Source organism: Sphingomonas desiccabilis (assembly GCF_004135605.1).
In the GTDB taxonomy this organism is placed as follows: Bacteria; Pseudomonadota; Alphaproteobacteria; order Sphingomonadales; family Sphingomonadaceae; genus Sphingomonas; species Sphingomonas desiccabilis.
Window position 1 is genome coordinate 55,350 of sequence record NZ_SDPT01000002.1, and the last position, 451,417, is coordinate 506,766.

A 451,417-nucleotide genomic window follows, 5' to 3' on the forward strand; every position below is an offset into this window, starting at 1 on the left:
CGAAGTTCCGCGTGATGAACCCCGGGAGATCGATCCGGCGCTGAGCGCGCTGGTCGGAGGGCCCGTGACCGAGGCGGGCGTGCCGGCCGGGATCGCCAATCCGGGGCTCGCCGACTATGCGGGCACCGCCGGCGTCCTCAACGTCACCGACACCACGCCCTTCCGCACGCTCCAGCCGTCGAGCGACCGGGTGGCGGCGAATGCGGTCTACAGCACCAGCATCTTCGGCAATGTCGCGGCGACCGGAACGGTGCGGCTGGAGCGGAGCGAAAGCCATGCGCTGTCGGGACTGCCGGGAGTCACGCTGAACCTGCCGGCCGGAAGCCCCTTCTCGCCCTTCGCGAACGACACCACCCTCTATCGCTATGCGGACGTGGATCCGCTGGAGCGCAGCAACCGCAGCTGGTCGGGCAACGCCACCGCCGCCTTCAACGGCGACATCGGGCGGTGGCGCTGGTCGCTCAACACCAGCTACCAGCGCGACGAGTCCCGCACCTTCACCGAGCGCGGGCTGGACACGACCGATCTTCAGGATGCGATCGATGCGGGCGATCCGACCGCGAGCCCGTTCGGGCCGCTCGACCTCTATGCCCGCACCGTCGACCGGGCGAAGTCGGTCAATCAGGTGGCGGCGATCGACGCGCTGGCGGCCGGCACCTTGTTCGAGATGCCGGCCGGCCCGGCGGCGGCGAGCTTCCGCGTGATCGGCAACACCACCGACCTTCAGAGCGATTCGCTGCGCGCCGGCATCGCCCAGTCCGTCGACATAGGCCGCGACAGCGGAACCGCGCGCGGCAACATCGACCTGCCGATCGCGAGCCGATCGCGCGACGTGCTGGCGTTCCTGGGCAACCTGTCGCTGAACGGCAATGCCGAGGTGGAGCAGCTGTCCGACTTCGGGTCGCAGACGACGCTGGGCTATGGCCTCAACTGGCAGCCGGCCGAGCCCGTGCGCTTGCTGGTGTCGGTGACGCACGAGGAAGGCGCGCCGACGCCGCAGCAGCTGGGCAATCCGGTGCTGGTGACGCCGAACGTGCGCATCTTCGACTATGTGCGCGGCGAGACGGTGGACGTGACCCAGCTGGAGGGCGGCAACCCGAACCTGGAGGGCGACAGCCGGCGCGTGTTCAAGGCCGGGCTGAACCTGCGCCCGATCCGCGACACCGACCTGACGCTGACCGCGGATTACGTGTCGAGCCGGATCAAGAACCCGGTGTCGAGCTTCCCGGCGGCGACGGCCGAGATCGAGGCGGCGTTCCCGGACCGCTTCGAGCGGGGCGAGGACGGCACGCTGCTGCGCGTCGATACGCGGCCGGTGAACTTCGCCCGTTCCAAGCGCAGCCAGCTGCGCTGGGGCTTCAACTTCTCCAAGCCGATCGTGACCGAGCGGCAGCGGCAGGAAGAGGCGGCGCGCGAGGCGCGGCGTGCCGAGCGCGAGGCGGCGGAGGCGGCGGGCACCGCGCCGCCGCGCGGGCCGCGCGGCGAAGGCGGCCCGGGTGCGGGTCGCGGGCCGGGCGGCGGCGGCTGGGGCGGTCGCGGGGGCGGCCGTGGCGGCGGCGGCGCGGGCGGACGCCTGCAGTTCGCGGCCTATCACACCTGGCAGTTCGAGAACTCGATCCTGATCCGCGAGGGGCTGCCCGAGCTGGACCTGCTGAACGGCTCTGCCTCCGGCAGCCGCGGCGGGCAGGCACGCCACCAGATCCAGCTGCAGGGCGGCTATGTCGTCAACGGGCTGGGGGCGCGCGTCAGCGCGAACTGGCAGAGCGCCACCGAGGTCAACGGCGGGGCGACCGGCAACGACCGGCTGCGCTTCGGCTCGCTCGCGACCGCCAACCTGCGGCTGTTCGCGAACCTGGGCCAGCAGCCTGCACTGGTGCGCGATCACCCGTGGCTGCGCGGCACGCGGGTGACGCTGTCGGTCGACAACATCTTCGACCAGCGCCAGGAAGTGCGCGATGCGCAGGGCGTGATCCCGCTGAGCTACCAGGGCGGGTTCCTCGACCCGCTGGGCCGGACGGTGCGGATCAGCGTGCGCAAGCTGTTCTTCTGAGCGCGGGCGCCGGCCGGCGTCAGCGGCCGGTGGCGCCCATCCGGGCGGCGCGCGGGAGCCTGAGGACGATCGCGCGATTGGCGAAATCGATGTCGACCGCGCGGAACAGGCGCAGCGCGTCCATGCCGAGCAGCAGCGCCGGCCGGTCGGTGAGGCCGAAGCGGTGGAAGGGGGCGACGTCGGCGATCACGACGGGGACGCCCTCGAAGGTGACGCCGCCGATCTCGACCCGGTCGAGCCGGTAGCTGTTGGCGGGAATGGCCGCGCCGGTGACCGCGATCATCGTCACCTGGCCGAGCAGGGGCGGGGGCCGGCGGCCGAGCGCCAGCAGTGCCGGATTGCCGACCGTGAGCGACGAGCCGGTGTCGAGCACCACCGCGATCCGGCGCCCGCGCCAGTGCGCGTCGGTGACGATCAACTGGCCGTAGAGCGACTTGGCGACCACGACGATCTCGTCCGGCTGCGGCCGCGGGGGACGGCGCCGGCGTGAGGGGAGGAGCGTCATCGTCTCCCGGTCGAAATCGATCTCGACCTTGTGTCCCTGCAGCGCGTCGATGCCGAGCATGCCCACCGCGCCGAGGTTCGCCCGCAGGAACACCGGCGCCTCGATGCCCTTGATCGCGAGCGTGCCGACGCGCAGCTCGGGCACCAGCGCGGTCGACGCCGGGGCGGTGCCTGCCATCGTCGTCACGCGGCGCACCGGTCCCGGCGCGAGCGCGAGACGCCGGGCGAGCTCTGCGGCGATCACGGTGCGTTCGGAGCCGGTGTCGATGACAAAGGGCCAGGGCGTGCTTCCCGCGACCGACACGGGAACGGTCATGCGCAGATCCGCCTCGGTGATCGCGAGTTCGTCGACCACCTCCTCGGGCGCGATCACCCCGGTCGGGCCGGGGGCGACCTGCTGCGCGAGCGCAGGGGCGGCTACCAGCGCCGCAACGGCCAGCATCCTCCTCCACATGGCAGCGAGGCTGCGCCCGTTCGGGACGGATCGCAAGCGATCGCTAGGGGGGCGGGTTCAGCGGCGGGCCGGCGCCTCGTCGGTGCGCAGCGTCAGCACCTCGACGCCGGTGCGCGTCACCGCGACCGTATGCTCGAACTGGGCGGAGAGCCGGCCGTCCTGGGTGACGACGGTCCAGCCGTCCTCGGCGGTGGCGACGCGGCGGCTGCCCTGGTTGAGCATCGGCTCGACGGTGAAGGTCATGCCTTCGCGCAGCTTGGGGCCGGTGCCGGGGCGACCGTGGTTGAGGACGGAGGGTTCCTCGTGCATCTCGCGGCCGATGCCGTGGCCGCAATATTCGCGCACGACCGAATAGCCGTTCTTCTTGGCATGGCGCTCAATCGCGGCGCCGATGTCGCCCAGGTTTCCGCCGGGGCGGACCTGGCGGATCCCCTCCCACATCGCCTCCTGCGCGACGCGCACCAGCCGGCGGGCGGCCGGATTGACGGTACCGACCATGTAGGTCTTGCTGGAATCGGCGATGAAGCCGTTCTTCTCCAGCGTGATGTCGAGGTTGATGATGTCGCCGTCGCGGATAATGTCCTGCGCGCTCGGCACGCCGTGGCAGACCACCTCGTTAATCGAGCAGTTGAGGACGTACTGGAAGCCGTACTGGCCCTTGCTGGCCGGGCGTGCGGCGCAGTCGTCGGTGATGAAGCGTTCGACCAGGTCGTTGACCTGGAGGGTCGACATGCCGGCGAGGTCCTGGCGGTCGAGCATCTCGAACACCGAGGCGAGCAGCCTGCCCGCAATGCGCATCAGCGCGAGTTCTTCGGGCGTCTTCACCATCTCAGGCGGCCGCGGCGTGGGTGGGCGGCAGGGCGGCGGCGGCGGCAAGCTCCGCCTTGACGATGTCGCTGAAGGAGAGGGTGGGATTGGCCTCGGCGAGCATGCCGATCTTCATCCAGAACTCGGCCTGGGCGTTGATCGAGCGGCACATCACGGTGCTGGCGCGGCGCACCTCCGCATGGAGGTGGTCGTCGATCTTCACGATGCCCATCGGGGGTCCTTGTGCAGGCGGGGAGTAAGCGAAGCGTATATGGACCGTATATCCTCGAGTCAACCGCAGGGCAGTCGCGTGCGCTGGCATGCGCTGCGGCTTTGCGGTAGCGCCGGGACCATGAAGCAGCCGCACATCGTCGCCATCGGCGGAACGCTCCGCGCCAGCTCGGGCACCGCCCGCGCGCTGGAGATCGCGCTCGCCCAGGCCGAGAGCCATGGCGCGCGCACCACCTTGCTGACCGGGGCCGCGATCGACTTTCCCAACTACGAGCCGGAGAGCGCGCTGGAGAATCCCGTGATCGCGGCGTTCCTGGCGACGCTGCGCGACGCGGACGGGATCGTGATCGGATCGCCGGGATACCACGGCACGCTGTCGGGGCTGGTCAAGAACGCCCTCGACCATGTCGAGCTGATGCGCGGCGACGAGCGCGTCTATTTCGACGGTCTGCCGGTGGGGATCATCGCGACGGCGGCGGGCTGGCAGGCGGCGGTGGCGACGCTGGGCACGCTGCGCACGGTGGCGCACGCGCTGCGCGGCTGGCCGACGCCGATGGGGGTTGCGATCAACACGCTGGCGAGCGCTAATGCGATCCTGGAGGCCGAGCCGCAGATCGCGACCATGGTGCGGCAGATCATGGGCTTCGTGGGGCGCGGCTGAGGCAGCGCCCGGCGGCACCGGAACGACATTCGCAAGGCAGGACGTACCGACACAGCAGTTCCCGACAAGGAGACAGGCGATGGTGGAAAGCGTGGTGACGCGAAGAGGGTTGCTCCAGGCCGGGGGAGGCGTGGCCGCTGCCTCGCTGGTCGCGGCCGCCGGTCCGGCGACCACGCTGGTCCAGGGCGGCGGCGGCGCACGGCTGGCGGGACAGCCGCTGCCGGACGGGGCGAAGCTCCCCGCCACGCCGCCGGCGCGCAGGGCCGCCGACAGCGTCGGCTTCGCGATCGTGGGGCTGGGCGGCTATGCGCTCAACCAGATGATGCCGCGCTTTCCCCAGGCGAAGCGGGCGCATGTCGCGGCGATCGTCTCGGGCAACCCGGAGAAGCTGCGCCAGGTGGGCGACGCCTATGGCGTGCCCGCCGACGCGCGCCATTCCTACGAAACCTTCGACAGGATCGCTGCCGACAAGCGGATCGAGGCGGTCTATGTCGTGCTGCCGACCGGGCTGCATGCGGAATGGGTGATCCGCGCCTTTGCCGCGGGCAAGCATGTGCTGTGCGAGAAGCCGATGGCGCTTTCGAGCGCCGACTGCGAGCGGATGATCGCGGCGGGCAAGCGCGCCGGCCGCAAGCTCATGATCGCCTATCGATCGCATTTCGAGCCGTACAACGTCGAGGCGATGCGGCTGATGCGGCAAAAGGCGGTGGGCACCATCCGGCTGCTGCGCACCGAGCAATCCTATCGCATGGGGCCGACGCGCCCGAGCGAGAACTGGCGGACGAGCCGGGCGCTGGCGGGCGGCGGGCCGCTGGAGGATTACGGCATCTACGGCCTCCAGTCGGCGCTCTACCTGACCGGCGAGATGCCGGAGAGCATCAGCGCCACCACCTTCCGCCCCGCAGGCGACCCGCGCTTTGCCGAGATCCTGGCGCATGTGTCGTCGCAATGGCGCTTCCCGTCGGGGGCGGTGGCGCAGCTGGTGACCTCCTACGACTCAGCGGGCATCAACTTCGCCGAGGTGCGCGGCACCGAGGGCGTGCTGAAGATGGACCCGGCGACCAGCTATTCGGGCCAGAAGATGTGGACCGAGGGGCGCGACGCGCGCGCATTCTCGCCGGGCGATCCGGAGGTGCAGTTCGCAGGGCAGCTCGACCATTTCACCGACGCGATCCGCACCGGCTCGCCGATCCGGACGCCGGGGGAAATGGGGCTGCGGGACCTCCGCCTGATGGAGGCGATCTACGCCTCGGCCGAGCGCGGCCAGACGGTGAGGCTGGCGCCGGACGGACGCATGCGGGGCTGACCGGACGGCCGGGCCGCCGAGTTCTGCCGGCGGCCCGGTGCCGCGCCGGGATCAGCTGTCGGACCGTCGCGGGGGCAGCCGGTCCAGCTCGGCATGGAGGACGGGCCGGTCCTCGCCCGCTGCTAGCGCGAGGTGGCGGCCGGTGTCGCCCATCCGTGCGGCGACGTCGCGCGCGATCGCGTCGCGATTGGTGCTGCACCAGCCCGGGCGGCTGCCGCTCGCCACGTCGTTGCGGACGAAGCTGCGCGAGAAGGAGGCGTCCTGCCCCCGCGTGGCGGCGCGATCGACCGAAAGGTGCGCGGCCCAGGCGCAGCGCAGCGTCGAGGGGCGCCCGCCCGGGGCGACGGTGCCCAGCTGGCGGTGCTCGACCCGAACCGTGCCGCGATAGTCGGCGTGGACGGGGCCGGAGGGGTGCTGGACGGTGACCTGATGCGCGCCCCCCGGGGTGGCGGTGGCGGCGGCGGCTAGGAGCATCGCTCCGAACGCTGTAGACATGATGAGACTTCCCGATCGTCTGAAAGGAGGGCCGGGGGGCGGGCGCTGGCGGATGCCGTCGCCCGCGGGCCGCCGGCCGGGAGGGTGCGGCGGGCCCGATCAGGCGGGCTGCGGCCGGCGGCTCATGGCGTGCAGCCGATCCTTCACGCGCAGGCGCAGCCGTTTCAGCCGCAGCAGGTTCAGCGTGTCGGGGGCGCGCCGCTTCGTTTCGGCGCGGATCTGCTCGTCGAGCCGCTGGTGCAGCTGGGTCAGTCTGTAGACGAAGGTGTTCAAAGCCTCTCTCCAATCCGAGATTGAAAGATCGGATGATCGGCGATGGGAGGGGGCGGGACGCCAGGCCAACATCGAGATCACCCGATGCGGTCCGACATCACGTTCTTCCCGAAGGAGGAGCGCCAGAGGGGCCCGGCCCGCACCCTCAAGCTAGGGCGCGGTGCGCCGCGGTCAAGCCAGGTTTGTGTAACAAAGTCGGTCTGGTTGACAAAGCCGGTCGACGGCATCACCCTTCGCCCATGTCCGCCCACGCGACATATCAGCGCTTCCGCGACCACGCCGGCCAACTCGCCGCGCGCGCGTAGCCCGGGTTCGGCGGCGTGCCGCCCGGGCCCGGGACTTATTCGATCCGATCTACGGGACGCGCCCTGCGCGCCCGGTTCTCGAGTAAGCGGAACCCCTGTCATGACCCGAGCAGTTTCGATGGCACCGGCGCGCCGGCCGGTGGCCGACGCGTCGCAGATCCACGCCGAGCCCGCACCGCGCGAGCTGGTGATGCGGCCGGAGCATTTCTTTTCCAACACCTTCCACCTGGAGATGGAGGATCCCGACGCGGGGCGCCAGGAAGCGCTGGCGTCGTACCGCGCCGCCCCTGTGCGCGAGGAGCCGGGCGAGCTGAGCCTGGTGCTGATGATCCTGCTGATCGGGGTGCCGGTGCTCCTGGCGCTGGCGCTGTTCCCGGCGGCATAGCCCCGCGTCCGTCGTGCGAGGATCGCCGGTGCCGCTGAAGGCGATGCTGCTGTTCCTCGCAAGCGCGCTCTGCTGGCTGGTCGCGTGCCGGCTGGCGGGCGTGCGCGAGCCCTGGGACGCGGAGGCCTATTGGCGATGGTGGGTTCCCGCGTCGCTTGCGCTGTCGGCGGTTGCCGGATGGTTCTGGCGGAAGCGGGGGTGGCTGGCGGGCGTGCTGGTCACCTTCGCCCAGCTGCCGGTGGTGTGGATCGGCAATGGGGAGGGCAGCGGGCTATGGGCCGCCGGGGTGCTGATCCTGGCTGTGCTGGCGCTGCCGGCGGCGGCAGTTTCGGCGCTGGCGGCTCAGCTTGGGCGCGGAACGCGGCGCTAGGCCGATCCTGCTTGCGCCGGGCGGGGTTTCCGATCAGCTTTGCCGAGAAGGCGTTGCTGCGCCATGCGCAGGAACGCCGCGCTTTGAGGGAGGCGGCCGAATGCACGTCAGCATCGCAAAGGCAGGTGAGTCGGCGGAACGGGGAGGGGTGCTGTGATCGCGGCCGTGATCGCCGCGCTGCTGCTGGGGCAGACCCAAGTCCCACAGGGGAGCGACCCGGTGTTTGCATCGGCATCACCGACCCGGCCGGGCGAGTCGGGACGGGCGGCGCGGGATCGGACCGCGAGCGACCCTGCCTCGCTGGTGGAGATGCAAGCGTTCGGGCGCTGTGCGGCGCGCCGCGTGCCCGCCAAGGCGGCGGCGCTGCTGCAGATGGACTATACCACGCCGCAATATCAGCAGGCGCTTAAGAAGATCGCGCTGTCCAACACCAGCTGCGTGCCCGGCAAGCACGGCCGGTTCGCGCCGGTGCTGTTCGCGGGCGCGCTTGCCGAAGGGCTGCTGTCGCATACCGACGACCTGGCCGAGGCGCTTGCCTATGATCCGAGCAAGACGGCGGTGAAGGCGGTGGGCGAGACCGACCTGATCGCGCATTGCGTGGCGCGCACGGCCCCGCGCGAGGTCGCGGCGCTGTTCGCGACGCCGGCCGCGAGCGACGCGGAAGCGACGGCGATCCGCACCCTCGCGCCGACGGTGGAGGCGTGCGTGGCGAAGGGCCAGACGGCGCGCTTCAACCGTGCCGGGCTGCGGGCGATCCTGGCGACGGCATCCTATCGCATCGTCGAGGCGAACCGGGCACCGGCAGGCGCGGGCTAAGGACGGCTGCGCCCTAGCGGTTGAGCCAGTGGCGGTGGACGAACCAGCCGGTGATGGCGACGGCGAGCAGGATGCACACGCCGATGACGCCGGCAAACGCCCAAGGGGCGTGGGCAAAGGGAATGCCCTCGACGTTCATGCCGAGCAGGCCGGTGAGAAAGGTTAGCGGCAGGAACACCATCGCGACGATCGCGATCTGGAGCGAGCGCTGGTCGATCTGTTCGGCGCGAAGATCGGTCAGCGTCTCGTGGATCAGCGCGGCCCGCTCGCGGATCGCCTCCAGCTCTTCCGCCATGCGCGCGGCCTGGTCGGCGGCGGCGGCGAGGTGGAGGCGATCGTCGGCGCCCAGCCAGTCGCCGGGCAGCGCCGAGAGCTTTTCGAGCGCGGCGCGCTGGGGCGCCAGGAAACGGCGGTAGCCGATCGCCTGGATGCGGGTGCGGCTGACGACGCGGCGCAGCTCGAACACGCGGTCGGCGCTCAATCCTTCCTCGCAGTCGTCCAGGGTATCGCCCAACTCGGCGACGAGCGGGTCGAGCTCGCCGGTGATCTCCTCGGCAAAGGCGACGATGAGGTCGCCGGGATCGGCGACATGGGCCTGCTCGACCTCTTCGCGCACCGCGGGCATGGCGGTGAGGCGGTGGCGGGTGACCGAAAAGACGCGGCCGGCGGCGGCATAGAGGCGCACCGAGGCGAGCGGATCGGAGGTGGCGAGCTCGTCGGGCGATAGGCCGCGCAGGTTGACGAAGGCGCCGTTCTCCAACGCGGTGCAGCGTGGGCGGGTCTCGACCGCCACCAGCGGGTCGACGACATAGGCGGGGAGGCCGGCGACGCCCTCCAGCCAGGGGCGCAGCGCCGATTCCTCGCCATGGAGGTGGATCCACACCAGCGCGCCGTCTGCGGTGAGGGCGTCCTCCAGCGGCACCGCCCGGGCGGCGCCGTCCTTCACCTGCATCGCAAAGCCGTTCACCGCAGCATCTCCAGCAGGATCGTGAGGCCCGGAGCGTCGGGCGGGGGCGTGTCGCCGAGGATGCGATCGGCATCGGCGCGGGCGCGGTCGAGGATCGCGGCGGGCACGTCGGGGGCGTGGACCAGCCGGTCGGCACGCGCCAGCAGGCGGGCCTCGCGCAGGGTGAGCTCGTCGGGGTCGGGCGAGCGCAGGGCGATGCGGACGGTTTCGGACGGCGGCGCGTCGGCGGTGTCGAGCCAGCGGGCGACGGCATCGTCGTCGTGGGCGAGCAGCGGGTCGAGCGCGCCCCCTGCGGAAAGCGCCGTGCCGAGCGCGCGGCGGCGGGCGTCGCCGTCGGGAAAGCGCTGGCGCAGGGCCGACCGGGCCGCGTGGAGCTGCTCGGCGAGGCGGCCGAGGCCGGCGGGAAGCAGCGTCTCCAGCCGCTGGCGGACGGCGGCGGCGAGGCCGGCGGAGATGCCGCCGGTGGCGACGGCGACCAGCAGCGGATCGCGGTCGACGATCGCCGGCAGGGTGAAGTCGCAGAGCTCGGGCCGGTCGACGGCGTTGACCAGGATGCCGCGGGCGCGCAGCGCGGCGATGGCGGCATGCGCCTCGGCCTCGTCGGCGAGGGCGACGACGGCGAGGCGCGCGTCGGGATGATCCTCGATCACCTGCGCCCCGGCGCGTTCGAGCAGGCGGCGCTTGGCCTCGGCGGCGGGGCCGGTGCCCTTCAGGATCACCGGCCTGCCGGCGAGCCGCAGCAGGACCGGCAGGCCGATCATGTCAGGCGAGCCAGTCCGGCAGCACGTCCGCCTCTACCATCGAGCGGATCGACGGGCGCTCGCGGACCACGGCGAAGCGATCGCCGGAGACCAGCACCTCGGGCGTGAGCGCGCGCGAGTTGTAGGTGCTCGACATGGACGCGGCATAGGCGCCGGCGGTTCGGAAGGCGACGAGGTCGCCGGCCGCGACCTGGTCCATGGTGCGGGCGGTGGCGAAGGTGTCGCCAGTCTCGCACACCGGGCCGACGACGTTGACGGTCTCGCGCCGGCCGGTCGGCTCGACCGCCTCGATCGCGTGATAGGCGTCGTAGAGGCTGGGGCGCAGCAGGTCGTTCATGGCCGCATCGACGATCACGAACGGCGCGTTGGCGCCCTGCTTCACGCGGATCACGCGCGACACCAGCACGCCCGCATTGGCGACGATCAGGCGGCCGGGCTCGAAGATCAGGCGCGCGTCCCATCCGGCGGTGGCGCGGCGGACCATCTCGCCATAGGCGGCGGGCGAAGGGGGCGCGGGCTTGGCCGGGTCGTAGGGGACGCCGAGGCCGCCGCCGAGATCGGCGGTGGCGATGCGGTGGCCGGCGGCGCGCAGTTCGGCGATCAGCGCGCCGACGCGGCCGAAGGCGGCCTCCAACGGGCCGAGGTCGGTCAGCTGGCTGCCGATGTGGACGGCGACGCCGCGCACCTCCAGCCCCGGCAGCGCCGCGACATGGGCGAAGGCGGCGAGTGCGCGGTCATAGGGGATGCCGAACTTGTTGTCGGCGCCGCCGGTCGAGATCTTCGAATGGGTGCCGGCGAGCACGTCCGGGTTGACGCGGATCGCGACCGGGGCGGTGACGCCGCGTGCCGTCGCGACGGCGGAGAGCATGTCGAGCTCGGGTTCGGACTCGACGTTGAACTGGCCGATGCCGGCGTCGAGCGCCTGCGCCATTTCCTCCGCCGTCTTGCCGACGCCGGAGAAGACGATGTCCTGCGGGCGTACGCCGGCGTGGAGCGCGCGTGCGAGCTCGCCGCCCGAGACGACGTCGGCGCCGAGGCCGGCGCGGGCGAGGGTCGCGAGCACCGCGCCATTGGGATTTGCCTTGACCGCGAACGCGATCAGCGGATCGTCGAGGCCGGCAAGCGCCTCGCGGAACACGGCGACGTGGCGGGCGAGGGTCGCGGTCGAATAGACGTAGACGGGGGTGCCCACCGCGTCGGCGATCGCTGCCAGCGGCACGTCCTCGGCATGGAGCGCGCCGTCGCGCAGCTGGAAATTGTCCATGGGTTCAGGGGCTCAGTTGCGGGGCGGGATGTCGAACGGATCGTCCTGGCGTTCCGTCGACTCGCGCAGCAGCTCGTCGCTGCGGGTGGGGCGCTGCTGGGTGGTTGGCGTCAGCAGGTCGCCGGGCGTGGGGGTCGCGGTGGCGCCATAGGGCGGCGGCGGCAGCGCCTCGCCCTCGGCAGGCCGCAGGTCGCGCCGCGCGCCGCAGCCGGCGAGCGCGAGGCCAAGGGCGGCGAGCAGCAGCGGACGACGGGTCATGCGACTTCCTTTGCACGGGCGGCGCGGGCCGCGGCGACGGCGGCGCGCACGCGATCGGGCGCGGTGCCGCCGAAGCTGGTGCGGCTGCGCACCGACGCGTCGACGGTCAGCACATCATAGACGCTTTCAGTGATGCGCGGGTCGATCGCCTGGAGATCGGCGAGCGGCAGCGCGTCGAGCGCGATGCCGCGCTCCTCGGCGAGCTTCACCGTGCGGCCGGTGACGTGGTGCGCCTCGCGGAACGGCAGCCCGGCTTCGCGCACCAGCCAGTCGGCGAGGTCGGTCGCGGTCGGGAAGCCGGCCTCCAAAGCGGCGCGCATGCGGGCGGGGCGGAAGGTCGCGCTCTCGACCATGCCGGTCATCGCCGCGATCGACAGGGCGAGCAGGTCGGTCGCCTCGAACACGGGCGGCTTGTCGTCCTGCATGTCCTTCGAATAGGCGAGCGGCAGGCCCTTCATGGTGACCATCAGCGCGGTCATGCAGCCCAGGATGCGCCCCGAATGGCCGCGCACCAGCTCGGCGGCGTCGGGATTGCGCTTCTGCGGCATGATCGACGAGCCGGTCGACCAGGCGTCGGACAGGGAGACGAAGCCGAACGGCTGCGACGCCCACAGCACGAATTCCTCGGCCATGCGCGAGAGGTGCAGGGACGCCTGCACGGCGGCGGTGAGATACTCGATCGCGAAGTCGCGGTCGGACACCGAGTCGAGCGAATTGTCGGTGGGGCCGTCGAAGCCGAGCGCGCGGGCGGTTGTCTCGCGATCGATCGGGAAGCCGGTGCCGGCGAGTGCTGCGGCGCCGAGCGGGCAGCGGTTGAGCCGCGCGCGGGCATCGGCGAAGCGGCCGCGGTCGCGCGCGACCATCGCATGATAGGCCATCAGGTGATGGCCTAGCGTCACCGGCTGGGCGACCTGGAGATGGGTGAATCCCGGCATCACCGTATCGGCATGCTCGTCGGCGCGCGCGATCAGCGCGTCCTGGAGCTGGCCCAGGGCGGCATCGACCGAGTCGATCGCGTCGCGCACCCACAGGCGGAAGTCGGTCGCGACCTGGTCGTTGCGGGAGCGCGCGGTGTGGAGGCGGCCGGCGGCGGGGCCGATCGCCTCGGCCAGCCGCGCCTCGGTCTGCATGTGGATGTCCTCGAGCGCGAGGTCCTCCGCCACGCCGTCGCGGGCATAAAGCTCAGCAACGCCGTCCAGGCCGCTGCGGATCGCGGCGGCGTCCTCCGCCGTCAGGATGCCCTGCGCGGCGAGCATCGCGGCGTGGGCCTGCGATCCGGCGATGTCCTGCTGCCACATTCGCTTGTCGAATGGGATGGAGGCATTTATCTCCCGCATCACAGCCGAGGGACCCTCGGCGAAGCGCCCGCCCCACATCGAATTGGAGCCTGCCTTGCGCTCGGTAATCGCGCTTCTCCTTGCCACAACGCTGCTGCTGACCGGCGCTTGCGATAGGCGACACGACCCGGCCCGGCAAGACGAAGCGGGCACCGTTCCCGACGTTGCCGCGCCCGGCGGCGGCGGGGCGCCTGCGCCGGCCGGTACGGTGGACCGCAGCCACAAGGGCGAGGCGGCGCCGGAGGTGACGTTCGAGGGTCCGGACGCCAAGCCCACCAGTCTTGCGGCGTTCCGCGGCAAGCCGGTGCTGGTGAACCTGTGGGCGACCTGGTGCGCGCCCTGCATCCAGGAGATGCCGACGCTCGACGCGCTGGCGGGCGAGGGTACGCTGAAGGTGGTGGCGGTGAGCCAGGACCTGGAGGGCGGCAAGGCAGCGGCGCCGTTCCTGGCCAAGCACGGCTGGAAGAACCTGGCCGCCTATGCCGATCCCAAGCTGGGGCTGTCGACGGGGCTGAACGCGAACCTGCCGACGACGGTCCTGTACGATGCCGCGGGCAAGGAGCTGTGGCGGGTGCAGGGCGCGATGGAGTGGACCGGCGCCGATGCGCGGGCGTTGCTGGGCGAAGCGGGAGCCTGATTTCAGGTTCAGTCGCGCTTCGCCAGCAATCCTTGAGCCATGAGCCGGAAGGCGGCAACCGCCTTGGGCAGGGTGACCTGAGGGTTTTCGCTCGCGGCCACCCATAGCGCGGCGTTGAAGGCCGCGCCGCTCAACAGGCGGGACGCGGCTTCGACATCGACCGGCTGCATGACGCCCTCAGCAATCAGCCTCGCTACGGCCTCCATGGTGATACTCAGGCACGCATTCTGGCTCGGCCATGTCGCAGGGTCGCCCAGGAAGGCCGGTCCGTCGAGCAGGACGATCCGCCGCACCTCCGGATCGAGCGCCATTTCAATATAGGCGGCGCCTTCGGCGAGCAGCCCTTCCCACTCGTTGGCCGCGGCAGCTCCGGCGCGCTGCGCGCGCGCAGCCATCTCGCCATCGACCTGCGCGACCACAGCGGCGAGCAACCCCTTCTTGTCGCCGAAGCCATGGTAGAGGGCACCGCGGGTCAGGCCGACCTCTGCGGTGAGCTCGTCCATCGACGCCCCGGCGAACCCGGATGCCGCAAACGCCCGTCGCGCCGCGCCGATCAGCTTGGCGCGATTTTCCTCCATGGTTTCGGCACGGCGCTTTGCGGCCAAGACACTATTCCTTTCACATACGTGACGTATCTGAGTTGACATGCGCCGCGTGCGTGTTCACATACGCTGCGTATGCAGATGATCCTGCAAGCTCCCAATGTCCAGTACGCGGATCACACGGGCGTGCCGGCACGACGAAGGAGATGATGACATGGCCAAGCGTGACGCAGTCTTTCCTCCCAACCGGCACGCGCTGTACGAGGCGCACGGCTATTCGGCGGCGATCCGCTCCGACGACCTCCTGTTCGTGTCGGGTCAGGTTGGCAGCCGCGACGACGGCTCGCCCGATCCGGATTTCGAGGCGCAGGTGCGGCGGGCGTTCGCCAATCTGGAAGCGACACTGCGCGCGGGTGGGTGCGGGTTCGACGACGTAATCGACATCATGACCTTCCACACCGATCCAGAGCAGCAGTTCGAGACGATCATGGCGGTGAAGAGCGAGATTTTCGGGGCCGCGCCCTATCCGACCTGGACGGCGATCGGCGTCACCTGGCTCGCGGGCTTCGACTTCGAGATCAAGGTGGTCGCCCGAATCCCCAAGAACAGCTGATTAGCGAGGCGGGGCGTCAGCCTAGCCGCAAAAGAACCCCGGTCCGGCGGGAAGCCGGACCGGGGGTTTGGTTATTCCGCAGCGACCATCGCTTCTTGCGATGCCTCGGCCGGCGTATCCGACAGCGGCTGCGCCAGGCGGGTGAGCATTTCCTTGGGCACCACCTGCCAGAAGCGGGTGCGGCTGCGATCCCAGTCTTCCAGGATCTCGCCGGACCAGCGGCTGTCGGTGGCGCGGTGGTGCTGCTCGACCAGGTCGCGCAGCATGCCCTCCCAATGCGCGGAGTCGAGGCGCTGCCAGACGATGCTCTCCGGATTGGCGTGGCGGGGGAAGCGGTCCTCGGCGTCGTAGACGAAGGCCATGCCGCCGGTCATGCCCGCGCCGAAGTTGGTGCCGGTGTCGCCCAGCACCACCGCGACGCCGCCGGTCATGTACTCGCAGCCGTTGGCGCCGCAGCCCTCGACCACCACCGTGGCACCCGAGTTGCGCACCGCGAAGCGCTCGCCCGCCTGGCCGGCGGCGAACAGCCGGCCCGAGGTCGCGCCATAGAGCACGGTGTTGCCGACGATGGTGTTGTGCTGGCTGACCAGCCGCGAGCTCACCATCGGGCGCACGACGATGACGCCGCCCGACAGGCCCTTGCCGACATAGTCGTTGGCGTCGCCGAACACTTCCAGGGTGATCCCCTTGCACAGGAAGGCGCCGAGCGACTGGCCGGCGGTGCCGCGCAGGCGGATGGTGACGTGGCCGTCAGATAGCTTGGACATGCCGAAGGTGCGGGTGATCTCGCTCGACAGGCGCGTGCCGACCGCGCGGTGCGTGTTCCGCACCGAATAGGTCAGCTGCATCTTTTCGCCGCGCGAGAAGACGGCAGCCGCGTCCTTGATCATCTGCGCGTCGAGGCTGTCGGGCACCTCGTTGCGGAAGGTGTTGAGCGAGAAGCGGCGCTCCGCATCGGTCGCATCGACCTTGGCCAGCACGGGGTTCAGGTCGAGGTCGTCGAGATGCTCGGCACCGCGGCTGACCTGGCGGAGCAGCTCGGTGCGGCCGATCACTTCGTCGAGGCTGGAGACGCCGAGGCGGGCCAGGATCTCACGCACTTCCTCGGCGATGAAGGTCATCAGGTTGATGACCTTTTCGGGCGAGCCGGTGAACTTGGCGCGCAGCTTCTCGTCCTGGACGCACACGCCGACGGGGCAGGTGTTCGAATGGCACTGGCGCACCATGATGCAGCCCATCGCCACCAGCGAAAGCGTGCCGATGCCGAACTCCTCGGCGCCCAGGATCGCGGCGATGACGATGTCGCGCCCGGTCTTGAGGCCGCCGTCGGTGCGCAGCGTGACGCGCCCGCGCAGGCCATTGAGGGTGAGCGTCTGGTTCACCTCCGACAGGCCCATTTCCCAAGGCGTGCCGGCGTACTTGATCGACGTCTGCGGGGAGGCGCCGGTGCCGCCGACATGGCCGGAGACCAGGATGACGTCGGCGTGCGCCTTAGCCACGCCGGCCGCGACCGTGCCGATGCCTGCCGAGGAGACGAGCTTCACGCAGACGCGGGCGCGCGGGTTGATCTGCTTGCAGTCGTAGATGAGCTGCGCGAGATCCTCGATCGAATAGATGTCGTGGTGCGGGGGCGGCGAGATCAGCGTGACGCCCGGCGTCGCGTGGCGCAGCTTGGCGATGAACTCGGTCACCTTGAAGCCGGGCAGCTGGCCGCCCTCGCCGGGCTTGGCGCCCTGGGCCACCTTGATCTCGATCTCGTCGCAGGCGTTGAGATATTCGGCCGTCACGCCGAAGCGGCCCGACGCGATCTGCTTGATGGTCGAGTTGGCGTTGTCGCCATTCTCATACGGCTGGTAGCGCGCCTTGTCCTCGCCACCCTCGCCCGACACCGCCTTGGCGCCGATGCGGTTCATCGCGATCGCCAGCGTCTCGTGCGCCTCGGGGCTCAGCGCGCCGAGCGACATGCCGGGGGTGACGAAGCGCTTGCGGATCTCGGTGATCGCCTCGACCCGCTCGATCGCGATCCCCTCGTCGGGATAGTTGAACTCGAGCAGGTCGCGCAGATAGACCGGCGGCAGGTCGCGCACACCGCGCGAGAACTGCATGTAGGTCGAGAAGCTGTCGCGGGCGACGGCCGACTGCAGCAGGTGCATCAGCTGGGCGGAATAGGCGTGGGTCTCGCCGCCGTCGCGCTGGCGGTAGAAGCCGCCGATCGGCAGCGTGGCGACGCCGCGGTCGAACGCCGCCTGGTGCTTGAGCATCGCGCTGTAGTGGAGCGAGTGATAGCCCTCGCCGGAGATCTTTGCCGGCATGCCCGGGAAGAGATCGTTGACCAGCGCGCGCGAAAGGCCGACCGCCTCGAAGTTATAGCCGCCGCGATAGCTGGAGATCACCGCGATTCCCATCTTCGACAGGATCTTGAGCAGGCCCTCGTTCACCGCATGGCGGTGTTGGCCCAGGCACTGGTCGAGAGTCATGTCGCCGAACAGGCCGCGGGCGTGGCGGTCGGCAATCGCGGCTTCGGCCAGATAGGCGTTCACCGTGGTCGCGCCGACGCCGACCAGCACCGCATAATAATGGGTGTCGAGGCACTCGGCGGTGCGGACGTTGACCGATGCATAGGCGCGCAGGCCGCGGCGGACGAGATGGGTGTGGACCGCGGCGGCCGCGAGCACGCCGGGGATGGCGACGCGATCGGGGCCGACGTTCTCGTCGGTCAGGAACAGCTCGCTGCGGCCTTCGCGCACGGCCTGCTCGGCCTCCTGGCGGATGCGCTGGATGGCGGCGCGCAGCACTTCATGGTCGTCGCCGGCCTCGAAGGTGCAGTCGATCTCCGCCGACTGGGCGCCGAAATAGCGCTTGAGCCGCAGCCAGTCCTCGCTGGTGAGGACCGGGCTTTCGAGCACCAGCACCGCGTTGGGGCGGCCGCGGGTGTCGAGGATGTTGGAGAAATTGCCGAACCGCGTGCGCAGCGACATGACGTGGCGCTCGCGCAAGGGGTCGATCGGCGGGTTGGTCACCTGGCTGAAGTTCTGGCGGAAGAACTGGCTGACCAGGCGCGGCTTGTCCGAGATGACGGCAAGCGGCGTGTCGTCGCCCATCGAGCCGATCGCTTCCTTGCCGCCCTCGACCATCGGCGACAGGATCAGCTCCATGTCCTCCAGCGTCTGGCCGGCGGCGACCTGGCGGCGCGCGAGCTCGGCGCGGTCGTAGCGGGGCAGCTGCTCGCCGGCGACGGGGGCGAGGTCGTCGATGGTCAGGAAGTTCTGGATCATGGCCGCATAATCGGCCTCGCCCGCGAGCTGGTCCTTGATCGTGCGATCGTCGAAGACGCGGCCTTCGTGCAGGTCGACGGCGATCATCTGCCCCGGGCCCAGCCGACCCTTGGCGAGCACCGTCGCCTCCGGCACCACGACCATGCCGGCTTCGGAGCCGACGATCAGCAGGCCGTCGTTGGTCTGGGTGTAGCGCAGGGGGCGGAGCGCATTGCGGTCCATGCCCGCGACCGCCCAGCGGCCGTCGGTCATCGCCAGCGCCGCCGGCCCGTCCCACGGCTCCATCACCGAGGCGAGATATTCGTACATGGCGAGGTGAGGGGCAGGCAGGTCCTCATTCTCCTGCCACGCCTCGGGCACCAGCATCAGCTTGGCGGTGGGCGCGTCGCGGCCGGAGCGGCAGATCGCCTCGAACACGGCGTCCAGCGCGGCGGTGTCGGAGGCGCCGGCCGGGATCACCGGCTTGATGTCCTCCGAGCGTTCGCCGAACGCCAGGCTCGCCATCTTGATCTCGTGGCTGAGCATCCAGTTCTTGTTGCCGCGGATCGTGTTGACCTCGCCGTTGTGGGCGAGGCAGCGGAACGGCTGGGCAAGCCACCATTGCGGGAAGGTGTTGGTGGAATAGCGCTGGTGGAAGATCGCGACGCGGCTCTCGAACCGGTCGTCCTTCAGGTCCGGGTAGAAGTCGGACAGCGATTCCGCGAGGAACAGCCCCTTGTAGATGATCGAGCGGCACGACAGCGAGCAGATGTAGAAGCCGCTGATCTGGGCTGCGATCACGCGCTTCTCGATCCGGCGGCGCACCAGATAGAGGTTCTTCTCGAACTCGGCCGCATCGACCGCATCGGGCATCGGCCCGGCGATCATGATCTGCTCGATCTCGGGGCGGGTAGCCTGGGCCTTCAGGCCGATGACGGACACGTCGACCGGCACCTGGCGCCAGCCGTAGATGGTGTAGCCGGCGTCGATGATCTCGCTCTCGACGATCGTGCGGCAGGTCTCCTGCGCGCCGAGATCGGTACGCGGCAGGAAGATCATGCCGACCGCCAGCCGGTTCGGGCGCATGCGGTGGCCCGCGACCGCGACCGCATCCTCGAAGAAGCGAGTGGGGAGATCGACGTGCAGGCCGGCGCCGTCGCCGGTCTTGCCGTCGGCGTCGACCGCGCCGCGGTGCCACACCGCGCGCAGGGCATCGATCGCCGACTGGACGACGCGGCGCGAGCTGGTGCCGTCGGTGGCGGCGACCAGGCCGACGCCGCACGCGTCGCTCTCGAACTCGGGGCGGTACATGCCTTCGCGGGCGAGGCGTTCGCGCTCCGACTGCAGGGTGGGGGTGGCGGACATCGGGAAATCCTCTTCGATCATGCCGCGACCATCGTCGCCTGGCGCTCCGGCACGGGGACGGCGCCGGCCTTTGCGGCCTTGGCCTTGTCGCGGAGGTAGCGGTGCATGTGTTCGGACGCGTCGCGGCCGTCGCGGATCGCCCAGACGACCAGCGAGGCCCCGCGGACGATGTCGCCGGCGGCGAACACGCCGTCCAGGCTGGTCATCATCGACTTGCCGTCGACGCGCAGCGTGCCCCAGCGGGTGACGCCGAGGTCGGGGCTGCCGAACAGGGTGGGCAGGTCCTCGGCATCGAAGCCCAGCGCCTTGATGACCAGATCGGCCTCCAGCACGAACTCGCTGCCGGGGTCGACCTCGGGCGCGCGGCGGCCGGTGGCGTCGGGGGCGCCCAGGCGCATGGCCGTCGCGCGGACGGCGGTCACCTTGCCCTCGCCCTCGAACGACGCGGGGGCGGAGAGCCAGACGAACTCGGCGCCTTCCTCCTCGGCATTGGCGACCTCGCGCTGCGAGCCTGGCATGTTGGCGCGGTCGCGGCGGTAGAGGCACTTCACCGAGGTGGCACCCTGGCGGATCGCGGTGCGGACACAGTCCATCGCGGTATCGCCGCCGCCGATCACGACGACCTTCTTGCCTTCGGCATTGAGCGCGCCGCCGTCGAAGGCGGGCACCGCGTCGCCGAAGCTCTTGCGGTTGGAGGCGGTCAGATAGTCGAGCGCGTCGACCACGCCGTCCGTCGCCACGCCCGGCGCCTTGATGGCGCGCGGCTTGTAGACGCCGGTCGCGACCAGCAGCGCGTCGTGGCGCTGGCGCAGCTCGTCCATGGTCGCGTCGCGGCCGACCTCGAAGCCTTCGTGGAAGACGATGCCGGCGTCCTTCAGCCGCTGCACGCGGCGGGTGACGACGTGCTTCTCCAGCTTGAAGCCCGGGATGCCATAGGTGAGCAGCCCGCCGGCGCGGTCGTGGCGGTCGTAGACATGGACCTCATAGCCCGCGGTGCGCAGCCAGTCGGCCGCGGAGAGGCCGGCCGGGCCCGCGCCGATGATGCCGACGGACTGGCCGCGCTCCGGGCCGACCGCGACCGGCTCGACCCAGCCCTCGTCCCAGGCCTTGTCGGTGATGAACTTCTCCACCGAGCCGATGGTGACGGCGCCGTGGCCGGAGAATTCGATGACGCAATTGCCCTCGCACAGCCGGTCCTGCGGGCAGATGCGGCCGCAGATCTCGGGCATCGCCGAGGTGGCATTGGAGAGCTCATAGGCTTCGCGCAGGCGCCCCTCGGCAGTCAGGCGCAGCCAGTCGGGGATGTGGTTGTGAAGCGGGCAGTGGACCGAGCAATAGGGCACGCCGCACTGCGAGCAGCGGCCGGCCTGCGCCTCTGCCGTGGGCGTCGCATAGCGGTCCGCGATCTCGCGGAAGTCCTCCGCGCGCAACTCCGGCTCCCGCTTGGCCGGATAGGCCTGTGGGCGCGCAACGAACTTGAGCATCTGGTCAGCAGCCATGACTTCCTCCGGCGTGTGCGAAAAGCACAGCCGAAGGCCCAAGTCACGCAATATTCTGTCGTTAGGTCAGCAATGCTGACCTTGTTCTTTGCAAAAGCGACCGGCGTTGCGAGGCACTTGCATCATCCGGGAAGATGATGTGGCCGTTTCGGACCTACAGCTGCGACAGCCAGACGATGGCGACGCCGCCGGCGACGATTCGATACCAGGCGAAGGGCGTGAAGCCGTGGCGGGTGACGATGCCGAGGAACCAGCGGATCACCAGCAGCGCGACGACGAACGAGACGACGAAGCCGATCGCGATTGCGAGCCAGCCGTCGCTGCCGATCGACTCCGCATTCTTGTAGAGATCATAGGCGGAGGCGGCGAGCATGGTGGGGACGGCGAGAAAGAAGCTGAACTCCGCCGCGGTCTTGCGATCGACTCCCAGCCCCAGCGCGCCCATGATGGTGGCGCCCGAGCGGCTGACGCCGGGGACCATCGCCAGGCACTGGATGATGCCGATGCCGAGCGCCACCTTCCAGCTCATCTGCTCGACGTTGGTCACCTTGGGCGCCCGGACCAGCCGTTCGATCACCAGGATGGCGATGCCGCCGACGACCAGCGCCACCGCGACCGTCATCGGGCTTTCCAGCATCGCCTTGACCATCTTGTAGACGATCAGGCCGATGACGGCGGAGGGCAGGAAGGCGAGCGCCACGTTGCGGGTAAAGGCGATCGCGCGCGGATCACGCCGGCCGAGCCCCACGAACACGTCCCAGAATCGCCGCCAGTAGAGGACGATCACCGACAGGATCGCGCCCAGCTGGATCACGATCTCGAAGGTGCCCGATGCCTCGTCCTTGAAGCCCAGCAGGGCCCCGGCGAGGATCAGGTGGCCGGTCGAGGAGACGGGCAGGAACTCGGTGACCCCCTCGACGATGCCGAGGAGGATGATGGTCAGGAGATCGGTCATGAGCGTCCCGTCAAAGGCCCTCAGGCCGTGTGCGCGTGGCGCGAGAAACGGCCGTAGCGGCGGAACTGGACCAGCCACTGCGGCGCCACCGCTTCGAACGGGGTCGGCGTAACGCCCAGTTCGGCGAGCCCTTCCGCGCCCGGCGACACCAGATTGTCGTGGCCGAGCATGCGCAGCTGGTCGCGGGTGATAGGCGTGCCCGGAAGCGCCGCGACCAGCCCGGCGGTGCCGGTGCCGAGCTCGACGGTGCGGATCTTGCGATCGAGCAGGGATGCGATTTGCCGGATCAGTTCCGCCATCGACAGCACGTCCGGGCCGCCGAGTTCGAAGGTGCGGCCGCCGAAGCGCTCCGGATCCTCGAGCGCCGCGACCGCGGCGGCGGCGACGTCGACGACATAGACCGGCTGGAAGCGCGTCCTGGGCGCGATGACCGGTACCACCGGCAGCTTCTCGATCATGCGGGCGAAGCGGTTGGCGAACTGGTCCTCCCGGCCGAAGATCAGCGACGGGCGCAGGATGGTGGCGTTGGGGAAGTGCTGGCGCACCGCCGCCTCGCCCTCGCCCTTGGAGCGGGCATAGGGGGTCTCGCCCCCGGCATCGGCACCGATCGCCGAGACATGGATCAGCGCCTCGACGCCGGCGGCGCGGGCGGCCTCCGCGACGGCGGCGGCGCCCTTGGCCTGGACGGCGTCCGCGTCGCCGCCGAGCGTGCCGGCGAGGTTCACCACCGCATCGGCGCCCATCATCGCGCGGGCGATCGTGTCGGGGCGGCGGACGTCGGCCGCGATGAACTGGGTCTGCCCCAGCGCGCTCTGGGTGCGCAGGAAATAGGCCTGGCGCGGATCGCGTTGCGCGATGCGCACTCGCGCGCCGCGGCGCAGCAGGGCCTGTGCGACATAGCGGCCGACGAACCCGCCGCCGCCGATCAGCGTGATCACCTTGTTCTTCATCGTGCTTGCCTTGGTCCGCCCAGGTTTTTTCGCAAGTCCAGCCCATGCCGCGCTCAGCCCCGAAGGGCAAGGGAGCGCGGACCGGCGCGAAAAAACGCAGTGCTCCGGAAAAAGTCGTACCGGGGCTGTTGACACCCCCGGCAGGGACCCGTAGAGGCGCCGGCCTACCCCGTGCCCAGATGGCGGAATTGGTAGACGCACCAGCTTCAGGTGCTGGCGATCGCAAGGTCGTGGAGGTTCGAGTCCTCTTCTGGGCACCACTCCCCCTCTAAGGGGTTGAGACCCTGAGACGCCGCGGGAAACCGCGGTTTGTCCGCCTTCCTCCGGTACCGAGACGGGGCAGCGACCTGGATGGGCGAGCGCGTTTTGCACGTCCCGGCGGGCCGTGCGACGGGGCGCCTGCTTCATCGTCGGGCCTTGCCTTCCGCCGGCAATCCGCGCCGGGAGTGCCGGGCGCCTGTCTGCCGGCCGATCGTCCCGCCCTCCGCCATGCGATCTTCACGGGGGAGAAGGAGAGGCAGGGGGCCTCGGCAGCATGTCGAAGGCATGTGCTTCCACCCAACGGTCCAGCGTGAGGACGATGGGGCTGAGCGAGCGGCCCCGTTCGGTGAGGGTGTATTCCACCCTTGGCGGGACTTCGCGGAAATCGTGCCGCGCGATCAGGCCCACGGCTTCCAGCCGCCGCAAGGTCTGGATCAGCATCTTCTCGGAGATACCGCCGATCTGCCGCCTGAGCGCACCGGTGCGCTTGGGCCCGTCGCTGAGCGCCTCGATCACCAGCAGCACCCATTTCTCGGCGAGGAGCGCCAGCGCGGCCCGGGCACGGCATTCCGACCGCATGACGTCGCCGGCGACGGAAGTGGGTTTCGGGAACTCGTCCATACTTACTGGGAGGTGCGTACTTGAGAGATGGTACGTAGGCAATCAACTGTGGCCAAACAGTCGAAACCATCGAGGTGAATCCGTGGCCACCCTTCACTACCGGCAACAGCAGGTCGGCGACGTCGAGGTGTTCTACAGGGAGGCGGGGCCGGGGGACGCGCCCGTTCTCCTGCTTCTCCATGGCTTTCCCACCGCCAGCCACATGTTCCGGGACCTGATCCCGCTGCTCGCGGATCGCTACCGCGTGATCGCGCCCGATCTTCCCGGCTTCGGGCAGACCAAGGCGCCTCCGCGCGAGCGCTTCCCCTATAGCTTCGATGCGCTGGCGGAGGTGATCGGCGGCTTCGTCGATGCGATCGGCCTAGAGCGGTATGCGCTGTACATCTTCGACTATGGGGCACCGACCGGCTTGCGCCTGGCGATGAAGCACCCCGAGCGCGTCACCGCGATCATCTCCCAAAACGGCAATGCCTATGTCGAGGGGTTCAGCGACCAGTGGGGCGCCTGGGAAGCCTATTGGCGGGACCCGAGCGAGGCGAACCGGGAGGCGTGCCGCGCTTCGCTCTCGCCGGACGCGATCCGCGACTGGCAGTATGGCACCGGATCGGACCGCGCCCTGTTGTCCCCCGATGGATATGAACTGGATATCGCCTACATGGCGCGCCCGGGAGCCGAGGAGATCCAGCTGGACCTGATCCTCGACTACCGCAGCAACCTGGCCTTGTACCCGGCATTCCAGGCCTATTTCCGCGCGCATCAGCCACCGCTTCTTGCGGCGTGGGGAAGGCATGATCCGGCATTCGTCCCGGCCGGCGCCTTCGCGTACACGCGCGACTTGCCGGAGGCCGAAGTCCATCTGCTCGATGCGGGTCATTTCGCGCTGGAGACCCACCACGAGAAGATCGCGGCGCTGGTGCGCGACTTCCTGGGTCGAACCCTCGCCAACCCGGGCAGCGATGCCCGAAGCGCGGGGGCGCGTCCTGCTACCGTTCCTGGCCAACGAACCGGAGTCCGCTGCATGCCCCAGCCCATGTCCACGAGCCCCTTTGCCGAGCCGCTGATCCGGATCGGCGAGACGGCGATCGCCCGGCAAGACGATGCGGCGCTCGACGCATATTTCGCCCCGAACTTCCTCTTCCATGGCCCCGGAGGCGATCTCACCTACCCCGAGCTGAAGGCCTATTTCGCCTCGCTGCGGGCTGCCTTGTCCGGGATGACGGTGGAGCGCGCGGCCATCATCGGCGAGGGTAGCTACCTTGCTGCCCGCACCATCTTCTCCGGTACGTTCGATGCCGTGTTCACGGCAGCACCGGGCGGCCCCTTGCAGCCGAACGGCAGGCAGATCCGCTGGGAGGTCATGAACCACTTTCGATACGACGAGGACGGGCGCCTCGCCGAGGAATGGGTTCAATATGACGTGCGGGCGCTGAACGAGCAGCTGCGGGTGCCTGCGCGCAACCAGGCTGACCCGCAGGGCGAATGAACCTGCCCAGCGCCTTCCGGGAGCGGCTGCCGCGGAACGATGGATGATCCGCGCGGGGGCCGCAGGCGCACGAGCGGATCGGCACGCCTGCGGCAGGCCGCGATGCCCCTCGGCCGATGGCGGGAGCGACGCGCGGGATCGACACCGGGCGACATGCCGCTCGGGGCGGTGATGCGCCGGGGCGGCCGGCGGCTCAGTTCTTGAGCCGCCAGCCGCTCTTGAAGATCCAGGCGACGACGGCGAGGCAGGCGACCAGGAACCCCAGCGTCACGGCCAGGCTGACCGCGATGTCCACGTCGCCCTTGCCGAAGAAGCTCCAGCGGAAGCCGCTCACCAGGTACACGACCGGGTTGAACAGGCTGATCGTCCGCCACGGCTGCGGCAGCATATCGATGGAATAGAAGCTGCCACCCAGGAAGGTGAGCGGCGTGATCAGCAGCATGGGCACGAAGTTCAGCTGCTCGAAGCTCTTGGCCCAGATGCCCAGGATGAAGCCGAACAGGCTGAACGCGACCGAGGTGAGCAGCAGGAAGGCGATCATCGCCGCCGGGTGCATCACGGTGAGCGGCACGAAGAAGGCCGAGGTCGCAAGGATGATGGCGCCGATCACGACCGACTTGGTCGCGGCCGCGCCGACATAGCCCAGCACCATCTCCATCGCCGAGATGGGGGCGGACAGGAGCTCGAAGATCGTGCCCGTGAACTTGGGGAAATAGATGCCGATCGACGCATTCCCCACGCTTTGCGTCAGCAGCGAGAGCATGATGAGGCCGGGCACGATGAAGCTGCCATAGCCGACCCCCTCCACGCTCTGCATCCGGCTGCCGATCGCGCCGCCGAAGACAATGAAGTAGAGGCTGGTGGTCAGCACCGGGCCGACGAGGCTCTGCCACAGGGTGCGCAGCGACCGGGCCATTTCGAAGCGATAGATCGCCCAGATTCCGTGCAGGTTCATGCCCGTTCCCCCACCAGATCGACGAAGATGTCCTCAAGGCTCGACTTGGAGGTCTCCAGGTCCTTGAACGCGATGTGCCGGTCCGCGAGCGCGCGCAGCAGCGACGGGATGCCGGTGTCCTCGCGGGTCGAATCGAACACGTAGCGCAGCGTGGTGCCGTCGTTCACCAGGCTGAGCTGCCAGGCTTCGAGGCCGGCGGGCACCGCATCGAGCGGCTCGACCAGCGTCAGGTCGAACTCGCGCTTGCCCAGCTTCTGCATCAGCGCGGTCTTGTCGTCGACCAGCAGCAGCCTGCCCTTGTTGATGACGCCGACGCGGTCGGCCATTTCCTCGGCTTCCTCGATGTAATGGGTCGTCAGGATGATCGTCGTGCCGCGTTCGCGCAGGCGGTGGACCAGCTTCCACATGTCGCGGCGAAGCGCCACGTCGACGCCGGCGGTGGGCTCGTCGAGGAACAGCACCTCCGGCTCATGGGCGAGCGCCTTGGCGATCAGCACGCGGCGCTTCATGCCGCCCGACAGCTCCATGATCCGGGCGTCGCGCTTGTCCCACAGGGACAGGTCGCGCAGCACCTGCTCGATATAGGCGCTGTGGCCGGAGCGCCCGAACAGCCGCCGCGAGAAGGTGACAGTGGCGAGCACGGTTTCGAACATGTCGACCGACAGCTCCTGGGGCACGAGGCCGATCAGGCGGCGCGCGGCCTTGTAGTCGGCGAGCGCGTCGTGGCCGCCGACCCGGATCGTGCCGCTGGACGGGGTCACGATGCCGCAGATGATGCTGATCAGCGTGGTCTTGCCGGCGCCGTTGGGGCCGAGAAGGGCGAAGATCTCGCCCTTGTTGATGGTGAGGTCGACGCTGTGGAGGGCGGTGAAGCCGCCCTTGTAGGTCTTGGACACGCCGGCGACGGCGAGGATCGGTTCTGGCATGGGTCCCCCTTTGCCGCGCGTAGATAGGAGGGGGCAGGGGTGCATTAAAGCCGTTTCCTGGCGCCCTGGGGACCAAGGCCCGGGTGGGGCGGATCGCGGGCGGAGCCGGCGGCAGGAACCTTCGCGGAAGCGTGCGGTTTCAGTCGGACCAGCTGGAGGACAAAGCCGTGGCGCAAAAGACCCTGGACACCCTGTTCTACGACACGCTCAAGGACATCTACTACGCCGAGCGCAAGATCCTGCGATCGCTGCCCAAAATGGCCCGCGCCGCGCAGTCGGAGGCGCTGAAGGCCGCGTTCGAGAAGCACAAGGAGCAGACCGAGGGACAGATCGAGCGCCTGCAGCAGGTGTTCGAGATCATCGGCAAGGCGCCGCGCGGCAAGACCTGCGAGGCGATCGACGGCATCGTCGCCGAGGGCGAGGAGATCATGGAGGAGTATAAGGATACTCCGGCGCTGGACGCGGGGCTGCTGGCGGCGGCCCAGGCCGTCGAGCATTACGAGATCACCCGCTATGGCACACTCAAGCGCTGGGCCGGCGTGCTCGGCCTCGACGAGGCGGTGACGCTGCTCGACGAGACGCTGCAGGAAGAGTCGCAGACCGACGAGGACCTGACCGCGATCGCCGACGCCGAGATCAACCAGGAGGCGCTGCAGGGCGACTGACCTGGGTTGTTGCACGGCGCGGAAGCGCGGGCGTAGCGCCCGCCGCATTGCGTGCCGCGGAACGGGCGGCGCGATGCGGAGACACGAGTGACCACGATCCTGATCAATGGCGAGGCCCGCGAGGTCGACGTGCCGCCCGACATGCCGCTGCTGTGGGTGCTGCGCGACGTGGTCGGCCTGACGGGGACCAAGTTCGGCTGCGGCATCGCCCAGTGCGGCGCCTGCACCGTGCATGTCGACGGCAAGCCGGCGCGCAGCTGCGTGCTGCCGGTCTCCGCCGTCGGCAACCGCGCCGTCACCACCGTCGAGGCGGTGGGCGAGACCGAGATCGGCCGCAGGGTGCAGGAGGCGTGGCTGGGCGTCGAGGTCGTCCAGTGCGGTTATTGCCAATCCGGCCAGATCATGTCGGCAGCGGCCCTGCTGGGGCGCAACCCGGCGCCGGACGATGCCGCGATCGACGCGGCCATGTCGGGCAACATCTGTCGCTGCGCCACTTATCCCCGCATCCGCGCCGCCATCAAGCGCGCGGCGGGCCTGCCGGCGGAGACGGTCTGATGCACGGCCCCATCGGCCGGCCCGCCTATGGCGTGCTGGAGCCCGAGGACCTGAGCGTCGCCTCGCGCCGCCGGTTCCTGAAGGCGGGCACGTTCATGTTCGGGTTCGCCGTGCTGGCGCGCGCGGGAAAGGCGGCGGCGCAGAGCCAGGGCGAGGAGCCGTCGCTGCGCGCGATCACGCCGGGCGGGCCGGAAAGCGGCGCCGCCTTCGACGGCTTTGCGCCGGGCGGCTTCATCCGCATCCCGTCCCAGGGCAAGATCACCTTCATCATCCCGTCGACCGAGATGGGGCAGGGCATCTACACCGGCGAGGCGATGCTGCTGGCCGAGGAGCTGGAAGTCACGCTCGATCAGGTCGAGGTGGTGCCCGCGCCGCCCAACGAGCTGCTTTACAGCCAGCCGATCCTGAAGAGCCAGGCGACGGGCGGATCGACCTCCACCCGCGGTGCCTGGGGTCCGCTGCGCCAGGCGGGTGCTGCCGCGCGCACCATGTTGATCGCGGCCGCCGCCCAGCGCTGGAACGTCGCGACCGACACCTGCTTTGCCGACCAGGGCCGGGTCTATTGCCGCGCCAACGGCCAGTCGCTGCCCTATGGCGCGCTGGTGCAGGCGGTGCGCGCCCAGCCGGTGCCCAGGAACGTGCCGCTCAAGCAGCCGGGCCAGTTCAAGCTGATCGGGCGATCGCTGCAGCGGGTGGACACGCCGTCCAAGGTCAACGGCACCGCGGTGTTCGGCATCGACGTCAAGGTGCCGGACATGAAGGTGGCGGTGATGGAGATCTGCCCCGCGCAGGGCGGGCGGCTCCGGTCGATGGAGGATCGCGGCGCGCGCACCGTGCCGGGCGTCGTCGACGTGCTGCGCATCGACAATGCGGTGGCGGTGGTCGCCGACCATTTCTGGGCGGCCAAGAAGGGGCTGGAGCAGCTGGAGCTGCGCTGGGACTTCGCGGGCCACGAAAAGGTGTCGAGCGAGCGGATCCTCGCCGACCTGAAGCACGCGTCCGAGAACGGCAAGCCGATCCTGGGCCGTGTGCTGGGCGATGCCGACAAGGCGATGGACGACGCCGACAGCCGGGTGGAGGCGGTGTACGAGCTGCCGTTCCTGGCGCACGCCACCATGGAGCCGATGAACACCACGGTGCATGTCCGCCCCGACGGCTGCGACATCTGGGTCGGCACCCAGGCGCCGACCGCGGTGCAGGGTGCTGCCGCCAAGGTGCTGGGCATCCCGCCCGAGCGGGTGATGGTGCACAATCACCTGATCGGCGGCGGCTTCGGCCGGCGGCTGGTGGCCGAAAGCGTCACCCAGGCGGTGCAGTTCGCGCGCCAGGTGCCCTATCCGCTCAAGGTGGTGCAGACGCGCGAGCAGGACATCCGCCACGACCTGTTCCGCCCGGCCTATTACGACCGCATCGCCGCGGGGCTGGGCCCCGACGGGCTGGTGAAGGTGATGACCGACCGGATCACCGGCGGATCGGTGCTGGGCAGCTACCTTCCGACCGGACTTCCCGACGGGACGCTCGACAGCGACGCGGTCGAGGGCGCGGATCGGACGCCCTATTCGATCCCCAACGTGCGGGTGGACTGGATCCGGCGCGACCCGCCGATCAAGGTCAACTGGTGGCGCGGCGTGGGCCCGGCGCACAACGTCCATGTGGTCGAAAGCTTCATCGACGAATGCGCGCATTCGGTCGGTCGCGATCCCGTCGAGTACCGGCTGGCGATGCTGAAGGACAATCCGCGCTCCTACCGGGTGCTGGAGATGGCGGCGCGCCGGTCCGGCTGGGGCAAGCCGCTGCCGCCGCGCACCGGGCGCGGCGTGTCGCTGCACGACAGCTTCGGCAGCCATCTGGCGCTGGTGTGCGAGGCGCATGTGACCCCGGCGGGCGAGGTGCGGCTGCGCCGGCTGGTGGCGGTGATCGACTGCGGCCAGACGGTGAACCCCAACAGCGTCCAGGCGCAGATCGAGGGCGGCGTGCTGTTTGGCATTTCGGCGGCGCTCTACAATGCGATCACCATCCAGGAAGGCCAGGTCGAGCAGAGCAACTTCAACGACTATCGCCAGTTGCGCATCAACGAGACGCCGCCGATCGAGGTGCACATCGTCCAGAGCACCGACGATCCCGGCGGCGTGGGCGAGGCGGGCACCGTGTCGGCGGCGCCCGCGCTCGCCAATGCGATCTTCGCGGCGACCGGCGTGCGGCTGCGGCGCCTGCCGATCGACCGCGCGGCGCTGATGGAAAAGGGCGCTGGCAAGCGCGTGATCGCGCCGCCGGCGGTGGCGCTGGGGCTGGGCGCGGCAGCACTCGCCTGGGGTAGCGACACGGGAGGCGCGGCATGAAGGGCTCCCGGCTCAGGCGCTTCGGCCTGATCGCGCTGGTCGTCGCGGGCCTGCTGCTGGTGGCGGCGATCGCGTTCTTTGCCTGGCCCGCCAAGCTGGAGGCGGTGGCGCCGAGCCCCGCTCAGCCAACCGGCCGGGCGCTGGTGGAGAAGGGGCGCTATCTCGCCACCGCCGCCGACTGCGTCGCCTGCCACTCGACGCCCAATGGCGAGCCCTATGCGGGTGGCCTGGCGTTCAAGCTGCCGTTCGGGACGATCTACTCGTCGAACATCACGCCCGATCGGAAGAACGGCATCGGCGCGTGGAGCGATGCCGAGTTCGTGCGCGCGGTAAGGCACGGCGTGCGCAGCGACGGGCAGCAACTGTATCCGGCGTTTCCCTACACCGCCTATACCCACATGAGCACCGACGACGTGCTCGCCATCCGCGCGTACCTCAACACGCTGCGGCCGGTGAACCAGGCGGTGGCGGTCAACCAGCTCTCCTTCCCGTTCAACCAGCGCTATCTGATGCGCGCGTGGAAGCTGCTGTTCATGCCCAGGCAGCCACTCCAGCCGGACCCGAACCAGTCGGCCGAATGGAACCGCGGCGCCTATCTGGTGGAGGGGGCTGGCCACTGTGCCGAGTGCCACACGCCGCGCAACCTGCTGTTCGGGCTGAAGAGCGGGCAGAAGTTCGCGGGCGCGACGACGCAGGGGTGGAAGGCCTACAACCTCACCAGCGATCCCGAGACGGGGATCGGCGACTGGTCGGTGGACGAGATCACGCGGTATCTGGCGACCGGGCACACGCCGGGCCGCGGGGCTGCGGCCGGATCGATGGGAGAGGCGGTGAGCCTGAGTCTCAGCCGGCTGACGCCGCAGGACCTGCGGGCGATGGCGGTGTATCTGAAGACCATCCCGCCCAAGCCCGGAACGCCGGGGTCCAAAGTCAACCCGAACCCGCCGCTGATGGCCGCCTCCACCCCGTTCGCGCCAGCGCGGGCGGAAGTGGGGTCGGATGCGGTCGGCCTGCGGATCTTTGAGGGCGCTTGCGCCAGCTGCCACGGCTGGGACGGTTCGGGGACGCACAGCCCCTATGGCGAACTGCGCGGGGCGCAGACGGTGAACGATCCGGAGGCGACGAACCTGGTCCAGGTGATCCTGCACGGTTCGGAGATCCGCACCCCGCAGGGCGGCGCCTCGATGCCGTCGTTCGGCCGCGCCTATAACGATGCCGAGATCGCGGCAGTGGCGAACTATGTGCTGCGCCACTTCGGCGGCAAGGCCGCGACCGTGACGCCCGAGCGCGTGGCCAAGGCACGGCGCGAAGGAGAGTAACGACGCCGGCGCACGGAGTCGGAGGGGGCGCCTGCGCTGGGCGCAGGCGGGGCGCGCAAGCGGAGAGAGGAACCTCGGCCTTCGCCGGAAGCCGTGCTTCTGTACGGATCGGCGGCGCTAGGCCATAGATCGAGGGATCGGCGTGCGGATGGGGGAAGACGGTGCAGCGCTTGCTTCGACGATCGGATCGGGAATCGGCGGATGACGTCCGCAATGAACGGCCGGCCGAGGTGTCGCCCGATCTGGCCTATGAGCTGCAATCCAAATTGCTGGATCAGCTCGCGACCGTGAGCGTGGCCGGAGCAGGGCTGGCGATCACGCTGATCGGAAGCCTGCTCCAAGGGGCGCCGGGGTCGGTGTGGATCTCCGTGATCTTCTTCGGCCTGGCGGCATTGACCGCGGTCGGAGGGAATGTCCGGCTGATCGACGGGATCTTCAACCGCAAGGCCGTTTTGCGCCGCAGCAGGCTGGACGTTCAGCTCGCGATGGCGATGATCGGCGCCGCTGCCGGGTTTCTCAGCATGGAAATATACTCGCAGTCGGACCGGTCCTCGCAACATCCTCCGGCCGTGCAGGAAGGCAAGGCGCCGGTGGCGTCTCGACAGGTCGCGGATCCGCGGCTCTAGCCCGTTTTCCAGCGCCGGCTGAACGGTCGCGCATGAAGAAAGGGCCAGCGCGTCCGGGAGGAAGCGCTGGCCCGAGGGGTTCGGCGGGGGCCGAAGAGGTTAGCTGCCCGGCAGGCTGCGCAGCTGGTCGATGTGGCGCTGGACGATCGGCACTGCCGTGCCGGCGACCTGGCGCAGCTGCGGGGTGTCGCCGTCCGTCGCGTAGTTCTGGTGCAGGGCGAGCGCCATGCGATGGGCGACGCGCTGTTGCTGGAGGTACATGCGCTCGAACGCGGCGTCGTTAAGCGGCTGGAGCTTGTCCACCATTGCCCGGTGCGGCGGGAGAAGGGTGGGCGGGGGCGGGGTCAGCCCCGCGGCCTGCGCGGCCTGGGTTACCTGCTGCGTTGTCATCGTGTGATGATCGATCATCATCTGCGCGAACTGCTTGACCGCGGGGCTCGGTGCGCGCTGGATCGCGAGGCGAGAGGACTCGATCTCGTACAGATCGCTCGAACCCGCCATCGCCACATAGGGCAGCGCCGCCGTCGGCGTCGCATCGGCGGGCATCTGGGCGGCGGTATCGGTGCCCATCGGGGTGCAGCCAGCGGCCAGCGTGAGCAGGCCTGCGCAAATCAGCCAGCGCTTCATGAGTTCTTCCTCCCTGTTGTTCCAAGGCAAACAGGAGGCAGCCGGCGGGGTTCCCCGACACTTGCACAGGTTAGGAAGTTTCTGTGGCCTTGCCGCTTTTCACGAACGGCTTCGAAGAAAGCGCCTTCCCATCGTGTCGCGAAAGCGGCGACCCTGCGGCGGAGGCGATCAGGCGATCCGATCGGGATCGTCCTCCGGCGCCTCGGGCGGCAGGTTGCGCGCGTCCGTCTCGGGCGTACCCGCCTTCGACGCGTGCGGAGCGCGCTGGCCGGTGCCGCGAGCCTCGGCGAAGCTGGTGCCGGAGTTTTCCTCGACCACGATGGTGCCGTCCTCGGTCGCCACGGTGCGGCGCTGTTCCGGATGCTCGGCCGAGGGATCGCCGCCGCGCTCTCCCCGAAAGCCCGAGACGCCTTGCGCCTGCTGGTCCGAATTGCCCTCGCGATCCAGGGGGATGCCGGTTCTCTTGTCGGTCACGGATGTGCGCTCCACTTCGATCGTCCGGCAGACCAACCACGCGGCGGCGGCGCTGTTCCCCCGCAGCCGGACGAAATGCGTTCAGCCGCGCCAGTCGCGCACGGCACGGTCGTAGCGATCGCGTTCCTGGTCCCGTGCTCGTTCGAGCCGTGCCTGCTCGGCGGCCTGACGCTTTTCCAGGGTGCGGCGTTCGCGCGCGAGCTCGGCTTCGCGCCGGGCAAGGGCGTCCTGCTCCTCGGCGTGGCGCGCCTCAGCGTCGGCGAGTGCCTGTTCCGCCTCGCGCAGCGGCGTGCGATCCGGCTTCGGCTTCGGCGTGGCTTTGCGGGCGCGGGCGGGCTTCTGCGCCTCCGGCGCCGCTCGCGCCCGGCGGGGCGGGTCCTTGGGCAGGGCGGCGATCTGCTCCGCGGTGGTGCCGCGCAGGCGGCGGATCACGGTGCCGGGGTTCGCCAGCGGCTCGCGGGTGAGCTCGGGATCCTCAACCCGCTCGGCGACGCCGCGCGCGAACAGGTCGTGGTCGCTGCCCCAGGCCTCCAGCGCCGCCTTCTGGCTGGGCGCGGCGACATAGGCGTCGTGGAAGCCGATCGGCGTGCGGAACACCTTCAGCCGGGCGCTGCGGGCCATGGGCGCGCCGCGGTCAGTCGGCGGAGCCCGGCTCGGAGAGGCCGCGGTGGGCCTGCGCGGCCGCCCGGTCCGGCAGCGCGTCGGCGATCGCGCCCAGCACCTTGTTCTTGAGCGTCGGCAGCACCTTGTCCTTGCCCGCCATCAGCGCATCGAACCCCGCCTTGGCGACGACGGCAGGATCGTCCTTGTTCGCCTGACCGGCGCGGGTGTCGTCCATGTCGGCGCGGTGGAAGAAGTTGGTTTCCGTCATGCTCGGCATCAGCACGGTGACGGTGATGCCGGTATCCTTCAGCTCGTTGCGCAGCGCCTCGCCGAACCAGCGCAGGAACACCTTGGTGCCGCCGTACACCGCCTCGAACGGATCTGGCATGGTCGCGGAGATCGACGAGGTGAAGAGCAGCTTGCCGCTGTCGCGCGCGACCATGTCCTTGAGCACGAGCTTGGTGAGCTGCACCGCGCCGCGGACGTTGAGGTCGATCATCTGGAGCTCGGTCCGGAGGTCGGTCTCCACGAACGGGCCGCCGAGACCAATGCCGGCGTTGACGCACAGCACGTCGACCGGACGGCCGGTGGCGACGATGGCACGGTGGAGGGCGTCGACCGCCTGTTCCTGGCCGAGATCGCCGGCGTGGATGTCGACGCGGGCGCCGGTCCTTGCGAGCTCGGCCGCGGCGGCGCGCAGATGGGCCTCGTCTTCGGCGGCGATCAGCAGGTCGTAGCCGTTCTCGCCGAATTGGCGGGCGAGCTCCAGGCCGATGCCGTTGGAGCCGCCGGTCACGACGGCGAAGGGGCGGGGGGCGGTGTCTGTCATCGGTCGGCGTCCTTGATGCGGGGGCGCATCCAGGAACGGGCGAGGGGGCGAAAGGCTGCGCACCCGGCCGGCCAGTGCTAGCGGCGGCGGCCGATCTTCACCAGCGCATAGCCCATGACGCCGCTGATCGCGATCGCCACGACCAACCCCGCGACGGCTCCCCAGGTCGCGCCATCCGGCCCCGCGACGAGGCCGCCGAGCACCAGCCCGAGCAGCGGCAGCACGACGAGCGACAGGCATCCGACCGCGATCATGCGCCGGGGATAGCCGGGGGAAAGAGCGCGGCCAAGAAGGGCGGCGGCGCGGGGAGGTCCGGGAATGCGCCCGATCGACGCATGGTGGGCGCTGACGGGCTCGAACCGCCGACCCTCTCGGTGTAAACGAGATGCTCTACCAACTGAGCTAAGCGCCCTCTCTCGAGAGACCCGCGGAATAGCGCCATTTCCGGCAGCCGCAATAGGGCATTTCGCGGACCTGCGCGGAACGGAGGGGAAACGCGCGGACCTGAGAGTCCCGACCTATTCCCGACGTGCTGCGAGATCGATCCGCGGTGCTGCCGGGGTCGAGCGCGCGGGCAGGCGGCGGTGCAGCCGGTGCTCCCGAGGTGCCGAGGTCGAGGAAAGTTCGAGAGAGATTGTAGGCACGGACGTCATCGGGCAAACGGTCGCTGATGATTGCAACCGCCAGCTGCGGGCTTGCCAAGCCCGCGTCGATGCCCGCCCCCCGTCCCGGCGGGCGAGACGCACATATTGACGGGCTGAAGGGGCTCCTGATCCTGCTGGTGGTGGTGGGGCACGTGTTCGTCGAACGCGTGGATCAGAACGCCTTGAAGTGGGTGCTCTACGGCTTCCACATGCCGGTATTCCTGGGACTCTCGGGCTATCTGCTGAACGTGGAGAAGCTCCACCGCCAGACCGTGCGGCAAGTGGTTGCGGGATACATGCGGATCATCGTGCCCTGGGCGCTGGCGTCGCTGGTCTACGCCGTGGCGACCCACCGGATTCATGGGCCGCTCGATATGATCGGGCTGATCGTCACACCCTATTTTCACCTTTGGTACGTGCCGGCGGTGCTGGTGATGATCGGGCTCGTCTATGTCATCCGGATACCGCCCTCCTGGTGGGGTGGGTTGGCCGTGCCGATGATCCTGGCAGGCGGGATCCTCGCCGGCGTCGGCCACCAGCAGCCCCTGCTCGAACTCACGCCGCTTCATGATCTGCTGCGGGCGGCTCTCCTCCAGAAGCTGCTTTCGCTCGGCGGCTTCTTCTTTCTTGGGGTAGGCGTCCGCGCGCGGCCGCGCGAGGCAAGCGCGTGGCACGGCGGGGCGGCCCTGGCGCTGGGGGCAGTCGGCCTGTGCGGATGGGCCATCTTCTATGCCGTGCCCAATCCGGTCGCGGAGGTCATCCTGTTTACGGCCTTCAACGCCGGACTGGTGATCGCGCTTCCCGCTGCCCGGCGAGCAAGCCTGCTGGCTCTGCCCCTGCTCGCGTTCGTCGGACGGTACTCGCTCTATTTCTACCTCTGGCACCCGCTCGTCATCCGGGCGGCAAGGGGCCGGTTGGCGGGATTCCTGCCCGAAGCCGCGGCACTCCTGGGCGCGTTCGTCCTCACCTTCGTGCTGCTGGTGCCGCTTCTGCTGCTCGCGCGGAAGAGTCGCCGGGCGTCGCTGCTGCTCGGTGTGTGACGGGACCCGGCGCGTTCAAGCTCAGCCGCGGGCGTTCAGGCGCTGCATCGCTTCTGCGGCGATGCGGGTGCTGCGGCGGCGGTCGGCGGGATCGTACATGGCGCCGGTGATCATCACCTCGTCCACCCGGGTCCGCTCGAGGAAGGCGGCGAGGCCGCGCTCGACGGTCTCGGGGCCGCCGATCGCCGAGCATTCGAGCACCTGGTCGAGGATCGCCGAGCCTTGCGGGCCGATCGAGTCGCGGTAGCCCGCGACCGGCGGGGGCATCTGGATGGCGTGGCCGGTGCGGATGGCGACGAACGACTGCTCGGTCGAACTGGCGAGGAAGCGGGCTTCCTCGTCGGTGTCGGCGGCGAGCACGTTGAAGGCCGCCATCGCATAGGGCTTGTCGAGCTGCGCCGAGGGACGGAAGTCGCGGCGGTAGATGGCGAGCGCCTGGTCGAGGGCCGCCGGCGCGAAGTGCGAGGCAAAGGCATAGGGCAAGCCGAGCGCGGCGGCGAGCTGCGCCCCGAACAGGCTGGAGCCCAGGATCCAGAGCGGCACGTTCGCGCCGCCGCCGGGAACCGCCTCGATGCCCGTACGACCGTCGGCCGCGAAATAGCTCTGCAGCTCCATGACGTCCTGCGGGAAGGCGTTTGGATCGCTGTCGAGCGTACGGCGCAGCGCGCGGGCGACGCGCTGGTCGGAGCCGGGCGCGCGGCCGAGGCCGAGATCGATCCGGCCGGGGAACAGCGCGTCGAGGGTGCCGAACTGCTCGGCGATGGTGAGCGGTGCGTGGTTGGGGAGCATGATGCCGCCTGCGCCCACGCGGATGGTGCGGGTGGCGGCGGCGACATGGCCGATCACGACGGCGGTGGCGGCACTGGCGATGCCGGGCATGCCATGGTGTTCGGCGACCCAGTAGCGCTTGTAGCCGAGTCCCTCGGCATGGGCGGCGAGATCGGCGGCGTTGGCGAGGGCGGTGCCCGCGTCGCCCCCGGCGACGATCGGAACCAGGTCGAGCAGCGAATAATCGGTCATGGACAAGAGATGGGGACGCGGGCGCCGCGCGCCAACCAGGCGGCCGACGCAGCGGCTTGCCCGCCGGAGGACCGCTGCCTAAACGGGCGCCACCCATGATCCCCGCGCTCGCCCCCATCCGCACCTGGATCTTCGATCTGGACAACACGCTCTATCCGGCGAGCGTGAGCCTGTTTCCGGCGATCGACGCGCGGATGACGGCCTATATCGCCGAGCATCTGGGGCTGGAGCCGGCGGCGGCGCGCACGCTGCAGAAGCAGTATTACCACGCCCATGGCATGACGCTGGCCGGGCTGATGGCCGAGCATGGCACCGACCCGCACCATTTCCTCGACTATGTCCACGACGTGGAGATGGACGTGCTGGAGGATTTGGGTCTGGCCGCGCGGATCGGGGCGCTGCCGGGCCGCAAGCTGGTCTTCACCAACGGCGACGCGACCTATGCGGCGCGGGTGCTGGACCGGATCGGCCTGGCCGAGACGTTCGAGGCGGTGCACGACGTGCATGCGACCCAGTACCGGCCCAAGCCAGACCCGGCCGCCTATCAGGGGCTGTGCGAGGCCTATGCGATCGACCCGACTACGGCGCTGTTCGTCGAGGATCTCGCGCGCAATCTCAAGCCCGCCAAGGCGATCGGCATGACCACCGTGTGGATCGACAACGGCTCCGAACAGGGGCCGGGCGCCGACCGCAGCTTCATCGACTATACCGTCGCCGACCTGGGCGACTGGCTCGACACCATCCTGGAGACCCCCGCGTGACCGACCTCATGACCACCATCGACGCCGCCTGGGACGATCGCGCGAACCTGGGCCTGTCGACCACCGGCGCGGTGCGCGAGGCGGTGACCGAGGCGCTGGCGCAGCTGGACGCCGGCACCGCGCGCGTGGCCGAGCCGGACGGCCAGGGCGGCTGGCGCGTCAACCAGTGGCTGAAGAAGGCGGTGCTGCTGTCGTTCCGGCTGAACGACAATGCGGTGATGGAGGGGCCGGGCGGCGCGACCTGGTTCGACAAGGTGCCGTCGAAGTTCCAGGGCTGGGACGAGGCACGCTTCCGCGACGCCGGCTTCCGCGCGGTGCCGGGCAGCGTCGTGCGCCAGGGTGCGTTCGTCGGCAAGGGCGCGATCCTGATGCCGAGCTTCGTCAACATCGGCGCCTATGTCGGCGAGGGCACGATGGTCGACACCTGGGCGACCGTCGGCAGCTGCGCGCAGATCGGCAAGAACGTGCACCTGTCGGGCGGCGCAGGCATCGGCGGCGTGCTGGAGCCGCTGCAGGCGGACCCGGTCATCATCGGCGACGGCGCCTTCATCGGTGCGCGCGCGGAAGTGGCCGAGGGCGTGCGCGTGGGCGAGGGCGCGGTGCTGTCGATGGGCGTGTATCTGGGCAAGTCGACCAAGATCGTCGATCGCGCGACCGGCGAAGTGACGATGGGCGAAGTGCCGCCGTATGCGGTGGTGGTGCCGGGCTCGCTGGGCGGGGGCGAGGGCAAGCCGGCGCTCTACTGCGCGGTGATCATCAAGCGCGTGGACGAAAGCACCCGCGCGAAGACGGGGATCAACGAGCTGCTGCGGGATTGAGGAACTCGTGCTCCTGCCTGCGCAGGAGCACGGTTGCATTATTGTGCCCCGGCGAAGGCCGGGGTCCAGGTGCGGGCGGCTCGTTGGATGCGGTTAAGTCCCCCAAACTGGGCCCCGGCCTTCGCCGGGGTGCAAGAAGAGGGAAGCTCAGGCGACGCGCGGGATGCCTAGCCTGGGGATTTCTATGGCCGGGCAGGCGTTCATCACCACCTGAAGTCCGGCGGCCTCGGCGCGGGCGGCGGCGGCTTCGTTAACCACCCCCAGCTGCATCCACACCGCCTTGGCGCCCACCGCGATCGCCTCGTCCACCGCGTCGCCGGCGGCGTTCGAGTTGCGGAAGATGTCGACGATGTCGATTGGCTCGCCGATCTGGGCGAGCTCGCGGAAGACGAACTCGCCGTGGACGTGCTCGCCGGTGATCTGCGGGTTGACCGGGATCACGCGATAGCCGTGGCCCTGGAGATAGGCCATGACGCCATAGGACGGCCGGCTGGGGCGATCGGAGGCGCCGACCAGCGCGATGGTGCGGGCGTTTTCCAGAAGCGTCCGGATGTCCTCGTCGCGGGTCAACGGCATGCGGGTTATCCCTCCTTGCGGTCCAGCCATTCGCCGACCTGGCCGGCAATCTGGTGGAACGCCGTCGCCTCCGGCCCGTTCCCGGCGGCCGGCGGCGTGCCCGCGTCCGACGCCTGACGCACCGCCATCGCCAGCGGGATGCGGCCGAGGAAGGGGATGCCGAGCTTCGCGGCCGCGGCCTCTGCACCGCCCTGCCCGAACGGCTCCGACGCCTCGCCGCAATGCGGGCAGACATAGCCGGACATGTTCTCGACCAGGCCGATCACCGGCACCTCGGCCTTGGCGAACAGGTCGATCGCGCGGGTGGCGTCGATCAGCGCCAGGTCCTGCGGCGTCGACACGATCACCGCGCCCGCCGGCTTGTGCTTCTGGATCATCGTGAGCTGCACGTCGCCGGTGCCGGGCGGCAGGTCGACCACCAGCGTGTCGTGGAGGCCCCAGTCGGCCTCCGCCAGCTGGGTGAGCGCGCCGCCGGCCATCGGCCCGCGCCACGCGATCGCCTGGCCGGCGGGGACGAGCTGGCCCATCGACAGCAGCGGCACGCCATAGGGCGTCTCGACCGGCAGCAGCTGCTTCTCGCGGGCCTCGGGCCGGGTGCCCTCGACCGCCATCAGCTTGGGCTGCGAGGGGCCGTAGATGTCGGCGTCGATCAGGCCGACCCGGCGGCCGGCGCGGGCGAGCGCAATGGCGAGGTTGGCGGCGACCGTGGACTTGCCGACGCCGCCCTTGCCGCTGGCGACCGCGATCAGCCGGCGGCCGACGCGTTCGCTGGTCTGGGCGACGCGCACGTCGGCGATGCCGGGCGTGGCGAGGGCGGCGGCGCGGACGTCGGCCTCCAGCGCGTCGCGCGCGGCGGTGGGAAGCCCGGTCACGTCGAGGACGATGCTGGCGCGGGAGCCCTCGACCCGCACCGTGGCGCGGCCGGCGGCGATGGGGGCGAGGGCGGCTTGCAGGGCAGAACGGTCGGTCATCGCGTCGCAGATAGGCGCGCAGCAATGTCTTGCCACTGTAAATTGCGCGCCGCCCTCCTATAAAGAAGGGATGCGAAGCTTTTCCGGCTGGTTCGCACGCGCCGGCGTGCTCAGGAACGACAACATCAAGGGTCCCTGGGGCGGGCGCGGCGGTTCCGAAGGCGGATCCGGCGGCGGCGACGGCCCGAGCGGCCCGCGCAACCCGTGGAACCTGCCCCCCGACGGCCGGCGCACGCGCCCGGCGACGGCGACCTCGCTCGAGGATTTCCTGCGCCGCGCCCGCGGCGGCGGCGGCGGTGGCAGTGGCGGCCGCGGCGGGCCGGGCCTGCCGACCAGCGCCGGCAAGCTGTGGCTGATCGGCCTGATCGTGCTGATCGGGCTTTGGCTGATCACCTGCGTCCATGTGGTGGGCCCGCAGGAACGCGGCGTCGCCACCAGCTTCGGCCGCTATACCGGCACGCTGGATCCGGGCTTCAAGCTGACGCTGCCGACGCCGTTCGCCTCCGTCCAGATGGTGGACGTAAAGGAAGTGCGGACGGAGAATTTCCCGGCGGGCAACCAGCCCAACCTGATGCTGACGGGCGACCAGAACATCGTCGACCTGGGGTATTCCGTGCGCTGGGACATCAAGACGCCGGAGAACTACGTCTTCGAGATCGCCGACCCGCGGGAGACGGTGCGCGCGGTGGCGGAAAGCGCGATGCGCGCCGAGATCGCCAACGTCGAGCTGGACCAGGCGATCGGCGCAGGCCGCATCGGCATCCAGGGCGACGTGCAGCAGCGCATGCAGGCGCTGCTCGACGAGTATAAGTCGGGCATCCGCATCCTGGGCGTGGCGATCAAGCAGGCGGCGGCGCCGGCCGCGGTCGACGACGCGTTCAAGGCGGTGACGGCAGCGCAGCAGCAGGCGCAGTCGAACCTGAACGACGCGCGCGCCTATGCCCAGCAGGTGATCGAGCGGGCGCAGGGCGATGCCGCGCAGTTCGACCGCATCTACGAACAATATCGCGCCGCCCCCGAGGTGACTCGCCGCCGGCTCTATTACGAGACCATGGAGCAGGTGCTGCGCGGCGCCGACAAGACGATCGTCGAGCCGGGCGTGCAGACCTATCTGCCGCTGCCCGAGGTGCGCCGCCGCGCCGCCCCCCAGACGACGCCCGAACCGCCCACGCCCGAGGCGATGGAGACCGCACGATGAGCCGCAGCCTGTTCCGCAATCCCGTGGCGATCGGGATCGCGCTGCTGGTGCTCGCGATCCTGGCGGCGAGCTCCATCGCGATCGTGCCGGAGGCCAAGCAGGCGGTGATCCTGCGCGTCCAGCAGCCGATCGGCATCGTCAACCGCTATGAGCCGGGCCAGCCGTTCGGCCGCAGCGGTGCTGGCATCGTGCTGCGCATTCCGTTCCTGGACCGGCTGGTGTGGGTGGAAAAGCGCGTGCTGGCCGTCGAGCTCGACAACCAGCAGGTGCTCTCCAGCGACCAGCAGCGGCTGGAAGTGGACGCGTTCGCGCGCTTCCGCATCGTCAACCCGGTGCAGATGGTGGTGACGGCCGGGTCCGAGCAGAGCGTGGCCGACCAGCTGCAGCCGATCCTTGGCTCGACGCTGCGCGGCGAGCTTGGCAAGCGGCCGTTCGCGGCGCTGCTGAGCCCGGAGCGCAGCCAGGTGATGGAGAACATCCAGACCGCCCTCCAGCGCACCGCTGCGCAATATGGCGCCGAGATCGTCGACGTGCGGATCAAGCATGCCGACCTGCCCGAGGGCAGCCCGCTCACCAGCGCGCTCAACCGCATGCGCTCGGCCCGCACGCAGGAGGCCGTGACGATCCAGGCGCGCGGCCAGAAGCAGGCGCAGATCATCCGCGCCGACGCCGAGGCGCAGGCGGCCCAGATCTATGCGCAGAGCTTTGGCAAGGACGCCGATTTCTATGCGTTCTGGCGCGCGATGGAGTCGTATCGCACGACCTTTGCCAAGGGCGAGGGCAACGGCGATACCTCGATCGTGCTGTCGCCGAACAATGGCTATCTTCGGGAGTTTCAGGGGCGGGAGCGCTGAGGAGGCCGTGCCGGGGGGCATTCAAATCAAGTTCAGCATCAAGCACCTAGCCTGGGATCGAACGATCCCTGTCGTTTAGAGAGGACCAATCCTAGTGCGTTACGCCTACGCCCTTACCTCTGCGCTGCTGCTCGGCGGCACCGCGGCAGCCTTCAGCTTCCAGCCCCCCGCCGGCGCCCAGACGGCGCAGAACGAACCCGGCGCGATCGCCAGCACCGCGCCGCGCGCCGGCGCGCCGATGAGCTTCGCCGACCTGGTCGCGCGGCTCCAGCCGGCGGTCGTCAACATCTCCACCACCCAGCGCGTGACGGTGCAGCAGAGCAACCCGTTCGCGGGCACGCCGTTCGAGCAGTTCTTCGGCAGCCCGCGCGGCGGCGCCGGCCCCCGCACCCAGGAAGCGCAGTCGCTGGGATCGGGCTTCCTGATCTCGGCCGACGGCTATGTCGTCACCAACAACCACGTCGTCTCGGCCGGCACCGCCTCTGCGGTGGTCGAGACGATCACCGTCACCCTGTCCGACCGGCGCGAGTTCAAGGCGCGGCTGGTCGGCCGCGACGCGGCGTCGGACCTGGCCGTGCTCAAGATCGAGGGCGCGACCTTCCCGTTCGTGCGCTTCGGCGATTCGCGCCAGGCGCGCGTCGGCGACTGGGTCGTCGCGATCGGCAACCCGTTCGGCCTGAGCGGGTCGGTGACCGCGGGCATCGTCTCCGCCATCAACCGCGTGACCGGCGGCGGCACCTATGACCGCTTCATCCAGACCGATGCCGCGATCAACCGCGGCAACTCGGGCGGCCCGATGTTCGACCTGCAGGGCAATGTCATCGGCATCAACTCGCAGATCCTGTCGCCGACCGGCGGCAACATCGGCATCGGCCTCGCGATCCCGGCCGAGCAGGCCAAGCCGATCGTCGACAAGCTGATGCGCGGCCAGGCGATCGAGCGCGGCTATCTGGGCGTCGGCATCCAGCCGATCGACGAGAACATCGGCGCGGCGCTGGGCCTGCCGAAGGACCGCGGCGAGCTGATCTCGCGTATCGAGCCGGGCGAGGCGGCGGCCAAGGCCGGCATCCGCCAGGGCGACGTGGTGGTGGCCGTCAACGGCAAGGAAGTGACGCCGGAGCAGACGCTCAGCTACCTGGTCGCGAACACCGCGCCGGGCACCCGCATCCCGGTCGAGCTGCTGCGCGACGGCAAGCGCCAGACGGTGACGGTGACGGTCGGCAAGCGCCCGCCGGAGGAGCAGTTGGCGCAGTTCAACCCGGAAGACGACAGCGGCATGCCGCAGGCCGAAGCGCCGCAGGACACGTCGTCGGCGTCGCTGGGCATCGGCGTGACGCCGCTGACCCCGTCCATCGCGCGCAGCATCGGCGTCGACCCGGCGGTGAAGGGCGTGGTGGTGACCGGCACCGATCCGTCGAGCGATGCGGCCGGCAAGGGCATCCGCCGCGGCGACGTGATCGTCTCGGTCAACCGGACCCCGGTGGCCAACGCCGCCGATGTCGCCCGCCAGGTGACCCAGGCCAAGGCGGCCGGCCGCGACCAGGTGCTGCTGTTCGTCCAGCGTCGCGGCCAGGGCATCTACATGCCGGTGCGCATCGGCGGCTGAGGCGGCCTTTCCGCAGTGCATTGCGGCCCGTCGCTCGAAGGAGCGGCGGGCCGCTTGCGTTTGGGGCGCGCTCCTTCGTGCTCCCGCGCAGGCGGGAGCCCAGGGTTCCGCGGTGAAGGTTGTGCTGTTTGGCCCCGTATCCCCGCCTGCGCGGGGATAGGGGATTTGAGAGGGGGTTGCCCGGAGGTGCGGGCCTACCCCGGGGGAGGCGGGGTCCGGTCGGGGTGTTGCTCGCGTGCGTCTTGGCGACCCGAGGCGGAGTTGGAGACCTTCGCCGCCCTCTCCCAACTGGGCCCCAGCCTTCGCCGGGGTACGAAGAGGGCGAAGGAGAGGAGGACCTCCCGGGGCTTACATCACCGAGAGCAGCGACTGGATGTCGACAAAGGCGAAGGCGACCGAGCTGTCGGCGACGCCATAGGGGATGAAGAGCTTGTCGCCGTGGCGCAGCGCGCCGCAGGAATAGACGACGTTGGGGACATAGCCCTCGCGGTCCTCGTTGGCGGCGGCGAGGATCGGCTCACGGGTGCGGCCGATCACCTTGGACGGATCTTGCTTGTCGAGCAGCACCGCGCCGATCGAATATTTGCGCATCGCGCCTACGCCGTGGGTCAGCACCAGCCAGCCCTCGTCCAGCTCGATGGGCGGGCCGCAATTGCCGATCTGCACCAGCTCCCAGGGATATTCCGGGGTGAGCAGCAGCGCACCTTCGTCCCAATGGGTGAGGGTGTCGGATTCGATCAGGAACAGGTTCTCGCCGTCCTGACGGCCGATCATCATGTACTTGCCGTTCACCTTGCGCGGGAACAGGCCCATGCCCTTGTTGCGGGCAGCGCTGCCGGTCATCGGCACGAGGTCGAACGCGCGGAAGTCGCGGGTGCGCAGCAGCTCCGACTGGATCTGCGAGCCGTTATAGGCGGTGTAGGTGCCCAGCCACTCCTGCTGCCCGTCGTCGTGGGTGAAGTGGACGAGGCGCATGTCCTCCAGCCCCTTGGACTGGGCCTGGGTGATCGGGAAGATCACCGTACCCGACAGCGTCGAATCGCGGTGGCGGTAGACGGTGACGGGGCCGGCGGGCGCCGTCTCCTCGTCGCCGATCGCGTCGGCCGCGGTCGCGAACGGCGGCTCGGGCGCGAGGCGCATCTCGTTCTGGTCGGTGATGATGCCTTCGCGGAAGGCGACAGAGGAGATGTGGCCCTCACCCACCGAGCGCATCGACATCAGGATGCGCAGGCTTCCCGGCTGCATGCCCGACTGGTCGAAGTGCGGCACCGCGCTGGGGTTCATGAGCGCCGCGGCGGCATAGCTGTATTCGTGGCAGAAATAGGCGCCGATCAGCTGGCGCTTCTCGTCGCCGATCTGGCTGCCGTCGAGCCCGAGCTGCGCCTCGATCTCGTCATAGCGGGTCATGAAGACGCGCCGCGTCTGCCAGTGGCGTGCCTCGAAGTCCTTGAGCACCACCTCGAGCTGGTGGCGCGTCTCTTCGGGCGACATCGCCAGCACCGCCGTCACCATCCGCTCGGTGCGGCTGGGCGTGGTGCCGTTCGACTGCCAGGCGATATGGAAGGGTCGAACCACCACCCGCGAGGGATCGGCGTGCAGCCGCAGCGGGTGCGTGACCAGATTCAGCATGCGAAACCTCTGGGAAGCCTTCGAATTGCGCGTTCGCCCGTTCAGGCGACGGCGCGGCCCTCTGCCACGACCGGGGGGCGCTTTGAAAGCCGGGAAATCGCACAGGAGGCGAGTTGCAGAGCGAGGATCGACTCCGCGCCCTGATTCTGGTTGAGCCCGTGCGGCATCAGGCCGTCGAAGCAGCCGCCATCCGCGCCGGAAGCGAGCGGCAGGTCGAGGTCGTTGACCCCGAGGTACCAGCGATAGGCCTTCATCGCTTCGACCGCCCAGCGCTCGTCGTCGGTGACTTCATGCGCAGCGATGCAGGCGTCGATGGTGGCCTGCGCCTCCAGCGGCTGCTGATCGAAGGGGAGCGGGTCCGCATAGGGGCGGTGGAAGCTCTCGGTACCGACCGCGCGGAAACGCCCCTCCGGCGAGGTCTGGCGCGCGACGATCCAGTCGAGCGTCTCCAGCCCGACCTGGAGAAGGTCGGGACGCTCCAGCGTCTGGCCGGCGCGGATCATCGCTTCGGGCAGGCGCGCGTTGTCATAGGCCAGCACGATCTCGAACCACTGCCACTCGGGGCGGCGGGTCTCGTGGAGCAGCTCCACAAGCTCGCCGCCGAAGCGGGTGAGGATGTCGCGCGCGAGCGGGTGGCCCGGATAGACGTCGAGCATCGCGGCGGCGCCGAGCATTGCAAAGGCGCGCGCCCGCGGGCTGCCGAGTTCCAGCGCGATGCCGGCGGTGGCGTCGAACAGCGCGATCGCCCAGTCGCGATGCTTGCGCGCCCGCGCCTCGCGCGCGGTGACGCCCAGCGCCCAAAGCGCGCGGCCGTTCGAATCCTCCGAACCCTCGTCCTCGCACCAGCTGCGGTCGAAGTTCATGAAGTTGCGGAAGCGCCGCGCGTCCGGGTTCCAGGCGTGCTGGAGGAAGGCGGCGTAGACGCTGGTCCACTTGTCGCGCGTCGCCTCGTTGAGCTCGTCGATGCGGTGCATCAGGATCAGCGCGCGGGCATTGTCGTCGATGCAATAGCCGTGGCGTCGATCGGGGATCGAGAAGATCGAATGCTGGAGCATCCCCGTGGCGTCGCTCATCCGCTCGACCGCGGCGATGGTGGGCTTGAGCGGGGCGAGCTCGTTGGTGCGCGGGATGCGGTGGGGGAGGGCCGCGACCGCATCGGCGACCTCCGCCATCGCGCGCTCCGCCAGGCGCGGCCACAGCATCGTGCGGCCATGCGCATAGGCGCGCTCGGCGAGCGCATGGCGGGCCGTCGCGTTGCCGAGCAGGCGGTTGATCTCGCGCCCAAAGGCGCCGCTGTCGCCGAACGGCACCAGCACGCCATGGTCGTCGGCAAGGATCTCGCTGGCATGCACGTACGGCGTCGAGATCACGACCTTGCCCATGCCCACGGCATAGGAAAGCGTGCCCGAGGTGATCTGGGCCGGATTGCTGTAGGGGGTGACGTAGAGGTCGGCCGCCTGAAGATAGTCGAGCAGTTCCTCGTGCTCGACAAAGGCGTCGACGAAGACGACGTTGTCGGCGACGCCACGCTCGGCGGCGAGCGCCTTCAGCCGATCCCGATAGGCCTCGCCCTCATGCTCGACGAGGTGCGGGTGGGTGGCGCCGAGCACCACGTAGAGCGCGCGCGGGTGCGCGCCGACGACCGCCGGAAGCGCCTCGATCATGGTCTCGATGCCCTTGTTGGGCGCGAGCAGGCCGAAGGTCAGGATCACGTCGCGATCGGCCCAGCCGAACCGGCCCTTCATGGACGCGGGCTCGACATAGGCGCGGTTGGGAACGCCGTGCGGGATCATCACGAGCTTGCGCGGATCGACGCCGTGGACGCGGGTCAGGATCTCGCGACCCTTGTCGGCCATGACGATCACGCGCGCGGCACGGCGGAGCAGCGCGTCCATCACCCGGCGCTCGTCGGCGCTGGGCTTCTCCAGGATGGTGTGGAGGGTGACGATGACGGGAACGGTGACCCGGTCGAGCAGCGCCAGCAGATAGTCGCCGGCCGCACCGCCGTAGATGCCGTATTCGTGCTGGACCCACAGCGCCTTCGCCCCGCTCTCCGCGATTCGGCGCGCAGCCTCGCTATAGGCGGCGCGGTCGTTCTGCGGGATGCTGTGCGTAACCGCGGGCGGATAGGCGTGCAGGCCCGGCCGGTCGTCCATCGCATAGACGTCGACCTTGAGGTCCGGGAAGCGCTGCTTGAGCGCGTTGTAGGTGTCGGTGGTGAAGGTCGCCAGGCCGCACTTGCGCGGCAAGAAGTTGCCGATCAGGGCGATGTGATCCATGCCACCCGGTGCGGCGATACTCGGCGCCATCCACGTCCCTCACGCTGGAAAGGCCGGCGAAACACTCGCCGGCTACAACAGGCAAATGCGTGAGACGGAAGTTAGTTTCACCGATGGTGCAGTGCAATATCGGAAAACCGACGCAGCAGGGTAAAAAGCGCTTCTATCCTGCTGCGCCGCGTCAGGAACTTCAGCCGCGCCCGCGGTAGCCGGGGACGTCCTGCGACGGAATCCAGACGCCCGCGGGCGGCTCGCCCGACTGCCAGAACACGTCGATCGGAATGCCGCCGCGCGGATACCAATAGCCGCCGATGCGCAGCCACAGCGGCTTCATCTCGGCGAACAGCCGCTCGCCGATGCCGACCGTGCAATCCTCGTGAAAGGCCGCGTGGTTGCGGAACGATCCCAGGAACAGCTTCAGGGACTTGGATTCGACGATGGTGGCGTCGGGCACATAGTCGAGCACCAGATGCGCGAAATCCGGCTGGCCGGTGACCGGGCACAGCGAGGTGAATTCGGGCACGGTGAAGCGCACGCAGTAGCGCGAGCCTTCCCGCGGGTTGGGGACATAGTCGAGTTCGGCCTGTTCCGGCGATGCGGGAAGCCCGCTGCTCTGGCCCAGATGCTTTGGAGTCATGCGCGCGCATGTAGGATGCCGGCCCCCGAAAGGGAACGGGGCGATCCGCCTTTCCGATGCCTCGACGGGACCGGCGGCGATGCGTAGAGCACGAGGCGACGCAGCGAAGGAGACGGCATGGACGCGCTGGTGACCACACACGAACTGGCGGCGCAGCTGGGGAGCCCCGGGCTTCACCTGCTGGATGCGACCTGGTTCGGAACGCTGGGCGCCGAGGGGCGCGATGCGGCCGCGGAGTTCGCGGCCGGGCATATTCCCGGAGCCGCCTTTCTCGACCTCGGCCATCTCTCCCAGGCGGCGGCCGAAGGTGCGACCGCCGGCGTCGCCCGGTTGCTGGGTGCGCTGGGGATCGACGACGGCGCGACGATCGTCCTCTATGACGACTCGCCCTATCGAAGCGCGGCGCGCGCCTGGTGGCTGCTCAAGCGCTATGGGGTGGCGGCGAGCCTGCTCGATGGCGGGATCACGAAATGGCGCGCGGAGGGACGGCCGCTCCAGACCGGTCATGGCGCGCCCCACACGGTGACGCGCCACCTGCACTTCGATCCCAGCCGGATGCGGAGCAAGGCCGATGTGCGCGCGAACCTGGACAGCGGTGGCGAGCAGCTGCTCGACGCCCGTTCGGCGGCGCGCTTCAGCGGCGCCGAACTCGACCCGCGCGGGCTGCCGACCGGGCACATCCCCGGCTCCTTCAACCTGCCCTATGGCAAGCTCTTCGCCCAGGACGGCACGTGGAAGCGCGGCGAGGCGCTGCGCGCGGCGTTCGAGGACTCCGGCGTCGATCTCGATCGGCCGATCGTCACCACCTGCGGTTCGGGGGTGACGGCGGCGGTGCTGGCATTCGGGCTCCACCTGCTCGGCCGCGACGCCGCGCTCTACGACGGCAGCTGGACAGACTGGGCGTCGGACCCGACCACGCCCAAGGCGACGGTGACGCTGTGAGCGAAGCGGGCGAGGGCAAGGGTGCGGGCACGCGCGTCGTCGGCGCGGGGCGGCGGCCGGAATGGACCCAGCGCATCGTCAACCCGCCGGTGTGGCGGGCGTCGACCATCCTCTACGACACGGTCGAGGAGCTGCGCGCGACTGCGGGCCGGGATACCCACCACACGCTGTTCTACGGCAGGCGCGGCACGCCGACGCAATGGTCGCTGGCCGATGCGCTCACCCAGCTGGAGCCGGGCGCCGAGGCGACTTTGCTCTACCCATCGGGCGTGGCGGCGATCTCGACCGCGCTGCTGGCGGTGCTGTCGCCGGGCGACGAGCTGCTGCTGGTCGACAGCGCCTATGACCCGACGCGCCACCTGGCCGACGGGCTGCTCAAGCGCTTCGGCATCACCACGCGCTATTACGACCCGATGGTGGGCGCGGGCATCGCCGAGATGATCGGGCCGAACACGCGCGCGATCTTCATGGAAAGCCCGGGGAGCCTGACCTTCGAGGTGCAGGACGTGCCGGCGATCGTCGCGGCTGCCAAGGCGCGCGGGGTCACCACGCTGCTCGACAACACCTGGGCGACGCCGCTGCTGTTTCCGGCGATCGAACTGGGCGTCGACTATACGATCATGGCCTGCACCAAATATGTCGTCGGCCATTCGGACGCGATGCTGGGATCGGTGACGGCGGCACAGGGTAAGTTCGCGGCGCTGCGCAACGCCAGCTACCAGCTGGGCCAGCATGTCTCGCCCGACGACGCCTATCTGGGCTCGCGCGGGCTGCGCACCATGGCGGTGCGGCTCGACCGGCACGGCGAGAGTGCGCTCGCGATCGCGCGCTGGCTGGCCGGGCAGCCGGGGGTGGCGCGCGTGCTGCATCCGGCCCTGCCGGGGACGCCGGGTCACGACGTCTTCACGCGCGACTTCCGCGGGTCTTCGGGGCTGTTCTCCTTCGTGCTCGCGGGCGGCGACGAGGCGGCGCGGACGGCGCTGATCGACGGGCTGGAGCTGTTCGGGATCGGCTATAGCTGGGGCGGGTTCGAGAGCCTGGCGGTGCCGATCGACCCGCAGCGCTATCGCAGCGCCACCCCTTGGGAAGCGGAGGGGCCGATGGTGCGGCTGCAGATCGGGCTGGAGGACGTGGACGACCTGATCGCCGACCTGGACGCCGGGCTCGCCCGGTTCCGCGCGGCGCGGGGGTGACGGCGTGGTGAGCCGGCTCGCCGAATTCGGCATCACCATTCCCGGCACGCCGGCGCTGATCGAGGCGCTGTTCGCGGCGGCGCTGGTGTTGCTGGCGCTGACGCTCGGATGGCTCGCGGGCCGAAGGCTCGGCCCCGCGCTCGCCGGCTTCTGGCGCAACCACTTCGACGGGCAGGGGGAGGGGATCGCCCCCCGCCTCTGCCAGATCGTGCGCCATGCGGTCGCAGCCGCGCTGCTGGCGATCGTCGCCGGCAGCTATGGCTGGCACCCGCTGTCGGCGTTCGGCATCGGCCTGGTGCTCGGCTGGACGACCGCGCGGCTCGCGATCGACGTGCTGCGCGGGCTGCACCTGCCGCGCTGGGCGGCGTGGACGATCGGCGCGGTGATCTTCGTGGCCGTGCTGAGCAATGCGCTCGGCGGGTTCGACAATGTGACCGGTGCGCTGGAGCGGGTCGGCTTCGACGTCGGGCGGCGGCGGCTGTCGCTGCTGTCGCTGGTGTCGGTCGCGGTGGTGGCGGTCGGCCTCTACGCGCTGGTGCGGCTCGCGAACCGGCTGGTCAGCCATTCGATCGGACGCGCCAAGAGCCTGGATGCGACGCAGAAGCTGCTCGCGCAGAAGCTGGCGGCGATCGGCGCGGTGGTGGTCGCCTTCTTCTTCGGCATCGACCTGCTGGGGATCGACCTCACCACGTTTGCGGTGTTTTCGGGCGGGCTTGGTTTGGCGATCGGCTTTGGTCTCCAGAAGACCGTCGGCAACCTGATCGCGGGCATCATCCTGCTGATGGACCGGTCGATCAAGCCGGGCGACGTGATCGTGGTGGGGGAGAGCTTCGGCTGGGTGAACAAGATCGGCGTGCGCGCCGTCTCCGTCATCACCCGCGATGGCAAGGAGCATCTGATCCCCAACGAGAATCTGATGACGCAGGAGGTGGAGAACTGGTCCTTCACCGACCGCAACGTGCGCGTGCGCATCCCCGTGAAGGTCGGCTATGAAAGCGACCTGAAGCTCGCCCAGGCGCTGATGCTGCGCGCGGCGAGCGAGAGCCCGCGGGTGTTGAAGAGCCCCAAGCCCAATGTGTGGCTCACCAGCTATGGCGACTATGCCGCCGAGCACGACATCCTGGTGTGGATCAGCGATCCCGAGAGCGGCGTCGGCAACGTGCGTTCGGACGTGCTCAACCGGCTGTGGCTGTTGTTCAAGGAGCACGGCATCGTCATCCCGGTGCCCCGGCGCGAGATGATCCTGCGCGATCCGGCGGGCGGCGCCGCTTTCGCGGCCCCTGGTGCGGCCGATCCGGACGCGGTTCCGCCGCAGCCGTCGGAGGCACCCGCAGGCCCGGACGCCTGAACGTGGCAAAAACGGCGCGGCCGGTGCTTGGAGGGAGCCGGGCGCGTGCCTAGATTGCAGGGGTGAGCACCGCCATCACCGCGCGCATCGCCGAGGGCGTGCTGTCCATCCCCGCCGCCGACTGGGACGCCTGCGCCGGCACGGGCAATCCCTTCCTCACCCACGGCTTCCTGGCCGCGCTGGAGCGGTCCGGCTCGGTCGGCGGGCGAAGCGGCTGGCAGCCGCTGCCGGTGGTGGTGGACGGGCCCGACGGGCGCCCGGCCGCGATCGCCCCCGCCTATGGCAAGGCTCACAGCCAGGGCGAATATGTGTTCGACCATGGCTGGGCCGACGCCTGGGGGCGGGCGGGGGGCGACTATTATCCCAAGCTTCAGGTGGCGGTGCCGTTCACGCCGGTGCCCGGCCCACGGCTGCTGCTGCGCGATCCTGCCCAGGCACCGGCGCTGATCGCCGCGCTGGAGACGCTCACCCGCCAGAACGGCCTGTCCTCCGCGCATGCGACCTTCGTCGATCCGGAGGAACTGCCGCGCTGGCAGGCGGCGGGCTGGCTGATGCGGGCGGGGACCCAGTTCCACTGGGAGAACCAGGGCTATGCCGGGTTCGACGACTTCCTGGGCGCGCTCGCCAGCCGCAAGCGCAAGGCGATCCGCAAGGAGCGCGCGGCCGCGGTCGAGGGGCTTAAGATCCGCCACCTGGCCGGTGCCGAGATCACCGAGGCGCATTGGGACGCGTTCTGGGCGTTCTACCAGGACACCGGCAGCCGGAAGTGGGGGCAGCCGTATCTGACGCGGCCGTTCTTCCCGCTGCTGTCGGAGGCGCTGGGCGACCGGGTGTTGCTGATCCTGGCCTATCGCGGCGACCGGCCGATCGCAGGCGCGCTCAACCTGGTGGGGGCGGACGCGCTGTACGGACGCTATTGGGGAGCGGTGGAGGAAGTGCCGTTCCTGCATTTCGAGCTGTGCTATTACCAGGCGATCGAGGCGGCGATCGCGCGGGGGCTCCGGCGGGTGGAGGCGGGCGCGCAGGGCGAGCACAAGCTCGCGCGCGGTTATGCGCCGGTCACGACCTGGTCGGCGCATTACCTGCCGGACCCCAATTTCCGCCGTGCCGTCGCCGAGTATCTGGAGCGCGAGCGCGAGGCGGTGGTGCACGAGCAGGAGTATCTGGGCGAGCTGACGCCGTTCCGGCGGGGGTAGAGGCGGCTGAGGCGCCAGTCCGGCGTCGCGGACCCTTATCGCCGCCATCCCCACTGGGCGCCGGCCTTCGCCGGGGCACCCTTGCCTCGTGCCCTCAGGACTCGCGCGTCGGGCGGTCGATGCGGCGGCCCACGGGGCCGTAGAGGTCGGTCGGCAGCAGGGTGGCCGCGCGCTGGCGGTGGTCGATGCGGAACACGGCGCTGCTGCCGTTGCGCCACAGCGGGATCAGGCCTTGCTCCAGCCGCCGGTCATATCTGGGCGGGCGGATCATCCAGACATAGTCGAACTTGTCGCGCGGGAAGCGGTGCAGGGCACCGGCGACTGGCCGCCACCATTCGCGCGGGCACTGGACGTCCGTCACGATCTGCGAGGGATCGTGCGAGAAGCCGCGCGCCGGGTAGCGGGTGGTGAGCAGCTGGGCGCCGACCATCGACCATTGGTCGTTGGCGTAGGCGAGACGGCGTTCGAGGGCGATGCCGGGCAGGTGCTGCAGCCGGGTCATCATCCACTCGTTGTGGCACGTCTCGCCGATGAAGGTGATGAGGCGGGCGCCGACCGGCACGTGCGGGAGGCCTGCGAGCTCCCGGTCGTAGTCGCGGTCGTAGAGCCAGTAGCTCGCCGTCGTCGCGCCGATGCGGCCGACGAAGATGGCGAGGCCGATCGCCGCGACCGTCGCGGCATGGCGGATCGACATGCCGGGCTTGGGCCGCAGCGCGATCAGCGCGATGCCGAACAGATAGGGCACCAGCCGCATGTCGGCATAGGCGGAGCCGAACACGATCCGCGGCAGCAGGAGGTAGACGGCGAGCAGGAACAGCGCCGACAGGCCGAGGTTGCGCGAATACTGGATGTTGGGATCGCGCACGCCCTTGAACAGCACCAGGTAGAGCACCGCGAGCGAGGCGATGTCGTAGAGCTGCCAGCGGTCGCGCAGCACCATGGTGACCCACTGCATCTTGAGCCGCCAGTTGAACCAGTCGCCGGTCTGGCCGCTGACATGGCCCGAGCGCCACAGCAGCATCAGCAGCGCAGGCGGGGCGAGCACCAGGCAGTGGAGGCCGGCGTGGAAGATCGCGGCGAACCAGTTGCGGCGGCGGTCGTGCTCGCGGATCAGCTCTGCCGAGGCGGCGAGGACGCCGAGCGTTCCCCAGCCATAGGTGTGGGTGAGCCAGATCAGGGCGCCGAGCGGCAGGAAGAGGATTCCGCGCAGCCGGAGCTTGCCCAGCCGCCCGAGCCGCAGCCACAGCGCAAAGGCGTTGAGCGCGAGCGCCATCGACAGCGCGAAGTTCACGAAGCCGAAGTGGAACGGGTAGCTGTAGACCAGGGGCAGCGCGAACAGTGCCGTCGCCGGGATGCGGCCGTGCACCTCACGCGCGATCCACAACAGGCCGACCGCGGTCAGCACGGGAATCGCCATGACGATCAGCTTGACCGCGAGTTCCAGGCCCAGGAGCGGCTGGAGGGGCACGATCAGGAGATCGACCCCCAGGTTGCCCATCAGGCTCCAGTGAAAGTTGTACCAGTCGGTGAGCCAGGGGGCGGCGCCGGTGCCGATCGTCTGCTGCACGCGGTAGCGGCCCATATGGCCGGGCAGGTCGACGAGCGGGGGGATCTCCGGCCACAGCAGCGGCACGGCCGCCAGCAGCGCCATCGCGACCACGAACCACCGCGTCTGCCACCAGTGTGGCGTTGCCCCATTCCCCTGCATGGCCCCGCTTTTACCCGGCATCTGTCCGGCGGCAAGCGAATGCGCGTCGGCGTGTCGCCCGGCGCGCGACGAGGAGGGGCGCAGGAGCTGCGGCATGGGGAGGGGAACGGGGCCGGCGCGGATGCACCGGCCCCGCGATGCCCTTAGCGGTCGCGGCGGCCGAGCAGGCGCAGGCGCAGCGCGTTCAGCTTGATGAAGCCGGCGGCGTCGCGCTGGTCATAGGCGCCCTGATCGTCCTCGAAGGTCACGACCTTTTCCGAGTAGAGCGAATAGGGCGACTTGCGGCCGATGATGTGGACGCCGCCCTTGTACAGCTTGAGCCGCACGGTGCCGGTGACCTTGGTCTGGCTGTAGTCGATCGCGGCCTGCAGCATCTCGCGCTCCGGCGAGAACCAGAAGCCGTTGTAGAGCAGCTCCGCATAGCGCGGCATCAGCTCGTCCTTGAGGTGGGCGGCGCCGCGGTCGAGCGTGACCTGCTCGATCGCGCGGTGCGCGGCGTGCAGGATGGTGCCGCCCGGCGTCTCGTACATGCCGCGGCTCTTCATGCCGACGAAGCGGTTCTCGACCAGGTCGAGGCGGCCGATGCCGTGGGTGCGGCCGAGGTCGTTGAGCTTGGCGAGCAGGCTGGCGGGCGACAGCCCCTCGCCGTTGATCGCCACCGCGTCGCCGCCTTCGAAGTCGACGGTGATGATCTCCGGCCGGTCGGGCGCGTCCTCCGGGCTGACGGTGCGCGAGAAGACATAGTCCGGCACCTCCTCCCACGGATCCTCGAGCACCTTGCCCTCGGACGAGGTGTGGAGGAGGTTCGCGTCGGTGGAGAAGGGGCTCTCGCCGCGCTTGTCCTTGGGGACGGGGATCTGGTTCTTCTCGGCGAAGTCGATCAGCGCGGTGCGGCTGGTGAGGTCCCATTCGCGCCACGGCGCGATCACCTTGATGTCGGGCTGGAGCGCGTAATAGCCGAGCTCGAAGCGGACCTGGTCGTTGCCCTTGCCGGTGGCGCCGTGGCTGACCGCGTCGGCCCCGACCATCTTGGCGATCTCGATCTGGCGCTTGGCGATCAGCGGCCGCGCGATCGAGGTGCCGAGCAGGTACAGCCCCTCGTAGAGCGCGTTGGCGCGCATCATCGGGAAGACATAGTCCTTGACGAACTCTTCGCGCAGGTCGTCGATGAAGATGTGCTCGGGCTTCACGCCCATCAACTCGGCCTTCTTGCGGGCGGGCTCCAGCTCCTCACCCTGGCCGAGATCGGCGGTGAAGGTCACCACCTCGCACTGATATTCGGTCTGCAGCCATTTCAGGATCACGCTCGTGTCGAGGCCGCCCGAATAGGCGAGCACCACGCGATTGATCTTGTCGGCCATCAGCTCATTCTCCGAAATGCCCTCACCGGGGCCCGCGTGCCGGTGGCAGGGCGGGCCGGCGCTTCTCACGCGGGCAGGTTGCGCGCGCGCTCTATGCCTCGCGCGGCGCTTCCGCAAGCGGCTCGCCGACGGATCGCACCAGCCGCGGGAGCGCGAGGCCGAGGCCGGCGGCGCGGTAGGCGTAGCTGGCGAGCAGCGCGGCCCACATGCCGACCGCGCCCCAGGGCCGCAGCAGCAGGTCGGTAGCGAGGTAGAGCAGGGTGGCGGCGACGGCGGCGTTGCGCAGGCTCCTGCCCGCGGTCGCGCCGATGAACACGCCGTCGAGCAGCCAGGCGGGGGCGCCGACCAGCGGCACCAGCGCGGCGAAGGGGAGCAGCGCGACCGCGTGGGCGCGGACCTCCGGATGGTCGGTCACGGCGGCGATCAGCGGCACGCCGTCGAGATGGATCAGGAGCGCGAAGGCGGCCCCGGCGGCCAGCGTGAACTCGCCCGTGAGCCGGGTCGCGCGGAGCAGCTCGGTGCGGGCGCCGCGGCCGATCGCCTCGCCGATCCGCGACTCGGCGGTGAAGGCGAAGCCGTCGAGCACGAAGGCGGAGACGGAGACGAACTGCATCAGCACGTGGTTGGCCGCGAGCGGGACCTCGCCCAGCCGCGCGCCCGCATTGGCGAACCAGCCGAACAGCACCAGCAGGGCGACGGTGCGGACCATGATGTCGGCGTTGACGGCGAACAACCGGCGCAGCGTGTCGCGATCGAACAGCCGTGCGCTCAGGCCGCCGAGGGCGCCGGGACCGAGGATGCGCAGCGCGAGGAAGATGCCCAGCAGCAGCGCGCTCCATTCGGCGCAGGCGGTGCCGAGGCCGACGCCGCGTGCGCCGAGGCCCAGCCCCCAGACGAACCAGAGGTCGAGCACGGCATTGACCAGGTTCATCGCGATCTGGAGCAGCAGCGCCGCGCGGGTGCGGCCGAGCCCGAGCAGCCAGCCGTTGAGCGCGAACACGCCGAGGCTTGCGGGGGCGCCGAAGAAGCGGCCGCCGACATAGCCGCTGGCCGCCGCATCGAGCGCGCCGCCGCCTGCCAGCAGCGCAAAGGCGAGCGGGACCAGCAGCAGCTGGAGTGCGAACAGCACCACGCCGAGCCCGAAGCCCAGCGCCAGGCCGCGCAGCAGCATGGCCCGCACCTCCTCCGCATCGCCGGCACCCTGCGCCTGGGCGGTCATGCCGGTCATCCCCATGCGCAGGAAGCCGAAGCTCCAGAACAGGAAGTTGACGACGGTGGTGCCGAGCGCGACGCCTGCCAAGGCGGCGGCATCGCCGGTGCGCCCGACGACGATCGTGTCGACCATGCCGACCAGCGGCACGGTGGTCTGGCCGAGCATGATCGGCCATGCCTGCTGAAAGATCGAGGCGCGGGTGAGCGGGGCGGGCGTGGTCATGGGGCTGGGTGGTTCGATACGGGGCTCCGACACGCTCCCTGCTCCGCACGAACGGACGCGGGGTGGTCGTCGGATCAGCCGACGGCCACTTCGTGCAGCCGCCGCTCCTCCTCGAGCATATAGTCGCGGGTCAGCGGCAGGGCGTCGCGCGCGCGGGCGAACTGGAGCTGGTAGTTGACCATGCCCCCATAGTCGAAGCTGACCTGCGAGCCGGCGAGATAGAAGGTCCACATGCGGAAGAAGCGCTCGTCGTAGAGGTCGACGATCGCCTGGCGGGCGGCGACCGCGCGGTCGTACCAATGGGCGAGCGTGAAGCCATAGTGGCGGCGCAGCACTTCCACGTCGGTCAGGAACATCTTGTTCCCCTCGTGCGCGCGGACGATCTCCGACAGCGCCGGGATATAGCCGCCGGGGAAGATGTACTTGGCGGTGAAATGGTCGGTCACCCCCGGCCCACCGGCGCGGCCGATGGTGTGGAGCAGCATCACGCCGTCGGGGGTGAGCAGTTCGCGGCACTTGGCGAAGAAGGTGCGGTATTGCGGCGGGCCGACATGCTCGAACATGCCGACCGAGACGATGCGGTCGAACTGGCCCCGGACCGCGCGATAGTCGATCAGCTCGAAGCGGACCTTGTCGGCGACACCGGCTTCCTGCGCCCGGCGGCGGGCGACCTTGAGCTGCTCCTCCGACAGGGTGATGCCCAGCACCTCGGCCCCGGTCTTGCGGTGGAGGTAGAGCGCCATGCCCCCCCAGCCGCAGCCGATGTCGAGCACGCGCATGCCCGGGCGCAGCGCGAGCTTGGCGGCGATGTGCGCCTTCTTGTCGACCTGCGCCTGTTCCAGGCTGTTGCCGGGATCGGCGAAATAGGCGCAGCTGTACTGGCGGTCGACGTCCAGGAAGAGGTCGTAGAGCCGGTCGGACAGGTCGTAGTGATGGGCGACGTTGCGCTTCGACTGGCGGGCCTGGTTGTAGCGATCGAGTCGGTGGAGCACGGCGTTGGCGACGAGGCGCATGCCGCGGGCCTTGAGCTTGCTCTCGCCGGCCTCCCAGAGGTTGTTCTTCTTGAACAGCACCAGCAGGTCGCGGATGTCACCCTGCTCGATGACCAGCCGGCCGTCCATGAAGGCTTCCGCCGCCCCGAGGCTCGGGTCCCGCACGATCGCGGCGAGGACCTTGCGATCGGTGAAGCGGATCGTGACATCGGGGAAGCCGGGGTCCGGCGTGCCGAAGCGGCCGGTGCTCCCGTTGGCGTTGTGGACGGTCAGCTGGCCCTTCCGAACGGCCCGCGCGAAGAACATATCGATCAGCGCCATGCCGGGGAGGCTAATGGCCTTCGACGGGAAAAGCTACCGTTTGGTTCGATAAGCCGTGCGCCGCTCAGTCGGCGAAGAGCAGCACCGGCGTCTCCAGCAGCCGCTTGAGCGCCTGGACGAAGCTCGCCGCGTCCCAGCCGTCGACCACCCGATGGTCGCACGAGATCGACACGTTCATCAGCTTGGCGCGCCGGATCGCGTCGCCGCCGCGGCCGTCGTCGACAAACACCGGCCGCTCGACGATGCGGTTGGGGCCGAGGATCGCGACTTCGGGGCGGTTGATGACGGGGGTTGTGGCGACCCCGCCCAAGGGGCCGAGCGAGGTGACGGTGATGGTGCCGCCCGACAGCTCTTCCGAGCGCGCCTTGCCGGTGCGCGCCGCCTCGGCCAGGCGCACGATTTCGGCCGCGAGCTGCCAGACGTTCTTGTCCTGCGCGTCGCGGATCACCGGCACCATGAGGCCGGCGTCGGTCTGCGTCGCCATGCCAAGGTGAACGCGGCCGTGGCGGGTGACCACGCCCGCCTCGTCATCATAGCGGGCGTTGAGCATCGGGAAGTCGGGCAGGGTGCGGCACAGCGCGGCGATGAACAGCGGCAGCAGGGTGAGCTTGGGCCGGTCGCCGCGGTTCGCGTTGAGGTCGGCGCGCAGTGCCTCCAGCGCGGTGACCTCCACCTCCTCCACATAGGTGAAGTGGGGGATGTGGCGCTTGGAAGCGGCCATGTTGTCGGCGATGCGGCGGCGCATGCCGATGACCTTCACGGGCTGGTCGTCGCGGGCGCGGCTGGCGTGGGGGGCGTGATAGCCCTGGGACTGGCCGTAGCGCAGGTGGGCGTCGAGGTCGGCGTGGCGGATGCGGTCGCCCTCGGTGCGGACCTGCGCCAAGTCGATGCCGAGGTCACGGGCACGGGCGCGCACGGCGGGGGAGGCGAGGATGGGGTGCTTTGAAGCAGAAGCGGGTGCTTCTTCTTCGTATCCCGGCGAACCCGTGTGCCCCGGCGAAGGCCGGGGCCCAGCATCGGGGGTCGTCGTGATACGCGCTGCGTTCTCCTCGCCGGCGTCCCCCATCTGGGCCCCGGCCTTCGCCGGGGTACGGTCAGAAGAAGAAGGGGGGGAGGATGCTTCCTCCCCTTCCGGCGGGGTGAGGCACGCGGGCGCGGCATCGCCGGCAACCTCCACCCCGGGGTTCTCCGCCACCACCGCGTCGCTCTCGGTCTCTTCCTCCGTCTCGATCACCACCAGCGTGGAGCCGATCGGGATCGAATCGCCGGGCTCGCCGGCGAGCTCGATCACCACCCCGGCGACGGGGCTTTCCATCTCTACGGTCGCCTTGTCGGTCATCATGTCGGCGAGGCGTGCGTCCTCCTCGACGCGGTCACCGATCTTCACGTGCCAGGCGACGATCTCCGCCTCGGAAATGCCTTCGCCGATGTCGGGCAGGCGGAAGCTGAAGCGTGCCATCAGGTCCTCATCACTTTCTTGAGCGCTTCGCCGATGCGGACGGGGCCGGGGAAATAGGCCCATTCCAGGCTGTGCGGATACGGCGTGTCGAAGCCGGTGACGCGTTCGATCGGCGCCTCGAGATGGTAGAAGCAGCGTTCCTGCACCAGCGCCGACAGCTCGGCGCCGAAGCCGGAGGTGCGGGTCGCCTCGTGCACGATCATGCAGCGGCCGGTCTTCTTCACCGACGCCTCGATCGCCTCGATGTCGAGGGGGACGAGCGTGCGCAGGTCCAGGATCTCGGCATCGATTCCGGCCTCCTCGACCACCGACTGGCAGACATGGACCATCGTGCCATAGGCGAGGATGGTGAGCGCCTCGCCCGCACGCGCCACCGCCGCCTTGCCGAGCGGCACGCGGTAGTAGCCAGTGGGGACGGTGGCGGCGGGATGCCCCGCCCAGCTCTTGGCAGGGCGGTCCCAATGGCCGTCGAACGGGCCGTTGTAGATGCGCTTGGGTTCGAAGAAGAGGACGGGGTCGTTGTCCTCGATCGCGGCGATCAGCAGCCCCTTGGCGTCATAGGGGGTGGAGGGGATCACCGTCTTGATGCCCGAGACATGGGTGAAGATGCCCTCGGGGCTCTGGCTGTGCGTCTGCCCGCCGAAGATGCCGCCGCCGAACGGCGAGCGCACCGTGATCGGCGCGGTGAAGTCGCCGTTGGAGCGATAGCGCAGCCGCGCCGCCTCCGACACCAGCTGGTCGAGCGCGGGGTAGATATAGTCGGCGAACTGGATTTCCGGCACCGGGCGCAGGCCATAGGCGCCCATGCCGATCGCGACGCCGACGATGCCGGTCTCGGTGATCGGCGTGTCGAACACGCGGGTCTTGCCGAACTTCTTTTGCAGGCCGGCGGTCGCGCGGAACACGCCGCCGAAATAGCCGACGTCCTCGCCCATCACGATCACGTCCGGGTCGCGCGCCATCATGACTTCGAGCGCGGAGTTGATCGCCTGGATCATGTTCATGGGCGCGGTCTCGCCCGGAGCGGAGGTGCCCGCCATCGCTGCTTCCTCGCTCACTTGCGGGCCCATGGGCGGCCGGAGGCGGCCTCTTCCGCCAGCATCTGCGCCTGCTGCTCGCGCAGGTGCCAGGGCATCTCCTCGAACACGCCGTCGAACAGGCTGTCGAGCGGCTGGTGCAGGCCGTGGCCGAGCACGCCGTTCTTTTCGGCCTCCTTTTGTGCGGCGCGGACTTCCTCCGCGACTTCGCGGTCCATCGCAGCGTGGCGCTCGTCGTCCCATTCGCCGATCGCGACCAGATGCGCCTTCAGCCGCGCGATCGGATCGCCCAGCGGCCAGGCGGTCGCTTCCTCGGCGGAGCGATATTGCGAGGGGTCGTCGGAGGTCGAGTGCCCCTCGGCGCGATAGGTGAAATGCTCGATCAGCGTCGGCCCCTGGTTGGTGCGGGCGCGCTCGGCTGCCCAGCGGGTGGCGGCATAGACCGCGAGCGCGTCGTTGCCGTCGACGCGCAGCCCCGCGATGCCATAGCCGATTGCGCGGGCGGCAAAGGTCGTCGCCTCCGCCCCGGCGAACCCGGAGAAGCTGGAGATCGCCCACTGGTTGTTGACGACGTTGAAGATCACCGGCGCGCGATATACGGCGGCAAAGGTGCAGGCGGAGTGGAAGTCGCCCTCCGCGGTCGACCCTTCCCCGCACCAGGCGGCGGCGATGCGGGTGTCGCCCTTGGCCGCCGACGCCATCGCCCAGCCCACCGCCTGCGGGTACTGCGTGGTGAGGTTGCCGGAGATCGAGAAGAATCCGGTGTCCTTGGACGAATACATGATCGGCAGCTGCTTGCCGTGGAGGGGATCGCCGCGGTTCGAGTAGATCTGGTTCATCATCTCGACCAGCGGATAGTCGCGGGTGAGGAGGATCCCCTGCTGGCGATAGCTGGGGAAGCACATGTCGTCGCGGTCGAGCGCCAGCGTCGCGGCGACGGCCACCGCCTCCTCGCCCGTGCACTTCATGTAGAAGCTGGTCTTGCCCTGGCGCTGGGCGCGGAACATGCGCTCGTCGAACGCGCGGGTGCGGGCCATCGAGCGCAGCATCCGGCGCAGCACTTCGGGTGCGAGGCGCGGGTTCCAGGCGCCGACCGCCTGGTTGTCCTCGTCCAGCACGCGCACCAGCGTATAGGCGAGCTCGTGGAACTCGGCCGGCTGCGCGCTGGTGTCGGGGCGGCGGGCCGCATCGGCGGGGGGGATGACGACCTCTGCGAAATCGACCGGATCGCCGGGGCGGAAGCGGGGCTCCGGCACGTGCAGCGCCAGGGGCGGCAGATTGGGTCGCAGCGACTCTTCGCTCACTCGTCTCTCCTAGGCCTGCCGTCCGGGGCCGGAACCCCGCGCAGACTCGTTTCAAGCGAGTGTTATAAAATTTCAAAGGTTCGGGGAAGCCAGGATCGTCGCTGCGGTGCAGCGGCGCGGTGGGCGGGTGGTTTACGGCGACGGCAGCACGTGCGGCCCTCGCCCCAGGCAGGAGGCACAGCTATGAAAGGGCATGACCTTGCTCTCCAACTCCATTCCGACGCGCGGCCTCGGCCTGGCGCTGATCCTGCTCGCCACTGCCTGCAACGACGGGGGAACGGCAGCGCCCGACAATGCGGCGTCGGAGCCGACTCCCGAAGCGGCGGCGACGGTCGCGCCGGTGCCGGTGCCGACTGCCACCCCATCCCCGGCGACCGCCTCGCCCCAGCCGAGCCCGGTGGCGTTGCCGCAGGAGCGACCGGCACTGGACATCACCCAGGCGGACGTTGAGGCGCAGCTTTCGCCCGCTCTGGAGGCGTGCCTGAACTCGGGCGATGCCGCCAAGGGCGTGTCGGTGGCTATGGGCGCGTGCGTCCGCGACGAGCTGGCGGTGCAGGACGCGCGGCTGAACGCGGCCTATAAATCGGCCATGGACAAGCGCGGGCCGGCCGAGCAGGCGAAGCTGCGGATCGAGGAGCGGGCCTGGATCAAGCGGCGCGACGCCGAGTGCGAGGCGCAGCGGACCGGCGGGACGATCGACATGGTCGAGGTGCCCATGTGCCTGGTGCATGAGACGGTGCGGCGGCGGATCACGCTGCAGCCGATGGCGGGCTGATCGCGGCGGTGCGGGCGCTGTCCAACCTGCTGTTCGTGCTCGCCGCCGGGATCGCGGGCCTGGCGGTCCTCGCCGCTGCCGCGCTCCGCAACACGGCGTGCGGCTATGCACCCAACTCCAGCGGGTGCCGGGCGGCGTGGCCCTGGGAGATGAACGGCGACGACCGGCTGTGGCTGTTCGACGTTCCCGTGCTGCTGGTGCTGGGGATGGTGGCGGGCGCGGTGATCCTACGGCGCAAGTCGCGCTGACCCTCAGCCTTCGGGGAAGGCGGCGCGCAGGGCGTCATACTGCCGGCGGCTGATCGGCAGCATCGATCCGTGGCGGGTGCCGCCCGGCATTTCGTAGCGGTTCCATTCGGGAACGCCGCTATTGCCCGACACCTGATACCACGGCCCCTGCAGCGTCGGCGCCATCGAGAGGCCGTAGCTGGTCCCGGCATATTGCTCGTAATAGAGCAGCCAGTCCTTGTCGCCGGGCGAGCGGACCAGCGTCGGCGCCTCGCGGAAATTGGGGCTGAGCGGCGCGCCGGGCAGCGGATAGGGGCCGAGCAGCTGCGCGGCGCAGCTGATGCGGATCGTCTTGCCGGTGGTCCATTCGTACGACGGGTAGCGCTCGTCCTTGATCACCGCGCAGTATCCGCCGCGGGGATCGGGCTGGACGATGGTGTCGATGGTCGCCATGTCCCAGCTGAACAGGCGGCGAGGCTTGGCGCCAAAGGTCTTGAGGTCCGGCGACTGGACGTAGAGCGTGCGCTGGCTCGCCCAATAGCGTTCCGGATCCTCGCGATTGCCGTCCTCGTTTGGGGTGTGCCAGGTGAGCAGGAACTGGCGAGAGGGCGTGTCGAAATAGAGCTTAGGCGCGCCGATGCGCTGCATGGCGTGCGGGTGGCCCGGGATGTCCTTGAGATCGGGACGGTAGGTGCCGAACGGCGCCCAACGAACGAGATCGTCGGAGACCCAGAAGCGGATCAGCGGGTCCTCGTCGCTGTTGTTGCCGACCAGATAGTAGCGCCCGTCGGGGCCCTGGGCGATCGAGGCGTGGCCGTGGTAGTCGGCGGAGACGGGCTTGCCGCCGTTGAGGCGCGTCCAGTGGAAGCCGTCGAGGCTGACCGAGTAATAGAGGACGCCGTAGCGTTCCTTGGTCATGTGGGCGAAGAGATAGGCCTTGGCCGGATCGACATAGGGCGTGACAGGGCCGCCGGGTGCGACCTGCGCGGTCGCCGGCACGGCTGCGGCAAGGGCGGCTAGCGCCATGGCGACGGCGCGCTTCCAGATGGTCCGCATGGCTCTCTCCCGATGATCTTTTGATCATACAAATAGGAGAGGGGCCAGTTTGTCCAGCGTCGCCCGGTCAGGGCAGCAGCGTCACCGACATGATGGCGCTGCGGCTGGCGCCGGGGGCGACGCGCATCATGCCGGGCTTGTCCCAGATGTCGCCGGAAAAGCCGACCGGGTCGGCGATGCCGTGCCAGGGCTCGACGCAGACGAAGGCCGCGCCGGGCTTGGTCCAGATGCCGAGCATGGGGGTGTCGGGGAAGCCGATCTCCAGCGCCGGGCCCTCGCCGGCGTCGTAGCGCAGCGACTGGCTTTCGAGCTGCTGCCAGACGAGCGCGTCCTCGGTGAAGAGGGCGTCGGAGAGGGGGAGCACGCGGTCCCGGAGCGGGCTCGGGCGTGGGGCGGGCGCGATCAGGCCGTCCTCGATCGACGCGAGGGTTGCGGGCTCATGCTCCGGGAAGGTGATGCGATGCGCCTCGCGCGGGCGGCCGTAAGGGAGCGGCCAGGCGAAGGCGTGGTGGAAGCCGATGCTCGCCGGCAGGTCGCGGGTGTCGCGGTTGGTGACCGTGACAGTAGTGGTGAGGGTCGAGCCTCCGAGCGCGTGGGTGACGTCGAGCGCAAAGGCGCGCGGGTAGACTTCGCGGCTCTCGGCATCGTCCTCCAGCCGGAAGCGGACGTGCGCCGCGCCCTGCTCTGCCAGCGTAAAGGTGCGTCGGCGGGCGAAGCCGTGCTGGGGCAGCGCATAGTCGCCGCCGTCGAGCCGGTAGCGGTCGCCCGCCAGCCGGCCCACGATCGGGAACAGGATCGGCGCATGGCCGGTCCAATAGGCGGGATCGGCATCGGTCATCAGCTCGCGGCCCTGCGCATCGCGCAGCGACACGAGCTCGGCGCCGAGCGGATCGATCGCCGCCCGGAGGATGCCGTTGCCGATCTCCACCCGATCAGCCACGCAGGGATGCTCCCAGCTTGGCGGCGGCGGCGACGACCTTGTCGGCAACGCCCTTGATCTCCGCGTCGGTGAAGCTCTTCTCGCCCGGCTGGAGCGTGACCTCGACGGCCAGCGACTTGCTGCCTTCCTCGACCCCGGCGCCGGTGAAGACGTCGAACAGCCGCGCGTCGACGATCGCCGCCTTGTCCGCACCGCGCACGGCCCGCACCAGCGCGTCGCCGCTGACGGTGGCGGGTACCAGGAAGGCGAAGTCGCGCGTCACCGCCTGCAACGCCGGCGGCGCATAGGCGGGGCGCATGAAGCCGGTGCCGCGCTTGCCGGGAAGCGCGTCGAGGAACAGCTCGACCGCGACCACGGAGCCCGACAGGTCGAACGCCTTGGCGAGGCGCGGATGGAGCGTGCCGAAGGCGGCGAGCACCGTCTTCGGCCCAAGCCGCAGCGTCGCCGACTGACCGGGGTGATAGGCATCGCCCGCGCCGTCCATGACCTGGAGGTTGGCGACCGGCGCACCGGCGGCCTCCAGCAGCGCGAGGGCTTCGGCCTTGGCATCGAACGCGTCGAAGGGCGCAGCCTTGCCCGCTTGCCAGCCGCGGCTGCGCTGCTCGCCGGCGAGGACGACGCCCAGCGTCAGGCGCTCGCCGTCGGCCAGATAGCGGCGGCCGATCTCGAACAGGCGCACGCCGGTGGCGCCGCGCTTGAGGTTGCGGTTCGCGGCCGACAGCAGCCCGGGGAGCAGCGAGGGGCGCATGACCTTCATGTCCTCGCTGATCGGGTTGGCGAGCGTCCAGGCGCCGCCGCCGAAGCTTGCGGCGGCATCCTCGGCGATGAAACTCCAGGTGATCGCCTCGTTGAGCCCGCGCGCAGCGGCCGAACGGCGCAGGCGGCGCTCCAGCTTCTGCTCGGGCGTGGCGGTCGGGCGGGCGACGCCGGCGGGGCGGGGCAGCGGCGTCGAGGGGACCTTGTCGATGCCCTCGATGCGGATCACTTCCTCGACCAGGTCGGCCGGGCCGTCGACGTCGCGGCGCCAGCTCGGCACTACCACGTTCCATTCGAGGTCGACCACGAAGCCGAGGCGTTCGAGGATCTCCTGCTGCCGCTCGGGCGCGACCGCGAGCCCGCCGAGCGTCTCGGAGAGGTTCGGATTGTAGGCGACGAGGCGCGGATCGGCCGGCGGCTCGCCGGCGCGGGTGACTTCGCTCGGGGTGCCGCCGCACAGGGCGAGCACCAGGCGGGTGGCGATCGCCAGCCCTTCGTCGAGGAAGGCGGGATCGACGCCGCGCTCGAACCGCTGGCGCGCGTCGGAGGTGAGCGCGAGCTTCTGGCCGGTGCGGGCGATCGTCTCCGGCGTGAAATAGGCGCATTCGATGAGCACGTCGGTGGTCGTCTCCGACACGCCCGAATGCTCGCCGCCCATGATGCCGCCGATGTCGTGCACGGCCGCATCATCGGCGATCACGGTCTCGCCGCCGTCGAGGGTGTAGGTCTTGCCGTTGAGCGCCAGCACCTGCTCGCCCGCGGTCGCATGCCGAGCGACCAGCCCGCCCTGGAGCTTGGCGCGATCATAGACGTGCAGCGGGCGGCCGAGGCCGAGCATCACATAGTTGGTGATGTCGACCAGCGCCGAGATCGGCTTCTGGCCGACCGCGGTCAGGCGGCGCTGGAGCCAGTCGGGCGAGGGGCCGTTGGTGACGCCCGCGACGGTCTGGGCGAAGAAGGCGGGGCAGCCCTCCGGGTCATGGGTGGCGACGTCCGGGCCGGCGCCTTGCGGCGTGATCTGAGGCAGATCGCCAAGCACCGCCTCGAGCGGGCGCAGCGTGCCCAAGCCAGCGGCGGCAAGGTCGCGGGCGATGCCGCGTACACCCATGCAGTCCTGCCGGTTGGGGGTGATCGCCACGTCGATGACGGGATCGTCGAGGCCGGCATAGTCGGCAAAGGTGGTGCCGACCGGCGCGTCGGCCGGCAGCTCGATGATGCCGTCATGGTCCTCGCCGAGTTCCAACTCACGTGTCGAGCACATCATGCCGTTGGATTCGACGCCGCGGATCGCCGCGACGCGCAGCTCCATGCCGTTGGCGGGGACGACCGCGCCGGGCATGCCGAACACGCCGACCAGCCCAGCACGCGCGTTGGGGGCACCGCAGACGACCTGGAGCGGGCCGTCGCCGGCATCGACCGACAGCACCTGGAGCTTGTCGGCCTGGGGATGGCGCTCGGCGGTGAGGACGCGGGCGACGCGGAAGCCGGTGAGGCGCGCGGCCGGGTTCTCGACGCCTTCGACCTCCAGCCCGATGCGGGTTAGGCCGTCGAGGATCGCGTCGAGCGAAGCGTCGGTGTCGAGGTGCTCGCGCAGCCAAGAAACGGTGAACTTCATGCGCCCACTCCCCCCGACAGCGTGGGCACGTCAAGCGCCGAGAAGCCATAGTGCTTGAGCCAGCGCAGGTCGCCGTCGAAGAAGGCGCGGAGATCATCCATGCCGTATTTCAGCATCGCGAGCCGATCGACGCCGGTGCCGAAGGCGAAGCCCTGGTACTCGTCGGGGTCCAGGCCGCAGGCGGCGATCACCTTGGGGTGGACCATGCCGGAGCCCAGCACTTCCATCCAGCCTTCTGACCCGCCGACCACGCGCTTGCCCTTCTGCATGGTGTAGCCGATGTCGACCTCCGCCGAAGGCTCGGTGAAGGGGAAGTAGCTGGGGCGCAGGCGCAGCACGATGTCCTCGCGCTCGAAGAACGCCTTGAGGAAGGTCTCCAGCGTCCATTTGAGATGGGCAAGGGTGATGCCCTTGTCGATCACCAGCCCTTCGATCTGGTGGAACATCGGCGTGTGGGTGGCGTCGCTGTCCGAGCGATAGACGCGGCCGGGCGCGATGATGCGGATCGGCGGCTTCTGCGACAGCATCGTGCGGATCTGCACGGGGCTGGTGTGGGTGCGCAGCACCATCGGCCGCTCGTGCTCGCCGGCGAGGTAGAACGTATCATGCATCGCGCGTGCCGGATGCGTCTCCGGGATGTTGAGCGCGGTGAAATTGTGCCAGTCGTCCTCGATCTCGGGGCCGGTCGCGACGGCGAAGCCGAGGTCGGCGAAGATCTCGGCGAGCTCGTCCATGACCTGGCTGACCGGGTGGACGCTGCCGGGCGCGGTGCGGTCGACCGGAAGCGTCATGTCGAGCGTCTCGGAAGCGAGCCGCGCGTCGAGCGCGGCCTGCTCCAGCCCCGCCTTGCGCGTCGCGATCGCCTCGGTCACCGACTCGCGCAGCGCGTGGATGCGCGGGCCTTCGACTTGGCGCTGCTCGGGGGTCATGCCACCGAGCGTCTTGAGGAGGCCGGTGACGGCGCCCTGCTTGCCGAGCGCGTGGACGCGCACTGCGTCGAGCGCGTCGAGCCCGGCGGCCGCGTCGATCGCCGCCAAGAGGTCGGCTCGCAATTGTTCGAGATCGGGGGTCATTGGAATTCCGTTCGCAAGATTGGGAGGTCCGAACCTTAGTCGGCGGCTGAGGTCAAGCCGTTCCGGGGTCCGTCACGCACGCGCGGCGAGCAGAAGGCCGCCGAAGCCGATGAACAGCGACCCCGTCGCGCGGTTGAACAGGCGCTGCCGGCGCGGCGGTGCCAGCCAGCGGGCGAGCGAGCGGCCGCCCAGCGCATAGGCGGCGTACCAGCCGCCCTCGATCACCACGAACGTCGCGACCAGGATCGCCAGCTGGAGCCAGAAGGGGCGGCTGGGGTCGAGGAACTGCGGGAACAGTGCGGCGGCGAAGACGATCAGCTTCGGGTTGGAGAGGCCGGTGCCGAGGCCCGCCGCATAGAGCGCGCCGGGACGGCTGCGGGTGAAGCCCTCTGCCCTGGGAGCATCCGAGACCGGGGCCCGCCACGCCTTGATCCCGAGCCAGATCAGATAGGCGGCACCGGCGAAGCGCAACGCACCGTAGAGCCGGGGCGACGCCTGGAGCAGCGCACCAAGTCCCATTGCCGAGGCGAGCAGGCACAGCAGGTTGGCGCTCATAAGCCCCGCCATGGAGAAGACCGCGCGGCGCGGGCCGTGGTGGATGCTCTGCACCATGACGTGCAGCATGTTCGGGCCGGGGGTGCCCGCGATCAGGAACACGGCGGTGACGTAGAGCCACCAGAGGTGCATCGCCATTCGTGCCTCCTCATTTGCCCCCGCCACCCGGGTGGCCAAGGGCGAAAACGAAAAGGGCGCCGGTGTTGCCACCGACGCCCCATGTTCGCTTGACGCTGCAGGTCGCTTAGGCGGCCTGGGGCAGCGCCGCCTTCGCCTGAGCGACGATGGCGGTAAATGCCTCACCTTCGTGCATCGCGATATCCGCCAGGACCTTACGGTCCAGCTGGATGCCGGCGAGCTTCAGGCCGTGCATGAACTGCGAGTAGGTCAGGCCCTCGGCCCGGACGCCTGCGTTGATGCGCTGGATCCAGAGGCCGCGGAAGGTCCGCTTCTTAACCTTGCGGTCGCGATAGGCGTACTGGCCGGCCTTTTCGACGGCCTGACGTGCGATGCGGATCGTGTTCTTGCGACGGCCGTAATAGCCCTTCGCCTGATCCAGAATACGCTTGTGCTTGGTGCGGGTCGTGGTGCCGCGCTTGATGCGTGCCATGTGTCAGTACCTCCTTAGCGCAGACCGTAGGGCGCCCACGCCTTGACGTGTGCGACGTCGGCGTCGGCGAGCACCGAGGTGCCGCGGTTCTGGCGGATGTACTTGGCGTTGTGGCTGATCAGGCGGTGGCGCTTGCCGGCCACACCGTGCTTCACCTTGCCGGTAGCGGTGAACTTGAAGCGCTTCTTCACGCCGCTCTTGGTCTTGAGCTTGGGCATTTTGGTCTCCTTGTGTGACACGACCCAGAAGATCGCCGCGGCAGCCCTTTTGGCCGGGCGATCCCTCGAGACGGGCTCGAAGAGTCGTGGAAAGACGGCGCGCTTAGCGCAATGGCGGTGCGGACGCAACCGCGGGTGGTGGCGCGGAAGCGTGCTTCTCCTGCGCAGGAGCACGGATGGCGCGTGCGGAACTCGTTTCGCTTCCGGCGAGTTTTTGCCGTCATGGCTGATCGCGAAGTGCCCCCTGTCGCGGACGATGTGCCGCCGCCGCCTGCCGCACCCCCGGCGGCGCCGCCGCGACGTGGACGGCCGCGCTGGCTGACGATCCTGCTGCGGGTGGTGCTGGGCATCTTCGTCGCGCTGTTCCTGGTGTGGGCGATCCTGTTCATCACCAAGGGCCGGTTCCTGAAGCCCACGTTCGAGAAGATCGCGTCGAGCTCGGCCGAGCGGCAGGTGCGGGTCGCGGGCGATTTCCAATTCTATTTCAACCCGATCAACCTGAAGTTCCTGGCCGAGGGGCTGACGGTCTCCAACCCGGCCTGGGCGGGCGGCGGCAATTTCCTGGAGGCGAGGAAGTTCGACAGCCAGATCGCGACCTTCACCTTCCTGTTCGGCAAGCGGCGGATCAACTGGCTGGGGCTGGACGGCGCGCGCGTCGACCTGGCCTGGGACGCCGACCACCGCCGCAACACCTGGACCTTCGGCGACCCCAACGCCAAGGGCGAGCCGTTCGACATGCCGGTGATCCGCCAGGCGGCGGTGAGCAATTCGGGGCTGCGCTACAGCGACCCGTCGATGCGGATCCTCGCCAACGTCCGCTTCCGCACCGTGGAGGCGCGCGACAGCAAGGTCGCCAACGCCGTGCGGTTCGACGGCGACGGGCGCGCGCGCGGCATTCCGTTCACGCTGACCGGCGCGCTGCTGTCGCCGAACGCGGCGCTGGCGGGTGGGCGCACCCAGCTCGCTCTGACAGTGCGGGCGGTGGATGCGGTGGGCACCGTGACGGGAACGCTGCCGGAGCCAACGGTGATCGAGGGATCGGACCTGAAGGTCGACCTGCGCGGGCGCAACCTGGCGAACCTGTTCGAGGTGTTCGGGCTGACCGTGCCCGACACGCGCCGCTACCATCTCGCCTCCGCGCTGACCAAGCGGGGCGAGGAGTGGCGCTTCACAGGGCTGCGCGGCACCTTTGGCGAGAGCGATCTGAGCGGCGCGTTCAGCGTGTTCCAGCGCGAGCCGCGCATGTACCTGACCGCCGATCTCGCCACCCGCCGGCTCGACATGATCGATGTCGCGCCGTTCATCGGCTACAATCCCGACCGGCTGGACAAGCAGGGCAAATCCGGCACGGTGACGCGCGTGGGCGGCACGCCGCGGCTGTTGCCGGACACGCCGCTCAACGTCGAGGCGCTCAAGAACTTCGACGCGAAGGTCAACTGGACGGTGCGGCAGGTGCGGTCGGAGAATGTGCCGATCTCCAACATCAAGCTCGGGCTGTCGCTCGAAGACCGGCTGCTGAAACTCTCGCCGCTCAACTTCACCATGGCGCGGGGCACGGTGCTGTCGGACATCAGCATCAATGCGCGCCGGGCGCCGGTCTTCACCGACTATGACATCCGGCTGACGCCGACGCCGATGGGCAAGCTGCTCGCGGGCTTCGGCGTGGCGGAGGCAGGTACCAGCGGCACCATTTCCGCGCGCGTGAAGATGACCGGCAGCGGCAACAGCGTGCATGATTCGCTGGCGAGCTCCAACGGGCGCATCGCCTTCATCATGCCCAAGGGCACGTTCTGGACGCGCAACATCCAGCTGTCCGAGATCGACGTCGGCACCTTCGTGCAGAAGATGTTCGAGGACAAGCTGAAGGAGCCGGTGCAGATCAACTGCGGGCTGATCGGCTTCACCGTGCGCAACGGCGTAGCGGCGGCCGACCCGATCCTGATCGACACGCAGAAGAACGTGATGCTGGGTCGCGGCGGCTTCAGCTTCAAGACCGAGGCGATCGACCTGGCGTTCCGCGCGGACTCTAAGAAGTTCTCGCTGTTCGCGGGCCAGTCGCCGGTCGGGATCAACGGCTATTTCGCGGAGCCGGGCTTCGACGTGATCAGCCCGGAACTGGTCGGCCGCGCCGGCATCGGCTTGGGGCTGGCGGCAGTGGCGACCCCGATCGGCGGGCTGCTGGCGTTCGTCGACGTGGGCGATGCCAAGTCGGCAGCATGCGGGCCGATCCTCGCCGGCGCCACCGCCAAGGCGCAGCGCACCACCAAGGGCAAGCCGCGCGACGATGTCGGGGCGGGTACCACGTCGAAGGACGAGGACGGCAAGGGTTCGCGCGAGGAGAAGAAGACCCAGCGCAAGAAGTTCCTGGGGATCTTCTGAACCTTTGATCCACCGGCGTGGACCAAGTTCTTCCCGAGCTTGGTTGACAGCTGGACTGCACTGCCCCCACACATCGATTTGTGGGGTTCGACTCCCCATTGGGCATTTCTCGAACGCGACACTGAAAGGTGCGGACAGCACAGATGAGAAATGTCCTCGCTGTGGTAGCAAGTGCCTGTGAAGCGCTCCAACTCAAGCTTTCCGGCGCCAGCCCATCGGCAACCGTGTCGCGGCTTTGCGAGCTTCGGGCTCCCGCCGCGTCGCCGTGGTGCCGGAAAGTGAGTGGTTGATGACTCCGCTTCTTCTGGTCGTCCTCGTCATTGCGATTGCGGGGCTTGTCCTGTGGGCGTCCCTTGAGGCGACCATCATCTACCCCCCGATGGTGGGGCTGCTCTATCGGGACGGCCGGTTCCAGCGGGAACTGCTGCCCGGGCGGCACATCCGCTTCGATCCGCTGAAGCGGACCAGGATCGTTCAGGTCCTGGTGGCGGAACGGCCGGTCTCGCTTCCGGAGGTGACGATTCTCTCCAAGGATCAGTTCTCGTTCCGCCTGAGCCTGGCGCCGGTGATGGCGGTGACGGATGCTCGTGCCTATTTCGAAACGCAGCAAAGCCTCGATACCCCGTCGTTCGCTCATTTCGTGGGGGGTAGCGGCGTTCACGCTGCGCTGTACCCGTCGGTGGCGGCGGCGACGCTGGAGGCTGCGGGCGAACGGACGTTGGCGGAAATTCTGGCATCCCCCGGCGTGTTGACGGCGGATGTCCTCGCCCGCATCGAGGGCGCGGTACCTGGAGCGACCGTCTCCCGGCTGCTGCTGACGGCGGTGAACCTGCCGCCCGAGACGCGCAAGATGTTCACCGACGTGGAGCGTGCGAAGATGGAGGCGCAGGGTGCGCTCGAGCGCGCACGCGGCGAGCAGGCTGCGCTTCGCGTGCTCGCCAATGCCGCCCGGCTCGTCAGCGACAATCCGGCGCTTGCCAATCTGCGGCTGCTGCAGGCGATCGAGGCAACCAAGGGATCGACGACCATCATCCTGGGCGAGGGCGCCATTGCGCCGGGTGGGTTCGGCCCAGTCGGCAGCACCGGTCGCAGACGCGATGGCCTCGAAGCGGGAGGATAGTTCATGAAAAGGCTGCAACCGGCGCAGGCTGTGCTGCTGGGTTTCCTGATCGTCGGGCTGGTCGCGTTCCTGTTCGCGTCGGGGTACGGCATCGGCAGGAACATCGCCGCACGGGAGCAGGCGGCCGAGGCGGGCGCCCGCTAAGCCGGCAAGAGGCGCCAGCGGAGGCGATCGCCGGTCGACGCGGTGCAGAGCCTTTGACCTCGCGCACGATCCTGCGCCATCAAGCTGGCATGGCTGCTTCCCCGCTTTCCCTGTCGCGACGGACGCTGGTCGCCGCCGCTGCCGCTGCTGCGGCGTTTCCGACCCGGCTTCTGGCGCAGGAAAGCCGCAGGGTGCTTGCCGGCACCTATGTGCAGGAGGGCGGCGCCGGGTTCGTGCCGCTGGAGGCGGCGCCGGGCGGCGGCTGGAGCGCAGGCCGGGCGCTGCCGGAGATCGCGAACGCCTCCTTCGGCGTGCAAAGCGGCGGCACGGGCGTGCGCTATCTGGTGGATGAGCAGGCCGAGGGGGCGCTCGGCATCTATGGGCGCGACTTCCGGCGCATGGCGCGGGTGTCGACGCTGGGCGCCGATCCCTGCCATGTCGCGCTGAGCCCGGACGGTCGTGCGCTGGCCGTGGCGAATTATTCGAGCGGGAGCGTGGCCCTCTGGAAGCTCGACCCGACGACCGGGCTGCCGATCGACGAGGCGGCGCGGATCGTTCATGGGGGCAGCGGCCCGGACCGGGAGCGGCAGGCCGGCGCACATGCGCATTGGGTCGGCTTTGTGCCGGGGCAGCCCCTGCTGCACGCGGTCGACCTGGGCGCCGACGCGGTCTTTGCCCACCACCTCGACCCGCAATCCGGCGCGCTGGCGAGGACGACGGTCGCCTATCGTGCCGAACCGGGATCGGGACCCCGCCACCTCGCACGGCATCCGCGGCTGCCGGTCGCGTATCTGGTGGCGGAACTCGCCAACACGGTGACGATCCTCGGTGCGGAGGGGGACGGGAGCTTTCGTCGGCGGGGCGTCGTCTCGACGCTGCCGGCGGGGTTCGCCGGGTCTTCGGCGGCGGGACATATCGCGCTCAACCGCAAGGGCGACCGGCTCTATGTCTCCAACCGCGGGCACAACAGCATCGCGGTGTTCGCGGTCGGCACGGACGGCGGGCTGACGCTGCTCCAGCATGTTGCGTGCGGCGGCAACTGGCCGCGGATGTTCCTGCTGCTGGAGGAGCGTGGAGAGATGCTGGTGGCGAACCAGCGATCCGGCACGGTGGCGAGCCTGCGGATCGGGAGCGACGGGATGTTGCGGGCGGCGACGTCACACGGCGTTCCGGTGCCGGGCGTTGCCTATTTGACGGTCTGAGGGACAATCCCGCCGAAGCCTGGAGCCGGAGCGCAGTTGTTCCCGGTGCACGCCTGACCTTCGCGAAGCACGCAGCCACCCCCGAACACTGTCGTATCCCTGCGCAGGCAGGGATGCAGGGCCCAGCAGAGCGACGGCGGTTGGCGCCTGAGACCCTGGGCTCCTGCCTGCGCAGGAGCACGGGAAGGGTTGGGACGAGGGTGCCGGCGAACGCCGGGGCTCAGATGCGGGAGACGCATGGGCGCGCGGCGCCACCGCGATCTGGTGCGACCGCGCCGCGGATGGGGGAGGCGTCGCCGCCTCCCCTCCCAGCCTCAGCCCAGCAGGGCCTCGGCCTGGTCGAGCGTTTCCTTGAAGCTCTGGACCAGCTGGCGATAGGGCGCCGGGCTCGTCATATCGAGGCCGGCGCGCTTGAGGATGTCGATCGGATAGTCCGAACCGCCCGCCTTCAGCACCGTCAGATAGCGGTCGCGCTCCGCCGTGCCGCCGGTGAGCACCGAGCGGGCGAAATACTCGGCCGCGGTGATCGAGGTGGCGTACTGATAGACGTAGAAGTTGGAATAGAAATGGGGGATGTACGCCCACTCAATCGCATAGGCCGGGTCGATCGCGACCTTGGGGCCGTGATAGCGCTTGAGCAGGTCGAGGTAGAGCGCGGTGAAGCGCGCGCCTGAGACGCCCTCGCCCTTTTCGGCCAGCTCGTGTGCCTCCAGCTCGAACTCGGCGAACATCGCCTGGCGGAAGAAGGTGCCGCGGATGCTCTCCATGCGTTGGCCGAGGTAGAAGAGCTTCTCCTCGCGGGTCTTGGCGCGCTTGAGCATATAGTCGACCAGCAGCGCCTCGTTCGCGGTCGAGGCGATCTCCGCCAGAAAGATCGGATAGTCGGCCATGTCATAGGGCTGGGCGCGGTTGGAGAGCAGCGAGTGGATCGCATGGCCCCATTCGTGCGCATAGGTCGACAGCCCCTCGTAATTCTCGCCGAGGTTGAGGAGCAGATACGGGTGCACGTCGTATGCGCCCGGGTTCATGTACGCGCCCGAGCGCTTGCCGGTCCGCGGGAAGGGATCCATCCAGCGGGCTGCGGTGCCTTCGGCGATCAGCTTGGCGTATTCGGGGCCGAGCGGCTTGGTCGCCTCCAGCGTCAGCGTGCGCATCTCCGACAGGGTGAAGCGGCGGTCGAGCGACACCAGCGGCGGATAGATGTCGTAGTACGCCATGTCCGGCAGCTTGAGCATCCGGCGGCGCAGCTCGAAATAGCGGTGGAGCTGCGGCAGGCCGGCGTTGGTCTCCTGCACAAGCGTCCGGTAGACGCCCTCGGGGATGTTGCCACCCGATACCGCTGCGGCCAGCGAGCTCGGGTATTTGCGGGCGCGGGCATTAAAGATGTCGCCCTTGATCTTGGCGACGTACGCGGCGCCCAGCGAGCTTTCGAAGGCGTCGTAGCTCTTCCAGAAGGCGTCGAACACCTGCTTGCGATCGGCGCGGTTGGGCGCATCGCGGTTGAGCGAATAGCCCTGGTCGTCGAGCCGCACCGACTTGCCGGTCGACAGCTGGACGGTCGGGCGCGGCATGTCGGAGGAGCGCAGCTGCTCGGCGGTGTCGCCCGGACCCGACAACGCGGCGCCGGCGCTGGCGAGCAGCGCCTCGCCCTCGGGGCTGAGCGTGTGCTCGGCCTGACGCAGCACGTTCTTGAGCACCATGCCGAAGCGGGTGCGCAGCGTCGCATTCTGGGCGGTGAACGCCTCGATCTTGGGGCGGCCGAGCGCGATCAGTTCGGGGCTGGTCCAGGCGGTCGCCTCGCCGAGTGCCACCCACAGGTCGGTCGCCTGGGCGCGGCGTTCCTGGTTGGCGGCAACGCGCACGTCCTCGTCGGCCTTGAGGCTGATGTAGGTGTAGATGCGCGACACGGTGCGGCCGACATCGGACTGGGCGGAGAGCGCCTGGGCGAGCACGTCGGCGCTTTCGCCGAGCCGCCCCTTCCACTGGGCGAGCGCCTTGGCATCGGCGAGCGCCTTCACGCGGGCGGCGTCCCAGGCTGCATCGGTCGGGTAGAGCTCAGTCAGGTCCCAGGCGGCGGTAGTGGCGCCGGGCGCGGGGGCGGCGGGCTGCTGGGCCCAGGCAGGAGTGGCGGCGGCGAATCCTGCAAGCGCAGAGGTGGCGAGGGCTTCGCGGCGGGTGAGATCGATCATGCGGGTTCCCGTGGATGGATGCGCCGGACGGCGCCTGTGCCGATCATCGGGATTCGCGGGGTGGAAGGAAAGAGGGGGAAAAGAAAAGGGCCGGAAGGTTTCCCCTCCGGCCCGTTTCCTTGGGACGGCACCGGCAAAGCCGGTGCGGACGTCGGACGGACTTCGGCGGGCCGAAGTCCGCCGGCCGATCCGGTGCGAGTCCCGGGCCAGCGCATGCTGGCCCGGGCCGCAATCGGATCAGAAGTCCATGCCGCCCATGCCGCCGCCGGGCATGCCGGCCGGCATCGCGGGCTTGTCCTCGGGCAGCTCGGCCACGGTTGCTTCCGTGGTGATGAGCAGGCCCGCGACCGACGCCGCGTTCTGGAGCGCGGTGCGCACGACCTTGGTCGGGTCGATCACGCCGGCCGCAACCAGGTTCTCATAGGTGTCGGTCGACGCGTTGAAGCCGAACGAGGTGTCGTTCTGGTCGAGCAGCTTGCCCGAGACGACCGCACCGTCGTGGCCGGCGTTCTGCGCGATCTGGCGAACCAGGGCGGTCAGCGAGCGGCGGACGATGTCGATGCCGCGGGTCTGGTCCTCGTTCGCACCGGTGACGCCTTCGAGCGCCTTGGTCGCGTAGAGGAGAGCCGTACCGCCGCCCGGGACGATGCCCTCTTCGACGGCTGCGCGGGTCGCGTGCAGCGCGTCGTCGACGCGGTCCTTGCGCTCCTTCACCTCGACCTCGGTCGCACCGCCGACCTTGATCACGGCCACGCCGCCTGCGAGCTTGGCGAGACGCTCCTGGAGCTTCTCACGGTCATAGTCGCTGGTGGTGACTTCGATCTGCTGGCGGATCGCGTCGGTGCGGCCCTTGATCGCGTCGGCTTCACCCGCACCATCGACGATGGTGGTGTTGTCCTTGTCGATGGTGACGCGCTTGGCGGTGCCGAGCATGCCCAGGGTCACGGACTCGAGCTTGATGCCCAGGTCTTCCGAGATGACTTCGCCCTTGGTCAGGATCGCGATGTCCTCGAGCATCGCCTTGCGGCGATCGCCGAAGCCCGGCGCCTTGACCGCTGCGACCTTCAGGCCGCCGCGCAGCTTGTTCACCACGAGCGTGGCCAGAGCCTCGCCCTCGATGTCCTCTGCGATGATCAGGAGCGGACGACCCGACTGGACGACGGCTTCCAGGATCGGGAGCATCGCCTGCAGGTTCGAGAGCTTCTTCTCGTGGATCAGGATGTACGGGTCGTTGAGCTCGACCGTCATCTTTTCCGGGTTGGTGATGAAGTACGGCGACAGATAGCCGCGGTCGAACTGCATGCCCTCGACGACGTCGAGCTCGAACTCGAGACCCTTCGCCTCTTCGACGGTGATCACGCCTTCCTTGCCGACCTTCTCCATCGCTTCCGCGATCTTTTCGCCGACTTCGCGGTCGCCGTTGGCGGAGATGATGCCGACCTGGGCGACTTCCTGGGTGCCCGCGACGGGCTTGGAGCGCGCCTTCACGTCCTCGACGACCTTGCCGACGGCGAGATCGATGCCGCGCTTCAGGTCCATCGGGTTCATGCCGGCTGCGACCGAGCGCATGCCTTCGCGAACGATCGCCTGGGCGAGGACGGTCGCGGTGGTGGTGCCGTCACCGGCGACGTCGTTGGTCTTCGAGGCCACTTCGCGCACCATCTGGGCGCCCATGTTCTCGAACTTGTCCTTGAGCTCGATTTCCTTGGCGACCGAGACACCGTCCTTGGTGATGCGCGGTGCGCCGAAGGACTTGTCGATCACGACGTTGCGGCCCTTGGGGCCGAGCGTCACCTTGACCGCGTCGGCCAGGATGTCGACGCCCTTGAGGATGCGCTCACGCGCGTCGCGCGAAAACTTTACTTCCTTGGCTGCCATGTTGGCGGTTCCTCTTGCTGGTGCTCCGGCGAAACACCGGAGCGCAGGATCTGGATGGGTGGTTCTGAGCTCCTGCCTTCGCCGGAGCGCCGAACCGGGTCAGGAAATCAGCCGACGATCCCCAGGATGTCGGATTCCTTCATGATGAGCAGGTCTTCGCCATTCACCTTGACCTCGGTGCCCGACCACTTGCCGAACAGGATGCGGTCGCCGGCCTTGACGTCGAGCGGAGTGACCTTGCCGTCCTCGGCCTTGGTGCCGGTGCCGGCGGCGACGACTTCGCCTTCCTGCGGCTTTTCCTTGGCGGTGTCCGGGATGATGATCCCGCCGGCGGTCTTTTCCTCGGCCTCGACGCGGCGAACGAGCACGCGATCGTGCAGCGGACGAAAGTTCATGCGCGCTTTCCTTTCCTGCAAATAAGTTCTTGGCACTCACCCCCAGCGAGTGCCAGCAGCCGGCATATGCGATCGGCCCCGGCCATCGTCAACGGGTCGGCGGGCGGAAAAAATGCAGGGGCGGGCAGGGCGTGCCGGAATCGCGCGGGGGCGCGCCGCCCTGGCGCCCAGGCGCGGCGCAAGCGGTTCGGGACGCGCGGTTTACTCGCCTTTGGCGCTGCTCTAGCACCGCAGAGGCCTGACAAGAGGATATGCGCGTGAGACTGGTTCGGGGTGCCTGGAAAGTGCTGGTCGCGGTCAAGGACGGGCTCGTCCTGCTGGCCATGCTGCTGTTCTTCGGCCTGCTGTTTGCGGCGCTGGCCGCCAAGCCCAATCCGGCGATCAAGCCCGGTGCGCTGCTGGTGGCGCTGGACGGCACGGTCGTCGAGCAGCCGAGCGAGATGGACCCCTTTGCGACGCTGAGCGGTGCGAGCGTGGCGCGCGAACATCGGCTGCGCGACGTGGTGCACGCGCTGGACAAGGCGCGCGACGACAAGCGGGTGACGGCGGTGGTGCTGGACCTGGACCGCTTCGTCGGCGGCTATCCCTCCGTGGTGGCGGAAGTCGCCGCCGCGGTCGGCCGGGTGCGGGCGAGCGGCAAGCCGGTGCTCGCCTATGCGACCGGCTATACCGACAGCAGCTATCTGGTCGCCGCGAACGCCAGCGAGATCTGGGTCAACCCGATGGGCGGCGCGATGTTCACCGGACCGGGCGGGGCGCAGCTCTACTACAAGGGCCTGATCGACAAGCTGGGCATCAACGCCCACGTCTATCGCGTCGGCGAGTTCAAGTCGGCCGTGGAGCCCTATACCCGCGCCGACCAGTCCGATCCCGCGCGCGCCGCCAACCAGGCGCTCTACGGCGCGATCTTCGGACAGTGGCGCGAGGCCGTGGCAAAGGCGCGCCCCAAGGCCAAGGTCGCCGACTTCCTGACCCAGCCGGACCGGCTGGTGGTCGCCGCCGGCGGCGACATCGCCAAGGCGAACCTGGCGGCGGGGCTGGTCGACCGGCTGGGCGACCGGGTCGCGTTCGGCAAGCGCGTGGCCGAGCTGGAGGGCGTCGGCATCGGCGACAAGAAGATCGCCGGCAGCTTCAAGGCGATCCCGCTCCGGAACTGGATCGCGGCCAACCCGCTGCCCAAGACGGGCGATGCCATCGGTATCCTGACCATCGCGGGCGAGATCGTCGACGGCGATTCCGGCACCGGCACCGCCGGCGGCGACACCGTGTCGAAGCTGCTGCTCAAGGGCCTGGCCGACAAGGAGCTGAAGGCGCTGGTGGTGCGCGTCGATTCGCCCGGCGGCTCGGCACTCGCGTCCGAGCAGATGCGCCAGGCGATCCTGCAGGCCAAGGAAAAGGGCCTGCCCGTGGTCGTCTCGATGGGCGGGCTTGCCGCGAGCGGCGGCTATTGGGTGTCGACGCCCGGCGACGTGGTGTTCGCCGAGCCGAACACCATCACCGGCTCGATCGGCATCTTCGGCCTGATCCCGACGTTCGAGAACACCCTCGCCAAGATCGGCGTGACGACCGACGGCGTGCAGACGACGCCGCTGACCGGCCAGCCCAACGTCACGGGCGGCACCAACGCGACGTTCGACGCACTGGTGCAGGCGACCATCGAGAACGGCTATCGCCGGTTCATCGGCCTGGTCTCCCAGTCGCGCAGGATGACGCCGGAGCGGGTCGACCAGATTGGCCAGGGCCGGGTGTGGGACGGCGGCACCGCGCGGCAGCTGGGGCTGGTCGACCGGTTCGGCACGCTCTCCGACGCGGTGGCCGAGGCGGCGCGGCGCGCCAAGCTCGACCCGGCCAAGGTCCATGCGGAGTATCTGGAGAAGGAGCCGGGGGCGCTGGAGCAGTTCCTGGCGGCGATGCGCGCGGGCGAGGAGGACGAGGATCGCGTCGGATCGGCCTCCACCGACCTGGTCTCGCGCCTGGCGGGCGAGCGGCGCGCGTTGCTGGCGCAGGCGCTGGGCGACGCCCGGCGGCTGGTGAAGGGGGGCGCTGCGATGCAGGCGCGCTGCCTGGAGTGCGCCGGGCTGGGGCCGGTGGTGCCGGCGCGCGAGGACGTGCGGCTGATGGACCTGATGCTGGCGCGGTTCGGCCTGTGATCGCAATCCGGGCGGCGACTCCCGACGATGCCGAGGCGATCGCGGAGATCTATGCCGCCTATGTGACCGGCAGCACGATCAGCTTCGAGGAGCAGCCGCCCGATGCGGCAGCCATTGCCGAGCGGATGGCGGCGCATGACGGCTTCTATCCTTGGCTGGTCGCGACCGGCACCGATCCGCTGGGGGAGACCGGGCCGGGTGCGATCCTGGGCTATGCCTATGCTGGGCCGTTCCGGTCGCGCGCCGCCTATCGCTTCTCCGTCGAGACGACGATCTACCTTGCGGGTGGCGCGCGTGGGCAGGGCGCGGGGCGGCTGCTCTACGAGGCGCTGATCGTGACGCTGCGGGCGCAGGGTTTCGCGCAGGCCATGGGGGTGATCGCGCTGCCCAACGGGCCGTCGATCTCGCTGCACGAGGCGGTGGGATTCCGCCGCGCCGGCGTGATCCGCTCGATCGGCTACAAGCAGGGCCAGTGGATCGACATCGGTCTGTGGCAATGCGAGCTGGCGCACACCGGAATGCCGCCGCCCGAGCCGCGGCCGTTCCGAGACGTCGGCGTCGTGCGGGGCTAGGCTTCATTCCAGGAGCAGAGGCTGGTGCCCGCGGCCCTGGGCTCCTGCCTTCGCAGGAGCACGGAGGCGTCAGTGCCGGCCGCGATAGGTCGGCAGGCCGAGCTTCCAGTGGATGGCGGCGGCGCGGAGCAGGAAGCCGGCGGCGGAGGCGCAGAGCGCCGAGGCGAAGCTCGGCATTCCGAGCGAGACCAGCACCACATAGAGGCCGGAGGCGAGGGCCGCGGCGGTGACGTATAGCTCCGGGCGCATCAGGATCGACGGCTCGCCGGCCAGCATGTCGCGCAGGATGCCGCCGGCGCAGGCCGTCACCACGCCCATGATCGCGGCGGGGATCGGCGGCACGCCGAACTCCAGCGCCTTGGCGACGCCATAGACCGCATAGGCGGCGAGCCCTGCCGCATCGAGCCATTCCAGCGCCTGCTGGCGCCACCAGCGCTGCGGGGTGATCCAGATCAGCACCGCCACCGACAGGCAGAGCGCGGCGGTCTGCGCGTCGCGGACCCAGAAGACGGGGGCGCCGATCAGCAGGTCGCGGATCGTCCCCCCGCCGACGCCGGTGATGAGCGCGAAGAAGGTGGCGGTCACCAGCGTCTGCGCGCGCTGCGCCGCCGCGAGCGCGCCGGTGGCGGCGAAGACCGCGATGCCGAGCAGGTTGAGAACCTGCAGCACGGGCCCGAGCGAGAGGGTTTCCATCGGCACGACCTGCGCTCGCTAGCGCTTCGTCGCAGATTGCGGAAGCCCGGGGGTTGGCGATGGCGGACGAAGGAGGGAAAAGGGGCCATGCAACGTCTTCCGCTCTCCGTCCTGCTGGTCGCCGTGCTGCTCGCCGCGCTCGCCGGCTTCGTCGACGCCATCGCCTTCTCGGCCTTCGCCGGTTTCTTCGCCTCCTTCATGAGCGGCAACACGACCCGGCTGGGCGTGGCGATCGCGTCCGGGCTGCAGGCCGAACTGCATACGGCGATCTCGCTGATCCTGGCGTTCGTCTCCGGCGTGATGGGAGGTGCGATCGCGGCACGCGCGGGCGGCGTGCGGGGCCGCGAGGCGGTGATGCTGCTGGTGACGGCGCTGCTGGCGCTGGCGGCGCTGTGCCTGGGGTTCGGGCCGCGGCCGCTGGCGCTGGTGCTGCTGGCGGGCGCGATGGGGGCGGAGAACGCCGTGTTCAGCCGCAACGGCGAGGTGCGGGTGGGGCTCACCTACATGACCGGCACGCTGGTGCGCTTCGGCCAGCGGCTGGCGGACGCGCTGATGGGCGTCGGGCCGCGCGCCGGCTGGTGGCGCGAACTGCTGTTCTGGGGCGGGTTCCTGTTCGGCACGCTGGGCGGCGCGGGCGCGTTCCAGCTGGCAGGCGACGGCGCGGTGTGGATCGCGGCGGTGCTGGCGGGGCTGCTGACGCTGCTGGTCGCGCGGATGCCGGCGGACGAGTGAGGGTGAGTTAGGCTGTTCGGGCGGGGGCAGTGCAGATTCGCTCCGGGCGCCGCTTTCCTTCTTCGTACCCCGGCGGAGGCCGGCGCCCAGTTGCGCTGCCATGGCGATCATCGCGCGTGCTTCAGCCGCTATCCCGACTGGGCCCCGGCCGTCGCCGGGGTACGGGTGGTCTCGGCGGGTGCCCGGCCGGTATGATAGCCCAGGGCGCCGGGCGGGGCGCTTGTTGTCTTGGACTGCTTCCGGCGCCGCGGGCAGGGTCCGGATACGAAAACGGCGCCGGTGGGGTGCCACCGACGCCGTTTCGCTAGACCAGAGACCGGCCGATCACATGTGGATCGGCTTGCCCTGCACGGCCATGGCCGCTTCCTTGATCGCTTCCGAGTGCGTCGGGTGCGCGTGGCAGGTGTAGGCGATGTCTTCGCTGGTGGCGCCGAACTCCATCGCCTGCGCCGCCTGCGCGATCATCGTGCCGGCAACCGAGGTGATGATCCACACGCCCAGCACGCGGTCGCTCTTGGCGTCGGCGATGACCTTCACGAAGCCGGCGGTGTCGTCGATCGCCTTGGCGCGGCTGTTCGCCATCATCGGGAACTTGCCGACCTTGATCTCGCCGCGCTCCTTGGCCTGCTCTTCGGTCAGGCCGACGCCGGCGATCTCCGGGTGGGTGTAGACGACGCCCGGAATAACGTCGTGGTTCACGATGCCCGTGAGGCCGGCGATGTTCTCGGCCACCGCGACGCCCTCGTCCTCGGCCTTGTGAGCGAGCATCGGGCCCGGGATCACGTCGCCGATCGCCCACACGCCGTCGACGGCGGTGCGGAAGTCGTGGTCGGTCTCGATCTGGCCACGCTGATTGAGCTGCAGCCCGATCTTGTCGAGGCCGAGACCTTCGGTGTTGGGGCGACGGCCGATCGCGACCAGCACGGCGTCCGCCTGCAGCGTCTCGGCAGCGCCGCCGGCTGCCGGCTCGACCGTCACGGTCGCGCGGCCGCCGTCGACCGCAACGCCGGTGACCTTGGTCGAGAGCTTCAGGTCCATGCCCTGCTTCTTGAAGATCTTGGCGGCTTCCTTGCGGACTTCGCCGTCCATGCCCGGTAGCAGCTGGTCGAGATATTCGACCACCGTCACCTTGGCGCCTAGGCGCTTCCACACCGAGCCGAGCTCCAGGCCGATCACGCCGCCGCCGATCACGACGAGGTGCTCGGGGACCTTCTCGAGGGTCAGCGCGCCGGTCGAGTCGACGACGACCTTCTGGTCGATGGTCACGCCCGGCAGCGGGGTCACCGACGAGCCGGTGGCGATGACGATGTTCTTGGCGTTGACGGTGCGATCGCCGACCTGGACGGTGTGCGCGTCCTGGAAGGTGGCGAGGCCCTTCAGCCACTCGACCTTGTTCTTCTTGAACAGGAACTCGATGCCGCCGGTGAGACCCGTGACGGCCTTGTCCTTGTCGGCCATCATCGCCGACAGGTCGAGCTCGACGCCCGAGAACTTGACGCCATGCTTGGCGAGGACGCCGGACATCGCCTCGTCGAACTTCTCCGACGCGTTGAGCAGCGCCTTCGAAGGGATGCAGCCGACGTTGAGGCAGGTGCCGCCCAGCGTCTCGCGGCTTTCCGCGCAGGCGGTCTTGAGACCGAGCTGTGCCGCGCGGATCGCGGCGACATAGCCGCCCGGGCCGGCACCGATCACGAGAACGTCGAAGTCGTATTCAGCCATTGTTCTCTTCCTTGTACCCTGGCGCGGGCCAGGGCCCAGTTTCGAGACGTATCTGGGGCGCGTCTCGTGTCGTTACAAACAGCGGCGCAACTGGACCCCGGCCTTCGCCGGGGTACGGTTGCGGGAGCTTACAGGTCGATCAGCAGACGGGTCGGATCCTCGATCGCGTTCTTGAGCGCGGCGAGGAAGGTCACCGCCTCACGACCGTCGATGATGCGATGGTCGTAGCTGAGCGCCAGGTACATCATCGGGCGCACCACGACCTGACCGTTGCGGACGACCGGGCGGTCCTCGATGCGGTGGAGGCCCAGCACCGCCGACTGCGGCGGGTTGATGATCGGGGTCGACATCAGCGAGCCGAACACGCCGCCGTTGGAGATGGTGAAGGTGCCGCCCTTCATCTCGTCCATCTTGAGCGTGCCTTCCTTGGCGCGCTTGCCGAAGTCGCCGATCGTCTTCTCGACCTGCGCCACCGACATCTGGTCGGCCGAGCGGATCACCGGCACGACCAGGCCCTGCGGCGCGGACACCGCGACCGAGATGTCGGCATAGTCGTGATAGACGATCTCGTCGCCCTCGATGTACGCGTTGACCGAGGGGATGTCCTTGAGGGCCATGCACGCGGCCTTCACGAAGAAGCCCATGAAGCCCAGGCGGACGCCGTGCTTCTTTTCGAACAGGTCCTTGTACTTGGTGCGCGCCTCGATGACGGCGGTCATGTCGACGTCGTTGAAGGTGGTGAGGAGCGCGGCGGTGTCCTGCGCTTCCTTCAGGCGACGGGCGATGGTCTGCCGCAGGCGCGTCATCTTGACGCGCTCCTCGCGACGCTCGCCACCGGCAGCGACAGGCGCCGCTGCGGGAGCGGCCGCCGGGGCCGCGGCGGGGGCTGCGGCCGGCTTGTTCGACGCGGCGGCGACGATGTCTTCCTTGGTCAGGCGACCGTCCTTGCCGCTGCCCTTCACGGTCGCCGGATCGACGCCATGCTCCAGGATGGCGCGGCGCACCGACGGCGACAGCGCGGCTGCGTCGACGTTGCCGCCGGCCTCCTGCGGGGCGGCTGCCGGAGCCGGAGCCGCGGCGGTGGTGCTGCCGGCCTCGGGCGCGGCCGTCTTGGCCGGGGCGCCATCGCCCGCGTCGATCGTCGCGATCATCGCGCCGACCGAGACGGTGTCGCCCGGCTGGACGGCGTGGGCGCCCATCACGCCCGCGACGGGCGAGGGGACTTCGACCGAGACCTTGTCGGTCTCAAGGCTGGCGATCGGCTCGTCGGCCTTCACCGGGTCGCCGGGCTGCTTGAGCCATTCGCCAAGCGTGGCTTCGGTGATTGATTCGCCCAGTACGGGAACAAGGACTTCGGTTGCCATGGGTCTTCCTCTTGGTTCCCCGCCAGGGGACGCAGACATTGGGTTCGGATCAGGCGGTGGGCTTGCCGACCACCGGCTCGTCGGACTTGCGCGTGCGGCGGATTTCCTCGCGCACGTTGTGGCCGAGGGCTTCGGCTACCAACGCACCCTGTTCCGCGGTGTGGCGCTTCATGAGGCCGGTCGCAGGCGAGGCGGCAGCGGCACGACCCGCATAGCGCGCCCGCGACACGCGGGTGCCGGCCTTTTCCAGCGCTTCCTCGATCAGCGGCTCGACGAAGAACCAGTAGCCGTTGTTCTTCGGCTCTTCCTGCGCCCAGACCACGTCCTGGAGGTTCGGCATGCGCTTCAGGCGCTCGACCAGCGGCTCGCCCGGGAAGGGATAGAGCTGCTCGACGCGCACGATCGCGGTGTTCTTGTCGCCCGCCGCGTCGCGTGCCTCGATCAGGTCATAGGCGACCTTGCCCGAGCACAGCACCAGGCGCGTGACCTCCGTATCGGCCGGGGCCGAAGGATCGGAGAGCAGGCGGTGGAACTGGCTGTCGCCCAGGAACTCCTCGGTCGTCGACACCGCCATCTTGTGGCGCAGCAGCGACTTCGGCGTCATGAGCACCAGCGGCTTGCGGAAGTTGCGATGCATCTGGCGACGCAGCAGGTGGAAATAGTTCGCCGGCGAGGTGACGTTGGCGACCTGCATATTGTCCTGCGCGCACAGCTGCAGGAAGCGCTCGGGGCGTGCGGAGCTGTGCTCCGGACCCTGGCCTTCATAGCCGTGCGGCAGCAGCATCACGAGGCCGTTGGCGCGCAGCCACTTGGCCTCGCCCGACGCGATGAACTGGTCGATCATGATCTGCGCGCCGTTCACGAAGTCGCCGAACTGCGCCTCCCACAGCACCAGCGTCTTGGGATCGGTCAGCGCATAGCCGTACTCGAAGCCGAGCACGCCATATTCGCTGAGCGGCGAGTCGAGCACCTCGAACCGGCCGTGCTCGACCTGCTGGAGCGGCACATACTTGTGCTCGTCCTTCTGATCGACCCAGACGGCGTGGCGCTGCGAGAAGGTGCCGCGACCCGAGTCCTGGCCCGACAGGCGGACGCCGAAGCCTTCGGAGAGCAGCGAGCCGAACGCCAGCGCTTCCGCCGTCGCCCAGTCGAAGCCCTGGCCGGTCTTGAACATCTGCCGCTTGGCCTCGAGCACGCGGCCGAGCGTCTTGTGGATCTCGATGTCGCCCGGGACCTCGGTCAGCGTGCGGCCGAGCGAGTCGAACAGCTTGGCCTCGATGCCCGTTTCGGCCGTGCGGCGCGCGGTTTCCGGATCGGCCGGCATGTGCAGGCCCGACCAGCGACCGGCGAACCAGTCCGCGCGATTGGCCTTGTAGCTCTTGGCGCTCTCGAACTCGCCTTCCAGCAGGGTCGTGAACTCGTGGGTCTTGCCGTCCACGAACGCCTGGTCGACCACCCCTTCCGCGATCAGGCGCTTGGAGTAGATCTCCGAGACGGGCGGGTGGGTCTTGATCTTGGCGTACATCAGCGGCTGGGTGAACGAAGGCTCGTCGCCCTCGTTGTGGCCGAAGCGGCGATAGCACCACATGTCGATCACGACGTCGCGCTTGAAGGTCTGGCGGAACTCGATCGCGACCTTGCAGGCGAAGGTCACGGCTTCGGGATCGTCGCCATTGACGTGCAGGATCGGCGCCTGGACGCCCTTGGCGACGTCCGACGGGTACGGCGAGGAGCGTGCGAACTGCGGGCTCGTCGTGAAGCCGACCTGGTTGTTGATGACGAAGTGGACGCAGCCGCCGGTGTTGTAGCCGCGGATGCCCGAGAAGCCGAGGCACTCCCAGACGATGCCCTGGCCGGCAAAGGCAGCATCGCCGTGGATGAGGACGGGCAGCACCTGCTCATGATCCGCCAGGTCGTTGCGCACCGTCTGGATCGCGCGCGACTTGCCGAGCACCACCGGGTTCACCGCCTCGAGGTGCGAGGGGTTGGCGACCAGCGACATGTGGACGGTGATGTCGTCGAAGCTGCGGTCGGTGGAGGTGCCGAGGTGGTACTTCACGTCGCCCGAGCCGCCGACGTCCTCCGGGTTGGCCGAGCCGCCCGAGAATTCGTGGAAGATCACGCGGAACGGCTTTGCCATCACGTTGGCGAGCACGTTCAGGCGGCCGCGATGGGCCATGCCGTAGACGATCTCGCGAACGCCCATCTGGCCGCCGTACTTGATGACCGACTCGAGCGCCGGGATCATCGACTCGCCGCCGTCCAGGCCGAAGCGCTTGGTGCCGACATACTTGCGGCCCAGGAACTTCTCCCACTGCTCGGCCTCGATGACCTTGGAGAGGATCGCCTTCTTGCCGTCGACCGTGAACTGGATGGCCTTGTCCTTGCCCTCCATGCGGTCCTGGAGGAAGCGGCGCTCCTCCACGTCGGCGATGTGCATATATTCGAGGCCGACGTTGCCGCAGTAGTTGGCGCGAAGGATCGTCACCAGCTCGCGGATGGTCGCGGTCTCGAGGCCGAGCGTCCCGCCCAGATAGACCGGACGGTCGATCTCGGCATCGCTGAAGCCGTAATACTCGGTGGTGAGATCGGCGGGCAGCTCGCGGTGCGGGGCGAGGCCGAGCGGATCGAGGTTGGCTGCCAGATGGCCACGCACGCGGTAGGTGCGGATCAGCATCTGCGCGCGGATGGCGTCGCCGGCCGCCTTGGCGATGTCAGCGGTGGAGGCCTGCGCGGGGGCCGCGGCCGGTGCCGGCGCGGGCTTGCCGCCGCCCTTGGCGGGCTTGGGCGCGGGCTCCATCTGGGTGGGGTCGAGCGCCGCCGTGAGCGCGTCGGTTTCGGTCAGCGGCCAGCGCTTGCTCTGCCAGCTGGGGCCGGAGACCGCACCCTCAAGCCCGTCGAACCACTGGCGCCAGCCAGCGTCGACGCTGGCGGGATCCGCCTTGTAGCGGGTGTAGAGCGTCTCCACGAACGCCGGGCTGACGCCGGCTGCGATATCGGAGAAATCCTGGCCTTCGTAGCCCATGGTGCGTCCTGTCCGTTCGTCCCGAGAAACCGTCGAGGGACGTGCCGCGCGCTCCGGCGTGTCCTTGGCGAACACGCAAGATGGGAGCGCGCGGCGGTGTCGTTAACCCTTCAGCACTTCCAGCAGCGTCGAGCCGAGCTCGCTGGGCGAAGCCGCGACCTTGATGCCGGCTGCTTCCATCGCCGCGATCTTGTCCTCGGCGCCGCCCTGGCCGCCCGAGACGATCGCGCCGGCGTGACCCATGCGACGGCCCGGAGGCGCCGTGCGGCCGGCGATGAAGCCTGCCATCGGCTTCTTGCGGCCGCGCTTCGCCTCGTCGCGGAGGAACTGCGCCGCTTCTTCCTCGGCCGAGCCGCCGATCTCGCCGATCATGATGATCGATTCGGTCGCGTCGTCGGCCAGGAACAGCTCCAGCACGTCGATGAAGTTGGTGCCGTTGACCGGATCGCCGCCGATGCCGACCGCGGTGGTCTGGCCGAGGCCGGCGTTCGAGGTCTGGAACACCGCCTCATAGGTGAGGGTGCCCGAGCGCGACACGACGCCGACCGAGCCCTTCTTGAAGATCGAGCCCGGCATGATGCCGATCTTGCACTCGCCCGGCGTCAGCACGCCAGGGCAGTTCGGGCCGATCAGGCGCGACTTGGAACCCGACAGCGCCCGCTTGACGCGCACCATGTCGAGCACCGGAATGCCCTCGGTAATGGCGACGATGAGCGGGATCTCCGCGTCGATCGCTTCCAGGATCGAGTCGGCCGCGAAGGGCGGCGGCACGTAGATGACCGACGCGTCGGCGCCGGTCTTGGACTTGGCTTCGGCGACCGTGTTGTAGACCGGCAGGCCGAGGTGCTCGGTGCCGCCCTTGCCCGGCGTCACGCCGCCGACCATCTGCGTGCCGTATTCCAGCGCCGCCTTGGTGTGGAAGCTGCCGGTTTCGCCGGTCATCCCCTGGGTGATGACCTTGGTGTTCTTGTCGACAAGGATGCTCATTTCATTCCCTCGGCAATGGTGACGACCGTGGCCCGCACGCTCGTCTGCTTGGTATCTTTTGCGGCGGCGAGCAGAACGCCCTTGTCGCCGACGATCCACAGGGTCTCGGCCGGATCGTTGCTGGTCGGCCGGACCCCCAGTTCCTTTGTGATCCCGTCGACGGTGGCCGCAAAGCCGGCGGTCGAGGAGAGCGGGGCCACGACGTGGCAGCCCCAGTCCTTGGCGGCGGCGCCCACGCCCGTCAGGAGGATCGGCCCGCGTCCCCGACTGTGGATCCGCAGCGGCATGCTGGCCGCGTCCCCGCCGTTGAAGTCATAGGCCTCCCAGCCACCCGCCTTGAGCGACGCTTCCTCGATGCCGGCGGGGACCGTCGCCTGAAGACAGGCGCGGACCCCGGCAGCGATCGTGTCTCCAGCACCCGCTGCCGCAGCCGGAAGCTGCGGCGCGAGCACCAGGGTCAGCGCAAGGAGGCTACCCGGATCAGGCAAGCGATCCGTCGATGCCCTTGCAGGCGACCAGCAGTTCCTTGACCGCGTCGACCGACACGGTGAGGTTCGCCTGGGCTTCGTCGGAGAGCTTGATCTCGATCACCTTCTCGACGCCGTCCTTGCCGATGATGATCGGCACGCCGACGTAGAGGTTGTCGATGCCATACTGGCCGGTCAGATGGGCCGCGGCCGGCAGGACGCGCTTCTTGTCGAACAGATAGCTCTCGGCCATCGCGATCGCCGAGGTGGCGGGCGCGTAGAAGGCGGAGCCGGTCTTGAGCAGGCCGACGATCTCGCCGCCACCCGAGCGGGTGCGCTGGACGATCGCGTCGATGCGCTCCTTGGTGGAGAAGCCCATCTCGATCAGGTCGGTGACGGGGATGCCCGACACGGTCGAATATTCGAGCACGGGCACCATGGTGTCGCCGTGGCCGCCCAGCACGAAGCTGTTCACGTCCTTGACCGAGACGTTGAACTCCTCGGCGAGGAAGTGGCTGAAGCGCGCCGAGTCGAGCACGCCGGCCATGCCGACGACCTTGTTGTGCGGCAGCCCGGAGAATTCGCGCAGCGCCCACACCATCGCGTCGAGCGGGTTGGTGATGCAGATCACGAATGCGTCGGGGGCGTTGGCCTTTATGCCCTCGCCCACGGCCTTCATGACCTTGAGGTTGATGCCCAGGAGATCATCGCGGCTCATGCCCGGCTTGCGGGCGACGCCGGCGGTAACGATGATCACGTCCGCGCCTGCGATGTCGGCATAGTCGTTCGAGCCGGTGATCTTGGCGTCGAAACCCTCGACCGGGCCGCACTGGCTGAGGTCGAGCGCCTTGCCCTGGGGCACGCCTTCGACCACGTCGAACAGGACGATGTCGCCGAGGTTCTTGAGGGCGGCGAGGTGGGCGAGCGTGCCGCCGATGTTACCGGCGCCGATGAGCGCGATCTTCTTGCGGGCCATGAATCCTCCCGTGTGGATGCCGCGGTTCGGACAGAACCGCAATCGGGCGGGCATTACTCCCTTTGGAGGACCCGAACAACCCGGCAAACCGACTATCTTTGCAGCTGCGAAGCAGTTGCAATAAGGATCAAGCGCCGCGGAAAACCGAAGCTTGCAGCGGGATGAACAACGCGCTTGGCGGCAAACGGTTGCCCCATTCGCGGCACCGCTGGCCGGTCTGCGGAGGCGGTTGAACGCCCCCGATCGCGTCAGGCGCCGTCCGCGTCCGCCTCGCCATGGCCGGCGGCGAGATAGTCTTCCGATCGCATCTCGTTGAGGCGTGACACGGTGCGCTCAAACTCGAAGGCGCCGTCGCCCTGCTCGTAGAGGTGCTCGGGGAGCGCGTCGGCGGCGGCGAGCAGCTTCACCTTGTGCTCGTAGAGCGCGTCGATGAGGGTGACGAACCGCGCCGCCTCGTTGCGGTTCTCCGGCCCCAGCCGCGGAATGCCGACCAGAATGACGGTGTGGTAGTGGCGCGCGATCGCGAGATAGTCGGGCGCGCCGCGTGCCTCGCGGCACAGCCGCTTAAAGCTGAACACGGCGACACCCTTCAGCGACTTGGGCACGTGGAGGGTGCGGCCGCCGTGAACGGGAAGCTCTTCGCTCGGAACATGGTCGCGATCCTCGACCGGATAGTCGGTGAGGCGGAAGAAGGCGTCGGAGAGCTTGGCGGTCGCCTCCGGACCGTTCGGCACCAGCCAGGTGTCCATCACCCCCAGGCGATCGCGGCGATAGTCGACGGGGCCGTTGAGCGGCATCACGTCGAGCCGCTCCTTCAGGAGCGCGACGAAGGGCAGGAAGCTCTGCCGCTGGAGGCCGTTCTTGTAGAGGTCGTCGGGCGGGCGGTTGGAGGTCGCGACCACGGTCAGGCCATGCGTCATCATCTCGCTGAACAGGCGCGAGAGCACCATCGCGTCGGCGGTGTTGTTGATCACCATCTCGTCGAAGGCGAGCAGGCGCAGGCCCTCCGCCATGGCGGCGGCGACGGGCGGCACGGGATTGCCCGCCTCGCGCTTGCGCTCGACGTTCAGGCGGTCGTGCACCTCCAGCATGAACTCGTGGAAGTGGACCCGGCGCTTTTCGGGAATCGCGACGCAGTGGAACAGCAGGTCCATCAGCATCGACTTGCCGCGGCCGACGCCGCCCCAGAGGTAGACACCGCGCGGGGAGGGGGCGTGGCGGCCGGTGAGGCGCGCGAGCAGCCCGCGCGACGGCGGCGACTCGAGCTCGGTGGCGAGGCGGTCGAGGCGGAGGGCGGCGGCGCGCTGGTCGGGATCGGCGCGTAGCTCGCCGGCGGCGATCAGCGAGTCGTAGCGGGCGAGAACCTGGGCCAAGCGGGACACTCCCGCACCGCCGGTTCGCGCAGTCGGCAACGGTGCGTCAGGCGCCGCGGATGCGGCAGTGTCGCGACTGCGACCGACAGGAGAAAGGAACGGGGCCGCCGCAGGACGGACGGCCCCGGGCCGGATCAGAGCGTGCGCTCGAGTTCCAGCTTCTTGACCTCGGCGATCGCCTTGGCCGGGTTCAGGCCCTTGGGGCAGACGTTCGCGCAGTTCATGATGGTGTGGCAGCGATAGAGGCGGAACGGATCCTCGAGCTCGTCGAGGCGCTCGCCGGTCATCTCGTCGCGGCTGTCGGCGAGCCAGCGATAGGCCTGGAGCAGGATCGCCGGACCCAGGAACTTGTCGCTGTTCCACCAGTAGCTGGGGCAGGACGTCGAGCAGCAGGCGCACAGGATGCACTCGTACAGGCCGTCGAGCTTCGCGCGGTCCTCCGGCGACTGCAGCCGCTCCTTGCCCGAGGGGGCCGGGGTGACCGTCTGCAGCCACGGCTTGATCGAGCTGTACTGCGCGTAAAAGTGGGTGAAGTCGGGGACCAGGTCCTTGATCACGTCCATGTGGGGCAGCGGCGTGATCCGCACCTCGCCCTTGATGTCCTCGATCGCGGTCGTGCAGGCGAGGCCGTTGCGGCCGTCGATGTTCATCGCGCACGAGCCGCAGATGCCCTCACGGCACGAGCGGCGGAAGGTGAGCGACGGGTCCTGCTCCGACTTCATCTTGATGAGCGCGTCGAGCACCATCGGGCCGCATTGGTCGAGGTCGATCTCGAACTTGTCGTAGCGCGGGTTCTCGCCGGTGTCGGGGTCGTAGCGGTAGACCTTGAACTTCTTGACGCGCGCGGCGTCCGCAGCGGCCTTGTGCTCGCGGGACTTGCCGGTGATCTTGCTGTTCTTGGGCAGGGAAAATTCGGCCATTGCGCGGATTCCGTCAGCTCTGGATGCGGTGGGGCGACGCAGGCCCCGGGGCGATTTGGGCTTCCGATACATGACCCCTGCCGCTGTCGCAAACGGCAAGCGCGCTTTTCTGGGGGGAGGGCGTTTGCCGCCCCCTCCTTCTGTCATGCTGAACTTGTTCCAGCATCCATCGTGCCACCAGAGTCGGCGTCGCCATCGGAGAGATGGACCCTGAAACGAGTTCAGGGTGACGAAGGGGTGCCCGCGTCAGATGACGTCGAGCACCAAGCGGCGGCGCTTGGCTTCCTCCGCCTCGATGTACCAATTGGAGGGGGCCTTTTCGACCAGCTCCTCGAACGGCACGTCGGAGCCGGCGACGAGATCGCGGAATCCCTCTTCCTCGATCCGGATCGAATGTTCGATCTCGTGGAGCTTGGCCTTGAGCGTGTAGCTGAGCGTCTTGAGCGGCCCGGAGAGCTCGACGGAGCTGGACATGAGTCGCTCGTGCAGCATCAGGCGCGTGCCCTTGGTCAGGAAGCGCGTCTCGACCGGGAAGGCGGCCATAAAGGTGGCGCCGGCCGAATAGACCGCGACCTTGCCGAGGAACAGGATCTCGCGGCCGGAATACTCGCGCAGCAGACGTACATCGTCGCCCATGGCGCGCGCGACCTCCGGATCGCCGCCGAGGGTGGAGATCGAGATCACCAGCGAGCCTTCGGCAGGGGCGTTGGCCATCTGCTGCCGGAAGTTGGCATACATGGAATGGTCGACCGGCCCGGCAAGATGGACATGCGGGGTGGCGAGGAGCGGATATTGGGTGGCGTCAGTCATGGCGCGCCAACCGAGGCGCTACCCGATGGTTCCAAGGAGGCGCGAGACGCGCCCAAAGAAAAAGGGGCAGACGTTGCCGTCCGCCCCTTTGTCGGGTTCGTCGTTCGACGGGATCAGTACACGCGCTTCTTGGGCTTGATGTAGTCGATCTCGTCGGTGAGCGTGTAATCGTGCACCGGACGTGTATCCAGGGTGGTCGAGCCGCCCTTGCCGCCCCAGCCATCGAAGGTCGCGATGGTGTGCTTCATCCAGTTGGCGTCGTCGCGCTCCGGGAAGTCCTCGTGCATGTGGGCGCCGCGGCTTTCCTTGCGGTTGATCGCGCCGCGGATCGTCACCATCGCCTGGCCGATCAGGTTGTCGAGTTCCATGGTCTCGACCAGGTCGGTGTTCCAGATCAGCGAGCGATCGGTGATGCCGATGTCCTGCATGCCCGCATAGATGCTCTCCATCTTGGTGACACCCTCGGCCATCAGCTCGTCGGTGCGGAACACGGCGCAGTGGCGCTGCATCGTCTTCTGCATGTCGAGGCGCAGCTGCGCGGTGGGCGTCGCGCCCTTCGCATTGCGGAAGTGGTCGAGGCGGCCGAGCGCCATCGCTTCCGAATCCTTGGGCAGCGGGTTGTGCGCGGTGCCGGGCTTGACCGTCTCCTTGATGCGCAGGCCGGTGGCGCGGCCGAACACCACGAGGTCGATCAGCGAGTTGGAGCCGAGGCGGTTGGCGCCGTGGACCGACACGCAGGCGGCTTCGCCGACCGCGAACAGGCCGGGGACGACCGCATCCGGGTTGCCGTCGCGCTTGTGCACGACTTCGCCGTGGAAGTTCGTCGGGATGCCGCCCATGTTGTAGTGGACGGTCGGGACGACGGGCAGCGGCTGGCGGGTCAGGTCGACGCCGGCAAAGATCTTGCCGGTCTCGGTGATGCCCGGAAGCCGCTCGGCCAGCACCTTGGGATCGATGTGATCGAGGTGCAGGAAGATGTGGTCGCCTTCCTTGCCGACGCCACGACCCTCGCGGATCTCCATCGCCATCGAGCGGGAAACGACGTCGCGCGACGCCAAGTCCTTGGCCGACGGGGCATAGCGCTCCATGAAGCGCTCACCTGCCGAGTTGGTGAGGTAGCCGCCTTCGCCGCGCGCGCCTTCGGTGATGAGCACGCCCGCACCATAGATGCCGGTCGGGTGGAACTGCACGAACTCCATGTCCTGGAGCGGCAGGCCCGCGCGCAGCACCATGGCGTTGCCGTCACCGGTGCAGGTGTGCGCCGAGGTGGCCGAGAAATAGCAGCGGCCGTAGCCGCCGGTCGCCAGCACCGTCGCATGGCTCCGGAAGCGGTGGATCGAACCGTCCTCCATGCACAGCGCGATCACGCCGCGGCACTGGCCGTTCTCCATGATGAGATCGAGCGCGAAATACTCGATGAAGAAGTCGGCGTCGTACTTCAGGCTCTGCTGATAGAGCGTGTGGAGCATGGCATGGCCGGTACGGTCCGCCGCGGCGCAGGTGCGCTGCGCGGGCGGGCCTTCGCCCATGTTCTGCATCATGCCGCCGAACGGGCGCTGGTAGATCTTGCCTTCCTGCGTGCGGCTGAACGGCACGCCGGCGTGCTCCAGCTCGTACACGGCGGCAGGCGCCTCGCGGCACAGATATTCGATCGCGTCCTGGTCGCCGAGCCAGTCGGAACCCTTGACGGTGTCGTACATGTGCCAGGTCCAGTGGTCCGGACCCATATTGCCGAGCGAGGCGGCGATGCCGCCCTGCGCCGCGACCGTGTGGCTGCGGGTCGGGAACACCTTGGTGATGCAAGCCGTCTTCAGGCCCGACTCGGCGATCCCCATGGTGGCGCGGAGGCCGGAGCCGCCGGCGCCGACCACCACCGCGTCATAGGTGTGGTCGATGATCTTGTAGGCTTGAGACATCAGGCGGGCGTCCCCGTGAAAGCGATGCGCAGGATCGAGAAGATGGCCAGGCCGGCCCCGAGCGCAGTGAGCAGGTTGAGCACGACGAGCAGAACGACTCGCGTCTCGTCTTGCTGATAGTCCTCGATCACGACCTGAAGGCCGAGTCGCGCATGATAGAAGAGGGTGGCGATCAGCAGCGCCATCGGCAGCGCGGCCCAGCCCGAGCTCAGCCACTTCGTGAGGCTGGCGCCGTCGTAGGACGGCAGCATCGCGATCGAGAAGAGGAACCACAGGAGCAGCAGCAGGTTCGACCCCGCCGTCAGCCGCTGGTGCCACCAGTGATGGGTGCCGTGCTTGCCGGATCCCAGGCCGCGGACGCGACCGATGCTCGTACCGTTGCCCATCAGTGCTTCCCCACCAGCAGCCAGGCCCAGAAGGCGATCGTCGCGAGCGGCGAGAAGACCATGGTGGCCATCGCCGTCATCTTGCCCTTGCGCAGCTCATAGCCGGCGCCGATGTCGAGCACGAGGTGGCGGACGCCGCTGGCCATGTGCTGGAACACGGTCAGGGTCAGGCCGATGCCGACCACATAGCCGATCACGTTCAGCCCGCCGCCCGACACCGTGAAGACGTCGACGAAGGTGGCATAGCTGTCTTCGCCGCCGGCGATCGCCGCCAGCCACCAGACCAGCAGGCCGAGGCCCACGGAATTGGCGACGCCGGTGGCGCGGTGGAGAATCGAGACCAGCATGTGCGGGCCCCAGCGCCAGATGCCGAGGTGTGGCGACAGCGGGCGCGCATAGGGTTTGGAAGCCAAGTCAGTTCCTTTCGCGAACCGCGCCTATCTACCCGGGGGGCGGTGTGATGCAAGACGCAAGAGCCCGGGTAGGCCGACGTAAACGGCCCGATGGCGAATATCGTGGTGCGCCAGTTCTGTACGGCAACTTGCGCCGCCGCCAAAGCGCCGATGTGGATCGGCGAACGCGCGGCTCTGGCGTGGCGGCCGGCCAGCCTCTATCGCCGGGGCATGACCCACATCCTCCTTACCGGCAGCTCGCGCGGCATCGGCGCCGCGATCGCGAGCGCGCTCGATGCGCCGGGCGTGCGCGTGGTCGGCCATGGCACCGCGAGCGGCATCCCGGCCGACTTCTCCGATCCTGCGGCGCCCGCACGCCTGTGGGAGCAGGCGCTCGAGGCGCTGGACGGGCGCATCGACGTTCTGGTCAACAACGCCGGCGTGTTCGAGGCGACGCCGCTCGACCTGCCGCACGACGAGTGGGTCGCCGGCTGGGAGCGGACCATGCGCATCAACCTGACGGCGGCGGCCGAGCTCTGCCGGCTGGCGGTGCGTCACTGGCAGGCGCGGGGCGAGGGCGGGCGGATCGTCAACGTCGCCAGCCGCGCCGCCTATCGTGGCGACAGCCCGGCGCACTGGCATTATGCCGCCGCCAAGGCCGGCATGGTGGCAATGACCAAGACCATCGCGCGCGGCTATGCGGCGCAAGGCATCCTGGCATTCGCGATCTGCCCCGGCTTCACCATGACCGGCATGGCCGACGACTATCTGGAGAGCCGCGGCGGCGACAAGCTGCTGGCGGACATTCCGCTTGGCCGAGTCGCCATGCCGGAAGAGGTGGCGACCGCCGCGCGCTTCCTGGCGCTGGAGGCCCCGCCGTCGATGACGGGCGCGGTGCTCGACATCAACGGCGCGAGCTACGTGCGCTGATCCCGGCCGGTACGTCGAATAAAAGGAATTCCCATGCCGAGCTGGAAAGTGACCCTGCCGTGCACCCGCGCCGAGGCCGAGGCGATCGACGCCGCCGAGGACCTGGGGCTCGACTCCGCGCCCGTGCTGATGACCACCGAGGACGTCGAGGACGATGCCGAGCGCTGGCACCTCGACGCCTATTTCGAGGTCGAGCCCAACGACGCGGCAGTGGCCGCGGTGCAGGCGCTGGTGCCCAGCGCGCGGGGGCGTGCGCCTGCGATCGAGCAGCTGGACGACGAGGACTGGGTGACCATGAGCCAGGCCGGGCTCGAGCCGCTCCACGTCGGCCGCTTCTATGTCCACACCGCCGCCCAGGACGCACCGCCGCCGGAGGGGGCCCGCGTGTTCCGGATCGAGGCGGGGCGTGCGTTCGGAACCGGGCATCACGAGACCACCAGCGGATGCCTGGCGATGCTCGACGGGCTGGCGGACGCGCGTTTCACGGACGTGATCGACATCGGCACGGGCACGGGCCTGCTCGCCTTTGCCGCGCGCGAGCTCTGGCCCGAGGCGCGGGTACTCGCGACCGACATCGATCCCGTCGCCGTCGACGTCACGCGCGAGAATGCCGAGGTGAACGCGGTTCCGGGCATCGACCTGGTGGTCGCCGACGGGGCACTTGCCGATGCGATCACCGACCGCGCGCCCTATGACCTGCTGATCGCCAACATCCTGGCCGGGCCGCTGGTATCGATGGCGCCGGAGGTGGCGGCGATCGCCGCTCCGCACGCGACGGTGGTGCTGGCGGGACTGCTCGGCCGGCAGGCGAGCGAGGTGATCGGCGCGTACACGGCATGCGGCTGCACGCTGGAAGCGCGGGATGATCGCGGCGACTGGACGATCCTGCGGCTGCGCGCGGGCGCGGAACGCTATGTCCCCACTGCGCCGATCGATCCGGCCGGGCGCGACGGCTGGGCGCTGGACATCTGACCGCCAGCCGACCCCTGCTCGGCCGCACCGGGCGCGGCCTGCTGCTCCTGCTGGCGTGGCTGGGTGCGCTGGTGGTCGGCTATGGCGTGGCGGGGCTGGTCGGCGGCGCCTTTGCGCTCAACCGCGGCTGGTTGCCGCCGGAGGCGGGCGTGCGCGTCTGGGTCGAGGACAATGGCATCCACACCAGCATCATCGTGCCGATGGCGGCGGAGGGCGTGGACTGGCGCGACCTGGTGCGGCCGGAGGACCTGCGCGACCCGCGCTTCGCCGGGCACAGCCACCTTTCGATCGGCTGGGGGGATCGCGCCTTCTATATCGGTACGCCGACCTGGGGCGAGCTGAGCCCGAAGACGGTGCTGCGCGCGGCAGTCGGCAGCGAGGACACGGTGCTCCACGTCGGCCATCTCGCAGAGCCCGTGGAGGCGGTGAGCGTGCGCTCCGTGCTGCTGCGGCCCGAGGAGTATCGCCGGCTGGCCGGCTTCATTCGCGGGAGCTTTGCCGTGGGCCCGGATGGGCGCGCCGGAAGCGTGCCGGGCTATGGGCGGTCGGACGCCTTCTACGCGGCGCACGGCCGCTATAGCGCGATCCGCACCTGCAACAGCTGGACCGGCGAGGCGCTGCGCCACGCGGGCGTGCGCATGGGCGCCTGGACGCCGTTTTCCGCGACGGTGATGGCGTGGCTGCGGTGAGGCCGCCGCTGGGGCCGCCGCCGCTTCGCCACACGTTCGTCGAATGGCCGCGCGCCGCCTGGGGCGTGGCGCAGCTGGCGATCGAATGGCGGGCACTGGTGACCGGCCCCGCCGGCGACGGCCGGCCGGTGATGGTCTTGCCCGGGCTGTTCAACTCCGACCGATCCAACCTGGTGATGGTCCGCCACCTGACGGCGCTCGGCTATCGGGCGAGCGGCTGGGGGCTGGGGCGCAACCTGGGCCGGCGGACGATCGGCGCGGAGGGCGAGCGGCTGTTCGCGCGCGTGGACGAGCGGGCAGCAGAGGCGGGCGCGCCCGTGACGCTGATCGGCGTCAGCCTGGGCGGGATCATGGCGAGGCTGGCCGCGCATCGCATGCCGGGCCGGGTGCGGGAGGTGATCACCGTCTCCTCGCCCTATGCAGGGCCCGCGCGGGCCACCCGGGTGTGGCGCGCCTACCAGCGGATCACCGGCGACCGGGTCGATGCCGCGGAGACGCTGGCGCTGGCGGCGCTGGTGCGAAGCCCGCTGCCGGTGCCCGCCACCGCGATCTGGAGCCGGAGCGACGGGCTGGTGAACGGGCTCGCCTGCCGGAGCGACGACTGCCGCGCGATCGAGATCCGCAGCAGCCACCTGGGCGTTCAGTTGCGGCCCGACGTGCTCCGGGCGATCGCCGGCATCCTGGCCGAGGGCGCCGCTCAGTAGGGCTGGTCGCGGCGGATGCGCTCGGCGTCCTCGCGGGCGCGCTTTTCCTCCTCGCGCGCGCGCTTCTCTTCCTTGCGGCGCTGGCGTTCTTCCTCGGCCTGCTGCTTGCGCAGCTTGCGTCCGGCGTTGCGGTCGGCCTCGTCCTGGCTCGTCGTGGTCCAGTCGACCACCTGCGAGCCCGCGCGCACCGGCGCGGTGGCGACGTCCCAGGCGGTCTTGGCGACGCAGCCGCCGGCGAGCAGCGGCACCAGGGCCAGGGGAAGGATCAGGCGCGGGGACAAACGCATGGGAACAGCTCCTCGTGGGGCCGCGGCGCGGCGCGGCGATCCTAGCAGCATAACGCGGCGGTGGCAGGTCCGATGCGGCGGACGGATCAGGCGCCCGCACGTGCCTTTGCGACTGCGGCGGAAAGCCCTTCGTAGCCGATCGCGCCGCTCAGCATCTGGTCGCCGACGACCCAGGTGGGCGTGCCGGTGACGCCGAGCTGCCCCGCCTGCTGCATGTTGCGCGTGATCTCCTGCGCGATGGCCGGCGAGCGGATCGCGGCGCGTGCGCGCGCGACGTCGAGCCCGGCCCTGGCCGCGGCGCGCGCGATCGCATCCTCGCCGAGATCCTGCTCCGCATAGAGCGCGACGTGGAAGGGGCGGAACTTGCCCTGTTCGGCGGCGGCGAGCGCCCATTCGGCGGCGGTGCGGCTGCCGGGGCTCAGGATCGGCAGCTCGCGATAGACGATGCGGACCTTGGGATCGTCGGCGAGCAGCTTCTCGATCGCCGGCAGGCTCGCGCGGCAATAGCCGCAGGCATAGTCCATGTAGGCGACCAGCGTGACGTCGCCCTGGGGGTTGCCGGCGAAGGCGCCGGCGAACGGGGTCTCGATGCCGCTGCGGTTGGCAGCCACGGCCTTGCCGACCTCGCGCTCCTGGAGCTTCTGCATGGCTTCCGGCAGGATTTCGGGGTGCGAGAGCACATAGTCGCGGACGATCGCCTCGGTACGGGCGCGGTCGCTGCCGGGAAGGAGCGGCTGCAGCAGCGCAAAGGTGGCAGCGCCCAGCAGCGCGGCGAGCAGCAGCGCACCGAAGGCGAGGATAGGATTACGCGGCATCGGGGTCCTTATTGCGCGCTGAGGCGCCGGCGGCTGGGCTTGCGCTCGTCGAGTTCGTTCTGCGCGATCATCTGGATGTCCTGCGCGCGGAGCCGTTCGGAGCTTCCCTCGGGCAAGCCGGCGACCGCGGCGCGGGCGCTGGCAAGCGCCATCTGCGGCTCACCGATCAGGCTCGCCCGCTCTGCCATGGCAAGCGCGACGCGGGGCTGATCGCCCTTGCGCTCGTAGATGGTGGCAAGCTGGGTCCAGGCGAACGGGTTTGCGCGATCACGGCCGACCGCCTGGCGCAGCACCTGCTCGGCCTCCGCCAGATGGGCGGGATCCTCGGTCGCGATCAGCGCGTGGCCGAAGGTGGCGGCGATCAGCGGTTGCGAATTGGTGCGCTGGGTGGCCTCGCGCAGCGGCGCGAGCGCGTCGGCGGGGCGGCCGGACTCCAGGAGGATCTGTCCCTGGAGTTCCAGGAAATAGGGGTCGTGGGGCTTGGCCTGCACCAGCGCGGCGGTCTCCTGCTGCGCTTGATCGGGATAGCCCGTCAGGTGATAGGCATAGGCGCGGGCGTAATGGGCCGGGATGCTGTTGTCGCTCGCCGGATAGCGGCGCAGCGTTTCCTTGGGATCGTTGACGTAGCCGCGCAGCTTCGCCTGGACGCGCAGGAAACGTTCCTGGAGCGCGGGATCGGTCGGCTTGCCCCAAGCGGGCTGCGCCTGAAGATCCGCCGTCAGCGCGCTGATGCGCTCGCCGCTCAAGGGGTGGGTGCGGTTGTAGCTGTTCTCCTGCGGGATCGCGAGGCGGTACTCCATGTTCTGGAGCTTCTTGAAGAAGGACAGCATGCCCGCGCCATTAACCCCGGCGGCGCCGAGGTAGCGGGCGCCGGCGGCGTCGGCAGAGGTTTCCTGGGTGCGGCTGAAGGCGAGATAGTTGCCGAGCGCGGCCTGCTGGCCGGCGGCAAGGATGCCCGCGCCCGCCTGGCCCGCGCCGGCGGCGACGGCGGCGACGCCGAGCAGCAGGCTGAGGATCGAGATGCTGGTGGCGGGGCCCGCGCCGCGACCGGCCAGCGCGACATGGCCGCCGATGATGTGGCCGACCTCGTGCGCGACGACGCCCTGCACTTCGTTGATGTTGTCGGCTTCGTCGATCAGGCCGGAGTGGAGATAGACCGTCTGCCCGCCGGCGACGAAGGCGTTGACGCTGGGGTCGTTGAGCAGGACGACGGTGAAGTTCTTCGGGTCGAGCCCCGCGGCGACGGCGATGGGCCGGGCCATGTCGGCGAGCAGCGACTCGGTCTCGGCGTCGCGCAGGATCGACTGGGCGGCGGCTGGCTGCGCGCAGAGGAGGAGCGCGGTGGCGAAACCTGCGAGGATGCGCTTCATGCCGGTCCTTATCGGCGATGCCGGCGCGGGGTTCAACGCGGGCGTCTCGCTGCTGCCGGTGTGCGGCTGAACCGCCGGTGAAGCGAACCCCTCCCGCCGCGGGCGGCGGGAGGGGTCGCGTGGCTCATGCGCCGAAGGTGCGCTGCCACCAGCCGCGGCGCGGCGTAGCGCCTTCGGGGGCTTCGGGCGAGGCATCGTCCTGGGCAGCGTCGGCGTCGGTGTCCGCCGGTGCTGCTTCGGGCTGCGCGGCGGGCGGCGCGGGTTCGGCTGCGGGCGCTGCCGCTTCCGCTTCCGGCGCCGCCTCGGCCGCAGGCTCCGCTACCTTGCGGCGACGGGTGCGCTTGGGCTTCGCCGGTGCCTCCTCGGCCGGCGCCGGGGGCGCGGCCTCGACCGGCGCCTCCGCCTCGGCCGCGGGCTCCGCTACCTTGCGGCGGCGGGTGCGCTTGGGCTTGGGCGCTTCCTCGGCGGCGGGAGCCTCGGCCTCGGGGGCCGGAGCCTCGCTCGCCCGGGCGGGAGCCGCCTCCGCCGCTGCTGCCTCGGCCGGACGGGCCGACGGACGGCGACGGGTGCGCTTGGGCTTGGCGGGCGCCTCTTCCGCAACCGGTGCTTGCGCTGCGGGCGCTTCGGCGACCGGCTCGGCCGGGGCTTCGGCCGGAGCCGCTTCCGGCGCGGCCTCTACCGGAGCGCTGGTCTCGGCCGGAGCCTCGTCCTGCGCCGCAGTCTCGGCTTCGCCCGCCGATGCCGGAGCGTCGCTGCGACGACCGCCGCGACGGCCGCGACGGCGACGACGGCGGCCCTCGCCCGCGGCGTCGTTCTCGCCTGCGGGAGCTGCCTCGACTTCGTCGAGCGCCTCGACCTCGACGGCCTCGGCTTCCTCGTCGGTGTCAGCGACGTCCTCGGCCTCATCGGCTTCCGGATTGCCGGACGCGTCCTCGCGGTTGCGACCGCGGCGACCGCGACGGCGACGGCGGCGCTTGCGGCCTTCGCCTTCGTCCTCGTCGCGGCGACGCTGCGGCTGTTCCTCGCGCGCTTCCGTCGCCTCCTCGGCCTCGTCCAGCTCCTCCTCGTCCTCGATCTCGTCGAGGAACTCGTCCTCGGGCAATTCGAGCAGGGGCGCGATCTTGGGCGGATAGGCCGGGGGCGGGCCGGCGGCCTCGACCGTCATGCGCGCACCCTCGAGCGTGCCGTCGGCCGTGACCTCGACGGTCACGCCATAGCGATCCTCGATCTCGGCGATGTCGGCGCGCTTCTTGTTGAGCACGTAGAACGCCGCTTCCTGGCTGCAGCGCAGCAGCAGTTCGGAGCCGCGGCCCCGGGCGGCCTCGTCCTCGATCATGCGCAGCGCCGAGAGACCCGCGGACGACGCGGTGCGGACCAGGCCAGAGCCCTCGCAATGCGGGCAGGTGCGGGTGGACGCCTCGAGCACGCCGGTGCGCAGGCGCTGGCGGCTCATCTCCATCAGGCCGAAGGCGGAGATGCGGCCGACCTGGATGCGCGCACGATCGTTCTTGAGCGCCTCCTTCATCGCCTTCTCGACCTTCCGGACGTTGGACCCGTGGTCCATGTCGATGAAGTCGATGACGACGAGGCCGGCCATGTCGCGCAGGCGCAGCTGGCGGGCGATTTCCTGCGCCGCTTCCAGGTTGGTCGCGGTCGCGGTCTGCTCGATGTTGTGCTCGCGCGTCGAGCGGCCCGAGTTGATGTCGATCGACACCAGCGCCTCGGTCGGGTTGATGACGAGATAGCCGCCCGACTTCAGCTGGACGACCGGGTTGTACATGGCGCCCAGCTGGTCCTCGACGCCGGCGCGTTGGAACAGCGGCACCGCGTCGGCGTACTGCTTCACCTTGCGCGCGTGGCTCGGCATCAGGAGCTTCATGAACTCGCGGGCCTGACGATAGCCGTCCTCGCCCTCGACGATCACTTCCTCGATGTCGCGGTTGTAGATGTCGCGGATCGCGCGCTTCAGGAGGTCGCTGTCGCCATAGACCAGCGCGGGCGCGGTCGAGTGCAGCGTCTGCTCGCGGATGCCGTCCCACACGCGGGCGAGATAGTCGAAGTCGCGCTTGATCTCGGTCTTGGTGCGCTGAAGCCCGGCGGTGCGCACGATGCAGCCCATGCTGGGCGGCAGCTGCAGCTCGGACATGATCGACTTCAGCCGCTTGCGGTCCGACGACGAGCTGATCTTGCGGCTGATGCCGCCGCCGTGCGCGGTGTTGGGCATGAGCACGCAGTAGCGGCCGGCGAGGCTGAGATAGGTGGTGAGGGCCGCGCCCTTGTTGCCGCGCTCTTCCTTGACGACCTGGACCAGCAGCACCTGGCGGCGGCGAATCACGTCCTGGATCTTGTAGCGGCGGCGCAGATTCATGCGGCGCTGGCGCAGCGCGTCGACCGCGGCATCGTCGCCGCCGCCACGGCGCTTGCGCTTGCGGTTGGACGGCGCGGGCGTGCCCTCGTCGTCGCCGGCGTCTTCGCCCGCTTCCTCGTCGTGCTCGTCCTCGTCGTGCTCCAGCACGTCGACGTCGCCGTCCGCGTCCAGCGCGATCGCGTCTTCGTCGTCGTAGCCTTCGTCGTCCTCGTCCTCGTCGTCCTCACGAGCGCGCAGGGCGGCTTCCTCGGCGGCGTGCTCGGCCTCCTCGCGCAGCAGCGCCTCGCGATCCTCCTTGGGGATCTGGTAATAGTCGGGGTGGATTTCGGAAAAGGCTAGGAAGCCGTGGCGGTTGCCGCCGTATTCGACGAACGCGGCCTGGAGCGACGGCTCCACGCGCGTCACCTTGGCGAGATAGATATTGCCCTTGAGCTGCTTGCGCTCAGCGGATTCGAAGTCGAACTCCTCGATCCGGTTCCCTTTGACGACAGCCACTCGGGTTTCCTCCCGGTGGCGTGCGTCGATCAGCATACGCGTGGTCATTGAAAAGTCTCCGGGCGCGGCGGGCGGCCTTGGGCCGGCGCGGCGCGCCATGGGCGGCGCTGCCGGGCGGATCGGGATCCGCGGCGGCGCTGCATGGGTCGATGAATGCCTCTGCCGCACGGGCATGGCCGGACCGGTGGTCCGGGCCAAACGTCACCGACCAGCGTCCGCCTATCGCGGTGCTGCTGGAACGGGACGGAACATGCCTCATGCGAGCGTCAACCTGGTTTCCCCGCTGGTCGGCGCAGATGCGGCGGGCGGGTGTGGGAGCGCCGGCCGTCGATTGGACGACAAACGGCGTATCCGCTGCGTAGCATTGCCGTTGCGATGCGGCAACAGCGCGCTACGGCACCTGCCGGCCGCACGGGGCTTGCATCGGCGAACAGGCTTAGGAAGACTTTAACCCGAAGCTTTCACCATTGCTCGGGCAAGGGGGCGCGCCCCCGACAAGACTGCACGCGGACAACGAGTAGGCTTATGATTTCACGCTGGGCAGGGTTCGGACCCACCCTTCGCACTGCGGGGCTCTGCGCCGCCGCGCTGGCAATGCTGGCCTCGCCACTGGTCGCAACCGCAGCGCCGCCGCCGGGAGGCGATGCGGCCCGGGCGCGGATGACCGTGCCGGCCGCGCGCAAGGCCGGGCGCCTGCCGCGCATCGAGGGTGTGGCCGGGCGGCCGCTGGTGGTGATCGACGCAGGCCATGGCGGGCATGATCCCGGCGCGCTGGCATCCTGGGACGGGGGCCTGCGCGAAAAGGACCTGACGCTGAAGCTAGCGCGCGAAATGCGCGACCGGCTGCTGGCGTCGGGCCGGGTCCGGGTGGCGCTGACCCGCGACCGCGACGAGTTCCTGATCCTGCAGGAGCGATTCGGCATCGCCCGGCGGCTGGGCGCGGACCTCTTCATCTCGGTGCACTGCGACAGTGCGGAGAATCAGGGCGCATCGGGCGCGTCGATCTACACGCTGTCCGAAGTCGCCTCCGATCGCGAGGCGGCCCGCCTGGCGGCGCGCGAGAACAAGGCGGACATCCTGGCGGGCGTCGACCTGGCGGATGCGTCGGCCGACATCTCGTCGATCCTGATCGACCTGACGCAGCGCGAGACCATGAACGCCTCGGCCGGTTTCGCCCGTCTTCTTGGGCGCGAGGCCAAGCCGCTGGTGCCGCTGAAGCCCAACTACCATCGCATGGCGTCGCTGATGGTGCTGAAGGCGCCGGACATGCCGTCGATCCTGTTCGAGACGGGCTACATCTCGAACGAGGGCGACGCCAAGCGGCTCAATTCGGACTCCGGCCGGCGCGCCCTTGCCGAAAGCGTGCGGCGTGCGGTGGAGGTGCATTTCGCACGCCGTCTCGCCGCACGCTGACGCCCGGGCGGGGCGAGTCGACCGGCGCCCCGCGGCCAAGCTGCTGGCACGGCGGTCCAAACCTGCTACATCGCGCGGCCGATGAGTGCCGCTTTCGATCCCGCGACCGCCCGCCCAGAACCCGCGCCCGAGGGCCGGCGCGCCCGTTTCCGCCGCATCCGGCGCCGCTGGTGGTTCCGCCTGCTCGCCTGGGCCGCGCTGCTTGCGGGCCTGGCGATGGTGGTGATCTGGTTCTTCCTGATCCGCACGCTGCCGTCGGTGGAGGCGCTGCGCAGCTACGAGCCGCCGCTGCCCACCAACGTGCGCGGGATCGAGGGAACGCCGATCCACAGCTATGCCCGCGAGCGCCGGGTCGAGCTGTCCTATGCCGAATATCCGCCGCTGCTGGTCAAGGCGTTCCTGGCCGCGGAGGACCGCACCTTCTTCGAGCACCACGGCGTCGACTACCCCGGCATCGCCAGCGCCATCCTGACCAACCTGCGCAACGACGGCCGCCCGATCGGCGCCTCGACCATCACCCAGCAGGTCGCCAAGAACCTGCTGCTGAGCAACGAGGTGAGCTACGTCCGCAAGGCGAAGGAGGCGTTCCTCGCCTATCGCATCGAGGACGTGCTGACCAAGCAGCAGATCCTGGAGCTCTACCTCAACCAGATCGCGCTCGGCCGGAACGCGTTCGGCGTCGAGGCGGCGAGCCACGCGTATTTCGACAAGGACCTGGAGCAGCTGTCGCTCGCGCAGATGGCCTATCTGGCGATCCTGCCCAAGGGGCCGTCCAACTACACGCCCGAGCGCGGCTATGATCGCGCGATCGCACGGCGCAACTGGGTGCTGGGCGAGATGCAGCGCAACGGCTTCATCACCCAGGCGCAGCATGACGGGGCCGTCGCCCAGCCGCTCGGCACCACGCCCCGCCAGACGCCGCGGTTCGAACGCGTCGGCGGCTATTTCATCGAGGAGGTGCGCCGCCAGCTGCTCGGCCGCTTCGGCGAGAACGACAAGGACGGGCCGCACAGCGTCTATGCGGGCGGCCTGTGGGTGCGCACCTCGCTCGACCCGCGGCTGCAGGGCTTTGCCCAGGACGCGCTGCGGCGCGGGCTGATCCGCTACGAATCGGGGCGTGGCTGGTCCGGGCCGGTGCGCCAAGTCGAGATCGACGGCGACCGCTGGCAGCAGGCGCTGCTCAACACCAACATCGGGCTGGACTATAGCGACTGGCGCGCCGGCATCGTCGTGTCGCGCGACAGCGGTTCGGCCGTGATCGGCTTTGCCGACGGCAGCACGGGGACGCTGCCGCGCTCGGCCGCGCAGATGCCGGTGCGGGGCACGGGCGGCGCTGCCTTTGGCGCGCTCAAGGCCGGCGACATCATCGCGGTGGCGCCCGAGGGCGGCCATTTCGCGCTCCGCTCGGTTCCGCGCGTTTCGGGCGGCATGGTGGTCGAGGAGCCGCGTACCGGGCGCATCCTGGCAATGCAGGGCGGGTTCGATTCGCGGCTGCAGGCGTTCAACCGCGCGACCCAGGCCAAGCGCCAGCCGGGATCGACCATCAAGCCGATCGTCTATTCGGCCGCGCTGGAAAAGGGCATGACCCCGGCGACCATCATCGCCGACGCGCCCTATTGCGTGGATCAGGGCGGGCGGCTGGGCACCAAGTGCTTCCGCAACTTCTCCGGCTCCTATGCCGGCCCGCACACCATGCGCTGGGGCATCGAGCAGTCGCGCAACCTGATGACGGTCCGCGCGGCGGCGGCGACGGGCATGAAGAACGTCACCGACCTGATCCAGCGGCTGGGGGTGAGCGAGGGGCGCTATCCGTCCTATCTCTCCTATGCGCTGGGCGCGGGCGAGACGACGGTCGCGCGGATGGTCAACGCCTATTCGATCCTGGTGAACCATGGCCGCGCGCTGAAGCCGAGCGTCATCGACTTCGTCCAGGACCGCCACGGCAAAGTGATCTGGCCGCAGGACTGGCGCGCGTGCGACCGCTGCAACGCGCGCGACTGGGACGGCAAGGCGATGCCGCGGCCGGTGATCCGATCGCGCCAGCTGCTCGACCCGCTCACCGCCTACCAGATGGTCCACATCACCGAGGGCGTCGTCCAGCGCGGCACCGCCGTCACGCTCCGCGACCTCGACCGGCCGATGATGGGCAAGACCGGCACCAACAACGGGCCGACCGACGTGTGGTTCGTGGGCGGCACGCCGCAGATGATCGGCGGCCTCTACATCGGCTATGACACGCCCCGGAACCTGGGCGGCTATGCGCAGGGCGGCACGCTCGCGGCGCCGATCTTCAAGGCGTTCGCGCTCAAGGCGTTCGAGGGCATGGAGAAGCTGCCGTTCACCGCACCCGCGGGCATCCGCATGGTGCGCGTCGACCGGGGGAGCGGCAAGCCGGTCTACGGCGCCTGGCCGACGACGGATCCAAAGGCATCGGTGATCTGGGAAGCCTTCAAGCCGGAGAGCGAACCGCGCCGCCGCGCGCGCCGTTCGCGCGAGGGCGAAGAGGCGGCACCGGTCCAGAAGGCCGCCCCGCGCGCGCAGACGGCCCCGCAGGACAGCGATTTCTTGCAAAGGGAGGGCGGCATTTACTAGGGGCGGGGATGACCATCCTGCCCGAGCCGGCAGTTCCTTTCTGACGATACATTGAAGCGCCGCCCTTGCGGCCCGAGATTCCCGGGTTCATCCGGGGTCTTCGAAGGTGGAGAGAATTTCGATGCGCGCCGAAGCGCAAGCCCATGTCGACAAGATCAACGACGCGCTGGCGCTCTTGCGCCGCTTCCTCGACTGGGACCGCGCGCTGCGCCGCCTCGACGAGCTGAACGCGCGCGTCGAGGACCAGAGCCTGTGGAACGACCCCAAGGCCGCGCAGGAAGTGATGCGCGAGCGCCGCCGGCTGGACGAGGCGATCACCGCGACCCGCGCGATCGAGGCGGAACTGTCCGACACGGTCGAGCTGATCGAGATGGCGGATGCCGAGGGCGACGCCGAGATGGCGGACGAGGGCACGCAGAGCCTGGCCCAGCTGGCGGAACGCGCCGAGCAGGACAAGGTGAAGGCGCTGCTGTCCGGCGAGGCCGACGCCAACGACACCTATATCGAGATCAACTCGGGCGCCGGCGGTACCGAGAGCCAGGACTGGGCGGGCATGCTGCAGCGCATGTACACGCGCTGGGCCGAGCGGCGCGGCATGAAGGTCGAGCTGATCGACTATCATGCCGGCGAGCAGGCGGGCATCAAGTCGGCGACGCTGCTGGTCAAGGGCGAGAACGCCTATGGCTATGCCAAGACCGAGAGCGGCGTGCACCGGCTGGTGCGCATCAGCCCGTACGACAGCGCGGCGCGGCGCCACACGAGCTTTTCGAGCGTGTGGGTCTATCCGGTGATCGACGACAACATCGACATCGAGATCAACGAGAGCGAGCTGCGCATCGACACGTACCGCGCGTCGGGCGCGGGCGGGCAGCACATCAACACGACCGATTCGGCGGTGCGCATCACCCACCTGCCGACCGGGATCGTGGTGCAGTGCCAGAACCAGCGTTCGCAGCACAAGAACAAGGCCGAGGCGTACAACCAGCTGCGCGCGCGTCTGTACGAGCGGGAGCTGGCCGAGCGCGAGGCGGCGGCCAACGCGCAGAACGCCACCAAGACCGACATCGGCTGGGGCCACCAGATCCGCTCCTACGTCCTCCAGCCGTACCAGCTGGTCAAGGACCTGCGCACGGGCGTGACCTCAACCGCGCCGGGCGACGTGCTCGACGGTGCACTCGATCCGTTCATGGCGGCGGCGCTGTCGCAGCGCGTGACCGGCGAGACGGTCGAGGTGGAGGACGTCGACTGAACGTGGGGCGGGTCCTGCCTGGGCTGGATAGGCGCCGCGCGGCGTTGGCCGGGGGGGCGGCGATGGCGGCGTGCGCCCTGTTGCTGGGCGCCTGCGACGCGACCGAGCCCAAGCTGCCCGAGCGCAAGTCCGAGGCGAAGGCATCCGACTTCCCGGCGGCCGACCGGCCGGTCGCGACCATCGTGTCGGCGCGCTGGTCGACCGAGGAAGCGCGCGACCGGCTGAACGAGGCCGAGGAAGTGATGGACGGCGCCGGCATCGCCAAGGGGATGACGGTCGCCGACATCGGCGCGGGCGAGGGCTATTACACGATCCGCCTGGCCCAGCGCGTCGGCCCTGACGGCCGGGTGCTGGCCGAGGACATCGTGCCGGAGGTGCGCGACGCGCTCGCCCAGCGCGTCGCGCGCGAGCGGCTCGACAGCGTCAGCGTACGGCTGGGCAAGGCAGACGACCCGCGGCTGCCCGAGGCGAGCTTCGACCGGGTGCTGATGGTGCACATGTACCATGAGATCGCCGAGCCCTACGCGTTCCTGTGGCACCTGCGGCCGTCGCTGCGGCCGGACGGCCTTGTCGTGGTGGTGGACGCCAACCGTGCGACGCAGAATCACGGCACGCCGCCGGCGCTGTTGCGCTGCGAGTTCGAGGCGGTCGGCTATCGCCAGGTGGCGATGCGGCCGATGCCGTCCGCGGGCGGCTATCTCGCGACCTTCCAGGCGGTGGGGCCGCGGCCTGAGCCCAGCGCGATCCGCCCGTGCCGGCTGAACCCGCAGGCGGGCCCGGCGTCGGCACCCAAGGCTGACTAGCGGCTTCCTCTGCGCGCGCGCAGCCGCTACCCCGGCGGCATGCAGCAATATCTAGACCTGATGCAGCGCGCGCTCGACACGGGCGTGGAGACGATGGACCGCACCGGCGTGGGCACCCGTTCGGTGTTCGGCCACCAGATGCGCTTCGACCTTTCGGCGGGCTTCCCGGTGCTCACCACCAAGAAGCTGCACCTGCGCTCGATCATCGTGGAACTGCTGTGGTTCCTGCGCGGCGACACCAATGTCCGCTGGCTGCAGGAGCGCAAGGTGCGCATCTGGGACGAGTGGGCCGACGAGTCGGGCGACCTCGGCCCCGTCTATGGCAAGCAGTGGCGCGACTGGGAGACGGCCGACGGGCGTCACCTGGACCAGATCGCCGAGCTGATCGCGACGCTGAAAAGTAACCCGGCGTCGCGGCGGATGGTGGTCTCCGCCTGGAACCCCGGGGACCTGCCGGCGATGGCGCTGGCGCCCTGCCACTGCCTGTTCCAGTGCCATGTCGCCAACGGCAAGCTGTCGCTGCAGCTCTACCAGCGCTCGGCCGACATCTTCCTGGGCGTGCCGTTCAACATCGCGAGCTATGCGCTGCTGACGCACATCCTGGCCGAGCAGTGCGGGCTGGAGGTGGGCGAGTTCGTGTGGACGGGCGGGGACTGCCACCTGTACCTCAACCACCTGGACCAGGCGCGCGCGCAGCTGTCGCGCACGCCGACGGCGCTGCCGCGGCTGGAGATCCTGCGCCGGCCGGACGGCATCGACGGCTATGAACTGGAGGACTTCGTGCTCCACGATTACGCCGCGCAGCCGCATATCGCAGCACCGGTGGCGGTATGATCGTCTTCCACCTGGCGCGGGCCGACAATGGCGTGATCGGACGCGACGGGCAGCTTCCCTGGCACCTGCCGGCCGATCTCAAGCGGTTCAAGGCGGGCACCATGGGCAAGCCGATGGTGATGGGCAGGAAGACGTTCGAGAGCTTTCCCAGTCCGCTGCCGGGACGGCGCCACATCGTGCTGACGCGCGACCGCGACTGGTCGGCCGCCGGCGCCGAGGTGGCGCACGATCCGGAGGCGGCGCTGGCGCTTGCCGGCGGCGGCGAGGTGGCGGTGATCGGCGGGGCGGAGGTGTTCGCGCTGTTCCTGCCGCAAGCGGACCGGATCGAGCTGACCGAGGTCCATGCCGCGCCGGAAGGGGATGCGGTGGTGCCGGCGTTCGAAGGCTGGCGCGAGGTGGCGCGGGAAGAATTTCCGGCCGAGGGCGAGCGGCCCGGGTACAGCTTCGTAACACTGGTGCGGTAGCCAGGCCGCGAACGGTAGCGCGGGGTACCCTGGGCTCCTGCCTGCGCAGGAGCACGGCAGCCCCGGAGCGCGGCCTGCGGTGACGCGCATGGTTTGCCTGCGCGCCGGCTTTCCCTATAGCGCGGGGCATGGAGCGGCTGGACGGTAGCTCGGCGGTCGCCGCAGGGTTGCGCGGCGGGATCGTCGCGCTCGGCAATTTCGATGGTTTCCATCTCGGGCACCAGGCGGTGGTGCGCCGGGCTGTGACGCGCGCCCATGCCGAGGGCCGGCCGGCGATCGTCGCCACCTTCGACCCGCACCCGATTCGCCACTTCCGGCCCGACGCCGCGCCGTTCCGGCTGACGACGCTCGACCAGCGCGAGCGGCTGTTCGCCGAAGCCGGCGCCGATGCGATGCTGGTGTTCCGGTTCGATGCCGCGCTCGCGAGCCTTTCGGCCGCAGCGTTCGTCGAGGAGCGGCTGCGGGGGCTGGCGGGGATCGGCGGCGTGGTGACGGGGGCCGACTTCACCTTCGGCAAGGGACGCGACGGCAATGTCGCGGTGCTGGCGGCGCTGGGCGCGGCGCAGGGCTTTTCGGTCGACACGGTGGCGCCGGTCGAGGACGGCGGCGAGCCGGTCTCTTCCAGCCGCATCCGCGCGCTGCTGGAGGGGGGCAAGCCGGCGGAGGCCGCGGCGCTGCTGACCCGCCCGTTCGCGATCCAGGGCGTGGTGGAGCCGGGTGCTCGGCTGGGGCGCGAGCTGGGCTTCCCGACCGCGAACCTGGCGCTCGGCACCTATCTGCGGCCGGCCTATGGCATCTATGCGGTGCGCGGGCGGCTGCCGGAGGGGCGCGTGCTCGACGGCGTCGCCAACCTGGGCATCCGGCCGATGATCGAGCCGCCGCTGGAGCTGCTCGAGCCGCATTTCTTCGACTTCTCCGGAGACTTGTACGGGCAGCGGATCGAGGTCGACCTGATCGGGTATCTGCGGCCGGAGTGGCGGTTCGACGGGCTCGACCCGCTGAAGGCGCAGATCGCGCGCGATTGCGAGGACGCGCGGGCGGTGTTGGCGGGGAAGCTGCGCACCTAGCGCGAGCCGTGCTCCTGCGCAGGCAGGAGCCAAGAGTTATCCGACGTTGCGCTTTGTTGCCCTGGGCTCCTGCCTGCGCAGGAGCACGCAGCCTTCAGGCCGCGCGGCGCATTTCCAGGCGGCCCCAGATCTCGACCAGCGCATCGGTGAGCTCGCGCATCATTGCCTCGTCATGGGCGGGCCCGGGGGTGAAGCGGAGGCGCTCGGTGCCGCGCGGCACGGTCGGGAAGTTGATCGGCTGCACGTAGACGCCGTATTCGGCGAGCAGGATGTCGCTGACCCGCTTGGCCTTGACCGGATCGCCGACCATCAGCGGCACGATATGGGTGGTCGAGTCCATCACCGGCAGGCCGGCGTCGCGGAACATCGCCTTGAGCTGGGCAGCGGCGGCCTGCTGCCCCTCGCGCTCCTCCGAGGAGGCCTTGAGGTGGCGGACGCTGGCAAGCGCGCCTGCGACCAGCACCGGCGACAGCGAGGTGGTGAAGATGAAGCCGGGCGCATAGCTGCGGATCACGTCGATGATCGTGCGATCGGCGGCGATATAGCCGCCCATCACGCCGAACGCCTTGCCCAGCGTGCCCTCGATGATGTTGAGGCGATCGGCGACGCCATCCCGCTCCGAAATGCCGCCGCCGCGTGCGCCGTACATGCCGACGGCATGGACTTCGTCGAGATAGGTCAGCGCGTTGTACTTGTCGGCGAGGTCGCAGATCTCCGCGATCGGTGCGATGTCGGCGTCCATCGAATAGACGCTTTCGAACGCGATCAGCTTGGGCGCCTGCGGATCCGACTCGGCCAGCAGCTCCTCGAGGTGCTCCAGGTCGTTGTGGCGGAAGACGCGCTTCTCGCAGCCCGAGTTGCGGATGCCCGCGATCATCGAAGCGTGGTTGAGCTCGTCCGAAAAGATGATGCAGCCGGGCAGCACCTTGGCCAGCGTCGCCAGCGTCGCCTCGTTGGAGACATAGCCGCTGGTGAACAGCAGCGCGCCTTCCTTGCCGTGGAGGTCGGCGAGCTCGCTTTCGAGATCGATGTGATAATGGGTGTTGCCGCCGATGTTGCGGGTGCCGCCGGAGCCGGCGCCGACGTCGTGCAGCGCCTCTTCCATCGCGGCGATCACCTTGGGGTGCTGCCCCATCGCCAGATAGTCGTTGGAGCACCAGACCGTGATCGGCTTGGGCCCGTTATGCCCGGCGAAGCAGCGCGCGTTGGGGAACATGCCCTTGTTGCGCAGAATGTCGATGAAGACGCGGTAGCGCCCTTCGGCATGGAGCCGATCAATCGCCTGGTTGAAGACGCGGCTGTAATCGACCGCGCGAACGATTTCGTCGCTGGACATGCCGGTCTGCATAGCGGCAGGACCTTTGTCTTTCCACTGTCAAAGCCTCGTTCAGAGCGAATGCCCCGTTCGATTACAGCAATTTGACCTGGGTCAAGCCGAGACGCGCCAGCGCGGGCCGCAGCAAGGCGATGGCGGGATCGGCGCCGGTGAATACTGCCGTGCCTTCACCCGCCACATCGGGCCAGTCGGCGCCGTCGAGCAGATGGGCGACCCGCCGCGCGATGCCCTCGCCGCCGTCGACGAACTGCACCGGGCGCCCGGCGGCCGCCTCCAGCCGGTCCGCGACCAGCGGGAAATGGGTGCAGGCGTTGACGATCACGTCGATCCGCTCGCCGTCGGGCTGGTCGAGCAGGCCCGCGAGCACGGCGCGATAGGCGTCGTCCTCCGCCTCCTCCCCGCGCAGCCGCGCCTCGGCAAGGGCGACCAGCGCGGCCGAGCCGTGGCGCAGGACGCGGCAGTCGGCGGCGAATCGCGTCGCCAGATCGTCGACATAGGGCTGGCGCACCGTCGCCTCGGTCCCGAGCACGCCGATGACGCGCGTGCGGCTCAACTCGGCCGCGGGCTTGATCGCCGGGACGGTGCCGACCACCGGCAGGTCGAGCGCGGCCCGCACGGCCGGCAGCGCGATGGTGGAGGCGGTGTTGCAGGCGATCACGATCAGCCGGGGATGATAGCGCTCCGCCAGCCGCCCGAGCAGCGCGGGCACGCGCCCGGCGATCTCCGCCTCGCTGCGCGTGCCATACGGGTAGCCCGCCGAGTCCGCTGCATAGACGATCGGCGCCTGGGGCAGCAGTCGCTGGGTGGGAGCGAGCACCGAAAGGCCGCCGACGCCGGAGTCGAAGAACAGGATCGGGCGGGAGTCGGGCATGCGGGGCAGATCCTTGCGCGCGGAGAGACGTTCCCGCTTTGATCGAGGTTGTTGCGCCCCGATACCGAAACGCCTAGCGTCGGGGCAACAGGGGTTCGAAATCAGTCTTGCCAACCGACTTCTCATCGGCGCCGGCGCTTTGCGCAATGTTGCTCGGGTATCTGCTGGGCGCGATTCCGTTCGGGCTGCTGCTCGCGCGGTGGTTCGGCGCGGGCGACCTGCGGGCGATCGGATCGGGCAACATCGGCGCGACCAACGTGCTTCGCACCGGGCGCAAGGGGCTGGCCGCGGCGACGCTGCTGCTGGACGCGGCCAAGGGCACGCTTGCGGTGGTGCTGGCGGAATGGCTGTTCCCCGGCCATGGCCCGTTCGCGGCGGCGGCTGCGTTCCTGGGCCATTGCTATCCCGTGTGGCTCGGCTTTCGCGGCGGCAAGGGGGTCGCCACGATGCTGGGCGTGGTGCTGGCGCTCCACTGGCCGAGCGCGCTGGTCTTCGCGGTCGTCTGGCTGGGGCTGCTTGCGCTGCTGCGCATCTCCTCGGTGGCGGGCATGACCGCCTGCATCTCCGCGCCGGTGAGCGCGGCCTGGTTCGGGCAGTTCGACCTGGTCCTGCTGCTGCTGGGAATGGCCGCGGTCGCGTTGTGGAAGCATCGCGAGAACCTGGGGCGGCTGCTCGACGGCACCGAGCCCCGCGTCGGCAGCCGCAAGGGTGGCTGACGCCGACCCGCGGATCGATCGGCTCCGGCTGATCCGTTCCGCGAACGTCGGCCCCATCACGTATCGCCAGCTGGTGTCGCGCTTCGGCAGCGCCACTGCCGCCTTGGATGCCCTGCCGCATCTGGCCGCGCGCGGCGGCGGGCGGGCGCCGGTGATCGCGCCCGAGGACGCCGTGCGGCGGGAGATCGCGCGGGCCGAGCGGCTGGGCGCGCGCTATCTGTTCCTGGACGACGCCGACTATCCGCCGCTGCTGGCAGAGATCGAGAATGCGCCGCCTGCGCTGATCCTGCGCGGCAGCCTGGAGCTGGCGGCACGGCCGTGCGTGGCGATGGTCGGTGCGCGCAATGCGTCCGCTGCCGCCTGCCGTTTCGCGCGCCAGCTGGCGGAGGCGCTGGCAGGCGAGGGGATCACCGTCGTCTCCGGCCTGGCGCGCGGGATCGATACGGCGGCGCATGCGGGCTCGCTCGCCGGTGGGACGGTGGGGGTGATCGCGAGCGGGATCGACATCGCCTTTCCGCCGGAGAATGCCGCGCTGCAGGAGGCGGTGGCGGAGCGGGGCCTGCTGGTGGCGGAGCAGCCGCCGGGGACGGAGCCGCGCGCGCGGCACTTCCCGTATCGCAACCGGATCATCGCGGGACTGGCGCAGGGGACGGTGGTGGTGGAGGCTGCGCCCAAGTCGGGATCGCTAATCACCGCGCGCCTGGCGGCTGAGGCGGGTCGCGAGGTGATGGCGGTGCCCGGCAGCCCGCTCGACCCGCGCGCGCAGGGCTGCAACCTGCTGATCCGGGAAGGCGCGACGCTCATCCAGTCGGCAGCCGACGTGGCGGAGATGCTGCGCCCGATCGATCCGCGCAGCGTCCGCTCGCCCGGCAGCCGGTATGACGCCGGGCCGGTCGCTGCCGACGCCGGCGAGGGAGAACGGCGGCGGGTGACGGATTTGCTCAGCCCCGTGCCGGTGCCGGTGGACGAGCTGGTCCGCCAGTCCACGCTTTCCGCGGCCGTGGTGCAGATCGTGCTGCTGGAGCTGGAGCTTGCCGGGCGGCTGGAGCGGCATGCGGGCGCCCGGGTGAGTTTGGGGGGCTGAAGCCAGGCCGGCGGCGCATGCGCGTGCGCAGGGGTTGGCGATCAGGCGCGAGGGCGGGGAGCGTCCTCGTCAAGAGCCGTGCCGCCGCCGATGCCCATCGCCATGCCGCCGCCGCCCATGCGACCTTCACCGCCGCCGCCACCGCCACCGCCACCGCCGCGTTCACCGCCTTCCCTTCCGCGCCCTCCGGAACCCGCCGGGCGGGTGGGGCCCTGGACCGGCATGGCCAGGTCGGCGGGGATCGGGTCGAGGCCCAGCGCCTCCCGGATGAAGTCGCGCAACGCCACCACCAGGGCATGGGTGTGGACCGGACGGCCGGCGACGAGTTCCTCCACCGCCTGCTGCGCCAGCCGGACGTGGGTCTCGGTGCCGAGCAGGATGATATCGGAAAGCGCGGCTTCGACGGCGTCGCGAATGCGGCGAGTGCGCTCTGAGCCGGCGGCGCGCTCTGCCGTGAGGTCGAGCGCCGCCATCGGTTCGGTGGCGGCACCGGCATCGCTGCGGCGGCGCAGGTCGCGCAGGTGGGAGGGGTCGACGGTCAGGTCCCCCGTGAACGAACCGCCGAGCGTCTTGTAGGCGGCGATCAGCGTGCGGAGCCGCTCGTTGATCTGCCGGTTCATGCGTTCGCGGCGCTGCTGGATCGTCATCATCACGAGCAGCCGGGTGCCGACGCCGATCAGGGTGAAGAGCGCGAGCCCGACCAGCGTGACGAGCACGCTGTGCCAGTTGGTGAAATCCAGATTGCGCACATCCAGCCTCCCGCGACGATCCTTCCGGGGAACGCGCGGGCGGAAGGCTGGTGCCGGTCAGGCAGACAGGACGGCCACGTTGTCGATCAGGCGGGTGTTGCCGATCCGCGCGGCGGCGAGGAGCCGCATCGGCCGGCCAGGTTCCGGCTCCGCCAGCGTCTCGGCATCGACCAGCGCGATATAGTCGGTTTCGAACCCGGCCTGGGCGAGCATGTCGCGCGCCTGGGCGAGCGCCTCGTCGGCAGCCCCGCCCTTTTCCAGGGTGCGCGCGGCGACGCCGAGCGCGCGGGGAAGGGCGACGGCACGCTGGCGCTCGTCGGGATCGAGGTAGAGGTTGCGGGACGAGAGGGCGAGACCGTCGTCGTCGCGCTGGGTCGGAACGCCCACCACCTCGATGCCGAGGTCGAGATCGGCCGCCATGCGGCGGATCACCGCCAGCTGCTGGAAATCCTTCTCGCCGAACAGCGCGACGTCGGGGCGGACCTGTCCGAAGAGCTTGGCGACCACGGTGGCGACCCCGTCGAAGTGGCCGGCACGATGCGCCCCCTCCAGAAGGGCGCTGATGCCCCCGACGGAGACCGCGGTGACGAAGCCGTCGGGGTACATCTCCTCGACGGAGGGCATCCACAGTACATCGGCGCCCGCCTCTGCGAGCATGCGCGAATCCTGCATCTCCCGCCGCGGGTAGCGGGCGAGATCCTCGTTGGGACCGAACTGCTTGGGATTGACGAAGATCGACACCACGACGCGGTTGGCGCGGCGGCGCGCGGCATCGACCAGGGCCATGTGGCCGTCATGAAGCGCGCCCATGGTGGGGACGAGCGCGATGCTCTCCCCTGCGGCGCGGAAGGAAGCCAGCGCGTCGCGAAGCGCGACGAGCTGACGGATGGTTTGCACGGCCCCAATGCCTCCGGTAAGAATGAGAAGGCGGCCTTCTATGGGGGTGCCGCCACGGGATCAACACCATGGCACCAGCACCAGGGTACCAACAGGGGACAGAAGGCACCTTGAGCACGGCCTCAAACGGATTGCACGTCATCGTGTTCGCCAACGAGAAGGGCGGCACGGGCAAGTCGACGACCGCGGTCCACGTCGCGATCGCGCTGGCCGCCAAGGGGGCGCGGGTGGCGGCGTTCGATCTGGACCATCGCCAGCGCACGCTGGGTCGCTATCTGGACAATCGCGCCGAGACCGCGCGGCGGCAGGGCAGCAGCCTGCCGATGCCAATCCATGCGACGCACGACGGCGAGAGCATGGACTTCTTCACCGACACGCTGGAGCGTTTGTCGGAGCATGCCGACTATCTGGTGATCGACACGCCGGGTCGCGACGACCCGTTCGCGCGCATGGCCGTCACCAACGCCGACACGCTGGTCACGCCGATGAACGACAGCTTCGTCGACTTCGACCTGATCGGCCAGGTGCACCCGGAGACGTTCAAGGTCACGCGGCCGAGCTTCTATTCCGAGCTGATCTGGGAGACGCGCAAGCACCGTGCCCGCGCCGACGGATCGACGATCGACTGGGTGGTGCTTCGCAACCGCCTGCAGCACATCGAGGCGCGCAACATGCGGCGCGTGTCGGAAGCGATCGAGCAGCTGTCCAAACGCGTCGGCTTCCGGGTGATCCCGGGGCTGTCGGAGCGCGTGATCTATCGCGAGCTGTTCCCCAAGGGGCTGACGATGCTCGACAGCCGCGAGTTCGGCGCGATGGGGCTGAGCCACGTCGCCGCCCGCCAGGAACTGCGCGAGATGATGGCCGGGCTGGCGCTGCCGGACCCGGTCGTGCCCTCCGCCGCGGCCTGATGCTGAAGATCCTCCTCGTCGCGGCGGTGCTGGTGGGGCTGTGGCTGTACCTGCGCCCGCGCAAGCCTGCGCTGTCGGGAGAGGCCGAGGCGCGGCAGGTGCTGGGCGTCGGCCCGGATGCGGACGAGGCGGCCATTCGCGCCGCCCATCGGCGGCTGGTGGGCGCCGTGCATCCCGACCGCGGCGGATCGGCCGACCTCACGCGTCGGGTGAATGCGGCACGCGACGTGCTGCTCGGCCGGTTGCGACATTGAACTTTCCGCGGCGTCGCGCGATCTGACGCCACCGAATTCCAGGGAGAAAGCCATGAGCCACGTCTTCGACCCCACCTCGCTGCGCGAATATGACATCCGCGGGGTGGTCGGTAAAACGCTGGGCACGGCGGATGCCACCGCGATCGGCCGCGGCTTCGGCACGATCGTGCGCCGCGCCGGCGGTACCCGCGTGGCGGTGGGCCGCGACGGCCGCGTGTCCTCGGTCGAGCTCGAGGCGGCGTTGGTGCAGGGCCTGACCCAGAGCGGGGTCGACGTGGTGCGGGTCGGCCTGGGGCCGACGCCGATGCTCTATTATGCCGAGGCGACGCTGGAGGTCGACGGCGGCATCATGATCACGGGCAGCCACAATCCGGCCGACTACAACGGCTTCAAGATGGTGCTGCAGCACAAGCCCTTCTTCGGCGAGGACATCCAGAAGCTCGGCCGCATGGGCGCCGAGGGCGACTGGGACGAGGGCGAAGGCACCGTCAGCGACTATGACATCGAGGACGCCTATGTCGGGCGGCTGATGGCGGGCTATGCCGGCGGCGCGTACCGGATCGGCTGGGATGCCGGCAACGGTTCGGCCGGCCGGGTGATCGAGAAGCTCACCAAGCTGCTGCCGGGCGAGCACCACCTGCTGTTCACCGACATCGACGGGCGCTTCCCCAACCACCATCCCGACCCGACCGAGGAAAAGAACCTGGCGGCGCTGAAGCAGCTGGTGGCGGACAAGAACCTCGACTTCGGCATCGCCTTCGACGGCGACGGCGACCGCATTGGCGCGATCGATGGCACCGGGCGGGTGATCTGGGGCGACCAGCTGCTGTCGATCCTGGCGGAGCCGGTGCTGAAGGAGCTGCCGGGCGCGACGATCATCGCCGACGTGAAGGCGAGCCAGGCGCTGTACGACCGCATTGCCGAGCTGGGTGGCGAGCCGCTGATGTGGAAGACGGGCCACAGCCTCATCAAGACCAAGATGAAGGAAACCAACTCGCCGCTCGCCGGCGAGATGTCCGGCCACATCTTCTTCGCGCACGACTATTACGGGTTCGACGACGCGCCCTATGCGGCGGTGCGGCTGATCCGGGCGGTGCACATGATCGGCAAGTCGATGACCGAGATCCGCGGTGCGATGCCGAACATGATCAACACGCCGGAAATGCGCTTCCAGGTCGACGAGAGCCGCAAGTTCGCGGTGGTCGACGAGATCCTGGAGCGGCTGGAAGCGGCCGGCGCGGACGTGAACCGCACCGACGGCGCGCGCGTCAACACGCCCGACGGCTGGTGGCTGCTGCGCGCGTCCAACACTCAGGACGTGCTGGTGGCGCGCGCCGAAGCCAAGAGTCAGGAAGGCCTCGACCGGCTGATGGCGCAGATCGACGAGCAGCTGGCGCTGAGCGGGCTGCAGCGCGGGCCGCAGGCGGCGCACTGATCGGGGGCGGGCCGGGCGAGAGTGCCCGGCCCGCCGCCAGCCGCGGCAAGCGGCGACGGTTTTGAACCGGGCGGGCTGGCAATCCGCGCCCGCCTGCCCCATTTCGGGGCCATGGCTTCCCCCCAGATCGTTCGCGTCATCGACCTCGAGACTACCGGCAACGCGCCCCCGGTGCATGGGGTGTGCGAGATCGGGTGGCAGGATGTGGCGCTCGGCAACGACGGGCGCTGGGAACTGGTCGGCGAGGGTGGATCGCAGCTCGTCAACCCGGGCCGGATGATCCCGCCGGTTACCCAGGCCGTGCACCATATCCTGGACGAGCAGGTCGCCGACGCACCCTATTGGCATGACGTCGCGCGGCGCGTGCTGGATCCCTACCCGCGGCGGATCGCGCTGGCGGCGCACCGGGCGGATTTCGAGCAGAAGTTCTGCACGGCGCCGCTGACCCATGGCGCCGACTGGATCTGCACCTGGAAATGCGCGCTGCGGCTGTGGCCGGACTCGCCGGGCTTCTCCAACCAGATGCTGCGCTACTGGCGGCGGCCGCACGGCATCGAGCATGAACGCGGCCTGCCGGCGCATCGCGCCTTCCCGGACGCCTATGTGACCGCATTCCACCTGCGCGACATGCTCAACGAGGCGAGCATCGCGCAGCTGATCGAATGGTCGAACCTGCCCGGGCTGCTGCCGCGCGTGCGCTATGGCCCGGACCGGGGGCGTGAGTGGACGGAGATCGACGACGACTCGCTCGACGGCTTCCTGTCCGACCGCGACGAGGATGTGCGCTATACCGCCGAGCAGGAGCTGGCGCGGCGGCAGAACGGCGGTGCGGTCGGGCGTACCCGCGAGGATTGGCTGCTGCTGTAGAGTACGCAAGGCTTCTGGCCGACCGGAGCGCTAGAGCCGCTAGGTTCCTCAACTGGGCCCCGGCCTTCGCCGGGGTACGATGAAGGGTGAGGGCGAGTGTGCCGCCCGGCGGTCAGCGGCGGCCGGCGATCAGGGTGCGGGTGCCTTCCAGTGCCATGCCGTAGACCAGGTGCGAGGCGAGGCCATAGCCGTGGCTGGCGAGCGATGCCTGCCAGGGGCCGGGCGCAAGGCCAGCGGCAGGAACCGCGGCTTCGTCGACCAGCAGCGAGGTGACGAGGCCATAGGCGCCGCCGAAGCCGCGGCGGGTGGCGGGCTGATATTCCGCGAGCACGCCGTAGATGCCGCCCAGGGCAGCTCCGACCAGATAATGGACCGCCTGACCGGCGGCGGCGCGGTTCGGCTCGGCGACCGGACGGCCGGTGGCGGCCTGGCTGACGCGGTCGGCGGCCTTTACGGTCGCGGGATCCTCGTCGCTGTCGGAGGGCACGAGACGGGCAGCGGCGGCCTGGAAGCCGGCCATGGCCGCGGAGGCGACGACCCCGGCGGCGATGCCGGCGACGAGGCCGAGGAGCGGGCGGGGAGCGGTGTCGGCCATGCGGCGTCCTTTGCTGGAGGCTGTGCCCACAACGAGCGTTCGCGCGAACCGCTCCCTGGGCGGATCAATAGTGGACGCGCTCGGCCTTCAGATGATGGGCGGCGAGCTGCGCCTGGACGCTGTCCTTGCCCGCGAGATGGCCGGCGCCGATCGCCACGAAGACGGTGCCCGGCTTTGCCATGCGGTCCGCGATCCAGCCGGCCCAGCGGACGTTGCGGTCGAGCAGCAGGATCTTGGCGACCTCCGGCGTCGCGTCGAGCCCCTCGTTCATGGTCTCGGCAAGCGCGTCCGGATCGCCCGCCGACCATTGCGCCACCATCTTGCCGACTTCCTTCTCGGCGTCGGGCAGCTGCTTGATGGTGTCGGTGAGAAAGGCGATCTGCGACTTCTCCGACAGGCTGTCGAAATAGCCGAACTGCTGTTCGAGCGTCTCCAGCCCGGTCACGCGCTTGCCCGCCTGCCTGGCGGCGGCGGTGAGCGCCTGTTCGGCGCCGCTGTTGGGATCATAGCCGGCCTTCACCAGCTTGAGCACCGTCAGGTTGGTGGCCGCAAACCACGGATCGAAGCGGTCGAAGCTCGCCGCCGGCACGCCGACGTCGGCGAGCGCGGCGAGATAGGCCTTGCGCGTCTCGGGCGGCAGCCGCTCCTCGAGGCCGGGGCCGGAGGGGTTGATGGCGGTGGCGACCAGCGCCTTCTGCACCGCCTGCGGATCGGGGAGCACGATCTCCTGCACCAGCTCGTCGCTTCGGTCGAAGGCGGTCTTCACCGCCTCGTCGAACCAGCTGAAGCCGGGTTTCAGCAGATGGATGGTGCCGAAGAGGTAGATGGTGGTGTCCGCGTCCTTCACCACCCACAGCGCGGGATCGGCATCGACCGTCTGCGCCGGGGCGGCGGTTGCAGGTGCTGCGGCCTGATGCGCGGCCAGCGGCATCGTCCAGGCGGCAATGGCGAACAGGCCGGCGGCACGCAGCAGGGTCTTGATCATCCGGTTCTCATCCTTGGGCAGCAGCCGTGCGTTGCGCCCGAGCGGGCGGGCTGTGTCAAGCGTCGGCGGGAAGATCCGCCTGCGCATAGCGCCGCGCGATCACCGCGCAGGCGAGCAGCTGGAGCTGGTGAAAGATCATCAGCGGCAGGATCAGGGCACCGATCTGGGCTGCCGGAAACAGCACGCCCGCCATGGGCACCCCCGAAGCGAGACTCTTCTTGGACCCGCAGAAGACGATCGCGATCTCGTCCGCGCGCGAGAAGCCGAGGCGGCGCGCCAGCGTGCGGGTGGCGAACAGCACGACCACGAGCAGCAGGCAGCAGACGATCGTGACCAGCACCAGCTGCCAGGCGGGGACGCGGTGCCAGAGCCCCTCGATCACCGCGGCGCTGAAGGCGGTATAGACGACCAGCAGGATCGAGCCGCGGTCGACCGTGGAGACCAGCGGCTTGTGCCGTTCGATGAAGCCGCCGACGAGCGGGCGCGCGAGATGGCCGACGACGAAGGGGAGCAGCAGCTGGAGCGCGATCTCCTCGATGGCGGCAAGCGAGTCGCCGCCGCTGGCGGAGACGCCCATCAGCAGCGCGACGAGCACGGGGGTGACGAAGATGCCGGCGATGTTGGAGAGCGAGGCGCTGCACACCGCCGCCGGGACGTTGCCGCGGGCGATGGCGGTGAAGGCGATCGAGGATTGGACGGTGGAGGGCAGCAGCGTCAGGAACAGCAGCCCTTGCGCGAGTGCCGGGGAGAGGAACCAGGAGGAACCCCACTCCACGCCCAGTCCCAGAAGCGGGAACATCAGAAAGGTCGCGGCGAACACGACCAGGTGCAGCCGCCACGCGGTGAGGCCGGCGACGATCGCGGCGCGCGACAGCTTGGCGCCGTGGAGAAAGAAGAGCAGCGCGATCGCCGCCTGCGTCAGCAGGGCAAAGCCCTCCGCCGCGCGGCCGCGGCACGGAAGCAGCGTCGCCACCAGCACGGTCGCGATCAGCAGCATGCTGTAGCGGTCGATGCTGGCCGTGAGTCGGCGAAGGAGCGGCGGGCGGGGCGAGGAGTCCATGCGGGCCTCCCTACCGGAGAGTATCCCGGGCGCCGAGCGGATTCCGGATGACGAACCAAACGGGTACAAAGTGCTTGACATCGTCACGCTGATATGGAACAAGACAGGAACGCTGAGGAATTGCGGGCGGGGCTGGAGCCGAAGGGCTGCGGCCCCGTCTTGCGTTCGGGGGAGGGGCGATGGCGCGGCAGACCGAGACGGGATCGCAAGCAGCATCGGGAACGGAGCGCACCCGATCGATTGGGGCCGGGGTGCAGCGCGCGTTCCTGGATCACCTGGCGGCGACCGGCAGCGTCGAGGCCGCCGCCGAGGCGGTCGCCATCGCGCCGCTGCAAGCCTATGCCGCGTGCCGCAGAGACGCGGGGTTCGCCGAGGGCTGGCGCGCCGCGCTCCGCGTCGGATACGACCGGCTGGAAGCGATGCTGATCGAGCGGACGGCGGCGGTGCTGACCGGCGCGTCGAGCGATCCGCTGGAGACGCCGGACGTGCTGTTCGCGCTGCGGCTGATCGAGCGGCAGCGCGAGGCCGAGGCTCCGGCGGTCAAGCGCGCCCGGGCCGGGGCGGGCGCGGCGGACAAGACGGATGCGGCGATCCTCAAGCGGCTGGCGATGCTGAGCAAGCGCCATGCGGCCGAGGAAGCGCGGGCGCGCCGAACCCAGGAGGGGGACGATGCGTGAGCCCGGCGGAGGAACGCGAGGCCGCGATGCAGGCGCTGGCCCGCGCCGATCCGGCCCTGCAGGCGGCGACCCTGGCGATCCTGTCGCCGGAGCAGCGGCGTGAGCTGCTGCATCGGTGGGAACGCTGGGCGCATCCCGGCCAGCTGCCGACCGCGGAGGGATGGCGAATCTGGCTGATCCTGGCGGGCCGCGGCTTTGGCAAGACGCGGGCGGCGTCGGAGTGGGTGTCCGAATTCGCGCGCAGCCACCCCAAGGCACGGATCGCGCTGGTGGGGGCGACGCTGGACGACGTGCACCGGGTGATGGTGGGCGGCGAGGGCGGGTTGCAGGCGAGCGCGCACGACGACGAGCCGACGCTGTGGAAGGGGGGCGTGCTGCACTTCGCATCGGGCGCCAAGGCCTTTGCCTATTCGGCGGAGGCGCCCGAGAAGCTGCGCGGGCCCGAACACCACGCCGGCTGGTGCGACGAGATCGCGAAGTGGCGCCTGGGCGATGCGGCCTGGGACAATCTGATGATGGGCATGCGGTTGGGCGCGCATCCGCAGCTGGTGGTGACCACCACGCCCAAGCCGGGCGCGCTGCTGCGGCGGGTACGCACGCTGCCGGGCGTGCACGAGACGCACGGCCGGACCGTGGACAACCCGCACCTGCCGGCGAGCTTCGTCGAGGCGATGGCGGCGCAGTACGCGGGCACGCGGCTGGGGCGGCAGGAGTTGGACGGGGAGTTGCTGGAGGATGTGCAGGGTGCGCTGTGGACGCGGGGGCTGATCGAGCGGTGCCGGGTCGCGACCACGCCCGAGCTGGTGCGGGTGGTGGTGGGCGTCGATCCGCCCGCGAGTGCGCAAGGGGACGCGTGCGGGATCGTGGCGGCCGGGCTGGGCCAGGACGGGCGCGGCTATGTGCTGGAGGATGCGAGCGCCTCCGGACTGACGCCCGACGGCTGGGCACGGGCGGTGGCGGCCTGTGCGGCGCGCCACGATGCGGATCGGGTGGTGGCCGAGGCGAACCAGGGCGGCGCGATGGTGGAGACGGTGCTGCGCACGGCCGAGTCGGCATTGCCGGTGCGGCTGGTGCATGCGTCGCGCGGGAAGTCGGCACGGGCGGAGCCGATCGCCGCCCTCTATGAACGCGGCCGCATCGCGCATGCCGGCAGCTTTCCGGCACTGGAGGACGAGCTGTGCGGGTTGGTGGCGGGCGGCGGCTACGAGGGTCCCGGCCGCTCCCCCGACCGTGCTGACGCGCTGGTGTGGGCGATGGACGAGCTGATGCTCGGCCGCCGCGGGCCCGCGTCGGTACGGGGGCTGTGAGCCTGGATCAGGTGAAGAGCGACAGGGACAGAAGCACGAAAGCGGCGGCGCAGACGCTGCCGCCGATGGTGAGATGGCGGGTGGCGGAGCGGGCATAGGGCTCACCGCCGGCGGGGCGGACCTGTTGGCGGCGGATGCGCCAACCGGCCCAGACGAACATGCCGCCCAGCCAGAACAGCATCAGCGATGCGGGGAACAGGGCGAAGTGTGCGCTTTGCGGCATTCGACTCTCCTTGGCGGAGGAAGCTATCATGAAATGGTTCGGCAGGAAGAGCCTGGGTGCGCACGGCACGGCGGGCGAGGGACGGCGGCCGGCGCTGTCGCCGGGCGGATCGATCGCGGCGCTGGGCAGCTGGCCGACGAGCTACGAGGCGCAGGTGCGCGCGGGCTATCTGGAGAATGCGATCGCGCAGCGCGCGGTGCGGATGGTGGCGGAGGGCGTGGCGGCCGCCCCGGTGACGGGCGCGGACCCGGAGATGGTGCGGCTGGTGTGCCGGCGCTCGGCGGGCCAGGTGCTGGTGGAGACGATCGCGGCGCAGCTGCTGCTGCACGGCAATGCGTTCGTGCAGCTGCTGGACGATGGGCGTGGCGGGGTGGGCGAACTCTACGCGCTTCGGCCCGAGCGGGTGACGGTGGAGCCGGACGCCAATGGCTGGCCGGTGGCGTTCCGGTACCGGGTGGGGGCGGAGGTGCAGCGGCTGGCGGCGGAGGATCCCCGGGGGCGGGCGGCGGTGGTGCACATCAAGGCGTTCCATCCGCTCGACGATCATTATGGGTTGGGGTGCCTGGGGGCGGCGGCGGGAGCGATCGCGGTCCACAATGCGGCGGCGCGCTGGAACAAGGCGCTGCTCGACAATGCGGCGCGGCCCTCGGGCGCGCTGGTCTATGACCCCGGCGACGGCGGCGTGCTGTCGCGCGACCAGTTCGACCGGTTGCGCGCCGAGATGGAGGCGGGCTTCGCGGGCGCCGCCAACGCCGGGCGGCCGATGCTGCTGGAGGGCGGGCTCAAGTGGCAGGCGATGAGCCTGACGCCCGCCGACATGGATTTCAACGGGCTGAAGGCACAGGCGGCGCGGGAGATCGCGCTGGCGTTCGGGGTGCCGCCGATGCTGCTGGGGCTGCCGGGCGACAACACCTACGCCAATTATCGCGAGGCCAATCGTGCGCTGTGGCGGCTGTCGATCCTGCCGCTCGCCGAGCGGATCCTGGCGGAGCTGAGCCAGGGGCTCGGCGGGCATTTCGCGGATCCGGCGCTGTCGGTGGACCTCGACCGGGTGCCGGCGCTGGCGGAGGACCGCGAGCGGCTGTGGGGCCAAGTGAGCGGGGCGGAGTTCCTGACGCGCGAGGAGAAGCGGGCGATGGTGGGCGTGGGGCCGGTGGTCGGGGCGGGGCTGTAGTTCTTGTGCTCCGGGCTTGCCCTTCCGTTTGCTTCGAGCCTGTCGAGAAGCCGCCACAAACGTTGCGCCACCGCTTCTCGACAAGCTCGAAGCAAACGGAAGGGGTGCGAAGTCCCGCCTGCGCGGGAGCACGGAGGCGGGGTCAGCGCGGGTAAGCTGTTGGCAGGGTGCAGGTGAGGGTGGTGCGCTCGAAGCGGCCGCCGGCGCCTGCGCACTGCTTGCCGCGGACGAAGGGCATCACGAACGCGATCGAGACCAGGGCCGCGAGTGCGGCGAACAGGACGATGCGAAGCCGGCGACGCATGGCCGGGACCTAACAGGCGGAGGCGGCGATGGACAATGCGCAGGTGCTGGCGCAGCTGATGGGCCAGGCGCGGCAGGACGGGGCCGACCTGGCGACGCTGCGCGCGATGGTGGAGGAAGCGGGCGAGGTCGGCGCGACGCGTGCGCTCACCCGGCTGGGGCTGGAGGACGCGGCTGCCCATGGCGACATGAAGGAGCTGCGCGAACTACTGGCCGCCTGGCGCGACGCCAAGCGATCGGCGGCACGGGCGGCGATCGGCTGGGTCGTGCGGATGCTGCTGGCGCTGGTGCTGGTGGGCGTGGCGGTGAAGACCGGTTTCGGCGCGTGGGTGCGATGAGCGTGCGCTTTGCCGGCTATGCCGCGATCTTCGGCGTGCCCGACCGGGGCGGCGACGTAGTGCGTGCGGGCGCCTTTGCCGGCTCCGGACCGGTACCGCTGCTGTGGCAGCACCGGGGAGCGCCGGTAGGGCAGATCGAGCAACTGGCGGAGGACAGCCGGGGCCTGCGCGTCATCGGGCGGGTGGAGCTGCCGGAGCTTGCGAGACTGGTTCGGGACGGTGCGCTGGGCGGGCTGTCGTTCGGATATCGCGTGCAGGCGGCGCGGGCACGGGCGGTGGCGCGAGCTGGAGCGTCTGGACCTGGTCGAGGTGAGCTTGGTCGCGGTGCCGATGCAGCCGCTGGCGCGGGTCCATGCGGTGGCGCCCGGCTGAAGGCGCGCAGCTTTGAAGCGTGGTGCGGGCGTCCCGGTGGGGCGCCCTTCTCTTTTTCGGGAGACGGTGATGATCGAGACCAAGGCAGACGCGCTGGAAGCGAGCTTTGCAGGCGTGGAGGGCGCAGGGGCCCCGGCGGCGCGGCCGATGCTGGCGGGGGCGGCAGCCCGGCCGGGCGGAGCGGCGTTCGAGGGCTTCGTGCGCAGCGGCGCGACCCTGGAGATGAAGGCGTTCACCGGTACGACCGGCGAGAGCGGCGGCTATGCCGTGCCAAGCGAGATCGACCGGCAGATCGAGACGCTGCTCCGGTCGACAAGCCCGATCCGTGCGATCGCGAATGTCGTGAAGGTCGGAAGCGCGGGGTATCGCAAGCTGGTGACGAGCGGCGGCACGCCGTCGGGCTGGGCGTCGGAGACGGCGGCGCGGCCCGAGACGGCGACGCCGACCTTCCATGAGGTGTCGCCGCCGATGGGCGACCTGTACGCCAATCCGGCGGCGAGCCAGGCGATGCTGGACGACGCCGCGTTCGACGTGGAGGAATGGCTGGCGGGCGAGATCGCGGCCGAGTTCGCGGCGGCCGAGGGGCGGGCGTTCGTCGACGGCAGTGGCATCAACCAGCCCAAGGGTTTCCTGCGCGAGCCGGTCTCCACGGCGGGCGATGCGGCGCGGGCGTTCGGCACCCTCCAGTATCTGCCGAGCGGCGAGGCGGGGGATTTCGGCAGCGAGCCGCAGGACCGGCTGATCGACCTGGTGCAGAGCCTGCGCGCGCCCTACCGCCAGGGAGCGGTGTTCGTGATGAACGCGGCGACCTCGACCCGCATCCGCAAGCTCAAGACCGCCGACGGCGCGTTCCTGTGGCAGCCGGGGCTCGTGTCCGGCCAGCCGGACACGCTGCTGGGCTATCCGGTGGTGGAAGCGGAGGAGATGCCGGACATCGCGGCCGGCAGCCTGTCGATCGCGTTCGGCAACTTCCGACTGGGGTACCTCATCGCCGAGCGGCAGGAGACGCAGATTCTGCGCGATCCCTATTCGAACAAGCCGTTCGTGCACTTCTACGCGACCAAGCGCGTGGGCGGGCAGGTGAGCAATTCGGAAGCCATCAAGCTGATGAAGTTCGCCGCGGCCTGAGCGGACACCCTTCCGGCGCGGGGAGAGCCCGCGCCGGACCCCTTTTCCTGCCCAACGACCACGGAGCTGCCCATGGAGACGCCACCCATCCCGGAGGCGGCGATCGCTGCCGCCTGCGCGGCCGCGCTTGCGCACCTGCGCGTGGCGGCGACCCACGAGCAGGCGGTGCTGGAGCAGGCCGCCGCGACCGCCTTTGCCGTGTGCGAGACGTTCACGGGCCATGCGCTGATCGCGCGCGACTGGCAGGCGGTCGTGCCGGCGACGGCATGCTGGACGCCGCTGCCGGTACAGCCGGTGACGGCGATCACCCGGGTCGACGGCCTGCCGGCGGAGGGCAGCGCCTTTCCCCTGCCGGCCGGGAGCTATGCGATCGACCTCACCGCCGATGGCGTCGGTTGGGTGAAGGCGATGCTTCCCGGCAGCGCGGGGCGACTGCGGATCGACTTTCGCGCGGGGCTGGCCGAGGGCTGGGAGACGCTGCCGGCGCCGATTGCGCAAGGCATGGTGCTGCTGATCGCGCATCTGTTCGCAAGCGGCAGCGCGGGCGGGGAGCCGCCGGCCGCGGTGGCGGCGCTGTGGCGGCCGTGGCGGCGGCTGCGGCTGGCGCCGGAGGTGCGGCGATGAGGGCGCGGCTGCTGGCGCGCGGCGAGGCGGCGGGGGCGCAGGCGGTCGCCGCGGCGGTGACGCGGATCGGCGCGGCTGCGCGGGAAGTCGCCGCCGGGCTGCGGGGGATCCGGGTCGAGAGCGACGACCGATCGGTGACGATCGAAGGGCGCGGGCTGTGGCGGCGCCGGATCGAGGATGCGCGGGTGCGCTGGCTGGGGGCGGAGCGATGAGCGCACAGGCGGTGCTGGGCGAGGCGCTGGTGGCGGCGCTGACCGCGCATGCCGGCGTCATGCGGGTGGTGACGGCGGTGTTCGATGCGCCGCCGGTGCGCGCGGCGCGGCCGTATGTGGAGGTGGCGGAGGCGCTGCTGACCGACTGGAGCACCAAGGACATGGCGGGCCGGGAAGGCCGGATCGCGATCGTGCTGCGCGATGCGGGCGAGCGGCCGGTGCGGCTGCGCGCGCTGGCGGGCGAGGTGGATGCGGCCGTCGAGGCACTGCCGCGCGACCTGGGCGAGGGATGGCGGATCGCCAGCCTGGTGCCGGTGCGCAGCCGCATCGTGCGCGAGGGCGAGGGACTGTGGGCCGGCACCAACGAATATCGGGTGCGCATGCTGCGGATGCAGTGACGAGGGAGACGAAGACATGGCGGCGGAAAAGGGAAGCGCGTTCCTGTTGAAGGTGGGCGACGGCCAGGTGCCGCCCGGCTTCACCACGGTGGCGGGGCTGCGTACGACGCAGCTGTCGATCAACGGCGAGGCGGTGGCGATCACGTCCAAGGATTCTGGCGGCTGGCGCGAGCTGCTGTCGGGAGCGGGCGTGCGATCGGTGAGCGTGTCGGGCGCGGGGGTGTTCACCGGATCGGCGGCGGAGGCTCGGCTGAAGGCGAATGCGCTCGCCGGCACGATCGACGACTACCGGCTGAGCTTCGAGACCGGCGAGACGATGACGGGACGGTTCCTGCTGACCCGGCTCGACTATGCGGGCGATTACAACGGCGAGCGCAGCTACACGCTGGCGCTGGAAAGCTCCGGCCCGGTGGTGTCGGCATGAGCGGCGAACCGGCCAATCCGGCGCGCGGCGAGGCGGAGCTGCGGGTGGCGGGCGAGCGGCTGGTGCTGCGGCCGAGCTTTGCCGCGCTGGTCGCGGCGGAGGGCGAGCTGGGGCCGCTGTTCGCGCTGGTCGAGCGGGCGGCGGCGGGGAAGCTGGCGCTCGGCGAACTGGTGGCGCTGTTCTGGCACTGCCTGCGCGAGCGGCCCGAGGCGCTGACCCGCGAAGCGCTGGGCGAGGCGGTGATCGCGGGCGGACTGGCGGCGGCGACGCCGGCGCTGCGCCAGTTGCTGGCGCAGATCCTGGGCGGGCGGTGAGCGAGCGCTTTGCCGAGGCGGCGGTGCGGCTGGCGGGGATTGCGGGGCTGTGGTTCGGCTGGAGTCCCGACGCCTTCTGGCGGGCGACCCCGGCGGAGCTTGCCGCGGTGGCAAAGGCGGCGGGCGGCGACGCGGGCACGGCGCCGCCCGATTCCGGCACGCTCGCGCGGCTGATGGAGGCATTCCCGGATGGATGAGGAAATCGAACGGCTGGTGGTGTCGGTGCGCGCCGACACGGCCGGCTTCGCGCGCGACGTCGCGGCGATGCAGAACAGCCTGGAAGGGCCGTTCGCCAGCGGCGTCGACCGCGCCGGGCGGGCGCTGGAGACGGTGCTCGTGCGGGCGGTGCGCAACGGCTCGATGGGGTTCGAGGACCTGGGGCGGATCGCCAACCAGGTGCTGGGCGAGATCGCCGCGGGCGCGATGCGGAGCGGACTCGACACGCTGCTGGGCGGGGCGGCGAGCGGGGGCGGGCTGCTGGGCTCGTTGCTCGGGCTGGTGTCCGGCGCGCCGGGGCGAGCCACGGGCGGTCCGGTCAGCCCGCAGCGGCCCTATTGGGTGGGCGAGCGCGGGCCGGAGCTGTTCGTGCCCACCAGCAGCGGCAGCATCGCCGCGCCCCAGGCGGGCGGCGGGCGGGACGTGCGGATCGCGATCTCGATCCGGGCGGGATCGGGCGACGCCCCGCGCGCGCTGGCGCAATCGGGCCGGCAGGTCGCGCGTGCGGTGAAGGCCGCGCTGGTGGACCTTGACTGAGCGGGAGGGCTCGATGGGATATTGGCTGGCGCGCGAGCGGACCGTGCAGGTGGAGGATGTGCTCACCCGCTTCGACCCGCGGTTCTGGACGGTGAACTTCCCGCGGCCGATGATGGCCTCGGTCGTGTCGGCGGCGCCCGATGCGCTGCGGGTCGATGCCGTCTTCTACCGCCGGGACGACCTGGCGGGACTGATCTGGGAATCGGAGGACCGGCACGACCACCCGCTGCTCGGCTATGCGACCAAGCGCGACTATCGGCGGTGTCGCCTGCGGTTCCGCTGGCGGTCGGGTGGGGTGCGGCCGCTGGACGCGGTGCATGGGCCCGTGCTGACGATCGAGGGGCGCGACGCTGCGGGCACCCCGCGGGCGTGGTATGTGCGGCTGTGGAACTACGCCTCCGGTACGCCCGAGGACGCGGTGGTGGAGATCGACTTCGCCACTGCGATCGGCGGGTTCGAGCTTCCCACGGACGCGGACCCGGTGTGGGCGGGGGATGTCGACCGCATGTTCGTGTCGCTGGTGGCGCCGGACTATGATGGCGAGGACGCGTTGCTGCCGGGGCCGGCGGAAGGATGGGTCGAGCTTTCGGAGATCGCCTGCGACGGCCCGGACTCGGTGCTGGCGATCGGAGCGCCCGTCCTGCCCGAGCATGGCCTGTCGATCGCGAGCGGCTATGACGACAGCTATCACCTGACGCCAGCCCGGCTGCTGCGCAACGCGCTGCACCTGGGGTATCGCGGCAGCATCGTCCATTATGTCGGGATGAGCCACTATTTCCGGCTCGAGGCGAACGGCGGCGGCCTGTACGCGAGCCTGGCAGGGGGCGTGCTCAACACGCCGTGCGTCGCCTGGCACCGGCATTTCGCCGCGGAGGCGAGGGCGCTCGGCTATGGCGTGATCTGGTCGCTGTCCTACGAGCTGCTCGACCAGCATTGCTGGGGCGATTGGAAGCAGCGCGCGGGGGATGGATCGCCGGCACGGACCGGCTGGGAGCCGCCGTCGGCGCTGCTCTCGCCAGCGCATGGCGGCGCGATGGCCTATCTGCAGCAGGTGGCGCATGCTTTCGTGCAGCTTGCGGTCGCGGCCGGGCTGGCGGTCCGCTTCCAGGTGGGCGAGCCGTGGTGGTGGGTGATGCCGGACGGGCGCCCGTGCCTGTACGACGATGCTGGCCGGGCGCTGCTCGATCCGGTCGAGATCGCGAATGTGCGAGGGTCGCTCGACGATGCGCAGACGGCGACGCTCGACCGGGCCGGTGCGGTGCTGGCGGCATCGACGGCCGCGCTGACGGGCGCGGTAAGGCAGGTGGCGCCGGAGGCGGAGACGCTGTTGCTCGCCTATCTGCCCACCGTGCTCGATGCGGCCGCGCCCGAACTCAAGCGCGCGAATCTGCCGATCGGCTGGGCCTCGCCCGCGTTCGACGTGCTCCAGCTGGAGGATTACGACTGGGCGGCGGTCGGCAATGTCGCGGCGACCGCGCGCGGGATCGCGGCGGCCGAGGCGCGGCTGGGCTATCCGCCTGAGCGCCAGCAGTATTTCGCCGGCTTCGTGCTGCGGCCCGAAGATGCCGGACAGTGGCAGGCGATCGACCGGGCCGCGGAGACTGCGCGGGCGCGCGGCGTGGCGGCGACCTTCCTCTGGGCGCTGCCGCAGGTGATCCGCGACGGCTTTGTGCATTTCGACGAGGGAGAGGATGCGATGCAGGCGTTCGACGACGTGCGCTTCCCGCTGGCGCTGGGGCGAGAGGCCGAGGTGGCGCCGGAGCTGTCGACCGCGATCGTCACCAGCGCGGGCGGCGCCGAGAAGCGGAACGCCGACTGGGCGCAGCCGCGGACCCGCTACGATGTCGGGCCGGGCGTGCGATCCGAGGCGGACATCGCGACACTGCTCGCCTTCTTCCGCGCGCGGTTGGGGCCGGCGCGCGGGTTCCGGCTGACCGACCCCTTCGACAACAGTTCCGGCGTGGATGCCGCGCCCGGGGACCAGCCGATCGGCACCGGGGATGGCATCACCACGCGTTTCCCCCTCCTGAAGCACTATGGCGAGGTGGCGCGGAGGATCACGCGCCCGGTGGCCGGCAGCGTCCGCGTGGCAGTGGACGGGATCGAGACCCACGGCTTCTCGCTCGATTCCGGGGGGATCGTCGCGCTCGACGGCGCCCCGCAGCCCGGGGCGGTGGTGACGGCGGGGTTCCGCTTCGACGTGCCGGTGCGCTTCGCCGAGGACCGGCTGGCGGTGAACCGGGCGACCTTCCTGGCCGGCGCCGCGCCTTCGGTGCCGCTGATCGAGGTGCGCGAGGCATGACCGGCTGGCTCGAGGGTGCCCTCACCACCACCGCGCTGTGCTGGCGGTTGGAGCGCACCGATGGCGTCACGATCGGGCTGACGGCGCATGATCGGGAGCTGATCGTGGAGGGCCTGCGCTATCGCGCCGCGCCCGGGATGACGCCGTCTTCCATCCGGCGCGGCGACCGGATGGATGCGGACGATATGGAGGCGAGCGGCCCCCTCAGCATGGATGCGATCGGCGAGACCGACCTGCTCGCCGGGCGATGGGATGGCGCGCGGATCACCGTGCTCGCGGTCGACTGGACGCGGCCCGCGGAACCGCTGCTGCTGGGCGAGGGGCGGCTGGGAGCCGTCGAGACGGCGGACGGTGCGTTCACCGCCGAGTTGCGTGGCGCCGCGGCCGCGCTGGAGCAGGCCGTGGTGGAGGAAACCTCACCCGGGTGCCGGGCGCACCTGGGTGATCGGCGCTGCCGCGTACCCATGGCCGGCAGGCGGCGGTTCGCGCGCGTGGTCGCATCGGAAGGGCGGCAGCTGACGCTCGACCGGGCGGAGCCGGTCGCCAATGCCTATGGCGCGGGCCGGCTGCGCTGGTTCGGCGGCGCCAACGCCGGACTGGAGTCGGCGGTCGCCGCGTCCGATGGCGCGACCTTGACGCTCGAGCGCGTGCCGCCGCTGCCCGTCGCGGGCGGCGAGCTGCTGGAGCTGGTGGAAGGGTGCGACAAGAGGCTGGAGACCTGTGCCGGGCGCTTCGCCAACGCGATCAACTTCCGCGGCGAACCCTATCTGCCGGGGATCGACCTGCTCACCCGCTATCCCGGTGCATGAGCGGCAATCTGCGGATCGTCGCCGGGGCGCGGCGTGCCGTCGGGAGCCGGTTCCGCCTGCAGGGGCGCGACCCCGCGCTCGGGCTCGACTGCGTCGGCCTGGTGGCCGTGGCGCTGGCAGCGGACGGGCACACGGGGGGCGTCCCTGCTGACTATACGCTTCGCTCGGGCGACATTGCGAAGGCCGAAGCCCTGCTGCGCGCCGCCGGCCTGGTGCCGATCGCGGACGGCGCACCGGTCGACGTGGTGCTGCTCCAGCCGGGTGCGGGCCAGCTGCACCTGGCGATCCTGAGCGAGGACGGCGTGATCCACGCCGACGCGATGCTCCGGCGCGTGGTCGAGCGTCCGGGTGCGCTGCCCTTTCCCGTCGTGGGGACGTGGCGCTGGCAAGAAGGAGAGGGCTGATGGCGACGCTGGTGCTGACGGTGGTTGGCGGAGCGGTGGGCGGGCCGATCGGAGCGGCGCTGGGAGCGACGCTCGGCCGCGCCGTCGACGGCAGCCTGTCGGGAGCGAAGGGGCGGCAAGGCCCGCGGCTTACCGAACTGGCGGTGCAGACCTCATCCTACGCGACCCAGATCCCGCGGGTGTTCGGGACCATGCGGGTGGCCGGATCGGTGATCTGGGCCACCGAACTCGTCGAGACGCGCAGCAGCGACAGCCCGGGCAAAGGGCAGCCGAGCGTCACGCGCTACAGCTATTCGGCGAACTTCGCGGTGCTGTTGTCGGGGCGGCCGATCCAGGGCATCCGGCGGATCTGGGCGGACGGCAAGCTGCTGCGCGGCGCGGCCGGCGACTGGAAGGCGCAGACCGGTTTCCGCCTGCATCGGGGCGACGAGGCGCAGCAGCCGGATCCGCTGATCGCGGCAGTGGAGGGACCCGGCCTGGCCCCTGCACATCGGGGCTGCGCCTATGCGGTGTTCGAGGGGCTGCAGCTCGCCGACTTCGGCAATCGCATTCCGTCGTTGACCTTCGAAGTGGAAGCCGACCTGGCGCCGGTGACCGCGGGCGCCGTGATCCAGGAACTGAGCGACGGCAGCATCGACGCCGGGGAGGGGGCGCTGCCGCTGGTCGGCTATTCGGCACAGGGCGACAGCGTGCGCGCGGCGGTGGAAACGCTGCTGACGCCGGCAGGCTATTGGATCGGCCGAGACGGCGTGCGGGCGGACGCCGGCGGCGCGACCACCATCGGAGACTTGGCCGCCCGCGTGGATGGGGCGGGGCGTGGCCGGGGCGTGCGGACGATTGCGGCCAGCGACAAGGCGCCCGCCGAGGTGACGATCGGCTATTACGAGGCGGCGCGCGACTACCAGACCGGGGTTCAGCGTGCCGTTCGATCCGGTGCAACCGGGCGGGGCGTGCGGATCGAACTGCCGGCCGTGATCGCTCCTGCGCATGCGCGCGGGCTCGCCGAGCGCGCCATCGACGCGCTGGACTTGGCGCGGGAAACGCGGCGGGTGTGCCTCGACTGGAGCCACGCCGGCATCGTCCCGGGGGACCGGGTGCAGATCGAGGGCGAGCCTGTTCAGTGGCGGGTGGCTGGCTGGACGCTCGAACACATGGTGCTGACGCTCGACCTCAAGCGGATCGCGGGCGCAGCGATTCCTGCGCGCGGGGCCTCGGGTGGGCGGGGGACTCTCGCTCCCGATACGTTGCACGGGCCTACGCGCCTGATGGCGTTCGAACTGCCTCCCATCGACGAGCGCACGACGGAGGTGGCGCAGGTCGCAGTGCTCGCTTCGGGAGCGCTTCCGGGCTGGCGTCGCGCGGCCCTGCTGGTGAGCGAGGATGCGGGCCAGAGCTGGGAGGCGGTCGGGGGCACTGCGGCACCCGCCGTTCTGGGGACGGTCGTGGCGGTTCCCGAGGCGGTTCCGGCGACGCTGGAGGATCGCCGCTCGACCCTGGAGGTGGAATTCCCGCACGACGAGATGACGCTGGCCGGGGCCGGTTGCGCGGCGCTCGACCTAGGCGCGAACCTGGCGATGGTGGGCGACGAGCTGCTCCAGTTCGCGGAGGCCGTGCAGGTTGCGCCCGGACGCTGGCGGCTGCGACGACTGTGGCGCGGCCGACGCGGCACCGAGGCGGCGATCGGCAGCCAGAAGGTGGGCGATGGCTTCGCCCTGATCCGCCCGGACGCGCTGCGCACCCTGGAACCGCGACGCAGCGGGGAAGGCGTTCGGCTTCGGTTGCGCGCGGCCGGGATCGGCGATGGCGTCCAGGGCGTACCGGCGGAAGTGACGGTCACTGGCCAGTGGCTCCGTCCGCCGTCGCCCGTGCACTTGATCGTGGGAAAGACCGCCAGCGGCGTGCCGCAGCTCTCGTGGGTTCGACGCAGCAGAGCCGGCTGGCACTGGCCGGACGGGGTGGAAGTGCCGTTGGGCGAGAGTGCCGAAGCCTATGAAGTGCGCGTGCTGCGCATCGACGGCAGCGCGACGACGATCGCTTGTGCGGAGCCCAGGCTGATCCTGCCCACCGAACTCGCAACCGGTGCTCTCCGCATCGAGGTGCGGCAGATCGGCAACCATGGCCTATCCGCCCCCGCCATCCTCTCTCTCTCCTGACGCGAGGTTCCCATGATCGATACCACCGTTCGCCTGGCGCTGCCGATGCTCCATGCCGGACAGGCGCAAAAGGAGCTGACGCACAACGAGGCTCTGCTTGCGCTGGACGTGTTGCTGCACCCCGAGATGGAGGAGGTCGGCCGCAACCAGCCGCCCGCGGCACCCGTCGCCGGGCAATGCTGGATCGTGGGGGAGGCGCCGGTCGACGCCTGGTCCGGTCAGGCCGACAAGGTCGCGGCATGGTCGGAAGCCGGCTGGCGGTTCTTTCGCGCGTGCGAAGGCATGCTGCTCTGGAGCCGGAGCGACGCGCTTCCCGTGCGGCGGCTGGCGGGCGCCTGGATCGTGGGGGAGGTGCATGGCGTCCGCCTCATCCTCGAGGGCAAACAGGTCGTGGGTGCACAGCAGCCCGCGATCCCGAGCGCGACCGGCGGGACGGTCGTGGATGCACAAGCGCGCGCCACGCTGGCGCTCGTGGTCGAGGCACTCCGCACCCATGGATTGGTCGCCGGCAACGCCGAATAGCTGTTGCAGTTCCGCAACAGTGGCGGTTTTTGTTCGCTTGCGCGGAAACGAAGGCCGAAGTAGGGAGTTTGCGCTGTCCGTAGGACAACCATGAAAGGGGAATAGAATGCGGAAGCTTGCCGTCACATTGGCGCTCGCGACCACTGCGCTCTCGACTCCCGCCCTCGCCCGCGACAACGCGTGGTACGTGGGCGTGGAAGGCGGCGCGATGATCGTCGAAGATATCGACTATGACCTCTCGACGCCGGCTGGTGGCACCTCCACCGTCGATCACGACTATGGTTATGACGTCGGTGGCTTCGTCGGTTACGACTTCGGCGCGTTCCGCGTTGAAGCAGAGGTCAGCTATCGTCGGGCCACGCTCGACAGCTACCGTTCCACCACCGCGATCCCGGTCTACGGTCCCGGCGGCGGCCTCGGCTCGGTCACCGCAGGTGACTATGACGCCGGCGGCAGCACCTCGGCCCTGTCGTTCATGGGTAACGCCATGCTCGACTTCGGCGAAGACGACGGCGTGTCGGGCTTCGTCGGCGCCGGTGCGGGTGTCGCACGCGTCAAGGCGAGCGACTATCGCCTCGACGAGCGTGGCTCGTTCCTCGACGACTCCGACACGGTCTTCGCATGGCAGGCGATCGCGGGCATCCGCGCGCCGCTGTCCGAGAACGTGGACGTGTCGCTCAAGTACCGCTTCTTCAACGCTGAGGACGTCAACCTCGTCGACGTGACGGGTCGTGGCTATGACGGTCGTTTCCGGTCGCACAGCATCCTGGGTGGCCTGACCTTCAACTTCGGTGAACCGGCAGCTCCGCCGCCGCCGCCGCCGCCGCCGCCGCCGCCGCCTCCCCCGCCGCCGCCGCCGCCGCCGCCGCCGCAGACGGTGTGCACCCCGGGGCCGTACATCGTGTTCTTCGAGTGGGACAAGTCGGACATCACGCCGGAAGCGGCTGGCATCCTCGACAACGCCATCTCGAACTACCAGTCGTGCGGCAACGCGCAGGTCATGCTGGCCGGTCACGCCGACCGTTCGGGCGCAGCCTCGTACAACGTCGGCCTCTCGCAGCGCCGTGCGGACTCGGTCCGTGCGTACCTCGAGGGTCGCGGTATCCCGGGTGGCGTGATCTCCTCGGAAGCGTTCGGCGAGAGCCGTCCGCGCGTCGAGACCGCCGACGGCGTGCGCGAACTCCAGAACCGTCGCGTGGAAATCACCTACGGTCCGGGTTCGGGCATGTAAGTTCGACCTTCTGGTCGAATGGAAATTGGGGAGGTCGGGCAACCGGCCTCCCTTTTTCTTTGCCCGAAACGGGGGAACACCGGTTTTGAGCGTGCGCGGGCATGTTGCCCGCCGCCTGAGCGTCGCGACGGGGCTGGCTTGCGGCGGGTGGCGGCTTGGTGTCGCGCAGCCCCGACCTCGGGACGATCACGCGTTCCCGATCCTCAACCTGGGGATCAGCCTGCGGGCGCGAGACGTGGCGGCAGATCCCGCCGCTAGGACGCGGCGCTTGCCTGACCGTCGGACGCCAGCGCTTCGCTCAGCCAAGCGGGCATGAGGGCATCGCCGAGCGCGTCGACGCGCCGATGCTCCACCATCAGGGACAAGTCAGGATAGCTCGCACGCGTGCGATCGCCCGCCTCGCCGATCGGGGCGACCACCAGACGGCGGTTCACCTTGGAACGGTGGTGCATCCGCGCGGTGTTTTCCTGCCCGACGTAGCAGCCCTTGGTGAAGCTGACGCCGCCAAGCTCGCGTGCGTTGCACTCGAGCCACAGCGTCTTGTCTTGCCCGAGTTCCGCGACGCCTTCAGTGACGCCGCGTGCGAGCCGATGCGCGAGCCAGCCGTCGGCCGGTGCGGCTGCCGGGGCCAGCCAGCGGCGGCCCAGTTCCGCAAGCCGGGGGTCTGCGAGCCCCTGCGGCCCCTCTGCGCTCCAATGAACGCCGGCCGCGACAGGCTCGACCGTCACCGGCCGCCGCAGCCGGTAGAGCATCAGTCGCCGCGCCAGCGCCTCTGCCTGCGTCGCCTCGCAATCGATCAGCACGGCCTCGCCATCATCCCACAGGATGAAGTCGAAGAGCGCCTTGCCCTGCGGCGTCAGCAGCCCCGACCAGCGCGGCGCCTGCGGCGTCACCGCCCCGACATCCTGCGTCACCAGCCCCTGCAGGAAGGGACGCGCCTCCGCCCCACCGACGCGGAGCAACGCACGGTCGGCAAGCCAAGTGCCAGGTCTGGTTTCCGTCATGTCGGCAAGGTAGGGAGGCGGTGCAGCAGACGAAAGGGCGACCGTGGCAAGCTTTGACCTAAAACTGGCAGGCGGCACCGTTCACCTGCCCGGCGGCCCGGCCGCGCAGGACCTCTGGGTCCGCGACGGCCGTGTGGCGCAGATCGGCGGGCAGGGCGATGCGGGCGCCGTGATCGACTGTACCGGCCTCGATGTTCTGCCCGGCGTGATCGACACCCAAGTGCATTTCCGCGAACCCGGTCTGGTCCACAAGGAGGATCTGGAAACCGGCAGCCGCGCGGCCGTGCTGGGCGGCGTGACCGCGGTGTTCGAGATGCCGAACACCAACCCCAACACCGACAGCGCCGAGGCGATCGCGGACAAGCTCGCGCGTGCCAAGGACCGCATGTGGTGCGACCATGCGTTCTACGTCGGCGCGACGGCAGCAAATGCCGAGCAGCTGGCGGAGCTGGAACGGCTTCCCGGCACGGCGGGAGTGAAGATCTTCATGGGATCTTCGACCGGCAACCTGCTGGTCGACGATGATTCCAATCTGCTCCGCGTCCTGCGTTCCGGCCACCGCCGCGTCGCGATCCACGCGGAGGACGAGGATCGCATGAACGACCGCGCCGGCGAACGGGTGACGGGCGATCCGCGCTCGCATCCGGTGTGGCGGGACGACGAAAGCGCGATGATCGCGACGCGCCGCATCCTGCGACTCGCGCGGGAGGCGGGCCGGCGGATCCACGTGCTGCACGTCACCACTCCTGCAGAGCTCGAGCTGCTGGGGCAGAACAAGGACGTCGCCTCATGCGAGGTGACGCCGCAGCACCTGACGCTGGCGGGTGAGAAGGCCTATCCCCGGCTCGGCACCCAAGCGCAGATGAACCCGCCGATCCGCTCGGGCGCGCATCGCGACGGCCTGTGGTACTGGCTGAACCAGGGCGTCCCCGACGTGATCGGCTCCGACCACGCGCCGCATACCCTGGAGGAAAAGGCCAAGCCCTATCCCGCGAGCCCCAGCGGCATGCCGGGCGTGCAGACCTTGCTTCCGCTGATGCTCGACCATGTGGCGGCCGGCAGGCTCACGCTGCAGCGCCTGATCGACATGACGAGCGCGGGTCCGCAGCGCCTGTTCGGTCTCGTCGGCAAGGGGCGCATCGCAGTCGGCTATGACGCCGACTTCACGGTGGTCGACCTGAAGAAGCGCTGGACCGTCGAGGCGCCCTGGCTGGCATCGCGCGCGGGCTGGTCCCCGTTCACGGGCATGACGCTGACGGGCAGGCCGATCGGGACGATCATCCGCGGCCAGCAGGTGATGTGGGAGGGGCAGCTCGCCTCCCAGGCAAGCGGTGCGCCGCTGCGTTTCGAGGCGGTGGACTTCGGCTGAACGAGTCCGGGCTGAACCAAGCCGGGCTGAACCGAACGGCCGCGGGCGTGCCCCGCGGCCGTCAGGCCCGGAAAGCCCCGATCAGAAGGGCATCCACTTCGATTTCTCGGTGAACTTCATATAGCCGATGTTGGCGCCGAGCCGCCAACCCACGCCGAGCCGCACCGGGATCAGCACCACGTCCCCGCGGCGCAGGTAGCTCGCCGAGAAACCGCCGACGAAATAGGCGCGCCCCTCCGCCTGGGGGAAGCGATTGTAGAGTTCCTGCGAATCGTAGAGGTTGTAGACCAGCACGAAGACCTTGGTCGCATCTCCGCCCACGTCGAACCCGACCGACGGGCCCGTCCAGTAGACCGGCCGCTGCCCCTCCACGCGGTGGCTCATCACGCCGGAGCCGTAGCGTAGCCCCACGACGAATGCGCCGGCCGCCTCGCGGCCCGCGATATAGGCGTTGGGTTCGCCCTGATCCTTGAGGATGTTCTCGAGGATACCGGCGAGTCCTTCCGCGCCCTTGCCGAACACACCTTCGGCGGCGTCGATCAGATCGTCGCGCTTGTAGGTGTCCGCCGATGCCATGGTGGCGCCGGGAGCGGCGGGAGCCGGAGCAGGGGCCGACTGCGGCTGCTGGGTCGAATAGTCGGCCTGCGGCGCGACGGCGGGGTCCGGCTCGGCGGCGGGCGCGGCTTGTTGCGTCCGGGGCGCCGAATCGAGGTCGCTGTCGATCGCCTCATTGGGATCGACGGTGCGCATCTGCGCGGCCGCGGGCGTGGCGACCGCCACCGCAACGCTTCCCAGCATCAGCCAAAACCTACGCATGCCACTCCCCCGGAGAATTCAGTTCCATGTTCTATCCGCGCCTGCCGCTTTCACTGCAATGAATGGCGCGACGACCCGAGTCCTACACGCGCTCGAAAAGCGATGCGACCCCAGTTGATCCCCGCCCGCATGCTGGCTATAGCCGCGCCCTCAAGGCCGGTTCCCGGAGACGTGGGTGAGTGGCTGAAACCAGCGGTTTGCTAAACCGCCGTACCGGGATTACTGGTACCGAGGGTTCGAATCCCTCCGTCTCCGCCAGAACTCTTTGATTTCACGATATTTTTGTGGAATCGGGGAGTCTCTGCCCACTTCCATGCCCACTTTGATTATGGCTTTCGGCGAACGCACGCGAACTCCCGGAGCGGAAGCCTGCTAATCGAGATCGTAGCCGTTCGGCCTCGCGGGTGGCGCGGGCGCACTCATCGAAGCCATCCTTTCTCGATCGATTGAGAGGTCGAACTTAGCCACCGGGGCGCTCGCTTCTACTCACCGCCAGCGAGCGACAGCTGTCGAAAAAGGCCAGGAGTCCAGAGTTCACGGACGACTTAGCTGCGGGAAGGGCGACCGTCGGCTACCAACGCGGTCGCCGGGTGATCAGATGTTGAAGCGGCAGCCCGCTTAGATTGAGCGTTCAGCCACAAAGACCCAGTTGCGGACGTTCGAACCGCCATCTTCGGCTCTCATCATTCATCGCTCTTCGGCGAAAGATGCGCCCCTCAACGACGGTGACAAATCGCGCCCTTTATCGGCAGGCAGGTCATAGATCGGCAGTCGCGGACAGCTATCGCTCCTTCAGACCACAAGACTGGATCAATGCGCGCTGTTCCTCTGCCGAACCTGCACCGACATGCCGCCGCCGCGTCTTACCTCAAACCCACCCGCTTGCTCGATCAGCGTCGTCAGCTTGGCGCAGCCATATGTGCGGGGATCGAACTCTGGGTCCATCGCGAGAAGCCGCGACCCGAGGCCTCCGAGATGAACCCAGCCCTCCTCATCCTCAAGTTGCGCGATCGCGCGTCGGACCATAGCCGTCGCCTGCGCGGGCGAGCGCGGTGCGGGTGGCGGCGTCGCAGCGGCCCCAATCACAATCTTCTGGCCCGGAACTGGTGCGGGAGGCCCAGACCGAGGGAGCAGGTTCTCTGTCAAGACAAAGCGCTTGCAGGCCTGTCGAAAGCTCTTGGGGGTCTTGGCCTCGCCGAAGCCGAACACGTCGAGACCCTGCTCGCGGATACGCGCAGCGAGACGTGTGAAGTCACTGTCCGACGAAACCAGGCAGAATCCTGCAAATCGACCGCTGTGCAGCAGGTCCATCGCGTCGATCACCAGCGCGATGTCGGAGCCATTCTTGCCCGCGGTCAGCGCGAAGTTTTGCTGCGGGATGATTGCGTGGTCAGCGAGGATCTGTGCCCAACCCTTGAGCCGCTCCTCCGAGAAGTCGCCGTAGATGCGGCGCACACTGGCTTCACCGAAGGTTGCGATCTCTTCAAAGAGGCGCTGCGCGATACGGGGCGATATGTTCTCGGCATCAATCAGAACGGCGAGGCGGGGAAGAGGGGCGGCGCGTGACATGGTATATACCTACCGGCCAAGTCCTTGACGTCGCTCTAATGGGTTCTGATGCGAGCAGCTTGGCCCTGCGCTTGATACGCGGCGGCTGGCAGTTTTCCGCAGTAGCGAACGTTCGCTGGAGGATTTGACGATGATCGAAGTTCGCCGATGGCCGCCACGGCTACAAGGGACCCAGGAGCTGCCATGGAATCATCGGCGAACTGAACGACTGGAATTGGGCCGCTTGCGGACAGGCGCCTTTCAGGCGCTTGACGCAGAAAAGCTGTCAGTCTCAGCCGATCACAGCCCAAGGCAGCTTACGACCCAATTTACGCCGTTCCCGTCGCGCAGCACGATGCCTGTAAGCTGCCGTCAATTCAATCGGGCACCGCTCTTCAGAGAGACGCCCGAGGCTGTGAGAAGACCGGCCACTTCGCCCGTTATCCGTCTAGCAAGGGATCATTTGCCGGAAGGGCGCGAGCAGGCCGATCATGTCACCACGCCATGCCGACCCAGGTGATCGAGGAACACCCGAACCCGCTCCGGTAGGGTTTCGGACCGGCCGATATACACGGCGTGGAACGCTTCCGTCGCCAGCGGAAGCGCATCCGGCAGCAACCGGACCAACCGCCCCTCGGCAAGGTCGGCGCGGATCGTAAAGGCGGCAAGCCGCGCCGGCGCAACGCCTGCCAGCGCAAGCTGACGGATCCCTTCGCCGTCGCTCACGCGGACGCGCTCCGGCTCCTGTCGCGCCGGACGAAGCCATGCTCCCTCCGCGCGGGGGTAGGCGAAGCCCAATCGGTCGTGGTCGGCGAGGTTCTCGACCGTCTTCGGCAGCCCGTGGCGTTCCACCCAGTGGGGCGACGCTGCCACGATCAGCTCGGTCGCGCCAAGGGAGCGCGCGACCAGCCCGGAGTCCTCCAGCGGTCCTGCACGAATGGCGACGTCGGTCCGATCCGCGACGAGATCCGCCAGCGCATCGGACTGGACGATATCTAGCGAAATCTGCGGATAGCGGGCGAGGAAGTCCGCGAGCGTCGGCGCCAAAATATGCGTGATGTACGAAGCACTGCTGTTGACCCGTATCCGGCCGACCGGCGCCCGGCTGCCACCCGCTTCCCGCTCGGCCGCTTCGATGTCCGCGAGGATCGCCTGGGCACGCGCGTGGAATGCCTCGCCTTCCGGCGTCAGTGCCAGGCGCCGCGTCGATCGCCGAAACAGCCGCGTGCCGAGCCGGGCCTCCAGCCGCGACACCAGCTTGCTGACCGCCGACGGCGAGAGCCCCAGTGCGCGCGCCGCACCGGAGAAATCCCCCGTTTCCACCACGCGGACAAACACCGTCATTTCTCCGGCACGGTTCGGCTCCTTCGCCACCATCTGTTACTCCGCGGCATAGATCGTATTCCGCGTGAAGATCTAATTCATCGCATCGGCATCGGCCATATCGTTGCGATGACAACACGTACCTCGTCCCTCCCGGTCGCGCTGCTGGCGCTGACTGCGGGTGCCTTTGGCATCGGCGTCACCGAATTCGTCATCATGGGCCTGCTAATCGATATCGGGCGCGCCCTTGGCGTTTCGACGAGCGCGGCTGGCCTGCTCATCTCCGGCTATGCGCTGGGGGTAGTAGTGGGTGCGCCGATCCTGACGGTCGCCACGGCCCGGTGGCCACGCAAGACCGTGCTGATGGCGCTGATGGCGATCTTCATCGCCGGCAACGCTGCCTGCGCGTTGGCGCCCACCTATGGCCTGTTGATGATCGCCCGGGTGGTGACCGCCTTCGCGCACGGCACCTTCTTCGGGGTCGGCTCGGTGGTCGCGACACGGCTGGTGCCGCCCGAACGCCGGGCGTCAGCGATTGCGATCCTGTTCACCGGCCTCACTGTCGCCAACATCCTCGGCGTCCCGGCCGGGACATGGCTGGGGCAGCAGGCCGGCTGGCGCGCGACCTTCTGGGCGGTGGCCGCGATCGGGCTGGTCGCGCTCACCGTGATCGCCAGGGCCGTGCCGGCCGACGGCGCCGCGCCCGAGCCGAGTGACTGGCGAGGCGACCTGCGCGTCCTGGCGCGTCGACCGGTGCTGCTCGGGCTGACGACAACGGTGCTCGGTTATGCGGGCGTGTTCGCCGTATTCACCTATATTGCGCCGCTGCTGACCGAGCGTGCAGGGTTCAGCGCATCTGCCCTTTCGCCGATCCTGCTGCTGTTCGGGGGTGGGCTGGTGCTCGGCAACATCGCCGGTGGCCGCGTTGCCGATCGCCGGCTGATGCCGGCGGTGTTCGGAAGCCTGGCGCTGCTGCTCGCGGTGCTGGTGGCGATGGGCACGCTGCTGACCAGCCAGGCCGGCGCGCTGATCGGCGTCGCCGCGCTCGGCTTCGCCGCCTTCGCAACCGTCGCCCCGCTGCAGCTCTGGGTCATGTCGAACGCCAAGGGGGCCGGCGAGAGCCTCGCCTCGAGCTTCAACATCGCTGCGTTCAACCTCGGCAACGCGATCGGCGCCTGGGCTGGCGGCGCTGCACTCGGAAGTCTCGGCCTCGGCGCGGTTACGTGGACTGCGGCCGTCTTCCCCGCCGCAGCGCTGACCGTCGCGCTCGTGGCAACCCGTTCCACTCAACGCAAGGAAGCGTTCGCATGAAGACTGCCACCATGATCGCCGGTGTCGCCGGGGCTCTGCTGTCGCACGGCGCGCAGGCGAGTGTCGTTCCGGCCTGGACGGCGAGCCAACAGCCAAGCTGGGGCGACTACTTCCTATTTCCGACCAACATTCCGGCCTCGCTGGAGAAGCGGACGCTGCGGCAGGTCGTACGGCTCGCGATCGGCGGGCGCGATGTCCGGATCGTCCTGGCAAATAGCTACGGGTCCAAGCCCATCGTCATCGCAGGCGCTCGCTTCGCCTCTTCCGCAGGCGAGGTGCGCACTGTGCCGGGTAGTGAGCGCGCCGTGACGTTCGGGGGCAAGGCCGTGGCGGTGATCGCACCGGGTGCGACCGTCGTGAGCGATCCGCTCCCGCTCGCCGTAGCCGCGGGGCAGGACGTCGCCGTCTCGCTCTATTTCGCGCATGCGCCGGTGATCGAGAGCTTCCATTGGGACGGCAAGCGCACGGGCTATGTGCTGGAGGGCAATGCGCTGGGCACCCCAACGCCAAAGGTTGCGACAACGACCACTGCGCGCCTGTTGCTCGCCGGCGTGTTGGTCGATGCGCCGGAAGCAAAGGGCACCGTCGTCGTCATGGGCGATTCGATCACCGATGGTGCGGGCGCCACCCTGGAGGCGGAAACCCGCTGGCCGGACTATCTTGCCGCGCGTGCGGCGCCCCGCGGTATCGCCGTGGTCAATGCGGGCATTTCGGGTGCCCGCCTGCTGTCGGACGGCATGGGGCGCAACGCGCTTGCACGGCTCGACCGCGACGTGCTGGCACAGCCGGGCGTTCGGACGCTCATCCTCCTGCTCGGCATCAACGACATCGCCTGGCCGGGGACGCCATTCGATCCGCACGCCCCCATGCCGACACTCGATGCACTGACGGCCGGCTACCGCGCCGTGGTCGCCCGCGCTCATGCAAGCGGCGTGCGCGTGATCGGGGCCACGTTGCCGCCCTTCGCCGACGCACTGCCCGGTACACCGATGGCCGCGACCTACTACAGCCCGGCGAAAGACGCGCTCCGCAATCGGGTGAACGCGTGGATCCGGACGTCGGGCACGTTCGACGCGGTGGTCGATCTTGAGCGGGTCCTCGCTAACCCTGCGGCACCCGCCCATCTCGTCCGGGCGTTCGACAGCGGAGATCACCTGCACCCCGGCGACGCTGGCAACAAGGCGATGGCCGACGCCCTCGACCTCGACACCCTGATCGGAGACTGACCCCATGCACATCGACCTCACCGGCAAGAGCGCCCTCGTTACCGGCTCCACGGAGGGGATCGGCCTCGCCGTCGCCAGGGGATTGGCGGAGGCCGGTGCCGCCGTGATCGTGAACGGCCGCACCGCTGCGAAGGTGGGGGCCGCTGCCGCGTCCCTGGGCAGCAACGTCCGCGGCGTAGCGGCCGACCTGGGCACGCCCGAAGGGCATGCCGCCCTCGTCGATGCCGTTCGGGCGGCGGACATCGTGGTCAGCAACCTCGGCATCTTCCAGCCGGCCGACTTTTTCGACACCGACGACGCGACCTGGGACCGGCACTGGCAGATCAACGTCATGGCGGGCGTCCGGCTCGCACGCGCCTATCTGCCGGCAATGGAGGCGAACGGCTGGGGCCGCTTCCTGCTGCTGAGCTCGGAATCCGCCTTCAACATCCCGGTCGAGATGATCCACTATGGCGTCAGCAAGACCGCCGACGTGGCGCTCGCCCGCGGGCTCGCCAAGCGGATGGCGGGCACTGGCGTCACCGTGAACTCGGTGCTGCCGGGCCCGACGCTGTCCGAAGGAGTGGAAGCGATGCTGGAGGAGGAGCGCGCGCGCAGCGGCTGGCCGATCGCCGAGGTGGCCGCGGACTTCGTCACCACCCACCGGCCCAGCTCGATCCTCCGCCGCGCCGCGACCGTCGAGGAAGTCGCCAGCATGATCGTCTACCTCGCCTCACCGCAAGCCTCGGCCACAACGGGTGCGGCGATCCGCGTCGATGGCGGCGTCATGGAGACGCTGTAACTTCGGAGTCCGTCTCTGCATGGACAGGGCCGCAAGCTGACTTTGGAGGGGCCATCTGAACAAAGGATGGGTCGTTCCGCCGCCCGGCGGCTCACAATGCAGTTCCCGACGTTAAGCCGGACGCAGCGCTCTCCCGAAATCGGCCGTTTGTTTATCTCGCTCCCGGAGGAGACTGTTGGGCAGCGATCGGGATCGAAGCGGATAGCTGTCGCTCAGGCCACCCGTTAGCCCGAAGTCGACCCCGCTTTGGGAAGGCCCGTCACCTCCAATGCGCTTTGACAAACCGGGACACCTCGGCTGCCAGCTCGCGGTCTTCCGGTGTGTTCCCCTGCAACCCTCCGTGCGGCATAGCCTCGAAAACATGCAGTTCGGCATCCACGCTCACTCGGCGCAAGGCGCGGTGCATCCGCACCGCGTTGACAGGAAAAGGTCACGCGTGCCTGATTGCAGGAAGGTCGGCGGGAAGCCGGCAAGGTTTCCGAACAACGGCGACAGGTAGGGGTGCGACAGGTCAGCCCCGCCGGCGTACAGTTCGTTGTTCCGCATCAGCGAGCCGGGCAGCACGACGTCGACCAGCTGGTTGACCTGAAAGCTGTCGCCGGACTCCGTCAGATCGACTTCGGGGGAGAGCAGGACCAGCCCTGCGGGTAGAGGAAGACCTTCGTCCCTCGCGCGCAGGAGCATCGCAGCTGCCAGATTGCCGCCTGCCGATCGGCCGCCGAGGACGATGCGCGAGGGCGCGTGGCGTTCCAGTGCATAGCGATACGCGGCTAGCGCATCGTCCAGCGCCGCAGGATAAGGATGCTCGGGCGGCATCCTGTAATCGACGCCGTAGCAGACCGCCCCGTGCTGATCCGCCTGCATCCGAGCCTGTGCGCGACAAGCCTCTCCGCCGCCGAACACGAATGCGCCACCATGGAAGTCCAGATAAGCGCAGTCCGGCTCGGCCATGGTCTCGGGTGTGGCGACGTGAATGGTGGCGTTGCCGATTCGGATGGTCTCCACGCCTGCTCGCAGCGTGCCGGCAAGTTGCGCCACTGCCTGCGCATAGTGTCCGTCCGCGGCCGCCTTGATCTTCATCCAGCCTGCATGATCATCGGGCAAGGGTATGGTGTAGAGCGCGTTTAGCGGAACGCCGTCGTCGTTCACCAGCCGTGCAAGGCTGGCGCGTGCCTCTGCGCTGATGGACGGCGGAAAGGGGATCAGGCGGCTTCGAACCGCGACGCCACTTTTACTATCGCCCATATCGCTCCCGTGTCCTTCGTTGTTGCCGCGAAACCGAGGTTCAGCCGAGGTCGCGTTTGCGCGCGGTGCGTTAATCCGAAGCTTCCTGTCCAAGCAGCAACCGCATCGAACGGAAATCGAACGTGTAGCTGCCCTTCACCGTCAGGCCCGACTGACCAAGGTTGCCGAGGATCGGGGCCGCCTTGTCTCCTTCCAGCGCGATGGTCACGTCCTGCTCGATCACTGTTGCCGCGCCCGCCTTGACGATCAGTTGCGGCTCGACCGCCACCTCGCCTTCGAAGCTGCCGCCCAAGCCCAGGGACGTGTCCCGCTTCCTCGGCGAAAGGTGGGCGCGACCGACAAGCCGGTCAGCATAGCTCGCGTAGAGCGTGGTTCGGTTCGCCCCTGTGTCGATGCTCAGCAGACCTCTGCGGCCGGCGATCTCCATCTCAGCCACAGGCGTCCACTGGTTCATGTACAGCGTCGCCCCCGACCGCAGCCAAGGCGCGCTCCGATCAATCGCGAGAGTGCCGTCGGGATCGATCCGGAACCGTCCGAGCTGCGCCAGCGCAGGGAAGCCGAGTATCGCCTCGATCTGGTAGTCGCCTCGTGGAGACCGGATGTACAGGGCCGCATCCGGTACAATGAGAGCGACCAGGTTCTGGAGTAGGACTCCGCCAATCGGGAGCGTGTCGATCGCGGCGATCCGCGTCGGAACCGAATGGCCGGTCGATCCGGCCACCTGGTAGCCGGCGTTGCGAACCGTGAGCTTCATGCGTTGTGCAGCGCCTTCGGAAACCACGGAATAATTCGCGCCTGTATCGATCATCCACGGCAGCGTGACACCGCGCACCGTTAGATCGACATTCCGTGTGCCCAGCACATTGAGGTAGCTGCGCACCGTTGCGGTCCGGCTACCCGTCGCCTTTGGCCTGGGCAGATCGCGCAACACCGCGGCCGTTCCCAGTTCGGCGCGCAGGTCGGCGAGCTTGCGCGGGTCCTTGTGGTCAGCATGCGCGCCGAGCCAGCGCGCAATCAGCCGATATTGCTTCGTGTACTCACCGCGACGGCGATAGGTGTCGAGAAGCGTGTCGAACGCTTCAACCGCCCGAGGAGAATTGGTTCGCTCCAGCGCCGCCAGGCACGGCCGGAGCAATCTCGCCGCCGTACCCAGCCGGTTCTCGCGGTTGGCGATCATGCCCTCCACCGCGCAGCGATCGGCGCCTTGGGACATCGTCTGGACAAGGGCACGCGCCTCGGCCATGTCCCACCGCGCAAGAGCGACATCGACGGGCAGCGCGGCTGCCGGCGGCGGGAACGCGGTAAGGGTAGTCAAGGCTGCAACCGCGAGCGCCAGAAAAGTACGCGACGACATCTCATGAACTCCGACGGATCATCGCTGGCGCGCTTGCGCGGACGATGGTGCGGGGAGGCGCACTCCACATCTGGCCGGGTCTGGCCACCGCGTACATCGCGCGTGACATCTCCTTCCATAAAGCGTTTGGATCGCCGTTCTTCGCGTACAGCATCGACATGCTGTGCGTGGCGCCTGGCACGTAGCGAATATCGGCGCGGCCGCCGACCTTGCGAAACGCGGCATCGAGCCGACGCACCGGGTCGTCGAGATAATAGGAATCGGCGGTTCCGACCACGACATGGACCTTGCCGTTCAGGTGTCTGCCCAGCCGCGACCAGTCGGCTTCGATCCGGTGCGCGATGTCGTAGCGCGCGCGCCAATAGGCGGCGACGGCAGGATCGACAGCGCCGGTGTTCCGGTCGAACAGAAAGGCGGGCTCGCCATCACCCCGGCGAGGCGAAAAGACCCATTCGAACGAGCGCAGCTGGCCGCCGCGGTGACCGAGCACGCGCTCGAGCCGGGCGGCTTGCTTGATCGTGCCGAGCACTTTGTCGTGATCGCGTTCAAGCGGGCGGGGTTTGCCGTCAGCGGCACGGTACAGGTTCGAGCCGGGCGCGTAGAGATCGACGCCAAGGAAGTCGTGGAAATCGACCGGGCCGGGGGCCGTTGCCCAGCTGCCGCCGAAGCGTTGCGGGTAGCGGACGATGGCCCACAGTGCGAACCAGCCGCCGGAGCTATGCCCCGTCAGAAAGCGACCGGACGGCTTGGCGTCCATCCTGTACTTGGCTTCAAGGGCGGGGATGACCTCGTCGACCAGCGCCTCGCCCCACGGACCGTTGTTCACGCTGTCGGCGAATTCCGTCGTGCCGGTTGGGGACGAATGGTCAAGCGCGACCCAGATCATCGGCGGCATGGCGCCGGTCTCCATCAGGTGCCACATGCGCGAAAGCTGCTGGCCGGCCAGCTTGTGCCCTGTGCCGAACGCACCGGCCGTGTAGACGGTGGGATAGGTCGCACGCGAACTGGGGTCGTAGCCCGGCGGAGTCAGTACCCATGCGGCCACGGCCTGGCTCGCGCCACGAAAGCGCGTCAGCATTTTGGATGGAATGCGCTCATCGTGAAGGTGCGGGCGGGATGCGGCGATCTGCGCCGCCGCTACGGGCGGCAACCCGGTGATGTCGAACTGGTCCGTCTCCGGCGGCACGGCGTGATCGAGATGGAGGACCGGCGTCGATGAGAGCGGAAATTGCAGGGTGACGACCTTTGAGACGAGGTCACCCGGCCCCCGGCCGGCGAAGTTGTAGTCGCCGTTGCGATCGAGCACCGCCTGCACGCGGTAGGTGCCCGGCGCCAGCGTCGCGAAGCGTTCGGGAAACGCCTCGGTTTGCCCATCGATCGTCACGGATCCACGGGCTCCGAAGCCCGTCACATCGCGTGCCGCGACCGCGACGTTCCCGCCGCGCGCCACGTCGACCGTGTCGTTCGTCATGTTCTCGCCCGTCGCAGGCTCGGCAAACACCAGCAGCCGGCCGCTCGCGTCCATGCCGGCGTCGAATTGCAGCGCAACTGCGATGCGCATGTCGGGCTCCGCAGCGCCGATGAGGAGCAAGGCTAATGCCGAACTCAGAACAAGGCGGGTCGCCTGCGACACCGCCCCGAGGCGCACTGTTTCGCTGCTCACTTTGCGGTCCGCTGCGCTTCATCTCTGCCGGGAAGGTCCGAGAGCGCCTGATCGAGCGCCGCTGCCGCATGGAGCGCGGTGGTGTCGAAGAGTGGCACCGGGCTGTCCTCCTGCCCGACGAGCAGCATGATTTCGGTGCAGCCGAGGATAATCGCCTGCGCACCATCCGCCACGAGACGCCCGATCACCATGCGATAGGCTTCGCGCGACGAGGGCTCGATGCGTCCGGCGACGAGTTCGTCATAGATGATCCGGTGCACGGTCGAGCGGTCCGCCTCGCCCGGAACGATCACTTCCAGGCCGTGGATTCCGGTCAGCCGCCCCTTGTAGAAATCCTGCTCCATCGTGAAGGCGGTGCCGAGCAGGCCGACCTTCCGGAGCCCGGCGGCCGCGATCCGCTCCGCAGTCGGATCGGCGATGTGGATCAGCGGAATGCCGACGGCGCTCTGCACGTCGTCCGCCATCCGGTGCATGGTGTTGGTGCAGATCAGCAGCAGGTCCGCTCCGGCCGCCTCCAACCGCTGTGCGGCGTCCACCATCCGCTCGGCAAGGCGGCTCCAGTCGCCGGCATGTTGCAGCGCTTCGATTTCTGAGAAGTCGAACGACCAGAGCAGACATCGTGCCGAGGCCGTCGGGCCGAGGCGCGCGCGAACCCCTTCGTTGAGGAGGCGGTAATATTCCGCCGAGCTCTCCCAGCTCATGCCCCCAATCAGGCCGATCATGCGCATCACGCCTCTCCGCCCCAGGGTTGAAGATCGAGCAGCAACGTCGGGATCAGCTCGGAGACGGTGGGGTGGATCGGTACCGCCCAGCGAAGCTGCTCGACCGGTTGATCGGCGTTCATCATGTCCAGCACGCCATGGATCGCCTCGTCGCCCCCCGTACCCAGGATCGCGGCGCCCAAGATGCGACGCGTCTTCGCATCGGCGACGACCTTCATGAAGCCCAGTGTCTCGCCCTTTTCGACCGCACGGCCGACCCTCGTCATCGCGCGTTTCGCGTGCAGGAGCGGCCGGCCCGTCGCGAGGGCCTGTGCGTCCGTCATACCGACGCGGCCGAGCGGCGGATCGGTGTAGAGCGCGTAGCCGGGGAGCCGCTGGCTGACGCGCCGGTCTTCCCCGTCGAGCAGGTTGGCGGCAACGATCTCGAAATCATTGTAGGCCGTGTGGGTGAAAGCGCCGCGACCATTGCAGTCGCCGAGCGCCCAGACTCCAGGAGCGCTGGTTTGCAGTCGGTCGTCGACGGTGATGTACCCTCGCGCATCGACCTCAATGCCGGCGGCGTCCAGTCCGAGGTCATCGGTGTTCGGTCGTCGTCCAACCGCCATCAGCACATGGCTGGCCAGAACGGGCTGCGCGTCCTGGGTGCAATCGATGCGCACCTCGACATCGTCCCCGTTGCGCGCGAAGCCGATGCAGTCCGCGTCCGTCCGGACCGAGATGCCCTCCGCCTCAAGGATGTCGCGCATGCCGTGGGACACGTCTTCGTCCTCGCGCGCGATCAGCCGGCTCGCTCGCTCGACCACCGTGACCGCCGCGCCGAAGCGGCGATACATCTGCGCGAACTCCAGTCCGATGTAGCTGCCGCCGATCACGACCAGATGTCGGGGCAGCGTATCGAGCGCCACCATGTCGGTGTTGGTCAGGATCGGAACCTCGTCGATGCCCGGCATGTCCGGCACGACCGCGCGACCGCCGACATTGATGAAGATGCGGGGCGCCGTCAGCCGCTCACCTTCGACAGCGACAACGTTGGGGGCTTCGAAGCGCGCATGACCACGGATCAGCTCCACATTGGCCATGCCGAACAGCCAGTTCTCGTTTCCGGCGCGGCCATCCCGGATGATCTTGGCCGCTCGGGCCGCCACCGCCTTTATGTCCACTGCGATCGCGCCGCCGACGTCGAAGCCGTACTCCACGCCGCGCCGGGCGGTATGGATCGCGTAGGCGCTCGCCACCAGCGTCTTCGTCGGCCTGCAGCCGGTGTTGACGCAGGTGCCGCCAACCAGGTGCCGCTCGAGGATGGCGACGGATTGGCCCGCCTCGCTCAGACGAGCGGCGAGCGCAGGTCCCGCCTGGCCGGCACCGATGATGATCGCGTCGAAGCTGCGCATGGTGAGAATACCTTGATCGTGTTGGCACGAGGCCGTGTGTCGAAGGTGACGGGCCTGCACGGGAGCAGGCCCGACTGAGATCAGATCACGCTGAGGTGCACGTCAATGTTGTCGCGCGTCGCGTTCGAATACGGGCAGGTCTGGTGCGCGGCCTCGGCCAGCCGTTGCGCATCGCCACGATCCAGGCCGGGAAGCGATACGGCAAGCTCGACTTCCAGGCCGAAGCCGCCTTCGGATCGCATGCCGATCCCGACCGTGGCCGTAACCGTCGCATCCGCCGGCACCTGGAGCTTGCGCTGGCCTGCAGCGAACTTCAGCGCACCCAGGAAGCAGGCCGAATATCCTGATGCGAACAGCTGCTCGGGGTTCGTCCCTTCGCCACCGGTCCCACCAAGTTCCTTCGGCGTGGAGAGTTGCAGGTCGAGCTTCCCGTCTTCGGTGTGGGTGCGGCCGTCTCGGCCTCCGGTCGCGGCAGCGGTGGTGCGATACTTGACGTCGACAGACATGGTTCAATCCCTTTGTGAGACACCGCAGGCCCTTGCTGCGGCGGATGGTCGGACCCTTGCTCAGGCTGTCACAGCTTCGGAGCGGCGACGCGCGTCGCTGACCGTCAGCGAGATAGCCGAGACGAGGAAGTAGAAGGCGCCGAACGCCGCATAGGGTGCGATGTCAGCGATGCTGACCGGCGCGGCGCCGGCCGCCTTGCTGAGCATGTGCGTCCCGGCGAGGCCCGACTGGGCACCGCTCAGGATCATCGCCCATTGTGCGCCATAGGACTTCCAGCGCCGCACGCCGGTGATGAGCTGGAAAAGGCCCGACAGCACGGCCCAGACGCCGAAGATCTGAAGAATCGCGTGCATGCCATGCGGAAGGGTCGCTGCGACGGCGACTGCGGTCACCACGCTGACGACGAAGTTCAGCATCTGGCTCTTGTTTTTGGCCAGACCGCCGCTCCGGCTGGCGTCGAGATAGTTCGCCAAGGCGTCCCAGGCTGGATACGCGACGAGCATCACAGCGGCCAGCTGGGGCATGCTTCTTCCGACGGTAAACGCGAGCGCGACCCAGACGGCGGATACCGCGAAGCGCAGATAGTAATAGGACTTGAGCCAGTCCCGGTCGGGAGCCTTCGCTTGCGTGGTGGTCGTCATGGCAGGTTTCCTTCTGTTACGAGGGCGCACGTCTCTCTTCCCGGAATGCGGGTGGGTTGGTGACCGGTTTCGACGAAGCGCGGCGTGAGGTCGGCCGCGCCGGATCAGGCTAGAGGCGGAAGCGTCGCGGCAGGCGCCATCGCGCCGCGCCAGCCACGGCGGCGCAGCCAACGCTGTACCAGACGACCACGTAGAGCGGGTCGTTGAACGGGCAGCAGAACGCGAAGACAAAGGCTCCGCAGGCACCTGCGGCGATCCCCGAGGCGAGTGCGCTGAGCCTGGGCTGGGTCGGCGCAGCCCTCCGCATCAGGGCGCCCAATAGCGCTGCGATCGGCAGCGAGAGCACGAAGATGGACGTCGCGCACTTCACGCCGCTTGCCGGGTCGATGCGATCCAGCAACGCCCGGTCGCTGACGCCTTCGGGCGCGACGAACGCGCTGGCAGCGATGGCCAGCACCGCAACCGCGCAGGCAAGCATCAGTCCCTGCCGAGGCCGCGCCGTAGGCGAGAAGGATCGAACCGCGAGCACGCAGGCGAACACGGCCAGAAGGCCAAGGCTTCCCACCCGCCACATCAGATAGGGCGAGCCGGCCACATGGTTCATGTCCGGTCGCATCACGCCCAGGGAAAGGAACAGCGCGAGTTCCACCGCACACAACGCCAGGACCAGTGCGCCTTCCCGCACCATGCTGCGGCGCCGGACGGGCGCGAGCTCGGAAGACAGGCCGGAGATCAGGGCTTCATTCGACATCGGGGGTCTTCTCAATCAATGCCGTGAGGCGGGCGAGGCCACGGTGGATGTTCATCTTCACGGCCGAGGGGGAGAGGCCGATTTGGCCTGACGCGTCCTCGATGCTGTAGCCCTGCACCTTGACCAGCAGGATGGCCTGGGCCTGTGCCGGGCGGAGTTCCTCAAGAAGGCTGGCAAGCACGGAAGCGCTGATCACCGACGCCTCGTGATCCCCCACCGGAATGTCCTCGGACAGTTCGTCGATCGGGCGCCGCGCCAGGCTGCGCAACTGGTCGACCCACTTGTTCTTGGCGATGGCTGCCAGCCAGGGTCCGAATGGGTAGTGCGGATCGTAGGTATGGCGCCGCCGGTGAATTGCGAGCAGCGTTTCCTGGACGGCATCGTCCACGTCGCCCGGCGGCAGGCGCCGCTCGAAGTAGCGCGTGAGCCATTCCGATGTCTCCCCGAGCAACCGTCGATACGCACCGCCATGACCATTCTGGGCAGCCTCCATCAGGCTGCCCCAGCTGTCTGGCGTCGTTCGCGACGGCCGCTCACGCGGGAGCGGCGTCGCGCCAGACGACGGCCCTGAGATGATTCTCGACAGGAAGTTCGAGCGCATGATCTCTTATTCGCGCGCCGCGCGATGTTGGTCACTCCACGTCGAAGTTTTCTGTCACAGGCTCTACTGCGTCAGGGGAACGCGTGAGGATATGAGATGGAATGGAGCGACGTCCGTATCTTTCTGGCCGTCGTGCGGGCCGGCACGCTGGGCGGCGCCGCGCGTGCGCTGCGTCTCAGCCATCCCACGGTCGGGCGGCGCCTGCGCGCGCTCGAGGAGGCGACGGGACAGACGCTGTTTCAGAGAACCGCCGATGGCTTCATCCTGACGGAGGAGGGAGGCGCCATTGTCGCGCTGGCGGAGCAGATGGAGGAGGGCGCGCTGGCGATGGAGCGGCGGCTTGCCGGGCAGGAGCAGGCCCTGCGTGGCTCGCTGCGCATCTCCTCGGCCGATTGGTTCGGCGCCTATGTCCTGCCCCCGATCCTCCTCGACTACACGAACGCCTATCCGGGCGTCGATGTCGAGATCCTGACGGGAACGCGCCTCTTCAGCCTTGCTCAGCGGGAGTCGGACATCGCGTTCCGGATCGTGCCCTTCGACAACGCCGACATCGTGCAACGGCGGCTCGCCCGCTTGAACTACGGCGTGTACGTCGCCGCCAACGCACCCGAGCCGGTTTTCGGCGACGGGACGGGCTTTCGCCTGATTACCCACGACACTTCGACGGGGCAGTTCCCCGATATCGCCTGGCTTGCCGAGAGCTTTCCAAACGCGGCGCCGGTCCTGCGTTCGAACAACCGGAACGTGCAGGCGCGCATGTGCCGGCAGGGTGTCGGCATTGCCGTCCTGCCCCGCGCCGTCGGCAACAATGTCCCCGGGCTGAGTCTGCTGGACCTTCCGTCAGAGCCGCCCAGTCGCGACATCTGGATGGGCTATCATCGCGACCTGAAGCACCTGCAGCGCCTGCGCGCGTTCGTCGAGGTGGTAGAGGATCACCTGCGGGAGGTGCTGCCCTGACTCAGTCCTCGTCCTGCCACCTGCGCAGGTCGGTCTGGTCATGATAGGCCATGCGGTCCGGCGTGGTGATGAATTCCACGGTCGTGCCCCAGGGCATGCGGCAGTAGCACACCTTGTTTCCAGGTCCCCGCTCGGTCGCATAGGGAATGGCGCGCGGCACGGTGAGGGGAGTGCCTCCCGCCTTTTCGAAGCGCGCGACCGATCCGTCGATGTCGTCCGTGTACAGCGCGAAGTGGGTGATGCCGAAGTCGCTTGCCCGGATCGGCTGGGCCTGTTCGGGGCCGTGCATCTCGAAGAGCTCGATGTCGGGTCCGGTTCCGATCCTGACCATCGCTTGCGCGCGCACGACCGTTCCCGGAAAGGCGCCGACGGCGCGTTCGAATTCGGGTCCCTGCCGCGGCGGATCCTGCGGTCCGAACGACTGGTAGATCAGCTGGGCACCGAAGGCGTTCTCCAGGAATGCCTTTGCGGCTTCGATGTCGGGCACGGTGATACCGATATGATTGACACCGCGGATGACAGGTGCGGTCATGAGAATCCTCCTTCATGTTGGTTGATCGCGAGGTCTCAACTGGCTTTGAGGAAATCGATCAGCGCGGTCGCGACTTCGTCCGGCCGCTCGTCGGCGACATAGTGGCTGCACCGCGCGATCGAGCCGCCCGTCACATTGCTGGCGAACTCCCGGAGCATCGGCACCATCTGTGCGCCGAAGCGCTGGTCGCCGCCGAGGCCAAGCACCGGGATTTCGAGGGAGCGCTTCTTGTACTCAAGCGCAGCCGCATGATCCTCGGCGAGGGTGCGATACCATTCCATGCCCCCGCGCGTTCGGCCAGGAAGCGCCATCGCTTTGGCGTAGATCTCGAGGTTCGCCGGATCGAAGCTGCCGTGGTCGTAGAACCGCTCGGCCATGAACGCCGAGACATAGTCGTATTCACGGCCGTGGATCAGCCGCTCGGGCAGGTCCCGGCTCCCATGGAAGCCGAAGTGCCAGAGCCTTGCGGTCGTCGCCTCCCAACCGCTCCAGCCTGGCAGCGGCACATCGAGGACGGCCAGGTGGGTGATGGCCTCCCGATAGATCACGGCCTGCGGCAGGGCTACCATGCCGCCGATGTCATGGCCGCACACGGCGTAGCGGTCGTGCCCCAGCGCAACCATGACCTCGTGCGCGTCGCGCGCCATGGTCGCCTTGTCGTATCCGCCCTGGGGACAATCGGAAAAGCCCGCGCCGCGCAGATCGATGGCCACCACGCGGAAAAGCCCGGCCAGCAGCGGCATCACATGGTGCCATTCCCACCAGGTTTCCGGCCAGCCGTGCAGCAGCAGGATCGGCAAGCCCGAGCCTCCCGTGACGGTGTTGATCTGGATGCCGTTCACCGGCACCCGTTGCTGGGTAAATCCCTTCAAGGCTGCGATCATGATCGCCCTCCAGTCAGGTGTTGACGTTCAAACGGGGTTCGCGATCACCGTTCAGGGCCGGTCGAAGTCCGTGGCGATCGTGATGTCGCGCCACGCGTCGATATCGCTGCGGAAAGCAGCCAGCTTCCGCTCGGCGATCGCGTGCGCGGCCGGGCCAAGCGGCAGATGAAGTGGGGCGTCTTCGGCATCGACGGCCTTCAGGATCACCGCGACGGCCCTGTCGGGATCGCCTGACTGGTTCCCGTTGTTGCTTTCGCGATAGAGCCTGCGCGAACTCGCGGCGTATTCCGGCATCTCGTTGGCCACCATCGTGATCGAACGGCCGAGGAATTCGGTGCGGAACGGGCCCGGCTCGACGATCAGGACGCGAATGCCGAACGGCTTGAGCTCGCCGGCGAGCGCTTCGGAAATCCCTTCCACGGCAAACTTCGCGGCGTGGTAATAGCCGCCACCGCCGCGGCCCTCGATGCCTGCACCGGACGACATGTTGACGATCGTTCCGCCCGAGCGTCGCAGGACGGGCAGGGCGGCTCTGGTGGTTTCGATCAGTCCGAAGACGTTCACCTCGAACATTGCCCGATACTCTTCGGGCGTGCCTTCTTCGATCGCGCCGAACAGTCCGTAGCCCGCATTGTTCACCAGCACGTCGAACCCGCCGAAGGTTTCGACGGCCTTTGCAACCACCGCCTTGGCCGCTGCCGCATCGGTCACGTCGAGCGGCAAGGTGATCATGCGACCGGCGAATGGTGCGGCCATCTCTTCGATTGTGGTGACATTGCGGGCCGTCGCGATGACCCGATCGCCGCGCTGTGCAGCCGCAAGCGCAAGCCGCTGTCCAAAGCCGCTTGAGCAGCCCGTGATGAGCCAGGTTTTCATCGAACTTCCTCCAGCTGGTTTCCAGGCAATCAGAGTGAAAGCCGCGGGCAGGCCGCGAAGCCGCCGTCGATCGTATGCATGGCGCCCGTGATCCCGCGCGCCTGCGGACCGGCGAAATAGAGCGCCAGGCTCGCGACCTCGTCGGCGGTGCCGTAGCGCTTGATCGCCATCGGCCCGAGCATGCCGGCAGCGCGCGGACCGTCGGCCGGGTTCATGTCGGTGTCGGTAGGGCCGGGCTGGATCACGTTGATCGTGATGTCGCGCGGACCCAGGTCGCGTGCCAGACCGCGTGCCATGCCCTGCATCGCCGCCTTGGTGAGCACATAGGCGGCAAGACCGGGGAACGGCATGCTGTCGGCGGTGTCGGATCCGATGACGAGGATGCGCCCGCCCTCGGGCATCCGGCGCGACGCCTCCACGCTGCCGAAATAGGCACCCCGCACATTGACGTCGATCATGCGGTCGACCGCATCGGCATCGAGCGTCAGCGGATCGCCGAACACCAGCAGACCGGCATTGTAGACGAAGATGTCGATGGGGCCGGCCTCACGGATTGCGTTGATCAGCTCGTCGCGCGCTCCCGCGTCCGCCCGGAGCGCCCGTGCGCCCGTTCCGGTAGCGAGCTTGTCGGCAGCGCCAGCGGAAGCGGCGTATGTGAACGTCACGGTAGCCCCGGCAGCGGCGAAGTGCCGCACGATCGCGGCGCCGATGCCGCGGCTTCCATCAACGACGAATACTTTGCGATCAGAGAATTCCATCGCTTATGTCCTGCGTTTGAAGAGAAGAAGTTGGTCAGCGAGGGCCGTTCGCTCTCGCTTTGCCCGACACGCGATCAGAGTGGAGTGCTCAGCGCCCGAGACACGAAAGCATCGGTGAAGCAGGAAACATCGGCCATCACGGCCGCCGCCTCGGCCGATGCGAGGGCGGCGTGGAGCGCGTCCACGTCGCGGAACCGGTAGATGCCGACGGATACGTCCGTGGCATTGAGATCCCGAGGAAAGTAGGCGGAGGCGCTTTCCAGCCCATGCCGCTGCCAGCAGGCAAGCGCTAAGGGTAGGTGGACATCGACGTAGTGGTCGCGATCGAAGTAGGTGCCGCCGCTGCACGTCACGATCAAGGTTGCCTGTGCCATGAGCGAGCATCTGGGCCGATCAACAATTATCGTAAACTTACAGGTTTGAACCCTATCCGTTCAGTTTTGTTAGAAGAACACCCGGCCCTTCGCCGGCTTTCACCTCTGTGATCGTGAGCGGCGAACGGCGACGCGGCAGCTACGCTCTTTGTGTGCTCTGCCGTCGGCCGAGGCCCTGATTTGCGGGCGAAAGACGCTCATCAAGCAGACTTCTAGCGGTGAGCCTATCGCACGCCCGCTTTTCGGGGCCGGGTGGCACCAACATCATCAACTCATGCGGGAGACGATGCTCAGGAGTGGCGCCTTACGCCAGCTATCCGCACGAAGTCCCTGATAGCTGCGAGTCGGGAACGTCCCCAATATGCGCCGTACGCGACCACGGGATCGCATCTTGAAAGCGGCCGCTTAAAAGCGCGCGGGGGGGATCGCCACGGGCGCATGCGGAAGTCCGATCGCTTGAGCCCAGCCGCGGACAGCGTCGATCGTCCTGCCCAATTCGCCCGCGAGTTCCGCGGTCAGGCGCCCTTCGGCCAGGCCGGCCCGGAGGGCAGCGTCATCCTTCTCTGTCCAGGGTAGTGCAAACTTGGTCTTACTCGTGCCCTCGTCTTCAGGCATGAAGGTGATCGCTTTCGCGGCAAGCCTCGCCCAGACCCTCAATCTGAATTGTCACGTGCTCAATGCCGAAGCGATCTCGAATCATGTTCGCGACGGCCCCGCGCACGACGTCGCCGTCCGCTGCTGCGGCCAACGTCACGTGCATCGTGCAGCTGACGTCGTCGTTCGACATCGACCAGATGCGCAAGTCGTGCAGGCCCGCGACGCCCGGAACGGCGGCGATTGCCGACCGAACGTCCTTAAGCGCGCCCCCCTCGGTACGCCCTCGAGCAGCACGTTCGTCGTGTCGCGCAGCAGGACCCAAGTCCCTGGCAGCACCCACAGGCCGATCGCCACGGCGACGATCGGGTCGATCCACGTCCAGCCGGTGAACTTGATGGCGAGCGCGCCGATGATGACGCCGACCGACCCAATCATGTCCGCCCACACCTCGAGATAGGCGCCCTTTACGTTGAAGCTGCCGTCCTTCCCGCCGGTCAGCAGCCGCATCGAGATCAGGTTCAGACCAGGCCAACCGCCGCGACGATCAGCATGCCCCACGACTGCACCGGCTCGGGATCGGTGAAGCGCTGGATTGCCTCGACAAAGACGTAGATCGCGATGCCGAACAGCAGGATCGCCTTGAACGCGGCGGCCAGGATCTCGAAGCGCCGGTAGCCGAAGGTGCGACGGACGTCCGGCGGGCGCTGCCCGATCCGGATGGCCATGAGCGCGATGACTAGCGCGGCGACGTCGGTGAGCATGTGGGCGTCGTCCGACACAGCGCGAGGCTGTTGAACACGAAGCCCCCCACGACCTCGGCCACCAGGTAGGTGGACGTGAGCGCGAGCGCCCAACCGAGCATCTTCGCGTTCGCCCCCGCGGTATGGTCGTGTGAATGGCCCCCAGGGCCGTGGTCATGCGCCATGCGTCTGCACTCCTTCGATGTCGGTGGTTGCGTCCGTCGCGCTCGCCTCGATCCTTCGCTCGCCGAAGCGGGCGTAGAGCGTCGGCAGCACGAACAGCGTCAGCAGCGTGGCCGAAATCAGCCCGCCGATGACCACCGTCGCCAGCGGCTTCTGCACCTCGGCGCCGGCGCCATGGAAGAGCGCCATGGGCACGAAGCCGAGCGACGCGACGAGCGCAGTCATCGCGACGGGCCGCAGGCGTGCCAGCGCGCCCTCGCGAGCGGCCGCCGCACGGTCGAGGCCCCGCGCCAGCAGGTCCTGGATCGCGGACAGCATCACCAGTCCGTTGAGCACCGCGACGCCAGACAGCGCGATGAATCCGACGGCGGCCGAGATGGAGAACGGCATGCCCCGGAGCAGCAGCGCGAGGATGCCCCCGACCAGGGCCAGCGGCACGCCCGTGAACACGATCAGCGCGTCACGCACCGAGCCGAGCGCCCCGTAGAGCAGCAGCATGATGACCGCGAAGCAGATCGGCACCACGACCATAAGCCGGTCCCGCGCCGACGCCAGGTTCTCGAACTGGCCGCCCCATTCGAGATAGGTGCCGGGCGGCATTGTCACCCGAGCGCCGATTGCCGCCTGCGCGTCCGCTACGACGCCCGCCACGTCCCGGCCGCGCACGTTCGCCTGCACGACGACGCGCCGCTTTCCATTTTCGCGGCTGATCTGGTTCGGGCCATCGACGATCTCGATGTTGGCCACCGTGGAGAGCGGGACGAACCCGCCCTCGGCCGTGGGCACCGGCACCTGCGCGATCGCCGTGAGGTCCGAGCGTGCCGACTCCGGCAGGCGGATCACGACCGGGAAGCGCCGGTCCCCCTCGAAGATCATGCCGGCCTCGTGACCGCCGATCGCGGCGGCGACCGTGTCCTGCACGTCGCCCGCGGTCACCCCGACCCGCGACATTGCGGTGCGGTTCGGCCGGATGTCGAGCATCGGCAGGCCCTCGGTCTGCTCGACGCGGACGTCGGTCGCGCCCTCCGTCCGGCGCAGCACGCCGGCGATCGCCTCGGCGGTCGCGGTCATCTGCGCGAAGTCGTCACCGAACACCTTGACGGCGACGTCCCCGCGCACGCCCGCGATGAGCTCGTTGAAGCGCATCTGGATGGGCTGGGTGATCTCGTAGTTGTTGCCCGGCAGGATCGAGAGGCGCTTCTCCAGCCGGTCGACGAACTCGGCCTTGCCGAGGTTCGGGTCGGGCCACTGGTCCCTGGGCTTCAGGATCACGAAGGTGTCGGTGATGTTCGCCGGCATCGGGTCCGACGCGATCTCCGACGTGCCGGTCCGCGAGAACGCGAACTGGACCTCCGGCTCCTTGGCGATCGCCTTCTCCACCTGCGCCTGCATCGCCTGGCTCTGGTCGACCGACGTGCCGGGGATGCGGATCACCTGGACCAGCACGTTGCCCTCGTCGAGCTGCGGCAGGAACTCCTGGCCCAGCGTCGTGAAGGCGACGGCCGACAGCGCGAGCGCGCCGACCGCGATGCCGAGCGTGGCGTTCGGGCGGCGCAGCGCGGCGTCGAGGCGTGGTTCGTAGCGCCGGCGGAGCGCGGATATGATCGGGCCCTCCTTCTCCTCCACCCGCTTGCTCAACCAGATCGCGATCGCCGCGGGCACGAAGGTCAGCGACAGCACGAACGCGAAGACGAGCGCGATGATCACGGTCAGCGCCATGGGTTCGAACATCTTGCCCTCGACGCCCGTGAAGGTGAGCAGCGGCGCGTAGACGAGGATGATGATCGCCTGGCCGTAGACGGACGGGCGGATCATCTCGCGGGCAGACGCCGCGACGATGGCGAGCCGCTCGTTCAGCGGCAGTGGCTCGTCGCGCCCGTGCTGCGCCTCGGCCAGCCGCCGCAGCGAGTTCTCGACGATGATCACGGCACCATCGACGATCAGGCCGAAGTCGAGCGCCCCCAGGCTCATCAGGTTGGCGGACACGCCGGCCTGCAGCATGCCGATGCTGGTCAGCAGCATGGTGATGGGGATCACCATCGCGGCGATCAGGGCCGCGCGGAAGTTGCCGAGCAGCGCGAACAGCACGACGATGACGAGCAGGGCGCCCTCGGCGAGGTTGCGCGCCACGGTAGCGATGGTCGAGTTGACGAGGTCGGTGCGGTTGAGCACCGGCTTGACCACCACGTCGACGGGCAGCGACGGCCCGATCTCCTCCAGGCGCTTCGACACCCCGGTGGAGACGGTGCGGCTGTTCTCGCCGATCCGCATGACCGCGGTGCCGACGACGACTTCGCGCCCGTTCTCGGACGCGGAGCCCATTCGCAGCCCCTGACCGGTCCTGACCTCCGCCACCTGGCTCAGCACGATCGCCACGCCCTCGCGGGTGGCGATCACCGTCCGGGCGAGCTCGTCGGCGGTGCGGACGCGGCCATCGGCGCGCACCGACAGTCCCTCGCCGTTGCGGTTGACCACGCCCGCGCCGGCGCTGGTGTTGTTGCGCTCAAGCGCCGTGGCGAGGTCCTGCAGCGTGATCTTCATCGCCGCCATGCGCTGGACGTCGGGGACGACGAGGTATTCCTTGGTGTAACCGCCGAGCGAGTCGATGCCGGCAAGGCCGGCCGTGCCCTTGAGCTGCGGCGCGACGATCCAGTCCTGCACGGTGCGCAGGTAGGTCGCCTTGTCCGCCTCGCTGACGAGGTGGCCGCCTTCCGTGCTGATGTAGCTGCCGTCCGGCTGGAGCCCGGGCTCGCCACTCTTGTGATTGACCTTGTCGAGCTCGCGGTATTCGACGGTCCACATGAAGATGTCGCCGAGACCGGTGGCGATCGGGCCCATCTCGGGGTTCACGCCCTCGGGCAGGTCTTCCTCGGCCGTGCGCAGGCGTTCGGACACCTGCTGGCGGGCGAAGTAGATGTCGGTGCCCTCGTCGAACACCGCCGTGATCTGGGCGAACCCGTTGCGGCTGAGCGAGCGGGTGTATTCGAGGCCGGGGATGCCGGCGAGCGCGGTCTCGACGGTGAACGCGACCTGCTTCTCGACCTGATCGGGCGAGAGCGCGGGCGCGACGACGTTGATCTGCACCTGGTTGTTGGTGATGTCGGGGACGGCGTCGATCGGCAGCCGCTGGAGCGCGAGCATGCCGCCGATGGCGGCGACGGCGGTGAGCAGCAGGACGAACCAGCGCCGCTCCACCGAGAAGGTGACGATACGGGCGATCATGGGTCAGTCCTCGTGCTCGGCCTCGCCCTTTCCGAGCTCGGCCTTGAGGGTGAAGGAGTTGGTGGACGCGATGCGTTCGCCACCGTTGAGACCGGCCCTGACCACGACCTGGCCGCCGTTGCGCCGGCCGAGCGTCACCGGGACGGCCTTGAAGCCGGTCGCGGCGCGAACGAAGACGTGCGGTTTGTCCTCGATCATCTGGACGGCCGCCCACGGCACCGCGACGGCCCGGTCGCCGCCTGCCGGCACGATGATCGACGCGTTGACCGTCTCGCCCATGCGCCAGGTGTTGCCGCCGTTGTCGAGGGTCGCGATGACCGGCACCAGTCGCGTCGTCTCGTCGAGGACCGGCGACACGAACGTGACCCTTGCGGCCTGCCGACGCCCGGGACCCGTGACCTCGACCTGGGCACCGGGCTGCACGCGTCCGGCATCCGCCGGCAGCAGCGACATTGCGACCGAGACCTTGGAGAGGTTGGCGATGCGGAACAGCTCCGCGTCGGCGGCCACCGTCTGGCCGAGCGTCGCCGAGCGGGCGATCACCTGCCCCGAGATGGGGGATCGCACGGTGACGCGGTTGAGCGCGCCGCCGCCTCCGCCCGTAGCGGCGAGCTGCTGCTGCGCGAGGCGGAGCGCGATGTTGGCCTCGGTCGCTGCCGTGCGGGCTGCGATCAGGTCCTGCTCCGGCGACACCCGCTCAGCGAACAGGCGCTGCTCGCGGCGGAGATTGGACTGTGCCAGCGCCGCGCGGGCGCGCACCGCCTCGATCTCGCCCTTCAGCGATGCCGCCTCGCGGCTCTCGATCACGGCGAGCACGTCGCCGCGTCCTACCGGCTGACCGAGGTTCCTGGTCAGCGACACGAGCCGCCCGCCGAGCGCGGCGGACGCGACCTGCACGCCCTGGGGATCGCCCTCGATGGCGGCGCTCACCTCGATGGCGCCGGCGACGCCGCCGACCGTCGGCCGGACGACCTCGATGCCCGCTTCGGTGATCTGCTGCTGGGTGAGCGTGACCACGCCTTCCTCGGCGTGGACTTCCTCGGCTGCGTGCTCGTCGGCGGCGTTCTCGGCCGGCGCTTCGGTGCCGCCGCCACAGCCGGCGAGCGTCAGTGCTAGGGTCGCGGGGACCAGCGCCCGCAGGATGGTCTTCTTCATGGCTGGACTTCCGTGTTGGCGTGCGCGCGGGCGGTGAGCCGCTCCAGGCGCGCCTCGGCGTCGTGATAGGCGGCGAGCGCGTCGATGGCGGCCGAGCGGGTCTGCGCGAGCGTGCGTTCCGCATCGAGCAGGTCGAGCTGGCCGAACTTGCCCTCGCGGTAGCCGATGCGGGCGATGCGGGTGGCCTCCTGAGCCGCCGCGAGTGCAGGGCCGTTTACCGCTCGCGCGTTCGCCTCCGCGTGGGCGAGGTCGGTTTCCGCCGTGGCGATCGCCCGCTGCGCGTCGAGCAGCGCGACCCGCCGCAGCGCCTCGGCCTGCTCCCCCTGCGCCCGGGCGGCGTCGATGCCGGCGCGGCCGTTGTTGAACAGCGGAATGGGCAGGCTGACGCCGAACACCGCCGCCACGTCGTTGGTGGCCTCCAGCCGGCGGACACCTGCGCTCAGCGTCAGGTCCGGGACCCGCTGGCTTCGGGCCAGTCGCACCTGGGCGTTGGCCGTCGCGACCTCCGCCTCCGCGGCGGCCAGGGCCAGCGTTCCTTCCGGACCGGCGGGAAGCCGCGGGCGGGCGCCGACCCTGTCGAACCAGCCGAGGTCGAGCCCGGCGGGGTCGCGCCCGATTAGGCGGGCCACGTTGGCGCGCGCGAGCGTCACCGCCCGCTCGGACTGTGCAAGCGCCGTGTCCGCGTTGATGCGCACGACGTCGGCGCGCTGTTCCTCGAGCGGCGACGCCCGGCCGGCGCGGACGCGCACGTTCGCGGCCCTCAGTCCCTCCGTGGCGATGCGCTGCTGGTCGCGCGCGATCAGCAGCCGGCGTTCGGACGCCACCGCCTCGTTGTAGGCCTGGGTGACGCGGAGCCTGAGATCGGCACGGGCCGTTACGGCCGCCAGTCGCGCACGGGCGGTCTGCGTGTCCGCCACTGCGATCCGCGCGGAGCGCTTGCCGCCGAGCTCCAGCGGCAGCGACATGCCGACGGTCGTCTCGGCGCCGCGGATGCCGCTGTAGGCGCCCGTGCCGACAACGTTCTCGACCTCGACGTTGACCGAGGGGTTGGGCCGCTGCCCGGCTACGCGGCGCTGGGCCTCCGCGGCCCTTACCCCGGCGTCGGCCGCCCTGATCCCCGGCGCATTGGCGCCGGCGAGGTCAAGCGCCTGTTCAAGCGTGAGCCCATCCTGCGCGGTCGCCGGTGGACTGGTCTGCGCCTGCGCGGACGATGCGCAGACGGATGCGGCCAGCGAGGCCGCGATGATGCGATGCATGTGTTGCTCCTGACGTGGGATGACGGCCGCCAAGGTCCGGCGGCGCGGCGCACGTCAGGCGATCGGCGGTCTCAGCGTGGAGTCGGGCTGGACCATGGCGAGTTCGGCGCTGTCGTCAGCCACGTGATCGCCGCTGCTCGTCGGCGGGACGGCGTGCGTGACCCGGTCGAGCGGAGCGGCGACATGGTGGCCGTGGCAGCCCCCATGGTGGTGGGGATAGCCCTTCTCGGAGTCGGCGGGCACCTGGTCGGCGTCGCCATCGACGTGACCGGCGACCGCGGTCGCTTCGACACCCGGGATGCACATCTGCTCGTTCGCGTGCGCGGCCACACCCAGACCCATGGAGGCTAGGAGCGCGAGGCCGATCAGGAAGCGCAGCATGCGTGACACGAGGGACGCCTTAGCATCATCTGACCGGCATGCCAGCGACGGAGCGGCGCATCCGCGCGAGGTCGACCGCAAGATCGCTGACCTGCAGGTACTGAGGCGCGAGCTCTCGGCAATCATCGCTAGTACCGGTGGCACCTTCCGCGAGTGCCGCATTTTGGAGGCGTTCGCGGACGGCAGTTAGCGAACTTCCTGCACTTGAAAGCGGACTGGCAGAAAAGTCCCCAATCCGAGCCGTGCCGACGTGCTGGTTGGCCTCGTCCAAACCGTCAATCCGATCAGATGAACGAGCGGCAGGTATCGGGCAGCTGAAAAAGGCGCGTGAATGGCTGGGATTGGGTCCTCCCCTCCGCGTGGGGTCAGGCAGCGTTGGTCAGCCGACCTCCATCCCTTTCCAGAACGCGATGCGGCTTTGGATCTGCTCTGCGTCCGGCTTCGGCACGGGATGATACCAGGCAGCGTCAGTATTGACCGAAACACTGACGCTAAGGTTGTGACAATGAGCTGTGCCCTTCCATGAGCAGATCGTCGTCGTGCTGCTCGGCGTAAGCGCCGTCGCGCTCACAGCACCTGCCGGAAAGTAGTGTTTCCTTCCACCGTGACAGTCTCGTCGCTGCGGACGATCAACGCCTCGTTCCATCGAGCATCCACCATCACGCACCTCCAGCGAGGTCCATAAGGCGCAGCGGCGGTGTCAGCCATCAAGGGTGGCACGCATCGGCCGGTGCAGCGGGCCCACAAACTCGCGGGCCCGTCCGCTTGCTTTAGGCCCCTTGCGACCAGGCGACCGCGTCTGCACCTGCCGGCAGGTGCATCGGCGTGCTCACGTCAGTTACCGCCTGCCAAACCGCGTCCGCGACGTCCCCGGAGGAGGTGGTCGGTCCTGTGTCCTGCTGCCAGCCGGCCATGACCTGCTCGACCAAAGGCTGATACGGTTCGGGAAACCCGCCGGTCATCGCTGCACGGGCGTTCTCTCCAAAGCGCGTTGTCGGCGCGCGGCCCGGTAGCACAACGCGCACGCGCACGTTGAACGGCTCGAGCTCAAGCGCGACGCTGTCGGAGAAGGCGTTCACGGCGGCCTTGCTTGCGGTGTAGACCGACAGCAGCGGCAGCGGCCGATAGGTCACGGACGAGGTGACGTTGACGACAACTCCGTCGCGCCGCTCGCGCATCTGCGGCAGCACCGCCTGCATCATCGCGATGGTACCAAGCGTGTTGGTCTCAAGGATGTGCCGAGCCGCTTCGATCGGCGTGCCCTCCAGCGCGTTGAGAAAGCCGATGCCGGCATTGTTGACGAGCGCGTCGATCGGTCCTGCCGCTTCGACAACCTCGGCGATGCTGTCGGCACTTGTCACATCGAGCGGCAGCACCCGCACACGCTCGGAGGTGGGTAATACGTCCACGCGCGGAGCCCGCATGGTCGCAACCACGTCCCACTCACGGGAAGCGAAATGACGGGCGATTTCCAGCCCGAAGCCCGAGGAACATCCGGTGATCAATATGGTCGGCATACAAGCTCCTGTCGTTAGCACGTCACCAGATGGCTTCCTGTCGGGGACATGCTACGTTTGTTCGTCCGCATCTGTTTAGTGAGCGTCCAGAATTGACTGATCCTCTCGCGCAAATTGTCGGCTTACTTCAGCCCGATCTGTCCTATGCGAAGCTCGTGGAAGGAGCAGGGACATGGCGCATCCGCCGGGTAGAGGACGGTCGAGCCTTCTTCTTCGCGGCGCTCGAAGGGGGCGTGCGCCTGGACATACCAGGGCAAGCGTCGTTCTTGATCGAGAGCGGCGACTTCGTGCTGATCCCGGCCGCCTACGAATTCACCTCGTCGAGCACCACCAGCCCACCTTCGCCCGACCTCGACAGTCTGCCCGTGGAGGTAAGGCCAAACATCTTCCGGCTTGGCGACCAGGTAAACGAGCCCGATGTCCGCATGCTGGTGGGCCACTGCGCATTCGCATCGCCCGACGCTGCGTTGCTCGTGTCGCTACTACCGTCCCTAATCCATGCACGCGGCGAGCCGCGCTTGACCACCTTGATACAGCTGGCGGTCGAGGAGTCCCGGGGCGAACGGGCAGGGCGCGACGTGGTGCTCGCCCGCTTGATGGAAGTGCTATTCATCGAGGCGCTACGCTCGTCCGGTCCGCACTGCCCGTCGGGCATCCTGCGTGGGCTCGGCGACGAGCGGGTCGCGGCGGCCATACGGGCCATCCATGAACGACCGACCGTCGCTTGGGATGTACCCGGCTTGGCCAAGATCGCAGCGATGTCGCGCTCGGTCTTTTTCGAGCGCTTTCGGCGCACCGTCGGCATGGCGCCGATGGAGTACCTCCTGCATTGGCGCATGGTGCTCGCCAAGCGATTGCTCGACGACGGCAAGCTGAGCGTCGCCGTAATTGCCCGGCAGGTCGGCTACAGTTCGGCCAGTACCTTCAGCGTCGCCTTCTCGCGTCATGTCGGCGTTTCGCCGACCATCTACGCGCGACAAAGGCTGTTCTTCGACGTGTCCGCACGCGACACGCTTCTCCAACATGAACCGATGTCCGCTTTCGGGTAGCACTCGAGGGGTGTTAGTCGGCCGCGTTTGGGTCTGACGGAGTACCCTTACTAGGCGGCCCTTCGCGTCGGTAACGGGCAGGCTAGGCTCGCCGATCCGATGAAGTCGGTTAGGCTTGGTTCGGGAATCTCACCTTGATCAGCCAGAAGCTGAATCCCTCCCTCTCCAACGGGCCGTGGAAGGGCGAGGCGGACGCGTGCAAGAGTGACGGGCTGAGGCGGCATAGCAAGCTGGAAATGAACCGCCGACTGCTTGAGCAGCACGACGATTGGACGGACGACCGTATCGCAATTCGGGCCGACGAGTTGTTCACGGAGGCACGCGCGATCTGGCCAGCGTTCGCCGAGCCGGCACGCGTTCCACCGGCGGCTGTCGGATGAGCGTTGTCCTCGCGCGGCGCTTCCGCGGCCGCGAAGGCGCAGTGGCTTCTCGGCGGCCGCGGTTACGACGCGGACTGGTTCAGGGACGCCTTGCAGGCCAAGGGGCATCCCTGCATTCCGGATCACAGACCCGAAACGAGCCGGTCACGTACGACAAGCGCCGCTACCGGCGTCGCAGCCGTTCGGTCGCCTCAGAGACTGGCGCCGCGTGGCGACCCGCTATGACCGCTATCCGGACCGTATTCTTCTCCGCCATTGGCTCGCCGCCACCGTGATCCTCTGGCGATGATCAACGTGTCCTGCCCCTTAGCGCATTTCGCCGCGTGCTGCGGCACCAAGCGCGGTAATGCCCAGCAAGGGCCCCGACAGGAGCATGAGGAAGCCTGCTCGCCGAGGGGGGCATCCGCCGCCCCGGGCCCGTGGCGGCGCAACGTGTCAGCCTCCGAAGATGCGATCCGGAGACGGACACGCCTGCCTTCGGAGCGTTCAGGCCGCCGATAATGCGATGGCGGTCTCGCGATAGTGATGCAGCGGGCGGCCGAGCATCGCGATCAGGCGATCGCGGTCGCCGTCCTGCGGGATCATGCCGTCGCTAACCCAGCGCTCGGCCATCAGCCGCATCTCGTACGCCATCCAGCGCGGCATCGCGACCGCGCTGTTCTGTTCGAACCCGCTGGGATCGTCGCCGCCATAGACGATCGGGCGGCCAAGCACGTCCGACCAGATCGCCGCGACGCTCTCGCCCGTCAGCGTGTCCGGACCGACGAGGTTGATCGTCTCGAGCGGCAGCTTGTCCGGCCCACGCTCGCGCCGGATCAGCTCGATCGCAGCGACCTCAGCAATGTCGCGGGCATCCACCATCGCCAGGCCCTTGCCGCCGATCGGCATCGGGTAGACGCCATGCTGGAGGATGACGTCCTTCACCATCGCTTCGTTGTCGATGAAATAGGCCGGGCGCAGGATCGTCGCGCCGAAATCCATCGCTGCCAGCATGCGCTCGGCACCCGCTTTGACCGCGAAATGCGGCACGTTGACGGCTTCATCCGCCCCGAACACGGAGAGGTAGACGATCCGGTCGACCCCCGCCTCGCGCGCGACGTTGAGGGTGAGGATCGCCTGGGTGAATTCGTCGCCCGTCACGGCGTTCAGAAGGAACAGCGTGCTGACGCCCGCAAAGGCGGCGCGCAGGGCGTCGACGTCGAGCAGGTCGCCCTGCACCACCTCTACCTGCGCGGGGAACGCCGCCCTGGCGGGGTCCCGGGTGAGGACGCGGACATCGGCGTCGCGAGCGACGAGCTGGTCGACGACGAGGCGGCCGACGCGGCCGGTGGCGCCGATCACGAGAATGGTCATGAGGTTTCTCCTTCCGTTGGGTCTTGCTGACCAGAGGAAGATGCGTGATCCGTATCGGTGCAAATAGACGCGCAATCGGGACGCGCCGTCTCAATGGTGGAACGATATGGATCTGCTCGCCCTCGCCGATTTCACGCTGGTCGCGCGCCATGGCGGCTTCGGCAAGGCGGCACGCGCCGCCCGCCGGCCCAAGGCAACGCTGTCCCGCCGCGTGTCCGAACTGGAGGCGGCGCTTGATCTCCGGCTATTCGATCGAGGGCGGCGCGACCTCAAGCTGACCGAGGAAGGGCGCGCGCTGTTCGAGCGGGCGGGAGCCCTGCTGACCGAGCTGGAGGAAACGGCCGTGGCCATCGCGTCGGGCAGCGAGCGGGTGCGGGGGCGCTTGCGGATCAGCGCACCGCACTTGTTCTCGCAAACCGCGATGGGACGGCTGGCGGCCGAATTCGTGCGCCGCCATCCGGAGATCCGGCTGGAGGTCACCAGCGACGATCGCATGGTCGACATGATCGAGGAGGGCTATGACCTGGTGATCCGCGTCGATCCGGCGGCGGACGAGGCGCTGGTCGGTCGGCCTTTCCTCCACGACCGGCTGGTGGTGGTCGCGGGCCCGGACATGCCACTGCCCGCGGGCGGCACCGTTCCCGCCGTAGTGCGGGGCGGCAATCCGGTGCGCGGCTGGACGGTCGGCGCCGCAGATGGCGAACGCACGATCGCGGTCGATCCCGTCCTGCGGCTTTCCTCGCTGATCATGATCCGGGATGCGGTGCGCCGCGGCGCCGGGGCGGCACGGCTGCCGCTCTCGTTGGTCAGCCGCGACATCGCCAGCGGTCGGCTGATATGCTGGGGCAATGTCACGGGGTCAGAGATCAGCTTGTGGGCGCTCTATCCGACGCGCCGCCTGCTGAACGCCAGGGTGTCGGCGTTCCTGGATCTGCTGCGGCAATCCTTCCCGCAGGGTGCACCCGAGGAACTGGCCGCCTTTCTCGACGAACCGGAATGACGAGGAGGGGGCGCAGCGGCGGCGGATCGTTCCGCCTCCTGCCCGCTCGAACGTCAACGGCCCCTCCCACCGCAAGGAGGGGCCGAGCACGCCGCTTACGCCGTCACACCGCCATCGATGTTGAGCGTGGTGCCGGTGATGTAGGTCGCGTCCGGACCGGCGAGGAACGAGACGGCGCCCGCGATCTCCTCGACCGTGCCGTAGCGGCCGAGCGGGATGGATCCGACCAGCTGCCCTGCGAATTCGCTGTCGGCCGGGTTCATGTCGGTGTCGATCGGGCCCGGCTGGACGGTGTTGACGAGAATGTTGCGCGGGGCGAGGTCCTTCGCCCAGCCGCGCGCCAGCGCCGCCACGGCCGCCTTGGTCGCGCTGTAGACCGTGGTCGCGGGGAAGGCCATCTCGCCCGAGATGCTGCCGATGAGGATGATCCTCCCGCCGTCCCGGAGGTGCGGCAGCGCCGCCCGCGTGCCGACGTGCAGGCCCTTCACGTTGACGCCGAACTGACGATCATAGGTCTCGTCGGTATCCTCCGCCAGGGTCGAGAATTCGGCCACACCGGCATTGTGGACCAGGATGTCGATCCCGCCCAATGCTGCGGCGGCCTGCTCCACGCCTGCACGCTGCGATCCAGGATCCGCGGCATCGGCCTGGAAGGCGAAGGCGGTGCCGCCCGCGCCTTCGATCGCGGCCACGGTGGCATCGGCCGCGGCCTTGTTGCCGGCATAGGTGATCGCGACGGTCGCGCCATCGGCCGCCAGTCGCTTCGCGATGGCGGATCCAATGCCGCGCGATCCGCCGGTGACGAGCGCTGTCTTGCCCTGAAGTGACATGTGCATTCTCCAAAAATGTGGCCCGCGATCACGGCGTCGTGCGCTGTCGGCAGAGCGTAAGATGGAGCAATGCTTCCAAAGTTCAACATTCCCGAACTATTAAAACTGCCGTGCAGCCTTATATCTGCCGAATGGCCCGCTTCACTCACCCCAGGCTGGAGGACGTTCCGCTCGATCTGGCGCTGCATGCGCTGGCCGACCCCAACAGGCTGGGGATGGTGGCACGCCTGGCCGCGGCCGAGCGGCTGAGCTGCACCGATGCGGCGCCGTGCGAGTCGATCCCCAAGAGTACGCTGTCGAACCACCTCAAGCTGCTGCGTGCCGCAGGGCTGATCGAGACGACCCAGGCCGGCCGCGAGATGATCAACACGCTGCGGCGATCCGAATTCGAGCGGCGCTTCCCGGGCTTGCTCGATGCCGTGCTTGCCAATCGGCCTGCCTGATCCCTCTCCGGTCGGCGGTCCCCACGCCTTGTCGCTCCGGCAGGATGGCGAGCGCGCGATCAGGCCGCACGCCCGCCGCCTTATCGCCCGATCGCGTCGAGTTCGGTCACGGCGCCCTCGGGCAGGGTCAGCGATGCCGCGGCGAGGTTCTCGTGGAGGTGCGCCACCGATGAGGTACCGGGGATCAGCAGGATGTTGGGGGCCCGCTGGAGCAGCCAGGCGAGCGCCACCTGCATCGGCGTCGCCCCGAGCCGCGTCGCCACGTCGGAGAGGGCCGCGGACTGTAGCGGGCTGAAGCCACCGAGCGGAAAGAAGGGGACATAGGCGACGCCCTGTGCCGCCAGCGCATCGATGAAGGCGTCGTCGTCGCGGTGCGCCAGGTTGTACTGGTTCTGGACGCAGACGATTTCGGCGATGCCGCGCGCTTCCTCGAACTGGGCGGGCGTCACGTTGCTGAGGCCGATGTGGCGGACCAGCCCCTGGCGTTGCAGGTCCGCCACCGCCTGCAGCGGTGCCGCCAGCGATCCTTCCGCCGGGCCGTGAACATCGAACATCAGGCGGAGGTTTACGACGTCCAGCGCCTCCAGCCCGAGGTTCTCCAGATTGTCCTCGACGGCGCGCGCCAGGTCGTCCGGTTCGAGAGCCGGTATCCACGACGCATCCTCGCCGCGTCGTGCCCCGATCTTCGTCACGATCAGTAGGTCGTCGGGGTAGGGCGACAGTGCTTCGCGGATCAGCTGGTTGGTGACATGCGGGCCATAGAAGTCGCTGGTATCGATGTGGTTGACGCCGGCCTCGACGGCGGCGCGAAGGACGGCGAGCGCCTGGTTGCGGTCGCGCGGTGGGCCGAACACGCCGGGTCCGGCGAGTTGCATTGCCCCGTAGCCGAGCCGCTTCACGCTGCGTCCGGCAAAAGCGTAGGTGCCTGCTTGGTCGATCATCGTCGGTCTCCTCTGCTCGCACGGAGATACGGCTTGCGAATAATCGCGATAAGGCGGACTGATCCGCACGGGCTGTACGGAAAACCGAACGATGAAGGCTGATCTTGCGGATCTCAACGCGTTCCTGGCGGTCGCGCAGGCGCGCGGCTTCCGCGACGCGGCCCGTGCCGCCGGATCGAGCGCCTCGACGCTCAGCGAAGCGGTGCGGCGGCTGGAGGCGCGGCTGGGTGTCCGCCTGCTTCATCGGACCACACGCAGCGTCACGCCGACCGAGGCGGGGACACGGCTGATCGAGCGGCTGGCGCCGGCGCTTGGCGAGGTGGAGGCCGCGCTGGACGTCGTGAACCGGTTTCGCGACCGGCCGGCGGGTACGCTGCGGCTCAACGTACCGGTCAGCGCGGCCCGGCTGGTGCTTCCGGCGATCCTGCCCGGCTTCCTCGCCGCCTATCCCGATATCCAGGTCGAGATCATTGCCGAGGACGGCTTTGTCGACATGCTGGCGTCGGGTTGCGACGCGGGCATTCGCTACGACGAGCGGCTGGAGCAGGACATGATCGCGGTGCCGATCGGTCCGCGCGTCCAGCGCTTCGCGACGGCCGCGGCACCGGCCTATCTCGACGCGCGCGGCCGGCCGGCACACCCGCGCGACCTGCTGGAGCACGCGTGCCTGCGCGGCCGCTTCACCAGCGGCGCGTTGACCAGCCCATGGGAGTTCGAACGGGAGGGCAAGATCGTGCGGATCGAGCCGCAGGGGCCGCTGATCGCCAGCGTGGCGGGGGCGGCCGACCTGCTGGTCGATGTGGCGGCCGCGGGCGGCGGGATCATCCACCTATTCGAGAACTGGCTCCGGCCGGCGCTGGACAGCGGCGCTCTGGAAGCGGTGTTGCCGGATTGGTGGCAGTCCTTTTCCGGTCCGTTCCTCTATCACTCCGGCCGCCGCCTCGTGCCGCCGCCGCTGCGCGCCTTTCTCGACTTCATCCGCAGCTAGGGCGCCAGGCACCGATCCTGCGCAGCGTCGGCGGTGTGCATCTTGGCGCCAAGGTACCGAAGCGCAGGGGGTGGGCCGCTCGCGCCGGGTCCCCGGCAGAGGTGGTCGACCGGCTCTGCGTGCGCCACCCCCAATCGCGTGGACGTGACGGCGCGGAAGCGACTGCCTCGTTCTCTTGCCCCGGGTTTTTCCCACGACCGTGCTCGGGGAGCCGGGCGGGGTGAAGCATTCCGTCGGCACGGCGAGCCTGGGCTCGCCGTGCATCACCTCAGACAGCCCGTCAGGCTTCCTGGATCGCCGAGAGGCGCCACTGGCCGTCGGCCCCGCGCTTGAAGGTCCACAGCTCGGTTGCCTGGCTCGGCCGCTCCGGATCGCCCTCAACGACGGCGCCGCTGCTCCGGTCGAGCATCACGTCGATGCTCTCGTATCGCATGGCGATGGTTGCGTAGTTGGCGTCCTCCTCGCGCCAGGCCTCCGCCACCTCCGCGTCGATCAACGCGGTCTTGGAGACGCGGTTGCGTCGGCCGGCGGTGGCGTTCTGGCTGAGTTCCTCGGCGAAGTAGGACATCACCTCCGGGGTGGTCCGCGCACGCAGGCTCGCGAAATCCTCGTCGGAGAAGGCGTCCTGCACCTCGATCAGCAGCCGCTCGAAGTCGCGCCGGTCGGCGTCGACGATGTCGATGTCCTCGCTGCGCGGCGCCACGGCGGCGGGACGGAAGTCCTGGGAGAAGGGCTGCTGCGGCGCCGGCCGCGGCTCGAAGCCCGCGAAGGGGGACGACATCGCGCCGCCATGCGCTCCCGCAAGCGTCGGCTTGCGACGGAACATGCGCAACAGGAACCACACGAGCCCGCCGATCAGGGCTACCTGGAGCAGCGCCATGAGCATCCCTGCGCCGGCAAGCGAACCCAGGCCGCCGCCGAGCAGCGCCCCGATCAGGCCGCCCGCGATCAGGCCGCCCAGCAGGCCCCTGCCCAGGCCGCCGCGACGGGCAGGCGCGGCCCTGCCGGCCTGCGCCGACGGGCTCGAAGCCGCCGGCTTCTCCGTCATCGAACGCTGCACCGGAGCCGTCGACCTTGGGGCCACCGTGGTGGTGGCTGGTGCATCATAGGTGCGGGCGCCGCGGCTGCCGAAGCTGCCTTTCCGCCGCGCCTCCGCATCATCGGGAACGACGAGCATCGCTGCCACGGCGAGACCGGCCGCGACCGCGCCCAGGTTGCCGATCTTGAAGGGAATCATTGCTTTTCCTTGCGCTGAAATAGGGTCGATTGGGGTGGCCGGTGGCTCAAGCCGCGCCATGGGTGGCTGGCGGCGCGCCGCTCCGCTGCTCGCGCATCCAAGCGGCACGCGGCGTACGGGGCAGGTCGTTCCGGTCAGCGGCAGTCATCGCGAACTCCATGTTCGGGACTGGCCGGAGAATTGCGAAATCGGCCAGGCCCCTCAGGATCTGCGGTCCGACATCACACCACGTCGTGGGGTGTCAGAGGGGCCCGGCCCGCTCCCGCAAGCTAGGCGAGGGTGGCCCGCGCTTCAAGTGCCTCCATCTCGCAACGGACGCCCGGCGCGACCGGAAACGGATGGCCAGCGGTCCAGGAACGGCTAGGATGATCGACAAACAAGCAGAGAGGACGGCCATGAGCGGATCATCGACCCCCGAGACGGAAGCGGAGATCACCGGGGCCACGACCCGCCGCCGGCCGCGGCCGGAGATCCTGGAGGTGGGCGGCCGGCGCCTGTCTCCCTCCACCCTGATGATGGGCCACGCCTATGATCCGGCGCTGTCCGAAGGCTCGCTGAAGCCGCCGATCTTCCTGACCTCAACCTTCGTGTTCGAGAATGCCGCGGCGGGCAAGCGCCACTTCGAAGGGGTGACTGGCAAGCGGCCGGGCGGCGTCGACGGCCTCGTCTACTCGCGCTTCAACGGGCCGAACCAGGAAATCCTCGAGGATCGCCTGGGCATCTGGGAAGATGCGGAGGACGCGCTGGTCTTTTCCTCGGGCATGTCGGCGATCGCCACGCTGATGCTGGCGCTGGTGAAGCCGGGCGACGTGATCGTGCACTCCGCCCCGCTCTATGCCGCGACCGAAACCCTGATCGGGCGTATCCTCGGCCGCTTCGGCGTGACCTTCCTCGACTTCCCGGCCGGCGCCACCGAGGATGAGATCGCCGCCGTGATCGAGCGGGCGAAGGCGCAGGGCAACGTCTCGCTGATCTATCTCGAGAGTCCTGCCAACCCCACCAACGCGCTGGTCGACATCGAGGCGGTGTCGCGCGTGCGGGACCGGCTGCTGGGCGACACCGTGCCGCCGATCGCGATCGACAACACCTTCCTCGGCCCGCTCTGGCAGCAGCCGCTGCGGCATGGCGCGGACCTGGTGGTCTACAGCCTGACCAAATATGCGGGCGGCCATTCGGATCTCGTCGCGGGCGGGATTTCGGGCGCCAAGAAGTGGATCGATCCGGTCCGCATGATGCGCAACACCATCGGCACGATCTGCGACCCGAACACGGCCTGGATGCTGCTGCGCAGCCTGGAGACGCTGGAACTGCGGATGAGCCGTGCCGGCGAAAATGCCGCCAAGGTCTGCGCGTTTCTGCGCGATCATTCCAAGGTCGAAAGCGTCGGCTACCTCGGCTTTCTGGGCGAAGGGAGCCGCCAGGCCGACATCTACCAGCGCCATTGCAGCGGCGCCGGATCGACCTTCTCGCTGTACCTGAAGGGCGGGGAGCGCGAGAGCTTCGCCTTCCTCGACAACCTCAAGATCGCCAAGCTGGCGGTAAGCCTGGGCGGTACGGAGACGCTTGCTTCCTGTCCTGCGGCGATGACGCACCTTTCGGTGCCGGACCAGCGCAAGCAGGACCTGGGGATCACGGACAACCTCGTGCGCATCTCCATCGGCGTGGAGAATGCCGACGACCTGATCGCCGACTTTGATCAGGCACTGGGCGCGGTGTGACGATGGCCACAGGTGGGGGGGAGCCGCCGGACGCCCGGTAGACTCGTGCGGCTTAGGCGGCTCCGCTTGGGGAGAGCGGGCGGGTCGGGCGCCCCGCCCATTCCCAGCGTGGGGGTATGCGGCGGTCGACCGCCTCCAAGCGCGGCTTCATCCACTCGCGAAGCCGAGGCTCGATGCGCATCGCGACCAGCCAGGAAAGGGCGACGACCACCGCCAGCGAGAGCAGGAGCGCAAGCACCGGCGGCACGCCGGCACGAAGCTGCCACGCGCTGAGCGCGATCCCGACCGGCTGGTGGAGGAGATAGACCGGATAGGTCATCAGGCCCATCGCCCGGATTGTGGCGACACGCCGGCCGAGGCGGCGGTGGGCGGTTGCGTTCCAGCGCAGCGATAGGACGATGAAGGCAAGCGCGAGGAGGAATGCGAGCTCAGCGGGCGCGGCGCGCATCGGAACGCCGGCCCATTCCCCCGCGTGGTGCGCTTCGTTCGCGATCTGGACCATGCCGGCACCTGCGAACAGCGCGAGCGCGGCGAGGCGCTGTGCGGTCAGGCCCTTCTGGCGCACGATCCAGATCATCGCGCCCAGCGCAAAGAAGCAGCCGTGCTGGAGCAGCAGCTGCTTGGGCACGCGATGGGTGGCGAGCCGGGTCACGACGTCCCCCGCCCGGCCGTCGGGTACCGCGAGCACCGCGACCCAGAGCGCCAGCGAGATGCCGCCCAGCATCAGGACGACGCGTTCCAGCCGGTCGAAGCGGTTGCGGCACAGCACCAGGAACATCAGCGAATAGAAGGCGATCTCCACCGGCAGCGTCCAATAGCTGCCGGCCACCCATGGGCCGGCAGGGAAGATCACCAGCGACAGGAGATAGAGCTTCAGCGTCTCGCCGAGCGGCGTTCCTGTAAGGAGCAGCGGGATCAGGGACAGGCTCGCGCAGATCCAGATGCCGGGCAGGAGCCGAAGGATCCGGCTCCGCACGAACGCCGAAGGGCTGCGGCCGTTGGCGGTATAGGCGATGACGAAGCCGCTGATGACGAAGAAGATCTGCACCCCGACCCAGCCGGTATCGACCCAGGGCGTCCAGCTGACATAGGCGAGAAAGGGGGCGGCGGCGGCGGTGCCGTGCTGGTGCGGGTTCGCCCATTCGAGATAGGTCAGGTGATAGACCGTGACCAGAAGCGCTGCCGCGAGCCGCAGCAGGTCGAGCCCGACCACCTGGCTCGGCGTTGTGGCGGCCCCGGCGGCCATCAGAAGATCTTCTCGCGGACCCGGATCGTGTCGCCCGGCTGGATGCGGGTGGCGGCGGTGACCTCCACCTTGGTCTCCTTGGTCTCCCCCGCCCGCGTGATCATGACCTTGCGGGAGTTGGCGCGGTAGGTGAAGCCCTGCGCGGTGGCGACGGCGTGGTAGAGGGTGAGGCCCGGCGTGTACGGGTAGGTCCCCGGCTTGTTGACCTCGCCCAGGATATAGAAGGGGCGAAAGGCGATCACCTCGGCCGTGACCTTCGGGTCGTTGAGCAGCCCGCTGCCCAGCCGCCGCTCCAGGTCCGCGCGAAGCTGCGGCACGGTCTTGCCGCCGGCGGGATAGTCGCCGATCAGCGGAAAGGAGATGATGCCGAGCTCCGACACCTGATATTCGCCGGTCATCCCCTCCTCGTCATACACCGAGATTCGCAGCCGGTCCCCGGAGCCGAGCCGATAGTCTGCCGCGGCGGCGAGGGCCCCTTGCTGCGGCGGGGCGGCGACCTGCGCGGCGACGGGCGTGGCGACAAGGAGCAGCAGTGCAATCGCCGCTCTGGTCGATCGGGTTCGCATGGCGGTTATCCCCAATTCGTGAGACTGGATCGATGATGGCGGCGCCGGCGATGCACGTCACCTCGGCGCGATTACCGATGTCAGAGGATCTCGCGCAGGTGGTCCGGACTGCTCACGCCCACGATCACGCTGCTGACGCCGGGCAACCCTCCGGCGGCGAGAAGCGCATCCCGCGGTGTCGACCCGCCGCGATCGCGCAGGACGCCGCGAAGAAGGATCGCGACGTTCTGCTCGATCAGCCGATCGACCACCCCCTGGCGCGCGCCCTCCTGGTAGAGCGGGAGCGGCATCTGCACCATGTCGACGGCCGGTGCCGCGGCTGCGACGCGCAAGGTCGCCAGGTCGTCGCAGGAGACGCCCACCCAATCGGCGCTGCCGTGAATCTTGAAGGATTGCAGAACCTGTAGCGTGGCGGGCTGCGCCAGGATCTCGGCTGGGGGACTGTGCAGCAGAAGCGCGTTGATCCGCGCACCGCCCAGCCGCCGTTGCGCGGCCTGCGTGGCCAGTTGCAGCGCAAGCGGGGAGAAGTCGGTCTGGATGTTGCCCTGACGCACGGCGCGGGCGACGCCCCGGGCCCGCGCGCCCATCAACGGCTTCGTCCAGCGCTTGAGCGAGTGGGCCAGGCGGCCGACCACGCTCTGGTGGCGGCCGATCTTCGTCATCACGAACACGCCGTCGTGCCGATTAGCGTGACGGCCGACCACCTGCTCGCTGGTGCCGCCGCCATAGATGCCGGCGGTGTCGAACAGCGTGATCCCGCGCGCCGCCGCCAGCTCGAACATGGCCTGCGCGGTCTCCGTCGACTGCGCGCTCGAAAGCGAGCCGATCCGGGCGCAGCCGATGCCGATCGCGGACATCCCCTGCGCCCGGAGCGCAGCCGTCGTGCCGACGGCGGCGGCATCCGGCGAACGAATCCGGCCGCCCACGGGACTGCCGCAATAGGCGGGGGGCACCGGAGGCAGATGCGCCGGCATCATCCTGCTCCTCCGGCGGACGTGCGGAGCGGCGCGGGCGGCTCGATGCCGGGCGCACTGGCCAGGTCGACCTGGGCGCGGGATGCCGGCGTGCTCCACGTCTGATACTGGCGCCCGCGCCAGGCATCCGCCATGCCAAGCCCCGTCGCCCAGAACTGCAGCGCGGCTTCCCGCAGCTTGCGGACAGCGGCGAAGGGGGGACGCGCGCAGATCGCGAAGACGACCGTGGCGGCAGCGACCAGCGGAACCCCGATCCAGATGCCCAGGAAGGCGATCGCCGCCAGACCTGCGAAGATCATCGAAGCCATCGCGAGCCAGATCCCGTACCAGCGGATGAGCTTGTGTGAGACATATTTGTAGATGTCGAACGGCGACATCGAGAGGACGCGCGGCCGCAGGTGGTTGTGGGTCATATAGGCACGGCAGGCGATACGCCGCCTGCGGCGGAACTCGTCGGCCCCCTCCACCACCGCGGTCTCATAGGCGTGGACGTCCGGGGCGCTCACCAGGCGCATGCCGCCGAACACGACGGTCATGGACACGATGAAGTCGTCCAGGAGATTGGGCGGCACCTGCGGATAGAGATGGCGGCGCGTCGCAAAGATCGACCCGTCCGCGCCCATGGTCGAGCCGCAGGCGGACTCCCGCGCCTTGATCTTCTCCTCGAGCCGCCAATAGGCGGAAGAGGCGATCGTCGCGTCGCTCGCGTCGGGATTGGTGTAGTGGAGGGTTCCGCACACCCCGCCGACCTCCGAATCCGAGAAATAGGCGAGCAGCCGGGGCACGCACAGCGGTTCGAGCATGACGTTGGCGTCGGTGAAGATCACCACGTCGGTGTCGCATGCCGCAACCAGGCGCCGCATGCCCGTGGCCTTGCCGACGCGCGCGCCGGCCGTGTCCACGTCCACGATGTCGCTGGCGGCGCGCAACAGCGCGAGCGTGTCGTCGGTGCTCTGGTCCACGAAGCAGCGGAAGCGCATTGCCGGCCAGACTTCGCGGATCGCGCGCAGGTTCGCCAGCTTGGCGGGAATGGAGGCGGATTCGTTGTAGGCGCAGAAGACCAGCGTCGCGGTCGGCGCGCGGCGCGCTCGCATCCGCAGGGGCCTGCGGGGCGCGAGACGCAGCGCCAGCGGATACAGCGTGTAGGGGAATAGGGCCAGGAGGCCTGCCCCGACCGACGCGGCAAGGAGCGCCAGGGCGATCATGCGAGCCCCCTGCCCAGGAGTGGTGCCTCGCGCCGGACGCCCGCCGTCTGCGAGAGGGTGGCTTCGACGGATTGGCGCCGCTGGTGGTCCCGGATCGCCTCCACGATATCGGCGCCGCGCGTGCGCCAGTCGAAGCGGCCGTCACACGCCCGGAAGGCGCTCTCCTGCAGCCGGTTGAGCTGCTCGACGTCGCGCGCGAGCCGGATGCAGGTCTCCGCGAGCGCGGGAAGATCCGGCGCCTCGACATAGTCCCTGCCGGCCCGCAGCGGGAGACCGTCGATCGCGCCGGCGATCCCCGCCATCGGCAGGCGCGAGAAGATGTAGCTTGCGAGCCGGACCTTGACGCCGCGTCCCACCGTATCGGGCACGACACCCAGCCGCGCACCCTGGAGATGGGCGTCCAAGTCCTCCACGAAGCCGGAGAAGCGGATCGAGGGATGGCGCTTTGCGAGCATGTCGCGGAACTCGGGTTCCACGTCGCCGATGACGTCCATCTCGATGCCCGCCTTTTCCATCGAGCCGGCGCACACGTCGAGCCAGTCCCGCAGGATGTTGCGCTTGTGGATGGGCCCGCGGCCCCCCAGCAGCGCGATGCGCATCGGCGTGTCGTCCGTGATCCGGCGCGACGGCCGGCGCACACCATCATAGCCCGGCAGGGTGGTGATGTAGCGGCGTGCACCGACGTTCGTTTCGAACAGCACGCGTTCGTTGGGGTTGATCAGGCTGACGATGTCCACCGTCCGGACGACCTCGTCCTCCCAGCGGCCGATCTTCCAGCCATCGAGCCGCATCGCGGCCTGGCGACCGGGATTGCGGCCGGTGTAGGTCGCGTATTTCTCCAAGCGCGTCGTCCGCTCATGCTCGTGCGACAGGTAGAGCAGGCACGCCTGCGGGTGGGAATCGCGCCACCGGGAAAGCTGGGGAAGCGCATGGGCAGATGCGATGTGGTCCAGGATGACGGCGTCAAACGGCTCGCGGAGCAGCACCCGCAGGGCATCGTGGAAGACGGGAGTCGCGTTGCGCCACATGACGTTGGGCATGCCCGTCAGGACGGAAAGGGCCTGCGGTCGCCGGGACTCGGGGAGCAGGCGCCAGCGGATGCCGTTCTCCTCGAACGGGCCTTCCGGATGTTCCCCGTTCGTCGTGGCGAGCACGGTCAGGTCGCAGCTGTCCTTCAGCGATTCGATGACGCCGCGCGAATAGGCGACATCGCCGCCGAAGGCCGGGCGATAGGGGTAGATGCGCGTGACGTAGAGAATGCGCATCGGTGACAGCTTGAATCCACCTCGCATCCGTCCGCTCCCCTTCTTGATCCTGCCCATGATGGCCGGGTGCCCGATCCCCTCCTAGTCGGCGCGATTACCGATGCGCGGCAGCGCAAGCTCGGCCATGGTGACGGAAGTCGACCGGAGACGCGTATGTCGCTTGGCAAGATTGGCTTCGCCGTTGCGATCCTTGCTGGCACTGCAGGTGTCGCGCTGCACGTACCGGCGGGCGAGGGGGAGACGGCGCTGGTGGTGCACGTCGGCAACGATCCCGCCGACCTTCGGCAGTTCGAACAATGGCTGGGATGTCCCGTGGACGGCGTCGCCGTGCATACGGGCCAGGCGGACTGGGCGGATTGGTCGGGATCGGTCGGCTTCCAGCTGAACCGCTGGCGCGGCACCGGACGCCGGCTTTACTGGACCATCCCGCTCATCCCGCTGGGCGCCTCGCTCGCAGAGGCCGGGCGCGGTCGATATGCGGGGCGATATGCGCGTGCCGCCCGCGAAATCGTGGCGGGAACGCCCGGGGAGGCGATCATCCCCATTCGAACCGGGTGGGAGTTCAACGCCGACTATTGGCCCTGGGCCTCGCGCGGAAGGGAGCAGGACTATATCGCCGCCTTCCGCCGGTTCGTGGACGCGTTCCGCACGGTGTCGCCGCGCTTCCGCTTCGAATGGGTCCCCAACATCGGCGGATCCGATGATCCGGCGGCGTCCTACCCAGGAGACGCCTTCGTCGACGTGATCGGCATCGACGCCTATTATGATACGCGGTGGCTCCCCGCGGATCCGCGCCTGGCCTGGGCCTATAATGTCGAAAGGCCCTATGGCTTCCGCTGGCTGGAGCAGTTCGCGGACGCGCGCGGCAAACCCACCGCCTATGCCGAATGGGGCGTCATGTCGGCCGGGGCGGGAGCCTATGTCCAAAGCGCGGCGAACTGGTTCGATCACACGCGCCCGCTCTACCAGGGCTATTGGAACACCGACTCGACCTTTCCGGGGAAACTCAGCGGGGGCGCCCTCGAGTCCGCAGGAGCGGCGTTCCGGGCTGCCTTCGGCTCATGCCGCGAAGCCCGCGCATAGCGCGGTGGCATCCGACCGGTGCTGCAGGCGCCAGTCGGTGCCACGTGCGACCACTGCCGCCGCGTACCCGGGCAGCGGGCGCCACGTCTGTGACGTCCAGTCCACCCGGCCCCAGCGGGTAGGCGGGCCCGGCCGGCGGGTCGTCTCGAACGCAGCCATGTCCACGGCCATGCCGGTGCCGGTCGCCTTCAGATAGGCTTCCTTGCGGGTCCAGCAGTCGTAGAATGCCCGCAGGCGAGCCGCGGGTCCCGCAGCCCGCAGCAGTCGGCGCTCGGTGGGGCCGAAGCAGAGGGCCGCGACCGCATCGATGTCGAGGTCGTCGCGCATTTCCTCCAGGTCGCAGCCCACCGGGCGATCCGCGCAGAACGCCGCGAGCATCACGCCGCCCCGCGAGGACTGGCTGATGTGGAGGTCGCTGTCCGCCACGATCGGCCGCCCCAGGCGATCCTTCGTGAGGGGCACGGCGTCCGGCGGCCGCCGCAGGATCCGCGCGAGATTGCTGCGCATGGCGACCCGTCGCGCCAGGAAACGGCGGGCGTCGAGCGGCTTGCGCCGGCGGGCTGCCGCCTCGCGCTCTGCCGAGGTCGCGTGGGTGATCAGCGCCTGCTGCGGCACGGCGTCCAGGTTGATGAGGACCAGCTCGATGGTCGCGCTCATGCCCGGGCGGCGTCCGCGGTGCTGCGCTGGACGCGGCGGATGTGCGCGGCGATGCGCCTTCCCAGCGTCGCGACGTGGGGCGGGTCGAGGACGGAGACATGGCCGCCGGGCACGTCCTCCGCGCGCAGATCCGCCACGAGGCCGCGCCACCCCGGAGCGTAATCGATCTTGCCTTCCCGCGGCTGAAACAATGCCATGCGGCCGGCGAAGGGTACCGGTTCATAGTTCTTCACGATCCTCATGAAGCGATCGTTGAGGTCGAGCAGCTCGGCCGTTTCCGTCCGGGCAGGAATGTGCCGGCGGCGGAAGCGCGAGGCGTAGCCACGGATCGTCTCCACCGCGAACGGCATCTTGCAGCCGATCGGCAGCGTGGCGAGTTGCGCGACCTGGTGCCGCATGCGCGCAGCCGCGGTGCGGTAGCGCGCGGGGTTGGCGGTATCGAGCAGGACGAGGAGCGACACCTCCGCATCCCGCCGCTCCAGCTCTGCCGCCACCGCATAGGCGAGGATGCCGCCGTTGCACCAGCCGCCGATCATGTACGGCGGCCCGGAAGGGTGCGCCTGGATCCGCGTGGCGACGTCCCGGGCGATGTCGAGCACCGTCACGTCGCCCCTGAGCCCGTCGAACCGATCGAGGTCGATGGGCAGCCCGATGATCGGCTGGCCGCTTCCCACCGCAGACGCCATGGCACGATAATAGCCGGGACGCAGATTCGGCACCGCGTCGATCCAGAAGAGCGGAGGACCGATCCCGTCCTGGATCTTGACCGTGTCGGGGATGCCGCCCGGTATCTCCCCCTTTTCGATCAGGGCGGCCATCGTGCGGATGGTGGGCGCGCGCAGCAGGGTCGAGATGGGCAGTCGCTGGCCGAACTCGGCGGCGATCCGGCCCATCATCCGTGCGGCAAGCAGCGAATGGCCGCCGAGTTCCTGAAAGTCGTCCGTCACCCCGATGTCGGGCACCGACAGGATATCGGACCAGATGACGGCGAGTCGAAGCTCGATGTCGCCGTGCGGCGCCTCGTGCAGCCCATGCTCGCGCGCCTGCACTTCCACTGCGGGAAGCGCCTTACGGTCGACCTTGCCGCTGGTGGAGAGCGGCATCTTCGCGATGGCGGCGAACTGCGCGGGGATCATGTAGGATGGGAGGAGCTGGCGGAGATGGTCGCGCAGCATGGCCGCGTCGGGGGCCTTCGGACCGCGCGGCACGTAGAAGGCGGCGAGCCCCGCGTGGCCTGCGTTGTCGAAGGTCTTGACCGCGGCGGCCGCCACCTTGGGGTGGGAGGCAAGCGCCGACTCCACGTCCCCCAGATCGATGCGATACCCCCGTATCTTGACCTGGCCATCCCGGCGGCCGAGCCATTCGCACCGCCCGTCGCGCCGGATCAGCGCCATGTCGCCGGTGCGGTAGAAGCGATCGCCGCCCAGCATCGCGAGCGGGGTGAAGGCACGGGCGGTGAGGGCCGGGTCGCGGTAGCCCCGCGCGAGGCCCTCTCCCCCGATCAGCAGATGGCCGCCGACATTCGGCGGCTGCGGCCGGCCGGCATCGTCGAGGACCAGCATGCGCGTGTTGTCGATCGGCCGGCCGATGGTGATGCGATCGGGCCCGACCGCCTCGATGCTCGACCAGACGGTGGTCTCCGTCGGCCCGTACATGTTCCACAGCGACATCCCACCGGCGAGGATCCGGTCGGCAAGATCGCGGGGGAGCGCCTCGCCCCCGCACAGGATCTTGAGGCCGGGCCGGCCGCTCCAGCCGGTCGAGAACAGCGCGCGCCAGGTGGCGGGCGTCCCCTGCATCACCGTGCACCCGCTCCGGGCGATGGCATCCGCCTGCAGCATGGGGTCGCGCGATTCGGCGCTGCTCGCGACCACGACCGTCCCCCCGGCGATCAACGGCAGGAACAGCTCCAGGATCGAGATGTCGAAGGTCGGCGTGGTGACGGCGAACATCACGTCCTCGGCGCCGAAGCCCGGTTCGCGACGCATCGACTCCAGCAGGTTCACGACCGCCCGGTGGGCGATCTCGACTCCCTTCGGGACGCCGGTCGAGCCTGAGGTGTAGATCACATAGGCGAGGTCGGCCGGGTCCGGCGGCACCACGGTTGTCCCGCGCGCGGACGCCGGATGGATGGCGGGTAAGTCGTCGCAGGCGAGCACGGGAACGCCCCATCCGGGCAGGATCCCGGCGCCGGCGCGGTTCGTGATCACCATCGCGGGTGCGGCATCGGCGACGATGGCATCGAGCCGGGACGCGGGGAAAGACGGATCGAGCGGAAGATAGGCGGCGCCGGCCTGCATGATCGCGAGCGGGGCAGCGACCGTATCGGCGCTGCGGGTCATGCAGACGGCGACGAGGTCTCCCCTGCCAATCCCGGCGAGACGCAGGTGCATCGCCAACGCGTCGACCCGCTGCCAAAGCTCCTCATGGGTCCACCGCGTCCCGGCGCACCGGACGGCGGGATGCGAGGGACGCGACCGCGCGGCCTTCCGTGCATGGTCCGGAAGGGTGCGCGGCGGGATCGCGCGCGCTTGCCCCTGGGCGAGCGCGAGCATTGCCGCGGCCTCGCCCGCATCCATCATCGGCAAGTCGATGAGTGGGGTTCCGGGTGCTTCGGCGACCGCCCGCATCAACCGCTCCCAATGCTTCGCCATCGCCGCGACCGTCTCGGCCTCGAACAGGTCCGTCGCATAGAGGATGCGCACGCGCAGTCCGGCACCGGTGTCGGTGATCTCCGCGTAGAGGTCGTACTTGGCGGTGCGCGGCGGGACTTCCAGCGCGACCAGATCCCAGCCCTCGAGCTCCCGCGAGCGCGGCGGATCCAGCGTGAACATCACCTGGAAGACGGGCGCGATCCCCGATTCGCTCCGGACGCCCAGCGTCTGGACGACATGCCCGAACGGAACCTCGCTGTTCTCGATCGCGCCGATCACCACGTCGCGGATCTGATGGAGATAGTCGTGGAACGGCATGTCGGCCGCAGGCCTGCTGCGCAGCGCCATGCTGTTGATGCAATAGCCCATCATTCGCTGGGTTTCGGGGCGGCGGCGGGTGTCCGCGACGCCGCCGACGATCAGGTCTTCCTGTCCGCTGTAGCGGTGGAGCAGGGTGCAGAAGGTGGCAAGCACCGTCATATAGAGGGTGACGCCGTTGGCGCGGCTGAGGTCCTGCAGCGACGCGCGGAGCTCCGGCGAGACGTCGAGAGTTTCCATGGCGCCGTTCGGGCGCGGATTTGCCGAGTGCGGGCGGTCCGTCGGCAACTGGAGGATCGGCGGGTCGTCGCCAAGAATCCGGCGCCAGTAGTTCGTCTGCACGTCGCGGCTGCGCTGCAGGGCGCCTTCGCGCTGCCACACGGCGTAATCGCCATATTGTGCGGTCGGCGGCGGCAGATCGTGCGGCCGCCCTTCCATGTTGGCGGCGAGGATCGCGGCCAGCTCCGGCATCATCACGCGGTTGATGGAGACGCCGTCGAAGATCAGGTGGTGCAGGACCAGGTAGAGCCGGTGATCCTCGTCCGCCAGCTTGGCAACACGACCGCGGAACAAGGGGCCCTGCGCCAGGTCGAACGGCTTCCAGGCGTCCGCCTCCGCCAGCGCGAGCGCCTCACGCTCGCGATCTTCCATGCGGCTGATGCCGGTCAGATCGACATAGGCGAGTTCGCTCGGCATCGCTGCGTGGATGTGCTGGACCGGTTCGCCGTCCCGTTCCTCGAAGGTCGCTCGCCATGCCTCGTGCCGTCGTACCACTTCGTCGAACGCTTCGCGGAACGCCTGCAGCTCGAACGGACCCTTGCGGATGATCGTGAACGGCTCGTTGTACAGCGGTGCGCCGGGGCAGCGCGCGGCGTGCAGCCAGACGTGGCGCTGCTCCTCGGTCATCGGAGTGACGGCGTCGGGTGCACGCGGAGGGATCGCGGGCGTCCGCGTCCGACGGGGCTGCACCTGGGGGCGATCCTGGATCACCGTCGCCATCTCAGAACACCTCCGCCCGGTTGCAGCGCCCGATTCCCCCGCCCAGAAGCGCGCGCGCCCTGCGGCCCGTGCGAAACATCATGCCGGCGGGGTCCTTCCCGAACGGGTCCGGCACGAAGCGTTCCGCCGTCAGGTGCGGGCGATTGCGATAGCCCCGGCCCACACCGGCGCCGCTGATCCACATCTCGCCTTCCTCTCCGCGCCGGACCTGCCGGCCCTCTTCGTCGAGGATGTGGATGGTGGTTCCGAAGACCGGCTTTCCGATGTGGGGGCCGCCCGGACGCTGGTTGCGGGCAACCACATGCGCCGTGCTGACCAAAGCGCATTCCTCGTGCCCGTAGGTCGCGACGATCCGGAAGCGGGGATCCACCGGATAGCGTCTCGCGCGGTCCATATCCGTCATGACCAGGCGCAGCCGGGCGCGTTTCCTCAGGGGCGCCTGCGCCAGCGCATCCAGAGCGTCTTCTCCCGCGACCATGCCGGTGACTGCCTCCGTCTCCAGCCAGCGGCGCATCTCTGCCGCGTCGGCGGCGATGCCGTCGTCCATGATCACCAGGGTGGCGCCGGCGGCGAGGCACGGCCAGACCTCCAGCATCGCCGCCGAGGTTCCCGGCTCCGCCATGTGGCAGATCCGGTCGCCGGGGCGGATCCCGCACCCGGACTGCATCCAGTCCGACAGCAGCATCAGGTTGGCGTGGGTGATTTCGGCGCCGCAGGTGGCCCCTCCCAACGTCGGCGCCGGCGCGATCCAGGCGACCCTGCGCGCGCTCCCGGGCGCGGCGGGGGGTGGGGCGACCGGCTCCCCGTGAAGCTCCGGTGCTACCCGCAGGATCGCGGCGCCCGCTACCGTGGCAACGGCGGCGATCGGATCGCGTTCATTTTGGACCACGAGCAAGACGACGCCGCAGTCGGCGAGGCGGAACCGCAGCATTTCGGTTGGATCTTGCGGGGAGAGCGGCAGGCACGCAGCGCCGACCTTCATGACGGCCAGACAAGCGGCGATCTGGTCGAGGCCGCGGGGCAGGCAGACCGCCACGGTGTTGTCCCGGCCAACGCCGGCGCGGCGGAAGCGAGCGGCGATGCTGTCGGCGTAGCGTTCGAGCTCGGCACGCGTGGTCGCCCCGCTGCCGTGCACGACGACGATTTGATCGGGATTGGACATTGCCAGCCTTGCGAGCCGCGCATCCAGGGTTGTATTCGCAGGCACAGCGCAGCGGCTGCTGAGATCTGACATGTGTCGAAGCCTCCGCCCTACAGAATTCTTGTAGAGAGGCCTGATCCCAGGAAGCAGGGAAGGCCGATGCGGGAGTGACTTATCGTTTGGCCAACCGCGCGGTCAAACGTGATAACTACGGATGTTTTGGCAGCGGATTGTCGCGTACGTAGTACTACAGACTTCCTAACGACGTATTAGCAATGCTGTTGTTGTAGCGGGGAGTCTCTGGGGCTCCACTGGACGGAGATCCAGCAGCACATGTCAGGACAAAACGGCCACAGCCCAGGTGCCCGACCCGACGTGATCCGCGTCATGATCGGTGCGACAGGCGTCTGCCTGGACATTCTGATGACGGACCATGCCCCGGCAGATCCGAGCACCGCCTGCGTGGTGGTGGTCGGGAAAGAACTGAGCGAGCTGCGCGTCGCCGTGGGGACGCCCCCGGATGCGCAGGATCCCTCCGGACCGACAGCGGAGGATCGGGATGAGTTGGAGGGATTCGGGAGTCGCAACGAGTTCGGCCAGGCGGTTCGCGTGGCGATACAGGGTGCCGCCGGCATTCCGTTGTCTCCCCGGGAAATGGAGGTCCTGCATCACATCGCGGCCGGGCGATCGAACAAGGTGATTGCTCAGGCGATGAACATTTCTGGCGAAACGGTGCGAGCACATGTGAAGTCGATCTTCCGCAAGGCGGGACTCGAGAACAGAACCCAGGCAGCACTTTGGGCAGTCACGGTTACGTCATCCGACTTTTTTTGAGAGAAGGGCAGAGTTCATCGACAAGACTGCGCTGTCTCCGCGGCCTAAGTCACCCATAAAGGGGGGGTGACTCAATTCCGCTCGCGACATATGAAGACCCCGCGAAGAAATTCGCAAATAACAGACATCATTGAAAGTAAGCCGTCCGCTCAGGGTGGATGAAAACTGATGGCGTCTGTGTACAGGGAGCTTCTAGTCGAACAGTCGGAGGGAAAATGGTCGACTATAAAACCGTGTCGTGGGATTCCGCCTCCTTGACGGCGCGCGAGCGAGAAGTTCTGGAGCGTGTGGTGGAGGGGCTATCCGCGAAGGAGATCGCGATCGAGTTGGGGATCGCGCATCGAACGGTGGAGTGCCACATCGAGCATCTGCGATCCAAGACGAACAGTCGCAACCGTGCCCAGATGGCGGCGGAGGCGGTTCGTTCCGGGCTGGTGCCGATGGTTCGTGCGGATCGCGTAGCCGCATGACCCCGGAGGGAGCGTCGCCGTAGCCGGCTGGCGGATCCTTCTTTGTCGTCGCGGGACTTCCACCCGATTGTCGGAAGTTCCGTAAGCAACGTCGGAGTCGTGCTTCCGAGGCCAGGGAGGCGCTGGCGGGTGAATGCTCGCAACACCCTCCTTCCGGTCGCTCGGATCGGCAAAGGGGCGTTCTAGCGGGAGAGTTGCCGTGCCCCCGTTGCTTCACACATTTCGTTCGCTGCCATCCTGGACCTCCGCCATGCCAGGCACGGTGCTGGCGGCGGCGAAGCTGGTCAGGCGCGGTTTGCCGGCCCTGATCGATCAGGCACGGGACCGTACGGACCTGCTGATGCTGGAAGCGCGTCTGGGGCCGGTGGACCTTCATCTCGCGCATGTGCGCATGCTGCGCGGCACCGGACTGCATGCCCGCACCTACCTCGATTGGCGAGCTCGCCGGATCGAGAAGATGCTCGAAATCTACGGGCTCGATTTCTTCGCGGGCAAGCGCCTGCTCGAGCTTGGATGCGGCCACGGAGACATCGGCGCCTTCTTCGCCGAGATTAGTGCCGACGTCCTGTGCGTGGACGGGCGCATCCGGAACATCAACTTCGCCCGCCTTAAGCATCGCAGGACACCGCGGCTCACGTTCCAGGTCCTCGACCTGGAGCAGGACTTCTCCTTCCTCGGGCATTTCGACCTGATCATCGACTTCGGACTGCTCTACCACCTGCGCCATGTCGATTCGCATCTCGCCTGCTGTTTCGGCATGGCAGACGAGATCGTCCTGGAGACCGTCGTCTGCGACTCGCTCGATCCGCATCACATCCTGCTGCGCGACGAGTGCGTCGATGTCGACGAGGAGGCGTTGAACGGCACTGGCAGCAGGCCTTCTCCCTTCTATGTGGAGCGACTGGCGGTAGAAGCGGGGCTGGAGGTCGAACGGCACTTCTCCGCCGATCTGAATTCGGCCGATCACTTCCGCTATGACTGGGTTCATCGCGACGACGGCGCATCGAACGACGACTTCGGCAATCGACGGTTCTGGCGCTTTTTCCGCAAGCCGGTCGCCCAATCCTCGATCGAGGCGAGCGGCGCCGCACTGTCCGCACCGGCGCAGGTCGGCGGATCCGGGTTCGGCTCCTAGCCGGCCGCCCGGCGGGTCAACACCGGAAGCGTCGTCAGACCGCGCAGCCCGAGGTTCTCGCGCCACTGGAGCGGTGCATCGGTCAATTCGATCGTCGTGGTCCGCTTCAGCAATTCGCCAAAGGCGATCGCCCCCTGCATCCGCGCCAGCGCGGCGCCGAAGCAGAAGTGGGGTCCCCAGGCGAACGCCAGGTGCCGGTTCGGCGAGCGTCGGATGTCGAAGCGGTCGGGATCCTCGAACACCAGCGAGTCCCGGTTGGCGGCTGCCGTCATCACCATCACCGCGTCGCCCCGGGCAATGGGTTGCCCACCAAGCACGACCTCGGCGGGAGCGATGCGGCCGCTGAACTGGCTCGGCGTCTCGAACCGCAGGATCTCCTCGACGGCCCCGCGCATTGCAGCCGGATCTTCGCGCATCTGCCGCATCGCGTCGGGATGGGCGACGAGGGTCGCCACTCCGCTGGAGATGAGATTGGTGGTCGTGCCCAGCCCGCCGACCAGGGTGATGATGACGTTCGCGACGATCTCCGTATCGTCCAGCGGATCGTCGCCGCCCTGGGCAAGGAGCGCGCCGATGAGTCCGCTGCCCTCGCGTCCGCGCTGCTCGGCGATCACGTCCGTGATGTAGCGCGTCATCGCGTCGAGCGATTCCGCCAGCCGGTTCCCTTCGGAAGTCGATTGGTGGAAATTGCCGATCAGGGCGGCAAAGTCGTCGGACCAGATCTGGAGCTGTCGCCAGTCCTGGATGGGAAGCCCGGCGATCTCCGTCGTCATCATCGCCGGCAGCGGCTCGGCATAGGCGGCGTGCAGGTCCCAGGCGCTGCCCTCGGGAATGTCCTCGAGCAAAGCGCGGCAAATCTCCCGCATGCGATCTTCCATCCGCCGGACGCGGACCGGCGAGAACAGCGCCGAGCAGGCGGCACGCACTCGCATGTGCCGTGGCGGGTCCATGAACATCATCTGCCGGCGCATCACCTCTGCGGCGGGCGCGAGCATCGGCAGGCCCATGCGATGGAACGCCTCCGGGCTCGGCGTGCGGGCGGACAGGAAGTCCTGGAACACCGTCACTGCTTCCGCATAGCCGGTGACGATCCAGGTGTGGACATAAGGATCCCAGATCACCGCTCCCCGCTCGCGCATTTCGCGATACAGGAGATGCGGGTCCGCGCGGAAGGAGGGCGCCAGGAGCTGCGCCAGGCTGGGCCCTCGTTCCGCGCGCCGGCTGCTCACCGAAGTTCGAGCCCCTGCTGGGGCGGCGCCTCCATCGCCGGCACGAACCCGCGGCCCTGTGCCAGGCGCGCGTCGATCTCGGCCGCCAATCCCTCGATGGTGGGCGTCTCGAAGAGGTCGCGCAGGGTCAACTCCACCCCAAACGCCTCCCGCGACTGGATCACCACCTGCGTGGCGAGCAGCGAGTGGCCTCCGATCAGGAAGAAGTCGTCATCGGCCGAGACGTCGTCGAGCTCGAGGATGTCGCAGACGATCTCGGCCACCGCCATTTCAGTCTCGGTCTGCGGCCTGCGCCCGGCGGGAGCAATCGGTTCCGGGGCAGGCAGGGCCTCCAGGTCGACCTTTCCGTTGCGGGTCATCGGCAGTGCCGCGAGCGGGACGAAATGGGCTGGAGCGTGGCTCCGGGGGAGGTGTCGCTCCACGAAGTTCCGCATTTCCTCGGCAGAGGGCAAGGACGCGAGGCCGGCGTCGCCTTCGCCCCGGCCGGGAACGGGCGCCACATAGGCGATGAGCTGCCTTCCCGATACCGCGTGCTCGCGAACGGTCACCACGGCGGCACCGACGGAAGGGTGGCGCTGAAGGCAGACCGCCACCTCGTCGAGTTCGATCCTCACGCCGCGGATCTTGGTCTGGCTATCCGTGCGGCCGCAGAAGGCGAACTCGCCCGACGCGAGCCGTCGCGCCCGGTCTCCGGTGCGGTAGAGGCGCGCATTCGGGCGAATCGAGAAGGGGTCGGGCAGGAACTTCGCGGCGGTCAGCTGGGGCCGGTGGCGATAGCCGCGTCCGACGCAGCGCCCGCCGATCCAGATTTCGCCCTCTGCGCCGTCCGGCACGGGTTGCATGTCGTCGTCCAGCAGGTGGATGTCGGCCCCGTCGATAGGCGCGCCGATCGTCGGCAACAGGTCGGGACCATCCGCGTCCGTCATCTCGCCGCGGACGGGAACCCGGCCCGACGTGACGGCAATGGTGCATTCGGACGGGCCGTAATTGTTCACGAATTCGAACGGGAGCGATGCGCGCGGAAAGGCGCGCAGCACGTCGCCGCCGGTGAGCATGAGACGAAGCGGAATGCCCTGCGGCCAGCTTGCGGAAAGAAGCTGCTCGGCAAGCGCCATGGGGATGGTCCCGATCGTGATCGCGCGCTCGATCAGCCAGCGCTGCAGCAGCTCGGCGGACGTGCGCGTCATCGGATCGACGATTTCGATCGACGCTCCGGAGGCGAGATACGGCCAGATCTCGGACTGGGCGGCATCGAAGGTGAGGCCCATCGCATAGCCCGCCCGGTCCTGCGACGTCACCGCAAAGGCACGGATCGTCCACTGCATGAAGTTGAGAAGGTTGTCGTGGGTGATCTCCACGCCGTTGGGCACGCCGGTGGTGCCAGAAGTGTAGACCACATAGGCGAGGTCGGCGCCTCCCCGGGCCGGCAGGTTGATGCCGCGTCCGAACTCCTCGTCGTCCAGGCGGATCTCGCCGGGTGCCACTTCGCCGTCCGCCTCCCTGGCGACGACCCCTGCGGCTCCGCTGTCGGCAATCATGAAGGCGCGGCGTTCCTCCGGATCGTCCGGGTCGATCACCAGGAATGCGCATCCTGCCAGCAGGACGCCCAACAACGCGATGACCTGATCGGTGGAGCGGCGCATCCGCACGGCGACGACCGAGCCAGGCGGGATTCCGGCATACATGAGCCGTCGCGCGAGTGCCGTGGCCCTGCGTTCCAGCTGCCGATAGCTGATCTCTCCGCCGTCCTCGCGGATGGCGATCGAGCGCGGATAGGCGAGCGCGGCGGCGAGAACCTGGTCATGTACGCCGAAGCAAGGTTCCGGGTACGGCCGCGGGTGTTGCAGCATGCGAATGCTCCATCTGATGCGTTACCAAGCTGCGCCCGGTCGGGCGGCCCGCCTCTCCGGCGCTTTGGGTCAGGACTTGCTATCAGCCGAAGAAGTCGCGGTAACGTCGTGCAATCTACCGACCGGGGGGATGCCGGCCACGGCGCTCCGGCGCCCGGCGAGACGAGCGGCGCAGCGAGAGCCAAGTATGGCGCTGCGTCGGGATCGGTAGGACAGGCGGGTCGGTCAGCTCTGGAAGATGACGGTGCGGCTTCCGTTCACCAGCACCCTGCCTTCCAGATCCAGGCGAAGCGCCCGGGCGAGCACGCGTCGTTCGATGTCGCGCCCCTTGCGGATGAGCTCGGCCGGATCGTCCGCATGGGTGATCGGTGTCACGTCCTGGGCGATAATCGGGCCTTCATCCAGGTCGGCCGTCACATAATGGGCGGTGGCGCCGATCATCTTCACGCCTCGAGCATGCGCCTGGTGGTAGGGGCGGGCGCCCTTGAAGCCGGGCAGGAAGCTGTGGTGGATGTTGATGCACCGTCCCGCCAGCGCCGCAGCCATCCGGTCGGAGAGGATCTGCATGTAGCGCGCGAGCACGACCAGATCGGCGCCCTCCGCCTCCGCGATGTGGAGAATGGCCTCCTCCTGCGCGTCGCGCGTGGCGGGGGTGACCGGAAGATGGTGGAATGGCAGGCCGTGCAGCATCCCGCCGCTGCCGCCGGGGTGGGGATGGTTGGAGACGATGGCGATCGGCTCCATGACGAGTTCGCCATCACGCCAGCGGTGGATCAGATCGATCAGGCAGTGATCGGTGCGGCTGGCCAGCAGCAGCACGCGCTTGGGCCGATCGCGAAGCGCAAGGTCGATCGTCATGTCGAATCGATCGACGCACTCGGCAAGCGTCCGCGCGATCTCGTCCCGGCTGCGCGCCTCTCCCTGGAAATCCACGCGCATGAAGAAGCGATCGCTTTCGACATCCTCGAATTGCTGGGAATCGCGAATGTCGAAGCCCGCTGCCGCCAGCGACCGGGCGACGCAGGCGACGATCCCGGGGGCGTTGCGGCAGGTGATGCGTGCAACGGCGCGTTGGATGGTCATGGTCGGCCTCGCGGCCTCACCGCTGGAAGCGCAGGTTCAGCATGAGGCGATCGTCGCGGAAATCGCGGAGCCGATCGGATCCGGACGAATGCTGCGCCAGATGCTCGAACCGGAGGTCGTAGACCAGGTTGCGCCCCATGCGATAGCGGACGGAAGCGGCATAGAGCGGCCGCCGGGCGCGCTCGCCGGTCCCCTGGAACTTGTCCCAGCTATAGCCTGCCTCCGCCGAGACGATGACGCTGCGGAGCAGTTCGTAATCGGCGCGCGCGTTGAAGTCGGTTCGCAGATAGGCGGGCGCATCATTCTGCGCCGAGTCCTCGATCCTTCGCCCGCCCTCGACGGTCACGGTCAGGACGGGCTTGAGGAACCACTCGATCTTCCCGCGCCCGCTCAGGCCTTTGGCCGCCCAGCTGTTGTACGGCCCCTCCTGCTGCAGATACCCCGCCTGCACGTGGCCGCGGAGCTGACGCGTGATTTCGAAGTCGGCCCCGGCTTCGAGGGTGAAGCCGGACGAATCCCGATCGAGCGAGGTCGGTACCGAATCGTCGTAGGACCGGCTGTTGACGCTGGCAGATACGTACAGCGCGAGCTGGGGACTGAGCGCCAGGTCGACCCGCCCGAGCGCGGAAAGAACGTCGCGGTTGCGGTAGTCCTGCGGGAGCGGCGCGCCGCCGATCGTCCGGGCATCGTCGAACCGGTACCGGTGCCAGTCGAATCCCGCGCGGGCGGTGACCTTGCCGAACGGAACCTCGCCGATCACCGTGGCCCCGGTCTGGTGGAAGCGGATCGGCCGGTCCGCGGCGCCGGGCGCGTCGACCTCCCGGCGGGATTGGGTGAGCTTGGCGGTGTCGACTGACACCTCCAGATAGCCGCGCTCCAGGTCGAGCCGTCCGGCTGCGCTCAGTCGATAATCCGTCGTGCTCTCGCTTCCCTCCTGCAGATACTGCCGGCGGAACAGCGAGGCGCTGGCATTCAGCGCGTTGCGGGACCAGTCGCTTCGCGCGGACAGGTTGACGCCCGCCGTCACGATCGCGTCCGAGACCGCGTTGCGATCGAGCGCATAGATGTTGCTGTCATACTGCAAGCCGAGGTCGGCGGAGGATTCCAGGATCAGGGTGCCGACGGGAACACCGAGCGGATCCAGCTCGGGATGCGGCCGCTCGACGACCGCAAGATCCGGGTCCCGCTGCCGATCCTCGAAGCGTCGCTCCTGCAGCGCTTGTGCGCTCGCGAGTCCCGGCCAGACGCCCAGGCACAGGAGGAAGGCGGCACGACGGCGACGGGCACCCACGTCAGCGCGCGCCCTGGCGGAGGAGGACCGCGACCGGCGTGCTCAGAAGGATCCGCAGGTCCGCGCCGAGCGACCAGTGCCGTGCATAGGCCGCATCCAGTCGCACCCGTTCGGCATAGGACAGGTTGTTGCGCCCGCTGACCTGCCACAGGCCGGTGATGCCGGGCGTCATCTGCAGGTAATGGCGGGCACTGGTGCCATAGCGCGACAGTTCCTCCTGCGTGACCGGTCGCGGCCCGACCAGGCTCATCTCCCCGCGAAGGACGTTGATGAGCTGCGGCAGCTCATCCAGGCTGGTCTTGCGAAGCAGCGTGCCGATGGGCGAGACGCGCGGGTCCCGGTCCAATTTGCGGGTGCGGGACCATTCCGCTGCGAGTGCAGGATCGTTCGCCAGCAGCATCGCGAGCCGCTGGTCTGCGTCCAGGTACATGGTCCGGAATTTCAGGCAACGGAAGCGCCTCCCGTTCCTGCCCACCCGCGAATGGCCGTAGAAGATGCCGCCGGGGCCGCTGCCCTGGATGAGCAGCGCCACGACGACCAGGACCGGCAGCAGGGCCAGCAGGGCGCATGCTGCGACCGTGAGGTCGCCGATCCGCTTGATCGCCAGCTTGATCGCCGTGGTCAGGGCGTTCCGGCGATCGGACGCGACGCGGACGAACAGATCCGTGATGGCACCACGCCCGTGCATAGTTCCCCCTTTGTCGATGCCAGTGTTTGTACCGATTGCCCGGTCGGTGCGCGCGTGGTCACGTAAGACGTGGCCGACTTCGCGCGATCCTTCATCTTCGAGCATGCGTACCCGGAAAGGACGCATCATGCGTAGCCGCGAAAATACCTATGAAAACTCTTTCCGGACGAGGTCCCGATGATCCTGGACTTGCGGCATGATGTCCTTCCCGCGGCGATGGGCGTTCCGATCGTCATCGTCGGAGGAGGGCCTGCGGGCATCACCCTGGCGCTCCAGCTCGAGAAGCGCGGCGTTCCGTCGCTCCTGCTGGAGGCGGGATCGACCCGCATCGATGCAGCGGGCCAGGACTTCTACCGGGCCGCCTCGATCCGTCCGGAGGACCATGGGCCCGTCCACCGCTATCGCCATCGGGTCCTGGGCGGGACGTCTGCGGTCTGGGGCGGGCGGTGCATCCCCTTCGACCCGATCGACTTTGAGGAGCGCCCCTGGCTTTCCGATGCCCGCTGGCCGATCCGCTACGAGGAACTTGCCGGCTATTACCCCGAGGCCGTGGCAATGTGCCGAGCGGGATCGCCTCACTTCACGGCCGACCTGGCCGTCACCGACGCGGCCGGTGCGGGCATGTTCGATATGTGCGACCCGGACCTGGTGGCGGACCGGATCGAGCGCTTCAGCGAACCGACGCACTTCGGGCGGTTCTACCAGGAACGGCTCCGGCAGAGCAGGGCTGCGGTGGTCCTTTTGAACGCCCCCGTTCTGCGCGTCGTGGCGCATCCCTCCGGACGGGCGGTGAAGGGCGTCGTCATCGCCGCGCCCGACGGGCGGCGGATCGAGGTCGGGGCGCGTGCGGTCGTGGTCGCATCCGGAGCGCTGGAAACCGCCCGGCTGCTGCTTTCGTCCACGGACCAGAAATCCTGCGGCCTCGGCAATGAGCGGGACCTCGTCGGGCGCTTCTACCAGTCGCATCTGGAAGGCCATGTCGGTGAATTGAGGGTCCCGCCGGGGGCTTCGAGCCGGATGGACTATTTCCGCGACGGCGACGGCATCTACTGCCGCCGGTACCTCTGGCTCTCTCCCGAGGCGCAGCGGCGGGAGCGGCTTGCCGGCCTGGTGCTGCGGCCGACCCATCCCAAGGTCGCCGATCCGGCCCATGGCAATCCGGTGTTGTCCGCAATGTTCCTGGTGAAGGGCATGCTGCTGCCGGAATATGCGCGCGGCATGAACTCGACCGACTCGGCCGAGGCGCGGCGGGTGGGCAAGGGCGTGCCGCTGCACCTGCGCCACCTCGGAAACGTCCTGCGGGGCTCGCCCGGCCTTGCGAGGTTCGCCACGGACTGGACGCGCCGCCGGGTCCTGGCGCGGAGGAAGCTGCCCTCGGTGTTCCTGGCGGATCGCGACGGCCGCTACCCGATCGACGTCAACGCGGAGCAGGAGCCGGACCGCGACAGCCGCGTACTGCTGGGGGAGGCCCGGGATTCGCTCGGCCAGCAGCGGCTGGTGATCGACTGGCGCACCAGCGAGGCCGACCTGGCGCGGGTCGCGCGCGGCCTCGCAGTGGCGGACCGAGCACTGCGCCGGGCGGGTGCTGCGCGCATCCTGCTGCCGGATCCCGAAGAGGCGGTCGCACGGCTGACCCGCGTCGGCGGGCACCATGTGGGCACGGCGCGCATGGCCGAGTCGCCCGCCTCGGGGGTGGTCGACGGGCATGGAGAGGCGTTCGACGTGGCCGGCCTCCATGTGCTCGGTGCGGCGGCCTTCCCAACCTCCGGCTTCGCCAATCCCACGCTGACGATCGTGGCTCTGGCGGTGCGAATGGCCGACCGTCTCGCCGGACGAATGGCCAATTTCCGCATGGGCCGAGCCGTGAATCGCGCTGCCTAGGGATTTTGCACGACTGATTGAGGAGCGACCTTTTCTCTACGCTGGCCGCGCTTGGACACGGTGATGACGAGAGGCGGGGTCATGATGAACGGGTTCACCAGGCTGCGGAGTCCGCGTGATGTGCTGGGCCTGTTCGTCAGGCGATTGTGGCTGTTCCTGATCGTCTCCGGACTAACGGCATTGGCGATGGGGGCGTTCATCGCCACGCGCGTGCCGCGGTATGAGTCCACCGCGCAGATTGAGATCGACGTGCACCGGCAATCGCCCATGGCTCCCGCCGTCGCGCTGCCGGAAAAGAGCGACCAGGGGATCGTGGGCACCCAGATGAAGCGGATCGCTTCCCGCACGATCGCCGCGCGCGTGGTCGACCAGCTCGGATTGAGCCATGATCCGGAATGGTCGCCCGAGCCGGGCCGGCTCGCCCAATGGATTGCGCCAACGCCGCTGGTTCCCGAGGAAACGCGGCGCAGGCGCGCCATCGACACCCTCATGGCGGCCATGACGGTGGAGCGCGACGAGGTCGCGCCGGTGGTCTCGGTCCGCGTCGCGTCGGGAGACCCCAAGCGCGCCGCCGACATCGTGAATGCGGTTGCCGACGCCTATCTCGAGGAAGCCTCGGAAGCCGGGCGCGCTGCCGCGGCGGGCGAAGCGGGGGTTCTCCGGCGTCAACTCGATCGGCTCGCGTCGGAGGTGACCAGCGCCGATGCCGCGCTGGCCGATTACCGCGCCTCGCATGGGCTCACGGCGCTGTCGGCGACGACCGGGGGAGCGGTGGAGCAGCAGGCAGCGGCGCTGGCCGGCCAGCTCGCCGCCGTCCAGTCGGAATCGGCCGCGCAGCAGGCACGGGCCACGGTCGCATCCGGCATGATCGCTGCCGGACGGGGCGACGGCTTCGCCGAGGTCGTCCAGTCGCCGGCCATGACTCAGCTGCGCCAGCAGCAGGGAGCGACCGCCGCGCAACTGGCAGAGGCGCGTGTCCGCTATGGCCCGGATCACCCGCGGGTACGGCGCGTCGCCGCGCAGGCGGCCGACATCGATCAGGCGATCCGTGACGAGCAGGCGCGGATCGCAGGCAGCGTCCAGGGCTCCGCGCAAGCGTCCGCCCAGGCCGTCGGAGCGGTCGCCGCCCAGCTGGCAGCCGTCCGGGGCAAGCAAGCGGGCCAGACGATGGCGCAGGTGGGGGCGGATCGGCTTGCGCGGATCGCCGATGCCAAGCGTACCACCTATGTCCAGCTGGCGCAGTCGGCGGCACGGTCGAGCCAGGAGGGGGCGCTCACCTCGCTGCCGGGTACCGTCATCACGCGCGGGATCCCGGCGATGCAGCCGACCTATCCCAGAACCGAGCTGCTGGTGCTGCTGGCGCTTCTGGCATCCCCGGCCATGGGCGTGATCGCAGTGCTTGGCGTGGAGGCGTTCGACACGCGGGTACGGGGACCAAGGGAGCTGATCGCCCTGCCGGGCGCGGGTCACGTGTCCGCGGTTTCCAAGGTGAGCGGCAAGGTGCTCAAGCAGATCGACCGGCGGGCGAAGCCCTGGGACTATGTACTCGCCAAGCCGATGTCCTCCTTTGCGGAGTCGGTGCGGGCAGTCCGCAGGCGCCTCGCCTTCTGCCGCGCGGGGCGGGGGAGCCTGGTGGTCAGCATCACCTCGTCCGTGCCGCACGAGGGCAAGTCCACGCTGTCGGCAAGTCTCGCGCGCACCATGGCGCTGGCCGGCGACCGAGTGCTGCTGATCGATTGCGACCTGCGCCGCAACGGACTTGCGGACCTGCTTCCGGACGCCCTGGAGGCCGGACTGGCCGAAGTGCTGGAAGGCAGCGTGGAGCTGGACGAGGCGGTGGTGCGGGATGCGGCCCCGGGCCTCGATGTCCTGCCGCTAGCAGGCCCCCGGTTCACGCCGCAGGACGTGTTCGGGGACGGCCGCATGGCGCGGCTGATGGCGCGCCTGCGCGAGGACTATGAATATGTCATCCTGGATGCCCCTCCGGTGCTGATGATCGACGATGCGGTCACCCTCGCGCGCTTGTCGGACGCCGTGTTGCTCGCGATCCGGTGGGGCTCGACGCGCCTGGAGACGATCTCGGCCGCGATGGAGCGTCTTCGGGAAGCGGGGGATCAGCCGATCGAACTCGTCATGACCGCCGTGGAGCCGCGGGCCAGCTTCTCCTCCTACAGGGAACCCCATTACTATTTGTCGGCGGCGTCCGGCTACCACGTGAACTGACGCCATGTCGGACATGACGGCACGTCCGTCCGGACACCTGTGGTTCCTTGCCCTCAAGGGCGTGAACCTCGCGCTGCTGATCGCCTATTCCTTCGGCATGGTGTTCGTGCTGGTGCGTTCCGTGCCGCCGGGCTTCTACCCGTGGATGGTCATGCTTTCCTCGATCGGAGGCTATGTCCTCGCCGTCGACCTCGGCTTTTCCAACTATGTCTATTCGGTGGTCCGGCGGCGCTTCCTGACCGACGCGCTGACGGGGGCCGAGGAACTGGTTGCGGAGGCGACGAGCCTCTACCTGGCGATCGCCGCGCTTGCCTGTGCGATCGCCGCCCCGGTGGTGTTCACCCTGGCACCGGCGGGGCTGAGGCTGGCGATGTTCGGCTATTTCGCCTCCATCGTCCTGCCGCTTCCCTGGATGCTGATCCGGCGCACGGCGGCCGCCGTCGATCTCCATTTTCAGATCGAGGCGCTGGAGTGCATCCGGCGCGCCGTTTTCTGCGGCTTCGGGGCGGCGATGCTCTTCGGGCTACCCTTGATCGGATTCGTCGGTCTCTCGCTGGCGGGATGGGTGGTGGCGATGGCCGCGGCGTGGCTGCTGCTGCGGCGGCACGGCTTTCATGTGCGGCCGGGGCGCTTCGGGCGAATGCTCGCGTTCCTGGGGGAGAACCGGGACGGGGTGATGAAGTCGGGCAAGTTCACCGCGCTGGAGTTCGCGATCTACAACTTCCCCTATCTCGCCATTCCGTTCCTGTTCCACGGGCCTGCCAACCTCGTCGGGTTCGACCTGTTCAACAAGGTCGCGCGCTTCGGTGGCGCCGCCTATTCGGTTCCTGCCGAAGCGTTCACGCCGCAGCAGACCCGGGCCTATTATGCAGGCGATGTCGAAGGGGTGAAACGCTACCAGCGGATGACGTGGGCGGTGGGCGCGGTGCCGATGGTGATCGGCAGTGTCCTTCTGATCTCCCTGGGCGGACCGGTGTTCGACGCATTGCTGGCGGGCATCCACGCGATCCCGCTGGTGCTGCGCTGCGCGATGGCGGCCATGCTCGCCGCGCTGCTGTTGCAGAGTTCGGCGGGCGGCTTCCTGCTGTCGGTCGGCCATTATGACGAGGTGTCGCGGGTCGCGACGGTGACGGCGTGCCTGATGCTCGGCGTGGTGGTCGCGACCGCGCTGTTCGGGCTGAGCTTCGTCGACTTCATGGTGCTCTACGTGCTCGCCTATGGCGTGCACGCGGTGCTGTTCGAGGCGTCTTTCAGGAGGCTGTCGGGAAGGGCCCGGCACGGGATGGAGGCCCTGGCATGACGACACTCGTACAGGGGCAGGTGCTGCCCTTCTCTCCAACCCCCCGCGTCGCAGGCACTCCACCCTGGTGGAACGCGGCGCAACCGGCACGCCCGCAGCTTGCGCTCACGACCTTGACCGTCACCATGTGGCTTGGGGTGCTCACGCAGAAGATCGCGCTGCCCGGCAATATCGAGGCCGCGCTTCCGATCTTGATGGCGGCCGTCCTCGTGCTGATGGTCACCGGCCGGGCCCGGCTGAGTTTGCCCAGGCTGCTGGTGTTCGCGCTGTTGGCATTGACCATCGCGATCAGCCAGGCAGCGGCCGCCGATCATCGTCTGATCTCCGTCCCGGCCCTTGCGGTGGCGGGGGTGATCTACGGCACCTTCCTGTTCGTCGTGCCGCTACGGGATGCGGAGCGCATGATGCTGCTCGCGCGCTTCCAGGCGCTCGCGACTTTCATCGCTGCGATGGTGGCGGTTCAATGGACGTGCCAGTTCGCCGGGCTGCCGATGCCCACGCTGGAAATGCTGCTTCCGCGCACGATGCTGTTCGAGGCCTACAACTCCGTGCAGCCGCTGGCGTGGAAAGCGGCCTACATGAAGCCGAACGGGATCTTCATGCTGGAGGCGTCGCACACCTCGCAGATCCTCGCGATGGCGGTCGTGATCGAGATCTGCACGTTCCGCCGCTGGTGGCGGGTCGCGGCACTGCTGATCGCGCAATTGTCGACCTTCGGCGGGACCGGGTTCATCCTGCTGCTGGTCTCGGCGCTGCTGCTGCCCTTCTATCTGCGCGGTCGCAGCCTCGCCATGTTGGGGGCGATCACGCTGGTCGTGGCGGTGGGGACGAGTTTCACGCCCGTGTGGACCAACTTCGCCAAACGCAGCGCCGAGATCGGGGGCGAGGATACGTCGAGCGGCAGGGGCCGGTTCGTCGAGCCGTACCTCTTCATGGTCGAGCGCCTGTCCTCGGACAAGCGCACGCTGCTCGCCGGCTTGGGGCCCGGAAACGGCAAGTTCGACCGCGACCGTACCGGACAGCTGGTGATGAACCCGCTGGTCAAGGCGACGGTCGAATACGGCCTGATCGCCGGCATGCTCTGGATGGTGTTCATCCACGGCTGCGTGCTGCGTACCCGCATGCCGTTCGTCGCCGCCTTTGTCGTCATCATCCAATACGACTTCCTAAACGGCTCGCTGCTGGTGCCGCTCCACCTGCTCTACTGCTGGGTGCTCGCCGGCGCCCATGCCAGAGGGGCCGAGGATGCGACGCCGATGCCGGCGGCTCTGCGCCATCCGTTGCAAGAGAGAGGCAAGCCATGATCTCCCTCATCGTGCCCACCCGCAATCGCGCCTATACGCTGCGGAAGGTCCTGCCGTCCTACTTCACCCAGGAACGGGTGAACGAGATCATCCTGGTCGATGACGCCGGCGAGGACGACACCGCCCGCGTGGCCGAGGGGATCGCCCGGCATTTCGCCGGGGTGCAGCTTCGTATCGTTCGGCACGAGCGCCGGCTGGGCGCGGCGCGCGCCCGCCAGAACGGTGCGGCGGCGGCGTCCAACCCGTTCGTGCTGTTTTGCGACGACGACGAGTATCTTGAGCCGGGCTATGCGGCCGAGTGCCTTGCGCTGCTCACCGCCCGCAACGCCGGAGCCGTGTCGGGGCGGCGGGTCTATATGCGATCGGGAGAGACGCGCGAGCAGGCACTCGCCCGCTTCGGAAACGGCATGCGTCGTGCGCCACCCTTCAACTACGCGCTATGCGAGACGGTGAACGGTGCCGTCTTCACCGGCGTGGTGAGCCTGCCGATCACCAATTCCAACATCCTGACCCGCAGGGAGCACGTCCTGAACTTCGGCTTCGATCCGCATTACCGGGCCGGCAACGGATATCGGGAGGAGAGCGATTTCCAGATGCGGCTGTTCCTGGCCGGGCTACCCGTGCTGGCGAGCAACGACGCGCACAGCGTGCACTTGCCGATGGGCGAGGTGCGAACCGGTGGCCAGCGGGTTCGGAGGGTGCGCAAGTTCCTCTGGTCGGTGCGGTACAACGGCTATTTCCTTGATCGGCATTATCGCGCCTATGCCGCGCGGGTGGGGCTCCGGCAGCCCCTGTGGGTCGCGCGGCTGCGGGCCACCGCCTATCTCGCCTGGCGCAATTTCCTGCGGCCGCCGCTCTACGCCGTTGCCATGTCGGCGCGGTACGGGCTGGGTGGATGAGCGGCCGGCGGGACGACCGCCCGCTGCGGATCCTCCTCTCGATCCACCACCGCCTCGATCGCGATACCGGCGCCGCCGGCGTGGTGATGCGCATCGGCGAAGAATATCGCCGGCTGGGGCACGCCGTCCGGATCGTCTCCCATGACGACCTGCCCATGGGAATCACGGGACCTGCGGCGGGCATCCTCTTCCCGTGGATCCTCGCACGGGCGGTGAAGCGCTGGCATCCGGATGTGGTGGACGCAAGCAGCGGCGACGGGTGGCTTGCCTTCGCCCGGCGGGGAAGCGGGGGTCCCTTGTGCGTCACCCATAGCCACGGACTCGAGCAGCTTTCCTCCGCCAGCGAGATCGCAGAGGCGGCGCGGGAGGGCAGGCGGCCTGGACTTTCGAAACGGCTGTGGCGGCACGGGCTTCGGCTGCGCCTGGTTGCGCGGTCCTTCGTGTCCGCCGATCTCGCCCTGGTGCTCAACGATGCGGAAGCCGCCTATCTGGAGCAGCGGGTCGGAGTACGCTCCGCGGCGATCCGTCGCATCCAGCTCGGCACCGACCTGGCGGGCATGGCGGTGGAGACACCGCAAGGCTCATCCGGTGACGTGGTGCAGATCGGCGCCTATAGCTGGCGCAAGGGCGTTCATGTGACGGCGCATGCCATGGCATCGGTGATGGCGGAGCGGCCGGACGTCACCATGACGTTCGTCGGAACGGGAAAATCGCGGGAAGACGTCCTCACCGACTATCCCGCGCACCTCCACCCGCGCATCCGGGTGGTCCCCCGCTATGCCAATGCGGAGCTTCCCGGCCTGCTTGCGTCCGGATCGGTTTGCCTGATGCCGTCGCTGTTCGAAGGATATGGCATCGCCAAGATCGAGGCGATGGCGGCTGGGCTCGCCGTGGTCACGAGCGATGACCCGGGCTCCCGAGCGGACATCGTGGACGGTGTGAACGGACTTGTCGTTCCGCGTGGGGATCCACCGGCACTGGCAGCGGCGGTTCGCCTGCTGTTGGACCACCCCGGAAAAGCACGCGCTCTTGCGACTGCGGGGCGTGCGACCGCGAAGGCCAGATCCTGGAGCGCAGTCGCGCGGGAGCGGCTGGCGCTCTATCGCACCGCCTGCCGCTAGCTGCGGACGGCTGCCTTCTGCGCGTCGGTGGCCGGAAGCAGGGAGAGCTGCGACAGGAGAAGCGGGAGATCGCCGGTGATCAGCGTATCGTGCGGAAGCGCGAAGGCGTCCTGTAGCAAAGTGCCCAGCAACGGCGGTCGGCTTCCGGCAGCCGAAGCCCTGGGCAAGCGGGTGGCGTCCGCCATCTCGGTGTTGTGCATCATTCTCTCCTGACCGGACGCTAGCTCGGATTGGGGTGGGCGCAACGACTTATGGGCCGCGCCTTCTCCGGCCGGCGCTCGTGCGCCTCGCTTGGGCCCATCGGGTTCCGCAGGCTCGCCGCCGCCCGGGTTGGGGCGTGCCTGCAGTGTCCCGGGGTGGCACCAACATTCCGCAGGTACGTTCAGTGGCTTCCCGTTGCGTCCTGTTCCACTACACGCCGGAAAGGGCGCCTAGTTGATGACGAGGGTGGAGCGGCGCCGCCCGCGCCGTTGGAGAAGAAGGTGGGCGATCAAGGGCTGATGACTGGCACGCACGAAGAATCACAAAGCCGTCTGCAAGCGCTGGAGGCCGAAGTTGCACAACTGCGGGCGCGGGTCGGTCGGGCGCGTACGATCCTCGACAGCAGCACCGGACTCGCGATCGTCGCGTCGGATCGGCAAGGTCGGATCACCGAATGGAACCGGGGTGCCGAGGCGATCCTCGGCTGGTCGGCCGCCGAGATGCTCGGAACCCCGGTCGAACGCCTGTTCACGCCGGAGGATCGGGCCTCCGGAGAGATCGAACGCGAGATGCGGGTTGCGCAGGAGCGCGGCTGCGCGCGCGACGCGCGCTGGTACCTGCGTGCCGATGGGGAGCGGGTTCGGGCATCGGGAGAGGTCGTGCCGCTGTTCGCGGACGAACAGGAGCACGTCGGCTATCTGAGGACCCTGCGCCCTTGTGCCGCGGACCACGAGGTGGCGGAGGCTGCCCGGGTGGCAGGGCGCGAGAAAGCGGATACCGCCGCAGCACTGGAAGCCAGCGAACTCCAGTTCCGCACCTTCGCCCAGGCCGTGCCCAACCAGATCTGGGCGGCGCGGCCGGACGGTGCGATCTACTGGTTCAACGATCAGGTCTATGCCTATTCCGGCCGGTCGCCGGACGAACTCCTCGGCGCGGACGGCTGGCAGCGCTTTGTCCACCCGGAGGACGTTCCCTCCACGGTCGACGCGTGGCGCCAGGCGCGCGAGCGCGGTGACGTGTACGAGCACGAATATCGCCTGCGGAGTGGCGAGGGGAAGTATCGCTGGTTCCTGACGCGCGGCGAGCCGGTCCGGGACGAGGGCGGCAACGTCACCGGTTGGGTCGGCACCAACACCGACATCGAGGATCAGAAGCAGAGCGAGGCCACCAGCGTCGCCGATCGCGACCGGCTGTGGTCGATGTCGCAGGAACTGATGCTGGTCTGCACCTTTGCAGGGGTGATCACGGCGGTGAACCCCTCGGCAAAGCGTCTGCTGGAGTGGGACGAGGCCGAGATGGTCGGTGCCCGCCTGGAAGACTTCCTGCACCCCGACGATCTCGCCGTGACCGCGGCGGAGGTCGAGAAGCTGGGCGGCGGTGTCACCACCCTGGCATTCGAGAACCGCTATCGCACCAAGTCGGGCGACTATCGCCTGCTTGCCTGGACCGCGGTCCCGGAGGCGGAGCGCATCCATGCGGTCGCACGCGACATCACGGACGAGCGCCGACTGACGCTGGAGCGCGAGCGCATCTGGAAGCTGTCGCCCGTGCTGAAGGTCGTGACCAATTCCGACGGCTGGATCACCGACGTCAATCCGTCGTGGACGACGCTGCTCGGGTGGAGCCGGGAGGAGACCGTGGGCCAACGCAGCACGGAGTTCGTGCTGGAGGAGGAGGCCAACTGGCAGACGCGGGTGGAGACGCTGGCATCCGGCAGATCGCTGCAGGGCTACCGGACGACGCTGCGGACGAAGGACGGCCAGAGGCGACTGGTGGAGTGGACGACCGTTCCCGAGAACGGCATGTTCTATGGCTTCGGCCGCGATATCACCGCAGAGGCAGCCGCCGCCGTCGCGCTGGAAGAAGCCGAGGCGGCGCTGCGCCAATCGCAGAAGATGGAGGCGGTCGGGCAACTGACCGGCGGCATCGCGCACGACTTCAACAATCTGCTGACCGGCATCACCGGCAGCCTTGAGATCCTGGAGGTTCGGATCGCACAGGGGCGGTTCGGTGACGTGGAGCGCTATGTGGCCGCGGCCCGCGGCGCCGCGAAGCGTGCCGCTTCCCTGACCCATCGGCTGCTCGCCTTCTCCCGGCGCCAGACCCTCGATCCCAAGCCCACGGACGTGAACCGGCTGATCGACGGCATGGAGGAGTTGGTCCGCCGCACCGTTGGTCCCGAGATCGACGTGGAGGTCGTCGGCGCGTCCGGCCTGTGGCCGACGCTGGTCGACCCCAATCAGCTTGAGAACGCCTTGCTGAACCTCTGCATCAACGCACGCGACGCGATGCCGGACGGCGGGCGCCTGACCATCGAGACGTGCAATCGCTGGATCGATCGCCGTGCGGCCCGGGAGCGGGACCTGGAGCCGGGACAATATGTCTCGCTGTGCGTCTCCGACACGGGCATCGGCATGCCCCGGGAGGTGATCGAAAAGGCGTTCGATCCCTTCTTCACGACGAAGCCGATGGGGGCGGGCACGGGCCTTGGCCTGTCGATGGTCTATGGCTTTGCACGGCAGTCCGGCGGCCTCGCCCGCATCTATTCCGAAGTCGGGGAAGGCACGCTGCTCTGCCTTTACCTGCCGCGGCACCATGGCGAGGCGGAACCGGAGCCGGAACTCGGCACGCTGGCCGATGCGGAACAGGCGGGTCAGGGCGAGACGGTGCTGGTGGTGGACGACGAGCCCACCGTCCGGATGCTGGTGATCGAGGTGCTCGACGAACTCGGCTATTCGGCGCTGGAGGCAGGGGACGGGGCGGCCGGACTCAAGATCCTCCAGTCGGATGCGCGGATCGACCTGCTGGTGACCGACATCGGACTGCCGGGCGGCATGAACGGGCGCCAGATGGTGGATGCCGCCCGTCGGAGCCGGCCTGATCTGGAGGTGCTCTTCATCACGGGCTATGCGGAAAACGCGCTGATCGGGAACGGCCAGCTGGAACCGGGCATGCACGTCATGACCAAGCCCTTCGCCATGGAGGCGCTTGCCTCCCGCATCCGCGAACTCATCGGCCGGGGAATGGAGCGGCGCTCCCAGACCTAGGCGAAGCAGGCGGCGGCTAGCGGGGCCAGTAGCGGAGCTGGCCGAGTTCGTGCGCCGCCGCCACGATGAAGCGCGCGTCCACCCAGCCGCGCGTGTCGACCGGCTTGCGCACCAGCTTCTGCTCGAGCGAGAAGGTCGCGGCCGCGGCCACGCGATTGCGATAGGCGAGCACCGGCAGCGGATTGGCCTTGTCGCGGATCTGCTCACCGGCATTGTCCTGCCGCACCAGCGCGAGCGGGGTGTTGGAGGCCCGTGCGACAAAGGCCAGGTAGCGCTCTCGATTGGCAGGCTGGGCCGCCCAATGGACGGCACGCAGATAGGCCTTCGCCACGCGCTTGGTGGTTTCCGGGTAGCGGCGGGCGAAATCGTCGGCTACCACAAAGGCGCCGATGTTGGTCGCCTCCGTCTTGCGCCCCTTGGAGCTGAAGACGAGCTGCGCCTTCCGCTGCTCCACCAGGCTGAGGAGGTTCACCGGACCGATCGTCGCGTCGATCCGCCGGGCCGCCAGTGCCGCGAGCGCATCGGGCGTCTTCATCGCGACGATCCGGACGTCCCCGCTCGCCACGCCGTTCTCCGCCAGCAGGCGGGTAAGCGCCAGGTGCGGGACATGGCCGACGTCAACGCCGATGGTGCGTCCCTTCAGATCGCGCACGCTGCGGATCGGCAGGTCCGGGCGCGCGATCACATAGCTGTTGGAATAGCCATAGGAGGCGAGGATCCGCGTTCTCAGCCCACGTCCACGGCCGATGATGTTCGGCAGGATGCCGTAGTTCGCGAAGTCGGTGAGCCCGTTCGCGATCGCTTCGTTCTGCGCGGGGCCGGCACCGTCCAGGACCAGCCACTGGATGCGTACGCCGTCGCGGGCGAATTCCTTTTCCAGCAGCCCCTGCGCTTGTAGGATGCCCATGTAGCTGGTGGCGATGCGCTGTCCCGGCGCTCCGATCGCGGACACGCGGATCACCTTGGGCGGCGTTTCCGCAAGGGCGGGTTGCGTGGCGCCCGCCACGACGAGCAACAGCAGGGTGCGCAACAATCGGATCATGCGGGTTGTCATCCGTTCAGCCGCCGACGCCGCCCAGCAGGCGGAGGTGGCGCGTGGTGTCCTGGTCGGTGCCGGCGGCGCGGCCGCGCTTCCATCCGAGCGCGCGGGCGTAGCTGCCAAGCGTGCCGCTCTCTTCGAGCGCGATCGGATCTACCGCCTCGTCGGTGCCGACCCTGGGCGAGACGTAGAGCGCGTCGACCGGGCAGTAGATCTCGCACAGAAAGCAGGTCTGGCAGTCGCTCTTGCGCGCGATCACGGGAACGTCGTCCGCCACCGCATCGAACACGTCGCGCGGACATATACGCACGCAGATATCGCATTCGATGCAGCGGCCGGCGTGGACGAGTTCGATCATGATGCGACTGCCTCCAACGACGCCGCGCGGAAGCCGGCGGCGATCCGATCGACGCCGGAGACATGGATGCGATCGTCCAGCGCTGTATCCTCGTCCGGCAGGTCGAGGCGCCGGTGCATGCCGCGGCTCTCGGTGCGCAGGGCCGCTGCCTCCCAGACGAACCGCGCGGTCGCGGCCATGGAGGCAGCCTCGCGCGCACGCACGAGGCCGCGGCCTTCGCCGGCGAGACCGGCGCGGATATCCGCCCATGCGGCGTCCAATGCGGCGCGACTCTCCGCGATTCTGGCGCCGGTGCGGAAGAAGTTGACGTCCAGCGGCAGGGTTTCGCCCTGTACGAAGCGCGTCACCTCGCCTGCTTCCAGGAACGGGCGCGTCGTCGGCCGAAGTCCGGCGCCGCCGAGCGCGCGGACCGGGCGCGGGACGACGCTGCGCTGCGCCATGCCGAAGCGCGCAGCCGCGCGACCGCTCCAGCTGCCGCTCGCCATGGCCCAGGACGCGTTCGGGCTGCCGCCGCCGGTCACCGCGCCGGCGAGATTCTCGCGCGTGGCGGCATCGCCCGCGGCGTAGAGGCCGGGAACATCGGTCGCGCAGTCGTCCGAGACGAGTTCCAGCCCGCCGACCCCGCGCACCAGCCCTTCCGAGCGCAGCGTGACTTCGAAGCGCTGCCGATACGGATCGATGCCCGCGCGGTCGAACGGGAGCATGGTGTTCGGCTGCCCCTGGCGCAGCCAGGCATGACCCTGGGGCGTGCCCTTGTCCATGATGCCGAAGACGCGCCGACCCTCGATGAGCGCGCGCGCGATCCTGCTCGCGCGATCCGCTCCTTCGGGCAGGGGCGATCCATCCTCCAGCGCGAAGTTCGCGAACATGAAGGACAAGCCCTTGGTGATGGAGGCGTCGAACAGCGCAACGCCGTATTGGCTGGAGAATTCGACTCCGGACAGGCGAGCGCCTGCCTCCGCGCCCATGAGATAGCCGTCGCCGGTATTTCCGTCGGTCCCCAGCGCGCGCGACAGAAAGGTGCAGCCCCCCGTCGCCATGACCACGGCACCTGCCTCCACCTGCCAGCGGCTGCTGTCGCGCGGCCGGATGCCCGCCGCGCCGGCGACGCACCCGTCATGCCAGAGCAGTTCGAGCGCGGGGCTGTGATCGAGCACGCGTACCCGCGCCTTGTCCAGGCGCCTGCGCATGAAGCGCATGTAATCGGGGCCGCGCAGGTTTGCGCGATAGGGGCGGCCGTCCTCGTCGATCGGAAAGGGATAGCCGCGCGCCGCGAGGTCATCGAGGCTCTGCCAGGCCTGATCGATGACGCGCAGGATCCAGCGCTTGTCCGCCAGGCCGTGGCTTTTCGCCAGCCGGCGCTCCGCCTCGGCCTCGCGCGCCGGACCGGGCGGCAGATACCAGGCTCCGGTGTTGGAAGGCGCGGTGGCGCCGGAAGTGCCGCAATAGCCCTTGTCGGCGAGGATCACGCTGGCACCCGCCTCGGCGGCGGTCAGCGCCGCCCACGCTCCGGCGGGGCCGCCGCCGAGCACCAGCACATCGGCATCGAAGTGATGCTCGGCCGGGTGCGGGGCATGGAGCTCGGGCGGCGGACGCATCGACTCAGGCCGCCTCGAGAACGCCGCGCGCGTCCCCTTCGCGCCACTTGATGTTGCAGCCGACGGACGGGATCTGGCGCGTCGGAGCCGGTTCTCCCGCCAGCAGCGCATCGATCGCGGAGCGCAGGTCCGCACCGGTGACCGGCGCGTCGGAGCCGGGGCGGGCCGTGTCGAACTGCCCATGATAGTAGAGGTGCAGCGACCCGTCGTAGAGGTAGAGATCCGGCGTGCAGGCGGCGTCATAGGCGCGTGCGACATCCTGGCTCTCGTCGCGCAGATAGGGGAAGACGAAGCCGTTCTCGCGCGCGTGCGCGGCAACTTGCTCCGCGTTCTCCTCCGCCTTCACCTCCTGCGCATTGCTGTTGATGCCGACCACGCGGACGCCGCGGTGGCGATAGTCGCGCGCGAGGGCGTTCAGCGCATCCTGGATCAGCAGAACATAGGGGCAGCGGTTCGAGAGAAAGGCGACCAGCACCGCCGAGGCTCCGGCCGCGACATCCTCCAGCTCCACGATCTGGCCAGTAAGCGGTTCGGGCAGCGCAAGGGCGGGTGCAGGCGCGCCCGGCTCGAGCGGGTTCGAGGGAGTGGCTGGCATGGGCAAGCTCCTGAAACGAATGGCTTGGTGCCGGCCGCACCCTCCGCACTGCTGGCACGCGAAATTGCGGGAAGCGCGACCGACGCAAAACCATACCAATCAAGTGGGAATATAGAAGAGGCTATCGCGCTCAGGGGCGACTAGAAGAAGTTTCGCCGCGCCTAGCCGAGCTTCGCACGGCGCCGCTGACCTCGGCGCCCGCGGCTCCGGGCAGGCGGAGAAAGGCGAGTCCGGAACCGGCTGCGAGCAGCCCGATGGCGAAAAAGGCCGGCAGGAAGTCGGCAAGCCCTGGCTCCGCCGCGCCCCGCCACAGGCTGGCGAGGTTCAGGAGGACCGCCGCGACGGCGATGCCGAGCACGCTGGAGACTTGTTGGCTGACGCCCGACAGGGTCGTCGCGGCGCTCCGCCACGCCGGCTCGATGTCGGCAAAGGCCAGGGTGTTGAGGCAGGTGAGTTGCATCGAGCGCGTGAGCCCCGCGGCGAACAGGAGCGGTGTCAGCAACGCCGGCGGGGTGCCGGGTGTCAGCCACCCGCACGCGAGGATCGTCGCTCCGCCCAGCACGCCGTTGGTCACCAGAACCGTGCGGAAGCCGAAGCGCCGCAGTACCGGGGAAGTGAGCGGCTTCATTGCCAAGTTGCCGAGGAAATAGGCGAGCACCAGAAGGCCGGCGCCTGCCGCATCCATGCCGAAGCCGACCTGGAACAGCAGCGGCAGAAGGAACGGCGTTGCGTTGATCGCGATGCGGTAGAGAAAGCCCGCACCCAGCGACGAAGCGCTGAAGGTCTGTGTCGCCAGTGCCGAGAGGCTCACCAGCGGCGCGGGCGCACGGCGGAGGTGCCACACGGCAATGATGCCCGTCGCCACCCCCAGGATCGTCAGCAGCAGCGGCACCATCGGCCGCGCCTCGACGCGGGCAAGACCCTCCAGCCCCACCAGCAGCAGCACCAGGGCGCCGGCGGACAGCAGGAAGCCGGGGCGATCGAAGGGACGTCGTGCCTCGGGCGGAAGGGCCGGAACGAAACGGAGCACCGCCGCGAGACCGGCCAGTCCCAACGGCAGGTTCAGCAGGAAATTCCATCGCCAAGAGGCATAGGTGGTGATGAAGCCGCCGAGCACCGGTCCGATCACCGGCGCAAGCAGGGCCGGCCAGGTGATCAGGGCGGTCGCCTGCAGCAGCTCCGACTTCTGCGCATTGCGCAGCACCACCATCCGCCCGACCGGGGTCATGAGCGCGCCGCCTAGGCCCTGTACCACGCGCGCCGCGACGAACTGGGGCAGGGTGCCCGCCAGTCCGCAGCCGAGCGAGGCGAGGGTGAACAGCAGGATGGCCGCGAGAAACACGCGTCGCGCGCCGAACCGATCGGCGACCCACCCGCTGGCCGGCAGCACGGCCGCGACCGTGACCAGATAGGCGGTGACGCCGACCGAAAGGTCCAGCGGGCGTACGCCGAAGCTGCCGGCGATCTGCGGCAGCGACGTGTTGATGATCGAACCGTCGAGGTTCTGCATGAAGAAGGCGATGGCGACGATCAGCGCGACCCGGCGCGCCTGGCTCGGACTGGAAAGGCTCACAGGTGGCGCAACTCCCCGAGCACCCGCTCCTTGAGCGTGGCCAATTCCGGGTCTCCGCGTCGGCGCGGCCGCGGAAGGTCCACCCGGACGATCTCGCGGACGCGTCCCGGACGCGGATCAAGCACCACCACCCGGTCCGCGAGCAGCAGCGCCTCCTCGACGTCGTGCGTGACCATCAGCGTGGTCGTCCCCTCGGCCTCCCAGATGCGGAGAAGTTCGTCCTGAAGGTAGCTGCGGGTCAAGGAGTCGAGCGCCCCCAGCGGTTCGTCCAGAAGCAGGATGGCGGGATTCGCGACCAGCCCGCGGGCGATCGCCGCACGCTGGGCCATGCCGCCCGACAGCTGGGCCGGATAGGCGCGGGCAAAGTCGGTGAGGCCGACAAGCGCGAGATGCTCGGCCACCCGGCGCCACTTCTCGGCGCGGCCGAGCGGAACGGCGTCGAGTGCCAGATACACGTTCTGCTCGACGCTCGCCCAGGGCAGCAGGCGGTGTTCCTGGAATACGAGGCTGCGATCGAGGCCGGGGCCGGTCACGGGCCTGCCCCCCACGCGCACCTCACCGGCGGTCGGGCGCTCGAGCCCCGCGATCATGCGCAGGATCGTCGACTTGCCGCAGCCCGATGCCCCGATCAGGCAGACGAACTCGCCGCGGCGCAGCTGCAGGTCGATGCGGGCCAGCGCCTGCACCGGGCGGCGATCGACCGTGAACTCCTTTTCCACGCCGTCGAGGACCAGCACCTCCGACTCCGGGTCGGCGCTCGGTACCAGCCGCGGACGAAAGCCGCGTTGTTCTGCTGCATGGGTCATGCTGCGTCTCCCTCAGATACGCCCGCGGAAGCTCACGCCGATCAGGCGGCGCTCTCCCAGCGTGTGGACAAAGGCGGCGTTGCCCGACGCCGAGCCGACGTCGGTCACATATTTCTCGTCGAACAGGTTGCGGGCCCACAGGCCGAGGTCCCAGCGTCCGTCGGCGGCGCGGATGCCGATGCTGCCGTTGGTCAGCGCATAGCCCTTCTGGATGCCATAGAGCGAGAGGCTGGAATTGAGGTTCGCGTCCGAACGCAAGCCGGTCGTCCAGTTGGCATAGAGCTCCACGGCGCGGCCGACCGGCACGAAGCCGTCGAAGCCGATGTTGCCGGTCCATTTGGACGCGCCTGCGAGCGGCCGGCCCGAAAAATCGCAGATCGCTTGGACGTTGCTGACCTCCAGCGCGCACGGCGCGTTCGTGAACGAGCGGTAGATCGCGTCGTTGTAGGCGCCCGCGAAGCTGATCGTCGCCCGTGGCGAGAGGCGAAGCGCCCCCTCCAGTTCCGCACCCTGCATCCGCACCCGGCCGACGTTGCCGAGGTAGCTGATCACCGAATTGTCGGCCCCGATCGTCGACAGCACCGCCTGATAATCGCTCACGTTGGTCCGATAGAGGTTGAGGTTGAGCGTCAGCGCGCGGTCAAGGACCTGGCTCTTGATGCCCAGTTCATAGTCGAGGACCCGCTCCGGGGCGACGTTCTGGGGTGCGCCGGTGTCCTCGTTGACCTGCACCGCGCCGGATTTTTCGCCTCGAGCGGCAGAGGCGTAGAGCAGGACGTCCTCCGAAAGGCGATAACTGGGGCTGACCAGCCACGACACGGCGTTGTCGGAGATCTCGCGGCCGTTCGTCGCGTAGAGTGCGCGTACGCGGCCGGCGCGGATCGCCTGCGCGGTCGTGAGGATCGCCCCGCCGTAGCGGCTGTCCAGGGCGAGCGGCGCATCGCTGCTCTTCACGATGTCGTTGTTCTTCCACTCCTGCGTGTCACGGATGCCGAGGGTGAGCGTCGCACGCGGCGTGACGTGCCAGTTGAGCTGGCCGAAGGCCGCGACGCTGGTCGCCCGCGGCTGCTCCGCCACCAGCACCCCGACGCCGTCCAGCGCATCGCCCAAGGCTGCGCGGCCCTCGGCAGTGGCGTTCAGCGCCCCATATTGCGAGCCGGAGGCGTAGAAGGCACCGGCATCCGATCCGAAGCGCTGGCGGCTGGTCGTCTCGATGCCCGAATGGAGGAAGAACAGACCGACCTGATAATCGATCGGCACGTCGGCGCCTGACGGAGAGGCGAAGCGGATTTCCTGCGTCACCTGCTGCGTCTTCAGCAGGGTGCCGTTGTAGTCGACGATGTTGAACGGCGTGTAGTCGGTGTCGTTCTTCGCGTCGAAGTCGAGCCGGCGATAGGCGCTGATCGAGGTCAGCGTGTGGTCGCCAAGCGTCCAGTTCAGTTCGGCCGAGAGGCCATATTGGCGGGTCTCCAACGGCTGTTGGCTGTCCAGCGCAAGCCGGTCGAACGAGCCGTAGATCGGCTCGAACGCGGCGAACCAGTCGCGCGCAAGCCGCGACCCATAGGTTGGCGAGCGCGGGGTGCCGTCCGCGAAGGTTGCGGGGTCGACGCGTGGCGGGCGCGTGTTGATCCGTTCGCTCGCGTCGAAATACTCAGCGATGATGCGCGCGGAAAAGCCGTCGCCGGGCTTGGCGAGCAGTTGCAGGCGCGCGCCGCCGCGGTTCACGCCCAGGAAGCTCTCCCCGGGAACCTGCGGATTGTCGAGAAAGCCGTCGCGCTTGTCGTAATAGGCACTCGCGCGAAAGGCGAGCCAATTGTTGATCGGCCCGGTCACCGACGCCTTGGTGAGGATGGAGTCGCGACTGCCGACGCTGATTTCGGCGGTGGCGCCGGGCTCGAAGCTCGGCCCGCGCGTGGTGATGTTGAGCACGCCCAGCGTCGTGTTCTTGCCGAGCAGCGTGCCCTGGGGTCCGCGCAGCAGCTCGATGCGGTCGACATCGACATAGTTGACCCAGGACATGCCCACATGCCCTGCGAACACATTGTCGACGATCAGGCCGACGCTTGCCTCCATGCCGTCGTTGGCGGTGTTCTTGCCGAGGCCGCGGATCGCGATGCTGCTCTGGCGCGCGTTCGGCGCGTTTACCAGCAGGTTGGGGACCTTCAGCGCATAGTCCTTGATCGTGTCGAGTCGCAGCCGGTCGATCTCCTCGCCGGACACGACGGTGATCGGGATCGGCACGTTCTGCACCCGCTCGCCGCGGTTGCGGGCGGTGACGACGACGTCGCTCCCGACCTGCTCGTCAGCCGCGGGAGAGTCTGGATCCGGCACCCCTGCGGCGGCGGCAGGCGTCGGCTTCTCCTCGGCAAGGGCGGGCATCGCCGAGGCGGCTGCGACCATCAGCGACAATCGAAGGGACAGAAAAAACGGGCGGCTGGCCATGGAAACCCCTGCATGGTGCCGGCGATCGTCCGCCGCATCTTCCCCTGGGAAGCGCGGGTTGCGGAGACCTCCGACGGATGCGTGCCAGCAGCGTGAAGGAAGAAGCGGTCATGCGCGTGCCCCCGCCCGGCGCAGCACACGGGCTGCGAGGCGATCGAGCGCGAGATGGAGCAGCAGGCCGAGCCCGCCAATCACCAGGATGCCGAACAGGACGACATCCATGCGGAAGTTGTTGCGGCCCTCGATCAGCACGGCGCCCAGACCGTTGCCGAAGCCGACCAGCGCCTCCACCCCGATGGTGGCGAGCCACGCGAAGGTGAAGGCGAGTTGGAGCCCGGTCACCAGCGCGGGAAGCGCGGCGGGCAGGATGATCGACAGCAGGGTACGGCGGCGGGACAGGCACAGGCTTTGCCCCACCTCGCGCAGCGCCACCGGTGCCGCGCGGACGCCCTCTTGCGCCGCCATCACCATCGGCTTGAACGCGGCCAGTGCGACAAAGGCGAGCTTGGTCGTCTCCCCCACGCCGAACCAGGCGGTGAACAACGGGACCCAGGCGAACATCGCGATCTGCCGAAATCCGTGGAAGCTCTGCCCGAACAGCCGGTCGGCGAGCGGCGAGAGGCCGAGGAGCAGGCCGAAGGCCGTGCCAAGCACGACGCCCAGGCACGCACCCTCCACATATCGAAGGACGCTCGCCACCAGTCCCTGTTCGACCAGCGCGCGCACCTGCGGATCGAACGGGGCGGCCGCCACGCGGGCGGGCGACGCGAGAAAGGCGGAGTCGATCCAGGCACGGTCCGTCGCCAGCCCCCAGAGGCCGACCAGCAGCAGCGGGAGGACCCAGCCGCGCAGGGCCGCGGGTAGGCGCCCGGTCATCGCGCGCCGCCCAGCCGGCGGGAGAGCCGTGCTTCGGTCAGGCGAAGGCCGCGGTCGAGCAAGAGCCCGATCACGCCGACGCACAGGATTCCGGCGAGCACCACGTCCAACTGGAAGATCACCCGGCCCCAGTTCATGAGGTAGCCCAGCCCTTCGGTAGAGGCGAGCAACTCGGCACCGACCAACGCCACCCAGGCATTGCCCAGCCCCTGGCGGAGCCCGGTGAACAGCGGCAGGGCGAGTGCCGGCAGGAACAGGCGGCGAAGCAGCGTGACCCGGCGCAATTGCAGGACGGCGCCCACCTCCCGCCACGCTGACGGCATTCCGCGGACGGCGGCGAACGTGGACAGGGTGATGGGCAGGGTTGCCGCCTTGGCGATCGCCAGGAGCTTGAGCGGCTCGCCGATGCCGACCAGGAGGATCAGCAGCGGCAGCCATGCCATCAGCGGGACGGCGGCAAGCGCCCGCACGCTCGGCATGACAAGGTCCTCGGCCGTGCGCGAAATGCCGGTGAGCGCGCCGATCGAAAGGCCCAGCGCGGCACCGATGGCATAGCCCTGCACGAGCCGGACGAGGCTGATGCCGATCGCGGCCGGCAACTCGCCGCTGGACCAAAGATCGGAAAAGGTGTGGAGCACCACCATCGGCGGCGGCAGGATCGTGTCGGGGAGCGCTCCGGTGGCCGTGAGCAACTGCCAGGCGGCCAGCAACAGGAACGGTCCCGCAAGGGAAGCCAGCCATGCCAGCACGGGTGCCGCGATCTCGAGCTTCGGGCTCGCACCGGCTGCCACAGTCGCCATGGATACCGGCCTCCTTATTCCCACTGAATAGATGGGTATTGAAGAAGAAGCGGATGGGCAACCTGCCTCGGCGCAAAGAATCTTGTGGTTCGCCTAGCTCAGCTTTCGTGGTTGGGCCGCGCAGAACGCACCGCCCCACCCAGCGGCGGTCAGCGCGCGTGCAGCGCTGCCAATGCGATTCCGGCGAGATTCTGGCTTCGCTTGACGTACCGGATGCGCGTGCGGCCTTCGGGCCTCGCCAGTTGCTGGAAGCGCTGGAAATGGCCCAGGCAGGAAGGCGGGCATCGCACCAGGCCGTTCGCCTGCGCGATCACCGCCGCCGCATCCCCCAGCAGAACGGCGTCCGTCACGCCCAGCGCACGGGCCTGTTGCATCGCCTCGATCAGCGCAAGCCACTCGGCATCCATGCTGGTGCCGGGGCCGAGCCCGCGCTGGACATAGCTGCGTCCCCCCGCGACGACGGCCAGCTCCATGCCGATCGGCGACGGGCGGCTGCCGCCGTCGAAGAACAGCTTCATGCGCTGCGCCACTCGCCCGGCGGAAGATCGCCGAGCATCCAATCCCCGATCTGCCATCGAACCAGCCGCAACGTCGGGTGGCCGACCGCCGCCGTCATCCGGCGTACCTGCCGGTTGCGGCCCTCGCGGATGGTGAGCCTCAGCCAGCAATCGGGGATGCTTGCGCGAAAGCGGATCGGCGGGTCCCGCGGCCAGAGCGCCGGATCCTCGATCCGCTCCACCGCCGCGGGCAGCGCCGGGCCATCGTTCAGCAGGACGCCGGATCGCAGCCGATCGAGCGTTCGCTCCTCGGGCGTCCCCTCTAGCTGGACGAGATAGGTCTTCGGCAGCTTGAAGCGCGGATCGGCGATGCGCGCCTGCAGCCGCCCGTCGTCGGTCAAGAGCAACAACCCCTCGCTGTCCCGGTCGAGCCGCCCGGCCGGGTAGATGCCGGGGATCTTCACGAAATCCGAAAGCGTCGCACGGGTCGTCGGGCTGCCGCGATCGGTGAACTGGCTCAGCACGCCATAGGGCTTGTTGAAGAGGACCAGCGTCATTGCGCGCCGAGGCTTCGCGCCACGGCTTCGGCGACCTTGATGCCGTCCACGGCCGCGGAGAGGATGCCGCCGGCATAGCCCGCGCCCTCGCCGGCCGGGAACAGGCCGGCGGTGTTGAGGCTCTGGAAATCGTCGCCGCGCGTGAAGCGCACGGGCGAGGAGGTGCGCGTCTCGACGCCGGTCATCACCACGTCGGGATGGTCGTAGCCTTGGATCTGGCGCCCGAACACCGGCAGCGCCTCACGCATCGCGTCGATCACGAAGTCGGGGAGGCATTCCGCGAGGTCGGTCGGATGCACGCCGGGGCGGTACGACGGAACGACGGACCCAAGCGAGGTGGAGGGGCGGCCCGCCAGAAAGTCTCCCAGCCGCTGGGCGGGGGCCTTGTAGTTGGAGCCGCCGGCGACAAAGGCGCGCTCTTCCCAGTGGCGCTGGAGCGCGATGCCCGCGAGCGGGTCGCCCGGATAGTCGCGGGCAGGATCGATCGCCACGACGAAGCCGGAGTTGGCGTTGCGCTCGTTGCGCGAATATTGGCTCATGCCGTTGGTCGCGACGCGGCCTTCCTCCGAGGTGGCGGCGACCACCGTGCCGCCGGGGCACATGCAGAAGCTGTAGACCGTCCGCCCGTTCGAGCAGTGGTGCGAGATATGATATTCGGCCGCACCCAGGATGCGGTTGCCGGCGTCCTGGCCGAAACGGGCACGGTCGATCCAGGATTGCGGATGCTCGATGCGCACGCCGATCGAGAAAGGCTTGGCCTCCGCATGGACGCCGGCCTGGTGCAGCATCGCAAAGGTGTCGCGGGCACTGTGCCCGATGGCGAGGACGACCCGCTCGGCCGGCAGGTACTCGCCGCCGTTCAGGTGCAGTCCGCGCAGGCGCCGTTCGCCGGCGCCGTCGGTCGCGATGTCCAGTCCGTCGACCCGGGCGGAGAAGCGGTACTCGCCACCCAGCGCCTCGATCGTCTCGCGCATGCTCTCCACCATCGTCACGAGGCGAAAGGTGCCGATGTGCGGATGCGCCTCCGTCAGGATCTCTGGGGGGGCGCCCGCCTTCACGAACTCGGTCAGCACCTTGCGGTTGAGGTGGCGGGGATCCTTGATGCGGCTGTAGAGCTTGCCGTCCGAGAAGGTGCCGGCGCCGCCCTCGCCATATTGCACGTTGGATTCCGGGTTCAGCACGCTGCGGCGCCACAGCCCCCAGGTGTCCTTGGTGCGTTCGCGCACCACCTTGCCGCGCTCCAGCACGATCGGGCGGAAGCCCATCTGCGCGAGGATCAGGGCGGCGAAGAGTCCGCACGGCCCGGCGCCAATGACGACGGGACGCGGGGCGTTGTCGGGCGCCGTCCCGACCGGGCGATAGCGCGTGTCCGGGGTCGGCTGCACATGCGGGTCGCGCCGGAACCGGGCGAGGACGGCGGATTCGTTCTTCAGCGAAACGTCGACCGAATAGACGAGCTGGATGTCGGTCCGGTCGCGCGCGTCATGGCCGCGCCGCGCGACCGAAAAGCGGACGAGTTCGCGCGGGGTTATGCGCAGCCGCTTGGTGATCGCTGCCGACAGCGCCTCGTCGGCATGGTGGAGCGGCAGTTTCAACTCGGTGATGCGGATCATGGCGGCGCCTTACATCGAGATCCGCGCGCTTGCTAACCTTGCTCGTTCGCCGTTGCCTCCGGGGCTTCCGGCTTGAGGTTCCAGCCGCCGATCTGCGCGTACAGCGCGTCCCGTAGTTCCCGCACCCGGGCGTTGAGCGCCTTGAGTTCCTCCACCGGCTGGCCGGAGGACGTCAGCAATGCCTCGGCGAGACAGCCGGTCCTGGTGCGAAGCTGGCGCCCGTCCGGGGTCAGCGCGACCAGCACCTGCCGTTCGTCCTCGGGATTGCGGGTGCGCTGCACCAGGCCCGCGGCCTCGAGGCGCTTGAGGAGCGGCGTCAGTGTGCTTGATTCCAGCGCCAGTTGCTCCGCGATCCGGCCAACCGCCTGGCCGTCCTCGCGCCACAGGATGTTGAGCACCAGATATTGCGGATAGGTGAGCCCGAGCTGGTCGAGCAGCGGCTTGTACACGCGCTGGATCGCCATGCTCGCGGAGTAGAGCCCGTAGCAGAGCTGGTCGTTCAGCGGCAGCAGCGTGTCTGCAACGTCCGTCATTCCTCACTCCTGGTGCAACCGCCCGTGCACCACACATATCGCGATATCTTTTCGGTGAACAAGCCCGGCGGGCTGCGGCCAAGCCGTGGCGAAAGGATAACGCTCCCCGGAGCGCTGCTCCGGGGAGCGTCTGGATCAGCCGCGAAAGAAGGCGAGCAGATCGGGATTGATGACCTCCGGGTGAGTTTGCGCCATGCCATGGGGCAGGCCCTCATAGGCCTTGAACGTGGCGTTCTTCAGCAGGCCCGCTGCCTTGGGGCCATGGTTGGCGAAGGGGACGACCTGGTCGTCGGTGCCGTGCATCACCAGCACCGGAACCTCGATCGCCTTCAGGTCTTCGGTGAAATCCGTTTCGGAGAACGCCTTGATGCAGTCGTACTGCGCCTTGGCACCGCCGGCGAGGCCTTGGCGCGACCAGTTGTCGATGAGACCCTGGCTGACCTTCGCGCCCTCGCGATTGAAGCCATAGAAGGGCCCGGATGCGACCTCGTGGTAGAATTCGGGCCGGTTGGCGACGAGCGCGGCACGGAAGCTGTCGAACAGCTCGATCGGCACGCCATCGGGATTGGTGTCGGACTTGACCATGACGGGCGGCACGGCACCGATCAGCACTGCCTTGGCGACACGCCCCGGCTCGGCGCGGGCGACATAGTGCGCCACTTCGCCACCACCGGTGGAGTGGCCGACGTGGATCGCGTCCTTCAGATCCAGTGCCGCCACCAGTTCCGCCACGTCGGCGGCATAGGTGTCCATTTCGTTTCCGGTATCCGTCTGCGTTGAACGACCATGGCCGCGGCGGTCGTGGGCGATCACGCGATAACCCTCGCCCAGGAAGAACAGCATCTGGTTGTCCCAATCGTCCGCCGACAGCGGCCAGCCATGATGGAACACGACGGGCTGGGCATCCTTGCTGCCCAGGTCCTTGTAGAAGATTTCCGTGCCGTCCTTCGTGGTGATCGTCGCCATCGCTTGTCTCCTCGGTGAAGGCGGCAGGAGCGCCGCTGTCGAAGATGATGTACAAGGACCAGGGTGGCGGCACGCGTGGGGGAAGTGACACAGTGCAGGGCGAAACTGACAGGGCGCACATCGTCGCGGAAATCGGGCTGGTGCTCTATCCCGATTGCCAGCTGTCCGCGATCTATGGCCTGACCGACCTGTTCCGCATCGCGAGCGATATCGCGGCGGGCTCGGGCGCCTCGACCCCGCCGGCGATCCGCGTCAGCCACTGGCGACAGGACGGCGACGCGATCGTGTGCACCCATGACAGCGCACCCCGGCCCCGGCACGCGCTCAGCCACGTCATCACGCCCCCCAGCATCGTCCTGCCCGATCGGATGCAGCCGATGCCGCACCTTGCGGACTGGATGGCCACGCTGCACCGCGGCGGCGCTACCCTGTGTTCGGTGTGCGCGGGGGCGTTCGTGCTGGCGGAGACGGGCCTGCTGCAAGGGCGGGAGGCGACCACCCATTGGGCGTTCGCCGAAACGCTCGCGTCGCGTTTTCCTGCGGTCCGAGTCGATGTGGATCGCATGCTGATCGACGACGGCGACATCATCACCGCCGGGGGCATCCTCGCCTGGACCGACCTTGGCCTCACGCTGGTCGAGCGGCTGCTGGGCCCGAGCGTCATGCTCGACACTGCGCGCTTCCTGCTGGTCGACCCGCCCGGTCGTGCCCAGCGGCCCTATGGCCATTTCGTTCCCCGGCTCGATCATGGGGACGCCGCTATCCTTGCCGTGCAGCATTGGCTGCAGGCGACGGGTGCGAAGGACCATGGCGTGCCGATGCTTGCCGCCCGGGCAGGCCTCGAGGAGCGTACGTTTCTTCGGCGCTTCAAGAACGCGACGGGCCTGCGCCCGACTGAATATGCCCAGCAGATCCGCGTGGCCAAGGCGCGGGAGGCGCTGGAACTGACGCGCAAGCCCGTGGAACAGATCGCCTGGCAGGTCGGCTATGGCGACCCTTCGACCTTCCGAAAGCTGTTCCAGCGACTGACGGGCCTCGCCCCCAACGAGTATCGGCGGCGGTTCGGGGTCGCGGCCGGAGCGGAAAACGCCCCTCCGGCGCAGCGGCTGGACAGCGCGCTGCTGCCTGCCTAGGCGCCGGACCGTGGCCAAGAAACACTATCTGACCGCGACCTTGCCCGATGGCTATGTGAAGACGATCGGGCCGACCTCGATCCCCTTCACCCATTACTGGCGCATCGTCGCCGAGCTCGCCAACGGCAAGACCGAGGTGTTCTGGGGCCATGCGAAGTCCCTGGCCGAAGCGAAGGGCAAGCAGGCTGCCGCCGCCGAAGCGGCAGCGACCCGCGGATGGCGCTCCTACGCGTTCGAAGTCGTGGAGCTGGTCAAGACACGCGGCTAGCGCGCCTCACGCCACCGCCCAGCGCTCCCGCACGACGCGTTCCAGCACCGCAAGCGGCATTGCCCCGTCCAGCAGCACGGCATGGAACTGCTTCAGGTCGAACTTCGGGTTCCTCTGCGCCTCGGCGCGCAGCCGCGTCCACACGGTGTGGCCGATCTTGTAGCTGCACGCCTGGCCCGGCCAGACGGTGTAGCGGTCGATCTCGCCCTGGCTGCGGCCGCGGGCGATGCCGGTGGTCGCGATCAGATAGTCCGTCGCCTTTTTGCGGCTCCACCGCTTGGCATGCATGCCGCTGTCCACCACCAGCCGGGTGGCGCGGAACAGCAGCGACTGGAGATAGCCGACCTGGCCGAGGGGATCGCCCTCGTACATCCCCATCTCGTCCGCCAGCTGCTCGGAATAGAGCGCCCAGCCTTCCGAATAGCCGCTGAAGAAGCCGCGGCGCCGGATAAGCGGGATCTGCGTGCTCTCCAGGGCGAGGCTGACCTGGAGGTGGTGGCCGGGCACCGCCTCGTGATGCGTCAGTGTGGCCAGGCCGAACTTCGGCCGGTCAAAGGTATCGCGCAGGTTGATGTAGTAGATCGCCGGGCGCGAGCCATCGAGCGAGGCGTTCTGGTAATAGCCGCCGGGTGCGCCCGCCTGGATGGTGGGAGGTACGCGTCGCACCTCGACCGGGGCCTTGGGCAGGGTCGCGAACGCCTCGGGCAGGCGCGCGTGCATCGCCTGGATCTGCGTATTCAACTGGGCGAGCAGCGCCTCGCGGCCCGGATCGGTATTGGGGAAGAGCTGGTCCGGACGCTTGTTGAGCGCCACCAGCCGCTCGCCGACGCCGCCCTGCGCCATGCCCTGCGTCTTCAGGATCGCGTCGATGCGCCCGCTGATCTCCGCCACCTGCTCCAGGCCGAGCCGGTGGATCTCGTCGCCCGTCATCGCGACCGTGGTCGCCGCCTCGGCAGCCGCGGCGTAATAGGCATCGCCATCGGGCAGGCGCCAGCAGCCGGCGTCGTGGACCGCCTTGGCGCGCAGCTCGGTCACCAGCGCGCGCTGGCGATCGAGCGCCGGGAACACCTTCTGCTCGACGATCGCGGCCGCACGGACGACGCGGTCTGCCGGCAGCCCCACGGCCTTCAGCTTGGCGGCGAAGCTGGCCACCATCACCGTCTGGTCGGCCGGCTTTTCCCGCGCGCTCGCCAGCTGCTTGAGCGTGGTGTCGAGAATATAGTCGGGCGCGAACACGCCGCGCGCGGCGTCCCGGCGCTGCCGCTCGCTGCTGTCGTCGATCGCCTTGGGGAATGCCTCCAGCCGGGCGAGATAGGCGTCCGCCTCTGCCGCGTCCCGCACGCGCGCCTGCGACTCCAGGAAATCGGGCACGTCGCGATAGGGGCCGCTCAGCTGGCTCAGCACATAGGGGGCGAACCGGCCGAGGCTGCTGCCATAGGTGAAACGCTCCGCGCCCGCGATCGCACGGGTCAACTGATATTCCACGATCTCGTGATCGAGCTTCGAGGCGGGAGACAGTTCGGCGGTCCTGACCCGCTTGAGCTCGGCGAGCTCGCGCCGGGTGCGGGCGAGCGCACGCGCCTGACCGGCGGCAGATTCGTCGTCGAGCTGCGACTTCAGCCGCGCGCGCTCACCGGTGTCGAGGCCCAGCCGGGTCGCCTGCTCTGGGGATTCATCCAGCCGGGCGTAGAAGAAGCGGTCGAGCATCGCGCGGAAGTCTGCGTCGGCGCTTCCGGCCGCGACGGCTGCCCGTGCCGGAACGGCACCCGCGAGTGCGACCGCGGCACCACCCAGCATGAAATCACGACGCTGCATGGCAGTCTCCCCCTGTCACCCCGGTTCGGAGCGCAGGTGTAAGCGAGCCCCGGGCGCACGTCACCCACGGAGTGCCGCTCAGCGACGCGGCTCCAGCCACCAGTCCTGACGCCAGCCGCGCAGCTCCACGACGGGCCGGCCGGCAGCGTCGCGGGCAGGGGCATAGCGGTAGCGGGCCTCGATCAGCCGACAGGTGGTGGCGTCCAGTTCCGCCGAGCCGCTCGAGCGGGTCACGGCACAGCCGGTTGCCCGGCCCGCAGGGTCGACGGTGAAGCGCACCGTGACGCTGCCCTCCACCCGCCCCCGGCGCGCCGCCCGTGGATAGTCGGAATCCCGGATCGCGCCGCGCAGCAGCCGGGCAGGACTGCCGCCACCGCTCCCCGTGCCGCTGCCGGAGGCGCCGCTGCCCGTGCCCTGGCCCACGCCACCGGCGCCGGTTCCCGGGCCAGGGAGCGGTGCCGCGCCCGCCGCGGCGTCTGCGCCGGGGCCGGCGATCGGTGCGGCGGCAAGCAGCGGCGGCAACGGGGCCGGCACGGGTGGTGCCACCAGTTCGACGGGGCGGGCGTGGCGGTTCGGGGGCGCTGCGGCGCCACTTTTCCGCTCCGGCCGCGGCGCCGGCCTGAGCGGGGGCGGGGACGGCGGCGCTGGCGCGGGCAGGTCGAACGTCCGCAACGAGTCCTCGGGCGTCGCCACGGGCGTGAAGCCCAAGGCGGTCACCAGCGCGATGCCCAATCCCGCGTGCAGCAGCAGCACGGCAACCGCGGAGGCGATCCGATGCCGCCGTTCCTGATGATAGCCCTGCCGCATGCCAGCTTAAATCGGCAGGCCGGCAAGCCTATTTCAAGTCCGCGTCAGCGGCTTCCGCCGAGTGGTACCCGCAGCGTCACCTTCTTCCATCCCCAGCGGACCATCGAATCCTCTTCGTCCTCGACCGGCTCCGTGAGCTCGCCCAGCCGCCAGCGGCTGTCCTCGGTAGCGGTGGCGGATTCGATCCGCTGCAGGTCGAAAGAGCCGGCCTCGGAGAGCTTCGCCCGGGGCGCCTGGTTCTCACGCGCTGCCGGCGTGGCTGTCGCAGCGGTGCCGCTGATGGCCAGCACGAGGATGGCTGCGGCAAGGCTTGTCATTGCGGCCTCGAGTCCCTTGAAGTGGTGATGGCATCTAGAAAGCGTGACGACCCGTCGATGTTCCCCTTGCCGGCAGGAAGGTCTCCGCCCATCCTGCTGCGCGGGGGGGCGAAATCATGCGAGACATGGGACAAAGGGTGTCGGAGCTTTGCGCGGAGGCGATCGCGCTGGCCGCGGGCGGATGGTGGATCGCCGGAGGGGCGATCCTGCTCCTGAGTGGTGCCGGTATCGCCGCGGACCTGCTCGGGCCCGCCGGGAGGCTGGCCGGTGCCGCCGTCAAGCTGGGCGTGTCCTGGGGGATCCTGCGGTACATGGCGCAGCGGCGGGGCTGGATCGCGCCGGGGAGCCGCGCCGGTGGCGTCCTCGGCCTCATCGGCCTCAACATCCTGTACAGCGTCGGTGTGGGGCTCGCCTGCCTCCTGCTCCTGTTGCCCGGCCTCTACGTCGCTGCCCGTTGGTCGGCGGCGAGCGTCATCCTGGTCGCCGAGCGCGCGAGTCCGTCGGAGGCGCTGGGCGAGAGCTGGACGCGCACACGGGATTGGAGCGGTGCGATCGCCCTGGTCCTGTGTGGCGTCTTCCTGCCGCTGGTTGCCGCGGGCGTCGCGCTGGCGCTGTGGACCGATCCCGATACCACGAGCCTCGGCCCGGTGGCTGGAACGAACCTTGCCATCGCCCTATCTTATGTTTGCGCTTGGTACGTCGGGATGGCCGCTTACGCCCGGACGCGCGCGTCGCAGGAAGGGCTGGAACAGGTCTTCGCCTGACGCCTCCGGCAGGATAGGGGGCGCTTGACGCGGGCCATCGGCGATCCCCACTCTCGCGCGTACACGTAAGGACCCCGTAAACCCCCATGCAGCTTGTCATCGTAGAGTCGCCCGCCAAGGCGAAGACCATCGAGAAATATCTCGGCAAGGACTATCGCGTCCTCGCCTCCTACGGCCATGTCCGCGACCTGCCGGCGAAGGACGGCTCGGTCCACCCCGACGACGGCTTCGCGATGGAGTGGGAGACCTATGCCGACAAGTCCAAGCAGCTCAAAGCAATCGCCGACGAGGCGAAGAAGGCCGACCGCCTGATCCTCGCCACCGACCCTGATCGCGAGGGGGAGGCGATCTCGTGGCACGTGCAGGAGGTGCTCGCCAAGAAGAAGGCGCTCCCCAAGGAGGTCGAGCGGGTCACCTTCAACGCAATCACCAAGCCTGCGATCCTGGCGGCGATGAAGGCGCCGCGCGAGCTCGATACCGACCTGATCGACGCCTATCGTGCCCGCCGTGCCCTCGACTATCTGGTCGGCTTCACCCTGTCGCCTGTGCTTTGGCGCAAGCTTCCCGGCGCCAAGTCCGCCGGACGCGTCCAGTCGGTCGCGCTGCGCCTGATCGTGGAGCGCGAGCGCGAGATCGAGGGCTTCACCGCCCAGGAATATTGGTCGGTCGTGGCGCAGATGGAGCAGGACGGCCAGCCGTTCGAGGCGCGGCTCGTCAAGTTCGACGGCAAGAAGCTCGACCGCCTGTCGCTGGGCGATCAGGGTTCGGCCTTCGCTGCAAAGGAAGCCGTCGAGGCGGCGCGCCTGTCGGTCGTCTCGGTCGAGACCAAGCCTGCGACGCGCAACCCGCCGCCGCCCTTCACCACCTCGACGCTGCAGCAGGAGGCGGCGCGCAAGCTCGGCTTCTCCGCCAGCCACACGATGCGCATCGCCCAGTCGCTCTACGAGGACGGCGCGATCACCTACATGCGTACCGACGGCGTGCAGATGGACGGATCGGCGATCGATGCGGCGCGCGGCGCGATCGCCAACCGCTACGACGCCAGCTACGTGCCGGACCGGCCGCGCCAATACCAGACCAAGGCGAAGAACGCGCAGGAAGCGCACGAGGCGATCCGCCCGACCGACTTCTCCAAGGATCGCGCCGGTTCGGGCGACCACGGCCGCCTCTACGACCTGATCTGGAAGCGCGCGCTCGCCAGCCAGATGGCCTCGGCGCGGCTGGAGCGCACCGCCGTCGAGCTGGAGGACGGCACCGGCCGGCTGGGGCTGCGCGCCACCGGTCAGGTGGTGCTCTTCCCCGGCTATCTCGCACTCTACGAGGAAGGCCGCGATGACGCCGGCGACGAGGATTCGCGCCGCCTGCCGCTGCTGCGCGACGGCGATGCGCCCGCAAAGACGGGCGTGACCGCCGAGCAGCACTTCACCCAGCCGCCGCCCCGCTTCTCCGAAGCCTCGCTGGTGAAGCGCCTGGAGGAACTCGGCATCGGCCGCCCGTCGACCTATGCATCGATCATCCAGGTGCTCAAGGACCGCGCCTATGTGCGCGTGGAAAAGAACCGCTTCTTCGCCGAGGAGAGCGGTCGGCTGCTGACGGCGTTCCTGGAACGCTTCTTTGAGAAATACGTCGGCTACGACTTCACCGCGGGGCTCGAGGAAGAGCTGGACGACGTGTCCGGCGGCCGCGCGGAATGGCAGGCGGTGCTCGAAGCCTTTTGGCGCGACTTCAAGCCGCGCACGGCCGAGGTAATGGAGCAGCAGCCCTCCGCCATCACCGCCGAGCTCGACAAGTTCCTCGAAGCCTATCTCTTCCCGGCCAAGGCCGATGGCAGCGATCCGCGCCTGTGCCCGAACTGCGGCGAGGGGCGGCTGGCGCTGCGCGGCGGCAAGTTCGGCGCGTTCGTCGCCTGCTCCAACTATCCCGAGTGCAAATACACCCGTCGGTTCGGCCAGCCGGGCGGCGAGGGCGCCGAGGACGCGGGTCCGGAAGGGCTTGGCAAGGATCCGGAGACGGGGCTGGAGGTCGAGCGCAAGTCGGGCCGCTTCGGGCCGTACATCCAGCTCGGCGAGGGCAAGGAGGCGAAGCGCGCCTCCATCCCCAAGGACCTGCCGGGCGGCGAACTCACCCTGGAATGGGCGCTGAAGCTGCTGAGCCTGCCGCGCGTCATCGGCAACCACCCGGAGACGGGCGAGCCGATCGAGGCGGCGATCGGGCGCTACGGCCCGTACCTCAAGCACGCCGGCAAATACGCGCGGCTGCAGACGACGGCGGACGTGTTCGAGACGGGCATGAACGCCGCGGTGGTAAAGCTTGCGGAAGCGGCCGCCGGGCGCCCGGCGCGTGGGGCTGCACGCGAACCGCTGCGCGTGCTTGGCGCGCATCCGCGGACCGAGGCGGAGATCAAGCTGATGGAGGGGCGCTACGGCCCCTATGTCACCGACGGCACCACCAACGCGACGCTGCCAAAGACGGTCGCGCCCGAGGCGCTGACGCTGGAGGAAGCCGCCCAGCTGATCGACGCTCGCGCCGCAGCGGCACCTGCGAAGAAAGGCCGCAAGGCGCCTGCGAAGAAGGCGGCTGCCAAGAAGCCTGCGGCGGAGAAGAAACCGGCTGCCAAGAAGGCACCGGCGAAAAAGGCACCCGCCAAAAAGGTGGCGGCGAAGACGGAAGACTGACGCCGAACCCCTCAGACCCGTACCCCGGCGAGGGCCGGGCCCAGCTCCAGTGTCCTCGAAGGGTGCACCGCACCTCGCGATCGGCTCCCAACTGGACCCCGGCCTCCGCCGGGGTACGAGAAGCTCAGACACGGAAACGGCGCGCGTACCCCGCTGTACGCGCGCCGTTCTGTTTCGCCCCTATGGCGCCCGCTTATTCCTCGAACGCGCCCACTTCGCTGCGGCGGCCGAGCAGGAACGCGTCGGCCACGTGCCGGAACGGCGACAGGTCGACGTCGCTTTCCCGCTTGTCGAGCAGCTCTGCGAAGCGGCGATACAGCCGCGCATATTCGGGCTCGTCGCCCACGTCCTGCTCGACGCCGTCGACGAACATCTTGGACGCGCCCATCGACAGCTTCAGGTGTCCGCGGTCGGTCTCGACATCGACGTCCCAGGTCTGCGGCCCGCGCTGGTCGAAGTCGAAGAACACGTCGACCGGAACGCCCGCCGTGTCGGTGAACGTGAGGTCGGCGGCGATCGGTGCCGGGCGGTTGGACGGGAAGCGCAGCGCCGCATCCTGCAGCAGCAGCGGGCGCGGCAGGATCTGCGTGATCACCGACAGCGCATTGATGCCCGGATCGAACACGCCGATGCCCGGCTCCCAGATCCAGGCCTGGCCCGGATGCCAGACGCGCACGTCCTCCTTCCAGTTCACCTCGACGCGGCGGATCTCGCGCTCGGCGAGCCACGCGCGCGCCGGCTCGACGCCGGCGGCCTCGCGCGAGTGCCAGGTCGTGAAGAGCACGCGGCCGGCCTCGCGCGCCAGGCGCACGAAGTCCTCGGCTTCTGACAGGGTGGCGGCCGGCGGCTTCTCGATCATCACGTCCAGCCCGTGCTCCAGCGCTTCCTCGATCAGCGCGAGGCGGCCGCGCGGCGGCGTGCAGATCGAGATCGCATGCACGTCCGGCACCGCCTGCATCATCTCGGTGATGGTGCGAAAGCCCGGCACGCCCTCTGGCGGGGTGTGGCCGGTGACGGCGGCGACGAGTTCGAAGCCCGGGTTGGCGGCGATGTGGGGGATGTGCTGGTCGCGCGCGATCTTGCCGATGCCGGCGAGCGCGATGCGGACCGCGCCCGCGTCGGTGCGTCCGGCCGTGCCGCTGGTGCCTTTGGGGTGCAGTGCCGTGTTCAAATCCGCGTTCCTCTCCGCTCCTCGGGCGTGGCCGCTTGGGCGCGCCCTGGTCGATAACTCCGACATATCGGTGCGATGCCGGGCGATCAATCGGCGGCCAGCGCTTTTCCGGCGGCGCATGCCCCTTGTTCCGCGCCCCCCGGGGCCGCTACCCTGTACCCGGGATGATGCCCAGCCGAACGGGCAAAGGGCACACCCGGGTAAGGAGATGGGCTTGCGCGAACAGGTGCAGGAGCTGGAGCGGCGGCGAGCAGCCGCGCGTGCCGGCGGCGGCGAGAAGCGGGTGGCCGCACAGCATGCCAAGGGCAAGCTGACCGCACGGGAGCGGCTCGACGTGTTGCTCGACCCCGGCAGTTTCGAAGAGCTCGACATGTTCGTCGAGCATAATTGCGTCGACTTCGGCATGGCCGAGCAGCGGATCCCCGGCGACGGCGTGGTGACCGGATCGGGCACGATCAATGGCCGGCTGGTGTTCGTCTTCAGCCAGGACTTCACCGTGTTCGGCGGCTCGCTGTCCGAACGCCACGCCGCCAAGATCTGCAAGGTCATGGACATGGCGATGAAGGTCGGCGCGCCCGTCATCGGCCTGAACGACTCCGGCGGCGCCCGCATCCAGGAAGGGGTGGCCTCGCTCGGCGGCTATGCCGAGGTGTTCCAGCGCAACGTACTCGCCTCGGGCGTGGTGCCGCAGCTGAGCCTCATCATGGGGCCGTGCGCGGGCGGCGCGGTCTATTCGCCGGCGATGACCGACTTCATCTTCATGGTGAAGGATTCGAGCTACATGTTCGTCACCGGCCCCGACGTGGTGAAGACCGTCACCAACGAGGTCGTGACCCAGGAGGAACTGGGCGGCGCCGTCACCCACACGACGCGATCGTCGGTAGCCGACGTGGCGTTCGACAACGACATCGAGGCGCTGCTCGCCGCACGCGACTTCATCGACCTGCTGCCCGCCTCCAACCGCGTCGAGGCGCCCGAGCGGCCGACCGAAGATCCGTGGGATCGTATCGAGGACAGCCTCGACACGCTGGTGCCGCCGTCCGCCAACCAACCCTACGACATGCACGAGCTGATCCGGAAGGTGGTGGACGAGGGCGACTTCTTCGAGGTGCAGCCCGCCCACGCCGCCAACATTCTCACCGGCTTCGGCCGGATCGAGGGGCGGACGGTCGGCTTCGTCGCGAACCAGCCGACGGTGTTGGCGGGCGTGCTCGACATCAACGCGTCCAAGAAGGCGGCGCGCTTCGTGCGCTTCTGCGACGCGTTCGAGATCCCGATCGTCACCTTCGTCGACGTGCCCGGCTTCCTTCCCGGCGTCGCGCAGGAGCACAACGGCATCATCAAGCACGGCGCCAAGCTCTTGTTCGCCTATGCCGAGGCGACCGTGCCCAAGATCACCGTCATCACCCGCAAGGCTTATGGCGGCGCCTATGACGTGATGGCGTCCAAGCATCTGCGCGGCGACTTGAACTATGCCTGGCCGACCGCGGAGATCGCGGTGATGGGCGCCAAGGGCGCGGTGGAGATCATCTTCCGCGGCCGCACGCCCGAGGAGATCGCCGAGCGCACCGCCGAGTATGAGGCGCGCTTCGCCAATCCGTTCGTGGCGGCGTCCAAGGGCTTCATCGACGAGGTGATCCAGCCCCACGCCACTCGCCGGCGCATCGCGCTCGGCCTGCGCAAGCTGCGCGGCAAGCAGCTGGAGAACCCCTGGAAGAAACATGACAACATCCCGCTCTAGGCGTGCGCCACCGGCGAAATCCGGCGGCGGCGGACGGTTCCTCGCCACGGCGATGGTGGCGGGGGTGACGCTCGGCATGGGAGCGCTGCTGCTGTGGCCGCGGGGCGACGAACGCAGCGAGCCGGTTCCTTCCGCGGCGCTCAAGTCTGCACCTCCTGCCGCCGTCGCGTCGCCTACCGGCGTGCGTGCGCTGCCGGCCGGCGAGCAGCTCGCGCGCGCCGCGCGGACGGTGTTCGGTCCCACGGGCAAGGCGAGCAGCGCCGGGGAAGGCGGGCAGGTCGTCACCACGCCGGTACGGCTGGTGTGGCGCGGCGACATCGCGGTGCTGATCAGCACGGCGGAGATGGTGGATGGTTGCCACGGATGCACCGGCGGGCTCGACATCGCCTATCTCAAGCCGGCGGGCGACGGCTTCACCCTGGTCCAGCGCTGGCCGGACGCGGTCTCCGGATCAAGCTGGGGCGCACCGCCCAGCGAATGGTCGGTCTCCGACAAGTTCGGCGCCAATCCGGTGATCTATGCAAGCGGCGGCGGGACCTGGCAGGGCTATACGTGCAGCGTGTTCACCCTGACCGAGCTCGGGGCGGGCGGCCCCGTCGGCCTGGTATCCGTGCCCGAGGGCTATGACGACAGCGGTGCCGGCACCACGCCTGCCACCACTCTGGAGGGCAAGATCGCCAACATCGTGCCGGGCCGCGGGTTCGACGTGAACTACACGGGTACCCAGAGTTTCACCGACCATTATGTCCGCCAAGGCGACAAATATGCCGTGCGTGGCGAGACGCGGATGCCGACATGCTAGGGCGGCTGAACCATGTCGGCGTGGCCACCGCCTCGATCGAGCGATCGGCAGAGTGCTACCGCATGCTGTTCGGCGATGCCGCCGTGGGCGAGCCCTTCGACCTTCCCGCACAGGGCGTGCGCGTCTGCTTCGTCGACGCGCCCAACACCCAGATCGAGCTGATCGAGCCGCTGGGCGCCGACTCGCCGATTCACGGCTTCCTCGCGAAGAACCCGGCAGGCGGGCAGCATCACCTGTGCTACGAAGTGCCCGACATCCATGCCGCCAAGTCCTGGTTCGAGGGGAAGGGCATGCGGGTGCTGGGCGAGCCGCGCATCGGTGCGCACGGGACGCCCATCTTCTTCGTCCACCCCAAGGACATGGGTGGCGTGCTGACCGAAATCATGGAGAGCCCGCGTGGCGAACATTGAGCCGCCCCAGCCGGGCGAGGACTCCGGCGCCGCGCCTGTGCCGCGCGACCTGCCCGTGAGCGACGGCGGTGGCAGCCCCGGCCTTAGGGATTGGGAAGCACTCGCCGCGAAGGAAGTGAAGGGCCGTGACCTCGACTGGCACACGCCCGAAGGGATCACCGTCAAGCCCCTCTACACCGCCGACGACGTCACCTCCGACCCCGGCCTCCCTGGCTTCGCGCCCTTCACCCGCGGTGTGCGCGCGTCGATGTATGCCGGCCGGCCCTGGACGATCCGCCAGTACGCGGGCTTCTCGACCGCCGAGGAATCCAACGCTTTCTACCGTCGTAACCTGGCCGCGGGGCAGAAGGGGCTGTCGGTCGCCTTCGACCTCCCCACCCACCGCGGCTATGACAGCGACCATCCGCGCGTCGTCGGCGATGTCGGTAAGGCGGGCGTCGCGATCGACACGATCGACGACATGAAGATCCTGTTCGACGGCATCCCGCTCGACAAGATGTCGGTCAGCATGACCATGAACGGCGCGGTGATCCCGGTGCTCGCCTTCTTCATCGTCGCGGCGGAAGAGCAGGGGGTCGCTCAGGAAAAGCTCGAAGGCACGATCCAGAACGACATCCTCAAGGAGTTCATGGTCCGCAACACCTATATCTACCCGCCCGAGCCCAGCATGCGGATCATCTCGGACATCTTTGCTTATACCTCGACGCACATGCCGAAGTTCAACAGCATCTCGATCTCCGGCTATCACATGCAGGAGGCGGGGGCGACGCAGGTGCAGGAGCTTGCCTTCACCATCGCCGACGGCATGGAATATGTCCGCTACGGCGTCGCCTCGGGCCTGGACATCGACAAGTTCGCCGGGCGGCTGAGCTTCTTCTTCGCGATCGGCATGAACTTCTTCATGGAGGTGGCGAAGCTGCGCGCCGCGCGGGTGCTGTGGCACCGGGTGATGACGCAACTGGGGGCCAAGGACGAGCGCTCAAAGATGCTGCGCACCCATTGCCAGACCTCGGGCGTGTCGCTGACCGAGCAGGACCCGTACAACAACGTCATCCGCACCACGATCGAGGCGATGGCGGCGATGCTGGGCGGCACGCAGAGCCTCCACACCAACGCGCTCGACGAGGCGATCGCGCTGCCCACCGACTTCTCCGCCCGAATCGCCCGCAACACGCAGATCGTGCTGCAGGAAGAGACGGGCATGACCAAGGTCGTCGATCCGCTCGGCGGCAGCTATTATGTCGAGAGCCTGACCCAGCAGCTGGTCGACCAGGCCTGGGCGATCATCGAGCGGGTGGAAGCCGAGGGCGGCATGGCCAAGGCGGTTGCCGCGGGCTGGCCCAAGGCGATGATCGAAGAGGCCGCCGCCGCCCGCCAAGCCCGGGCCGACCGCGGCGAGGACGTGATCGTCGGGGTGAACAAATACCGCCTCGCCAGCGAGGACCCGCTCGAGACGCTGGAGGTCGACAACACCCGCGTGCGCGAGGCGCAGATCGCCCGCATCGCTCGCGTGCGCGCCGGCCGCGACGAAAGCGCGTGCCGCGCCGCGCTGGACGCACTCGCCAAGGGCGCGACCGGCGACGCCAACCTGCTCGCTCGGGCGGTCGAGGCGGCGCGTGCGCGCGCGACGCTGGGCGAGATTTCGGCGGCGATGGAGGCGGGCTTCGGCCGCTACGGCACCACGCCGGTGCCGGTGAAGGGTGTGTACGGCGCGCCCTATGCAGAGGACGACCGCTGGGCGCAGGTGGTCGAAGGCGTGCAGGCGGTCGAGCGCCGGCTGGGGCGCAAGCCGCGGCTGCTGGTCGCCAAGATGGGGCAGGACGGGCACGACCGCGGCGCCAACGTCATCGCCTCCGCCTTTGGCGACATGGGCTTCGACGTAGTCTCCGGCCCCTTGTTCCAGACGCCGCAAGAAACGGTCGTGCTGGCGCTGGAGAGCGAGGCGGACGTGGTCGGCGCCTCCAGTCTGGCGGCCGGGCACAAGACGCTGATCCCCGAACTGATCCGCGGCCTGCGCGAGGCCGGGCGCAACGATGTGAAGGTCATCGCCGGGGGCGTCATCCCGTCCAAGGATTACGACTATCTGCGCGACGCGGGCGTGCAGGGCATCTATGGGCCTGGATCGAACGTGGTCGAATGCGCCGCCGACGTGCTGCGCCTGCTCGGCCACAACATGCCCCCAGCCGGACTCGAGGACGCGGCCGAATGATGGATGAGGAGGAAAGCCTTGATGCCACGCCGCACGACCGCGAGCTGCTGCTGTACGACTATTTCAAGCACCTGACCTCGCTCTGCGTTCTCTCGCTGGGCGGCGTGCTGGCGCTTGCGGACAAGGGTACGAAGCCGGTACTGCTCGTCGCCGTGCTGGTCGTGATCGGTGGTGCGGCCTTGTTGTCCTTCGGGGGCACAAGCGAGATCGTCCGCGCGCGGTTCGCACAGGCGAAGCCCAGCAAATACCTCAACCTCTACCGGATCGGCACGCCGACGCTGCTGTCGATCGGGCTCGGCATGTTCCTCTACATTTTCATTCGGACACTTTGATGATGACCCGTACTGACTGGACCCGCGAAGAGATTGCGGCACTGTTCGACTTGCCGTTCCCCGAACTGCTGTTCCGCGCCGCCGAGGTGCATCGCGCCAGCCATCGCGCCGACGAGGTCCAGCTCTCCACGCTGCTGTCGATCAAGACCGGCGGCTGCCCGGAGGACTGCGGCTATTGCAACCAGTCGGTCCATGCCGAAACGGGGCTGAAGGCCACCAAGCTGATGGACGTGCGCGCGGTGCTCCAGTCCGCGGCCCAGGCCAAGGACAATGGCTCGTCGCGCTTCTGCATGGGCGCCGCCTGGCGCAATCCCAAGGACCGCGACATGCCTGCCATCATCGAGATGGTGAAGGGTGTGCGGCAGATGGGCATGGAAACCTGCATGACCCTGGGCATGCTGACGCCCGACCAGGCCGCACAGCTGGCCGACGCCGGGCTCGACTATTACAACCACAACATCGACACCTCGCCCGAACGCTATGGCGAGGTCATCACCACCCGCAGCTTCCAGGAACGGCTCGATACGCTCGACTATGTCCGCGGTGCGGGCATCAACGTGTGCTCGGGCGGGATCGTCGGCATGGGCGAGACGCGCGAGGACCGCGTCGGCTTCATCCATGCGCTGGCGACGCTGCCGCAGCATCCCGAAAGCGTGCCGGTGAACGCGCTGGTGCCGGTCAAGGGCACGGTGCTGGGCGACATGCTCGCCGACACGCCGCTCGCCAAGATCGACGACATCGAGTTCGTCCGCACCGTCGCGGTCGCACGCATCACCATGCCCGCGAGCATGGTGCGCCTGTCGGCCGGGCGCGAAGGCATGTCGGACGCGACCCAGGCGATGTGCTTCCTCGCGGGTGCAAACTCCATCTTCACCGGCGACAAGCTGCTCACCACCGGCAACGCGGGCGACGACAAGGACGCGGCGCTGTTCGCGCGGCTGGGCCTGCGCCCGATGCAGGCGGAGGCGCCGCGGGGGCAGGAGGCGTGCGGGTGCTGCTGATCGCGCCCAGGGATCATTGAGACCGCGACACCGTTGGCCAGATCGGGGCTGAGCCCGGCGACGGCGGTGCGCGGGAAGGAGAGTGAATGCTGGTTACCCTGTTGGCCGCGGCGACCGCCGCGCTATGTGCAAATCGACGGATGCAGGCGGCGGAACTCCGGTCCGCTGCCGCACCCACGTCGCTCGTCCGGCGGGGGTAAGCCCATGTTCCGAAAGATCCTGGTCGCCAATCGCGGCGAGATTGCCTGCCGCGTGATGCGCACCGCCAAGCGGATGGGGATCGCCACGGTGGCGGTCTATTCGGACGCGGATGCCGACGCGCCGCACGTCCGCATGGCGGACGAGGCCGTGCGGCTCGGGCCGGCGCCCGCCGCCGAAAGCTATCTGCGCGCCGATCTGATCCTGCTCGCCGCCCGCGAAACCGGCGCCGACTGCATCCATCCCGGCTACGGCTTCCTGTCCGAACGCGCCGAATTCGCGCGCGCCTGTGCCGACGCCGGCATCGCCTTCGTCGGCCCGCCGCCGGGCGCGATCGCGGCGATGGGCGACAAGATCGAATCGAAGAAGCTCGCGAAGGAAGCGGGCGTCAACGTCGTCCCCGGCTTCCTGGGCGAGATCGCGACCACCGAGGACGCGGTGCGGATCGCCGGCGACATCGGCTATCCGGTGATGATGAAGGCGTCGGCGGGCGGCGGCGGCAAGGGGATGCGGCTCGCCTGGTCCGAGGCCGACGTGCGCGAAGGCTTCGAGGCGACCAAGCGCGAAGGCCTAGCGAGCTTCGGCGACGACCGCGTCTTCATCGAAAAGTTCATCCAGAGCCCGCGCCACATCGAGATCCAGGTGCTGGGCGACCAGCACGGGACCATCGTCTATCTGGGCGAGCGCGAATGCTCGATCCAGCGCCGCCACCAGAAGGTGGTGGAGGAAGCGCCGTCGCCGTTCGTCACGCCGGAGATGCGCCGGCGCATGGGCGAGCAGGCGGTCGCGCTGGCGCGGGCGGTCGGCTATTTCTCCGCCGGCACCGTCGAGCTGATCGTCTCGGGCGCAGACCCGACCGGCGAGAGCTTCTACTTCCTGGAGATGAACACCCGCCTCCAGGTTGAGCATCCGGTGACGGAAGCGATCACCGGCCTCGATCTCGTCGAGCAGATGATCCGCGTGGCGGCGGGCGAGCCGCTCGGCTTCGGGCAGGACGAGGTCACCCTCACCGGCTGGGCGATCGAGAACCGCGTCTATGCCGAGGACCCGTATCGCGGCTTCCTGCCCTCGACCGGCCGGCTGGTCCGCTATCGTCCGCCGCCCGCCCGCGACGGCGTGCGCGTCGACGACGGCGTGCGAGAGGGCGGGGAGGTGAGCATCTACTACGACCCGATGATCGCCAAGCTGGTCACCCATGCCGACACGCGCGAAGCGGCGATCGACGCGCAGGTCCAGGCGCTCGACCGCTTCGAGATCGACGGGCTGGGCACCAACATCGATTTCCTCTCGGCGCTGATGCAGCATCCGCGCTTCCGCGAAGGCGCGCTTACCACGGGCTTCATCGCCGAGGAGTTCCCCGAGGGTTTCACCGGCGCCGCGCCGTCACCGGAACTCCAGCGCCGGCTGGCGGCGATCGCCAGCGTGCTCGACGCGACCTATGCCGCGCGCGCCGCCCGCATCGAGGGGCAGTTGGGCAGCCCCATTTCTCCCGCCACCGATCGGGTCGTGACGCTCGGCGACGCGCGCTTCGAGACGCGGGTGGAGCCATTCGAAGGCGGGCAGCTGGTGCGGTTCGCCGATGGCGGCACGATCGAGCTGGTGGGCCATTGGCGGCCGGGCGAGCCGCTGTTCGCAGCGATGCTGGACGACGAGCCGCTGGTGGTGCGGGTCGCCTGCATCCGGGGCGGCTGGCGCCTGATCGCGCGCGGCGCGGCACATCGTGTCGGCGTGCTGCCGCCGCACGTCGCGGCGCTCACCCGGCACATGATCGAGAAGGTCGCGCCGGACCTGTCGCGGCTGCTGCTCTGCCCGATGCCCGGCTTGCTCACGCGCCTGCACGTGGCGCCCGGCGACCGGGTGGAGGCTGGCCAGCCGCTCGCGGTCGTCGAGGCGATGAAGATGGAGAACATCCTGCGCAGCCAGAAGGCCGGCACGGTGAAGTCGGTCAACGCCGCCGAGGGCGAAAGCCTGATGGTCGATGCCGTGATCCTGGAGCTGGAGTAGCTCAGCCGTCCAGGAAGGGTGCCGCGACTTCCGGCGGCACCCGCAGGATGCGGCCGCTCTCCCGGTCCACGATCGCCCAGGTGGTCTCCGCCTCCACCCGCACGCGGCCATCCTCCCCCACGAACCGCATGTGGCGATCGAACCGGGCCCCGCGCGGGGGTTCTGCGATCCAGGTTTCGGCCGTGACGCTTTCGCCGTCGCGAACGTTGCCGCGATAGTCGATCTCGTGCCGGGTCACGACCCAGACATAGCGTTGCTGGTGTTCGGCCGGCGCCACCGCCTCCCAGTGCGCCGTGGCCACGTCCTGGATCCAGCGCACCCACACGGCATTGTTGACGTGCCCGAGTTCGTCGATGTCGGCCTGGCCGGCGGTGATGCGGGTCATGTAAGGCGCCATGCCACGTTCCTATCAGCAGGCCGCCGGCCAAGTCGATCCATCGCGGGGCGGCTGCCCGCTCGGGCAGCCGCCTGGCCTCACGGCTTCATGGTGCTGGCAGCGAGGGTGGTGACCGTCGTCATCTTGCGATCGGTCGCGTCGTGGCCGATCGCCACACGATAGCGGCCACCCGCGATCCGCCATCCCGGAAGCGCCGTGTCATAGTCTGCCACGATGCGCGGCTCGGCCGTGAGCGTCACGCGCCGCGTCTCGCCGGGCTGGAGCTGGACCCGTTGGAACGCCGCGAGCCGCATCGGCGCATCCGATCCCTCGCGCGCGACATAGAGCTGCGGCACGTCCGCGCCCGCCCGCTTGCCGGTGTTGACGACCTCGACGGTAACGCTCAGCGTGCGGCCGCCGGTGACCTTGAGCTTGCGGTAGGCGAAGCTGGTGTAGCTGAGGCCATGACCGAACGGGAATAGCGGCTTCAGGTCCTGCTTCTCGTACCAGCGATAGCCGACGTCCGCGCCCTCGGTATAGTTCACGGGGAAGCTCTGGAACTGGAAGTTGCCGGCATTGGCCGGGTTCGCCGCTGCCTGCGCCTCCAGCGAGTTCATCGTCTCCAGGCCGACGGGGGTGGGACGCGGGGGCTGGCCGGCGCTGGCCGGGAAGGTGATCGGCAGCCGGCCCGACGGATTGACCTTGCCGGTGAGGATGTTGGCGATCGCCTCGCCCCCGCGCTGGCCGGGGTACCAGGCCTGCACCACCGCCGGCACCTTCTCGATCCACGGCATCAGCACCGGGCCGCCGGTTTCCATCACCGCCACCGTCCTAGGCTGGGCGTCGGCGATCGCCGCGATCAGCGCGTCCTGATGATCGGGCAGGCGCAGGTCTGGAACGTCCTGCGCCTCGGTCGTCCACTGGGTAGCGAACACGATGGCCAGGTCGGCGGCCTTCGCGGCCTCTACGGTCGCGTTGAAGTTGCGGCCGTCGAGATAGTCGACCTGGACCCCCGGCAATGCCTTGCGGAGTGCCGCGAGCGGGGAGGAGGCGTGATAGGTGATGCGCGCGAACGAGGATGCCGCGCCATAGGCGAGCGGCACTTCGACCGGTGCGCCGCCGACCGAGCGCACCTGGCTCGATCCGCCGCCCGAGAGCACGCCGACGTCGGCATTGCCGCCGATCACCACGATGCGCTTTGCGCTGGCGGCGAGCGGCAGCAGGTTGCGCTCGTTCTTGAGCAGCACGATGCCCGCCTCGGCGGCGCGCTGCGCCACGTCGGCGTGCTGGTCATAGGAGATGGCCTCCGCCGTCGCAGGCATCGGCGCGTCATAGGCGCCGGTCTCGATCAGGCCGGTCAGGTAGCGGATGACCATGTCGTCCAGCCGCGCCACCGGTACTTCACCGTTCTCGACCGCCTGCTTGAGCGGCTTGGCGAAGAACGGCGCCTTGTCGAGTTCCTGGCCCGACTGCTGGTCCAGCCCGGCGTTCGCCGCCTTGGCGGTCGAATGCACCGCGCCCCAGTCGCTCATCACCCAGCCGCGATAGCCCCAGTCGCGCTTCAGCACGTCCGTCAGCAGCCGCGGGTTCTCGCACGCCCAGTCGCCGTTCACCTTGTTGTAGGCGCACATCACCGAGCCGGGGCGGCCCTTCTCGATCGCGATCTGAAAGGCGAGGAGGTCGCTCATCCGCAGCGCCTTCTCGTCGATGCGCGCGTCGACGACCATGCGGCCCGTCTCCTGCGCGTTCAGGGCGAAGTGCTTGACGGTGGAGACGATGCGGTTGGACTGGACGCCGGCGATGTGCGCGCCGCCCAGCAGCCCGGCGAGCAGCGGGTCCTCGCCCAGATATTCGAAGTTGCGGCCGTTCCAGGGATCGCGGGTCAGGTTGACGCCGCCCGCCAGCAGCACGTTGAACCGCTTCGCGCGCGCCTCCGCGCCGATCATCGCGCCGCCTGCGCGGGCGATCTCGGGATCGAAGCTGGCTGCGGTGGCGAGGCCGGACGGGAGCGCGGTGGCGACGTCGCCCTTGCGCTGTTCGACCTGGTTGGCGACGCCGAGCGATGCGTCGCTCTCGCGCACCAGCGGCACGCCCAGCCGCGGGATGCCGTCGATGTGGCCGGCGGACGGGATCAGTTCGTTCCTGGTCTTGCCGTCGGCCATGGGCGGAAACAGCCCGTGGACCAGCGCGATCTTCTCGTCCGTGGTCATGCGCGCGACCACCGCCTCGGCCCGCGCGCGGGCATCGCCTGCCCGGATGGTCGAGGGTGCCGCCTGCGGCTCCCGCGCGAGCACCGCCGGTGCGGCCAACGCCGCCAGGAGCGATCCTCCGAGCAGCAGGCCATGGAACTTCGACATCCTCTTCCCCTTGCGATGTTGGGTTCGCGCGCCGACGCAAACTGGACGCCGACGCGCAATGCTGTGCCTTTCAGAGCACAGGTTGGGAACGTTCTCAACTACGGTATCGCTCACACTTCTGCGGCCGCGGCTTTGCTGCTTGACAACAGTTTCGGAGCCAAGTGAACGTTCTCAGCAACGATGCGATGAACTACGCGTCGACAACAGGGGAGGTTTGGATGCGCAGCTTTGCCGCTCGCTCGCACACGCACTTGGTACTCGGGGTTTCCGCACTGGCGCTGATCGGCACGCCAGGCATGGCGCTGGCGCAGGACGCCGCGGCCACCGTCGGCAACCCGGGTCCTTCCGAAATCACCGACCAGCAGAATCTGGAGCCGGGCGAGGCGGGCGACGACATCGTCGTGACCGGCATCCGCGCCAGCTTGCGCGAAGCCGTCGACATCAAGCGCGACGCCCAGGGCGTCGTCGACGCCATCTCGGCCGAGGACATCGGCAAGTTCCCGGACACCAACCTCGCCGAATCGCTCCAGCGCATTACCGGCGTGTCGATCGACCGCTCGAACGGCGAGGGTCAGTTCGTCACCGTCCGCGGCTTCGGCCCAGAATATAACCTCGTCACGCTGAACGGCCGCCAGATGCCGACGTCGACGCTCGGCGACGGTGCCAGCGCGCCGGCCTCGCGCTCGTTCGACTTCGCCAACCTCGCGTCCGAAGGCATCGCGGCGGTGGAGGTCTACAAGACCGGCCGCGCGGCGATCCCGTCGGGGGGCATCGGATCGACCATCAACATCCGGACCCCGCGCCCGCTCGACAAGCCGGGCATGCGCGGTTCGCTGGCGGTGAAGGGCGTGCTCGACAGCTCGCGCAACGATGGCGATCCGATCACCCCGGAAGTGTCGGGTATCATCTCGACCACCTTTGCCGACGACCGGATCGGCGTGCTGGTGAGCGGCGCGTATCAGCGCCGCAAGGCGAGCCTGAACTCGGCCGGCGTCGGCTTCCGCGACGGCTTCCTCGGCGACAACGCGCTGAACGTCGCCGCCAACAACACCTGGGGGGTGCTGCCGGACTCCAGCCCGAACATCACCAATCGGCCCCAGGGCGAGGACGTCTATGAAATCCCGCAGAGCGCCAATTACGAGCTGATCGACATCGATCGCGAGCGCATCAACGGCCAGCTGGTGCTGCAGGCGAAGCCCACCGACTCGCTGACCGCGACCGTGGACTTCACCTATTCCAGCAACAAGGTGGAGGCGCGCAACAGCAACGTCGGCATCTGGTTCAACTTCGGCGACACGTCGAGCGCCTGGACCGACGGCCCCAATGCCGGCCCGCTGTTCTATTCGGAGAATTTCGCGCCGGGCAAGGACCTGTCGTACAGCGGGTCGCTGCAGGCCAACAAGACCGAGAACAAGTCACTCGGCGGCAACCTGACGTGGGAAGGGCCGGGCGGCGTCACCGTCTCGCTCGACGCGCACCATTCCACCGCCGTGTCGAAGCCGACGAACAAATACGGCAGCAGCAACTCGATCGGCACCTCGATCTTCGGCGTGCAGAGCCAGACGATCGACTTCGAGCACGAAATGCCCGTGCTCTCCTACACCATGTACCCGGGCATCGATCCGCTCGATCGCTCGCTCATCACCCCGACGGGCAACTCGTTCCGCAACGCCTATTTCCGCGACCGGATCAATCAGGTGCAGCTGAAGGGGCATTACGACCATGAGGGCGGCTTCCTGGACAGCATCGACGCGGGCTTCTCGTTCGTCGACAACCAGGTCCGCTCCGCCTACGGCTTCATCCAGAACGACACCTGGGGCGGCATCGGCCCGGCGTCCGACATTCCGGACGATCTGTTCGAGCAGGTGAGCATCCCGGACAAGTTCAAGGGTGTGGGCGGCGCCGACAGCGCGGGCATGATTCCGGCGCTGTTCAAGTTCAACTTCGAGCGCATGGCCGACCTGCTCGAGAGCAACTACGGCATCTGCAGCGATCCGCAGACCGGCACCGCTGCGCCGGGGACCTGCCTGTCGGACTATACGGTCGACCGGCGGCTCCGCGAGAAGACGATCTCGCCCTTCATCCAGTTCAACACCAGGTTTGACGTGTTCGCGCGTCCTGCGCACCTCATTGCCGGCCTGCGCTGGGATCACACGGACATCGACTCTTCGGCGCTGGTGCCGGTGCCGACCGGGGTCCGCTGGGTTTCCGCGAACGAGTTCAGCCTGATCTATTCCGGCGAGAGCACCTTCACGCGCCTGAAGGGTAGCTATGAAAACTGGCTGCCGGCGGTCGACTTCGACATCGAGCCGCTCGAGAATGTGAAGCTGCGCGCCTCGTACAGCCACACGATCACCCGCGCCGATTACGGCAGCCTTCAGGGCGGGCGCGAGCTGGCCTCCAACCCGCGGATCGGCGGCGGCACCGGCAGCCAGGGCAACGCCGGGCTGCTGCCGTACAAGTCCAAGAACATCGATCTGTCGGCCGAATGGTACTACAGTCGCGAGAGCTACGTCTCGGTCGGCTATTTCAACAAGGACGTGAGCAACTTCATCGGCACGGACCAGATCAACACGTCGGCGTTCGGGCTGCGCAATCCGGGCGCAGGCCCGCGCTATCGCGCGGCGGCGGCGGCGCTCGGCACCACCGACGCGATCCGCATCCGCGACTATATCCTGCGCAACTATCCGGAGTCGTCGCAGGTCACCGGAACGACCGACAACGGCTTCCTGACCGGCGACATCTTCGCGACGGCCGAGGATCCTCTGCTCAACTTCCAGATCAACCAGCCGTTCAACAACGACCGGACCGCCAACCTGAACGGCTGGGAGTTCGCGATCCAGCACAACCTGTGGCAGACCGGCTTCGGCGTCATCCTGAACTACACGATCGTGAACGGCGACGCGAAGTACGACAACACGCTCAGCCCGTACGAAGGCCAGTTCGCGCTGACCGGGCTCAGCGACAGCGCCAATGCGGTCGTCTATTACGACAAGGGGGGCATCCAGGCACGCGTGGCGTACAACTGGCGCGACGAGTTCTACGCCGGCGGCGCGTTCGACCCGACCTATGTCGAGGCCTATGGCCAGATCGATGCCAGCGCGAGCTGGGAGTTCATCCCCGGCCTCACCGGCTTCGTCGAGGCGATCAACCTCACCGGCGAGAGCCGGCGCGGACATCGCCGGTCGGAGAACTTCGTGACCTTCGCGCAGCCGGGTTACGCACGCTATGCGGGCGGCATCCGCTTCAGCTTCTGAAGCCCTGCGCCCGAAACCGTCGAAGCGGGAGGAGCCATGCCCGAAAGGGTGTGGCTTCTTCCGCGCTTCGGCGGCACCTTTGCCGGCGACGGCCAATGTTCCGCCCTGCTGGGATTTGATTGCCGATATGCCTGATCACGCGATCCTGACTGCCGACGCCCATCGGGACCTTCGAGTAAATACGGAGCGCTCCGCTGCGTCCGGCGACGCCGTCATGTCGGCGATGGTGGTGCCGGACGAGTTACGGCAGGTTCAGAACGAATATCCGATCCTCTTCCGCCGCAACCTCGAGCATGATCGCTTCACGGCGCTCGCGATGTTCGGGTTCGAGGATGGAGAGAACCTCTTCCTCGAAGGGACCCGCTGGGCGGCACGCTACCTGCCGCTGTCGATCGCGATCCAGCCGTTCCTCATCGGGCGCCCGGAAGGCGCGGACACGGGCGTGCGCCAGGTCCACATCGACCTCGCGAGCCCCCGCCTGGGCTCGGAAGGCCTGCGGATCTTCGAGGAGGATGGCAGTCCTTCCCCGTACTTCCATGCCGTCGTCGAAAAGCTGGGCATGCTCGACGCCGGCTATCAGGCGTCGATCGGCTTCCTGGCCGCGCTGCGCCGCCACGACCTGCTCGAGCCCTTGTCCCTGGAGGTGCCGCTCGCGGACGGATCGACCCATCGCCTGGTCGGCTTCCACGTCATCGACGAGGAACGGCTGCGCGCGCTGGACCCGGCGGCCGTGGCGGAGCTCCACCAGGCCGGGCACCTGATGCCGATCTTCATGGCGCTGGCGTCGCTCGCCAACATCGGAGCGCTGGTGGCGCGCAAGAACCAGCGGCTGCGCCATGGCTGAGGCCGCGCCCGGCATCTTCGCCGATCTGCCCGCGGTGCCCGAGGAGACGGTGGCCGGCGCGGCCGCGCTCGACACCCTGCTCAGGAGCGCGACGCGGCCTTTCGTGGTGCGGGGGCTGGTGGCCGATTGGCCGCTGGTCGCCGCCGGACGGCGGTCTGCGCGGGACGCGCGGGCCTATCTGCTGGAGCGCCGGCGCGACCTGCCCTTCACCGTCTCGGTCGGGCAGCCCGGATCGGACGGGCGCCTCTTCTACGACGATGCGATGGGGATGAACTTCCGCATCGCGCGTGCCAAGCTGCCGGAGATCTTCGCCCAGATCGACCGGGCGGAGGAGGATCCGGCCGCGCCCCCGATCTATCTCGGTTCGATCGACGTGCATGACTTCTTCGACGGCCTCCATGCCGAGAACCACGTCGATCTGGGCGAGCGCCAGCCTCTGGCGAGTATCTGGATCGGTACGCGCACGCGCATTGCGGCGCATAACGACCATCCGCACAACCTCGCCTGCGTGGCGGCGGGGCGGCGACGCTTCACGCTGTTCCCGCGCGAGCAGTTCCGCAACCTCTACCTGGGGCCGGTGGACAACACGCCTGCCGGTCGCGCGGTCAGCATGGTCGATTTCAGCGCGCCCGACTTCGCGCGCCATCCCCGCTTCCGCGAGGCGCTGGCGCATGCCCACGTCGCGGAGCTGGAGCCGGGCGATGCCGTCTACATCCCGTCGATGTGGTGGCACCACGTCGAGGGACTGGCACCGTTCAACATCCTGGTGAACTATTGGTGGCGCGACACGCCGCGGTGGCTCGGCCAGCCGCAGGAGGCGCTCAACCACGCCATGCTCACCATCCGCGACCTGCCGGAGGACGAGAAGCGCCACTGGCGCGACCTGTTCGACCATTATGTCTTCCGGAACGGGGAGGAGGTCGTGGCGCATATCCCCGAAGGCGCGCGCAGCGTGCTCGCTCCGCTGACGCCGGAGAGCGCCGGGCGCATCCGCTCCTTCCTCCTCAGGGCGCTCAGCCGATGATGGAGGGCAGGCGCATGCGGCGCATCGTGGTGGCAGGCGGCGGCACTGCCGGCTGGATGGCCGCGGCGGCGCTCGCCCGCACCATGGGCCGCGCCGTCGAGGTGACGCTGGTCGAATCCGACGCGATCGGGACGGTCGGCGTGGGGGAATCGACCATCCCGCCGCTCATCAATTTCAACCGGCTGCTCGGCGTCGACGAGGCCGAGTTCATGGCCGCCACCCAAGCGACCTTCAAGCTCGGCATCCAGTTCGAGAATTGGAAGATGCCGGGCCACCGCTACTTCCACTCCTTTGGCTATACCGGGAAGGACCATTGGTCCGCAGGCTTCCAGCATTTCTGGCTCTATGGCCGCACCAAGGGGCACCTGGCATCCTATGATGCCTATTGCATCGAGTTGCTCGCCGCACTGGAGGGCAAGTTCGGGCACCTGCCGGGCGACCGGGCCAACTATGCCTATCAGCTCGACGCCACGCTCTACGCCCGCTTCCTGCGCCGGATGGCGGAAGGGGATGGCACGCGGCGGGTCGAGGGCAAGATCGCGCAGGTCGAACTGGACGGCCAGACCGGCAACATCGCCGCGCTGGTGCTGGAGAGCGGTACGCGCGTCGAAGGCGACCTGTTCCTCGACTGCACCGGCTTCCGCGCCCTCCTGGTCGAACAGACGCTGCACGCCGGGTTCGACGACTGGAGCCATTACCTGCCGTGCGATTCCGCCATCGCCATCCAGACGGAGAGCATTGCGCCGGCCGTCCCCTATACGCGCGCGATCGCGCACGACGCGGGGTGGCAATGGCGCATCCCGCTCCAGCACCGCACCGGCAACGGGCTCGTGTTTTGCAGCCGCTACCTCGAACGAGATGCGGCGCTTGAGCGGCTGCTCGGGAACCTCGAAGGGCCCACCCGCACGGAGCCCAACCACCTGCGCTTCACGACCGGCGTCCGGCGGCAGCAGTGGGTCCGCAACTGCGTCGCGATCGGCCTGGCGGGCGGCTTTGCCGAGCCGCTGGAGTCGACCAGCATCCACCTGATCCAGCGCGCGGTGCTTCGACTGATCCGGATGCTGCCGCTGTCCGAGGTCAGTCCGCGCGACGTCGCCGAGTTCAACGAGCAGCAGCTGCAGGACATGACGCACGTTCGCGACTTCCTGATCCTGCACTACAAGGCCACCGAACGCCGGGACAGCGCCTTCTGGCGACACTGCGCCGACATGGCGATCCCCGACAGCCTCGCCCAGAAGATCGAGCTGTTCCGGGAAACCGGCCGCGTGTTCCGCAAGAACGAGGAGCTGTTCGCCGAAAACAGCTGGGTGCAGGTGATGATGGGGCAGGGGATCGAACCGCGCGCCTGGCACCCGATCGCCGAGAAGCTGCGCGACGAGGAGCTTGCGCGGCTGCTCACAACCCTGCGGGAGAATGTCGCGCGGACGGTCGCCGCGATGCCGCGGCATGCCGACTATGTGGCGAGCTATTGCGAGGCCGCCCGCGAACAGGCGGCCTGAGGAGGATGGCCCGCCGCCGACAGCGGGTGACGATCAAGCACGTCGCGGCCGACGCGGGCGTGTCGCTGCAGACCGTGAGCCGCGTCATCAACAAGGAGCCCAACGTCCGCGCGGAAATGGCGGAACGGGTGCAGGCTTCGATCGACCGGCTCGGCTATGTTCCGTCGATCGCGGCGCAGCGCATGGGGGGATCGCGTTCCTACCTGATTGTGGCGCTGAACGACCGGCAGCGCACCATCGAGGACTGGCGCAACCGGCAGGGCACCGACTGGGTCGACCAGATGCTGCTGGGGGGGATGCTCACCTGTGCCGAGCACGGCTACCGCATGATCGTCGAACTGGTCGACACCCACAGCGACCATATCGAGCGCGAGCTGTCGGCCGCGCTCGCCGCGCTGCAGCCCGACGGCGTGATCCTGACCCCGCCGCACTCGCACAACCCGCTGATCACCGGCTTGCTTGCCGAGCAGCACATCTGCTTTGCGCGCGTGGGTTCGCTGGTAGAGGGCCCCGGCTTCCGGCTGACCATGGACGACCAGCATGCCGCCGTGCTGGCGACCGAGCATCTCCTGGAACTGGGCCACCGGCGTGTCGGCTTCATCGCAGGGCCGAGCGACTATGAGCTGAGCGGCTGGCGCATCCAGGGCTGGCGCTCCGCCATGGCCGGGAAGGGTCTGGCGGCCGACCTGCTGGCGGTGGGCGACTTCGGTTATGACTCCGGCCTCGCGGCCGCCGAACGGCTTCTTGCCAGTGCCGACCCTCCGACGGCGATCATCGCGAGCAGCGAGCAGATGGCGATCGCGACGCTCGATGCCATTCGCGCGCGCGGGCTGGAGGTGCCTGGCGACATGTCGCTGGTGAGCTTCGACGACACGCCGATCATGCGCTTCACCCACCCGCCGCTTACCGCGGTGGTGCAGCCGATCGCGGAAGTGACTGCCCGCGCCGTCGAGTTGCTGATCGCGGCGCAGGGCGGCGGCGATCGTGAAGGCGCGCCGGTGGTGGTGCCGGCCAGGCTGACGGTGCGGGAATCGACTGCGGCACCGCGCCGGTAGGAAAAGGGGCGACGCGTGCCGCCCCCTTTCGCGCGCTTACAGGTTCAGCAGCGCCGGGTCGCCGCCCTGCGCGGTGATGTTCACCGACACCGCGCGCTCGGTCGCGTAACGCAGCAGCGCATGCGGGCCGCCCGCCTTGGGGCCGGTGCCCGACAGGCCCTCGCCGCCGAACGGCTGCACGCCCACCACCGCACCGATGATGGAGCGGTTCACATAGACGTTGCCCGCCGGCACCAGGTCGCGCACCTGCTCGGCGAAGCGCTCGATCCGGCTGTGGATGCCCAGCGTCAGCGCATAGCCGGTGGCGGCGAGCTGGCGCCCGATGCTCTCCAGCTCGTCGGCGCGATAGCGGTAGATGTGCAGGATCGGACCGAACACTTCCTTGCCGAGGAAGTCGGCGCGCGGCACTTCGGCGAGTACCGGGCCGAAGAAGTTGCCGCGCGCCCCCCAGGCGCCGGGATCGACGCGCTTGAGGACCTTCGCTTCCCGTTCCAGCCGCCCGGCGTGTTCCTCCAGCATCGCCTGCGCCTCGCCGTCGATCACCGGGCCGACGTCGGTGGCGGCATCGGCAGGGTCGCCCACCACCAGCGTGTCGACCGCGCCGACCAGCGTGGCGATCAGCTCGTCCGCCGATTCCTCCGGCACGAACAGCAGCCGCAGCGCCGAACAGCGCTGCCCGGCCGAACCGAGCGCGGAAACGACCACGTCGTCGACCACCTGCTCCTTGAGCGCGGTGGTGTCGACGAACATCGCGTTCAGGCCGCCCGTCTCGGCGATGAACGGCAGGATCGCGCCGGGACGATTGGCGAGCTGGCGGTTGATGGTCCAGGCTGTGTCGGTGCCGCCGGTGAAGGCGACGCCGTGGACCAGCGGGTGTCCGACCAACGTCGCGCCGACCGTGGCGCCGTCGCCCGGCAGCAACGCGAGCAGATCCGCGTCGAGCCCCGCACGGTGGAACAGCCGGATCGCCTCCGCCGCGACCAGCGGCGTCTGCTCGGCCGGTTTGGCGAGCACGGCATTGCCGGCCGCCAGCGCAGCGGCGATCTGGCCGGTGAAGATCGCCAGCGGGAAGTTCCACGGGCTGATGCACACGAAGGTGCCGCGCCCGCGCAGTTCGAGATGGTTGGTCTCGCCCACCGGACCGGTGAGCGGTTGGAGCCCGGAGAACTGCTTCTCGGCGAGGTGCGCGTAGTAACGGCAGAAATCGACCGCCTCGCGCACCTCGGCGACGCCGTCGTTAAGCGTCTTGCCCGCTTCCCGCGACAGCAGCGCCACGAAGCGGTCCATTTCGGCCTCGAGCGCATCGCCCATGGCGCGCAGCACGACGGCACGACCGGCACCGCCCTTGCGGTCCCAGGCCGGCTGGGCGGCGCGCGCGACGCGGCCCGCGAGGTCGATGTCCTCCGCGGTCGCTTCGCTCACCGCCCCGATCAGGCGGTTCCGATCGACCGGGCTGGTCATCGGCTGCGGCCCCTTGCCGGCCAGCAAGCGGCCGCCGACGATCGGGCCGGCGGAGATGGTGTCGGCGGCCCCCAGGTCGGCCGCCAGGCGCGCGGTCGTCCGCTCGCTGTCGCGGCTATAGTCCCGGCCGAGCGGGTTACGACGGGTTGCGCCGTAGAGGTCGCCCGGCACCGGGATGCGCGGGTGGCGGCCAGGCTGCGCCTGGACCGCCGCGATCGGGTCGCCGACCACCATCTCGGCCGGCACCCGCTCGTCGAGCAGGGCGTGGACGAAGCTGGTGTTGGCGCCGTTCTCCAGCAGTCGTCGCACGAGATAGGGCAGCAGCTCCTCATGCCCGCCGACCGGCGCATAGGCGCGCAGCGTGAAGCGGTCCCCGGCCGAGCGATACAGCGCCTCGCCCATGCCGTGCAGGCGCTGGTGCTCGATGCGGACGCCGGCGCGATCCGCCATGCGCCGCACCGCCGCCAACGTATGGGCGTTGTGGGTCGCGAACTGCGGGTAGAGGCTCGGCGCGGCGCGGATCAGCTGCTCGGCGCAGACGAGATAGGAGAGGTCGGTCGCCGGCTTGGTGGTGAACACCGGATAGTCCGGACGGCCGCCGACCTGCGAGCGCTTGATCTCGCTGTCCCAATAGGCGCCCTTCACCAGCCGGACCATCAGGCGGCGACCGCTCGATTGGGCCAGCGCCTCCAGCCCCGCGATCACCGCACGGCCGCGCTTCTGATACGCCTGCACGACGACGCCGAGGCCAGTCCAGTCGCCCAGCTCCGGCTCCCGCACCAGCCGCTCGATCAGCTTGAGGGAGAGCACTAGCCGCTCCGACTCTTCCGCGTCGATCGCGAGGTTCAGGTCGTGCCTGGCGGCGATCTTCGCCAGCCGCACCATGCGCGGGTAGAGTTCTTCCCAGACCCGCGCTTCCTGCACCGCCTCGTAACGCGGGCAGAGCGCCGAAAGCTTGACGGAGACGCCATGGCCGTCCTCCGGCGAAAGCCCCGTCCCGCGCGCGCGGCCGACCGCCTCGATCGCATCGGCGTAGATCCGCTCGTAGCGTTCGGCGTCCTCGGCCGTGCGGGCGCCTTCGCCCAGCATGTCGAACGAGCAGAGATAGCCCTCGCGCCTGGCGCGGGAGAGTGCGCCCTCGATGGTGCGGCCCAGCACGAACTGCTCGCCCATCATCTTGACCGCGGCGCCCACCGCCTGGCGGATCACCGGCTCGCCGACGCGCGCCGCCAGCCGCTTGGCCCAGCCGGAGAGATCGCGGCGCGCTTCCTCGTCCACGTCGATCAGCTTGCCGGTCAGCATCAGCCCCCAGGTGGAGGCGTTGACGAACAGGCTGTCGGAGCCGCCGAGATGGCTCGCCCAGTCGGCCGATCCGATCTTCTCGGCGATCAGCCGGTCGCGCGTCTCCGCGTCCGGGGTCCGCAGCAGCGCCTCGGCCAGGCACATCAGCGCCAAGCCTTCCTTCGTGCCGAGCGAGAATTCCTGAAGGAAGCTCTCGACCACGCCCTGCTTGCGGGTGGAGGCGCGCGCCGCCTTCACCAGCCCCACCGCATCCTGGCCGATCACGCTGCGCTCCTCCAGCGACAGCGGCACTGCCCGCAGCAGGTCTGCAACCGTTTCCTCTTCGTCCTGGTACTGCAGGGCGTCGAGGTGGTTCCAATCGAACGAACGAAGCATGCGGCTCTCCGACAGGCGGGAAGGTTCTTCCAAGTTGCTGCGGGAGCTATGCGAAAGCCCGCCGATTGTGCTTTGCATTTTGCCGGGTCCCGCCGAATTCTCGGGCCCTAATGCCAGTTGGGCCGAAGGATCTTCGATGGACGCCATGGACCGAAAGCTGCTGCGCGTGCTGCAGGAGGACGGACGCATCACCAACCAGGCGCTCGCCGAACGCTGCGGCCTGTCGCCTGCCGCCTGCTTCGACCGGGTGAAGCGGCTGCGCGCCAATGGCGTCATCACCGGCTACACGGCGCTGCTCGATCCGGGGCAGCTCGACCGCGCGCTGATGATCTTCGTCGAGGTGCTGCTCGATCGCACCACCGACGACGCCTTTGCCGCCTTTGCCGAGCATGTCCGTCGCGTGCCGGAGGTGCTGGAGTGCCACATGGTCGCCGGCGGCTTCGACTATCTGCTCAAGGTGCGGGTGGCCGACATGGCCGCGTACCGGGCCTTTCTGGGCGACACGCTGGTGGCCATGCCCGGCATCCGGGAGACGCGGACCTATGCGGTGCTGGAGGAAGTGAAGGCGACGACCCGGCTGCCGCTATAGCATCAGCCCAGCAGGTGCCGGTACAGCGCCGCATAGCGCGCGCCGCTGTTCTCCAACGAGAAGTCGGCGGCCATGCCCCGGCGCTGGATCTGCCGCCAGCGCGGTGCATCCCGGTACAGCGCGATCGTGCGCGCGATCGCGCCGCGGAGCGCCTGCGGTGTGACGCCGTCGAACTGCACGCCGGTCGCCACCCCCGCGTCGAGCGCGGCGACATTGGCGTCGATCACCGTGTCGGCCAGCCCCCCGGTGCGCGCCACCACCGGCACGCAGCCATAGGCGAGGCCGTAGAGCTGGGTCAGCCCGCACGGCTCGAAGCGGGACGGGATCAGGATCGCGTCGGCACCGCCCTGCAACAGATGGGACAGCGGCTCGTCATAGCCGATCTGTACGCCGATGCGGCCAGGGTGGCGGTCGGCTGCGGCGCGAAACGCCTGTTCCAGCGCCCGATCGCCGGAGCCGAGCATCGCCAGGCGGCCGCCCATCGCGACCAGATCGTCGAGCAGGCTGGCGAGGACGTCCATGCCCTTCTGCCAGGTGAGCCGACTGACGACGGTGAAGATCGGACCCTCGCCGTCCAGGCCGAAGCGCGCTTCCACGGCGCGCGTGTTGGCGGCGCGCGCATCCAGCGTGTCGGCGCTGTAGCGCGCGGCCAGCAGTGGATCGGTCGTCGGGTTCCACACCGCCGGATCGATGCCGTTCAGGATGCCCGTGACCCGGGCACCGCGCGCGGCGATCAGCCCCTCCAGTCCCATGCCGAACTCCGGCCGCCGGATCTCCTCGGCATAGGTCGGGCTCACGGTGGTGATGGCATCGGCCGCCCATAGGCCGGCCTTCAGCAGGCCGACGGCGCCGTAATACTCGACCCCTTCGATGCCCCAGGCATGCGGCGGCAACTCGAGGGCGGGGAACACGCCCGCGTCGACGCTGCCCTGGAAGGCGATGTTGTGGATCGTGGCCACGCTCTTGGTGCCGTGCGCGCCGCCGGCGAACCGCAGATAGGCGGGGGCGAGCCCTGCCTGCCAGTCATGGGCGTGCAGCAGGTCGAAGCGCCGGCCGCCGACCGCGCCCGACGCCAGCTCCGCGGCCGCCCGCGAGAGCGCAGCGAAGCGGCGCCAGTTGTCGTCCCAGTCGCGCCCCGATGCATCGGCGTAGGGGCCGCCGTCGCGCGCGAACAGCGCGGGTGCGTCCAGCACCCACAGCGGATGGTCGCCGAGCGATCCGGCGAGCAACCGCGCCTCCACGCCCAGCAACGCGGGCCAGTGATGCACCACCTGGGCGTCCGGCATCTGCGCCAGGACCTTCGGATATCCCGGCAGCAGGGTGGTCGTGGCGACGCCGTGCGGGGCCAGGGCATCCGGCAGCGCGCCGACCACGTCGGCCAGCCCCCCGGTCTTCACCAGCGGATAGGCTTCCGACGCGACCGACAGCGCCTGGATCATGCCAGCCGGTCGATCATCGGCTGGGTGATCAGGCACACGCCGTTGTCGGTGCGGCGGAACCGCCGTGCGTCGAGCACCGGATCCTCGCCCACCACCAGCCCGTCGGGAATGCACACGCCCGCGTCGACCACCACCTTGGTGAGCCGTGCGTTGCGGGAGATCTTGCAGCGCGGCAGGATCACCGCCTGCTCCAGCGTGGCAAAGCTGTGCGCCCGCACCCCGGTGAACACCAGGCTGTTGCGGATCGACGCGCCCGAGATGATGCAGTCGCCCGAGATCAGCGAGCTGGTCGCCTCGCCACGGCGGCCTTCTTCGTCGTGGACGAACTTGGCCGGGGGGGTCACCTCCGAATAGGTCCAAAGCGGCCAGCTGTGGTCGTAGAGATCGAGCTTGGGCACCACGTCGGTCAGGTCGATGTTCGCTTCCCAATAGGCGTCCACCGTGCCGACGTCGCGCCAATAGGCTTCGCGCTCCTCGGGTGCACGCACGCAGGAGTCGGAGAAGCGGTGCGCCACCGCATTCCCGTGGCGGACCAGATATGGGATGATGTCCTTGCCGAAATCGCGCGCCGAGTTCGGATCGGCGGCATCGCGGCGCAGCTGCTCGATCAGCAGCGACGTGTTGAAGACATAGATGCCCATCGAGGCAAGCGCGACGTCCGGGCGGCCGGGCATCGCGGGGGGATCGGCAGGCTTTTCGACGAAGTCGGTGATCCGATCCTGCGCGTCGACGGCCATCACGCCAAAGCCGCTCGCTTCCAGCCGCGGCACCTCCATGCAGGCGACCGTCACGTCCGCGCCGGACTGGCAATGCTGCTGGAGCATCAGCTCATAGTCCATCTTGTAGATGTGGTCCCCCGCCAGGATGACCATATACTCGGGCGCGTAGCTCTCGATGATGTCGATGTTCTGGAAGACTGCGTCGGCGGTGCCCTCGTACCACTGGAACTCGCTGATGCGCTGCGATGCGGGGAGGATGTCGAAGCCCTCGTTGCGCTCGCGCCGCAGGAAGTTCCAGCCGCCCTGCAGGTGGCGGATCAGCGAATGCGCCTTGTATTGGGTGGCAACCCCGATGCGGCGGATGCCGGAATTGATCGCGTTCGAGAGCGCGAAGTCGATGATGCGCGACTTGCCGCCGAAATAGACTGCGGGCTTGGCGCGGACATCGGTCAGTTCCGCCAGCCGACTGCCGCGCCCGCCCGCCAGCACATAGGCCATGGCGTCGCGTGCCAGCGGCTGCCCGCGTCTCTCGATCATCGTCTCTCTCCCGTTCGCGTTTGTCGTTATGGTTGCAGAACGCTTAATCCGGCGTCCGGGTTCTCTGGCGGGTTCGCTGGGGCAGGTCAGGCGACGTGCCAGATGTCGCGCGCATATTCGCGGATGGTGCGGTCCGACGAGAACCAGCCCATGCCCGCCACGTTGCGGATCGCCGCGGCACCCCAGCCGGCGGGGTCGCGCCAGCGTCGGTCGACCTCGCGCTGGGCCGCGGCATAGCTTTCGAAGTCCGCGGCCAGGAAGAACCTGTCGTGGTCGTAGAGTTCCCCGACCAGCCCGGCGTAGCGCCCCGGATCGTCGGGGGAGAAGACGCCGGAGGCGATTGCCGACAGCGCCTGGGCAAGCGCCGGGCAGCGCTCGATCATTTCGCGCGGATGATAGTTGCGGGCCCGCTCGGCGACCTGGTCGGCGGTGAGGCCGAAGATGACGATGTTCTCGTCTCCGACGCGATCCTTGATCTCGATGTTGGCACCATCGAGGGTGCCGATGGTGAGGGCGCCGTTCAGCGCCAGCTTCATGTTGCCGGTGCCCGACGCCTCCATGCCGGCGGTCGAGATCTGCTCGGAGAGATCCGCAGCGGGCATGATCCGCTCCGCCAGCGACACATTGTAGTTGGGCAGGAACGCGACCTTCAGCAAGCCCTGGACGGCCGGATCGCCGTTGATCCGCCGCGCGATGTCGTTGGCGAGCTTGATGATCAGCTTGGCGTTCCAATAGCTCGGCGCCGCCTTGCCCGCGAACAGCTTGACCCGGGGTACCCAGTCGCGCTCCGGATGGCTGCGGATCTGGTCGTAGAGCGCCACCGTCTCGAGGAGGTTGAGCAGCTGGCGCTTGTACTCGTGGATGCGCTTCACCTGGACGTCGAACAGCGCGTCCGGGTCGAGCGACAGGCCCGTCTCCGCCCGGATATGGTCGGCCAGTGCGACCTTGTTGGCGCGCTTCACCGCGGCGAAGCGCTCGCGGAAGCTGGGATCGTCCGCGAGCGGGGCGAGGCGCGAGAGCTTGGCGGCATCGTCCTTGAACGCCGGGCCGATCCCGTCGGCGATCAGCGCCGTCAGCCCCGGGTTGCACTCGTGCAGCCAGCGGCGCGGCGTGATCCCGTTGGTCTTGTTGTTGATGCGGTCGGGATAGAGGCGATGAAGGTCCGCGAACACGGTCTTCTTCATGAGCTCGGTGTGCAGCGCCGCCACGCCGTTGATGCTGTGCGCGCCGGCGAAGGCCAGATTGGCCATGCGCACGCGCCGCTCGCCGCCCTCGTCGATCAGGCTGATCGCGGTGATCGCGCGGTCGTCGATCCCCGGCGTCTCGCGCGCTTCCTTCAGCAGCTTGGCGTTGATCGCGTAGACGAGCTGCATGTGCCGCGGCAGCAGCCGCTCGAACAGCGGCAGCGGCCAGCTTTCCAGCGCCTCGGGCAACAAGGTGTGGTTGGTGTAGCCGAAGGTCGCGCGCGCGATATCCCACGCTTCGTCGAAGGCCACGTCGTGATGGTCGACCAGCAGCCGCATCAGCTCCGCCACCGCCACCGCCGGATGGGTGTCGTTGAGCTGGATCGCCGCCTTCTCCGGCAACGTCGTGATGTCGCCGAAATACTGCATGTGCCGGCGGACGATGTCCTGGATCGACGCGGAGGAGAAGAAATACTCCTGCCGAAGCCGCAGTTCCTGTCCCGCAGGGGTGGAGTCCGCCGGATAGAGCACGCGTACCAGCGTCTCGGCGGCGACCTGGCCGGCAAGCGCCCCTTGGTGATCGCCGGCGTTGAACCGGTCGAGCCGGATCGGGTCGAAGGCACGCGCCGTCCACAGCCGCAGCGTGTTGACCCGCCGCCCGCGCCAGCCGACCACGGGGGTGTCCACCGCCATCGCCTCCAGCCCCTCGGCCGGCTTCCAGTGGACGCGACCGCCGTCCTCGCTGACGACCTCGCCGCCGAAGCCGACCAGATAGGCGCTCTCGCGCCGCTCGAATTCCCAGGGATTGCCGTGCGCGAGCCAGGTTTCGGGCAGCTCGACCTGCCAGCCGTCATCGATCCGCTGGCGGAACATGCCGTTCACATAGCGGATGCCATAGCCGTAGGCGGGCAGGTCCAGGCTCGCCAGGCTCTCCATGAAGCAGGCCGCCAGCCGCCCCAGGCCGCCGTTGCCCAGCGCCGCATCCGGCTCGATCGCCTCGATCGCGGCGAGTTCGATCCCGAGCTCCTCCAGCGCGTCGCGCACCTCGGAGTCCCGGCCGAGGTTGGCAAGTGCGTCGCGCAGCAGCCGGCCGATCAGAAACTCCAGGCTGAGATAATAGACTCGCTTGGCACCGGCGGCATGGGCGGCGCGCGTGGACTCCATCCACCGGTCGATGATGTCGTTGCGCAGCGTCAGGATCGTCGCGGCGAGCCAGTCGTGCGGGTGCGCCGCGCGCTCGTCCTTGCCGATGCGGTGCTTGAGGGTGTCGACGATCTGCGCGGCAAGCGGGGACTGGGTCATGGGTGCGCCGTATCAAAGGGCAGGGAAGGAGCTTGTACCGCGCGGTCTCCCGCTGTCATTACGGAATGATAAGGATCGCGGTCGGTTCGTCGCAGAGCAGGGCGCCGACGCGGGTTTCGACACCCTCCGGCAGCCCGTCCAGGACAGTATCGGCCCACCAGTCCCTCGCCGGGGTCGGGGTTTCGGTGCCGGCGGTGGCCTCTGCGGTCCGCAGCGCCACGACCGCGAGCAGCCTTTCTTCGCCCGCCGCCCGCGTGAAGGCGAGGACGTGGTCGGCCCGCCTGCCGCGAACGTCGACCGGTCGATAGTCGCCGCTGGCGAACAGCGCCGGGTGCTGGCGCCGCAACCCCAGGAGCCTTGCGATCAGCGCGAGCTTCTCCGCACCCTGGCGGGTCGGATCGGCGAGTAGTTGCGCGCGCAGGTCATAGTCGACGGGACGGCGGTTGTCGGGATCGACCAGGCTGAAGTCGGGCAGCTCGGTGCCTTGGTAGCAGTCGGGCACGCCCGGAACGGTATAGCGGAGCGCCACCTGCGCCAGCGCGTTGGCGCGCGCCGGGGCTGCCGTTCTGGCGAGGAATGCCTGAAGGTCCGCGAGGAAATCGCCCGACTTGCCCGGATCGAGCAGCGCACGGACCAGCCCTTCGGCTGCACCCTCATAGCTTTCGTTGGGAGCCTCCCACGAGGATCGCAGCTTGGCTTCGCGCAGTGCCTTCTGCTGCCAGGCGACGACGCGGTCGGCAAAGGCGACCAGGCCGCCGGCGTCGTCGATCGCCAGCCCGTCCGGCCAGGCGCCGAACAAGGTCTGGAACAGCATGTAGACGTCGCCGGGATCCACCCCATCCGCATAGGGGGCCGCCAGGGCATGCCAGCGCAGCACCGCCTCGCGCCAGGCCTCCGGCAGTTCGCTCAGCGTCGCGAGCCGGGCGCGCATGTCCTCGCCGCGCTTGTGATCGTGCGTGGCGGTTGCGAGCATGCCGCGCGGGAAGCGCTCGGCCCGGCCGGCGGCATCGGCGTGGAATTCGGCGATGCTGGCGGAGAAGCGGGTCGCGTCAAAGCCGACGTCGTTGCGCGAGAGCAGCCGGCCATAGCGGTAGAAGGCGGTGTCCTCCACGGCCTTGGCGGCGATCGGCGCGGAGAGCTGCTGGAAGCGGCGCACCGCCTCCGCCGCGAGTTCAGGGTCCCCGGGGCCTGTGCCGGCGAGCCATTCCAGCACGCGATCGACCACCGCCTCCTCGCCGGGCGGCACATGCGCGGCGACGCGGCTGCGCGCGATCTCGCGGATTTCGGCGTCTCCCTCCGGCGCGGCATCGCCGGTGCCGTAGGTCCGGTAGACGGGGAACACCCACAGCAGGCGCTCGATCGCGCGGCGCAGCATGCCGCGGGTGAGTCCTTCGGTTTCAGGCGTTGAGGCGGCGAGCGCCGCGAACGCCTGGACGCACCGCGTCAGCTGGCCTTCGAATGCCCAGGCGAGCATGTGGCGCCGTGCCTCGAGCTCCTCGGCCTCGAAGTCCGCCGGGCGGCCGCTGATTTCCTCCCATAGCCGGTCGAGCGGTGCTTCGCCTTCCGGTGCGTGGAGGAGGGCGGCCACTTCCTCCATGAAGTCGTAGCCGCTGGTGCCATCGACACCCCAGTCGTCCGACAAGGGCTCGCCTGCGCCCAGGATCTTCTCGATCACCAGATAGGCCGGTCCCGGCGGAGCGTCCGCCGGCCGGGGCGTGGCATCCAGGCGCGCGCGCAGCGTACGGCAATAGCCGGCCGGATCGGTCAGCCCATCGACATGGTCGACCCGGACGCCATCGATCAGCCCCTCGGCATAGAGGCGCAAGGGGAGCGCGTGGACGGCCTCGAAGACCTCGGGATCCTCGATGCGGAGCCCGGCGAGTTCGCTGACGGTGAAGAAGCGCCGCCAGTTGAGTGCGTCGTTGGCGGTGCGCCACGACGCCAGCCGGTAATGCTGGCGCTCCAGCAGCGCGCGGATCTCCTGCGAATCGGCGGTCGCGCCACCCGCCTGGTCCTCGGCGCGCAGGGGGAAGCGGTGCTCGCCATAGGCGCAGACGAAGCGCCTGCCGTCCTCGACCACGATCTCGATCGCGCCCTGGTCCAATGCTTCCGACAGGGGCGTGCCGAGCACCGGCAGCAGCACCGGCTCCCGCCAGTCGATGTCGAAGAAGCGGGCGTAGGCGCTGTTCTGGCCGTGCGCGAGCACGTCCATCCACCAGGCGTTCTCGCTGCCGACGACGCCCATATGGTTGGGCACGATGTCGATGATGACGCCCATGTCGCGCGCGCGCAGCGCCTTTACGAGCTTCCGAAACGCCTCCTCGCCGCCCAGTTCGGGATTGATCCGGGTCGGGTCCACCACGTCATAGCCGTGGGTCGAGCCCGAGCGCGCCGTGGTGATCGGCGAGGCGTAGACGTGGCTCACGCCCAGCCGGTCGAGGTAGGGGACCAGCGCCTCGGCATCGGCAAAGGTGAAGTCGCGGTGGAACTGGAAGCGATAGGTGGCGCGGGGGGTCATCCGTTCCTCATGGCATTGATGCGGGCGACGCGTCGGGCAACCTCCGGCCGGTCGAGCAACTCGGACGCCGGAGCCGGCATGCGCCGCCGCCAATTGGGGTGTTCGTCGATGGTGCCAGGCAGGTTCGGCTGCTCCTGTGCACCGATCAAATCCTCGATCGGCAGGATCGCGAGCTCGCACGGGGTGCCGGCGATGAAGGCGAGGGCCGCGTCCACCGCGGGGGCGGGATCGTCGGCGGACGGCTCGGCCGCGTCCGTCACCTCGCCGTCGGTGAACGCCTGCCACAGCAGCGTGCGTTCCTCCGCGCGGGTGGCGCGCTCGTCGGCCTCCACGGCATCGGGGCGGGTACGGCCGAGCCGCCAGTTCCAGTCGATGTCGCGCCCGACCCACCAGCCGGCGACGGTCGCCAGGTCGTGGGTCCCGGTCATCGCCGCCGCTTCCTCGGACCAGCGCTCGGCGGGGATGAACCCGTCCTCGTCGCGCTCGAACGGCAGCACGCGCATGCCGAGCATGCTGCGCGCGTCCATCTTGGGCCGGAAGCCCTCGGGCACCGTGCCTAGGTCCTCGCCGATCACCACGGCGCGGGCGCGATGTGATTCGATCGCCAGCACGCGCAGCATGTCGTCGAGGGGCATGGTGAGATAGGCGCCGTCGCGCGGCGACGCGCCTTCGGGCACCACCCACAGGCGGCGCAGGCCCAGCGCATGGTCGATGCGGATGCCGCCGGCATGGTCGAGCGCCGCGCGCAGCGTCGCGATATAGGGTTCGAACCCGGTGCGCTGGAGCGCGCGCGGCGAAAAGCCGGTGATGCCCCAGCTCTGCCCCTCCGGCCCGAGCAGGTCGGGCGGCGCGCCGAGCGATAGTCCGGTGAGCAGGTCGTCGCGGCGGCTCCAGGCGTGGCTGCCGCCGCCGTCCATGCCCACTGCGAGGTCGGCGATCAGGCCCAGCGCCATGCCGCCGTCGATCGCGACGCGCTGGGCGGCGTCGAGGCTGCGCTTCGCCAGCCACTGGCAGAAGAGGTAGAAGTCGACTTCCTCGGCATGCTCGGCCGCAAAGCGCGCGACCGCGTCGCCGGCAGGATCGTGGAAGGCGGTGGGCCAGCCTTGCCAGCCGGTGGCGCCGCTCTCCGCAAAGAAGTGGGCGTGCAGCGCGTCGAAGCGCGCGTGGCGCAGCAGTTCGTCGCCGCCCTTGCGCACATAGTCGGCGACTTCGACGCGCACCGCGTCGCTGCGCGCGGCAAAGGCGGCGCGCAACTGGCGCAGCCGTGCGGGGATCGCGGCGCTCCAGTCGATCAGCTCGGGGGAGGCTGCCTCGTCGACGGCATGCCCGGCAAGTGCGGGATCGGCGTAGAGGATGTTGAGAAACAGCCGGCTCGACGGTGCATAGGGGCTGTAGCGGCTGGGATCGGCCGGGAAGAGCGCGTGCACCGGGCTGATCGCCAGCGCGCCGGCGCCGGCGGCGGCGAAGCTGCGCGCGGTCTCGGCCAGACTGCCGAAGTCGCCGAACGCGCGCGGGGTCGTGTCGCGCAGGCCAGCGATCTGCACCGCCGGCCCCCAAAGCCGCTTGCCGCCCGCGGCATCGGCGACGCCAAAACAGCGGCGAGGCGCGATCGCCAGGCGAAGGACGCGATCGCCCTGCACCAGCCGGTGATAGCCCGGCACGTCGATCCCGGGCAGTCGCCGCCCGTCGATCCGCAGCGACCGGCGGCTGCCGTCCTCCAGTTCCAGCCCGGCCGCACCCGCGGCGAGGCCGCCGGCGGGCAGCGGCACCGGCGTGCCGACGTCGGCGGAGACGAAGCTGCATGCGGTCGCCTGATCGGCCAGCCGGCGGCGGCTCTCGGCGATTGTGCCCTCACTGTCGGCGGGCAGGTCGAGCGCGGCGAGCACCTTCACCAGCGCCGCGTCGGAGACCCGCTGCGGCTCCCCGGCATAATCCTCCCAGTCGATCCGCAGCCCGGCGTCGGTGGCGAGGGCGTGAAGCGGGGTCATGCCTCCACCCAGACGGCGACGCTCGCAGCTGCGCCGGGCTCGCCGCGCGCGAACAGCGGCTGGGCCAGCTCGGGGAAGCAAACCGGCGCGTCGGCCAGGTTGAGCGCGATGGTGAGCGTCGCACCGTCGCCCATCCGCCAGCGCGCGACCACTGCCGCCTCGCCGATCGCGTGTGCGCCTAGGCTGGTGGTGCCCTTCAGCCGCGGCACGATGTGGGTGTGCCGGAGTGCAAGCAGCTCGCGGTAGAGCGCGCGCCACTCGGCGGCGTCGGGGCCGGGTTCGGGACGCGACTGGTCGAAGGTGCTGCGGGCGTTCGGATCGGGGATCCGCTCGCGCGCCGCCGGATCGGCGAACGCCGCGAACTTCGCGAACTCCTTGCGCCGGCCCTCGCGCACCGCGTCGGCGAGCTCGTCGTGGAAGTCGGTGAAGAACAGGAACGGCGCCTCGCTGCCCTCGCTGTCGCCCATGAACAGCAGCGGGATCTGCGGGCCGAGCAGCAGCAGCGCGGTAGCCGCGCGCAGCTTGTCGGGGTCGGCGAGCCGCGTCAGCCGCTCGCCCATCGCGCGGTTGCCGACCTGATCGTGGTTCTGGAGGAAGGACACGAACGCGGTCGTCGGCAGGTGGCCGCTCTTGCTGCCCCGCGGCTTGCCATCGTGGTTGGGCGAACCCTCGCCCTGGTAGATGAAGCCCTCGGCCAGGCAGCGCGCCAGCCGCTCGGCCGGCCCGTCGGCGAAATCCTGGTAATAGGCGCTGGTCTCGCCCGTCAGCAGCACATGCAGCACATTGTGGAAGTCGTCGTTCCACTGCGCGTCGTAGCGGCCGGCGCCCAGGCGGTCGGCGTCGTTCTCCTCATTCTCCAGAACGAGGTGGACCTGGCGATCTGGGCCGATTGCCTCGCGCAGCTCGGTTGCCATGGTATCCAGGAAGCCGGGATTGCCGATCGCGTGGACCGCGTCGAAGCGCAGCCCGTCGATGCGATATTCCTCCAGCCACATGCGCGCATTGTCGACAAAGAAGCGGTGCACCGGCTCCGCATCCACCGCCACTGCGCCGCCCCAGGGGGTGTGCACGTCGGTGTGGAAGAAGCCGCCGGCATAGGCGCCCAGATAGTTCCCGTCCGGACCGAAATGGTTGTAGACCACGTCCAGGAACACCATCAGCCCCAGCGCATGGGCGCGATCGACCAGCGCCTTCAGATCCTCCGGGCTGCCATAGGCCTCGGCCGGGGCATAGGGGAGCACCCCGTCATAGCCCCAGTTGCGGGTGCCGCCGAACGCATTGACCGGCATCAGCTCGATCGCGGTGACGCCCAGCTCGGCGAGCGACGGCAGCCGCTCGGCAACGCCTGCGAAGCCGCCGAGCACGCCCGCATGGACTTCCTCGATCACCGCCTCTTCCCACGGACGGCCCCGCCACTCGGGCGTGGTCCAGCGATAGGCGTGCGGATCGACCACGACGCTCCAGCCGTGCACGCCGCGCGCCTGCGCGCGCGACGCGGGGTCGGGCACCGCCAGATCGGCGTCGAGCCGGAAGCGATAGCGTGCACCGGCACCGACCGGCGCCTCGGCGGAGAACCAGCCGTCGTCGGCGCGGGTCATGGCGATCGCCTCGCCCCCGTCGATCTCCAGCGTCACCTCCGGGCGATCGGGTGCCCAGAGGCGGAAGCGGGTGCGGTCGGCGGCGACCGGCGACGCGCCCCAGCGGCTCACGCGGCCTGCTCCTCCGATGCGGCGCCGGGCTCCGGCTCGGTCTCCGCGATGTCGGCGACCCAGCGGATCAGCGCCGCGCTCTGCGGGCCGACCTCATAGTCGTTGCCGATCTCGAACGCGGTTTCCTCGGGCCGGGCACTGTCGACGAGGACGGTGCGGGGCACGTCGGGGGGCGGCAGGTGGAAGGTGATGGCGTCGCCCGATGCGTTCAGCAGCAGCGTCATCGCCTCGATGCGGCCATCCTCAAGCTGGCGTGCGCGGCGCATCACCAGGGCGCGGCCTTCCGGATTGTTCCAGTCGTCGGAGCTGAGCGGCTGGCCGCGCTCGTCCCACCATTCCAGGTCGTTGATGTCCGTGCCGGGCAGCTTGTCAGCATAGAGGAAGTTCGGGGCCCGCAGCAGCTCATGCTCGTGACGCAGCGCGATCAGGCGCGAGGTGAAGTCGAACAGCGCCTTGCCCTCGGGCGTGTCGCGCTTGCTCCAGTCGACCCAGCCGATCTCGTTGTCCTGGCAATAGGCGTTGTTGTTGCCGCCCTGGCTGCGCCCGAACTCGTCGCCCGCGAGCAGCAGCGGGGTTCCGAGCGAGGTGAACAGGGTAGTGAGCATCGAGCGCATCACCCGCTGGCGCGCGTCGTTGATCGCCGGATCGTCGGTCGGTCCCTCGACGCCCCAGTTGCGCGAGTAGTTCTCGCTGTGGCCGTCGCGATTGTCCTCGCCGTTCGCCTCGTTGTGGCGCTGTTCGTAGGCGACGGTGTCGGCGAGCGTGAAGCCGTCGTGCACCGCCAGCGCGTTGACGCTCGCCCATGGGCGCCGCGCGCGCCGGTCGAACAGGTCGCTCGATCCCGACATGCGCGCGGCCAACTCGCCGCGCATCGACGGGTCGCCGCGCCAGTATTTGCGCACGCCGTCGCGGTACTTGTCGTTCCACTCGGCAAAGCCGGGCGGGAAGTTGCCGAGCTGATAGCCGCCGGGGCCGATGTCCCAGGGCTCGGTCGACAGCTTCAGGCGGCCCAGCACCGGGTCCTGCCGCAGCACGTCGAAGAAGGCGGCGCCGGGGTTGAAGCCATGCTCCTCGCGCCCCAGCGTCAGGCCGAGGTCGAAGCGGAAGCCGTCGATCCCGAACGACGTCGCCCAATAGCGCAGCGAATCCGCCACCATCTGGATGACGCGCGCCTTTTCGAGGTTGAGCGTGTTGCCCGTGCCGGTGTCGTTGATCGTGTAGCGCGGGTTGTCCTGGACGTGGCGGTAGTAGGTCGCGTTGTCGAGCCCGCGCCACGACAGGGTCGGACCGCGTTCGGAGCCTTCACAGGTGTGGTTGTAGACCACGTCCATGATCACCTCGAGCCCGGCGGCGTGGAGGCGGCGGACGGCCAGGCGCAGCTCGTTGTGGCTGTTGCCGGCGAAGAACTGCTGCTCGGGCGCGAAATAGCTGAGGGTGTTGTACCCCCAATAGTTGCGCAGGCCCTTTTCCTGCAGGAACCGGTCCTGCACGAACGCATGGATCGGCATCAGCTCGACCGCGGTCACGCCCAGCCGCTTGAGATGGTCGATTACCCGCGGATGGCTGAGTGCGGCAAAGGTGCCGCGCTCTGGCGGGGAGACTTCGTCGAACAGCTTGGTGAGGCCCTTGGCATGGGCCTCGTAGATCACCGTATCCGACCAGGGCGTGTTCGGGCGGATGTCGCCCGACCAGTCGAAATGGGTATCGACCACCACGCCCTTGGGCATGGCGGGCGCGCTGTCGCGCCGGTCGAAGCTCAGGTCCTCGCGGCGCGAACGCACCTGATAGCCGTGCAGCGCGTCGGTCCAGCGGACCTCACCGTGCAGCTGCTTGGCATAGGGGTCGAGCAGCAGCTTGTTGGGGTTGAAGCGATGCCCCTCCTCGGGCGCATAGCGGCCATAGGCGCGATAACCGTAGAGGAGGCCCGGGCGCGCCTCGGGCAGATAGCCGTGCCAGACCTCGTCCGTCCACTCGGTCAGCTCATACCGCTTGATCTCCCGCCGGCCCGTGGGCTCGAAGATGCAGAGCTCGATCTTCTCGGCATTGGCGGAAAAGACGGCGAAATTGACGCCCAGGCCGTCAAAGGTGGCGCCGAGCGGGTATGGAGAACCGGCTTCGAGCCGGTCGGGCAGGCTATTCAACGAGGACCCCCTTCGTAACGAAGCACCACCGCCGCAAGCGGGGGCAGCACGACGGTTGCACTGGCCGGCTGGTCGTGCAGGGGCGTCGCGGAAGCGGTAACCATTCCACCGTTGCCGATGTTCCCGCCGCCGTAGATTTCCGCATCGCTATTAAGTACTTCGCGCCATTGGCCGGCGCGCGGCAGGCCGATCTGATAGCCGTGGCGCGGCTCCGGCGTCATGTTGAGCAGCACCACGCAGGGCGCGGCGCGGCCATCGCCGTAGCGGGCGTAGACGAAGACGCTGTTTTCCTGGTCGTTGCCCACGATCCAGTCGAAGCCGGCCGGATCGGCATCGCGCGCATGGAGCGCGGGCTCGGCCGCGTAGAGCGTGTTGAGGTCGCGCACCAGCCGCTGGATCGCGGCATGCTCGGGTCGGTCGAGCAGGTCCCAGCGGACCTGCGTGTCGTGGTTCCATTCGGTATCCTGGGCGAGCTCGCCGCCCATGAACAGCAGCTTCTTGCCCGGATGCGTCCACATGAAGCTGAAGTACGCGCGCAGATTCGCCAGCTGGCGCCAGCGATCGCCCGGCATCTTGCCCAGCAGCGAACCCTTGCCGTGCACCACCTCGTCATGGCTGAGCGGGAGCACGAACTTTTCGGAAAAGGCATAAACGAGGCCGAAGGTCAGCTCGCCGTGGTGCCAGCGCCGGTACATCGGATCACGCTCCACATATTGGAGCGTGTCGTGCATCCAGCCCATGTTCCACTTGTAGGTGAAGCCGAGGCCGCCCTGGTGGACGGGTGCGGTGACGCCGGGCCAGGCGGTAGACTCCTCGGCCAGCGTGATCGCGCCCGGGCAGCGTTCGGCCACTAGCGTGTTCATGCGCTTGAGGAACTCGACCGATTCCAGGTTTTCGCGCCCGCCGTGGATGTTGGGCACCCACTCGCCGGCGTTGCGGCTGTAGTCGCGGTATAGCATCGAGGCGACGGCATCGACGCGCAGACCGTCGATGTGGAAGGTCTCCAGCCACCACAGCGCCGAAGCGAGCAGGAAGCCCGCCACCTCGCGCCTGCCGAGGTTGTAGATCAGCGTGTTCCAGTCCTGGTGGAACCCCTCGCGCGGGTCGGCATGCTCGTAGAGGTGCGTGCCGTCGAACTGGGCGAGGCCGTGCGCGTCGGTCGGGAAGTGCGCCGGCACCCAGTCGAGGATCACGCCGATGCCGGCGCGGTGGCAGGCGTCGACGAAGCCGGCGAACTCTTCCGGAGAGCCGAAGCGCGCCGAGGGGGCGAACTGCGAGAGGGGCTGGTATCCCCAGGAGCCGCCGAACGGATGCTCCATGATCGGCAGCAGTTCGAGGTGGGTGAAGCCCATGTCGGCGACATAGGGGATCAGCCGCTCGGTGAGCCCCTGCCAGTCGAGCGTACCGAGCGCGTCGCCGTCGGGCCGCAGCCAGGAACCGGCATGCACTTCGTAGATCGACAGCGGCGCGCCCGGGGCCTGGCGCTTGCCGCGCTCGGCCATCCAGTCGCTGTCGTGCCAGCGATAGTCGGCGGTCGCGGCGACGATCGATCCGGTGGCGGGCGGCGCCTCGGTCTGGCGGGCGAGCGGGTCCGCCTTCTGCACGACGCGGCCGTCGGCACCGAGGATCTCGTATTTATAGTGGGTGCCCGGGCCGGTGCGGGGCACGAACAGCTCCCACACGCCGGCGCCATGGTGCCGGCGCATCGGATTGCGCCGGCCGTCCCAGCCGTTGAAGTCGCCGATCACCGAAACCCGGCGGGCATTGGGCGCCCACAGGGTGAAATGGACCCCCTCCACGCCCTCGACCGTGCGCGGCTGCGCGCCGAACACGCGGGCAAGGTCCCAATGCCGGCCCTCGTTGAACAGGTGGAGGTCGAGGTCTCCGAGGATCGGGCCGAAGCCATAGGCGTCCTCGATCTCCTGCACCCAGCCGCCAGGCCAGCGGATGGCGAGAGCATAGGGCACGTCCTCTTCCAGCGTGCCGGTCCAGAGCCCGTCGTCGCAGTGCAGGTCACCGAGCGGCCGGCCATCGTCCCGGGCCATCAGCGCGACCGCGTCCGCTCCCGGCTGGAAGCTGCGGACGACGCGCCGGCCGTTCTCCTGGTGCGCGCCCAGCAGCGCGAACGGGTCGTCGAGCGTGCCTGCGCGGAGCGCGCCTGTGAGTGCGCCAACATCGGTCATGCGAAATCCTCGTTGAGCAGGCGGGCCGCGGCGCGGGCGAGGCCCAGCGCCGGCACGGCGATCCAGTCCGGCCGGTTGGCCGCCTCGTACGCGACCTCATAGGCCGCCTTTTCGAGCAGGAAGAGGTCGAGCAGCGGGTCGTCGGCGCCCGGATAGGCGAGCACGCCACTCTCCGCCGCCGCCTCGCCATAGCCGGCCAGGAACGCCTCGATCGCCGAACTGCCGAAGCGTGCATAGCGGCGCGTGGCACGCGCTTCCTCGCGCTCGGCGCTGAACGGCAGGTTGCGCTCGGCGACTGCCGCCGCATAGTCGAACGAGCGCAGCACGCCGGCGACGTCGCGCAGCGCCAGATCCTTGGCACGGCGTTCGGCGAGCGGCTTGGCGGGCTCGCCCTCGAAGTCGATCAGCATCACGTCGCTGCCGGTCACCAGCACCTGGCCCAGATGCAGGTCGCCGTGGATGCGGGTGCGGGCGCGCCCTTCCGCGCTGCGGGCGACCGCCCCCACGCGCTCCATCAGCGCGGCACGCTGCTCCGCCAGACGGGCGAGCGCCGCATCGGCCTCTTCGCTGCCGAGCGACACGCCCTCCAGCATCAGCAGGGCGCGGTCGAGTTGCCCCGCCACACGGCCACCCAGCCGGTCGGCCTCCGCCGCGGTCATCGGCTCGGGCGCAAAGGCGGCATCGTCGCTGTCCTTCGCCAGAACCGCGTGCATTTCTGCCAGTCGACGACCGAAGTTGGTGGCGAAGTTGCGATAGTTGCTGAAGCTCGCATCCTCGTTGGTGGCGAGGCGTTCGAGCACGCCCAGCGTCCACTGCCAGCCGTCGCCCTGGTTGTAGACGAACGCCTGCGCCAGCATCACCAGCGTCTCGCGATCACCCTCCACCCGGGTCACCGTGCCGAGCATCGGCGGCACGTTGGCGAAGCCGCGACCGGAGAGATAGCGCACCATCTCCACGTCCGGATGGATGCCGGGTGCAACCTTGCGGAGCAGCTTCAGGACCGCGTGCTGGCCGAGCACCAGCGTGCTGTTCGACTGTTCGGCCGCCAGCCATTCCGGCGCGGCATCCGGCTCCAGGTCAAAGCCTTCGAACGCGGTGAAGCGCAGCTCGCCGCCGTCTGCCAGCGAGACCACCGCATGATCGTGGAGCGCCTGCACAACGGAACGGCCGAAGCCTTCCAGGGCAAATCCGTCGGTCAGCAGGCCCACCGTGCGGCCGCGGCGCACCCGCGCCAGCGCGAGGTTCGACGCGAACGGCCCGGTGTTCTCGCCCTCCCAGGCAATGCCGAGCGGCAGCATGTAGGTGGCGGTGCCGCTGTCGGTCTCGACTTCGATCTCGCCCAGCAGCAGGTCCTCGGCCGCGGGCATCGGCGTCGAGCGGACCAGATGGACCGATGCGATCGTCTCGTCCTTGGCCCCGAACCAGCGGCGCTGGGTCAGGTAGGTCGGCAGCAGGTCCTTCTCGAGCACGCCACGATTGGCGCCCAGCGCCACGTCCGCCAGCTCGGGCCGCAGCACGAAAGTGTAGCGTTCGATCTCGCTTGCGGGCGCGCCGCTCGACCAGCCGGGGCCCTCCTCGTCCGCGGAAAGGCGGAACCACAGGAAGCCATAGGGCGGCAGCGTCAGCAGATAGGGAAGCTGGCCGACCTTCGGAAAGGGCGTGCTGCCGAGCAGCTCGACGGGCGTGCGCCCCTCGAACTCGTGCAGGTCGAGCTCGACTGCCTGCGCGGTGCGGCCGAGATTGGCGACGCACAGGATGGTATCGCCCTCATGCTCGCGCAGATAGGCCAAGATCTTGCGGTTCGCGGGACGCAGGAAGCGCTGGGTACCGCGTCCGAATGCCTGATATTCGCGCCGCACGGCCAGCATGCGCTTGATCCAGTTGAGCAGCGAATGGCGGTCGCGCTCCTGCGCTTCCACGTTCACGGCCTGATAGCCATAGAGCGGGTCCATGATCGCCGGCAGCGCCAGCGCGGGCGGATCGGCGCGGGAGAAGCCGCCGTTGCGGTCCGGCGACCATTGCATGGGCGTTCGCACGCCGTCGCGGTCGCCCAGATGGATGTTGTCGCCCATGCCGATCTCGTCGCCGTAATAGAGCACGGGGGTGCCCGGCATGGTCAGCAGCAGCGCGTTCATCAGCTCGACGCGGCGCCGGTCGCGCTCCATCAGCGGCGCGAGGCGGCGGCGGATGCCGAGGTTGATGCGCGCGCGCCGGTCGGCGGCATAGGTGTTCCACAGGTAATCGCGCTCGGCGTCGGTCACCATCTCGAGCGTCAGTTCGTCATGGTTGCGCAGGAAGATCGCCCATTGGCAGTTCTCGGGGATTTCCGGCGTCTGGCGCATGATGTCGGTGATCGGAAAGCGATCCTCCTGCGCCACCGCCATGTACATGCGCGGCATCAGCGGGAAGTGGAACGCCATGTGGCATTCGTCGCCTTCTGCGCCGAAATACTGCTGGGTATCCTCCGGCCACATGTTCGCCTCGGCCAGCAGCATGCGGTCGGGATAGTGCGCGTCGAGGTCGGCGCGGATCTTCTTCAGGACGTCGTGGGTTTCGGGCAGATTCTCGTTCGAGGTGCCGTCGCGCTCGATCAGATAGGGGATCGCATCGAGCCGCAGCCCGTCGACGCCCAGGTCGAGCCAGAAGTGCATCACCGAGAGCACTTCCTTCAGCACCTCGGGATTGTCGAAGTTCAGGTCTGGCTGGTGGCTGTAGAAGCGGTGCCAGAAATACTGCCCGGCGACCTCGTCCCAGGTCCAGTTGGACTTTTCGGTGTCGAGGAAGATGATCCGGGTGCCCGAATAGATCTTGTCGTCGTCCGACCACACGTACCAGTCGCGCTCAGGCGATCCCTTGGGCGCATGGCGGGCGCGCTGGAACCAGGGGTGCTGGTCCGACGTGTGGTTGATGACCAACTCCGTGATGACGCGCATGCCGCGTTCGTGGGCCGCCGCGATGAACTCGCGCGCGTCGTCCATCGTGCCGTAATCGGGGCTGACGTCTCGATATTCGGCGATGTCATAACCGTCGTCGCGCCGGGGCGAGGGGTAGAAGGGCAGCAGCCACAGCGTGTTGACGCCCAGGTCGGCCAGATAGTCGAGCTTCGACATCAGCCCCTTGAAGTCGCCGATGCCGTCGTTGTTGGCATCGAAGAACGACTTCACGTGCAGCTGGTAGATGACCGCATCCTTGTACCACAGCGGATCCTGGTCGAGGGCGGCGGCGGTCATGCGAAGTCTCCGGGGGCGATGCGCCAGATGCGATAGGGCTGGTCGGGGTCGAGGCGGATGTGCTGGTGCTTGCCGTGCCAGCGGAAGCGGTGGCCGGCGGCGAGGTCCTCCACCGCGACGCTGCCGTCGTCGGGGATGCCGAACTCCCACAGCGGGATCTCGAACCCGGCGTCCTGGCCGTGGTGCGGGTCCATGTTGACCATCACCAGCAGCATCTCGCTGCCGTCGGGCGCGGGCTTGGCGTAGAAGATCACCCGGTCGTTGTGCGCGGGCAGGAAGCGGGTGTTGAGGTGCGTCTGCAACGCCGGATGCGCGCGGCGCAGGCGGTTCAGCAGCGTGATGTCGCCGATGATGTTGCCCGGCGCCTGCCAGTCGCGCGGCTTGACGATGTACTTCTCGGAATCGAGATATTCTTCCTTGCCGGGCACCGGCGCCGCCTCGCACAGCTCGAAACCGGAATAGACGCCGAACAGCCCCGACAGCGTCGCCGCCAGCACCGCGCGGATGCGGAAACCCGGTCGACCCGAGGTCTGCAGGAACACTGGGTTGATGTCCGGCGTGTTGACGAAGAAGTGCGGCCGGTAGAACTCCTTGGGCGCGGTCGTCGTCAGCTCGGTGATGTATTCCATCAGGCTGTGCTTGTCGTCGCGCCAGGTGAAATAGGTGTAGCTCTGCGAGAAGCCGATCTTGCCGAGCCGGTACATCATCGAAGGGCGCGTGAACGCCTCCGCCAGGAAGATCACGTCGGGGTGCTCGGCCCGCACCTCGCCGATCATCCACTCCCAGAAGGGCAGCGGCTTGGTGTGCGGGTTGTCGACGCGGAAGGTCTTCACCCCCCGCTCGACCCACAGCAGGATCACGTCGCGAAGCGCCGTCCACAGGCCGGGGATCGCATCCGGGCCGTAGAAGTCGACGTTGACGATGTCCTGATACTTCTTGGGCGGATTTTCCGCATATTTCATCGACCCGTCGGGCCGCCACGCGAACCAGCCGGGATGCTCGGTGAGCCAGGGATGGTCCGGCGAGGCCTGGATCGCGAAGTCGAGCGCGATCTCCAGTCCGTGCGCACGCGCGGACTCCACCAGTCGCGCAAAATCCTCCGGGCTACCCAGCTGCGGGTGGATCGCGTCGTGCCCGCCCTCGGCGCTGCCGATCGCATAGGGGCTGCCGGGATCGTCCGGACCGGCGGTCAGCGTGTTGTTCGGGCCCTTGCGGTGGGTACGCCCGATCGGGTGGATCGGCGGGAAATAGAGCGTGTCGAAGCCCATGTCGCGGACCGCGGGCAGCCGGGCGATCACGTCGTCGAAATTGCCGTGGCGGCTCGCATCCTCGGTCTGCGAGCGCGGGAACAGCTCGTACCAGCTGGAAAAACGCGCCGCGAGCCGCTCGGCATCGACGATCTGCGGTTCGGAGCGCAGCCGGTGCGGGCGGTCGTCGGCGGCGTCCATCAGCTTGGCGAGCTCGGGCGAGAGCAACAGAGTGGCACTGTCCTGGCCGGCACTTTCCAGCCGCTGCTGCCACTCCGCCAGTGCCGCGCGTACCTCGCCCTGCGAGCGTGCGACCGCCTCGGCGACCAGCGCGCGACCCTCGGCATGGTCGACCGGCTGGGCCACGCCGGCATCGAGCTTCTTGGTGAAGTCACGCCGGAACCCGCCGAAGCGGTCCAGCCAGCCCTCGATCGCATATTCGTAGCGGCCGAGCCGTTCGAGCGGGAAGCTGCCGCGCCATAGGTCGTTGGGCAGCTGCGTCATCCGGGCGACGCGCCAGCTGGATTCGTCGGCAGCCCGCCAATGCAGTTCCACCGCCAGCTGTTCGTGGCCGTCCGCGAACACGGTCGCCTCCACTGGCACCTGCTCGCCGACCACCCGCTTGACCGGAAAGGCACCGCCCTCGACGCGCGGGTGAAGCTCCTCGACCACCAGCCGCGGCGAAGCTGCGCCCGCGTCGATCGCCTCGGCCGCGATCGGCATCCGGATCGGCGCCGCACGGCGGGCGGTGAACAACCGCACTTCGCCGGCGGCAAGGGGGCCCTCGGCGTCGCCGTCCGCGTGCACAGGCGCAAAGCCTTCGAACGCCGCACCCATATATTCGCGGATCCCGTCGGCGGCCGGCAGCGGCTGGGGCGTATCGCTGCGGTTGACGAAGACCAGCAACGCAGCGCCCGCATCGCGAACGTCGCCGGTGTCGGCGCGCAGCAGCACGCCGACCGGCGCCTGCGGCCCGGTCAGCGCGCGCATTTCGCCGCCATAGCTTTGAACCGTCTGGACGACCGCGAGTGCCTGGCGCACGGCCGGCACCAGATCCCCGCCGCCGGCGAACATCTCTGCCGGCAGGATGATGCCGTTGGCACTCGCCGCGGCCACGGCCAGCGTTCGTGCGACCGCCGCCGGTGCATCGGCGTTTCCGGTGGTTGCTGCCGACACTTCCGCAAGAAGCGGTGCCTGGGCACGCAGTTCCTCATACTCCTCCACCAGCCACGGCGCACGAAGGTCCCACCACGCGAAGGAAGAGGTGATCGCGCTGAGCCCTGCCGGTGCGAGCGCGCGTACCTGCGGCCGCGTCAGGTCCGGCGCCCCGCTGATGAAGCCGGTGCCCGGGTGCCGTTCGCGCACGGCCGAGATCAGCCCGATCAGCGTTTCGGGCGGAATTCGATCCGCTCCGAGCAGCCGGAAGCCCGCAATTCCCGCATCCACGAGGGCCGAGAGCCGCTTCACCAGCACCGGGAGCAGCAGCGCTGCGGCCTCGGGCGTACGCAACCGTGCGCGCGCCTCGCCGCTCGCCCGCGCAGGCTGGCGGGGATCCACGGGACCGTCGCCAGCGCCGGCACGTCGGATCGCAAACGCTTCCGGGTGGCTGGCGAGCAGCGGGTGATCGATCGGCGCGCGATCGAGGGATAGTGCGACCAGCAGCGCGAGCCCGGCCTCTGCGCAGGCTGCGGGCAGTGGGGGCGGCACCAACTCCCCATCCCCGAGCACCGGCGCGTCGGCGCGCCACAACACCCCATCGAAGCCGACGGCAGCGGCATCGGTCAGCAGGCGCTCAGGAAGAGGGAAGGAGGGGATCGAGAGGAGGCGGGAGACGAACTGCGGCAAAAGTGACCTCCATCACGGGAACCTGCACTCAACATCGACCAGCGCGCATCGTTCCGCCCCCGCCGCAAGGATTTGCGGCAGGGCGACGGGCGATCTCGTCGAGGGGCGGGCCGGAGGTGCCGCTTATCGAGCGGCGCCTCCGACGTTCAGGCCTTGGCGCTGCCGGGCTTGCGCTTGGCCGGGGTGCTCGCCGCCTTCTTGGGGGCGGCCGCCCGCTTGGCCTTGGTGGGCGCCGCGACGACTGCGGCGGCCTCGTCCGCGGTTGCGGCCTGGGCGGCCGGCGTGCTCTTGGGAGCGGCACTGCGTGACCCGCGCGTCTTCTTCTGTGCGGGCGCCACTTCGGCATCCGTCGAGGCTGCGGCCTGGGCGTCGATCTCACGGCAGGCAGCGTCCCAGTGGCGCGCGTGCTCGCCCTCGGGCTTGCCCTCCTCCAGCCACATCGCGTGGGCCCGCTCGCGGATACGGTGCTCTCGATCGTCCAACTTCACTCTCCCGAATCCGGCATGCGCCGGGATTGTTGCCGCAGTCGTTGCGCTTGCGAAAGGGCTTACAGGATCGGCTTGCCGCCCGTCACCGCGACCGTCGCGCCGGATACGTAGCTGGCTTCGTCGCTGGCGAGCATCACATAGATGGGTGCGAGCTCCGCGGGCTGGCCGGCGCGGCCCATCGGCACGTCCTTACCGAAGTTCTCGACCTGCTCCGGCGGCATCGTGGACGGAATCAACGGTGTCCAGATCGGGCCGGGGGCGACGCAGTTCGCCCGGATGCCCTTTTCCGCCAGGAGCTGCGAGAGCCCGCCGGTGAAGTTTTGGATTGCACCCTTGGTGGTGGCGTAGGCGAGCAAAGTCGGCTTGGGCGTGTCGGCGTTGACCGAGGTGGTGTTGATGATCGCCGAACCCGGCTGCATGTGCGGCACGGCGGCCTTGGTCAGATAGAACATCGCGTGGATGTTGGTGCGGAAGGTCTTGTCCCACTCCTCGTCCGGGATGTCGGTGATCGCCTCGAACGTCATCTGGTGGGCGGCGTTGTTGACCAGGATGTCGAGCCCGCCGAACGCCTCCACGGCCTTGTCGACGATCGCGCGGCAGTGCGCCGGGTCGCCGATGTCGCCCGGTATCAGCACCGCCTTGCGGCCGGCGTCCTCGACCAGCCGGGCGGTCTCCTGCGCGTCCTCATCCTCGTTCAGGTAGGAGATCAGCACGTCTGCCCCTTCGCGGGCGAAGGCGATCGCCACCGCGCGGCCGATGCCGCTGTCGCCGCCGGTGATGATGGCGCGGCGCCCCTCCAGGCGGCCGGAACCGCGGTAGCTATGCTCGCCGTGGTCGGGCCGCGGATCCATTGCTGCCGTGGTGCCGGGAGGCGACTGCTGCTGTTCGGGCTGCGGCGGCGTCGGGCGATCGGTCATCATTGGCTCCTTCGCTCCGCGAACGGTCGACGGGGAGGCGGGTTCCGGCACCCACGGCCTCCAGTCGGCAGGACGGTTGCGCGAAGCGACGGCCCGGCGCGTGCATGCCACCGCGAAGCAGCGTTGGACGCTTCGTGCGGCTCGGGAAAATGCTCAGCCGACGGCCTTCTCCAGCTGGGCCTTGCTCATCTTGGAACGACCGGGGACGTCCTGTTTCTTCGCTTTCTCGTACAACTCTGCCTTCGTGGGACCGTCGCTCCCGCCATTGCCGCCGCCGCGCTCTCGTCGCTTGATCTGGGCAAGTCGCCGCTTGTTCTCGGAGGGGCTCTGCTGGTTGGACGCGCCCGCCTCGCTCAGCGCGATCGCAACCGCCTGCTTGCGGTTCTTCACCTTGCGCCCCGAACCGGATTCCAGATCGCCTTCCTTGAACTCGTGCAGGACGCGTTCCATCGTGTCCTTCTGGGCCTTGCTCTGTTTCGCCATGGTCGCTCTCCTTGAACGCAGGGAACGCGCGGACGGCCGGCGCGCTCAGCTGTCCGGACAACGCGCGGAGGCGGGAAATGGCACAGCCGGAGCGGGGAGCGGGCGGCGGAACGGTGGTCGGATGGAAGCTGGACCCGCGGGAGCGTGCGGAGCTGTTGGCGCGCTTCCCGCCCCGCTGGCCCGATACCGTCGCGGACCATGTCACCTTGCGCTCCGGAACCGGCCCGGGAACGCCCCTGCCGAGCGAGGAGGCGGGCGAGGTGGTCGGCTGGACCGACGATGGAGAAGGGCTGCAGGCGCTGGTCGTCGCGATCGGCGGCGGCACGGCACGCGCAGACGGCGGCACCTATCACATCACCTGGTCGCTGGATCGTGGCGCCGGCCGCAAGCCGGTGGAGAGCAACCGGGTCTTGGCGGAACGCGGCTGGCACCGGTTGGAAAAGCCGATCCCGGTCCGGCTGCGGCCGGCTCGCTTCTAGCCAGCGTTCACGGTGCGATCGGCCGCGGTTTCGCCACCCCGATGCCGCGGCTGTTCGCGGTCGCGCTCACGCCGATCATGCCGCATCCCTCGTAGGAGGCGGCGAGGCCGCAGGCGAGATGGGGCATCTTCACCAGCCGTTCCCGCTCGGCCACGGCATCCACGATCCGCGGGTCTCCCGGCGTAGGCTCCAGGATGGGAACGCGATATTCGTCGGCATCGCGCAGGGCGCAGACCACGATCTCGCCGGACTCCGCGTTCGGCTCGCAGCGATATTCCGCTCGCGTCGCTTCCCGATACTGCGCCAGGGCCGCATCCACATTCGCCTGTTGCGCCATCACCACCAGCAGCAGATCGAACGGCATCGGCACCTCCAGGGGCACGCGGGAATCGGAACCGGCCGAGTGTGCAGGATCCGACGCAAAACGCCAGCGCATTCGCTCGACAAGCGGTCGCGCCTTCCCTATCGCCGGGCCTTCATCATACGGAGCAGAAGCACAGCCATGCAGACCGCCAGCCAGGTTCTCGATCGCGTCCTCGTGCTGGAGATGGTCCGTGTGACTGAAGCCGCCGCCATCGCCGCCTCCACCTTGGTGGGACGTGGCGACGAGAAGGCGGCGGATGCCGCCGCCGTCGAGGCGATGCGGGAAGCGCTCAATGGCCTCGACATGGACGGCACCGTCGTGATCGGCGAGGGCGAGCGCGACGAGGCGCCGATGCTGTTCATCGGCGAGAAGGTCGGCACCGGCCAGGGCCCCGCGATCGACATCGCGCTCGATCCGCTGGAAGGCACCACCATCTGCGCCAAGGCCGGACCGAACAGCCTGGCGGTGCTGGCGATCGCCGAGGAAGGCGGGCTGCTGAACGCGCCCGACGTCTACATGGACAAGATCGCCGTCGGCCCGGGCTATCCCGCGGGCGTGATCGACCTGGACAAGACGCCGACCCAGAACGTCGAGGCGATCGCCGCGGCCAAGGGCGTGAGGCCCCGCGACATCATCGCCTGCGTGCTCGACCGCCCGCGCCACGAGGGGTTGATCGCCGAACTGCGCGCGATCGGCTGCGGCGTGGTGCTGATCGGCGACGGCGACGTGGCCGGGGTGATCGCGACCACCGACCCCGATACCACGATCGACGTCTACATGGGCACCGGCGGTGCACCGGAGGGCGTGCTCGCCTGTGCTGCACTGCGCTGTGTTGGCGGCCAGTTCAAGGGCCGGCTGCTGTTCCGCAACGATGACGAGCGCGCGCGTGCCGCCAAGTGGGGCGTCACCGACCTCGACAAGCAGTATGACCTGACGGAACTCGCCCGCGGCGACTGCATCTTCGCCGCGACCGGCGTCACCGACGGGTCGCTGCTTGCGGGCGTGAAGCGCATGCGCGGCAAGATGACCACCGAGAGCGTGGTGATGCGCGCCAGCTCCGGCACGGTGCGCTGGGTCAAGGGCGAGCACCGTATCGACGCATGACCCTGGCGCTGCTCGCGCTGGCACTCGCGAGCTACGCCTGGTTCCTGAAGGGTGAGGCGCTGCTGCGGCGCTGGCGCGGTCCTATGGCAGGCCGCGCCCGCGTGGAGCGGCTGCGGCGCTGGGTCGCGCGGGGGTGGCTGCTGTTCGGTGCCGTGCCGCTCGTTGCGCTGGCGCTGCTCGGCCAGGTAGACACCCTGCGGCGGCTCCCGGACGCGTTCGTGCCGCTCGCCCTCGCCGTGCGCACCGCGCTGATCGGGCAGGGCGATCCGGCGGCTACCGGCCTGCTCGCCGCGGCAGTGGCGGGGGGTCTTGCGGGGGGCGCCGGCGTCGGCCTCCTGATCGCCGCCTGGCGTCGCCGGCGGGGCAGGGGCGACCTCCACATCGGCCGCATCGGCGGGCTGCTGCCGCGCTCTTGCGCCGAGCTGCGCTGGGGCGCTGCGGTCGCAATCACGGCGGGGATCGTGGAGGAGCTCTTCTTCCGGCTGTTGCTGCCTCTGCTCGTCACCCAGGCGAGCGGCAGCGCGCTTGTCGGCTTCGGTCTCGCGACGCTGCTGTTCGGGCTGGCGCATGGCTATCAACGGCTTGCCGGCATGGTCGCCGCGACGTTGGTAGGCGGATTGTTCGCCGCGCTGTATCTCTACAGCGGCGCCCTGTGGTTGGCGATGCTCGCCCATGTGCTGCTCGATCTCAACAGCCTGGTCCTGCGACCGGCCTTCGCCGGTGCATGGCGGGAGCGGCATTGACGGCCGTCTGTCTCGCTTCAATGGTATGCCGGAGCGAAGGGGAGGGACGATGATGCTGGGACGGGCACTGACGGGAATGGCATTGCTGCTGGCGGGTGCCGGCGCGGGATCGCTGGCAGGCGCCCGGCCGCAGCAGGCCGCACCTGCCGCTCCGCAGGCGCGCTACAGCTACAGCCAGGTGATGGTGCCGATGCGCGACGGCACCCGGCTGCAGACGGTGATCCGCCGTCCGCTCGGTAAGCAGGGGCCGCTGCCGATCCTGCTCCAGCGGTCGCCCTATGGCGTGCCGCCTGCCGGCGCGGTCGGGCCAGAACGCAGCCTCGAGTATTTGGAGCCGGACGGCTATATCCTCGTCAACCAGAACATGCGCGGCCGCTTCGAAAGCGAGGGCAGCTTCACCATGTCGATGGCGCTCCAGCCGCAAGGGGCAAAGGGCGTGGACGAGGCGACCGACGCCTATGACACGATCGACTGGCTGGTGAAGAACGTGCCCGCAAACAACGGCCGCGTCGGCATGATGGGCGTGTCCTACCCCGGCTATGCCGCCGCCGTCGCGCTCGCGCGTCCGCATCCTGCGCTGAAGGCCGTCAGCCCGCAGGCGGCGTGGAACGACTGGTGGATCAACGACGACCTGCATCGCTACGGCGCGATGCGGCTCTCCTATGCGACCGACTGGCTCTATCCGCTCCAGAACAACAAAGAGGGCGAGAGCTTCGATTCCGGCGCCTATGACAGCTACGAATGGTTCCTGAAGCTCGGGCCGATCGAGAATCTCGACAAGCGCTACTTCAAGGGCAGCGTGCCGCGGCTGACGCAGATGATCGAGCACCCGGACTACGACCGCCTCTGGAAGGACCAGCACTGGACCGACCGGCTGGGCCGCTCGGGCGTGCCGACGCTCCATGTCGCCGGCTTCTGGGATCAGGAGGACCCGCTCGGCAGCTGGAAGATCTACGAGAAGATGGAGGCCAATGACCCCGATCACAACAACATGATCGTGGCCGGCCCCTGGGCGCATGGGACCTGGCGCCAGGCCGGCAGTGACATGGGGCATTTCCCCATCCCCGGCACCAGCGGCACCGATTTCCGCCGTGACATCGAGGCGCCGTTCTTCCGCTACTGGCTGCACGGCAAGGGGACGAAGCCCAGCTTCGAGGCCAGGATGTTCCAGTCCGGCAGCTGGACGTGGAAGAGCTACCCCAAGTGGCCCGCACCCGGCGCGACCGCGACCGCACTCTACCTGCGCGCGGACGGCTCGCTGTCGTTCGACGGCGCGGGAGACGCTGGCCAGTGCCGGGAGTTCGTGTCCGATCCCGCGAACCCGGTGCCGTTCCGCGAGAGGCCGATCTCGCCCACCTATCCGTCGCTCGAGTGGCGGTGGTGGGAAGCAGCTGACCAGCGCTTCGTCGAGAACCGCCCGGACGTGCTCAGCTGGACGAGCGCGCCGCTGGAGCAGGATCTGACGGTGACGGGCGACGTGGCGGCGACGCTGATGGCGTCCACCTCCGGCACCGACAGCGACATGGTCGTCAAGCTCATCGACGTCTATCCCGACGACGCCGAACCCACGCCGTCTCCGGCGCAGATGGGCAACTACGCCAGGTCGATCAACGGCTATCGCCTGCCGATCGCGATGGAGGTGCGTCGCGGGCGCTGGCTCGACGACTGGTCGACGGCCAAGCCGCTGGTCCCGAACCAGGTGCGCGCATGGGACGTCCCGCTGCGTGACCATGACCATGTGTTCAAGGCAGGGCACCGCATCATGGTGCAGGTGCAGTCGAGCTGGTTCCCGGTGATCGACCGCAACCCACAGAAGTTCGTGCCCAACATCTACAAGGCGAAGCCGGAAGATTTCGTGAAGGCGACGCAGCGGGTGTGCACCGGCAGCAAGGTGACGTTGCCCGTCATGCGCTGAGGCGGCGATCCGGCGCCATTTCCTTGCGAGCGTATCGCAATAGGAAATAGCGCCGCGTCCCGGCGTTGCTCCTTTTCCAGGGAGGAGTGCCCGATGCAGTTCAGGATCAACGGCCAGACCTATGCGGCGGAGGTGGACGTGCGCACCTCGCTGCTCGACCTTGCGCGCGAGCATCTGGGGCTGACCGGCAGCAAGAAGGGTTGCGACCACGGCCAGTGCGGCGCCTGCACGATGCTGGTCAACGGCCGTCGCATCAACAGCTGCCTGACCCTGGCGGTGATGCACCAGGACGACGAGATCACGACCATCGAGGGGCTGGGCGCGCCCGGCGCCTTGAACCCCCTGCAGGCGGCATTCGTGAAGCACGACGGCTTCCAGTGCGGCTATTGCACCCCGGGCCAGATCTGCTCGGCGACGGGGATGCTGGACGAGCTCGCAAAGGGCTGGCCGAGCCATGTCACCGCCGACCTCGAGTCGGTGACGTTCACCGACGCCGAGATCCAGGAGCGGATGAGCGGCAATCTGTGCCGCTGCTCGGCCTATCCGAACATCGTCGAGGCGATCCGCGAGGCCGCCGAGAGCCAGCATCTGGCGGAGGCGGCGGAATGAAGCCGTTCCACTATGCGCGGGCGGGCACGCCCGAGGACGCGGCGCGCGCGGGTGCGGTTGCGGGCGCGAAGTTCATCGCGGGCGGTACCAACCTGCTCGACCTGATGAAGCTGCAGGTGGAGACGCCCGAGCAGATCGTCGACATCAGCCGCCTCGACCTGAACCAGGTGGAGGAGACGGAGGACGGCGGCCTGCGCATCGGTGCGCTCGTGCCCAACGCCGACCTCGCCGCCCACCCGCTGGTACGGCAGCGCTACGAGGCGCTGTCGCGCGCGCTGCTGGCGGGGGCGTCGGGGCAGCTGCGCAACAAGGCCTCGACCGGCGGCAACCTGCTCCAGCGGACCCGATGCTATTATTTCTACGAGACGGGCGACGCCTGCAACAAGCGGTCGCCGGGTAGCGGCTGTGCGGCGCGCGACGGCTTCAACCGCATCCACGCCGTGCTGGGCGCGTCCGAGGCGTGCATCGCGACCCACCCGTCCGACATGGCAGTGGCGATGCGGATGCTCGACGCGACGGTCGCGACCCAGCTGCCGGATGGGGACCGCCGCCGCCTATCGATCGGCGACTTCTACCGCCTGCCCGGTGACACGCCGCACATCGAGAACGCGCTCCGCCCGGGCGAACTCATCACCCATATCGAGCTGCCCGCCCCGCCGCCGGGGCGGCAGCTCTATCGCAAGGTGCGCGACCGCGCCTCCTACGCCTTCGCGCTGGTGTCGGTGGCGGCGGCCATTGCGGTCGAGGAAGGGCGCATCGCCTCCGCGAAGCTCGCGTTCGGGGGGCTCGCGCACATGCCGTGGCGGGACGGCGCCATCGAGGAAGCGCTGGTGGGCCAGGCGCCTTCCGACGCGCTGTTTGCAACCGCGTCCGACACGCTGCTGCGCGACGCGCGCGGCTACGGCCACAACGACTTCAAGATCCCGCTCGCGCGCCGCGTCCTGATCGCGACTCTCAAGGAGCTCACCGCATGAGCGACAGCACCACGCTCAAGATGGACGTGCCCGTCCCCGCCAGCCTGCTCGACGCGGGCACGCAGGGGCTGATCGGCCGCCCGCTCGACCGGATCGACGGGCCCCTGAAAGTCGCGGGACGGGCGACCTATTCGGCGGAATATGCGCTGCCGAACCTGGCGTACGGTTTCCTGGTGCAGGCGAAAGTCGGCCGCGCCCGTGTCACCGGCATCGACACTGCGGCGGCGCTGGAGATGCCGGGGGTGCTCGACGTGGTGATCGACCTCGACACCTTTATCCGCAATCCTCAGCAGGGCGGTTCCAACAAGGCGCCGACCCAGGGCGTCGAGGAGATCCACTATTTCGGCCAGGTGGTCGCGATCGTCGTCGCCGAGACCTTCGAACAGGCGCGGGATGCCGCCGCCCGCGTGCACGTCGCCTTGGAGGACAAGCCGGGACTGTTCGAGTTCGACGCGCGCTTGGAGGAAGCTCATAAGCCTAAGGGCGGATCGACCGAGCCGCATGTCGCGACCGGCGACCCGGACAGGGCGCTGGCCGAAGCGCCGGTGGTGCTCGATGCCGTCTGGACGACGCCCAGCCAGAACAGCGCCGCGATGGAGCCGCATGCCTCCACGGCGGTGTGGGAAGGGGACGCGCTCACGGTCTATGGCTCGTACCAGATGCCCGCCTCCGACAAGCAGCAGCTTGCGCAGGCCCTGGGGATGAAGCCGAACAAGGTGCGCATCATCTCCGCCTATGTGGGGGGCGGCTTCGGCTCGAAGCTCGGCATCGCGCCGGAGGTGGTCGCAGCGGCGCTTGCGGCGCGCAAGCTCGGGCGGCCGGTGAAGACGGTGATGAGCCGCCAGCAGGTGTTCGACGCCACCGTCCGCCGCTCCAACACGCACCAGCGGATACGCCTGGGCGCAGGAGCCGATGGGCGATTGACGACGGTCGTGCACGAGACCGTATCGAGCAACATCGAGGGCGAGGAGTATTTCGAGCCGGCGGGTGTCTCGACCCATTTCCTCTACGCGGGCGAGAATCGCCGGATAACCCACGACCTGTTGCCGATGGACTGGCTGCTGTCGGGCTCGATGCGCGCGCCAGGAGAAGCGGCGGGGATGCTCGCGCTCGAAGCTGCGATGGACGAGTTTGCGGAGAAGCTGGGCATGGACCCGGTCGAGCTGCGCAAGATCAACGATCCCGAGCAGGATCCGCTGAAGGGCGTTCCCTTCTCAACCCGCCAGCTGACGCGCTGTCTCGACGAGGGAGCCGCGGCGTTCGGCTGGAAGGATCGCAACCCCACGCCGGGTGCAAGGCGCGAGGGCGAATGGCTGGTGGGCCACGGCATGGCCGCGTCCGCGCGTTCCAACCACTTGCAGGAGTCGCAGGCGCGTGTTTCGATCGGGGCAGACGGTCGTGCGACGGTCGAAACCGACATGACCGACATCGGCACCGGCACCTACACGATCCTCGCGCAGATCACCGGCGAGCTGCTGGGGCTCCGGCCCGAGTGGATCGACGTGCGGCTGGGGGACACCGACACACCGCCGGGTGCGGGTTCGGGCGGGTCCTGGGGTGCCAGCAGCAGCGGCTCCTCGGTCTATCTCGCGTGCGAGGCGCTCCGCGCGAAGATCGCAACGGCCATGGGCTGCGCCGAGGAGGAGCTCACGCTGAAGGACGGGCGCGCGATCGCGCAGAACCGCAGCGTTCCGCTCTCCTCTCTGGTGGGCGAGGGGCTCTCTGCCGAGGGCACCATCAAGCCGGGCAAGTTGGAGGAAGAGCGGCGCCAGGCCTCCTATGGCGCGCATTTCTGCGAGGTGCGGGTGAACGCCGTCACCGGCGAAGTGCGCGTGAACCGGTTCGTCTCGACCTTTGCCGCGGGGCGGATCCTCAACGAAAAGACCGCGCGATCGCAGTGCATCGGCGGGATCGTGTTCGGCATCGGCGCGGCACTGACGGAAGAACTGGTGCACGATCCGCGCTCGGGAAGGGTCGTGAACCACGACCTCGCCGAATATCATGTGCCGGTGAACGCCGACGTGCCGCACATCGAGGTGCACTTTCTTCCCGAGCGCGACCAGTTCGCCAATCCGCTCCAGTCGAAGGGGCTGGGCGAGCTCGGCATCTCGGGAGCGGGCGCAGCCGTCGCCAACGCGATCTACAACGCCACGGGAGTGCGGATCCGGGACTATCCCCTGACGCTCGACAAGCTGCTGCCGGGATTGCCGACCGTATGAGCCAGGGCGGTTGCCGGGGTACCGCGCATCTGCGAGCGGGTGCCGATGGCCGATAACGACAGCGTCCTTTCCGCCGCGCGCGTCTGGCAGGGCGAGCCGCTCGCGATTGCCACGGTGATCTCGACCTGGGGGTCGGCGCCGCGTCCGCGCGGGAGCCATATGCTGGTCCACGCCGATGGGCGCTTCGAGGGATCGGTGTCGGGCGGGTGCGTGGAAAGTGATATCCTCGCCACCGCCGCCGAGGTGATCGCCGGCGCTCCCTTCCAGCGCAAGCGCTACGGCGTCGCCGATGCGGCCGCCTGGGAAGTCGGGCTGCCCTGCGGCGGCGAGATCGAGGTGATCGTTCAGCCGGTCTCCGCCACGGGCTTCGATCCCGAACTGTTCGACCGCATCGCCGAGGCGCGCGCAGACGGCAAGGCGCTGACGGTCGAGACCGATCTGGAGACGGGGCACAGCACGCTTCGCGACGAGGGTTCGGCCGAAGTGTTCCGCAACCGCTATGATCCCCCGCGACGGCTGCTGATCGTCGGTGCGGTGCAGATCGCCCAGTCGCTCGCGGCGCTTGCCACGACGCTCGGGATCGCGACGGTGGTGATCGACCCGCGGGCTCGCTTTCTCACCGAGGAACGCTTCCCCGGGGTGGTGCTGGACGATCGCTGGCCCGACGAGGCGATCGAGGCGCTGAGCCCCGACCCGGCAACCGCGGTGGTCACGCTCAGCCATGACATCAAGATCGACGATCCCGCACTGATCGCGGCGCTTGCCAGCCCCGCCGCTTATGTGGGCGCGCTGGGATCGAAGCGCAGCCACGCCGCGCGGTTGGAGCGGCTGGCCGCGGCCGGCGTGTCCGCCGATGCGCTGGCCCGGATCGATGGTCCCGTCGGGCTCTCGATCGGCGCGATCGGGCCTGCGGAGATCGCGCTCTCGATCGCCGCGGCGGTGGTCCAGGCCTTCCATGCTCCGCGCTGAAGACACCGCCCTGGTGCTGCTCGCCGCCGGCCGCTCGCGCCGGTTCGGGGATAGGGACAAGCTCACCGAGCGCTTCCTGGACAAGCCGCTCGCCTATCACGTGGTGACGGCGTTGGAGGCAGTGCCGTTTCGCTGCCGGATCGCGGTGGTCTGCCAGACCAGCCTGGATTTCGCCGCGCGCGGCTACACCGTCGTCGAGAACCCCGGCACCGAGGACGGGCAGGCCGGATCGGTGCGGCTGGGTGTCCAGACGGCAATCGACCAGGGAGCGTCCGCGGTGCTGATCGCGCTCGCCGACATGCCGCGGGTGACCGCCACGCACGTCTATCGGCTCCTCGACTATGCCGAAGGGCCGGATGCCGTGATCGCGTCCAGCAACGGCATTCACCCGACACCCCCTGCGCTGTTCGGGGCCAATCATTTCCCCGAGTTGTTGCGCTGCTGCGGTGACGAGGGTGCCCGCGCACTGGTGCGGGGCGGGCACCATGTGATCACGCGGGCGGACGAGTTGATCGACGTCGACACACCCGAGGACCTGGCGGCGCTGCGCACCGCCTATGGCCTCACGCCGGAGGTCGCCGCTATTCGTGCCGCAGCGCGTCGATCGGATTGAGCGCCGCTGCCCGTCGCGCCGGGAAATAGCCGAACACCACCCCGATCAGCGCTGCAATCGCAAAGGCGATCAGGTTGATCTGCGGCTCGAACAGATAGGGGACCTGCATCACCGGGGCGAGGACGAGGACCGCAAGTTGCGCGATCACCAGCCCGACGATGCCGCCCAGACAGGACAGGGCGATCGCCTCCACCAAGAACTGCATGAGCACTTCGCGCGCGACCGCACCGATCGCCAGGCGGATGCCGATCTCGCGCGTGCGTTCGGTCACCGAGACTAGCATGATGTTCATGATGCCGATCCCGCCGACGACGAGGCTGATGGCGGCGACGGCGGTGACGATGCCGGTGAGGAGCGTGGTCGTGCCGGTGAGCGTCGCCGAGATCTGCGCCGTGTCGAAGATGTTGAAATCATCGTCCTTACCGCCGCTGATGTTCCGACGCTCGCGCAACAGATCGGTGACCGACGCCTGCACCGTGCTGCTTTCATAGGCGGCATCGACCCCGACCAGCATGAGGCGGATGTCGCGGCTGCCGGTGAAGCGGCGCTGCACCGTCTTGATCGGCATGATGACGACATCGTCCTGGTCGCCGCCGAAACCCGCCTGGCCACGTGTCGAAAGCGTGCCGACGACGTCGCAGGAGACGTTGCCGATGCGGAAGCGGTGGCCCACCGCCTCGCCGCCCCGGAAGAGGTTCTGCCGGACGGTGTTGCCGATGATGCAGACGGCCTTGCCCGCCTGTTCCTCGGCCGGTTGGAAGATGCGGCCCGAGGTGAGCGGCCAGGGCTGCACGCGGAAATAGTCGTTGGTGGTGCCGTTGATCGTCGTCGACCAGTTGGCGCCGTTGTAGATCGCGGTGGCGGCCGATTGCGCCTGGGGCGCCACCGCGGTCACGCCTGCGACCTGCTCGCGGATCGCCTCGACGTCCGCCTCTTCGAAGTCGGGCGGGCGGGGGCCGCCGCCGCCGCGTCCGAAGCCCTGGCCGGGGCGGATCTGAAGGATGTTAGTGCCGAGCGCTGCGATCTGGGACTGCACGGCGGAGGTAGTCGCCTTGCCCAGCGTCACCATGGTGACGACCGCTGCGACGCCGATGATGATGCCCAGCGTCGTCAGGAACGAGCGCAGCTTGTGCCGCAGGATCGAACGGACGGCCAGGAGGATGGTGGTGCCCAGCATCAGTCGACCGTCTCGCCCTGGCGATGGTTATGGTCCACCCGCTCGACGAGGCCATCCTTGAAGTGGATGACCGTTCTCGCGAATGCCGCCATGTCCGGCTCGTGCGTGACCATCAGCACGGTGATGCCGCTCTGTGCGTTGAGGTCGCTCAACAGCTTCATGATCTCCACCGATCGCTCCGAATCGAGGTTGCCGGTCGGCTCGTCGGCAAGCAGCACGTCGGGCTGCGTCACGATCGCGCGGGCGATCGCCACGCGCTGCTGCTGACCGCCCGAAAGCTCGGCCGGGGTGTGGTCCCACCATTGATCGAGCCCGACCTTGGCGAGCGCCGCCATGGCGGCTTCCCTGCGCTCGGCCTTGGCATCGCCGCGGTAGAGCAGGGGCAGTTCGACATTCTCGAGAGCGCTGGTGCGGGCGAGCAGATTGAACCCCTGGAACACGAAGCCGAGGTAACGCCGGCGCAGCAGCGCACGCTCGTCGCGGCCGAGCGTCTCCACATGGTGGCCGCGGAACTCGAACGTTCCCCCCGAGGGTACGTCGAGGCAGCCGAGGATGTTCATCGTCGTCGACTTGCCCGAACCCGACGGCCCCATCACCGCCACGAAGTCACCGGCTGCGATGTCCAGGTCGATGCCCTTCAGCGCCTGGAACTGCGTCGCCCCCTCACCATAGACCTTGGTGACGTTGCGCAGGCGGATGATCGGCGCGGCGCCGTCACTGGCCACGCTGGCCTCCACCGCCGCCCGCGCTGCGCTGACCGCGCGCCCCGCCGCCGGCGGCCGGTGCGGTCTGCCCGGCCGCAAGCTGACCGGTGATGACCTTCATGCCGGGCTTCAGCCCGCCGCCGACCACTTCGGTCATCTGCCCGTTGGTGTTGCCGGTGGAGATCTGCACCGGCTGCGGCTTCCCGTCCTCGCCCAGCACGTAGACGGTCTGCTGGCCGCTGCGGGAGGAAGTGGCGCTCTTTTCGGCGCCGCTGCCGCTGCCACGCCGGCGCGGGCCGGGCAGAAGCGCGCCGGTGATGCCGCCGCGGCTGCTGCCGCTCGCCGCCGTCCCGGCGTCAGTTGCAGGCGTGAAGCGGAGTGCCGCATTCGGCACCAGAAGCACCTGCGGGCGCTCGACCGTCACGATCTCGGCCGTCGCGGTCATGCCGGGGCGCAGCCGAAGCTCCGGGTTCTCGACACTCAGCGTCGCCGCATAGGAGACGACCTGACCGGTGGTGCTAGTCGCGGTGGTGGACGACGAGGAACTCGCGCTGGTTGTCAGGTTCGAACCCAGGTCGACCCGGGTGATCCGGGCCGGGAAGGTGGCGCCCGGGAAGGCGTCGACCGTGAAGTTCGCGCGCTGCCCTTCCTTCACCTGGCCGACGTCCGCCTCGTCGATCGCGACCTCGAGCTTCATCGAGGAGAGGTCCTGGGCGATCACGAACAGGGTGGGGGTGTTGAACGAGGAGGCGACCGTCTGCCCCGGCTCGATCTGCCGAGCAAGCACGACGCCGTTGACGGGCGAGCGGATGATCGCGCGGGTGCGTTGGGTCTGGTCCGAATTGAGCTGCGCGCGTGCGGAGACGACGTTCGCCTCGGCAGCCCGCACGGACGCGACGGCGCGCGCGGCGGCGGCACGTGCCGTCTCCAGCTCGGTCTTTGCCGGAACGCGCCCGCCGGAGAGACGGCTTACCTCTTCCAGTCGTGCCAGCTGCGCCTGCGATTCCTGCTGCGTCGCCTTGGCCGTCGCAACGTCTGCCAGCCGCGCGTTCAGCGCCGCCTGGCTTTGCTGAATGGCGTCGTCGAGCCGCTCCGGGTCGATGAGGGCGAGCGGCTGGCCCGCGCTCACGCGGTCGTTGACGTCCACGACCACCTTGGTGACGAGGCCCGACAATTCGGAACCCACCTCGACCTGGTTGGTGGGTGCGAGCTTGCCGGTGGCGGAGACGGTCACCGTCAGTGCACCCCGTTCCACGGCTTCGGTCGCATAGGATACGCCATCGGCGCCGCGGAAGCAGCGGGACAGCGCGAAGATCAGCAGCAGCAGGACGACCACGACGACGACCCACTTCAGTCGCTGCCGCCAGCGGGGCACCGGCTTGGCGCCCAGGAAGTCGTTGAGTTCGGTGGAGGTGGGTTCGGCCATCAGCGGTCCTGCGGGGTCTGGTCGGTCGGGGCGACGGCGGGGAAGCTGCCGGTGATGCGGGGAACGTCGCGGGTGTCGCCGCCTGGGATGGCGGCGGCGTCCCAGCCGCCGCCCAGGGCGGTGAAGAGCTGGACAAGCGCGCTCGCCTGGTCGGCCTGCGCCTGGACAAGGCCGTTGCTTGCCGAAAGCAGCGAGGCCTCGGCCTGGTTGAGGGTCGTGATGTCGGTCAGCCCCGCGCGATACTGGCTGCGCGAGAGGATGGCACTGTTGCGCGAGGCGTCCAGCGCCACCGCGAACTCTCGGGCACGGCGCTGCGCCGCGTCGAGGGCGACGATGGCATTTTCCACGTCCTCCAGCGCCGTCAGCACCGTCGAGCGATAGCTGAGCAGGGCACCCTCGGCCGCCGCTTCCTGCGAGCGGACCTGGGAACGTAATCGCCCGCCGTTGAAGATCGTCTGGGTGAGCCCGGCGAACAGCCCGCCGCTGATGACGTCGGCAAGATTGCCGAGGTTCGTGGCGTTCGTGTCGATGCTGCCGCTGATGGCGAGCGCCGGATACAGCTGCGCTCGCGCGACGCCGATCTGTGCGGTTGCCGCCGCCAGGCTACGCTCCGCCGCCAGGACGTCCGGACGCTGGCGCAGGGTGTCGGCAGGGATGCCGACGCCGACCGGGGTGACGGCGGCCGGGATCGGGCGGGTGGCCGCCATCGCTTCCTTGAGCGCACCGGGCGCGCGGCCCGTCAGCACCGCAAGGCGGGAAACGGCGGCGTTGTAGTTCGCCTCGATCGTGGGAATGGTGGCCGCGGTCTGCGCGCGCTGGGCCCGGGCGGTTTCCTGGTCGACCGACGAGACCAGCCCCGCCTGCACCCGGAAGCCGGCGATCTCCAGATTGTCGTCCTGAAGGGCAAGCGAGCTGCGGGCGTTGGCGAGCTGCGCCTGGGCAAGCCGGGCGGTGACGTAGTTGCGGGCGATCTCGGCCTGTTGCGCGATCAGCACCGTCGCATAGTCGAAGCGGCTCGCCTCTTTGCTCGCCCGGCTCGCCTCGATGGTGCGGCGCACGCCGCCGAACAGGTCCGCCTGGTAGCTCGCGTCCGCGCCCAGCGTGAAGTTGCCGCCGGTGCCGCGGCTGATGTTGGTGACGGTGCCGTCGGGCAGCGTGATCGCGGCGCTGCCGCCGCGAATGTTGAAGTTGCGCGAATAGCCGGCGGATCCGGAGAGGCTCGGCAGCAGCCCGGCACGCGACTGCAGCAGCGACTCGCGGGCCTGCCGCAGGCGGATGACCGCCTGCGCGACGTCGAGGTTGGTGGTCGCGGTCTCCGCCACCAGCTGCCCCAGCAGCGGATCGTTGAAGCGTTCCCACCAGCGGGCGAGATCCTCGTGCCGGTTCTGGTCCGCGGCGACGGAATAGCGATCGGGGACGCCGAGCTCCGCGGGGGAAGCGGGCCGGTAATCCGGCCCCGCCGCGCAGGCGGACAAGACGGCGGGAGCGGCGAGAAGAACGGAAAGACGCCGGATCGACATGGCGGCGACAAGAGCCGCGTATCGCGGCTTCGTCCACTGTTTTCTTGTCGCGACTTGTAACGGTGGCGTCGCGATTTGCTTCCCGGGAGTTTTCCCGTGGCAGGGCCGGGGCGCCTCCTGGAAGCGCCCCGGCGATCGCTCAGCGCGTTTCGTTGCTGGTGTTAAACCCGGCTGCCTTGGGCTCGCCGATCTCCTGCTCACCGGCAAGCGCATGATCGACATCGTCCTCCAGCGTCTCCAGGTGCATCAGGCGCTTCACGAACGGTGACACCAGCAGCACGGCCACGCCGATGCCGATCGTCCACCAGCCGATGGTATCGTAGACGGCAAGGGTCCCTTCCTTGGTCATCACGCCGCCTTCGCCACCGGTCGCCTCACCGATCTTGCCGGCGACGAACTGGCCGACCGCCGTCATGTAGAACCAGGCGCCCATGATCAGGCTGGCCAGCGTCTTGGGCGAAAGCCGGTTCATGGCCGACAGGCCGACCGGCGACAGGCAGAGCTCGCCCGAGGTCTGGAACAGATAGACCAGGAACACGAACAGCACCGGCGTCGCGACACCCGGGCCGACCGAGTTGGCGCCCCAGACGAACACCAGGAAGGCGAAGCCCACCTGGAGCAGCGCCAGGCCGAACTTGGCGGGGGTCGACGGTTCAAGCCCGCGCTTGCCCAGCCACACCCACAGCCAGGCGAAGATCGGCCCCAGCAGCACGATGTAGAGCGGGTTGATCGACTGGAAGATCGACGCGGGCACGCCACCGCGATCGACATAGCGGTCGGTGTAGAGGTTGAGCGACCCGCCCGCCTGCTCGAACAGGCCCCAGAACACCGGATTGAGCGCGATCAGGAACAGGATCACCCACAGCCGGTGCCGTGCCTCGCGGTCCACACGGAACGACTGGAAAAGAACATAGCCGAGCAGCGCGAAGCCACTGACGGCGAGCAGCAGCTCGATCACGTCGCGGTACTGGATCAGCGCCCAGGCGATGGCGATCGACGCGAGGCCGAGGCCATAGAGCACATGCTCGAAGCGGATGCCGCCGACCTTGCGGGCCAGGGCTGCAGGATCGGGGGACTCGCCATGGCCCAGCAGCAGCGGCTTGAATCCCACGAAGACGATCAGGCCCAGCAGCATGCCGACGCCCGCCGCGCCGAAGCCGTAGCTCCAGCCGTAGGTCTCGCCCAGCCAGCCGGCCAGGATCGTGCCCAGCGTCGCGCCCACGTTGATGCCGATGTAGAAGATCGTATAGGCGCCGTCGCGACGCACGTCGGTGCGCGGGTAGAGCTGGCCCACGATCACCGAGATGTTCGCCTTCAGGAAGCCGGTGCCGACGATGATGAAGGCGAGCGCCAGCCAGAAGATGTTGATGGCCGCGCCGCTGTTGCCGCCGCCGTCGCCTTCGAAGCCCATCATCGTGTGGCCGATCGTCAGCAGGATCGCGCCGAACAGCACGGCCTTGCGCTGGCCCAGATACCGGTCGGCGAGATAGCCGCCCAGCACCGGGGTGACGTACACCAGGCTGTTGTAGGCGCCGTAGATCAGGTTGGCCTCGCCATCGCTGAACAGCCAGTGCTTGGTGAGGTAGAACACCAACAGCGCGCGCATGCCGTAGTAGGAGAAACGCTCCCACATCTCGGCGAAGAACAGGACGTACAGGCCCTTTGGATGGCCTGCGAACTCGGGCTTGCTGCTCATCGCGATGGACGCGCCACCGACGAGCAATACCAACAGAAAGGCAACGGCGATTGCCGGAATGACAGCCACTAGATTCCCCTTTGAAGCCATGGCGGCGCCGCGGTTTCCCGGGCGCCTGGCGTGCATGGCGCGCGAGACTAGCGGAGAATCGCGTCGTGCCAAGCAGTTGTTGCCCGCGGTCCATGCCGCTAGGCCCTCCCGATGACCTTCAACGACCGCACCACGCCGCTTTCGCTGCTCGCCACCCGCCGCTCGGGCAAGGCACGCGAGATGGTCGCTCCCGGCCCGACACCCGAGCAGATCGACGCGATGCTGGCGCTTGCCGCGCGCACGCCAGACCACGGCAAGCTGGCGCCGTGGCGATTCGTCGTGGTGCCGGACGACCGGCGCGCGGCGTTCAACGCGATGCTGGCGGATGCCTATCGGACGGAAAAGCCCGATGCCGGCCGGCTGGAGCTGGATGCGATGGCTGGCTTCGGCGTGCCGGCCCCGGCCTTGGTGGTGGTACTGTCCTCGCCCCGCCCCGACAGCCATATCCCGCTGTGGGAGCAGCAGATGTCCGCCGGCGCCGCCGCCATGAACCTGCTGCACGCCGCCCATGCCATGGGCTTCGTCGCAAGCTGGATCACCGGCTGGCCGAGCCTGTCGCCGACGGTGCGCGACGCCTTCGGCAGCGATCCGGAGCGGATCGTCGGCTTCGTGTTCATCGGCACGCCGGGCAAGCCGCTGGAGGAGCGCCCGCGGCCGGACCTCGCCGCGGTGGTCAGCCGCTGGGATGGTTGAGGCTGGACGCGCTGCTCGGTTGCTGTATTAAGGCAGCATGGCAGCGATCGAGAACGACGACAGCCCCGTGTACCTGAAACTCCGCGCGATCGTGGCTGCCGCCATCTTGCGCGGGGAATATCGGGCAGGAGACCAGCTCCCCTCGGTCCGCGCCTTTGCCGCAGAGCAGGGGGCGAACCCGTTGACGGTCGCCAAGGCCTATCAGACCTTCCAGGACGACGGGTACGTCGAGGTCCGGCGTGGGGTCGGCATGTTCGTGCTCGCGGGTGCCGCCGAGCGGCTGCGGCTTGCCGAGCGTGACCGCTTCCTGGCGGGGACCTGGCCGCGGGTGCGCGAGCAGATCGCGCTGCTGGGCCTGGATCTGCACGACCTGCTGGAGCACGCCTGACGCCTTGTCGGGAACCGGGCACGGTTCGACGACGTTCTCCCCTGTTGATAAAAGGGGAAAGATCATGCGGCAGGACAGCAGCTCCGTGCCCGGAGCGACAGGCTCCCGGGTCGCCTATCGGCTTTCGGAAACCAACCACTGCCCGGGCTGCGGCCAGAGCCACTGGTTCGTCGGCCGGATGTCGGCTGAATGTGCGTTCTGCCACACCGCACTGCCGATCAGCGGGGTGCACAGTATCGGCAGTGGCGTGACCCGCACCTCGCCGCGGCCACCACTGCTCGCGGCCTGACGGCGGCGCGAACGGCCCTTGTCCCCGGGGAGCCCGCAGGATAGCGGCGGTTCCGTGCCGTCGCCTGCCGCCATGCCAACTCCACGCTGCCTGCCGTACGGCCCCGATGCGGTCGCCGAGGCGGCCCGGCGCATCGCCGACGGGCAGTGCGTCGCCGTTCCCACGGAGACGGTGTACGGACTGGCAGCGGACGCCACGCACGCCCAGGCTGTCGCCTCCATCTATGCCGCGAAGGGCCGCCCCAGCTTCAACCCGCTGATCGTCCACCTGCCCGATCGCGCCGCGGCGGAGGCGTTGGCCCATTTCGACGAGAATGCCGGTCGCCTCGCCGACGCATTCTGGCCGGGGCCGCTGACCCTGGTCCTGCCGCTTCGCGAGGATTCGGGGATCGCATCGCTGGTGACGGCCGGCCTTTCGACCATTGCCCTCCGCGTGCCGGCGCACCGCGCGATGCAGGCGCTGCTTGCCGCCACGGGCAGGCCGCTCGCGGCGCCGTCGGCCAACGCCAGCGGCGGCATCAGTCCGACCCGGGCGGAGCATGTCGCGGCAAGCCTCAAGGGGCGGATTCCGCTGGTGATCGAGGACGGGCCGACCGAACGCGGGCTGGAGTCGACGATCCTCGCCTGCACCGACGGCACCGTGCGGCTGCTGCGCCCGGGGCCGATCACCGCCGAGCAGGTCGCGGCGATCACGGGAGTCATGCCGGGCCCCGCCGGCAGCGGGATCGAGGCGCCGGGGCAACTGGCCAGCCATTACGCACCCGGCAAGCCGGTGCGGCTCGACGCCACGGCTGCGGATGCAGACGAGTGGCTGATCGGTTTCGGGCCCGTCCGGGGCGACGACACGCTGTCGGCCGCGGGCAATCTCACCGAAGCGGCAGCGCGGCTGTTCGATTGCCTGCACCGCGCGGATGCAGCACCGAAGGCGCGGATTGCCGTCGCGCCCGTGCCACGCGACGGGCTGGGCGCCGCGATCAACGATCGCCTGGCGCGCGCAGCCGTCTGAGGGGCAGCGCGGGGGATCTCCCAGCGCCGCCCATGAAGGTCAGGCTGCGGTCGGTTCCGCCGCCTTGGAACGTGCCGCGAAGCTCTTGCGCAGCTTCTGGAGCTTGGGCGGGATCACCGCCAGGCAATAGGGATTCCGCTGGCCTTCGCCTTCCCAATATTCCTGGTGATACCCCTCGGCCGGATACCATTCGCCCAGCGGCTCGATCGTGGTGACGATCTTGCCGCCGGTCTCGCCCGCGCGCTCGATGCCGGCACGCGCGCGCGCCTCCTGATCGGCGTCGTGCGGGAAGATCGCCGACCGGTACTGCGTCCCGATGTCGTTGCCCTGGCGGTTCAGTTGCGTCGGATCGTGCGTCGCAAAGAAGATGTCGAGCATCTCGTCATAGCTGATCTGGTCGGCATCATAGGTGATGCGGATCGCCTCGGCATGACCGGTGTCGCCGCCGCACACCTGCTTGTAGGTCGGATTCGGCACGGTGCCGCCGATGTAGCCGCTCTCGACCGACTCGACGCCGATCACGTCGCGGAACACCGCCTCGGTGCACCAGAAACAGCCGCCCGCAAAGGTCGCGACTTCGGTAGCCATCAAACATCTCCTGACAAATGCGAGAACGCGCCGGACTGGATCGAAAGCGGAGCTTCCGACCGCAGCCCCGCACGCGTTCGTCGCCTAGAGATAGGAACGCGCTCGCCCGGCACAATCACCACTGCTAGGCGATGCGGCCAAAGCAAAGGGGATTGATGCATGCGCGAAGGTTCGGTCCTGGTGACGGGCGGGGCGGGGTACATCGGCAGCCATGCCGTGCTGGCCCTGCTGGACGCCGGCTGGCGCGTGGTGGTGGTGGACAATCTCGTCACCGGGTTCGCCTGGGCCGTCGACCCGCGCGCGACCCTGGTCCAGGCGGCGATCGAGGACGAGGCTGCGGTGCGCGCGGTGATGCGCGAGCACGCTGTCCTGGCCGTTATGCACTTCGCCGGGTCGGTGGTGGTGCCGGAGTCCGTCGCGGACCCGCTCAAATACTATCGCAACAACACCGCCGCGAGCCGGTCTCTGATCGAAAGCGCGGTCGCCTGCGGGGTGAAGCACTTCATCTTTTCGTCGACTGCCGCGACCTATGGCATCCCCGACCAGGTGCCGATCCGCGAAGACTCGCCCAAGGCGCCGATCAATCCCTATGGCATGTCCAAGCTGATGACCGAGATCATGCTGAAGGACGTCGCCGCCGCGCATCCGATCAACTATTGCGCGCTGCGCTACTTCAACGTCGCCGGCGCGGACCCGCAGGGACGCTCGGGCCAGTCGACCGCAGGCGCGACGCACCTGATCAAGGTGGCGGTGGAGGCCGCGACGGGCAAGCGGAGCCACGTGTCGGTGTTCGGCACCGACTTCGCCACCGAGGACGGGACCGGCGTGCGCGACTATATCCATGTGTCGGACCTGGCGGCGGCGCACGTCCATGCGCTCGACCTGCTGATCGCCGAGCCGGGCGAAAGCCGCACGCTCAACTGCGGCTACGGCCGCGGCTATTCGGTGAACCAGGTCCTCGATGCCGTCGACCGGGTGACCAACCTGAAGATCGATCGCCGCATGGAAGGGCGGCGCCCCGGCGATCCCGATGCGTTGGTCGCGGACAACCGGGCGATCCTTGCCGCGCTGCCGTGGCGGCCGCAACATGACGATCTGGACCGCATCGTCGCCGACGCGCTCGCCTGGGAACGCGCCCTAGCCGAGCGCGCGCAGGGCTGACGCAACGACAACGTCATAACAATTATTACGAATATCGAAGCTGTGCGGAGAATATCGTTGAACAGCTCAGCAGTTGACGACCGCCGGGGCAAGTGAGAGCATCAAGCTTCGGCTGCTGAGTCGAATAAGCGGTAATAACGCGCATCGGAGTCACGCATGGTCAAGCTGATCAAAGTATCCGTATTGGCTGCAGTTTTCGCGACTGGATTCGTCAATCCAGTAGGAGCGCAGGTGAAGCGGCAGGAGTCCGCAACGTTTTTCTTCAGTGACGAGAATTACACGGAGCAGGTCGGCTTTTTCGTTCGGTTCTGCGATGGCAGCTTCTCGCGCGGCGGTACAGCCACGCTTTACAGTCAAGACCACTACTACGGTTGCAATTGATCGGCGTCGGGCGTCGGTGCGGCGGCGGTCGCGCCGACGCCCGCATCTGGTGAGTGCTCGGCAGGGGGATCGCTGAGAAGCGGGATGGTGGCCGAAGGCGTCAGACCTTCGTGCGAGCGAGCAGCGTCAGCTCCACCCGCCACCAGCCGAGCGCCCAGAGCGCGCCGAAGATCCAGCCGGCGAGCACGTCGCTCGGCCAATGTACCCCCAGATACACCCGGCTGATCCCGATCAGCGCGACGATCGTCATGGTGGCGGCGACGACGAACAGCCGTACGCGCGCCTCCCGGATCATCGGGAAGAGCAGCGTGGCGACCGTCAGATACACGATCGCGCTGTTCGCGCTGTGGCCGGACGGGAAGCTCGCCGAGGTCTCTCGCATCAGATGCTCGACCAGATCCGGCCGGGCGCGCTCGAACAACTGCTTGAGCAGCGACACCATGCTGCCCCCGCCGATCGTCGCCACCAGCGTCAGCGCCGCAGTCCGCCAGAGGCGGCGGAGCAGCAGCAGGATGGTCGCAAGCGTCACCACCAGGGTGAGCACCGTGCCGCTGCCGAGCGCGGTGATGTCGCGCGCGATCGAGGGCAGCTTGGCGGGACCGATCGGCACGTCGGGGTGGCCCGGCACGCGCATCGCGAGGATCAGCGTCCGGTCGAACGCCAGCGCGTCGCCGCGTGCGATCACCGAGGCGAGGAACAGCAACGCGAGCAGCGCGACGACGACGAGCACGCCCGCGATCAGCGGCCATGGCCTACGGCCGGACGCACGCGTTTCGTCGTCCAGGGATACGAGAGGGGGAGCCATGGCCCGCATGTCGCAGTCTATGCGCGCCGGGGCAATCAGGGACGGGGCAGAGCCGGTCTCGGCGGTGGTACGCGGCGGCGCGTGCGGAAAGTGGTGGGCTCGCCGGGATTCGAACCCGGGACCTACAGATTAAAAGTCCGTTGCTCTACCGACTGAGCTACGAGCCCTCACCATTGCGTCGTTGCGATCGCGCCGGCAGTTCGATCCGGCGCCTGTCAAACGCCCGACGACGCGGTACGTGCCGCGCGCCCTACGGAGCCGGAGCCGCCGGGTCAACCGCCCGGGCGCGTCGCAGCCTGCGGGCGAGCTGGCGGATGGTCAGGGAGCTCACGGGGTCGCGCCAGTCGGGCGCGAGTTGCGCGAGCGGATCGAGCACGAAATCCCGGGTCCGGAATGCCGGATGCGGCACGATGAGGCCGTGGCTCGCCCAGGGCCCCCCGGACCAGAGCACCAGATCGAGGTCGAGCACCCGTGTTCCCCAACGCCGCCCACGCCGTCTCCCGAAGCTGCGCTCGATCGCCTTGCACCGCGCCAGCATCTCGGGCGGGGAGAGCGGGCTTTCCACCAGCGCGACCGTGTTGGCGTAGCGCCGCAGCGAGGGGCCGAGCGGCGCGCTGCGGATCACCGGCGCGACGGCGACCACGCCCCCCAGCGCCTTCAGCGCAGCCGCGACCTCTTGCTCGGGGCTGCCGTGGTATCCACGGCGGTTGGACCCGATCGCGATCGCATAGCTTGCCCTTCCCATGCTCCGGCGCCTACCGCAGCCCCATGTCTGCTGCCACCCCGCTTCGCGCCACCGAACCCCCTCATGATTGCCCGCTCTGCCCCCGCCTGGTGGGGTTTCGCGAATCACTGCGGCAGGGATATCCGGACTGGTGGAACGCGCCGGTGCCCGCGTTCGGCGATCCCGACGCCTGGCTGGCGGTGGTGGGCCTCGCACCCGGAAAGCATGGCGCCAACCGCACCGGCCGGCCCTTCACCGGCGACTACGCCGGGGCGTTGCTCTACGACACGCTTGCGAAGTTCGGCTTGTCGGAAGGGGTGTTCGACGCGCGTCCCGACGACGGGCTCGAACTCCGGGGCGTGATGCTCGTCAACGCGGTGCGCTGCCTGCCGCCGGAGAACAAGCCGACGCCGGAGGAGATCCGCACCTGCCGCCCGTTCCTGGAGGCACCGATCGCAGCGCTACCGCGCGTGCGCGTGTTCGTGGCGCTCGGTCAGATCGCCCACCAGTCGGCGGTGAAGGCGCTCGGCGGCAAGCTTCCCAAGGCCAAGTTCGGCCATCTCGCCGAGCATCGTATGCCGGACGGCCGCATCCTGGTCGATAGCTACCACTGCTCGCGCTACAACCAGAACACCGGCCGGTTGACCCAGCCGATGTTCGAGGCGGTGTTCGAGCGGGCGCTGCAGCTGCGCGACGCCGTCGCCGCCTGACGCTGCGGCGTCAGATGTCCTGCGTCAGCCGGCCATAGAGCTCCGGCCGGCGATCGCGGAAGAAGCCGAACGCGGCGCGGTGACGCTTGACCCGGTCGAGGTCGAGCGTCGCGGTGATGACGCCTTCTTCTTCGCGGTCCAGCTCGGCCAGGATGTCGCCGCGCTCGTCGCAGATGAAGCTGGTGCCGTAGAAGGTCTGGCCGTGTTCGGTGCCGACGCGGTTGGCGGCGATCACGGGCACGACGTTAGACACCGCATGGCCGACCATCGCGCGGCGCCACAGCCGGGCGGTGTCGAGGCTGGTGTCGTGCGGCTCGCTGCCGATCGCGGTCGGGTAGAAGAGCAGCTGCGCGCCCATCAGCATCATCGCGCGGGCGGTTTCCGGGTACCACTGGTCCCAGCAGACGCCGACGCCGATCTTGGCGGCGGGACCGTCCCACACCTTGAACCCGGTGTTGCCGGGGCGGAAGTAGAACTTCTCCTCATAGCCAGGGCCGTCGGGGATGTGGCTCTTGCGATACACGCCCTGGACGCGGCCGTCGGGGCCGATCATCGCGAGCGAGTTGTAATAGTGCGGCCCGTCCGCCTCGAAGAAGCTGGTCGGGATATGCACCTTCAGCTCGGCGGCGAGTGCCTGCATCGCCAGTACCGCCTTGTGCTCGTCGGCGGGCTTCGCATTGGCGAACAGCCCCTCGTCCTCGACACGGCAGAAATATTCGCCCTCGAACAGCTCGGGCGGCAGGATCACCTGCGCACCTTTGGCCGCAGCCTCGCGCACCAGGCGGGTGACCTTGGCGATGTTCGCATCGATGTCGTTGGAAAAGGCGAGCTGCAGCGCGGCGACGGTGATTTCGGTCATGCCGCGCTATGTAGTCGAACTGGCCTGCGTTGCCAGAGGCGGATTGGGGCTCCTGTCGAGGGAAGGAGCCGTACTCCGGCGCAGGCCAGGGTCCAGGTGCGGGCGGCTCGCGAGATGCGGCTCGGTTCCCCCAACTGGCCCGGGCCTGCGCCGGGGTACGAGGAAGGGCTAGGCCCTCGCAGGATCAGCGGCTGGGAATCTGCTGGCTGATGCAGTGGAAGCTGCCGCCCCCGGTCAGGATATGGTCGGCGCGCAGGCCCACCACCGTGCGGTCCGGGAAGATCGCCGCGAGCGCCGCCACCGCCGCGTCGTCGCTCGACTGGCCATAGACCGGCACCACCACCGCGGCGTTGCCGATGTAGAAGTTCATGTAGCTCGCCGGGATCACCTCGTCCTCGGACTCCACGCGGCCGGGGGAGGGGATGCGGACGAGCTCGACGCCGGCCGCCTCTGCGCGCTCGGCCGCATCGCGGTACACGTCGGCGTTGGGGTCGCCCTCGGCCGGCTCCGGGATCGCCAGGCGGTTCGGGCCGACGAAGCGGGCGAGGTTGTCGACATGGCCGTCGGTATGGTCGTTGAGCAGCCCGTCGCCCAGCCACAGGAAGCGGGTGTAGCCCAGGTCGGCCCGCAGCAGCGCCTCCGCCTTGTCGCGGGTGAAGTCCTCGCCATTGCGGTTCGGGTTCAGCAGGCACTGCTCGGTGGTGACGACCAGGCCCGTGCCGTCGCCGTCGATGGCGCCGCCCTCGATGATCCAGTCGTGGGTCTCGGCCGCGATCCCGCGCTGGCGGGCAAGCCCCGCGCCGACACTGTTGTCGCCGGGCAGGTCGTACTTGCCGCCCCAACCGTTGAACGCGAAGTCGTGCGCGCGGCCATCGCCGTCCAGGATCGCGCCGGTGTCGCGCAGCCAGATGTCGCCGAACGGCTCCACCACCACCTCGGCCGCGTCCCCCGCCATCGCCCGCGCGGCTGCGGCGGCTTCCTCATCCGCTGCGACCAGCAGCACCCGCTCGCCGGCGCCATCCGCATGGACGGCCCGCGCGAAGGCGACGACTTCCTCGCGGGCGGGTTCGAGGTCTTCGAGCCAGAGTTCGGGATGGCTGGGGAAGCCGATCCAGACGGCGTCGTGGCGGGCCCATTCGGCGGGAGGAGGCGTAGTCATGGCGGCGTCCTTAGCGGTCGATGCGAATACCGGGAAGGCCGCTAGTCGTGTTGCCGCCATGCCGCCACCGCGATCCGCGTGGAAATGGTCAACTGGTCTGGCAGGGCGTCGAGCGCGAACCATGCCACCTCGTCGTGCTTCTCGGGCTCGCGGTTGACCGGCGATCCGGTGAATGCGTGCACCAGGAACACGGGTGCTGTCCAATGTGTGCCTGCCGCGCGGTCGATATGGTCGACGAAGCACAGCAGCCGGTCGGCGGTGATCGCGATTCCGGTCTCCTCCATCACTTCGCGCTCGGTCGCGGCGGCGGCGGTTTCGAACAGATCGATCTTGCCGCCCGGCAGGCCCCAATGGCCGATCTCCGGGGGGCGCTTGCGCCGGACAAGCAGAATGCGATCGTCCACGATGATGGCGGCGCCACAGCCGACGCGGGGCTCGGTGAACATCGTTCAAACCGGCACGGGCGTATCAGGCACCCGTGCCCTCCCTCAGTTGCCGGCGCGGCTGCGGTCGCGGATGGCGCGAAACTCGTCGCCCGCCACCCAGTTCGGCCAGGCCGCGGTCGTCGCAAGCTCGCGACCCACCTGATAGTAGAGCGTCACGTCCTGGACGACGCCGTCCCAGTTCCACGTGGGATCATATTCGTCCTTGGGACCGTGGTAGCGGTGTTCGGTATAGTCCTCGGCGGCGGCCTTTCCGGCGGCGGTGCCGCCCTTCACCAGGTCTTCGCCCGCTTCCGCATAGAGCATCGGCACGCCATGCTTGGCGAGGCTGAAATGGTCCGAGCGGTAATAGTAGCCGTTCTGCGGGGTCGGCTCGGCCGTGGCTACCCGGCCCTGAGCCGCCAGCGCGCGGTTCAGATAGGCGTCCAGCTCCGACTTGCCCTTGCCGACCACTACGATGTTTCGCGCAGGGCCCGCCATGGACATGGCGTCGATGTTGACGCCGCCTACGGTCTTCGCGAGCGGGTAGACCGGGTTGGCCCCGTAAAAGGCGGAGCCGAGCAGGCCGGATTCCTCGCCGGTGACCGCGAGGAACACCTGCGACCGCGGCGTCGCCCCCGCCTTGGCATTGGCTTCGGCCAGCGCGACCAGCGCCGCGACGCCGTTCGCGTTGTCGACCGCCCCGTTGCAGATGTCGTCGCCATCCGGCGCCGCTTCGCAGCGGCCGAGGTGATCCCAATGGCCGGTATAGAGCACCACTTCGTCGGCACGCTCGGTACCCGGCAGGATGCCGATCACGTTCTTCGACGCATGGCGGCGGACCTGATTGTCGAAGCTGAGCGACGCCTGCACGCCCTTCAGCGGCACCGCCTTGAAGCCCTTGCGCTTGGCGGCGGACATCAGCGTGTCGAGGTTCTGGCCAGCACCGGCGAACAACCGGCGGGCGGCATCGAGTTGCATCCAGCCGATCGCCTGCGACTGGTCCCTATGGCCATTAGAAGCATCCGCCACCTGCTGCGGGCCCGTCCAGCTCGACTGGACGACGTTCCAGCCATAGGCGGCCGGCACGGTGTCGTGGACGATGATCGCTGCGGCGGCACCCTGACGGGCGGCCTCCTCGTACTTGTAGGTCCAGCGGCCATAATAGGTCATCGCCTTTCCGTTGAACGGGCCGGTGAGGCCGGCGGATCCGTAATCCGGGTCGTTGACCAGGATCACCACCGTCTTTCCCTTCACGTCCACGCCGGCATAGTCATTCCAGCCCTTTTCGGGCGCGTTGATGCCATAGCCGACAAAGACCACGTCGCTGTTCTTCAGGTCGATGCGCGGGATCACCTGATAGGTCGCCACCACCATTTCCGGACCATAGCCGAGTGCGATCGGCTGTCCGGCGCCCGTGAAGGTCAGCGCAGAGACGTTGCGCGCGGTGATCTCGACCAGCGGCACCACCTGGAACCAGCTGCCCTTGTTGCCGGGCTTGAGCCCTGCCGCCTGGAACCGCTCCACCAGATAGGAGAGGGTCTTCTCCTCGCCCGTGGTGCCGGGTGCGCGGCCCTCGAACGCGTCCGACGACAGCGTCTTGGTGACGGTCCTGAGCGTCTCGGCCGAGATCGGCGTGGCGGGCGCCGCCTGGCCGGCGAAGACGGTGGCGGGGCAGGCAGCCAGCGGCAGCGCCGCAGCGAGCAGGAATGCGCGCATGAAATCTCCGAAGGGGGGCGAGCGTCGGGCTCTTGTGGCACAGCCGATCGCGGTGGTGCAAATGCCGGTACGCGCAACGAAAAAGGGCGGCCCCGCGGGACCGCCCTCTTTGTCTGGTGGCTCGCGGCCGATGCCGCGGGAACCGATCAGCGCGAGTAGAACTCGACGACCAGGTTCGGTTCCATCTTCACCGGATACGGCACCTCGTCGAGGGTCGGCACGCGGGTGAAGGTCACTTTGGCGGCACCGTCGGGTGCGACATAGTCGGGGATGTCACGCTCAGCCAGGCTCTGCGCCTCGAGCACCAGCGCCATCTCCTGCGCCTTGCTGCCCAGCGTGATTTCGTCGCCCGGACGGACGCGACGCGACGCGATGTTGCACTTCACGCCGTTGACGCGAACGTGGCCGTGGCTCACCAGCTGCCGGGCGGCCCAGATCGTCGGCGTGAACTTCGCGCGATAGACGATCATGTCCAGGCGCTGCTCGAGCAGGCCGATCAGGTTCTGACCGGTGTCGCCCTTCATGCGCGACGCTTCTTCATAGGTGCGCTTGAACTGCTTCTCGGTGACGTCGCCGTAGTAGCCCTTGAGCTTCTGCTTGGCGCGCAGCTGGATGCCGAAGTCCGACATCTTGCCCTTGCGGCGCTGGCCGTGCTGGCCGGGGCCGTACTCGCGCTTGTTGACCGGGCTCTTGGGGCGACCCCAGATGTTCTCGCCGAGACGACGGTCGAGCTTGTACTTGGCGCTGTGGCGCTTCGACATTTAATATTCCTTGCAACTGCAACAACGGTGACCCGCCCGGGGGCGGATCGCGATTCCCGGTCTTTCGCGCTGCTGGGATCGAAGAACGACCGGCAGGGCTGCCGCTTCACCGGGGTGCGGAGCCGATTGCGAAGGCGCGCGCCTAGCCGCAGCAGGGGGCATGAGTCAAGCTGGACAGGCCGGGGGGCACCCGCCTAGGCACGCGGCATGACGATCCTATCCGGTCCCGATTGCACCACCATGGGCGAAGTCCGCGCCGGCGTCGACCAGCTCGACCGCGAGCTGGTGGCGCTGCTCGCCCGCCGCTTCGCCTATATGGACGCCGCCGCCCGCATCAAGCCGGAGCGGGGCCATGTCCGCGACGAAGCACGCAAGGCCGAGGTCATCGCCAACGCGCGTGCCGAGGCGACACGGCTGGGCGTGCCCGAGGAGGTGGTCGGCGCGCTGTGGGAGCAGCTGGTCGAAGCCTCGATCGCCTATGAACTGGCGGCGTTCGACCGGCGGTAGTCTTTTCGTTCCCTTCGTCAGCATGACGAAGGGAGTGCCGCTCTATCGCTGCCTGGGCCGTGCGAGCGTCGACAGCACGCCGCGCAGCGTCCGCACTTCCTGCGAATTCCAGCCCGGCTTGGTCAGCAGCGTGCGCAGTGTCCGGCGCGTGGCGGGCGCCCGATCGGGCGGGAAGAAATAGCCGCCGGCCTCCAGCATCTGGTCGAGTTGGACGATCATACCTTCCAGTTCCTCCTGCGGAGCCGGGGGATCGAGTTCGGTCTCGGGCGGGCTGGCGAGGTCGGCGCCCTTGGACCATTCGTACGCGACCAGGATCACCGCCTGGGCGAGGTTCAGCGAGCCGAATTCCGGGTTGATCGGCACGGTGACGATGGTGCGCGCGAGCGCCACGTCGTCGGTCTCCAGTCCTGAGCGCTCCGGCCCGAACAGGATCGCGGCGCGGCCGGCATCGCTGCGGATCGTGCGCGCGGCCTCTTCCGGCGTGACGACCGGCTTGGTGACGCCACGCTTGCGCACCGTGGTCGCAAAGACGTGGCTGCAGTCGGCCACCGCCTCGGCGACACTGTCGAACACCTGCGCCTGTTCCAGCACCACGTCGGCGCCGCTCGCCGCCGGCCCCGCCTGCGGATTCGGCCAGCCGTCGCGCGGCGACACCAGCCGCATCTCCACCAGCCCGAAGTTGAGCATCGCCCGCGCGGCCTTGCCGATGTTCTCGCCCAGCTGCGGGCGGACCAGCACGATGACGGGGGGTGGGGACACAGTAGAGTTCTCCGTTTGGTTCGAGCGAGCGTCGAGCGCAGTCGAGACGCGCTGTCGAGAACCGGCTGCCGCGGACACGCCGTTCCAGTCGGCCCGGAACAGCGCCTCCTTCTTCTTGCGCGACCGATCCTTGATCTGTTGCTCGCGGTCGAGTGCCTCCAACCGCGTCGGGAAGCTCTCGCTCCACATCAGTTCGACCGGACCCCGATCGTGGGTGTAGCCTGGGAAGGTGCCCGCCTGATGCTGGGCGAGCCGCGCCTCCAGATTGTCGGTGTGGCCGGTGTAATATGTGCCGTCGGCGCAGCGCAGGATGTAGACGTGAAACATCGACGGCGTCCTTGGTGGAGGCGGGGTTCTCGACTGTGCATCTCGACAAGCTCGATGCGCTCGAACCGAACGGATAGGAGCGAGGAGCGCTTCCCCGCTACTCCCGCCCCACCTCCGCGACATTCCCCGCGAACTCCTCGAAATCGCGCGCTTCGCGGAAGTCCTTGTAGACGCTGGCGAAGCGAATGTACGCGACCGAGTCGAGGCCCTTGAGCGCGTCCATCACCATCTCGCCGATGCGCTGGGCGGGCACTTCGCCGTCGCCGGTGGTCTCCAGCTGGCGCTGGATGCCGGACACCAGCCGCTCGATCTGCGCCTGCTCGACCGGACGCTTGCGGGTCGCGATGGCGACCGAGCGGAGCAGCTTCTCGCGATCGAAGGGTTCGCGCCGGCTTTCGCTCTTCAGCACCCACAGCTCGCGCAGCTGGATGCGTTCGAAGGTGGTGAAGCGCGCGGCACAGGCCTCGCACTGGCGCCGCCGCCGGATCGCCGCCCCATCTTCGGTGGGGCGGCTGTCCTTTACCTGGCTCGCATCATTTCCGCAGAAGGGGCAGCGCATTCAGATCCGCTTCTTGCCCTTGAGATAGGCGTAGCCGGCGCCCGCAGCGGCGCCGATCACCGGGCCGATGAAGGGCAGGGGGATTGCGACCACGGCGCCAAGCGCGCCCCACTTCGCCATGCTCTTGCCGAGCGCCTTCTTCTGCGCGTCGGTCGAATAGTCGGTCATGATCAGCCTCCGTAGATGGGGAACCGAGCACACAACGCGCGAACCCGCTCGCGGACCCCCGCCTCGACCTGCGCGTCGCCCGCCTCGCCCTTGGCCGCCAGGCCGTCGAGCACGTCGGCGACCATGTTGCCGATCTCGCGGAACTCGGCGGTGCCGAAGCCGCGGGTGGTGCCCGCCGGCGATCCGACGCGGATGCCGCTGGTCTTGACCGGCGGCAGCGGATCGAACGGGATGCCGTTCTTGTTGCAGGTGATGCCCGAACGCTCCAGCGCCTCGTCCGCATCGCGGCCGGTGACGCCCAGCGGGGTCAGGTCGATCAGCGCGAGGTGCGTGTCGGTGCCGCCCGACACCACATCGCTGCCGCGCTCCTTCAGGGTCGCGGCGAGCACCTTTGCGTTCTCCACCACTGCGGCGATGTAGCTCTTGTACTCGGGGCGCAGCGCCTCGCCGAACGCCACCGCCTTGGCGGCGATGACGTGCATCAGCGGCCCGCCCTGCAGGCCCGGGAACACCGCCGAGTTGATCTTTTTCGCGATCGCCTCGTCATCGGTCATCACCATGCCGCCGCGCGGGCCACGCAGCGTCTTGTGGGTGGTGGTGGTGACGACATGGGCGTGGCCGAACGGCGTCGGGTGCAGCCCGGCGGCAACGATGCCGGCGAAGTGCGCCATGTCGACCATGAACTTCGCGCCCACCTCGTCCGCGATCGCGCGGAAGCGGGCGAAGTCGATGTGGCGCGGATAGGCGGAGCCGCCGGCGATGATCAGCGTCGGCTTGTGCTCCTTGGCGAGCCGCTCGACCTGGTCATAGTCGATGAGATGGTCTTCCTGGCGCACGCCGTACTGCACGGCATTGAACCACTTGCCCGACATCGCCGCCTTGGCGCCGTGGGTCAGGTGGCCGCCGGCATCCAGGCTCATGCCCAGGATGGTGTCGCCGGGCTTGGTCAGCGCCAGCATGACGGCGCCGTTCGCCTGCGCGCCCGAGTGCGGCTGGACGTTGGCGAAGCCGCAACCGAAGATCTGCTTGGCGCGCTCGATCGCCAGCGTCTCGACCTCGTCGGAGGGGGCGCAGCCCTGGTAGTAGCGCTTGCCCGGATAGCCCTCGGCGTACTTGTTGGTGAACACCGAACCCTGCGCCTCGAGCACCGCCTTGGAGACAATGTTCTCGCTGGCGATCAGCTCGATCTGGGTCTGCTCGCGCGTCAGCTCATGCTCGACGCCGGCGAACACGGCCGGGTCGGCATCGGCCAGGCTGCGGGAAAAGAAACCGTCGGGCTGGACCTGATGGGTCTGCGGATTGCTGCTCATGAATGCGCCTCCTGGGGCTCGGGCTGGCCGGTCGCGCGAGCCTTTAGGATGCCGCGCGCGCGAAGGCTACCCGTTGTTGCCCCAAATAGGTGCGCGTCACCCCAGTGTGGGGCTGCTCAGCTTGTCGATGCGGCGCTGGTGGCGCTCGCCGCCGAAGGGCGTGGCCAGGAACGCCTCGATGCACGCCTTGGCCATCTCGATGCCGACCAGCCGTGCACCCATCGCCAGTACGTTGGCGTCGTTGTGCTCGCGCGCCAGGCGTGCCGACAGCGGCTCGTTCACCAGCGCACAGCGGCAGCCCGCGTGCCGGTTGACCGCGATCGAGATGCCGATGCCGGATCCGCACAGTGCGATGCCGAAGTCCGCTTCCCCGCCGCTCACCCGGTGCGCCAGCGCATAGCCATAGTCCGGGTAATCGACGCTGGCCTCGCCCTCTGGTCCCAGGTCGAGGACCGCATGGCCCGCATCGCGCAGCCAGGCGACGAGGGACGCCTTCAACGCCACGGCGGCATGATCGGAGGCGAGGGCGATGCGGTACGTCATGGGACAGGCCTTGAAGATCGGTGATCGCTGCTGCCTAGCCGTGCGGCCGCGTGAAGGCTAGACAGGCCGCCCAACGCGGGAGGAACGCGATGCGCCGAACGATCTGCTTGTCGATGCTGGTGTTACTGGCCGGATGCGAACAGCGCGCGGAACGCCGCGCCGAAGGGGAAGCCGTCGAACGCGCGGTGCACAACAGCGGCCATGCCGCGCCGCAGGAAGCGCCGGCCGAAACGCCGACTTCCACGCCTACCCCCAAGCCGGCCCCGACCGCGACGGCGGTTGATGTCGCGGCGACGGACGCCTGGATCGGGCGGTGGCGCGGCGTCGAGGGGCTGAACCTGGTGATCTCCGCCGACCGGCAGGCGGGCCCCGGCCACTACACGCTGGAGATGCAATATTCGCTGGACGACAAGGGTGTGTTCCAGGGGGTGGCGGCCGGTGACACGATCCGCTTCACCCGGCCGGACGGGCCGCAGACGCTGCGCGCCACGGACGGCGAAGCGACCGGACTGAAGTGGCTGGCCGACAAGAAGGACTGCCTGACGGTGAAGCCCGGCGAGGGCTATTGCCGCGACTGACGCCGCTCTCGGCCACCGTCCACCACTTCGCGCTTCACCCCCGGCCCCGCATCCTCTAATCGGCGCGGTTCCATGACCGACGAACCGAACGCGAAGCGCGACTGGCGCGACACCGTCTTCCTGCCGAAGACCGACTTCCCGATGAAGGCGGGGCTTGCCGCCAAGGAGCCGGCGATTCTCGAGCGCTGGGCGCGCATCGGGTTGTACGACCGCCTCCGCAAGGAACGCGCCGGGCGCGAGCGGTTCATCCTCCACGACGGCCCACCCTACGCCAACGGCGACATCCACATGGGCCATGCGATGAACAAGGTCCTGAAGGACATCATCGTCCGGTCGCAGACGCTGATGGGCAAGGATGCGCCCTATGTGCCGGGCTGGGACTGCCATGGTCTCCCGATCGAATGGAAGATCGAGGAACAGTATCGCGCCAAGAAGCGGTCGAAGGACGAGGTGCCGCCGGCCGAGTTCCGCGCCGAATGCCGCGCCTATGCCGCCCACTGGGTCGACGTGCAGAAGGGCCAGTTCCAGCGGCTGGGCGTGCTCGGCGATTGGGAAGACCCCTACCTTACCATGAAGTTCGAGGCCGAGGCGACGATTGCGGGCGAACTGCTCAAGTTCGCCGAGTCGGGCCAGCTCTATCGCGGCGCGAAGCCGGTGATGTGGAGCCCGGTCGAAAAGACCGCGCTCGCCGAGGCCGAGGTCGAGTATGAGGACATCGTCTCGACCCAGATCGACGTCGCGTTCGAGATCGTCGAAGCGCCCAACGCGCCGGAGCTGGTCGGCGCGCATGCGGTGATCTGGACGACCACGCCGTGGACGATTCCGGTCAACCAGGCTTTGGCGTACGGGCCGGAGATTGAGTACGGCGCATACTGGATGGCTGGCGAGGAGCGCACCATTCTAGTGCTCATCGCAACGGCGCTGAAAGACGACTTCGAACGTCGTACCGGCCTGCGCAATGAAGACCTCGACGATAAGCCGCACTGGACCTTCAAAGGCTCCCAACTCGCCGATGCCGTCGTCCGCCATCCGATGCACGCGCTCGGCGGCTTCTTTGCCAAGCCTCGGCCGATGCTGCCGGGCGACTTCGTCACCACCGATGCGGGCACCGGCCTCGTCCACATGGCGCCAGACCATGGCGAGGACGATTTCGCGCTGTGCAAGGTATACGGCATCGACCCCGTGTTCGCCGTCACCGGCGACGGCAAGTATCGGGAGGACTGGGCGTGGCTCGGCGGCCAGGGCAGCGTCATCAACCCCAAGTTCACGGCCTCCGGCAATGGCGGCAAGCTTGAGGAAGGCCCGATCTGCCGCGACCTGCGCGAGGCAGGCGCATTGCTCGCCGCGTCGGACGACTTCCGCCACAGCTATCCGCACTCGTGGCGCTCCAAGGCCAAGGTGATCTTTCGCGCGACGCCGCAGTGGTTCATTCCGATGGATGCCGCCGGCACGGAGACGGTCGAGCACGGCGCCGAAACGGCTGCCGGCAACGGTGCCACCCTGCGCGAACTGGCGCTCGACGCGATCGAGCACACCCGCTTCGTGCCGGAAAAGGGCCGCAACCGCATCGCTTCGATGGTCTCGGGCCGTCCGGACTGGGTCATCAGCCGCCAGCGCGCTTGGGGCGTGCCGATCGCACTCTACGTCCACCGCCAGACCGGCGCCTATCTGCGCGACCCGGCGGTGAACGCGCGCATCCTCGACGCCTTCCGTGCAGGGGGCGCCGATGCCTGGTTCCAGGCAGATCACCAGGCGCTGCTCGGCCCGGACTATGCGCTCGACGACTATGAGGTCGTTACCGATATCCTCGACGTCTGGTTCGACTCGGGCTCGACCCACGCATTCGTGGTCGAGGCGCGCTACGGCGCCGGCACCCGCGCGAACCTCTATCTCGAGGGTTCGGACCAGCATCGCGGCTGGTTCCAGTCGTCGCTGCTCGAAAGCTGCGGCACCCGTGGCCGCGCGCCCTATGATGCGGTGCTGACCCACGGCTTCGCGCTCGACGGCAATGGGCGCAAGATGTCCAAGAGCCTGGGCAACGTCGTCGATCCGCTCAAGGTGATCGGCGAGTCGGGCGCCGACATCCTGCGCCTGTGGATCGCGCAGACCGACTATTTCGAGGACGTGCGCATCGGCAAGGAAGTGCTGGCCGGCACCGGCGACACCTATCGTAAGCTGCGCAACACCTTCCGCTATCTGCTGGGCGCGCTCGACGGCTTCACCGACGAAGAGCGAGTCGCGGTCGCCGACATGCCCGAGCTGGAACGCTATGTGCTCCACCTGCTCGGCAAGCTCGACGTCGAACTGCGCGCCGCCGCCGAAGCCTATGAGTTCAACCGCTACGCGCGCGCACTGACCGATTTCGCCAACGAGGATCTGTCGGCGTTCTTCTTCGATATCCGCAAGGATTCGCTCTACTGCGACGCTGCGGACGATCCCAAGCGCCGCGCCTATCGCACCGTGCTCGACCTGCTGTTCCACGCGCTGGTCCGCTACGCCGCGCCAATCCTCGCCTTCACGGCCGAGGAAGTGTGGCAGGCGCGCTTCCCGAGCGAGGACGGCTCCGTCCACCTGCTCGAATGGCCTGAGCTGCCGGCGCTGCCCGCCGACGACGCGGTCTCGACCAACTGGGACGACGTCCGCCGCCTGCGCGAGCGGGTGACCGAGGCGATCGAGCCGCTGCGGCGCGAGAAGATCGTGCGATCCAGCCTGGAGGCCGAAGTCACGGTTCCCGAGCTGCCGCTTCCCGAGGACGCGCTCGCCGAGGCGTTCATCGTCGCTTCAGTGGCGAAGGGGGAGGGTGACGATGACGGTGTGGGCGTGGTCCGCACCCACCGCCACAAATGCGGTCGCTGCTGGCGCCACCTGCCGGAAGTTGCAGTGGACGATGCGCTGTGCCACCGCTGTACCGAGGTAGTATCCTGATGCAACGCACCCGCCTTCACGGCTTCCTGCTCGCAGGGCTGATCTTCATCGTCGACCAGGCGGTGAAGTTCGTCGTCACCGGTCCTCTGGGGGTGTCCCGGCCGGGCGACGAACGTATCCTGCTGCCGATCTTCGACCTGCGCTTCGTCCCCAACGTCGGCGTGTCGCTGGGGCTGCTTCCGGCGGACAGCAGCGTGATGCGCTGGCTGCTGGTGCTGCTCACCGCCGCGATCGCCTCCGGCGTCGCCTGGTGGATGCTGCGCGAAAAGAGCCGGCCGGACCTGTTCGCGCTGGCCATGGTGCTGGGCGGCGCACTCGGCAACATCCTTGACCGGGTGCGCTTCGGCTATGTCGTCGATTTCCTCGACCTGCATTTCGGGACGTGGCGCCCGTTCCTGATCTTCAACGTCGCCGATGCCGCCATCACCATCGGCGTGCTGATCCTGCTTGTCCGCGCGGTGCTGGTGCGCGACAAGCCCGCCGAAACGCCCGCTGGGGAGAAGGTAAATGCGTAAACTTCATGCCGCCGCGAGCGTCGCGCTCGCCCTTGCTCTCGCGGGCTGCGGCTCGTCGGGGCTCAACCGCGCCCGTCCGGACGAGTTTGCGGTGGCGCGCCAGGCGCCGCTGGTGATCCCGCCCGACTATGCGCTGGTGCCGCCGCAGCCGGGCGCGCCGCGTCCGCAGGAAGTCGGTGCCTCGACCCAGGCGCTGCAGGCGATGTTCGGCGGTCAGGCGCAGCGGAGCGCGAGCGAGCGCGCGGCGCTGACCCAGGCCGGCGGCAACGACGCGGCCGATGCCGGCATCCGCTCCGGCCTGGCCGATCCGAACACCGCCGTGGTGGACAAGGGCTCGACGACGCAGGACATCGTCGCGGCACCGGAAGGCGACGGCGAGGCAGCGCGCACGACACCCTGATCCCGTCGTTCCGCTGGAAAGAGCAAGGGCCGCGACGCGAGTCGCGGCCCTTCTTTGTTGGAGCGCTGGTGCGCGCCGGCGAGGTTCAGAAGGCGGCGGTCAGGGAGACCACGACCGTGCTCGCCGCGATCGGGCTGCCGTTCTTCGTCTTGGAGAAGCCGGAGCCCAGATAGGCCGACTCGCGGCGGGTGATGTCGGTGTCGACATAGGCCACCCCCAGCGTCAGTTGGTTCCAGGTGGCGTCCACCCCCAGCAGCCAGTCGAAATATTCGCCGGTCGGCGACAGGCTGGTGCCGTTCGGGCCGAGCCCCGGGTTCCCGTTGGAATAGCCGATGTGCGCCTTGGCCGTCAGCGGCGTGTCGGGGATGCCGACGGTCCCGTCGCCGGACAGGTAGAGGTTGTCCTCCCGGTCGCCGTCGGGATGCGCCATGAAGTTGCCGAGCGAAGTCTGCTTGGGTGCGTAGAAGACGCCCGCCGTCAGGTTCGCGGGCCCGGCGGTGCCGGAAACCTTGCCGTAGAGCTCGACCACGTCGGTCTCGTCCGCGCCGCCGGGATAGGTGTACCAGGTGACCCCGACGTCATAGGCCGCGTTGCCGGCCTGTCCTTTGTAGCCTGCGACCAGGTCCAGCTCGATGTTGGCCCCCCCGAAGGTACCCCAGCCCGCGAGGTTGGAGCCCCAGGTGGCGACGTAGAACCCGCTTTCATGGGCGATGGTGATGCCGCCCTGCAGCGCGACTTCCTTGTCGCTCTGCGAGACACCGCGGAAACGATAGTCGGATGCGACGCTGGCGCTGCCGCTGACCGTGATCGGCTGGGGAGGGTCGGTGTCCTGCGCCCAGGCAGGCGCCACGCTGCCGACGGCGGCGAAGATCGAAAGAAGTATCTTGGAGAAGCGCATCGTGACCCCCTTTGAGGTGATGGTTCTCCTCCTGCTTGCGCCCTGGGGTGTCGTCCGCACCCCCTGTGACGCGACACGAAGGTGCCGATCAGCGGGTGCGGACACAATGGTTGTTTCGAAGCGGTGACGTTTTGGAGTGGAATGTTGCGTCGCAGCAACAGCGTCGTGTCAGCGCGCTTCCAGGATCGCGTCGACTTCCACGACGGCACCCAGCGGCAGCACCGGGACGCCGACGGCGCTTCGAGCGTGCTTGCCCGCCTCACCGAACACCGCGACCATCAGTTCGGAGGCGCCGTTGGCGACCTTCGGCTGGTCCGTGAAGCTGCCGGCGCTGTTCACGAACACGCCCAGCTTCACCACCCGCGAGACGCGATCGAGGCCGCCCAGCGCCTTCTCGGCCTGCGCCAGCAGCATCAGGGCGCAGCGCCGCGCCGCTTCGACGCCATAGTCCAGGTCCCGGTCCTCGCCGAGCCGACCGGTCATCAGGGCGCCGTCCTGGAACGGCAGCTGCCCCGAGATGTGGAGCAGCCCGCCGGTTTCGACCGCGGGGACATAGGCGGCGACCGGCGCGGCCGCTTCGGGGAGGGTGAGGCCGAGTTCGGCCAGCTTCGCGTGGATGTCGGTTGCCATGGCGCGGGTCATCCCGCGGGGCCGGGCGGCGGTCAAGCCTCCGCCGGCCGCCCCGCGTCGAAGCGTGCCGCGATCCACGTCGCGGCCTCGCGCCAGTCGTCGATCCGGGCGTGCGCTGCCGGGGCAGGCGGAACATGCGGCGCAAGGTCAGGCTCGGACACCATGTGCAGGCGGTGGACGCCCGGGGCATGCTGCGCGACCGAATCATGGTGCGTCGCCAGGTCGTCGACGAAGACGGTGACCGGGCCGCCGTGCTCCGCCACCAGCCGCGCCACCGGCTCGCCCTTGGGCCCCTGGTTGCACTCGACGCGGTGGACGATCCCGTGCGTCGAAAGCTGGGCGATCCGCGACTCCCGGCAATGATCGCGCAGGTTGGTGAGGATCACGATCTCCGCGCGCTGCCCAAGCGCCGCCAGCGCCTCCTCGGCATGCGGCACCAGCGTCTGCCGGTCCATCTCGGCAGGGAAGAAGCCGTCGATCAGCGACCACATCGTCTCCCGCGTGACGAGCTCCCCGTCGGCGCGGTGGCGCATCGCCCTTTCGAAGCTCCCTTCCGCCAGTTGCAGGTCGATGTCGTGGTCGGTGTCGAGCCAGTCCCGGAAGTGACGCATCATGTGGAGCAGCACTTCGTCGCAGTCGCAGATCAGCAGTGGCTTCATGGTCGCTCCAGCACGCGCCTCGCGCGGGTCAGTTCCTCAGGCCCCACCTGCAACGTCTCGGCACAGGCGATCAGGTCGGGTTCGTGGTTCTCGAGATAGCCGATCACCGCGGCCAGGAAGGCGGGCGTATCGGCCCGCGCCCGCAGGACGTCCGGCGTGATCCCCGTCACGTCCAGGAAGCGGCGTGCCCGCTCCGAATCGGCCAGCACCCAGCTCAGCGCGCCGAGCGACAGCGTCGCCGCCGCTTCGGCGTTTGTCTCGTGGGGCGCCATGCCGTAGTACCTCGGGGATCAACAATCGGGTCTTGGACGTGACAAAAAGGGTACTCGTTGTCGAGGACAACGAACTCAATCTGAAGCTGTTTTGCGACCTGCTGCGGGTCCATGGGTTCGTGACCGAGCCGGTCCGCGACGGGCGGGAAGCGGTGGCGCGCGCGCGCGCGTTCGCGCCCGACCTGATCATCACCGACATCCAGCTGCCGCACATGACGGGCCTGGAACTGATCGGGCGTCTGAAGCTGGATGCGAAGCTCCGGCACATCCCGATCATGGCGGTGACCGCCTATGTGGGGCGTGAGGACGAGGAGCGGATTCGCGCGGCGGGCGCGAATGCCTATGTCACCAAGCCGATCTCGGTGGTGCGCTTCGTCGGGGAGGTGCGGGCGCTGCTGCCGCGTCAGGCCGACGAATCGGCGGACGCGGCGCTGGCCGGCTGAGACCGCTCCGCTGGCGCGGAGCGGCAACCGATTACTTGATCTTGGCTTCCTTGAACTCGACGTGCTTGCGCACGATCGGGTCGTACTTGCGGAAGCTGAACTTCTCGGTCTGGGTGCGCGGGTTCTTCTTGGTGACATAGAAGAAGCCGGTATCGGCCGTGCTGACGAGCTTGATCTTGACGGTGGTCGGCTTTGCCATGACCCTGAAATCCTTCGGTTCGCGGTACCGGACAGCGTTGAAAAAACGAAAAGCGGCGCGCGCAAACCGCGGCCGCCCACAGGCTGGGCCGCATGCGTCACCTGCCCGCCGATGTCAAGGCAAACACGCGGCTTGCCTGCTCCACCCTTGCTGTTTCATCGTTCTTTCACGCGAGGATGGCACCATCCCGCGGCAAGCCAAGGAGAGGGCCCAAGCGATGATCGAGGCAGTTGTAGGCGCCCCCGTCGAGTTCGAAAGCGGTCTGGCCGCGTTGCGCCGCGCCAGCGGCCGCGCGCCGGTCGGACCTCTGGCGGCAGAGGTCGAGGGCATCCGCCGTCTCGCTGCCGCGCAGGGGCTCGTCGCGGCGGCGCCGGTGATCCGGGCGATCGACTCGGCGCTGGCGCGCGGCGAGCGCGGTGCGTTGCTGCAGGGGCTCGTGGTCATTCTCGAGGATGCACTGGCGCAGCGGGAGCAGGGCGACTCGAGCTCGGTCTACGCCGCCGCCTGTTCGGTGCGTCTCGCCGGCTGAGGGCCGGGCTGCGGATGGAGACACTGGTCCCCGCCTTTGTCGCGGTGCTGCTCGCGCAGGTCTTCGATCCGCCCGCACGCCTTGCTGCCGTGCTCGCGGACCGCTTCGGAAGAGGGGCGGGCGTGACGGCCGGACTGGTCCTGGCCCATGCGGCAGGGTTCCTCGCGGCGGCGGCCGGAGGTGCGCTGATCGCGCCGGGAATGAGCCCCAACGCGCAGGCGTTGCTCCTCGCCCTCGCCCTGATGTTCGCAGGTGCGGGCGGTCTGGCCCGGACGAAGCTCGCCGATCGGCTGACGAACTGGCGCATCGGGAGTTTCGCAACCGCATTCCTGGGGATCTTCATCCTCGCGTTCGGGGACCGCAGTCAGTTTCTGGCCCTTGCCCTTGCCGCCTGGAGCGGGAGCCCCCTGCTGGCCGCGATCGGGAGCACGATCGCGGCGGTCGCGGTGGGCGCCATCGCGGCGACTGTCGGAGAGCGCGCCTGGTGTCGCTGGCCGGGGCGGCGAGCCGCCGGCCTGGGCGTATCGGGGCTGCTGGTGGTGGTCGGCGCGGTGCTCGCCGTGCGGGCATTGCGCCTCGGCTAGAGAAGCTCTTTCGCCTTTGCCCTTGAACGGGAGCGATTCAGGGCAAAGTTCGTTGCCGTAGCGAATCATCACCTGGAGGACTCCATGGCCGACACGAACCCGGCGCTCGACACGCCCACAGACCTGAACAGCAACAAGGTCCGCTCCGTCGCGGACGCGCTGAACGGTACGCTCGCCGACTGTTTCGCGCTGTATCTGAAGACCAAGAACTTCCACTGGCACGTCTCGGGTCCGCACTTTCGCGACTATCACCTGATGCTCGACGAGCAGGCCACGCAAATCCTCGCCATCACCGACATCATCGCAGAGCGGGTGCGCAAGACGGGCGGCACCACCCTGCGCTCGATCGGCGACATCGCGCGTCGCCAGCAACTGACCGACGACGACCGCGACTTCGTGGCGCCGGGCGAGATGCTGACGATTCTGCGCGACGACAATCTCAAGCTGGTCGAATCGATGCGTGCCGCGCGCGAAGCGGCGGAAGCCGCAGGCGACACCGCCACCAGCAGCCTGGCCGACGAGTGGATCGACCAGGCCGAGGAGCGGGCCTGGTTCCTGTTCGAGGCCGGCCGCAGGAGCTGACCCGTCGGGGGGTGGCCGACGGAACGATCGGCTGCCCCGCTCGGTTGACGCACGGGGCTAGTGGAGAACTGTCATGCTGCGTTGGGCCATCATCTTTCTGATCGCGGGACTGGTGCTCGGGGTGCTGGGCTTCGGTGGGATCGGCGGCGCGTTCGTCGACATCGCCAAGATCCTGTTCTTCATCGCCGTCGCGATCTTCGTGGTGCTGCTCGTGCTGGGCCTGCTCGCAGGGCGCGGCATCAAGAAAGCGATAGACTAGCCTTCCGGCCCGATTATCCTCCCGTCGGCTGGGCTGGCGGGGGGAGTCGTTGTGGCGCTGACGGGCATTGTTGCGGGGCTGCTGCTGGCATTCGCCGGCGAGTCGCAGACGCGAACCTCGACCCCTGGCGCGCCGCCGCCGCAGGCGCGGATCGCGGACCTCTCCTGGCTGACCGGCCAATGGCATGGCGAGGGCTATGGGGGGCCGGCGACCGAGGTCTACTCGGCGCCGCAGGCCGGCGGCATCGCCGGCCACTTCCTGCAGGAAGACGGCAAGGGCGCCGTGCTGTTCTATGAGCTGCTGCAGATCGTTCCGCGTGGACAATCGCTGGTCTATCGACTCCGCCACTTCAACGCGGATCTGACCGGGTGGGAAGACGCGAAGGGCGGCAAGGCGGTGGAGTTCCCGCTGATCGCCGTGGAAGGCAACCGCTTCTTCTTCGACGGGCTGACGTTGGTCCGCGAGGGGCCGGATGCACTCACCGTCTGGGTGCGCATCGCCGAGGAAGGCGCATCGGCGCGCGAGGTGCCGTTCCGCTATCGGCGGGTCCGCTGAGGCCCACGCAACCAAGCGTGCCGCCGACGGGTTGATCGGGCATGCGTGCGTTCGCCGACCTGCTCGACCGGTTGATCTATACCCGGTCGCGCAATGCCAAGCTCCGCCTGATCGGCGATTACCTGCGGACCACGCCGGACCCGGACCGGGGCTGGGCGATTGCGGCGCTTACCGGCGATCTCGACCTCCCGGCAGTGAAGCCCGCGATCATCCGTCAGATGATCGAGGCGCGGGTGGACCCGGTGCTGTTCGGGATGAGCCGCGACTTCGTCGGCGACACGGCCGAAACGGTCGCGCTGCTGTGGCCGGAGCCGCCGGCCGGCTCTCCTGCGGCGCGCGAGGCGGAGCCGCTATCGCTGGCGCAGGTGGTGGACACGCTTGCCGCCCTGTCGCGAAGCGACGCGCCTGCCGTCCTGGCCGCCATGCTCGACCAGCTCGATTCGGACGAGCGCTTCGCGTTGCTCAAGCTTGCGACCGGCGGGCTCCGTGCCGGCGTTTCGGCGCGGCTCGCGAAGACGGCGCTCGCGCAAGCCTTCGGCCTCGACGTCGAGGCGGTGGAAGAGGTCTGGCATGGCCTGGTCCCGCCTTATGCGCCGCTGTTCGCCTGGGCCGAGGGGCAGGCGCCGCAGCCCGACAGCGCCAATCTGCCCGTGTTCCGCCCGTTCATGCTCGCCCATCCACTGGAGGACGGCCGCGTCGACCTCGCCGAATATGCCGCGGAATGGAAGTGGGACGGGATCCGCGTGCAACTGGTGCACGCCGGCGGCGAGACCCGGCTCTACAGTCGGGCCGGGGACGACATCACCGCCAGCTTCCCGGAGGTCGCGGCCGCCTATGCGAGCCCGGGGGTGCTCGACGGCGAACTGCTGGTGAAGGGCGAGGCGCAGGGCCATGCCCTGGGCGAGGCCGAGGGGGCGGCCAGCTTCAACGCGCTCCAGCAGCGACTGGGGCGCAAGACGGTGTCGAAGCGGATGCTGGTCGACTATCCCGCCTTCGTCCGCCTCTACGACATCCTGTTCGACGGCTCCCGCGACCTGCGCGCGCTTCCCTGGAGCGAGCGGCGCGCCGCCTTGGAGCAGTTCGCCAAGGGCCTGGACCCGGAGCGGTTCGACGTCTCCCGGCTGATCGAAGCGCCGGATTTCTCGGCATTGGAGGCGATCCGCGAGGGCGCGCGCGACGCCGCGATCGAAGGCGTGATGCTCAAGCGGCGCGACAGCCCCTATGTTGCCGGGCGCCGGGTGGGCCTCTGGTACAAATGGAAGCGCGATCCCCTGACTGCGGACTGCGTGATGATGTATGCCCAGCGCGGCAACGGGAAGAGGTCGTCCTTCTACTCGGACTACACCTTTGGCTGCTGGACCGGCGACCCCGCCGAGGGCGGCGAACTGTTGCCGGTCGGCAAGGCCTACTCGGGATTCACCGACGAGGAACTGAAGTGGCTCGATCGGTTCGTGCGCACCAACACCGTCCAGCGCTTCGGCCCCGTCCGCGAGGTCGAGAAGACGCTGGTGCTGGAGGTGGCGTTCGATTCGATCCACGCGTCGCGCCGCCACAAGTCCGGCCTGGCGATGCGCTTTCCCCGCATCGCCCGCATCCGGCGCGACAAGCCGGCCGCCGAAGCGGACCGGATCGAGACGCTGCTCGGAATGGCGACCTAGGGAGGCCCGGCTAAGGCGTCGGTTCGAGCGCGATCTCGAACAAGGTCGGCCAGAGCTTGCCGGTCACGAACAGCCGGCGCTTCACCGGGTCCCAGGCGATGCCGTTCGGAACCGCCTCCGGATCGGTTGCGGCGACCTCTGTCGCCAGGGCGGACAGGTCCACCAGACCGGTCACCGCACCACTCGCCGGGTTGATACGAACCAGATAGTCGCGATGCCACACATTGGCGAAGATGGCGCCGTCGACCACCTCGAGCTCGTTGAGGTTACGCAAGGGGCGACCGTTCGCCGTGACGGTCAGCTCGCGCCGGACCGCAAAACTCTTCGGGTCCCGGAAGCGCAGCGTCGGCGAGCCGTCCGACTGGATCAGCGCGCTTCCGTCGCTCGCCAGCCCCCAGCCTTCACCCGTGTAGCGAAAACTGCCGGTGCGCTTGAGGGTCTTCGCGTCCCAGCGATGGGCAAGGCCCGTGGTCCAGGTGAGGCTGACGAGGCTATCTTCCCACAGCGCCAGCCCTTCGCCGAACTGGTCCGCGGGCAGCACCGCACGGGCGAGGACCCGGCCATCTTCCAGCCGTACGCGACGGATTTCCGAGCGGCCTTCCAGGCCGATGCTCTCGTACAGGGCGCCATCGTGCCACAGCAGGCCTTCGGTGAAGGCGCTGGGATCATGCGGATAGCGCGCGACGATTCGCGCCGTGATCGGATAAACGGGTGCTGGGGAGGGCGCAGCCGCCGGCGGGGCGACCTGCCCGGTCGCGGCAACGGGGGCAGGGGCGCCCGAAACCAGCGTCGCCGCGATGGCAAGGACCATCGCGGCGACACGGTTGGGGAACCGCCTGGCCGACGTGCGGCCGGACGGCATCCGAGATCAGCCCTTGGGCTGGAGGTTCACCGCGGCATACTTGCCGCGCCGATCCACCTCGAGCTCGAACTCGAGCTTGTCGCCCTCGTTCAGCGTGGGCATGCCCGCGCGCTCGACGGCCGAGATGTGCACGAACGCGTCCGGCTGCCCGTCGTCGCGCTGAATGAAGCCGAAGCCCTTCATCGCGTTGAAGAACTTGACCGTCCCCGACGCACGCTCGCCGGTCAGCTGACGCTGCGGACCGCCCATGCCGCCGCCGCGCGGGCCGGCATCACGGTCGCGCGGTGCCGCGCTGCCGCCTTCGGTGACCGGCATCGGCTCGCCGTCGATCTTCAGCTCGGTGGCCGAGATACGACCGCCGCGATCGACCAGGGTGAAGCCGAGCGGCTGACCCTCGGCAAGGCCGGTCAGGCCTGCCTGCTCGACTGCGGAGATGTGCACGAACACGTCCTCGCCGCCATCGTCACGGACGATGAAGCCGAAGCCCTTCTGTCCGTTGAAGAACTTCACGACGCCCGTGGCTTCGCCGACGACCTGCGGGGGCATGCCGCGGCCACCGCCGCCGCCGCCACCACGGAAGCCGCCGCCGCCGCCGCCGAAGCCGCCGCCACCGCCGAAGCGATCGCCGCCGCCGCCGCCGTAGCCGCCACCGCCGAAGCGATCGCCGCCGCCACCGTAGCCGCCGCCACCGCCGAAGCGATCACCGCCGCCGCCGTAGCCGCCGCCACCGCCGAAACCGCGATCGCTGTAGCCGCCGTAGCTCTCGTCACCAAAACTGTCGCGCTTGTCCTTGCCGCGCCCGCCGCGATCTCCGCGGCGCCCTCGATCGAAACTCATTGCCCTGTTCGTCTTCCCGGCTCGCCCAAATCCTCACCATCAGAACCCAAGCGCCGGACGAATGACGCAGGTCTCTGGGCGCACAGGCAGATGCGCCACGAAGCCACCATAGCCTAAACGCCTCTAGCCGGAAATGTTTTCGACAATTTTGCGGCAGGCGACGCGCGATCCTGCCACAACCGTGGCGAAGACGGCACAGCTTTGGCGTCTTCCGAGGCGATCGACGGTGCCGCTCCGGCGCGACTCGCGCCGCGACTCGCCGGACGCCGCCTCCGCGGGAAGCCGGCCGAGCCAGGCTGCACGGGCATTGAGCCTGCTCTCCGAAGCGTCTAGGCGTCTGGCATGGCTGTATACCTGCACGAAGAAGATCTGCCCGCCGACCTGTTCGCACCGGGCGCCGACCTCGCCGTCGACACCGAGACCATGGGCTTGCATACCCACCGCGACCGGCTCTGCGTCGTGCAGATTTCGGACGGGCGCGGCGACGAGCATCTCGTCCGCTTCGCGCCCGGCAGCGACTATGCGGCGCCCAACCTGCGCGCCGTCCTGGGCGATCCGGATCGCGTCAAGCTCTATCACTTCGCCCGCTTCGACCTGGCGGCGATCCGCCACTATCTGGAGACCGTGGCCGCGCCGGTCTATTGCACCAAGACCGCGTCGCGCCTGGTGCGGACCTACACCGATCGCCACGGCCTGAAGGAACTGGTGCGCGAGCTGCTGGGCCAGGAAATCTCCAAGGCGCAGCAGTCGTCGGACTGGGGCGCTCCGGTGCTCAGCGACGCGCAGAAGGAATATGCGGCGTCCGACGTGCGCTATCTCCACGCGATGCGCGAGGAGCTCGACCGCCGCCTCGCTCGTGAAGGGCGGAGCGCCCTTGCGACGGCCTGCTTCGACTTCCTGCCGCACCGCGCTGAGCTGGACCTCGCCGGCTGGCCGGAAGTCGACATCTTCGCGCACATGTAAGCCGCAGCATGTCGGAGATCGCCCGCCGCGAACGCACGCACCGCCAGCATTGGGCGCTCCCCGGCGGGCGCCACGACCGGCTGATCCGGCTGTCGCTGGTCGCACTGCCGGTCGCGATCGGCGTGCTGGCGGCATTCCTGGTGCTCGCCCCGCTGTTCATGCGCGGGGACGTCAGCTTCGTGCTCGACAAGAACAAGGTCGAGGTCGCCAAAGAGCGGCTGCGGCTCCAGACGGCCCGGTACACGGGTGCCGATGCCAAGGGGCAGCCCTTCGCGCTGACCGCGGGCTCGGCGGTGCAGAAAAGCTCGTCGGAGCCGATCGTCCAGCTCGACAAGCTTGCGGCCGAAATCCAGCTGAAGGACGGGCCAGCTCGGCTGAACGCCGATCATGGGCGCTACGATCTCGACAGCGAGCAGGTCGCGATCGACGGTCCGATCGCGTTCCGCGCCGCGGACGGGTACCGGCTCGACACCCGCGATGCGACCGTGGACCTGAAGACGCGCAAGCTGCGCAGCGGGGGCGCGGCGGACGGCACCACGCCGCTTGGAACCTTCAGCGGCGACCGGCTTTCGGCCGACCTGGAGGCGCGCACCGTGCGGCTCGACGGCAATGCCCGCTTGCGCATCCAGCCCGGGCGAACGAAGTAGGCGCTATGATACGTGTTCCGCACCTCCTGCTCGTCGCCGCGCCTCTCGGGCTGCTCGCCGCGCACGCTGCTCTCGGGCAGGTACGCCACGACTCGAACGCGCCGATCGATTTCAGCGCCCAGTCGATCGAGCTGCAGGATCGTGCCAACCGGGCGATTCTGACCGGGGGCGTGACGATCCGGCAGGCGACGATGACGCTGACGGCCAACCGGGTGACGGTTTCCTACACGGGCCAGGTGACGTCGGGATCGCCGCAGGCGTCGCGGCTCGACGCCGCCGGCGGAGTGACCGTCACTCGGCCGGACCAGACCGCCAAGTCCAACTTCGCCGTCTATGACGTCAACCGGCGCGTGGTGACGATGATCGGCAACGTCTCGCTGACGCAGGGCACCAACCGGCTCAACGGCGGCCGGCTCTCGATCGATCTCGACACCGGGCGCGCCACCATCGACGGTTCGGGCGTGGCGAGCAGCACCGCGCCCGGCGGCGGGGTCACGCAGCAGGGCGGCCGGGTGAGCGGGCGCTTCTCGGTACCCAAGCGCGACTGACGCACGGTCCGGCGGAGCCGGGGGGCGCCGAGCGATCGTGCCCCCTTTCCCTCCGCGCGCGAATCATGCACGAACTTTGCCAGCTGCACGTGCGTTCGGGGCATCGACCTCCGCCGCGCCAGCACGGAGCCTCAGATGGACGATGTGACCACCCTAGCCAGCCCGACCACGGCACCCCATGCGGAGCCGACGATGGCGCACGGCCTGTCGGTGGTGTCGATCGCCAAGTCCTACGACAAGCGGGTGGTGCTGTCCGACGTCTCCATGTCGGTCGGCCGCGGGGAGGTCGTCGGGCTGCTCGGTCCCAATGGCGCGGGCAAGACCACCAGCTTCTACTCGGTCATGGGCCTGGTGAAGCCGGACGCCGGGCGCATCATGCTCGACGGCGACGACATCACCAGCCTGCCGATGTACCGCCGCGCGATCCTGGGGCTCGGCTATCTGCCGCAGGAAACCTCGATCTTCCGCGGCCTGACGGTCGAGAAGAACATCCTCGCGGTGCTCGAGCTTGCCGAGCCGGATCCAAAGGCACGCGGCCAACGGCTCGACCAGTTGCTCGACGAGTTCGGCCTCACGCGCCTGCGGGACGCACCGGCGATGGCACTGTCCGGCGGCGAGCGCCGCCGCGCGGAGATCGCGCGGGCGCTGGCGGCCGATCCCTCGATCATGCTGCTCGACGAGCCGTTCGCGGGCATCGACCCGATCTCGATCGCGGACATTCGCGATCTGGTCGGCCAGCTCAAGCAGCGGGGGATCGGCGTGCTGATCACCGACCACAATGTCCGCGAAACGCTCGACATCGTCGATCGCGCGTACATCATCTACGATGGCCGGGTGCTGTTCACCGGCTCGCCCGAGGAACTGGTGGCCGACGCCAACGTCCGCCGCCTGTACCTGGGCGAGAGCTTCTCGCTCTGACCCATGGCGCGCGCCGGTCGCCTCCCGCAGCGCGAAGGGCACCGGCACGCTGAAGGCGTTTGCGGGAGGCGGGGCTGATGTCGTTGGGCCCGCGCCTCGATCTTCGCCAGTCGCAGTCGCTGGTGATGACGCCGCAGCTCCAGCAGGCGATCCGGCTCCTCGCGCTGTCGAACCTGGAGATCGAAGGCGTCATCGCCGAGGAGATCGAGCGTAACCCGCTGCTCGAATCCGGCGGCAGCGACGATTCGGTCGGGGAGGATTCGATCCCGAGCGACGCGGCCGTGGTGCGCGACGAGCCCGCGGGCGCCGACGAACTGGTGCTGATGGGGGAGGCGAGCGGAGAGGCGCTCGACATCGACTTTGCGGCCGATGCATTCATCGACGACGGCCCCGGCGACGCCATCGGGGGGCTGGACGGCGGCCTGAGCTCCAGCGGGGCCGGCACGGCGGCGCCGTCCGAGGACGGCCTGGACTTTGATGGCCTGGAGGCGGACGGACCCTCGCTTGCCGATCATCTTCTCGCCCAGGCGGGAACGATGCTTTCGGGACCGGCGTTGTTCGTCGCCCAGCAGCTGATCGACCAGATCGACGAGTGCGGCTATCTCACCGGCTCGCTGCTCGATGTCGCCAACCGGCTGGGCGTGGCGCTGGCCGAGGTCGAGGCGGTGCTCGCGACGATCCAGACCTTTGATCCAACCGGGGTGGGCGCGCGCAGCCTGGCCGAGTGCCTCGCGCTCCAGGCGAAGGAGGCGGATCGCTACGACCCCTGCATGGCCCGGCTGATCGCCAATCTGGACCTGGTCGCCCGTGGCGCGCTGCCGCAACTGCGCCGGCTCTGCGAAGTCGACGACGAGGACCTGGCGGACATGATCCGCGAACTGCGCGGCTATGATCCCAAGCCCGGCTGCCGGTTCGGCGGGGAACGTGCTCCCGCGGTGGTGCCCGATCTCTTCGTGGCGCCGCGGGGCGCCGGTTGGGCCGTGGAGATCAACGGGGCCACGCTGCCACGGCTGCTCGTCAACCGCGCCTATTATGTCGAGCTTTCGGGCGGGCGGCAGGACAAGGCGTCCCGCGCCTGGCTTTCCGAATGCCTCGCCAGTGCCAACTGGCTGGTCAAGGCGCTCGACCAGCGGCAACGCACCATCATCAAGGTCGCGGCCGAGATCGTGAAGCAGCAGGAAGGGTTCTTTCGAAAGGGTGTGGCGCACCTGCGGCCGCTCACCTTGCGGCAAGTGGCCGAGGCGATCGAGATGCACGAATCGACCGTCAGCCGGGTCACCTCCAACAAATATCTCAGCTGTGCGCGCGGGCTGTTCGAGCTGAAGTACTTTTTCACCTCCGCGATCCAGGCTGCCGACGGCGGCGAGGCGGTGTCGGCCGCCGCGGTCAAGAACGCGATCAAGACGCTGATCGCCGCCGAGGATCCGCGCAAGATCCTGTCCGACGACACGCTGGTCGAACTGCTGAATGCCAAGGGCTTCGACATCGCCCGGCGCACCGTCGCCAAATACCGCGAGGCGATGGGGATCGGCTCCTCGGTGCAGCGGCGCCGGCAAAAGGCGCTGCAGGGGGCCTAATCTCGGCGTCGAGTCGGGTTCGTGGTTCCCGCCGCACCCGATTCGGCCCAAAGACCGACGCATGCCCTTCTTCCCAGACCGCGCGCGGCATCTGCTGCGCCTTCACGCGCAGCGGAACGCCTCCGATCAGTGGCCGATCCTCAAGCGGCGAGTCGCGACCGCCGCGGGCGCGGTCCTGCTGGGACTGGTGGCGCTTGCCTTCGCCCGTGCGAGCGACATGGCGCAGGACGTGTTCGGGCATGCGGTGGCGCGCTGGCCCTATGCGCCGCTCGTGGCGACGCCGCTCGCCTTCGCCGCTGTCGTGTGGGCGACGCGGCGTTGGGCCCGGGATGCCCGCGGCTCCGGCATTCCCCAGGTGATCGCGGCCGGCAGGTCGGCGGACGAGCAGGTCACGACCCGACTCCTCTCCCTCGGCACGGCCGCCAAGAAGCTCGTGCTGACGGTCACCATGCTGTTGTTCGGGGCGTCCGTCGGTCGTGAGGGGCCGAGCGTCCAGGTGAGTGCGGCGATCATGGTCGCGCTGCACCGCATGCTGCGCGTGCCGATCACCGCCGGCGTGCTGATCGCCGGTGGCGCCGCGGGTGTCGCCGCGGCGTTCAACACGCCGCTGGCCGGGGTCGCCTTCGCGATCGAGGAACTCGCCGCGGCCTATGAGCAGCGGGTCGCGATCCTGGTGATGGGGGCGGTGATGATCGCCGGCATGGTCAGCCTGGGGATCGCCGGCGACTATGTCTATTTCGGCGCGGTCCATCAGACGCTGAAGCTGCATCGCGTGCTGCTGCTGGCGCCGCTCGCCGGGCTGCTGGGCGGTGTTGCAGGCGGGCTGTTCACCCGGGTCGTGCTGGGCTTCAGCGACGGGCGGGCGGGATGGGCCCGGGCGCTGAAAGCCCGGCCCGTCCTGTTCGCCGGCCTGTGCGGACTGGTCGTCGCGGCGCTGGGCGTCGGGACCAGCGGTGCCACCTGGGGAACCGGCTATGGCGCCACGCGCACGCTGGTCGAGGGCGGCGAGGTGTCGGCCTGGTTCGGGCCCGCCAAGCTGATGGCGACGCTCGCGACCACCTTGACGGGGGCGCCCGGCGGGATCTTTGCGCCCTCGCTTGCCATCGGCGCGGGCTTCGGGAACCTGCTGACCGGCGTATTTCCCTATTCGCCGCCGGGCGCGGTGGTGGTGATCGGCATGGTCGCCTATTTCGTCGGCGTCGTTCGCGCGCCCTTCACCGCCGTCATCATCGTCAGCGAGACGACCGCCGCGCGCGGCCTGATCCTGCCGATGTTCGCGGCGGCGCTGATCGCCGACTGGGTGAGCGCGCGGGTCTGCCAGGAACGGCTGTACCACGGCCTCGCACGCCCGTTCGTTGCCGAGACGGAGGGAGCGCCCCGGTTCCCTGGGGCTCAGTCGTCCTCGTCTTCATAGCCGACCAGGTCGAGCGCCCGTGCGCGGATCTGGCGCATGCTGCACCAGTGGACCAGCGCGTCCTCGCGCCCGTGCGTCACCCACACTTCCTGCGGAGCGATCTCCTCGATCGTACGGGTCAGCTCGTCCCAGTCGGCATGGTCGGACAGGATCAGCGGCAGCTCGACATTGCGCTGCCGGGCGCGCTGCCGCACGCGCATCCATCCCGAGGCCATGGCCGAGATGGGATCGGGGAGGCGCCGCGACCAGCGGTCGTTGAGCGCGGACGGCGGGGCCAGGATGATCCGCCCGGCGAGCTCCGCCTTTGTGGCGCCGGTGGCGGGGCGCAGCTCGCCGAGTTCGACGCCGTGCGCGGCATAGAGGTCGCATAATCGCTGAAGCGCGCCGTGGACGTAGATGGGATCGTCGAAGCCCATCGCCCGTGCCTCGGCGATCACGCGCTGTGCCTTGCCCAGGGCATAGGCTCCCACCAGCACGCAGCGCTCCGGCTCCGCACGCAGGGCCGCAAGCAGCTTGTCGATCTCGTCGCGGGTTTCCGGGTGGCGGAAAACGGGCAGTCCGAACGTCGCCTCCGTCACGAACACGTCGCAGGCGACCGGCTCGAACGGCGCGCAGGTGGGATCCGGTCGGCGCTTATAGTCACCCGAGACCACCACGCGCTCGCCGCGATGCTCCAGCAGGATCTGCGCCGATCCGAGCACATGGCCCGCGGGAACATAGGACACCTGGATGTCGCCCAGCCGGACCGTCTCGCCATAGGCGACCGGGCGGCCGTTCTGGGTACCGTAGCGCGCGTCCATGATCGCCAGCGTCTCGGGCGTCGCCCACACCGTCTCGTGCCCGCCGCGGGCATGGTCCGCGTGCCCATGGGTCACCAGCGCGCGCGGCACCGGCACGGACGGGTCGATCCAGGCGTCGGCGTGGGGCAGGTAGATGCCCTGCGGCTTGGGTTCGATCCAGTCGGCGAGGCGAGGCATGGGGAGGCTAACGCACGAGCGCCATTTCCGGCCGCACGGGGGGCAATGGATCGAAGCGCATGTCCCGTCGTTGATGGAGGGTTCTTCGGGAGAGGAGGTCGAGCGATGGCGGACGAAGTCAGTCTGTGGGGCTTGTTGACGATCGTGGGGCCGATCGTCCTGCTGGGCGTGATCATCTGGGCCGTGCTCAACAACCGTGTTTCTCGGCGCCGGCACCAGGAGAGCGAGCACGCGACCGCCGATCTCTACGAGGAGCAGGACCGGATCGATCGCGAAAAGCGCATGCGCTGAGTCGATCCCTTCCGTTGGGCGTGCCGGATCGCCACATCGGCGACGTGGCCGCTGCGATTCCCGAACTTCCCAACCAGATTTCCCGCTGGTTTGCGGACCGCGGATGGTCGCCGCGTCGGCATCAGGCGGAAATGCTCGCCGCCGCGAGGGCCGGGCGCCACGCGCTGCTGGTCGCGCCCACCGGCGCGGGCAAGACGCTCGCGGGTTTCCTGCCCACGCTTGCCGAGCTTGCCGATGCGCCCGGCGACGGCCTGCACACGCTCTACATCTCGCCGCTGAAGGCGCTCGCCGTCGACGTCCAGCGCAACCTGCTCAACCCGATTGCGGAGATGGGGCTCGACATCCGGGTCGAGACGCGGACCGGCGACACCCCTTCCGACCGAAAGGCGCGCCAGCGGGTGAAGCCGCCGCACATCCTGCTGACGACACCCGAATCGCTGAGCCTGCTCCTGTCCTACCCCGACGCAGATCGGCTGCTGGCTAGCCTCAGGACGATCGTGATCGATGAGGTACATGCCTTTGCTGCGGGCAAGCGCGGGGACCTGCTGGCGCTTTGCCTGGCGCGGCTCCAGCGGTTGAGCCCGGGGCTGCGGCGCGTGGCGCTCTCCGCCACCGTCGCCGACCCCGACGACTATCGCGCCTGGCTCGCTCCCGATGGCGACATCGACGCCGTCACGCTGGTGCAAGGCGATCCCGGCGCCGATCCCCGCATCGAAATCCTGCTTCCGGAAGGGCGGATCCCCTGGTCCGGCCACTCCGGGCGCTATGCCGCGCCGCAGGTAATGGCGCAGATCGAAGCGCACGCCACCACCATCGTCTTCTGCAACACGCGCAGCCTTGCCGAGCTGATCTTCCAGGATCTGTGGAAGTCGAACGAGCGGAGCCTGCCGATCGGTGTCCACCACGGCAGCCTCGCGGTGGAGGCGCGGCGCAAGGTCGAGCAGGCGATGGCGGACGGGCGGCTGCGCGCGCTGGTCGCGACCGCCAGCCTCGACTTGGGCGTCGACTGGGGCAACGTCGATTGCGTGATCCAGATGGGAGCGCCCAAGGGCTCGTCGCGCCTGCTCCAGCGCATCGGCCGGGCGAACCACCGCCTCGACGAGCCTTCCGAGGCCATCGTCGTGCCGGGCAACCGCTTCGAGTATCTGGAGGCGCGCGCGGCGCTGGATGCGGTGGAGGCCGGCGAGCTTGACACGGAGCTGTTCCGCCCGGGCGCCCTCGACGTGCTTGCACAACATCTGATGGCCTGTGCCTGTGCCGAGCCCTTCGATGCTGCGGACATGCTGCAGGAGGTCCGCGCAGCATTGCCCTATTCCGCGCTCGACGCGGAGACGTTCGATCGCGTGCTCCACTACATCGCCGAGGGTGGCTATGCGCTGCGCGCCTATGACCGGTTCAAGCGGCTGACCAAGGGGGCGGACGGGCTCTGGCGGGTCAGCCATCCGCGCTTCGTGCAGCAGCATCGGCTGAACGCCGGCATCATTGTCGATGCGCCGACACTCGACGTGCGCTTCCGCAACGGCCGCAAGCTTGGCACCGTCGAGGAGTATTTCGCCTCCACGCTCTCGACCGGCGACACCTTCTTCTTTGCCGGGCTCAGCCTCGAGGTGGAGCGGATCGAGCTCACCGATCTGATCGTGCGCGCCTCCAGCCGGCCTGCGCGCATCCCCACCTATGTGGGCACCCGCATGGCGCTCTCGACCAACCTCGCGCAGCGGGTACGGACCTTTCTGCACGACCGCGCGCAATGGCCCCGGTTCCCGGCGGACGTGCGCGAATGGCTGGAGATCCAGGGGCGGCGCTCACGCCTGCCGGAGCCGGGGCAGTTGCTGATCGAGACCTTCCCGCATGAGGGGAGGCACTACATGGTCGCCTACAGCTTCGAAGGCTGGAACGCGCACCAGTCGCTCGGCATGCTCATCACCCGGCGGATGGAGGCGCTGGGCCTCAAGCCCATCGGCTTCGTCTCGAACGATTATGCGCTCGCCTGCTACGGCTTGGAGCCGATTACCGATCCGGCCGCGCTCTTCTCGCCCGACATCCTGGAGCACGAGTTCGTCGAATGGGTGCAGGGCTCGAACCTGCTCAAGCGCGCCTTCCGGGAAGTGGCGGTTATCGGTGGTCTCGTGGAGCGCCAGCATCCCGGCAAGCGCAAGTCCGGCAAGCAGGTCACCTTCTCGACGGACCTCATCTACGACGTGCTGCGCAAGTACGAGCCGACCCACCTGCTGCTCCAGGCCGCCTGGGAGGATGCCCGCGCGCGGATGACCGACGTCGGCCGCCTCGCGACGCTGCTGGAGACCGCGCAGGCGCGGATGCTGCATGTCCCGCTGGAACGGATCAGCCCGCTCGCCGTGCCGGTCATGGTGCTGATCGGCCGCGAGCATGTGCCGCAGGGGAGTGCCGACGATGCGCTGCTGACCGAGGCGGAAGCCATGGCGGCCGAGGCGATGCGGCTCGACTGACGTGGTTGGACGGACTTGTCGCGGCCGCGCCGACGGGGCATAGGGACGCCATGGTTCGCTTTTCGTTCTCGGGGCACGAGCTGGTCGCGCTGTCCGCGGGCGCGCTCTACTGGCCGGCGCGCGAGGCGCTGCTGGTTGCCGATCTCCACTTCGAGAAGGCGAGCTGGTTCGCGCAGTTCGGGCAGATGCTGCCGCCCTATGACACGCTCGCGACGCTGGACGCGCTGGAGGCGGTGGTCGCACGGGTGAACCCTGCCGAGCTCTGGTGCCTGGGCGACAGCTTCCACGATCCCAGGGGCTGTACGCGTCTGCCGGTGGCGGCACAGGAGCGGCTCAGGGCGCTGACGTCCGGCTGCCGCTGGACCTGGATCACCGGCAACCATGACGCGGGCTTCACCGCCTCGTGCGGCGGCGCCGTGCTGGAGGAAGCGGTGGTGGACGGACTGGTGCTGCGGCACGAGGCCGATCCTGGCGAGACCCGGCCCGAGCTGTCGGGACACTTCCACCCCAAGCTGCGGGTGACGGTGCGGGGGCGGACGATCGCACGCCGCTGCTTCGTTGCGACGGCGAGCAAGCTGGTGTTGCCGGCGTTCGGGTCCCTGACCGGCGGGCTGGAGCCGCACCACCCCGAGATCGTGCGCGCGGTGGGGCGGGGCGCGGAAGCGCTGGTGGCGCTGGAGGATCGGCTTCTGCGGTTTCCGGTCGCGGCCTGACGTCAGGAGCCGGCGCCACATTGCACGGACGATGTGCCGCGCACCTGACACTTGGCAGCGCCCGCGACCTCGACGCTGCCGGCGCCATTCGCGGTGACGGTGGCGGTGAGGGCGGCGCGGAACCGCCCGGTACCCGCGCCTTCGCTGCGTACCACCAGGTCGCGGGTCTCGAGCGCGGCTGCGTCCAGGCTGCCCGAGCCCACCGCCAGGAATCGTGCCTGCCGCGCCGTGCCGGACAGCGATAGCGTGCCGTTCCCCATCAGCGTGCCCGCCAGCTGTTCGGCCGCCACGCCCGCGATCGACAGCGTGCCGGTGCCATTGAGCACCGCTTCGGTCCGGGTGCCGGCGAGACGGTCGACCATCACGCGCCCGCCGCCGGCGAGCGTCACCGCCTGCAGCGGCGCCGCCGTCCGGACGCGGATGGTCACCGGCCGCTGCTGCACGGCGAAGCCGTCCCGCGTCACGGCGCTGGGCCGGATGGTCAGCACGCCCGCTTCCACCTGCACGGACACGCGCTCGGCCGAGGCGCGGTCGCCGAGCATCTCGGCGCCCGTGCGCCCGCCGGTCACCACCTCCACGACATAGGAGCCGCTGACGCGCAGCCGGTCGAACCGCGTGAGCATCACCGTGCGGGCTGGCGGCTCCGGGCTTTCCAGCGCCGCCGTCAGCGCCAGGAGGATCGGCAGCAACAGCATGGGGCAAGCATCGCACCGTGGCTGCCGCACTGGCAAGCCGCCACGGCGGTCAGGACGCGCAGCGGATCGAGCCGGAGCCCGCCAGCGTGCTGGTGCACAGGGCCATCTCGCCGAGGTCCACGGTGCCCGACCCGTCGAGCGTCACGCGGGCGGGGCCGGCAACGTTCGCCTCGACCCTGCCCGATCCCTGCAGGACGACCGCCGCCTGCTCGGCACGAAGCTGCGGGGCGGTGATGTCACCCGAGCCCTTCACCTCGGCCGAGAGCAGGTCGACGGCGCCGGCCGCCGCGATCGTACCGGACCCGGTGTTCGCAAGCCGCACGGTGCGGCCGCCGAGCATGCCGATGGTGAGGTCCGCGGATCCGGAGACGCTGCCCGAGAAGTTCTCGGCACGATCGAGCGTCACTGCGCCCGATCCCGTGGCGGAGGCGGCGCGGATCTCCGGCATCTGCACGGTGATGCTGCCGGCGCTGCGCAGCGGCCACGGCCAGCTCTGCCGGGACGTGCGCCCGATCCGGAGCGTGCCACCCTCGCTCCTCACGAGCAGCTGGTCGAGCACGGCGGGTTCGCCGCGGGCCTCGATGGCGAACGCGCCGCCGGTGCGGATCTCGACGTTGTCGGGGCCCTCCAGGGCGACCGCGGTGAAGTCACGGGCTTCGAAACTGCGCTGCACCGTATCGGCGTGCTGGTGATTGGATTCGCCGATGCCCGAGCAGGCGGCGAGAGAAAGGCAAGCCAAAGTCCCTAACGAACGCATTCGAACCCTTTTTCGTGACCCACGCTGGAGACCCCGCCGCCCGCGCAAAGCCGTAAAGAAAAAGGGCGGCCGTGGGGCCGCCCTCGTTCAGCTGCTTGAGAAAGACCGCGCCGTCAGGCGGCGGTCTTCTCCTTGTTGTAGATCGCGGCCGAGGCACGCAGGATGTCGAGGATCTTGTCGAGCGCCTTGGGCTCCTCGACCTCTTCCATCGCCGCCAGCTCGCGCGCGAGCCGGCTGGCCGCCGCCTCGAAGATCTGGCGCTCGGAATAGCTCTGCTCGGGCTGGTCGTCGGCGCGAAACAGGTCACGGACCACCTCGGCGATCGACACCAGGTCGCCCGAGTTGATCTTCGCCTCATATTCCTGGGCGCGGCGCGACCACATGGTGCGCTTGACCTTGGGCTTGCCCTTGAGCGTGTCGAGCGCCTCGCGCAGCGTCTTGTCCGACGACAGCTTGCGCATGCCGACGCTCTCGGCCTTGTTGGTGGGCACGCGGAGCGTCATGCGCTCCTTTTCGAAGCGGAGCACGTACAGCTCCAGCTGCATGCCCGCAATTTCCTGCTTCTGAAGCTCGATGACACGGCCAACGCCATGCTTGGGGTAAACGACATAATCGCCGACATCAAAGGACAGCGCCTTGGCAGCCATTGGTAGCCTTTCGTGACCGGTTCGCCCCAGAGTCGCGCCTGGACGGGGAGGGGCTCAGGCCGATCCGCGTCGGGCTGGGGCTTTTCTTTAGGGTGCGTCTCCACGCGGCGGGCAACGGAATGCCGCCGTCGCGCAACTATATAGCGCGTCTGGAGCAAAAATGCCAGTGGCGAGTTGCAGTTCCCGCGAAAACGGGCCGGAAAACCGCGCTTTTTCCCCGTACGCGGCCGCATACGGGGCTCGCCCGGTCAGTCGCCCTTGCCGGGTTCGGGGGAGAAGAACTGCTCGTACTTGTTCTCGACGCCCTTCATGGCGTCCGCGTCGGGCGGCGTCTGGTCGAGCTTGCGCGTGACGTTGGGCCACTGGGCCGAGAAGGTGTTGTTGAGCTCGAGCCACTGTTCCAGCCCGGACTCGGTATCGGGCAGGATCGCCTCGGCCGGGCATTCCGGCTCGCACACGCCGCAGTCGATGCACTCGGACGGGTTGATGACGAGCATGTTCTCGCCCTCGTAGAAGCAATCCACCGGACAGACCTCGACGCAGTCCATGTACTTGCAGCGGATGCAGGCGTCGGTGACGACGTAGGTCATTGGGGAACAGGCTCCAGGGGTTCGAACGGGGACGCGTTATGCGGGCTGTCCCGCCCCGTCAACGGGCACGGGAGGGGCGGGTTCCAGCAACTGGTAGCTCTCCGCGGCTTCCGCGGGCGGTCCGCGCCGCCTGGGAAGGGCGAGCACGCGCAGCACGAGCACCCGTCCATGGCGGGGAAAGGCGACCACGACGCCCGGCCGCACGGGGCAGTGCGCGCGCTCGATGCGGCGGCCGTCGATGCGCAGCAGCCCGCCCTCGGCCAGCGCCTGGGCGGCGCTGCGGGTCTTCACCAGCCGCGCGAACCACAGGAAGCGGTCGAGCCGCATCGATTCGGCGCCGTGCGGGGTCGGATCAGCCACGCGAAAGGTCCAGGCCCGCAAGGGCTGCAAAGGCGTTGCCGGGACGCGGTGCCGCCGGGGCGCGCGGCGCCGGCGCGCGCGGACGGCCGCGCCATGCCCAGCGCGGCTGCTCGCCCTCGGCCTTGGCGCTGCGGAAGCCCAGGCGCGCCATCAGCTTGGCGACGGTTTCGGGCTGGAGCCCGATCGACGTGGCGAGCGCAGGATCGGGGGCGAACGGCTTGTGCCCCTGGCGAGCGTCGTGCGCCGCGCGGGCGATGCGCTCGACCAGGTCGACGCGCACCGCCTGGCCGCCCAGCCGGCGGAAGCCCCAGGCGCGGGTGTCGCCCGGCAGCACCGTGGCCCCGGCGGGGGGCAGCGGCTCGACCGGACGACCGTCGCGCGCCGCCAGCAGCGCGGCGCGCCAGCGGGCGGGGGCGGGGCGGAACAGGCGTGCGTCGAACAGGTCGAGTGTGCCGACCGTCACCCCGGCCTGGCGCAGCCGCCGGCGATCCTCGGGCGCGAGCGCGTCGAGCGCCGGATCGGCGCTTTCGCGCGGGCTGATCCCGCCGACCTCGGTGAGCGCCGCGGCGACCGCCCGCAGGGGGGCGCTGGCGTCGGGATCGCGCGACAGTGCGGCGAGCCGGGCGAGGACCGGCGCGCGGCGGGCGATCTCCGCCTCCACCCACGCGACGATCCGCTCGCGCACCGCCGTCTGGCCGGCGCGGTCGAGACAGTCGAGGCTGCGGTCGAGCTTGACTGCAGGGCGATCGAGCGTGGGCCCGTTCGCAAGCGTGGCGACAGGGATGCCGTCCCAGCGGATGCCAGGGCGTTCGCCGGGCTCGGCATCGAGCACGAAGGCCTCGTCCGTCGCACCCGCGAGCGCGGCACCGCGGCGGCGCAGCTCGCCCGCGAGCCCCTTTTCCGCGGCGGAGATCAGCAGCCGCTTGTCGGCGACCCGCGCGTCGGGTGCGACGTGGAAGCGGAAACCCTCCAGCCGGCCGAGCACATGCGCGTCGACGCTGACCTCGCCGTCCTCGCCCACTTCGACCGGCAGGTTGCTCGCGTCGGCGCCGATGCGGCGCAGCAGCACGGTGGTGCGCTGGTCGACGAAGCGCTGGCGCAGGCGGTCGTGCAGCGCGTCGGACAGCCGTTCCTCGATTGCGCGGGTGCGGTCGGCCCAGTGCGCGGGCTCGGCCAGCCAGTCGGCACGGTGCGCGATATAAGCCCAGCTTCGCGCCGCCGCGATGCGCCCGGCGATGGTCTCGACATCGCCGCCGACATTGTCGAGGCGCGCGACCTCATCGGCGAACCATTGGTGGGGGATATGGCCGCGCCCCTCGCTCAGATGCTGGAAGATGCGGCCGACGAAGCGGGCGTGCGGATCCGGCCCGAGCTTGCGGAAGTCGGGCAGGCCGCAGGCCGACCATAGCCTTGCGACCATCGCGGGGCTGCGCGTGCGGGCGCGCACCCAATCCTCCTCCGCCAGCCGCTTGAGCACCGCCAGGTCGATCGCCTGGGGCGCGGCGCGCAGGGCGGGGTGGTTGGGCTTGCGCTCCAGGCTCTCGATCAGCGCGTCGAGGCTGGCAGTGCTTGGGCTGCCTTCGCGCCAGTAGAGCTGTTCGAGCGGGGGGATGACGTGCCCCTCGATCGCCAGCACCTCCTCGGGCGTAAAGGCGCTCGGCCCTTCCTCGACCAGCCCGCCGAAGCTGCCGTCGCGCTGGTGGCGCCCGGCGCGGCCGGCGATCTGCGCCATTTCCGAGATGGTGAGGCGCCGCTGGCGGCGGCCGTCGAACTTGCGGAGCGAAGCAAAGGCGACGTGCGCCACGTCCATGTTGAGGCCCATGCCGATCGCGTCGGTGGCGACCAGATAGTCGACCTCGCCCGACTGGAACATCTGCACCTGGGCGTTGCGGGTGCGCGGCGACAGCGCCCCCATCACCACCGCAGCGCCCCCGCGCATCCGGCGGATCGTCTCGGCCACGGCGTACACTTCTTCGGCCGAGAAGGCGACGATCGCACAACGGCGGGGCAGGCGGGACAGCTTGCGCGCGCCGGCATAGGAGAGGGTGGAAAAGCGCGGGCGGTTGATGATCTCCGCATCGGGCACCAGCGCGCGCACCATCGGCCGCAGCGCCTCCGAACCCAGGATCATCGTTTCCTCACGGCCCCGGGCGCGCAGCAGCCGGTCGGTGAAGACATGGCCGCGCTCCGGATCGGCGCCGAGCTGCGCCTCGTCAAGCGCCACGAACGCGACCTCGCGGTCGAGCGGCATGCTCTCGGCCGTGCACAGGAACCAGCGCGCGCCCGGCGGCACGATGCGTTCCTCGCCGGTGATGAGCGCCACCTGGTGCGCGCCCTTGATCGCCACCACCCGGTCATAGACCTCGCGCGCGAGCAGGCGCAGCGGGAAGCCGATCATGCCCGAGGCATGGCCGCACATCCGCTCGATCGCGAGGTGGGTCTTGCCGGTGTTGGTGGGCCCCAGCACGGCGGTGAGCGGGCTACGCGCGAACTGGCTCATAACACGGCGAAACATCGGGCGTGCTGCGGCGAAGTGCAAGGGCGCAGAAGGACTTGGCGGCGTCTGCCGCGCAGCATCGCGCCTTCGCAGGTGCGGAAGGTTAGTCGAAAGTTAGTCCAAGAACGCCGCTGCCGCGATCTTCCGGGAGCCGGCGGCAGGAGGCTGGGGGGAGCAGGCGTGACCATCGTGCCATCCTTTCGCGCGCGGGATCCAGCTTGTGACAGGCGAGCGGGCGGTAGGACAGCCGCAACGGCTTCGGGGACGACGCGGCATCTGGGTCACGCGCAACGGGAGTCGAGGCGGGCATATGCCGTGAAGATGACGGCTGCGGCGGCTGAAGCACGGACGGGGGGCCTTCCCCTGCGGCTTTAGGTTGCAGCGGACCGCGGGGGAGTTGTTGCGGTGCGCACCTCGCCCCCGCCTTCCAGCTACGCCCCGCCCCTCGCCCGGGTACGTCGTCGGTTACCGGGCGCCAACCTCGGCGCACCTACACCTGCGGCGCCGGGCATCGGGTCCACGGGTGGCACGCCGAGGCCGTCGGCGCGGAAGCCACCAGGCGAGGGGGCGCGCACAAGACGCGCGCAGTGCGGTACTGGCGGCCCTCTCAAGTCGCCCTTTCCGCAGCCTGAAGTCAGTTCTGGCATGTAAAGTCGGCGTCTAAGGATTACTGATCACAGATCTTGCTTAACTCTGCATTTACTACATAGTTACTTCATCCGAATCGGGGGAGTTCGCTATGGGGGGCCTGGCGACGGCTATCGGTGTGCTCGACGGCGTGCTGCACGAAGTCGTGCTGTTCGCGGCGTTCGGCTTTCTCATCGGCGGCGTGGACGATCTTGCGACCGACCTGGTCCATTTCGGACGTCGCTTCCGCCCCCGCCGCATGGGCGGGGCGCCGATCCCCTCGGGCACCTACACGCCGGGGCGGCTGGCGGTGTTCGTTCCCGCCTGGGACGAGGCGGCCGTCATCGGGCTGATGCTGCGCAGCGCGCTCGCCCGCTTCGACCACCCCGACTACCGTATCTACGCCGGCACCTATCCCAATGATCCGGCGACGGTCAGCGCCGTGCACGCCGTTGCGCAGGAGGACCCGCGCGTCCGCCTGGTCGTGTGCCCGCGCGCCGGCCCCACCACCAAGGCCGACTGCCTGAACGCGCTGTGGTATGCGCTGCTGGCGGACCAGCGGGCCGAAGGACAGCCGTTCAAGGGCGTCGTGCTCCACGATGCCGAGGACCTCGTCCACCCCGAGGAACTGCGGCTGCTCGACCAGGGGCTCGACCATGCCACCACCGTGCAGCTGCCGGTGCTGCCGCTCGCCGATCCGCGCTCGCGCTGGATCTCCGGGCACTACATCGACGAGTTCGCGGAGGCGCATGGCAAGCTGATGCCGGTGCGCCAGGCGCTCGGCGCCGGCCTGCCGCTTGCGGGCACCGGCTGCGCGATCGCGGTGCCGATGCTCGCGCGGATCGCCATCGCCCGCGGCGGCCTGCCGTTCGACGAGGCGAGCCTGACCGAGGATTACGAGCTGGGGCTGACGATCGCCATGCTCGGCGGACGCGGCCTGTTCCTCAACGTGGTCGAGGCCGGCGGCGACCAGCCGGTCGGCGTCCGCGCCTTCTTCCCCGCGACGCTCGACGCGGCGGTCCGGCAGAAGGCGCGCTGGATGATCGGCATCGCGCTAGCCGGCTGGGACCGGATCGGCTGGGCGGCGCGCGGCCGCGCGACCGAGCACTGGATGCGGATGCGCGACCGCCGCACCATCCTTGCCGTGCCCGTGCTCGCCGCCGCCTATGTGGCGCTGGTCGGCTGGGGTATTTCGGAGAGCGTCCACTGGCTGACCGGCACCAGCCGCGCCGAGGTCTCGCCCGCGATGCGGCTGCTGCTGATGCTCAACACCGCGCTCCTGGTCTGGCGGATCGCGATGCGCGCGCATTTCGTCGGCAGGCGCTGCGGCTGGAAGGAGGGCGCCCGGTCCGTCCCCCGCGCCATCATCGCCAATCTGGTGGCGCTGCTCGCCGCCCGCCGAGCGATCTTTCGTTATCTCGCCATGCTGCGCGGCGCCGAGCTGCGCTGGGACAAGACGGCGCACCATTTCCCGACCGTCGCCGGCGAGGCCGCATGACCGGAGCGGGAAGGCCGATCAAGTTCCTGCTGCTCGTGCTGGCCGGCTGGACCGGCGCGCGCGCGACGCTGCTGTGGCCGGGCGCAGAGCTGGCCGCGGTCGCCGAAGCCTCGGAGACGCCGGCGGGGCTCAGCCCCATGCCCGCAGCGCCGCTGTTCGCGTTTCCCCAGCCCTCCGGACACCCGCGCCGCGTCGGCGCGGCGTCGCCCGAACCGCTGCCCGCCGGCTACACGGAGCCCGGCGGCGCGCCCGTCTTCCACGCGGCCGCAGCCATGCTCCTGCCCATCTCCCAAGCGGCTCCGGGCGGGGCTCCTGCGCCGCAGGTCGCAACCTCCCCCGAACCCGCGCTCGCCCTGGTTGCCCAGCCCCGAGCGCCGCGCCGCTGGTCGGCCAGCGCCTGGCTGGTCGCGCGCGGCGGCAGCATGGCCGGCGACGGCGCGTTCGGCCCGGCCCAGCTCGGCGGCAGCCAGGCAGGCGCCCGCATCCGCTACGCGCTCACCCGCACGCTCGCGCTTTCCGGCCGCTTCTCCAGCCCGTTGCGCGGCGTCGGCAAGGAGGCAGGGCTCGGCGTCGAGTGGCAGCCGCTCAAGCTTCCGCTCCCGGTCTCGATCCTGCTCGAACGGCGGATCGCGCTCGACTCCGGCCCGGACGGGACCGGCCTCGGCGCGATCGCGGGCATCAACCCCACCCCGGTCTTCGGCCGGCTGCAGGTGGAGGGCTATGGCCAGGCCGGCGTCGTCCTGCGCGCGCGGCGGGAGCCCTATGCCGATGGTGCCGTCCGGGTGCTCCACCCGGTTTCTAGCGGCAAGCGCCTCGAGCTGGCGCTCGGCGCCGGCGCCTGGGGCGGCGCCCAGCGCGGCGCCAGCCGGCTCGACATCGGCCCCTCGCTCGTCGCCACCGTGCCCACCGGCGGGCCGAAGCTGCGGCTCGCCGCCGAATGGCGCCAGCGCGTCGCGGGGAATGCCGCTCCCGGCTCCGGTCCTGCGCTGACCCTCGGCACCGACTTCTGAAGGCTTTGTCCCGCCGGGCCAAACGGCTATCCACGGGACGATGGACCTCTACCTCCCCGTCGCGAACCTGTCGGTCAACGCGCTCGTGATCGTGCTGCTGGGCGGCGGCGTGGGGTTCCTGTCGGGCATGTTCGGGGTCGGCGGCGGGTTCCTGACCACGCCGCTGCTGATCTTCTACGGCATCCCGCCTACGGTCGCCGCCGCCTCGGCCGCGAGCCAGGTGACGGGCGCCAGCGTCTCGGGCGTGTTCGCCCATTTCCGGCGCGGCGGGGTGGACGTCCGCATGGGCACGGTGCTGACGGTCGGCGGCGTAATGGGGTCGATCGCGGGCGCCGGCATCTTCCGGTTGCTCCAGGCGAGCGGCCAGATCGATACGGTGATCGCGCTCATCTATGTGCTGCTGCTGGGCTCGATCGGCGGGCTGATGCTGAAGGAGGCGGTCGGCAGCATCCGCGTGCTGCGCGGCGCAAAGCCCGCGCCGGCCGCGCGCCGCCGCCACCACCCCTTCGTGGCCGCGCTCCCCTTGCGCTGGCGCTTCTATGCGTCGGGCCTCTACATCTCGCCGCTCGCGCCGCTGCTGCTGGGCTTCGGCGTCGGCATCCTGACGGTGCTGCTGGGGGTCGGCGGCGGCTTCGTGCTGGTGCCCGCCATGCTCTACCTGCTCGGCATGGGCACGCGCGTGGTGGTCGGCACCTCGCTGTTCCAGATCCTGTTCGTGACTGCCGCCGCGACCCTGGTCCATGCCATGACCACCAAGGCGGTCGACATCGTGCTCGCGGTGCTGCTGCTGATCGGCTCGGTCACGGGCGCGCAGATCGGGGCGAAGTTCGCGCAGGTGGTGAAGCCCGAATATCTCCGCCTGATCCTGGCGCTGATGGTGCTGGCGGTCGCGTTCCGCATGGCGCTCGGGCTCGGCTGGCGGCCCGACGAGATCTACACGATCGAGCTGTCGTGAGGCGCGCGCTCGCCCTGCTGCTGCTGGCCCCGCTGCTGCTGGGCGCCACCGCGGCGAAGCCCGTGCTGGTGCCGGACGTCTCGCGCCGCAACATCCAGATCGCCTACAGCTTCACCGGCGCCGAGCTGCTGCTGTTCGGCGCGATCCTCTATCCGGGCGGCCGCGAGCCCGACGCCGACCACCCCGCCGACGTCGTCGTGGTGGTGAAGGGCCCCGCCCAGTCGATCGTGATGCGGGAGAAGGAGAAGGTCGCCGGCATCTGGGTCAACGCCGCACGCACCCGCTTCCGCTCGGCCCCCTCCTTCTACGCCATCGCCTCGTCCAAGCCGATCGCGCAGCTGGTCGACGACCGCACCCGCGCCATCTACGAACTCGGCCTCGACAGCCTCCAGCTTTCTCCGGCCTCGGGCGCCACGGCCGAGGAACAGGCGCGCTTCGCCGCCGGACTGGTCGACCTCCAGCGCCGCCAGGGCCTGTACTACGAGGCGCCGGGCGCGGTGGAGATCACCGACGGCGTCCTCTACCGCGCCGCCGTCGACATCCCCGCGCGGGTGCCGGTCGGCCGCTTCACCGCCGAGACCTTCCTGATCCGCGACGGCCGCGTGCTGGCAGCCGCGGTGCGGGAGATCGACATCCGCAAATCGGGCTTCGAGCGCTTCGTGGAGCAGGCGGCCGAGCATGACTCGCTCGCCTATGGCCTGGTCGCGGTCGCGCTGTCGGTGTTGTTCGGCTGGGCGGCCGGCTCGCTGTGGCGGCGCTTCTGACCGCCCGCTGCGTCCCGGCGGGAACGCATTCTTTACCATCGCCCGCGCATCGCTCGACCCAAAGACCGAGGAGTTGCAGGTGACAGAAGCGACGGGCGCGCGATCCTTTCATGATGCCGCCGCACGAGCGGCGCCGCTGCGCGCGATCGGTGCGGTGACGGAGATCGCCGGATCGGCCAGCCAGATCCTGCTCAACCTGGAGACGGTGAACACCCTCACCAACGATCCCGACCCCGCCATCGCCGCGGCCGGCCAGATCGGCAGCCAGGTGAAGATCCGCGCGGGCGGCAACTGGCTGATCGCCAACGTCCGCGCGATCCGCGCCGCGCCCGAAGAGGAACGCCAGGCGCTCGCCACCATCGACTTCCTGGGGGAGGCGGACGAGGACCGCGCCACCGGCGGCCTTCACGGCTTTCGCCGCGGCGTGACCCGCTATCCGATGCCGGGTACGCCCGTCTATCCGCTTGCCACCGCCGACCTCCATCAGATGTACGCCGCCGACGAGCGCGCCCACATCGAGATCGGCACCGTCTATCCCACCGACAACATCCGCGCCGCGCTCCAGGTCGACGCCATGCTCGGCAAGCATTTCGCGCTGCTGGGTTCCACCGGCACCGGCAAGTCGACCGCGGCCGCGCTGATCCTCCACCGCATCTGCGATCTCAGCCCCGAGGGGCACATCGTGATGATCGATCCCCACGGCGAATATGCCGCCGCGTTCGAGGGGATCGGCGCGCTCTACGACGTCTCCAACCTCCAGATGCCCTATTGGCTGATGAACTTCGAAGAGCATTGCGAGGTGCTGCTCACCACCTCCGGCTCCGAGCGGCAGGTCGATGCCGACATCCTCGCCAAGTGCCTGCTCGCCGCCCGCTCCAAGAACCGGCTGGCGCAGGAGATCGGCAAGCTCACCGTCGACGCGCCGATCCCGTACCTCTTGTCGGACCTCACCAACATCCTCGCCCAAGAAATGGGCAAGATGGACCGCGCGGGCGATACCGCGCCCTATCTGCGGCTCAAGGGCAAGATCGACGAGATCAAGGCCGATCCCCGCTACGCCTTCATGTTCTCCGGCATGCTGGTGGCGGACACGATGGCGTCGTTCCTGTCGCGCGTGTTCCGCCTGCCGTCGGGCGGCAAGCCGATCTCGATCATCGACGTGTCGGGCGTTCCGAGCGAGATCACCTCGGTGGTGGTCGCGGTGCTCAGCCGGATGGTGTTCGACTTCGCCATCTGGTCGCGCAACGAGCCGCAGCGCCCGATCCTGCTCGTCTGCGAGGAAGCGCACCGCTACGTCCCCAACGAGCGCAACGCCGATGCGTCGTCGGTCGGCCGCATCCTCAGCCGCATCGCCAAGGAAGGGCGCAAATACGGCGTCTCCCTGGGGCTCATCACCCAGCGCCCGTCCGACCTGGCGGAGGGCGTGCTGTCGCAATGCGGCACCATCCTCTCGATGCGGCTCAACAACGATCGCGACCAGGCGTTCGTGCGCGCGGCGATGCCGGAGGGTGCGCGCGGCTTCCTCGACACCATCCCGGCGCTGCGCAACCGCGAGTGCATCATTTCGGGCGAGGGCGTCACCACGCCCGTGCGCGTCCGCTTCGACTCGCTCGACGAGGCGCAGCGCCCCGCATCGGGCGACCCGCTCTTCTCCCAGCTCTGGCGCGAAACGGGTGGCGAGGAGGCGATCCTGGAGCGCACCATCCGCCGCTGGCGCGCGGGACGGTAGCGGGAGCTACCCCCAGCGTACCCCGGCGAAGGCGGGTGCGAAAAGGCGGTTCCCGCGACGCCCCGAACACCCCCGTGCTCCTGCCTGCGCAGGAGCACGGCACTCAGCGGCGGTGGCGTCAGTCCGCCTTCGCAGCCCCGGTCGGCACCGCCATCAGCCGCGCATAGGTGGCCTTGAACCGCCGCAGGTCCTCGCCGCTCAGCTGCTGCACGCTCGCCAGCGACACGGAGCGCGGGTTCACCGCCGCGCCGTTCTTCCACAGCTCGTAATGAAGGTGCGGCCCCGTCGAGATGCCGGTCGACCCGACATAGCCGATCACCGAGCCCTGCCGCACGCGCTGGCCCGCGCGCACCGCGATTCGGCTCATGTGGCCATAGCCGGTGGCAAGCCCGCCGCTGTGGTTGAGCTTCACGAAATTGCCGTAGCCGCCGGCCCGCCCCGCGCGCGCGACCACGCCGTCCGCGGCCGCCCGGATCGGCGTGCCGGTCGGCGCGGCGATGTCGAGCCCCTTGTGCAGCCGGCGGAAGCGCAGCAGCGGGTGCACCCGCCAGCCGAAGTTGGAGGTCAGCCGCCCGTTGATCGGCATGGTCATGCCGCCGCGCCGCTCGCCGATCCCCTTGGGGTCGTACCACTGGACCTTGCTGCCCTCTTCCCAGCGCAGCAACCGCACCGAGCGCCGGCCCTGGTCCAGTCCGGCGTAGAGCAGCTTGCCCAGCTGGACCTCGCCCGTCTCCGCGCGCCGGCGCTCGATGATGATGTCGAACCGGTCGTTGCCGCCCACCCGGCCCATCGGCACGCGGGTCGACAGCGACTTGATATAGGCCTCGACCGCCTTGGCCGGCGCACCGGCTGCACGCGCGGCGTGGTAGAGGCTGCTCCCCACCCGGCCCTGGACGCGCAGCGGCGTGTGGTCGATCGCGATCGGAATGGGCTTCAGCGCAAGCCCGCCCTCGGCCCGCGCGAGCTCCAGCGCCAGGTCGAAGCGCGCGCGGAACGCCAGCTTCTCCAGCGGCCGCGGCTGCGACTTGGTCTCGCGCCGCCCCAGCGTGATGTCGAGGCGCGTGCCCGGGTTGAGCTCGCCCGGGCTCACCCGGCTGCCGATCAGCGCCACCGCGCGCGCGGCATCCTCGGCGCCGACGCCCGACCGCTTGAGCACGACCGCCAGCCCGCCGCCGTTCCCCAGCGTCGCGGTCAGCTCCAGAATCGGCCGCTCCGGCGTGTCGGCGAGCGGCCGCACGCCGGCGGTCGCCGCCATCCGCATGCCGCTGGTGGCGCCCAGCGCCCGCGCGCCGAACGCCTGCGCGCGCGCTTCTTCCCAGTCGCGGCCGTCGAGTGCTGCGGGAACCGCCGCCCGGATCGGCCGCCCGAGCCCCGGCGACAGCATCCAGCCGGCCGCCAGCAGCGCGGCGCAGGTGGCGGCGCCCCGCCACCATTCGCGGGAGCCGATCTGGGAGCCCAGGTCCGGCGCCAGTTCGAAGTGGGGGAAGCGCAGCTGCAGCCGATCGCCGAGCGTCGCGGCACGGGCCGGCGCCTCCATGCGGCCGAACGAGCGCGCGCTGGCGCCGCCGGCGAATTGCAGTTCGTGATCGCTGCGCAAGAACAAGAAAGGCGCGCCCCTTGTGTCGACCGCCCGACCCGGTCGAGCCATTCCCCTGTGCAACCAGACCCTTAAAGTCAAACTAATGCGGGCCCCGCCAGCACCTCCCCGCGTCCAGCCGTGGCGCGCAGACGGCCAGCGGCAAGCGGAGCGCCGACGGACAAGGCGCCATCCGGGGAGGGAGGCGGGACAGGCGGAGGTCGCCGCCGTTCTTCGGCCGCCAGGAGCTGAAGCCCGTCGACGGGGGAATGCGATAGGGACGGGCGGCGAGGCGGGGCAGGCCGTGGCCTGCCCCGCGCTGTGCGCCTTACCAGTAGAAGTTGCGGATCACGTCCACCACGCGGCCCCGGCGATAATCGACCAGCAGCACGTCGTCATAGTGACGCACCCAGCGCAGGCCCGGGCGGGCGGGCGGCAGGCGATAGCGCCACGGATCGGCGATCACATAGCGGCTGCCGTAATAGGGCGGGGCGATGCGCCCGCCGACGCGGAAGCTGGAATAGCGGAACGGCGCCTGCCACGGGCCGCGGGCGTACAGCCTGCGGTTGCCGTTGCGGTATGCGCGCCAGTCGTCGCGACCCCAGCGATGATCGCGGGCATAGTTGCGCGGGGCCGGGCGCATGCCGGGGCGGACATGGTGGCGATCATAGCGGTCGTAGCGGCCACGCGTCTCGTGGCGGCGGTCGTCGCGATGATCCCGGCGCTCCCATTGCTCGCTGCGGGACTGGGCGCTGGCGGCAGCCGGGACGACCACGCCGGACAGGGCGGTCGTGACGGCAAGGGCTGCAAGGATAAGGCTACGCATGGGACCTCCTCTACACTGCGGGCATTGCCCGATGGTGGAGAGGTAGCGCGCCGTCGCTGAACGGCGCGGAAACCGGTTCGTCAGGGAAACGAAAGCTGCGCGTGGGCCGCGCAGCCCTGCTCGCTTACTGGTTCGGGTTGCCGCCGCCCGGGCCGCCCATGCCGGCGGCGCCGACGGTGCCGATGTTGCCGAACAGATCCTGGAAGAAGCTGTGCTCACGGCCGAGCGTCGGGGTCTTCTTGCCCGACGGGCTGATCGAGGCGACCTGCTCGATGCCGGTGCGATCGATCGACTGGACGGTGCCGTTCTGGTCGAAGCGGACGCGGATCGTGGTCTGCTCCTTGGGGTTCGGGCGGTTGAACGCCAGGTTGCGGCTGTCGCGCGACAGATAATACCATTCGGTGTTGCCGCTGCCGAACTGGCCGGTGAAGGTGGGATGGCCGAGCGTGCTGGTCACCGACTCGCGATTGTCGACGCCCGGCTGGACGGCATTCACGAGATCGGCGTCGATCACATAGCCCTGGTGCGTGCGCACGCGCGTGCAGCCCCCCAGGCCCAGCGCGGCCAGCGCCACGGCGGCAACGGCAATGCCGTGGTGCGCAAACAGCTTCATCGACTTCCTCCAGCAAACCCGGCGGGCGATTGCATCACGCGCCGATCGCCTCAATATGCGGGCCGGCGGTGCGCGACAAGGCCGCCCGCCGTTTCCGGTCCGTCTTTCGAAAGCCGTCATGCGCCTGCTCGACCTGTTCCGTTCCCCGCCGCCCGATCCGCTCGCCCCGTTGTACGACGCCGTGATCGCGCGGGCGCGCCAGCCGCACTGGTATGTCGAGGGCGCGGTGCCCGACACCACCGACGGCCGGTTCGACATGCTGGCGGCGGTGCTGTCGATGGTGCTGCTGCGGCTGGAGGACACGCCCGAGGGCGCGATGCCGGCCGTGCGGCTGGCGGAGCGGTTCGTGGACGACATGGACGGGCAGCTGCGCCAGTCCGGCATCGGCGACATCGTGGTCGGCAAGCACATCGGGAAAATGATGGCGATGCTCGGCGGACGGCTCGGCGCCTATCGCGAGGGGCTGGCGGCGGGGGCGCTCACGCCCGCGTTGCTGCGCAACCTCTATCGCGGCGAGGACCCGGGCGCGACCGCGCTCGCCCATGTCGCGGGCGGGCTGGAGGCGCTGCACCGCGCACTCGCCGCGACGGCGATCGACACCCTGCTTGCTGGAAGGCTTCCCGAATGACCCCCAATCCCGAATTCAGCCGGCCGCACCGGCTCGATCGCATCGGCGCGGGCGACAGCGACGTGCACGTCGAGGCGACCCCGGAGGAGCGCGCGGCGCTCGCCAAGCGGTTCCGCCTCGTCTCGATCGACGCGCTGGCGGCGGACTTCACGCTGCGCCGGGATGCGGCGGGCGTGGTGGCGCGCGGCACGCTGCACGGCGCGGTGGTGCAGAGCTGCGTCGCGACCGCCGAGCCGGTGCCGGCGACGATCGACGAAAGCTTCGCGCTGCGCTTCCTGCCCGAAGGCACGCCCGAGGGCGACGAGGTCGAACTGTCGGCCGAGGAATGCGACACCATGTTTTTCGAAGGCGGCGCGATCGACCTGGGCGAGGCGGCGGCGGAGACGCTGGCGCTGGCGCTCGACCCGTTCCCGCGGGCGCCCAACGCCGATGCGATCCTGCGCGAGGCGGGCGTGGTGCGCGAGGACGAGGTGCAGCCGTTCACGGCCTTTTCGGTGCTCAAGGACAAGCTGAAGTAAGGTGCCCGTGACCGCCGGTCCGCAGAACCGCCGGCCCGGCGTGGTGCTGGCGATGCTGCTGCTCGTCTACAGCTTCAACTTCCTCGACCGGCAGATCCTGAGCATCCTCGCGATGCCGGTAAAGGCGGACCTGAAGCTCTCCGACTCGCAGCTGGGGATGCTGGGCGGGCTGGCGTTTGCGACGCTCTATTGCACGCTCGCGATTCCGCTGGCGATGCTGGCCGACCGGACGAGCCGCAGCTGGGTCATCACCGTCAGCCTGGCGGTGTGGAGCGGCTTCACCGCACTGTGCGGCACCGCGCAGGGCTTTGCGCAGATGTTCCTGTTCCGCGTGGGCGTGGGGGTCGGCGAGGCGGGGGGCGTCGCCCCCTCCTACGCGCTGATCGCCGACACCTTTCCGCCGGGCAAGCGCGCGCGGGCGCTCGCCATCTATGGCCTGGGAATCCCGATCGGATCGGCCGCCGGCGTGCTCTTGGGCGGCGCGATCGCGGCGGCGGTCGAATGGCGTACCGCTTTTGTCGTGATGGGCGTGGCGGGACTGCTCACCGCGCCGCTCTTCCGGTTGCTGGTGCGCGATCCGCCGCGCACGCGTACCGGACAGGCGCCGCTGCTGCCGGTGTTCGGGATGCTGGCGCGCAAGCCGAGCTTCTGGCTCATCTCTCTGGGTGGGGCGGCGGGATCGACGGCGGGCTATGGCATCGCCTTCTGGATGCCCAGCCTGATGATGCGCAGCTTCGGGCTGGATCTTGCAGAAACCGGGCGGTTCGTGGGCGCCTTGCTGCTCACCGGCGGCGTGGCGGGCATCCTGCTGGGCGGCGTGATCGCCGATCGCTGGGGACGGCGGACGCGGCGTGCCTATGCGCTAGTGCCGGCGATCGCCTATGCGGCGGGCGTGCCGCTCTTGGCGGCGGGGCTGCTGTCGGGATCCTGGGTCGCCGCCTTCGCGCTGTTCCTGGTGCCGCAGGCGCTGGTCTATGCCTGGCCGGGGCCGCTGCTGACGGCGGTGCAGCAGCTGGTGCCGGCGGTGATGCGCAGCACGGCGAGCGCGTGCTTCCTGCTCATCAACAACCTGATCGGGCTGGGGCTGGGATCGTGGCTGGTGGGTGCGCTGTCGAAGGCGTGGGCGCCGCAGCTGGGCGACGAGGCGCTGCGCTACGCGATGCTGGCGGCGCTCGGCTGCTACCTGCTCGCGGGCGCGCTGATGGCGGCGGCGGCGCGGGTGCTGCCGGGCGATTGGGTGGACGAGTAGCGACAGCGGCGGTGGCGCACCCTATATCGACGGTGCCGGCGCAACGACGCCGTGCACGCAGGAGAGATGTATGACCGCCGCCGACCCGACCGTGATCCTGTCCTATGCCCGCACGCCGATGGGCGGGTTTCAGGGGGCGCTCGCGGCCGTACCCGCCACCCGCCTGGGTGCTACCGCGATCCGCGCGGCCGTGGAGCGCGCCGGCGTCGCCCCGGAAGACATCGAGCGCGCCTATATGGGCTGCGTGCTGTCGGCGGGGCTCGGCCAGGCGCCGGCGCGGCAGGCGGCGCTCCATGCCGGGCTGCCGCAGTCGGTTGAGGCGACCACGGTCAACAAGATGTGCGGTTCGGGGATGAAGGCGGCGATGATGGCCGCCGACGCGCTGGCGGCCGGGTCGTGCGACCTGATCGTGGCGGGCGGCATGGAGAGCATGTCCAACGCGCCGTACCTGATGACCAAGCACCGCGCTGGCGCGCGCATCGGCCATGGCACGATCTACGACCATATGATGCTCGACGGGCTGGAGGACGCCTATGAGCCCGGCCGCGCGATGGGCACCTTTGCCGAGGACAGTGCCCGCGAATACCAGTTCACGCGGGAAGCGCAGGACGCGTTCGCGATCGAATCGCTGACCCGCGCGCAGGCCGCGCAGGCCTCGGGCGCGTTTGAGCGGGAGATTGTCCCGGTCGAGGTGGTCGGGCGCAAGGGCAGCGTCACCGTGACCGCCGACGAGCAGCCGGCGAAGGGCGACGTCGCCCGCATCCCTACGCTGAAGGCCGCCTTTGCCAAGGAAGGCACGATCACCGCCGCCAATGCTTCCTCGATCTCCGACGGGGCGGCGGCGCTGGTGCTGACGCGCCAGTCGGTCGCGGACGCACGCGGGCTCAAGCCGATCGCGCGCATCGTCGCCCATGCCGCCCATGCGCGGGCACCGGCGCAGTTCACCACCGCGCCGGTGGGGGCCGTGCAGCGCGTGCTCGACAAGGCGGGCTGGTCGGTCGCCGACGTCGACCTGTTCGAGATCAACGAGGCGTTCGCCTGCGTGGCGATGATCGCGATGCAGGACCTGGGGATCGCGCATGACCGGGTGAACGTGCACGGCGGCGCCACCGCGCTGGGGCACCCGATCGGCGCCTCGGGCGCGCGGGTGCTCGCGACGCTGCTGTCGGCGATGGAGGCACGCGGTGCCCGGCGCGGGGTCGCCACGCTGTGCATCGGCGGGGGCGAGGCAACCGCGATGGCGGTCGAGCGGCTCGATTCATGATTTCTGGGGGGAGAAACAGTCAATGCGCCGTCGTGACCTGTTGGGGGCCGGCATGGCCCTGCCGCTAGCTTCGGGCGTGCTTGCCGCGCCTGCACCCGCCTTGCCGCGCGGCATCCGGCGGCTTTCGCCCAAGCTCGACGCGATCCTGGATGCGAACGCGCCGGTGGAGATGCTGGGCGGCGGCTATCAATGGTCGGAGGGGCCGGTGTGGGTCCCGCGCGGCGGCGGCATGCTGCTGTTCTCCGACGTGCCGGCCAACCGCATGTGGCGCTGGCGGCGGGACAAGGGCTTCGACCTGTTCCTGGAGCCGTCGGGGCTTGTGGGGCCGATCCCCAAGTCAATCCGGGAAGCGGGATCGAACGGGCTGGCGCTCGACGGGCGCGGGCGGCTGCTGATCGCGGACAGCGGCAGCCGCGTGGTGGCGCGGCTCGACTTCGCCACCAAGCGCAAGACGACGGTGGTCGACCGCTTCGAGGGCAAGCGCTTCAACAGCCCCAACGACGTGATCTGCGCCAGCGACGGCGCGCTCTATTTCACCGATCCGCCCTATGGGCTGGCGGGCGAAGGCGAGTCGCCGCTGCGCGAGCTCGACTTCTGCGGCGTGTATCGGCTGGCGCCGGACGGGCGGCTGGAGGTGCTGGACCGCAGCCTCACCCGGCCGAACGGCATCGCCCTCTCGCCCGACGAGGGCACGCTCTACGTCGCGGTGTCGGACCCCAAGGGGCCGGTGCTGGTCGCCTATACGCTTGACGCGCGCGGCATGCCGACCGCCAAGCGCGTGCTGGTGGATTTCGCCGCCGACGTGGCGGCGGGGTTGCCAGGGCTGCCGGACGGCATGAAGGTCGCGGCCGAGGGGCATCTGTTCGCGAGCGGCCCCGGCGGCATGCACGTGCTGAGCCCCGAGGGCGAGCGGCTGGGGCTGATCCAGAGCGGCGACGTCATCTCCAACTGCACGATCGGGGAGGGGGGGGCGGCGCTGTACATGTCGTCCAACCATGCGATCGCGCGGGTCGCGTTGAAGCCGCGGGGGTAGGTCGGGGGACGGGGGCGACCGCAGCTTGTACCCCGGCGAAGGCCGGGGCCCAGTTGGGGTGGCCTCTGAGGTTGGGCGCTCGCCTTTGCCGCTTTCCCACCTGGGCCCCGGCCTTCGCCGGGGTACGAAGGAAGGGGAAGGCGTCGTTCCCCTCGCCGTGGTCCCGCGCAGGCGGGAGCCCAGGGTTTCGACCGCTGGCGGTGGTTCGTTTGGCCCTGGATCCCGCCTTCGCGGGGGATACGGGGGCGGGGTGTGGCGTCGTTCCTCTCAAGCAGGCGTGGAGGGGCGACCGGGCTCCGGCCTTCGCGTGCGTCACAGAATGCCCGGGAAGGTGCCGCCGTCGATCAGCAGGCTCTGGCCGGTAATGTAGCCGGCGTGGGCCGAGCAGAGGAAGGCGCAGGTGGCGCCGAACTCGGCCGGGGTGCCGAGCCGCCGGGCGGGGATCGAGGCTTCGCGCCTGGCGCGCTCCTCGGCCTCGCTCGCACCGGACTTGGCCGCGGCCTGCGCGACGATGCTGGCGATGCGGTCGGTGTCGAAGGAGCCCGGCAGCAGGTTGTTGATCGTCACGTTGGCGTGGGCGACCGAGCGGGCGACCCCGGCGACGAGGCCGGTGAGCCCGGCACGCGCGCCGCTCGACAGGTCGAGGCCGGGGAGCGGCATCTTCACCGAGCCGGAGGTGATGTTGACGATCCGGCCGAAGCGCCGCTCGACCATTCCCGGCAAGAGCGCGTGGATCAGCAGCGTCGGGGTGACGAGGTTGCTTTCCAGCCCGGCGCGGATCTTGTCGGCGTCGAGGTCCTCGAACGGGCGGAGCGGCGGGCCTGCGTTGTTGTTGACCAGGATGTCGGCATCCGGCGCGGCGGCGAGCAGCGCCTGGCGCCCCGCCTCGGTGCCGACGTCGGCGGCGACCGCGATCACCTCCGCGCCGGTCGATTGCCGGATCGCCGCGGCCGTCGTCTCGAGCTTTTCGGCGTTGCGGCCGTTGAGGATGATGCGGGCGCCCGCCTCGGCCAGCGCCTCCGCGCAGCCGCGGCCGAGCCCGGCGCTGGAGGCACAGAGGATGGCGGTGCGGCCGGCGATGCCCAGGTCCATGGTCTTGCTCCTTTTTTTGCGCGCCTGTCCGATCCCGTTGGCGGCCGCATTTGCGTTGAAACCGCGCATGGTCCATTTTAGGGCCTGGTCAAAGAGTTGAGTGGCGCGTGACGACGGTAGAGAAACTGCAGGAAAGCGCGCCGGTCGGCCATGACCTTTCGGCCTGCGATCGGGAACCCATCCATCTCTCCGGGGCGATCCAGCCGCACGGACTGCTGCTGATCGTCGATGCGGCGACGTTCAGGACGGTTGCGGGTGCGGGCGACCTGGAGGCGCGGCTTGCGTCCGACTGGCTCGACCGCCCCATCTCGGAGCTCATCGGCCAGGACCTGGAGGCGCTGCTGCGTTCGGCCGACATGGGGCCGGGGGGAACGCTGCGGCTGGCGCCGGTGGTGGCCGCCGGCGGGACGCTGGAGGCGAGCCTTCACCGTTCGGGCGACATGCTGATCGTCGAGCTGGAGCCGCAGCCGGAAACGTCTCGCCCGGCGATCGAGGTGCTGGTCGGCCTGGAGCGCGCCGCCGCGACCTTCGAGCGGGCGGCCGACCTGGTCCAGCTGTGCGAGCGCGCGGCGGTGGCCTTTCGCCAGCTCACCGGCTTCGACCGGGTGATGCTCTATCGCTTCCTGGACGATGGCGCGGGGGTCGTGCTGGCGGAGGACCGGGCACCGGGGCGCGACAGCTTCCTCAATCATCATTTCCCCGCCTCCGACATCCCGCGCCAGGCGCGCGCGCTCTATGTTCGCAACCGCGTCCGCGTGATCCCGGACGCGGGCTACACGCCCGCGCCGATCCGGCCGGAGTCGGCGAACCAGGGCGGGATCGACCTGTCGGACGTGGCACTGCGCAGCGTCTCGCCCATCCACCTCCAGTATTTGCGCAACATGGGCGTGGAGGCGTCGGCCTCGATCTCGATCGTGCGCGATGGCGTGCTGTGGGGGCTGGTCGCCTGCCATCACGACAGCCCGCGCCGGATGGGCCCCGAATTGCGCGCCGCCGCCCGCGCGCTCGCCGGCGGCCTCGCCCGCCAGATCCGCGCGCAGGAGGAAGCCGAAAGCTATCGCGAGCGGCTGCGGCTGCATGCGGGCGAGGACCTGGTGATCGCGCGGCTGGGCGGCGAGCAGCCGATCCGGGTGCAGCTGGCCCAGTGCGGCAAGGAGCTGGCGGAGCTGCTGGACGCCGACGGCTTTGCGCTGGTGTGCGGCGATACCGTGTCGCGCGAGGGGCATTGCCCCGACGATGCGGACCTGCTGCGGCTGGCCGAGTGGGTGAACGGGCAGGGCGGCGGGCTGGTGGTCAGCCGGGAGCTTTCGACCCCGTTCCCGCCGGCCGAGCGCTATGCCGGGGTCGGCAGCGGCCTGCTGGGCATGCCGATCGACGGCATGGACTGCATGGCGATGTGGTTCCGGATGGAGGAGGTCGAGCGCGTCAATTGGGCCGGCAATCCGCACAAGGCGGTGGAGGTGGAGCCCGGCGCGGTGCTGACGCCGCGCGCCTCGTTCGAGAGCTGGTCGCAGATCGTGCGTGGCCGTGCGCGCCGCTGGACGCTGGAGGAGGTCAAGGCCGCCCACCGGCTGCGCGGCGTGCTGCACGACCTGCGCCAGCGTGCGCGGCTGCGCGAGCTGAATGGCCAGCTGTCGGAGGCGAACCGCGAACAGGAGCTGCTGCTGCGCCAGAAGGACGTGCTGATGCACGAGGTGAACCACCGCGTGCAGAACAGCCTGCAGCTGGTTTCCGCCTTCCTGGGCATGCAGGCGCGCGCGGTCGACGATGCCACCCTGACGAGTCACCTGACCGAGGCGCAGGCGCGGCTGTCGGCCGTGGCGCTGGTCCACCGGCGCCTCTATCGCGACGACCAGGTCGAGGCGGTGGAGCTCAGCCGCTACCTGGACGAGCTGATGACCGACATGCGGGCGTCGCTGGGGAAGGATTGGGGATCGGCGCTGCGCGTCTATCTCGCGCCGGTGCTGGTGCCGACGGGCCGCGCGGTGGACATCGGGCTGATCACGACCGAGCTGGTCATCAACGCCACCAAATATGCCTATCCGGGCACCACCGGCCCGATCACGGTGATGCTGGAGCAGCACCGCGCCAATCTGCGGCTGATCGTCGAGGACCAGGGGCGCGGCAAGAGCGGTGCCGGCGAGGGCTTCGGCAGCCGGATGATGAAGGCGCTCGTCGGCAGGCTGGGCGGCGAACTGGCGTTCGAGGACAATGCGCCCGGACTGCGCGTAATCCTGACCGCGCCGATCGAGGAAAGCGGCCGCTAGGCGGCCTCGGCCGCCTGCTGGTAGAGCGAGAAGCCGGCGGCGGCGCCGGCAAGCGCGGCCTCGATCCAGCCGGAGCCGCCGGCCTCGCCCGCCTGATCGAGCCAAGCGAGAAAGGCGCGCCATTCGCCCTTCTCATGCGCGGCGGAGAGGTAGCGCGCGGGCAGCCCCGCGCCCACCTGCCGCGCGAGATAGACGCCGCCCAGGCGCGATCCCTCCACCACATAGGCGAGGCCGGCGACCGCCGCGGCCTCTTGCGGCAGCGCGAGCGGCAGTTCGGGTGGAAGCGGCTGGCCGAGGTCTGCGAGGTCCTGGGCCAGCAGCGGGGTGCGTGGGCGCCATAGCGGGAGCGCCGGAGCCGCTGCCATCGCCGCCTCCGCCACCGGCAGCGCGCGGGCGTGGGCGACCAGCATCGCGGCATAGCTGTCGCGGTCGGCGAGATCGAAGCGCGCAAAGGCGGCGTCGACGCGCTCGTGCGCGGCGCGGGTGGTTTCGCGGAGAAGGGCGCTGGCGTGCATCGCGGCGGCTGTACCGCCGGCGCCGGGCCGGGTCGAGCCTGCGGTATGGTCGCGTGGCGCGGTGAGGCGGTCGGTCTTACGGGCCAGTCGCCTCTTACCGTCACCCCGGCGAGGGCCGCAGTCCATCTCGCAGCGCGCGCCTGCGGCCGGGTGGATCCCGGCCTTCGCCGGGATGACGGTGGGTGGGGGCGGTTCGCCGGTTCCGTGCTCCCGCGTAGGCGGGAGCCTAGGGTACCGGGAGCAGGCGGGGGGTGTTCTGCTTGGCCCTGGGTTCCCGCCTGCGCGGGGACACGGGTGCGCTTCGCTTCGGAGGACGTTCCAACTCGGCCCCCACCTTCGCCGGGGTACGAAGAAGGGCGGGGCGCCCTAGCCCAGCCGGGCGGCGGCGGTGCGGAGGTCTTCCACGAAGCGGGCGTATTCTTCCTCGGCCTTGGACCGGTCGGGGATGCGCAGCAGGTAGCTGGGGTGGACGGTGATCCAGGCTTCGCCGCCGCTGGGGAGCGCGATCGCCTGGCCGCGTTCGCGGCTGATGGTGACGGTGCGGCCGAGCAGCGAGCGGGCGGCGGTGGCGCCGAGCGCTACCGTGACCTCGGGCTTCACCAGCGCGGTTTCCTGCTCGATCCACCAGCGGCAGGCGTCGATTTCACCGGCGTCGGGCTTGCTGTGGATGCGACGCTTGCCGCGCGGCTCGAACTTGAAGTGCTTGACCGAATTGGTGACGTAGACGGTGCTGCGGTCGACGCCGGCCTGCGCCAGCGCGCGATCGAACATCTGGCCGGCGGGACCGACGAAGGGCTTGCCGGCGAGGTCCTCCTGGTCGCCGGGCTGTTCGCCGACGAACATCAGCCGGGCGTCGACGGGCCCTTCGCCGAACACCGTCTGGGTGGCGGGCTTCCACAGGTGGCAGCGCTTGCAGCCCATCGCCTCTTCGCGCAGCGCCTGCCACGCGGCCTGGATGTTGCCGCCGATCTGGGTGCGGGCCTTGTCGATCATGCCTGCCTCTCGTGCCTGGGCGCCCGCGATCAGCTGTCCGACCAGCGCCGTCTCAGGCATGTTCTTCCAATATTTGCGCGGCATCTCCTTGAGCATTGCGCCCTTCTTGAGCCGCGCGGGGTTGAAGATGGAGGCGTAGTAGGTCTTCCACACCTCCTCGACCGGATCGCCCTCGGGCGCATCGGCACGGGTGGCGCCGGGGCCTTCGGTGAGCAACTCGCCATCCCAGTGCAGCGACACCTCAGGCGTCAGGATCGACCAGCGCATGCTGGCGAAGCGGTTGACGAAGAACGCCGCATTGGCGCGCACGATGTGGTGCTCGGGCTCGAACCAGGCGACGTAGCGGCTGGTGCCGTCCTCCTCCGCCACTTCGCGGAAGCGCAGAAAGGCGCGCATCTTGTGGATGTCGCGGCGGACTTCCTTGGCGAGCCCTTCCAGCTTGCGGATGAGCGTGTCGGCCCGGTCCTCGATCAGCCGGGGCTGAGTGCGAAGGCGACAGAGCAGCGTGTAGAGCAGCGCGAAGCGATCGGGCGCCGCGGACATGACGACGTCGCGGGCGAGGTCGAGGAAGGCACGCGGCACCGAGAAGCCGGGGCCGGCGGGGGAAGCTGCCGGCGGGGCTTCGGGCGCACCTTGCGCGAACAGGTCCGCGACGCCGTCGCCGGTGCGCCACACCACCTGATCGGGCGCCACCCCCTCGGCCGCGAGCCCGCGCGCGGCGTCGCGCCACGCGTCGAAATCGTCGGGAGCCGAGAGGGTGACGCCGCGCACGTTACTCGCGCTCGTCGCTGCCGGGCGGGTTGTCCTTCGCCTCCTCCAGCTCCTTGGGCTTGCGGTCCTCGTAGATGTCGGCGAGCTTTTCCTCGGTCGCGTCGTCCAGCTCCTCGGCGGCGGCGGGGAACATGTCCTCCTCCTCCTCGTCGATGTGGTGCTCGTAGCGGCGGCGCATGTGGAAGAACTTCTCCTTCCATTCGTCCGAGTCGAACTCGAGGTTCATGAGCTCACCGAGCACATCGTCGACTTCCTTGTGCTCGGCGACCGAGTGGCGGGCGTCGTCGCGAAGCTCGGGGTCGCCGAGCATGGTTGCGTAGAGCGATTCCTCTTCGGCCGCGGCGTGGCTCTGCAGTTCGAGGCGGAACTCCTCGAACAGCTGCTGGCGCGCTTCGGCGGGGGTGGAGAAATCGGCGAGCCGGGCGAGCATGTCGCGCTGCTTGTCGTGGTCGCGCTTCAGGTCCTGATAGATGCGGGCGTCCGCCATGATGTTCCTCCCTGGGTTCGAGAGCACAACCGGCGGCGGAGCGCGTCGTTTCACCCGCGAATCACTCTCAGGCGGCGAACAGCTCCAGCTGCTGCTTCCTGGGCGCCACCAGCGGCTTCAGTTCGGCGCGGTCGGCGAGCGCCACCGGTCGCCAATCGTCGGCGACTAGGAACGGCCGCAGCTTTTTGATCGAGACGGTGAGCCGCGCGACGTCGTCAAGGCGCAGGCGGCGCCAGCGGCGTGCCGACAGAATGGCGTTCACCGCCTTTACGCCCAGGCCTGGGACACGCAGCAGCGCCTCCCGGGGGGCGCGGTTGACGTCGACGGGGAAGTTGTCGCGGAACTTCAACGCCCAGGCGAGCTTGGGATCGATGTCGAGCGGCAGCATGCCGGTGGCGTCGTCGGCGGCGGCGCGCACCTCGTCGGGCTTGTAGTCGTAAAAGCGCATCAGCCAGTCGGACTGGTAGAGCCGGTGCTCGCGCATCAGGGGCGGGCGCTGGAGCGGCAGCACCGCCGACGCCTCCGGGATCGGGCTGAACGCGGAATAGTAGACGCGGCGCAGCTCGAACCGGTCGTAAAGGGTGGCGGCGCGGCCGACGATATCGCGGTCGGTCGCGGCATCGGCACCGACGATCATCTGCGTCGACTGGCCGGCGGGCGCGAAGCGCGGCGCGCTGCGGTAGCGCTTGCGCGCATCAGTGCCGTCGGTGATGGCCGTGCGCATGCCGGCCATCGCGCCTTCGATCTGGGTCTCCGACTTCTCCGGGGCGAGGCGCTTGAGGCCGCTCGCGGTCGGCAGCTCGACGTTGATCGAGACGCGGTCGGCGTGGAGGCCGGCCTGATGGATCAGCTCCGGATCGGCGTCGGGGATGGTCTTGAGGTGGATGTAGCCGCGGAAGTCGTGGTCCTCGCGCAGGGAGCGCGCGACCTCAACCAGCTGCTCCATCGTGTAGTTGGACGAGCGGATGATGCCCGAGGAGAGGAACAGCCCCTCGATATAGTTGCGGCGGTAGAAGCTGAGGGTGAGGCGCACGACCTCCTCGGCCGTGAAGCGCGCGCGGCGGACGTTCGAGCTCTTGCGGTTGATGCAATAGTGGCAGTCGAAGATGCAGCTGTTGGTCAACAGGATCTTGAGCAGCGAGATGCACCGGCCGTCGGGCGCATAGGCGTGGCAAATGCCCATGCCCTCGGTAGAGCCGAGCCCCTTGCCGTCGCGCGAGTTGCGCTTGGCAGTGCCGGACGAGGCGCAGGAGGCGTCGTACTTCGCAGCGTCCGCAAGGATCGCCAGCTTTTCGCGGGTGTCGAGCTGCGCCATCTGTTCTATTTATGTTCGAACGCGGGACGGCGCAAGGCTGCGGGATCAGCGGGTTACGGACGGCTGCTTGGATATGGGCTTTCGAAGGTTCAGCCACCTCAACGCGGCCTTCGGACGATGCGCAACAGACACCCGGATCCTGCCGTATCCCTGCGCAGGCAGGGATCTAGAGCCAAGCAGCACTACGGCTCGCGGAGCTTGGAAACCCTGGGCTCCTGCCTACGCAGGAGCACGATAGGGGTGTGCTAAGGTCTTGCTCAGCATCAATGGGGGTGGGTGGGATCGGCCTGCTGCAGCGCAGGGCCAGCATCCGCGCGCCAGGCCAGCCAGGCCACGAGCCCGAGCAGCGGCAGCGCGACCAGCGCCCAGATGCCCAGCCCCTCCCACGGCGTGAAGCCCAGCCATTCGTCGGCGACGGTGCGCAGATAGCCCGGTGCGAACCTTTCCAGCAGCACCGCGCGCCAGACGGCATGGTCGAAGAAGTCGGGGGCGGCGATCTCGGCCGAGGCGATCATCAGGTTGATCGCCATGGACACCGCCAGCAGCTGCGCGGCGAGCAGCTTGCCGACCGGCGTGCGCAAGAGTGTCCAGAAGCTGGCGAGGCCGAGGCCCAGGAAGCCGAGCGCGGGAACCGCGTGGCGCGGTCCGGTCGAGTGGCCGCCGTCCCAGTAATAATAGGCGGCGTTGTAGAGGAAGGGCAGGATGCTCAAGGCGATCGCGAGCACGGCGAGGTCGCGGTGGCGGCGATCCCGGAGCAGCCAGGCGAGGCCGATCGGCGCCAGCACCAGCACGGGCGAGACCCACAGGATGCCGCGCCGGGGGCCGAACACGATCTCCCACAGCACGTGCGGCTTGGGATAGGTGAGGCCGAAGAACCCCTGCTGCATGCCGGCGAAATCGGTGACGCCGGCATAGCCCGACTGGAAGGGCGAACCGAAGGCGAAGGCGTTGTAGGCGAACAGCGGCAGCACCGCGACCAGGGCGACGCCGACGGCGGCGAGCATCACCGGCAGCCGTTGCGCCCAGGCCCAGCCCCGCATCCGCCACAGCGCCCAAAGGCCGATCGGCAGCGCAAAGAGCACCGAGGGCGGCTCGATCACCGCGCCCCAGCCGAGTACCAGGCCGGCGACCGCGGCATAGCCGATGCTGGCGCGGGTGCCGCCGGGCGTGCGGGTGCCCCGCCACACCGCCCAGACGGCGACCACCAGCATCGCGCCCGAGGCGGCATGGCCGAAGATGGTTGTGGCCCACCCCCAGGCGATCGAGCCGAGCGCATAGCCGAGCGCCCCGAACAGGCCGGCGGCGGTGCTGCCGGTGACGCCGCGCCCGAGGTCGAACAGCAGCATCGCCGCGAGCGCGACGAACAGCGCGGAGGTGAACACGGCGGTGAGGCGGACCCGGATCTTGATGAAGCGGTTGAAGCCGGGGTCTTCGTTGCGGATGCGGTGGAACTCGGCATCGTCGCCGGTGACGGCATCGGCGAGTGCGACGAAGGGCACCGCCATCAGCGTCATGCCCGGTGCCTTGTCGGTGTAGAAATGGTCGCCGAACTGCGCGCGATCGATCGTCAGCGCGGCATATTCGTCGATGGTGGCATCGCCCTGCTCGACCAACGAGACGGCGGCGTACATGCGGGTGGCGTTATTGGGGTTGAACTCCCAGGAGCCGAACCAGCCGCAGGAGAACCAGACCAGCGCGAACAGCAACCAGGCAATCGGATCGCGTCTCAGTCCCGTCTGTGCCGTCATGCCGCCGCCGTCGTTCGCCGTTCGAGAGGCGTGCGGCTACGACGGCAGGGCCCTGGACGCAACGTCCGGCGAGATCAGGGAACGCTGCGTTCGGCTTCCGCCCTGGCGGCGCGGCGTTCCGCCTTCCAGCGGTTGGCGTTCTGGACGAAGCAGCCCGACTGGCCGCCGGCGCCCACGGTGCTGCAGGTGCCGATGCCGGTGGCGCCTGCCTCCAGCGCGGACTGCTGGCGCACGGCCCAGCTCTGCTGGTCGGGCGACGCCTCGGTGGTGCGCAGCTCCTTGGGGATGCGGAAGCGCTCTTCCTCGCCCCGCCGGACGCAGACCACGATCTCCTCGCCGTTGGCGTTGGTCGGGCACTTGTCGTTGCCATAGATGACCAGCACGCCGTTCTGCGCGGCATTCTGGGCGACCGCGGGGGCGGAGAGGCCCAGCACCGGTGCAGCCAGCCCGATCGCCGCCATCAGCATCCACTTTGCCATCGGTCGTCCTCCTGTTGCCGCCATTCTAACGCGGCAAGCCTCATATGCGTTTCGATGCGGCGATTGCCACCCGGCAGCCGAGCCGGATCGCGGCGGACAGCACCGGATAGCCGATCGCCTGTTCGGCGCCGTGGGCGATCGCCGCTTCCTTGTGCTCCAGCTCCTCGGCCTGGAACTCGCGCACCGCGGCCGACAGTTCCGGCTCCTCGTCGCGCAGCTCCGCGAGCTGCTGGTCGTAATGCTTGTCGATCTCGGTCTCGACCGCGGCGGTGCAGGCCATCGCCGCCTCCGGCCCGATCGCGGCGGTGACGGCGCCCAGCGCGAAGCCGGCGACGCTCCAGAAGGGCTGGAGCAGGGTGGGGCGGACGCCGCGTTCGGCGATCATGCCGTCGAACCAGGCGCGGTGGCGTTCCTCCTGCTTGGCCATGCCGACGATCTCGCGCGCCATCGGCACGCGGTCGCCCATCACCGCGAGTTGCCCCGCATAGATGCGGGTCGCGCCATATTCGCCCGCCTGATCCACCCGGATCATCTGGGAGACCGGTTCCCGCCGGTCGCCGGGTCGCCACCGCTTCATGCGCGTTTTCCTGCCAGCACAAAGATCCCCAACGCGCCGGCGAGCGAAAAGATCGCATTGAAGCCGGCGAGGGAGATGCCGGCCAGCGTCCATTGCGGCACGTCGCAGCGGATCACCGGCGCCTTCATGATCGCGTCGAGCATGTTGCCGCCGCCGCCGGAAAAGGGGGTCGCGCAGCCGGTGATGCCCTGCCACCAGCCATATTCGACGCCCGCGTGGAACACGCCGATCGCCCCGCTGGCGGCAATGGCGACGCCGGCGAGCAGCACCAGCGCGACGCGCGCGGAGGTGCGCGACACCAGGAAGCTGAGCACCGCGAGCACGATGGCGGCATAATGCGGCCAGCGCTGCCAGTGGCACATCTCGCACGGGTAGAGCCCGCCCAGATATTGCGATCCGAGCGCGCCCAGCATCAGCACCGCGGGCACGAGCAGCGCCAGCCAGCGCGCCGCCTGGAGATTGCCGCCGCGCATGTCAGCGCTTCTTTGCCGGCGTCGCCGTCGCCACCGCGCGCGACGCCGGACCCAGGCGGCCGAGCGTCTGCAGCGCGTAGTGGAGCTGGAAGTCCTCGATGCCGCGCTTCTTGAGCGCCTCGGCGCTCTCGGTGAAGCGCGGATCGGGCTTGCCGTCGTCCTCCAGCACCGAATTGTCGACCTTGGCCTCGTTGATCAGGTGGCGGCGCAGGTCCGCCTCACGGAAGACCGGGCGATCCTTGTAGTCGGGATCGGAGATCTGCGGCACCTTCAGGTCGGGCTCGATGCCGCCCTCCTGCACCGAACGGCCCGAGGGCGTGTAGTAGCGCGCGGTGGTGAGGCGGAGCGCCGTCTGCGGCCCGAGCGGCAGCAGCGTCTGCACCGATCCCTTGCCGAACGTCCGCTCGCCCATGACGATCGCGCGGTGGTGGTCCTGGAGCGCACCCGCGACGATCTCGGAGGCGGAGGCGGTGCCCGCGTCGACCAGCACGATGATCGGCAGGCCCTGGGTGAGGTCGCCGGCCTCGGCATAATAGCGTTCGATGTCGGTCTTCTCGCGGCCGCGCTGGGAGACGATCTCGCCATGGTCGAGGAACACGTCCGAGACCTCGATCGCCTCGTTCAACAGGCCGCCGCCATTGTCGCGCAGGTCGACGACGTAGCCGAGCGGCTTGCGGCCGAGCGCTTTGTCGATCGCGGCGATGGCGGCGCGGGTGTCGGCGCCGGTCTGGGCGGAGAAGGTGTTGATGTTGATGATACCGATGCCGTCCTTCACCTCCCATTTCACGGGCTTCTGGACGATGATCTCGCGCGTCATCGTCGCGGTGATCGGCTTTTCCTGCCCCGGGCGGACCAGGGTCAGCGTGACCTTGGTGTTGGGCGGGCCCCGCATCTGGGTGATCGCCTCGTCCAGCGAGCCGCCGAAGATGAGCTTGCCGTCGATGTGGGTGATGTAGTCGCCGGCCTTGATGCCGGCGCGGGCGGCGGGCGTGTCCTCGGTCGGGGCGATGACCTTGATCGCGCCGTCGATCATGGTGACCGTCAGGCCTAGGCCGCCGTAATTGCCCTCGGTCGCGATCCGCATGTTGTCGAAGTCGAGCGCGTCGACATAGGAGCTGTGCGGGTCGAGCGCGGAGAGCATCCCCTGGATCGCGCCCTTCACCAGCACCTTGTCGTCGACCTTGTCGACGTAGGAGGCACGGACGCGGTTGTAGACATCCATGAAGGTGTCGAGCTCGCGATAGCTGTCGCTGTCGACCTGCGCCATCGCGCCGTTGGCGATCGGAACCAGCGCCAGCGCGCCCACGATCGCGGTGGCCTGAAGGAGCGGGCGAACCATGCGGGGAACCTTATGAACGGACATGCTGCACCGGAATAGCGGCAAAGCGTGGCCGCGTAAAAGGAACTCTGGCGGTCTGCCTCAGCCGAGCATCGTCGCCAGGTCGACTGCCGCGCCGTGGCGGCGCAGCTCGACCGTGACGCGGGGGGCGTCGCCGCCGGGGGCGAGGCCGAGCGGCGTGCCGGCGGCGACCTCGGTCCCGCGGCGCACGGTGGCGCGGCCGAGTCCGGTGACGAGCGTCGTCCAGCCGTTGCCATGATCGAGCAGGATGATGGTGCCGTAGCTGCGGAAGGGGCGGGCGAGCAGGACTCGGCCCGCCAGCGGCGCCACCACGCGCGCGCCGGGCGCCACCGCGAGCGTCAGGCCGCGCGACCGCACGCCGGCGTCCGAGATCTCGCCGAAGCCGGTCACGACTCCGCCGGTCACCGGCAGGCGATAGGGCGAGCGGTGGACCGGCGCGCCGTCCGAGCCCGGACGCAGCAGCGGCCCGGACAGGGTCGTGAGCGCGCCCAGCGTCCCGGCTGCGAGCTGCGTCTCCTGCATCTGGTCGACGATGTCGCGCGCCCGTTCGCCAAGCGCGATGGCGCGATCCGATTCGACCAGCGCGGTGCGGCCGAGATCCTTCGAGCGCAGCCGCTGCGCCGCCTCCAGCCGCACCAGCTGGAGGCGTTCGTCCTCCAGCCGCCGCCGGCTGCTGCCGAGCGCCTGCACCGCGAGCGCGGCCTGGCGGCGCGTGCGCTGGACCTCTGCGACTTCGGCGCGGACCGCGCTGGTGCGCTGGCGGACGGCGGGAAGCACGGTCGCGAGCACGGCGCGGACGTGGACGGCATCGGCGGTGGAGCCGGGCTGGGCGACGGCCGCCACCGCCGGGCGGCGGGCGAGCGACTGGAGCGCCGCCATCAGCCGCACGATCGGGTCGCGGCGGCGGGCAAGCTCCTCGCGGCGGTCGGCGAGCAGGCGGCCGACCAGCGCAACGCGGGCTTCTGCGGCGCGATGCTCCGCCTCGGCGGCATCGATCCGGGCCGCCATCCGGCGCTGCTCGGAGGCGGCGCGGTCGGCGGCGGTGCGGGCGGCAGCGGCCTGACGTTCCAGCGCCTGTGCGCGGGCCTGGGCACGATCCGCCTCGATCCGGGCGGCGCGCAGCCGTTCGCGCTGCTGGTCGAGCGGCGAAGGGGCGGCGGTGCCGATGGTGGCGGCGCCGAGTGCCGCGCCTCCGGCGGCCAGCACCAGCAGGGCGGCCGCGACTGTCCCGCCGCGGCGCATCAGCCCTCGCGGTGATAGGGGTGGTTGGCGAGGATGCTGGCGGCGCGCCACAGCTGCTCGGCGAGCATCGCGCGGGCCATCATGTGCGGCCACGTCAGGCGCCCGAACGAGATCAGCAGGTCCGCCTCGCGCCGGTCGGCATCGTCGAAGCCGTCGGCGGCGCCGATCAGGAAGCGCGCCTCGCGCACGCCGTCGTCGCGCCACCCGCCCAGGATCTGCGCGAACTGGCGCGAGGGCATGTCGCGGCCGGTTTCATCGAGCATGACGATGCGGGTGCCGGGTTCGCGCGGTGGCATCTTGCCGCCCCTGTCGGGCAGCTCGGTCACGCGCGTGGGCCAGGTGACGCGCTTCAGATAGCGGTCCACCAGCTCGGCCTCTGGACTGCGCCCGATGCGCCCGCGCGCGACGATATGCAGCAGCACGGGCGCGAACGGTCAGACGGTCGCGGGCGGGTTGCCGGTCGAGCCCATCGTCGGCGTGTCGCCGAACGCCCACATCCGCTCCAGATTGTAGAAGGTGCGGACTTCGGGGCGGAACAGGTGGACGATCACGTCGCCCGCGTCGATCAGCACCCAGTCGGCGGTCGGCAGGCCTTCCACGCGGGGGGTGCGGCCGAACTCGGCCTTCACCTTCTCGGCGATCTTGGTGGCCATGGACGCGACCTGGCGGCTCGAACGGCCGGAGGCGACGACCATATAGTCGGCGATGCTGGACTTGCCGGCGAGCGGGATCGAGACGGTTTCCACCGCCTGATCGTCATCCAGCGAGGTGAGGACGAGGCGGTGAAGCGCCTCGACGTCGTCGGTACCGCCTTCGCGTGCGGAAGAGGGGTTGGGCAACTTGTCTCCTAGCCTTTCATGGCCGTGCGCGGGGGATGGTGGTTCGGCGTCGGGTGCCGGTGCCAGGCGGGATCGGCGGCCCGAATGCCGGTCGCCGAGGTCGGATCGGGGCGGAAGCGCAGCAACACAAGTGCCGGCAAACTCCAATTCGTCCATCGTTTCGCCTGGCCTGCGGGCCGCGCATGGCGCCGCAGCCAGCCCATCGCGACACTTGCGCGGGCTCGTCGATCATACCCCGGACGCGCGACAACCGCAATCGGCATGGTGCGCGCGATTTCGCGCCACCCGCGCCAGCGGTGGAACTGGGCGAGATTGTCGGCCCCCATCACCCAGATGAAGTCGTGATCGGGGAAGCGGGCGCGCAGCTTGCGCAGCGTGTCGAGCGTGTAGCGGGTGCCCAGCCGCCGTTCGATGTCAGTCGCGCGAATCCGCGAGTGGCGGGCCATCCGCTCTGCCGAGGCGAGCCGCGCGGCGAAGGGCGCCATGTCGGTCGCGGCGTCCTTGAGCGGGTTGCCGGGTGACACGAGCCACCACAGTTCGTCGAGCTCCAGCGCACGGATTGCCTGCAGCGAAATGCCGCGATGGCCGCGATGCGCGGGATTGAAGGAACCGCCGAAGAGGCCGATGCGCGACATGGGGCGGGCGATGCCAGTGTTGTGCGACGGGTGCAACGGCGGGGGAGCCTTCGGCTTGCCTCACAAGCGCAGGGTACCCCGGCGGAGGCCGGGGTCCAGGTGGGAAGGCGGCTGTGGCGTGCCCCAAACCTCGTTCGCCGCAACTGGGCCCCGGCCTCCGCCGGGGTACGGTTGCGCTCGGGGCGGGCGTTAGCGCTCGCGGACCGCCGCGAGCGCCGGGGCGCGGTATTCGGACTGACGCTCGATCATCCAGCCGGGATATTCCGGTGCCAGCTTGCTGGCCGCATCGAGCGACGCGAGCTGCTCGGCCGTCAGCGCCACGTCCACGGCGGCGAGATTGTCCTCCAGCTGGTCGACGCGCTTGGCGCCGACGATGACGCTGGTGACCACCTTCTGGTGGAGCAGCCAGGCGAGCGCGATACGGGCGACCGACACGCCGTGCGCCTCGGCGATCGGGTCCATGGCGGAGAGCACCGCCTCGCCGCGGGTCTGGTCGACGGGCGGGAAGTTGAAGTTGGTGCGGCGCGCGTCTCCATCGCCGCCGCCGGCGCGGTACTTGCCCGACAGATAGCCGCCGGCAAGCGGACTCCACACCATCAGGCCGAGCCCTTCGGACTCCATCATCGGCGCAAGCTCGCGCTCCAGGTCGCGGCCGGCGAGGGTGTAGTAGGACTGCACCGTCTCGAAACGGGCGAAACCGCGGCGTTCGGAGATGCCGAGCGCCTTGGCGATCTGCCACGCCGCCCAATTGGACACGCCGACGTAGCGGACATGGCCCTGCGTCACGAGATCGTCGAGCGCGCGCAGCGTCTCCTCGATCGGGGTCACCGAGTCCCAGCCGTGGATCTGGTAGAGGTCGATGTGATCGGTGCCGAGCCGCTTGAGGCTGGCCTTCACCTGGTCGAGCAGGTGCCCGCGCGAGGCGCCGCGATCGTTGTGGCCCGGACCCATCGGCCCGAACGCCTTGGTGGCGAGCACCACGTCTTCACGTCGCAATCCCAGGTTGCGGATCGCCTGGCCGGTGATCTCCTCCGACAGGCCGTTGGAATAGACGTTGGCGGTGTCGATGAAGTTGACGCCGGCATCGACCGCGGTGCGCAGCAGGGCGTCGGCGTCCGCCTGCTGCACCTGGCCCACCGCCTTGAACATGCCTTCCCCGCCGAAGGTCATGGTGCCGAGGCAGAGTTCGGACACGAACAGGCCGGTGCGGCCGAGCTGGTTGTAGTGCATGGGGGATGCGCCTCCTGAGCGATAAGCGCCCGGCAGATGGGGAGGCTTTTCGCCCGCGCAACCGATCGGTACGAAAAAGCCCAGCGTCAGGGCAGGACCTGTGCCTGATTCCGCGCCGTGCTCCTGTGGAGGCGAGACCATCGTAAACCGCGGAGCGGACGCCCAAAACAACCGTATCCCTGCGCAGGCAGGGATCCAGGGCCAAGCAGAACAACGGCTTGCGGCGACTTAAACCCTGGGCTCCCGCCTGCGCGGGAGCATGGCAAGGGGTTTTCTAAAGGTCCGGTGTCAGGGGCGGATCTGGCCGGTGCCGGTGACGGTCCATTTGTAGGTGGTGAGCCCTTCCAGCGCGACGGGACCGCGGGCGTGGAGGCGGCCGGTGGAGATGCCGATCTCTCCGCCCAACCCGAACTCGCCGCCGTCGGCGAACTGGGTGGAGGCGTTCCACATCACGATCGCCGAATCGACCCCGTTGAGGAAGCGCTCGGCGGTCGCCGCATCCTCCGTCACGATTGCGTCGGTGTGGCCGGAGCTGTGACGGGCGATATGGGCGATCGCGTCCTCCACCCCGTCGACGCGCTTCACCGAGAGAATCGCGTCGAGATATTCGGTGTCCCAGTCGCTCGCCTCGACGGGGCGCACGCGCGGGTCGATCGCCTGCACGTCCGCGTCGCCGCGCAATTCGCAGCCGCCGTCGATCAGGGCGGCGAGCAGCGGCGCGGGATCGGCAAAGGCGCGGTCGATCAGCAGCGTCTCGGTCGCGCCGCAGATGCCGGTGCGGCGCAGCTTGGCGTTGACCACCAGCGCCTGCGCCATTGCCGGATCGGCCGCCCCGTCGACATAGCTGTGGTTGATGCCGTCGAGGTGCGCGAGCACGGGCACGCGCGCCTCGGCCTGGACGCGGGCGACGAGGCTCTTGCCGCCGCGGGGCACGACCATGTCGATCAGCCCCTCTGCCGCAAGCATCGCGCCGACCGCCGCACGGTCGGTGGTGGGGACCAGCTGGATCGCATCGGCGGGCACGCCCCCGGCGACGAACCCGCGCTGCAGGGCCGCGTGGAGCGCGCGGTTGCTCTCGATCGCCTCCGATCCGCCGCGCAGGATGGCGGCGTTGCCGGCCATGACGCAGAGCGCGCCCGCATCGGCGGTGACGTTGGGGCGGCTTTCGTAGATGATGCCGATGACGCCGATCGGCACACGCACGCGGCGCAGCACCAGGCCGTTGGGGCGGCGGTCCTCGGACACCAGCGCGCCGACCGGATCGGGGAGGCCAGCGATGGCCTCTACGCCGGCGGCCGCCCCTTCGAGGCGGGCGACATCGAGGCGGAGGCGGTCGAGCAGCGCCGCGCTCAGGCCGCGCGCCTCGCCGGCCGCGACGTCGCGCGCGTTGGCGGCGAGGATCGCGGGCGCATCGGCGCGGATCGCAGCGGCGGCGGCGCGCAGGGCGGCGGCTCGGGTCGCGGTCGACAGTGCGGCGAGCGTGCGGGCGGCGGTGCGGGCGCGGGTGCCCATGGCACGCACGAGGGCGACGGGATCTTCGGGCAGGGCGGTGGCGGGATCGGCGGACATGGGCGCAGGCTAGCATGCACGCGCGCGCCTCCCAAAGCCCCTCGACAGGTTGCAAGGACGTGATAGCTTTTCGGCCATGGGGGAACTGGAAACAGGGGGCGACATCGTCGCCGGGGGGCTGTTCGCGCGCGCGATCGAGCCAAGCGCGGGTGAGGGACGGGGGCACCGGCCCGGCCATGCGGCGGGGCAGGCGCACGGACTGTGCCTCAATTGCGGGACCGCGCTGATCGGGGCGCATTGCCACCGCTGCGGGCAGGCGGGGCACATCCACCGCACGCTCCATTCGGTGGGCCACGACCTGCTGCACGGCGTGTTCCATTTCGAGGGCAAGATCTGGGACACGCTGCCGATGCTGGTGACGCGTCCGGGCGCGCTCACCCGGCGCTATGTGGAGGGCGAGCGGGCGCGCTTCGTGTCGCCGCTGGCGCTGTTCCTCTTCACCATGTTCCTGATGTTCGCAGTGTTCGGCTGGGCCGGGCTCGACAGCTGGATGCACGATCCGGCGGAGGACGGACCGAAGGTAGCGGCTGGTGCCGCGCCGCAGGAATCGCAGGTCGGGGCCGGGCTTGCCGAAATAGACCGTGAGCGTGCGCGGGCAGCGGCGGCCGGCGAAACGACCCGGGAGCTGGACGCCGTGCGCGCGACCCTGGCGGGCCACGAGACGTCGACGGGCAATGTCGGCGCACCTGGCCTGCTGCGGGCACTCGGCGTGAGGCTCGAGGAAAAGGGCTATGCCAAGGTCGGCCGCAAGCTCCAGAACCCGGAGCTGCTGCTCTACAAGATCAAGTCGAGCAGCTACAAATACAGCTGGGCGCTGATCCCCTTGTCGTTGCCGTTCATGTGGATGCTGTTCGCGTGGCGGCGGCAGTATCGGATGTACGACCACGCGATCTTCGTGATCTATTCGATCAGCTTCATGAACCTGCTGTTCGTGGTGATGGCGCTGTGCAGCCTCTCGCCGTTGCTGTCATGGCTGGATGGGTGGCTGCTGCTGGTGCCCCCGATCCACATGTTCGCTCAGCTGAAGGGAGCGTACCGGCTCCGGACGTTCAGCGCGGCCTGGCGGACGGTAGCGCTGCTGTTCGTGACGGCGCTGGTGCTGTCGATCTTCGTGTCGCTGCTAGTGGTGCTGGGGCTGATGGGGTGACCTGTGCCGCCGCGACGGCAGCGGCGGGAGCCAGAGAGTCCGGCAACGGCAGCGGTCGGGGCCCTGGGCTCCTGCCTGCGCAGGAGCACGGTTGGGGTGTGAAGTCGTCAAAGCGGACTGGCGGTAATCGCCCAAAAGCGGCCATTCGGCAGATCAAAGGCCGCCTGAAAAGCAGACCGACATCAGAACGGGGCGGGCACCTTCCGCGTCACCAAAACCCGGGACGGTTGGGCCGAGTTGAAGCGAACCTCGGTGACGATTCCGCCTCGCACCCCTAACCAAATGAGTACGTCATCGTCATCACGGGTGATAGCCCACGGTGTTAACGTGCGAAGCGCAACACGAATGGCTTTGCTATCGTCGCACAGACCAGACGAGGTGGTGTCGGAACACTCGAAGCGCGTAGCGCTGACCCCGGTCCTGATTTCTTTGAGCTTAGCGAGAGCGTCCCAACCTTGTTCTACGCTAACGCCAGGGCTCAGGCGCACATAGTCCCCTGCGGGGCAGATGCCATCGGATGAGGGAGAGATTTCCCGTGTGCTGTACGTGCCGCTCTGCACCTTGGCAGTGCTGATGTCTGCGCCCGGCGCCGCCCGGAATTTCACGGTCCAACGTCTTCTGACGCACCCCAAGGCGCTTGGAACAGGCCGCTCTACCAGCTGTCCCTCAATCAAGCCTGGAACGTTCATGCCACCAGTCGGTGCCTCGAACCTCTCGATCGGGCCATGCTGCTCATCGCCCAGGATGGCGTCGCCTGCCGCGGCTGGCGACAATTCTCGAACTTGTAAGAGCGTGAGAGTAGGAGGGGCTTGTCCCAATAAGAATGCCAGCGCGATCATTTGACGGACTCCAACGTAGCAGCAACTTCATGCCCCCAGGGGCCGAAAGCCGCCGTTCTGCTAACCACCCAAGAGTCGACGTTTAGCGCTAGATCCGTAAGTGGCCGTTTTTGGGTTCACGAGCCAGTTCCACAGTACCGCAGGCAAAGAAAAACCCCTCCACGACGGTATCGCGGAGGGGCTTTCTGCTCGTGCGCGGCCGGATCAGGCGCCGGCGGGGCTCGGCTGGCCGAAGGGACCTTGCGGGCGCCGGGTCTTGGGGATCGACGTGCCGGCGGCGACCACCGGGCGGGTCGGGCCGTCGGTCGGGCGGCCGAGGTCCTCGCCGGCGATCAGGCGCTTGATCTCGTCGCCGCTCAGCGTCTCGTACTCGAGCAGGGCGCCGGCCAGCGTGTGGAGCTGGTCGACATGCTCGGTCAGCACGTCGCGCGCGCGGGTCAGGCCGCCCTCGACGATGCGCTTGATCTCGCTGTCGATCAGCTCGGCGGTCTTGTTCGACATGCGCGCCGGGGCCGACTGCGAATAGCCAAGGAAGCTCTCGCCCTGCGGTTCGGCATATTCGACCGGGCCGACCGCGTCCGACATGCCCCAGCGGGTCACCATGTCGCGCGCAAGGCTGGTCGCCTGCTGGATGTCGCCGGAAGCGCCCGACGACACCTTGTCGTAGCCGAAGATGATCTCCTCCGCGACGCGGCCGCCCATCGCCACCGCCAGGTTCGCGTACATCTTGTCGCGATGGTAGCTGTAGCTGTCGCGCTCCGGCAGGCGCATCACCATGCCCAGCGCCCGGCCGCGCGGGATGATCGTCGCCTTGTGGATCGGATCCGACGCGGGCTCGTGGATCGAGACGATGGCGTGGCCGGCCTCGTGATAGGCGGTCATCCGCTTTTCGTCGTCGGTCATCACCATGGAGCGCCGCTCGGCGCCCATCATCACCTTGTCCTTGGCCTCTTCGAACTCGAGGTTCGCGACCAGCCGCTTGCCCTTGCGCGCCGCCATCAGCGCCGCTTCGTTGACCAAGTTGGCGAGGTCCGCGCCCGAGAAGCCCGGCGTGCCGCGTGCGATGGTGCGCGCGTCGACGTCGGGTGCCAGCGGCACCTTCTTCATGTGGACCTGCAGGATCTTGATGCGGCCCTCGATATCGGGGCGGGGCACCACGACCTGGCGATCGAAGCGGCCCGGACGCAGCAGCGCCGGATCGAGCACGTCGGGGCGGTTGGTCGCCGCGATGATGATGATGCCCTCGTTCGCTTCAAAGCCGTCCATCTCGACCAGCAGCTGGTTGAGGGTCTGCTCGCGCTCGTCGTTGCCGTTGCCCAGACCCGCGCCACGATGGCGGCCGACCGCGTCGATTTCGTCGATGAAGACGATGCAGGGCGCCGACTTCTTTGCCTGTTCGAACATGTCGCGCACGCGGCTGGCGCCGACGCCCACGAACATCTCGACGAAGTCCGAGCCGGAGATGGTGAAGAAGGGCACGCCCGCCTCACCCGCGATGGCGCGGGCGAGCAGCGTCTTGCCGGTGCCGGGCGAGCCGACCAGCAGCGCACCCTTGGGGATCTTGCCGCCCAGGCGTGCGAACTTGGTCGGGTCCTTCAGGAACTCGACGATCTCCTGCAGCTCCTCGCGCGCTTCGTCGATGCCGGCGACGTCGTCGAAGGTGACCTTGCCTTCCTTCTGCGTGAGCATGCGCGCACGCGACTTGCCGAAGCCCATCGCGCCGTTGGCGCCGCCGCCCTTCTGCATCTGGCGCACGACGAAGAAGGCGATGCCGAGGAAGAGAAGGAACGGAAGCGCTTGGACCAGCATGTACTGCCAGATCGACGGGCCTTCCTCCGGACGCGCGGTGATGCTGACGCCGGCCTTGCGCAGCCGCTGGGTCAGCTGCGGGTCGTTCATCGCATAGGTGCGGAACTTCTCGCCGTTCGACTGGGTGCCGGTAATGACGTTCGCCGCGACGTTGACGTCCTTGACCGACCCTTCCTCGACGCGGTCGAGGAACGCCGAATAGGGGATCGACGTGCCGGCGTTCTGCGCCCCGCCGCTGGGGAACAGCGACACGAACAGCGCCAGGGCCATGAGGATGCCCACCCAGATGAGCAGGCTCTTCATCCAGGGATTGCCGTTGCCGCCGTTGTCGGGGCCGGGCTGCTTGTCGTTGTCGTTCATGAAAGCGCGTACCTCTTCGTCCCTGCAAGATAGGCTGCGGGGGATGAATGGCAATGGAACAACATCGATCAGGCTGATCGACGCGGCGGTGCGGGCCGGAATCGCCACCGGTCGCCCGCCGAGGAGGCGGCGACGCCGGCCTGGGTGGCGCCCGAGCCGGCTTCGAGCGCGTCCAGCAAGGATTCGACCTGGGCGGAGTCGGACCAGCTTCCCTCTGCCGCGGGCGCGAGGCTGCGGACGTGGCCGATCGCGCGGCGGACGAGCCGGCGGCGCAGCTCGCGCGGCAGGGCGGCCATGTCCAGGACGCGCTCGCCGGCGGGTGACGGGAGTAGCCGCGCGCGCTCGATCCAAGCGACGGTCTCGGCGAGTGCCGCATCGGTCTCGGCGCAATGCTGCGCGGCGCGGGCGAGCCCCTCGACATCGAGCGCCGGCGACCCGGCCAGCAGCGCGCGCACGCCGGTGCGGTCGTGGCGGGGATCGGCGTTGGAGGGATCGTCGACAAAGGGGAGGGCAGCCGCCTCGGCCAGGGCGCGCAGGGTCGCGCGCCGCCAGCCGAGCAACGGGCGCACGATCGGGAGGCCGCGCGCCTCGCCCGCGCCGGTGCCGTCCCAGCGCGCGGGATGCCAGGTCCAGCCGCGCCGGATGCCGGCGAGCCCGGCAGGGCCCGAGCCGCGCACGGCGCGCATCAGGAAGGTTTCGGCCTGGTCGTCGGCATGGTGGGCGGTGAGCAGCGCGGCCGCGCCCTCGCCGAGCGCCCATCGGCCGAGCAACTGGTAGCGCAGCTGCCGCGCCTGCGCCTGGATGCTGGCGCCGCGGGGCGGCTGTTCGGGGGCGAGCGTCGCGTGCGGGATGCCGGCGTCGCGGCACCAACGGGCAACACCCGCGGCCTCGTCGGCGGCGTCGGGGCGGAGGCGATGGTCGACGGTGGCGGCGATCACCCGGCCGGGGTGTGCTGCATGCGCCAGCGCCAGCATCGCCATGGAATCAGGACCGCCCGAGACGGCGAGCGCGACCGGGCCGGCGGGCGCCGCTCCGATCGCGGCGGCGAGGTCACGCGCGAACCGCGCGACCGCCGCCGGATCGAGGCTCACCGGATCAGCTGCACTTGGCCGCGGTGCGTCCACGCTGGATATCCGCCTTCATCGTTGCCGAGATGCGATCGGCATAGACGTCGGACAGCTCGGCATAAACCTCGCACGCGTCCTTCGGCTTCTTGAGCTGCACCAGCGCGTCGGCGAGGTAGAAGAGGCTGTCGGGGGCGCGCTCGCCGTCCGGCATCTTCTTGTAGTTGTCGTAGAAGGCGATGGAGGCAAGGCTGGGCTTGCCGTCGTCCAGATAGGAGCGGCCGATCAGGTTCTGGGCCCAGCTGGCGCGGCGGTGCTTGGGATATTTGTCGACCACGGTCTTGAGCTGGGTCGCGGCCTCCGAATAGCGCTTCGCCGACCATAGGCGATAGCCGTAGATATAGGCGTCCTCGGCAGGATCGCCGCTGGGCGCGGGCTTTTCGACGCCCGCTGCCGCCACCGCGGGCGCGGCGGCTGCCGCCGGGGTCCGGCTCGCGCCTTCGCCGGGAAGCTTCAGCACGCCGCCGCCATTGCCGGGCGTGCGGGCAGGCGCGGGAACCGCCTGCGCACCGTCTTCGCCCGGCGCACCCTGCGCGGCCGGAGCGGTAGCGCCGCCGCCCTCCAGCGCGGAGAGCCGGCCGTCGGTGGCGCGGCGATAGGCCTCGAACGCCTCCTCCATCTGGCGCAGCTTGTACTGTGCCTGCTCGACCTGGCCGGTCAGCGTCATCTGCTGCGATTCGAGCGCGGCGACGCGCGCTTCCAGATTGGCGATCGGGCTGCCCGCGGGCGTGCCCGGCGCCTCGATCGGCGTCTGGGGCGCGGTGATCTCGGGCTCGACCTGGGCCTGGGCGCCGCCCGGGAACACCTTGCGCTGCACGGCGCGCATCTCGCGCTCGAGCTTGTTCACCCGGCCTTCGATCGCGGTCTGCGCGGTGGCGGGGACGGAAACTGCAAGGCCGGCCGCGAGAAGCGGAAGCGTCATGAGGATACGCATGTCGTGACACCCCCCGGTGGGATTTTGGGAAAACTAGGGGGACCCTAATGGTCCGGCGATGCTGTCGCCAGCCTTAAGCGCGCGCGGAAAAACCCCGGCGCGCCCAAGGTGCCGGCGTCAGCCCTGGGGCGCGGCCGGCACCGTAGCGTCGCCGGTGCCGGCGGCGGCAGCGGCCGGGGTGGCGCCGCCGTCGCGGGCGCGCAGCGCCTGGGCGCTGACGCCGATGTCCTTGATCGGGCGCGCGCCGCTGCCGAGCGGGGCCACCGACGATCCGTTGATGGTGACCGCCAGCTTGTCCGGGCGGCCGACGTTGATCATCGGGCCGCTGGCATCGAGGGGAACGTCGTAGCGCTCGCCCGCAGACATCGTCTTCTGCATCAGCGTCTTGCCGGCGGCGTCATAGACGCGGACCCACACCTCGTCGGTGGCGGTGAGCGTCACCTGGCTGCCGGTCACGGGCGCGGCCGGTGCGGCAACCGCCGGGGAGGCGGCGGGCACCGGCATCACGCCGAGCTCGCTCTCCGCCGTCGCCTGCTGCGCGGGCGGGGTGTCGCCGCCGCGCAACAGGCTGGTGCCGAACCAGAGTGCCAGCAGCACCAGGATCACGGCGCCCGCGATCAGGCCGCCGTTGGCGAGCCCGCGCGAGGGAAGGCGCGGGGGGGCATGGGGCTGAAGATCGGGCTTGGGCTCGCGCCGCTGGTAGCTGACGTCGAGTTCGTGGCGCAGGTCGCGGGCGAGCGCCACTTCGTCCACGCCCACCGCCCGCGCATAGGAACGACCGAAGCCCATCGCATAGGTGGTGGAGGGGAGCTGGGAGAAGTTCGACGTCTCGATCGCCTCCAGATGCCGCTGGGGGATCCGGGTACGCGCCGCCACCTCGGCCAGGTCGAGGCCCTGGGCCTCGCGCGCCTGCCGCAACCGTTCGCCTGCCTTCATCGCTGCCGGGCTCCGTTCCACGGCGCCCTCGCCCTCACCCATTCCAATCTCCACGCGGGGAATTTTCACCAAGGTTGCGCCCCCGTCCTCCGGGCAGGTTTCGGACACGCATAAACCTGTGTCAACGTCGGGACGTGCGTATCCGCCGCCGTTTCACGCCAGTTCAACCCCATTGTCGCTCGCCCAGGCGGTCAGCGCGGCCCGCATGTCGGCGGGGGGCGCCGCCAGCATCCGCTCCATGGTGGCGGTGATCGCGGCGCGATCGAGCGAGTGGATCATCGCCTTGATCGGGCCGACCGCGGCCGGCGTGATCGACAGCCGGTCGATGCCGAGGCCGAGCAGCGCCATCGCCTCGAGGGAGCGCCCGCCCATCTCGCCGCACACCGTGACGGGGATCCCGGCATCGCGGGTGGCGCGCACCACCCGGCGCAGGAAGCGCAGGATCGCCGGGCTCAGCCAGTCGTAGCGCAGCGCCAGCTGCGGGTGCGCGCGATCGGCGGCGAACAGGAACTGGGTGAGGTCGTTGGTGCCGATCGAGAGGAAGTCGAGGCGCGGGAACAGCAGGTCGAGCGTCTCGGCGAGCGCCGGCACCTCCAGCATGGCGCCATAGAGAATCTCCAGCGGCAGCTTGCGCCCGCGCGAGGCGACCCAGTCGCGCTGGCGTTCAAACAGCTCTCGCGCCTGCTCGAACTCCCAGGGTTCGGACACCATCGGGAACATGACGCGCAGGGTGCGGCCGGCGGCCGCCTCGATCAGCGCGCGCGCCTGCGCCTTCATCAGCCCCTCGCGGGTCAGCGCCAGGCGCAGCGCACGCCAGCCCATCGCCGGATTCTCTTCCTCATGGTCGCCGGTCGCGAGATAGGGCAGCGCCTTGTCGCCGCCGATGTCGACGGTGCGGAACACGACCGGGCGATCACCGGCCACGTCGAGCACCTCGCGATAGAGCCGCTGCTGGCGCTCGCGCGAGGGGAGGGTGGAGGAGACCAGGAACTGGAATTCGGTGCGGAACAGGCCGATGCCGTCCGCGCCGGTGAGATCCAGCGCGGCGGCGTCGTCGCGAAGCCCGGCGTTGACGAGCAGGGTGATGCGGTCGCCGTCGCGGGTGACGGGCGGCTCGCTGCGCAGCGCGGCAAAGGCGGCGCGGCGGCGCTGCGAATAGAGCAGCTTGGCGTCGAACGCCTCCTCGAGGTCGCTGGTCGGCCGGATGACGAGATAGTCTTCGGACGCGTTGAGCAGCAGCCGGTCGCCCTCGGAGATCAGCCGGCGCACGTCGCGCACGCGGCCGAGCACCGGCACACCCATCGCGCGGGCGACGATGGTCACGTGCGCGGTGAGCGAGCCTTCCTCCAGCACCACGCCCTTGAGGCGCCGGCGGTCGTATTCCAGGAGCTCCGCGGGGCCGAGGTTGCGGGCGATCAGGATCGTGTCCTGGCGCAGGCCCAGCTGCGCCGCGGTGCCGAGCTGGCCCGAGACGATCCGCAGCAGCCGGTTGGACAGGTCCTCCAGGTCGTGCATCCGGTCGGCGAGCAGCGGGTCGGCGATCTCGCGCATGCGCATCCGGGTGCGCTGCTGGACGCGCTCGATCGCGGCCTCGGCGGTGAGGCCGGAATCGATCGCCTCGTTGATGCGGCGCGACCAGCCCTCGTCATAGGCGAACATCTTGTAGGTCGCGATGACCTCCTCATGCTCGCCGCCGACGCCGAACTCGGCCTGGCTGGTGATGCGGTCGATCTGCTCGCGCATCTTGTCGAACGCCGCATAGACGCGGTGGCGCTCGGCCTCGATGTCCTCGGCGACCGTATGCTCGACGGTGATGCGCGGCTGGTGGAAGACGGCGACGCCGGCGCCCATGCCGTCGACCAGCTTGAAGCCGTTGATGCGGGCGGTGCCGGTCGCCTGCGGGCGGCTGGCGGCGGAAGGCCCGGCCGCGTCGATCAGGTCGGCGTTGGCGATCAGTTCGGACAGCACCATGGCGACGGTCTGCAGCGCCTCGATCTCGACGTCGTCGTAGCGGCGCGGCTCGGTATGCTGGACCGCGAGCACGCCCACCGCCCGCTCGCGCCGGATGATCGGCACGCCCGCAAAGCTGTGGAAGCGTTCCTCGCCGGTTTCCGGGCGATAGGCGAAGTCGGGGTGGCTCGCCGCCTCGGCCAGGTTCAGCGTCTCGACATTGGCGGCGATGGTGCCGACCAGACCCTCGCCGGGTGCCAATTTGGTGACGTGCACCGCCTCTTCGGCGAGGCCGACGGTGGCGAAGAGTTCGAACACGCCCTCGCGCAGCAGGTAGATCGAGCAAACCTCGCTATCGAGCGTCTGCCCGATGATGTTGACCACGCTGTTGAGCTTGGCCTGTGCGGGGCTGCGCGACGCCATCACGTCGTGGAGGCGGGTGAGGATCTCTCGGGCGGAAGCGGCGGCCGATGCGGGCATGGCGCTGGCTACCATGCCGTTGCGCCCGACGCCATCGGGCCGCCGGAAACTTCGGTAACGAAGTGTGCAAGCGGAGCGCGCGGCATCACAGCGTCCGCACCAGGCGCACGGCCATGGCGAGCCAGGCGGGTTCGGGCACCACCTGCTGGCGGGCACCCGCGCCCGGCGGCAGCAGGTGGAGCTTGCCCTCGCCGCGGGCGAGCAGGCGGCCGAACACGAAGCGGCCGGCAGGGCGGGGGACCAGCACGTCGCGGTTCATGGCGCTTCCGAACGCATCGGGGGCGAGGCGGGCGCACCAGATCTCGTCGCCGGTCCGATAGTCGCCGACGCTGCCGGAGACGGTGACGGCGACCAGGCTGGGATCGATCCGGGGTGCTGCGACCGTGGCGGCGCGGCGGGGGGCGGCGGCGCCGCCGGCATCGAGGATCGCGGCCACGGCGACGTCGGGACGGTCGGGAAGCTTCACCAGATCGGCGGAATCGACGCCCAGCGCCTCCGCGATGCGGTTGAGCCAGCCGATCGAGACGGTGCGCGTCCCCGTCTCCAGCCGGCCGATCGTCTGGGCGGTGGTGGCGGGGCGGCAGCGCAGCGCCACCTCCTCCAGCGTCAGCCCCTTGGCACGGCGCACTTCGCGAATGGCGGTGATCATCTCCGGCTCCCGCAACAAACCATATCGGTTTGTCACTGTCCTACAAACAAGCCGATGTGGCAAGGGCGAGTCGCGAGGATGGAGACGGACGATGCGCGAACTGGCCGAACGCGGACTGGAGGGGGAACGAGTGGCAGGCACCCCGCCGGCACGGGGGCGGCGCGGCGTGACGGTGAACCTGGCCGAATCGCCGCTGTCGTGGCTGCGCGCGCGCGGGCTGGTGAGCCCGCGCCAGTTCGACGCGGGCGAGCAGCTGCGCGAGGACTACGAGCGGGCGTCGCTGGGGCCGCGGGTGACGATGCGCTGGGATGCCGGGCCGCGCGGCGGCAGCCGGGGTGCGCCCCAGGCGGTAGAGCCCGGCGGGCCGCAGCTGTCGGCCAGGCGCCGCTTCGACGCGGCGATCGCCGCCGCCGGACCGGGCCTGGCCGACGTGCTGTGGCGGGTGGTGTGCGCGGGCGAGGGGCTGCCGGCGGCGGAGAAAGCGCTGGGCTGGCCGGCGCGGGCCGGGCGGCTGGTGCTTACGCTGGCGCTCGATCGGCTGGCGGAGCACTACCGGCTCCCGTGAGGAAGCGGCGATAGGCCCAACCGATGCCGATCAAGGCGAAGCCGAGGCCCAGGAAGGAGAGGATGCGCAGCACGCCCTCCAGCGCCGCGGCATCGACCAGGAACACCTTGAAGGTGGTGGCGGTGAGCAGCAGCAGGCCGAGCAGCCGCAGGTCGGATGCCTTCGCGGTGATGCCGCGCCACAGCCAGAACAGCGACTGGCCCAGCATCGCGGCCGAATAGCCCCAGTTCTCGCCCGTGCCGAGCGGGCCGGTGAGGACGCTGCCGTGGGTCAGCTGGCGCACGGTGGCGACCAGCGCGAGCAGGGTGAGGGCGGCGGCGATCGGGCGCGTGCCGCGGCGGGGCGGCAGCGTCCAGAACAGCGCGGCGGCGACGCCCAGGTGCAGCGTGGCCGCGTTCAGGAGCGGGACCGCGCCGACCGCCTGAGGCACGCCGGCGGGGTTGAACACCATCAGGTCGAACCAGACGATCCGGGCGACGCCGAGCGCGAGCAGCAGGTTTGCGACGCGCGGGAGGCGGCGGTTGCGCACCAGCGCCCAGCCGGCGAGGAGCAGCGCCTGGGTGATGACCGCGCGCTCGATGAAGCCAACGGCGGCGAAGGCCGCGGGCTCGGCGATGGCGAGTGGCTGCTTGAGCAGGAGATAGGCGAGCAGCGGCACCGCACCGCCCGCGATGGCGAGGGCGATGCGGCGGGCGCGGCCGAAGCTCTGCCGGTCGGCGAACAGGATCGCGACCAGAACGGCGGTGGGGAGCGCGAGGAAGCGCAGGATGTCGCGGAGCGGCGGCAGCAGGCGATAGGGCAGCATCTCGCCGAACAGCGAGCGGCCGAACGCTTCCGTCACCTGGGCGAGCGGGATCAGCGCCAGCACCAGCAGGCCGAGCAGCGGCAGGAGGGTGAGGCGGCGCACGGACGCATCGCCGGTGGCGCGGCCCCAGCCGGCGAGCGCGGCCATCGCGGCGGCAAGCGGCAGGGCGACCAGCGCGCCGGGCACGATCTGCTGGAGGCCCGCCCCGAGCAGCGTCGCAGCGGCGAGCGCGCCGCCGACGAGGCCCACGTCCTGGTCGTTGGCGCGCTCGCGGTGGCGCCAGCTCAGCCACCCGCAGGCGGCGGCGAGCAGCAGGTCGAGCAGGCACCAGAAGGAGGGGGCGAGCAGCCTGGTGGCGGCGAGCTGGGCGGCGAGCACCGGCCCGACGGTGCCGACGACCCCGAGCAGGGCCCAGCCGCGGCTCGTGCGCGACAGCAGCTGACCGGGGACGGCGAAGAGCAGCGTAGCGAGGACGGCGGCGGTGGCGGTCACGCCGGGGGCGGGCCGCATCAGCCCGACGCCGAGCAGCACCAGCACCAGGCCAAGCGCGGCGACGGGCGCCGGCATCAGCTTGGGATCGCGCCACGCCAGGAACAGCGCGGCGGCCGACAGGACGAGGTAGAAGCCCCAGGCGAGCGGGCCGAAGTCGAGCAGGGGCGCGGCAAGCAGCAGCTGCGCGAGCCCTGCGACCAGCGGCGCGGCGCGTAGCCACGGGCGCTGGATGCCGGCGGAGGGGAGCGCGAGGGTGACGCCGAGCGCGAGCGCGACGATGAAGGCGGCAACGCCAGCGACTTCGTCGGCGCGGACTGCGGCGAGCAGGAAACCGGCCCAGCCGAACGCGGAGGCGCCGGCTGCGAGTGCGAGCCAGACCCAGCCGCGTGCGACCGCCAGCCACAGGAGTGCCGCCACGAACAGGCCGAGATAGACGAGCAGCGGGCCGATGCCGGCCGCGTCGAAGCCCGCCACCAGCGGTGCCGCGAACCCGCCGGCAAGCGCCATGACGGCAGTGGGCGGGCCGTGGCGGAGCGCAAGGCCAAGCGCCACGCCGGTGATCGCGAGCATGATCGCGAAGCCGGCAAGCGGGCTCACCAGATCATAGGCGGCGGCGGCGAGGTAGAGGGTCGCATAGGCGCTGGCGATGCCGGCGCCGGCGAGCACCTGGGCGATGCGCGGGTCGTCGCGAGTGGCGGGCAGGCGGCGGGCGACTTCGCCGCCGGCAAGCAACAGCAGCGCGAACAGCCCGGCAAGGGCGGTGCGGATGCCGGGGGTGAGCAGGCCGCTTTCGATCGATAGGCGCACCAGGAAGACGCCAGCGAGCACCAGCGCGGCGCCGCCGACCCACACCGGCAGGCGGCCGCCGACCAGCGCCTCGAAGCTCGGCATCTCGAAGCGCGGCCGCGGCGGGGCGGCGGGCTCGGGCGGGCGCATTGACTCGGAAGAGGCGGGGGCCACGCTGGCCGGATCGAGGGGGCGGCGGACCACTGCCGGCTCGTCGCGGCGCTCTACCGGAGGTGGCGCGGCTACGGCGGGCCGAGCGGCCACCGGCGGCTCGGACTGCGCCTGAAGCTGCGCCTCCGCTAGCTCGACACGCAGGTGCCGGACCGCGCGCTCCACGGCCGCCAGCCGGCGCCACATCGCGAAGATCGCCACGACGAGGCCGGCGAAGGTGAGCGTCATCAACAGGTCCACGGGCGGGTTGTGCCACAGCCGCGCGCGCAAGTCCGCACGCAATCGCGTGGACGCGCGCACCGGCTCGCCTATATGCGCGGGCGTCCTTCAGGAGTGTCCGGCCATGCAGATCGCGTTCGTCAAATGCCACGGGTCCGGCAACGACTTCCCGCTGGTGGATGCGCGCGCGCTGGATCTCCCGGAAGACGCATGGGTTCGACTGGCGCGCGCGCTGGCCGATCGCAACGGGCCGGTGGGCGGTGACGGGCTGCTGCTTTTGACCCGAGGCGACGATGGCCATGCGTTCGGGATGCGGATGTTCAACTCGGACGGGAGCGAGGCGGAGACGTGCCTCAATGGCGTGCGCTGCACCGCGCGGCTGGGGTTCGAGCGGCTGGGGATCGCGGACGCGCGGGTGCTGCTGAAGACCAGCGATGCCGAGGCGCGGCTGCAGCCGGAACTGGCGCCGGGCGTCACCACCATCCGCACGCGGGTGGGGCCGGTGTCGACGCTCGCCGCCGACGTCGGCCTGCGGATTGCGGAAGCCGAGGTGATCGATGCGCCCATCGCGGGGCTGCCGAGTGCGCGTGCCTTCACGGCCGTGGCGATGCCGAACCCGCATCTGGTGACCTTCGTCGACCAGGTGGACGAGGCGGAGCTGGTGGCGCTGGGCGACTGGTGCGAGGCGGCGCCGGCGCTGTTGCCCGCACGCGGCAATGTCAGCTTCGTGGAGGTGCGCGGCAGCGAGGACGCGCCGGCCTTGTTCGTGCGCACCTACGAGCGCGGCGTGGGGCTGACCAACAGCTGCGGCAGCGCGATGGCGGCGTCCACCTATGCGGCGGCGCGGACCGGGCGGATTCCATTCGATCGCGAGACGCGGGTGTTCAACCGTGGGGGCATGGTGCGGGCGAGCGCCACCGAGGCTGCCGAGGTGACGATCGCGGGCAATGCGACGTTCGAATGGGAGGGGCGGATCGAATTCGATCCTGCGAGCGGGGCGCTGGGTGCGCTGGAGGTGGTTGCGCGGCGTCCGGACGAGATTGCCGCGTGGGAGGGGATGCTGGCGGGGCTCTGAATTCGCTGCCGTTCCAGCGGAAACGTGCTCCTGCGCAGGCAGGGAGTCAGTGCCAAGCAGAGCAACCAGGGGCAGCTTTTGCAAACTCTGGGCTCCTGCCTTCGCTGGAGCACTGGTGGGACTCTGGCCGTGGACGGTGAGCATCGCCACCGGTCCCCAACTGGGCCCCGGCCTTCGCCGGGGTAGGGGTTCTTTCTGGGGCTGAGGTGGCGCCATCACCCGGTCAGGCCCATTCCTGAAATTTCCCTCAGGACGGAAAACGCGCAATAAAATGTTGCGGACGCGGGTCTTGCTCGCGTAGGGCGGCGCGACTTCGAAGAGAGAGCCCATGCCTGTATATCGTTCCCGTACCACCACCCACGGCCGCAACATGGCCGGCGCTCGCGGCCTGTGGCGCGCGACGGGGATGAAGGATTCGGACTTCGGCAAGCCGATCATCGCGGTGGTGAACAGCTTTACCCAGTTCGTGCCGGGGCACGTCCACCTCAAGGATCTCGGCCAGCTGGTCGCGCGCGAAATCGAGGCGGCAGGCGGCGTCGCCAAGGAGTTCAACACCATCGCCGTCGACGACGGCATCGCGATGGGCCATGGCGGCATGCTCTATTCGCTGCCCAGTCGCGAGCTGATCGCCGACAGCGTCGAATATATGGTCAACGCCCATTGCGCCGATGCGATGGTGTGCATCTCCAACTGCGACAAGATCACCCCCGGCATGCTGATGGCGGCGCTGCGCATCAACGTGCCGGCGGTGTTCGTGTCCGGCGGGCCAATGGAAGCCGGCAAGGTCGTGGTGAAGGGCAAGAAGCGCGCGCTCGACCTGGTCGATGCGATGGTGGTCGCCGCCGACGAGAGCTACAGCGACGAGGAAGTGGCCGCGGTCGAGCGTTCGGCGTGTCCCACCTGCGGCAGCTGCTCGGGCATGTTCACCGCCAATTCGATGAACTGCCTGACGGAGGCGCTGGGGCTGTCGCTGCCGGGCAACGGCTCGACGCTGGCGACCCATGCCGATCGCGAGAAGCTGTTCCGCGAGGCCGGGCACCTGATCGTCGATCTGGCGAAGCGCTGGTACGAGCAGGACGACGTGACCGCCACGCCGCGCGGCATCGCCACCATGGGCGCGTTCGAGAATGCGATGAGCCTGGACATCGCCATGGGGGGCTCCACCAACACGGTGCTCCACCTGCTGGCGGCGGCGCACGAGGCGGGGGTCGACTTCACCATGGCCGACATCGACCGGCTGTCGCGCCGCGTGCCGTGCCTGTGCAAGGTCGCGCCGGCCAAAGCCGACGTGCACATGGAGGACGTCCACCGCGCCGGCGGCATCATGTCGATCCTGGGCGAGCTGGAGCGCGGCGGGTTGATCGACGCGAGCCTGCCGACCGTGCATGCGCCGACCATGGCGGACGCACTGGCGCGCTGGGACATCGGCCGCACTAACAGCGAGGAGGTGCGCGACTTCTTCCGCGCAGCCCCCGGTGGGGTTCCGACGCAGACCGCGTTCAGCCAGTCCGAGCGCTGGGAGGACCTCGACACCGATCGCCAGAATGGCGTGATCCGCTCGACCGAGCATCCCTTCTCCAAGGACGGCGGCCTGGCGGTGCTGTTCGGCAATCTCGCGCCCGAAGGCTGCATCGTGAAGACCGCGGGCGTGGATGACTCGATCCTGACCTTCCGCGGGCGCGCGCGGGTCTACGAGAGCCAAGACGCGGCGGTGGCGGGGATCCTGGGCAACCAGGTCGAGGCCGGCGACGTGGTGGTGATTCGCTACGAAGGGCCCAAGGGCGGCCCGGGGATGCAGGAGATGCTGTACCCGACCAGCTATCTGAAGTCGAAGGGGTTGGGCGCGGCCTGTGCGCTCATCACCGACGGGCGCTTCTCCGGCGGCACGTCCGGCCTGTCGATCGGCCATGTCTCGCCGGAAGCGGCCGAGGGTGGGCTGATCGCGCTGGTGGAGACGGGCGACCCGATCCTGATCGACATCCCCAACCGCGGCATCCGGCTGGACCTGGACGACGCGGTGCTCGCCGAGCGCCGCGCGGCGATGGAGGCGCGCGGGGCGAAGGCGTGGAAGCCGTTCGGCCGCAAGCGCGAGGTGTCGCCGGCATTGCGGGCCTATGCCGCGCTCACCACCAACGCCGCGCGCGGCGCGGTGCGCGACGTGCGCCAGGTGGAGGACTGAAGCGCGAGGGCGGAAGCGTAGTCGTACCCCGGCGAAGGCCGGGGTCCAGTTGCGGTGGCCCTCGATGGGGCGCACGACCCGCAGCCGCCTTCCCAACTGGGCCCCGGCCTTCGCCGGGGTACGGCAGGGGTTGGATCACGTTCGCGATCCACCGACGCGTCAGCATGACGGAAGAAGGCGCTAGGCAGCCCGCACACCCTTTCCCCTCCACCCCGCCTCGGCTAGACCCGCGCGGATGACGCCACCCCTGGACTGCCCCAGCGAAGGCCGCTTCGACGGCGCCGAACACCGGTTCGCCCTGCGCGTCTATTTCGAGGACACGGACCTGTCGGGCGTGGTCTACCATGCCAACTACCTGCGCTACATGGAGCGGGCGCGGTCGGACATGCTGCGGCTGACCGGCTGCGACCAGCGCGCCGCATTCGAGGCGGGCGAGGGCGCCTATGCGATCCGCGACCTGCACATCCGCTATGCGGCTCCTGCGCGGCTCAACGACGCGCTGGTGGTGGTCAGCCGCATGACGACGTTGCGCGCGGCGTCGGTCGTCATTCATCAACGAGTAATGCAGGGTTCGGTGTTGGTAGCCGAAGCGGAGGTCGAGGTGGCGTTCGTGGCACCATCGGGCACCCCGCGTCGGCATCCGCCGGCCTGGCGGCGCACGTTCGAGACCCTGATCTGGAAGGAAAGCTGAGAGCCTGATGGACGTTCTGGTAAATACCGACGCGGCCTCCATGTCGCCGATTGGCTTGTTCATGCAGGCGGACTGGGTCGTGAAGTTCGTGATGCTGGGCCTGCTGGCCGCCAGCATCTGGACCTGGGCGATCATCCTGACCTTCCTGGGCCGGCTGCGCCGCGTGCGCCGCGACACCGAGGACTTCGTCGAGGAGTTCGAGCGGACCGAGGACATCGACGCGTTCCACAAGAAGCACGTGACCGGCAAGAGCGCCGTCGCGCGCGTCTTTGCTGCCGGCGTGCGCGAATGGCGCCGCTCGACCGCGAGCACCACCATCGACCGCGACGGCACGCGCGAGCGGCTGGCGACCAGCATGGGATCGGCCGTCGCCGAGGAAGTCGACAAGCTGTCGGACCGGCTGAACGTGCTGGCGACGATCGGCTCGGTCGCGCCGTTCGTGGGCCTGTTCGGCACCGTGTGGGGCATCATGCGCAGCTTCACCGGCATCGCCCAGGCGCAGAACACCAGCCTGGCGGTGGTCGCGCCGGGCATCGCCGAGGCGCTGTTCGCGACCGCGATCGGCCTGTTCGCCGCCATCCCGGCGGTGATCGCGTACAACCGCTACAGCCACCGCATCAACCAGGTGGAGGCGCGGCTCAACCGCTTCGCCGACGCGTTCCACGCGACGCTGAGCCGCCAGCTCGAAGGCGTGGACTAAGCCCATGGCGATGCAGCTTCCCTCCAGCCGCGGCAAGGGCCGGCGCACGCCGATGGCGGAGATCAACGTGACCCCGCTGGTCGACGTGATGCTGGTGCTGCTGATCATCTTCATGGTGACGGCGCCGCTGCTCACCACCGGCGTGCCGGTGAACCTGCCCGACAGCCGCGCCAAGGGGCTGGAGCAGGAGCAGGAGCCGGTGCAGCTGTCGCTCGCCGCCGACGGCAGCATCTATCTGGGCGACACGCCCGTCAGCGAGCAGGCGCTGCCCGAGCAGCTGGCGCGCATCGTGGGCAGCCAGCCGACCGGTGCCGAGCCGCGGCAGGTGATGCTGCGCGCCGACACCGCGCTCGACTATGGCCGGGTGATGCGGGTGATGGGCGAGCTCAACCGCGCGGGGCTGAACCGCGTAGCGCTGGTGTCGACGCAGGGGGATGCGCCCTGATCGTGCGGTTGCCAACGGAGGTGCGGCGATGAGCCGTACGGAAAAATGGGCGCTGGGCGGGGCTGCGATCGGGCATGCGCTGCTGTTCGTCGGCCTGTCGCTCGTCTGGAAGGGCGAGCAGCCGAAGGACCTGAAGCTGTCGCCGCCGATCGACGTCAGCCTCGTGGACGAGGTCGCGCTGGAATCGACCGCGCCCGCCGAGACCGAGGCGCCCGATCAGTCGGAGGCGCCCGACCAGGGCATGCCCGAGGATGCGGCGCCGCCCGAGGAGGTCGCGCCCGAACCCGAGCCGCAGCCGGCCCCCGTGCCGCCGGCCCCGCAGCCGAAGCCCGAGCCCAGGCCCGAGCCGAAGCCGGCGCCCAGGCCGCAGCCCGCGCCCAAGCCGGTCCCCAAGCCGCAGCCGCCCAAGCCCAAGCCGGCGCCTGCGCCCAAGCCTGCGGAGAAGCCCGCGCCCAAGGCTGCGCCGAAGCCGGCCGCAAAGCCTGCCGCAAAGCCTGCCCCGGCGAAGCCCGCTGCGGCCGCCGCCAAGCCCAAGGCGGCACCGGCGAAAGGCAGTGGCACCGACGCGGCGGCCAAGGCGGCCAAGCCGCGCGGGTCGCGCCTGGGCGCCGATTTCGCCAAGAGCCTGGCCGATACGGCAGCCGAGAAGGGCAAGGGCCAGACCGCGCGTGCGGCACAGGTAGGTGCACAGTCGCTCGCCGGGCTGGCCGCGGCGATCAGCCGCCAGGTCCAGCCCTGCGCGAACCGGATCACCAATCCGGGGCCGGGCGCCAACCGTATCCGCTCGCGCATCAACCTGCAGATGGCGAAGGACGGCAGCCTGACCGCGCGTCCCAAGCTGATGGGCCAGTCCGGCGTCGACGACGAGAACGGCCGCTATGCGCAGCGCGTGGGCGAGCTCGCGGCGGCCGCGATCATCCAGTGCGCCCCCTTCGAACTGCCCGACGAGCTGTACGAAGGCGGGTGGAAGAACATCACCATCAACTACAAGCTGCCCGGCTGACGGAGAGAGCCATGCGTATCCCCTTGTCCCGCCTTGCCACGCTTGCGTTGGCATCCCTCAGCTTCGGCCTTGCCGCGGCGCCCGCCCATGCCCAGGTCGAAGTCGACATCGAGGGCGGCATCTCCGATCCGATGCCGATCGCGGTGCCGGTGATGCCGACGCCCAGCGACGTCGGCACCGCCGCCGGCCAGACCAGCGCGCTCGGCCGCCAGCTGGCCGAGGTGGTGGCGAACGACCTCAAGAATTCCGGCCTGTTCACGCCGCGCGGGCCGCAGGGCGTCGCCGCCGTGCCGTTCGCGCAGGCCGCAGCGCCGGACTTCGGCTATTGGGCCGGCACCCAGGCGCAGGCGCTGGTGCAGGGCTTCGTGCGCGCCAATGGCGACGGCACGCTGACCGTCGGCTGCTATCTCTACGACGTGTTCGCGCGCACCGAGCTGACGCGCCAGGGCTTCGTGGTGACGCCGGCCGAATGGCGCCGTGCCGCGCACAAGTGCGCCGACACCGTCTACACCCGCCTGTCGGGCGAGGGCCCCTATTTCGATAGTCGCATCGTCTATGTCTCGGAGACGGGGCCCAAGGGCAAGCGCATCAAGCGGCTGGCGATCATGGACCAGGACGGCGCCAACCACCGCTTCCTGACCAACGGCCAGTCGATCGTGCTGACGCCGCGCTTCGCGCCCAACCAGCAGTCGATCGTCTACATGAGCTACCAGAACGAGCGGCCGGCGATCTATGTCTATGACATCGGCTCCGGCCGGCAGCGGCTGCTGGTGCGCAACGCCAGCCTGACCTTCGCGCCGCGCTTTTCGCCGGACGGGCGCTGGGTGATCTTCTCCATGGCGCAGGCGTCCAACACCGACATCTATCGCGTGTCGGCGTCGGGCGGCACGCCGCAGCGGTTGACCAACTCGCCCGGCATCGACACCGGCGGCAGCTATTCGCCCGACGGCAGCAAGATCGTGTTCGAGAGCGACCGCTCGGGCACGCAGCAGCTCTATGTGATGAACGCCGACGGATCGAACCAGCAGCGCATCAGCTTCGGATCGGGCCGCTATGCGACCCCGGCGTGGAGCCCGCGCGGCGACCTGATCGCGTTCACCCGCCAGGGCGGCGGCAGCTTCCGCATCGGCGTGATGAGCCCGTCGGGCGGCGGCGAGAAGCTGCTGTCGGACGCCTGGGGCGACGAGGGACCGAGTTGGTCGCCCAACGGCCGCGTCCTCACCTTCTTCCGTGCGTCGCAGGGCGGGGCGGGCAAGGCGGACGTCTGGTCGGTCGATCTCACCGGGCAGAACGTCCGCCGCATCCCGACGCCGCTCGACGGCTCGGACCCGAGCTGGGGGCCGCTGCGCCCCTGACGGGCGCCGGCACCCGCAAGGCGGGCGTCATGAAACCAGGCTTTAGCACTTGCCGCCGCATCGGGTTGTGGCGGAATATACATCTGTAATCGAGGAGACAGCTGATGGCGAAACTGACGAGCAAGTTGATCGTGGCGGCGGCGCTGGTGGCGACCGCGGGGTGCGCGAAGAAGCGCCCGGAAGTGCTGCCCCCGGCCCCGGGTGAGACCGTGGCGCCGACCGACGGCGCCGGCACCGGCGCGCAGACTGGCACCGGCGTGGTGCCGGGCAGCCGCGAGGACTTCCAGCAGTCGGTCGCCAGCGACACCGTCAACTTCGCGCTCGACAGCTATGACATCGACCCGCAGGCGCGCTCGATCCTGGACAGCCAGGCCGCGTGGCTGCAGCGCTATCCCAACGTGCGCGTCACCATCGAGGGGCATGCCGACGAGCGCGGCACCCGCGAGTACAACCTGGCGCTGGGCGATCGTCGCGCGAACGCCGCGTCCAACTATCTGGCGGCACGCGGCGTCTCTGCGGCGCGGATCACCACGATCAGCTACGGCAAGGAGCGTCCGCTGGCGCTCGGCTCGGACGAGAGCTCCTATGCGAAGAACCGCCGCGCGGTGACCGTCGTCCTCCAGTAACCACCAGCCGCCGCCGGAACCGCTCTGGTTCCGGCGGCGTTCCCTTCGGGCATGAAGCCCGTCCAGCCGCCTGCGATCCGCGATCCGGTCGACCTCGTCACCGCCAAGCTGCACGCCTGGGTCAACGGCTTCTTTCTGCAGCTCCCCAACATCGCCGCGGCCATCGTGCTGCTGCTGGTCGCCTGGGGCGTCGGCAAGGCGGTCGCCTGGAGCATCCGGCGGGTCGGGCGGCGACGCCACCGCCTGGACCTGAGCGCGCTGCTGGGTTCGCTCGCGTTCGGTGCGGTGATGGTGGCGGCGCTGCTGCTGGCGGCGACCATCGTCTTCCCCAGCGTGAAGCCGGCGGACGTGCTCGCGACGCTCGGCATCGGCTCGGTCGCGATCGGCTTCGCCTTCAAGGAAATCCTGCAGAACCTGTTCGCGGGCCTGCTGCTCCTGATGCGGCGGCCGTTCCGGCGCGGCGACCAGATCGTGATCAAGGATTACGAAGGCACGGTAGAGCACATCCAGAGCCGTGCCACCCTGATCAAGACCTATGACGGGCGGCGCGTCATCATCCCCAATGCCGACCTCTATATCTCGCCGGTGATGGTCAACACGGCCTTTCCGGTGCGGCGCGAGCAGTTCGACGTCGGCATCGGCTATGGCGACAAGCCGGCCCATGCGGCCGAGCTGTTCCTGGAGGCGATCCGCAAGGTGGAGGGCGTGGTCGCGGATCCGGCACCGGAGGTGCTGCCCTGGGGCCTGGACGACAACTACATCACGCTGCGTGCGCGCTGGTGGACCGAATCGAAGCGCACCAGCGTGGTCCACACCCGCTCGCGCGTGGTGCTGGCGCTGTACGAGACGGCGATCGCGCACGGCATCGACCTGCCGTTCCCGACCCAGATGGTGCTGTTCCACGACCAGACCGAGGAGCCCGACGGCGACCGCGCCCGCCAGCGCGAGGGCTGGCCCGCAGGCGCCCGGCCGCCCCGTCCGCGGCGGCCTGGGCGGCGCGAAGGCGCTGTCGATGAGGGCGCGCGCGTCGTCGCGGAGGGCGCGCGGGAGCGCTGAGCGCCGCGTTTCCGCGTACCCCGGCAGAGGCCGGGGTGGGAAGGCGGTTGTGAGCGGAGCGCGTAGTTGCAAAGGCACCGCAACTGGGCCCCGGCCTTCGCCGGGGTACGGGGTCGTGCGGGCGGGGCGTCCCTTTGGTGCTCGCGGGCGGGGTTCGGCTGAGCGAGGGAGGGTGGCGCGCGGAACCCTGGCTCCTGCCTTCGCAGGAGCGCGGGAGCGGCGGGGGCGGGGGTTGCGCGCTTCCTCAGGCGCACCGGACTCAGCATCCCCGATACGACGCCTTGGCATTCGGCGGAGCGGCGCTCGAGCCAGGCTCTCGTCAGGATGGAGGAGAAGCCTCACCCACCTGCGCTTTCCGTGCTCCTGCGAAGGCAGGAGCCCAGGGTTGCTCGCGATGCCGCCCGTTGTTGGCCTCCCATCCCGCTCTCCGATCCCGCTTGCGTTCCCCCGCGCATGATATAAAAGTGATATCACATTAAACAGGGAGGCGGAGATGGCATCGGATCGGGTGTTGCGGCAGAGCCTGGAGCGGCCGGCGACGACGTACAACGGGTTCGTGATGTTGCTGGTGGGGCTCGGTCTGATCGTGCTCGGGGCCGTCGGGGGGCTCAACGCACCGGTGCATTTCTGGGGGATCGCGCTTCTGATCGTCGCCGGGGTCGCGCTGCTGCTGGTGGCCTGCGGCTTCTACCTGCTCCAGCCCAACCAGGCGGCGGCGATCCTGCTGTTCGGCGACTATCGCGGCACCGATCGCACGACGGGGCTGCGCTGGAACTGGCCGTGGCTCACCAAGTCCAAGATCTCGGTGCGCATCCACAACATCACGTCGGAGCGGCTGAAGGTGAACGACCTGCGCGGCAACCCGATCGAGATCGCCTCCAACGTCGTGTGGCGGGTAGCGGACACCGCGCAGGCGCTGTTCGACGTCGACGACTATAAGGCGTTCGTGATGGTGCAGATCGAGAGCGCGGTGCGGGCGATCGGATCGCGCTATCCGTACGACGACTTCACCCATGAGGAGATGACGCTGCGCGGCAACGCCGATGTGGTGAGCGAGGAACTGCGCGTCGAGTTGCAGGAGCGCGTCGCGAGTGCGGGCGTGCAGGTCGACGAATGCCGGCTGACGCACCTGGCCTATGCGCAGGAGATCGCCCAGGCGATGCTCCGCCGCCAGCAGGCCGAGGCGGTGATCGCTGCCCGCCAGAAGCTGGTCGAGGGTGCCGTCTCGATGGTCGAGACCGCGCTCGCCCAGCTTTCGGAGAAGAACGTCGTCGAGCTCGACGACGAGCGCCGCGCGGCGATGGTGTCGAACCTGATGGTGGTGCTCTGTTCGGAGCGCGACACCCAGCCGGTCGTGAACGCGGGCTCGCTGTACCAGTAACGTGGCTGCGCCCCCGAAAAAGGCGTTCCCCCTGCGCCTCGATCCCGCGCTCTATGCGGCGATCGAGCGCTCGGCGGCGGGCGAGCTGCGCAGCGTCAACGCGCAGGTCGAATGCCTGCTGCGCGAGGCGCTGGCGAAGCGGGGCGTGAAGCTTGCCGATCCCCAGCCGGTCCGCCGCGGCCGGCCGCCCAAGGAGAGCGACCATGGCGGATGAAAAAAGCAGGGACGACGACGTGTGGTTCGCCCCCAAGCGCTTCGGCTATGGCACCGGCTGGCCGATCGCGTGGCAGGGATGGGTGCTGCTGGGCGGCTACCTCGCGCTGTTGCTGCTGGGGTCGCACTATGTGGCGCCGAAGCATCCGATCGGCTTCGGCATCTTCGTGGGCGTCCTGACGATCGCCGTGCTGGGGCTCTCCGCCACCCACACGCGCGGCGGATGGCACTGGCGCTGGGGCGGCAAGGACGAATAGCCAGGCTTTGCAGCCCCCGCGTCCGGACGGGCTTGCCCCCGCCGCCGCCGCATCGGAGAGGGAGGGCGAAGGAAGCGGGGGGAAGGGCGATGTGGATCGAGGTGGTCGGCTGGTCTGGATCCTTCCTGATCCTGCTCGCCTATGCGCTGCTGTCGACCGGCCGGCTGGACGCGCGCGGGGTGCCGTATCAGCTGATGAACGTCGCCGGCGCGCTCGGCATGGCGATCAACGGCTGGGCGCACGGCGCGCTGCCGAGCGTGTTCAACAATGCGATCTGGATGGGCATCGGCCTGCTCGCGCTGGCAGGGCTGCGCGTCCGGCGGGGGTAGCGAGGCCTTGTAACGTTCAGCCTTGGCCAGCATCTCGAATATTAGGCGGCCGTGCCGATTTCGGCCAGGGACCAGACCTAAATCGGGAAGGTCCGTCGAAGTATTGGGCAAAAGGATACTTGATCGGACTCCCAAAAGCTTCAATCATCTTTTCCTTGGATGAGGAGGGGCGGTATGGACCTGGCAGTCAAACTGGCCGAGTTGCAGAAGCGTAGTGTGGAACATCGCGAGGTCCTTCTGACGGAGGAGGCAGCGAAGACCGCTTTGGTGATGCCGTTTCTGCAAGCGCTCGGCTACGACGTGTTCAATCCGGCTGAGGTGGTGCCGGAGTTCACCGCGGACGTCGGCACCAAGAAGGGCGAGAAGGTCGACTATGCCATCTGTAAAAGCGGGAGCGTGGACGTTCTGATCGAGTGCAAGCCGGCTGCCTCGGAACTCAACGTTCGACACGCATCGCAGCTGTTTCGCTATTTCACGGCAACAGACGCGCGGCTGGCCGTCCTCACCAATGGCGTAAACTACCAGTTCTTTTCCGATGTCGAAAAACCGAACATCATGGATGAGAGGCCGTTCTTTTCGTTTTCGATGGATGCGTTGAAACCAACCGACGTCAAGACCCTTGAGAAGTTCGGAAAGGCGAGCTTCGACATCGAGAAGATCGTTCAGGAAGCTGGAAACCTGAAGGTCCAGTCGCTGCTCCGCAAGGAGCTGGAGCGTGAGTTCGCGGAACCGTCCGAAGGACTCGTCGAGTTGCTCGCGCGCCGGGTGCATGATGGACGACTGACGCCAGCAGTGAAGGAGAACTTCACGAAGATGCTCGTTTCCACCATCAGCGCGCTTGTTCGCGATCTGGTGAACGAACGACTTTCATCGGCACTCAATGCAGCGGCCCCTGCGCCGGTTGAGAGTGGAGGTGAGGAGCCCGCTGCGGCGGAGGACGGTGTTGTTACCACGCCGGAGGAAATCTCTGGTTTCCACATCGTCCAGGCGATCGCGTCCCGTTTGGTCGATCCAAAGCGCGTCATCCTTCGAGACGCAAAGTCCTATTGCGCGATCCTTCTGGACGACAACAACCGGAAGACGATCGCCCGGATGTGGTTCAACGCTGCAACCGTGAAGTACTTCGGCACCTTCTCCGGCAAGGATGAAACGCGACATCATCTACCGGAACTCACAGCGATCTACCAACTGGCTCCGATGATCGATGCTCGTCTGAAAGAACTGGATGGGACGATCGGCAAGGAGTGATCGCTCGATTGCCTGCTTTGTTGGAAATCCTCAGGCGGCGCGGGTCGCGGGTGGGGGGAGCAGGGCGTCGAACGCCTCGACCGGCATCGGCCTGCCATAGAGATAGCCCTGGGCGATCGTGCAGCCGCACTGGGCGAGCAGGGCGCGCTGCGCCTCGGTCTCGACGCCCTCGGCGATGACCTCGATCCCGAGCATGGTGCCGAGGAACGCCATCGCGGTGACTACCGCCGCATCGGTCTTGTCCTCGACGAGGTCGCGGATGAAGCCGCGGTCGATCTTGATCCGGCTGATCGGATAGCGCTTCAGCACGCTCAAGGAGGCATAGCCGGTGCCGAAATCGTCGAGCGCGACGCCCACCCCCTGGGCCCGGAGCGTGCGCAGCGGGGCGAGCATCGTCTCGTCTTCCCGCAGGATGATGTTCTCGGTCACCTCCAGCTCCAGGGCGCTGGGGGGCAGCGCATGGCGATCGAGCGCGGCGCGGACGCGCTCGGCAAGCGTACCGTCGCGGAACTGCGCGCTGAACAGGTTGATGCCGACCACGAAGGAGGGGGCGGCCGAGCGCCATCTGGCAGCCTGGCGGCACGCCGCCTCCAGCACCCACAGGCCGACGTCATGCGCCAGGCTCCCCGATTCCAGCGCCGGCAGGAAGGCGTCGGGCGCCAGCAGCCCGCGCTCGGGATGCGCCCAGCGCAGCAGCGCCTCGGTACCCAGCAGCGCGCCGTCTGCCAGGCGGACCTGGGGCTGGTAGAAGAGCCGGAACTGGCCCTGATCGAGCGCATCGCGCAACTCGCCCTCGAACGCGCGGCGATGGATGGCGGCGCTGCGCAGCGCGGGCGCGTAGAAGCGCTGGCAGTGCCGCCCCTCGCTCTTGGCCTGATACATGGCGAGGTCCGCCCCGGAGAGCAGCTCCTCCGCATCGGCGCCGTCGCCCGGGAAGACGGCGATGCCCACGCTCGCGCTGACATGGACGTCCTGCCCCTCCAGCGGGATCGGGGCGGCGACGGTGCGGGTCAGGCAGTCCGCGACGGCGGTGGCGCGCGCGCGGGGATCCTCGCCCGGCAGCAGGATCGCGAACTCGTCGCCGCCGAGCCGGGAGACGGTGTCGAGCGCCCCCACGCAGCCGAGCAGCCGTGCCGCGATCGTCTTGAGCACCGCATCGCCGGCCGAATGGCCGAGCGTGTCGTTGACGTCCTTGAACTGGTCCAGGTCGAGCATCAGCAGCGCGAAGGGTTCGGCGCGCGCGACCAGCGCCGAGGTGCGGTCGAGCAGCGCCGCCCGGTTGGGAAGCTCGGTCAGGGGATCGAAATGCGCCATGCGGAACAGCCGGTCCTCGGCTGCGCGCCGCTCGGTCAGGTCGCGCATGATCGATCCGAACGCCGCGTGGGGGCCCTCCGACCACATGGAGAGCGACAGCTCGATCGGGAACTCGCGGCCGTCCTTGTGCAGGGCGACCAGTTCGACCTTGCGCCCGATCAGCTTGGTGGTGCCGCCGTGCGCGGCACGCATGAGGCCGCCGTCGTGCATTCCCCGCGCCTTGGGCGGCACGATGATGTCGATGGCCCTTCCTTCGGCCTCTTCGGCGGTGAAGCCGAACATGCTTTGCGCGCCTGCGTTCCAGAAGCTGATGCGGCCGTGATGGTCCGCCACGACGATCGCGTCGGGCGAGGTGGCGGCGATGTTGCGGAAGCGCGACTGGCCGATGGTGCGGGCGATCTCGAGGCGGCGCACCTCCAGCCGGTTCATGACGATGGCCGCGAGCGCCAGCAGGTTCGCACGATCCGCCTCGGTGAAGCGGCTGCGCGGGTGCGGGTCGATGAGGCACAGCGTGCCGATGCTGTAGCCGTCGCGCGTGCGCAGCGGCGCCCCGGCGTAGAAGCGGATGAAGGGCGTGCCGGTCACCAGCGGGTTGTCGCCGAAACGGGGATCGCTGCTCGCGTCGAGCACCACCAGTTCCGCCTCCTCGGCGAGCGCATGGGCGCAGAAGGAGATTTCGCGCGGCGTCGTGGAGATGTCGGTGCCGATTGCCGCGTGGAACACCTGCCGGTCGTCGGCGACGAAGGAGACGGCAGCGCTCGCGGTGCCGAAGATGCGCGACGCCAGCTGGGTGATCTCGTCCAGCCCGAGGTCCACGTCGGGCCCGAGTGCGTCATATTCGGCGAGCGCCGCGAGGCGTTCTTCCTCATTCCAGAGGAGCGGGGGCAGGCGCATGCAGTCTCCGGCCGACAAGGAGAGACCGCTATGCGGTTCAAAAGGCTAAGGTTCCGTTAGCCAAACGGCGTGCCCGGCCGCGCGCGGCCCGCAGCCGGGCAGCGCGCCTCACGCCTCGCCGAAGACGCGGGCGAAGATCGTGTCGACGTTCTTGAAGTGATAGTCGAGGTCGAAGCGAGCCTCGATCTCCTCCGGCGAGAGCGCGGCGGTGACTTCGCTGTCGGCCTTGAGCAGGTCGAGCAGCGACAGCGCGCCGTCCGATTCCCATACCTTCATCGCGTTGCGCTGGACCAGGCGATAGGCGTCCTCGCGGCTCACGCCGGCCTGGGTCAGCGCCAGCAGCACGCGCTGCGAGTGAACCAGCCCGCCCATGCGGTCGAGGTTCTTCTGCATGCGTGCCGGATAGACGAGCAGCTTGTCCATCACGCCGGTCAGCCGCGCGAGCGCGAAGTCGAGGGTGATGGTCGCGTCCGGGCCGATGTAGCGCTCGACCGACGAGTGCGAGATATCGCGCTCGTGCCACAGGGCCACATTCTCCATCGCCGGGATGGTGGCGCTGCGCACCATGCGGGCGAGGCCGGTGAGGTTCTCGGTCAGCACCGGGTTGCGCTTGTGCGGCATCGCCGACGAGCCCTTCTGCCCGGGCGAGAAATATTCCTCCGCCTCCAGCACTTCGGTGCGCTGGAGGTGGCGGACTTCGGTGGCGAGCCGCTCGATCGAGGAGGAGATGACGCCCAGCGTCGCAAAGAACATCGCGTGCCGATCGCGCGGGATCACCTGGGTGGAGACGGGCTCGACCGAGAGACCGAGCTTGTCGGCGACATAGGCTTCGACGCGCGGATCGATGTTGGCGAAGGTGCCGACCGCGCCCGAGATCGCGCAGGTCGCGACATCCGCGCGCGCGGCGACCAGGCGGGCGCGGTTGCGGGCGAACTCGGCATAGGCCTCGGCCATCTTGAGGCCGAAGGTCACCGGCTCGGCGTGGATGCCGTGGCTGCGGCCGATCGTCGGGGTGAGCTTGTGCTCATAGGCGCGGCGCTTGAGCACCTCGAGCAGCCGGTCGAGGTCGGCGAGCAGGATGTCGGACGCACGCGCGAGCTGGACCGCCAGGCAGGTGTCGAGCACGTCGGACGAGGTCATGCCCTGGTGCAGGAAGCGCGCCTCCGGCCCGGTCCGCTCCGACACATGGGTCAGGAAGGCGATGACGTCGTGCTTGGTTTCCGCCTCGATCGCGTCGATGCGGGCGATGTCGAACGGCCCCGCGGCTTCGTGCGCGGCCCAGATCTTCTCCGCGGCTTCCTTGGGCACCACGCCCAGTTCGGCGAGCGCGTCGGTGGCGTGCGCCTCGATCTCGAACCAGATGGCGAAGCGAGTCTCGGGCGACCAGATCGCGGTCATCTCGGGGCGGGCGTAGCGGGGAACCATGCGGGTCTGCCTGTCTGCAAGTTTCGATTGGCCGCCGAATGCCAACGCTTTGCCCCCGAGTCGAGCGGAAAAGCCGACAAGATGTCGTCCCAAAGATGGCCGACCGGTGGTGAAAACCAAGAATTGATGCCTATATTCCTTTCACAGCCAGATGCGCTGCACCGACAACGTGCCGGTGCGCGCAAACATCGGAAATGGAGGCTGAAGATGTTGAAGCAGATTCTTCTGATCGGTGCCATGACGGTTGCTGCGCCTGCACTGGCGCAGACCGGCCAGACCACGACGGGAAGTCCGTCCGCGGGGATGGGTACGCCGGGTGCGCAGCAGCAAAGCTTGCCGCCGACGGCGACCACGCCCGATACGACGCAGGCAGCCCCGCAGTCGGCACCGGATGCGCAGGCGTCCACGGCCGCCACCCCGTCGCAGATCGCGCAGGTGGTCGAGCAGGATTTCGCCAAATATTCGGGCGGCAAGGACACGCTGACGCAGACGCAGTTCGGCGCCTGGATGGCCTCGCTGCGCTCCGCGACGGAGCCGGGCGCCACGGCCGACAGCCCGCAGATGAAGACCTGGATCACCCAGGCCTTTGCCCAGGCGGATACGGACAAGTCGAAGTCGGTGTCCAAGGCGGAGCTGACCAGCTTCCTGACCAGCGCGGCGGGCTGATCCCGCAGCGGGTCACCGCAAGCACCCCATTCCGGCCTCCTTCCCCTGGGCCGGTGCCGGCCGCCGGACGTCTGTCCGGCGGCCGTTTGCTTTTGGGGAAAGCGGTTCGACGTGGGGTGGCAGGAGGGCGGAACGGAGATCCTGGTTCCGTAGGAGATAGGGGCGACGGTCTGCGTCCCTGCTGAAAGATCACCGCAACTGGGCCCCGGCCTTCGCCGGGGTACGGGATGGTATAGGCTGCTGATCGAATGAGCTCAGCCGCGTGGTCTTCAAACCCGCATATCTTCTTCGATCCTCGCACTTCTTCGTACCCCGGCGAAGGCCGGGGCCCAGTTGCGGTGTCCTCGCGTGGGTACGCGGCGCGTATGATTTTCCCGATGCCGCCCCTACATCAGCCCCTTGGCGCGCAGGCTGGTATGGCCCTGGGTGCCGATGACGACATGGTCGTGGACGGCGATGTCGAGGTGCCTGGCGGCCTGGACGACGATGCGGGTGAGGTCGATGTCGGCGCGGCTGGGCGTCACGTCGCCGCTGGGGTGGTTATGGACCAGGATGATCGCCGCCGAGCCGAGCTCGATCGCGCGGCGGATCACCTCGCGCGCATAGATGGGCGCCTGGTCGATCGAGCCTTCCGCCACCAGTTCGTCGCGGATCAGCATGTTGCGGACGTTAAGGTGCAGGACCCGCACCCGCTCGATGCTGTGGTACGCCATTTCGGCGTGCAGATAGTCGAGCACCGCCTGCCAGTTGGACAGCACCGGGCGCGCCGCCATCTCGCCGCGCAGCATGCGGATCGCCGAGGCGTGGGCGATCTTGAGCGCGGCGACGGCGGTGTCGCCCATCCCCGGCACCCGCGCGATGGCGCGGGGGTCCGCTGACAACAGCCCGCCCAGCCCGCCGAACTCGTGCAGCAGTGCCTTGGCGAGCGGCTTGGTATCGCGGCGCGGGATCGCCAGGGCGAGCAGATACTCGATCAGCTCATGGTCGAGCAGCGCTTCCCCGCCGTCGTCGAGCAGCCGTCCGCGCAGCCGTGCGCGGTGGCCGGTGCCGTCGGTGCTGGGCCCAGGCGGGGCGGATGCGTTCATGGCGCGTTGAGGCTAGGCGGTGCAAGGCCCGGGCGCAATCGTGGCGCTTGACCCGTTTGGCGGGGGCCGTAACGATCGCTGGCGATGGGAGAGTGGCAATCCGCGTGACGCCTGGGACGATCGACACGCCGGAGGACCTGCCCGGGCGGCGGCGCTGGTCGCGTCGCAGGCGCGGTGCGCTGGCGGTGGCGCTCGTCCTGCTGCTGGCGCTGGTCGCGCTGTGGTTCACCCGGCGTCCGATCGCCGACAGCTTCGTGCGCCGCGCGCTGGCCGACCGGGGCGTGCCTGCCCGCTACCAGATTTCCGACCTGACCTTCGGGCGCCAGCGGCTGACCGACGTGGTGATCGGCGACCCGCGCAACCCGGACCTCGTCGCCGATTGGGCGGAGCTGCGCACGCGCATGACGCTGCGCGGGCCCGAGGTGACGGGCGTGCGGGTCGGGCGGGTGCGGCTGCGGGGGCGGCTGGTGGACGGCAAGGTGTCGCTGGGCGCGATCGACAAGCTGATGCCGGCCCCCTCGGGCAAGCCGTTCGCGCTGCCCGCCCTCGACGCGCAGATCGGCGACGCACGCATGCGGCTGGAGACGCCGGACGGGGTGGTGGGGCTGAAGCTCAGCGGCAGCGGGCGGCTGGACGACGGCTTCTCGGGCAACCTCGCCGCGGTCTCCGAACGGCTGGGGATCGGCGGCGCCTGCACGGCCGGGCAGCTGCGCGCGGCGGTTGCGATCCGCATCGCCGACGCGCGGCCGACGATCGCAGGGCCGGTGCGGGCCGGATCACTTGCGTGCGGCGACACCCGCCTGGCGGGGCTCGCAACTCGGATCGACCTGACGCTCGGCGAGCGGCTCGATCGCTGGCAGGGGCGTGCCGAGCTTGCCGCCGCCGGGGTAACGGGCGCCGGCGCCCGGGTGCGCGGCGTGAAGGGCCGCGTCGACTTCACCGGCAGCGCGCGCGACACCCAGGGCCAGGCGACGCTGGAGAGCGGCGCGTTCGCCGCGGCCGGGATCGCCGGCGAGGCGCTGGCGATCGACGGCCGCTACCGGATCGGGGCGGAGCAGGCGTTCCAGGGCAGCGCGCGGGTGCGCGGGGCCGCGTTGCCGGCAGCGACGCTGCGGCAGGTCGCAGGGCTGGGCACGGCGGGCGCGGGATCGCCGGTCGGGCCGCTGATGGCGGCGATCGCGAAGGCAGGCGTCGCTGCCGGCCGGCGTTTCGACGCGGGCGCCGAACTGGACGCTACCAACGGTGCCAAGGGCGGGCGGCTCGTGGTGCGGCGACTGTCGGCACAGGGCGCGAGCGGCGCGCAGGTCGTGCTCTCGGGTACCGAGGGCGTGGCCTATGGCTGGCCGGACGGCAGTCCGTCGCTCAACGGCACGCTGACGATCGGCGGCGGCGGCCTGCCCGAGGCGGCGATCCAGCTGGCGCAGGCGCAGCCGGGCGGCGCCGTCACCGGCACCGCGATCGTGCGGCCCTATGCGGCGGGCGGCGCGCGGCTGGCGCTCACCCCCGTGCGGTTCACCCGCGCGGGCGACGGCAGTACCCGCTTCGGCACCCAGGCGACGCTGAGCGGGCCGCTGGCGGACGGCCGCGTCGACGGGCTGGTGGTGCCGCTGTCGGGCCGCTGGGACGGGGGTGCCGCGGTGGCGGTCAACCCCGACTGCACGACCGTCGCGTGGCAGCGGCTGGCCGTGTCCTCGCTGGTGCTGGACCCTGCGCGGCTGCGGCTCTGCCCGACCGGCGGGGCGCTGGTGGCGGTGAACCGCGCCGGGCTGGGCGGCGGCGCACAGCTGGGTGCGACGCGACTGGCGGGGCGGCTGGGCGGCACGCCGGTGACGCTGGCCATGCGTGGCGGGCGGCTGGACCTCGCCCGCCTCGATTTCGCGCTCGAGGGCGTGGAGAGCCGGCTGGGTGCGCCGGAGCGGGTGACGCGGATCGACGCGGGCCGGCTGGAGGGTCGGATCGCGGGCGGCGGCGTCGGCGGGCGCTTTGCCGATGCGGCAGGGCAGATCGCCAACGTGCCGCTGCTGCTGTCGGGCGCGGCGGGCGACTGGCGCTTTGCCGGGGGCGTGCTGAAGCTCGCCGGCGGGCTGAAGCTCGACGACACCCAGACCGGCGAGCAGCGGCGGTTCGAGACCTTGGCGAGCGACGATGTCGCGCTCACCCTCGCGGGCAACACCATCACCGCGACCGGGACGCTCAAGCATCCCGCCAAGCAGGTGACCGTGGCGACCGTCGCGATTACCCACGAGCTCGGGACGGGCGCCGGCACCGCCGACCTCAAGGTGCCGGGCATCGCCTTTGGCGACGACTTCCAGCCCGAGGAACTGACGCCGCTCACCTTCGGCGTGATCGCCGAGGTGAAGGGCAGCGTGTCGGGCGACGGGCACATCGCCTGGAACGCGGACGGCGTGACCAGCACGGGCACCTTCCGCACCGCCGACATCGACCTGGCGGCCGCCTTTGGCCCCGCGACCGGCATTGCGGGCGAGGTCCACTTCACCGACCTCCTGGGGCTGGTGACGGCGCCCAACCAGCTGCTCACCATTGGGGAGGCGAATCCGGGCATCCCCTTCAAGGACGGGCAGCTGCGCTATCGCCTGATCCCGGAGCAGCGCATCCAGATCGAGGGCGGGCGCTGGCCGCTTGCGGGCGGCGAGATGGTGCTGGAGCCGACGGTGCTCGACTTCGCGCCGCAAAAGGACCGGCGCATGACCTTCCGCGTGACGGGGGTGGATGCGGGCCTGTTCCTGCAGGAGTTCGAGTTCGAGAATTTGAGCGCCAGCGGTACCTTCGACGGGGTGCTGCCGATGATCTTCGACCAGCGCGGCGGCCGCATCGAGGGCGGGCGGCTGGTGGCGCGCGAAGGCGGCGGCAACATCGCCTATGTGGGCGAGGTGTCCAAGGAGGATGTCGGCTTCTGGGGCAATCTGGCGTTCCAGGCGCTGAAGAGCCTCAACTACCGCAACCTCACGCTGGAGATGAACGGGCCGCTGGCCGGCGAGATGATCACCGCAATCCGCTTCTCCGGCGTCAGCCAGGGCAAGGGCACCAGCTCCAACTTCCTGATCCGCCGGCTCGCGCGGCTGCCGTTCGTCTTCAACGTGCGGATCAAGGCGCCTTTCCGCCAGCTGATCGATTCGGTGCAGAGCTATTATGATCCGGGCCGGCTGATCGAGCGCAACCTGCCCGCGCTGATGGAAGCGCAGGAACAGCAGGGCGGGGCGCCCGCGCCGAAGCCGGCGACGCCGGGCTCGATCCCGCCCGTTCAGCCCCGGGAAAGCGACGATAGACCATGAACAACACGATGAGGCGTGCAGATGCATAGGTGGATGGCGGCGACGCTGGGCGTCGCGACTCTGGCGGCGACGAGCGCGTGCGTGAACGTGAGCGCGCCGGACAAGCCGATCGAGATCAACCTGAACATCAACATCACGCAGGAAGTGGTGTACCGTCTGGATGGCGAGGCGAAGAGCCTGATCCAGCAGAACCCGGGGATTTTCTGATGCGCAAGGGAATGAAGTTCGTGTTCGCGGCTGCCGCGGCGGTGGCGGTCACCGGCATGGCGGGTGCTGCCTGGGCGCAGCGCGACCCGGCCTATGAGGCTGCGCGCGAGGCGGGGCAGGTCGGCGAGCAGCCCGACGGCTATCTCGGCATCGTCGGCAATGCGACCCCGGAGCTGCGCGCGCTGGTCAACAGCATCAACATCAAGCGCAAGGCTGCCTATACCCGCGGCGCCAGCAACGGCGCGACCGTGGAGCAGTTCGCCTTCGTGTCGGGCTGCAACCTGATCGCCAAGACCAGGCAGGGCGAGAAGTACAAGGGCCCGGACGGCAGCTGGAAGACCCGCGGCGCCGGCGCGCCGGAGCGCGATCCGCGCTGCGTCTGATCGCCTGAGCCGCCGTTTCCGCCAGAACGGCGGCGCACCGGCCGCATCCGGGCGTGCGCGCCCCATTGTCGGCCGCCTTTCCGCGGCGTAGATTTCGCCCCGTGCTGGCCAAGGCACCGGCCGAAACTGCGGCCGCATGGGGGAGGGGCGGAATGGCACCGGCGCAGCTGAGCGTGATCTTCTTTCTGCAATTATTTGCGATCGTCGCGGTGTCCCGCGGCGTCGGCTGGCTCGCCCGGCGCTACCTGGGACAGCCGCAGGTCGTGGGGGAGATGATCGCGGGGGTCATTCTGGGCCCGTCGCTGTTCGGCCTGCTCGCGCCCCATCTCCAGGAAATGCTGTTTCCCAAGGAAACGCGCGGCGTCCTCTACGTCGGCGCGCAGTTGGGCGTCGGGCTCTACATGTTCCTGGTCGGGCTGGGCTTCCGCGCCGATCACTTCCGCAGCAATGCCGGAAGCGCGGCCGCGGTGTCGCTGTCCGGCATGGCGGCCCCGTTCCTGGTGGCGGTGGCGATCACGCCCTGGCTGGTCGGCATCCCCGGACTGTTCACGCCCAGCGTCACCCAGATGCAGGCGACGCTGTTCACGGGCGCGTGCATCGCCATCACCGCCTTTCCGATGCTGGCGCGCATCATCCACGAGCGCGGGCTTTCGGGCACGCCGCTCGGCACGCTTTCGCTGTCGGCGGGCGCGATCGACGATGCCGGGGCCTGGACGGTGCTGGCGGTGGTGCTCGCGACCTTCGGCGACGGGCCGATGGTGGCGGTGAAGGCGATCGGCGGCGCGATCCTGTTCGCGGTGGTGGTGCTGGGCCTGGGGCCGCGCCTGCTGGCGCCGCTCGGCCGCCGGGCGGAACGGCGCGGCGGGATTGCGCAAGGGGACCTGGCGACGGCGCTGATGCTGTTCCTGGGCGCGGCCTTCGCGATGGACGCGGTGGGGATGCACGCGGTATTCGGCGGCTTCTTGCTGGGCGTGGTCATGCCGCGCGGCGTCTTTGCCGAGGGGCTGCGCCGCCAGCTGGAGCCGGTCACGGTAGTGCTGCTGCTGCCGATGTTCTTCGCCTTCTCCGGGCTCAACACCCACCTGACGTTGGTCGACAACCTGGGGCTGCTGGGCGTCACGCTCGCGATCCTCGCCGCCTCGGTGCTGGCCAAGGGCGGCGCCTGCTGGGCGGCGGCGCGGCTGACCGGGCAGGACAATCCGACCGCGCTCGGCATCGGCGCGCTGATGAACGCGCGCGGGCTGATGGAGCTCATCATCATCAACATCGGGCTGCAGCGCGGGATCATCGGCCCGGCGCTGTTCTCGATCCTGGTGCTGATGGCGATCCTGACGACGCTGATGGCGTCGCCGCTGTTCGAGCTGGTCTATGGCCGCCGCGCCCGCAGCACCGGCGCGCTCGGCACTCTGTCGGAGGAAGAGGGCATCAGCGCGCGCGAGACGGTCGCGGCGCGCTGATCCCGGTCACGGCCGGGGGGTGGCGATGTCCTCCGGCCGGGCACGGGGCGCGAACTCGACAAAGGCGGTCATCGCCGTCCACACCGCCAAGGTCGGGATCAGCTTGGGCGGCAAGGTCGTGCCCGCGGGGCCGATCAGCGTCACGACCTGCGGCAGGCAGGCGATCCCGACCGCGGTGTAGAGGAAATAGACGAGCCGCCGCTCGCTGGACGAAATGTAGAGGATGCTGATCACGATCGCGGAGCACAGCACCAGCACCAGCGTGAAGCCGGCGGTCTCCAGCGTCTCGGTGCCCGCGAGGACGAAGCCCAGCACCGCCCCGAAGAAGATGTTGATCCCGTTCAGATTGGCCCGATATTCCTCGTCGGTCATGCGGGCGCCGTCGAACAGGCGCTTGGCGAGTGTCCGCACGGCTTGATCCCCCTCTGTTTCCCCTCGCCGAGCATCGCGCGAAGCCGCCGGCTTGGCAACGGGCACGCAGCGGGGAGGGGGCTGTTGCGGCGATGCTGCACGCGTGCCGCAGCAGGCGGCGCGGAACTGTTACAAAGGTTGACTTGAAACGCACCCCTTCCTAAACGGGCGCCGCCTTGGCGGGGTTGCTCGCCGTACATGCGTTCCTCCCCCGAACAATGCTTTAGGAGAGGATGGCGCATGGCGGAAAACGGCCCCGGGCAGGACCCTTATGGTTCCGAGGATTCGCGTCTCACGTCGCTGGAACAGCGGCTGAAACAGGCGAATCATGCGGAGGCCGTGCGGACGGGGCGTGCGAAGGCGGGGGTCGATCGGAATTATTCGCTCGGCAACCGCGTGCTCGCGACGCTCCTCGGGTCCCTTGTCGGTGGCGCGCTGATCGGCTGGTTGCTTGACCGCTGGTTCGGAACGTCGCCCTGGCTCCTGCTCACGCTGCTTGCCCTTGGGGTAGGCGCCGGGTTCAGGAACATCATCAAGATTGCTGGCGAGCGCCCGGAATAACCGGGCGTTCGTCGTATTGGCGGTTGGAAGAAACGTGGCGCAAGGCGGATCCAAGATCGACCCGATGCATCAGTTCCTGATCGAACCCGTGTTCGGTCAGAGCTGGAACCTGTTCGGGTATAATATTGCCTTCACCAACTCCGCGCTGTGGATGGTCGCGACGCTCGTCGTCCTGTGGCTGTTCATGCTCGGCGGCATGAAGGGGCAGACCGTCCCCGGTCGCTGGCAGATGGCGGTGGAGAGCTTCACCGGCTTCATCGGCGACATGCTGACGGCGAACATCGGGCCGGAGGGCAAGCGCTTCCTGCCGTATGTCTTCTCGCTGTTCATGTTCATCCTGATCGCGAACATCCTGGGCCTGCTGCCGTTCGGCCTGGTTCCGGGTGTGCACCCCTTCACCGTCACCAGCCACCTGACCGTCACCGGCGTGCTGGCGATCATCAGCTTCGCGCTGGTGCTGATCGTCGGCTTCTCGCGCCACGGCCTGCACTTCTTCTCGCTGTTCGTGCCGCACGGAACGCCCTGGTGGCTGCTGTGGCTGATCCCGGTGGTCGAGCTGTTTTCGTTCCTGGTGCGTCCGTTCAGCCTTGGTCTCCGACTGTTCGTCGCGATGACCGCGGGCCACATCCTGCTGAAGGTGCTCGCGGGCTTCGTGATCAACGGCCTCAATGCAGAGGCCGTGTGGGTCGCGCCGCTGGTGGCCATCCCCAGCTTCATCCTGATGATCGGCATCACTCTGCTCGAACTGCTGGTGTGCGCCATCCAGGCTTACGTGTTCGCGCTGTTGACGTCGCTCTACCTGAACGACGCCGTCAACCTGCACTGATCTTTCCAACCAACAGATACCCAACAGGAGTTTTATCATGGACGCAGAAGCCGCAAAGCTGCTCGGTGCCGGTCTCGCAGCCATCGGTGCGGGCCTTGCCGCACTCGGCGTGGGCAACGTCTTCGCCAAGTTCCTCGAAGGCGCGCTGCGCAACCCGGGTGCCGCCGACGGCCAGCAGGGCCGCCTGTTCATCGGCTTCGCCGCCGCCGAGCTTCTGGGCCTGCTCGCGTTCGTCGTCGCGGTGCTGCTGATCTTCGTCGCGTAACCCCTTTTCGTGACCGGCCGTCGCCCTTGCGGGCAGGCGGCCGGTGACGGAAGCAGACGCGAACGAACGGGAACCACCATGCCGCAAATCGAACAGATCGCTGCGACCTATGCCTCGCAGATCTTCTGGCTGCTGATCGTGTTCGGCCTGATCTATTTCGGGATCGGGCGGGGCATGGTGCCGAGGATCCAGGGTACGGTCGAGAAGCGCGACGCGCAGATCGCCGACGACCTCGCCGCCGCCACGCGCGCCGGCCAGGAAGCCGACGCGACCGAAGAGGCATGGCGCACCCGCATGGCGGAGGCCCGCCAGGCTGCGCTTGCCGAGACCAACGCCGCCAAGGCAAAGGCGACCGCCGACGCCGCCGAGCGTGCGAAGGCTGCCAATGCCGCCATGCAGGCCCGCCTGGATGCGGCCGAGGTCGAGGTCAACCAGGCCCGTGCGAGCGCGCTCGCCAGCCTGGAGGACGTTGCCGCCGATGCCGCCCAGGGGATCGTCGCCAAGCTGGCGGGCATCGAGGTCAGCCGCGAGGCTGCCGCCGACGCCGTCCGCAAGGCGGTGACCCATGGCTAATGTGAACGGATCGACGATCGTGGCCGAACGACTGGACCATGCCGCGGCGCTGGAGCCGCTGGAGAAGCAGCCGATCCGCGGTGAGGACGGGCTGACGGCCGAGCCGATGCACAGCACCGGCGTTCCGGATCAGCACCACGAGCCGAGCCCAACCGCCTGGGGCATGGATTCGACCGGCTGGGTGGCGGTTGCCGCCCTGCTCACGATCCTGCTGCTGGTGTGGCGGCGTGCGCACAAGGGCATCGCCGGCGTGCTGGACACGCGGATCGCGACGATCCGCACCCAGCTCGACGAAGCCAAACGACTGCGTGCCGAGGCCGAGGCGCTGAAGGCCGAATATGCGCTCAAGGCGCAGCAGGCCGACGCAGAGGCAGCGGCAATGCGCGAGCATGCCCATGCCGAGGCGGCGGCGATCGTCGCCAAGGCCGAGGCCGACGCGCAGGAACTGACCAGCCGTCGCGCCAAGATGGCGGAGGACCGCATCGCCGCGGCCGAGCGCCAGGCGATCGCCGAGGTTCGTGCCAAGGCCGCCGACGCGGCTGCCAAGGCGGCGGCATCGCTGATCGCCGAGCGTCTGGGTGCCGAGGGCGACCGCACGCTGATCGACCGCACCATCGCCGGTCTGGGCACGGGGCTCGGCCGGCCGCACTGATCGGTGAGACATGGGTGGGGCGCGGCCCCTCCCACAGCCTGACAGGGGCGCCGCTTCTCGGGTTTCCGGCGGCGCCCTTTTCCTTTTCCAGAGCCCAGGAGTGTTTCTTCATGGCCTGGATCATCCTGGGCATTGCCGTCGTCACCGAGATCTGCTGGGCGCTGAGCCTGAAGTGGGCGGGCACCCAGGCGACGATCGCCGCCTCGTCGGTGCCGATCATCCTCTCCTTCGTGAACATGGGCCTGCTGGCGCTCGCGATGCGCGGCATCCCCGCGGGCACCGCCTATGCGGTGTGGACCGGGCTGGGCGCGGTGGGCGTCATCATCGGCGGTTCGGTGCTGTTCGGCGACCGCATCGGGCCGATGCAGGCGTTCTTCATGGCGCTGATCGTGATCGGCGTGGTGGGTACCAAGCTGTTCGCGCGAGTCTGAGCGGGCGGGGCTCCATATCCCCGCGCGGGCGGGGATCCAGGACCAAGCAGTACAAGCGCCGGTAGCGCGCAATACCCTGGGCCCCCGCCTTTGAGGGAGCACAGCCACCCTGTCTCCTACCCCGGCGAAGGCCGGGGTCCAGTTGGGGGACAGGCGAGAGGGTCCGACACCTCGCAAAGACCATCGCAACTGGACCCCGGCCTTCGCCGGGGTACGGCTGTGCGTGGTGAAGCGGGCGTCGCCGACCCGCACTCCGACGCTGGCGATCCCCGCCGCGACTCCCTAGATCGGCACCCAATGTCCGATCCCAATTCTCCCAGCCGATTCAACGAGGATAAGGCCGCCTACACCGTGCGCGGCGGCAGCGACGCGCCCGACCTGGAGGCGGGCGTGGCGGCGATCCGCAACGTGCTCGCGACGTTGCCGGTGCGGCCGGGCGTGTACCGCATGCAGGATGCGCGCGGCGACGTGCTGTATGTGGGCAAGGCGCGGGCGCTGAAAAACCGCGTGGCGAACTACACCCAGGTCTCGCGCCTGTCGAAGCGTCTCCAGCGCATGGTGTCGCAGACGCGGTCGATGACGATCGTTACCACCAACAATGAGGCGGAGGCGCTGCTGCTCGAGGCGCAGCTGATCAAGCGTTATCGCCCGCCGTACAACGTGCTGCTGCGCGACGACAAAAGCTTCCCCTTCATTCTGCTGCGCGCCGACCACGACTTCCCGCGCATCCAGAAGCATCGCGGGGCGCGGCGTGCGAAGGGCAACTACTACGGCCCATTCGCGAGTGCGGGGTCGGTGACGCAGACGCTCAACGCGCTCCAGAAGCTGTTCCTGCTCAGGAGCTGCACCGACAGCTTCTTCAAGACGCGCGACCGGCCGTGCCTGCTCCACCAGATCAAGCGCTGTTCGGCGCCCTGCGTCGGCCGCATCGACGAGGCGGGCTATGCCGAGCTGGTGGGCGACGCCAAGGATTTCCTGGCTGGGAAGTCGACCAAGGTGCAGGCGAAGCTCGGCGAGCAGATGACGGCGGCGGCCGAGAACATGGACTTCGAGCTGGCGGCGGTGCTGCGTGATCGGCTGAAGGCGCTGACCTTCATCCAGGGCAGCCAGGCGATCAACGCCGATGGCGTCGGCGACGCCGACGTGTTTGCGCTCGCCTGCAAGGAAGGCACGATCGGCATCCAGGCTTTCTTCATCCGCGGCGGCCAGAACTGGGGCCATCGCAGCTTCTTTCCGCAGCACACCAGCGACGTGCCCGAGGAGGAAGTGCTCGCAAGCTTCCTGATGCAGTTCTACGAGGAGGTGCCGCCGCCGCGGAACGTGTTCGTCGACCGCGAGCTCGCCGAGGCGGAGCTGCTGGGCGAGGCGCTCGCCGAGCGCGCCGGGCACAAGGTGACGCTGTCGGTGCCGCAGCGCGGGCCGCGCCGGCGGCTGCTGGAGCAGGCGACCCGCAACGCGGTCGAGGCGCTCGATCGCCGCAACGCGGAGTCGACCACTCAGGCCAAGCTGCTACGCGAAGTTGCCGACCTGTTCGAGCTGCCCGAGCCACCCGACCGCATCGAGGTCTACGACAACAGCCACATCCAGGGCACGGCTGCGCTGGGCGCGATGGTGGTCGCGGGGCCGGAGGGGTTCCGCAAGGGCCAGTATCGCAAGTTCAACATCCGCAACAAGGACACGGTGCCGGGCGACGACTTCGGCATGATGCGCGAGGTGTTCGCCCGCCGCTTCGCCCGCGCGCAGGCGGAGGACCCCGATCGCGATTCGGGCGAGTGGCCTGACCTGGTGCTGATCGACGGCGGCCGCGGGCAATTGAACGCCGCGCGCGAAGTGCTGGAGGATTTGGGGATCGAGGACGTGTGCCTGGTCGGCGTCGCCAAGGGGCCCAACCACGGCCGCGAGGGGCGCGAGGTGTTCCACCTGATGGACGGGCGCGAGTTCACCCTGCCGGTCAACGCGCCGGTGCTGTTCTACCTCCAGCGGCTGCGCGATGAGGTCCACCGGTTCGCTATCGGCGCGCACCGGCAGAAGCGCGCCAAGGCGATGGGGGCGAGCCCGCTCGACGAGGTGCCGGGCATCGGCCCCGCGCGCAAAAAGGCGTTGCTGATGCACTTCGGCACCGCCAAGGCGGTACGCGGCGCGAGCCTAGCGGATTTGCAGAAGGCGCCGGGCGTGTCGGCCGCAGTCGCGCAGCAGGTGTACGACTTCTACCACGCGCGGTGAGGGGGCGAGGCTCCACGGTCCTTCACCTGCCCTCTTCTTGTACCCCGGCGGAGGCCGGGGCCCAGTTGGGAAGGGCTCAGCGAGGTCACCCTCCCTCTGGTTCGTCCCCCAACTGAACCCCGACCTCCGCCGGGGTATGGGATGGCTAGCCTGCCAGCCTCAGAAATGCGCGGTATACCCGCCGTCGACCGCGAGCACCTGGCCGGTGACGTAAGAGGCTTGGGGTGAGGTGAGGAACAGCACCGGCCCCACGATCTCCTCCGGCCGGCCCCAGCGGCCGAGCGAGGTGCGGGTGGCGAGATGCGCGGCGATCCCCGGGTCCGCCACCATCGCGGCATTGGCCTCGGTCGCGAAGAAGCCGGGCGCGATCGCGTTGACGGTGATGCCGCGCGGTCCGAGCTCGGCCGCCAGCGCACGGGTGAGCGCTTCCAGCCCGCCCTTGGAGGCGGTGTAGGCGGCGTCGCCGCTGCGCGCGAGCGGCCCGGCGATCGAGGTGATGTTGAGGATGCGGCCCTCCGCCGCCATGCCGGGCGCAATCCGGCGCGTGAGATCGAACGGCGCGACGAGGTTCACCTCCAGCATGCGGCGCACGGCGGCGCGATCTAGGTCGGCGAGGGGGCGCCGGTCGCGGTGACCGGCGTTGTTGATGAGGATGTCGATCGGCGGCAGCGCCGCGAGGGAGGCGGCCAGTGCGGCCTCGTCCTCCAGATCGACGGCCAGCGGCTCGGCGGAGCCACCGTCCGCGGCGATGCTTGCCGCGAGTGCTTCCAGTGCTTGCAGGCGGCGGCCCTGCAGGACGACGTGCACGCCCGTCGCGGCTAGGCCGCGGGCGATCTCCTGCCCCAGGCCGCCCGAGGCACCCGTCACCAGCGCCGTGCGGCGCCCACCCTGGTCGTTGCGTTCCATGCCGGCGCCATAGCGCGGCCGGGGCGATTGCCGAAACGCCGGCGCGTACGCAGCGGTACGCGCCGGCAGAGGGATCAGACCAGCTCGCCCAGGGCGGTGGCTTCGAAGCCCTTCACCTTGGTGGCATCGCCCTCACGGATGCGGGCGACCCAGTCGGGATTGCTGATGAGCGCACGGCCGACCGCGATCAGGTCGAACTCGTCGCGCTCCATGCGCTCGACGAGGTTCTCGATGCCGACGGTGGAGGAGCTTTCGCCGCCGAACGCCGCCAGGAACTCGCCCGACAGCCCGACCGAGCCGACGCTGATCGTGGCCGCACCCGTCAGCTTCTTCGCCCAGCCGGCGAAGTTCAGGCCCTTTTCGCCGTCGAGATCCGGGAACTCGGGCTCCCAGAAGCGGCGCTGCGAGCAGTGGAGCACGTCGGCGCCGGCATCGACCAGCGGCTGAAGCCAGTCGGCCATCGCCTCGGGCGTCTCGGCCAGCCGCGCGGCATAGTCCTGCTGCTTCCATTGGCTCAGGCGCAGGATGACGGGGAAGTCGGGGCCGACCGCCTCGCGCACGGCCTTCACCACCTCGCCCGCGAAGCGCGAGCGCTCGCGGATGGTGGCGCCGCCCCATCGATCGCTGCGCTCGTTGGTGCCGGCCCAGAAGAACTGGTCGATCAGATAGCCGTGCGCGCCATGGATCTCGACCGTGTCGAAGCCGAGCCGCTTGGCGTCGGCGGCCGCGCGGGCGAAGCCGGCGATGGTGTCGGCGATCGCTTCGTCGCTCATCGTCTCGCCACGCGGCTCGCCGGGCGCGAGCAGGCCCGAGGGGCTTTCGACCGGTGCGTCCGGCTCCCAGTCGCCCGACCGGGTCGAGCCGGTGTGCCAGATCTGCGGGCCCATCTTGCCGCCGGCGGCGTGGACGGTGTCGATCACCTGCTGCCAGCCCGCGAGCGCCTGCTCGCCGTGGAACAGCGGAATGCCGGCCATGTTGCGCGAGGCGGGACGATCGATCACCGTGCCTTCCGACAGGATCAGGCCCACGCCGCCTTCGGCGCGGCGGCGATAATAAGCGGCCTGGGGCTCGCCGGGGATGCCGGCGGGCGCGAAGCCCCGCGTCATCGGCGCCATGACGATGCGGTTGGAAAGTTCGAGCGACTTGATGCGGAAGGGACGGAAGAGGACGTCGGCAGAAGCGGACATGCAGGCGGGGCTCCGGTGGGAAAGGGGAGCCGTTCAGGTATACACCGCAAGGCGAAGGTCAATACCGTACCGGGCGGTATCAAAGGCACGTCCGGGAAACCCATCGATGCCCATGGGGGCTCTTCGGTGTTCGCGCCGGCCGCGGTCCGGCACTTCGCGCCCGGCCCGGCGCCCGGAAGAACCCAAGCTTCTGAAAAAATGCACCGATACTGCATGAAATGCCCATTTGCGCGGTCCTGAAACCGGCCTAGGCTGGCGGCGGGGAAGAGGGGGAATTCATGCGATATCGTTGTGCGTCGGCGCTGGCGCTCCTGCTGGCATCGGCTCCTGCCTGGGCCGGGGACAAGCCGCTGTATCAGCCGGCGCCCGACTGGGTGAAGCCGGCGCCGCCGATCGACACGGGCAAGCTGGACGGCGAATCGCCGGTGGTGATGCTGTTCGACCAGCAGCAGCGGCTGCACGACGGCCAGAGCTGGGCCTATACCGACAGCGCGACCCGCATCGCCTCTGCGCAGACGCTCAACCAGGCGGGCACGGTGCAGCTGCCGTGGCAGCCGGACGGCGGCGACCTGATCATCCACCGCGTCGAGATCCTGCGCGGCAACGAGCGCATCGACGCGCTCGCCAAGGGCGAACGCTTCACGGTGCTGCGGCGCGAGGAGCAGCTGGAGCAGCTGCAGCTGACCGGCGTGCTGACGGCGACCATGACCGTGGAGGGCCTGCGCGTCGGCGACGTGCTGCGCGTGACCTTTTCGAACACCAACAAGGATCCGGCGCTGGCGGGCAACGTCCAGACGGTGATGCCGCTGGTCAGCGAGCCGCTGCGCGTCGGCTTCGCCCGCGCGCGCCTGCTGTGGGACGGTGCCACCCCGGTGAAGTGGGACGCGCACGGGAAGGGCACGCCGCCGGTGCCGGTGCGCGCCGGCGCCTATCAGGAGCTGGAGGTCACCGTGCCGCTCGCCAAGGCGGAGGAACTGCCGGGCGACGCACCGCCGCGCTTCCGCCGGCTGGAGATCCTGGAGGCGACGAGCTTCGCCGACTGGCAGGCGGTCTCGCGCACCATGGAGCCGCTCTACCGCACCGAGGGGCTGATCGCGCCGGGGAGCCCGCTCGCGGCCGAGGTGGCCAAGATCAAGGCGGCCCATGCCGCGCCCATCGACCGGACGGCCGCCGCGCTGCGGCTGGTGCAGGACGAGGTGCGCTACCTGTTCAACGGCATGGCGGGCGGCAATTACCACCCGCAGTCGCCGGCCGACACGTGGCAGCGCCGCTATGGCGACTGCAAGGCGAAGACGCTGCTGCTGCTGGCGCTGCTCCACGCCCTGGACGTGGAGGCGGAGCCGGTGCTCGCCAGCATCGGCATGGGCGATCTGGTGACCGAGCGGCTGCCAAGCGCGGCCGCGTTCAACCATGTGATCGTGCGGGCGAGCGTCGACGGGCGCACGCTGTGGCTGGACGGCACGGACTCCGGCGTCCGGCGCGAGGACCTGGGCGACACGCCGCCGTTCCGCAATGTCCTCCCCGTGCGCGCGGCGGGCGCCGGGCTGATGCCGCTGCCGACGGTCGCGCCGGCCCGGCCGCAGGGCCGTTCCACGCTGGAGATCGACCAGAGCGCGGGTTTCACCCTGCCGACGCCGTTCAAGGCCAAGATCGAGGTGCGCGGCGCCGTGGGGCAGGAACTGAACCTGGCCGCCTCCCAGGCCGATCGCGAGCAGAAGGACCAGATGGTCGGCGGCATCCTGTCGCGCCTGCTGGGCGGTGCGCTGATCGTCGATCGCGCGATCCGCTGGGATGCCGCCAGCGGCATCGCCACCATCGAGGCCTCGGGCGTCGCCGACAGCGCCTGGTCGCTGCAGGAACAGAAGCTCCAACTGGGGCTGGACCAGGCGATCGGGCAGCTGAGCTTCGAGCCGGACCGCTCGCGTACCGCCTGGCAGCAGCTGCCCGTCGCAACCAACGGCCCCTCGCATACCGAAGTCACCACCCGCGTCCGCCTGCCGGGCGTCGGCAAGGGCGTGACGCTGGAGGGCGACCGCGACCTGTCGGGCCGCTACGCCGGCCTGACGGTGAAGCGCCAGGTGACGCAGGACGGCGAATGGCTGGTCGCGCGCGACGTGCTGCTGGCGGACGGGGCCGAGGTGGCGCCGGCGGAGATCGCGGCGCAGCGCGCTCGCGTCGCCCAGGCCAAGGACCGGCTGCTGGTGGCGGTGGCGCCTGAAGATCGCCCCGCCCATTGGGAAGAGGTGATGGCGGCCCGGCGGGACAAGCGGCTGGGTGCGCTGGAGGCGGTCTTCGCCAAGGATCTGGCCGCGAACCCCAAGTCGGCCGAGGCGTTCGAGCGCCGGGCGCGCTTCCGCAGCGGCCTCTACGACTGGCGCGGCGCGTTGGCGGACGTGGACCAGGCGATCGCGCTCGGCGCCACCGCCAGCCGGCACTTGTGGCGGGCGGAGCTGCACCAGCAGGTCCACGACGACGCCAAGGCGCTGGCCGATCTGCGGGCGGCGGAAACGCTGGAGCCCGCCAGCATCCCCGTGCAGCTCGCGATCGCCCAGTTCGAGGCGGAGCATGGCCAGGCGACGGCGGCGCTCGCACGGATCGACCGGCAGAGCCCGACCGGAGGCGAGCAGCGCAGCAGCCTGCAGCTGGTGCGCAGCAACGTGCTTGCCGAAGGCGGCCGGGTCGATGACGCGCTTGCGGCGCTGGATACGGCGGTGAAGACGAGCCCCGGCCAGGCGATGCTGCTCAACGGCCGGTGCTGGCTGAAGGGGACCCGCAACGTCGCGCTCGACACGGCGCTGCGCGATTGCACCAAGGCGATCGAGCTCGCGGAGAGCCCGTCCAGCATCCTCGACAGCCGCGGCATGGTGTATTTCCGAATGAACCGGCTGGACGACGCGCTGGCGGATTTCGACGCCGCGCTGGAAATGGCGCCTGGGATGCCCGCCTCGCTGTTCATGCGCGGCGTGGTGCGCAAGGCAAAGGGGGATGCGGCCGGCAGCGCCGCCGACTTCGCCGCGGCAACGCTGCAATCGCCGCGCATCGCCGAGGAATATGCCCGCTACGGGATCAAGCCCTGATCCCCTGAACCGCCCGAGGGCGGGCAAAAAGAAACGGGCCGCCCGGAATGTCCGGGCCGCCCGTTCGCGTACCAGGAAGGTGCGCTTACTTGTTTTCGCTCGCAGCGCCCGAGACGGCGTCGCCTGCCGACGAAACGTCGCGGCCCGCGCCCTCGATGGTGTTGCACGCGCTGACCATCAGCGCGCCGGCGACTGCCATCAAACCAAGAACCTTGCGCATGAAATCCTCCATGAACCGTTGAATCTGCAGGATGGGAATGCCCCGCCGCGATTTTCGTTCCGCACTCGGATCGACCACGCGAAAACCGCGCGCAGCTGTTGCAGCGCCGCCGCGGTGGGATCTCGATGCTGGAAGAAATGTGGGCCCGGAAGCGTCACCGGGGGGGGGAGGGTAGACGCTTCCGGGCCCGTGTTCTGGATAGCGAGAGCGGGGGGGCATAAGGTCGCTATCCGAAGAACAAAACGTCGCTTGGGGGCGGTGGTTCCGGGGAAAAAACGCTCGGGGAGATTCTTTTTTCCGCAGCGGCGTAACGACCCGCGGAAACCCGTAGATCAGCGCGCCGAACGCGCGCTGATCGCGATTTCATAGGCGCCCACCAGCGGATCGTGGTGGAGGGGGGAGCGGAGCTGGCGCGAGAGGCCGAGCAACACCCGGCCATAGCGCGAGGCGACCAGCTCGCTCAGCTCGGCGCTTTCGACCAGCGCGGGCGAGCTCACCCGCAGGACCACCTGCTCGGGCTGCGACACCTTGGCCGAGATGCGCGCCTGGGTGCTCGGATTGACCATCATCGCCAGCTCGATCAGCTCGGTCAGCAGGAACGAGACGGCGACGCCGACGTCCTGCGACACCAGCAGCGGCTCGACGTCGATGGTGATGCCGAGGCCGGAGGCATGTTCGGGCGCGGTCGCCCGGATGTTGGAGGCGAGCTCGCCGATCACCGCGCGCAGCTCGAGCCCGCGATTTTCCTCCAGCTCGGCGAAATGATGGCGGTGCACCACCGCCAGCGCGTCCACCCGGCGCTGGATCGAGGCATAGGCGTCGCTCGCGTCCGCGCTGGGTGCGCTGCGCGCATGGAAATTGATCAGGCTGGCGATCACCTGGAGGTTGTTCTTGACCCGGTGGTGGACCTCGCGCGTGAGCTTGGTCTGGCGCACCAGCCCTTCGGCGAGGTTGCCCTCATGCTCCTGCACCGTGCGGGTGATCGCCTGGAAAGTTTCGCCCAACTCGGCGATCTCCTGGGCGGGGACGGCGCCATAGTCGACGCTGCGGATCACCTCGCCCGGGGTATAGGAGGCGACGCTGGCCCGCAGGCGGCGCAGCGGGCGGATCAGCAGGCGGTCGACCACGAACCAGCCGATGCCGGCGGCGGCGGCCCACATCAGCAGCGGCAGCAGCATCGCGATCAGCACGGGCGAGGTGATCGGTGCGCTGCGCACGGACATGGAGAAGGCGAGCTCGTCGAAGCCGAGCGGCACCACCAGCGTCTCGCGACGGTCGAGCGGCCCCCGGCGGGGCAGGGCCTGAAGCTGGAGCGGGATTTCGTCGGCGCGCTGCAACTCGGCCGCATAGGGGGGCACGAAGCCGCTGGGGCGGGCGATGTCGGCCAGCACTTCCGTCGGGAAAAAGGCATCGGCACGCGTGCCGTTGGGCGCATCGGGCAGATGGACGAGCAGGCCCTGGGCCGGGAGCAGCGTCACCTGGAGGCGGCTGGGTTCGGAAAGCGCGGGCAGCGGCACCGGCAGTTGGGCGCCGCACAGCGTGCGGCCGGTCGCGTCGGCGATCTCGAAGCGGATGCCGGCGGCGGACTGCTGGGCGAAGATCCCCTGGACGCGCGCGCAGCTGGGGGCGTCCTGCACGTCGCTGTCGATGGCGCGCAACGCGACGCGAAGCGCCGTCAGGTCGCCGACGAGTTCGTTGGCAAGGGCGCGGGACGCTTCCAGGCCGGCCACGCGCAGGCGGGCACGGGTCTCTACGTCCACCGTCCGCGTCGTCTGCAGCGTCGCGAACAGGGCGATCAGCGCCAGCGGCAGCAGCGCGATGCTGAGGATCAGGAAAACACGCGCACCCGTGGGGAGGTGCTGAAACGCCGCCACAGGCACGATGGGCCTGCGGCGTTCGAGATCGTCTTCGGCCACGAAGGTGGCGCTATTTCAGCTTGCTGAGCAGGTCGAGCATCTCGTCGGGGATCTCTTCCCCAGCGGCATCCTGATAGACAGCCCGCAGCGCGTCGCCGACGTTCTTCTGCTTGCCTTCCTCAGGCTTCTGCTTGCCGTCCGCGGTTGCGGCGCGTTCCTGCCGTTCCGTTTCGTTCGAACCCGTCACCAACTGCACACCCTAAGCCCCCTAAGCGCGGCACCCGTGCCGTGCACTACATGAACAAATGCGGCCACGCCAACCCGATGGATGCATGCAGGGGCTGCCCGCATCCGCATGCAGGCAAAGCACCGGCGCATGGCGTGAAACCAAATTCGTCCTCGTTGGTTCCAACACCGACGCGAAATCGGGGGAGAGCGTCTCTTCCGCCGTCGTGAAAGTGAATTGCAAACGTTTGGACGGCTCCCCAGAATGGCCGTCCACCTCTGGAGGAGACCTACCCGATCATGTCGCTTGGACAGCAACTGGCGCCGCATCTTCCTTTCCTGCGGCGCTACGGTCGTGCGCTCACGGGCAGCCAGTCGGAAGGCGACCGCTACGTGCGCGCCGCCCTGGAGGCGATCGTGGCGGCGCCCGAGGAATTCCCGCGGGACGTCGATCCCCGGCTCGGCCTCTATCGTACCTTCCAGGCGATCTGGTCGTCGACCCACCCGGCAGAAGACGCCGCGCGCGAACAGGCGAGCGGGGACCAGGAGGCGATCGCGCGGGCCCGGCTCGCCCGCATCGCCCCGCTGTCGCGCCAGGCGCTGCTGCTGACCGCGATGGAAGGCTTCACCAACGAGGACACGGCCTATCTGATCGACAGCAGCGAAGAAGAAGTGGAGTCGCTGGTGGCCGAGGCGCTGCGCGAGATCGAGGCGCAGACCCGTTCGCGCGTGATGATCATCGAGGACGAGCCGCTGATCGCGATGGACCTGGAAACCATCGTGCGCGACCTGGGCCATGACGTGACCGGCGTCGCCGTCACCCGCGACGAGGCGGTCGCGCTGGCGATGGAGGATCGCCCGGGCCTGGTGCTCGCCGACATCCAGCTTGCCGACGACAGCTCGGGCATCGATGCGGTCAAGGACATCCTAGCCGAGTTCAACGTGCCGGTGATCTTCATCACGGCGTTCCCGGAGCGGCTGCTGACCGGCGAGCGGCCGGAGCCGACGTTCCTCATCACCAAGCCGTTCCAGCGTTCCACCGTCAAGGCGGCGATCAGCCAGGCGCTGTTCTTCGACCAGTCGACGGTGCCGACGATCTGATACGGAGCCAAAACGATCCTGGGGGGTTTAGGCAGAATGGTCGACGATAAGCGAACCCATCTGAACACCGATCGTGCCCGTGCGGGCACGACCCCCGGGATGACCCGCTACATCCTGGGGGTGTCGCTGGCGCTGGTCATCGTGATCTTCGCGATCATTCTCTGGTCCTGACCCGCGACCGGGCGTCCGGCCGGCGCGCCCGCTGGCAATCGACGGACGCATCCCCTATGTTGGCAACATGGCGCCGCCGCGAGCTTGCGGCCGCCCACCGATCGGATTTTCATGACTGAACCGGAAGTTACGGGCGAAGAGACTGGTGCGACCGAGCACGTCGCGCTGTCCGACCCTGAGTTCAAGAAGCAGCTGGCGCAGGTCATTCCGCACCTGCGCGCCTTCGGCCGCTCGCTTTCCGGCAGCCGCGATCTCGCCGACGACCTTGTCCAGGAAACGCTGCTGAAGGCGTGGGCGGCGCGTCAGCGCTTCCAGGCCGGCACCAACATGCGCGCCTGGACCTTCATCATCCTGCGCAACCTCTACCTTTCCCAGATGCGCCGCGCTCGCTTCAAGGGCGAGTGGGACGATCTGGTCGCCGACCGCATCCTGGCGGCCCCGGCCAGCCAGGATCGCCACGTCGAGCTTTCCGACATGCAGCGCGCCTTGCTCCACCTGCCGCAGCCGCAGCGCGAGGCGCTGATCCTCGTCGGCGCCGGCGGCTTCGCCTATGAGGAAGCGGCCGAGATCTGCAACGTGGCGGTGGGCACCATCAAGAGCCGCGTCGCCCGCGGCCGCGTGGCGCTCGAAACCCTGCTGACCGAAGGCCAGCTTCCCACCCGCGCCTCGCATCCGGGCAACGGCGAGCAGAGCGCGCTCGAGGCGATCATGGGCGAGGTCAACGAACTCAGCCGCGACCGCTGACGGCATTCTCCATCGAAGCGCCCGCGCCGGCCGTGGCGCGGGTCGAGGATCGCGGCAGCGGTGGCCGCGGGCTCCTGCCTAGGGCGGGGCACGGCCACGTCCGTTCGCCGGAAATCGCCGCTGCCCGAAAACGACCGCGGACAGCGGTCGTCGCAGGCTTTCGTCAGTGCCGGTTCGAGATCCCGTCCAGCTGGCGCAGATAGGGCGTGAACTCGTCGGGCACGTCCTCGAAGCCGTGAAAGCTCTGACGAAGCGCGTTCCCGATCGCATCGCGGGCGCGAGGGCGGCGCACGACGATGCCGCGTGACTTGCTCACGTCAGAAGCGGCATCCGGGGCCCGGCGGGGTGGCGAAGTAACCATCGCGCTTACAACTCAACATCTTGATAATTGTTGCTTTCGCTTGGCGCTTTTGTCGTTGCGCCCGCGTCCCGAACCGGCGCACCAGAGGTCATGGACCTGAACTCGGCAATGCACCGTGCGCGGGAGCACTCCCCGTTTCTTGCCCGGCTGCTCGAACTGGAGGCGCCGCTGCTCGACGGCGCATGGGAAGACGATCCGCTCGCCCACGCGCGGATCGACGATCCCGACATGCCTGTCGCGCGGCGGCTGCGGATCGAGCGGCGGCGCGTGGCGCTGCTGGTGGCGCTGGGCGACCTTTCCGGCGCCTATGACCTGCGCCGCGTGACGGGGCTGCTCAGCGCCTTTGCCGATCATGCGCTCGACGTGGCGATCCGTGCCGCGATTGAGGAGCGAACCCCGGGTGCCGCGCCCCAGGGGTTCGTGGCGATCGCGCTCGGCAAGCAGGGCAGCCGCGAGCTCAATTACTCGTCCGATGTGGATCCGATCCTGCTGTTCGACCGCGCGACCCTGCCGCACCGCGACCGAGAGACGCCGGACGAAGCGGCGATCAAGATCGCCCGGCGCGCGACCGAGCTGCTCCAGACGCGCGATGGCGACGGCTATGTCCTGCGCGTGGACCTGCGGCTGCGCCCCGCGCCCGAGGCATCGCCGATCGCGCTGCCGGTGGGGGCGGCGATCAGCTATTATGAATCGCAGGCGCTGCCGTGGGAGCGGGCTGCCTTCATCCGCGCGCGGGCGGCCGCGGGCGACCTGGCGCTGGGGCGGCGGTTCCTGGTCGCGATCCGCCCCTTCGTGTGGCGGCGCGCGCTCGACTATGGCGCGGTGGCCGAAATCCGGCAGATCTCCGGGCGGATCCGCGATCATTATGCCCAGGGCCAGGCATTCGGCCCCGGCTATGACTTGAAGCGCGGGCGCGGCGGCATCCGCGAGGCCGAGTTCTTCGCCCAGGTGCACCAGCTGATCCACGGCGGCCGCGACCGCGCGCTGCGGGCGCCGGCGACCCTGGATGCGCTGGCCGTGCTGGCCGAGGCCGGCTGGATCGCGCCCGAACAGGCAGCGACGCTGGCGGAGGGCTACACGCTGTTCCGCACGATCGAGCACCGGCTGCAGATGATCGACGATCGCCAGACGCACAGCCTGCCGACCTCGCCGGAGGCGCTCGACCATGTCGCACGGCTGCACGGGCTTGCGGACGGCGACGCGCTGCTCGACCTGCTGCGGCCGAGGGTGGAGGGCGTGGCGGCGGTGTACGACACGCTGGGCGCGAGCGACCGGCCAGCGGTGCCGGGCGATGCGCAGCTGCTGGAGGCGCGGCTGGCCGAGCTCGGCTTCGACCCGGCCGACCAGGCTGCGCGGCGCATCGCCGACTGGCGCAGCGGCCGCTATCCGGCGCTTCGCAGCCCGGCCGCGCGCACCGCGCTGGAGGCGGCGCTGCCGGAGATGCTGAGCAGCCTGGCGAGCGCGAGCGATCCCTATCAGGCGCTGATCCGACTCGACGGCATGCTCGGGCGCCTGCCCAGCGCGATCAACCTGTTCCGCCTGCTGGAGGCGCAGCCGGCGCTCGCCAAGCTGCTGAGCGCGATCCTCTGCCATGCGCCGACCCTGGCGGAGACGCTCGCCCGGCGGGCGACGCTGCTCGACGGGCTGATTGATGCAAGCGCGCTGGAGCCGGTGGGCGAGGTGGCAGAGCTTGCGGCCGGGATGGTCCCGCGCGAGGCCGGGGCCTCCTACGAGGCGGTGCTCGACCATGCCCGGGCGATCGTGGGCGAGAAGCGCTTTGCCCTGGGGGCGCAGATCATCGCCGGCACCAGCGATCCGATGACCGTGGCGGCCGGCTACGCCCGGGTGGCCGAGGCGGCGATCGAGACGCTGGTCGCCGCTACCGTGGCCGAGTTCGCGGCCCAGCACGGGCGGGTCCCGGACAGCGAGCTGGTGATCGTGGCGCTCGGCCGGCTGGGCGGGGGGCTGCTCACCCACGCCTCGGACCTCGACCTCGTCTACCTCTTCACCGGCGACTATCGCGCGGAGTCGGACGGGCCCAAGCCGCTGGGGGCGGTCCTCTACTACAACCGCCTGGCGCAGCGGGTGACGGCGGCGCTGTCGGTGGCGACCGCCTCCGGCCCGCTCTACGAGATCGACACGCGGCTGCGGCCGTCGGGAGCGCAGGGGCCGCTGGTGGTCTCGCTGGAAGGCTTCGCCCGCTACCAGCGGGAAAGCGCCTGGACGTGGGAGCACATGGCGCTGACGCGGGCGCGGCCGGTGTTCGGGTCCGCAGGTGCGCGCGAACAGGTGGCGGGCATCGTCCGCGCGGTGCTGGAAGGGGACCGGCCGGAGCGCGACATCGTCGCCGAAGCGCGGGAGATGCGGGCGGAAATGGCGCGGCACAAGCCGGGCAGCGGACCGCTCGACGTGAAGCTCGCTCCCGGCGGGCTGGTCGACCTGGAATTCGCCGTCCACGTCGTCCAGCTGGTCCATCGCACCGGCTTCCATGCCGACCTGCCGGGGGCGACCGCGGCCCTGGAGGCGGCCGGGCTGCTCCCGCACGGGCTGGTGGAGGCGCATACGCTGCTGACGCGCGCGCTGGTGACCTTCCGCCTCGTCGCGCCCGACGCGCAGCTGCCGCCGCCGGCGTCGCGGGCGCTGGTCGCGCGGGCGCTCGGGCAGGCCGACTGGGAGAGCGCGGTTGCCTCGCTCGACGCGGCGCGGCAACGGGTGGCCGCCGCCTGGGCGGCGGTGAGCAACGGGAAGGACGCGGGATGAACGAGGGCGATGCCATTCCGGCAGTGACGCTGACGGCGAGCGACGGGACCCTCATCGACCTTCCGTCGGTGCGGCCGCTGGTGGTCTATTTCTATCCAAAGGCGGACACGACCGGCTGCACGCGCGAGGCGATCGACTTCGGCGATCTCCAGCCGCAGTTCCGCGCGGCGGGCGTCGAGGTGATCGGCGTGTCCAAGGACACGCCCGCCAAGCTCGAGCGGTTCATCGCCAAGCACGGGCTGACGGTGCGGCTGGCGAGCGACGACGGCGCCGCGTGCGAGGCCTTCGGCGTCTGGGGCGAGAAGAAGCTCTACGGCCGCAGCTACATGGGAATCGAGCGGGCGACTTTCCTCTTCGATGCCGAGGGGCGGCTCGTCCAGGCGTGGCGCAAGGTGAAGGTGCCCGGCCATGCCGAGGCGGTGCTGGCCGCCGCCCGCACGGTGAAGGCGGCCGGATGACGAGCATTGCCGAGGCCTGCCGCGCGGTTCTGGAGACCGCCGACCCGCGCATCAAGGTGAAGCGGGCGCGGGCGGCGGCGCGGGCATGGCGGCGGGGCGACCTGGCGTTCGCGTTCGACGTCGCCATGCCGGACCGGCCGGGCCGGCCCGAGCGGCCGGAACTGCTGCCGCCCAACCGCATGCCCAAGCGCGGCAAGGGCGGGTCGGAGCGCGGGCGGCTGGCGCTGCTGCACGCGCTGGCGCACATCGAGTTCGTGGCGATCGACCTGGCGTTCGACGCCGCCGGACGCTTCGGGGCCGAGTTCCCGCGCGGTTTCACCGACGACTGGATCGGGGTCGGCGCGGACGAGGCGATGCACTTCGCCGTGCTCGAACGGCGGCTCCGCCACCTCGGCAGCCACTATGGCGCGCTGCCGGCGCACGACGGGCTGTGGGACGCCGCGATCGAGACCGCGCACGATGCGCTGGCGCGGCTGGCGGTGGTGCCGATGGTGCTGGAGGCGCGCGGCCTGGACGTCACGCCGGCTACCGTGGAGCGGGCGCGGGCAGGGGGCGACGAGGCCACCGCGCGCATCCTCCACCGCATCTACACGGATGAAATCCGGCATGTTTCCGCCGGCACCCGATGGTTCCAACATCGTTGTAAAATCGAGCGAATCATTCCCGCGCCGCATTGGCAGACGCTGGTACGGCGGCACTTCCGCGGGGCCGTTAAGCCACCGTTCAACGATTCGGCGCGTGCGTGTGCCGGTCTGACGCGCGATTACTACGAGCCGCTTGCAGAAAGCTGACCCGTCAGGTCAATCAACGCTCGTCAAGGCGCGGAGGGGCTGCAGCTGAGACATCGATGAAGTGCGAACGGCCGCAAGACTGCTCGCGAAACTCGGATCGCCGGACTCAGTATGACCATCAGCAACGTCGTCTCAGCCAACGCCGCGATTGCTCAGCGGTTCCGTCGTTTCTTCACCTTTCGCGATTTCATTCTGCACGACGGCCGCACCCGCCGCCGGGTCCGCATCGCGGCCCGCACCCAGGCGGTTGCCGCGGCCTTTGCGGTGATGACCATCGGCTTCTCCGGCTATGGCGTCGCGAATGCCGCGGTGGACACCGTGGTCGCCGCCGGCCTCGCCCCGAAGGCCGAGCAGGCTGCCAGCGTCGCCCAGATGCAGCAGCGGGTCCGCGTGATGGAGGCCAATGTCGCCGAGCTGCGCCAGGTCGCCGCTGCCCACGCCGCCCGCATCGACCAGCGCCAGGCGATGATCGCCGCGGTGCTGACGGGCGAGGGCGATCCGGCCGCGCTCGCCGATGCCGCGCTTGCCCCCCTGCCGCAGGGCAGCAAGGCGGTGGCGAGCGTGACCGCGCCGCTCCAGCGCGCCGAGCAGCGCCAGGCAGAGCTTGCCGCCAAGGCGCAGGAAGTCACCGCCGAGCGCTATGCCGAGACCGCCAAGCAGCTCCGCAAGCTGGGCCTGCGCCCCGAAAAGCTCGCGATGGGCGGCCCCTATGAGCCGGTGAGCACGACGGAAGCCGCCGCCGTCACCGCAGCGTCGAGCGAGGCCGACGCCCAGTTCCGCAACCTTTTCATGACCTGGAAGAAGCTCGACACGCTCGAGCAGGCTGCGATCGCGATCCCGTCGCTCCAGCCGGTCGACAACATCAAGCTGTCGAGCAACTTCGGTGTCCGCTCGGATCCGTTCCGCGGCACCGCCGCGATGCACGCCGGCATCGACCTTCCGGGGCCGATCGGCACGCCGGTCTATGCCACCGCCGACGGCATCGTCGGCCGGGCGCAGCGCGCGGGCGGCTACGGCAACCTGGTCGAGCTCAACCACGGCAAGGGCATCCAGACCCGCTACGGGCACCTGTCGAAGATCCTGGTGGGCCCGAACACCCGCGTGCGCCGCGGCCAGCTGATCGGCCTGATGGGCTCGACCGGCCGCTCGACCGGCAGCCACCTTCATTACGAAGTGCGCATCAACGGCGCCGCCGTGAACCCGATCCCCTATCTGCAGGCCGGCGACCAGCTGCTGGCGGCGCAGGATCGCGCGGCGCGCAACCGCCAGCAGGCCGTCGGCGGCCCGGCGAACTGATCGCACGACTTCCCGAGACGGAGAGGAGAGGGGCCACGGCGACCATGGTTGCCGATGGCCCCCGTACCTCTTATCTCCGGCCCATGGCCACCATCCCCGTTTCCGAAGTCGGCCTGACGCCATCCGCCGCGGCGCGTGTCGCCGCGATCGCCGCGCGTCAGGGCAAGCCCGCCATCCTGCGCCTGTCCGTCGAGGGCGGCGGCTGTTCCGGCTTCCAGTACCGCTTCGGCCTGGCCGATGGCCCGGAGGGCGATGACAGCGTCACCGAGACCGACGGCGTCCGGCTGGTCGTCGATTCGATGAGCCTCGACCTGGTGCGCGGCGCGCAGGTGGATTTCGTGGAGTCGCTGGGCGGCGCCGCGTTCAAGGTCGAGAACCCCAATGCCGCGTCGGGCTGCGGCTGCGGCACCAGCTTCTCGATCTGACGCCCCCGCGTGCGCATCGTCACCTACAACGTCAACGGCATCAAGGCGCGCCTGCCGCGCCTGCTGGAGTATCTCGCCGAGCAGACGCCCGACGTCGTCTGCCTGCAGGAGCTCAAGTCCAGCGACGAGACCTTTCCCGAGGCGGAGATCCGCGCGGCGGGGTATGGCGCCGTTTGGCATGGGCAGAAGGGGTTCAACGGCGTCGCCGTGCTCGCCCGGGGCGCCGATCCGGTGGAGCGCCAGCGTGGCCTTGCCGGCGAGCCGGAGGACGAACACAGCCGCTATCTGGAGGCCGAGGTCGACGGCGTGGTGATCGCGTCGATTTATCTGCCCAACGGCAATCCGGTGCCCGGCCCCAAGTTCGACTATAAGCTGCGCTGGATCGAGCGGCTGTCCGATCGCGCCCGCGCCCTGCTCGCCGAGGAGCGGCCGGTGGTGCTGGCGGGCGACTACAACGTCATCCCCAACGACGACGACGTCTATTCGGTGCGTGCGATGGCGAGCGACGCGCTGATGCAGCCGGAGTCGCGCCAGGGCTATCGCGCGCTGGTGGCGCAGGGCTGGACCGATGCACTGCGCACCCGCTTCCCCAAGGGCGGGGTGTGGACCTTCTGGGACTATCAGGCCGGCGCCTGGCAGCGCGACGCGGGCTTTCGCATCGACCACCTGCTGCTGAGCCCCATCGCCGCCGACCGGATTCAGGACGCCGGCGTCGACAAGGAGTATCGCGGCCGCGAAAAGGCGAGCGACCACGCGCCGACCTGGGTGCGCCTGCGTTGAGTCGGGTTGGGCGGGCGGCACTCGCCGCCGCGCTGCTGATGCCGGCGGCTGCCCAGGCGCGGGACTATTGTCCGACCCGTCCGGGCCTGGGGGAAAACCCGTGCGTGGTCGAGAAGGGCACCATCTCGGTCGAGACCGCCCTGATCGACTGGGAGCATGATCGCAGCGCCGAGGAACGCACCGATACGCTGCTGGTCGCGGACACGCTGCTGCGCTTCGGGATCAGCGACCGCGCGGAGCTGCAGCTGGAATGGCAGCCCTATGGCCGCGACGTGACGCGCGACCGGGTGCTGGGGGAGACGGAGCGCAAGGATCGCGTCGGCGACGTGACGCTCGGCGCGCGCGTGAACCTCGCCAATCCGGACGGCTCGGGCCTTTCCTGGGCGGTGCAGCCGTCGGTGACGCTGCCGGTCGGGCGCCAGCCGATCGGCGGCGGCGACTGGGGCGCGAGCCTGATTGTGCCCGTCGCCTATGCGCTGGGCGACACGCTCACGCTCGAATGGACGCCGGAAGTGGCGGCCCAGGTCGACGAGGACGGCCGCGGCCGGCACCTGGCCTATGGCACCATCGTCGGCCTGGAACTGGAGCTGACCGACGCGCTCACGACCACGCTGGAAGGCGAGGTCCGGCGCGACGACGATCCGGTCGAGCCTGCCACCACCGTCCGCGGCGCCCTGGCGCTGGCCTGGATGGCGAACGACGACACGCAGCTGGATGTCGGCACCGCCTTCGGCCTGAACCACGACACGCCGGACCTGCGCCTCTACGCCGGGGTCGCCCGCCGCTTCTGACCTCGGCGCCGTCCGTGAGCGTCGCCGTGAACCCATGAACGCCCGCTCCTGGATCGAGCGCTGAACGGCCGATTGTGGGTGGGGAGCGGTCATTGACGAGCAGCAGGGCCGCGGTACCCTGGATTGATGAGGATGCTGGCACTTCTCACGATGGTCCTTGCTGCCGCAGCGTGCGGCGTCGCGCCTCAGCCGGTCAGTAGCGAAACTGTTGCTGCCTTTGAGGTCCCGCTTCCTCAGGCCAAGGATCGCGCCGCGTTTCTAGCGATCCTACGTGATGCGGCGCGCGCTGAAGGAGCGCACGTAGACGCGGCGACCGACGAAGATTTGCGAGACACAGGGGCTGCAATGCCCCAAGCCAAGATGAGTATCCACGCTGCCGTATGGCGAGGATCAGATGACAAAGAGGCTTGGGCGACGATTATGGATCAGGCTGATCATCTCGGTCAGGTCTGGATCATGTTCTCGCGAGGTGAGAACGAGGAACTGGCCCATCGTTTTCAGAGAAGAGCGATGCGTGCAATTCAAGCCCGGTGGCCGGCCACATTATCGCTACCAATCATCGATTACCAAACCATACCTCTACGCAGTGATCTTGTAAGGACGCCCCATGGCTATCGCGTTCACCCGTCGGCTGCTTCGAGATACAGTGACAAGCCGACGATGTGAGAAGCATGTCCGCTCTTGGGCGCTTCCGGCCGTTCATTCGTATCCGTGCAGGAACGGTCGGAAACGGTGGGAAGCAGCCGTCAGATCGCGCCGCTAATCGCGTCTCTGGCACGGTCGTGACAGGCTCGAAAGTGACGGCCGGCGTCACGGGTCTGCAATCTAGTCGAGCATGCCGGCGATGGTGCGCACCGTGCGCAGGTTGCGGGTCGTCCAGATGCCGCCGCCCGGGCCCAATCCCATTTTCGAGCGCCCGGCGCCGTCACCGAAATAGAGCCACAGCGCGTCGCCCCGAAGCTCGACCCGCTCGCGGGGACCGGCGCGGCTGCGCAGAGCGGCGGCGTCCTCGTGTGTCGCCAGCTGCTTGCCCACGCAGAGCATCACCAGGTTCGGTTCCGCTTCTCCCTCCGACCCGAAGGGCTGGTCGGCCAGATACGCCCGCCATTCGACTGCCGAACGCGCGACCACGTCCACCGCGAAGCCGAAGCGCTGCGCGATCGCCTGTTCCAGAACCGCTTCGATCGCCGCGGCGGGGACGTCACTCGCCAGCACCAGGTTGCCGCTCGCCACATAGGTGCGGGCATCCCGGAACCCTGCGTCGTCCGCCAGCATCCGAAGTTCGGCCATCGGCACCCGCCGATGACCGCCGACGTTGATGCCGCGCAACAGTGCGACGTGACTAGACATGGCGACCTGCTGTTGTTGCCTTCCGACGCGTACCACAGGCCGTCGGGACAGCCACTGCCGAAGCGCATGTCGATGCCTGAGCCGCCTCTTTGGAAATCGCGCCACCTGTCGGCAAAACGCGCCATGGTTCGGCGGCGCGAAGCGCCGGAGCAAGGGGGCGCGTCGGCTAAGTCATTGAAAAGGCGCATGGCCACTGTTTGGCACGCATGATGCACTACCCCTTTTGTCAGCCAGCTGGCTGCTTGTTCAGGGAGAGACGATCATGACCATCCGTGTTGTTGCCGCCGCCGCCGCCCTCGTTCTGGGCGTTGCCACTGTCGCGGCCCCGGCCATGGCCGAGCCGCGCACCGTGCCGGCCCCCGCCACTTCCAGCACCGCCCAAAGCGTGGACACCGCCACGACCCCGTCGAAGCCCGGCACCAAGGCGAAGCGCGAGACCCGCTATTGCGCCGAGACCAGGATCACCGGCTCGCTGCTGCCGCGCCGCCAGTGCCAGACCCGTGAAGACTGGCTGCGCGACGGCGTCGATCCGCTCGACTATCTGCCCCGCTGAAGACGGTAGGCCGGGGGCAGGGCCCGCCCCCGGCACCGCCGCCGCGCGCTACAGCGTGCGCTGATAGACCTGGTAGACGCGATTGATCCGGCTCTGGATCGCGTCCGCAATCGCGATCATCCCCTGGTTGTCGTCCAGGATCCAGCCGATCTCGCCGCGCGACGCGCCATAATGGGCAACGGCATCGCGGCGGATATATTCGATCATCATGAAGGCCAGCTGGCTCGCCATCCGCGACGACTGCAGCCGCTTCACCACCCCCATCAGCGGAACGCGCATCGTCCGCACCTTGGGCTTGCGCAGCCACAGCAGCAGCTTGGCCCAGCCGAACGGGAGGAGCGAGCCGTTGAGCGGCTTGATCGCCTCGTTCATGTCCGGAAGCGTGATCATGAACGCCACCGGCTGCCCGTCCAGCTCCGCGATTCGGATCAGGTCCTCGAACACGATCGGCTTCAGCTTCTTGCCGACATCGTCGATCTCGGGCTGGGTGAGCGGCACAAAGCCCCAGTTGTCCGACCACGCATCGTTGAGGATCCCCAGGATCACCGCCGCTTCCTCGTCGAACCGCGACTTGTCGACCTTGCGGATGCGGATGCGGTCGTTCTTCTCGCCCGACTGGATGATGCGGTTGACGATGGGCGGAAAGGACTGGGTGATGTCCAGCTCATAGGTGACGAGCTGCTTGGCGGGCTGGTAGCCGGCGGCCTCCACCCAGCCCTGATACTCGGCCCGATGGTGGCCCATCAGCACGGTAGGGCTCTGCTCATGGCCCTTCACCAGCAGGCCGGGCTCCTCCCAGACCGACAGGCTGACGGGGCCGACGGCGCGCGTCATGCCCTTGTCCCGCAGCCACGCCTCGGCCGCCTCGATCAGGGCGGCGGCGGTGACGGCATCTTCCGCCTCGAACATGCCCCAGAAGCCGGTGCCGGGGCCGAAGCCCTGTTCGGCCGGCATGGTGAGCGCGAGCGTGTCGAGATGCGCGGAGATGCGGCCGACGACCCGGCCGTCCCGCTCGGCCAGCATCAGCTGCACCTCGGCGTGGCTGAACCAGCCGTTCTTCTTGGGATCGATCTGCCCGGCCACTTCGCTCTTGAGCGGCGGGACCCACTGCGGGTCGTCCGCATAGAGGCGGAAGGGTAGGTCGATGAACGCCTTGCGGTCCGCCTTCGACTGGACGGGACGGATCGTCGGTTGGGTGGCCACGCATGCCTCCGGAAGAATGGAATGGCTGGCGTGTAGCGTCGCGGGGGACGGAAGGCGAGGGGAGGGATCGACCGGGCCCGTCACAGTGATTGATTCAAGTCATCAAGCCGGCATGTTCCGATGCCTACACATGCCACGCTGTCGCCACTATCTCAGCGCTATGGAACAGGTCATGGAACCCACGCTTGCCCTTTCGCGGGATGCGGCCGGATCGGCGGACGCCCGTGTCGTCCAGCCCAAGCCGCGCATCCTCGACGACAAGACGATGCTGCGTACGGCGGCCGAGCTGACGCGCGACCTCAACGCGCCGAGCCGCACCCTCTACTGGGGCGACCTGATCGGCTCGGCGGTGCTGGGCTATGGCGCGCTGGTGGTGGCGGTGCTCGCGTCCTCTACGGTGGTCACGGTGCTGGCGGCGGTGGTGTCGGTGCTCGCACTGTACCGCGCGCTGCTCTTCATCCACGAAGTGAGCCACATGAAGCATTCGGCGCTGCCGGGCTTCCGGCTCGGCTGGAACCTGATCGCGGGCATCCCGATGCTGGTGCCGTCCTTCATGTACGAGGGCGTGCACAACCTGCACCACGCCAAGACCCGCTACGGCACCGCGGACGATCCCGAATATCTGCCGCTGGCGCTGATGAAGCCGTGGACGCTGCCGGTGTTCATCCTGGTGTCGCTGCTGGCGCCGATCGGCCTCCTGATCCGGTTCGCGATCCTGTCGCCGCTGTCCTGGTTGTCGCCCAAGCTGCGCGAGCTGGTGATCGCGCGCTATTCGTCGCTGTCGATCAACCCGTCGTTCCGCCGCCGCATCCCGGCCGGCGAGCAGCGGGTGCTCTTCGATCGCCTCGACGCCGCGGCGAGCGTCTGGGCGATCGCGCTGGTCGCGCTGGTCGCAACCGGCGTGATCCCGATGCGCGGCTTCCTGATCGGCCTGGGCATCGGGTCGGCGGTGGCGCTGCTCAACCAGGTCCGCACGCTCGTGGCGCACCTGTGGGAGAACGAAGGCGAACAGATGACGGTGACGGCCCAGTATCTCGACTCGGTGAACGTCCCCCCGCCGTCGCTGCTGCCGGGGCTGTGGGCGCCGGTGGGCCTGCGCTACCACGCGCTCCATCACCTGCTGCCGAGCCTGCCCTACCACGCGCTGGGTGAGGCGCACCGCCGATTGAGCGCGGTGCTGGAAGAGGGCTCGCCCTATCACAAGGCGAGCTACCGCAGCGCGCTGGGCCTGATGCACCGCATCGGCCGGAGCACGATGATCCGGCGCTAACGGGTCGGGGTTTGAGGAAACGAAAGGGCGGTCCGATCGGACCGCCCTTTTCCGTTTGGGCGGAGAGGCGCGCTTGGGATTGGCGCCTACTGTTTGCGGGAGAATGGAGAGGGCACGGACGGTGGCCGAGGGCGCTCGAGCCTAGCGATCTTCGCAGGCATGAGGATGACGGCGGAAACTCCGCGCTGCCTGTGCGCCAAGCTTGCCCTCGATCCCTGGGGCGCGGCGGCTTACGGGTTCGACCAGTTTACCGGCAGCACGCCGTAGCTCTCCATCGGCTTGCCCTGAGCATCGAGAGGAGGCTTCATGCGGACGCGCGAGACCGCGACGGCACAACTGCCCGCGTTCAGTCGCTCGTCGGCACTGGCGACGACAGTGCATCGTGCAACGCTGCCATCGACCTTCGTGTGGAGCAGGAGCACGACCCGACCGGACACGCCGGCGGTACGCGCCTCCGCTGGGTAGGTTTCGCGGGTGAAGGGGGCAGCGGTGGAACCGATGATGCCGGCCATCCTGTTCTGCAGATAGAGCTGCGGGTCGGCGCCCCAGGATTGTAGAAGCTCGGTCGTACAGGTGTCGAGCGCCTGCAGGGCGGCGGCCGTGCCGGTCATCTTGAGAGTCGGTGCGTCGGCCTTCCCAACCTTCATCGAGGTCGCGTCGGAGAGTTGTCGCAACGCTCCCTCATCCGGAAACAGCTTCAGCAGACGCCGCCCGGAATCGCGCATCGCGAAGGCCCCATAGTTCAGGCGAAGGTCCTCGCCCCCGCCGAGCGACACGCGCGTCTCGCCGATCGCATCCGGAAGCGACCTCTTGGGGGCGGCAAGCAGCAGCGTCCTTCGGCGACTGGTCACGATCGTCTCGAATCCGACCTCGACCGCGTTATCGGGTCCATAGGGTCGGATCACTCGGCAACCGACCTCCTCGGTCGACACCGCCCACGGTCCTGCCGGCGCAAGTTCCGCCGGCGCAGATGGTGCCGCCAGCAATGCGAGAATCCAGATCATCTATCCCCCAGGTTCCGCGCCGGATACGCCCGTTGTGGTGCGAGCGACCTTCCCCCATCAACAGGATAGACGGATGGTGGGCGGCGGAACGCGAATGGCTCGCCACGTCGTTCCTTGCGCCGGAACGAACCCGGCTATTCCTCCGTCCGGATCAGCACCAGTTCGCCGATCAGCAGGAACAGCAGGAAGGGCGCCCAGGCGGCGAGGAACGGCGGGTAGGCGCCGAGATTGCCCATCGCGAGCGCGAAATTGTCGGCGACGAAATAGGCGAAGCCCAGCGCCATGCCGATCACCGCGCGCACGAACAATCGGCCGGAACGCGCCACGCCGAAGCCGGCGACCGCGCCCAGCAGCGGCATCAGCACCGAGGAGAGCGGGCTCGACAGCTTGTGCCACAGCGCGCCGTCGAGTGCCTTGGTCGGCCGGCCGGCGGCTTCCAGGTCGGCGATCGCCTGGCGCAGCGCCTCGAACGAGAGGCTGTCGGGATCGACGGTCGCGAGCGTGAACTGGTCGGGCCGCACGCCCGAAGCGGCGTGCAGCGTGCCGAGCTGCTCCATCCTGCCGGTGGCGACGGTGAAGCGGGTCGCGCCGTCCACGCGCCACTCGCGCCCATTGAACCGGCCCTGCTTGGCCGTCAGGATCGACAGCAGCCGGCCGCCCTGGCGCTCGTAGACGGTGATGCCGCTCAGCACCGCCGCATTGCCGCGGCCGTCGATGCGATCGACCCGGATCAGGTTGGCGCCGTCGCGCACCCACACGTTGCCGCGGGTGCCGCTGTCGACCGGCAGGGGACCGTAGTCGACCTTTTCCCACTGGGTGAGCGTGGCGGTGGCGCGCGAGACGATGCGGTCGTTGAACAGGAAGGAGATGGCGGCGACCCCCAGGCTCGCGACCAGCAGCGGCGCGAGCACCTGGTGCGCCGACAGCCCCGACGCCTTCATCGAGATGACCTCGCTGTTCTGGTTGAGCTGCATCAGCGTCAGGATCGTGCCGAGCAGCACCGAGAAGGGCAGGAAGCGCGCGATGATCTGCGGCATGCGCATGGACACATAGTGCCAGACCTGCGCGTCGGTGTTGCCGGGATAGGCGAGGATCTTGGCGCTCTCGCTCAAGAGGTCGAGCGCCTGGAGCACCAGCACCAGGGCGGCGAGGATGCCGAAGGTGCGCACCAGGAACAGCCGCACCATGTAGAGCGCGACCGTCTTGGACGGGAAGGGCGAGTTCGCCTTCATGCCCTTTTCTCCCGCCGGCGGCGGCCGGGAAGATAGCGCACCAAGGCTTTCAGCCCCTTGTCGAACATGCGTTCCAGGGCGCCGATCGGCTGGCCGCCGGGCACATGGGCGATCGTATAGTACATCCAGAACACCAGCCCGGCGAAGATCAGGAACGGCCCCCAGAGCGCGATCAGCGGATCCACGCGTCCCAGCGATCCGAAGGCTTCGGCATATTCGTTCACCTTGTGATAGGTGACGATCATCACGATCGAGAGGAACACGCCGAGCGCCGAGGTCGAGCGCTTGGGCGGGACCCCCAGCGCCAGCGCCAGCATCGGCAGCAGGAACATGGTCGCCACCTCCACCAGGCGGAAGTGGAAGTTCGCGCGCGCGCTGGCGCGGGTCTCCGCCGTCTGGCCCTGGTCGCGGCCGATGATCGCGAGCTCCGGCAGCGTGCGCTCCAGGTCGCGGCCGCCGCGCGCGCGGAAGTTGCCGAACTTGGGCAGGTCGATCGGCAGGTCGTGCGAGCTGAAGCTCAGCGTGCGCGGCGTGCGGAAGCCCGGCTGGTCGTGGAGCAGCGTGCCGTTGGTCAGGCGGAAGATAATGGTGTTGGGGTCGTCGGTGGCCAGGAACTGGCCGCGCTCGGCGGTGGCCGCCAGCCAGCCGCCGTTCGGCCGCGCCACCCGCACGAAGATGCCGCGCAGCTCGGCGCCGCCTTCATGGCTCTCCTCGATGCGCAGCGTCATGCGGTTGCCGAGGTTGGTGAACTCGCCGATCTTGATCGACGCGCCGAGCGCGCCCGAGCGCAGCTCGAACCGCAGCCCCTCGTAATTGTAGCGCGCCCAGGGCTGGACGAAGCCGACGATGGTGAGGTTCAGCAGCGCCAGTGCGATCGCGTAGAGATAGGGGGTGCGCAGCAGCCGCCCATAGCTCATGCCGACGCCGCGCAGCACGTCGAGCTCCGACGTGGTGGCGAGCTTGCGGAAGGCGAGCAGCACGCCCAGCATCAGGCCGATCGGGATGCCGAGCCCCAGATATTCCGGCAGCAGATTAGCGAGCATCCGCCACACCACGCTCACCGGGCCGCCCTCGGACGCGACGAAGTCGAACAGCCGAAGCATGCGGTCGAGCACCAGCAGCATCGCCGCGATGATCAGCGTCGAGAACAGCGGCACCGCGATGAGCCGCGCCATGTAGCGATCGATCGACTTCATGCGGGGGGCGATGTGCTTTCGAGGACGGTTGGCGGAATCCCGCAGCTATAGCGGAGGGGCGGGCCTGTGCCAGCCCCTCGATCGGTGTTGGTCCCGCGCAGTCCACCACCCGTCATGCGCATGCGCGGCGCTATCCCACACAATCCCGTATTCCTGCGCAGGCAGGGATCCAAGGTCCGGCAGGGCAACGGCGGGTTGTTCCCGGGGCCCTGGGCTCCTGCCTTCGCAGGAGCACGAGAAGGACTGCCGCCAGGGGGACGCCGTACCCCGGCGGAGGCCGGGGCCCAGTTGGGAAGGTTTGGCGAGGGAGCGCAACGCAACACCCGCCTTCGCACCTGGACCCCGGCCTTCGCCGGGGTACGCGGATGGCTGGGGGGGCGCGGCGCCTTACGCCAGAACGCCCACCGCCCTGCCGGCGGCCTCGAACATGCCCAGCACCTTCTGGATCTGCTCCGGCGTGTGCTCGGCACACAGCGAGCAGCGCAGCAGATAGGTGCCGGCCGGGGTCGCGGGCGGGCGGGCCATGTTGACGTAGAGGCCGCCGTCGAGCAGCGCCTGCCACATCGCCACCGCCTGGGTCTGGTCCTCCAGGATCACCGCGAGGATCGCGGAGTCTGGCGTCTCGGTGCCGAGGCGGAAGCCCATCTCCTTCAGCCCCGCGTGCAGCGTCCGCGCGCTTTCCCACAGCCGGGCGCGCTTTTCGTGGGCGTGCTGCAGCTTGCGGATTGAGACGGCGGCGGTCGCGACCACGCTCGGCGGCAGCGAGGCGGTGAAGATGTACGGGCGGCAGGCAAGCCGGATCGCCTCGAACTTCGGGTGGTTCGACACGCAGAAGCCGCCGACGGTGCCGACCGACTTGGAGAAGGTGCCGACGATGAAGTCGACGTCGCCCTCGCAGCCCTGCGCCTCGTACACGCCGCGGCCGTTGGGGCCATAGAAGCCCATCGAATGCGCCTCGTCGGACAGCACCATCGCGCCATGCTTCTTGGCGACGGCGACCATCTCCTTGAGCGGCGCGACATCGCCGAGCATCGAATAGACGCCCTCCAGCACGACGAGCTTGCCGGCATCCTTGGGCAGACGGCCGAGCCGCTTGTCGAGATCGGCGATGTCGTTGTGACGGAAGCGGACGACCTCGGCATAGCCCTGCTTGCAGCCGTCGTAGATCGAGGCGTGGCTGTCGGCGTCGAGGATGACGTAGTCGCCCTTGCCGGCCAGCGTCGAGATCATGCCGAGGTTGGCCATGTAGCCGGTCGAGAAGACGATCGCGCCCGACACGCCGTAGAAGTCGCGCAGCGCCTGCTCGACTTCCATATGGTCGCGGAAGGTGCCGTTGAGCATGCGGCTGCCGTTGGTGCCCGATCCGAACTGGTCGAGCGCGTCCTTGCCGGCCTGGATCACGTCCGGGTCGAACGTCATGCCCATGTAGTTGTAGGTGCCGAGCAGGATCGTGTCGCGGCCGGCGATCACCGCCTCCGTCGGCGACTTCACCTGCTCCATGACGATCGCGAACGGATCGGTCACGCCGGTGTCGATCAGCGCCTGGCGTTCGGCGATCAGCGCGTCGAACTTGCTCATCAGGTCGCGCTCCGGCGCGGCGGCCGGCGGATCGACGGGGAGCTGGTGCTGGGTGGCGGCGGCTTCGGTCATCTGTGTTTTCCTGGGGACACCATCGGGCGGTTCCGGCGCGCGCCGGCCCGCCCGAACGGCGTTAGTCCTGCTTGAGCTTGGCGACGGCGTCGGTGAGCTGACCGACGGTCTCGATTTCCGCCTGCATGTTCATGGTGATGAGGATGTCGAACTCGTCCTCTACGGCCGCCACGAAGTCCATCACGGTCAGGCTGTCCCATTCGAGGTCGCCGGCAAAGGTGGTGGTCTCGGTCAGCGCCACGCCCTTCTTGTTGAACGGCTCGATCAGGCGGGAGACGGTGTCGAAAATGGCGGCGCGATCGCTCACAGGGGGCGTCCTTTGCAGATGGGGCGGTTCCTGGGCTGCGTGGCGCAGAAATCCGGCACGATTTTGGCGCTCTATAGCAGCCGGTTGGCGCGATACCATGCCGCGGTGGCGGCGAGGCCGTCGGCGGTCGCGATCCGCGGGCGCCACAGCGCTTCGGGCGGGCGCGCGTCGGAAGAGGCGGTCCAGTCGGGATGCGCCATATAGGCGGCGCGGTCCGGGGTGAGCTTTG

424 protein-coding genes, 4 tRNA genes and 3 pseudogenes (2 of these 431 only partly in view) are annotated in these 451,417 nt (G+C 69.3%); 200 read left to right on the forward strand and 231 right to left on the reverse strand.

What is annotated here, in order from left to right; genetic code table 11:
• Positions 1-2,050: the 3' portion of a TonB-dependent receptor gene (locus EO081_RS16820; protein WP_165284567.1), read on the forward strand. It extends 725 nt beyond the left edge of the window; only the last 2,050 of its 2,775 coding nucleotides appear in the window; the start codon falls outside the window, past its left edge; the stop codon is at positions 2,048-2,050.
• A gap of 19 nt (positions 2,051-2,069) precedes the next feature.
• Here the strand turns inward: EO081_RS16820 and EO081_RS08455 are convergent, their stop codons facing one another.
• The 3 genes from EO081_RS08455 to EO081_RS08465 all read right to left on the reverse strand — a co-directional run bounded on the left by EO081_RS08455 (position 2,070) and on the right by EO081_RS08465 (position 4,047).
• Complete coding sequence (locus tag EO081_RS08455; protein WP_165284569.1) at positions 2,070-2,996, reverse strand: retropepsin-like aspartic protease; 927 nt, start codon at positions 2,994-2,996, stop codon at positions 2,070-2,072.
• Between the two features lie 69 nt (positions 2,997-3,065).
• A complete protein-coding gene (gene map, locus EO081_RS08460) occupies positions 3,066-3,836 on the reverse strand; it encodes a type I methionyl aminopeptidase (RefSeq protein ID WP_129341540.1) in 771 nt (256 codons plus the stop codon).
• 1 nt (position 3,837) lies between these two features.
• Positions 3,838-4,047, reverse strand: coding sequence for a ParD-like family protein (locus tag EO081_RS08465; RefSeq protein WP_129341541.1), 210 nt, complete (start codon positions 4,045-4,047; stop codon positions 3,838-3,840).
• Positions 4,048-4,167: 120 nt separating this feature from the next.
• Here EO081_RS08465 and EO081_RS08470 point away from each other — a divergent pair, with 120 nt between their 5' ends.
• A complete protein-coding gene (locus tag EO081_RS08470; protein WP_129341542.1) occupies positions 4,168-4,707 on the forward strand; it encodes an NADPH-dependent FMN reductase in 540 nt (179 codons plus the stop codon).
• 79 nt (positions 4,708-4,786) lie between these two features.
• A complete protein-coding gene (locus tag EO081_RS08475) occupies positions 4,787-6,013 on the forward strand; it encodes a Gfo/Idh/MocA family protein (protein WP_129341543.1) in 1,227 nt (408 codons plus the stop codon).
• Between the two features lie 51 nt (positions 6,014-6,064).
• On the opposite strand, the gene EO081_RS08480 is transcribed toward EO081_RS08475, so the two are convergent.
• Both EO081_RS08480 and EO081_RS08485 read right to left on the reverse strand, forming a co-directional pair.
• Positions 6,065-6,508, reverse strand: a complete 444-nt coding sequence (locus EO081_RS08480) for a hypothetical protein (protein ID WP_129341544.1) — start codon at positions 6,506-6,508, stop codon at positions 6,065-6,067.
• Between the two features lie 99 nt (positions 6,509-6,607).
• Positions 6,608-6,781, reverse strand: coding sequence for a DUF465 domain-containing protein (locus tag EO081_RS08485; protein WP_129341545.1), 174 nt, complete (start codon positions 6,779-6,781; stop codon positions 6,608-6,610).
• A 405-nt stretch (positions 6,782-7,186) separates the two neighbouring features.
• Here EO081_RS08485 and EO081_RS08490 point away from each other — a divergent pair, with 405 nt between their 5' ends.
• The 3 genes from EO081_RS08490 to EO081_RS08500 all read left to right on the forward strand — a co-directional run bounded on the left by EO081_RS08490 (position 7,187) and on the right by EO081_RS08500 (position 8,657).
• Complete coding sequence (locus EO081_RS08490; protein ID WP_129341546.1) at positions 7,187-7,471, forward strand: hypothetical protein; 285 nt, start codon at positions 7,187-7,189, stop codon at positions 7,469-7,471.
• A gap of 28 nt (positions 7,472-7,499) precedes the next feature.
• A complete protein-coding gene (locus tag EO081_RS08495) occupies positions 7,500-7,841 on the forward strand; it encodes a hypothetical protein (protein WP_129341547.1) in 342 nt (113 codons plus the stop codon).
• A 153-nt stretch (positions 7,842-7,994) separates the two neighbouring features.
• Positions 7,995-8,657 (forward strand): hypothetical protein, encoded by a 663-nt coding sequence (locus EO081_RS08500; protein WP_129341548.1) that lies wholly within the window; start codon positions 7,995-7,997, stop codon positions 8,655-8,657.
• Positions 8,658-8,670: 13 nt separating this feature from the next.
• Here the strand turns inward: EO081_RS08500 and EO081_RS08505 are convergent, their stop codons facing one another.
• The 5 genes from EO081_RS08505 to argH are packed head-to-tail and all read right to left on the reverse strand — an operon-like array spanning position 8,671 to position 13,283.
• The gene (locus EO081_RS08505) at positions 8,671-9,624 is read right to left on the reverse strand and encodes a CorA family divalent cation transporter (RefSeq protein WP_129341549.1); all 954 of its coding nucleotides are present in this window, start codon (positions 9,622-9,624) and stop codon (positions 8,671-8,673) included.
• On the reverse strand, positions 9,621-10,385 hold the full coding sequence (locus EO081_RS08510) for a precorrin-2 dehydrogenase/sirohydrochlorin ferrochelatase family protein (RefSeq protein ID WP_129341550.1): 765 nt from the start codon (positions 10,383-10,385) through the stop codon (positions 9,621-9,623). The genes EO081_RS08505 and EO081_RS08510 overlap by 4 nt, the downstream gene beginning before the upstream one ends.
• A 1-nt stretch (position 10,386) precedes the next feature.
• Positions 10,387-11,649 carry a diaminopimelate decarboxylase gene (gene lysA / locus EO081_RS08515; RefSeq protein WP_129341551.1) on the reverse strand — a complete coding sequence of 421 codons (1,263 nt, stop codon included), beginning with the start codon at positions 11,647-11,649 and terminating at the stop codon, positions 10,387-10,389.
• 12 nt (positions 11,650-11,661) lie between these two features.
• A complete protein-coding gene (locus tag EO081_RS08520; RefSeq protein WP_129341552.1) occupies positions 11,662-11,907 on the reverse strand; it encodes a hypothetical protein in 246 nt (81 codons plus the stop codon).
• Complete coding sequence (argH, locus tag EO081_RS08525; protein ID WP_129341553.1) at positions 11,904-13,283, reverse strand: argininosuccinate lyase; 1,380 nt, start codon at positions 13,281-13,283, stop codon at positions 11,904-11,906. The genes EO081_RS08520 and argH overlap by 4 nt, the downstream gene beginning before the upstream one ends.
• Before the next feature lie 16 nt (positions 13,284-13,299).
• Between argH and EO081_RS08530 the strand changes: the two genes are divergently transcribed.
• Entirely contained in the window at positions 13,300-13,881 is a 582-nt protein-coding gene (locus tag EO081_RS08530; RefSeq protein ID WP_240697611.1) for a TlpA family protein disulfide reductase, read from the forward strand.
• Between the two features lie 8 nt (positions 13,882-13,889).
• Here EO081_RS08530 and EO081_RS08535 read toward each other — a convergent pair whose 3' ends face one another.
• The gene (locus EO081_RS08535) at positions 13,890-14,486 is read right to left on the reverse strand and encodes a TetR/AcrR family transcriptional regulator (protein WP_240697612.1); all 597 of its coding nucleotides are present in this window, start codon (positions 14,484-14,486) and stop codon (positions 13,890-13,892) included.
• Positions 14,487-14,637: 151 nt separating this feature from the next.
• Here EO081_RS08535 and EO081_RS08540 point away from each other — a divergent pair, with 151 nt between their 5' ends.
• Positions 14,638-15,036, forward strand: a complete 399-nt coding sequence (locus EO081_RS08540; RefSeq protein WP_129341555.1) for a RidA family protein — start codon at positions 14,638-14,640, stop codon at positions 15,034-15,036.
• A gap of 71 nt (positions 15,037-15,107) precedes the next feature.
• Here the strand turns inward: EO081_RS08540 and gltB are convergent, their stop codons facing one another.
• From gltB to EO081_RS08560, 4 genes are all read right to left on the reverse strand, one after another.
• Positions 15,108-19,655 (reverse strand): glutamate synthase large subunit, encoded by a 4,548-nt coding sequence (gene gltB / locus EO081_RS08545; protein ID WP_240697613.1) that lies wholly within the window; start codon positions 19,653-19,655, stop codon positions 15,108-15,110.
• A gap of 17 nt (positions 19,656-19,672) precedes the next feature.
• Entirely contained in the window at positions 19,673-21,154 is a 1,482-nt protein-coding gene (locus EO081_RS08550; protein WP_129341557.1) for an NAD(P)-dependent oxidoreductase, read from the reverse strand.
• A gap of 154 nt (positions 21,155-21,308) precedes the next feature.
• Positions 21,309-22,109 (reverse strand): undecaprenyl-diphosphate phosphatase, encoded by an 801-nt coding sequence (locus EO081_RS08555; RefSeq protein ID WP_129341558.1) that lies wholly within the window; start codon positions 22,107-22,109, stop codon positions 21,309-21,311.
• Positions 22,110-22,129: 20 nt separating this feature from the next.
• The gene (locus EO081_RS08560; RefSeq protein WP_129341559.1) at positions 22,130-23,059 is read right to left on the reverse strand and encodes a complex I NDUFA9 subunit family protein; all 930 of its coding nucleotides are present in this window, start codon (positions 23,057-23,059) and stop codon (positions 22,130-22,132) included.
• Positions 23,060-23,232: 173 nt separating this feature from the next.
• Between EO081_RS08560 and EO081_RS08565 the strand changes: the two genes are divergently transcribed.
• Positions 23,233-23,319, forward strand: a tRNA-Leu gene (locus EO081_RS08565).
• Positions 23,320-23,557: 238 nt separating this feature from the next.
• On the opposite strand, the gene EO081_RS08570 is transcribed toward EO081_RS08565, so the two are convergent.
• Entirely contained in the window at positions 23,558-23,941 is a 384-nt protein-coding gene (locus tag EO081_RS08570) for a winged helix-turn-helix transcriptional regulator (RefSeq protein ID WP_129341560.1), read from the reverse strand.
• A gap of 82 nt (positions 23,942-24,023) precedes the next feature.
• On the opposite strand from EO081_RS08570, the gene EO081_RS08575 reads away from it, so the two are divergent.
• On the forward strand, positions 24,024-25,424 hold the full coding sequence (locus EO081_RS08575) for an alpha/beta fold hydrolase (RefSeq protein ID WP_240697614.1): 1,401 nt from the start codon (positions 24,024-24,026) through the stop codon (positions 25,422-25,424).
• 193 nt (positions 25,425-25,617) lie between these two features.
• Here EO081_RS08575 and EO081_RS08580 read toward each other — a convergent pair whose 3' ends face one another.
• Entirely contained in the window at positions 25,618-26,379 is a 762-nt protein-coding gene (locus tag EO081_RS08580) for an ABC transporter permease (protein WP_129341562.1), read from the reverse strand.
• The gene (locus tag EO081_RS08585; protein WP_129341563.1) at positions 26,376-27,305 is read right to left on the reverse strand and encodes an ABC transporter ATP-binding protein; all 930 of its coding nucleotides are present in this window, start codon (positions 27,303-27,305) and stop codon (positions 26,376-26,378) included. Before EO081_RS08585 ends, EO081_RS08580 begins: the two co-directional genes overlap by 4 nt.
• A 167-nt stretch (positions 27,306-27,472) precedes the next feature.
• On the opposite strand from EO081_RS08585, the gene EO081_RS08590 reads away from it, so the two are divergent.
• The 5 genes from EO081_RS08590 (at position 27,473) to EO081_RS08610 (ending at position 32,809) form a co-directional block, all read left to right on the forward strand.
• Positions 27,473-27,970 (forward strand): YciE/YciF ferroxidase family protein, encoded by a 498-nt coding sequence (locus EO081_RS08590; protein WP_129341564.1) that lies wholly within the window; start codon positions 27,473-27,475, stop codon positions 27,968-27,970.
• Between the two features lie 87 nt (positions 27,971-28,057).
• On the forward strand, positions 28,058-28,525 hold the full coding sequence (locus EO081_RS08595) for a (2Fe-2S)-binding protein (protein WP_129341565.1): 468 nt from the start codon (positions 28,058-28,060) through the stop codon (positions 28,523-28,525).
• Positions 28,525-30,864, forward strand: coding sequence for a xanthine dehydrogenase family protein molybdopterin-binding subunit (locus EO081_RS08600; RefSeq protein ID WP_129341566.1), 2,340 nt, complete (start codon positions 28,525-28,527; stop codon positions 30,862-30,864). Before EO081_RS08595 ends, EO081_RS08600 begins: the two co-directional genes overlap by 1 nt.
• Positions 30,861-32,183 (forward strand): c-type cytochrome, encoded by a 1,323-nt coding sequence (locus EO081_RS08605; protein WP_129341567.1) that lies wholly within the window; start codon positions 30,861-30,863, stop codon positions 32,181-32,183. The genes EO081_RS08600 and EO081_RS08605 overlap by 4 nt, the downstream gene beginning before the upstream one ends.
• Before the next feature lie 161 nt (positions 32,184-32,344).
• Complete coding sequence (locus tag EO081_RS08610) at positions 32,345-32,809, forward strand: hypothetical protein (protein ID WP_129341568.1); 465 nt, start codon at positions 32,345-32,347, stop codon at positions 32,807-32,809.
• A 99-nt stretch (positions 32,810-32,908) separates the two neighbouring features.
• On the opposite strand, the gene EO081_RS08615 is transcribed toward EO081_RS08610, so the two are convergent.
• From EO081_RS08615 to EO081_RS08635, 6 genes are all read right to left on the reverse strand, one after another.
• Complete coding sequence (locus tag EO081_RS08615; RefSeq protein WP_129341569.1) at positions 32,909-33,436, reverse strand: DUF4142 domain-containing protein; 528 nt, start codon at positions 33,434-33,436, stop codon at positions 32,909-32,911.
• A gap of 168 nt (positions 33,437-33,604) precedes the next feature.
• Entirely contained in the window at positions 33,605-33,910 is a 306-nt protein-coding gene (locus EO081_RS08620; protein WP_129341570.1) for a hypothetical protein, read from the reverse strand.
• Positions 33,911-33,991: 81 nt separating this feature from the next.
• Positions 33,992-34,531, reverse strand: a complete 540-nt coding sequence (locus EO081_RS08625; protein WP_129341571.1) for a hypothetical protein — start codon at positions 34,529-34,531, stop codon at positions 33,992-33,994.
• A 13-nt stretch (positions 34,532-34,544) separates the two neighbouring features.
• Positions 34,545-35,342: an SDR family NAD(P)-dependent oxidoreductase gene (locus EO081_RS08630; protein ID WP_129341572.1), complete on the reverse strand. Its 798-nt coding sequence runs from the start codon at positions 35,340-35,342 to the stop codon at positions 34,545-34,547.
• 77 nt (positions 35,343-35,419) lie between these two features.
• Complete coding sequence (locus EO081_RS16825; protein WP_165284571.1) at positions 35,420-35,596, reverse strand: hypothetical protein; 177 nt, start codon at positions 35,594-35,596, stop codon at positions 35,420-35,422.
• 82 nt (positions 35,597-35,678) lie between these two features.
• Positions 35,679-35,754 (reverse strand) — tRNA-Val (locus tag EO081_RS08635).
• A 258-nt stretch (positions 35,755-36,012) separates the two neighbouring features.
• Between EO081_RS08635 and EO081_RS08640 the strand changes: the two genes are divergently transcribed.
• Positions 36,013-37,026, forward strand: coding sequence for an acyltransferase family protein (locus tag EO081_RS08640; RefSeq protein WP_129341573.1), 1,014 nt, complete (start codon positions 36,013-36,015; stop codon positions 37,024-37,026).
• 21 nt (positions 37,027-37,047) lie between these two features.
• On the opposite strand, the gene EO081_RS08645 is transcribed toward EO081_RS08640, so the two are convergent.
• Positions 37,048-38,046 carry an LLM class flavin-dependent oxidoreductase gene (locus EO081_RS08645; protein WP_129341574.1) on the reverse strand — a complete coding sequence of 333 codons (999 nt, stop codon included), beginning with the start codon at positions 38,044-38,046 and terminating at the stop codon, positions 37,048-37,050.
• Positions 38,047-38,141: 95 nt separating this feature from the next.
• On the opposite strand from EO081_RS08645, the gene EO081_RS08650 reads away from it, so the two are divergent.
• Both EO081_RS08650 and dapD read left to right on the forward strand, forming a co-directional pair.
• On the forward strand, positions 38,142-38,807 hold the full coding sequence (locus EO081_RS08650; protein WP_129341575.1) for a pyrimidine 5'-nucleotidase: 666 nt from the start codon (positions 38,142-38,144) through the stop codon (positions 38,805-38,807).
• Complete coding sequence (gene dapD / locus EO081_RS08655; RefSeq protein ID WP_129341576.1) at positions 38,804-39,625, forward strand: 2,3,4,5-tetrahydropyridine-2,6-dicarboxylate N-succinyltransferase; 822 nt, start codon at positions 38,804-38,806, stop codon at positions 39,623-39,625. The genes EO081_RS08650 and dapD overlap by 4 nt, the downstream gene beginning before the upstream one ends.
• Positions 39,626-39,772: 147 nt before the next feature.
• Here dapD and EO081_RS08660 read toward each other — a convergent pair whose 3' ends face one another.
• Positions 39,773-40,201 carry a CoA-binding protein gene (locus EO081_RS08660; RefSeq protein WP_129341577.1) on the reverse strand — a complete coding sequence of 143 codons (429 nt, stop codon included), beginning with the start codon at positions 40,199-40,201 and terminating at the stop codon, positions 39,773-39,775.
• Positions 40,202-40,206: 5 nt separating this feature from the next.
• Positions 40,207-41,172: an Mrp/NBP35 family ATP-binding protein gene (locus tag EO081_RS08665; protein ID WP_129341578.1), complete on the reverse strand. Its 966-nt coding sequence runs from the start codon at positions 41,170-41,172 to the stop codon at positions 40,207-40,209.
• Between the two features lie 70 nt (positions 41,173-41,242).
• On the opposite strand from EO081_RS08665, the gene hflK reads away from it, so the two are divergent.
• The 3 genes from hflK (at position 41,243) to EO081_RS08680 (ending at position 44,830) form a co-directional block, all read left to right on the forward strand.
• The gene (gene hflK / locus EO081_RS08670) at positions 41,243-42,370 is read left to right on the forward strand and encodes a protease modulator HflK (protein ID WP_129341579.1); all 1,128 of its coding nucleotides are present in this window, start codon (positions 41,243-41,245) and stop codon (positions 42,368-42,370) included.
• Entirely contained in the window at positions 42,367-43,224 is an 858-nt protein-coding gene (gene hflC / locus EO081_RS08675) for a protease modulator HflC (RefSeq protein WP_129341580.1), read from the forward strand. The genes hflK and hflC overlap by 4 nt, the downstream gene beginning before the upstream one ends.
• A 94-nt stretch (positions 43,225-43,318) precedes the next feature.
• Positions 43,319-44,830 (forward strand): Do family serine endopeptidase, encoded by a 1,512-nt coding sequence (locus tag EO081_RS08680; RefSeq protein ID WP_129341581.1) that lies wholly within the window; start codon positions 43,319-43,321, stop codon positions 44,828-44,830.
• A 348-nt stretch (positions 44,831-45,178) separates the two neighbouring features.
• Here the strand turns inward: EO081_RS08680 and EO081_RS08685 are convergent, their stop codons facing one another.
• The 3 genes from EO081_RS08685 to queF all read right to left on the reverse strand — a co-directional run bounded on the left by EO081_RS08685 (position 45,179) and on the right by queF (position 49,375).
• A complete protein-coding gene (locus EO081_RS08685) occupies positions 45,179-46,459 on the reverse strand; it encodes a glycoside hydrolase family 130 protein (RefSeq protein WP_129341582.1) in 1,281 nt (426 codons plus the stop codon).
• Positions 46,460-46,500: 41 nt separating this feature from the next.
• Positions 46,501-48,768 (reverse strand): glycosyltransferase family 4 protein, encoded by a 2,268-nt coding sequence (locus EO081_RS08690; RefSeq protein WP_129341583.1) that lies wholly within the window; start codon positions 48,766-48,768, stop codon positions 46,501-46,503.
• 160 nt (positions 48,769-48,928) lie between these two features.
• Positions 48,929-49,375 carry a preQ(1) synthase gene (gene queF, locus EO081_RS08695; RefSeq protein ID WP_125961835.1) on the reverse strand — a complete coding sequence of 149 codons (447 nt, stop codon included), beginning with the start codon at positions 49,373-49,375 and terminating at the stop codon, positions 48,929-48,931.
• Positions 49,376-49,492: 117 nt separating this feature from the next.
• On the opposite strand from queF, the gene EO081_RS17035 reads away from it, so the two are divergent.
• From EO081_RS17035 to EO081_RS08715, 4 genes are all read left to right on the forward strand, one after another.
• Complete coding sequence (locus EO081_RS17035; RefSeq protein ID WP_129341584.1) at positions 49,493-50,317, forward strand: sulfurtransferase; 825 nt, start codon at positions 49,493-49,495, stop codon at positions 50,315-50,317.
• Complete coding sequence (metC, locus tag EO081_RS08705) at positions 50,314-51,510, forward strand: cystathionine beta-lyase (protein WP_240697615.1); 1,197 nt, start codon at positions 50,314-50,316, stop codon at positions 51,508-51,510. The genes EO081_RS17035 and metC overlap by 4 nt, the downstream gene beginning before the upstream one ends.
• Before the next feature lie 4 nt (positions 51,511-51,514).
• Positions 51,515-52,858 carry a mechanosensitive ion channel family protein gene (locus EO081_RS08710; protein ID WP_375781659.1) on the forward strand — a complete coding sequence of 448 codons (1,344 nt, stop codon included), beginning with the start codon at positions 51,515-51,517 and terminating at the stop codon, positions 52,856-52,858.
• Positions 52,859-52,920: 62 nt separating this feature from the next.
• Entirely contained in the window at positions 52,921-54,054 is a 1,134-nt protein-coding gene (locus EO081_RS08715; RefSeq protein WP_129341586.1) for a GNAT family N-acetyltransferase, read from the forward strand.
• Positions 54,055-54,148: 94 nt separating this feature from the next.
• Here EO081_RS08715 and EO081_RS08720 read toward each other — a convergent pair whose 3' ends face one another.
• The 7 genes from EO081_RS08720 to EO081_RS08750 form a co-directional block, all read right to left on the reverse strand.
• Positions 54,149-55,762 carry a hypothetical protein gene (locus EO081_RS08720; protein WP_240697617.1) on the reverse strand — a complete coding sequence of 538 codons (1,614 nt, stop codon included), beginning with the start codon at positions 55,760-55,762 and terminating at the stop codon, positions 54,149-54,151.
• Between the two features lie 143 nt (positions 55,763-55,905).
• The gene (locus EO081_RS08725; RefSeq protein WP_129341587.1) at positions 55,906-57,123 is read right to left on the reverse strand and encodes an argininosuccinate synthase; all 1,218 of its coding nucleotides are present in this window, start codon (positions 57,121-57,123) and stop codon (positions 55,906-55,908) included.
• Between the two features lie 91 nt (positions 57,124-57,214).
• The gene (locus EO081_RS08730) at positions 57,215-58,558 is read right to left on the reverse strand and encodes an MATE family efflux transporter (RefSeq protein WP_240697618.1); all 1,344 of its coding nucleotides are present in this window, start codon (positions 58,556-58,558) and stop codon (positions 57,215-57,217) included.
• 74 nt (positions 58,559-58,632) lie between these two features.
• Positions 58,633-59,871, reverse strand: a complete 1,239-nt coding sequence (locus EO081_RS08735) for a class I SAM-dependent methyltransferase (RefSeq protein ID WP_129341588.1) — start codon at positions 59,869-59,871, stop codon at positions 58,633-58,635.
• Between the two features lie 64 nt (positions 59,872-59,935).
• Positions 59,936-61,330 (reverse strand): dihydrolipoamide acetyltransferase family protein, encoded by a 1,395-nt coding sequence (locus EO081_RS08740; RefSeq protein ID WP_129341589.1) that lies wholly within the window; start codon positions 61,328-61,330, stop codon positions 59,936-59,938.
• Entirely contained in the window at positions 61,330-62,334 is a 1,005-nt protein-coding gene (locus EO081_RS08745) for an alpha-ketoacid dehydrogenase subunit beta (protein WP_129342427.1), read from the reverse strand. The genes EO081_RS08740 and EO081_RS08745 overlap by 1 nt, the downstream gene beginning before the upstream one ends.
• A gap of 50 nt (positions 62,335-62,384) precedes the next feature.
• Positions 62,385-63,671, reverse strand: a complete 1,287-nt coding sequence (locus tag EO081_RS08750) for a thiamine pyrophosphate-dependent enzyme (RefSeq protein WP_129341590.1) — start codon at positions 63,669-63,671, stop codon at positions 62,385-62,387.
• 193 nt (positions 63,672-63,864) lie between these two features.
• Here EO081_RS08750 and EO081_RS17190 point away from each other — a divergent pair, with 193 nt between their 5' ends.
• Both EO081_RS17190 and EO081_RS08765 read left to right on the forward strand, forming a co-directional pair.
• Positions 63,865-64,446 carry a lysozyme inhibitor LprI family protein gene (locus EO081_RS17190; RefSeq protein WP_165284573.1) on the forward strand — a complete coding sequence of 194 codons (582 nt, stop codon included), beginning with the start codon at positions 63,865-63,867 and terminating at the stop codon, positions 64,444-64,446.
• 8 nt (positions 64,447-64,454) lie between these two features.
• Complete coding sequence (locus EO081_RS08765; RefSeq protein ID WP_129341593.1) at positions 64,455-64,694, forward strand: hypothetical protein; 240 nt, start codon at positions 64,455-64,457, stop codon at positions 64,692-64,694.
• Positions 64,695-64,697: 3 nt separating this feature from the next.
• Here the strand turns inward: EO081_RS08765 and EO081_RS08770 are convergent, their stop codons facing one another.
• The 7 genes from EO081_RS08770 to rpmI form a co-directional block, all read right to left on the reverse strand.
• Positions 64,698-65,699, reverse strand: coding sequence for a glycoside hydrolase family protein (locus tag EO081_RS08770; protein ID WP_311721258.1), 1,002 nt, complete (start codon positions 65,697-65,699; stop codon positions 64,698-64,700).
• Positions 65,700-65,796: 97 nt separating this feature from the next.
• Positions 65,797-66,669: an aldose 1-epimerase family protein gene (locus EO081_RS08775; protein ID WP_129341595.1), complete on the reverse strand. Its 873-nt coding sequence runs from the start codon at positions 66,667-66,669 to the stop codon at positions 65,797-65,799.
• A complete protein-coding gene (gene pheT / locus EO081_RS08780; RefSeq protein ID WP_129341596.1) occupies positions 66,662-69,040 on the reverse strand; it encodes a phenylalanine--tRNA ligase subunit beta in 2,379 nt (792 codons plus the stop codon). The genes EO081_RS08775 and pheT overlap by 8 nt, the downstream gene beginning before the upstream one ends.
• Positions 69,037-70,113: a phenylalanine--tRNA ligase subunit alpha gene (pheS, locus tag EO081_RS08785; RefSeq protein WP_129341597.1), complete on the reverse strand. Its 1,077-nt coding sequence runs from the start codon at positions 70,111-70,113 to the stop codon at positions 69,037-69,039. The genes pheT and pheS overlap by 4 nt, the downstream gene beginning before the upstream one ends.
• 72 nt (positions 70,114-70,185) lie before the next feature.
• Positions 70,186-70,806 carry a LysE family translocator gene (locus EO081_RS08790; protein ID WP_129341598.1) on the reverse strand — a complete coding sequence of 207 codons (621 nt, stop codon included), beginning with the start codon at positions 70,804-70,806 and terminating at the stop codon, positions 70,186-70,188.
• A 106-nt stretch (positions 70,807-70,912) separates the two neighbouring features.
• A complete protein-coding gene (gene rplT / locus EO081_RS08795; protein WP_125961809.1) occupies positions 70,913-71,278 on the reverse strand; it encodes a 50S ribosomal protein L20 in 366 nt (121 codons plus the stop codon).
• 14 nt (positions 71,279-71,292) lie between these two features.
• A complete protein-coding gene (rpmI, locus tag EO081_RS08800) occupies positions 71,293-71,496 on the reverse strand; it encodes a 50S ribosomal protein L35 (protein WP_125961808.1) in 204 nt (67 codons plus the stop codon).
• A gap of 222 nt (positions 71,497-71,718) precedes the next feature.
• On the opposite strand from rpmI, the gene EO081_RS08805 reads away from it, so the two are divergent.
• The 4 genes from EO081_RS08805 to EO081_RS08815 all read left to right on the forward strand — a co-directional run bounded on the left by EO081_RS08805 (position 71,719) and on the right by EO081_RS08815 (position 76,341).
• On the forward strand, positions 71,719-73,875 hold the full coding sequence (locus EO081_RS08805) for an AsmA family protein (RefSeq protein WP_129341599.1): 2,157 nt from the start codon (positions 71,719-71,721) through the stop codon (positions 73,873-73,875).
• A 289-nt stretch (positions 73,876-74,164) separates the two neighbouring features.
• Positions 74,165-74,995, forward strand: a complete 831-nt coding sequence (locus tag EO081_RS08810; RefSeq protein ID WP_129341600.1) for an SPFH domain-containing protein — start codon at positions 74,165-74,167, stop codon at positions 74,993-74,995.
• Between the two features lie 3 nt (positions 74,996-74,998).
• A complete protein-coding gene (locus EO081_RS16835) occupies positions 74,999-75,139 on the forward strand; it encodes a hypothetical protein (protein WP_165284575.1) in 141 nt (46 codons plus the stop codon).
• A gap of 89 nt (positions 75,140-75,228) precedes the next feature.
• The gene (locus tag EO081_RS08815) at positions 75,229-76,341 is read left to right on the forward strand and encodes a lactonase family protein (protein ID WP_129341601.1); all 1,113 of its coding nucleotides are present in this window, start codon (positions 75,229-75,231) and stop codon (positions 76,339-76,341) included.
• Positions 76,342-76,655: 314 nt separating this feature from the next.
• On the opposite strand, the gene pepF is transcribed toward EO081_RS08815, so the two are convergent.
• From pepF to groES, 3 genes are all read right to left on the reverse strand, one after another.
• Positions 76,656-78,530: an oligoendopeptidase F gene (pepF, locus tag EO081_RS08820; RefSeq protein ID WP_129341602.1), complete on the reverse strand. Its 1,875-nt coding sequence runs from the start codon at positions 78,528-78,530 to the stop codon at positions 76,656-76,658.
• A gap of 237 nt (positions 78,531-78,767) precedes the next feature.
• Positions 78,768-80,408 carry a chaperonin GroEL gene (gene groL, locus EO081_RS08825; protein ID WP_129341603.1) on the reverse strand — a complete coding sequence of 547 codons (1,641 nt, stop codon included), beginning with the start codon at positions 80,406-80,408 and terminating at the stop codon, positions 78,768-78,770.
• Between the two features lie 107 nt (positions 80,409-80,515).
• The gene (groES, locus tag EO081_RS08830) at positions 80,516-80,803 is read right to left on the reverse strand and encodes a co-chaperone GroES (RefSeq protein WP_093003109.1); all 288 of its coding nucleotides are present in this window, start codon (positions 80,801-80,803) and stop codon (positions 80,516-80,518) included.
• Between the two features lie 257 nt (positions 80,804-81,060).
• On the opposite strand from groES, the gene sppA reads away from it, so the two are divergent.
• Both sppA and EO081_RS08840 read left to right on the forward strand, forming a co-directional pair.
• Positions 81,061-82,953, forward strand: a complete 1,893-nt coding sequence (gene sppA, locus EO081_RS08835) for a signal peptide peptidase SppA (protein ID WP_129341604.1) — start codon at positions 81,061-81,063, stop codon at positions 82,951-82,953.
• Complete coding sequence (locus tag EO081_RS08840; RefSeq protein WP_129341605.1) at positions 82,950-83,525, forward strand: GNAT family N-acetyltransferase; 576 nt, start codon at positions 82,950-82,952, stop codon at positions 83,523-83,525. Before sppA ends, EO081_RS08840 begins: the two co-directional genes overlap by 4 nt.
• A 69-nt stretch (positions 83,526-83,594) precedes the next feature.
• Here the strand turns inward: EO081_RS08840 and EO081_RS08845 are convergent, their stop codons facing one another.
• The gene (locus EO081_RS08845) at positions 83,595-84,218 is read right to left on the reverse strand and encodes a trimeric intracellular cation channel family protein (protein WP_129342428.1); all 624 of its coding nucleotides are present in this window, start codon (positions 84,216-84,218) and stop codon (positions 83,595-83,597) included.
• Between the two features lie 87 nt (positions 84,219-84,305).
• Between EO081_RS08845 and EO081_RS08850 the strand changes: the two genes are divergently transcribed.
• Positions 84,306-84,950 (forward strand): DUF1275 family protein, encoded by a 645-nt coding sequence (locus EO081_RS08850; protein WP_129341606.1) that lies wholly within the window; start codon positions 84,306-84,308, stop codon positions 84,948-84,950.
• 324 nt (positions 84,951-85,274) lie between these two features.
• Here the strand turns inward: EO081_RS08850 and lpdA are convergent, their stop codons facing one another.
• From lpdA to sdhC, 12 genes are all read right to left on the reverse strand, one after another.
• On the reverse strand, positions 85,275-86,669 hold the full coding sequence (gene lpdA, locus EO081_RS08855; RefSeq protein ID WP_129341607.1) for a dihydrolipoyl dehydrogenase: 1,395 nt from the start codon (positions 86,667-86,669) through the stop codon (positions 85,275-85,277).
• Positions 86,670-86,797: 128 nt separating this feature from the next.
• On the reverse strand, positions 86,798-88,033 hold the full coding sequence (gene odhB / locus EO081_RS08860) for a 2-oxoglutarate dehydrogenase complex dihydrolipoyllysine-residue succinyltransferase (protein WP_129341608.1): 1,236 nt from the start codon (positions 88,031-88,033) through the stop codon (positions 86,798-86,800).
• 49 nt (positions 88,034-88,082) lie between these two features.
• A complete protein-coding gene (locus EO081_RS08865) occupies positions 88,083-91,058 on the reverse strand; it encodes a 2-oxoglutarate dehydrogenase E1 component (RefSeq protein WP_129341609.1) in 2,976 nt (991 codons plus the stop codon).
• A 102-nt stretch (positions 91,059-91,160) separates the two neighbouring features.
• Positions 91,161-92,045: a succinate--CoA ligase subunit alpha gene (gene sucD, locus EO081_RS08870; RefSeq protein ID WP_129341610.1), complete on the reverse strand. Its 885-nt coding sequence runs from the start codon at positions 92,043-92,045 to the stop codon at positions 91,161-91,163.
• A complete protein-coding gene (locus EO081_RS08875; protein WP_129341611.1) occupies positions 92,042-92,533 on the reverse strand; it encodes a hypothetical protein in 492 nt (163 codons plus the stop codon). Before EO081_RS08875 ends, sucD begins: the two co-directional genes overlap by 4 nt.
• Entirely contained in the window at positions 92,526-93,488 is a 963-nt protein-coding gene (gene mdh, locus EO081_RS08880) for a malate dehydrogenase (RefSeq protein ID WP_129341612.1), read from the reverse strand. The genes EO081_RS08875 and mdh overlap by 8 nt, the downstream gene beginning before the upstream one ends.
• Before the next feature lie 248 nt (positions 93,489-93,736).
• Positions 93,737-94,861: a cell division protein ZapE gene (zapE, locus tag EO081_RS08885; RefSeq protein WP_129341613.1), complete on the reverse strand. Its 1,125-nt coding sequence runs from the start codon at positions 94,859-94,861 to the stop codon at positions 93,737-93,739.
• 134 nt (positions 94,862-94,995) lie between these two features.
• Positions 94,996-95,781, reverse strand: a complete 786-nt coding sequence (locus tag EO081_RS08890) for a succinate dehydrogenase iron-sulfur subunit (RefSeq protein WP_129341614.1) — start codon at positions 95,779-95,781, stop codon at positions 94,996-94,998.
• 246 nt (positions 95,782-96,027) lie between these two features.
• Positions 96,028-96,591: an ATP-dependent Clp protease proteolytic subunit gene (locus tag EO081_RS08895; protein ID WP_129341615.1), complete on the reverse strand. Its 564-nt coding sequence runs from the start codon at positions 96,589-96,591 to the stop codon at positions 96,028-96,030.
• Between the two features lie 113 nt (positions 96,592-96,704).
• Positions 96,705-98,507, reverse strand: coding sequence for a succinate dehydrogenase flavoprotein subunit (sdhA, locus tag EO081_RS08900; protein ID WP_129341616.1), 1,803 nt, complete (start codon positions 98,505-98,507; stop codon positions 96,705-96,707).
• On the reverse strand, positions 98,507-98,893 hold the full coding sequence (gene sdhD / locus EO081_RS08905; RefSeq protein WP_129341617.1) for a succinate dehydrogenase, hydrophobic membrane anchor protein: 387 nt from the start codon (positions 98,891-98,893) through the stop codon (positions 98,507-98,509). Before sdhD ends, sdhA begins: the two co-directional genes overlap by 1 nt.
• A complete protein-coding gene (gene sdhC / locus EO081_RS08910) occupies positions 98,893-99,306 on the reverse strand; it encodes a succinate dehydrogenase, cytochrome b556 subunit (RefSeq protein WP_125961772.1) in 414 nt (137 codons plus the stop codon). Before sdhC ends, sdhD begins: the two co-directional genes overlap by 1 nt.
• A gap of 210 nt (positions 99,307-99,516) precedes the next feature.
• On the opposite strand from sdhC, the gene EO081_RS08915 reads away from it, so the two are divergent.
• The 4 genes from EO081_RS08915 (at position 99,517) to EO081_RS08930 (ending at position 102,580) form a co-directional block, all read left to right on the forward strand.
• Entirely contained in the window at positions 99,517-100,215 is a 699-nt protein-coding gene (locus EO081_RS08915; protein WP_129342429.1) for an SDR family NAD(P)-dependent oxidoreductase, read from the forward strand.
• A 33-nt stretch (positions 100,216-100,248) separates the two neighbouring features.
• Positions 100,249-101,187, forward strand: a complete 939-nt coding sequence (locus EO081_RS08920; protein WP_129341618.1) for a 50S ribosomal protein L11 methyltransferase — start codon at positions 100,249-100,251, stop codon at positions 101,185-101,187.
• A 71-nt stretch (positions 101,188-101,258) separates the two neighbouring features.
• Positions 101,259-101,876 carry a TIGR02117 family protein gene (locus EO081_RS08925; protein ID WP_240697619.1) on the forward strand — a complete coding sequence of 206 codons (618 nt, stop codon included), beginning with the start codon at positions 101,259-101,261 and terminating at the stop codon, positions 101,874-101,876.
• On the forward strand, positions 101,873-102,580 hold the full coding sequence (locus EO081_RS08930) for an esterase/lipase family protein (RefSeq protein WP_240697620.1): 708 nt from the start codon (positions 101,873-101,875) through the stop codon (positions 102,578-102,580). Before EO081_RS08925 ends, EO081_RS08930 begins: the two co-directional genes overlap by 4 nt.
• Here EO081_RS08930 and EO081_RS08935 read toward each other — a convergent pair.
• The 4 genes from EO081_RS08935 to EO081_RS08950 all read right to left on the reverse strand — a co-directional run bounded on the left by EO081_RS08935 (position 102,574) and on the right by EO081_RS08950 (position 107,963).
• The gene (locus tag EO081_RS08935) at positions 102,574-102,867 is read right to left on the reverse strand and encodes a hypothetical protein (protein ID WP_129341621.1); all 294 of its coding nucleotides are present in this window, start codon (positions 102,865-102,867) and stop codon (positions 102,574-102,576) included. The genes EO081_RS08930 and EO081_RS08935 overlap by 7 nt on opposite strands.
• Positions 102,868-102,953: 86 nt before the next feature.
• On the reverse strand, positions 102,954-103,682 hold the full coding sequence (locus tag EO081_RS08940) for a DsbA family protein (protein WP_129341622.1): 729 nt from the start codon (positions 103,680-103,682) through the stop codon (positions 102,954-102,956).
• A gap of 8 nt (positions 103,683-103,690) precedes the next feature.
• On the reverse strand, positions 103,691-105,052 hold the full coding sequence (locus EO081_RS08945; protein WP_129341623.1) for a M48 family metalloprotease: 1,362 nt from the start codon (positions 105,050-105,052) through the stop codon (positions 103,691-103,693).
• A gap of 124 nt (positions 105,053-105,176) precedes the next feature.
• Entirely contained in the window at positions 105,177-107,963 is a 2,787-nt protein-coding gene (locus EO081_RS08950; protein WP_240697621.1) for an Rne/Rng family ribonuclease, read from the reverse strand.
• A 477-nt stretch (positions 107,964-108,440) separates the two neighbouring features.
• Here EO081_RS08950 and EO081_RS08955 point away from each other — a divergent pair, with 477 nt between their 5' ends.
• The 7 genes from EO081_RS08955 (at position 108,441) to EO081_RS08985 (ending at position 116,337) form a co-directional block, all read left to right on the forward strand.
• Positions 108,441-109,328, forward strand: coding sequence for an N-acetylmuramoyl-L-alanine amidase family protein (locus EO081_RS08955; protein WP_129341624.1), 888 nt, complete (start codon positions 108,441-108,443; stop codon positions 109,326-109,328).
• A gap of 81 nt (positions 109,329-109,409) precedes the next feature.
• Complete coding sequence (locus tag EO081_RS08960; RefSeq protein ID WP_129341625.1) at positions 109,410-111,920, forward strand: penicillin-binding protein 1A; 2,511 nt, start codon at positions 109,410-109,412, stop codon at positions 111,918-111,920.
• A 121-nt stretch (positions 111,921-112,041) separates the two neighbouring features.
• The gene (prfB, locus tag EO081_RS08965) at positions 112,042-113,169 is read left to right on the forward strand and encodes a peptide chain release factor 2 (RefSeq protein WP_129341626.1); all 1,128 of its coding nucleotides are present in this window, start codon (positions 112,042-112,044) and stop codon (positions 113,167-113,169) included.
• 62 nt (positions 113,170-113,231) lie between these two features.
• Positions 113,232-113,972: a class I SAM-dependent methyltransferase gene (locus EO081_RS08970; protein ID WP_129341627.1), complete on the forward strand. Its 741-nt coding sequence runs from the start codon at positions 113,232-113,234 to the stop codon at positions 113,970-113,972.
• A gap of 39 nt (positions 113,973-114,011) precedes the next feature.
• Positions 114,012-114,806 carry a thymidylate synthase gene (locus EO081_RS08975; RefSeq protein WP_129341628.1) on the forward strand — a complete coding sequence of 265 codons (795 nt, stop codon included), beginning with the start codon at positions 114,012-114,014 and terminating at the stop codon, positions 114,804-114,806.
• Entirely contained in the window at positions 114,803-115,270 is a 468-nt protein-coding gene (locus EO081_RS08980) for a dihydrofolate reductase (RefSeq protein ID WP_129341629.1), read from the forward strand. The genes EO081_RS08975 and EO081_RS08980 overlap by 4 nt, the downstream gene beginning before the upstream one ends.
• A gap of 128 nt (positions 115,271-115,398) precedes the next feature.
• Positions 115,399-116,337 (forward strand): bifunctional riboflavin kinase/FAD synthetase, encoded by a 939-nt coding sequence (locus EO081_RS08985; RefSeq protein ID WP_129341630.1) that lies wholly within the window; start codon positions 115,399-115,401, stop codon positions 116,335-116,337.
• A gap of 94 nt (positions 116,338-116,431) precedes the next feature.
• Here EO081_RS08985 and hemA read toward each other — a convergent pair whose 3' ends face one another.
• On the reverse strand, positions 116,432-117,673 hold the full coding sequence (gene hemA / locus EO081_RS08990) for a 5-aminolevulinate synthase (protein ID WP_129341631.1): 1,242 nt from the start codon (positions 117,671-117,673) through the stop codon (positions 116,432-116,434).
• A gap of 73 nt (positions 117,674-117,746) precedes the next feature.
• A complete protein-coding gene (gene murI, locus EO081_RS08995; RefSeq protein WP_129341632.1) occupies positions 117,747-118,544 on the reverse strand; it encodes a glutamate racemase in 798 nt (265 codons plus the stop codon).
• Between the two features lie 146 nt (positions 118,545-118,690).
• Here murI and plsY point away from each other — a divergent pair, with 146 nt between their 5' ends.
• Together plsY and dprA are read left to right on the forward strand one after the other, a co-directional pair.
• Complete coding sequence (gene plsY / locus EO081_RS09000) at positions 118,691-119,260, forward strand: glycerol-3-phosphate 1-O-acyltransferase PlsY (protein WP_129341633.1); 570 nt, start codon at positions 118,691-118,693, stop codon at positions 119,258-119,260.
• Complete coding sequence (dprA, locus tag EO081_RS09005; protein WP_129341634.1) at positions 119,253-120,344, forward strand: DNA-processing protein DprA; 1,092 nt, start codon at positions 119,253-119,255, stop codon at positions 120,342-120,344. Before plsY ends, dprA begins: the two co-directional genes overlap by 8 nt.
• 41 nt (positions 120,345-120,385) lie before the next feature.
• On the opposite strand, the gene EO081_RS09010 is transcribed toward dprA, so the two are convergent.
• Both EO081_RS09010 and panC read right to left on the reverse strand, forming a co-directional pair.
• On the reverse strand, positions 120,386-121,093 hold the full coding sequence (locus EO081_RS09010) for a hypothetical protein (protein WP_129341635.1): 708 nt from the start codon (positions 121,091-121,093) through the stop codon (positions 120,386-120,388).
• Positions 121,094-121,150: 57 nt separating this feature from the next.
• Positions 121,151-121,990: a pantoate--beta-alanine ligase gene (gene panC / locus EO081_RS09015; RefSeq protein ID WP_129341636.1), complete on the reverse strand. Its 840-nt coding sequence runs from the start codon at positions 121,988-121,990 to the stop codon at positions 121,151-121,153.
• 110 nt (positions 121,991-122,100) lie between these two features.
• On the opposite strand from panC, the gene EO081_RS09020 reads away from it, so the two are divergent.
• The 4 genes from EO081_RS09020 to EO081_RS09035 all read left to right on the forward strand — a co-directional run bounded on the left by EO081_RS09020 (position 122,101) and on the right by EO081_RS09035 (position 125,454).
• Positions 122,101-122,898 (forward strand): division plane positioning ATPase MipZ, encoded by a 798-nt coding sequence (locus tag EO081_RS09020; protein WP_240697622.1) that lies wholly within the window; start codon positions 122,101-122,103, stop codon positions 122,896-122,898.
• Positions 122,898-123,152 (forward strand): J domain-containing protein, encoded by a 255-nt coding sequence (locus EO081_RS09025; RefSeq protein ID WP_129341638.1) that lies wholly within the window; start codon positions 122,898-122,900, stop codon positions 123,150-123,152. Before EO081_RS09020 ends, EO081_RS09025 begins: the two co-directional genes overlap by 1 nt.
• A gap of 52 nt (positions 123,153-123,204) precedes the next feature.
• Positions 123,205-124,587 carry a phosphoglucomutase/phosphomannomutase PgmG gene (gene pgmG / locus EO081_RS09030; protein ID WP_129341639.1) on the forward strand — a complete coding sequence of 461 codons (1,383 nt, stop codon included), beginning with the start codon at positions 123,205-123,207 and terminating at the stop codon, positions 124,585-124,587.
• Positions 124,588-124,698: 111 nt separating this feature from the next.
• Positions 124,699-125,454 carry a 3'-5' exonuclease gene (locus EO081_RS09035; RefSeq protein ID WP_129341640.1) on the forward strand — a complete coding sequence of 252 codons (756 nt, stop codon included), beginning with the start codon at positions 124,699-124,701 and terminating at the stop codon, positions 125,452-125,454.
• Positions 125,455-125,566: 112 nt separating this feature from the next.
• On the opposite strand, the gene EO081_RS09040 is transcribed toward EO081_RS09035, so the two are convergent.
• The 3 genes from EO081_RS09040 to EO081_RS09050 form a co-directional block, all read right to left on the reverse strand.
• Positions 125,567-126,049, reverse strand: a complete 483-nt coding sequence (locus tag EO081_RS09040; RefSeq protein WP_129341641.1) for a DUF1440 domain-containing protein — start codon at positions 126,047-126,049, stop codon at positions 125,567-125,569.
• A gap of 64 nt (positions 126,050-126,113) precedes the next feature.
• Positions 126,114-127,034, reverse strand: coding sequence for a TraB/GumN family protein (locus tag EO081_RS09045; protein ID WP_165284577.1), 921 nt, complete (start codon positions 127,032-127,034; stop codon positions 126,114-126,116).
• A 55-nt stretch (positions 127,035-127,089) separates the two neighbouring features.
• Positions 127,090-128,094, reverse strand: coding sequence for a bile acid:sodium symporter family protein (locus tag EO081_RS09050; protein ID WP_129341642.1), 1,005 nt, complete (start codon positions 128,092-128,094; stop codon positions 127,090-127,092).
• Positions 128,095-128,273: 179 nt separating this feature from the next.
• Between EO081_RS09050 and EO081_RS09055 the strand changes: the two genes are divergently transcribed.
• Both EO081_RS09055 and EO081_RS09060 read left to right on the forward strand, forming a co-directional pair.
• A complete protein-coding gene (locus EO081_RS09055; protein ID WP_129341643.1) occupies positions 128,274-128,771 on the forward strand; it encodes a hypothetical protein in 498 nt (165 codons plus the stop codon).
• 26 nt (positions 128,772-128,797) lie between these two features.
• Entirely contained in the window at positions 128,798-130,078 is a 1,281-nt protein-coding gene (locus EO081_RS09060; RefSeq protein ID WP_129342432.1) for a DNA-packaging protein, read from the forward strand.
• A 7-nt stretch (positions 130,079-130,085) separates the two neighbouring features.
• Here EO081_RS09060 and EO081_RS09065 read toward each other — a convergent pair whose 3' ends face one another.
• Entirely contained in the window at positions 130,086-130,301 is a 216-nt protein-coding gene (locus EO081_RS09065; protein WP_129341644.1) for a hypothetical protein, read from the reverse strand.
• Between the two features lie 28 nt (positions 130,302-130,329).
• Here EO081_RS09065 and EO081_RS09070 point away from each other — a divergent pair, with 28 nt between their 5' ends.
• Positions 130,330-131,475 carry a phage portal protein gene (locus EO081_RS09070; RefSeq protein WP_129341645.1) on the forward strand — a complete coding sequence of 382 codons (1,146 nt, stop codon included), beginning with the start codon at positions 130,330-130,332 and terminating at the stop codon, positions 131,473-131,475.
• Positions 131,476-131,617: 142 nt separating this feature from the next.
• On the opposite strand, the gene EO081_RS16840 is transcribed toward EO081_RS09070, so the two are convergent.
• Positions 131,618-131,779 carry a hypothetical protein gene (locus tag EO081_RS16840; protein ID WP_165284579.1) on the reverse strand — a complete coding sequence of 54 codons (162 nt, stop codon included), beginning with the start codon at positions 131,777-131,779 and terminating at the stop codon, positions 131,618-131,620.
• A 28-nt stretch (positions 131,780-131,807) separates the two neighbouring features.
• Between EO081_RS16840 and EO081_RS09075 the strand changes: the two genes are divergently transcribed.
• The 16 genes and pseudogenes from EO081_RS09075 (at position 131,808) to EO081_RS09150 (ending at position 143,762) form a co-directional block, all read left to right on the forward strand.
• A complete protein-coding gene (locus EO081_RS09075; RefSeq protein WP_129341646.1) occupies positions 131,808-132,116 on the forward strand; it encodes a DUF6127 family protein in 309 nt (102 codons plus the stop codon).
• A pseudogene (locus tag EO081_RS09080) lies at positions 132,113-132,488 on the forward strand (HK97 family phage prohead protease). The gene EO081_RS09075 and the pseudogene EO081_RS09080 overlap by 4 nt, the downstream one beginning before the upstream one ends.
• Positions 132,489-132,557: 69 nt before the next feature.
• Entirely contained in the window at positions 132,558-133,616 is a 1,059-nt protein-coding gene (locus EO081_RS09085; protein WP_129341647.1) for a phage major capsid protein, read from the forward strand.
• A gap of 72 nt (positions 133,617-133,688) precedes the next feature.
• Positions 133,689-134,240: a head-tail connector protein gene (locus EO081_RS09090; RefSeq protein ID WP_129341648.1), complete on the forward strand. Its 552-nt coding sequence runs from the start codon at positions 133,689-133,691 to the stop codon at positions 134,238-134,240.
• Positions 134,237-134,452, forward strand: a complete 216-nt coding sequence (locus tag EO081_RS09095; protein ID WP_129341649.1) for a hypothetical protein — start codon at positions 134,237-134,239, stop codon at positions 134,450-134,452. The genes EO081_RS09090 and EO081_RS09095 overlap by 4 nt, the downstream gene beginning before the upstream one ends.
• Positions 134,449-134,850, forward strand: coding sequence for a tail completion protein gp17 (gene gp17 / locus EO081_RS09100; RefSeq protein ID WP_129341650.1), 402 nt, complete (start codon positions 134,449-134,451; stop codon positions 134,848-134,850). The genes EO081_RS09095 and gp17 overlap by 4 nt, the downstream gene beginning before the upstream one ends.
• 16 nt (positions 134,851-134,866) lie before the next feature.
• Positions 134,867-135,274 carry a phage major tail protein, TP901-1 family gene (locus EO081_RS09105; RefSeq protein ID WP_129341651.1) on the forward strand — a complete coding sequence of 136 codons (408 nt, stop codon included), beginning with the start codon at positions 134,867-134,869 and terminating at the stop codon, positions 135,272-135,274.
• The gene (locus tag EO081_RS09110) at positions 135,271-135,588 is read left to right on the forward strand and encodes a gene transfer agent family protein (protein WP_125961734.1); all 318 of its coding nucleotides are present in this window, start codon (positions 135,271-135,273) and stop codon (positions 135,586-135,588) included. The genes EO081_RS09105 and EO081_RS09110 overlap by 4 nt, the downstream gene beginning before the upstream one ends.
• Positions 135,585-135,785, forward strand: a complete 201-nt coding sequence (locus EO081_RS09115) for a phage tail assembly chaperone (protein WP_129341652.1) — start codon at positions 135,585-135,587, stop codon at positions 135,783-135,785. The genes EO081_RS09110 and EO081_RS09115 overlap by 4 nt, the downstream gene beginning before the upstream one ends.
• The gene (locus EO081_RS09120) at positions 135,778-136,341 is read left to right on the forward strand and encodes a tail tape measure protein (RefSeq protein ID WP_129341653.1); all 564 of its coding nucleotides are present in this window, start codon (positions 135,778-135,780) and stop codon (positions 136,339-136,341) included. Before EO081_RS09115 ends, EO081_RS09120 begins: the two co-directional genes overlap by 8 nt.
• Positions 136,342-136,354: 13 nt before the next feature.
• Positions 136,355-138,643 (forward strand): DUF2460 domain-containing protein, encoded by a 2,289-nt coding sequence (locus EO081_RS09125; RefSeq protein WP_129341654.1) that lies wholly within the window; start codon positions 136,355-136,357, stop codon positions 138,641-138,643.
• Positions 138,640-139,452, forward strand: a complete 813-nt coding sequence (locus EO081_RS09130; protein ID WP_129341655.1) for a DUF2163 domain-containing protein — start codon at positions 138,640-138,642, stop codon at positions 139,450-139,452. Before EO081_RS09125 ends, EO081_RS09130 begins: the two co-directional genes overlap by 4 nt.
• Positions 139,449-139,856 (forward strand): NlpC/P60 family protein, encoded by a 408-nt coding sequence (locus tag EO081_RS09135; protein ID WP_129341656.1) that lies wholly within the window; start codon positions 139,449-139,451, stop codon positions 139,854-139,856. Before EO081_RS09130 ends, EO081_RS09135 begins: the two co-directional genes overlap by 4 nt.
• Positions 139,856-142,009: a phage tail protein gene (locus EO081_RS09140; protein ID WP_129341657.1), complete on the forward strand. Its 2,154-nt coding sequence runs from the start codon at positions 139,856-139,858 to the stop codon at positions 142,007-142,009. Before EO081_RS09135 ends, EO081_RS09140 begins: the two co-directional genes overlap by 1 nt.
• Positions 142,010-142,021: 12 nt before the next feature.
• Complete coding sequence (locus tag EO081_RS09145; RefSeq protein WP_129341658.1) at positions 142,022-142,531, forward strand: DUF2793 domain-containing protein; 510 nt, start codon at positions 142,022-142,024, stop codon at positions 142,529-142,531.
• Positions 142,532-142,637: 106 nt separating this feature from the next.
• A complete protein-coding gene (locus EO081_RS09150) occupies positions 142,638-143,762 on the forward strand; it encodes an OmpA family protein (protein ID WP_129341659.1) in 1,125 nt (374 codons plus the stop codon).
• A gap of 254 nt (positions 143,763-144,016) precedes the next feature.
• On the opposite strand, the gene ygfZ is transcribed toward EO081_RS09150, so the two are convergent.
• On the reverse strand, positions 144,017-144,766 hold the full coding sequence (gene ygfZ / locus EO081_RS09155; RefSeq protein ID WP_129341660.1) for a CAF17-like 4Fe-4S cluster assembly/insertion protein YgfZ: 750 nt from the start codon (positions 144,764-144,766) through the stop codon (positions 144,017-144,019).
• 43 nt (positions 144,767-144,809) lie between these two features.
• On the opposite strand from ygfZ, the gene EO081_RS09160 reads away from it, so the two are divergent.
• Positions 144,810-146,135 (forward strand): dihydroorotase, encoded by a 1,326-nt coding sequence (locus EO081_RS09160; RefSeq protein ID WP_129341661.1) that lies wholly within the window; start codon positions 144,810-144,812, stop codon positions 146,133-146,135.
• Positions 146,136-146,216: 81 nt separating this feature from the next.
• On the opposite strand, the gene EO081_RS09165 is transcribed toward EO081_RS09160, so the two are convergent.
• Positions 146,217-146,951, reverse strand: a complete 735-nt coding sequence (locus EO081_RS09165; RefSeq protein WP_129341662.1) for a DUF1134 domain-containing protein — start codon at positions 146,949-146,951, stop codon at positions 146,217-146,219.
• A gap of 165 nt (positions 146,952-147,116) precedes the next feature.
• Here EO081_RS09165 and EO081_RS09170 point away from each other — a divergent pair.
• Positions 147,117-147,209: transfer RNA gene (locus EO081_RS09170), tRNA-Ser, on the forward strand.
• A gap of 552 nt (positions 147,210-147,761) precedes the next feature.
• On the opposite strand, the gene EO081_RS09175 is transcribed toward EO081_RS09170, so the two are convergent.
• Both EO081_RS09175 and EO081_RS09180 read right to left on the reverse strand, forming a co-directional pair.
• Positions 147,762-148,520 carry an NYN domain-containing protein gene (locus EO081_RS09175; RefSeq protein ID WP_129341663.1) on the reverse strand — a complete coding sequence of 253 codons (759 nt, stop codon included), beginning with the start codon at positions 148,518-148,520 and terminating at the stop codon, positions 147,762-147,764.
• Positions 148,521-148,988: 468 nt separating this feature from the next.
• Complete coding sequence (locus tag EO081_RS09180) at positions 148,989-149,876, reverse strand: LysR family transcriptional regulator (RefSeq protein WP_129341664.1); 888 nt, start codon at positions 149,874-149,876, stop codon at positions 148,989-148,991.
• Positions 149,877-149,951: 75 nt separating this feature from the next.
• On the opposite strand from EO081_RS09180, the gene EO081_RS09185 reads away from it, so the two are divergent.
• The 3 genes from EO081_RS09185 to EO081_RS09195 are packed head-to-tail and all read left to right on the forward strand — an operon-like array spanning position 149,952 to position 153,140.
• Positions 149,952-151,133 carry an MFS transporter gene (locus EO081_RS09185; RefSeq protein ID WP_129341665.1) on the forward strand — a complete coding sequence of 394 codons (1,182 nt, stop codon included), beginning with the start codon at positions 149,952-149,954 and terminating at the stop codon, positions 151,131-151,133.
• Positions 151,130-152,359 (forward strand): SGNH/GDSL hydrolase family protein, encoded by a 1,230-nt coding sequence (locus EO081_RS09190; protein ID WP_206364366.1) that lies wholly within the window; start codon positions 151,130-151,132, stop codon positions 152,357-152,359. The genes EO081_RS09185 and EO081_RS09190 overlap by 4 nt, the downstream gene beginning before the upstream one ends.
• A 4-nt stretch (positions 152,360-152,363) precedes the next feature.
• Entirely contained in the window at positions 152,364-153,140 is a 777-nt protein-coding gene (locus tag EO081_RS09195; protein WP_129341666.1) for an SDR family NAD(P)-dependent oxidoreductase, read from the forward strand.
• A gap of 381 nt (positions 153,141-153,521) precedes the next feature.
• Here the strand turns inward: EO081_RS09195 and EO081_RS09200 are convergent, their stop codons facing one another.
• The 9 genes from EO081_RS09200 to EO081_RS09240 all read right to left on the reverse strand — a co-directional run bounded on the left by EO081_RS09200 (position 153,522) and on the right by EO081_RS09240 (position 162,015).
• Positions 153,522-154,289, reverse strand: coding sequence for an alpha/beta hydrolase (locus EO081_RS09200; RefSeq protein WP_240697623.1), 768 nt, complete (start codon positions 154,287-154,289; stop codon positions 153,522-153,524).
• Between the two features lie 166 nt (positions 154,290-154,455).
• Positions 154,456-155,562 (reverse strand): pepsin/retropepsin-like aspartic protease family protein, encoded by a 1,107-nt coding sequence (locus tag EO081_RS09205; RefSeq protein ID WP_165284581.1) that lies wholly within the window; start codon positions 155,560-155,562, stop codon positions 154,456-154,458.
• 178 nt (positions 155,563-155,740) lie between these two features.
• Complete coding sequence (locus EO081_RS09210) at positions 155,741-157,300, reverse strand: alpha/beta hydrolase-fold protein (protein ID WP_129341668.1); 1,560 nt, start codon at positions 157,298-157,300, stop codon at positions 155,741-155,743.
• Between the two features lie 98 nt (positions 157,301-157,398).
• Positions 157,399-158,130, reverse strand: coding sequence for an aspartate/glutamate racemase family protein (locus EO081_RS09215; RefSeq protein ID WP_129341669.1), 732 nt, complete (start codon positions 158,128-158,130; stop codon positions 157,399-157,401).
• Positions 158,130-159,515 carry an FAD-containing oxidoreductase gene (locus tag EO081_RS09220; protein WP_129342434.1) on the reverse strand — a complete coding sequence of 462 codons (1,386 nt, stop codon included), beginning with the start codon at positions 159,513-159,515 and terminating at the stop codon, positions 158,130-158,132. Before EO081_RS09220 ends, EO081_RS09215 begins: the two co-directional genes overlap by 1 nt.
• 80 nt (positions 159,516-159,595) lie before the next feature.
• Complete coding sequence (locus EO081_RS09225) at positions 159,596-160,021, reverse strand: organic hydroperoxide resistance protein (RefSeq protein WP_129341670.1); 426 nt, start codon at positions 160,019-160,021, stop codon at positions 159,596-159,598.
• A gap of 60 nt (positions 160,022-160,081) precedes the next feature.
• The gene (locus EO081_RS09230) at positions 160,082-160,663 is read right to left on the reverse strand and encodes a DUF308 domain-containing protein (RefSeq protein WP_129341671.1); all 582 of its coding nucleotides are present in this window, start codon (positions 160,661-160,663) and stop codon (positions 160,082-160,084) included.
• 109 nt (positions 160,664-160,772) lie between these two features.
• Positions 160,773-161,414 carry an NrsF family protein gene (locus tag EO081_RS09235; protein WP_129341672.1) on the reverse strand — a complete coding sequence of 214 codons (642 nt, stop codon included), beginning with the start codon at positions 161,412-161,414 and terminating at the stop codon, positions 160,773-160,775.
• Positions 161,404-162,015, reverse strand: a complete 612-nt coding sequence (locus EO081_RS09240) for a sigma-70 family RNA polymerase sigma factor (RefSeq protein WP_129341673.1) — start codon at positions 162,013-162,015, stop codon at positions 161,404-161,406. The genes EO081_RS09235 and EO081_RS09240 overlap by 11 nt, the downstream gene beginning before the upstream one ends.
• 96 nt (positions 162,016-162,111) lie before the next feature.
• Between EO081_RS09240 and EO081_RS09245 the strand changes: the two genes are divergently transcribed.
• Positions 162,112-162,972: a LysR family transcriptional regulator gene (locus tag EO081_RS09245; RefSeq protein ID WP_129341674.1), complete on the forward strand. Its 861-nt coding sequence runs from the start codon at positions 162,112-162,114 to the stop codon at positions 162,970-162,972.
• A gap of 1 nt (position 162,973) precedes the next feature.
• Here EO081_RS09245 and EO081_RS09250 read toward each other — a convergent pair whose 3' ends face one another.
• The 14 genes from EO081_RS09250 to EO081_RS09310 form a co-directional block, all read right to left on the reverse strand.
• Positions 162,974-163,504, reverse strand: a complete 531-nt coding sequence (locus tag EO081_RS09250; protein WP_129341675.1) for a VOC family protein — start codon at positions 163,502-163,504, stop codon at positions 162,974-162,976.
• Between the two features lie 35 nt (positions 163,505-163,539).
• Positions 163,540-164,388, reverse strand: coding sequence for an alpha/beta fold hydrolase (locus tag EO081_RS09255; protein WP_129341676.1), 849 nt, complete (start codon positions 164,386-164,388; stop codon positions 163,540-163,542).
• 51 nt (positions 164,389-164,439) lie between these two features.
• A complete protein-coding gene (locus EO081_RS09260) occupies positions 164,440-165,264 on the reverse strand; it encodes an oxidoreductase (RefSeq protein ID WP_129341677.1) in 825 nt (274 codons plus the stop codon).
• Between the two features lie 29 nt (positions 165,265-165,293).
• Positions 165,294-166,022 (reverse strand): SDR family oxidoreductase, encoded by a 729-nt coding sequence (gene bdcA, locus EO081_RS09265; RefSeq protein ID WP_129341678.1) that lies wholly within the window; start codon positions 166,020-166,022, stop codon positions 165,294-165,296.
• Positions 166,023-166,096: 74 nt separating this feature from the next.
• Positions 166,097-166,396, reverse strand: coding sequence for an EthD family reductase (locus EO081_RS09270; RefSeq protein ID WP_206364367.1), 300 nt, complete (start codon positions 166,394-166,396; stop codon positions 166,097-166,099).
• 607 nt (positions 166,397-167,003) lie between these two features.
• The gene (locus EO081_RS17325; RefSeq protein ID WP_446444256.1) at positions 167,004-167,198 is read right to left on the reverse strand and encodes a cation transporter dimerization domain-containing protein; all 195 of its coding nucleotides are present in this window, start codon (positions 167,196-167,198) and stop codon (positions 167,004-167,006) included.
• Positions 167,147-167,500, reverse strand: a complete 354-nt coding sequence (locus EO081_RS17330) for a cation diffusion facilitator family transporter (RefSeq protein ID WP_476749589.1) — start codon at positions 167,498-167,500, stop codon at positions 167,147-167,149. The genes EO081_RS17325 and EO081_RS17330 overlap by 52 nt, the downstream gene beginning before the upstream one ends.
• Positions 167,501-167,511: 11 nt before the next feature.
• Positions 167,512-167,772, reverse strand: a complete 261-nt coding sequence (locus EO081_RS17335; protein WP_476749590.1) for a cation diffusion facilitator family transporter — start codon at positions 167,770-167,772, stop codon at positions 167,512-167,514.
• A gap of 135 nt (positions 167,773-167,907) precedes the next feature.
• Positions 167,908-171,138, reverse strand: coding sequence for an efflux RND transporter permease subunit (locus tag EO081_RS09280; RefSeq protein WP_129341679.1), 3,231 nt, complete (start codon positions 171,136-171,138; stop codon positions 167,908-167,910).
• Between the two features lie 3 nt (positions 171,139-171,141).
• Positions 171,142-172,293 (reverse strand): efflux RND transporter periplasmic adaptor subunit, encoded by a 1,152-nt coding sequence (locus EO081_RS09285; protein WP_129341680.1) that lies wholly within the window; start codon positions 172,291-172,293, stop codon positions 171,142-171,144.
• Positions 172,290-173,549 carry a TolC family protein gene (locus EO081_RS09290; protein WP_129341681.1) on the reverse strand — a complete coding sequence of 420 codons (1,260 nt, stop codon included), beginning with the start codon at positions 173,547-173,549 and terminating at the stop codon, positions 172,290-172,292. Before EO081_RS09290 ends, EO081_RS09285 begins: the two co-directional genes overlap by 4 nt.
• A 54-nt stretch (positions 173,550-173,603) precedes the next feature.
• On the reverse strand, positions 173,604-173,939 hold the full coding sequence (locus tag EO081_RS09295) for a hypothetical protein (protein ID WP_129341682.1): 336 nt from the start codon (positions 173,937-173,939) through the stop codon (positions 173,604-173,606).
• 370 nt (positions 173,940-174,309) lie between these two features.
• On the reverse strand, positions 174,310-174,501 hold the full coding sequence (locus EO081_RS09305) for a DUF427 domain-containing protein (RefSeq protein ID WP_311721181.1): 192 nt from the start codon (positions 174,499-174,501) through the stop codon (positions 174,310-174,312).
• 199 nt (positions 174,502-174,700) lie between these two features.
• Positions 174,701-175,447 carry an SDR family oxidoreductase gene (locus EO081_RS09310; protein ID WP_129341683.1) on the reverse strand — a complete coding sequence of 249 codons (747 nt, stop codon included), beginning with the start codon at positions 175,445-175,447 and terminating at the stop codon, positions 174,701-174,703.
• Positions 175,448-175,539: 92 nt separating this feature from the next.
• Between EO081_RS09310 and EO081_RS09315 the strand changes: the two genes are divergently transcribed.
• From EO081_RS09315 to EO081_RS09325, 3 genes and pseudogenes are all read left to right on the forward strand, one after another.
• A complete protein-coding gene (locus EO081_RS09315; RefSeq protein ID WP_129341684.1) occupies positions 175,540-176,496 on the forward strand; it encodes an AraC family transcriptional regulator in 957 nt (318 codons plus the stop codon).
• A 131-nt stretch (positions 176,497-176,627) separates the two neighbouring features.
• Positions 176,628-176,876: pseudogene (locus EO081_RS09320) on the forward strand (GmrSD restriction endonuclease domain-containing protein); the annotation flags it as partial.
• A 33-nt stretch (positions 176,877-176,909) separates the two neighbouring features.
• Positions 176,910-177,165, forward strand: a pseudogene (locus EO081_RS09325) (IS5/IS1182 family transposase); the annotation flags it as partial.
• A 197-nt stretch (positions 177,166-177,362) separates the two neighbouring features.
• On the opposite strand, the gene EO081_RS09330 reads toward EO081_RS09325, so the two are convergent.
• The gene (locus EO081_RS09330; RefSeq protein ID WP_129341686.1) at positions 177,363-178,229 is read right to left on the reverse strand and encodes an SDR family oxidoreductase; all 867 of its coding nucleotides are present in this window, start codon (positions 178,227-178,229) and stop codon (positions 177,363-177,365) included.
• 106 nt (positions 178,230-178,335) lie between these two features.
• Between EO081_RS09330 and EO081_RS09335 the strand changes: the two genes are divergently transcribed.
• Complete coding sequence (locus tag EO081_RS09335) at positions 178,336-179,229, forward strand: LysR family transcriptional regulator (protein ID WP_129341687.1); 894 nt, start codon at positions 178,336-178,338, stop codon at positions 179,227-179,229.
• Positions 179,230-179,324: 95 nt separating this feature from the next.
• On the opposite strand, the gene EO081_RS09340 is transcribed toward EO081_RS09335, so the two are convergent.
• Complete coding sequence (locus EO081_RS09340; protein ID WP_129341688.1) at positions 179,325-180,059, reverse strand: SDR family oxidoreductase; 735 nt, start codon at positions 180,057-180,059, stop codon at positions 179,325-179,327.
• A gap of 131 nt (positions 180,060-180,190) precedes the next feature.
• Here EO081_RS09340 and EO081_RS09345 point away from each other — a divergent pair, with 131 nt between their 5' ends.
• A complete protein-coding gene (locus tag EO081_RS09345; RefSeq protein WP_129341689.1) occupies positions 180,191-180,502 on the forward strand; it encodes an ArsR/SmtB family transcription factor in 312 nt (103 codons plus the stop codon).
• Between the two features lie 80 nt (positions 180,503-180,582).
• On the opposite strand, the gene EO081_RS09350 is transcribed toward EO081_RS09345, so the two are convergent.
• Positions 180,583-181,443 (reverse strand): aldo/keto reductase family oxidoreductase, encoded by an 861-nt coding sequence (locus tag EO081_RS09350; RefSeq protein ID WP_129341690.1) that lies wholly within the window; start codon positions 181,441-181,443, stop codon positions 180,583-180,585.
• A gap of 91 nt (positions 181,444-181,534) precedes the next feature.
• On the opposite strand from EO081_RS09350, the gene EO081_RS09355 reads away from it, so the two are divergent.
• Complete coding sequence (locus EO081_RS09355) at positions 181,535-182,431, forward strand: LysR family transcriptional regulator (RefSeq protein WP_129341691.1); 897 nt, start codon at positions 181,535-181,537, stop codon at positions 182,429-182,431.
• Between the two features lie 280 nt (positions 182,432-182,711).
• Here EO081_RS09355 and EO081_RS09360 read toward each other — a convergent pair whose 3' ends face one another.
• Positions 182,712-183,668 carry a TIM44-like domain-containing protein gene (locus tag EO081_RS09360; protein WP_129341692.1) on the reverse strand — a complete coding sequence of 319 codons (957 nt, stop codon included), beginning with the start codon at positions 183,666-183,668 and terminating at the stop codon, positions 182,712-182,714.
• A 395-nt stretch (positions 183,669-184,063) separates the two neighbouring features.
• Between EO081_RS09360 and EO081_RS09365 the strand changes: the two genes are divergently transcribed.
• Positions 184,064-185,386 (forward strand): cystathionine gamma-synthase family protein, encoded by a 1,323-nt coding sequence (locus EO081_RS09365; protein WP_129341693.1) that lies wholly within the window; start codon positions 184,064-184,066, stop codon positions 185,384-185,386.
• 52 nt (positions 185,387-185,438) lie between these two features.
• Here the strand turns inward: EO081_RS09365 and EO081_RS09370 are convergent, their stop codons facing one another.
• From EO081_RS09370 to EO081_RS09390, 5 genes are all read right to left on the reverse strand, one after another.
• On the reverse strand, positions 185,439-186,632 hold the full coding sequence (locus tag EO081_RS09370; protein ID WP_129341694.1) for an acyltransferase family protein: 1,194 nt from the start codon (positions 186,630-186,632) through the stop codon (positions 185,439-185,441).
• Positions 186,632-187,198: a polysaccharide biosynthesis/export family protein gene (locus tag EO081_RS09375; RefSeq protein WP_129341695.1), complete on the reverse strand. Its 567-nt coding sequence runs from the start codon at positions 187,196-187,198 to the stop codon at positions 186,632-186,634. The genes EO081_RS09370 and EO081_RS09375 overlap by 1 nt, the downstream gene beginning before the upstream one ends.
• An 80-nt stretch (positions 187,199-187,278) precedes the next feature.
• Positions 187,279-188,172: an aldo/keto reductase gene (locus tag EO081_RS09380; RefSeq protein WP_165284583.1), complete on the reverse strand. Its 894-nt coding sequence runs from the start codon at positions 188,170-188,172 to the stop codon at positions 187,279-187,281.
• Positions 188,172-189,377 (reverse strand): glycosyltransferase, encoded by a 1,206-nt coding sequence (locus EO081_RS09385; protein WP_129341697.1) that lies wholly within the window; start codon positions 189,375-189,377, stop codon positions 188,172-188,174. The genes EO081_RS09380 and EO081_RS09385 overlap by 1 nt, the downstream gene beginning before the upstream one ends.
• On the reverse strand, positions 189,374-190,642 hold the full coding sequence (locus tag EO081_RS09390) for a glycosyltransferase (RefSeq protein ID WP_165284585.1): 1,269 nt from the start codon (positions 190,640-190,642) through the stop codon (positions 189,374-189,376). Before EO081_RS09390 ends, EO081_RS09385 begins: the two co-directional genes overlap by 4 nt.
• A 66-nt stretch (positions 190,643-190,708) precedes the next feature.
• Here EO081_RS09390 and EO081_RS09395 point away from each other — a divergent pair, with 66 nt between their 5' ends.
• On the forward strand, positions 190,709-191,725 hold the full coding sequence (locus EO081_RS09395) for a glycosyl hydrolase (RefSeq protein ID WP_129341699.1): 1,017 nt from the start codon (positions 190,709-190,711) through the stop codon (positions 191,723-191,725).
• Here the strand turns inward: EO081_RS09395 and EO081_RS09400 are convergent.
• The 3 genes from EO081_RS09400 to EO081_RS09410 are packed head-to-tail and all read right to left on the reverse strand — an operon-like array spanning position 191,702 to position 197,515.
• Positions 191,702-192,382 (reverse strand): 4'-phosphopantetheinyl transferase family protein, encoded by a 681-nt coding sequence (locus EO081_RS09400; RefSeq protein ID WP_129341700.1) that lies wholly within the window; start codon positions 192,380-192,382, stop codon positions 191,702-191,704. The two genes, EO081_RS09395 and EO081_RS09400, sit on opposite strands and share 24 nt — an antisense overlap.
• Positions 192,379-196,353: a non-ribosomal peptide synthetase gene (locus tag EO081_RS09405; RefSeq protein ID WP_129341701.1), complete on the reverse strand. Its 3,975-nt coding sequence runs from the start codon at positions 196,351-196,353 to the stop codon at positions 192,379-192,381. The genes EO081_RS09400 and EO081_RS09405 overlap by 4 nt, the downstream gene beginning before the upstream one ends.
• A 1-nt stretch (position 196,354) precedes the next feature.
• Entirely contained in the window at positions 196,355-197,515 is a 1,161-nt protein-coding gene (locus EO081_RS09410; protein WP_165284587.1) for an AMP-binding protein, read from the reverse strand.
• Between the two features lie 354 nt (positions 197,516-197,869).
• Between EO081_RS09410 and EO081_RS09415 the strand changes: the two genes are divergently transcribed.
• The 3 genes from EO081_RS09415 to EO081_RS09425 all read left to right on the forward strand — a co-directional run bounded on the left by EO081_RS09415 (position 197,870) and on the right by EO081_RS09425 (position 199,933).
• Positions 197,870-198,328, forward strand: a complete 459-nt coding sequence (locus EO081_RS09415) for a LuxR C-terminal-related transcriptional regulator (RefSeq protein WP_165284589.1) — start codon at positions 197,870-197,872, stop codon at positions 198,326-198,328.
• A gap of 215 nt (positions 198,329-198,543) precedes the next feature.
• Positions 198,544-198,798 (forward strand): response regulator transcription factor, encoded by a 255-nt coding sequence (locus tag EO081_RS09420; RefSeq protein ID WP_129341704.1) that lies wholly within the window; start codon positions 198,544-198,546, stop codon positions 198,796-198,798.
• A gap of 250 nt (positions 198,799-199,048) precedes the next feature.
• Positions 199,049-199,933 (forward strand): class I SAM-dependent methyltransferase, encoded by an 885-nt coding sequence (locus tag EO081_RS09425; protein WP_165284591.1) that lies wholly within the window; start codon positions 199,049-199,051, stop codon positions 199,931-199,933.
• Here the strand turns inward: EO081_RS09425 and EO081_RS09430 are convergent.
• The 5 genes from EO081_RS09430 to EO081_RS09450 all read right to left on the reverse strand — a co-directional run bounded on the left by EO081_RS09430 (position 199,930) and on the right by EO081_RS09450 (position 206,074).
• Entirely contained in the window at positions 199,930-201,162 is a 1,233-nt protein-coding gene (locus EO081_RS09430) for a cytochrome P450 (protein WP_129341706.1), read from the reverse strand. The two genes, EO081_RS09425 and EO081_RS09430, sit on opposite strands and share 4 nt — an antisense overlap.
• Positions 201,159-203,012, reverse strand: coding sequence for a non-ribosomal peptide synthetase (locus tag EO081_RS09435; protein WP_129341707.1), 1,854 nt, complete (start codon positions 203,010-203,012; stop codon positions 201,159-201,161). The genes EO081_RS09430 and EO081_RS09435 overlap by 4 nt, the downstream gene beginning before the upstream one ends.
• A 225-nt stretch (positions 203,013-203,237) precedes the next feature.
• Positions 203,238-204,095: a formyltetrahydrofolate deformylase gene (gene purU, locus EO081_RS09440; protein WP_129341708.1), complete on the reverse strand. Its 858-nt coding sequence runs from the start codon at positions 204,093-204,095 to the stop codon at positions 203,238-203,240.
• A gap of 16 nt (positions 204,096-204,111) precedes the next feature.
• Positions 204,112-205,386 (reverse strand): outer membrane beta-barrel protein, encoded by a 1,275-nt coding sequence (locus tag EO081_RS09445; RefSeq protein WP_129341709.1) that lies wholly within the window; start codon positions 205,384-205,386, stop codon positions 204,112-204,114.
• 1 nt (position 205,387) lies between these two features.
• A complete protein-coding gene (locus tag EO081_RS09450) occupies positions 205,388-206,074 on the reverse strand; it encodes a sugar transferase (protein ID WP_129341710.1) in 687 nt (228 codons plus the stop codon).
• Positions 206,075-206,251: 177 nt separating this feature from the next.
• On the opposite strand from EO081_RS09450, the gene EO081_RS09455 reads away from it, so the two are divergent.
• The 6 genes from EO081_RS09455 (at position 206,252) to EO081_RS09475 (ending at position 214,802) form a co-directional block, all read left to right on the forward strand.
• Positions 206,252-207,955 carry a GMC oxidoreductase gene (locus tag EO081_RS09455; protein ID WP_129341711.1) on the forward strand — a complete coding sequence of 568 codons (1,704 nt, stop codon included), beginning with the start codon at positions 206,252-206,254 and terminating at the stop codon, positions 207,953-207,955.
• Between the two features lie 63 nt (positions 207,956-208,018).
• Positions 208,019-210,178 carry a GumC family protein gene (locus tag EO081_RS09460; protein WP_129341712.1) on the forward strand — a complete coding sequence of 720 codons (2,160 nt, stop codon included), beginning with the start codon at positions 208,019-208,021 and terminating at the stop codon, positions 210,176-210,178.
• 4 nt (positions 210,179-210,182) lie between these two features.
• Positions 210,183-211,478: a hypothetical protein gene (locus EO081_RS09465; RefSeq protein ID WP_129341713.1), complete on the forward strand. Its 1,296-nt coding sequence runs from the start codon at positions 210,183-210,185 to the stop codon at positions 211,476-211,478.
• Positions 211,475-212,782: a hypothetical protein gene (locus tag EO081_RS16845; RefSeq protein WP_165284593.1), complete on the forward strand. Its 1,308-nt coding sequence runs from the start codon at positions 211,475-211,477 to the stop codon at positions 212,780-212,782. Before EO081_RS09465 ends, EO081_RS16845 begins: the two co-directional genes overlap by 4 nt.
• The gene (locus EO081_RS16850) at positions 212,779-213,681 is read left to right on the forward strand and encodes a glycosyltransferase family 2 protein (protein WP_165284595.1); all 903 of its coding nucleotides are present in this window, start codon (positions 212,779-212,781) and stop codon (positions 213,679-213,681) included. The genes EO081_RS16845 and EO081_RS16850 overlap by 4 nt, the downstream gene beginning before the upstream one ends.
• Entirely contained in the window at positions 213,678-214,802 is a 1,125-nt protein-coding gene (locus tag EO081_RS09475) for a glycosyltransferase family 4 protein (protein WP_129341714.1), read from the forward strand. Before EO081_RS16850 ends, EO081_RS09475 begins: the two co-directional genes overlap by 4 nt.
• Here EO081_RS09475 and EO081_RS09480 read toward each other — a convergent pair.
• Positions 214,799-215,002: a hypothetical protein gene (locus EO081_RS09480; RefSeq protein ID WP_129341715.1), complete on the reverse strand. Its 204-nt coding sequence runs from the start codon at positions 215,000-215,002 to the stop codon at positions 214,799-214,801. The genes EO081_RS09475 and EO081_RS09480 overlap by 4 nt on opposite strands.
• A gap of 300 nt (positions 215,003-215,302) precedes the next feature.
• Here EO081_RS09480 and EO081_RS09485 point away from each other — a divergent pair, with 300 nt between their 5' ends.
• On the forward strand, positions 215,303-218,050 hold the full coding sequence (locus EO081_RS09485) for a PAS domain S-box protein (RefSeq protein ID WP_183947941.1): 2,748 nt from the start codon (positions 215,303-215,305) through the stop codon (positions 218,048-218,050).
• A 16-nt stretch (positions 218,051-218,066) separates the two neighbouring features.
• On the opposite strand, the gene EO081_RS09490 is transcribed toward EO081_RS09485, so the two are convergent.
• From EO081_RS09490 to EO081_RS09555, 14 genes are all read right to left on the reverse strand, one after another.
• On the reverse strand, positions 218,067-219,092 hold the full coding sequence (locus tag EO081_RS09490) for an ABC transporter substrate-binding protein (protein WP_165284596.1): 1,026 nt from the start codon (positions 219,090-219,092) through the stop codon (positions 218,067-218,069).
• A gap of 16 nt (positions 219,093-219,108) precedes the next feature.
• Positions 219,109-219,447 carry a 4Fe-4S dicluster domain-containing protein gene (locus EO081_RS09495; RefSeq protein ID WP_129341718.1) on the reverse strand — a complete coding sequence of 113 codons (339 nt, stop codon included), beginning with the start codon at positions 219,445-219,447 and terminating at the stop codon, positions 219,109-219,111.
• Positions 219,444-221,045 (reverse strand): FAD-dependent oxidoreductase, encoded by a 1,602-nt coding sequence (locus EO081_RS09500; RefSeq protein ID WP_129341719.1) that lies wholly within the window; start codon positions 221,043-221,045, stop codon positions 219,444-219,446. The genes EO081_RS09495 and EO081_RS09500 overlap by 4 nt, the downstream gene beginning before the upstream one ends.
• A 4-nt stretch (positions 221,046-221,049) precedes the next feature.
• Positions 221,050-221,640, reverse strand: a complete 591-nt coding sequence (locus tag EO081_RS09505; RefSeq protein WP_129341720.1) for a thioredoxin family protein — start codon at positions 221,638-221,640, stop codon at positions 221,050-221,052.
• A 130-nt stretch (positions 221,641-221,770) separates the two neighbouring features.
• Positions 221,771-223,213, reverse strand: a complete 1,443-nt coding sequence (locus tag EO081_RS09510; RefSeq protein ID WP_206364368.1) for an MFS transporter — start codon at positions 223,211-223,213, stop codon at positions 221,771-221,773.
• A complete protein-coding gene (locus EO081_RS09515) occupies positions 223,210-224,019 on the reverse strand; it encodes an ABC transporter ATP-binding protein (protein ID WP_129341721.1) in 810 nt (269 codons plus the stop codon). Before EO081_RS09515 ends, EO081_RS09510 begins: the two co-directional genes overlap by 4 nt.
• Before the next feature lie 12 nt (positions 224,020-224,031).
• Positions 224,032-226,461: a TonB-dependent receptor gene (locus EO081_RS09520; protein ID WP_129341722.1), complete on the reverse strand. Its 2,430-nt coding sequence runs from the start codon at positions 226,459-226,461 to the stop codon at positions 224,032-224,034.
• A gap of 108 nt (positions 226,462-226,569) precedes the next feature.
• Positions 226,570-227,337, reverse strand: a complete 768-nt coding sequence (locus EO081_RS09525; protein ID WP_129341723.1) for an ABC transporter permease — start codon at positions 227,335-227,337, stop codon at positions 226,570-226,572.
• Positions 227,334-228,137, reverse strand: a complete 804-nt coding sequence (locus EO081_RS09530; RefSeq protein WP_129341724.1) for an ABC transporter permease — start codon at positions 228,135-228,137, stop codon at positions 227,334-227,336. Before EO081_RS09530 ends, EO081_RS09525 begins: the two co-directional genes overlap by 4 nt.
• A 149-nt stretch (positions 228,138-228,286) precedes the next feature.
• A complete protein-coding gene (locus tag EO081_RS09535; protein WP_183947939.1) occupies positions 228,287-228,655 on the reverse strand; it encodes a reverse transcriptase-like protein in 369 nt (122 codons plus the stop codon).
• Positions 228,652-229,191 carry a pseudouridine synthase gene (locus tag EO081_RS09540; RefSeq protein ID WP_129341726.1) on the reverse strand — a complete coding sequence of 180 codons (540 nt, stop codon included), beginning with the start codon at positions 229,189-229,191 and terminating at the stop codon, positions 228,652-228,654. The genes EO081_RS09535 and EO081_RS09540 overlap by 4 nt, the downstream gene beginning before the upstream one ends.
• Positions 229,188-230,804 carry an NAD(P)/FAD-dependent oxidoreductase gene (locus EO081_RS09545; protein ID WP_129341727.1) on the reverse strand — a complete coding sequence of 539 codons (1,617 nt, stop codon included), beginning with the start codon at positions 230,802-230,804 and terminating at the stop codon, positions 229,188-229,190. Before EO081_RS09545 ends, EO081_RS09540 begins: the two co-directional genes overlap by 4 nt.
• 32 nt (positions 230,805-230,836) lie before the next feature.
• On the reverse strand, positions 230,837-231,337 hold the full coding sequence (locus EO081_RS09550; RefSeq protein WP_129341728.1) for a MarR family winged helix-turn-helix transcriptional regulator: 501 nt from the start codon (positions 231,335-231,337) through the stop codon (positions 230,837-230,839).
• A 135-nt stretch (positions 231,338-231,472) separates the two neighbouring features.
• The gene (locus EO081_RS09555; RefSeq protein ID WP_129341729.1) at positions 231,473-232,303 is read right to left on the reverse strand and encodes an alpha/beta fold hydrolase; all 831 of its coding nucleotides are present in this window, start codon (positions 232,301-232,303) and stop codon (positions 231,473-231,475) included.
• 44 nt (positions 232,304-232,347) lie between these two features.
• On the opposite strand from EO081_RS09555, the gene EO081_RS09560 reads away from it, so the two are divergent.
• Both EO081_RS09560 and EO081_RS09565 read left to right on the forward strand, forming a co-directional pair.
• A complete protein-coding gene (locus EO081_RS09560; RefSeq protein WP_240697624.1) occupies positions 232,348-233,436 on the forward strand; it encodes a GlxA family transcriptional regulator in 1,089 nt (362 codons plus the stop codon).
• 10 nt (positions 233,437-233,446) lie between these two features.
• The gene (locus EO081_RS09565) at positions 233,447-233,704 is read left to right on the forward strand and encodes a hypothetical protein (protein ID WP_129341730.1); all 258 of its coding nucleotides are present in this window, start codon (positions 233,447-233,449) and stop codon (positions 233,702-233,704) included.
• Positions 233,705-233,710: 6 nt separating this feature from the next.
• On the opposite strand, the gene EO081_RS09570 is transcribed toward EO081_RS09565, so the two are convergent.
• From EO081_RS09570 to EO081_RS09580, 3 genes are all read right to left on the reverse strand, one after another.
• Entirely contained in the window at positions 233,711-235,519 is a 1,809-nt protein-coding gene (locus tag EO081_RS09570; protein WP_129341731.1) for a DUF885 domain-containing protein, read from the reverse strand.
• A gap of 78 nt (positions 235,520-235,597) precedes the next feature.
• The gene (locus EO081_RS09575; protein WP_129341732.1) at positions 235,598-236,326 is read right to left on the reverse strand and encodes an energy transducer TonB; all 729 of its coding nucleotides are present in this window, start codon (positions 236,324-236,326) and stop codon (positions 235,598-235,600) included.
• 44 nt (positions 236,327-236,370) lie between these two features.
• Positions 236,371-236,643 (reverse strand): hypothetical protein, encoded by a 273-nt coding sequence (locus EO081_RS09580; RefSeq protein ID WP_129341733.1) that lies wholly within the window; start codon positions 236,641-236,643, stop codon positions 236,371-236,373.
• A gap of 137 nt (positions 236,644-236,780) precedes the next feature.
• Here EO081_RS09580 and EO081_RS09585 point away from each other — a divergent pair, with 137 nt between their 5' ends.
• Positions 236,781-237,407: a hypothetical protein gene (locus EO081_RS09585; protein WP_129341734.1), complete on the forward strand. Its 627-nt coding sequence runs from the start codon at positions 236,781-236,783 to the stop codon at positions 237,405-237,407.
• 86 nt (positions 237,408-237,493) lie between these two features.
• Positions 237,494-240,082 (forward strand): type I DNA topoisomerase, encoded by a 2,589-nt coding sequence (gene topA / locus EO081_RS09590; protein WP_129341735.1) that lies wholly within the window; start codon positions 237,494-237,496, stop codon positions 240,080-240,082.
• A 193-nt stretch (positions 240,083-240,275) separates the two neighbouring features.
• Here the strand turns inward: topA and EO081_RS09595 are convergent, their stop codons facing one another.
• The gene (locus EO081_RS09595) at positions 240,276-241,253 is read right to left on the reverse strand and encodes a Gfo/Idh/MocA family protein (protein ID WP_375781658.1); all 978 of its coding nucleotides are present in this window, start codon (positions 241,251-241,253) and stop codon (positions 240,276-240,278) included.
• A gap of 214 nt (positions 241,254-241,467) precedes the next feature.
• On the opposite strand from EO081_RS09595, the gene EO081_RS09600 reads away from it, so the two are divergent.
• The 7 genes from EO081_RS09600 (at position 241,468) to EO081_RS09630 (ending at position 249,950) form a co-directional block, all read left to right on the forward strand.
• Positions 241,468-242,994, forward strand: coding sequence for an acyl-CoA carboxylase subunit beta (locus tag EO081_RS09600; RefSeq protein WP_260153947.1), 1,527 nt, complete (start codon positions 241,468-241,470; stop codon positions 242,992-242,994).
• Positions 242,975-243,796: a hypothetical protein gene (locus EO081_RS09605; RefSeq protein WP_129341738.1), complete on the forward strand. Its 822-nt coding sequence runs from the start codon at positions 242,975-242,977 to the stop codon at positions 243,794-243,796. Before EO081_RS09600 ends, EO081_RS09605 begins: the two co-directional genes overlap by 20 nt.
• Positions 243,790-244,206, forward strand: a complete 417-nt coding sequence (gene mce, locus EO081_RS09610; RefSeq protein WP_129341739.1) for a methylmalonyl-CoA epimerase — start codon at positions 243,790-243,792, stop codon at positions 244,204-244,206. Before EO081_RS09605 ends, mce begins: the two co-directional genes overlap by 7 nt.
• A gap of 55 nt (positions 244,207-244,261) precedes the next feature.
• A complete protein-coding gene (gene scpA / locus EO081_RS09615; protein ID WP_129342439.1) occupies positions 244,262-246,415 on the forward strand; it encodes a methylmalonyl-CoA mutase in 2,154 nt (717 codons plus the stop codon).
• Complete coding sequence (locus EO081_RS09620; RefSeq protein WP_129341740.1) at positions 246,412-246,747, forward strand: hypothetical protein; 336 nt, start codon at positions 246,412-246,414, stop codon at positions 246,745-246,747. Before scpA ends, EO081_RS09620 begins: the two co-directional genes overlap by 4 nt.
• The gene (bioB, locus tag EO081_RS09625; RefSeq protein ID WP_129341741.1) at positions 246,747-247,748 is read left to right on the forward strand and encodes a biotin synthase BioB; all 1,002 of its coding nucleotides are present in this window, start codon (positions 246,747-246,749) and stop codon (positions 247,746-247,748) included. The genes EO081_RS09620 and bioB overlap by 1 nt, the downstream gene beginning before the upstream one ends.
• A gap of 204 nt (positions 247,749-247,952) precedes the next feature.
• On the forward strand, positions 247,953-249,950 hold the full coding sequence (locus EO081_RS09630) for an acetyl-CoA carboxylase biotin carboxylase subunit (protein ID WP_129341742.1): 1,998 nt from the start codon (positions 247,953-247,955) through the stop codon (positions 249,948-249,950).
• A gap of 1 nt (position 249,951) precedes the next feature.
• Here the strand turns inward: EO081_RS09630 and EO081_RS09635 are convergent, their stop codons facing one another.
• A complete protein-coding gene (locus tag EO081_RS09635; RefSeq protein WP_129341743.1) occupies positions 249,952-250,347 on the reverse strand; it encodes an acyl-CoA thioesterase in 396 nt (131 codons plus the stop codon).
• A 77-nt stretch (positions 250,348-250,424) separates the two neighbouring features.
• The gene (locus tag EO081_RS09640; protein ID WP_129341744.1) at positions 250,425-252,683 is read right to left on the reverse strand and encodes a beta-glucosidase family protein; all 2,259 of its coding nucleotides are present in this window, start codon (positions 252,681-252,683) and stop codon (positions 250,425-250,427) included.
• 218 nt (positions 252,684-252,901) lie between these two features.
• Between EO081_RS09640 and EO081_RS09645 the strand changes: the two genes are divergently transcribed.
• The 5 genes from EO081_RS09645 (at position 252,902) to EO081_RS09665 (ending at position 260,362) form a co-directional block, all read left to right on the forward strand.
• Positions 252,902-255,940 carry a TonB-dependent receptor gene (locus tag EO081_RS09645; RefSeq protein WP_129341745.1) on the forward strand — a complete coding sequence of 1,013 codons (3,039 nt, stop codon included), beginning with the start codon at positions 252,902-252,904 and terminating at the stop codon, positions 255,938-255,940.
• 127 nt (positions 255,941-256,067) lie between these two features.
• On the forward strand, positions 256,068-256,784 hold the full coding sequence (locus EO081_RS09650) for a SapC family protein (protein WP_129341746.1): 717 nt from the start codon (positions 256,068-256,070) through the stop codon (positions 256,782-256,784).
• Positions 256,777-257,808: a cupin-like domain-containing protein gene (locus EO081_RS09655; protein ID WP_129341747.1), complete on the forward strand. Its 1,032-nt coding sequence runs from the start codon at positions 256,777-256,779 to the stop codon at positions 257,806-257,808. Before EO081_RS09650 ends, EO081_RS09655 begins: the two co-directional genes overlap by 8 nt.
• A gap of 14 nt (positions 257,809-257,822) precedes the next feature.
• Positions 257,823-259,307 carry a tryptophan halogenase family protein gene (locus tag EO081_RS09660; protein WP_240697625.1) on the forward strand — a complete coding sequence of 495 codons (1,485 nt, stop codon included), beginning with the start codon at positions 257,823-257,825 and terminating at the stop codon, positions 259,305-259,307.
• Between the two features lie 5 nt (positions 259,308-259,312).
• Entirely contained in the window at positions 259,313-260,362 is a 1,050-nt protein-coding gene (locus tag EO081_RS09665; protein ID WP_129341748.1) for a LacI family DNA-binding transcriptional regulator, read from the forward strand.
• Between the two features lie 36 nt (positions 260,363-260,398).
• Here the strand turns inward: EO081_RS09665 and putA are convergent, their stop codons facing one another.
• On the reverse strand, positions 260,399-263,500 hold the full coding sequence (gene putA, locus EO081_RS09670) for a bifunctional proline dehydrogenase/L-glutamate gamma-semialdehyde dehydrogenase PutA (protein ID WP_129341749.1): 3,102 nt from the start codon (positions 263,498-263,500) through the stop codon (positions 260,399-260,401).
• A gap of 136 nt (positions 263,501-263,636) precedes the next feature.
• On the opposite strand from putA, the gene EO081_RS09675 reads away from it, so the two are divergent.
• Positions 263,637-264,089, forward strand: a complete 453-nt coding sequence (locus EO081_RS09675) for an Lrp/AsnC ligand binding domain-containing protein (protein WP_129341750.1) — start codon at positions 263,637-263,639, stop codon at positions 264,087-264,089.
• A gap of 2 nt (positions 264,090-264,091) precedes the next feature.
• On the opposite strand, the gene glgA is transcribed toward EO081_RS09675, so the two are convergent.
• From glgA to EO081_RS09740, 13 genes are all read right to left on the reverse strand, one after another.
• Complete coding sequence (gene glgA, locus EO081_RS09680) at positions 264,092-265,528, reverse strand: glycogen synthase GlgA (protein ID WP_129341751.1); 1,437 nt, start codon at positions 265,526-265,528, stop codon at positions 264,092-264,094.
• Positions 265,525-266,781 carry a glucose-1-phosphate adenylyltransferase gene (gene glgC, locus EO081_RS09685; protein WP_375781665.1) on the reverse strand — a complete coding sequence of 419 codons (1,257 nt, stop codon included), beginning with the start codon at positions 266,779-266,781 and terminating at the stop codon, positions 265,525-265,527. The genes glgA and glgC overlap by 4 nt, the downstream gene beginning before the upstream one ends.
• A gap of 89 nt (positions 266,782-266,870) precedes the next feature.
• Positions 266,871-269,270 (reverse strand): glycogen/starch/alpha-glucan phosphorylase, encoded by a 2,400-nt coding sequence (locus tag EO081_RS09690; protein ID WP_129341753.1) that lies wholly within the window; start codon positions 269,268-269,270, stop codon positions 266,871-266,873.
• 58 nt (positions 269,271-269,328) lie between these two features.
• The gene (gene treY / locus EO081_RS09695) at positions 269,329-271,788 is read right to left on the reverse strand and encodes a malto-oligosyltrehalose synthase (RefSeq protein WP_129341754.1); all 2,460 of its coding nucleotides are present in this window, start codon (positions 271,786-271,788) and stop codon (positions 269,329-269,331) included.
• Entirely contained in the window at positions 271,785-273,776 is a 1,992-nt protein-coding gene (malQ, locus tag EO081_RS09700) for a 4-alpha-glucanotransferase (RefSeq protein ID WP_129341755.1), read from the reverse strand. Before malQ ends, treY begins: the two co-directional genes overlap by 4 nt.
• Positions 273,773-275,485 carry a malto-oligosyltrehalose trehalohydrolase gene (gene treZ / locus EO081_RS09705; RefSeq protein WP_129341756.1) on the reverse strand — a complete coding sequence of 571 codons (1,713 nt, stop codon included), beginning with the start codon at positions 275,483-275,485 and terminating at the stop codon, positions 273,773-273,775. The genes malQ and treZ overlap by 4 nt, the downstream gene beginning before the upstream one ends.
• Entirely contained in the window at positions 275,482-277,626 is a 2,145-nt protein-coding gene (gene glgX, locus EO081_RS09710; protein ID WP_129341757.1) for a glycogen debranching protein GlgX, read from the reverse strand. The genes treZ and glgX overlap by 4 nt, the downstream gene beginning before the upstream one ends.
• Positions 277,623-279,809 (reverse strand): 1,4-alpha-glucan branching protein GlgB, encoded by a 2,187-nt coding sequence (gene glgB, locus EO081_RS09715; RefSeq protein ID WP_129341758.1) that lies wholly within the window; start codon positions 279,807-279,809, stop codon positions 277,623-277,625. The genes glgX and glgB overlap by 4 nt, the downstream gene beginning before the upstream one ends.
• On the reverse strand, positions 279,806-283,039 hold the full coding sequence (gene treS, locus EO081_RS09720; protein WP_129341759.1) for a maltose alpha-D-glucosyltransferase: 3,234 nt from the start codon (positions 283,037-283,039) through the stop codon (positions 279,806-279,808). Before treS ends, glgB begins: the two co-directional genes overlap by 4 nt.
• The gene (locus EO081_RS09725; RefSeq protein WP_129341760.1) at positions 283,036-286,131 is read right to left on the reverse strand and encodes an alpha-1,4-glucan--maltose-1-phosphate maltosyltransferase; all 3,096 of its coding nucleotides are present in this window, start codon (positions 286,129-286,131) and stop codon (positions 283,036-283,038) included. The genes treS and EO081_RS09725 overlap by 4 nt, the downstream gene beginning before the upstream one ends.
• Positions 286,132-286,277: 146 nt before the next feature.
• Positions 286,278-286,613, reverse strand: coding sequence for a DUF2934 domain-containing protein (locus EO081_RS09730; RefSeq protein ID WP_129341761.1), 336 nt, complete (start codon positions 286,611-286,613; stop codon positions 286,278-286,280).
• 65 nt (positions 286,614-286,678) lie between these two features.
• Positions 286,679-287,536, reverse strand: a complete 858-nt coding sequence (locus EO081_RS09735) for an SDR family oxidoreductase (RefSeq protein ID WP_129341762.1) — start codon at positions 287,534-287,536, stop codon at positions 286,679-286,681.
• Positions 287,537-287,689: 153 nt separating this feature from the next.
• Positions 287,690-288,019, reverse strand: a complete 330-nt coding sequence (locus EO081_RS09740) for a DUF6496 domain-containing protein (protein ID WP_129341763.1) — start codon at positions 288,017-288,019, stop codon at positions 287,690-287,692.
• 77 nt (positions 288,020-288,096) lie between these two features.
• Between EO081_RS09740 and EO081_RS09745 the strand changes: the two genes are divergently transcribed.
• The gene (locus tag EO081_RS09745; RefSeq protein ID WP_129341764.1) at positions 288,097-288,498 is read left to right on the forward strand and encodes a hypothetical protein; all 402 of its coding nucleotides are present in this window, start codon (positions 288,097-288,099) and stop codon (positions 288,496-288,498) included.
• Positions 288,499-288,505: 7 nt separating this feature from the next.
• Here EO081_RS09745 and EO081_RS09750 read toward each other — a convergent pair whose 3' ends face one another.
• Positions 288,506-288,862 carry a hypothetical protein gene (locus EO081_RS09750; protein ID WP_129341765.1) on the reverse strand — a complete coding sequence of 119 codons (357 nt, stop codon included), beginning with the start codon at positions 288,860-288,862 and terminating at the stop codon, positions 288,506-288,508.
• Between the two features lie 138 nt (positions 288,863-289,000).
• On the opposite strand from EO081_RS09750, the gene glpX reads away from it, so the two are divergent.
• From glpX to EO081_RS09790, 8 genes are all read left to right on the forward strand, one after another.
• Positions 289,001-289,966, forward strand: coding sequence for a class II fructose-bisphosphatase (glpX, locus tag EO081_RS09755; protein ID WP_129341766.1), 966 nt, complete (start codon positions 289,001-289,003; stop codon positions 289,964-289,966).
• The gene (locus tag EO081_RS09760) at positions 289,963-290,709 is read left to right on the forward strand and encodes a CPBP family intramembrane glutamic endopeptidase (protein WP_129341767.1); all 747 of its coding nucleotides are present in this window, start codon (positions 289,963-289,965) and stop codon (positions 290,707-290,709) included. The genes glpX and EO081_RS09760 overlap by 4 nt, the downstream gene beginning before the upstream one ends.
• A gap of 49 nt (positions 290,710-290,758) precedes the next feature.
• Complete coding sequence (locus EO081_RS09765; RefSeq protein WP_240697626.1) at positions 290,759-292,624, forward strand: CocE/NonD family hydrolase; 1,866 nt, start codon at positions 290,759-290,761, stop codon at positions 292,622-292,624.
• Positions 292,625-292,717: 93 nt separating this feature from the next.
• Positions 292,718-293,233, forward strand: a complete 516-nt coding sequence (locus tag EO081_RS09770) for a 2Fe-2S iron-sulfur cluster-binding protein (protein WP_129341768.1) — start codon at positions 292,718-292,720, stop codon at positions 293,231-293,233.
• On the forward strand, positions 293,230-294,207 hold the full coding sequence (locus tag EO081_RS09775; RefSeq protein ID WP_129341769.1) for an FAD binding domain-containing protein: 978 nt from the start codon (positions 293,230-293,232) through the stop codon (positions 294,205-294,207). The genes EO081_RS09770 and EO081_RS09775 overlap by 4 nt, the downstream gene beginning before the upstream one ends.
• Complete coding sequence (locus tag EO081_RS09780; protein WP_129341770.1) at positions 294,204-296,426, forward strand: xanthine dehydrogenase family protein molybdopterin-binding subunit; 2,223 nt, start codon at positions 294,204-294,206, stop codon at positions 296,424-296,426. Before EO081_RS09775 ends, EO081_RS09780 begins: the two co-directional genes overlap by 4 nt.
• A 45-nt stretch (positions 296,427-296,471) precedes the next feature.
• The gene (locus EO081_RS09785) at positions 296,472-297,395 is read left to right on the forward strand and encodes an XdhC family protein (protein ID WP_129341771.1); all 924 of its coding nucleotides are present in this window, start codon (positions 296,472-296,474) and stop codon (positions 297,393-297,395) included.
• Positions 297,382-298,008, forward strand: a complete 627-nt coding sequence (locus tag EO081_RS09790) for a nucleotidyltransferase family protein (RefSeq protein ID WP_129341772.1) — start codon at positions 297,382-297,384, stop codon at positions 298,006-298,008. Before EO081_RS09785 ends, EO081_RS09790 begins: the two co-directional genes overlap by 14 nt.
• Here the strand turns inward: EO081_RS09790 and EO081_RS09795 are convergent.
• The 5 genes from EO081_RS09795 to EO081_RS09815 all read right to left on the reverse strand — a co-directional run bounded on the left by EO081_RS09795 (position 297,977) and on the right by EO081_RS09815 (position 304,621).
• Positions 297,977-299,185: an ABC transporter permease gene (locus tag EO081_RS09795; RefSeq protein ID WP_129341773.1), complete on the reverse strand. Its 1,209-nt coding sequence runs from the start codon at positions 299,183-299,185 to the stop codon at positions 297,977-297,979. The genes EO081_RS09790 and EO081_RS09795 overlap by 32 nt on opposite strands.
• Complete coding sequence (locus EO081_RS09800; protein WP_129341774.1) at positions 299,185-299,910, reverse strand: ABC transporter ATP-binding protein; 726 nt, start codon at positions 299,908-299,910, stop codon at positions 299,185-299,187. Before EO081_RS09800 ends, EO081_RS09795 begins: the two co-directional genes overlap by 1 nt.
• Positions 299,900-301,315, reverse strand: a complete 1,416-nt coding sequence (locus tag EO081_RS09805; protein ID WP_129341775.1) for an efflux RND transporter periplasmic adaptor subunit — start codon at positions 301,313-301,315, stop codon at positions 299,900-299,902. The genes EO081_RS09800 and EO081_RS09805 overlap by 11 nt, the downstream gene beginning before the upstream one ends.
• The gene (locus tag EO081_RS09810; protein ID WP_183947937.1) at positions 301,315-302,835 is read right to left on the reverse strand and encodes an efflux transporter outer membrane subunit; all 1,521 of its coding nucleotides are present in this window, start codon (positions 302,833-302,835) and stop codon (positions 301,315-301,317) included. Before EO081_RS09810 ends, EO081_RS09805 begins: the two co-directional genes overlap by 1 nt.
• 139 nt (positions 302,836-302,974) lie before the next feature.
• Positions 302,975-304,621, reverse strand: coding sequence for a peptide MFS transporter (locus EO081_RS09815; protein WP_129341776.1), 1,647 nt, complete (start codon positions 304,619-304,621; stop codon positions 302,975-302,977).
• Positions 304,622-304,732: 111 nt separating this feature from the next.
• Between EO081_RS09815 and EO081_RS09820 the strand changes: the two genes are divergently transcribed.
• The 3 genes from EO081_RS09820 (at position 304,733) to EO081_RS09835 (ending at position 306,996) form a co-directional block, all read left to right on the forward strand.
• Positions 304,733-305,314 carry a nitroreductase family protein gene (locus EO081_RS09820; protein ID WP_129341777.1) on the forward strand — a complete coding sequence of 194 codons (582 nt, stop codon included), beginning with the start codon at positions 304,733-304,735 and terminating at the stop codon, positions 305,312-305,314.
• A 37-nt stretch (positions 305,315-305,351) separates the two neighbouring features.
• Positions 305,352-305,702, forward strand: a complete 351-nt coding sequence (locus tag EO081_RS09825) for a GntR family transcriptional regulator (protein WP_129341778.1) — start codon at positions 305,352-305,354, stop codon at positions 305,700-305,702.
• Between the two features lie 361 nt (positions 305,703-306,063).
• Entirely contained in the window at positions 306,064-306,996 is a 933-nt protein-coding gene (locus EO081_RS09835) for an L-threonylcarbamoyladenylate synthase (RefSeq protein ID WP_129341780.1), read from the forward strand.
• Between the two features lie 39 nt (positions 306,997-307,035).
• Here the strand turns inward: EO081_RS09835 and msrA are convergent, their stop codons facing one another.
• Entirely contained in the window at positions 307,036-307,584 is a 549-nt protein-coding gene (gene msrA / locus EO081_RS09840; RefSeq protein ID WP_129341781.1) for a peptide-methionine (S)-S-oxide reductase MsrA, read from the reverse strand.
• 159 nt (positions 307,585-307,743) lie between these two features.
• Between msrA and galE the strand changes: the two genes are divergently transcribed.
• The gene (gene galE / locus EO081_RS09845) at positions 307,744-308,745 is read left to right on the forward strand and encodes a UDP-glucose 4-epimerase GalE (protein ID WP_129341782.1); all 1,002 of its coding nucleotides are present in this window, start codon (positions 307,744-307,746) and stop codon (positions 308,743-308,745) included.
• 156 nt (positions 308,746-308,901) lie between these two features.
• Entirely contained in the window at positions 308,902-309,126 is a 225-nt protein-coding gene (locus tag EO081_RS09850) for a DUF6289 family protein (protein WP_129341783.1), read from the forward strand.
• Positions 309,127-309,226: 100 nt separating this feature from the next.
• Here the strand turns inward: EO081_RS09850 and EO081_RS09855 are convergent, their stop codons facing one another.
• The 3 genes from EO081_RS09855 to folK form a co-directional block, all read right to left on the reverse strand.
• Positions 309,227-309,931 (reverse strand): phosphatase PAP2 family protein, encoded by a 705-nt coding sequence (locus tag EO081_RS09855; RefSeq protein ID WP_129341784.1) that lies wholly within the window; start codon positions 309,929-309,931, stop codon positions 309,227-309,229.
• A 91-nt stretch (positions 309,932-310,022) separates the two neighbouring features.
• Positions 310,023-310,098: transfer RNA gene (locus tag EO081_RS09860), tRNA-Lys, on the reverse strand.
• Positions 310,099-310,181: 83 nt separating this feature from the next.
• A complete protein-coding gene (folK, locus tag EO081_RS09865) occupies positions 310,182-310,676 on the reverse strand; it encodes a 2-amino-4-hydroxy-6-hydroxymethyldihydropteridine diphosphokinase (RefSeq protein ID WP_129341785.1) in 495 nt (164 codons plus the stop codon).
• 23 nt (positions 310,677-310,699) lie between these two features.
• On the opposite strand from folK, the gene EO081_RS09870 reads away from it, so the two are divergent.
• Positions 310,700-311,365 (forward strand): uracil-DNA glycosylase, encoded by a 666-nt coding sequence (locus EO081_RS09870; RefSeq protein ID WP_129341786.1) that lies wholly within the window; start codon positions 310,700-310,702, stop codon positions 311,363-311,365.
• Positions 311,366-311,375: 10 nt separating this feature from the next.
• Here the strand turns inward: EO081_RS09870 and aguB are convergent, their stop codons facing one another.
• The 5 genes from aguB to rpsD all read right to left on the reverse strand — a co-directional run bounded on the left by aguB (position 311,376) and on the right by rpsD (position 316,285).
• A complete protein-coding gene (aguB, locus tag EO081_RS09875; protein WP_129341787.1) occupies positions 311,376-312,224 on the reverse strand; it encodes an N-carbamoylputrescine amidase in 849 nt (282 codons plus the stop codon).
• A 184-nt stretch (positions 312,225-312,408) separates the two neighbouring features.
• Entirely contained in the window at positions 312,409-313,383 is a 975-nt protein-coding gene (locus tag EO081_RS09880) for an agmatine deiminase family protein (RefSeq protein WP_129341788.1), read from the reverse strand.
• Between the two features lie 41 nt (positions 313,384-313,424).
• Complete coding sequence (locus tag EO081_RS09885) at positions 313,425-313,829, reverse strand: NUDIX hydrolase (RefSeq protein WP_129341789.1); 405 nt, start codon at positions 313,827-313,829, stop codon at positions 313,425-313,427.
• A 42-nt stretch (positions 313,830-313,871) separates the two neighbouring features.
• Positions 313,872-315,524, reverse strand: coding sequence for a M28 family peptidase (locus EO081_RS09890; protein WP_129341790.1), 1,653 nt, complete (start codon positions 315,522-315,524; stop codon positions 313,872-313,874).
• Between the two features lie 146 nt (positions 315,525-315,670).
• Positions 315,671-316,285, reverse strand: a complete 615-nt coding sequence (rpsD, locus tag EO081_RS09895; RefSeq protein ID WP_129341791.1) for a 30S ribosomal protein S4 — start codon at positions 316,283-316,285, stop codon at positions 315,671-315,673.
• A gap of 207 nt (positions 316,286-316,492) precedes the next feature.
• Here rpsD and EO081_RS09900 point away from each other — a divergent pair, with 207 nt between their 5' ends.
• The gene (locus tag EO081_RS09900) at positions 316,493-316,792 is read left to right on the forward strand and encodes a chorismate mutase (RefSeq protein WP_129341792.1); all 300 of its coding nucleotides are present in this window, start codon (positions 316,493-316,495) and stop codon (positions 316,790-316,792) included.
• A 42-nt stretch (positions 316,793-316,834) separates the two neighbouring features.
• On the opposite strand, the gene EO081_RS09905 is transcribed toward EO081_RS09900, so the two are convergent.
• From EO081_RS09905 to rpiB, 5 genes are all read right to left on the reverse strand, one after another.
• The gene (locus EO081_RS09905) at positions 316,835-317,878 is read right to left on the reverse strand and encodes a TrmJ/YjtD family RNA methyltransferase (RefSeq protein WP_129341793.1); all 1,044 of its coding nucleotides are present in this window, start codon (positions 317,876-317,878) and stop codon (positions 316,835-316,837) included.
• Positions 317,879-317,975: 97 nt separating this feature from the next.
• The gene (gene nrdR / locus EO081_RS09910; RefSeq protein WP_129341794.1) at positions 317,976-318,437 is read right to left on the reverse strand and encodes a transcriptional regulator NrdR; all 462 of its coding nucleotides are present in this window, start codon (positions 318,435-318,437) and stop codon (positions 317,976-317,978) included.
• Positions 318,438-318,605, reverse strand: a complete 168-nt coding sequence (locus EO081_RS16855; RefSeq protein ID WP_165284597.1) for a hypothetical protein — start codon at positions 318,603-318,605, stop codon at positions 318,438-318,440.
• A 2-nt stretch (positions 318,606-318,607) separates the two neighbouring features.
• A complete protein-coding gene (gene glyA, locus EO081_RS09915; protein ID WP_129341795.1) occupies positions 318,608-319,915 on the reverse strand; it encodes a serine hydroxymethyltransferase in 1,308 nt (435 codons plus the stop codon).
• Positions 319,916-320,011: 96 nt separating this feature from the next.
• Positions 320,012-320,458: a ribose 5-phosphate isomerase B gene (gene rpiB / locus EO081_RS09920; RefSeq protein WP_129341796.1), complete on the reverse strand. Its 447-nt coding sequence runs from the start codon at positions 320,456-320,458 to the stop codon at positions 320,012-320,014.
• A 113-nt stretch (positions 320,459-320,571) separates the two neighbouring features.
• Here rpiB and EO081_RS16950 point away from each other — a divergent pair, with 113 nt between their 5' ends.
• The 4 genes from EO081_RS16950 (at position 320,572) to EO081_RS09940 (ending at position 324,876) form a co-directional block, all read left to right on the forward strand.
• The gene (locus tag EO081_RS16950; RefSeq protein ID WP_206364371.1) at positions 320,572-321,036 is read left to right on the forward strand and encodes a hypothetical protein; all 465 of its coding nucleotides are present in this window, start codon (positions 320,572-320,574) and stop codon (positions 321,034-321,036) included.
• Between the two features lie 72 nt (positions 321,037-321,108).
• On the forward strand, positions 321,109-323,961 hold the full coding sequence (ileS, locus tag EO081_RS09930; RefSeq protein WP_129341797.1) for an isoleucine--tRNA ligase: 2,853 nt from the start codon (positions 321,109-321,111) through the stop codon (positions 323,959-323,961).
• Entirely contained in the window at positions 323,961-324,476 is a 516-nt protein-coding gene (gene lspA / locus EO081_RS09935; protein WP_129341798.1) for a signal peptidase II, read from the forward strand. Before ileS ends, lspA begins: the two co-directional genes overlap by 1 nt.
• Entirely contained in the window at positions 324,469-324,876 is a 408-nt protein-coding gene (locus EO081_RS09940; protein ID WP_129341799.1) for a DUF3035 domain-containing protein, read from the forward strand. The genes lspA and EO081_RS09940 overlap by 8 nt, the downstream gene beginning before the upstream one ends.
• 85 nt (positions 324,877-324,961) lie before the next feature.
• Here EO081_RS09940 and EO081_RS09945 read toward each other — a convergent pair whose 3' ends face one another.
• The 4 genes from EO081_RS09945 to EO081_RS09960 form a co-directional block, all read right to left on the reverse strand.
• The gene (locus EO081_RS09945; protein WP_129341800.1) at positions 324,962-325,774 is read right to left on the reverse strand and encodes a TorF family putative porin; all 813 of its coding nucleotides are present in this window, start codon (positions 325,772-325,774) and stop codon (positions 324,962-324,964) included.
• Between the two features lie 168 nt (positions 325,775-325,942).
• A complete protein-coding gene (locus tag EO081_RS09950) occupies positions 325,943-326,404 on the reverse strand; it encodes a RidA family protein (protein WP_129341801.1) in 462 nt (153 codons plus the stop codon).
• A 32-nt stretch (positions 326,405-326,436) separates the two neighbouring features.
• Positions 326,437-327,063, reverse strand: coding sequence for an HAD family hydrolase (locus EO081_RS09955; protein ID WP_129341802.1), 627 nt, complete (start codon positions 327,061-327,063; stop codon positions 326,437-326,439).
• Positions 327,060-327,335, reverse strand: a complete 276-nt coding sequence (locus EO081_RS09960) for a DUF3572 domain-containing protein (protein ID WP_129341803.1) — start codon at positions 327,333-327,335, stop codon at positions 327,060-327,062. The genes EO081_RS09955 and EO081_RS09960 overlap by 4 nt, the downstream gene beginning before the upstream one ends.
• Positions 327,336-327,373: 38 nt before the next feature.
• On the opposite strand from EO081_RS09960, the gene EO081_RS09965 reads away from it, so the two are divergent.
• On the forward strand, positions 327,374-327,778 hold the full coding sequence (locus EO081_RS09965; RefSeq protein ID WP_129341804.1) for a response regulator: 405 nt from the start codon (positions 327,374-327,376) through the stop codon (positions 327,776-327,778).
• Positions 327,779-327,809: 31 nt separating this feature from the next.
• Here the strand turns inward: EO081_RS09965 and rpmG are convergent, their stop codons facing one another.
• Entirely contained in the window at positions 327,810-327,977 is a 168-nt protein-coding gene (gene rpmG / locus EO081_RS09970) for a 50S ribosomal protein L33 (protein WP_125959110.1), read from the reverse strand.
• 217 nt (positions 327,978-328,194) lie between these two features.
• Here rpmG and EO081_RS09975 point away from each other — a divergent pair, with 217 nt between their 5' ends.
• The 6 genes from EO081_RS09975 to EO081_RS10000 all read left to right on the forward strand — a co-directional run bounded on the left by EO081_RS09975 (position 328,195) and on the right by EO081_RS10000 (position 332,144).
• Positions 328,195-328,506: a hypothetical protein gene (locus EO081_RS09975; RefSeq protein ID WP_129341805.1), complete on the forward strand. Its 312-nt coding sequence runs from the start codon at positions 328,195-328,197 to the stop codon at positions 328,504-328,506.
• Positions 328,507-328,520: 14 nt separating this feature from the next.
• Positions 328,521-329,090 carry a TMEM165/GDT1 family protein gene (locus tag EO081_RS09980; protein ID WP_129341806.1) on the forward strand — a complete coding sequence of 190 codons (570 nt, stop codon included), beginning with the start codon at positions 328,521-328,523 and terminating at the stop codon, positions 329,088-329,090.
• Positions 329,091-329,174: 84 nt separating this feature from the next.
• Complete coding sequence (locus EO081_RS09985) at positions 329,175-329,672, forward strand: Dps family protein (protein WP_129341807.1); 498 nt, start codon at positions 329,175-329,177, stop codon at positions 329,670-329,672.
• Positions 329,673-329,745: 73 nt separating this feature from the next.
• Positions 329,746-329,931, forward strand: a complete 186-nt coding sequence (locus tag EO081_RS09990) for a DUF1328 family protein (RefSeq protein WP_125959106.1) — start codon at positions 329,746-329,748, stop codon at positions 329,929-329,931.
• 51 nt (positions 329,932-329,982) lie between these two features.
• On the forward strand, positions 329,983-330,486 hold the full coding sequence (locus tag EO081_RS09995) for a DUF6265 family protein (RefSeq protein WP_129341808.1): 504 nt from the start codon (positions 329,983-329,985) through the stop codon (positions 330,484-330,486).
• Positions 330,487-330,527: 41 nt separating this feature from the next.
• Complete coding sequence (locus EO081_RS10000) at positions 330,528-332,144, forward strand: cisplatin damage response ATP-dependent DNA ligase (protein ID WP_129341809.1); 1,617 nt, start codon at positions 330,528-330,530, stop codon at positions 332,142-332,144.
• Between the two features lie 10 nt (positions 332,145-332,154).
• Here the strand turns inward: EO081_RS10000 and EO081_RS10005 are convergent, their stop codons facing one another.
• Complete coding sequence (locus tag EO081_RS10005) at positions 332,155-332,955, reverse strand: glutaminyl-peptide cyclotransferase (RefSeq protein WP_129341810.1); 801 nt, start codon at positions 332,953-332,955, stop codon at positions 332,155-332,157.
• Between the two features lie 57 nt (positions 332,956-333,012).
• Complete coding sequence (locus EO081_RS17195; protein ID WP_129341811.1) at positions 333,013-333,843, reverse strand: cold-shock protein; 831 nt, start codon at positions 333,841-333,843, stop codon at positions 333,013-333,015.
• A gap of 342 nt (positions 333,844-334,185) precedes the next feature.
• On the opposite strand from EO081_RS17195, the gene EO081_RS10015 reads away from it, so the two are divergent.
• The 6 genes from EO081_RS10015 to EO081_RS10040 all read left to right on the forward strand — a co-directional run bounded on the left by EO081_RS10015 (position 334,186) and on the right by EO081_RS10040 (position 339,910).
• Positions 334,186-334,806 carry a ribonuclease D gene (locus tag EO081_RS10015; RefSeq protein ID WP_129341812.1) on the forward strand — a complete coding sequence of 207 codons (621 nt, stop codon included), beginning with the start codon at positions 334,186-334,188 and terminating at the stop codon, positions 334,804-334,806.
• Between the two features lie 8 nt (positions 334,807-334,814).
• Positions 334,815-335,453 (forward strand): LPS export ABC transporter periplasmic protein LptC, encoded by a 639-nt coding sequence (lptC, locus tag EO081_RS10020; RefSeq protein WP_129341813.1) that lies wholly within the window; start codon positions 334,815-334,817, stop codon positions 335,451-335,453.
• Positions 335,454-335,458: 5 nt separating this feature from the next.
• The gene (locus tag EO081_RS10025; RefSeq protein WP_129341814.1) at positions 335,459-336,001 is read left to right on the forward strand and encodes an LptA/OstA family protein; all 543 of its coding nucleotides are present in this window, start codon (positions 335,459-335,461) and stop codon (positions 335,999-336,001) included.
• A 135-nt stretch (positions 336,002-336,136) separates the two neighbouring features.
• Positions 336,137-336,919 carry an LPS export ABC transporter ATP-binding protein gene (gene lptB / locus EO081_RS10030; protein ID WP_125959099.1) on the forward strand — a complete coding sequence of 261 codons (783 nt, stop codon included), beginning with the start codon at positions 336,137-336,139 and terminating at the stop codon, positions 336,917-336,919.
• A gap of 77 nt (positions 336,920-336,996) precedes the next feature.
• Positions 336,997-338,496 carry an RNA polymerase factor sigma-54 gene (gene rpoN, locus EO081_RS10035; protein ID WP_129341815.1) on the forward strand — a complete coding sequence of 500 codons (1,500 nt, stop codon included), beginning with the start codon at positions 336,997-336,999 and terminating at the stop codon, positions 338,494-338,496.
• A 61-nt stretch (positions 338,497-338,557) separates the two neighbouring features.
• Complete coding sequence (locus EO081_RS10040) at positions 338,558-339,910, forward strand: chloride channel protein (protein ID WP_129341816.1); 1,353 nt, start codon at positions 338,558-338,560, stop codon at positions 339,908-339,910.
• On the opposite strand, the gene EO081_RS10045 is transcribed toward EO081_RS10040, so the two are convergent.
• Positions 339,889-340,887: a ligase-associated DNA damage response exonuclease gene (locus EO081_RS10045; RefSeq protein ID WP_129341817.1), complete on the reverse strand. Its 999-nt coding sequence runs from the start codon at positions 340,885-340,887 to the stop codon at positions 339,889-339,891. The two genes, EO081_RS10040 and EO081_RS10045, sit on opposite strands and share 22 nt — an antisense overlap.
• A gap of 105 nt (positions 340,888-340,992) precedes the next feature.
• Between EO081_RS10045 and EO081_RS10050 the strand changes: the two genes are divergently transcribed.
• From EO081_RS10050 to pdeM, 3 genes are all read left to right on the forward strand, one after another.
• Complete coding sequence (locus EO081_RS10050) at positions 340,993-341,178, forward strand: hypothetical protein (protein WP_129341818.1); 186 nt, start codon at positions 340,993-340,995, stop codon at positions 341,176-341,178.
• A 77-nt stretch (positions 341,179-341,255) separates the two neighbouring features.
• Entirely contained in the window at positions 341,256-343,643 is a 2,388-nt protein-coding gene (locus tag EO081_RS10055; protein ID WP_375781664.1) for a ligase-associated DNA damage response DEXH box helicase, read from the forward strand.
• A gap of 50 nt (positions 343,644-343,693) precedes the next feature.
• Positions 343,694-344,356, forward strand: a complete 663-nt coding sequence (pdeM, locus tag EO081_RS10060) for a ligase-associated DNA damage response endonuclease PdeM (RefSeq protein ID WP_129341819.1) — start codon at positions 343,694-343,696, stop codon at positions 344,354-344,356.
• 2 nt (positions 344,357-344,358) lie between these two features.
• On the opposite strand, the gene EO081_RS10065 is transcribed toward pdeM, so the two are convergent.
• From EO081_RS10065 to EO081_RS10090, 6 genes are all read right to left on the reverse strand, one after another.
• On the reverse strand, positions 344,359-345,051 hold the full coding sequence (locus EO081_RS10065) for a GIN domain-containing protein (protein ID WP_129341820.1): 693 nt from the start codon (positions 345,049-345,051) through the stop codon (positions 344,359-344,361).
• Positions 345,052-345,100: 49 nt separating this feature from the next.
• Positions 345,101-345,790, reverse strand: coding sequence for a head GIN domain-containing protein (locus EO081_RS10070; RefSeq protein ID WP_165284598.1), 690 nt, complete (start codon positions 345,788-345,790; stop codon positions 345,101-345,103).
• A gap of 131 nt (positions 345,791-345,921) precedes the next feature.
• Positions 345,922-346,455 carry a CarD family transcriptional regulator gene (locus tag EO081_RS10075; RefSeq protein ID WP_125959091.1) on the reverse strand — a complete coding sequence of 178 codons (534 nt, stop codon included), beginning with the start codon at positions 346,453-346,455 and terminating at the stop codon, positions 345,922-345,924.
• A gap of 248 nt (positions 346,456-346,703) precedes the next feature.
• Positions 346,704-347,045 (reverse strand): ferredoxin FdxA, encoded by a 342-nt coding sequence (fdxA, locus tag EO081_RS10080; protein ID WP_125959090.1) that lies wholly within the window; start codon positions 347,043-347,045, stop codon positions 346,704-346,706.
• 36 nt (positions 347,046-347,081) lie between these two features.
• Positions 347,082-347,372 (reverse strand): RNA-binding S4 domain-containing protein, encoded by a 291-nt coding sequence (locus EO081_RS10085; RefSeq protein WP_129342445.1) that lies wholly within the window; start codon positions 347,370-347,372, stop codon positions 347,082-347,084.
• A gap of 25 nt (positions 347,373-347,397) precedes the next feature.
• Positions 347,398-349,905 carry a helicase-related protein gene (locus EO081_RS10090; protein WP_129342444.1) on the reverse strand — a complete coding sequence of 836 codons (2,508 nt, stop codon included), beginning with the start codon at positions 349,903-349,905 and terminating at the stop codon, positions 347,398-347,400.
• Positions 349,906-350,641: 736 nt separating this feature from the next.
• Here EO081_RS10090 and EO081_RS10095 point away from each other — a divergent pair.
• The 5 genes from EO081_RS10095 (at position 350,642) to EO081_RS10115 (ending at position 356,485) form a co-directional block, all read left to right on the forward strand.
• Positions 350,642-352,027, forward strand: coding sequence for a glycosyl transferase family protein (locus EO081_RS10095; protein WP_129341822.1), 1,386 nt, complete (start codon positions 350,642-350,644; stop codon positions 352,025-352,027).
• On the forward strand, positions 352,024-353,037 hold the full coding sequence (locus EO081_RS17060) for a hypothetical protein (protein WP_240697627.1): 1,014 nt from the start codon (positions 352,024-352,026) through the stop codon (positions 353,035-353,037). Before EO081_RS10095 ends, EO081_RS17060 begins: the two co-directional genes overlap by 4 nt.
• A gap of 40 nt (positions 353,038-353,077) precedes the next feature.
• Entirely contained in the window at positions 353,078-353,992 is a 915-nt protein-coding gene (locus EO081_RS10105) for a sulfite exporter TauE/SafE family protein (protein WP_125959086.1), read from the forward strand.
• Positions 353,989-354,756, forward strand: a complete 768-nt coding sequence (locus tag EO081_RS10110) for a TIGR02186 family protein (RefSeq protein ID WP_129341823.1) — start codon at positions 353,989-353,991, stop codon at positions 354,754-354,756. Before EO081_RS10105 ends, EO081_RS10110 begins: the two co-directional genes overlap by 4 nt.
• Positions 354,757-354,835: 79 nt before the next feature.
• Positions 354,836-356,485 (forward strand): ATP-binding protein, encoded by a 1,650-nt coding sequence (locus EO081_RS10115; RefSeq protein WP_375781657.1) that lies wholly within the window; start codon positions 354,836-354,838, stop codon positions 356,483-356,485.
• A gap of 118 nt (positions 356,486-356,603) precedes the next feature.
• Here EO081_RS10115 and EO081_RS10120 read toward each other — a convergent pair whose 3' ends face one another.
• The 3 genes from EO081_RS10120 to EO081_RS10130 form a co-directional block, all read right to left on the reverse strand.
• Positions 356,604-358,088, reverse strand: coding sequence for a M23 family metallopeptidase (locus tag EO081_RS10120; RefSeq protein ID WP_129341824.1), 1,485 nt, complete (start codon positions 358,086-358,088; stop codon positions 356,604-356,606).
• A 301-nt stretch (positions 358,089-358,389) separates the two neighbouring features.
• Complete coding sequence (locus EO081_RS10125; RefSeq protein ID WP_129341825.1) at positions 358,390-358,887, reverse strand: RcnB family protein; 498 nt, start codon at positions 358,885-358,887, stop codon at positions 358,390-358,392.
• Between the two features lie 124 nt (positions 358,888-359,011).
• Positions 359,012-359,500, reverse strand: a complete 489-nt coding sequence (locus EO081_RS10130; RefSeq protein WP_129341826.1) for an outer membrane protein assembly factor BamE — start codon at positions 359,498-359,500, stop codon at positions 359,012-359,014.
• Positions 359,501-359,618: 118 nt separating this feature from the next.
• On the opposite strand from EO081_RS10130, the gene EO081_RS10135 reads away from it, so the two are divergent.
• The 5 genes from EO081_RS10135 (at position 359,619) to EO081_RS10155 (ending at position 364,192) form a co-directional block, all read left to right on the forward strand.
• On the forward strand, positions 359,619-360,128 hold the full coding sequence (locus tag EO081_RS10135; protein ID WP_129341827.1) for a ubiquinol-cytochrome C chaperone family protein: 510 nt from the start codon (positions 359,619-359,621) through the stop codon (positions 360,126-360,128).
• The gene (locus tag EO081_RS10140) at positions 360,125-360,646 is read left to right on the forward strand and encodes a DUF177 domain-containing protein (RefSeq protein WP_129341828.1); all 522 of its coding nucleotides are present in this window, start codon (positions 360,125-360,127) and stop codon (positions 360,644-360,646) included. The genes EO081_RS10135 and EO081_RS10140 overlap by 4 nt, the downstream gene beginning before the upstream one ends.
• A 52-nt stretch (positions 360,647-360,698) precedes the next feature.
• A complete protein-coding gene (locus EO081_RS10145) occupies positions 360,699-361,895 on the forward strand; it encodes a spinster family MFS transporter (RefSeq protein ID WP_129342449.1) in 1,197 nt (398 codons plus the stop codon).
• Positions 361,896-361,965: 70 nt separating this feature from the next.
• Positions 361,966-363,159, forward strand: a complete 1,194-nt coding sequence (locus EO081_RS10150; RefSeq protein WP_129341829.1) for an acetyl-CoA C-acyltransferase — start codon at positions 361,966-361,968, stop codon at positions 363,157-363,159.
• 52 nt (positions 363,160-363,211) lie between these two features.
• Positions 363,212-364,192 (forward strand): SMP-30/gluconolactonase/LRE family protein, encoded by a 981-nt coding sequence (locus EO081_RS10155; protein WP_240697628.1) that lies wholly within the window; start codon positions 363,212-363,214, stop codon positions 364,190-364,192.
• Between the two features lie 312 nt (positions 364,193-364,504).
• Here the strand turns inward: EO081_RS10155 and EO081_RS10160 are convergent, their stop codons facing one another.
• The gene (locus EO081_RS10160; RefSeq protein WP_129341831.1) at positions 364,505-365,284 is read right to left on the reverse strand and encodes an SDR family oxidoreductase; all 780 of its coding nucleotides are present in this window, start codon (positions 365,282-365,284) and stop codon (positions 364,505-364,507) included.
• 107 nt (positions 365,285-365,391) lie between these two features.
• Between EO081_RS10160 and EO081_RS10165 the strand changes: the two genes are divergently transcribed.
• Positions 365,392-367,551 (forward strand): histidine kinase dimerization/phosphoacceptor domain -containing protein, encoded by a 2,160-nt coding sequence (locus EO081_RS10165; protein WP_129341832.1) that lies wholly within the window; start codon positions 365,392-365,394, stop codon positions 367,549-367,551.
• Here EO081_RS10165 and EO081_RS10170 read toward each other — a convergent pair.
• The 15 genes from EO081_RS10170 to EO081_RS10240 form a co-directional block, all read right to left on the reverse strand.
• Positions 367,548-368,066, reverse strand: a complete 519-nt coding sequence (locus EO081_RS10170; protein WP_129341833.1) for a biliverdin-producing heme oxygenase — start codon at positions 368,064-368,066, stop codon at positions 367,548-367,550. The genes EO081_RS10165 and EO081_RS10170 overlap by 4 nt on opposite strands.
• 366 nt (positions 368,067-368,432) lie before the next feature.
• Complete coding sequence (locus tag EO081_RS10175) at positions 368,433-369,830, reverse strand: UdgX family uracil-DNA binding protein (protein ID WP_129341834.1); 1,398 nt, start codon at positions 369,828-369,830, stop codon at positions 368,433-368,435.
• 1 nt (position 369,831) lies between these two features.
• On the reverse strand, positions 369,832-370,317 hold the full coding sequence (locus EO081_RS10180; protein ID WP_129341835.1) for a hemerythrin domain-containing protein: 486 nt from the start codon (positions 370,315-370,317) through the stop codon (positions 369,832-369,834).
• 67 nt (positions 370,318-370,384) lie between these two features.
• Complete coding sequence (locus EO081_RS10185; RefSeq protein ID WP_129341836.1) at positions 370,385-371,632, reverse strand: putative DNA modification/repair radical SAM protein; 1,248 nt, start codon at positions 371,630-371,632, stop codon at positions 370,385-370,387.
• Between the two features lie 263 nt (positions 371,633-371,895).
• Entirely contained in the window at positions 371,896-373,380 is a 1,485-nt protein-coding gene (locus EO081_RS10190; RefSeq protein ID WP_129341837.1) for a hypothetical protein, read from the reverse strand.
• Between the two features lie 74 nt (positions 373,381-373,454).
• Entirely contained in the window at positions 373,455-373,859 is a 405-nt protein-coding gene (locus EO081_RS10195; RefSeq protein WP_129341838.1) for a hypothetical protein, read from the reverse strand.
• Positions 373,860-373,899: 40 nt separating this feature from the next.
• On the reverse strand, positions 373,900-374,436 hold the full coding sequence (locus EO081_RS10200) for a demethoxyubiquinone hydroxylase family protein (RefSeq protein WP_129341839.1): 537 nt from the start codon (positions 374,434-374,436) through the stop codon (positions 373,900-373,902).
• On the reverse strand, positions 374,433-374,909 hold the full coding sequence (locus EO081_RS10205) for a disulfide bond formation protein B (protein ID WP_129341840.1): 477 nt from the start codon (positions 374,907-374,909) through the stop codon (positions 374,433-374,435). The genes EO081_RS10200 and EO081_RS10205 overlap by 4 nt, the downstream gene beginning before the upstream one ends.
• A gap of 1 nt (position 374,910) precedes the next feature.
• Positions 374,911-376,248, reverse strand: coding sequence for a S41 family peptidase (locus tag EO081_RS10210; protein ID WP_129341841.1), 1,338 nt, complete (start codon positions 376,246-376,248; stop codon positions 374,911-374,913).
• 81 nt (positions 376,249-376,329) lie between these two features.
• Complete coding sequence (locus tag EO081_RS10215; protein ID WP_129341842.1) at positions 376,330-377,511, reverse strand: murein hydrolase activator EnvC family protein; 1,182 nt, start codon at positions 377,509-377,511, stop codon at positions 376,330-376,332.
• Positions 377,511-377,933, reverse strand: coding sequence for a 23S rRNA (pseudouridine(1915)-N(3))-methyltransferase RlmH (locus tag EO081_RS10220; RefSeq protein WP_129341843.1), 423 nt, complete (start codon positions 377,931-377,933; stop codon positions 377,511-377,513). The genes EO081_RS10215 and EO081_RS10220 overlap by 1 nt, the downstream gene beginning before the upstream one ends.
• A gap of 12 nt (positions 377,934-377,945) precedes the next feature.
• A complete protein-coding gene (gene rsfS, locus EO081_RS10225) occupies positions 377,946-378,350 on the reverse strand; it encodes a ribosome silencing factor (RefSeq protein WP_129341844.1) in 405 nt (134 codons plus the stop codon).
• Between the two features lie 8 nt (positions 378,351-378,358).
• Positions 378,359-378,985 carry a nicotinate-nucleotide adenylyltransferase gene (locus EO081_RS10230; RefSeq protein WP_129342451.1) on the reverse strand — a complete coding sequence of 209 codons (627 nt, stop codon included), beginning with the start codon at positions 378,983-378,985 and terminating at the stop codon, positions 378,359-378,361.
• Positions 378,986-379,174: 189 nt separating this feature from the next.
• Positions 379,175-380,215 (reverse strand): aldo/keto reductase, encoded by a 1,041-nt coding sequence (locus tag EO081_RS10235; RefSeq protein ID WP_129341845.1) that lies wholly within the window; start codon positions 380,213-380,215, stop codon positions 379,175-379,177.
• A 288-nt stretch (positions 380,216-380,503) separates the two neighbouring features.
• A complete protein-coding gene (locus EO081_RS10240; RefSeq protein ID WP_129341846.1) occupies positions 380,504-381,784 on the reverse strand; it encodes a glutamate-5-semialdehyde dehydrogenase in 1,281 nt (426 codons plus the stop codon).
• A 76-nt stretch (positions 381,785-381,860) separates the two neighbouring features.
• Between EO081_RS10240 and EO081_RS10245 the strand changes: the two genes are divergently transcribed.
• On the forward strand, positions 381,861-382,931 hold the full coding sequence (locus EO081_RS10245; protein ID WP_129341847.1) for a DUF3667 domain-containing protein: 1,071 nt from the start codon (positions 381,861-381,863) through the stop codon (positions 382,929-382,931).
• A gap of 182 nt (positions 382,932-383,113) precedes the next feature.
• Here EO081_RS10245 and EO081_RS10250 read toward each other — a convergent pair whose 3' ends face one another.
• The 7 genes from EO081_RS10250 to EO081_RS10280 all read right to left on the reverse strand — a co-directional run bounded on the left by EO081_RS10250 (position 383,114) and on the right by EO081_RS10280 (position 392,012).
• Complete coding sequence (locus EO081_RS10250) at positions 383,114-383,770, reverse strand: hypothetical protein (RefSeq protein WP_129341848.1); 657 nt, start codon at positions 383,768-383,770, stop codon at positions 383,114-383,116.
• A gap of 204 nt (positions 383,771-383,974) precedes the next feature.
• Positions 383,975-385,939, reverse strand: coding sequence for an ATP-dependent zinc metalloprotease FtsH (gene ftsH / locus EO081_RS10255; RefSeq protein ID WP_129341849.1), 1,965 nt, complete (start codon positions 385,937-385,939; stop codon positions 383,975-383,977).
• A 68-nt stretch (positions 385,940-386,007) separates the two neighbouring features.
• Positions 386,008-387,030: a tRNA lysidine(34) synthetase TilS gene (gene tilS / locus EO081_RS10260; protein ID WP_240697629.1), complete on the reverse strand. Its 1,023-nt coding sequence runs from the start codon at positions 387,028-387,030 to the stop codon at positions 386,008-386,010.
• A 4-nt stretch (positions 387,031-387,034) separates the two neighbouring features.
• The gene (locus EO081_RS10265) at positions 387,035-387,997 is read right to left on the reverse strand and encodes a tetratricopeptide repeat protein (protein ID WP_129341851.1); all 963 of its coding nucleotides are present in this window, start codon (positions 387,995-387,997) and stop codon (positions 387,035-387,037) included.
• 117 nt (positions 387,998-388,114) lie between these two features.
• The gene (locus tag EO081_RS10270) at positions 388,115-388,975 is read right to left on the reverse strand and encodes a helix-turn-helix domain-containing protein (RefSeq protein ID WP_129341852.1); all 861 of its coding nucleotides are present in this window, start codon (positions 388,973-388,975) and stop codon (positions 388,115-388,117) included.
• A gap of 111 nt (positions 388,976-389,086) precedes the next feature.
• Positions 389,087-391,363, reverse strand: coding sequence for a phosphoenolpyruvate--protein phosphotransferase (ptsP, locus tag EO081_RS10275; RefSeq protein WP_129342453.1), 2,277 nt, complete (start codon positions 391,361-391,363; stop codon positions 389,087-389,089).
• A gap of 85 nt (positions 391,364-391,448) precedes the next feature.
• Entirely contained in the window at positions 391,449-392,012 is a 564-nt protein-coding gene (locus EO081_RS10280) for a helix-turn-helix domain-containing protein (RefSeq protein WP_129341853.1), read from the reverse strand.
• Between the two features lie 91 nt (positions 392,013-392,103).
• On the opposite strand from EO081_RS10280, the gene EO081_RS10285 reads away from it, so the two are divergent.
• Complete coding sequence (locus EO081_RS10285; RefSeq protein ID WP_129341854.1) at positions 392,104-392,577, forward strand: DUF6456 domain-containing protein; 474 nt, start codon at positions 392,104-392,106, stop codon at positions 392,575-392,577.
• On the opposite strand, the gene EO081_RS10290 is transcribed toward EO081_RS10285, so the two are convergent.
• Positions 392,531-395,131: a DUF2339 domain-containing protein gene (locus EO081_RS10290; protein ID WP_129341855.1), complete on the reverse strand. Its 2,601-nt coding sequence runs from the start codon at positions 395,129-395,131 to the stop codon at positions 392,531-392,533. The genes EO081_RS10285 and EO081_RS10290 overlap by 47 nt on opposite strands.
• Before the next feature lie 43 nt (positions 395,132-395,174).
• On the opposite strand from EO081_RS10290, the gene dapF reads away from it, so the two are divergent.
• The 14 genes from dapF (at position 395,175) to EO081_RS10365 (ending at position 407,608) form a co-directional block, all read left to right on the forward strand.
• On the forward strand, positions 395,175-396,125 hold the full coding sequence (gene dapF, locus EO081_RS10295) for a diaminopimelate epimerase (RefSeq protein ID WP_129341856.1): 951 nt from the start codon (positions 395,175-395,177) through the stop codon (positions 396,123-396,125).
• A 328-nt stretch (positions 396,126-396,453) separates the two neighbouring features.
• Positions 396,454-398,304, forward strand: a complete 1,851-nt coding sequence (ilvD, locus tag EO081_RS10300; RefSeq protein WP_129341857.1) for a dihydroxy-acid dehydratase — start codon at positions 396,454-396,456, stop codon at positions 398,302-398,304.
• Between the two features lie 235 nt (positions 398,305-398,539).
• Positions 398,540-398,995, forward strand: a complete 456-nt coding sequence (locus tag EO081_RS10310; protein ID WP_129341858.1) for a YbgC/FadM family acyl-CoA thioesterase — start codon at positions 398,540-398,542, stop codon at positions 398,993-398,995.
• A gap of 7 nt (positions 398,996-399,002) precedes the next feature.
• A complete protein-coding gene (tolQ, locus tag EO081_RS10315) occupies positions 399,003-399,695 on the forward strand; it encodes a protein TolQ (protein WP_129341859.1) in 693 nt (230 codons plus the stop codon).
• A gap of 4 nt (positions 399,696-399,699) precedes the next feature.
• Positions 399,700-400,140, forward strand: coding sequence for a protein TolR (tolR, locus tag EO081_RS10320; protein WP_129341860.1), 441 nt, complete (start codon positions 399,700-399,702; stop codon positions 400,138-400,140).
• A 28-nt stretch (positions 400,141-400,168) separates the two neighbouring features.
• Complete coding sequence (locus tag EO081_RS10325) at positions 400,169-401,143, forward strand: cell envelope biogenesis protein TolA (RefSeq protein ID WP_129341861.1); 975 nt, start codon at positions 400,169-400,171, stop codon at positions 401,141-401,143.
• 11 nt (positions 401,144-401,154) lie between these two features.
• Positions 401,155-402,498, forward strand: a complete 1,344-nt coding sequence (gene tolB, locus EO081_RS10330; RefSeq protein ID WP_129341862.1) for a Tol-Pal system beta propeller repeat protein TolB — start codon at positions 401,155-401,157, stop codon at positions 402,496-402,498.
• A 104-nt stretch (positions 402,499-402,602) separates the two neighbouring features.
• Positions 402,603-403,124, forward strand: a complete 522-nt coding sequence (pal, locus tag EO081_RS10335) for a peptidoglycan-associated lipoprotein Pal (RefSeq protein ID WP_129341863.1) — start codon at positions 402,603-402,605, stop codon at positions 403,122-403,124.
• A 51-nt stretch (positions 403,125-403,175) separates the two neighbouring features.
• A complete protein-coding gene (locus EO081_RS10340) occupies positions 403,176-404,180 on the forward strand; it encodes a mechanosensitive ion channel family protein (protein WP_129341864.1) in 1,005 nt (334 codons plus the stop codon).
• Between the two features lie 493 nt (positions 404,181-404,673).
• Complete coding sequence (locus EO081_RS10345; protein WP_129341865.1) at positions 404,674-405,561, forward strand: SPFH domain-containing protein; 888 nt, start codon at positions 404,674-404,676, stop codon at positions 405,559-405,561.
• 1 nt (position 405,562) lies between these two features.
• Positions 405,563-405,775 carry a type II toxin-antitoxin system antitoxin gene (locus EO081_RS10350; RefSeq protein ID WP_129341866.1) on the forward strand — a complete coding sequence of 71 codons (213 nt, stop codon included), beginning with the start codon at positions 405,563-405,565 and terminating at the stop codon, positions 405,773-405,775.
• Complete coding sequence (locus tag EO081_RS10355; RefSeq protein WP_129341867.1) at positions 405,765-406,031, forward strand: hypothetical protein; 267 nt, start codon at positions 405,765-405,767, stop codon at positions 406,029-406,031. Before EO081_RS10350 ends, EO081_RS10355 begins: the two co-directional genes overlap by 11 nt.
• Before the next feature lie 89 nt (positions 406,032-406,120).
• Positions 406,121-406,360 carry a CBU_0592 family membrane protein gene (locus EO081_RS10360; protein ID WP_129341868.1) on the forward strand — a complete coding sequence of 80 codons (240 nt, stop codon included), beginning with the start codon at positions 406,121-406,123 and terminating at the stop codon, positions 406,358-406,360.
• 174 nt (positions 406,361-406,534) lie between these two features.
• A complete protein-coding gene (locus tag EO081_RS10365; protein ID WP_129341869.1) occupies positions 406,535-407,608 on the forward strand; it encodes a type I restriction endonuclease in 1,074 nt (357 codons plus the stop codon).
• Positions 407,609-407,638: 30 nt separating this feature from the next.
• Here EO081_RS10365 and EO081_RS10370 read toward each other — a convergent pair whose 3' ends face one another.
• On the reverse strand, positions 407,639-409,816 hold the full coding sequence (locus tag EO081_RS10370; protein ID WP_129341870.1) for a putative bifunctional diguanylate cyclase/phosphodiesterase: 2,178 nt from the start codon (positions 409,814-409,816) through the stop codon (positions 407,639-407,641).
• A 108-nt stretch (positions 409,817-409,924) separates the two neighbouring features.
• Positions 409,925-411,241, reverse strand: a complete 1,317-nt coding sequence (gene purB / locus EO081_RS10375; RefSeq protein WP_129341871.1) for an adenylosuccinate lyase — start codon at positions 411,239-411,241, stop codon at positions 409,925-409,927.
• Positions 411,242-411,448: 207 nt separating this feature from the next.
• Here purB and EO081_RS10380 point away from each other — a divergent pair, with 207 nt between their 5' ends.
• On the forward strand, positions 411,449-411,907 hold the full coding sequence (locus EO081_RS10380) for a hypothetical protein (RefSeq protein WP_129341872.1): 459 nt from the start codon (positions 411,449-411,451) through the stop codon (positions 411,905-411,907).
• Positions 411,908-412,293: 386 nt separating this feature from the next.
• On the opposite strand, the gene radC is transcribed toward EO081_RS10380, so the two are convergent.
• Complete coding sequence (gene radC / locus EO081_RS10385) at positions 412,294-412,992, reverse strand: RadC family protein (RefSeq protein WP_129341873.1); 699 nt, start codon at positions 412,990-412,992, stop codon at positions 412,294-412,296.
• A gap of 92 nt (positions 412,993-413,084) precedes the next feature.
• Here radC and EO081_RS10390 point away from each other — a divergent pair, with 92 nt between their 5' ends.
• The 4 genes from EO081_RS10390 (at position 413,085) to EO081_RS10405 (ending at position 418,332) form a co-directional block, all read left to right on the forward strand.
• Positions 413,085-416,285, forward strand: coding sequence for an intermembrane phospholipid transport YdbH family protein (locus EO081_RS10390; RefSeq protein ID WP_240697630.1), 3,201 nt, complete (start codon positions 413,085-413,087; stop codon positions 416,283-416,285).
• A gap of 33 nt (positions 416,286-416,318) precedes the next feature.
• Entirely contained in the window at positions 416,319-416,492 is a 174-nt protein-coding gene (locus tag EO081_RS10395; RefSeq protein WP_183947934.1) for a YnbE family lipoprotein, read from the forward strand.
• The gene (locus tag EO081_RS10400; protein ID WP_240697631.1) at positions 416,492-416,875 is read left to right on the forward strand and encodes a YdbL family probable chaperone protein; all 384 of its coding nucleotides are present in this window, start codon (positions 416,492-416,494) and stop codon (positions 416,873-416,875) included. The genes EO081_RS10395 and EO081_RS10400 overlap by 1 nt, the downstream gene beginning before the upstream one ends.
• 152 nt (positions 416,876-417,027) lie before the next feature.
• Positions 417,028-418,332, forward strand: coding sequence for a cation:proton antiporter (locus EO081_RS10405; RefSeq protein ID WP_129341875.1), 1,305 nt, complete (start codon positions 417,028-417,030; stop codon positions 418,330-418,332).
• Positions 418,333-418,338: 6 nt separating this feature from the next.
• Here the strand turns inward: EO081_RS10405 and EO081_RS10410 are convergent, their stop codons facing one another.
• Entirely contained in the window at positions 418,339-418,743 is a 405-nt protein-coding gene (locus EO081_RS10410) for a hypothetical protein (RefSeq protein WP_206364372.1), read from the reverse strand.
• Positions 418,744-418,983: 240 nt separating this feature from the next.
• Here EO081_RS10410 and EO081_RS10415 point away from each other — a divergent pair, with 240 nt between their 5' ends.
• From EO081_RS10415 to uvrC, 7 genes are all read left to right on the forward strand, one after another.
• Positions 418,984-419,304, forward strand: coding sequence for an AtpZ/AtpI family protein (locus EO081_RS10415; RefSeq protein WP_125959025.1), 321 nt, complete (start codon positions 418,984-418,986; stop codon positions 419,302-419,304).
• Positions 419,305-419,338: 34 nt separating this feature from the next.
• A complete protein-coding gene (locus EO081_RS10420; RefSeq protein WP_129341876.1) occupies positions 419,339-420,130 on the forward strand; it encodes a F0F1 ATP synthase subunit A in 792 nt (263 codons plus the stop codon).
• A 37-nt stretch (positions 420,131-420,167) separates the two neighbouring features.
• Positions 420,168-420,395, forward strand: a complete 228-nt coding sequence (locus EO081_RS10425; protein WP_055927075.1) for a F0F1 ATP synthase subunit C — start codon at positions 420,168-420,170, stop codon at positions 420,393-420,395.
• 78 nt (positions 420,396-420,473) lie between these two features.
• A complete protein-coding gene (locus tag EO081_RS10430; RefSeq protein WP_125959023.1) occupies positions 420,474-420,968 on the forward strand; it encodes a F0F1 ATP synthase subunit B family protein in 495 nt (164 codons plus the stop codon).
• On the forward strand, positions 420,961-421,620 hold the full coding sequence (locus EO081_RS10435) for a F0F1 ATP synthase subunit B family protein (protein WP_129341877.1): 660 nt from the start codon (positions 420,961-420,963) through the stop codon (positions 421,618-421,620). The genes EO081_RS10430 and EO081_RS10435 overlap by 8 nt, the downstream gene beginning before the upstream one ends.
• Positions 421,621-421,730: 110 nt before the next feature.
• Entirely contained in the window at positions 421,731-422,051 is a 321-nt protein-coding gene (locus EO081_RS10440) for a DMT family transporter (protein WP_125959021.1), read from the forward strand.
• Positions 422,052-422,348: 297 nt separating this feature from the next.
• Positions 422,349-424,274, forward strand: coding sequence for an excinuclease ABC subunit UvrC (gene uvrC, locus EO081_RS10445; protein WP_129341878.1), 1,926 nt, complete (start codon positions 422,349-422,351; stop codon positions 424,272-424,274).
• Between the two features lie 159 nt (positions 424,275-424,433).
• Here the strand turns inward: uvrC and EO081_RS10450 are convergent, their stop codons facing one another.
• Positions 424,434-425,180 (reverse strand): SDR family oxidoreductase, encoded by a 747-nt coding sequence (locus tag EO081_RS10450; protein ID WP_129341879.1) that lies wholly within the window; start codon positions 425,178-425,180, stop codon positions 424,434-424,436.
• 74 nt (positions 425,181-425,254) lie between these two features.
• On the reverse strand, positions 425,255-426,367 hold the full coding sequence (locus EO081_RS10455) for an NADH:flavin oxidoreductase (RefSeq protein ID WP_129341880.1): 1,113 nt from the start codon (positions 426,365-426,367) through the stop codon (positions 425,255-425,257).
• A 278-nt stretch (positions 426,368-426,645) separates the two neighbouring features.
• Between EO081_RS10455 and EO081_RS10460 the strand changes: the two genes are divergently transcribed.
• Positions 426,646-429,444, forward strand: coding sequence for a DUF3857 domain-containing protein (locus EO081_RS10460; protein ID WP_129341881.1), 2,799 nt, complete (start codon positions 426,646-426,648; stop codon positions 429,442-429,444).
• 85 nt (positions 429,445-429,529) lie between these two features.
• Here EO081_RS10460 and EO081_RS10465 read toward each other — a convergent pair whose 3' ends face one another.
• From EO081_RS10465 to EO081_RS10475, 3 genes are all read right to left on the reverse strand, one after another.
• The gene (locus tag EO081_RS10465) at positions 429,530-429,664 is read right to left on the reverse strand and encodes an entericidin A/B family lipoprotein (RefSeq protein WP_129341882.1); all 135 of its coding nucleotides are present in this window, start codon (positions 429,662-429,664) and stop codon (positions 429,530-429,532) included.
• A gap of 332 nt (positions 429,665-429,996) precedes the next feature.
• Entirely contained in the window at positions 429,997-431,580 is a 1,584-nt protein-coding gene (locus EO081_RS10470) for a sensor histidine kinase (protein WP_240697632.1), read from the reverse strand.
• Between the two features lie 10 nt (positions 431,581-431,590).
• Positions 431,591-431,776, reverse strand: a complete 186-nt coding sequence (locus EO081_RS10475) for a NepR family anti-sigma factor (RefSeq protein WP_129341883.1) — start codon at positions 431,774-431,776, stop codon at positions 431,591-431,593.
• 269 nt (positions 431,777-432,045) lie between these two features.
• On the opposite strand from EO081_RS10475, the gene EO081_RS10480 reads away from it, so the two are divergent.
• The 3 genes from EO081_RS10480 (at position 432,046) to EO081_RS10485 (ending at position 433,761) form a co-directional block, all read left to right on the forward strand.
• On the forward strand, positions 432,046-432,846 hold the full coding sequence (locus tag EO081_RS10480) for a response regulator (RefSeq protein WP_129341884.1): 801 nt from the start codon (positions 432,046-432,048) through the stop codon (positions 432,844-432,846).
• 36 nt (positions 432,847-432,882) lie between these two features.
• A complete protein-coding gene (locus EO081_RS17200; RefSeq protein ID WP_260153890.1) occupies positions 432,883-433,017 on the forward strand; it encodes a hypothetical protein in 135 nt (44 codons plus the stop codon).
• A gap of 111 nt (positions 433,018-433,128) precedes the next feature.
• Positions 433,129-433,761 (forward strand): sigma-70 family RNA polymerase sigma factor, encoded by a 633-nt coding sequence (locus EO081_RS10485; protein ID WP_125959013.1) that lies wholly within the window; start codon positions 433,129-433,131, stop codon positions 433,759-433,761.
• A 163-nt stretch (positions 433,762-433,924) separates the two neighbouring features.
• On the opposite strand, the gene EO081_RS16860 is transcribed toward EO081_RS10485, so the two are convergent.
• Complete coding sequence (locus tag EO081_RS16860) at positions 433,925-434,077, reverse strand: hypothetical protein (protein ID WP_165284599.1); 153 nt, start codon at positions 434,075-434,077, stop codon at positions 433,925-433,927.
• Positions 434,078-434,230: 153 nt separating this feature from the next.
• On the opposite strand from EO081_RS16860, the gene EO081_RS10490 reads away from it, so the two are divergent.
• From EO081_RS10490 to EO081_RS10525, 8 genes are all read left to right on the forward strand, one after another.
• Entirely contained in the window at positions 434,231-436,882 is a 2,652-nt protein-coding gene (locus EO081_RS10490; RefSeq protein WP_240697633.1) for a bifunctional [glutamine synthetase] adenylyltransferase/[glutamine synthetase]-adenylyl-L-tyrosine phosphorylase, read from the forward strand.
• A complete protein-coding gene (locus EO081_RS10495; protein ID WP_129341886.1) occupies positions 436,879-437,340 on the forward strand; it encodes a peroxiredoxin in 462 nt (153 codons plus the stop codon). Before EO081_RS10490 ends, EO081_RS10495 begins: the two co-directional genes overlap by 4 nt.
• Positions 437,337-438,131, forward strand: coding sequence for a ferritin-like domain-containing protein (locus EO081_RS10500; RefSeq protein ID WP_129341887.1), 795 nt, complete (start codon positions 437,337-437,339; stop codon positions 438,129-438,131). The genes EO081_RS10495 and EO081_RS10500 overlap by 4 nt, the downstream gene beginning before the upstream one ends.
• A 111-nt stretch (positions 438,132-438,242) precedes the next feature.
• A complete protein-coding gene (locus EO081_RS10505) occupies positions 438,243-439,427 on the forward strand; it encodes a M23 family metallopeptidase (protein ID WP_129341888.1) in 1,185 nt (394 codons plus the stop codon).
• Positions 439,428-439,510: 83 nt separating this feature from the next.
• Positions 439,511-439,852 (forward strand): iron-sulfur cluster insertion protein ErpA, encoded by a 342-nt coding sequence (gene erpA / locus EO081_RS10510; RefSeq protein ID WP_129341889.1) that lies wholly within the window; start codon positions 439,511-439,513, stop codon positions 439,850-439,852.
• 9 nt (positions 439,853-439,861) lie between these two features.
• Positions 439,862-440,632 carry an exodeoxyribonuclease III gene (gene xth, locus EO081_RS10515; RefSeq protein WP_129341890.1) on the forward strand — a complete coding sequence of 257 codons (771 nt, stop codon included), beginning with the start codon at positions 439,862-439,864 and terminating at the stop codon, positions 440,630-440,632.
• Positions 440,629-441,423 (forward strand): transporter, encoded by a 795-nt coding sequence (locus EO081_RS10520; protein WP_240697634.1) that lies wholly within the window; start codon positions 440,629-440,631, stop codon positions 441,421-441,423. Before xth ends, EO081_RS10520 begins: the two co-directional genes overlap by 4 nt.
• A gap of 132 nt (positions 441,424-441,555) precedes the next feature.
• Positions 441,556-442,089 carry a hypothetical protein gene (locus EO081_RS10525; protein WP_129341891.1) on the forward strand — a complete coding sequence of 178 codons (534 nt, stop codon included), beginning with the start codon at positions 441,556-441,558 and terminating at the stop codon, positions 442,087-442,089.
• A 159-nt stretch (positions 442,090-442,248) separates the two neighbouring features.
• On the opposite strand, the gene EO081_RS10530 is transcribed toward EO081_RS10525, so the two are convergent.
• On the reverse strand, positions 442,249-442,773 hold the full coding sequence (locus tag EO081_RS10530) for a DUF1697 domain-containing protein (protein WP_129341892.1): 525 nt from the start codon (positions 442,771-442,773) through the stop codon (positions 442,249-442,251).
• A gap of 262 nt (positions 442,774-443,035) precedes the next feature.
• Here EO081_RS10530 and EO081_RS10535 point away from each other — a divergent pair, with 262 nt between their 5' ends.
• Positions 443,036-443,326, forward strand: a complete 291-nt coding sequence (locus tag EO081_RS10535; RefSeq protein WP_129341893.1) for a hypothetical protein — start codon at positions 443,036-443,038, stop codon at positions 443,324-443,326.
• A gap of 48 nt (positions 443,327-443,374) precedes the next feature.
• Here the strand turns inward: EO081_RS10535 and EO081_RS10540 are convergent, their stop codons facing one another.
• Positions 443,375-444,529, reverse strand: a complete 1,155-nt coding sequence (locus EO081_RS10540; RefSeq protein WP_129341894.1) for an N-acetyltransferase — start codon at positions 444,527-444,529, stop codon at positions 443,375-443,377.
• Between the two features lie 172 nt (positions 444,530-444,701).
• On the opposite strand from EO081_RS10540, the gene EO081_RS10545 reads away from it, so the two are divergent.
• Positions 444,702-445,799 carry a fatty acid desaturase family protein gene (locus EO081_RS10545; RefSeq protein ID WP_129341895.1) on the forward strand — a complete coding sequence of 366 codons (1,098 nt, stop codon included), beginning with the start codon at positions 444,702-444,704 and terminating at the stop codon, positions 445,797-445,799.
• Positions 445,800-446,029: 230 nt separating this feature from the next.
• Here the strand turns inward: EO081_RS10545 and EO081_RS10550 are convergent, their stop codons facing one another.
• The 6 genes from EO081_RS10550 to EO081_RS10575 form a co-directional block, all read right to left on the reverse strand.
• Entirely contained in the window at positions 446,030-446,803 is a 774-nt protein-coding gene (locus EO081_RS10550) for an energy transducer TonB (protein ID WP_129341896.1), read from the reverse strand.
• 134 nt (positions 446,804-446,937) lie between these two features.
• A complete protein-coding gene (lptG, locus tag EO081_RS10555; RefSeq protein WP_240697635.1) occupies positions 446,938-448,035 on the reverse strand; it encodes an LPS export ABC transporter permease LptG in 1,098 nt (365 codons plus the stop codon).
• Complete coding sequence (gene lptF / locus EO081_RS10560) at positions 448,032-449,231, reverse strand: LPS export ABC transporter permease LptF (protein ID WP_183947932.1); 1,200 nt, start codon at positions 449,229-449,231, stop codon at positions 448,032-448,034. Before lptF ends, lptG begins: the two co-directional genes overlap by 4 nt.
• 387 nt (positions 449,232-449,618) lie before the next feature.
• Positions 449,619-450,881 carry a serine palmitoyltransferase gene (gene spt / locus EO081_RS10565; protein ID WP_129341897.1) on the reverse strand — a complete coding sequence of 421 codons (1,263 nt, stop codon included), beginning with the start codon at positions 450,879-450,881 and terminating at the stop codon, positions 449,619-449,621.
• Between the two features lie 61 nt (positions 450,882-450,942).
• On the reverse strand, positions 450,943-451,188 hold the full coding sequence (locus EO081_RS10570) for an acyl carrier protein (RefSeq protein ID WP_125958999.1): 246 nt from the start codon (positions 451,186-451,188) through the stop codon (positions 450,943-450,945).
• 71 nt (positions 451,189-451,259) lie between these two features.
• On the reverse strand, positions 451,260-451,417 hold the end of the coding sequence (locus EO081_RS10575) for an NAD-dependent epimerase/dehydratase family protein (RefSeq protein ID WP_129341898.1). The gene runs 748 nt beyond the window's last position; the window shows 158 of its 906 coding nt (coding positions 749-906); the start codon falls outside the window, past its right edge; the stop codon is at positions 451,260-451,262.

Excerpts from the sequence above, each read along its gene's own strand:
- EO081_RS08455 (WP_165284569.1), bottom strand. The coding sequence starts at position 2,996 with ATGCTGGCCGTTGCGGCGCTGGTAGCCGCCCCTGCGCTCGCGCAGCAG.
- map (WP_129341540.1), bottom strand. The coding sequence starts at position 3,836 with ATGGTGAAGACGCCCGAAGAACTCGCGCTGATGCGCATTGCGGGCAGG.
- EO081_RS08465 (WP_129341541.1), bottom strand. The coding sequence starts at position 4,047 with ATGGGCATCGTGAAGATCGACGACCACCTCCATGCGGAGGTGCGCCGC.
- EO081_RS08470 (WP_129341542.1), top strand. The coding sequence starts at position 4,168 with ATGAAGCAGCCGCACATCGTCGCCATCGGCGGAACGCTCCGCGCCAGC.
- EO081_RS08475 (WP_129341543.1), top strand. The coding sequence starts at position 4,787 with ATGGTGGAAAGCGTGGTGACGCGAAGAGGGTTGCTCCAGGCCGGGGGA.
- EO081_RS08480 (WP_129341544.1), bottom strand. The coding sequence starts at position 6,508 with ATGTCTACAGCGTTCGGAGCGATGCTCCTAGCCGCCGCCGCCACCGCC.
- EO081_RS08490 (WP_129341546.1), top strand. The coding sequence starts at position 7,187 with ATGACCCGAGCAGTTTCGATGGCACCGGCGCGCCGGCCGGTGGCCGAC.
- EO081_RS08510 (WP_129341550.1), bottom strand. The coding sequence starts at position 10,385 with ATGATCGGCCTGCCGGTCCTGCTGCGGCTCGCCGGCAGGCCGGTGATC.
- lysA (WP_129341551.1), bottom strand. The coding sequence starts at position 11,649 with ATGGACAATTTCCAGCTGCGCGACGGCGCGCTCCATGCCGAGGACGTG.
- EO081_RS08520 (WP_129341552.1), bottom strand. The coding sequence starts at position 11,907 with ATGACCCGTCGTCCGCTGCTGCTCGCCGCCCTTGGCCTCGCGCTCGCC.
- argH (WP_129341553.1), bottom strand. The coding sequence starts at position 13,283 with ATGTGGGGCGGGCGCTTCGCCGAGGGTCCCTCGGCTGTGATGCGGGAG.
- EO081_RS08540 (WP_129341555.1), top strand. The coding sequence starts at position 14,638 with ATGGCCAAGCGTGACGCAGTCTTTCCTCCCAACCGGCACGCGCTGTAC.
- gltB (WP_240697613.1), bottom strand. The coding sequence starts at position 19,655 with ATGTCCGCCACCCCCACCCTGCAGTCGGAGCGCGAACGCCTCGCCCGC.
- EO081_RS08550 (WP_129341557.1), bottom strand. The coding sequence starts at position 21,154 with ATGGCTGCTGACCAGATGCTCAAGTTCGTTGCGCGCCCACAGGCCTAT.
- EO081_RS08555 (WP_129341558.1), bottom strand. The coding sequence starts at position 22,109 with ATGACCGATCTCCTGACCATCATCCTCCTCGGCATCGTCGAGGGGGTC.
- EO081_RS08560 (WP_129341559.1), bottom strand. The coding sequence starts at position 23,059 with ATGAAGAACAAGGTGATCACGCTGATCGGCGGCGGCGGGTTCGTCGGC.
- EO081_RS08570 (WP_129341560.1), bottom strand. The coding sequence starts at position 23,941 with ATGGACGAGTTCCCGAAACCCACTTCCGTCGCCGGCGACGTCATGCGG.
- EO081_RS08580 (WP_129341562.1), bottom strand. The coding sequence starts at position 26,379 with ATGAACCTGCACGGAATCTGGGCGATCTATCGCTTCGAAATGGCCCGG.
- EO081_RS08585 (WP_129341563.1), bottom strand. The coding sequence starts at position 27,305 with ATGCCAGAACCGATCCTCGCCGTCGCCGGCGTGTCCAAGACCTACAAG.
- EO081_RS08600 (WP_129341566.1), top strand. The coding sequence starts at position 28,525 with ATGCACGGCCCCATCGGCCGGCCCGCCTATGGCGTGCTGGAGCCCGAG.
- EO081_RS08605 (WP_129341567.1), top strand. The coding sequence starts at position 30,861 with ATGAAGGGCTCCCGGCTCAGGCGCTTCGGCCTGATCGCGCTGGTCGTC.
- EO081_RS08615 (WP_129341569.1), bottom strand. The coding sequence starts at position 33,436 with ATGAAGCGCTGGCTGATTTGCGCAGGCCTGCTCACGCTGGCCGCTGGC.
- EO081_RS08625 (WP_129341571.1), bottom strand. The coding sequence starts at position 34,531 with ATGGCCCGCAGCGCCCGGCTGAAGGTGTTCCGCACGCCGATCGGCTTC.
- EO081_RS08630 (WP_129341572.1), bottom strand. The coding sequence starts at position 35,342 with ATGACAGACACCGCCCCCCGCCCCTTCGCCGTCGTGACCGGCGGCTCC.
- EO081_RS16825 (WP_165284571.1), bottom strand. The coding sequence starts at position 35,596 with ATGATCGCGGTCGGATGCCTGTCGCTCGTCGTGCTGCCGCTGCTCGGG.
- EO081_RS08640 (WP_129341573.1), top strand. The coding sequence starts at position 36,013 with ATGATTGCAACCGCCAGCTGCGGGCTTGCCAAGCCCGCGTCGATGCCC.
- EO081_RS08645 (WP_129341574.1), bottom strand. The coding sequence starts at position 38,046 with ATGACCGATTATTCGCTGCTCGACCTGGTTCCGATCGTCGCCGGGGGC.
- EO081_RS08650 (WP_129341575.1), top strand. The coding sequence starts at position 38,142 with ATGATCCCCGCGCTCGCCCCCATCCGCACCTGGATCTTCGATCTGGAC.
- EO081_RS08660 (WP_129341577.1), bottom strand. The coding sequence starts at position 40,201 with ATGCCGTTGACCCGCGACGAGGACATCCGGACGCTTCTGGAAAACGCC.
- EO081_RS08665 (WP_129341578.1), bottom strand. The coding sequence starts at position 41,172 with ATGACCGACCGTTCTGCCCTGCAAGCCGCCCTCGCCCCCATCGCCGCC.
- hflK (WP_129341579.1), top strand. The coding sequence starts at position 41,243 with ATGCGAAGCTTTTCCGGCTGGTTCGCACGCGCCGGCGTGCTCAGGAAC.
- hflC (WP_129341580.1), top strand. The coding sequence starts at position 42,367 with ATGAGCCGCAGCCTGTTCCGCAATCCCGTGGCGATCGGGATCGCGCTG.
- EO081_RS08685 (WP_129341582.1), bottom strand. The coding sequence starts at position 46,459 with ATGCTGAATCTGGTCACGCACCCGCTGCGGCTGCACGCCGATCCCTCG.
- EO081_RS08690 (WP_129341583.1), bottom strand. The coding sequence starts at position 48,768 with ATGGCGCCGAGTATCGCCGCACCGGGTGGCATGGATCACATCGCCCTG.
- queF (WP_125961835.1), bottom strand. The coding sequence starts at position 49,375 with ATGACTCCAAAGCATCTGGGCCAGAGCAGCGGGCTTCCCGCATCGCCG.
- EO081_RS17035 (WP_129341584.1), top strand. The coding sequence starts at position 49,493 with ATGGACGCGCTGGTGACCACACACGAACTGGCGGCGCAGCTGGGGAGC.
- EO081_RS08720 (WP_240697617.1), bottom strand. The coding sequence starts at position 55,762 with ATGCAGGGGAATGGGGCAACGCCACACTGGTGGCAGACGCGGTGGTTC.
- EO081_RS08725 (WP_129341587.1), bottom strand. The coding sequence starts at position 57,123 with ATGGCCGACAAGATCAATCGCGTGGTGCTCGCCTATTCGGGCGGCCTC.
- EO081_RS08730 (WP_240697618.1), bottom strand. The coding sequence starts at position 58,558 with ATGACCACGCCCGCCCCGCTCACCCGCGCCTCGATCTTTCAGCAGGCA.
- EO081_RS08735 (WP_129341588.1), bottom strand. The coding sequence starts at position 59,871 with ATGGCGCTGATCGATATGTTCTTCGCGCGGGCCGTTCGGAAGGGCCAG.
- EO081_RS08740 (WP_129341589.1), bottom strand. The coding sequence starts at position 61,330 with ATGGCACGCTTCAGCTTCCGCCTGCCCGACATCGGCGAAGGCATTTCC.
- EO081_RS08745 (WP_129342427.1), bottom strand. The coding sequence starts at position 62,334 with ATGAACATGATCCAGGCGATCAACTCCGCGCTCGAAGTCATGATGGCG.
- EO081_RS17190 (WP_165284573.1), top strand. The coding sequence starts at position 63,865 with ATGACCTTGCTCTCCAACTCCATTCCGACGCGCGGCCTCGGCCTGGCG.
- EO081_RS08770 (WP_311721258.1), bottom strand. The coding sequence starts at position 65,699 with ATGGCGCTAGCCGCCCTTGCCGCAGCCGTGCCGGCGACCGCGCAGGTC.
- pheT (WP_129341596.1), bottom strand. The coding sequence starts at position 69,040 with ATGAAGTTCACCGTTTCTTGGCTGCGCGAGCACCTCGACACCGACGCT.
- pheS (WP_129341597.1), bottom strand. The coding sequence starts at position 70,113 with ATGACCCCCGATCTCGAACAATTGCGAGCCGACCTCTTGGCGGCGATC.
- EO081_RS08790 (WP_129341598.1), bottom strand. The coding sequence starts at position 70,806 with ATGGCGATGCACCTCTGGTGGCTCTACGTCACCGCCGTGTTCCTGATC.
- rplT (WP_125961809.1), bottom strand. The coding sequence starts at position 71,278 with ATGGCACGCATCAAGCGCGGCACCACGACCCGCACCAAGCACAAGCGT.
- rpmI (WP_125961808.1), bottom strand. The coding sequence starts at position 71,496 with ATGCCCAAGCTCAAGACCAAGAGCGGCGTGAAGAAGCGCTTCAAGTTC.
- EO081_RS08805 (WP_129341599.1), top strand. The coding sequence starts at position 71,719 with ATGGCTGATCGCGAAGTGCCCCCTGTCGCGGACGATGTGCCGCCGCCG.
- EO081_RS08810 (WP_129341600.1), top strand. The coding sequence starts at position 74,165 with ATGACTCCGCTTCTTCTGGTCGTCCTCGTCATTGCGATTGCGGGGCTT.
- EO081_RS16835 (WP_165284575.1), top strand. The coding sequence starts at position 74,999 with ATGAAAAGGCTGCAACCGGCGCAGGCTGTGCTGCTGGGTTTCCTGATC.
- EO081_RS08815 (WP_129341601.1), top strand. The coding sequence starts at position 75,229 with ATGGCTGCTTCCCCGCTTTCCCTGTCGCGACGGACGCTGGTCGCCGCC.
- pepF (WP_129341602.1), bottom strand. The coding sequence starts at position 78,530 with ATGATCGATCTCACCCGCCGCGAAGCCCTCGCCACCTCTGCGCTTGCA.
- groL (WP_129341603.1), bottom strand. The coding sequence starts at position 80,408 with ATGGCAGCCAAGGAAGTAAAGTTTTCGCGCGACGCGCGTGAGCGCATC.
- groES (WP_093003109.1), bottom strand. The coding sequence starts at position 80,803 with ATGAACTTTCGTCCGCTGCACGATCGCGTGCTCGTTCGCCGCGTCGAG.
- EO081_RS08845 (WP_129342428.1), bottom strand. The coding sequence starts at position 84,218 with ATGGAAACCCTCTCGCTCGGGCCCGTGCTGCAGGTTCTCAACCTGCTC.
- EO081_RS08850 (WP_129341606.1), top strand. The coding sequence starts at position 84,306 with ATGCAACGTCTTCCGCTCTCCGTCCTGCTGGTCGCCGTGCTGCTCGCC.
- lpdA (WP_129341607.1), bottom strand. The coding sequence starts at position 86,669 with ATGGCTGAATACGACTTCGACGTTCTCGTGATCGGTGCCGGCCCGGGC.
- odhB (WP_129341608.1), bottom strand. The coding sequence starts at position 88,033 with ATGGCAACCGAAGTCCTTGTTCCCGTACTGGGCGAATCAATCACCGAA.
- EO081_RS08865 (WP_129341609.1), bottom strand. The coding sequence starts at position 91,058 with ATGGGCTACGAAGGCCAGGATTTCTCCGATATCGCAGCCGGCGTCAGC.
- sucD (WP_129341610.1), bottom strand. The coding sequence starts at position 92,045 with ATGAGCATCCTTGTCGACAAGAACACCAAGGTCATCACCCAGGGGATG.
- mdh (WP_129341612.1), bottom strand. The coding sequence starts at position 93,488 with ATGGCCCGCAAGAAGATCGCGCTCATCGGCGCCGGTAACATCGGCGGC.
- EO081_RS08890 (WP_129341614.1), bottom strand. The coding sequence starts at position 95,781 with ATGGCCGAATTTTCCCTGCCCAAGAACAGCAAGATCACCGGCAAGTCC.
- EO081_RS08895 (WP_129341615.1), bottom strand. The coding sequence starts at position 96,591 with ATGACTGACGCCACCCAATATCCGCTCCTCGCCACCCCGCATGTCCAT.
- sdhA (WP_129341616.1), bottom strand. The coding sequence starts at position 98,507 with ATGTCTCAAGCCTACAAGATCATCGACCACACCTATGACGCGGTGGTG.
- sdhD (WP_129341617.1), bottom strand. The coding sequence starts at position 98,893 with ATGGGCAACGGTACGAGCATCGGTCGCGTCCGCGGCCTGGGATCCGGC.
- EO081_RS08915 (WP_129342429.1), top strand. The coding sequence starts at position 99,517 with ATGACCCACATCCTCCTTACCGGCAGCTCGCGCGGCATCGGCGCCGCG.
- EO081_RS08920 (WP_129341618.1), top strand. The coding sequence starts at position 100,249 with ATGCCGAGCTGGAAAGTGACCCTGCCGTGCACCCGCGCCGAGGCCGAG.
- EO081_RS08935 (WP_129341621.1), bottom strand. The coding sequence starts at position 102,867 with ATGCGTTTGTCCCCGCGCCTGATCCTTCCCCTGGCCCTGGTGCCGCTG.
- EO081_RS08940 (WP_129341622.1), bottom strand. The coding sequence starts at position 103,682 with ATGCCGCGTAATCCTATCCTCGCCTTCGGTGCGCTGCTGCTCGCCGCG.
- EO081_RS08945 (WP_129341623.1), bottom strand. The coding sequence starts at position 105,052 with ATGAAGCGCATCCTCGCAGGTTTCGCCACCGCGCTCCTCCTCTGCGCG.
- EO081_RS08950 (WP_240697621.1), bottom strand. The coding sequence starts at position 107,963 with ATGACCACGCGTATGCTGATCGACGCACGCCACCGGGAGGAAACCCGA.
- EO081_RS08955 (WP_129341624.1), top strand. The coding sequence starts at position 108,441 with ATGATTTCACGCTGGGCAGGGTTCGGACCCACCCTTCGCACTGCGGGG.
- EO081_RS08960 (WP_129341625.1), top strand. The coding sequence starts at position 109,410 with ATGAGTGCCGCTTTCGATCCCGCGACCGCCCGCCCAGAACCCGCGCCC.
- prfB (WP_129341626.1), top strand. The coding sequence starts at position 112,042 with ATGCGCGCCGAAGCGCAAGCCCATGTCGACAAGATCAACGACGCGCTG.
- EO081_RS08970 (WP_129341627.1), top strand. The coding sequence starts at position 113,232 with ATGGCGGCGTGCGCCCTGTTGCTGGGCGCCTGCGACGCGACCGAGCCC.
- EO081_RS08975 (WP_129341628.1), top strand. The coding sequence starts at position 114,012 with ATGCAGCAATATCTAGACCTGATGCAGCGCGCGCTCGACACGGGCGTG.
- EO081_RS08980 (WP_129341629.1), top strand. The coding sequence starts at position 114,803 with ATGATCGTCTTCCACCTGGCGCGGGCCGACAATGGCGTGATCGGACGC.
- EO081_RS08985 (WP_129341630.1), top strand. The coding sequence starts at position 115,399 with ATGGAGCGGCTGGACGGTAGCTCGGCGGTCGCCGCAGGGTTGCGCGGC.
- hemA (WP_129341631.1), bottom strand. The coding sequence starts at position 117,673 with ATGTCCAGCGACGAAATCGTTCGCGCGGTCGATTACAGCCGCGTCTTC.
- murI (WP_129341632.1), bottom strand. The coding sequence starts at position 118,544 with ATGCCCGACTCCCGCCCGATCCTGTTCTTCGACTCCGGCGTCGGCGGC.
- plsY (WP_129341633.1), top strand. The coding sequence starts at position 118,691 with ATGTTGCTCGGGTATCTGCTGGGCGCGATTCCGTTCGGGCTGCTGCTC.
- EO081_RS09025 (WP_129341638.1), top strand. The coding sequence starts at position 122,898 with ATGCTGAAGATCCTCCTCGTCGCGGCGGTGCTGGTGGGGCTGTGGCTG.
- pgmG (WP_129341639.1), top strand. The coding sequence starts at position 123,205 with ATGAGCCACGTCTTCGACCCCACCTCGCTGCGCGAATATGACATCCGC.
- EO081_RS09035 (WP_129341640.1), top strand. The coding sequence starts at position 124,699 with ATGGCTTCCCCCCAGATCGTTCGCGTCATCGACCTCGAGACTACCGGC.
- EO081_RS09040 (WP_129341641.1), bottom strand. The coding sequence starts at position 126,049 with ATGGCCGACACCGCTCCCCGCCCGCTCCTCGGCCTCGTCGCCGGCATC.
- EO081_RS09045 (WP_165284577.1), bottom strand. The coding sequence starts at position 127,034 with ATGATCAAGACCCTGCTGCGTGCCGCCGGCCTGTTCGCCATTGCCGCC.
- EO081_RS09050 (WP_129341642.1), bottom strand. The coding sequence starts at position 128,094 with ATGGACTCCTCGCCCCGCCCGCCGCTCCTTCGCCGACTCACGGCCAGC.
- EO081_RS09055 (WP_129341643.1), top strand. The coding sequence starts at position 128,274 with ATGGCGCGGCAGACCGAGACGGGATCGCAAGCAGCATCGGGAACGGAG.
- EO081_RS09060 (WP_129342432.1), top strand. The coding sequence starts at position 128,798 with ATGCAGGCGCTGGCCCGCGCCGATCCGGCCCTGCAGGCGGCGACCCTG.
- EO081_RS09065 (WP_129341644.1), bottom strand. The coding sequence starts at position 130,301 with ATGCCGCAAAGCGCACACTTCGCCCTGTTCCCCGCATCGCTGATGCTG.
- EO081_RS09070 (WP_129341645.1), top strand. The coding sequence starts at position 130,330 with ATGAAATGGTTCGGCAGGAAGAGCCTGGGTGCGCACGGCACGGCGGGC.
- EO081_RS16840 (WP_165284579.1), bottom strand. The coding sequence starts at position 131,779 with ATGCGTCGCCGGCTTCGCATCGTCCTGTTCGCCGCACTCGCGGCCCTG.
- EO081_RS09075 (WP_129341646.1), top strand. The coding sequence starts at position 131,808 with ATGGACAATGCGCAGGTGCTGGCGCAGCTGATGGGCCAGGCGCGGCAG.
- EO081_RS09085 (WP_129341647.1), top strand. The coding sequence starts at position 132,558 with ATGATCGAGACCAAGGCAGACGCGCTGGAAGCGAGCTTTGCAGGCGTG.
- EO081_RS09090 (WP_129341648.1), top strand. The coding sequence starts at position 133,689 with ATGGAGACGCCACCCATCCCGGAGGCGGCGATCGCTGCCGCCTGCGCG.
- EO081_RS09095 (WP_129341649.1), top strand. The coding sequence starts at position 134,237 with ATGAGGGCGCGGCTGCTGGCGCGCGGCGAGGCGGCGGGGGCGCAGGCG.
- gp17 (WP_129341650.1), top strand. The coding sequence starts at position 134,449 with ATGAGCGCACAGGCGGTGCTGGGCGAGGCGCTGGTGGCGGCGCTGACC.
- EO081_RS09105 (WP_129341651.1), top strand. The coding sequence starts at position 134,867 with ATGGCGGCGGAAAAGGGAAGCGCGTTCCTGTTGAAGGTGGGCGACGGC.
- EO081_RS09110 (WP_125961734.1), top strand. The coding sequence starts at position 135,271 with ATGAGCGGCGAACCGGCCAATCCGGCGCGCGGCGAGGCGGAGCTGCGG.
- EO081_RS09120 (WP_129341653.1), top strand. The coding sequence starts at position 135,778 with ATGGATGAGGAAATCGAACGGCTGGTGGTGTCGGTGCGCGCCGACACG.
- EO081_RS09125 (WP_129341654.1), top strand. The coding sequence starts at position 136,355 with ATGGGATATTGGCTGGCGCGCGAGCGGACCGTGCAGGTGGAGGATGTG.
- EO081_RS09130 (WP_129341655.1), top strand. The coding sequence starts at position 138,640 with ATGACCGGCTGGCTCGAGGGTGCCCTCACCACCACCGCGCTGTGCTGG.
- EO081_RS09135 (WP_129341656.1), top strand. The coding sequence starts at position 139,449 with ATGAGCGGCAATCTGCGGATCGTCGCCGGGGCGCGGCGTGCCGTCGGG.
- EO081_RS09140 (WP_129341657.1), top strand. The coding sequence starts at position 139,856 with ATGGCGACGCTGGTGCTGACGGTGGTTGGCGGAGCGGTGGGCGGGCCG.
- EO081_RS09145 (WP_129341658.1), top strand. The coding sequence starts at position 142,022 with ATGATCGATACCACCGTTCGCCTGGCGCTGCCGATGCTCCATGCCGGA.
- EO081_RS09150 (WP_129341659.1), top strand. The coding sequence starts at position 142,638 with ATGCGGAAGCTTGCCGTCACATTGGCGCTCGCGACCACTGCGCTCTCG.
- ygfZ (WP_129341660.1), bottom strand. The coding sequence starts at position 144,766 with ATGACGGAAACCAGACCTGGCACTTGGCTTGCCGACCGTGCGTTGCTC.
- EO081_RS09165 (WP_129341662.1), bottom strand. The coding sequence starts at position 146,951 with ATGCGTAGGTTTTGGCTGATGCTGGGAAGCGTTGCGGTGGCGGTCGCC.
- EO081_RS09175 (WP_129341663.1), bottom strand. The coding sequence starts at position 148,520 with ATGTCACGCGCCGCCCCTCTTCCCCGCCTCGCCGTTCTGATTGATGCC.
- EO081_RS09180 (WP_129341664.1), bottom strand. The coding sequence starts at position 149,876 with ATGGTGGCGAAGGAGCCGAACCGTGCCGGAGAAATGACGGTGTTTGTC.
- EO081_RS09185 (WP_129341665.1), top strand. The coding sequence starts at position 149,952 with ATGACAACACGTACCTCGTCCCTCCCGGTCGCGCTGCTGGCGCTGACT.
- EO081_RS09190 (WP_206364366.1), top strand. The coding sequence starts at position 151,130 with ATGAAGACTGCCACCATGATCGCCGGTGTCGCCGGGGCTCTGCTGTCG.
- EO081_RS09195 (WP_129341666.1), top strand. The coding sequence starts at position 152,364 with ATGCACATCGACCTCACCGGCAAGAGCGCCCTCGTTACCGGCTCCACG.
- EO081_RS09205 (WP_165284581.1), bottom strand. The coding sequence starts at position 155,562 with ATGATCGCCAACCGCGAGAACCGGCTGGGTACGGCGGCGAGATTGCTC.
- EO081_RS09210 (WP_129341668.1), bottom strand. The coding sequence starts at position 157,300 with ATGCGCATCGCAGTTGCGCTGCAATTCGACGCCGGCATGGACGCGAGC.
- EO081_RS09215 (WP_129341669.1), bottom strand. The coding sequence starts at position 158,130 with ATGCGCATGATCGGCCTGATTGGGGGCATGAGCTGGGAGAGCTCGGCG.
- EO081_RS09220 (WP_129342434.1), bottom strand. The coding sequence starts at position 159,515 with ATGCGCAGCTTCGACGCGATCATCATCGGTGCCGGCCAGGCGGGACCT.
- EO081_RS09225 (WP_129341670.1), bottom strand. The coding sequence starts at position 160,021 with ATGTCTGTCGACGTCAAGTATCGCACCACCGCTGCCGCGACCGGAGGC.
- EO081_RS09230 (WP_129341671.1), bottom strand. The coding sequence starts at position 160,663 with ATGACGACCACCACGCAAGCGAAGGCTCCCGACCGGGACTGGCTCAAG.
- EO081_RS09235 (WP_129341672.1), bottom strand. The coding sequence starts at position 161,414 with ATGTCGAATGAAGCCCTGATCTCCGGCCTGTCTTCCGAGCTCGCGCCC.
- EO081_RS09240 (WP_129341673.1), bottom strand. The coding sequence starts at position 162,015 with ATGCGCTCGAACTTCCTGTCGAGAATCATCTCAGGGCCGTCGTCTGGC.
- EO081_RS09245 (WP_129341674.1), top strand. The coding sequence starts at position 162,112 with ATGGAATGGAGCGACGTCCGTATCTTTCTGGCCGTCGTGCGGGCCGGC.
- EO081_RS09250 (WP_129341675.1), bottom strand. The coding sequence starts at position 163,504 with ATGACCGCACCTGTCATCCGCGGTGTCAATCATATCGGTATCACCGTG.
- EO081_RS09255 (WP_129341676.1), bottom strand. The coding sequence starts at position 164,388 with ATGATCGCAGCCTTGAAGGGATTTACCCAGCAACGGGTGCCGGTGAAC.
- EO081_RS09260 (WP_129341677.1), bottom strand. The coding sequence starts at position 165,264 with ATGAAAACCTGGCTCATCACGGGCTGCTCAAGCGGCTTTGGACAGCGG.
- bdcA (WP_129341678.1), bottom strand. The coding sequence starts at position 166,022 with ATGGAATTCTCTGATCGCAAAGTATTCGTCGTTGATGGAAGCCGCGGC.
- EO081_RS09270 (WP_206364367.1), bottom strand. The coding sequence starts at position 166,396 with ATGGCACAGGCAACCTTGATCGTGACGTGCAGCGGCGGCACCTACTTC.
- EO081_RS17330 (WP_476749589.1), bottom strand. The coding sequence starts at position 167,500 with ATGCGGCTGCTGACCGGCGGGAAGGACGGCAGCTTCAACGTAAAGGGC.
- EO081_RS09280 (WP_129341679.1), bottom strand. The coding sequence starts at position 171,138 with ATGATCGCCCGTATCGTCACCTTCTCGGTGGAGCGGCGCTGGTTCGTC.
- EO081_RS09285 (WP_129341680.1), bottom strand. The coding sequence starts at position 172,293 with ATGAAGAAGACCATCCTGCGGGCGCTGGTCCCCGCGACCCTAGCACTG.
- EO081_RS09290 (WP_129341681.1), bottom strand. The coding sequence starts at position 173,549 with ATGCATCGCATCATCGCGGCCTCGCTGGCCGCATCCGTCTGCGCATCG.
- EO081_RS09310 (WP_129341683.1), bottom strand. The coding sequence starts at position 175,447 with ATGCCGACCATATTGATCACCGGATGTTCCTCGGGCTTCGGGCTGGAA.
- EO081_RS09330 (WP_129341686.1), bottom strand. The coding sequence starts at position 178,229 with ATGACCATTCTCGTGATCGGCGCCACCGGCCGCGTCGGCCGCCTCGTC.
- EO081_RS09335 (WP_129341687.1), top strand. The coding sequence starts at position 178,336 with ATGGATCTGCTCGCCCTCGCCGATTTCACGCTGGTCGCGCGCCATGGC.
- EO081_RS09340 (WP_129341688.1), bottom strand. The coding sequence starts at position 180,059 with ATGTCACTTCAGGGCAAGACAGCGCTCGTCACCGGCGGATCGCGCGGC.
- EO081_RS09345 (WP_129341689.1), top strand. The coding sequence starts at position 180,191 with ATGGCCCGCTTCACTCACCCCAGGCTGGAGGACGTTCCGCTCGATCTG.
- EO081_RS09350 (WP_129341690.1), bottom strand. The coding sequence starts at position 181,443 with ATGATCGACCAAGCAGGCACCTACGCTTTTGCCGGACGCAGCGTGAAG.
- EO081_RS09355 (WP_129341691.1), top strand. The coding sequence starts at position 181,535 with ATGAAGGCTGATCTTGCGGATCTCAACGCGTTCCTGGCGGTCGCGCAG.
- EO081_RS09360 (WP_129341692.1), bottom strand. The coding sequence starts at position 183,668 with ATGATTCCCTTCAAGATCGGCAACCTGGGCGCGGTCGCGGCCGGTCTC.
- EO081_RS09365 (WP_129341693.1), top strand. The coding sequence starts at position 184,064 with ATGAGCGGATCATCGACCCCCGAGACGGAAGCGGAGATCACCGGGGCC.
- EO081_RS09370 (WP_129341694.1), bottom strand. The coding sequence starts at position 186,632 with ATGGCCGCCGGGGCCGCCACAACGCCGAGCCAGGTGGTCGGGCTCGAC.
- EO081_RS09375 (WP_129341695.1), bottom strand. The coding sequence starts at position 187,198 with ATGCGAACCCGATCGACCAGAGCGGCGATTGCACTGCTGCTCCTTGTC.
- EO081_RS09380 (WP_165284583.1), bottom strand. The coding sequence starts at position 188,172 with ATGCCGGCGCATCTGCCTCCGGTGCCCCCCGCCTATTGCGGCAGTCCC.
- EO081_RS09385 (WP_129341697.1), bottom strand. The coding sequence starts at position 189,377 with ATGATCGCCCTGGCGCTCCTTGCCGCGTCGGTCGGGGCAGGCCTCCTG.
- EO081_RS09390 (WP_165284585.1), bottom strand. The coding sequence starts at position 190,642 with ATGCGCATTCTCTACGTCACGCGCATCTACCCCTATCGCCCGGCCTTC.
- EO081_RS09400 (WP_129341700.1), bottom strand. The coding sequence starts at position 192,382 with ATGAGCGCGACCATCGAGCTGGTCCTCATCAACCTGGACGCCGTGCCG.
- EO081_RS09405 (WP_129341701.1), bottom strand. The coding sequence starts at position 196,353 with ATGGCGACGGTGATCCAGGATCGCCCCCAGGTGCAGCCCCGTCGGACG.
- EO081_RS09410 (WP_165284587.1), bottom strand. The coding sequence starts at position 197,515 with ATGTCCAATCCCGATCAAATCGTCGTCGTGCACGGCAGCGGGGCGACC.
- EO081_RS09420 (WP_129341704.1), top strand. The coding sequence starts at position 198,544 with ATGGTCGACTATAAAACCGTGTCGTGGGATTCCGCCTCCTTGACGGCG.
- EO081_RS09425 (WP_165284591.1), top strand. The coding sequence starts at position 199,049 with ATGCCAGGCACGGTGCTGGCGGCGGCGAAGCTGGTCAGGCGCGGTTTG.
- EO081_RS09435 (WP_129341707.1), bottom strand. The coding sequence starts at position 203,012 with ATGCTGCAACACCCGCGGCCGTACCCGGAACCTTGCTTCGGCGTACAT.
- purU (WP_129341708.1), bottom strand. The coding sequence starts at position 204,095 with ATGACCATCCAACGCGCCGTTGCACGCATCACCTGCCGCAACGCCCCC.
- EO081_RS09450 (WP_129341710.1), bottom strand. The coding sequence starts at position 206,074 with ATGCACGGGCGTGGTGCCATCACGGATCTGTTCGTCCGCGTCGCGTCC.
- EO081_RS09455 (WP_129341711.1), top strand. The coding sequence starts at position 206,252 with ATGATCCTGGACTTGCGGCATGATGTCCTTCCCGCGGCGATGGGCGTT.
- EO081_RS09460 (WP_129341712.1), top strand. The coding sequence starts at position 208,019 with ATGACGAGAGGCGGGGTCATGATGAACGGGTTCACCAGGCTGCGGAGT.
- EO081_RS09465 (WP_129341713.1), top strand. The coding sequence starts at position 210,183 with ATGTCGGACATGACGGCACGTCCGTCCGGACACCTGTGGTTCCTTGCC.
- EO081_RS16845 (WP_165284593.1), top strand. The coding sequence starts at position 211,475 with ATGACGACACTCGTACAGGGGCAGGTGCTGCCCTTCTCTCCAACCCCC.
- EO081_RS16850 (WP_165284595.1), top strand. The coding sequence starts at position 212,779 with ATGATCTCCCTCATCGTGCCCACCCGCAATCGCGCCTATACGCTGCGG.
- EO081_RS09475 (WP_129341714.1), top strand. The coding sequence starts at position 213,678 with ATGAGCGGCCGGCGGGACGACCGCCCGCTGCGGATCCTCCTCTCGATC.
- EO081_RS09480 (WP_129341715.1), bottom strand. The coding sequence starts at position 215,002 with ATGCACAACACCGAGATGGCGGACGCCACCCGCTTGCCCAGGGCTTCG.
- EO081_RS09485 (WP_183947941.1), top strand. The coding sequence starts at position 215,303 with ATGACTGGCACGCACGAAGAATCACAAAGCCGTCTGCAAGCGCTGGAG.
- EO081_RS09490 (WP_165284596.1), bottom strand. The coding sequence starts at position 219,092 with ATGATCCGATTGTTGCGCACCCTGCTGTTGCTCGTCGTGGCGGGCGCC.
- EO081_RS09495 (WP_129341718.1), bottom strand. The coding sequence starts at position 219,447 with ATGATCGAACTCGTCCACGCCGGCCGCTGCATCGAATGCGATATCTGC.
- EO081_RS09500 (WP_129341719.1), bottom strand. The coding sequence starts at position 221,045 with ATGCGTCCGCCGCCCGAGCTCCATGCCCCGCACCCGGCCGAGCATCAC.
- EO081_RS09505 (WP_129341720.1), bottom strand. The coding sequence starts at position 221,640 with ATGCCAGCCACTCCCTCGAACCCGCTCGAGCCGGGCGCGCCTGCACCC.
- EO081_RS09515 (WP_129341721.1), bottom strand. The coding sequence starts at position 224,019 with ATGACCCATGCAGCAGAACAACGCGGCTTTCGTCCGCGGCTGGTACCG.
- EO081_RS09520 (WP_129341722.1), bottom strand. The coding sequence starts at position 226,461 with ATGGCCAGCCGCCCGTTTTTTCTGTCCCTTCGATTGTCGCTGATGGTC.
- EO081_RS09525 (WP_129341723.1), bottom strand. The coding sequence starts at position 227,337 with ATGACCGGGCGCCTACCCGCGGCCCTGCGCGGCTGGGTCCTCCCGCTG.
- EO081_RS09530 (WP_129341724.1), bottom strand. The coding sequence starts at position 228,137 with ATGGCGACTGTGGCAGCCGGTGCGAGCCCGAAGCTCGAGATCGCGGCA.
- EO081_RS09535 (WP_183947939.1), bottom strand. The coding sequence starts at position 228,655 with ATGAAGCTGTTCTTCGACGGCGGCAGCCGCCCGTCGCCGATCGGCATG.
- EO081_RS09540 (WP_129341726.1), bottom strand. The coding sequence starts at position 229,191 with ATGACGCTGGTCCTCTTCAACAAGCCCTATGGCGTGCTGAGCCAGTTC.
- EO081_RS09545 (WP_129341727.1), bottom strand. The coding sequence starts at position 230,804 with ATGATCCGCATCACCGAGTTGAAACTGCCGCTCCACCATGCCGACGAG.
- EO081_RS09550 (WP_129341728.1), bottom strand. The coding sequence starts at position 231,337 with ATGACGGACGTTGCAGACACGCTGCTGCCGCTGAACGACCAGCTCTGC.
- EO081_RS09555 (WP_129341729.1), bottom strand. The coding sequence starts at position 232,303 with ATGGCGACGATCACCACGAAGGACGGCACGGAAATCTTCTACAAGGAC.
- EO081_RS09560 (WP_240697624.1), top strand. The coding sequence starts at position 232,348 with ATGATGTACAAGGACCAGGGTGGCGGCACGCGTGGGGGAAGTGACACA.
- EO081_RS09570 (WP_129341731.1), bottom strand. The coding sequence starts at position 235,519 with ATGCAGCGTCGTGATTTCATGCTGGGTGGTGCCGCGGTCGCACTCGCG.
- EO081_RS09575 (WP_129341732.1), bottom strand. The coding sequence starts at position 236,326 with ATGCGGCAGGGCTATCATCAGGAACGGCGGCATCGGATCGCCTCCGCG.
- EO081_RS09580 (WP_129341733.1), bottom strand. The coding sequence starts at position 236,643 with ATGACAAGCCTTGCCGCAGCCATCCTCGTGCTGGCCATCAGCGGCACC.
- topA (WP_129341735.1), top strand. The coding sequence starts at position 237,494 with ATGCAGCTTGTCATCGTAGAGTCGCCCGCCAAGGCGAAGACCATCGAG.
- EO081_RS09605 (WP_129341738.1), top strand. The coding sequence starts at position 242,975 with ATGACAACATCCCGCTCTAGGCGTGCGCCACCGGCGAAATCCGGCGGC.
- mce (WP_129341739.1), top strand. The coding sequence starts at position 243,790 with ATGCTAGGGCGGCTGAACCATGTCGGCGTGGCCACCGCCTCGATCGAG.
- EO081_RS09620 (WP_129341740.1), top strand. The coding sequence starts at position 246,412 with ATGATGGATGAGGAGGAAAGCCTTGATGCCACGCCGCACGACCGCGAG.
- bioB (WP_129341741.1), top strand. The coding sequence starts at position 246,747 with ATGATGACCCGTACTGACTGGACCCGCGAAGAGATTGCGGCACTGTTC.
- EO081_RS09630 (WP_129341742.1), top strand. The coding sequence starts at position 247,953 with ATGTTCCGAAAGATCCTGGTCGCCAATCGCGGCGAGATTGCCTGCCGC.
- EO081_RS09635 (WP_129341743.1), bottom strand. The coding sequence starts at position 250,347 with ATGGCGCCTTACATGACCCGCATCACCGCCGGCCAGGCCGACATCGAC.
- EO081_RS09640 (WP_129341744.1), bottom strand. The coding sequence starts at position 252,683 with ATGTCGAAGTTCCATGGCCTGCTGCTCGGAGGATCGCTCCTGGCGGCG.
- EO081_RS09645 (WP_129341745.1), top strand. The coding sequence starts at position 252,902 with ATGCGCAGCTTTGCCGCTCGCTCGCACACGCACTTGGTACTCGGGGTT.
- EO081_RS09650 (WP_129341746.1), top strand. The coding sequence starts at position 256,068 with ATGCCTGATCACGCGATCCTGACTGCCGACGCCCATCGGGACCTTCGA.
- EO081_RS09655 (WP_129341747.1), top strand. The coding sequence starts at position 256,777 with ATGGCTGAGGCCGCGCCCGGCATCTTCGCCGATCTGCCCGCGGTGCCC.
- EO081_RS09660 (WP_240697625.1), top strand. The coding sequence starts at position 257,823 with ATGCGGCGCATCGTGGTGGCAGGCGGCGGCACTGCCGGCTGGATGGCC.
- EO081_RS09665 (WP_129341748.1), top strand. The coding sequence starts at position 259,313 with ATGGCCCGCCGCCGACAGCGGGTGACGATCAAGCACGTCGCGGCCGAC.
- putA (WP_129341749.1), bottom strand. The coding sequence starts at position 263,500 with ATGCTTCGTTCGTTCGATTGGAACCACCTCGACGCCCTGCAGTACCAG.
- EO081_RS09675 (WP_129341750.1), top strand. The coding sequence starts at position 263,637 with ATGGACGCCATGGACCGAAAGCTGCTGCGCGTGCTGCAGGAGGACGGA.
- glgA (WP_129341751.1), bottom strand. The coding sequence starts at position 265,528 with ATGATCCAGGCGCTGTCGGTCGCGTCGGAAGCCTATCCGCTGGTGAAG.
- EO081_RS09690 (WP_129341753.1), bottom strand. The coding sequence starts at position 269,270 with ATGACCCAGTCCCCGCTTGCCGCGCAGATCGTCGACACCCTCAAGCAC.
- treY (WP_129341754.1), bottom strand. The coding sequence starts at position 271,788 with ATGACCCCCCGCGCCACCTATCGCTTCCAGTTCCACCGCGACTTCACC.
- malQ (WP_129341755.1), bottom strand. The coding sequence starts at position 273,776 with ATGACCCCGCTTCACGCCCTCGCCACCGACGCCGGGCTGCGGATCGAC.
- glgB (WP_129341758.1), bottom strand. The coding sequence starts at position 279,809 with ATGACCGATGTTGGCGCACTCACAGGCGCGCTCCGCGCAGGCACGCTC.
- treS (WP_129341759.1), bottom strand. The coding sequence starts at position 283,039 with ATGACCGCCGCCGCCCTCGACCAGGATCCGCTGTGGTACAAGGATGCG.
- EO081_RS09735 (WP_129341762.1), bottom strand. The coding sequence starts at position 287,536 with ATGACCGATCGCCCGACGCCGCCGCAGCCCGAACAGCAGCAGTCGCCT.
- EO081_RS09740 (WP_129341763.1), bottom strand. The coding sequence starts at position 288,019 with ATGGCGAAACAGAGCAAGGCCCAGAAGGACACGATGGAACGCGTCCTG.
- EO081_RS09745 (WP_129341764.1), top strand. The coding sequence starts at position 288,097 with ATGGCACAGCCGGAGCGGGGAGCGGGCGGCGGAACGGTGGTCGGATGG.
- EO081_RS09750 (WP_129341765.1), bottom strand. The coding sequence starts at position 288,862 with ATGCCGTTCGATCTGCTGCTGGTGGTGATGGCGCAACAGGCGAATGTG.
- glpX (WP_129341766.1), top strand. The coding sequence starts at position 289,001 with ATGCAGACCGCCAGCCAGGTTCTCGATCGCGTCCTCGTGCTGGAGATG.
- EO081_RS09760 (WP_129341767.1), top strand. The coding sequence starts at position 289,963 with ATGACCCTGGCGCTGCTCGCGCTGGCACTCGCGAGCTACGCCTGGTTC.
- EO081_RS09765 (WP_240697626.1), top strand. The coding sequence starts at position 290,759 with ATGATGCTGGGACGGGCACTGACGGGAATGGCATTGCTGCTGGCGGGT.
- EO081_RS09770 (WP_129341768.1), top strand. The coding sequence starts at position 292,718 with ATGCAGTTCAGGATCAACGGCCAGACCTATGCGGCGGAGGTGGACGTG.
- EO081_RS09775 (WP_129341769.1), top strand. The coding sequence starts at position 293,230 with ATGAAGCCGTTCCACTATGCGCGGGCGGGCACGCCCGAGGACGCGGCG.
- EO081_RS09780 (WP_129341770.1), top strand. The coding sequence starts at position 294,204 with ATGAGCGACAGCACCACGCTCAAGATGGACGTGCCCGTCCCCGCCAGC.
- EO081_RS09785 (WP_129341771.1), top strand. The coding sequence starts at position 296,472 with ATGGCCGATAACGACAGCGTCCTTTCCGCCGCGCGCGTCTGGCAGGGC.
- EO081_RS09790 (WP_129341772.1), top strand. The coding sequence starts at position 297,382 with ATGCTCCGCGCTGAAGACACCGCCCTGGTGCTGCTCGCCGCCGGCCGC.
- EO081_RS09795 (WP_129341773.1), bottom strand. The coding sequence starts at position 299,185 with ATGCTGGGCACCACCATCCTCCTGGCCGTCCGTTCGATCCTGCGGCAC.
- EO081_RS09805 (WP_129341775.1), bottom strand. The coding sequence starts at position 301,315 with ATGGCCGAACCCACCTCCACCGAACTCAACGACTTCCTGGGCGCCAAG.
- EO081_RS09810 (WP_183947937.1), bottom strand. The coding sequence starts at position 302,835 with ATGTCGATCCGGCGTCTTTCCGTTCTTCTCGCCGCTCCCGCCGTCTTG.
- EO081_RS09815 (WP_129341776.1), bottom strand. The coding sequence starts at position 304,621 with ATGGCTTCAAAGGGGAATCTAGTGGCTGTCATTCCGGCAATCGCCGTT.
- EO081_RS09820 (WP_129341777.1), top strand. The coding sequence starts at position 304,733 with ATGACCTTCAACGACCGCACCACGCCGCTTTCGCTGCTCGCCACCCGC.
- EO081_RS09825 (WP_129341778.1), top strand. The coding sequence starts at position 305,352 with ATGGCAGCGATCGAGAACGACGACAGCCCCGTGTACCTGAAACTCCGC.
- EO081_RS09835 (WP_129341780.1), top strand. The coding sequence starts at position 306,064 with ATGCCAACTCCACGCTGCCTGCCGTACGGCCCCGATGCGGTCGCCGAG.
- msrA (WP_129341781.1), bottom strand. The coding sequence starts at position 307,584 with ATGGCTACCGAAGTCGCGACCTTTGCGGGCGGCTGTTTCTGGTGCACC.
- galE (WP_129341782.1), top strand. The coding sequence starts at position 307,744 with ATGCGCGAAGGTTCGGTCCTGGTGACGGGCGGGGCGGGGTACATCGGC.
- EO081_RS09850 (WP_129341783.1), top strand. The coding sequence starts at position 308,902 with ATGGTCAAGCTGATCAAAGTATCCGTATTGGCTGCAGTTTTCGCGACT.
- EO081_RS09855 (WP_129341784.1), bottom strand. The coding sequence starts at position 309,931 with ATGGCTCCCCCTCTCGTATCCCTGGACGACGAAACGCGTGCGTCCGGC.
- folK (WP_129341785.1), bottom strand. The coding sequence starts at position 310,676 with ATGGGAAGGGCAAGCTATGCGATCGCGATCGGGTCCAACCGCCGTGGA.
- EO081_RS09870 (WP_129341786.1), top strand. The coding sequence starts at position 310,700 with ATGTCTGCTGCCACCCCGCTTCGCGCCACCGAACCCCCTCATGATTGC.
- aguB (WP_129341787.1), bottom strand. The coding sequence starts at position 312,224 with ATGACCGAAATCACCGTCGCCGCGCTGCAGCTCGCCTTTTCCAACGAC.
- EO081_RS09880 (WP_129341788.1), bottom strand. The coding sequence starts at position 313,383 with ATGACTACGCCTCCTCCCGCCGAATGGGCCCGCCACGACGCCGTCTGG.
- EO081_RS09885 (WP_129341789.1), bottom strand. The coding sequence starts at position 313,829 with ATGTTCACCGAGCCCCGCGTCGGCTGTGGCGCCGCCATCATCGTGGAC.
- EO081_RS09890 (WP_129341790.1), bottom strand. The coding sequence starts at position 315,524 with ATGCGCGCATTCCTGCTCGCTGCGGCGCTGCCGCTGGCTGCCTGCCCC.
- rpsD (WP_129341791.1), bottom strand. The coding sequence starts at position 316,285 with ATGTCGAAGCGCCACAGCGCCAAGTACAAGCTCGACCGTCGTCTCGGC.
- EO081_RS09900 (WP_129341792.1), top strand. The coding sequence starts at position 316,493 with ATGACGATCCTATCCGGTCCCGATTGCACCACCATGGGCGAAGTCCGC.
- EO081_RS09905 (WP_129341793.1), bottom strand. The coding sequence starts at position 317,878 with ATGTTTCACGTCTACATCCTGCGCTGCGCCGACGGCACATATTACACC.
- nrdR (WP_129341794.1), bottom strand. The coding sequence starts at position 318,437 with ATGCGCTGCCCCTTCTGCGGAAATGATGCGAGCCAGGTAAAGGACAGC.
- EO081_RS16855 (WP_165284597.1), bottom strand. The coding sequence starts at position 318,605 with ATGACCGACTATTCGACCGACGCGCAGAAGAAGGCGCTCGGCAAGAGC.
- glyA (WP_129341795.1), bottom strand. The coding sequence starts at position 319,915 with ATGAGCAGCAATCCGCAGACCCATCAGGTCCAGCCCGACGGTTTCTTT.
- rpiB (WP_129341796.1), bottom strand. The coding sequence starts at position 320,458 with ATGACGTACCGCATCGCCCTCGCCTCCGATCATGCCGCCGTGGCGTTG.
- EO081_RS16950 (WP_206364371.1), top strand. The coding sequence starts at position 320,572 with ATGCTGGTGTTACTGGCCGGATGCGAACAGCGCGCGGAACGCCGCGCC.
- ileS (WP_129341797.1), top strand. The coding sequence starts at position 321,109 with ATGACCGACGAACCGAACGCGAAGCGCGACTGGCGCGACACCGTCTTC.
- lspA (WP_129341798.1), top strand. The coding sequence starts at position 323,961 with ATGCAACGCACCCGCCTTCACGGCTTCCTGCTCGCAGGGCTGATCTTC.
- EO081_RS09940 (WP_129341799.1), top strand. The coding sequence starts at position 324,469 with ATGCGTAAACTTCATGCCGCCGCGAGCGTCGCGCTCGCCCTTGCTCTC.
- EO081_RS09945 (WP_129341800.1), bottom strand. The coding sequence starts at position 325,774 with ATGCGCTTCTCCAAGATACTTCTTTCGATCTTCGCCGCCGTCGGCAGC.
- EO081_RS09950 (WP_129341801.1), bottom strand. The coding sequence starts at position 326,404 with ATGGCAACCGACATCCACGCGAAGCTGGCCGAACTCGGCCTCACCCTC.
- EO081_RS09955 (WP_129341802.1), bottom strand. The coding sequence starts at position 327,063 with ATGAAGCCACTGCTGATCTGCGACTGCGACGAAGTGCTGCTCCACATG.
- EO081_RS09960 (WP_129341803.1), bottom strand. The coding sequence starts at position 327,335 with ATGGCGCCCCACGAGACAAACGCCGAAGCGGCGGCGACGCTGTCGCTC.
- rpmG (WP_125959110.1), bottom strand. The coding sequence starts at position 327,977 with ATGGCAAAGCCGACCACCGTCAAGATCAAGCTCGTCAGCACGGCCGAT.
- EO081_RS09975 (WP_129341805.1), top strand. The coding sequence starts at position 328,195 with ATGATCGAGGCAGTTGTAGGCGCCCCCGTCGAGTTCGAAAGCGGTCTG.
- EO081_RS09980 (WP_129341806.1), top strand. The coding sequence starts at position 328,521 with ATGGAGACACTGGTCCCCGCCTTTGTCGCGGTGCTGCTCGCGCAGGTC.
- EO081_RS09985 (WP_129341807.1), top strand. The coding sequence starts at position 329,175 with ATGGCCGACACGAACCCGGCGCTCGACACGCCCACAGACCTGAACAGC.
- EO081_RS09990 (WP_125959106.1), top strand. The coding sequence starts at position 329,746 with ATGCTGCGTTGGGCCATCATCTTTCTGATCGCGGGACTGGTGCTCGGG.
- EO081_RS10000 (WP_129341809.1), top strand. The coding sequence starts at position 330,528 with ATGCGTGCGTTCGCCGACCTGCTCGACCGGTTGATCTATACCCGGTCG.
- EO081_RS10005 (WP_129341810.1), bottom strand. The coding sequence starts at position 332,955 with ATGGTCCTTGCCATCGCGGCGACGCTGGTTTCGGGCGCCCCTGCCCCC.
- EO081_RS17195 (WP_129341811.1), bottom strand. The coding sequence starts at position 333,843 with ATGAGTTTCGATCGAGGGCGCCGCGGAGATCGCGGCGGGCGCGGCAAG.
- EO081_RS10015 (WP_129341812.1), top strand. The coding sequence starts at position 334,186 with ATGGCTGTATACCTGCACGAAGAAGATCTGCCCGCCGACCTGTTCGCA.
- lptC (WP_129341813.1), top strand. The coding sequence starts at position 334,815 with ATGTCGGAGATCGCCCGCCGCGAACGCACGCACCGCCAGCATTGGGCG.
- EO081_RS10025 (WP_129341814.1), top strand. The coding sequence starts at position 335,459 with ATGATACGTGTTCCGCACCTCCTGCTCGTCGCCGCGCCTCTCGGGCTG.
- lptB (WP_125959099.1), top strand. The coding sequence starts at position 336,137 with ATGGACGATGTGACCACCCTAGCCAGCCCGACCACGGCACCCCATGCG.
- rpoN (WP_129341815.1), top strand. The coding sequence starts at position 336,997 with ATGTCGTTGGGCCCGCGCCTCGATCTTCGCCAGTCGCAGTCGCTGGTG.
- EO081_RS10040 (WP_129341816.1), top strand. The coding sequence starts at position 338,558 with ATGCCCTTCTTCCCAGACCGCGCGCGGCATCTGCTGCGCCTTCACGCG.
- EO081_RS10045 (WP_129341817.1), bottom strand. The coding sequence starts at position 340,887 with ATGCCTCGCCTCGCCGACTGGATCGAACCCAAGCCGCAGGGCATCTAC.
- EO081_RS10050 (WP_129341818.1), top strand. The coding sequence starts at position 340,993 with ATGGCGGACGAAGTCAGTCTGTGGGGCTTGTTGACGATCGTGGGGCCG.
- pdeM (WP_129341819.1), top strand. The coding sequence starts at position 343,694 with ATGGTTCGCTTTTCGTTCTCGGGGCACGAGCTGGTCGCGCTGTCCGCG.
- EO081_RS10065 (WP_129341820.1), bottom strand. The coding sequence starts at position 345,051 with ATGCTGTTGCTGCCGATCCTCCTGGCGCTGACGGCGGCGCTGGAAAGC.
- EO081_RS10075 (WP_125959091.1), bottom strand. The coding sequence starts at position 346,455 with ATGGCTGCCAAGGCGCTGTCCTTTGATGTCGGCGATTATGTCGTTTAC.
- fdxA (WP_125959090.1), bottom strand. The coding sequence starts at position 347,045 with ATGACCTACGTCGTCACCGACGCCTGCATCCGCTGCAAGTACATGGAC.
- EO081_RS10085 (WP_129342445.1), bottom strand. The coding sequence starts at position 347,372 with ATGCGGCTCGACCGCTTCCTGTGGTTCGCGCGGCTGGTGAAGACCCGC.
- EO081_RS10090 (WP_129342444.1), bottom strand. The coding sequence starts at position 349,905 with ATGAGCCAGTTCGCGCGTAGCCCGCTCACCGCCGTGCTGGGGCCCACC.
- EO081_RS10095 (WP_129341822.1), top strand. The coding sequence starts at position 350,642 with ATGGGGGGCCTGGCGACGGCTATCGGTGTGCTCGACGGCGTGCTGCAC.
- EO081_RS17060 (WP_240697627.1), top strand. The coding sequence starts at position 352,024 with ATGACCGGAGCGGGAAGGCCGATCAAGTTCCTGCTGCTCGTGCTGGCC.
- EO081_RS10105 (WP_125959086.1), top strand. The coding sequence starts at position 353,078 with ATGGACCTCTACCTCCCCGTCGCGAACCTGTCGGTCAACGCGCTCGTG.
- EO081_RS10125 (WP_129341825.1), bottom strand. The coding sequence starts at position 358,887 with ATGCGTAGCCTTATCCTTGCAGCCCTTGCCGTCACGACCGCCCTGTCC.
- EO081_RS10130 (WP_129341826.1), bottom strand. The coding sequence starts at position 359,500 with ATGAAGCTGTTTGCGCACCACGGCATTGCCGTTGCCGCCGTGGCGCTG.
- EO081_RS10135 (WP_129341827.1), top strand. The coding sequence starts at position 359,619 with ATGCGCCTGCTCGACCTGTTCCGTTCCCCGCCGCCCGATCCGCTCGCC.
- EO081_RS10140 (WP_129341828.1), top strand. The coding sequence starts at position 360,125 with ATGACCCCCAATCCCGAATTCAGCCGGCCGCACCGGCTCGATCGCATC.
- EO081_RS10145 (WP_129342449.1), top strand. The coding sequence starts at position 360,699 with ATGCTGCTGCTCGTCTACAGCTTCAACTTCCTCGACCGGCAGATCCTG.
- EO081_RS10150 (WP_129341829.1), top strand. The coding sequence starts at position 361,966 with ATGACCGCCGCCGACCCGACCGTGATCCTGTCCTATGCCCGCACGCCG.
- EO081_RS10155 (WP_240697628.1), top strand. The coding sequence starts at position 363,212 with ATGGCCCTGCCGCTAGCTTCGGGCGTGCTTGCCGCGCCTGCACCCGCC.
- EO081_RS10160 (WP_129341831.1), bottom strand. The coding sequence starts at position 365,284 with ATGGACCTGGGCATCGCCGGCCGCACCGCCATCCTCTGTGCCTCCAGC.
- EO081_RS10170 (WP_129341833.1), bottom strand. The coding sequence starts at position 368,066 with ATGCACGCCAGCGCCCTTCTCCGCGAAACCACCCGCGCCGCGCACGAG.
- EO081_RS10180 (WP_129341835.1), bottom strand. The coding sequence starts at position 370,317 with ATGGCGGACGCCCGCATCTATCAGGACCTGAAGCGCGACCACGACAAG.
- EO081_RS10185 (WP_129341836.1), bottom strand. The coding sequence starts at position 371,632 with ATGGCGCAGCTCGACACCCGCGAAAAGCTGGCGATCCTTGCGGACGCT.
- EO081_RS10190 (WP_129341837.1), bottom strand. The coding sequence starts at position 373,380 with ATGACGGCACAGACGGGACTGAGACGCGATCCGATTGCCTGGTTGCTG.
- EO081_RS10195 (WP_129341838.1), bottom strand. The coding sequence starts at position 373,859 with ATGGCAAAGTGGATGCTGATGGCGGCGATCGGGCTGGCTGCACCGGTG.
- EO081_RS10200 (WP_129341839.1), bottom strand. The coding sequence starts at position 374,436 with ATGAAGCGGTGGCGACCCGGCGACCGGCGGGAACCGGTCTCCCAGATG.
- EO081_RS10205 (WP_129341840.1), bottom strand. The coding sequence starts at position 374,909 with ATGCGCGGCGGCAATCTCCAGGCGGCGCGCTGGCTGGCGCTGCTCGTG.
- EO081_RS10210 (WP_129341841.1), bottom strand. The coding sequence starts at position 376,248 with ATGGTTCGCCCGCTCCTTCAGGCCACCGCGATCGTGGGCGCGCTGGCG.
- EO081_RS10215 (WP_129341842.1), bottom strand. The coding sequence starts at position 377,511 with ATGCGCCGCGGCGGGACAGTCGCGGCCGCCCTGCTGGTGCTGGCCGCC.
- EO081_RS10230 (WP_129342451.1), bottom strand. The coding sequence starts at position 378,985 with ATGTCGCGCATCGGCCTCTTCGGCGGTTCCTTCAATCCCGCGCATCGC.
- EO081_RS10235 (WP_129341845.1), bottom strand. The coding sequence starts at position 380,215 with ATGCACTACAACCAGCTCGGCCGCACCGGCCTGTTCGTGTCCGAACTC.
- EO081_RS10240 (WP_129341846.1), bottom strand. The coding sequence starts at position 381,784 with ATGTCCGCCGATCCCGCCACCGCCCTGCCCGAAGATCCCGTCGCCCTC.
- EO081_RS10245 (WP_129341847.1), top strand. The coding sequence starts at position 381,861 with ATGGGGGAACTGGAAACAGGGGGCGACATCGTCGCCGGGGGGCTGTTC.
- EO081_RS10250 (WP_129341848.1), bottom strand. The coding sequence starts at position 383,770 with ATGATCGCGCTGGCATTCTTATTGGGACAAGCCCCTCCTACTCTCACG.
- ftsH (WP_129341849.1), bottom strand. The coding sequence starts at position 385,939 with ATGAACGACAACGACAAGCAGCCCGGCCCCGACAACGGCGGCAACGGC.
- EO081_RS10265 (WP_129341851.1), bottom strand. The coding sequence starts at position 387,997 with ATGCGTATCCTCATGACGCTTCCGCTTCTCGCGGCCGGCCTTGCAGTT.
- EO081_RS10270 (WP_129341852.1), bottom strand. The coding sequence starts at position 388,975 with ATGGGTGAGGGCGAGGGCGCCGTGGAACGGAGCCCGGCAGCGATGAAG.
- ptsP (WP_129342453.1), bottom strand. The coding sequence starts at position 391,363 with ATGCCCGCATCGGCCGCCGCTTCCGCCCGAGAGATCCTCACCCGCCTC.
- EO081_RS10280 (WP_129341853.1), bottom strand. The coding sequence starts at position 392,012 with ATGATCACCGCCATTCGCGAAGTGCGCCGTGCCAAGGGGCTGACGCTG.
- EO081_RS10285 (WP_129341854.1), top strand. The coding sequence starts at position 392,104 with ATGCGCGAACTGGCCGAACGCGGACTGGAGGGGGAACGAGTGGCAGGC.
- dapF (WP_129341856.1), top strand. The coding sequence starts at position 395,175 with ATGCAGATCGCGTTCGTCAAATGCCACGGGTCCGGCAACGACTTCCCG.
- ilvD (WP_129341857.1), top strand. The coding sequence starts at position 396,454 with ATGCCTGTATATCGTTCCCGTACCACCACCCACGGCCGCAACATGGCC.
- EO081_RS10310 (WP_129341858.1), top strand. The coding sequence starts at position 398,540 with ATGACGCCACCCCTGGACTGCCCCAGCGAAGGCCGCTTCGACGGCGCC.
- tolQ (WP_129341859.1), top strand. The coding sequence starts at position 399,003 with ATGGACGTTCTGGTAAATACCGACGCGGCCTCCATGTCGCCGATTGGC.
- tolR (WP_129341860.1), top strand. The coding sequence starts at position 399,700 with ATGGCGATGCAGCTTCCCTCCAGCCGCGGCAAGGGCCGGCGCACGCCG.
- EO081_RS10325 (WP_129341861.1), top strand. The coding sequence starts at position 400,169 with ATGAGCCGTACGGAAAAATGGGCGCTGGGCGGGGCTGCGATCGGGCAT.
- tolB (WP_129341862.1), top strand. The coding sequence starts at position 401,155 with ATGCGTATCCCCTTGTCCCGCCTTGCCACGCTTGCGTTGGCATCCCTC.
- pal (WP_129341863.1), top strand. The coding sequence starts at position 402,603 with ATGGCGAAACTGACGAGCAAGTTGATCGTGGCGGCGGCGCTGGTGGCG.
- EO081_RS10340 (WP_129341864.1), top strand. The coding sequence starts at position 403,176 with ATGAAGCCCGTCCAGCCGCCTGCGATCCGCGATCCGGTCGACCTCGTC.
- EO081_RS10345 (WP_129341865.1), top strand. The coding sequence starts at position 404,674 with ATGGCATCGGATCGGGTGTTGCGGCAGAGCCTGGAGCGGCCGGCGACG.
- EO081_RS10355 (WP_129341867.1), top strand. The coding sequence starts at position 405,765 with ATGGCGGATGAAAAAAGCAGGGACGACGACGTGTGGTTCGCCCCCAAG.
- EO081_RS10360 (WP_129341868.1), top strand. The coding sequence starts at position 406,121 with ATGTGGATCGAGGTGGTCGGCTGGTCTGGATCCTTCCTGATCCTGCTC.
- EO081_RS10365 (WP_129341869.1), top strand. The coding sequence starts at position 406,535 with ATGGACCTGGCAGTCAAACTGGCCGAGTTGCAGAAGCGTAGTGTGGAA.
- EO081_RS10370 (WP_129341870.1), bottom strand. The coding sequence starts at position 409,816 with ATGCGCCTGCCCCCGCTCCTCTGGAATGAGGAAGAACGCCTCGCGGCG.
- purB (WP_129341871.1), bottom strand. The coding sequence starts at position 411,241 with ATGGTTCCCCGCTACGCCCGCCCCGAGATGACCGCGATCTGGTCGCCC.
- EO081_RS10380 (WP_129341872.1), top strand. The coding sequence starts at position 411,449 with ATGTTGAAGCAGATTCTTCTGATCGGTGCCATGACGGTTGCTGCGCCT.
- radC (WP_129341873.1), bottom strand. The coding sequence starts at position 412,992 with ATGAACGCATCCGCCCCGCCTGGGCCCAGCACCGACGGCACCGGCCAC.
- EO081_RS10395 (WP_183947934.1), top strand. The coding sequence starts at position 416,319 with ATGGCGGCGACGCTGGGCGTCGCGACTCTGGCGGCGACGAGCGCGTGC.
- EO081_RS10400 (WP_240697631.1), top strand. The coding sequence starts at position 416,492 with ATGCGCAAGGGAATGAAGTTCGTGTTCGCGGCTGCCGCGGCGGTGGCG.
- EO081_RS10405 (WP_129341875.1), top strand. The coding sequence starts at position 417,028 with ATGGCACCGGCGCAGCTGAGCGTGATCTTCTTTCTGCAATTATTTGCG.
- EO081_RS10415 (WP_125959025.1), top strand. The coding sequence starts at position 418,984 with ATGGCGGAAAACGGCCCCGGGCAGGACCCTTATGGTTCCGAGGATTCG.
- EO081_RS10425 (WP_055927075.1), top strand. The coding sequence starts at position 420,168 with ATGGACGCAGAAGCCGCAAAGCTGCTCGGTGCCGGTCTCGCAGCCATC.
- EO081_RS10430 (WP_125959023.1), top strand. The coding sequence starts at position 420,474 with ATGCCGCAAATCGAACAGATCGCTGCGACCTATGCCTCGCAGATCTTC.
- EO081_RS10435 (WP_129341877.1), top strand. The coding sequence starts at position 420,961 with ATGGCTAATGTGAACGGATCGACGATCGTGGCCGAACGACTGGACCAT.
- EO081_RS10440 (WP_125959021.1), top strand. The coding sequence starts at position 421,731 with ATGGCCTGGATCATCCTGGGCATTGCCGTCGTCACCGAGATCTGCTGG.
- uvrC (WP_129341878.1), top strand. The coding sequence starts at position 422,349 with ATGTCCGATCCCAATTCTCCCAGCCGATTCAACGAGGATAAGGCCGCC.
- EO081_RS10450 (WP_129341879.1), bottom strand. The coding sequence starts at position 425,180 with ATGGAACGCAACGACCAGGGTGGGCGCCGCACGGCGCTGGTGACGGGT.
- EO081_RS10455 (WP_129341880.1), bottom strand. The coding sequence starts at position 426,367 with ATGTCCGCTTCTGCCGACGTCCTCTTCCGTCCCTTCCGCATCAAGTCG.
- EO081_RS10460 (WP_129341881.1), top strand. The coding sequence starts at position 426,646 with ATGCGATATCGTTGTGCGTCGGCGCTGGCGCTCCTGCTGGCATCGGCT.
- EO081_RS10465 (WP_129341882.1), bottom strand. The coding sequence starts at position 429,664 with ATGCGCAAGGTTCTTGGTTTGATGGCAGTCGCCGGCGCGCTGATGGTC.
- EO081_RS10480 (WP_129341884.1), top strand. The coding sequence starts at position 432,046 with ATGTCGCTTGGACAGCAACTGGCGCCGCATCTTCCTTTCCTGCGGCGC.
- EO081_RS17200 (WP_260153890.1), top strand. The coding sequence starts at position 432,883 with ATGGTCGACGATAAGCGAACCCATCTGAACACCGATCGTGCCCGTGCG.
- EO081_RS10485 (WP_125959013.1), top strand. The coding sequence starts at position 433,129 with ATGACTGAACCGGAAGTTACGGGCGAAGAGACTGGTGCGACCGAGCAC.
- EO081_RS10490 (WP_240697633.1), top strand. The coding sequence starts at position 434,231 with ATGCACCGTGCGCGGGAGCACTCCCCGTTTCTTGCCCGGCTGCTCGAA.
- EO081_RS10495 (WP_129341886.1), top strand. The coding sequence starts at position 436,879 with ATGAACGAGGGCGATGCCATTCCGGCAGTGACGCTGACGGCGAGCGAC.
- EO081_RS10500 (WP_129341887.1), top strand. The coding sequence starts at position 437,337 with ATGACGAGCATTGCCGAGGCCTGCCGCGCGGTTCTGGAGACCGCCGAC.
- EO081_RS10505 (WP_129341888.1), top strand. The coding sequence starts at position 438,243 with ATGACCATCAGCAACGTCGTCTCAGCCAACGCCGCGATTGCTCAGCGG.
- erpA (WP_129341889.1), top strand. The coding sequence starts at position 439,511 with ATGGCCACCATCCCCGTTTCCGAAGTCGGCCTGACGCCATCCGCCGCG.
- EO081_RS10525 (WP_129341891.1), top strand. The coding sequence starts at position 441,556 with ATGCTGGCACTTCTCACGATGGTCCTTGCTGCCGCAGCGTGCGGCGTC.
- EO081_RS10530 (WP_129341892.1), bottom strand. The coding sequence starts at position 442,773 with ATGTCTAGTCACGTCGCACTGTTGCGCGGCATCAACGTCGGCGGTCAT.
- EO081_RS10535 (WP_129341893.1), top strand. The coding sequence starts at position 443,036 with ATGACCATCCGTGTTGTTGCCGCCGCCGCCGCCCTCGTTCTGGGCGTT.
- EO081_RS10545 (WP_129341895.1), top strand. The coding sequence starts at position 444,702 with ATGGAACCCACGCTTGCCCTTTCGCGGGATGCGGCCGGATCGGCGGAC.
- EO081_RS10550 (WP_129341896.1), bottom strand. The coding sequence starts at position 446,803 with ATGATCTGGATTCTCGCATTGCTGGCGGCACCATCTGCGCCGGCGGAA.
- lptG (WP_240697635.1), bottom strand. The coding sequence starts at position 448,035 with ATGAAGGCGAACTCGCCCTTCCCGTCCAAGACGGTCGCGCTCTACATG.
- lptF (WP_183947932.1), bottom strand. The coding sequence starts at position 449,231 with ATGAAGTCGATCGATCGCTACATGGCGCGGCTCATCGCGGTGCCGCTG.
- spt (WP_129341897.1), bottom strand. The coding sequence starts at position 450,881 with ATGACCGAAGCCGCCGCCACCCAGCACCAGCTCCCCGTCGATCCGCCG.